The sequence below is a fragment of the Streptomyces sp. NPDC000404 genome (genome assembly GCF_040300365.1).
Lineage (GTDB): Bacteria > Actinomycetota > Actinomycetes > Streptomycetales > Streptomycetaceae > Streptomyces > Streptomyces ramulosus.
In genome coordinates, this window is sequence record NZ_JBEPDN010000007.1 from 115,343 (window position 1) to 458,643 (window position 343,301).

At 72.2% G+C, this 343,301-nt stretch carries 298 protein-coding genes, 5 tRNA genes, 4 pseudogenes and 1 riboswitch; of the genes and pseudogenes, 144 read left to right on the forward strand and 163 right to left on the reverse strand.

Annotation, left to right across the window (positions count from 1 at the left end):
* Nucleotides 1–135 precede the first annotated feature (135 nt).
* The 3 genes from ABT345_RS15060 to ABT345_RS15070 all read right to left on the reverse strand — a co-directional run bounded on the left by ABT345_RS15060 (nt 136) and on the right by ABT345_RS15070 (nt 1,750).
* On the reverse strand, nt 136–633 hold the full coding sequence (locus ABT345_RS15060) for a phosphoribosyltransferase (RefSeq protein ID WP_345088811.1): 498 nt from the start codon (nt 631–633) through the stop codon (nt 136–138).
* 122 nt (nt 634–755) lie between these two features.
* Nucleotides 756–1,331, reverse strand: coding sequence for a dCTP deaminase (gene dcd / locus ABT345_RS15065; RefSeq protein ID WP_345088814.1), 576 nt, complete (start codon nt 1,329–1,331; stop codon nt 756–758).
* Between the two features lie 233 nt (nt 1,332–1,564).
* Nucleotides 1,565–1,750 carry a hypothetical protein gene (locus tag ABT345_RS15070; RefSeq protein WP_345089704.1) on the reverse strand — a complete coding sequence of 62 codons (186 nt, stop codon included), beginning with the start codon at nt 1,748–1,750 and terminating at the stop codon, nt 1,565–1,567.
* 260 nt (nt 1,751–2,010) lie between these two features.
* Between ABT345_RS15070 and ABT345_RS15075 the strand changes: the two genes are divergently transcribed.
* Together ABT345_RS15075 and ABT345_RS15080 are read left to right on the forward strand one after the other, a co-directional pair.
* Nucleotides 2,011–2,084 (forward strand) — tRNA-Gly (locus ABT345_RS15075).
* 220 nt (nt 2,085–2,304) lie between these two features.
* Entirely contained in the window at nt 2,305–3,045 is a 741-nt protein-coding gene (locus ABT345_RS15080) for a hypothetical protein (RefSeq protein ID WP_345088817.1), read from the forward strand.
* 404 nt (nt 3,046–3,449) lie between these two features.
* On the opposite strand, the gene ABT345_RS15085 is transcribed toward ABT345_RS15080, so the two are convergent.
* Nucleotides 3,450–4,148, reverse strand: a complete 699-nt coding sequence (locus tag ABT345_RS15085; RefSeq protein WP_345088820.1) for a hypothetical protein — start codon at nt 4,146–4,148, stop codon at nt 3,450–3,452.
* A 248-nt stretch (nt 4,149–4,396) separates the two neighbouring features.
* Here ABT345_RS15085 and ABT345_RS15090 point away from each other — a divergent pair, with 248 nt between their 5' ends.
* The 6 genes from ABT345_RS15090 (at nt 4,397) to ABT345_RS15115 (ending at nt 9,683) form a co-directional block, all read left to right on the forward strand.
* Complete coding sequence (locus ABT345_RS15090; protein ID WP_386460233.1) at nt 4,397–5,878, forward strand: phytoene desaturase family protein; 1,482 nt, start codon at nt 4,397–4,399, stop codon at nt 5,876–5,878.
* Nucleotides 5,879–6,223: 345 nt separating this feature from the next.
* On the forward strand, nt 6,224–6,580 hold the full coding sequence (locus ABT345_RS15095) for a hypothetical protein (RefSeq protein WP_345088825.1): 357 nt from the start codon (nt 6,224–6,226) through the stop codon (nt 6,578–6,580).
* Complete coding sequence (locus ABT345_RS15100; RefSeq protein ID WP_345088828.1) at nt 6,577–7,221, forward strand: DUF5819 family protein; 645 nt, start codon at nt 6,577–6,579, stop codon at nt 7,219–7,221. The genes ABT345_RS15095 and ABT345_RS15100 overlap by 4 nt, the downstream gene beginning before the upstream one ends.
* Nucleotides 7,218–8,312 carry an HTTM domain-containing protein gene (locus tag ABT345_RS15105; RefSeq protein ID WP_345088831.1) on the forward strand — a complete coding sequence of 365 codons (1,095 nt, stop codon included), beginning with the start codon at nt 7,218–7,220 and terminating at the stop codon, nt 8,310–8,312. Before ABT345_RS15100 ends, ABT345_RS15105 begins: the two co-directional genes overlap by 4 nt.
* A 22-nt stretch (nt 8,313–8,334) precedes the next feature.
* The gene (locus tag ABT345_RS15110; protein ID WP_345088834.1) at nt 8,335–8,826 is read left to right on the forward strand and encodes a hypothetical protein; all 492 of its coding nucleotides are present in this window, start codon (nt 8,335–8,337) and stop codon (nt 8,824–8,826) included.
* On the forward strand, nt 8,823–9,683 hold the full coding sequence (locus tag ABT345_RS15115) for a serine hydrolase domain-containing protein (protein ID WP_345088837.1): 861 nt from the start codon (nt 8,823–8,825) through the stop codon (nt 9,681–9,683). Before ABT345_RS15110 ends, ABT345_RS15115 begins: the two co-directional genes overlap by 4 nt.
* Nucleotides 9,684–9,714: 31 nt before the next feature.
* Here ABT345_RS15115 and ABT345_RS15120 read toward each other — a convergent pair whose 3' ends face one another.
* Nucleotides 9,715–10,701 (reverse strand): helix-turn-helix transcriptional regulator, encoded by a 987-nt coding sequence (locus tag ABT345_RS15120; RefSeq protein ID WP_386460229.1) that lies wholly within the window; start codon nt 10,699–10,701, stop codon nt 9,715–9,717.
* A gap of 240 nt (nt 10,702–10,941) precedes the next feature.
* On the reverse strand, nt 10,942–12,318 hold the full coding sequence (locus tag ABT345_RS15125; protein ID WP_345088843.1) for a diacylglycerol/lipid kinase family protein: 1,377 nt from the start codon (nt 12,316–12,318) through the stop codon (nt 10,942–10,944).
* Nucleotides 12,319–12,801: 483 nt separating this feature from the next.
* Between ABT345_RS15125 and ABT345_RS15130 the strand changes: the two genes are divergently transcribed.
* From ABT345_RS15130 to ABT345_RS15155, 6 genes are all read left to right on the forward strand, one after another.
* Complete coding sequence (locus ABT345_RS15130) at nt 12,802–13,170, forward strand: hypothetical protein (protein ID WP_345088846.1); 369 nt, start codon at nt 12,802–12,804, stop codon at nt 13,168–13,170.
* A gap of 129 nt (nt 13,171–13,299) precedes the next feature.
* On the forward strand, nt 13,300–14,454 hold the full coding sequence (locus ABT345_RS15135; protein WP_386460225.1) for a PLP-dependent cysteine synthase family protein: 1,155 nt from the start codon (nt 13,300–13,302) through the stop codon (nt 14,452–14,454).
* On the forward strand, nt 14,451–15,704 hold the full coding sequence (locus ABT345_RS15140) for an MFS transporter (RefSeq protein WP_345088849.1): 1,254 nt from the start codon (nt 14,451–14,453) through the stop codon (nt 15,702–15,704). Before ABT345_RS15135 ends, ABT345_RS15140 begins: the two co-directional genes overlap by 4 nt.
* A 287-nt stretch (nt 15,705–15,991) precedes the next feature.
* Entirely contained in the window at nt 15,992–16,606 is a 615-nt protein-coding gene (locus ABT345_RS15145) for a hypothetical protein (protein WP_345088852.1), read from the forward strand.
* Nucleotides 16,607–16,707: 101 nt separating this feature from the next.
* On the forward strand, nt 16,708–18,351 hold the full coding sequence (locus ABT345_RS15150; protein WP_345088855.1) for a multicopper oxidase family protein: 1,644 nt from the start codon (nt 16,708–16,710) through the stop codon (nt 18,349–18,351).
* A 217-nt stretch (nt 18,352–18,568) separates the two neighbouring features.
* Nucleotides 18,569–19,516 carry an NAD-dependent epimerase/dehydratase family protein gene (locus tag ABT345_RS15155; protein WP_345088858.1) on the forward strand — a complete coding sequence of 316 codons (948 nt, stop codon included), beginning with the start codon at nt 18,569–18,571 and terminating at the stop codon, nt 19,514–19,516.
* 161 nt (nt 19,517–19,677) lie between these two features.
* Here ABT345_RS15155 and ABT345_RS15160 read toward each other — a convergent pair whose 3' ends face one another.
* Complete coding sequence (locus ABT345_RS15160; RefSeq protein WP_345089674.1) at nt 19,678–20,223, reverse strand: DinB family protein; 546 nt, start codon at nt 20,221–20,223, stop codon at nt 19,678–19,680.
* 149 nt (nt 20,224–20,372) lie between these two features.
* On the opposite strand from ABT345_RS15160, the gene ABT345_RS15165 reads away from it, so the two are divergent.
* Nucleotides 20,373–21,335, forward strand: a complete 963-nt coding sequence (locus tag ABT345_RS15165; RefSeq protein ID WP_345088861.1) for a helix-turn-helix transcriptional regulator — start codon at nt 20,373–20,375, stop codon at nt 21,333–21,335.
* Between the two features lie 40 nt (nt 21,336–21,375).
* Here ABT345_RS15165 and ABT345_RS15170 read toward each other — a convergent pair whose 3' ends face one another.
* From ABT345_RS15170 to ABT345_RS15195, 6 genes are all read right to left on the reverse strand, one after another.
* Complete coding sequence (locus tag ABT345_RS15170; RefSeq protein ID WP_345088864.1) at nt 21,376–22,785, reverse strand: lanthionine synthetase C family protein; 1,410 nt, start codon at nt 22,783–22,785, stop codon at nt 21,376–21,378.
* On the reverse strand, nt 22,782–26,015 hold the full coding sequence (locus tag ABT345_RS15175; protein WP_345088867.1) for a lantibiotic dehydratase: 3,234 nt from the start codon (nt 26,013–26,015) through the stop codon (nt 22,782–22,784). Before ABT345_RS15175 ends, ABT345_RS15170 begins: the two co-directional genes overlap by 4 nt.
* 113 nt (nt 26,016–26,128) lie before the next feature.
* On the reverse strand, nt 26,129–26,257 hold the full coding sequence (locus ABT345_RS15180; protein WP_345088870.1) for a hypothetical protein: 129 nt from the start codon (nt 26,255–26,257) through the stop codon (nt 26,129–26,131).
* Nucleotides 26,258–27,124: 867 nt separating this feature from the next.
* Nucleotides 27,125–27,682, reverse strand: a complete 558-nt coding sequence (locus tag ABT345_RS15185; protein ID WP_345089677.1) for a TetR/AcrR family transcriptional regulator — start codon at nt 27,680–27,682, stop codon at nt 27,125–27,127.
* 69 nt (nt 27,683–27,751) lie between these two features.
* Entirely contained in the window at nt 27,752–29,116 is a 1,365-nt protein-coding gene (locus ABT345_RS15190) for an amidase (RefSeq protein ID WP_345088873.1), read from the reverse strand.
* Complete coding sequence (locus ABT345_RS15195) at nt 29,103–29,360, reverse strand: hypothetical protein (protein ID WP_345088876.1); 258 nt, start codon at nt 29,358–29,360, stop codon at nt 29,103–29,105. The genes ABT345_RS15190 and ABT345_RS15195 overlap by 14 nt, the downstream gene beginning before the upstream one ends.
* Nucleotides 29,361–29,705: 345 nt before the next feature.
* On the opposite strand from ABT345_RS15195, the gene ABT345_RS15200 reads away from it, so the two are divergent.
* The 4 genes from ABT345_RS15200 (at nt 29,706) to ABT345_RS15215 (ending at nt 34,135) form a co-directional block, all read left to right on the forward strand.
* On the forward strand, nt 29,706–30,599 hold the full coding sequence (locus ABT345_RS15200; protein ID WP_345088879.1) for an MBL fold metallo-hydrolase: 894 nt from the start codon (nt 29,706–29,708) through the stop codon (nt 30,597–30,599).
* Nucleotides 30,600–30,789: 190 nt separating this feature from the next.
* Nucleotides 30,790–31,851, forward strand: a complete 1,062-nt coding sequence (locus tag ABT345_RS15205) for an HpcH/HpaI aldolase/citrate lyase family protein (RefSeq protein ID WP_345088882.1) — start codon at nt 30,790–30,792, stop codon at nt 31,849–31,851.
* 5 nt (nt 31,852–31,856) lie between these two features.
* Nucleotides 31,857–32,729, forward strand: a complete 873-nt coding sequence (locus ABT345_RS15210) for an HpcH/HpaI aldolase/citrate lyase family protein (protein ID WP_345088885.1) — start codon at nt 31,857–31,859, stop codon at nt 32,727–32,729.
* Nucleotides 32,730–33,430: 701 nt separating this feature from the next.
* Entirely contained in the window at nt 33,431–34,135 is a 705-nt protein-coding gene (locus tag ABT345_RS15215) for a DUF4232 domain-containing protein (protein ID WP_345088888.1), read from the forward strand.
* A 107-nt stretch (nt 34,136–34,242) separates the two neighbouring features.
* Here the strand turns inward: ABT345_RS15215 and ABT345_RS15220 are convergent, their stop codons facing one another.
* The 4 genes from ABT345_RS15220 to ABT345_RS15235 all read right to left on the reverse strand — a co-directional run bounded on the left by ABT345_RS15220 (nt 34,243) and on the right by ABT345_RS15235 (nt 38,365).
* Complete coding sequence (locus ABT345_RS15220; RefSeq protein WP_345088891.1) at nt 34,243–34,884, reverse strand: transglycosylase family protein; 642 nt, start codon at nt 34,882–34,884, stop codon at nt 34,243–34,245.
* Between the two features lie 1,312 nt (nt 34,885–36,196).
* Nucleotides 36,197–36,922 carry a DUF6344 domain-containing protein gene (locus tag ABT345_RS15225; RefSeq protein WP_345088894.1) on the reverse strand — a complete coding sequence of 242 codons (726 nt, stop codon included), beginning with the start codon at nt 36,920–36,922 and terminating at the stop codon, nt 36,197–36,199.
* A gap of 259 nt (nt 36,923–37,181) precedes the next feature.
* A complete protein-coding gene (locus tag ABT345_RS15230; RefSeq protein ID WP_345088897.1) occupies nt 37,182–37,754 on the reverse strand; it encodes a DUF5994 family protein in 573 nt (190 codons plus the stop codon).
* 362 nt (nt 37,755–38,116) lie between these two features.
* The gene (locus tag ABT345_RS15235; protein ID WP_345088900.1) at nt 38,117–38,365 is read right to left on the reverse strand and encodes a hypothetical protein; all 249 of its coding nucleotides are present in this window, start codon (nt 38,363–38,365) and stop codon (nt 38,117–38,119) included.
* A 429-nt stretch (nt 38,366–38,794) separates the two neighbouring features.
* Here ABT345_RS15235 and ABT345_RS15240 point away from each other — a divergent pair, with 429 nt between their 5' ends.
* On the forward strand, nt 38,795–39,250 hold the full coding sequence (locus ABT345_RS15240) for a tellurite resistance TerB family protein (RefSeq protein ID WP_345088903.1): 456 nt from the start codon (nt 38,795–38,797) through the stop codon (nt 39,248–39,250).
* A gap of 194 nt (nt 39,251–39,444) precedes the next feature.
* On the opposite strand, the gene ABT345_RS15245 is transcribed toward ABT345_RS15240, so the two are convergent.
* A complete protein-coding gene (locus tag ABT345_RS15245; protein ID WP_345088906.1) occupies nt 39,445–40,020 on the reverse strand; it encodes a TerD family protein in 576 nt (191 codons plus the stop codon).
* 505 nt (nt 40,021–40,525) lie between these two features.
* Here ABT345_RS15245 and ABT345_RS15250 point away from each other — a divergent pair.
* The 4 genes from ABT345_RS15250 (at nt 40,526) to ABT345_RS15265 (ending at nt 44,285) form a co-directional block, all read left to right on the forward strand.
* Nucleotides 40,526–41,014 carry a BlaI/MecI/CopY family transcriptional regulator gene (locus tag ABT345_RS15250; RefSeq protein WP_345088909.1) on the forward strand — a complete coding sequence of 163 codons (489 nt, stop codon included), beginning with the start codon at nt 40,526–40,528 and terminating at the stop codon, nt 41,012–41,014.
* Nucleotides 41,015–41,017: 3 nt separating this feature from the next.
* Nucleotides 41,018–41,986, forward strand: coding sequence for a M56 family metallopeptidase (locus ABT345_RS15255; RefSeq protein WP_345088912.1), 969 nt, complete (start codon nt 41,018–41,020; stop codon nt 41,984–41,986).
* Nucleotides 41,987–42,205: 219 nt separating this feature from the next.
* Nucleotides 42,206–42,454 carry a hypothetical protein gene (locus tag ABT345_RS15260; protein ID WP_345088915.1) on the forward strand — a complete coding sequence of 83 codons (249 nt, stop codon included), beginning with the start codon at nt 42,206–42,208 and terminating at the stop codon, nt 42,452–42,454.
* Between the two features lie 493 nt (nt 42,455–42,947).
* The gene (locus tag ABT345_RS15265) at nt 42,948–44,285 is read left to right on the forward strand and encodes an LCP family protein (protein WP_345088918.1); all 1,338 of its coding nucleotides are present in this window, start codon (nt 42,948–42,950) and stop codon (nt 44,283–44,285) included.
* Nucleotides 44,286–44,366: 81 nt separating this feature from the next.
* Here the strand turns inward: ABT345_RS15265 and ABT345_RS15270 are convergent, their stop codons facing one another.
* Together ABT345_RS15270 and ABT345_RS15275 are read right to left on the reverse strand one after the other, a co-directional pair.
* On the reverse strand, nt 44,367–44,696 hold the full coding sequence (locus tag ABT345_RS15270; RefSeq protein WP_345088921.1) for a branched-chain amino acid transporter permease: 330 nt from the start codon (nt 44,694–44,696) through the stop codon (nt 44,367–44,369).
* The gene (locus tag ABT345_RS15275) at nt 44,689–45,438 is read right to left on the reverse strand and encodes an AzlC family ABC transporter permease (protein WP_345088924.1); all 750 of its coding nucleotides are present in this window, start codon (nt 45,436–45,438) and stop codon (nt 44,689–44,691) included. The genes ABT345_RS15270 and ABT345_RS15275 overlap by 8 nt, the downstream gene beginning before the upstream one ends.
* 62 nt (nt 45,439–45,500) lie before the next feature.
* On the opposite strand from ABT345_RS15275, the gene ABT345_RS15280 reads away from it, so the two are divergent.
* Nucleotides 45,501–45,959, forward strand: a complete 459-nt coding sequence (locus tag ABT345_RS15280) for an Lrp/AsnC family transcriptional regulator (protein WP_345088927.1) — start codon at nt 45,501–45,503, stop codon at nt 45,957–45,959.
* A 289-nt stretch (nt 45,960–46,248) separates the two neighbouring features.
* A complete protein-coding gene (locus tag ABT345_RS15285) occupies nt 46,249–47,643 on the forward strand; it encodes a DUF418 domain-containing protein (RefSeq protein WP_345088931.1) in 1,395 nt (464 codons plus the stop codon).
* Between the two features lie 23 nt (nt 47,644–47,666).
* Here the strand turns inward: ABT345_RS15285 and ABT345_RS15290 are convergent, their stop codons facing one another.
* From ABT345_RS15290 to cobN, 3 genes are all read right to left on the reverse strand, one after another.
* Nucleotides 47,667–48,200, reverse strand: coding sequence for a GNAT family N-acetyltransferase (locus tag ABT345_RS15290; RefSeq protein ID WP_345088934.1), 534 nt, complete (start codon nt 48,198–48,200; stop codon nt 47,667–47,669).
* Between the two features lie 65 nt (nt 48,201–48,265).
* Complete coding sequence (locus ABT345_RS15295; RefSeq protein WP_345088937.1) at nt 48,266–48,739, reverse strand: hypothetical protein; 474 nt, start codon at nt 48,737–48,739, stop codon at nt 48,266–48,268.
* Between the two features lie 340 nt (nt 48,740–49,079).
* A complete protein-coding gene (cobN, locus tag ABT345_RS15300; protein WP_345088940.1) occupies nt 49,080–52,688 on the reverse strand; it encodes a cobaltochelatase subunit CobN in 3,609 nt (1,202 codons plus the stop codon).
* 57 nt (nt 52,689–52,745) lie between these two features.
* A riboswitch (cobalamin riboswitch) is annotated at nt 52,746–52,818 on the reverse strand.
* 561 nt (nt 52,819–53,379) lie between these two features.
* On the opposite strand from cobN, the gene cobG reads away from it, so the two are divergent.
* The 4 genes from cobG (at nt 53,380) to ABT345_RS15320 (ending at nt 59,932) form a co-directional block, all read left to right on the forward strand.
* Nucleotides 53,380–54,846 (forward strand): precorrin-3B synthase, encoded by a 1,467-nt coding sequence (gene cobG / locus ABT345_RS15305; RefSeq protein WP_345088943.1) that lies wholly within the window; start codon nt 53,380–53,382, stop codon nt 54,844–54,846.
* A gap of 122 nt (nt 54,847–54,968) precedes the next feature.
* Complete coding sequence (locus ABT345_RS15310; protein ID WP_345088946.1) at nt 54,969–55,595, forward strand: precorrin-8X methylmutase; 627 nt, start codon at nt 54,969–54,971, stop codon at nt 55,593–55,595.
* Nucleotides 55,592–57,271, forward strand: a complete 1,680-nt coding sequence (locus ABT345_RS15315) for a precorrin-2 C(20)-methyltransferase (protein ID WP_345088949.1) — start codon at nt 55,592–55,594, stop codon at nt 57,269–57,271. Before ABT345_RS15310 ends, ABT345_RS15315 begins: the two co-directional genes overlap by 4 nt.
* Before the next feature lie 2,001 nt (nt 57,272–59,272).
* Nucleotides 59,273–59,932: a hypothetical protein gene (locus tag ABT345_RS15320; RefSeq protein WP_345088951.1), complete on the forward strand. Its 660-nt coding sequence runs from the start codon at nt 59,273–59,275 to the stop codon at nt 59,930–59,932.
* Between the two features lie 18 nt (nt 59,933–59,950).
* On the opposite strand, the gene ABT345_RS15325 is transcribed toward ABT345_RS15320, so the two are convergent.
* Nucleotides 59,951–60,718 (reverse strand): cobalt-precorrin-6A reductase, encoded by a 768-nt coding sequence (locus tag ABT345_RS15325; RefSeq protein WP_345088954.1) that lies wholly within the window; start codon nt 60,716–60,718, stop codon nt 59,951–59,953.
* Nucleotides 60,719–60,851: 133 nt separating this feature from the next.
* Nucleotides 60,852–61,328, reverse strand: a complete 477-nt coding sequence (locus ABT345_RS15330; RefSeq protein WP_345088957.1) for a hypothetical protein — start codon at nt 61,326–61,328, stop codon at nt 60,852–60,854.
* A gap of 445 nt (nt 61,329–61,773) precedes the next feature.
* Here ABT345_RS15330 and ABT345_RS15335 point away from each other — a divergent pair, with 445 nt between their 5' ends.
* The gene (locus tag ABT345_RS15335; protein WP_345088960.1) at nt 61,774–63,018 is read left to right on the forward strand and encodes a cobalt-precorrin-5B (C(1))-methyltransferase; all 1,245 of its coding nucleotides are present in this window, start codon (nt 61,774–61,776) and stop codon (nt 63,016–63,018) included.
* A 187-nt stretch (nt 63,019–63,205) separates the two neighbouring features.
* Here the strand turns inward: ABT345_RS15335 and ABT345_RS15340 are convergent, their stop codons facing one another.
* From ABT345_RS15340 to cbiE, 3 genes are all read right to left on the reverse strand, one after another.
* Nucleotides 63,206–65,068 (reverse strand): serine hydrolase, encoded by a 1,863-nt coding sequence (locus ABT345_RS15340; protein ID WP_345088964.1) that lies wholly within the window; start codon nt 65,066–65,068, stop codon nt 63,206–63,208.
* A gap of 486 nt (nt 65,069–65,554) precedes the next feature.
* Nucleotides 65,555–66,331 (reverse strand): precorrin-4 C(11)-methyltransferase, encoded by a 777-nt coding sequence (gene cobM / locus ABT345_RS15345; protein ID WP_345088967.1) that lies wholly within the window; start codon nt 66,329–66,331, stop codon nt 65,555–65,557.
* A complete protein-coding gene (gene cbiE, locus ABT345_RS15350) occupies nt 66,328–67,716 on the reverse strand; it encodes a precorrin-6y C5,15-methyltransferase (decarboxylating) subunit CbiE (protein ID WP_345089680.1) in 1,389 nt (462 codons plus the stop codon). Before cbiE ends, cobM begins: the two co-directional genes overlap by 4 nt.
* Nucleotides 67,717–67,946: 230 nt before the next feature.
* Between cbiE and tsaD the strand changes: the two genes are divergently transcribed.
* The 6 genes from tsaD to ABT345_RS15380 all read left to right on the forward strand — a co-directional run bounded on the left by tsaD (nt 67,947) and on the right by ABT345_RS15380 (nt 73,919).
* Nucleotides 67,947–69,020, forward strand: a complete 1,074-nt coding sequence (gene tsaD / locus ABT345_RS15355) for a tRNA (adenosine(37)-N6)-threonylcarbamoyltransferase complex transferase subunit TsaD (RefSeq protein WP_345088970.1) — start codon at nt 67,947–67,949, stop codon at nt 69,018–69,020.
* A 605-nt stretch (nt 69,021–69,625) separates the two neighbouring features.
* The gene (locus ABT345_RS15360) at nt 69,626–71,236 is read left to right on the forward strand and encodes a sensor histidine kinase (RefSeq protein ID WP_345088973.1); all 1,611 of its coding nucleotides are present in this window, start codon (nt 69,626–69,628) and stop codon (nt 71,234–71,236) included.
* Entirely contained in the window at nt 71,233–71,670 is a 438-nt protein-coding gene (locus tag ABT345_RS15365; protein ID WP_345088976.1) for a roadblock/LC7 domain-containing protein, read from the forward strand. The genes ABT345_RS15360 and ABT345_RS15365 overlap by 4 nt, the downstream gene beginning before the upstream one ends.
* On the forward strand, nt 71,667–72,023 hold the full coding sequence (locus tag ABT345_RS15370; RefSeq protein ID WP_345088979.1) for a DUF742 domain-containing protein: 357 nt from the start codon (nt 71,667–71,669) through the stop codon (nt 72,021–72,023). The genes ABT345_RS15365 and ABT345_RS15370 overlap by 4 nt, the downstream gene beginning before the upstream one ends.
* Nucleotides 72,004–72,660, forward strand: coding sequence for a GTP-binding protein (locus ABT345_RS15375; protein ID WP_345088982.1), 657 nt, complete (start codon nt 72,004–72,006; stop codon nt 72,658–72,660). Before ABT345_RS15370 ends, ABT345_RS15375 begins: the two co-directional genes overlap by 20 nt.
* A complete protein-coding gene (locus tag ABT345_RS15380; RefSeq protein ID WP_345088985.1) occupies nt 72,657–73,919 on the forward strand; it encodes a cytochrome P450 in 1,263 nt (420 codons plus the stop codon). Before ABT345_RS15375 ends, ABT345_RS15380 begins: the two co-directional genes overlap by 4 nt.
* Here ABT345_RS15380 and ABT345_RS15385 read toward each other — a convergent pair.
* Nucleotides 73,894–75,117 (reverse strand): cytochrome P450, encoded by a 1,224-nt coding sequence (locus tag ABT345_RS15385; RefSeq protein WP_345088988.1) that lies wholly within the window; start codon nt 75,115–75,117, stop codon nt 73,894–73,896. The genes ABT345_RS15380 and ABT345_RS15385 overlap by 26 nt on opposite strands.
* A 450-nt stretch (nt 75,118–75,567) precedes the next feature.
* Here ABT345_RS15385 and ABT345_RS15390 point away from each other — a divergent pair, with 450 nt between their 5' ends.
* The 4 genes from ABT345_RS15390 to ABT345_RS15405 all read left to right on the forward strand — a co-directional run bounded on the left by ABT345_RS15390 (nt 75,568) and on the right by ABT345_RS15405 (nt 79,474).
* The gene (locus tag ABT345_RS15390) at nt 75,568–76,353 is read left to right on the forward strand and encodes an SDR family NAD(P)-dependent oxidoreductase (RefSeq protein ID WP_345088990.1); all 786 of its coding nucleotides are present in this window, start codon (nt 75,568–75,570) and stop codon (nt 76,351–76,353) included.
* Between the two features lie 73 nt (nt 76,354–76,426).
* Nucleotides 76,427–77,032, forward strand: a complete 606-nt coding sequence (locus tag ABT345_RS15395) for a TetR family transcriptional regulator (protein WP_345088993.1) — start codon at nt 76,427–76,429, stop codon at nt 77,030–77,032.
* A gap of 324 nt (nt 77,033–77,356) precedes the next feature.
* Nucleotides 77,357–78,388, forward strand: a complete 1,032-nt coding sequence (locus tag ABT345_RS15400) for a cation diffusion facilitator family transporter (RefSeq protein ID WP_345088996.1) — start codon at nt 77,357–77,359, stop codon at nt 78,386–78,388.
* A 531-nt stretch (nt 78,389–78,919) separates the two neighbouring features.
* Complete coding sequence (locus ABT345_RS15405) at nt 78,920–79,474, forward strand: GNAT family N-acetyltransferase (RefSeq protein ID WP_345088999.1); 555 nt, start codon at nt 78,920–78,922, stop codon at nt 79,472–79,474.
* A 163-nt stretch (nt 79,475–79,637) separates the two neighbouring features.
* On the opposite strand, the gene ABT345_RS15410 is transcribed toward ABT345_RS15405, so the two are convergent.
* The gene (locus ABT345_RS15410; RefSeq protein ID WP_345089002.1) at nt 79,638–80,024 is read right to left on the reverse strand and encodes a VOC family protein; all 387 of its coding nucleotides are present in this window, start codon (nt 80,022–80,024) and stop codon (nt 79,638–79,640) included.
* Between the two features lie 329 nt (nt 80,025–80,353).
* Between ABT345_RS15410 and ABT345_RS15415 the strand changes: the two genes are divergently transcribed.
* Together ABT345_RS15415 and ABT345_RS15420 are read left to right on the forward strand one after the other, a co-directional pair.
* A complete protein-coding gene (locus ABT345_RS15415; protein WP_345089005.1) occupies nt 80,354–81,088 on the forward strand; it encodes a hypothetical protein in 735 nt (244 codons plus the stop codon).
* A gap of 213 nt (nt 81,089–81,301) precedes the next feature.
* Entirely contained in the window at nt 81,302–82,294 is a 993-nt protein-coding gene (locus ABT345_RS15420) for a hypothetical protein (protein WP_345089008.1), read from the forward strand.
* 206 nt (nt 82,295–82,500) lie between these two features.
* On the opposite strand, the gene ABT345_RS15425 is transcribed toward ABT345_RS15420, so the two are convergent.
* Nucleotides 82,501–83,442, reverse strand: a complete 942-nt coding sequence (locus ABT345_RS15425; protein WP_345089011.1) for an NADP-dependent oxidoreductase — start codon at nt 83,440–83,442, stop codon at nt 82,501–82,503.
* A 272-nt stretch (nt 83,443–83,714) separates the two neighbouring features.
* Here ABT345_RS15425 and ABT345_RS15430 point away from each other — a divergent pair, with 272 nt between their 5' ends.
* Nucleotides 83,715–84,872: an ATP-binding cassette domain-containing protein gene (locus ABT345_RS15430; RefSeq protein ID WP_345089014.1), complete on the forward strand. Its 1,158-nt coding sequence runs from the start codon at nt 83,715–83,717 to the stop codon at nt 84,870–84,872.
* 121 nt (nt 84,873–84,993) lie between these two features.
* Here ABT345_RS15430 and ABT345_RS15435 read toward each other — a convergent pair whose 3' ends face one another.
* The 3 genes from ABT345_RS15435 to ABT345_RS15445 are packed head-to-tail and all read right to left on the reverse strand — an operon-like array spanning nt 84,994 to nt 87,559.
* Complete coding sequence (locus ABT345_RS15435) at nt 84,994–86,118, reverse strand: ABC transporter substrate-binding protein (protein WP_386460298.1); 1,125 nt, start codon at nt 86,116–86,118, stop codon at nt 84,994–84,996.
* 26 nt (nt 86,119–86,144) lie between these two features.
* Nucleotides 86,145–86,822 carry an ABC transporter permease gene (locus ABT345_RS15440; RefSeq protein WP_345089020.1) on the reverse strand — a complete coding sequence of 226 codons (678 nt, stop codon included), beginning with the start codon at nt 86,820–86,822 and terminating at the stop codon, nt 86,145–86,147.
* Complete coding sequence (locus ABT345_RS15445; RefSeq protein ID WP_345089023.1) at nt 86,819–87,559, reverse strand: ABC transporter permease; 741 nt, start codon at nt 87,557–87,559, stop codon at nt 86,819–86,821. Before ABT345_RS15445 ends, ABT345_RS15440 begins: the two co-directional genes overlap by 4 nt.
* A gap of 214 nt (nt 87,560–87,773) precedes the next feature.
* Between ABT345_RS15445 and ABT345_RS15450 the strand changes: the two genes are divergently transcribed.
* On the forward strand, nt 87,774–88,583 hold the full coding sequence (locus ABT345_RS15450) for a polysaccharide deacetylase family protein (protein ID WP_345089026.1): 810 nt from the start codon (nt 87,774–87,776) through the stop codon (nt 88,581–88,583).
* Between the two features lie 85 nt (nt 88,584–88,668).
* Here ABT345_RS15450 and ABT345_RS15455 read toward each other — a convergent pair whose 3' ends face one another.
* Nucleotides 88,669–89,976: an alpha/beta hydrolase gene (locus tag ABT345_RS15455; protein ID WP_345089029.1), complete on the reverse strand. Its 1,308-nt coding sequence runs from the start codon at nt 89,974–89,976 to the stop codon at nt 88,669–88,671.
* Between the two features lie 648 nt (nt 89,977–90,624).
* Between ABT345_RS15455 and ABT345_RS15460 the strand changes: the two genes are divergently transcribed.
* The 5 genes from ABT345_RS15460 to metG all read left to right on the forward strand — a co-directional run bounded on the left by ABT345_RS15460 (nt 90,625) and on the right by metG (nt 96,561).
* On the forward strand, nt 90,625–92,583 hold the full coding sequence (locus ABT345_RS15460; protein WP_345089032.1) for a vWA domain-containing protein: 1,959 nt from the start codon (nt 90,625–90,627) through the stop codon (nt 92,581–92,583).
* 136 nt (nt 92,584–92,719) lie between these two features.
* Nucleotides 92,720–93,382 carry a hypothetical protein gene (locus ABT345_RS15465; RefSeq protein WP_345089035.1) on the forward strand — a complete coding sequence of 221 codons (663 nt, stop codon included), beginning with the start codon at nt 92,720–92,722 and terminating at the stop codon, nt 93,380–93,382.
* A gap of 201 nt (nt 93,383–93,583) precedes the next feature.
* Nucleotides 93,584–94,033 carry a hypothetical protein gene (locus tag ABT345_RS15470; RefSeq protein ID WP_345089038.1) on the forward strand — a complete coding sequence of 150 codons (450 nt, stop codon included), beginning with the start codon at nt 93,584–93,586 and terminating at the stop codon, nt 94,031–94,033.
* 123 nt (nt 94,034–94,156) lie between these two features.
* On the forward strand, nt 94,157–94,450 hold the full coding sequence (locus ABT345_RS15475; protein ID WP_345089041.1) for a hypothetical protein: 294 nt from the start codon (nt 94,157–94,159) through the stop codon (nt 94,448–94,450).
* 392 nt (nt 94,451–94,842) lie between these two features.
* Nucleotides 94,843–96,561, forward strand: a complete 1,719-nt coding sequence (metG, locus tag ABT345_RS15480; protein ID WP_345089044.1) for a methionine--tRNA ligase — start codon at nt 94,843–94,845, stop codon at nt 96,559–96,561.
* 74 nt (nt 96,562–96,635) lie between these two features.
* Here the strand turns inward: metG and aspS are convergent, their stop codons facing one another.
* Nucleotides 96,636–98,408 carry an aspartate--tRNA ligase gene (gene aspS / locus ABT345_RS15485; RefSeq protein ID WP_345089047.1) on the reverse strand — a complete coding sequence of 591 codons (1,773 nt, stop codon included), beginning with the start codon at nt 98,406–98,408 and terminating at the stop codon, nt 96,636–96,638.
* Nucleotides 98,409–98,838: 430 nt separating this feature from the next.
* On the opposite strand from aspS, the gene ABT345_RS15490 reads away from it, so the two are divergent.
* Nucleotides 98,839–101,046 carry an ATP-binding SpoIIE family protein phosphatase gene (locus ABT345_RS15490; RefSeq protein ID WP_345089050.1) on the forward strand — a complete coding sequence of 736 codons (2,208 nt, stop codon included), beginning with the start codon at nt 98,839–98,841 and terminating at the stop codon, nt 101,044–101,046.
* Here the strand turns inward: ABT345_RS15490 and ABT345_RS15495 are convergent.
* From ABT345_RS15495 to ABT345_RS15505, 3 genes are all read right to left on the reverse strand, one after another.
* Nucleotides 100,977–102,101 carry an AI-2E family transporter gene (locus tag ABT345_RS15495; RefSeq protein ID WP_345089053.1) on the reverse strand — a complete coding sequence of 375 codons (1,125 nt, stop codon included), beginning with the start codon at nt 102,099–102,101 and terminating at the stop codon, nt 100,977–100,979. The two genes, ABT345_RS15490 and ABT345_RS15495, sit on opposite strands and share 70 nt — an antisense overlap.
* 131 nt (nt 102,102–102,232) lie before the next feature.
* Nucleotides 102,233–103,186 carry a pirin family protein gene (locus ABT345_RS15500; protein WP_345089056.1) on the reverse strand — a complete coding sequence of 318 codons (954 nt, stop codon included), beginning with the start codon at nt 103,184–103,186 and terminating at the stop codon, nt 102,233–102,235.
* Nucleotides 103,187–103,364: 178 nt separating this feature from the next.
* Nucleotides 103,365–103,835, reverse strand: a complete 471-nt coding sequence (locus ABT345_RS15505; RefSeq protein ID WP_345089060.1) for an SseB family protein — start codon at nt 103,833–103,835, stop codon at nt 103,365–103,367.
* A 193-nt stretch (nt 103,836–104,028) separates the two neighbouring features.
* Between ABT345_RS15505 and ABT345_RS15510 the strand changes: the two genes are divergently transcribed.
* The 7 genes from ABT345_RS15510 (at nt 104,029) to ABT345_RS15540 (ending at nt 113,635) form a co-directional block, all read left to right on the forward strand.
* Nucleotides 104,029–105,855, forward strand: coding sequence for an acyl-CoA dehydrogenase (locus ABT345_RS15510; RefSeq protein WP_345089063.1), 1,827 nt, complete (start codon nt 104,029–104,031; stop codon nt 105,853–105,855).
* A 226-nt stretch (nt 105,856–106,081) separates the two neighbouring features.
* Nucleotides 106,082–107,374 (forward strand): M18 family aminopeptidase, encoded by a 1,293-nt coding sequence (locus ABT345_RS15515; protein WP_345089066.1) that lies wholly within the window; start codon nt 106,082–106,084, stop codon nt 107,372–107,374.
* 1 nt (nt 107,375) lies between these two features.
* On the forward strand, nt 107,376–109,268 hold the full coding sequence (locus ABT345_RS15520) for an AfsR/SARP family transcriptional regulator (protein ID WP_345089069.1): 1,893 nt from the start codon (nt 107,376–107,378) through the stop codon (nt 109,266–109,268).
* 297 nt (nt 109,269–109,565) lie between these two features.
* Nucleotides 109,566–110,396 (forward strand): DUF4232 domain-containing protein, encoded by an 831-nt coding sequence (locus ABT345_RS15525; RefSeq protein ID WP_345089073.1) that lies wholly within the window; start codon nt 109,566–109,568, stop codon nt 110,394–110,396.
* 338 nt (nt 110,397–110,734) lie between these two features.
* On the forward strand, nt 110,735–111,691 hold the full coding sequence (locus tag ABT345_RS15530; RefSeq protein WP_345089076.1) for an NlpC/P60 family protein: 957 nt from the start codon (nt 110,735–110,737) through the stop codon (nt 111,689–111,691).
* 109 nt (nt 111,692–111,800) lie between these two features.
* The gene (locus ABT345_RS15535) at nt 111,801–112,853 is read left to right on the forward strand and encodes a helix-turn-helix domain-containing protein (RefSeq protein WP_345089079.1); all 1,053 of its coding nucleotides are present in this window, start codon (nt 111,801–111,803) and stop codon (nt 112,851–112,853) included.
* A gap of 107 nt (nt 112,854–112,960) precedes the next feature.
* On the forward strand, nt 112,961–113,635 hold the full coding sequence (locus tag ABT345_RS15540) for a hypothetical protein (RefSeq protein WP_345089082.1): 675 nt from the start codon (nt 112,961–112,963) through the stop codon (nt 113,633–113,635).
* A 50-nt stretch (nt 113,636–113,685) separates the two neighbouring features.
* Here the strand turns inward: ABT345_RS15540 and ABT345_RS15545 are convergent, their stop codons facing one another.
* Nucleotides 113,686–115,491 (reverse strand): NHL domain-containing thioredoxin family protein, encoded by a 1,806-nt coding sequence (locus ABT345_RS15545; RefSeq protein ID WP_345089084.1) that lies wholly within the window; start codon nt 115,489–115,491, stop codon nt 113,686–113,688.
* A gap of 64 nt (nt 115,492–115,555) precedes the next feature.
* On the opposite strand from ABT345_RS15545, the gene ABT345_RS15550 reads away from it, so the two are divergent.
* Together ABT345_RS15550 and ABT345_RS15555 are read left to right on the forward strand one after the other, a co-directional pair.
* Nucleotides 115,556–116,086 carry an LURP-one-related/scramblase family protein gene (locus ABT345_RS15550; protein WP_345089087.1) on the forward strand — a complete coding sequence of 177 codons (531 nt, stop codon included), beginning with the start codon at nt 115,556–115,558 and terminating at the stop codon, nt 116,084–116,086.
* Nucleotides 116,087–116,268: 182 nt separating this feature from the next.
* Complete coding sequence (locus ABT345_RS15555; RefSeq protein WP_345089090.1) at nt 116,269–117,093, forward strand: maleylpyruvate isomerase family mycothiol-dependent enzyme; 825 nt, start codon at nt 116,269–116,271, stop codon at nt 117,091–117,093.
* A 147-nt stretch (nt 117,094–117,240) separates the two neighbouring features.
* Here the strand turns inward: ABT345_RS15555 and ABT345_RS15560 are convergent, their stop codons facing one another.
* The 3 genes from ABT345_RS15560 to ABT345_RS15570 all read right to left on the reverse strand — a co-directional run bounded on the left by ABT345_RS15560 (nt 117,241) and on the right by ABT345_RS15570 (nt 120,242).
* The gene (locus tag ABT345_RS15560; protein ID WP_345089093.1) at nt 117,241–118,563 is read right to left on the reverse strand and encodes an MFS transporter; all 1,323 of its coding nucleotides are present in this window, start codon (nt 118,561–118,563) and stop codon (nt 117,241–117,243) included.
* Nucleotides 118,560–119,255 (reverse strand): GntR family transcriptional regulator, encoded by a 696-nt coding sequence (locus ABT345_RS15565; protein ID WP_345089096.1) that lies wholly within the window; start codon nt 119,253–119,255, stop codon nt 118,560–118,562. Before ABT345_RS15565 ends, ABT345_RS15560 begins: the two co-directional genes overlap by 4 nt.
* A gap of 147 nt (nt 119,256–119,402) precedes the next feature.
* Nucleotides 119,403–120,242: a GNAT family N-acetyltransferase gene (locus tag ABT345_RS15570; RefSeq protein ID WP_345089099.1), complete on the reverse strand. Its 840-nt coding sequence runs from the start codon at nt 120,240–120,242 to the stop codon at nt 119,403–119,405.
* Nucleotides 120,243–120,473: 231 nt separating this feature from the next.
* On the opposite strand from ABT345_RS15570, the gene ABT345_RS15575 reads away from it, so the two are divergent.
* Nucleotides 120,474–120,650 (forward strand): hypothetical protein, encoded by a 177-nt coding sequence (locus tag ABT345_RS15575; RefSeq protein WP_345089102.1) that lies wholly within the window; start codon nt 120,474–120,476, stop codon nt 120,648–120,650.
* A 96-nt stretch (nt 120,651–120,746) separates the two neighbouring features.
* Here ABT345_RS15575 and ABT345_RS15580 read toward each other — a convergent pair whose 3' ends face one another.
* The 3 genes from ABT345_RS15580 to pdhA (ABT345_RS15590) are packed head-to-tail and all read right to left on the reverse strand — an operon-like array spanning nt 120,747 to nt 124,388.
* Entirely contained in the window at nt 120,747–122,189 is a 1,443-nt protein-coding gene (locus ABT345_RS15580) for a dihydrolipoamide acetyltransferase family protein (RefSeq protein ID WP_345089104.1), read from the reverse strand.
* 22 nt (nt 122,190–122,211) lie between these two features.
* Nucleotides 122,212–123,195: an alpha-ketoacid dehydrogenase subunit beta gene (locus tag ABT345_RS15585; RefSeq protein ID WP_345089106.1), complete on the reverse strand. Its 984-nt coding sequence runs from the start codon at nt 123,193–123,195 to the stop codon at nt 122,212–122,214.
* Nucleotides 123,196–123,197: 2 nt separating this feature from the next.
* On the reverse strand, nt 123,198–124,388 hold the full coding sequence (pdhA, locus tag ABT345_RS15590) for a pyruvate dehydrogenase (acetyl-transferring) E1 component subunit alpha (protein ID WP_345089109.1): 1,191 nt from the start codon (nt 124,386–124,388) through the stop codon (nt 123,198–123,200).
* Between the two features lie 328 nt (nt 124,389–124,716).
* Between pdhA (ABT345_RS15590) and ABT345_RS15595 the strand changes: the two genes are divergently transcribed.
* The 3 genes from ABT345_RS15595 (at nt 124,717) to ABT345_RS15605 (ending at nt 126,956) form a co-directional block, all read left to right on the forward strand.
* Entirely contained in the window at nt 124,717–125,373 is a 657-nt protein-coding gene (locus ABT345_RS15595) for a response regulator (protein WP_345089113.1), read from the forward strand.
* A gap of 98 nt (nt 125,374–125,471) precedes the next feature.
* On the forward strand, nt 125,472–125,897 hold the full coding sequence (locus tag ABT345_RS15600; RefSeq protein WP_345089116.1) for a pyridoxamine 5'-phosphate oxidase family protein: 426 nt from the start codon (nt 125,472–125,474) through the stop codon (nt 125,895–125,897).
* Nucleotides 125,898–125,912: 15 nt separating this feature from the next.
* The gene (locus tag ABT345_RS15605; protein WP_345089119.1) at nt 125,913–126,956 is read left to right on the forward strand and encodes a phosphotransferase; all 1,044 of its coding nucleotides are present in this window, start codon (nt 125,913–125,915) and stop codon (nt 126,954–126,956) included.
* A gap of 72 nt (nt 126,957–127,028) precedes the next feature.
* On the opposite strand, the gene ABT345_RS15610 is transcribed toward ABT345_RS15605, so the two are convergent.
* Entirely contained in the window at nt 127,029–128,648 is a 1,620-nt protein-coding gene (locus ABT345_RS15610) for a protein kinase domain-containing protein (RefSeq protein WP_345089122.1), read from the reverse strand.
* A gap of 332 nt (nt 128,649–128,980) precedes the next feature.
* On the opposite strand from ABT345_RS15610, the gene ABT345_RS15615 reads away from it, so the two are divergent.
* Entirely contained in the window at nt 128,981–130,657 is a 1,677-nt protein-coding gene (locus ABT345_RS15615; protein ID WP_345089125.1) for a protein kinase domain-containing protein, read from the forward strand.
* A gap of 85 nt (nt 130,658–130,742) precedes the next feature.
* On the opposite strand, the gene ABT345_RS15620 is transcribed toward ABT345_RS15615, so the two are convergent.
* The 9 genes from ABT345_RS15620 to pdhA (ABT345_RS15660) form a co-directional block, all read right to left on the reverse strand.
* Nucleotides 130,743–131,303, reverse strand: coding sequence for a bacterial proteasome activator family protein (locus ABT345_RS15620; protein WP_345089128.1), 561 nt, complete (start codon nt 131,301–131,303; stop codon nt 130,743–130,745).
* Nucleotides 131,304–131,515: 212 nt separating this feature from the next.
* Entirely contained in the window at nt 131,516–132,385 is an 870-nt protein-coding gene (locus ABT345_RS15625) for a hypothetical protein (RefSeq protein WP_345089131.1), read from the reverse strand.
* Nucleotides 132,386–132,755: 370 nt separating this feature from the next.
* Nucleotides 132,756–133,733, reverse strand: a complete 978-nt coding sequence (locus tag ABT345_RS15630) for an NAD(P)H-quinone oxidoreductase (protein ID WP_345089134.1) — start codon at nt 133,731–133,733, stop codon at nt 132,756–132,758.
* 233 nt (nt 133,734–133,966) lie between these two features.
* The gene (locus ABT345_RS15635; protein WP_345089137.1) at nt 133,967–135,109 is read right to left on the reverse strand and encodes a potassium channel family protein; all 1,143 of its coding nucleotides are present in this window, start codon (nt 135,107–135,109) and stop codon (nt 133,967–133,969) included.
* The gene (locus ABT345_RS15640) at nt 135,106–136,374 is read right to left on the reverse strand and encodes a molybdopterin molybdotransferase MoeA (RefSeq protein ID WP_386460178.1); all 1,269 of its coding nucleotides are present in this window, start codon (nt 136,372–136,374) and stop codon (nt 135,106–135,108) included. Before ABT345_RS15640 ends, ABT345_RS15635 begins: the two co-directional genes overlap by 4 nt.
* Nucleotides 136,375–137,507: 1,133 nt before the next feature.
* Nucleotides 137,508–138,494 carry a DUF6457 domain-containing protein gene (locus ABT345_RS15645; protein ID WP_345089140.1) on the reverse strand — a complete coding sequence of 329 codons (987 nt, stop codon included), beginning with the start codon at nt 138,492–138,494 and terminating at the stop codon, nt 137,508–137,510.
* A gap of 262 nt (nt 138,495–138,756) precedes the next feature.
* Nucleotides 138,757–140,172: a dihydrolipoamide acetyltransferase family protein gene (locus ABT345_RS15650; RefSeq protein WP_345089143.1), complete on the reverse strand. Its 1,416-nt coding sequence runs from the start codon at nt 140,170–140,172 to the stop codon at nt 138,757–138,759.
* The gene (locus tag ABT345_RS15655; RefSeq protein ID WP_345089146.1) at nt 140,172–141,206 is read right to left on the reverse strand and encodes an alpha-ketoacid dehydrogenase subunit beta; all 1,035 of its coding nucleotides are present in this window, start codon (nt 141,204–141,206) and stop codon (nt 140,172–140,174) included. The genes ABT345_RS15650 and ABT345_RS15655 overlap by 1 nt, the downstream gene beginning before the upstream one ends.
* Nucleotides 141,203–142,372, reverse strand: a complete 1,170-nt coding sequence (gene pdhA / locus ABT345_RS15660) for a pyruvate dehydrogenase (acetyl-transferring) E1 component subunit alpha (RefSeq protein WP_345089150.1) — start codon at nt 142,370–142,372, stop codon at nt 141,203–141,205. Before pdhA (ABT345_RS15660) ends, ABT345_RS15655 begins: the two co-directional genes overlap by 4 nt.
* Nucleotides 142,373–142,593: 221 nt before the next feature.
* Between pdhA (ABT345_RS15660) and ABT345_RS15665 the strand changes: the two genes are divergently transcribed.
* Entirely contained in the window at nt 142,594–143,130 is a 537-nt protein-coding gene (locus ABT345_RS15665) for an Lrp/AsnC family transcriptional regulator (protein ID WP_345089153.1), read from the forward strand.
* Nucleotides 143,131–143,139: 9 nt separating this feature from the next.
* Here ABT345_RS15665 and ABT345_RS15670 read toward each other — a convergent pair whose 3' ends face one another.
* Nucleotides 143,140–143,724, reverse strand: a complete 585-nt coding sequence (locus ABT345_RS15670; protein WP_345089156.1) for a TetR/AcrR family transcriptional regulator — start codon at nt 143,722–143,724, stop codon at nt 143,140–143,142.
* A gap of 346 nt (nt 143,725–144,070) precedes the next feature.
* Here ABT345_RS15670 and paaN point away from each other — a divergent pair, with 346 nt between their 5' ends.
* Nucleotides 144,071–145,753, forward strand: coding sequence for a phenylacetic acid degradation protein PaaN (paaN, locus tag ABT345_RS15675; protein ID WP_345089159.1), 1,683 nt, complete (start codon nt 144,071–144,073; stop codon nt 145,751–145,753).
* A 190-nt stretch (nt 145,754–145,943) separates the two neighbouring features.
* Here the strand turns inward: paaN and ABT345_RS15680 are convergent, their stop codons facing one another.
* The 3 genes from ABT345_RS15680 to ABT345_RS15690 are packed head-to-tail and all read right to left on the reverse strand — an operon-like array spanning nt 145,944 to nt 148,721.
* On the reverse strand, nt 145,944–146,645 hold the full coding sequence (locus tag ABT345_RS15680) for a TrmH family RNA methyltransferase (RefSeq protein ID WP_345089686.1): 702 nt from the start codon (nt 146,643–146,645) through the stop codon (nt 145,944–145,946).
* 43 nt (nt 146,646–146,688) lie between these two features.
* Entirely contained in the window at nt 146,689–148,056 is a 1,368-nt protein-coding gene (locus ABT345_RS15685; RefSeq protein ID WP_386460172.1) for an HTTM domain-containing protein, read from the reverse strand.
* Complete coding sequence (locus tag ABT345_RS15690; protein ID WP_345089162.1) at nt 148,053–148,721, reverse strand: DUF5819 family protein; 669 nt, start codon at nt 148,719–148,721, stop codon at nt 148,053–148,055. Before ABT345_RS15690 ends, ABT345_RS15685 begins: the two co-directional genes overlap by 4 nt.
* A 290-nt stretch (nt 148,722–149,011) precedes the next feature.
* On the opposite strand from ABT345_RS15690, the gene ABT345_RS15695 reads away from it, so the two are divergent.
* Nucleotides 149,012–150,154, forward strand: a complete 1,143-nt coding sequence (locus ABT345_RS15695; RefSeq protein WP_345089165.1) for an acyl-CoA dehydrogenase family protein — start codon at nt 149,012–149,014, stop codon at nt 150,152–150,154.
* A 91-nt stretch (nt 150,155–150,245) separates the two neighbouring features.
* Here ABT345_RS15695 and ABT345_RS15700 read toward each other — a convergent pair whose 3' ends face one another.
* From ABT345_RS15700 to ABT345_RS15710, 3 genes are all read right to left on the reverse strand, one after another.
* A complete protein-coding gene (locus ABT345_RS15700) occupies nt 150,246–150,590 on the reverse strand; it encodes a rhodanese-like domain-containing protein (RefSeq protein ID WP_345089168.1) in 345 nt (114 codons plus the stop codon).
* A 10-nt stretch (nt 150,591–150,600) separates the two neighbouring features.
* Nucleotides 150,601–151,515, reverse strand: coding sequence for a hypothetical protein (locus ABT345_RS15705; protein WP_345089170.1), 915 nt, complete (start codon nt 151,513–151,515; stop codon nt 150,601–150,603).
* A 232-nt stretch (nt 151,516–151,747) separates the two neighbouring features.
* A complete protein-coding gene (locus ABT345_RS15710) occupies nt 151,748–152,956 on the reverse strand; it encodes an ABC transporter permease (RefSeq protein WP_345089173.1) in 1,209 nt (402 codons plus the stop codon).
* A gap of 135 nt (nt 152,957–153,091) precedes the next feature.
* Between ABT345_RS15710 and ABT345_RS15715 the strand changes: the two genes are divergently transcribed.
* Nucleotides 153,092–153,526 carry a MarR family winged helix-turn-helix transcriptional regulator gene (locus ABT345_RS15715; protein ID WP_345089176.1) on the forward strand — a complete coding sequence of 145 codons (435 nt, stop codon included), beginning with the start codon at nt 153,092–153,094 and terminating at the stop codon, nt 153,524–153,526.
* A 30-nt stretch (nt 153,527–153,556) separates the two neighbouring features.
* On the opposite strand, the gene ABT345_RS15720 is transcribed toward ABT345_RS15715, so the two are convergent.
* Entirely contained in the window at nt 153,557–153,919 is a 363-nt protein-coding gene (locus ABT345_RS15720; RefSeq protein ID WP_345089179.1) for a winged helix-turn-helix transcriptional regulator, read from the reverse strand.
* 127 nt (nt 153,920–154,046) lie between these two features.
* On the opposite strand from ABT345_RS15720, the gene ABT345_RS15725 reads away from it, so the two are divergent.
* Complete coding sequence (locus ABT345_RS15725; protein ID WP_345089184.1) at nt 154,047–154,697, forward strand: FMN-dependent NADH-azoreductase; 651 nt, start codon at nt 154,047–154,049, stop codon at nt 154,695–154,697.
* Between the two features lie 175 nt (nt 154,698–154,872).
* On the opposite strand, the gene ABT345_RS15730 is transcribed toward ABT345_RS15725, so the two are convergent.
* Nucleotides 154,873–154,956, reverse strand: a tRNA-Leu gene (locus tag ABT345_RS15730).
* A gap of 484 nt (nt 154,957–155,440) precedes the next feature.
* Here ABT345_RS15730 and ABT345_RS15735 point away from each other — a divergent pair.
* From ABT345_RS15735 to pknB, 6 genes are all read left to right on the forward strand, one after another.
* Nucleotides 155,441–156,268 (forward strand): FHA domain-containing protein, encoded by an 828-nt coding sequence (locus ABT345_RS15735; protein WP_345089187.1) that lies wholly within the window; start codon nt 155,441–155,443, stop codon nt 156,266–156,268.
* A gap of 10 nt (nt 156,269–156,278) precedes the next feature.
* The gene (locus ABT345_RS15740; protein WP_030285727.1) at nt 156,279–156,803 is read left to right on the forward strand and encodes an FHA domain-containing protein FhaB/FipA; all 525 of its coding nucleotides are present in this window, start codon (nt 156,279–156,281) and stop codon (nt 156,801–156,803) included.
* A gap of 133 nt (nt 156,804–156,936) precedes the next feature.
* Nucleotides 156,937–158,526: a Stp1/IreP family PP2C-type Ser/Thr phosphatase gene (locus tag ABT345_RS15745; RefSeq protein WP_345089192.1), complete on the forward strand. Its 1,590-nt coding sequence runs from the start codon at nt 156,937–156,939 to the stop codon at nt 158,524–158,526.
* 23 nt (nt 158,527–158,549) lie between these two features.
* Nucleotides 158,550–159,947, forward strand: coding sequence for an FtsW/RodA/SpoVE family cell cycle protein (locus tag ABT345_RS15750; RefSeq protein WP_345089195.1), 1,398 nt, complete (start codon nt 158,550–158,552; stop codon nt 159,945–159,947).
* The gene (locus tag ABT345_RS15755) at nt 159,944–161,413 is read left to right on the forward strand and encodes a peptidoglycan D,D-transpeptidase FtsI family protein (protein ID WP_345089199.1); all 1,470 of its coding nucleotides are present in this window, start codon (nt 159,944–159,946) and stop codon (nt 161,411–161,413) included. Before ABT345_RS15750 ends, ABT345_RS15755 begins: the two co-directional genes overlap by 4 nt.
* A gap of 147 nt (nt 161,414–161,560) precedes the next feature.
* Nucleotides 161,561–163,543: a Stk1 family PASTA domain-containing Ser/Thr kinase gene (gene pknB / locus ABT345_RS15760; RefSeq protein WP_345089202.1), complete on the forward strand. Its 1,983-nt coding sequence runs from the start codon at nt 161,561–161,563 to the stop codon at nt 163,541–163,543.
* Between the two features lie 146 nt (nt 163,544–163,689).
* On the opposite strand, the gene ABT345_RS15765 is transcribed toward pknB, so the two are convergent.
* The 6 genes from ABT345_RS15765 to ABT345_RS15790 form a co-directional block, all read right to left on the reverse strand.
* Entirely contained in the window at nt 163,690–164,430 is a 741-nt protein-coding gene (locus ABT345_RS15765; RefSeq protein WP_345089204.1) for a class E sortase, read from the reverse strand.
* A gap of 25 nt (nt 164,431–164,455) precedes the next feature.
* Nucleotides 164,456–165,970: a class E sortase gene (locus tag ABT345_RS15770; protein WP_345089207.1), complete on the reverse strand. Its 1,515-nt coding sequence runs from the start codon at nt 165,968–165,970 to the stop codon at nt 164,456–164,458.
* Nucleotides 165,967–166,605, reverse strand: coding sequence for an aminodeoxychorismate/anthranilate synthase component II (locus ABT345_RS15775; protein ID WP_345089211.1), 639 nt, complete (start codon nt 166,603–166,605; stop codon nt 165,967–165,969). The genes ABT345_RS15770 and ABT345_RS15775 overlap by 4 nt, the downstream gene beginning before the upstream one ends.
* Entirely contained in the window at nt 166,602–166,778 is a 177-nt protein-coding gene (locus ABT345_RS15780; RefSeq protein WP_345089213.1) for a hypothetical protein, read from the reverse strand. The genes ABT345_RS15775 and ABT345_RS15780 overlap by 4 nt, the downstream gene beginning before the upstream one ends.
* A 71-nt stretch (nt 166,779–166,849) precedes the next feature.
* Nucleotides 166,850–167,554, reverse strand: a complete 705-nt coding sequence (locus tag ABT345_RS15785) for a class E sortase (protein WP_345089216.1) — start codon at nt 167,552–167,554, stop codon at nt 166,850–166,852.
* A 39-nt stretch (nt 167,555–167,593) separates the two neighbouring features.
* Nucleotides 167,594–168,364, reverse strand: a complete 771-nt coding sequence (locus ABT345_RS15790; RefSeq protein ID WP_345089219.1) for a DUF881 domain-containing protein — start codon at nt 168,362–168,364, stop codon at nt 167,594–167,596.
* A 177-nt stretch (nt 168,365–168,541) separates the two neighbouring features.
* On the opposite strand from ABT345_RS15790, the gene crgA reads away from it, so the two are divergent.
* Nucleotides 168,542–168,796 carry a cell division protein CrgA gene (crgA, locus tag ABT345_RS15795; RefSeq protein ID WP_345089222.1) on the forward strand — a complete coding sequence of 85 codons (255 nt, stop codon included), beginning with the start codon at nt 168,542–168,544 and terminating at the stop codon, nt 168,794–168,796.
* Nucleotides 168,797–169,066: 270 nt separating this feature from the next.
* On the opposite strand, the gene ABT345_RS15800 is transcribed toward crgA, so the two are convergent.
* Both ABT345_RS15800 and ABT345_RS15805 read right to left on the reverse strand, forming a co-directional pair.
* The gene (locus tag ABT345_RS15800; protein WP_345089225.1) at nt 169,067–169,972 is read right to left on the reverse strand and encodes a rhomboid family intramembrane serine protease; all 906 of its coding nucleotides are present in this window, start codon (nt 169,970–169,972) and stop codon (nt 169,067–169,069) included.
* Between the two features lie 152 nt (nt 169,973–170,124).
* Nucleotides 170,125–170,658, reverse strand: a complete 534-nt coding sequence (locus ABT345_RS15805; RefSeq protein WP_345089228.1) for a peptidylprolyl isomerase — start codon at nt 170,656–170,658, stop codon at nt 170,125–170,127.
* Between the two features lie 280 nt (nt 170,659–170,938).
* On the opposite strand from ABT345_RS15805, the gene ABT345_RS15810 reads away from it, so the two are divergent.
* Nucleotides 170,939–171,694 (forward strand): DUF5324 family protein, encoded by a 756-nt coding sequence (locus ABT345_RS15810; RefSeq protein WP_345089230.1) that lies wholly within the window; start codon nt 170,939–170,941, stop codon nt 171,692–171,694.
* Nucleotides 171,695–172,438: 744 nt separating this feature from the next.
* On the opposite strand, the gene ABT345_RS15815 is transcribed toward ABT345_RS15810, so the two are convergent.
* A tRNA-Ala gene (locus ABT345_RS15815) sits at nt 172,439–172,511 on the reverse strand.
* A 128-nt stretch (nt 172,512–172,639) separates the two neighbouring features.
* Here ABT345_RS15815 and ABT345_RS15820 point away from each other — a divergent pair.
* Together ABT345_RS15820 and ABT345_RS15825 are read left to right on the forward strand one after the other, a co-directional pair.
* A complete protein-coding gene (locus ABT345_RS15820) occupies nt 172,640–173,188 on the forward strand; it encodes a helix-turn-helix domain-containing protein (protein WP_143941787.1) in 549 nt (182 codons plus the stop codon).
* A 60-nt stretch (nt 173,189–173,248) separates the two neighbouring features.
* Entirely contained in the window at nt 173,249–174,553 is a 1,305-nt protein-coding gene (locus tag ABT345_RS15825) for a serine/threonine-protein kinase (RefSeq protein WP_345089234.1), read from the forward strand.
* 70 nt (nt 174,554–174,623) lie between these two features.
* On the opposite strand, the gene ABT345_RS15830 is transcribed toward ABT345_RS15825, so the two are convergent.
* From ABT345_RS15830 to dnaA, 12 genes are all read right to left on the reverse strand, one after another.
* On the reverse strand, nt 174,624–175,994 hold the full coding sequence (locus ABT345_RS15830; RefSeq protein ID WP_345089237.1) for a hypothetical protein: 1,371 nt from the start codon (nt 175,992–175,994) through the stop codon (nt 174,624–174,626).
* Nucleotides 175,995–176,026: 32 nt separating this feature from the next.
* Nucleotides 176,027–178,027, reverse strand: a complete 2,001-nt coding sequence (locus ABT345_RS15835) for a vWA domain-containing protein (RefSeq protein ID WP_345089240.1) — start codon at nt 178,025–178,027, stop codon at nt 176,027–176,029.
* A gap of 211 nt (nt 178,028–178,238) precedes the next feature.
* On the reverse strand, nt 178,239–178,373 hold the full coding sequence (locus ABT345_RS15840) for a DLW-39 family protein (protein WP_003958712.1): 135 nt from the start codon (nt 178,371–178,373) through the stop codon (nt 178,239–178,241).
* Between the two features lie 190 nt (nt 178,374–178,563).
* Nucleotides 178,564–178,637: transfer RNA gene (locus ABT345_RS15845), tRNA-Ile, on the reverse strand.
* Nucleotides 178,638–178,725: 88 nt separating this feature from the next.
* Nucleotides 178,726–179,382: a DUF3566 domain-containing protein gene (locus ABT345_RS15850; protein ID WP_345089244.1), complete on the reverse strand. Its 657-nt coding sequence runs from the start codon at nt 179,380–179,382 to the stop codon at nt 178,726–178,728.
* Between the two features lie 16 nt (nt 179,383–179,398).
* A complete protein-coding gene (gene gyrA, locus ABT345_RS15855; RefSeq protein ID WP_345089247.1) occupies nt 179,399–182,029 on the reverse strand; it encodes a DNA gyrase subunit A in 2,631 nt (876 codons plus the stop codon).
* A gap of 48 nt (nt 182,030–182,077) precedes the next feature.
* A complete protein-coding gene (gyrB, locus tag ABT345_RS15860; protein ID WP_345089249.1) occupies nt 182,078–184,132 on the reverse strand; it encodes a DNA topoisomerase (ATP-hydrolyzing) subunit B in 2,055 nt (684 codons plus the stop codon).
* A 320-nt stretch (nt 184,133–184,452) separates the two neighbouring features.
* Nucleotides 184,453–184,986, reverse strand: coding sequence for a DciA family protein (locus ABT345_RS15865; protein ID WP_345089252.1), 534 nt, complete (start codon nt 184,984–184,986; stop codon nt 184,453–184,455).
* On the reverse strand, nt 184,983–186,158 hold the full coding sequence (gene recF, locus ABT345_RS15870; RefSeq protein WP_345089255.1) for a DNA replication/repair protein RecF: 1,176 nt from the start codon (nt 186,156–186,158) through the stop codon (nt 184,983–184,985). Before recF ends, ABT345_RS15865 begins: the two co-directional genes overlap by 4 nt.
* A 38-nt stretch (nt 186,159–186,196) precedes the next feature.
* Nucleotides 186,197–187,075, reverse strand: coding sequence for a phosphogluconate dehydrogenase (NAD(+)-dependent, decarboxylating) (gene gnd / locus ABT345_RS15875; protein WP_345089258.1), 879 nt, complete (start codon nt 187,073–187,075; stop codon nt 186,197–186,199).
* Nucleotides 187,076–187,237: 162 nt separating this feature from the next.
* On the reverse strand, nt 187,238–188,368 hold the full coding sequence (gene dnaN / locus ABT345_RS15880) for a DNA polymerase III subunit beta (RefSeq protein ID WP_030285679.1): 1,131 nt from the start codon (nt 188,366–188,368) through the stop codon (nt 187,238–187,240).
* A gap of 1,067 nt (nt 188,369–189,435) precedes the next feature.
* Complete coding sequence (gene dnaA / locus ABT345_RS15885; RefSeq protein WP_345089262.1) at nt 189,436–191,283, reverse strand: chromosomal replication initiator protein DnaA; 1,848 nt, start codon at nt 191,281–191,283, stop codon at nt 189,436–189,438.
* A gap of 375 nt (nt 191,284–191,658) precedes the next feature.
* Here dnaA and rpmH point away from each other — a divergent pair, with 375 nt between their 5' ends.
* The 9 genes and pseudogenes from rpmH to ABT345_RS15930 all read left to right on the forward strand — a co-directional run bounded on the left by rpmH (nt 191,659) and on the right by ABT345_RS15930 (nt 198,467).
* Nucleotides 191,659–191,796 (forward strand): 50S ribosomal protein L34, encoded by a 138-nt coding sequence (gene rpmH, locus ABT345_RS15890; RefSeq protein WP_003949374.1) that lies wholly within the window; start codon nt 191,659–191,661, stop codon nt 191,794–191,796.
* Nucleotides 191,797–191,820: 24 nt separating this feature from the next.
* Nucleotides 191,821–192,177 (forward strand): annotated as a pseudogene (rnpA, locus tag ABT345_RS15895) (ribonuclease P protein component); the annotation flags it as partial.
* Between the two features lie 74 nt (nt 192,178–192,251).
* On the forward strand, nt 192,252–192,572 hold the full coding sequence (gene yidD, locus ABT345_RS15900; protein ID WP_143940005.1) for a membrane protein insertion efficiency factor YidD: 321 nt from the start codon (nt 192,252–192,254) through the stop codon (nt 192,570–192,572).
* 3 nt (nt 192,573–192,575) lie between these two features.
* A complete protein-coding gene (yidC, locus tag ABT345_RS15905) occupies nt 192,576–193,745 on the forward strand; it encodes a membrane protein insertase YidC (RefSeq protein ID WP_345089270.1) in 1,170 nt (389 codons plus the stop codon).
* A gap of 13 nt (nt 193,746–193,758) precedes the next feature.
* Nucleotides 193,759–194,265 (forward strand): Jag family protein, encoded by a 507-nt coding sequence (locus tag ABT345_RS15910; RefSeq protein WP_345089273.1) that lies wholly within the window; start codon nt 193,759–193,761, stop codon nt 194,263–194,265.
* A 132-nt stretch (nt 194,266–194,397) separates the two neighbouring features.
* The gene (gene rsmG / locus ABT345_RS15915) at nt 194,398–195,123 is read left to right on the forward strand and encodes a 16S rRNA (guanine(527)-N(7))-methyltransferase RsmG (RefSeq protein WP_030285667.1); all 726 of its coding nucleotides are present in this window, start codon (nt 194,398–194,400) and stop codon (nt 195,121–195,123) included.
* A gap of 291 nt (nt 195,124–195,414) precedes the next feature.
* Nucleotides 195,415–196,485 (forward strand): AAA family ATPase, encoded by a 1,071-nt coding sequence (locus ABT345_RS15920; RefSeq protein ID WP_345089277.1) that lies wholly within the window; start codon nt 195,415–195,417, stop codon nt 196,483–196,485.
* Nucleotides 196,482–197,558, forward strand: coding sequence for a ParB/RepB/Spo0J family partition protein (locus ABT345_RS15925; RefSeq protein WP_345089280.1), 1,077 nt, complete (start codon nt 196,482–196,484; stop codon nt 197,556–197,558). Before ABT345_RS15920 ends, ABT345_RS15925 begins: the two co-directional genes overlap by 4 nt.
* 291 nt (nt 197,559–197,849) lie before the next feature.
* On the forward strand, nt 197,850–198,467 hold the full coding sequence (locus tag ABT345_RS15930) for a GNAT family N-acetyltransferase (RefSeq protein WP_345089283.1): 618 nt from the start codon (nt 197,850–197,852) through the stop codon (nt 198,465–198,467).
* A 72-nt stretch (nt 198,468–198,539) separates the two neighbouring features.
* On the opposite strand, the gene trxA is transcribed toward ABT345_RS15930, so the two are convergent.
* The 7 genes from trxA to ABT345_RS15965 all read right to left on the reverse strand — a co-directional run bounded on the left by trxA (nt 198,540) and on the right by ABT345_RS15965 (nt 208,465).
* Nucleotides 198,540–198,866 carry a thioredoxin gene (gene trxA / locus ABT345_RS15935; RefSeq protein ID WP_345089286.1) on the reverse strand — a complete coding sequence of 109 codons (327 nt, stop codon included), beginning with the start codon at nt 198,864–198,866 and terminating at the stop codon, nt 198,540–198,542.
* Nucleotides 198,867–198,915: 49 nt separating this feature from the next.
* Nucleotides 198,916–199,890, reverse strand: a complete 975-nt coding sequence (trxB, locus tag ABT345_RS15940; protein WP_345089289.1) for a thioredoxin-disulfide reductase — start codon at nt 199,888–199,890, stop codon at nt 198,916–198,918.
* 113 nt (nt 199,891–200,003) lie between these two features.
* Nucleotides 200,004–201,050 carry an anti-sigma factor family protein gene (locus tag ABT345_RS15945; RefSeq protein WP_345089291.1) on the reverse strand — a complete coding sequence of 349 codons (1,047 nt, stop codon included), beginning with the start codon at nt 201,048–201,050 and terminating at the stop codon, nt 200,004–200,006.
* Nucleotides 201,047–201,739 (reverse strand): RNA polymerase sigma factor SigM, encoded by a 693-nt coding sequence (sigM, locus tag ABT345_RS15950; protein ID WP_345089294.1) that lies wholly within the window; start codon nt 201,737–201,739, stop codon nt 201,047–201,049. The genes ABT345_RS15945 and sigM overlap by 4 nt, the downstream gene beginning before the upstream one ends.
* Before the next feature lie 306 nt (nt 201,740–202,045).
* Nucleotides 202,046–203,761 (reverse strand): protein kinase family protein, encoded by a 1,716-nt coding sequence (locus ABT345_RS15955; RefSeq protein WP_345089296.1) that lies wholly within the window; start codon nt 203,759–203,761, stop codon nt 202,046–202,048.
* A gap of 104 nt (nt 203,762–203,865) precedes the next feature.
* Nucleotides 203,866–206,073, reverse strand: a complete 2,208-nt coding sequence (murJ, locus tag ABT345_RS15960; protein WP_345089299.1) for a murein biosynthesis integral membrane protein MurJ — start codon at nt 206,071–206,073, stop codon at nt 203,866–203,868.
* A 46-nt stretch (nt 206,074–206,119) separates the two neighbouring features.
* Nucleotides 206,120–208,465: a DUF6049 family protein gene (locus ABT345_RS15965; protein WP_465270457.1), complete on the reverse strand. Its 2,346-nt coding sequence runs from the start codon at nt 208,463–208,465 to the stop codon at nt 206,120–206,122.
* A 180-nt stretch (nt 208,466–208,645) separates the two neighbouring features.
* Here ABT345_RS15965 and ABT345_RS15970 point away from each other — a divergent pair, with 180 nt between their 5' ends.
* The gene (locus ABT345_RS15970; RefSeq protein WP_345089305.1) at nt 208,646–210,121 is read left to right on the forward strand and encodes a CCA tRNA nucleotidyltransferase; all 1,476 of its coding nucleotides are present in this window, start codon (nt 208,646–208,648) and stop codon (nt 210,119–210,121) included.
* Nucleotides 210,122–210,261: 140 nt separating this feature from the next.
* Here ABT345_RS15970 and ABT345_RS15975 read toward each other — a convergent pair whose 3' ends face one another.
* From ABT345_RS15975 to ABT345_RS15990, 4 genes are all read right to left on the reverse strand, one after another.
* Nucleotides 210,262–210,864, reverse strand: coding sequence for an LppU/SCO3897 family protein (locus tag ABT345_RS15975; protein WP_345089308.1), 603 nt, complete (start codon nt 210,862–210,864; stop codon nt 210,262–210,264).
* 109 nt (nt 210,865–210,973) lie between these two features.
* Nucleotides 210,974–212,233, reverse strand: a complete 1,260-nt coding sequence (locus ABT345_RS15980) for an MFS transporter (RefSeq protein ID WP_345089311.1) — start codon at nt 212,231–212,233, stop codon at nt 210,974–210,976.
* 78 nt (nt 212,234–212,311) lie between these two features.
* Nucleotides 212,312–213,394 (reverse strand): inositol-3-phosphate synthase, encoded by a 1,083-nt coding sequence (locus tag ABT345_RS15985; RefSeq protein WP_345089314.1) that lies wholly within the window; start codon nt 213,392–213,394, stop codon nt 212,312–212,314.
* 46 nt (nt 213,395–213,440) lie between these two features.
* Nucleotides 213,441–214,121: a PadR family transcriptional regulator gene (locus ABT345_RS15990; protein ID WP_345089318.1), complete on the reverse strand. Its 681-nt coding sequence runs from the start codon at nt 214,119–214,121 to the stop codon at nt 213,441–213,443.
* A 361-nt stretch (nt 214,122–214,482) separates the two neighbouring features.
* On the opposite strand from ABT345_RS15990, the gene ABT345_RS15995 reads away from it, so the two are divergent.
* Both ABT345_RS15995 and ABT345_RS16000 read left to right on the forward strand, forming a co-directional pair.
* The gene (locus tag ABT345_RS15995) at nt 214,483–217,140 is read left to right on the forward strand and encodes a transglycosylase domain-containing protein (RefSeq protein WP_345089322.1); all 2,658 of its coding nucleotides are present in this window, start codon (nt 214,483–214,485) and stop codon (nt 217,138–217,140) included.
* A 152-nt stretch (nt 217,141–217,292) separates the two neighbouring features.
* Complete coding sequence (locus tag ABT345_RS16000; protein WP_345089324.1) at nt 217,293–218,771, forward strand: glycosyltransferase family 87 protein; 1,479 nt, start codon at nt 217,293–217,295, stop codon at nt 218,769–218,771.
* Nucleotides 218,772–218,852: 81 nt separating this feature from the next.
* Here ABT345_RS16000 and ABT345_RS16005 read toward each other — a convergent pair whose 3' ends face one another.
* The 3 genes from ABT345_RS16005 to ABT345_RS16015 all read right to left on the reverse strand — a co-directional run bounded on the left by ABT345_RS16005 (nt 218,853) and on the right by ABT345_RS16015 (nt 221,574).
* Nucleotides 218,853–219,884: an alanine racemase gene (locus ABT345_RS16005; RefSeq protein ID WP_345089327.1), complete on the reverse strand. Its 1,032-nt coding sequence runs from the start codon at nt 219,882–219,884 to the stop codon at nt 218,853–218,855.
* Nucleotides 219,885–219,943: 59 nt separating this feature from the next.
* On the reverse strand, nt 219,944–221,062 hold the full coding sequence (locus ABT345_RS16010; protein ID WP_345089330.1) for a lipid II:glycine glycyltransferase FemX: 1,119 nt from the start codon (nt 221,060–221,062) through the stop codon (nt 219,944–219,946).
* Nucleotides 221,063–221,259: 197 nt separating this feature from the next.
* A complete protein-coding gene (locus ABT345_RS16015) occupies nt 221,260–221,574 on the reverse strand; it encodes a hypothetical protein (protein WP_345089333.1) in 315 nt (104 codons plus the stop codon).
* A gap of 227 nt (nt 221,575–221,801) precedes the next feature.
* On the opposite strand from ABT345_RS16015, the gene rpsF reads away from it, so the two are divergent.
* The 4 genes from rpsF to rplI all read left to right on the forward strand — a co-directional run bounded on the left by rpsF (nt 221,802) and on the right by rplI (nt 223,573).
* Nucleotides 221,802–222,092, forward strand: coding sequence for a 30S ribosomal protein S6 (gene rpsF, locus ABT345_RS16020; RefSeq protein ID WP_345089336.1), 291 nt, complete (start codon nt 221,802–221,804; stop codon nt 222,090–222,092).
* Nucleotides 222,093–222,173: 81 nt separating this feature from the next.
* On the forward strand, nt 222,174–222,767 hold the full coding sequence (locus tag ABT345_RS16025) for a single-stranded DNA-binding protein (RefSeq protein WP_345089339.1): 594 nt from the start codon (nt 222,174–222,176) through the stop codon (nt 222,765–222,767).
* Nucleotides 222,768–222,871: 104 nt separating this feature from the next.
* Complete coding sequence (rpsR, locus tag ABT345_RS16030; protein ID WP_003978893.1) at nt 222,872–223,108, forward strand: 30S ribosomal protein S18; 237 nt, start codon at nt 222,872–222,874, stop codon at nt 223,106–223,108.
* Nucleotides 223,109–223,126: 18 nt separating this feature from the next.
* Nucleotides 223,127–223,573, forward strand: a complete 447-nt coding sequence (gene rplI / locus ABT345_RS16035) for a 50S ribosomal protein L9 (RefSeq protein ID WP_345089343.1) — start codon at nt 223,127–223,129, stop codon at nt 223,571–223,573.
* A gap of 70 nt (nt 223,574–223,643) precedes the next feature.
* Here the strand turns inward: rplI and ABT345_RS16040 are convergent, their stop codons facing one another.
* Both ABT345_RS16040 and ABT345_RS16045 read right to left on the reverse strand, forming a co-directional pair.
* Nucleotides 223,644–224,501, reverse strand: a complete 858-nt coding sequence (locus tag ABT345_RS16040; RefSeq protein WP_345089346.1) for a trypsin-like serine peptidase — start codon at nt 224,499–224,501, stop codon at nt 223,644–223,646.
* Between the two features lie 39 nt (nt 224,502–224,540).
* Entirely contained in the window at nt 224,541–225,878 is a 1,338-nt protein-coding gene (locus ABT345_RS16045; protein WP_345089349.1) for an MATE family efflux transporter, read from the reverse strand.
* A gap of 477 nt (nt 225,879–226,355) precedes the next feature.
* Between ABT345_RS16045 and dnaB the strand changes: the two genes are divergently transcribed.
* The 7 genes from dnaB (at nt 226,356) to ABT345_RS16080 (ending at nt 236,139) form a co-directional block, all read left to right on the forward strand.
* Complete coding sequence (dnaB, locus tag ABT345_RS16050; protein WP_345089692.1) at nt 226,356–227,813, forward strand: replicative DNA helicase; 1,458 nt, start codon at nt 226,356–226,358, stop codon at nt 227,811–227,813.
* 483 nt (nt 227,814–228,296) lie between these two features.
* The gene (locus ABT345_RS16055) at nt 228,297–229,205 is read left to right on the forward strand and encodes a zinc-binding dehydrogenase (RefSeq protein WP_345089352.1); all 909 of its coding nucleotides are present in this window, start codon (nt 228,297–228,299) and stop codon (nt 229,203–229,205) included.
* A 43-nt stretch (nt 229,206–229,248) separates the two neighbouring features.
* Nucleotides 229,249–230,166 carry an AraC family transcriptional regulator gene (locus ABT345_RS16060; RefSeq protein ID WP_345089355.1) on the forward strand — a complete coding sequence of 306 codons (918 nt, stop codon included), beginning with the start codon at nt 229,249–229,251 and terminating at the stop codon, nt 230,164–230,166.
* A 948-nt stretch (nt 230,167–231,114) separates the two neighbouring features.
* Nucleotides 231,115–231,636 (forward strand): GNAT family N-acetyltransferase, encoded by a 522-nt coding sequence (locus ABT345_RS16065; RefSeq protein ID WP_345089358.1) that lies wholly within the window; start codon nt 231,115–231,117, stop codon nt 231,634–231,636.
* A gap of 259 nt (nt 231,637–231,895) precedes the next feature.
* Entirely contained in the window at nt 231,896–233,326 is a 1,431-nt protein-coding gene (locus ABT345_RS16070; RefSeq protein WP_345089361.1) for a serine hydrolase domain-containing protein, read from the forward strand.
* Nucleotides 233,327–233,487: 161 nt separating this feature from the next.
* Complete coding sequence (locus tag ABT345_RS16075) at nt 233,488–234,615, forward strand: pyridoxal-phosphate-dependent aminotransferase family protein (RefSeq protein ID WP_386460134.1); 1,128 nt, start codon at nt 233,488–233,490, stop codon at nt 234,613–234,615.
* A 720-nt stretch (nt 234,616–235,335) separates the two neighbouring features.
* Complete coding sequence (locus ABT345_RS16080) at nt 235,336–236,139, forward strand: TetR/AcrR family transcriptional regulator (RefSeq protein ID WP_345089367.1); 804 nt, start codon at nt 235,336–235,338, stop codon at nt 236,137–236,139.
* Here the strand turns inward: ABT345_RS16080 and ABT345_RS16085 are convergent.
* Nucleotides 236,130–236,582 (reverse strand): GNAT family N-acetyltransferase, encoded by a 453-nt coding sequence (locus ABT345_RS16085; protein ID WP_345089370.1) that lies wholly within the window; start codon nt 236,580–236,582, stop codon nt 236,130–236,132. The two genes, ABT345_RS16080 and ABT345_RS16085, sit on opposite strands and share 10 nt — an antisense overlap.
* A gap of 493 nt (nt 236,583–237,075) precedes the next feature.
* Between ABT345_RS16085 and ABT345_RS16090 the strand changes: the two genes are divergently transcribed.
* From ABT345_RS16090 to ABT345_RS16100, 3 genes are all read left to right on the forward strand, one after another.
* Complete coding sequence (locus ABT345_RS16090; protein WP_345089373.1) at nt 237,076–237,711, forward strand: HAD family hydrolase; 636 nt, start codon at nt 237,076–237,078, stop codon at nt 237,709–237,711.
* Nucleotides 237,712–238,543: 832 nt separating this feature from the next.
* On the forward strand, nt 238,544–240,250 hold the full coding sequence (locus tag ABT345_RS16095) for a globin domain-containing protein (protein ID WP_386460294.1): 1,707 nt from the start codon (nt 238,544–238,546) through the stop codon (nt 240,248–240,250).
* Between the two features lie 49 nt (nt 240,251–240,299).
* Nucleotides 240,300–241,124, forward strand: coding sequence for a pyridoxamine 5'-phosphate oxidase family protein (locus ABT345_RS16100; RefSeq protein WP_345089378.1), 825 nt, complete (start codon nt 240,300–240,302; stop codon nt 241,122–241,124).
* A 129-nt stretch (nt 241,125–241,253) separates the two neighbouring features.
* Here the strand turns inward: ABT345_RS16100 and ABT345_RS16105 are convergent, their stop codons facing one another.
* From ABT345_RS16105 to ABT345_RS16120, 4 genes are all read right to left on the reverse strand, one after another.
* On the reverse strand, nt 241,254–241,733 hold the full coding sequence (locus ABT345_RS16105; protein ID WP_345089380.1) for an NUDIX domain-containing protein: 480 nt from the start codon (nt 241,731–241,733) through the stop codon (nt 241,254–241,256).
* A 161-nt stretch (nt 241,734–241,894) separates the two neighbouring features.
* A complete protein-coding gene (locus ABT345_RS16110) occupies nt 241,895–243,025 on the reverse strand; it encodes a cystathionine gamma-lyase (RefSeq protein ID WP_345089382.1) in 1,131 nt (376 codons plus the stop codon).
* Nucleotides 243,022–243,519, reverse strand: coding sequence for a low molecular weight protein-tyrosine-phosphatase (locus ABT345_RS16115; RefSeq protein WP_386460291.1), 498 nt, complete (start codon nt 243,517–243,519; stop codon nt 243,022–243,024). The genes ABT345_RS16110 and ABT345_RS16115 overlap by 4 nt, the downstream gene beginning before the upstream one ends.
* A 77-nt stretch (nt 243,520–243,596) precedes the next feature.
* Entirely contained in the window at nt 243,597–243,977 is a 381-nt protein-coding gene (locus tag ABT345_RS16120) for a phage holin family protein (RefSeq protein WP_345089388.1), read from the reverse strand.
* Between the two features lie 45 nt (nt 243,978–244,022).
* On the opposite strand from ABT345_RS16120, the gene ABT345_RS16125 reads away from it, so the two are divergent.
* From ABT345_RS16125 to ABT345_RS16140, 4 genes are all read left to right on the forward strand, one after another.
* Entirely contained in the window at nt 244,023–244,340 is a 318-nt protein-coding gene (locus tag ABT345_RS16125; RefSeq protein ID WP_030285596.1) for a cupin domain-containing protein, read from the forward strand.
* Between the two features lie 301 nt (nt 244,341–244,641).
* Nucleotides 244,642–244,866, forward strand: a complete 225-nt coding sequence (locus ABT345_RS16130; protein WP_030285594.1) for a DUF5326 family protein — start codon at nt 244,642–244,644, stop codon at nt 244,864–244,866.
* Nucleotides 244,867–245,694: 828 nt separating this feature from the next.
* Complete coding sequence (locus ABT345_RS16135) at nt 245,695–246,420, forward strand: IclR family transcriptional regulator (protein WP_351322448.1); 726 nt, start codon at nt 245,695–245,697, stop codon at nt 246,418–246,420.
* A gap of 103 nt (nt 246,421–246,523) precedes the next feature.
* A complete protein-coding gene (locus tag ABT345_RS16140) occupies nt 246,524–246,949 on the forward strand; it encodes an SsgA family sporulation/cell division regulator (protein WP_345089395.1) in 426 nt (141 codons plus the stop codon).
* Nucleotides 246,950–247,089: 140 nt separating this feature from the next.
* Here the strand turns inward: ABT345_RS16140 and ABT345_RS16145 are convergent, their stop codons facing one another.
* Nucleotides 247,090–248,472 carry a YibE/F family protein gene (locus tag ABT345_RS16145; RefSeq protein ID WP_345089695.1) on the reverse strand — a complete coding sequence of 461 codons (1,383 nt, stop codon included), beginning with the start codon at nt 248,470–248,472 and terminating at the stop codon, nt 247,090–247,092.
* Between the two features lie 228 nt (nt 248,473–248,700).
* On the opposite strand from ABT345_RS16145, the gene thiC reads away from it, so the two are divergent.
* A complete protein-coding gene (gene thiC, locus ABT345_RS16150; RefSeq protein ID WP_345089398.1) occupies nt 248,701–250,494 on the forward strand; it encodes a phosphomethylpyrimidine synthase ThiC in 1,794 nt (597 codons plus the stop codon).
* Between the two features lie 77 nt (nt 250,495–250,571).
* Here thiC and ABT345_RS16155 read toward each other — a convergent pair whose 3' ends face one another.
* The gene (locus ABT345_RS16155; protein ID WP_345089401.1) at nt 250,572–251,642 is read right to left on the reverse strand and encodes an aldo/keto reductase; all 1,071 of its coding nucleotides are present in this window, start codon (nt 251,640–251,642) and stop codon (nt 250,572–250,574) included.
* Between the two features lie 156 nt (nt 251,643–251,798).
* Between ABT345_RS16155 and ABT345_RS16160 the strand changes: the two genes are divergently transcribed.
* Both ABT345_RS16160 and ABT345_RS16165 read left to right on the forward strand, forming a co-directional pair.
* Nucleotides 251,799–252,419, forward strand: a complete 621-nt coding sequence (locus tag ABT345_RS16160; RefSeq protein WP_345089404.1) for a TetR/AcrR family transcriptional regulator — start codon at nt 251,799–251,801, stop codon at nt 252,417–252,419.
* Between the two features lie 147 nt (nt 252,420–252,566).
* Nucleotides 252,567–252,791 (forward strand): hypothetical protein, encoded by a 225-nt coding sequence (locus ABT345_RS16165; protein ID WP_345089407.1) that lies wholly within the window; start codon nt 252,567–252,569, stop codon nt 252,789–252,791.
* Between the two features lie 63 nt (nt 252,792–252,854).
* On the opposite strand, the gene ABT345_RS16170 is transcribed toward ABT345_RS16165, so the two are convergent.
* Nucleotides 252,855–253,928, reverse strand: a complete 1,074-nt coding sequence (locus ABT345_RS16170) for a metallophosphoesterase (protein WP_386461072.1) — start codon at nt 253,926–253,928, stop codon at nt 252,855–252,857.
* Between the two features lie 405 nt (nt 253,929–254,333).
* Entirely contained in the window at nt 254,334–255,434 is a 1,101-nt protein-coding gene (locus ABT345_RS16175) for a LacI family DNA-binding transcriptional regulator (protein ID WP_037680208.1), read from the reverse strand.
* Between the two features lie 399 nt (nt 255,435–255,833).
* Between ABT345_RS16175 and hisC the strand changes: the two genes are divergently transcribed.
* From hisC to ABT345_RS16200, 5 genes are all read left to right on the forward strand, one after another.
* Complete coding sequence (hisC, locus tag ABT345_RS16180; protein WP_345089416.1) at nt 255,834–256,913, forward strand: histidinol-phosphate transaminase; 1,080 nt, start codon at nt 255,834–255,836, stop codon at nt 256,911–256,913.
* 261 nt (nt 256,914–257,174) lie between these two features.
* Entirely contained in the window at nt 257,175–258,680 is a 1,506-nt protein-coding gene (locus ABT345_RS16185) for a cytochrome ubiquinol oxidase subunit I (protein ID WP_345089419.1), read from the forward strand.
* Between the two features lie 10 nt (nt 258,681–258,690).
* Complete coding sequence (cydB, locus tag ABT345_RS16190; RefSeq protein ID WP_345089422.1) at nt 258,691–259,692, forward strand: cytochrome d ubiquinol oxidase subunit II; 1,002 nt, start codon at nt 258,691–258,693, stop codon at nt 259,690–259,692.
* Between the two features lie 153 nt (nt 259,693–259,845).
* Nucleotides 259,846–263,475, forward strand: a complete 3,630-nt coding sequence (cydD, locus tag ABT345_RS16195; RefSeq protein ID WP_345089425.1) for a thiol reductant ABC exporter subunit CydD — start codon at nt 259,846–259,848, stop codon at nt 263,473–263,475.
* Nucleotides 263,476–263,593: 118 nt separating this feature from the next.
* Nucleotides 263,594–265,339: a GAF domain-containing sensor histidine kinase gene (locus ABT345_RS16200; RefSeq protein WP_345089428.1), complete on the forward strand. Its 1,746-nt coding sequence runs from the start codon at nt 263,594–263,596 to the stop codon at nt 265,337–265,339.
* Between the two features lie 190 nt (nt 265,340–265,529).
* Here the strand turns inward: ABT345_RS16200 and ABT345_RS16205 are convergent, their stop codons facing one another.
* Both ABT345_RS16205 and ABT345_RS16210 read right to left on the reverse strand, forming a co-directional pair.
* On the reverse strand, nt 265,530–266,582 hold the full coding sequence (locus tag ABT345_RS16205; RefSeq protein WP_345089431.1) for an HAD hydrolase family protein: 1,053 nt from the start codon (nt 266,580–266,582) through the stop codon (nt 265,530–265,532).
* Nucleotides 266,583–266,677: 95 nt separating this feature from the next.
* The gene (locus ABT345_RS16210; RefSeq protein ID WP_345089434.1) at nt 266,678–267,592 is read right to left on the reverse strand and encodes an LLM class flavin-dependent oxidoreductase; all 915 of its coding nucleotides are present in this window, start codon (nt 267,590–267,592) and stop codon (nt 266,678–266,680) included.
* Nucleotides 267,593–267,885: 293 nt separating this feature from the next.
* On the opposite strand from ABT345_RS16210, the gene htpX reads away from it, so the two are divergent.
* Both htpX and pspAB read left to right on the forward strand, forming a co-directional pair.
* A complete protein-coding gene (gene htpX / locus ABT345_RS16215) occupies nt 267,886–268,785 on the forward strand; it encodes a zinc metalloprotease HtpX (RefSeq protein ID WP_345089438.1) in 900 nt (299 codons plus the stop codon).
* Between the two features lie 102 nt (nt 268,786–268,887).
* Nucleotides 268,888–269,451 (forward strand): PspA-associated protein PspAB, encoded by a 564-nt coding sequence (gene pspAB, locus ABT345_RS16220; protein ID WP_345089441.1) that lies wholly within the window; start codon nt 268,888–268,890, stop codon nt 269,449–269,451.
* A 44-nt stretch (nt 269,452–269,495) separates the two neighbouring features.
* Here the strand turns inward: pspAB and ABT345_RS16225 are convergent, their stop codons facing one another.
* Nucleotides 269,496–270,125 carry a PadR family transcriptional regulator gene (locus ABT345_RS16225; protein WP_345089444.1) on the reverse strand — a complete coding sequence of 210 codons (630 nt, stop codon included), beginning with the start codon at nt 270,123–270,125 and terminating at the stop codon, nt 269,496–269,498.
* A 114-nt stretch (nt 270,126–270,239) separates the two neighbouring features.
* Here ABT345_RS16225 and ABT345_RS16230 point away from each other — a divergent pair, with 114 nt between their 5' ends.
* Complete coding sequence (locus ABT345_RS16230) at nt 270,240–270,827, forward strand: hypothetical protein (protein ID WP_345089447.1); 588 nt, start codon at nt 270,240–270,242, stop codon at nt 270,825–270,827.
* A 4-nt stretch (nt 270,828–270,831) separates the two neighbouring features.
* Nucleotides 270,832–272,151: a carotenoid oxygenase family protein gene (locus tag ABT345_RS16235; RefSeq protein ID WP_345089449.1), complete on the forward strand. Its 1,320-nt coding sequence runs from the start codon at nt 270,832–270,834 to the stop codon at nt 272,149–272,151.
* A 93-nt stretch (nt 272,152–272,244) separates the two neighbouring features.
* Here the strand turns inward: ABT345_RS16235 and ABT345_RS16240 are convergent, their stop codons facing one another.
* From ABT345_RS16240 to ABT345_RS16250, 3 genes are all read right to left on the reverse strand, one after another.
* Nucleotides 272,245–273,462: a MerR family transcriptional regulator gene (locus ABT345_RS16240; RefSeq protein ID WP_345089452.1), complete on the reverse strand. Its 1,218-nt coding sequence runs from the start codon at nt 273,460–273,462 to the stop codon at nt 272,245–272,247.
* Nucleotides 273,463–273,856: 394 nt separating this feature from the next.
* On the reverse strand, nt 273,857–275,695 hold the full coding sequence (locus ABT345_RS16245) for an SDR family oxidoreductase (RefSeq protein WP_345089698.1): 1,839 nt from the start codon (nt 275,693–275,695) through the stop codon (nt 273,857–273,859).
* Nucleotides 275,696–275,751: 56 nt separating this feature from the next.
* Entirely contained in the window at nt 275,752–276,618 is an 867-nt protein-coding gene (locus ABT345_RS16250; RefSeq protein WP_345089455.1) for a M24 family metallopeptidase, read from the reverse strand.
* A 439-nt stretch (nt 276,619–277,057) separates the two neighbouring features.
* Here ABT345_RS16250 and ABT345_RS16255 point away from each other — a divergent pair, with 439 nt between their 5' ends.
* The 5 genes from ABT345_RS16255 (at nt 277,058) to ABT345_RS16275 (ending at nt 282,112) form a co-directional block, all read left to right on the forward strand.
* On the forward strand, nt 277,058–278,134 hold the full coding sequence (locus ABT345_RS16255) for an ABC transporter ATP-binding protein (RefSeq protein ID WP_345089458.1): 1,077 nt from the start codon (nt 277,058–277,060) through the stop codon (nt 278,132–278,134).
* Between the two features lie 114 nt (nt 278,135–278,248).
* Nucleotides 278,249–279,163 (forward strand): ABC transporter permease subunit, encoded by a 915-nt coding sequence (locus ABT345_RS16260; protein WP_345089461.1) that lies wholly within the window; start codon nt 278,249–278,251, stop codon nt 279,161–279,163.
* 55 nt (nt 279,164–279,218) lie between these two features.
* Nucleotides 279,219–280,130 carry an ABC transporter ATP-binding protein gene (locus tag ABT345_RS16265; RefSeq protein ID WP_345089464.1) on the forward strand — a complete coding sequence of 304 codons (912 nt, stop codon included), beginning with the start codon at nt 279,219–279,221 and terminating at the stop codon, nt 280,128–280,130.
* A gap of 44 nt (nt 280,131–280,174) precedes the next feature.
* A complete protein-coding gene (locus ABT345_RS16270; RefSeq protein WP_345089467.1) occupies nt 280,175–280,942 on the forward strand; it encodes an ABC transporter permease in 768 nt (255 codons plus the stop codon).
* A gap of 408 nt (nt 280,943–281,350) precedes the next feature.
* Nucleotides 281,351–282,112, forward strand: coding sequence for an adenosylcobinamide amidohydrolase (locus tag ABT345_RS16275; protein WP_345089701.1), 762 nt, complete (start codon nt 281,351–281,353; stop codon nt 282,110–282,112).
* A gap of 267 nt (nt 282,113–282,379) precedes the next feature.
* Here the strand turns inward: ABT345_RS16275 and ABT345_RS16280 are convergent, their stop codons facing one another.
* From ABT345_RS16280 to ABT345_RS16330, 11 genes and pseudogenes are all read right to left on the reverse strand, one after another.
* On the reverse strand, nt 282,380–283,678 hold the full coding sequence (locus tag ABT345_RS16280; RefSeq protein ID WP_345089470.1) for a CynX/NimT family MFS transporter: 1,299 nt from the start codon (nt 283,676–283,678) through the stop codon (nt 282,380–282,382).
* A 552-nt stretch (nt 283,679–284,230) separates the two neighbouring features.
* On the reverse strand, nt 284,231–284,941 hold the full coding sequence (locus tag ABT345_RS16285) for a FadR/GntR family transcriptional regulator (protein WP_345089473.1): 711 nt from the start codon (nt 284,939–284,941) through the stop codon (nt 284,231–284,233).
* A gap of 219 nt (nt 284,942–285,160) precedes the next feature.
* Entirely contained in the window at nt 285,161–285,994 is an 834-nt protein-coding gene (locus ABT345_RS16290) for an HAD family hydrolase (RefSeq protein WP_345089476.1), read from the reverse strand.
* Nucleotides 285,991–287,280 carry a serine--tRNA ligase gene (serS, locus tag ABT345_RS16295; RefSeq protein ID WP_345089479.1) on the reverse strand — a complete coding sequence of 430 codons (1,290 nt, stop codon included), beginning with the start codon at nt 287,278–287,280 and terminating at the stop codon, nt 285,991–285,993. The genes ABT345_RS16290 and serS overlap by 4 nt, the downstream gene beginning before the upstream one ends.
* Nucleotides 287,281–288,023: 743 nt before the next feature.
* Nucleotides 288,024–288,950 carry a prephenate dehydratase gene (pheA, locus tag ABT345_RS16300; protein WP_345089482.1) on the reverse strand — a complete coding sequence of 309 codons (927 nt, stop codon included), beginning with the start codon at nt 288,948–288,950 and terminating at the stop codon, nt 288,024–288,026.
* 143 nt (nt 288,951–289,093) lie between these two features.
* The gene (gene efeB, locus ABT345_RS16305; protein WP_345089485.1) at nt 289,094–290,479 is read right to left on the reverse strand and encodes an iron uptake transporter deferrochelatase/peroxidase subunit; all 1,386 of its coding nucleotides are present in this window, start codon (nt 290,477–290,479) and stop codon (nt 289,094–289,096) included.
* Nucleotides 290,479–292,692 (reverse strand): copper resistance CopC/CopD family protein, encoded by a 2,214-nt coding sequence (locus ABT345_RS16310; RefSeq protein WP_345089488.1) that lies wholly within the window; start codon nt 292,690–292,692, stop codon nt 290,479–290,481. The genes efeB and ABT345_RS16310 overlap by 1 nt, the downstream gene beginning before the upstream one ends.
* A gap of 236 nt (nt 292,693–292,928) precedes the next feature.
* Nucleotides 292,929–293,399 (reverse strand): annotated as a pseudogene (locus ABT345_RS16315) (copper chaperone PCu(A)C); the annotation flags it as partial.
* A complete protein-coding gene (locus ABT345_RS16320; RefSeq protein ID WP_345089494.1) occupies nt 293,396–294,046 on the reverse strand; it encodes an SCO family protein in 651 nt (216 codons plus the stop codon). The gene ABT345_RS16320 and the pseudogene ABT345_RS16315, both read right to left, overlap by 4 nt.
* Before the next feature lie 68 nt (nt 294,047–294,114).
* Nucleotides 294,115–294,894 (reverse strand): YcnI family copper-binding membrane protein, encoded by a 780-nt coding sequence (locus ABT345_RS16325; RefSeq protein ID WP_345089497.1) that lies wholly within the window; start codon nt 294,892–294,894, stop codon nt 294,115–294,117.
* 142 nt (nt 294,895–295,036) lie between these two features.
* A complete protein-coding gene (locus tag ABT345_RS16330; protein ID WP_345089500.1) occupies nt 295,037–295,894 on the reverse strand; it encodes a hypothetical protein in 858 nt (285 codons plus the stop codon).
* Between the two features lie 245 nt (nt 295,895–296,139).
* Here ABT345_RS16330 and ABT345_RS16335 point away from each other — a divergent pair, with 245 nt between their 5' ends.
* Complete coding sequence (locus ABT345_RS16335) at nt 296,140–296,601, forward strand: ATP-binding protein (protein WP_345089502.1); 462 nt, start codon at nt 296,140–296,142, stop codon at nt 296,599–296,601.
* A gap of 35 nt (nt 296,602–296,636) precedes the next feature.
* Here the strand turns inward: ABT345_RS16335 and ABT345_RS16340 are convergent, their stop codons facing one another.
* From ABT345_RS16340 to ABT345_RS16365, 6 genes are all read right to left on the reverse strand, one after another.
* Nucleotides 296,637–297,212, reverse strand: a complete 576-nt coding sequence (locus ABT345_RS16340; RefSeq protein WP_345089505.1) for a hypothetical protein — start codon at nt 297,210–297,212, stop codon at nt 296,637–296,639.
* 214 nt (nt 297,213–297,426) lie between these two features.
* Nucleotides 297,427–298,665 carry an MFS transporter gene (locus ABT345_RS16345; RefSeq protein WP_345089508.1) on the reverse strand — a complete coding sequence of 413 codons (1,239 nt, stop codon included), beginning with the start codon at nt 298,663–298,665 and terminating at the stop codon, nt 297,427–297,429.
* Nucleotides 298,662–299,210: a quercetin 2,3-dioxygenase gene (locus ABT345_RS16350; protein ID WP_345089511.1), complete on the reverse strand. Its 549-nt coding sequence runs from the start codon at nt 299,208–299,210 to the stop codon at nt 298,662–298,664. Before ABT345_RS16350 ends, ABT345_RS16345 begins: the two co-directional genes overlap by 4 nt.
* 219 nt (nt 299,211–299,429) lie before the next feature.
* Complete coding sequence (locus ABT345_RS16355; RefSeq protein WP_345089514.1) at nt 299,430–300,212, reverse strand: SDR family NAD(P)-dependent oxidoreductase; 783 nt, start codon at nt 300,210–300,212, stop codon at nt 299,430–299,432.
* Nucleotides 300,209–300,985, reverse strand: a complete 777-nt coding sequence (locus tag ABT345_RS16360) for a VC0807 family protein (RefSeq protein WP_345089517.1) — start codon at nt 300,983–300,985, stop codon at nt 300,209–300,211. Before ABT345_RS16360 ends, ABT345_RS16355 begins: the two co-directional genes overlap by 4 nt.
* Nucleotides 300,982–301,611: a TetR/AcrR family transcriptional regulator gene (locus ABT345_RS16365; protein WP_345089520.1), complete on the reverse strand. Its 630-nt coding sequence runs from the start codon at nt 301,609–301,611 to the stop codon at nt 300,982–300,984. The genes ABT345_RS16360 and ABT345_RS16365 overlap by 4 nt, the downstream gene beginning before the upstream one ends.
* Nucleotides 301,612–301,959: 348 nt before the next feature.
* Between ABT345_RS16365 and ABT345_RS16370 the strand changes: the two genes are divergently transcribed.
* Nucleotides 301,960–302,523, forward strand: a complete 564-nt coding sequence (locus ABT345_RS16370) for a hypothetical protein (protein WP_345089523.1) — start codon at nt 301,960–301,962, stop codon at nt 302,521–302,523.
* A 33-nt stretch (nt 302,524–302,556) separates the two neighbouring features.
* Here the strand turns inward: ABT345_RS16370 and ABT345_RS16375 are convergent, their stop codons facing one another.
* Nucleotides 302,557–303,057 carry a cupin domain-containing protein gene (locus tag ABT345_RS16375; RefSeq protein ID WP_345089526.1) on the reverse strand — a complete coding sequence of 167 codons (501 nt, stop codon included), beginning with the start codon at nt 303,055–303,057 and terminating at the stop codon, nt 302,557–302,559.
* A gap of 153 nt (nt 303,058–303,210) precedes the next feature.
* On the opposite strand from ABT345_RS16375, the gene ABT345_RS16380 reads away from it, so the two are divergent.
* Entirely contained in the window at nt 303,211–303,750 is a 540-nt protein-coding gene (locus ABT345_RS16380) for a MarR family winged helix-turn-helix transcriptional regulator (protein WP_345089529.1), read from the forward strand.
* 60 nt (nt 303,751–303,810) lie between these two features.
* On the opposite strand, the gene ABT345_RS16385 is transcribed toward ABT345_RS16380, so the two are convergent.
* The 3 genes from ABT345_RS16385 to ABT345_RS16395 form a co-directional block, all read right to left on the reverse strand.
* Nucleotides 303,811–304,254, reverse strand: a complete 444-nt coding sequence (locus tag ABT345_RS16385; RefSeq protein WP_345089532.1) for a DUF7144 family membrane protein — start codon at nt 304,252–304,254, stop codon at nt 303,811–303,813.
* A 170-nt stretch (nt 304,255–304,424) separates the two neighbouring features.
* Nucleotides 304,425–305,066, reverse strand: a complete 642-nt coding sequence (locus tag ABT345_RS16390; RefSeq protein WP_345089535.1) for a DUF4232 domain-containing protein — start codon at nt 305,064–305,066, stop codon at nt 304,425–304,427.
* Between the two features lie 445 nt (nt 305,067–305,511).
* A complete protein-coding gene (locus tag ABT345_RS16395) occupies nt 305,512–306,861 on the reverse strand; it encodes a glycosyltransferase family 87 protein (protein WP_345089538.1) in 1,350 nt (449 codons plus the stop codon).
* Nucleotides 306,862–307,311: 450 nt separating this feature from the next.
* On the opposite strand from ABT345_RS16395, the gene ABT345_RS16400 reads away from it, so the two are divergent.
* Nucleotides 307,312–307,980, forward strand: coding sequence for a TetR/AcrR family transcriptional regulator (locus tag ABT345_RS16400; RefSeq protein WP_345089541.1), 669 nt, complete (start codon nt 307,312–307,314; stop codon nt 307,978–307,980).
* Nucleotides 307,981–308,079: 99 nt separating this feature from the next.
* Nucleotides 308,080–308,358 (forward strand): DUF1876 domain-containing protein, encoded by a 279-nt coding sequence (locus tag ABT345_RS16405; protein ID WP_345089544.1) that lies wholly within the window; start codon nt 308,080–308,082, stop codon nt 308,356–308,358.
* A 71-nt stretch (nt 308,359–308,429) separates the two neighbouring features.
* On the opposite strand, the gene ABT345_RS16410 is transcribed toward ABT345_RS16405, so the two are convergent.
* A complete protein-coding gene (locus ABT345_RS16410) occupies nt 308,430–309,893 on the reverse strand; it encodes an aminopeptidase P family protein (protein ID WP_345089547.1) in 1,464 nt (487 codons plus the stop codon).
* 81 nt (nt 309,894–309,974) lie between these two features.
* Nucleotides 309,975–311,726, reverse strand: coding sequence for a PP2C family protein-serine/threonine phosphatase (locus tag ABT345_RS16415; protein WP_345089551.1), 1,752 nt, complete (start codon nt 311,724–311,726; stop codon nt 309,975–309,977).
* A 653-nt stretch (nt 311,727–312,379) separates the two neighbouring features.
* On the opposite strand from ABT345_RS16415, the gene ABT345_RS16420 reads away from it, so the two are divergent.
* Entirely contained in the window at nt 312,380–313,084 is a 705-nt protein-coding gene (locus ABT345_RS16420; protein ID WP_345089554.1) for a bifunctional DNA primase/polymerase, read from the forward strand.
* A 630-nt stretch (nt 313,085–313,714) separates the two neighbouring features.
* On the opposite strand, the gene ABT345_RS16425 is transcribed toward ABT345_RS16420, so the two are convergent.
* From ABT345_RS16425 to ABT345_RS16435, 3 genes are all read right to left on the reverse strand, one after another.
* Complete coding sequence (locus ABT345_RS16425) at nt 313,715–314,683, reverse strand: DUF5926 family protein (RefSeq protein ID WP_345089557.1); 969 nt, start codon at nt 314,681–314,683, stop codon at nt 313,715–313,717.
* A 280-nt stretch (nt 314,684–314,963) separates the two neighbouring features.
* Complete coding sequence (locus tag ABT345_RS16430; protein WP_386461057.1) at nt 314,964–315,806, reverse strand: ATP-binding protein; 843 nt, start codon at nt 315,804–315,806, stop codon at nt 314,964–314,966.
* A gap of 53 nt (nt 315,807–315,859) precedes the next feature.
* Nucleotides 315,860–316,708 (reverse strand): glycerophosphodiester phosphodiesterase, encoded by an 849-nt coding sequence (locus ABT345_RS16435; RefSeq protein ID WP_345089563.1) that lies wholly within the window; start codon nt 316,706–316,708, stop codon nt 315,860–315,862.
* A 378-nt stretch (nt 316,709–317,086) separates the two neighbouring features.
* On the opposite strand from ABT345_RS16435, the gene ABT345_RS16440 reads away from it, so the two are divergent.
* Together ABT345_RS16440 and ABT345_RS16445 are read left to right on the forward strand one after the other, a co-directional pair.
* Entirely contained in the window at nt 317,087–318,664 is a 1,578-nt protein-coding gene (locus ABT345_RS16440; protein WP_345089566.1) for a trypsin-like peptidase domain-containing protein, read from the forward strand.
* A 43-nt stretch (nt 318,665–318,707) separates the two neighbouring features.
* Nucleotides 318,708–318,795: transfer RNA gene (locus tag ABT345_RS16445), tRNA-Ser, on the forward strand.
* 142 nt (nt 318,796–318,937) lie between these two features.
* Here ABT345_RS16445 and ABT345_RS16450 read toward each other — a convergent pair.
* The 11 genes from ABT345_RS16450 to ABT345_RS16500 all read right to left on the reverse strand — a co-directional run bounded on the left by ABT345_RS16450 (nt 318,938) and on the right by ABT345_RS16500 (nt 328,513).
* Nucleotides 318,938–320,314, reverse strand: a complete 1,377-nt coding sequence (locus ABT345_RS16450; protein WP_345089569.1) for a tyrosine-type recombinase/integrase — start codon at nt 320,312–320,314, stop codon at nt 318,938–318,940.
* A gap of 63 nt (nt 320,315–320,377) precedes the next feature.
* Complete coding sequence (locus ABT345_RS16455) at nt 320,378–320,554, reverse strand: helix-turn-helix transcriptional regulator (protein ID WP_386461078.1); 177 nt, start codon at nt 320,552–320,554, stop codon at nt 320,378–320,380.
* 249 nt (nt 320,555–320,803) lie between these two features.
* Complete coding sequence (locus tag ABT345_RS16460) at nt 320,804–322,606, reverse strand: DnaB-like helicase N-terminal domain-containing protein (RefSeq protein ID WP_345089576.1); 1,803 nt, start codon at nt 322,604–322,606, stop codon at nt 320,804–320,806.
* A gap of 90 nt (nt 322,607–322,696) precedes the next feature.
* Nucleotides 322,697–323,092 carry a hypothetical protein gene (locus ABT345_RS16465; RefSeq protein ID WP_345089579.1) on the reverse strand — a complete coding sequence of 132 codons (396 nt, stop codon included), beginning with the start codon at nt 323,090–323,092 and terminating at the stop codon, nt 322,697–322,699.
* A gap of 5 nt (nt 323,093–323,097) precedes the next feature.
* On the reverse strand, nt 323,098–323,706 hold the full coding sequence (locus ABT345_RS16470; protein ID WP_345089582.1) for a hypothetical protein: 609 nt from the start codon (nt 323,704–323,706) through the stop codon (nt 323,098–323,100).
* Between the two features lie 11 nt (nt 323,707–323,717).
* Nucleotides 323,718–323,906: a hypothetical protein gene (locus ABT345_RS16475; protein ID WP_345089585.1), complete on the reverse strand. Its 189-nt coding sequence runs from the start codon at nt 323,904–323,906 to the stop codon at nt 323,718–323,720.
* A gap of 59 nt (nt 323,907–323,965) precedes the next feature.
* On the reverse strand, nt 323,966–324,217 hold the full coding sequence (locus ABT345_RS16480; RefSeq protein ID WP_345089588.1) for a hypothetical protein: 252 nt from the start codon (nt 324,215–324,217) through the stop codon (nt 323,966–323,968).
* Nucleotides 324,218–324,357: 140 nt separating this feature from the next.
* Entirely contained in the window at nt 324,358–326,529 is a 2,172-nt protein-coding gene (locus ABT345_RS16485) for a cell division protein FtsK (RefSeq protein WP_386461054.1), read from the reverse strand.
* A gap of 169 nt (nt 326,530–326,698) precedes the next feature.
* Nucleotides 326,699–327,988: a hypothetical protein gene (locus ABT345_RS16490; RefSeq protein ID WP_345089594.1), complete on the reverse strand. Its 1,290-nt coding sequence runs from the start codon at nt 327,986–327,988 to the stop codon at nt 326,699–326,701.
* On the reverse strand, nt 327,969–328,214 hold the full coding sequence (locus tag ABT345_RS16495) for a hypothetical protein (protein ID WP_345089597.1): 246 nt from the start codon (nt 328,212–328,214) through the stop codon (nt 327,969–327,971). Before ABT345_RS16495 ends, ABT345_RS16490 begins: the two co-directional genes overlap by 20 nt.
* Nucleotides 328,211–328,513, reverse strand: a complete 303-nt coding sequence (locus tag ABT345_RS16500) for a hypothetical protein (RefSeq protein WP_345089600.1) — start codon at nt 328,511–328,513, stop codon at nt 328,211–328,213. The genes ABT345_RS16495 and ABT345_RS16500 overlap by 4 nt, the downstream gene beginning before the upstream one ends.
* Before the next feature lie 489 nt (nt 328,514–329,002).
* On the opposite strand from ABT345_RS16500, the gene ABT345_RS16505 reads away from it, so the two are divergent.
* On the forward strand, nt 329,003–329,791 hold the full coding sequence (locus tag ABT345_RS16505) for a GntR family transcriptional regulator (protein WP_345089603.1): 789 nt from the start codon (nt 329,003–329,005) through the stop codon (nt 329,789–329,791).
* A 2-nt stretch (nt 329,792–329,793) separates the two neighbouring features.
* Nucleotides 329,794–330,549 (forward strand): glycosyltransferase family 2 protein, encoded by a 756-nt coding sequence (locus ABT345_RS16510; protein WP_345089606.1) that lies wholly within the window; start codon nt 329,794–329,796, stop codon nt 330,547–330,549.
* Nucleotides 330,550–330,671: 122 nt separating this feature from the next.
* On the opposite strand, the gene ABT345_RS16515 is transcribed toward ABT345_RS16510, so the two are convergent.
* The 4 genes from ABT345_RS16515 to ABT345_RS16530 form a co-directional block, all read right to left on the reverse strand.
* Nucleotides 330,672–331,058 carry a DUF1036 domain-containing protein gene (locus tag ABT345_RS16515; protein ID WP_345089609.1) on the reverse strand — a complete coding sequence of 129 codons (387 nt, stop codon included), beginning with the start codon at nt 331,056–331,058 and terminating at the stop codon, nt 330,672–330,674.
* The gene (locus tag ABT345_RS16520; protein WP_345089612.1) at nt 331,033–331,266 is read right to left on the reverse strand and encodes a hypothetical protein; all 234 of its coding nucleotides are present in this window, start codon (nt 331,264–331,266) and stop codon (nt 331,033–331,035) included. The genes ABT345_RS16515 and ABT345_RS16520 overlap by 26 nt, the downstream gene beginning before the upstream one ends.
* Nucleotides 331,267–331,666: 400 nt before the next feature.
* On the reverse strand, nt 331,667–332,590 hold the full coding sequence (locus ABT345_RS16525; RefSeq protein ID WP_345089616.1) for an FkbM family methyltransferase: 924 nt from the start codon (nt 332,588–332,590) through the stop codon (nt 331,667–331,669).
* Nucleotides 332,591–332,635: 45 nt separating this feature from the next.
* Nucleotides 332,636–333,394: a GntR family transcriptional regulator gene (locus ABT345_RS16530; protein WP_345089619.1), complete on the reverse strand. Its 759-nt coding sequence runs from the start codon at nt 333,392–333,394 to the stop codon at nt 332,636–332,638.
* A gap of 144 nt (nt 333,395–333,538) precedes the next feature.
* Between ABT345_RS16530 and ABT345_RS16535 the strand changes: the two genes are divergently transcribed.
* Nucleotides 333,539–333,739, forward strand: coding sequence for a hypothetical protein (locus tag ABT345_RS16535; RefSeq protein ID WP_345089622.1), 201 nt, complete (start codon nt 333,539–333,541; stop codon nt 333,737–333,739).
* Nucleotides 333,740–333,823: 84 nt separating this feature from the next.
* Nucleotides 333,824–334,615: a GntR family transcriptional regulator gene (locus tag ABT345_RS16540; protein ID WP_345089625.1), complete on the forward strand. Its 792-nt coding sequence runs from the start codon at nt 333,824–333,826 to the stop codon at nt 334,613–334,615.
* A gap of 64 nt (nt 334,616–334,679) precedes the next feature.
* On the opposite strand, the gene ABT345_RS16545 is transcribed toward ABT345_RS16540, so the two are convergent.
* Nucleotides 334,680–335,894, reverse strand: a complete 1,215-nt coding sequence (locus ABT345_RS16545) for an amidohydrolase family protein (protein ID WP_345089628.1) — start codon at nt 335,892–335,894, stop codon at nt 334,680–334,682.
* 630 nt (nt 335,895–336,524) lie between these two features.
* Between ABT345_RS16545 and ABT345_RS16550 the strand changes: the two genes are divergently transcribed.
* The 4 genes and pseudogenes from ABT345_RS16550 (at nt 336,525) to ABT345_RS16565 (ending at nt 338,762) form a co-directional block, all read left to right on the forward strand.
* Nucleotides 336,525–336,878, forward strand: coding sequence for a hypothetical protein (locus ABT345_RS16550; protein WP_345089631.1), 354 nt, complete (start codon nt 336,525–336,527; stop codon nt 336,876–336,878).
* 226 nt (nt 336,879–337,104) lie between these two features.
* Entirely contained in the window at nt 337,105–337,692 is a 588-nt protein-coding gene (locus ABT345_RS16555) for a hypothetical protein (RefSeq protein WP_345089634.1), read from the forward strand.
* Between the two features lie 398 nt (nt 337,693–338,090).
* Nucleotides 338,091–338,300: pseudogene (locus ABT345_RS16560) on the forward strand (HNH endonuclease); the annotation flags it as partial.
* 24 nt (nt 338,301–338,324) lie between these two features.
* A complete protein-coding gene (locus tag ABT345_RS16565; protein WP_345089637.1) occupies nt 338,325–338,762 on the forward strand; it encodes a hypothetical protein in 438 nt (145 codons plus the stop codon).
* 614 nt (nt 338,763–339,376) lie between these two features.
* On the opposite strand, the gene ABT345_RS16570 is transcribed toward ABT345_RS16565, so the two are convergent.
* The 3 genes from ABT345_RS16570 to ABT345_RS16580 are packed head-to-tail and all read right to left on the reverse strand — an operon-like array spanning nt 339,377 to nt 341,276.
* Nucleotides 339,377–340,441 carry a hypothetical protein gene (locus tag ABT345_RS16570; protein WP_345089640.1) on the reverse strand — a complete coding sequence of 355 codons (1,065 nt, stop codon included), beginning with the start codon at nt 340,439–340,441 and terminating at the stop codon, nt 339,377–339,379.
* The gene (locus ABT345_RS16575; protein WP_345089644.1) at nt 340,438–340,995 is read right to left on the reverse strand and encodes a sigma-70 family RNA polymerase sigma factor; all 558 of its coding nucleotides are present in this window, start codon (nt 340,993–340,995) and stop codon (nt 340,438–340,440) included. The genes ABT345_RS16570 and ABT345_RS16575 overlap by 4 nt, the downstream gene beginning before the upstream one ends.
* Nucleotides 340,992–341,276: a hypothetical protein gene (locus ABT345_RS16580; protein ID WP_345089647.1), complete on the reverse strand. Its 285-nt coding sequence runs from the start codon at nt 341,274–341,276 to the stop codon at nt 340,992–340,994. The genes ABT345_RS16575 and ABT345_RS16580 overlap by 4 nt, the downstream gene beginning before the upstream one ends.
* Nucleotides 341,277–342,385: 1,109 nt before the next feature.
* On the opposite strand from ABT345_RS16580, the gene ABT345_RS16585 reads away from it, so the two are divergent.
* A complete protein-coding gene (locus ABT345_RS16585; RefSeq protein ID WP_345089650.1) occupies nt 342,386–342,712 on the forward strand; it encodes a hypothetical protein in 327 nt (108 codons plus the stop codon).
* Nucleotides 342,713–343,103: 391 nt separating this feature from the next.
* Here the strand turns inward: ABT345_RS16585 and ABT345_RS16590 are convergent.
* Nucleotides 343,104–343,301 (reverse strand): annotated as a pseudogene (locus tag ABT345_RS16590) (alpha/beta hydrolase); the annotation flags it as partial.

A 343,301-nucleotide genomic window follows, 5' to 3' on the forward strand; every position in this document is an offset into this window, starting at 1 on the left:
TACCGCCGGTTTCTACTCGGCGGGAGGGGACGGCGGAACGCCCGGAGCGGTATTGGCCGAAAACCTGCGCGCGGGAACGCCGGAGGGGCCGCGGCACGATGCCACGGCCCCTCCGGGATGAGGTTCGTCCGTCCGTCAGGCGTCCAGCACCTGGTTGTCCCGGCGGACCACCGGCGGCTGCACGGACCAGGGGAAGTTGATCCAGTCGTCGGTCCGCTTCCAGACGTACTCGCACTTCACCAGCGAGTGCGACTTCTCGTAGATCACCGCGCTGCGGACCTCCGCGACGGTGTCCTTGCAGAAGTCGTGCACCAGCTTGAGCGTCTTGCCGGTGTCGGCGACGTCGTCGGCGATCAGCACCTTCTTGTCGCTGAAGTCGATGGCGTTCGGCACCGGCGCCAGCATCACCGGCATCTCCAGCGTGGTGCCCACGCCGGTGTAGAACTCCACGTTCACCAGGTGGATGTTCTTGCAGTCCAGCGCGTACGCCAGACCGCCGGCGACGAAGACGCCACCGCGGGCGATCGACAGCACGATGTCGGGCTCGAAGCCGTCGTCGGCGATCGTCTGCGCCAGTTCGCGGATCGCCCCGCCGAACCGCTCGTACGTCAGGTTTTCCCGTACGTCACTCACGAATCTCTCTCAGACCTTCTCTGTCTTACGCCCTGTGCGCGCCACGCCCCGGGGCGCAAGCCCCGCCTTCGCACGCCGTACGCCACCCCCGCCGGCACACGCTCGCTCCGGCGGGCATGCCTTCACACCTGAGTACGGTGGAAATTCTTGAAGGACCGCGACGGGGTCGGCCCCCGCTGGCCCTGGTACCGGGAGCCGTACCGCTCCGACCCGTAGGGGTGCTCGGCCGCCGACGTCAGGCGGAACATGCACAGCTGCCCGATCTTCATCCCCGGCCACAGCTTGATCGGCAGCGTCGCCACATTGCTCAGCTCCAGGGTCACGTGCCCGCTGAACCCCGGGTCGATGAACCCGGCCGTCGAGTGCGTCAGCAGCCCCAGCCGTCCCAGCGAGCTCTTGCCCTCAAGCCGGGAGGCCACGTCGTTCGGCAGCGTGATGACCTCGTACGTCGAGGCCAGCACGAACTCGCCGGGGTGGAGGATGAACGCCTCGTCCCCCTCCGGCACGACCTCACGCGTCAGGTCGGCCTGCTCCATGGAGGGGTCGATGTGCGGGTAGCGGTGGTTCTCGAACACCCGGAAGTAGCGGTCGAGACGGACGTCAATGCTGGACGGCTGCACCATCGACTCGTCGTAGGGGTCGATGCGCACCCGGCCGGCGTCGATCTCGGCCCGGATGTCCTTGTCTGAGAGAAGCACGGGGACGAGGATACGCGCCCACCCGCGCGGACCCCACCTGTGACGGGGTGGGCGTGACCTGCGCAACTCAAGGGCCGCGGCGCCCGCCGGGGACGGGCGCCCGCGGCCGGAGCCGGCCGCAGTCGGAGCCGGAGATGGTGACGGCCCGGCCCCATCGGGACCGGGCCGTCACCCGTCACTCCTGCTTCCGTCGGTTCCGGCCCGCCGCGGCGCCTGCCGGGCGGGCCGCCGGGCTACCGCTTCGCGTACTCCACCGGGACCGCATTGCGCAGCCGCGCACAGCGCGGGCACCGCAGCAGCCGCCCGGGACCCAGCCGGTCGGTGGTCTGCATCGGGAACGAAGCGGTGCTGAACACGTGCCCCTCGGCACAACGGACGACGGTGCGCTCCATCAAGTCCTCTCCCAACTGCGTGGACAACGAAAGCCACATTAGGGGATCAACCGGGCGCTTCCTCCAGCGGCACTCCGCCACCCGGAAGCCCCCGCCGAGGACCATGAATCCACCCCGCGCACCGACCGGGGAACCACCCCACCGTACGCCCCAACTCCCGCACCCCACACCCGCTTCGCACGACCGGGGCAGCCGCTCCCCACCACCCGCCGGAGGGCTCCGCACACGCCGGTCAGCCCATGAGGTACAGTGTCCGCAGTTATCTCGCCGCACATTCCGGCGATTTCGCGGGTGTAGTTTAATGGTAGAACATGAGCTTCCCAAGCTCAGAGCGCGGGTTCGATTCCCGTCACCCGCTCCATAGTTGAGGCCCAGGTCGAAGACCCGGGCCTTCTTCGTTGGCTGGACCTGTCGAGGACTGTCGTCTCCTCCGCGTGCCCCATCTCGCGGGAATGCCCAGCTCGGAGGACACGCGGCGCACCATCTCGCCCCACCTGCGCCGAAGCACCTGCCGAGAGGATGGCCACCTGCCTCGGTAATCGACCCGCCCAAGGCCGGCCGCGTGGCTAGCGTGTGGCCTCATGACCGACGCCGTACCCTCCGGGGCGGACCTCCTGACGTATCTGAACCGTCTGGAGTTGCGTTTCGACTCGTCCGCTTCCTGGGTCGCATCCGATGCCCACGACGATCCCGCAACCCTGGAATGGCACTGCCGCGCCGTCCTGCCCCTGTGGGAGCCGGACGACGAGGAGACCGAAGCCGTCAACGCACGGCTCTTGGCCCCTGGCGTATCGCTGGCTCAGTCGTCCCATAGCGAGGGCCAAGAACTGACGGTCCTCTCGATGTCCGGTCTCACAGTGGACCTGTGGCGCGTAGGAAGCATCTATGTGTCGCTGGACGCGCGCGACGCCGACTATGCGCACTTCATGCCGCTCTTCGAGGAGGCGGGGGAACTCGGCCTGCACCCCGATCTGGAGGAGGGCCTGATGAGCGGCGACCAGGTAGTCATCATCGACCGGGTTCGGATCGCACCGGCATGGCGCGGGTTGGGCGGGGTCGGCCGGTTGTTGATCGGCCGACTGCTCCGCTGGACGGCCGGCAACGCGGCGCTCGTGGCGACACATCCGTACCCGATCGACATCCCTGTCGGCGAACGGGAGGACATGGCACGGGAGGCACGGGAAAAGGCCGTGGTCCAGCGCACCTGGCGGTCCTTGGGGTTCGAGCCCTTCCGTGAGGACGTCTGGGTGATGCAGCCGCATCTGAGCGCCCATGGCAACGCCGTCGAGCGCCTGGAGACCGCATTCACTCAGCACCTCTGAGCCCTCCCGTACGGCCACACCAGAAGGCACCCGCTTCTCAAGGGCATGGCTGAGTTCCCATACCTGCTCGACGAAGCCGAGGCTCGTTCTCGCTGGGCCCAGAAGTGCGCCACGGAGGTATCGACCTTGCCCATCGGCCCCGGAGGCATACCGGCTGGCCGTCCTCCCTCTCGACGAACAGGTCCGCATCGTCTGGCGCATTCCCGAACCCGCGGCGCAGGTTCGGTGAGTGAAGACAGGGGCCCAGTGGCTTGCAGCGGATTCGCAGTCGGCTCAGCAGTGGACTCAAGCGGCCTGCCGGATGATGCCCCGTACGGACGTTTCCCCCAGGCCACCGGCCCGGGGCTTCTTTAATGTGTGCGGCCGCCCCGCCGCGGTGGCGGGGCGGCCGCAGTGGGCTGTCTTCAGCGCAGTCGATCGAGATCGACGCTCCGTTCCGGGGGCGGGGCCGTGGCGTGGACCGGTTTTCCCCGGTCCGTGAAGGTTGCGGTGACGGTGCCTTCGCCGTGCTGGAGGATTCTGATGGGTTCGCCGCGTCCCGCCATGCTGATCTGCACGGCGTTGTCTTTGCCGCTGGCCGTCTCCGCCTGCCGGCCGTCCACGTCCACGGGGTCGCTCCCGGCGAACGGGCCGGAGCCGACCTCCCGGGCGAGAGTCCGGTGGAGGCCCGCCAGGTCGCACAAGGACGCCGTGTCACTCAGCTGCTCGTCGCGTGTACTGCCGTGCAGATAGCGGTCCTTGAAGGGGGGCGGGGCCGCGCTGCCGCCGCCGAACTGCGCCTTCCAGAGCGCTTCGTCGGGTTTGAGCCAGAACTCCTTCCGGACCTTGATGACGTCGGCGGCGCCGTCCGCGGAGATGATCCGGCCCGTGCAGCTGCCGCCCCGGTCCACCCTCAGGTCCACGCGCATCGCCTCGGAGCCGGTCCGCTCCAGCCTGACCCGCACGGAGGGGGCCGTACGGATGCGCTCCATGGCACGGGACGCCAACTCGTCAGGTGTGGACTGCCGCTGGGGCTGGGAGGCGGAGCAGGCGGTCGCGCCCAGAAGCACCGCGACGGCTGCCGTCAGGGCGCCGCCGCCGTTGCGTACAGATCTGCGTGCCATGGCCCCACACCCCGTTCGTCCGCCCGCTCCGGTGCGGGACAACGCCGCCGCGCGACCGCCCGCCGCGGCGGGGCGACGCCGGCCGTCGGCTCTCCGGTTCCGTCGGTCCGCCATCCTTGCGGCGCGGTGGGACCTGCGGCAACGCCCCATGGACAACTGACACGATGCTGCACCCGGGCCGTCCGCTTGCTGACGCGGTGACGCGTCGGAGCCGCCCGCTGCGCTGGCATCGTTTCGGTACGAGGTGCATGAGGACCGAGGCCGGGAGGCGCGTGGTGAACGATCCGGATGTGGCGATCGTCGGTACCGGCCCCAACGGGCTGGCCGCCGCGGTGACCATGGCGCGGTCCGGGCTGCGGGTCGCGCTGTACGAGCAGGACGAGGACATCGGCGGCGGGCTGCGCACCAAGGCGCTCTTCGACGACGACGTGCCGCATGACATCTGTGCGGCCGTCCACCCGATGGCCGGGGCGTCCCCGTTCTTCCGCGCGTTCGACCTCGCCGCACGCGGCGTCGAGCTGCGGCAGCCGGAGATCGGCTACGCCCACCCGCTGGACCACGGGCGGGCCGCGCTGGCTCACCGGGACCTGGCGGAGACCTGTGCCGGGCTGGGCCCGGACGGGGCCGCATGGCGGCGGCTGATGCGGCCGCTGCTGGAGCACAGCGCCGGCGTGGTCGACCTCGTGCTGTCCGACCAGCGCGCCCTGCCGCGGGACCGCCGAGCCGCGTCGGTGCTGGCCCGGCGCGCCCTCGTGCACGGCAGCCGGGCGGGTGCGCGCGGCTTCCGTACCGAGGAGGCCGCCGCGCTGCTGACCGGGGTGGCGGCACACGCCGTGGGGCGGCTGCCGAGCCTCGCCTCCGGGGTGGTGGCGCTGCTGCTCGGCCACCTCGCCCACGGCAGCGGCTGGCCGCTGGTCCGCGGTGGCAGCGTCCGCATCGCCGAGGCGCTGGCCGCGGACATCCGCGCGCACGGCGGGGTGCTCCACACCGGACGGCGCATCGACGACCTGCGGGAACTGGGCTCACCCCGCGCCGTGTTGCTCGACGTCGGACCGCGAGCCTTCGCCCGTCTGGCGCGCGGGCGGCTGCCGGCGGGGTACGCCCGGAGCCTGGCCCGCTTCCGGTACGGGCCGGGCGCCGCCAAGGCCGATTTCCTGGTGAGCGAGCCCATACCGTGGGCCAACCCCGCCGTCGGCAGGGCGGGGACCGTGCATCTCGGGGGCACCCGGGCGCAGATGTGGCGCCAGGAGACGCTGACGTCACGGGGTGTCGCCACGGATGAACCGTTCGTCCTCGTCGTCGACCCGGCCGCCGTCGATCCCTCACGGGCGCGACCCGGGAGACGGCCGGTGTGGGCCTACGCGCATGTCCCGAACGGTGATCCCACCGATCCGCTGGAGCGGGTGCGGGCACGTATCGAACGGTATGCGCCCGGATTCACCGACACCATTCTCATGCAACGCGGTATCAGCGCCCGGGATTACGAGCGGTACAACCCCAACTACGTGGGCGGCGACATCGGTTCGGGCGCGATGACGCTCGTCCAGAGTGTGCTGCGCCCCACTCCGCGCCTCGATCCGTACCGCACCCCGATTCCCGGTGTGTACCTGTGTTCCGCGTCCACACCGCCGGGCCCCGGGGTGCACGGAATGGCGGGGTATCTGGCGGCGCGCTCCGCGCTGCGCCGTGAGTTCGGTGTCCGTACGCCGGGCTCTCTGGCACCTCGGTGACAAGAAGTTGATCCCCCGGTTCAGCATGCTGTCGCCGTCCGCTCTGGAATTCGAACCCCGGCGGCTGGCATTGTTCTTTTCACCGGGAACGGTCCGCCGAAACAGATGACTGCAGAGAATTCACATGACCTCACCGAGGGCATGAGGCAGCATCACGAAGGCGCGATTCGGCGCCTTCCGTAAAGCTGGAGCGCCGATTCAAATTTCCGTCACAGATGTTCAACGGGGGTTTTACGAAGATGGCGCAGGCTGTTTCGACGGTATGTCCCGCCACGGAGCGAAGGGGGCGGGACGTCAACGGATGGCAGTGACCCGGGATCTGGAAACCGAATAAGGGGAGAGAACATGAAGAAGATTGTTGCAGCAACCGGCCTTGCCCTGGGCGCCACCGCCATGGTGCTCACCACGCAGGCGTCGGCCCAGGCCGTCGAGCCGGTCAAGCCGGTGACGCAGCAGACCGCCACCGTCAAGGCCGGGCAGCCCGCGCCGGCCGCGATCGGCGGTCTGGTGAAGGCTGCCAGCAAGGTCGGCAAGGCTGCCAAGAGCGCTGCGGAGAAGGGGTACGTCCACGCCAAGGCGGCGGCCGGCACCAAGGCCATCCGTAACGCCGTGGGCAACATGACCAAGATCTCCAGCGTGGGCAGCGCCGCCAAGTCGGGCGCCGGCAACGTCTCCTCCGTCGAATCGATCTTCGACAAGTGACGGGTCACCCTGTGGCCAGGAGGGCAGTGCTGCTGGCCGGCGCTGCCCTCCTGGGCGTCTACTTCTTTCTGGCCGCCTTTTCCCAGGCACCGCTGAGCCCGGCCAAGATCCGGTATGCCGACAAGGTCAACGAGGCCCTCAGCCCCTATCTCTCCCAGGACTGGATGCTGTTCGCTCCGGACCCGCTCGCCGACGACCGTGGAATTCTCGCCCGGGCCGCCTGCGCCGACGGCAGGAGCACCCCCTTCTACGACGTCACCAATCCCTATATCGAGCGCACACAGCGCGACCGGTTCTTCCCCTCACGTATGTCCCGGATCGTCTCCAGCGGACTCCAGTCCCTGAACAACACCGACCCGGTCCTGAACCGGATACGTCAGCAGGAATCGGAGAAGAAGAAGCCCGTACTGCCGCCCATGCCGTTCGAGGAGCGCAGCCACAAGGACACCGTCCGTCTCCTTTCCCGCTATTCGCTCACGCAGCTGCCGGACGCCTGCGGGGGAAAGCCGGAGAAGATCCAGGTGCGCGTCTACATACACGAACTCCGCCCGTGGTCGAAGCGGCACGATCCCGTGGCGAAGGCGAAGGAAAGCGTTCAGGCGGAGGATCTGGAGTGGTGGAAGGTGAGTGAACTGCGGTGAGGCAGAAGCTGAGTTCACTTGTCGCGGGGCTGGACCGGCTGACCGCGTCACCGGCCGCCGTGACCGGCGTCTCCGGCACCCGGGCCCTGCTCGGATTCGTCGGTTTCATGTTCTACGCGAGCCAGTACGGCGAGCGGAGCTATCTGTTCGGCCCCGACTCCGTCTACCCGTGGCGGGACTTCATCGAGGGGCTGCACGAGAACGGGACGTTCAGCCTCTACGCGCTGAGCACGTCCGGCGCGTGGTTCGACCTTCTCTTCCATCTCGGGATGCTCACCGCGCTGGCGGTCACCCTGGGGGTCGGCGGCCGGCCCGTGCTCGCCCTGCACTGGGTGCTCCTCTGGTCGGTCTACCAGCGCCAGCCGCTGATCCTCGACGGCGGCGACAACCTGGCCTGGATCGTGCTGCCCATGCTGCTGCTGACCCGCTGCTACGACCGGTTCTCCCTCTCGCCCGGTCTCCTGCGGCGCTGGTCCGCGCGCGTTCCGGACGTGGTCCGCGCGGTGTCGCCGGCGCTGCACAACCTGGGTGTCGCGGCGATCGGTGTCCAGATCTGCCTGGTCTACCTCGTCAGCGGTCTGTACAAGGTGCAGGGCAAGATGTGGCAGGACGGGACGGCGCTCTTCTACGTCCTGCGCATCCCGGAGTTCGAATGGCCCGGCGTCTCACGGCTGTTGTACGAGAACGATCTGCTGGTCATCGTCGGCACCTATGCCGCCACCCTGTTCATGGTGTACTTCCCGGTCGGCATCCTGGTGCCGCGGCTGCGTCCCTGGGCGGCGCTCGGCTCCATCGGACTGCACGTCTCCATCGCCCTGTTCATGGGCCTCACCGGCTTCGCGCTGACCATGGTGGCCTGCGACCTGATCTTCCTCAGCGGCGGGATCGAGAACCTGCTGCGCCACGCCCGCCGCGCGGGCGGACGGGCCGGGCGGGCGCTACGGAACCGAACCGGCTGGCCGAAAGCGGCGGTTGGGCCGGTCACGGCGGACGGTGGAGTGAACACTGTGGTGACGACGTACGACGAGAAGATGGGGTCGATCAGTGGCAGACACGAGCAGGCCGGCCGTCCCTCCCCCCGGTCCGTCTGAGCAGCCGGAAGGCGACGGCTCGATGGTCGGTCTCTTCTGGATCGACGGCGCGGGCTGCTGGCTCGGCGCCGCCCCCGGCGAGGAAGCGGAAGGCATCCGGCTGACGGACGAGGGCCCGGAGGTGGTCGGAGCCTCGGGCACGGCCCTGTCCTGGGCGCAGATCCAGCAGGTCACCGTACCGAACGCCCCTGCCCGCTCGGCGTTCCGGCGCGGTCTGAGCACGGCCATCGGCCTGGCCGCCGCGATGACCGGCTTCGGCGATTTCGAGACACCGCCGCTGATGACCGTCTGCCTCACGCACGACGGCGGCGTAAGCGAGCACCACGTTCCCACCGCCGCGTCCCCGGCGTACACGGAACGCGAGGTGGCGCTCTCCCACGCCCTGCTGGACCGCTTCGTGGCGGGTGAGGCGAGCCCGTCCCTGCTCACGGAGTGGTGGCGGTCCGCCGGCGGTTGCGCCGCCCTCAAGCCGGCGGAGCGCGAGGCGCTGCTGGAGGGGTGGTGCGGGCGATGAGCCTCTGGCCCGCCCGCCGGGTACCGCTGTGCGTCCTGCGCCCGGGGCAGGAGCCCCGGGTGGAGCACGGCCACGCCCCGGACACGCTGGTCGAGTTGGGCTCGCTGACCAAGGTGCTCACCGGTACGGCGCTGGTCCGGATGGCCGCGGCGGGGCTGTTGGAGCTGGACGACCCGGTGGAGCGCCGGCTTCCGAAGGCGGAGCCCTGCGGCATCACGCTGCGGCACCTGATGGAGCACACGTCCGGTCTGCCGCGGCTTCCCCCGGGGCTCTCGGGGCCCCGCCGGGATCCGTACGTGTCCTTCACCCCGCAGGCGCTCACCCAGTTGCTCGGGCGGCTCGGCAAGGCCGCGGTGCGCCCCGCCGGGCAGGAGGAGGAGTACTCCAACTTCGGGTACGCGGTGCTCGGGGCGGCGCTCTCGGCGGCCGCCCGGCAGCCGTACCCGGAGGTGGTGCGCACCCATGTGCTGGCGCCCCTGGGGGTGGCCGACGAGGTGACGGCGGTGCCGCCCGCCGGGCCGGCGCTGCGGGCGGTGGGACGCTTCGGGCGGGAGCGCGCGCCGTGGAGCATGGGCGGGGCGATTCTGCCCGCGGGCGGGATGTGGGCGACGCCCCGCGCCCTCGCCGCCCTGGTCACCGGGCTGCTGGTGGAGCGGCGGCTCGGCGAACCCGCGCCGACCTGGCAGACCGCGGGCCGGCTGCGCTGGCACAACGGTGCGACGCGGGACGCCTCCGTCTTCGCCGGGGCGCTCGCCGGCACCGGGGAGTGGGTGGTGGTCCACCGGCTCGGCGGCTCCCCGGAGGAGACGGACGCGCTCGGTGTCCGTCTCCTGGAGGAGAGCGCGGGCCGCCGGTGAGAGGTCCGGGCCCCTCACCGGCGGCCCGGGCTCAGATCCAGCCCCGCTCGCGCGCGATCAGCGCGGCGTGGGCCCGGTTGGCGGCGCCGAGCGACGTCAGCAGATCGGCGATGTGCCTGCGGTACGTCCGCACCGAGACGCCCAGGTTCCGGGCGCCGATCTCGTCCTTGCTGACCTGGCACATCAACTGCAGGACCCGCTTTTCGCCGTCGGTCGGGCAGACGCCCGGCGCGGGCCGGTCCGGATCGGTCAGCGGCTCGGCGCCGTCCCAGATCTTCTCGAAATGACCCTGGACGAGTGCGAGCAGCCCGCGCTCCTGCACCAGGAGCGCGCCGCCCGATGCATCCGCGATATCCGCGGGAATCAGGGCGATGTTGCCGTCGTAGAGGAGAATGCGGGTCTCCCGGCGGTCCGTGACCCGGATCTGCGCGCCCTGCTCCGCCAATCCCTTCAAATAGGCCAGCGTCGGCGGGTGGTGCAGCGCCTCCCGCCGCACGACGTTGCGGATACGCACGCCGCGGCGCAGCGCCCGCAGGTCGAGCGGGTGGGCGTGGGCGATGTTCTCGGCGGAGAGCGCGGTGTACGGCTCCACGGACAGAATTTCCCGCCGGACGAAGAACGCCAGGCTGTCGATGCGGTTCCGTATGTCGGACACGTCACGCAGCCGCTCGACGCCCTGCGCCGCCAGGCCGGCCGGGCCCTGCTCGGCGCGGAGTTCGCCGACCAGGCGGCGGGACTGGGTGATGCCGTGGAGTTCCTGGTGCAGCTCTTGCAGGCGGATGTCGGCGAGCCGGTCGACGGCCGCTTCCGGTTCCAGGGCGAAGTACCTTCCCCCTCCAGCAGTGCTCAGTATGCCGAGCACGCACAGTCGGTCCACCGCTGATTCCGCTTCTTCACGGGATATCAACGAGGTCTCATCGAATTCTGTTCGGGAAGCTCCGGGGTTGCGCAAGAAATAGCGGTAGACATCGCTCTCGCAACCCGAAAGGCCAAGAATAGACATATCGCTTCTGAGCATATTTTCCCCCAAGCCAACGCGACAGGATCGCAAACTGATACTCGCTGGTCAGGCGAGTAAGAAGGCATGGGTTGACCTTACCATTCACCATTCAAAACTTTGCCGAGTTATTCCGGATCCATGCCGAATGGCGTGACCTTCGCAGCTACCGGTGGTACGCCTGGGACGAGGGTGTTCTCCAGAACGCCGGAATGCGCCCGTAAAAGTGACCCTCATCACCGGGAAGCATCTTTTCTCCGCTCACCCGCCCCGTCCCCGAGCCAGCCGTGCCACCCGGCGCCAGTCCATGGGCGGGCTCGGGGCGACGGCTCCCGGGCGGTTGCGGGGGACGCGGACGCGCAGGGCGCGCGGGCGGACGGTGCAGACGACCGGGGTGGGCATGCGGAGGGCCTCGCCGTCGACGGCGACGGGGAGGTCGGCGGCGGGGGCGGTGACCGTGACGCGGTGGGCGGTCAGGACGGTCAGGGCGGTGGACCGCTCGCCGAGCACGGCCAGTTCGGCGGCGCCGGCGGCGCCCGCCACGCGGATGCCGAGGACGCCGAGCGTGCCGGTGTCGAGGTGCGGGCGGCGGCCCGCGGCGCCGAGGTCGTCGGGGGAGGCGTACGGGTTGTTGCTGATCAGCAGGGCCTGTTGGGAGGTGAGGGTGGCGGGCTCGGAGTCCGCTGCGTACGCCGGGGGTTCGAGGTGGCCGTCGAGGCGGGGGCCGCGGGCGCCGGTGAGGAGGTCGGGCATGAGGGTGAGGGCGGTGCCCGCCTTGGCGTTGCGGTATTCGGGGCGTTGGACGACGTCCGCGTAGACGCCGAACGAGACGGTGTTGACGAAGGCGCGGCCCGCGACATCGCCGAGGTCGATGCGGAGGTCCTCGCCGTCGGTGAGGGCGTCGAGGCAGCGGACCGGGTCGGTGCGGTCGAGGCCGAGGTCCAGGGCGAAGTGGTTGCGGGTGCCGGCGGGGATCACCACGAACGGCAGGTCGTGGGCGGCGGCGACCGCCGCGACCAGCGCCTGGGTGCCGTCGCCGCCCGCCACGCCGAGCAGGTCCGCGCCGTCCGCGACCGCCCCACGGGCCAGCGCGGCGGCATCGGCCGGGGCATCGGGGTCGAGCAGGATGACGCGGGCGCCCAACTCCTCGGCGCGGGCGGCGAGTCCGAAGCGGCCGACCTTGCCGCCGCCGGATCGCGGGTTCATGATCAGCACCGGGCGGCGCGCCCGGGGCGCGGGGGCCGGGCGGCGCGGCCGTCTGCGGTCCGCCAGCCGCAGCGCCAACTGTGCGCAGGTCAGCGCCGCGGCCCAGCACACCAGCAGGCTCAGCGCGGTGAGCCACAATCCGGCGAGGGTGAAGAACGCCAGGACGGCGGCGGGCGCGGCGAAGGCGACGCACGCCCCCAGCAGCCGCACCACGCCCCGGTACGCGACGAACCACCACACGCCGACGGCGCAGAGGCACAAGCCGGCGAGCCCGGAGACGATGACCGCCAGGCCGCCCTCGCCCAGCGCGAGGAACAGCAGGGCGACGACGCCGAGCGCCGCCAGCACGGCCAGCCGGGCCAGCAGCCGTGCGGCCGCGCCGCCGCCGGAGCCCGCCGCGCGCGTCGCGCCGCCGCCGCCCTCGCCCGTCATGCCTCACCTCTCCGCCGTCCGCCCCCAACCTGCCCGCGCCGGGCCCGTACGGCATCCGGGCCCGGCCGGGCGGGTGAGACCCGAGGCGGAAGGGGCGATTCCCGGCCGTGTTCGAACCTGTTCGCACTGGCCCGAATCCATGGCGTCGCCGCTCGGCGCGGGGGCGCTGGGCCGCGGCGGCGCCGCCCGGGCACGGCATCCGCTCCCGTCTTCCGTACCGGGGAAAAGCCGCAGGCCGGCGGCATGCCGGGCGGCGCGGAACCGCCTGCGGACCGTGCGCCGTCCGCCTCTCGTTCGCATGTTCTTCCCGCCCGCTACCGGCCCGCGTCACCGTGCGGCCGCACCGGTCGCCGCCTGGGACCGCGAGATCCGGCGACCATTTCGGCCCTCATCTTGACGAATACCTTATGTAAGGGATCAGGTACGTTGAGCGACGTGATCTCTGGGGTGTTACGCGCCGTGCGGCGGCCCGGGCGGTGGCCCGTGGCCGGTCTGTTCGTGGTGCTCGCCGCCCTCGTCCATCTGCTCGGCTGCGCCCACGGCCCGGCGCCGGAGGCGGGGGCGCGGGTGGACTCCCTCACCGTGTCCGCCCGGTGGGCCGTGGACGCCGTGGCGCCCGCGGCCGACACCGTGCACCGCTCCCCCGGATCCGAGACGGAGCACTGCCCCGGGGCCGACGTGCCCCCGCGGCTCCAGCCCGAGCAGTCCCTGGCCTTCCCCGACGGCGTCCCGGCCGAGCCGGGCGTGCTGCCGTCCGTGGCGGTGCCGGCGGGCCGGCCGGTCCCGGCGACCGCGGGCACCCGTGCGCCCCCGCCGCGGGAGCGGTCCGTGCTGGGAGTGTGGCGGATCTAGAAGGGGCCCGTGTCGGCCGGGCGTGCGGTCCTCCGCGCGCGCCGGGCGACGACGACGCGCAGGCCACCCTTCTCTCCGGCCGTGTGCGGCCGTGCGCCGCGCCGGCCGGCCGTCGAAAAGAGAACGACGATGCACACCGTCAGTGCCATGACGTCCCCCTGCCCGCCCGCCGCGCTGCCGACCGTCTCCGCGCCGTCGGCCCGCACCCCCGCGGGGCTGGTCGGCAACACCCCGCTGATCTGGGTGGGCGAGCCGTTCACCGGCCCGGGGCACGGCTTCTGGGCGAAGCTGGAGGGCGCGAACCCGGGCGGGATCAAGGACCGCACCGCCCTGCACATGGTCGGCGAGGCCCGCCGCCGCGGCGAACTGCGCGGCGGCGCCCCGATCGTGGAGTCCACCTCCGGCACCCTGGGCCTCGGGCTCGCCCTGGCCGGGATCACCTACGGGCACCCCGTACGGGTGGTGACCGACCCGGGCATGGAGCCGATGATGCGCGAGCTGCTGACCGCGTACGGCGCCGAGGTCCATCTGGTGGACGCGCCGCATCCGGTCGGCGGCTGGCAGCAGGCCCGCCGCGAGCGGGTCGCCGAGCTGCTGGCCGCCGGCCCCGGCGCCTGGTGCCCGGATCAGTACCACAACCCCGACAACGTCTCCGCGTACCGCCCGCTCGCCCATGAACTCGTCACCCAACTGGGCCGGATCGACGCGCTGGTGGTCAGCGTCGGCACCGGCGGCCACTCCGCCGGGGTCGGTTCCGTCCTGCGGGAGTTCTTCCCCCGGCTGCGGATCGTCGGGGTGGACACCACCGGCTCCACGATCTTCGGGCAGCCGGCCGCGCCCCGGCTGATGCGCGGCCTCGGCAGCAGCATCCATCCGGGGAACGTCGCCTACGACCTCTTCGACGAGGTCCACTGGGTGGCCGCCCCGGAGGCGGTGTGGGCGGCGCGCCGGCTGGCCCGCTGCCACTACGCGACCGGCGGCTGGAGCGTGGGGGCGGTCGCCCTGACGGCGCGATGGCTGGCGGCGACCATGCCCGCGGAGTCGCGGATCGCGGCGATCTTCCCGGACGGTCCGCAGCGCTACACCGGCACCGTCTTCTCGGACGCGTACTGCCGTGAGCACGGGCTGCTGACCACCGCGCCGCCGAGCGCACCGCAGGAGATCGCCGACACCACCGAGCGCATCGTCACCTCCTGGACCCGCTGCACCACCGTGACCGATCCGCTGGGCCGGAGCGCCGTACCGGCCGGCGCCGCCCCGCACGCCGCGGTGGTGGCGCCGTGACGACGCTGCTGCGGACCATCCGGTCGTTCCCGCCGAGCGCCCAGCTGCTGATGGTCAATCAGTTCGCGATCAACCTCGCGTTCTACATGCTGATGCCCTACCTCGCCGCGCACCTCTCCGGCGAACTGGGCCTCGCCGCCTGGGCGGTGGGGCTGGTGCTGGGCGTGCGCAACCTCTCCCAGCAGGGGATGTTCCTCATCGGCGGCACCCTCGCCGACCGCTTCGGCTACAAGGTGCCGATCATGGCCGGGTGCCTGCTGCGGACCGGCGGGTTCGCCCTGCTGGGCTGGGTGGACGCGCTGCCCGCGCTGGTCATCGCCTCGGCGGCGACCGGGTTCGCCGGGGCGCTGTTCAACCCGGCCGTCCGCGCGTACCTCGCGGCCGAGACCGGGGAGCGGCGGGTGGAGGGCTTCGCCGCCTTCAACGTCTGCTACCAGGGCGGCATGCTGCTCGGCCCGCTCGTCGGACTGGCGCTGCTGGCGGTGGACTTCCGGCTGGTGTGCACGGTGGCGGCCGCGGTGTTCGCGGTGCTGACGGCGCTCCAGTGGCGGGCGCTGCCGCAGCGCCGCGGTGACGACGCCGATGCGGGCGGGGCGCCAAAGGGCGTGCTGCGGCAGTGGCGGCAGGTCGCGGCCAACCGCCCGTTCCTGCTGTTCTCGCTGGCCATGATCGGTTCGTACGTGCTGACCTTCCAGGTCTATCTGGCGCTGCCGCTGGCCGCCGACAGCGCCCTGGGATCGGCGGGGACGAAGGCCACCAGCGGGCTCTTCGTGATCTCCGCGGCGGTGGCGGTCTGCGGGCAGCTGCGGCTGACCGGCTGGGCCAGGAAGCGGTGGAGTCCGCAGGGTGCGCTGGTGCGCGGGCTGGCGCTGATGGGCGCGGCGTTCCTGCCGCTGGCGGTCGCGGGCGACGCGGCCGTCGCGGTGCTCGCCGCGCTGGTGGCGGCGGTGGTGCTGCTGGCGGCGGCGGGTGCGGTGGTCTACCCGTTCGAGATGGAGACCGTCGTCTCGCTGTCCGGCAACCGCCTGGTCGCCACCCACTACGGCCTCTACAACACCGTCTCCGGGCTCGGCATCACCCTGGGCAACCTCGCCACCGGCGCCCTCTGGGACTGGGCGGCCCGCCACCACGCCCTGTGGCTGACCTGGGCCGCGCTGACCGCGACGGGCCTGGGCTGCGCCGCCGCCGTCGCGGCCCTGGCCCGTACGGGACGGCTCGGCGCACCGGAGCCGCGTCCGGTGCCGGCCTGACGCCGGCGGTGCCCCGCGGCGGGGCGGGCCGTGCGCCTGCTCCGCCGCGGGGCGCCGGGCCGATCCGGCCGACGGCGGGGGGCGCGTGGCCGCGGGGCGCCGGGCGGGCGTGCGGCCCGCACCGCCGCGCGGGTCCCTCGCCGGGTGCACCCGGCGACGGGCCGCGTCCGCTCCGTCCCAGGTCACCGGCGGTATCCGCCCCGCGCCGCGCCCCGTTACGCCGTCCGTATACCCCCTCCCGGTACGATCCGGGGCGACGGGTCGGCGGACGTACGGGAGGTCGCGAAGTGGCCGGGCAGCGGAGCGGTACCGCCCTGTGCGGCCGGCTGCTGCTCTTCGCCGCGCTGCTCTTCGGCATCGTCGCCATGCACAGCCTCGGCCACTGCGCCGACCACCCCGCCGCCGGGGAGTCCGCCATGGCCGCCTCGGCGCACCACGGCGGCGGGCCGGAGCCGATGGCCGCCGCCCGGATGTCTCCCGCCCACGCGTCCGCGGACCTGCCCGGGGGGACGGCCTCCGGGACAACGGCCTCCGGGACCGCGGTACGGGACGGCGGAGCCACGGCGGCGGACCGAGCCATGGACACGGCCTCCGGGACGGCGATGCGGGGCGGCGGGTCCGCGGCGGACATGCCCATGGGCACCGCCTCCGCGACCGCGCCGGAGGACGGCGCCGCGCCCCGCGCGCACGCGCCGCTGCCGCTCGGCGGGGCCGATCCGGGAGCCGTCTGTCTGGCGGTGCTCGGCGCGGTCGCCCTCGTCACGCTCGGAGCGGCCCTCGCCCGCCGGACCGCGGACGGAGGCGCGGCCACCGCGCTCGCCCGGCTCCCGCACGCCCTGTGGCCGATCCCGCCGCCCCCGCACGGCATACTCCTCGCCCGGATCTCGGTGCTGCGCCTGTAGGAGCGCGCCCCGCCGCCCCCGGCTGCCGTCACGGCACGCCCCGGGGGCCGGCAGCCGTGCGCTCCCCTTTTCCCGCACACCGATACGAGGTGCTTTTCCGCATGCGTACCCCCACCCGCCGTTCCGCCCTCGGCGCCGGCATCGCCCTGGCCGGCGGCGGTCTGCTCGCCGCCTGTTCCAGCTCCGCCCCGGACGACTCGGGCCGTGGCGCCGCCCGCGACTACGTCTCCCCCAGCGGCAAGGAGGTCGCCGCCGCCGAGTCCGCGCGCAGGCCCGGCGCCGTCCGCAAGGTGCGGCTCACCGCGACCCCCGCCACCCTGGACCTGGGTGGCCGCACCGTGCGCAGCTGGTCGTACGGCGACGAGCTGCCCGGCAAGGAGATCCGGGTGACGGCCGGGGACACCCTGGAGGCCACCCTCGCCAACCACCTCCCGCAGTCCACCTCCGTCCACTGGCACGGACTCGCCCTCCGCAACGACATGGACGGCACCCCGGGCCTGTCCCAGCCGGCGGTCAAGGCGGGCGCGTCGTTCACCTACCGCTTCGCCACCGCGCACCCCGGCACGTACTGGTTCCACCCGCACTCGGGCGTCCAGCAGGACCGCGGGCTGTACGCGCCGCTGATCGTCGAGGACCCCAAGGAGCCGCTGCGGTACGACAAGGAGTGGGTCGTCGTGCTCGACGACTGGGTCGACGGCGTGGACGGCAGCACGCCCGACGCGGTCCTCGCGGAGCTGCGCAAGGGCATGGACATGGACCACGGCGGCATGGACCACGGCAACATGGACCACGGCGGCATGAAGATGGAGCACCAGGGCATGGACATGAGCCTGGGCCGCTCCGGCGCGGGCCGGGTGACCACCGCGTCTCTGTCTACCGGGACCGCCGCCCGCAAGGGGCCCGGCGGCTCGTCCGGCCCGTCCCGGATGATGATGGGCGCGACCAGCGACCTCCTCGGCGGCGACGCCGGTGACGTCGCCTACCCGTACTACCTGGTCAACGGCCGTACGGCGGACGATCCGCAGACCTTCCGCGCCAAGCCCGGCGACCGCGTCCGCATCCGCTTCGTCAACGCCGGCGGCGACACCGCCTTCCGCGTCGCCCTCGGCGGCCACCGGATGACCGTCACCCACACCGACGGCTTCCCCGTCGCCCACGCCGAGACGGACGCGCTGCTGCTGGGCATGGGCGAGCGCTACGACGTGCTCGTCACCGTCAAGGACGGCGTCTTCCCGCTCACCGCGCTCGCCGAGGGCAAGAAGCAGAGCGCGCGGGCGCTGCTGCGCTCCGGCGGCGGCGCGGCGCCGAAGCCGTCCGCCCGCCCCAAGGAGCTGGACGGAAAGCTGCTGCGGGCCGATCAGCTGACGGCCGATGCGTCGGTGCGCCTCAAGCCCGGCAAGCCGGACCGGACGATCGAGCTGCGGCTGACCGGTTCGATGGAGAAGTACGACTGGGCCATCAACGGCAAGCCCTACGACCCGGACCGGCGTTATCCCGTCCGCGCGGGCGAACGCGTCCGGCTCTCCTTCGTCAACAACACCACGATGTGGCACCCGATGCACCTGCACGGCCACACCTTCTCCCTCGGCTCCTCGGGCCCCCGCAAGGACACCGCGATCGTGCTTCCCGGCCGCACCGTCCACGCCGACTTCGACGCCGACAACCCCGGCCTGTGGATGCTCCACTGCCACAACGTGTACCACTCGGAGTCGGGGATGATGACAGTGCTCGGATACCTGAAGTAGCCCCGATTTTGCGGGAGTTGAGCCCCTAGGGGGCGTGGGCGGGCCGGGATTCCTGCGGTCCGCCCACGCCGGCATCGAAGGCGGCGGGCCGGGCACGGAGAGACGTCCGGGCACCGGCCCGGGCGGTGGCTGAATACGCCTGCTCCGGGCGGCCGTTGCGGAGCGCGGCCGCCTCGATCGGGGTCCGCCTGTCACACCCCCGCGTTACTGTGCCCGCGTGAGCATTCATGTCGTTATGGGGTACGGGCCCGCCGGGGCGGCCACTGCGCAGCTGCTCGTCGAGAAGGGCCACACGGTAAAGGTCGTCACCCGGACGGGGCGCGGACCGGAGGCCGGGATCGAGCATGTGGCGTGCGACGCGGCCGACACCGCGCGGCTGAAGGAGGCCGTGCGGGGCGCCGAGGTGATCCACCAGTGCGCCGCGCCGCCCTATCAGCGCTGGGGGCGGGAGTGGCCGGGGCTCGTCTCGTCGGTCTGCGCGGCGGCCGAGGAGAGCGGCGCGATCCTCGTCATGCTGGGGAACCTCTACGGGTACGGGCCGGTCGACGGGCCGCTGACCGAGGAGCTGCCGGCGGCGGCGACGGGCGTCAAGGGCCGGGTGCGGGCCGCCGGTTGGGAGCAGGCGAAGAAGCTGCACGACGCCGGGCGGATCCGGGCGGTCGAGGTGCGCGCCTCGGACTTCTTCGGGCCGGGCGTGACCGACGGCGGGCATCTGGCCGGGCGGGTGCTGCCGCGGCTGCTGGCCGCCAAGGCGGTCTCGGTCCTCGGCGATCCGGACGCGGAGCACAGCTGGACCTATGTGCCGGATGTGGCGCGGGCGATGGTCGAGGTGGCGGGCGAGGAACGGTCCCTGGGCCGCGCCTGGCACGTGCCGACGTCGACCGCCCGTTCGGCGCGGGAGATGGTGGAGCGGCTGACCGGCCACGCCGGCAGCGAGCCGGTCGAGGTCAAGAAGGTGCCGCCGCTCGCGCTGGCCCTCGGGGGGCTGTTCTCCCCGATGCTCCGCGAGCTGAAGGAGGTCCGGTATCAGTTCGACCGCGGTTTCGTCATGGACGCGAGCGCCTACGAGGCGGAGTTCGCGGTCCGGGCCACGCCGATCGACGAGCAGATCGGCGCGACGGTCGACTGGTGGCGGAGCCGCCTGGAAGGCGCCGCGGGGAAGTGACCCCGGGGCGCCCCGGAGATCACTTCAGGGGCGCCCGCCCGGACGGTCCGCGCCCCGCGGCGCACCACGCGCCGGGCCCGCGCCATGTACGGCGTGGGCCCGGCGCGTGATCGTGAAAGCGCGCGCCGCCCGGCGGTTCGCGCTCAGCCCATGGACATCGCTCAGCCCATGGACTTCTGGCCGTCGAGCGTCTCGCGGATGATGTCGGCGTGTCCGGCGTGCTGGGCGATCTCGGCGATGAGGTGGAGCACCACCCGGCGGGCCGACCAGCGGGTGCCGGGCTCGAACCACGGGGCCGGCGGAAGCGGCTGGTCGGCGCCCAGATCGGGCAAGGAGGCCAGCAGTTCGTCGGTGTCGTCGGCCGCCTTGGCGTACGCGTCGAGGACACCGGCGAGCGTCTCCCCGGGCAGCATCCGGAAGTTGTCGGCCCGCTTCTCCCAGTCGGCCTCGGTCATCTTCGTGAAGTCGGGCATCGCGGACGCGCCTTCGACGAGGAAGCGTGCCCAGGCGCGCTCCACCGAGGTGACGTGCTTGATCAGGCCGCCCACGCACAACGCGCTCGCGGTCGGGGCCGCTCCGGCCTGTTCGTCGGTGAGGTCGCGGGTGGTGAAGCGCAGGAAGTGGCGCTGCTTGGCGAGGGCTGCCAGCAGGTCGGCGTGCTCCCCGGTGGCGGCCTGCGGGGTGGTGGCGTGCTGTTCGGCGGTCATCGAAGCGCCCTCCTTGGTGGTCATCCGGTCGAGCCGTCCGCACGGCACGGTCAGCCGTGCCATCCTGGCGGTTCGTTCCCTCGGTCGTCGACCACGTTAGAAACCATTGCGGCCACTTTCCGTCCGCAATGCCGGGGAGAATCGCGGGCATGGCGAACACCAGCTCCCGGACCCTGCGGCTGCTCTCCCTCCTTCAGACCCACCGCTACTGGCCCGGCACCGAGCTGGCCGAGCGGCTGGAGGTCTCCGCGCGGACGCTGCGGCGGGACGTCGACCGGCTGCGGGAGCTGGGCTATCCGGTCGAGGCACGCCGCGGCGTCGACGGCGGCTACCAGCTCGCGGCCGGGGCGGCACTGCCACCGCTGCTGATCGACGACGAGGAGGCGGTGGCGCTCGCCGTCGGGCTGCAGGCCGCGGCGCAGGGCGCGATCGAGGGCATCGCCGAGTCGTCGGTACGGGTGCTGGCCAAGGTGGTGCAGGTGATGCCGGGGCGGCTGCGGCGGCGGGTGGAGGCGCTGCGGGCGATGACGGTGCCGGCGCAGTGGGGTCCGGACGCTGCGGACGTCGAGCCGGAGGCGCTCACCACGGTGGCGCTCGCCTGCCGGGACAGCGAGGCGCTGCGCTTCTCCTACACCGCCGCCGACGGCCGCCGCACCGAACGCCACGTCGAGCCGCACCGGTTGGTCTGCCCCGGACGCCGCTGGTACCTCGTCGCGTACGACCTGATGCGGCACGACTGGCGCAGCTTCCGGGTCGACCGGATGACCGGGCCGCTCAGCACCGGGGAGCGGTTCCGGCCGCGCGAGCTGCCCGCCGAGGACGCCGCCGCGTTCGTCCGCGCCGGGCTGGGCAACCGGCCGGGCCCGCACCGGGCGGAGGCCGTGGTCGAGGCCCCGGCGGAGACGGTACGGGCGCGGGTCGGGCGGTGGGGCACGGTCGAGGAGATGGACGGCGGCCGCTGCCGGGTGGTGCTGACGGCGGACGCGCTGGACTGGCCGGCGATGGTGCTGGGGACGCTCGGGGCGGACTTCCGGGTGGTGGGGCCGCCCGAACTGCGGGAGATGGTGCGGGAGTTGGGGGAACGGTTCGGGAGGGCGAGCGAGGAGGGGTGAGGACGCGGGGGGCCGGTGCCCTTGCCCGGTCCCGTTCCTCTCAGCGGAGCAGGAAGGCCGCGTCCCAGGAGGTGCGGGGCGGGGCGTCGGTGGCGTAGGCGTGGAGGGCGAGGGCGATACCGGCGGCGCCGCTGAGCAGACCCGGACCGGCCGGGGTGCCGCCCCCTACGGGATCCGGGGGCCCGGGGCGCTCCGAGGCCGGCGCGGTCCGGGCCCCGTAGGGGAGGTCGGGGTCGGCCGTACCCTCCCGGGCCGCCGGGGGCCTCGGCCCGTAAGGGACGTCGGGGTCGGCCGCGGCGGCCACCGCGGGGAACCCGTAGGGGAGTTCGGGGTCGTACGCCGCGACGAGCCGGGCGGCCAGCGCGTCCCGGTGGTCCGTGAGCCGGGGGTGCGGGGTGTCCTCGGTGAGCGTGTGGCACAGGTGCAGCAGGCCCGCGTGGCCGTGGCAGAAGGCGTGGTCGGTGACCCGGCGGGGGCGGTCGAGGTCGTCGGCGAGAGCGTCGGCCGCGAGGATGCGCAGCCCGGTGTCGCCGAGGGCGCGTCCGGCCTGGTGGAGCGCGGCGGCGGTGGCCGGGGTGCCGTAGCACCAGGCGGTGCGGCCCGGGGCGGGCGGCTCGGTGCCGTACCGCTCCAGGGCCGTCCACGCGGGCCAGCCGCCCGCCTCGGTGCGGTGGGCGAGGAGTTCGGCGACGAGAGCGGTGACGGCCTCGCGCAGCCCGGGCACGGACACGCCGTCGCGCAGCGCGGCGGACAGGACGGCGAGCGGGCCGCTGATGCCGTGCGCCAGGCCGAAGTTGACGTGGCCGCGGGGGTATTCCGGGTGCGGGTCCCCGGGGGCGCCGGGGCCGTCGGGGGACCACCAGCCCGGGACCGGCGCGCCGTCCCTGGTCAGCGGGCGGGTGAGCCGGACCAGGTAGGTCAGGGCCGCGGCCGATGCCTCGGGGTGGGTGGCGCGCCGGAGCAGCAGCAGCCGGGTCAGTCCGGTGATCCCGTTGATCAGGTCGTAGCGCCAGTAGCCGACGCCGGCGCGGCCCGCGTCCAGCCGGGCGCGCTCCGGCTCCAGGGCGCCGCGGGTGACCCGGTCGAGGGCGGTGTCGAGCCGGGCGAGCAGACCGGCGTAGTCGTCCGGGGTGCGCCGGGCCGCGTGGGCCGCGAAGGCGAGGGCCGGGACACCGCCGCGGAAGAGCGACTGCGGGGGGCCGCCGGTCAGCAGGGCCGCCCCGGCGGCCAGATGGGCGTGGGCGGCGCGGCGCAACTCCGGTGCCTCGTGGCTGAGTTCGGCGCAGAGCAGCGTCATCGCGGGGTGGCCGTCGTCCAGGCTCGACGGGGCGCGGCCGGGGGCCTGGGCGAGTGCGCCCTCCGGGTCGGCGAGCCGCTCGGCGATCGCATGGGAGACCGCGGCGGCGCGGGCGCGCGGGTCCGGGGCCGCGGTGGCGGGCGACGGGGTCATCGGCCGTGCCTCCTGCGGTCGGTGTGGGCCTGTGCGGCGCCGCGGGCGACGGCGTGGGCGAGGAGTTCGCCGGGGCGGTCGATGCCGATGAGGCGGTTGTGGTGCATGTGCAGCAGGGAGCTGAGTATCCGGTCGGGGTCCGACCAGTTGCGCTCTCCCAGGTCGCGCAGGAGGGCTCCGTAGTGGGCGGTGGCCTCGGCGCGCCGCTGCCACAGGGCGCGCAGCGCGGAGTCGGCGCCGTCCGCCGGGCCCGCGCGGTACGGGTCGATCAGCGGCAGGGCCGTGCGGCGGCGCTCGCGGAAGCCGCGCTGGCGCTCCTCGTCCTTGGGGATCGTCCGCAGCAGCCAGTCGGCACCGGCGGACGGCGTCGCCGCGTCCGCCGGGTGGAAGGCGCGGGCCAGATCGGCGAGGCCCGCGGCGGCGACCAGCAGCGGTTCGGTGGTCTCGCGCCGGGTGTGGCGGCGGCGCAGATGTTCCAGGACGGCGACGCTGTCGGCGTGGAAGACCCGCTCGGCCGCCGCCATCGCCTCCGGGCCGCCGTACCGCTCCAGCTCCGGGTCGTACATGTCCCAGACCGCGCGCCGGGTCAGCCCGGCGGAGTGCAGTGCGGTGGTGGCCGCGTTCAGCCGCGGCTGGAGGTCGCGGGCGAGCGCGGCGGCCGGGCCGTGGAAGCGCAGCCGCAGGTGGGGGCCGTCCCCGTCGGCGTAGCGCAGGAAGAACCAGCGGTCGACCGCGTCTGGCAACCCGCCCAGGAGCGGGGCGAGGTGGGCGGCGAGGAGTTCGTCGTGGCGGTCGGCGGGGGCGTACAGGGAGAGGTGGAGCCAGTCGCCGCCGGGGAGGTGGACGGTGCCGGGCGCGCGGCGGGGTGCGGGGCGGCGTGCGGCGCTCGGCTGCGCGCCCCCGGCGAGCGCCTCGGGGACGGCGCGCAGCGGGACGACCACCTCGGCGTGGTGCGGGCCGTCCGGTCCGCGCAGCCAGCCGTCGGGGACTCCGGCGGAGTCGGCGGGCGTCTCGCGGATCTCGCAGGGTTCCTTGCGGGTCAGCTCGTGCCGCAGCAGCCGCGGATGGCCGGGCAGGGCGAGGTCGAGCTGGACGAACCGGTCGGCGCGGCCGACCTGGACCCGGTCGGGCACGCGCCACCGCGCCTGCCAGCCACGGAACAGCTCCCACCAGCGCGCGAACGGCAGCTCCTGGTCGCGCAGCGCCTCGTCGGGCCGCCAGCGCGCCGGGGAGAGCACGGTGCGGCCGTAGCGGACGCGGGGCACCTGCGGCAGGACGAGGGCGCCGCCCCAGTTCCACCCCTGCCAGCGGCGGCGTCCGGTGTCGGCGATCTCGCAGAGGAAGCGGGCCATGTTGGGCATGTCCCACTCCTGGTTGAGGACGTGGAAGACGGCGGGTCCCACGGGCCGGCCGGTGGCCCGCTCCACCAGGTGGAGCCGTTCGAGGTCGGACCGTACGGCGAGATCGCGCGGGTCGAGGACGGCCGGGTCGCCGGGGTCGGCGAAGCAGCCGACGGGCAGCACGTGCTCCAGCCGGCGCGGGGCCTGGGAGACGTTGGCGACGCGCGGGCGGCTGGGCCGGAAGGCGACCTGCGCGGAGAGCGTTTCCGGGTCGGCCGCGGTGCCGCCGGTGCGGGCCAGGGCTGCGACGGCCTCCCCGTCCGGCCCGTCGAAGAGGTACCCGAACCGGCCCGGCAGCCGTCCTGCCTGGGTGACGGCGTTGGCCAGCACGAACCGGAAGTCGCCGCGGGCCAGCGCCTCCGGGCCGGCGGCGTGCAGATGGCCGAGGAGTTCCAGCGACTCCGGCGGCCGCCCGGCGTCCTTCGCCAGCAGGCGTACGGCGGGGTGGTCGTCGTCCAGCACCACTTCGGACGCGCCGGAGAGCAGCGCCTCCTGGGCGAGGGCGGCGAGGATCTGGTCGCGGTCCCGGTCGGGCGCCGGGGGCGGCGCGGTGCGGGTGCTCGACGGGCGGCGGTAGCCGGCGGGCGCCCCGAGGCCGGTGTCCGGGTCGAGGAGTTCGGTGAGCGGGACGGCCCGTTCGGTGCCGTAGCGGTCCAGGAACGCCTGCTGGTATTCGCGCAGGTGGGCGGGGCCGCCGTCGTCCGGGCACAGCCGCCACAGCAAGGTGGCGGCGCGGGCGGCCTCCTCGGCGACGGCGGCCGGCAGCCGCACCCGGGCGTCGAGCGCCACATCGACATGGAGCAGATCGGTGCCGGGGCGCAGCCGCCGCATCCGGTCGGTGACCGCCCGCAGTTCGGCCCGCCCGCCGCCGAACGGCCGCCCGGCGTAGTACGCCATCTCCTTCTGTACGGCGGCGAGTTCGGCTCGCTCGGGCAGCGCCTCGGGGGTCATCGTGGCGCAGATCCGCAGGACGTGGCCGAGCGGATCGGTCTCCTCCAGGGGCGGCCGGGCGTCGGTCAGCAGGACTTCTTTGCCGATGAGTTGGGCGAGGACGCCGTCGACGGCCGCCGTGGTCGCGCCGGGGAACCGCGCCAGCAGCTGTTCGGCCAGCGCGGAGCCGAGGACCGGGCGGTGCGCCAGCTCCAGGACGGCGGCCACCACCCGCGAATTCTTCAGGCTGACTCCCTGAACGTTCCGGGAGCCGTGTTCCGCGGCGTCCGCGTCGGCGGACTGCGGCAGATAGGGCAGGATCAGCCGGTCGCCGCGGACCCGGCACAGCGCGTTGGCCACGAGGCGGAGCTGCCGGAACACACCGGGGCGCTGCTCCCAGTCGGCGACGAGTCCGGTCAGCCAGGCGCGGTCGGGGCGCACCGCGCGACGGTGCGCGGCGCCGAGGTGCGCGACGGATGTCCCATCGGGGGCTTCGGGGGCGTCGGCGGCGGGGGCCTCGGCGGCGGGCCCGGCGGAGGCGTCGAAGGCGGCGGGGGCGACGCCGGCCATCAGCCCGAACGGGGTGGCGCGGGTGCTCATCCGCAGGCGGTAGGCGGCGAGGGCGCGCGCGGCCCGGCGCATCCGCTCCGGATCGGCGTCCCCGCCGGCGTCGACGACCCGGGCGAGCAGTCCGGCGAGCGCGGGGCTGGCGATCTCGACGGCCTCGCGGAGCAGCGGGTCGGCGGCGAGCGCGCGCAGCGTTTCCGCCGGGTCGCCGGACCGGCCGTCCCCGTCGGCTCCGGGCGCGGGCACCGCGGTGCGGGCCGCCGCCACCGGGCGTACGGGAGCGCGCAGCATGCCGATGCCGGCGGGCTGGAAGAGGGAGTGCTGCTGGGACACCTGGGCGGGCTCCTCGTCTGAGGCGGCACCGGGTCCCGGGCCGCTACCGGGTACGGCTCACACGGTGCGGGGCCCGGCGGCGCGATGCCGCCGGGCCCCGGGCTGCCGGTGGTTCAGCAGCAGCAGGTCATGCCGGTGGCGGTCGGGGCGGTCTCCGCCTTGGCGGCGGTCGCGCCGTCGGTCTCGTCGTCGAAGATCTCGCGGATGTCGAGGTCGAAGTCTTCCAGCATTGCGGCGGGCATATCAGTTCTCCTGTCGTGGGAATTGAGAGGTGCACGCGGCAGATAAAGGACTCGAACGGGGCGGGAGGAAGAAACCCATCGCCTTTATCGGAAGCTGCGCTGCCAGCCAGGTGACCGGGCGCCGTAACCGTAGGACCGGCGAATCTGCACTGTCAACAGTTCCCCGGGAGTTAACGCCCCGCTTACTTCACGCACCGCCGCGCATCCACCCATGTCTCGTTATCGAGCCCGAGTCCAAAGCAGCAAAAACCGGACCCCGAGGCCGAGTGGAATTTGATTCGTAAATTACACACGGAAAGGATTAGGGGGACTTCCCGTCACTCCCGTGAATTCAATCCACCGTTTTTCTGGTACGCATGCCCGGCCACCCTCCGGGGACATGACGGGGACCGCATGCCCCCTTCCGGGGACGCGGATCTGCCCCCGTTTTCGGTGACATCCGCGGACCCTCCACAGGGATGGGTGCAGGTCAGGCGGGAAGCGGGGACACACCCGGTCGCGGGCGGACCGCCGGCGGGCGTTGGCGGATCCCACCGACCCCACCGCCACGGCGCGGCTTTCGCCTCTCACGCTTCTCCCGCAAATGACGGATGCCCGGCGGCGAGGGTGCGCGGCGGGCAGGCGGATGAACGCGGCACACAAGTACTCGCCGGTAAGAGAGGGAAGCCCGACCACGCAAAGTGGATTACGCGTTACGGCGGGTAATGTGGCGTTCATGCGGGGCATCGCATTCACCACGGATGCGCGGCATGGGAAGTGGCTTGGGCGGCCGACCTCTGGGCCCCGCCGCACACGAGTATTTCCGGAGTAATTCCGGCTCCACGGGCATCAGGGGTCCGGCCGCGCCCCCGCAATCCTCCGCAATCGTCAGGCGGATTCGTCCGGTGCGGTGAGGGCCGTTTCGACGAGGTGATCGGCGTATTCGGCGGTCAGCGGGTCGGGGCGGAACAGGATGCGGTACATCATCGGGGCCACCACGAGGTCCATGACCTTCTCCACGGGCGGGGCGGTCTCGCCGCGGTCCAGTGCGCGGGCGAGGATCGTCTCGACCTGACCGGCGGCGTACGCCGAACACTGCCCGGCGTTGGAGCCGTCGGGGTCGCCGAGCAGCGCGTCACGGACGTAGGCGCGGCCGGGCGGCGAGGCCATCTCGTCGAGGAAGTGCCGTGCCCAGGCGGTCAGATCGGCGCGGAGCGCGCCGTGGTCGGACGGCGGCTCCTCGGGGCGCAGCCGCTCGACCGCGACATCCGACAGCAGCTCGTGGAGGTCGCCCCAGCGGCGGTAGATCGTCGACGGGGTGACGCCCGCGCGGGCGGCGATCGCCGGGACGGTCAGCTTGGCGCGGCCCTGCTCGGCTTCGAGGTCCCGCACGGCGGCGTGCACCGCCTCCTGTACGCGCGCGCTGCGCCCACCGGGGCGCGCCATGGGCTTGGGACTCATGACGCCACCTTAAAGCAACATCATTGCGTTCCGGCCGCCCTGCGCGCCCCGTCATCACGCCGCCGCGGCGGCCGGGGCCTCCTCCCCGTACCGGATGGCGTAGGCGTGCCCGGTACGCAGCACGGTCCGCTCGCCCAAGGGCGGCCCCATCAGCTGCATTCCGATGGGCAGTCCGGCGGAGTCCCGACCGACCGGCAGGGTCAGGGCGGGTATCCCGGTGATGTTGGCGGGCGCGCAGAGGCGCACGTAGGCGTCGGAGACGCTCTCCGTCGTGCCGTCGGGCCAGCCGACGGCGGACCGCCCCACCTCGGTGGCGGTCATCGGGACGGTGGGCGCGGCGACTACGTCGACCTGCGCGAAGAGGCGTATCCATGCCTCCCGCATCAGCCGCTGGGCCCGCCGGGCGCGCAGATGCTCGCCCGCCGTGACGGTGGTACCGGCCTCCAGGAGCAGCCGGACGTCCGGCCCGTACGACTCGGGCGAGGTGCGCAGCGTGGCCTCGTGGTACGCGGTCGCCTCCGGGACCATCAGCCCCCAGTGAACGGCCTGGACGTACCGGGCCATCGGCGTCGTGACGGGGACGAGGGTGGCGCCCAGCCCCGCCATCCGGTCGAGGGCGGCGCGCACGGCGGCCTCCACCTCGGGGCTGACGCGGTCGAAGTAGTAGGTGTCCGGCACGCCGATCCGCAGGCCGGTCAGCTCGCCGTCCGGGAGCGGCGGAGCGGACGCCCGCCCGGGGCCGGTCAGCTCCTGGAGGACGAGGGCGGCATCGGCCACGGTGCGGGCGAGGGGGCCGACGTGGTCCAGCGACCAGGACAGCGGGACCACGCCGCGCCGCGGGACGAGGCCGTAGGTCGGCTTGAGCCCGACGACGCCGTTGAGCGCGGCGGGGACGCGGATGGATCCGCCGGTGTCGGTGCCCAGGGCGAAGGTGGCGGCGCCCGTGGCCACGGCGACCGCGGAGCCGCCGCTCGACCCGCCGGCGATCCGGCCGTCGTCCCGGGCGTTCCGGGTCTGCGGGGTGATCAGCCCGTAGGCGAACTCATGGGTGTGCGTCTTGCCCAGGAGGACGGCGCCGGCACCGGCGAGGCGGGCGGCCACCGCGCTGTCGGTGGATGCCCGGTGACCTGCGCGGACGCGGGATCCGGCGGCGGTCGCCAGGCCTGCTGCGTCGATCAGGTCCTTCAGGCCGAAGGGGATGCCGTGCAGCGGGCCCCGGTGGCGTCCGGCCGCGATCTCCGCCGCGGCGCGGGCGGCCGACGCACGGGCCGCGTCCCGGGCGACGGCGGCGTAGGGACCGAGCCGTGGCTGTACGGCGTCGAGCCGGTCGAGCACGGAGGCGGTCAGGTCGACCGGGGACAGCTCGCGCGCCCGCACGGCGGCGGACGCCTCGGTGAGGGTCAGATCAGCGGGGTGCATCGGCGGGCTCCCGTTCGGTGGTGTGGTCGGCCGGGGGCGTCTCCCCGAGATCCAGCTCCCGCAGCGGGCCGAGCACGGTGTGGAGGTGGTGCGCGACGGCCGCGACCTCGGCGTGCCGCTCCGCCGGCAGCCGCACCCCGGCGCGCAGCGCCGCCCGCACGGCCTCCGCGGGCGTGCAGCACGGGCCGCCGTCCGGGCCCGCCGCCGCTCTCGCAGCGGGCGCGGCGTTCTCCGCGAGATCCATGAACTTCCATCCGTGCAGGCGTGGTTGGGGCCGCTCGGCCGGGCCGCATCCGCCACCCGATCGAGCTAAAGCTAAAGGATTGCGTTAGTCGCAGAGTAGGCGCTACCTTCGACTAACGCAAACAGATAGCTTTTACCGAGAACGGAAGAGGCGCGAAAGATGGTTCCCACCGGCCCGACGCCCCCGCGGATCCCGCCCCGCCGGCAACCGTCGCCACACCGCCGGCCCCCGCAGCAGTCCGGCCACCGCACGCCGGAGGAGAGGGAGAGGAAGGCGGAGAGAGAGGCGACGGCCGAGCCCGGCCCGCCGACCGCTCGACCCCTCCCTCCCGCGCCCGTCTGGGAGTTGGGCGGCATCACCGTCCACCGCATCGACGAGGTGGCGCTGCCGCCGCGGACCGGCCCCTGGCTGCTGCCGTCCGCGACGCCCGAGCTGGTCGGCCGCACCCCGTGGCTGCGGCCCGACTTCGCTGACGAGTCCGGCGTCCTGCGCCTGAGCAGCCACACCTTCGCCTGCGCCGTCGGCGGCCTGCGCGTGCTGATCGACACCGGCATCGGCAACGGCAAGACCCGCGCCAACCCCGCCTGGCACGGCCTGCGGACCGACTACCTCGCGCGCCTGGAGGCCGCCGGATTCCCGCCGGAAACCGTCGATCTGGTGCTCCTCACCCACCTCCACACCGACCACGTCGGGTGGAACACCCGCGCCGACGGCGGCGAATGGCGGCCCACCTTCCCGCGCGCCCGCCATGTGACCTCCCGGCGGGAGTGGGAGCACTGGGCCGGCGCGGAGATGGACGGCGCCCGGCGGCAGATGTTCCGCGACTCCGTCCACCCGGTCCGCGACGCCGGACAGCTCGGCCTCGTCGACGTCCCGGCCGCCGGCGCCGCGATCGCACCGGGCATACGCCTCCTGCCCACCCCCGGGCACACCCCGGGCCACCTCGCCGTGGAGCTGCGCGGCCGTACGGGCACGGCGGTGATCACCGGCGACTGCGTCCACCACCCCGTCCAGCTGGGCCACCCGGCGCTGGGCAGTTGCGTGGACACGGACCCGGAGCAGGCAGCGGCCACCCGGCGGGCGCTCCTCGGCTCCCTCGCCGGGACAGACACCCTGCTCCTCGGCACCCACTTCCCGCCGCCCACCGCCGGGCTGGTCCGGGCCCAGGGCGACGGTTACCGCCTGATACCGGTCCCGGGCCGCCCGGCACCCGCCGCGGCGAACGGCGCCCGCACCTGACGTCGGCGCCGCCGCCGAAGGCCGCTCCGCACCGCGCGTACCACCCCCGCGGGCGTGCGCGGGCGGTGACCAACGGCACACATACTGATCAGTAGCATCCGTGGGCCGCGCCTCTAAAGTGAGCCGCACGCCGTCGGCGTTCGTGCGCGCAGGCGGCCCCCGGAACCCTCGATCCGAGCAGGGAGACTGCATGCGCTCTCCGAAGGACTTCTTCCGCCCGCTGGCCGTCGGGGCGCCGACACCGGTGCGGGAGGTGCCGTTCCGCCCGTCACGGATGATCCACTTCTTCGATCCGGGCAACGAGAAGATGGCCGCGAAGATCCCCGCCATCGCCCCCACCGTCGACGTCCTGCTCGGCAATCTGGAGGACGCCGTCGCGGCCGACCGCAAGGAGGCGGCGCGCGACGGGCTGGTGAAGATCGCCCGCGCCACCGACTTCGGCGACACCCAGCTGTGGACGCGGATCAACAGCCTCGATTCGCCGTGGGTCCTCGACGATCTGCTGACGCTGGTCACCGAGATCGGCGACAAGCTCGACGTCATCATGGTGCCGAAGGTCGAGGGCGCCGCCGACATCCACTACATCGACCGGCTGCTGGCGCAGTTGGAGGCGAAGGCCGGCATCGGGCGGCCGATCCTGGTCCACGCGATTCTGGAGACCGCCACCGGCGTCGCCAATGTCGAGGAGATCGCCGGGGCCAGCCCCCGGATGCAGGGCATCTCCCTCGGCCCGGCCGACCTCGCCGCCAGCCGCCGGATGAAGACCACCCGCGTCGGCGGCGGCCACCCCGGCTACCTCGTCCGCCAGGACCCCGACACCCAGGACGCGGGCGCGGCCCGGGCCACCTACCAGCAGGATCTGTGGCACTACACCCTCGCGCGGATGGTCGACGCCTGCGCGGCGCACGGGATCCTGCCGTACTACGGGCCGTTCGGCGACATCAAGGACACCACCGCCTGCGAGGACCAGTTCCGTAACGCGTTCCTGCTGGGCTGCGTCGGGGCGTGGAGCCTGCATCCGGTGCAGATCGGCATCGCGAAGAAGGTCTTCTCGCCGTCGCCGGACGAGGTCCGCTGGGCCCGCCGGGTCATCGAGGCGATGGGCGACGGCACCGGCGCGGTGATGCTCGACGGCAAGATGCAGGACGACGCGACCTTCAAGCAGTGCCAGGTGGTGGTCGAGCTGGCGGAGGCCCTCGCCGCCCGCGACCCCGAGCTGCGCGCCGCGTACGACGCGGCCGGAGAGGAGTGAGTACGGTGACCGGTCCCACGCTGCGGCCCCGCCGCTCCGTGCTGTACATGCCGGGCGCCAACGCGCGCGCCCTGGAGAAGGCCAGGTCCCTTCCGGCCGATGCGCTCATCCTCGATCTGGAGGACGCGGTCGCCCCGGACGCGAAGGCCGAGGCCCGGGAGCGGGTGGCCGAGGCCGCCGCCTCCGGCGCGTACGGCCACCGCGAGGTGACGATCCGGGTCAACGGCCCCGGCACCACCTGGCACGCCGACGATCTGCGGGCCGCCGCGGCGGCCGGTCCGGACGCCGTCGTGGTGCCGAAGGTCGAATCGGCACAGACCGTGCGGGAGGTGGAGCGGGCGCTGGAGGCGGCCGGGGCGCCGGATCACACGGCGGTCTGGGCGATGCTCGAAACGCCGCGGGCGATGCTGGACGCACGCGCGGTCGCGGCGGCCGGGGAACGGCTGTCGGTGCTGGTCATGGGCACCAACGACCTGGCGAAGGAGCTGCACGCCGAGCATGTGCCGGGCCGCGCACCGCTGTTGACGGGACTGTCGCTGGCGCTGCTGGCGGCCCGCGAGAGCGGCAAGGTGATCCTGGACGGCGTCTTCAACGACGTGAAGGATCTCGCCGGGTTCGAGGCGGAGTGCGTCCAGGGGCGTCAACTCGGCTTCGACGGCAAGACGTTGATCCATCCTGCGCAGGTCGGGCCGTGCAACGAGGTGTTCGCACCGTCAAAGGAACAGATCGAGCGGTCGCGGCGGATCATCGAGGCGTTCGACGAGGCGACACGGGAGGGCCGCGGCGTCGTCACCGTCGACGGCCGCATGATCGAGAACCTCCATGTGGAGGACGCCCGTCGCATCCTGGCCCTGGCGGAGGCGGTCGCGGGACGGTAGCGCGGAAGACGGAGCGGGACGCGGCCCGTCCGGGCGGGGTCCGACGCGGGAGCGGTCGCCGCGGCGTCCGACACGGGAGGGGTCGCCGCGGGGTCCGACACGGGAGGGGGCGCCGCGGGGTCCGTCCGAGCGGTGGCCGAAGGGCCCGACGCAGCGGGCTTGCCGCCGCGGGCTTGGCGTAGCGGGCTCGACGCCGCAGGCTTGGCGTAGCGGGCTCGACGCCGCGGGCTTGGCGTAGCGGGCTCGGTGGGCCGTCGGCCGGGGTGCTCGCGCTGTCGGCCGGGTCGCTCGCGGCGGGCTCGTCGGGCCGGGCGCAGCCGGTTCGCGGCAGGCTCGTCGGGTCGCCCGCGCCGGTTCGCGGCGGGCCGATCAGGGGCCGCACGCGTCGGTTCGCGGAGCGTTCGCGGCGGGCCCGGCGGGTCGCCCGCAGCCGGCTCGCGGGACGTCCGCGGCAGGCTCTCAGGGGCAGGCGGCGGGCCTTCGTCAGATCGTTCGCGGCAGGACGGAACGCTCGGCGTCGTTCTCGCATCTCCCCTGGTGGAGAGGGTTACCGACGGTTGACGGGCCCCGGCGCAGCGCCTGCTCGCCGGGCGGTTCCGGGACGTTAGCGCGCCGTTAGTCGATCATCAACGGGCGGCGGCAATGTGATGTGTGCGGAACGAAGCAACGGACCGCACCCACCGACCCACGAGGGGGACCCCATGTCGCGCACCACCAAGCTCCGTCTGATCCGCAGGACCGCCGCCGCCAGCCTGGTCGCCGCCGCCGCGCTCAGCCTGACCGCCTGCCAGGAGGGCGGGTCGGACAAGGCGTCGTCCGCCTCCGCCGCCACGGACTCGACCCCCGGCAAGCCGGCTTCCGGCTCGGACGACTCGGCCCAGGCGAAGGGCGCGGGCGCCGGCGAGTCCTCCGACCAGGGTGCGCCCGCCGCAGCGGACGGTGCGGCGAAGTCCTCCGGGGGCAACTCGGGCGGTACGGAGCGCTGCCACACCGACGGTCTCGAAGCCGGCTGGGGCGCCGACGGTGGCGGCAGGCCCGACATGGAGAGCGGCGACCAGCAGATCACGGCGGTCTGGCTGAAGAACATCGGCAGCTCGACCTGCACCCTCAAGGGCTTCCCGGGCGTCAGCATCGCCAGCACCGAGGGCGGGTCCTGGGACCTGACCCGCTCCAACAAGGCGGCCCAGACCATCACCCTCAAGCCCGGTGCGCACACCAGCTTCACCTTCGCGCTGCTGCCCAGCACCGACGCGGGCGACAACAAGTTCACCCCCGGCATGGTGACGATCACCCCGCCGAACGAGACCGGGCACTTCCAGCTGAAGTGGCCCTTCGGCGGTTCGATCCTGGACCAGTCCGCTGCCACGCACCCCGGTACCTTCGTCAACCCGGTCGGCAGCGCCTGATCCCAGGATGCCGATTCCTTCGGCGGGATCCGCTCCCCGGTTACCGGTCTCCTCGGTCCCCGGCTCCAGGGCGGTCGACTCCACGGCCCCGGTCACCTCTTCCCGGCTCATGCGCGCAGCTTCAGGCGCTGACCCGGGTAGATGTGGTCGGGGCCTTCGTCGAGCGTGTGGCGGTTGAGTTCGTACAGCTTCTGGGTGCCACCGGGGGTGTGGGCGCGCTGGGCGATGACGGAGAGGCAGTCGCCGGGCTGGACGACGTAGCTGCTGCCGGTGACCGCGCTCTGCTGACGGTGGACGGTGCTGCCGTGCTGACGCTGCGCCTGGTGGTGCTGGTGGCGCTGGGCCTGCGGTGCCGGGGCGGGCTTGGTGACCGGGCGCTCCGGGGTGGCCTTGCTGACGCCGTTGGACGAGCCGGTCGCGCCGAGGCGGCCGCAGTTGGGCCAGGGCTGGAGGCCACGGTCGGCGCGGATGCGTTCCCCGACGGCGATCTGCTGCGACTTCGTGGCGAGGTCGGGGCGCGGGGCGTACTTCTTGCCGCCGTAGGCCCGCCAGGTGGAGGGGGCGATCTGAAGACCGCCGTGATAGCCGTTGCCGGTGTTGATGTGCCAGTTGCCGCTGCTCTCGCAGTGGGCGATGCGGTCCCAGTCGGTGCCGGCCGGGACGACCGGCCCGGCGGGTGCGGTGGGGGCCGCGGCTGCGGTGGCGCTCTGGCCTCCGAGGCCGAATGCGCTCAGGACAACGACCAGCATGTACAGGATGGTTCCGACGGACCGTTTGGCAAACGCTGACGACATGACGGTTTCCTCCATGCTCCGGCGACGCCGTGACGCGATGTCCGCCACGGCCGTGGGCACGACCCAAGAAACCGGGCAATATGCTTTTCGGCACGTCTGCTGAGCCTGAAATGCGCGTGTTTCACCCGGCTGGCCGCTGTTGCAGAAGCACCGAAGCCGCTCCGCGAGGCGCCGCGGAGAGCCCATGACCCGCATCGGAGCAATGGCCGCAGATAATTCTCAACTCGCTTGATGGGCTATGTAGTTGAGGCGATCCCTTTCCTTCTCTACGTGGTGGCGAGTGGGCGGGCGGTGCGTGGTGGAGAAGGCCGGGTGGCGGTGTTCCGGCGCCGGGTGTAGAGGCGGGCGCGACACGGGCGCGTACGGGATCCCGCGCGCCGGAAAGTGGCAGGGACCCTGCCGGAAAGTCAGTGGCCGAAAGGCGGTGGCCGAGAAGGCAGTGGCCGGGAAGGGCACGTACGGGCCGGCGCGCGGGAGCTTGCGGGTGTCGTACGGGGTGAGCCGGAGCGAGCGGGCGTCGTACGGGTGCGGGCCCGGAAGCCGGTGCCGTACGGGCGTGAACGTGTTCTCCCGGCTGCGTGAGCGCGTTCTCCCAGCGGCGTGAGCGCTTTCCTCCGGCGGCGCCAACAGCAAGAGCGGGCGTTCTGCCGGAACGAGCACGGAAGCGGGCGTCCTACGGGCGCGAGCGCGAGGACAGGCGCCGTATTGGGCGCCGGTGCGGAACGGGAACCGTCCGGGTATCGGCGCGGGAACGGGAACCGTCCGGGCTCCCGCAGCTTCCACGGGCGGGCAGGCGGCGCGCTCGTGCTCCGGCGCGGCCGATGCCGGCCCCTTGCCCTGATTCCCCCTCAGCCCCCTTGGCTCGTACGCAAACTCCGCACGTACGGCCCCCGCCCCTCATCCCCCTGGCGCGGTCACCTCACGCGCCGAAAGTCCCTGATTTCTCCTCCACGAATCCCCTGCTCATCCCTACTCGTCCCTGCGTTCCCCGGGCCGGCCGGTACGGGTCCCGGTGCCGGCCGCATCGTCAGCGGCCGTTGCGCGGCGGGTCCGACACGTCCTCCGCGTCCATGGCCGCGTCCGTGACCACTTCCCTCGCCGCGTCCGTGACCGCATCCGTCGCCGCGTCACCCTGCCGTCCGCCGTCATATCTGTCACCACCGCGCCCGGGGGCGGATCGACCGGGCACGCTGCCGCGCGGCGCTCGGGAGCGCCGCGCATGTGGCGTGGGTCCGGGGCGTTCACCCCGGTGGCGTCGGGCCCCCGGTCACGTCGTACAGGCGGTGTGTTCGCGGCTGCGGGCCGCCGGGACGATGGCCGCGGGCCGGTCGGCCGCCGGATCGGCGTGCGGATCGTCCGCCGGGACGGTGCGCGAGGGTTCGGTCCCGGTGGCGAGCCGGCTGCGGGTGGTGGGCGAGGAACCGTGGGCCTCGGCGCGGATCCGCTGCTTGATGGTGGGCGGCAACTGCGGGCCGCCGTAGGCGCGCATCTCCGGGACGTAGGCGCTCGCGATGCGGGGCGAGGGGAGGAACGGGCCCGCGGGCTCCAGCCGGTTACGGGGGGCCGGTGGCCGCTCGGGGAAGTGGTCCTCGGGTGCGCGGCGGGCGGCGGGGGTGACGGGTGCGGGTGCGGTGGCCGGTGCGGGAGTTGGTGCCGGGGCCGTGCGCGAGGTGGCCGTCCGTGCTGCGGGGGGCGTGGGGGCGCCGGGCGCGGAACCGGGATCGCCTGCCGCGACCGGTACCGGTGGCGCCGTGGCCGCGGTGCGTGGTGCGCCGAGGACCGCGCGAGGGGCCGGTGCGTACGGGGCGACCGGGACGTACGCGGTGGTGCGCAGCGCCCGGGTGTACGGGGTGGCGCCGTACAGGGAGTCGCCGTACCGGGCGGCCCGGCGGCAGGCGGCCGCACCCGGGGCGGCGTAGCGGAACATCGCCAGCAGCTTGCCGAGCACGGCAAGGCACACCGCCCAGAACTTCACGACCTTGGTCGCAGCCATGGTCCCTCGCTTTCCTTTGCGTACCGGCGGTCGGCCGCCGGAACCTCGGTTGGTACGGGATGCGCCGCAGTCCCGGCCGGAACACGGTGGCGGGCCACCGCTTTTGTTCTGCCGGTTCTGTGGTGCTTTCTCATGATGAATACGCAATGGGAGGATCGGAGGACCGACGCACGCACGGTGTCGTTCTTCGGATGAACACCACTCGACCGCAGTACCCGGGGCGCCCGGTGCCCCACGGCGGACCGGGCCGCGGCGGCCGTCAGCGGTTGCGGACCGCGTGGGTATGGCCTAGCCGGGCCGCCCGTGGGCGCTCCGGGCGGCGGGGCGCCGGTTCCTCGTCCGGCAGGGGCGCGTCGGCCGGGATCGCCCCGGCGGCGACACCCGCCAGCACGCGGACGGCGTCGGCCTCGGCGGTGCCGGGCGGCAGTACGCGCAGGTCCCAGCGGCCGAGACCGGCGGCGACCAGGCAGAGGGTGGGCGGGCCCGGGCGGTCGGGGAGGCGGCGCAGGCGGATGACGTGGCCGGCGACGAGAGTGAGGGTGGGCAGCGGCGCCCAGAGCGCGCCGTTCGCGGTGGCGTGGGTGATGCGGGGCCAGTCGAAGGGCAACGCCGGGAGAAGTTCGGGGAGTTCGGCCTCCAGGTCGGCCGTGTGCGGCCACCACACCCCGTCGGTGCGGCGGGCGACGCCGGTGGCGGGCGCGATGGCGAGCCGGGCAACGGGCGGCGGCGCAAGATGCGGCTGCGGGCCGGCGGGGCCGGCCGTTCCCGTGGTTCCTGTTGCTCCGGTGGTTCCGGTGGTTCCGGTGGTGGCTCCGGTGGCGGTGGGGTTCATGGTGTGCTCCAGGGCGCGGGTGGCCCGGTGCGGATGAGCGAGGTGTGCCCGGCGGGGTCCCGTACGGGGCGGGCCGTGGGGGAGTGGCCGCAGGGGAGGCGCCGTAGGGGAAGACCCGCAGGGGGCGTGCCGTACGGGATGTGCCGTAGGGGAGGTGCCGGAGGAGAAGGCCCATAGGGGAGGCGCCGTACGGAAAAGGCCCGTAGGGGGCTCTGCCCGCGTACGGGGCGCCGTGGGGGGCACCGTACGGGCGCCCCTGACGGGGGGCTGCCGGTCGCGGCGGCTTCCGCGGGACGGGGTGCGGCCGGGCGGGAGTGGCGGCACGGGGCGGGGGTCCGGGGGCGGTGCGGTGGGTGCCGCGGTCAGGATCCCGCGGGGCGGCCGTCGTCCCGTTCGCCGGGGGTGGGCGGCGGGGGTCCGGCGGCGTGCGGGCCGGGGCGGCTGCCGCCGCCGTGCGGCCATCGGCGCATCCGGAGGCGGAAGGACGGCTGCAGCGTCGCGTACTTGTGCGTCGCCATCCGGCCCGCCTGCTGGGCGTTGACCCGGGCGAGGAAGAGGACGCCCAGGGCGATCAGTGTCAGCAGAATGACCACGGTCAACGCGATCTGCATCGTGCTCACCTCACTCGGGCCGCGGGGTCCGGGCCTTCCGGCGCGGGGCCGCGGGGGCCTCGACGGAGCCGCACGGGCCTCTTCCGGCGAGCGGTCCCCGGTCACTCCACCGTAACCCCAACTTGCCCCATGCCGGGCGGAATGTCCGGAGCGAGGGGCCGCGGGCGCGAGGCGGCGGCGAGCGGGCGGCCGGCCGGCGGACGCCGGCACGCGGCGGCCGCACCGGACTCCCCTGCGGCCGGAAACGATCTGGCCGGACCCTCCCGACCGCAAACTTCTACATACCTGTAGATTTTACCTACGCATGACCAAACCGGCCGCCGGCCGGCCGGACGTGATGCGCCCGCAGCGGCGGGCCGCAGCGCCGTCCGGTCCGGCCGCGGAGCACCGGCACACGGAACAACGGACGACGACGACCAGGAGATCCCGATGGCACTGTGGGACCGGATCAAGGATTCCGCCCAGACGATGCAGAACCAGCTCGTCGCCAAGAAGAACGACCTCAAGAGCGGCGCCTTCCGGGACGCCAGCATGGCGATGTGCGCGCTGGTGGCGGCCGCCGACGGCACGATCGACCCGTCCGAGCGGCGCCGGGTGGCGCAGCTGATCGCCACCAACGAGGTGCTGCAGAACTTCGCGGCGGACGACCTCCAGCGCCGCTTCGACGGCTACCTCGACAAGCTGACCGCCGACTTCGACTTCGGCAAGGTCGCCGTGATGCAGGAGATCGGCAAGGTGAAGAAGAAGCCGGTCGAGGCGCGTGCGGTGATCCAGATCGGCATCGTCATCGGCGGCGCGGACGGCGACTTCGACAAGACCGAGCAGGCCGTGGTCCGCGAGGCGTGCTTCGCGCTGGACATCAACCCGGGCGAGTTCGACCTCTGACGGCTCGGGGCCGGACCCGTAGGGGGCCCGCCCGGCCCGGAACCCCGTAGGGGCGGTCCCGTACGGCAACTCCCGTACGGGACCGCCTCCGCACGCCCGGGCCCGCACACGACCGCCCGGTCCCGTACGGGGAGATCCGTACGGGACCGGGCGGCGCGGTGACCGGCTCCCCGGTCATACGGCTCGGCGGTGCGTCACACGTTCACGCCGAAGTCGGCGGCGATCCCGGCGAGCCCGGAGGCGTAGCCCTGGCCCACGGCGCGGAACTTCCACTCGCCGCCGTGCCGGTACAGCTCGCCGAAGACCATGGCGGTCTCGGTGGAGGCGTCCTCGCTCAGGTCGTAGCGGGCCAGCTCGGCGCCGTCGAGGCGGTTGATGACGCGGATGAAGGCGTTGCGGACCTGGCCGAAGCTCTGGCCGCGGCTCTCCGCCTCGTGGATGGAGACCGGGAAGACGATCTTCGCGACCTCGGCGGGCACGTCGGTGAGGTTGATGTTGATCGACTCGTCGTCGCCCTCGCCCTCACCGGTGAGGTTGTCGCCGGTGTGCTGGACCGAACCGTCCGGGCTGGTCAGGTTGTTGTAGAAGACGAAGTGGCGGTCCGAGACGACCTTGCCCGCCTCGGTGCAGAGCAGGGCGCTCGCGTCCAGGTCGTAGTCGGCGCCCGTCGTCGTCCGCACGTCCCAGCCGAGGCCGACGGTGACCGCGCTCAGGCCCGGCGCCTCCTTCGACAGCGAGACGTTGCCGCCCTTGGCCAGCGAGACTCCCATGTTTTTCCTCCAGTGACGTGCCGGCCTGGGCGCGGGCCGGACGCACACGGCGCCCGGGTGCGCGGGGCCACCGCGCACGGACCGGCGTATCGGTTTCAGAGCTATGAGGGCTATGAGGTGGGCACGGCACCGCACCACCGGCGCCCGGGCCGGCGGCCAGGACAGGTGCGGCGCCCGGAGTTAAAATCTACAGGACTGTAGAACTTGACGCGGCACTCCGACGCCGGTCCCCTACAGGGCCGTTCGGTGCGGGCTCTTCCCTACGGGCCGTTCCCTACGGGGCACCCCTTACGGCCTGTCGCCTACGGCACTTCCCGTACGGCCCGTTCCCTACGGGGCATCCCGGATGGCGGCCCCCGGAGTCCGTCCCGTACGGCCGGCCCCCCCGGAGGCAGCCCCCCGGGACCGTCGCCGAATCCGGCCGCGCGGTCCGGACCGCGGCCGCGGTCGTAAGATGCCCCGACGTCCCGGCCCCGGGACGCCCGGCACGGCGGGAGGCGACGGCATGGGCGGGAAATCCTTCGGAAGAGCGCTCGGCGCGCCCTCCGGACGCGGCGGATCCGGCGGTTCCGCGGGCGCCTCCGGCGGTTACCGCGCGGGCGCCCCGGAGCGCGTCCGCCGCCGCGGCCAGGGCGAGTTGGAGGCGCAGGTGCTGACCGCGCTGCACCACGCGCCGGAGCCGGTCTCCGCCGCCTGGGTGCAGGAACGACTCGGCGGCGACCTCGCGTACACGACGGTGATGACCATCCTGTCCCGGTTGCACGCCAAGAAGGCCGTCACCCGGGAGCGGTCCGGCCGCGCCTACCTCTGGACGCCCGCCGCCGACGAAGCCGGGCTCGCGGCGCTGCGGATGCGCCGCGTCCTGGACGGCGAACCGGACCGGGACGCCGTCCTGACCAGCTTCGTCTCCGCGCTCTCCGCCCACGACGAGCAGGTGCTGCGCGCCCTGCTGGACGGCGCCGAACCCGGTGGCCCGGCGCCCGGCGGGGACTGACCGGTGGGCTTCTTCGTCTTCCTCCCGCTGGTCCTGCCGCTCACCGCGCTGCCGATCGCCAAGCTCGCCGGCCAGCACCTCCACCCCCGCTCATCGACCCGCCTGCTGACCCTGCTGTCCACCGTCCTCGCGGTGTGCAGCACGCTCTGCCTGGGCCTGCTGATGGTCGTCGGCACCGCGCAGCTGCCCGGCAACCCGCTGCCGGACGGCTGGTCCGACCCGGAGGTGCGCGCGGCGGTGCCGGGCGCGGAGATCGCCGGAACCGCCGCCATCGCCGCGCTGGCCGCCGCGGCAGTGGCCGTCGCGCGGGCGCTGCGCCGCCACCGCCGCATCCGGGCGCGCGCCCACGACGCGCTGGCCGCGCTGCCACCGGGTCACGACCCCGCCGTCCTCCCGGACGCGGCACCGTACGCCTACGCCGTGCCGGGCACCCCGGGGCGCCCGGGGCGGGCCGCCCGCTCGGGGCGGGTCGTGGTGTCGCAGGGGATGCTGGACAGCCTGGACGCCGCCGAGCGGCGGGCCCTGTTCGCGCACGAGCGGGCCCATCTGGACCGCCACCACCACCGGTACCTGCTGGCCGTACGGCTGGCCGGATGCCTCAATCCGCTGCTGCTGCCGCTCCGTTCGGCGGCGGCGTACGCCACGGAGCGCTGGGCCGACGAGGAGGCCGCCGATGCCGTCGGCGACCGCCGGGTGACGGCGGTCGCGGTCGGCAAGGCGGCGCTCGTGGGGCGGGCGGGCGCCCCCCATCCGGAGCTGGCGCACTTCGCCGCGGCGGAGACCGGACCGGTGCCGCGCCGGGTGGCGGCGCTGCTCGCGCCCGTACCGCCGACCGGCAGCTGGCCGCCCGCGCTGACCCCGACCGGCCTCGCCGCCCTCGTCGCCGCCGCCGGCACCGCCACGTCGGCCCTCGCCTCCCTGAACTCCACCATCGCCCTCGTCCTCATCCTCAAGGCCGCAACGCCGCTCTGAGCGCGGGGCTCCCGGGGAGGGCGCGCCTCGGCCTCCCCAAGGGGCGTGCCGTACGTACGCCCCCCTTGGGGGACGTCGCCCCGCGCCCCCCGGGGCGGTCCCGAAGGGCTCCGCGTCCAGGTCCCGCAATCCCGCCCCCGGGAAGTTCTACAAAGCTGTAGATATTGCCGGTACGCTGGCTGTCCACACGGCGGTAACGGGTGTTTTCCGGAGGGGGAGATGGCGACGAGGTGCTCACTCCCGAGCTGGGACTGCCTGCCACCGGACGCGGAGGTGCGATGGGTCTACCAGCCCGTCGAGGTCCACTACCCGGACGGCCACTGGGCGGTGGGCCGGATCACCGCGTGGTGGACGGACGAGGACGGCGCCCAGTGGTGCCGGATGCGCACCGTGCCCGGCGGCCGGCCGGCCCGGTGGTTCCGGTACGACCCGGACACCATCCACCTCCTCCCCAGCTCCGGAATCTGACCCGCCGGCACCGGCAGGCGTCCCCGCACCCGGGGCGTGCGCACCCTTCCCCGCGCGCCCCCCGCGCGCCGCTGCTCCCGACGGCCGTGCGGGTGCCTCCGGGCCGCGCGACCGGGCCGCCTCGCGCCGTCCCGCCCGCCGCCACCGCCCCGGGCCCACCGCCCCGCCCGGCCCGTTCGCCGCGGCCGGCCCTCCCGCCGCCGTCCCCGCCGTCTCCCCATGCCGCGCTCCCCGACGTAGCATCCGCAGAGCGAGAGGGGCCAACGGCGTGCACGACAGGCAGAGTTCCCGGGGCGGCGCGCCCCTTGGGCCAGGCGCCGCGCGCCGTGACGCCCCGCCCGGCCGCGGTGCCCGCGGCGTCCCCGGCCCCCGGCGCGAACCCCCGGCCGCGCGCCGCCCCGCTCCCGGGGCCCGCCCCCGTACGGCGGCCGTCGCCGCGGGCCCGCCGGGGCGGGTGCCACGCCGCCCGGCACCGCCGCCCGGGAAGCTCCGGATGACCCGCCGCGGCCGGATCGTCGTCTGGGCCGGCGCCGTCCTCGCCGCGGTGCTGCTGGGCACCACCGGGGCGGGCGCCTGGATCTACCAGCACCTCGACGCCAACATCCGCGGCGCCGACATCGGCGACGGGCTCGGCGACCGGCCCGCCAACCTCAGCCCCGGCTCCAAGAACATCCTCGTCGTCGGCTCCGACAGCCGCGCGGGCGCCAACGCCACATACGGCAAGGGCCTGACCACCATGCAGTCGGACACGCTGATGGTGCTGCACCTCTCCGCCGACCGGCACTGGGCGACCGCCCTGTCCTTCCCGCGCGACTCCTGGGTGCGCATCCCCGCCTGCGTACGCGGCAACGGCAGCATGTCCGCACCGCACCACTTCAAGATCAACGAGGCGTTCTCGATCGGCGGGGACGACGGCGACATCGGCAAGGCCGCCAGCTGCACGATCAAGACGGTCGAGACCGCCACCGGGCTGCGCATCGACCACTTCGCGTCGCTCGACTTCCAGGGCTTCAAGGGCATGGTCAACGCCCTGGGCGGCATAGAGGTCTGCCCCGAGCACGCCATCCACGACGCCAAGGCCCATCTCGACCTGCCGGCAGGCTGCCAGAACATCCGCGATGAGCAGGCGCTCGGCTACGTCCGCACCCGTTACAGCGTCGGCGACGGCTCCGACCTCGGCCGCATCGGCCGCCAGCAGGAGTTCCTGAAGGCCCTCGGCACCAAGGCCCGCGCCCAGCTGACCAGCCCCGGCTCGCTCTACGACTTCCTCGACTCCGCCACCAAATCCCTCACCACCGACCGCGACCTGGCCGGGATCAAGCCGCTCTACGACCTCGCCGCCACGCTCAAGGACATCCCCGCCGACCGGCTCACGTTCCTCACCGTGCCGAACTATCCGCGCGAGGCGGACGTCCCCACCGACCGCGCCAACGTCATCTGGCAGTACCCGCAGGCCGGCGACGTCTTCCGGGATCTCGCCCACGACCGGGAGATCGACGCCGCCGCCAAGCGCCGGCTGACCGCGGCCGCGGCCCACCCCGTCACGGCCGCCGCCGTCCGCGTCCGCGTCCTCAACGGCACCGGCACCCCCGGCCGCGCCGCCACCGCCGCCGCCGGCCTGCGCGCCCTCGGCTTCACCGTCACCACCACGGGCAACGCCCCCACGACGGGCCCCACCGCCGTCGACTACCCGCCGGGCCTGCGCGACCGCGCCGAGATCCTGTCCGCCCGGCTGCCCGGCCACCTCACGCCACAGGAGGCGGCGGATGCGGTACCGGGCGAGATCACACTGACGGTCGGCGCGGACTTCCCCGCGGACGGGGAAGGGTGACGCGGACCCCGTAGGGGACGCCTCCGGGACGGGTGCCGAGCAGGTCCGGGACCCGTACGGGACGCCCCCAGGGGCCCGTCCTCACCCCGTGAAGACCAAGCTGGCCAGGAGCGTGTGGACGGCGGTGCCGGCGAGGATGCTCAGCAGGGCGTTGCGGCGCCACAGGTGCAGGCCGACGGTGACGGCCAGCGCGGCCAGCGGGGCCACCGCGCGCGCATGGGTGACGGGCACGTCGCGCAGGCAGTAGACCAGGAGGATCAGCATCACGCCGGCCGGCATCCGGGTGCTGAGGAACCGGACCGTGCCACTGGAGCGCAGCGGGGTGAGGGCGGCGAACGGCAGAGCGCGCAGGCCCCAGGTGACGGCCGCGGTGACGAGCACGGCGGCGACGGCGTAGCGCGTGTCAGGCATGGCCGGTCCTCCTCCGGGTGACGAAGTGGCGGGCCAGCAGGGCCGCGGTGAACAGCGCGAAGGCGACCGGCAGCATCTCGGCCGGGAAGAGGAGCCGGGCGACCGCGGCGCTGAGCAGGGCGATCACTGGTGTCGGCAGATCGCCGCGCAGGTCCCGGACCGCGTCCAGCGCGAGGACGGTGAACATCGCGGTCAGGGCGAAGTCCAGTCCGGTGACGCCCTCCGGGATGAGCGAGCCCAGCAGCGCCCCGGCCACCGAACTGGCCGCCCAGTACAGGTGCAGCGAGAACTGGAGCCACAGGATCCGCCCGCTGGGCCAGGTGCGGGCCTGCTCCCCGGAGGTCAGCGCGAACGCCTCGTCGCACAGGGCGAAGGTGCTGTACGTCTTCCCCAGGCGGCCGGTCACGCGGTGCAGGGGGAAGGACAGCGCGTAGAAGACGTGCCGGACGTTCACCATGAACGCGGAGACCGCGATGGACGCGAGCGGGGTGCAGGCCGTGACCAGGCCGATGAGCAGGAACTCGAACGAGCCGCCGAAGGCGACCAGCGCGGACAGCCCCGCCCACCACCAGTCCAGCCCCGACTGCGTCACGAGCGCCCCGTAGGCGAGACCGAGCGGGATGAACGCCAGGCCCGCGCCCGCCGAGTCCTTGAACGCCGCGCGCGCCTGGGAAGTTGCCGGGGGCGGCGGTACGGGTACGGGCCGAGGCGGCGCCTCGGTAACGGCAGCGCGTATTTCCATGGCGAAATTTTAGAAAAACTCCCGCCTCATATGATTGCCGATCAGCCCTGTAATCTCGGGATGTGAGCAAGGAAATCCCCCTCGATGCGATCGACCGCGAAATTATCTTTCAGCTGCGCCGGGACGGACGGCTGACCAACGTCGAACTGGCCAAGCGCATCGGCCTGACCGCACCGCCCTGCCTGCGACGGGTCAAGCGTCTGGAGGAGTCCGGCGTCATCGCCGGCTACCACGCCGTCATCGACCCGGAGGCCGTGGGGCGCGGCCTGGAGGTCCTGATCGACGTCGAGATCTACGCGCAGGACCGCAAGAGTTTCGAGGAATTCGAGTCCATCGTGGCCGCCTTCGAAGAGGTCGTGGAATTCCGCCGGATGTACGGGCGCCCCGACTACTTCATCCGCGTCGCCGTCGCCGACCACGCCGCCTACGAAGCCTTCCTCACCGACCGCCTCAGCGGCCTGCCCGCGGTCCGCCGCCTCGAATCCCATCTGACCATGAAGACGATCAAGACCAGTCCGTAAAAGGCCAATTCCCCTGGCGGTTATGGATGTTGACTGTTCACGGGTGCGTGGCGCGTCCCCCTCGTGGACGGACACGGGCGGGCGCGCATGTGACATGGCGCGCCGTCTGACGCACCGCGCTTCCCCCGGCGCATCGCGGTACGCCGGGCGCCCCCGGCGGCTGTCACGGAACGCTCATCCGACCGTCAAAACCCCATGGTCACGACGTCGCAGGGCGCGGACATCGGCTTCCTACCGTGGCTGAACGATCGAGCTCCCCGGTGCCCGCGTCATTCAGCGAAGGATTCCCATGAACGTCGTCCCCCTCACCGCACCCGGGCCGGATCCGGCCCACCGCGCGCGCCGGCAGCCACCGGACAGCGCCGGCCCGGCCCGCACCCCGGGGCGCCTGCCGGGCGTCGACGTGCTGCGCGCGCTGGCGATCCTCGGCATGGTCTGGGCGCACTTCGTGGTGAACGGCTGGCTCAGCCCGGCCTCCCCGGAGCAGCCGCCCTCCGCGGCGCTGAGCTGGGTGGACGGCCTGCTGGGTACCCGCTCCCGGGAGATCTTCTTCCTGTTGGCGGGCCTCTCCGCCGCGCTGATGACCGGCGGGTTCCAGGGGTACGCGGGGCGGGCCAGGTCCCAGGCCCTGAAGCGGCTGGCGGTGCGGGCCGTGGTGCTGTTCGTACTCGCCCTGGTCCTGGGCTGGACCGGCAACTGGGACGTGCAGATCCTGCACTACTACGCCCTGTGGCTGCTGCTCCTGCTGCCGCTGTCGCTGCTGCGGGCCAGGACGCTGCTGGTCCTCGCGGGTCTGCTGGCGGTCGCCGCCCCGGCATTCAAGATCGCGGCGGATCACGCCGGCACCGCCTGGCCCTTCCTGCCCGCGACGGTGGACCTCTCGTCCATGCCCCGGCAACTGCACGGCGGGTTCGCGCTCCTGGTGCACCCCGGTGACTGGTGGCCCACCCTCCAGCACGTCGTGTTCGGAATGACGGCCACCGAAGGCCAGGACACCGTCTCCGTCCTGCCGTTCCTCGTGCTCGGCCTGGCGCTCGGCAAGCTCGATCTGCACAGCCGCGCGGTACGCAGGCGGCTGCTCGCGGTGGGCGCGGGGACGGCCGTGGCGACGGTGCTGGTGTCGCTCCTCGCGATGTATCCGCTGGGCGCGGCGCAGGCCGTGGACGACTACCGCGACCCGCCGCCGATCGCCGCTCCCGCCGCCCCCGGCGCGCCCGGAGCGGACGCGGACGGTCCGCCCGAGCTGCCGCCGCTCCCGAAGGCCCCCTGGCAGGAGCTGGTGACGATGGGACACCCCGGGCCTGCCGAGAAGACCCTCAGCGCCACCGAGGGCGTGACCGTGCTCGGCCTGATCGCAGCCCTGCTCGGCGGCCTGCTGACCCTCCTGGACAAACCCCTCGCCAGGCGCCTGCTGCACCCCGTCACGGCCTTCGGCAGCATGGCGCTGACCTGGTACTTCGCCCATCTGATCGTGCTCGGTTGGTTCCACGGAACGCCGGGGCCCGAGGGCTACCCGCCGGGCCGCTCGGCCCTCTCCTTCGCCGTCTTCGTGGCCGTCGCCCTGGCCGTCTCGGTCCTGTGGCGGAGGTTCTTCCGGCGCGGACCGCTCGAATGGCTCACCCACCGGGTCATCGTGGCGGCCGTACCCGGCCGACGGGACGGGGGCGCCGCACACGGGCGGTGATCCGGCCGGCCTGCCGCTCCGCGTCAACGCGGCATGCCCGCGGACCACACGCCGCACCACTGATCAGCCCCGTAAGCCTCGAACCGCCCTACCTCGGTGAACCCCAGTTTCGCCGCGAGGCGCAGGGAGACGGTGTTGGCGGTCTGGGTGGCGAGCACCACGGGCCGGCCGGGCAGCGCGCCGGTGCACCAGTCGAGGACCGCCCGGCACGCCTCCGCGGCGTACCCGTGTCCCCATGCCTCCGGCAGGAACAGGTAGCCGAGTTCGGCCCTCCCGGCGGCCTGGGGAAGGCGTCCCGACTCCTCGGTGAGCGTGATCTGGCCGATCATCGCTCCTTCGAGTTCGACGACGAAAAGACCAGGGCGCCGGGTGGGTGCCCCGGGAATCTCCCGTTCCAGCTCTTCGCGCGGCCGCGGGCCACCGAGGTAGGTGTGCACCTCCGGTGAGGCGAACAGGTCGATGAACGCCGTACGGTCCCGGTCCTCGGGCTCACGGAGTACGAGCCGCTCGGTGCGGATCGGGGCGGGTGGCCAGGAGACGCATCCGAATAAAGCCATGGCGGGCAACCTAACGCACCCCCACGGGGGCGTTCCGAAGAAGCCGCCCCCTGAGCCGGCAGCCGCTAGATCAGAGAGGCGACCGCGCACACGCCGGCGATGCAGGCGCCGATGATGCACAGGACCTTGCGGGTCAGACGTGCGCGAGGGCCGGGGGCGCACAGCTCGGCTCCAGGTGGTGGGGTGTTCCGCCACGGGAAGGTGCCGGTGGTGAAGTAGGGCACCGAGTAACCGGCCAACAGCAGTCCTGTGCCCGCGACCAGCCCTGTCATACCGATGTGCCCGCGTCCCTCGATCACCGTGAGCCCGATGACACGGCGGACCGGCACACGGGTACCGACCGGGAAGTCGGCGTCCACGGAGACCTCCTTCTCCAGAAGCGTTCCGTCCGCGGCGCGCAGCGGGCCGAAACAGTTCTGCCCGTGGGACCGTCCCCCCGTCTCCCGGCATTCCTTGACGGTCAACGTGCCCGGCGTCCCGACATATCCGAGCGACGCGGCGACGCCCACCAGTCCGAAGGCGGTGACGCCGAAGCCCACGGAGATAACCGCGCATGCGAACGCCCGGTTCCATGCGGCGAACCGTCGGCGCGGAGGCCGGGGTGCGGCCTGGGTGTGCGATGCCCGTGTGCGAGCCTGCATCGTGAGTCCTCGGAGGGGAAGGAGCGGCGGGTCTGCGGCCGGCCGGAGACAAGGCCGTCGAGACCGGCGCCCCCGCGGCCGAGAATGAACAGGAAGTCTCCCTGAACTCTCCCGTACGCGCACAGCCCGCCCCCCACCGTGGAGAGGACGGGCCGTAGCGGCAGAACCCACAGGAAGCCTTCCTGAACGCGCGTCTACCGCGGCCGGAACGCTCCCGCACCAGCAAGCCGGAAGCGGCTCACTCCTCCCCCTCCAACTCCCCCTCCGTCTCCAGGAACGCCTCGCGGAGGGCCGCCAGGGTCTCCGCGTCCGGCTTTTCCCACATGCCTCGCGACTCCGCCTCCAGGAGGCGTTCGGCGATGCCGTGGAGGGCCCAGGGGTTGGCCTCCTGGAGGAAGGCGCGGTTCTCGGGGTCGAGGACGTAGGTCTGGGCGAGCTTGTCGTACATCCAGTCGGCCACGACGCCGGTGGTCGCGTCGTAGCCGAAGAGGTAGTCGACGGTGGCGGCGAGTTCGAAGGCGCCCTTGTAGCCGTGGCGGCGCATCGCCTCGATCCAGCGCGGGTTGACGACGCGGGCGCGGAAGACGCGGGACGTCTCCTCGACGAGGGAGCGGGTGCGGATCGTCTCCGGGCGGGTGGAGTCGCCGATGTACGCCTCCGGGGCGGTGCCCTTCAGCGCCTTCACGGTGGCGACCATGCCGCCGTGGTACTGGAAGTAGTCGTCGGAGTCGGCGATGTCGTGTTCGCGGGTGTCGGTGTTCTTCGCGGCGACGGCGATGCGCTTGTACGCGGTCTCCATCTCGTCGCGCGCCGGGCGGCCCTCCAGACCGCGGCCGTACGCGTAGCCGCCCCAGACGGTGTAGACCTCGGCGAGGTCGGCGTCGGTGCGCCAGTCGCGGGAGTCGATGAGCTGGAGCAGGCCCGCGCCGTAGGTGCCGGGGCGGGAGCCGAAGATGCGGGTGGTGGCGCGGCGTTCGTCGCCGTGGGCGGCGAGGTCGGCCTGGGCGTGGGCGCGGATGTAGTTGTCGGCGGCGGGCTCGTCCAGCCCGGCGGCGAGCCGTACCGCATCGTCCAGCAGGCCGATGACGTGCGGGAACGCGTCGCGGAAGAAGCCGGAGATGCGGAGGGTGACGTCGATGCGGGGGCGGCCCAACTCCGCCAGGGGGATCGGCTCCAGGCCGGTGACGCGGCGGGAGGCGTCGTCCCAGACGGGGCGGACGCCGAGCAGCGCGAGGGCCTCGGCGACGTCGTCACCGGAGGTGCGCATGGCGCTGGTGCCCCAGAGGGAGAGGCCGACGGAGGTGGGCCACTCGCCGTTGTCGGAGCGGTAGCGCTCCAGGAGGGAGTCGGCGAGCGCCTGGCCGGTCTCCCAGGCGAGGCGGGACGGGACGGCCTTCGGGTCGACGGAGTAGAAGTTGCGGCCGGTCGGCAGGACGTTGACGAGGCCGCGCAGCGGCGAGCCGGACGGGCCCGCCGGCACGAAGCCGCCGTTCAGAGCGTGGACGGCGTGGTCGATCTCGGCGGTGGTGCCGGCCAGGCGCGGGACGACCTCGCGGGCGGCGAAGTCCAGGATCGCGGCGACCTCGTCCGGCTGTCCGGCGGCCACCTCGGCGACGGCGGACGGCGCCCAGCCGGCGTCCTCCATCGCCTGGACCAGCGCCCGGGCGCGCTCCTCCGCCGCGTCGGCCGTGGTGCGGGTCGCGGCGGACTCGTCCAGGCCCAGCGCCTCCCGCAGCCCGGGCAGCGCGGACGTACCGCCCCAGATCTGGCGGGCGCGGAGGATCGCGAGGACGAGGTTGACGCGCGCCTCGCCCTGCGGCGCGGCGCCCAGGACGTGCAGACCGTCGCGGATCTGCGCGTCCTTGACCTCGCAGAGCCAGCCGTCGACGTGGAGCAGGAAGTCGTCGAAGCCGTCGTCGTCGGGGCGGGCCTCAAGGCCCAGGTCGTGGTCGAGCCTGGCGGCCTGGATGAGGGTCCAGATCTGCGCGCGGATCGCCGGGAGCTTCGCCGGGTCCATGGCGCTGATCTGCGCGTATTCGTCGAGGAGCTGTTCCAGGCGGGCGATGTCGCCGTACGAGTCGGCGCGCGCCATCGGCGGGACGAGGTGGTCGACGAGGGTGGCGTGGACGCGGCGCTTGGCCTGGGTGCCCTCGCCGGGGTCGTTGACGAGGAACGGGTAGACGAGGGGGAGATCGCCGAGGGCGGCGTCGGGGCCGCAGGCGGCGGAGAGGCCCGCGTTCTTGCCGGGCAGCCACTCCAGGTTGCCGTGCTTGCCGAGGTGGATCATGGCGTCGGCGCCGAAGCCGCCGTCGTCGGCACCGGCGGCGATCCAGCGGTAGGCGGCCAGGTAGTGGTGGGACGGCGGCAGATCGGGGTCGTGGTAGATCGCGATCGGGTTCTCGCCGAAGCCGCGCGGCGGCTGGATGAGGATCAGCAGATTGCCGCGGCGCAGGGCGGCGAGGACGATGTCGCCCTCCGGGTTGCGGGAGCGGTCGAGGAACATCTCGCCGGGCGGCGGGCCCCAGTGCTGCTCGACGGAGTCGCGCAGCTCCTGCGGGAGCGTGGCGTACCAGCGCTTGTAGTCGGCGGCGGGGATGCGGACGGGGTTCTTGGCCAGCTGTTCCTCGGTCAGCCACTCCTGGTCGTGGCCGCCCGCCTCGATGAGGGCGTAGATCAGCTCGTCGCCGTCACCGGACGCGAGCCCGGGGACCTCCTCGTCGCCGAAGTCGTAGCCCTCGTCGCGCAGGCGGCGCAGGAGGGCGACGGCGGAGGCGGGGGTGTCGAGGCCGACGGCGTTGCCGATGCGGGAGTGCTTGGTGGGGTACGCGGAGAGGACCAGCGCCAGCTTCTTGTCCTTCGCCGGGATGTGGCGCAGGCGGGCGTGGCGGACGGCGATCCCGGCGACGCGGGCGGCGCGCTCGGGGTCGGCGGCGTACGTCGGCAGGCCGTCCTCGTCGATCTCCTTGAAGGAGAACGGGACGGTGATCAGGCGGCCGTCGAACTCGGGGACGGCGATCTGGGTGGCGGCGTCCAGCGGCGAGAGGCCCTCGTCGTTCTCCTCCCAGGCGGCGCGGTTGCCGGTCAGGCAGAGCGCCTGGAGGATCGGCACGTCCAGGGCGGCGAGCGCGCCGGCGTCCCAGGACTCGTCGTCGCCGCCGGCGGACGCCTCGGCGGGCTTGGTGCCGCCCGCGGCGAGCACGGTGGTGATGATGGCGTCGGCCGGGCGCAGCGCGTCGATCAGCTCCGGCTCGGGCGCGCGCAGCGAGGCGACGAACAGCGGCAGCGGGCGGCCGCCGGCCTCCTCGATCTTGGTGCACAGCGCGTCGACGAAGCCGGTGTTGCCGCTCATGTGGTGGGCGCGGTAGTAGAGCACCGGGACGAGCGGGCCGTCGATGTCCTTACGGGCCGCGGGCCGCTCCAGCTCGCCCCAGGTCGGCGCGGGCTGCGGCGGTTCGAAGCCGTGGCCGGTCAGCAGGACGGTGTCGGAGAGGAAGCGGGCGAGGCGGCCGAGGTTCTCGGGGCCGCCGTGCGCGAGGTAGGCGTGCGCCTCGGCGGCGGTGCCGACCGGGACGGTGGAGGCCTCCATCAGCTGGGCGTCCGGGGCCTGTTCGCCGGTGAGGACGACGACGGGGCGGTGCTGGTCCTCGGCGAGGAGGAGGTTCAGGCCCTCCTCCCAGGCGCGGATGCCGCCGAGGAGACGGACCACGACGAGGTCGACGCCGTCGAGCAGCGCGGGGAGTTCGGCGAGGTCGAGGCGGGCCGGGTTGGCCAGCCGGAACGGCACGGGGCCGCCGGCGGCGCGGGCGCTGAGGAGATCGGTGTCGGAGGTCGACAGCAGCAGAAGCATGCGAGCGCAGAGCCTTCCTCGGGGTATCCGCGCCCCGGGTGGTTCGTTGGACGGCGGGAGTTCCTGACTCACCCGGCAGCTGCCGGGCTCACAGTGGCGGGACCGCGCCGGATTCGCACCGGGCTTCCTCCCTGAGAGCCGCCCCGCGGTCGGGGAAGCCCTCGTCGCCGTCTCCGGCGTCGGCGGGCCGGACGACCCGCCGAAGTGAATGGTAAGGGCTGGTCGGGAGGGTGGGGAGAGGGGACCGGGATCGATGTGCGGGTTGCCCGTACGGGATGTGCGGGTTACCCGTACGGGGAACGGGGCGGAACGGGGCCCGGGGCGCCGTCCGGGGTTCCCCTACGGGGCGCTCGGGGGCGCGCGGGGCGTGGCCGGTCTTCGCGGGGCGTCTGCGGTGTCCGTAGGGGCGGGGCCGTCCGGTGGGGCGGCTTCTGCGGTGGGTGGTGCTGCGGTTCCTGCGGTGGGTGGGTGGCAGCTCCTGCGGCGGGTGGGCGGCCCGGCTCGCCGCCGCTGCCCCGGGTGGTGCGGGCCCCTGCGGAGTGCCCGTACGGGATCGGCTTCCGGGGCCGGGCGGGGTGCGGCGCGGGGGCCCGGCGGGGTGTCCGTACCGGGGCGCGGGGGTGTGGCGCAGCACCCGGGGCGGGGCCCGGGCCACCGTCGCCTCCCGTGGCGCGTCGGTATGCTCGCGGCCATGCCGCCCTCCCCCTCGAACCGGCCCCGCGGGGCCCAGCCGCCGCTGCGCGAGCGCGGTGACGCCTGCCCGGGAGCACTGCGGCTGCACGCGGCCGCGGACGGCGCGCTGGCCCGCGTACGGGTGCCCGCCGGAGAGTTGACCGCGCGTCAGGCCGGTGCGCTGACGGACGCGGCGGAGCGGTTCGGGGACGGGCAGCTCTCCCTCACCTCACGCGGCAACGTGGAGCTGCGCGGCCTCGGCGACGGCTGCGGCGGCGACCTGGCCGCACTGCTGGCCGACGCCGGACTGCTGCCCTCCGTACGCCATGAACGCGTCCGCAACCTCATCGCCTCACCGCTCGCCGGAATCGACGGCAACACCCCCGGTGACGTGCGGCGGTGGGCCCGTGAGCTGGACGGACTGCTCTGCGGTCCGGAGTGGACGACCCGGCTTTCGGGCCGCTTCCTCTTCGTCCTGGACGACGGCCGGGGCGATGTCGCGGGCCTCGGCGGCGATGTGACCTTGGTCGCAGAGGCGACGGGAGCGGGCGGCGCGGGAGCGGAGTCCGTGGATCCGGAAGCCGTCGAGCCGGGAGGCGCGGAACCGGAGGCCCTGGTGCCGGAGGGCTCGGCACCGGGAGCGTCCGCGCTGCTCTTCCTCGGCGGGCCCGGCGGCCCCGGTGACGGCCCCGGCCCGGCCCTGCGGATCGCCGGCGCCGATGCCGCCCGCGCCGCGCTGGCTGCCGCCCGTGCCTTCCTCGACGCCGTCGAGGCGAGCGGCAGCGGCGCCTGGCGGTTCCGGGAGCTGCCGGGGGGCGCGGCGCCGAGCGCGCGCGCCGTCGGCGAGCGGCTGCGCGCCGCCGGGATCCCCGCCGCGTACGTCCCGTCCGCCGACGTTCCGGCCCGGCCGGAGCGCGGCGCCCCCGCCCCGGCGCCCGGCCTCGTCGAAGGCCCGGACGGACGCCGTGCGCTCAGCGTTCCGGCGCCGCTGGGGCGGCTGACCGGCGCGCAGTGGCGCCTCCTGGCCCGCGCCGCGGCCGACGGGGACGGCACGCTCCGGCTGACCCCGTGGCGCGGCGTCCTCGTCCCCGGGCTGACCGCACCGACGGCCGCCGCCCGGCTGCGCGAGTGCGCGGACGCGGGCCTGGTCACCGACCCGGAATCGCCCTGGTACCGGCTCGGCGCCTGCACCGGGCGCCCCGGCTGCGCCAAGTCCCTGACCGACGTACGGGCCGACGCGTCCGCCGTGGCCGCGGCCCTCGGGCGGGCCACCGCGCTGCCGGTGCAGTGGTCCGGCTGCGCCCGCCGCTGCGGCCATCCGCACGGCGCCTGGATCGACGTCCTGGCGACCGACGGCGGATACGACGTGAGCGTGGTCCGGCCGGGGGCGCCACCGGAGCCGCTCGCGGCGGGCGCCACCGTGCGGCAGGTGGCGGACGCCGTCGCGCCCCGGGTGCCGCCGGCGCCCCTGGGCACCGCACCGTGACCGCCACCGGGCGACGCGCCGGGCACCGGCCCCGTTAGCGCGCACCCCACCCCGATTCCGCACCCCGATTCAGCATCCGTTCCCCCACCCCATCACCGACCCACCACACCACCGAGGGCACCGTGTTCGACTACGAGAAGGACGGGGCGGCGATCTACCGCCAGTCCTTTGCCACCATCCGCGCCGAGGCGGACCTCGCGGGGCTGCCCGCCGACGTCAGCCGGGTCGCGGTCCGGATGATCCACGCCTGCGGCATGGTCGACCTCGTCCGCGACCTCGCCTTCTCACCCGGCGTGGTGGCGAGCGCGCGCGCCGCGCTGCGCGCCGGTGCGCCGATCCTGTGCGACGCGAACATGGTCGCCAGCGGCGTCACCCGTAAGCGGCTGCCCGCGGACAACGAGGTGGTGTGCACGCTCGCCGACCCGTCGGTGCCGGCGCTCGCCGCCGAGCTGGGCACCACCCGCAGCGCCGCGGCGCTGGAGCTGTGGCGGGACAAGCTGGACGGCGCGGTCGTCGCCGTCGGCAACGCCCCGACCGCCCTCTTCCGCCTCCTGGAAATGATCGAGGAGGGCGCGCCGCGGCCCGCCGCGGTGCTCGGCATACCCGTCGGCTTCATCGGCGCCGCGGAGTCCAAGGAGGCGCTGGCAGCGCACCCGTCGGGCCTGGAGCACCTGGTGGTGCGCGGGCGCCGCGGCGGCAGCGCCATGGCCGCGGCCGCCGTCAACGCCCTGGCGAGCGAGGAGGAATGAGCGTGCCCGAGCAGCAGTCCGCCGCCCGCATCCCCGGCCGCCTCTACGGTGTCGGGCTCGGCCCCGGCGACCCGTCCCTGATGACCGTGCGGGCCGTCGAGGTCATCGCCGAGGCCGATGTCGTGGCGTACCACAGCGCCCGCCACGGCCGGTCCATCGCCCGCGCCATCGCCGCCAAGCACCTGCGCGCCGACCACATCGAGGAGGCGCTGGTCTACCCGGTCACCACCGAGTCGACCGACCACCCCGGCGGCTACCGGGGCGCGCTCGACGACTTCTACGAGGAGGCCGCGGCCCGGCTCGCCGCGCACCTCGACGCGGGCCGCACCGTCGCCGTGATCTCCGAGGGCGACCCGCTCTTCTACGGCTCGTACCAGCACATGCACAAGCGCCTCGCGCACCGTTACCCGACCGAGGTCGTCCCCGGCGTGACCTCGATCAACGCGGCCGCCGCCCGGCTGGGCAGGCCCCTGGTGGAGGCCGACGAGGTGCTGACGGTGCTGCCCGGCACGCTCCCCGAGGAGGAGCTGACGGCGCGACTGGCGGCCACCGACTCCGCCGTCGTCATGAAGCTGGGCCGTACCTTCCCCGCCGTCCGCCGGGCCATGGAACGCGCGGGCCGGCTGCCGGAGGCGTGCTACGTCGAGCGCGCCACGATGGCGGGCGAGCGGACCGGGGCGCTGGCGGACGTCGAGGCCGGTTCCGTGCCGTACTTCGCGGTGGCGGTGGTGCCGAGCCGGGTCGCCGAACGGGATGTCCCCGAGAGCGCGTCCGGGGCGCGCGGGCAGGCGGCGCACGCCCCCGAGGACGTGCCCGAGAACGTGTCCGGGAACGTGTCCGGGAGCGCCCCCGAGGAGGCGTCAGGGGCGCCCGTCGAGACGGCGCACGCCCCCGACGCCGCGGCCGGTGACGCGCCCGGGGCCGTCTCCGGCGAGGTGGTCGTCGTCGGCACCGGACCGGCCGGACCGCTGTGGCTGACGCCGGAGTCGCGGGGCGCGCTGGCCGCCGCCGACGACCTCGTCGGCTACACCACCTACCTGGACCGGGTGCCGCACCGCCCCGGTCAGCTGCGGCACGGCTCCGACAACAAGGTCGAGTCCGAACGCGCCGAACTCGCCCTCGACCTGGCCCGCCGCGGCCGCCGGGTCGCGGTCGTCTCCGGCGGCGACCCGGGCGTCTTCGCGATGGCCACCGCCGTCCTGGAGGTCGCCGCCGAGGAGCGCTACCGGGCCGTGCCCGTACGGGTGCTGCCGGGTGTCACCGCCGCCAACGCCGCGGCGGCCAAGGCGGGCGCCCCGCTCGGCCACGACTACGCCGTCCTCTCCCTCTCCGACCGCCTCAAGCCCTGGGAGGTCATCGCCGAACGGCTGCGCGCCGCGGCCGCCGCCGACCTCGTCCTGGCGCTGTACAACCCGGGCTCCCGCAGCCGGACCTGGCAGGTCGGCAAGGCCCGTGACCTGCTGCTGGAACACCGTTCGCCGGACACCCCGGTCGTTCTGGGCCGCGATGTCGGCGGCCCGGAGGAGTCCGTCCGCACCGTCCGCCTCGCCGACCTCGACCCCGCCGAGGTCGACATGCGCACGATCTTGCTGATCGGCTCGTCGCAGACCCGGACGGCGCCGCGCGCGGACGGCACCCCCTCCGTGTGGACGCCGCGCCGCTACCCGGAGGGGTGAGTCCGGGTCCGGATCCGGGAGGTTTCGGGGTCGGGTGAGGGTGAACGCGGCGGGGGACGGGGGACGTTACGGACGAACGGCATCGCGGGGCGGCGCCCGGCGGCCCCCGGACACCCGTACGGGACTGCTCCCTTCGGGACGCTCCCCGCGAGGCCGGTCCGCCAAATTGACCGAACTGTCGGCTGTTGTCCACGGGCGGGTGGCACATTGTTGCTGTGCGCGCCCCACCCCGGAGCGGAGGTCATCGCCTCCGCCCCGGGGAAACCCCGCCCACGATGGGCGAACGGCGGGGTGTGCCCTTGCCATCACGGCGCAGAACAGATGAAGTCGGAGAACCATGACCAGGTCTCACTCATGAGCCGTCGCACACGGCGCCGCCGTACCCCGGCCACCCCCTGCCCGTCCTGCGGCGGCACCGACCTCCTCTGGGAGGACGAGGGCGTCTACGGCGGCGGCGAACTCCTGTGGTGGTGCGCCGACTGCCTCCACCAGTGGCATGCGAGCGACTACCCGCAGGCCGGGACGCCCGCGCCGGGCTCCGGCACGCCGCCCCCCGCCGGCCCGCCCCCGGGCACCGCACACGGCACGCCGGTGCCCGAGCAGGTCCCCCGGGCGTACGGGACGGCGCCGGTGATGGGGGCGCTCCCCGCTCCGGGTGCGCCGGGCGACGCCCCGTACACACCCGACCGGCCAACTGTCCCCGGTCAGGCGCCGGTTACGGATACCCCGGGCGTCGTCCATCCGTACGCTACGGGCCCGACTCCGCCGAACCCGTACGGGGAACCGCCCGCCGCCGTTCCGGGCCGGCCTCCGGCTCCGGCTCCGGCTCCGGGTACGCAGGGGGCTCACCCCTACGGGGAGGCCGGGGCCGGGGCGATCCCGAACCCGTACGCGGACGGGCCGGGCCAGGTACCGGGTGCGGGGTCGATTCCGGGGCCGGGTGTGGCTCCGGATGTGGCATCGGTTCCTGGGCCAGGCACAGCGCCGGACGTGGCCTCGGTTCCTGGGCCGAGCGCGCCCTCGGTGTCGGGGACGGGTGGGATCTCGGTGTCAGTGACGGGTGCGGCCTCGGTGTCGGGGACGGGTGCGGTTCCGGGGCAGGGTTCGGGTTCGGGCCCTGGGCAAGGGCAGGGACAGGGGCAGGGTTCGGCTCCGGGGCAGGGCTTGGGCCCGGGGCCGGGGCAGGGCATGGGGCCGGGGCCAGGCTTTGGCCCGGTAGCCGTGCAGGTCGCGGCGTCGGAGGCCGTTCCGGCGCAGGCCGTCCCGTATCTCCCGTTGCCGGGACCGGCGCAGGAGGCGCCCGTTGCGGAATCGGCCGTCCCGGGGGCGCCGCAAGCCGCCGAGGCGGCCTCGGGGGCCGCGCCCGCGCCACGCCCGGCGCTCCCTCCGGCCGTCCCGGATCCCACGCCGGCGCCGGAACCCCTGGCACCCGCGGCGCCGGAAGCCGCGCTCTCCCCCGCGGTCCCGGCGCTCCCCGGGCCGACCACGTCCCCGGAGACGTCGGCCCCGCGCACCGCCGCAGGCCCGTACCTCGCCCCGCCGGACCCGTCCGCCCGCCTGACCACGGCCGACGCCCCGGCGCCGCCCCCCGCACTGCCGGAACAGCCCCGTCCCATCGCACCGCCCGGCCACCCCGACCCGGCCGACACCACCGGGCAGATGGACACCGGGCAGGTGGACCTCGGGAAAGCGGGCCGGCCCACCGGAGCCGCCCGCCCCGCAGGACCTGACGGCATCGCAGTGCCTGACCACCTCTCAGGGCTCATCCGCCCGGGAGGCGCCGGCCACCTCGAAGGCACCGACCGGCCCGCAGGCGCCGACCGGTACCCCGCAGCCGGGGAAGGAACCTCCGTAGACAGGGAGGGGACCACCGCGGACGCCGAACGAGCCGCCACAGGGGCAGAACAGACCGCGGCGACGGGCTTGCCGCAGACAGCAGACGCGGCGCAGGCCACAGCAGTCTTGCCGCAGACAGCAGGCACGGCGCAGACCGCAGCAGGCTTGCCGCAGACAGCAGGCACGGAACAGCCCACGGCCGTCGCGGCGCAGGCCGCGGCGGGCGCGGAGCGAACCGCCCTCCCCGCCCTCGCGCCCTCCCCGTACGGTCTTCCCACCCCGCTTCCCGCCCCGTCCGCGAACGGCAGCACCTCGCTGCCGCTGCCCCCGCTCGCGCCCGTACCGGCGGACGGCGGCGGGGCGCCCCTGCCGGCCGGCGACCCGTCGTTCGGCGCCCCGCAGGCCACCGCCGCCGCCCCGTTGCCCGCCCCCGCCGGGCCCGCAGCGCCGCACCCGGAAGCGCCAACCGGTCCGCCGCAGACCACCACCGCCGCCCCCGCGGCGCCGCGCCCGGAGGCGCCGACCGGTCCGCCGCAGGCCGCCGAGGCGCCCGCCGGGCCGCAGCCGCCGGCCGGGCAGCCGCCCGTCGCGCCCCCGGCAACGGCCCAACCGCCGATCGGCCAACCGGCGACCGTCGCCGAACGCACCATGCACGCCGCCGGATTCCTCCCCCTGATGCCCTGCCCCGGCGCGTACGAGCCCTGGCCGTGCCGCTGCACGCAGTGCGGCCGGGAGGTAACCCCGACCTACCGTCAGGTCCGCGACGAGGCGTTCGCCTGCGCCTGCCGCGGTACGCGACGGCGCCGCCCGGCCCGCAAACGCTGACCGGGGGCGGCGCGCCCGTCAGCCCAGCCGCTCCCGCAGCCATGCGACCGCCTCCGCCGGCCCCGGCACCGTCGCCACCCCGACGGGCGCCGGGGGACGGGACACCAGCACGACGGGCACCCCGGCCTCGCGCGCGGCGGTCAGCTTGGGGGCGGTGGCGGCGGCCCCGCTGTCCTTGGTGACGAGGACGTCGATCCGGTGCGCCGCGAGCAGGGCGCGTTCCCCGTCGAGGGTGAACGGGCCGCGGTCGAGCAGCGTCTCCATCCGCGGCGGACGGGGCCCCTCGGGCGCGTCCACGGACCGTACGAGGAACCAGAGCGTGTCGAGGTGCGCGAAACGGGCGAGGCCCATGCGGCCGGTGGTGAGGAACACCCGGCGCCCGAGCCCGGGCAGCGCGGCGGCCGCCTCGTCCAGCGACGCGACCCGATGCCATACGTCGCCGGCCTGCGGCACCCAGCCGGGCCGCCGCAAGGCCAGCAGCGGCACCCCGGCGGCAGCGGCGGCCCGCGCCGCGTTCGCGCTCATCGCCTCGGCGAACGGATGCGTGGCATCGACCAGCACATCCACCGCATGCTCCCGCACCCAGCCCACCAGCCCCGCAACCCCGCCGAACCCCCCGACCCGCACCTCCCCCACAGGCAACCGAGGCGCCGCCACCCGCCCGGCCAACGACGACGTGACCCGCACGCCGCCGCCCGCGACCAACTCCCCGGCCAGCTCACGGGCCTCGGCGGTGCCACCGAGGATGAGGACGTGGCGGGGGCCCGAAGCGGCGAGGTCGGTCATCGGTCGAGGGTCCTTCGGGGTGATCGTGTGGCCTTGAGATTCTTCGGCGCCGGAACGCCTTGGAAGGCTACGGGAGGGTCCGCGCGCCCGTAGCGGACGCCTTACCTGTTACCTGCGATCTCCGAGGCGGCCGTCACTTCGACCAGTAGGGGTCGCGGAGGTCGGGGGTGTAGTCCGGGGCACCGTTGGGCGCCTTGGGGAACGAATCCCCCTCTTCGCCGGCGATATCACCACTGGGGCCGGACGACACCGCACCCACCCCGACGCTGATATACACATCGCCGGAACCGCCGACGTCGATTTTCGCGATACAGCCATCCGAAGCCTCGCTCAGAAGCGATGGCCTGCCATCGTCCTGCTCCTTGACCTCAAAACCTTTCTCCTCCCAGCGACGTGAAACGATCTTGAGGAGTTTCTTTTTCTTCCCTTGCGATATCTGCGTGCGCAGATGACGCTGCCGACTCACGTCCATCTCGCCACTCGCATCATTGGTGAACGAATTCCTGCGCTCCGACATGTGCGCGGGACCGTCACGCCACCGAAGGCGGGGGCTGACGTCCGCCAACGTGTCATCCAGCACGACATCAACCCGCTGAAGCGCCTTTTCCACAGTGGGATAAGAAGCATCTCCGCCACCCGTGACAAGTGAACAACCAGAAAAGGCTACGAAAGAAAGAGCCGAGGCCAGAGCCCCCCGCCAGACCTTACGAGAGAGCGTAAACCTCACCTCCCCACCTGGAGATATGCGGTCCATTATCTCGGCGCCCGGCATCACAACCCCCGATTCCCCGTTTCCGCACACTATGAGACAGCCGTTCACCCTAAGTGAGGGATGTAGGTGGCACCCTTGTGCGGCGTGATTCGGCCAGTGGCAGGCCGAAAGGGAGCGGCGGGCCCGTTCGGTGTCGGGCGTTCCGGGCGTACGGCGAGGGGCGGCTCGGTCGTGCGGCAAGGCGGACGTCGCCCGGGCCCGTGCCCGACCCGGCCGCGGCGGCGGACCGCCCGGCAGGGGAACATGGGCGGGCGGCTCTCGGTGCCGCGTACCGATGGGTCGGATGGCGAAAGGGCAGGTGGCGACGGTGGGTGCGTCCGGCGGGGATCCGGCGGGGCCGCAGGGCCGGGAGGCGTCGCAGGGCCGGGAGGCGTCGCAGCAGGCCGCGGCAGGCGGGCGCAGTGCTCAGCTCGCGCACACCGGGCTGCGGTCCGGGTGGACCACCGGGGCGTGCGCGACGGCGGCGGGTGCGGCGGCGTACACCGCGTTGCTGACCGGGGAGTTCCCGGACCCGGTGCGGATCGTGTTGCCCAAGGGGCACACGCCGTCGTTCGCGCTGGCCAAGGAGGAGTTGGCGGCGGACCGGTCGTGGGCGATGGCGGCGGTGGTGAAGGACGCGGGGGACGATCCGGATGTGACGCACGGGGCGCTGATCCGGGTGACGGTGCGGGAGCTGCCGGCCGGTTCAGGGGTGGTTTTCCGGGCGGGGCCCGGCGTCGGGACGGTCACCCGGCCGGGGCTGCCGCTGGACGTCGGCGAACCGGCGATCAACCCGGTGCCGCGGCAGCTGATCTCCGGGCATCTGGCCGAGGTGGCGGCGCGGCACGGCGGGCGCGGTGACGTCGAGGTCGAGGTGTCCGTCGATCACGGCGAGGAGATCGCGCGCAGCACCTGGAATCCGCGGCTGGGCATCCTCGGCGGGCTGTCGATCCTGGGGACGACCGGCGTGGTGGTGCCGTACTCCTGCTCGGCGTGGATCGACTCGATCCGGCGCGGGGTGGACGTGGCGCGCGCGGCGGGGCGGCGCCATGTGGCGGGCTGTACGGGGTCCACGTCGGAGAAGGTCGCGGTGGCGCTGCACGGGCTGCCCGAGGACGCGCTGCTGGACATGGGGGACTTCGCGGGCGCGGTGCTGAAGTACGTGCGGCGCCATCCGGTGGAGCGGCTGACGATCTGCGGCGGGTTCGCGAAGCTGTCGAAACTGGCGGCCGGGCACCTCGATCTGCATTCGGCGCGGTCGCAGGTGGACAAGGGGTTCCTCGCGGAGCTGGCCCGGCGCGGCGGTGCGGACGAGGCGCTGGCCACCGAGGTCGCGGGCGCCAACACCGGGCTCGGGGCGCTCCAGTTGTGCGCCGCCGCCGGAGTGCCGCTGGGCGATCTGGTGGCCGCCGCGGCCCGGGACGAGGCGCTGGCGGTGCTGCGGGGCGCGCCCGTCACCGTTGACGTGGTGTGCATCGACCGGGCCGGGCTGGTCGTGGGGCGGTCGGCGGCGCTTGGGCCGGGGCTTACGGGGGAGCCGGGGGCGTAGCGGCACGGTGGGCCGGGCGGTGGCGGTGTCCTCCACCGGCGCCCGGCCGGCGGGCTGCGCCCGGGGCGGCGTGCGGCGCGGCCGGAACAGGCCTCAGCCGGAACAGGTCGTCCGGCCGGAAAAGGCCGCTCGGCCAGACCAGATCGCTCGGCCGGAAAAGGCCGTTCCGCTAGAACGGACCGTTGCGCTAGAACAGGTCGTTCGCCGGCCAGTCGGTGATGTGGCGCACCACCGTCCACATGAGGTTGTCGAGATCGGTACGGATCGCGTCCAGATGTGCGTCGTCCCGGGAATTGGCGAGGACCGCCCAGCACTGATGGCCGCTGGTACGGACGAGAATCGAGGTGTTCCCGGGAAGGTCTCCGTCGTGCCAGCGGTTTCCCGCGGTATTGGTGATCCATCCCTTGGCGTATCCGGTCGGGTCGCCGGTGGGGGTGCGGGCGGTGGTCGGCGTGGACATCGTCGCGATGGATGCGGCCGACAGAATGTCCGGCTTATCGGTGAAGCCGTCCACCCGTACGAGGAATCGCAGCAATTCCGTCGGCGTGGCCAGCCAGCCGCCGTGTGAATCCATGCGCGAGACGCGGATGCCGTACGGGCTCACCGAACCCTGCTGGGTGTAGACGACCTCGTTGCTCCGCCGGTCGGCGAGGGTGTCACCGGCGATGTGCATATCGGTGATGCCGCAGGGCGTCAGGACGAGTTGGCGCACGGCGTTCTCGTAGAGCAGTCCGGTGATGGTCTCGATCACGCGCCCGAGCAGGCAGTATCCGAAGTTGAGGTATTCGAAGGTCGTGCCCGGGGTGTGGCTCAGCGGCGCGTTGAGGGCGCCCGTCGCGTCGTGGCCGAGCATCCAGTCGATCAGCTGACGTTGGGTCAGTCCGAGGTGGTCGAACATGGGGTCCTGCGAGCGCGCCCAGCCGCTGGTGTGCTCCAAGAGGTCCTGGATGCGGATGTGATCGATGTTGGTGCCGTAGGGCTGTGTCCCGTAGGTGGTGCCGAGGATGCCGCCGGTGCCGAAGACCCGGTCGTTCATGGTGAGGCGGCCCTGTTCGATCAGCCGGAAGATCGCGACGGCGGTGATCGGCTTGGAGACACTGGCGATACGGAAGAGATTTCCGGTGGTCACGGGGGCGTTGGTGGCCGGGTCGGCCACGCCGTACGCCCGGGCGAAGATCAGCCGTTCGGAGTCGGTCATGGCGAGGGAGAGACCCGGCACGCGGTGCGTGGTCATGAACGTGTTCGCCGTCTGCCGGATGAATTTCTCGTCGTCGTCGGAGAGATACGGTTTCTGCCAGATGCCGGCGTAAAACGTCTGGCCGCCCGCGGTATGGCCGTTGATTTTCTGGAGCCGGTAGCCGCGCGCGACGAGAGCGTCGAAGGCGGATTGGTAGTCGGCCGAGGAAAGGCCGTGCCGGGCCTGCCAGGTCACCGGGGCTCCTTTTACCCAGATCGCCGCATAGCGCGTGTCACCCGACACCTCGTATCCGTTGACGCGCCACAGGATGTATCCCTGCCCGGTCAGGCGGGTGAATTCCGTCTGGAATTCGGCGGAGGTCAGGCCGTGGCGTGCGACCCAGCCGGGAACGGGCGACTGGTCCCAGACCGCGGCGAACCGCACTTGACCGCCGTCGAGATAGCAGGAGAGGTCGACCGGCCGGAATCCCCGTGCCGTGTGCTCGTCGATCGCGGTTTGGTACTGCTCCGGTGTCATACCGTGCCGGGCTTCGAAAGCGGTACCCGGGATCTTCTGCCACAAGGAGGCGAAGCGTGGCCGGCCTCCTCTGTCGCAGCCGCTCACGGATATGGGGCGGTATCCCTGAGCCGGCAGCGTCTGGAAGAGATTGTTGTGGTCCTGGCTGGTCAGTCCGTGCCGGGCGACCCACGCCGGTCCCTGCGACTGTTCCCATACCGTGGCGTAGTGGTCCACGCCGTTGATGCTGTACCCATTGACGTCAAGAAGGCGGAAACCCTGACCCACGAGCGAATCGAATTCGGGCTGATATTGAGCGAGGGTCAGGTTGTGCCGTGCCTGCCATGCGGGATTCATGGTGTCGCCTCACCGTTCGGCGCACTTCATCATGCGGCGCACCGCTTCGCGCATTCAGGGAGCGGGCGCCGGAAAGCGCTCTGTGAGCGTAGAGCGATCCGCTGAACCGCTCCGCTGTCGCCATCCCGTGTCATGCCAGGCCGCGCCGTGGGCACTCGTCAACCGTTGACGGCCGGAAGGCGGAATACCAGGAAGGCGAGGGCGACGGCCAGCGGTCAGCTCCTGGTGGTCGGAACTTCTTCTGGGTCCTTGCGCAGTCACCCCCGGACATCCGAATAAGACATCCGAATGAGCGGCGCGCGACAGCTCTATGGGAACCGACAGCGGTAAAGCAATGCCGCGTGGGTCACTCATCACGCGCACTCATCACACTTCACCTACCAGCGTGTTCCCCGCCGGTGAATGATCGCAACCGGCGCGATCCGCCCGAACGTGCCGGACCAGCGAGCCGGACCAACGGGGAGCGCGCGGCCGCCGGGACAGCCCCTAGTTCGCGCCCCACGCGCCCCCGCAGCCGTCCGCCGGGCGGTCGCGGTCCGACGAGTACAGGAAGCTGTCGCCGAACTGCTCCGCGGCCAGGGTGCGGCCGACGATGATGACGGCGGTGCGGACCACGCCCGCGGCCTTCACCTGGTCGGCGATGTCGGCGAGGGTGCCGCGCAGGACGAGTTCGTCGGGGCGGGAGGCGAGGGCCACCACGGCGGCGGGGCAGTCGGCGCCGTAGTGGGGCAGCAGCTCGGCGACGACGCGGTCGGCGTACCGGGCGGCGAGGTGCAGGACGAGGAGGGCGCCGCTGCGTCCCAGGGTGGCGAGGTCCTCGCCCTCGGGCATGGCGGTGGCCCGCTCGGCGACCCGGGTGAGGATCACGGTCTGACCGACCGTCGGGACCGTCAGCTCGCGCTTGAGGGCGGCGGCCGCGGCGGCGAACGCCGGGACGCCGGGGACCACTTCGTACGGCACGCCCGCCGCGTCGAGGCGGCGCATCTGCTCGGCGACGGCGCTGAAGACGGACGGGTCGCCGGAGTGCAGCCGGGCCACGTCGTGGCCCTCCTCGTGGGCGCGGATCAGCTCCGCGGTGATGGTGTCCAGGTCGAGCCGGGCGGTGTCGATCAGCCGGGCGCCGGGCGGGCACCCGTCGAGCAGTTCGCGCGGCACCAGGCTGCCCGCGTACAGGCACACCCCGCAGGCGGCGAGGGTACGGGCACCGCGCACGGTGATCAGGTCGGCGGCGCCGGGGCCCGCGCCGATGAAGTGGACGGTCATCGTTCCTCGTTCTCCGGGGAGGTGGGGGTGGGGTCGGCGGCCCCGGGGGTGGCTTCCCCGGGGGAAGTGGGGGCGGCTTCCCCGGAGGGCCCGGCCGCGGCCTCGTCCCCCGGGTGCGCCGGTTTGACCGCCGCCCACTGGGTCACCGGCATCGCCTGCCGCCAGCCCGTGAAGCCGCCGACGGGCACGGCGTGGGAGACGGCGAGGCGTACCAGGTCGCCGCCGTGGCGCCGGTACCACTCCGTCAGCAGCGCCTCGGACTCCAGCGTCACGGTGTTCGCGACGAGGCGGCCGCCCGGGGGCAGCGCCGCCCAGCAGGCGTCGAGCAGACCGGGGGCGGTGAGCCCGCCGCCGATGAAGACCGCGTCGGGGACCGGCAGCCCGGCCAGCGCGTCGGGCGCCGCGCCCCGCACCACCCGCAGCGCCGGTACGCCGAGGGTGTCCGCGTTCCGGGCGATGCGGGCGGCGCGGGCGGCGGACCGTTCGACGGTGACGGCGCGGCAGGCGGGGTGGGCGCGCAGCCACTCGATCGCGATCGAACCGGAGCCGCCGCCGATGTCCCAGAGGAGTTCGCCGGGCTCCGGGGCGAGCGCGGCGAGCGTCGCGGCCCGTACGTGGCGCTTGGTGAGCTGCCCGTCGTGGTCGTACGCCTCGTCGGGCAGCCCGGGGACGACCGGCAGCCGGACGGCGCCCGGGGCGCGGACGCACTCCACGGCGACGACGTTCAGCGGGTCGCCGGGCGGACGCGCCCAGGTGGCGGCGGTGCCGTCGGTCTGCGCCTCGGCGGGGCCGCCCAGCTGCTCCAGCACCCGCATCCGGGACGGGCCGAACCCGCGCTCCCGCAGCGCCTCGGCGATCCGCGCGGGGGTGTCCGCGCCGGACGACAGGACCAGCACCCGGCGCCCGTGGTGCAGCGCCCGCGCCAGGCCCGCCACCGGGCGCCCCACCAGCGAGACGACCTCGGTGTCGGCCACCGGCCAGCCGAGCCGGGCGCAGGCGTACGCGACGGACGAGGGGTGCGGCAGGACCCGCAGCCGGGGGCGGGGCGCCCCGGGGGCGTCGGGGAGGGCGGCCAGCACCTCGGTCAGGGTCCGGCCGATGCCGTGGAACATCGGGTCGCCGCTGGCCAGCACGGTCAGGCCGCGGCCGGCGTGGGCGGCGATCAGGCCCGGTACGGCGGGGCGCAGCGGCGACGGCCAGGCGACGCGTTCACCGGCGCACTCCGGGGGCAGCAGATCGAGCTGGCGCGCGCCGCCGAGCAGGACCCCGGCGGCGCGCAGCGCCTCGCGGGAGGCGGGGGCCAGCCCGTCCCAGCCGTCGGCACCGATGCCGACGACGGTGAGCTGGGGCGGGGCGGGTGAGGGGAGCGGTGAAGGGGGTGCCAGGGGGGTCACTGCCGAGTACCTCGGACCTCGGAAGCCGCCGTGCGGCCGGTGGGAAGGGGGACGGCCGGGCGGCCGGGGACGTCCCCGCACTCTACTGAGCGGGCGCTGCGGGGGCGGCGTGGGGGAGGTGCGGGGCCGGCCCGCGGGCGTCGGCCGGCCCATCCGCACTTATTGCCTAGCATGTGCAATAACAAGTAATCCGCAGAAGATGCGAGCGAGGAGGGCGGGCCGTGGGTTCACCCGTGGTGCTGGGGATCGAGTCGTCCTGCGACGAGACGGGCGCCGGACTGGTGCGGGACGGGCGCCTCCTCGGGCACGCGCTCGCGTCGAGCATGGACGAGCACGCCCGGTACGGCGGCGTCGTACCGGAGATCGCGGCGCGCGCCCATGTGCACGCGCTGCTGCCCGTCGTCCACCGCGCCCTCGACGACGCCGGGCTGCGGATGGCGGACATCGGCGCGGTCGCGGTGACCTGCGGACCAGGGCTGTCCGGGGCGCTCCAGGTGGGGCTGGCCGGGGCGAAGAGCCTCGCGTACGCGCTCGGGGTGCCGCTGCACGGAGTGCACCACCTGGCGGGGCATGTCGCGGCCGACACCCTGGAGCACGGGCCGCTGCCCGACCCCTGTGTCGTCCTCATCGTCTCCGGCGGCCACACCTCGCTGCTGCTCGTCCGCGATCTGGCGCGCGATCCGATCGTCCACCTCGGGGACACCGTGGACGACGCGGCGGGCGAATGCTTCGACAAGGTCGCGCGCGTCTTCGGGCTGCCGTACCCCGGCGGGCCCGCCATCGACCGGGCGGCGCGCGCGGGGGATCCGCGCGCCGTCCCCTTCCCGAGGCCGCTCACCTCCGGCGACCCGCGCACCCGTTACGCGTTCTCCTTCTCCGGGCTGAAGACCGCCGCGGCGCGCTGGGCCGAGCGGGAGCGCGCGGCGGGCCGGGAGCTGCCGCTCGCCGACGGCGCCGCCTCGCTCCAGGAGGCGGTCGCCGACGTGCTGACCCGTAAGGCGGTGGCCGCCTGCGCCGCGCACGGCGTCGGGACGCTGGTGGTGGTCGGCGGGGTGGCCGCCAACTCCCGGGTGCGGGCGCTCGCCGAGGAGCGGTGCGCGGCGGCCGGGATCGCCCTGCGGGTGCCGCCGCTGCGGCTGTGCACGGACAACGGCGCGATGATCGCCGCCGTCGGCGACCTGCTGGTCCGCGCGGGCGCCGCACCGGCCCCGGCGGACGTCTCCATCGACCCGTCGGCGCCCCTGGAGTACGCGGCGCTGCATCCGGTGGCGGGCCGGACGGGGCGCGTGGCCTGACGGGGGCGGGGGACGGACGGGCGGGGGACAGCCAACGGGAGGGGACCAGCTACCGGGCGGAGGGCACAGCGGGCAGGCGGCAGAGGACGGAAGGCAGAAGGGCAGCTGACGGGCCATCGAACCCCGCGGTGCCGGTGGCCGCGCGGCCGCCGGCGTACGCCATCGGCGCCAGGCCCCCACTCCGTCCCGTCCCCGATCTGACGCGACCTCACCGCACCGGCGCCCCCGGGTTACCCCTGAACCGTCCCTTAGGTGACCGGGCCGGAGCCGCGCCTCCCTGACGCGCCATCAGGCGACCGGACCGGCGTCGCCCTCCCTGACACCCCATCACCCGATATATCCAGACTGCTCCAGGACCTGTTCCCGTGAGACGTACCAGGTGGCGGGTGCGGGGCAAGCTCCGGCCCCCCGTCGAGGGTTGCCGGATCGGACCGAGCGGATAAAGTGCAGAAGATCTTCCGCTTCCGCCCGCGCCGCGCACCGGCCCGCGCCCACCGCGCCCCGGAGCCCGTGCGGTCGGCCGGACGGCCCGTCAGGACCGTTTCCGCGCTCCTGCCCGGCCCCTCCCCCGTACCGCCGCCGCCATCGCTCCGAGGACCAGCCCGATGTCACCCCACATACCCTCCCGCCGTCGGGCAGAGTCTTCGCCGCTCGGTGCCGCGCTGCTCACCCTGGTGGCCACGCTCCTGCTCACCGGCGCCCTGTGTCTGTGGGCCGTCCTCGCCGCCCCGGAGACCGTCCGCACCGCGCTGGCCTGGGGCGGCGGCCTCGCGGCCGTGGCGCTGAGCGGATCGCTGTCCGCCGCCGTGTACGGGCTGCGGCAGGCCCGCGCGCACCGCGAGCGCGTCGAGGCGGTCCGCGCCGAGGCGGAGCGGCTCGCCGACGAGACGCTGCCCGCGGTCGTCGCGCAGCTGCGCGCGGGCTCCTCCGCCGACACCGCGCTCAGCCGGGTACCGCTGCCCACCACCCCCGCCCACCAGCGCATCGTCCGCAGTCTGGCCGAGGAGGTCGGCCGCGGGGAGCGGATGCGCGCCGCCGCGATGTCCGCCTGCGCGAACGCCGCCGGACGCGTCCAGGCGCTGTCCACCAGCATGCTCGCCGACCTGCGCGAGATGGAGCACCGGCACGGCGAGGAGGTCCTGGGCGACCTGCTGAAGCTGGACCACTCCACGGCGCAGGCCGGGCGCCTCGCCGACTCCATCGCGGTGCTCACCGGCGCCCGCTCGGGCCGCCGCTGGAACAAGCCGATCTCGATGGAGAGCGTGCTGCGCGGCGCCATGGGCCGGATCAGCGCCTACCGCCGGGTGCAGCTGCACAACAGCAGCACCCTCGCGGTCGCCGGGCACGCGGCCGAGGGCATCATGCACGCGCTCGCCGAGATCATGGACAACGCGACGTCCTTCTCCCCGCCGTCGTCCGCCGTCCACGTCTACGTCGAGGAGACGCAGGCCGGTGTCGTCGTCAGCGTCGAGGACAGCGGTCTGGTGATGGGCGAGACGGCGCTGCGCCGCGCCGAGGCCGCCGTCTCCGCCGACTCCCTGGACCTGATGTCGCTGTCCGGTACCCGCCTCGGCCTCGCCGTCGTCGGCTGCCTGGCCCGCAAGCACGGGCTGAACGTGTCGTTCCGCCCGTCGGCGCGCGGCGGCACCAGCGTCGTGGTGCTCATCCCGCAGCAGCTGGTCACCGAGGGCCGGCCGGTGGCGCGCGAGCCGGAGCGGCCGGTCGTGCCGGACACCGTGGAGTCGCTGACCCGCCAGGACGGGCCGCGCCACGCCTCGCGCCGCACGCCCTCGGAGTCCGCGCCGCGGCACGCCGCCCACCGGGACCCGGCCGAGCCGGTCGCCCCGCTCGCGCCGTTCCCGCCGGAGCCGTCCGAGGCGGCGCAGCCGCCGGCCGCGCCCGAGGTGCCCGCGCCGCGGACCGTGATCCCGCCGCAGCAGGGCCGCCGGCCGGCCGCGCCCGCACCGGAGTTCGGCGAGAGCGGACTGCCCAGGCGCCGCCGCGGCCAGACGCTGGCCGCCTCGTCGGGCACCGGCGCCCCGGCGCCGAAGCCCGCGCCCCGGCCCGCCGCGCCGCGCCCGGCCCGCTCCCGCGAGGAGGCGGCGGAGCGGTTCCGCACCTTCCGCCGCGCCGTCGGCCGCGGCCCCGGCGCCGCCGGCACACCCGATCCTTCGCAGACCCCCACCCCCGCTCCCCCGGAGGACGAGACCCGATGACGAACACGACCGATCACAGCCTCGACTGGATGCTGGAGAACCTGCTCCAGAAGACCCCGGGCGCCCGCCACGCCCTGGTGCTCTCCCGCGACGGCCTGAAGCTGTGCCACTCCCCGGGGCTGACCGTCGACCAGGCCGACCAGCTGGCCGCCATCGCCTCGGGCATCCAGAGCCTGTCGCACGGCGCGTCCGTGGAGTTCGGCGACGGCACCGGCGGCGTCCGCCAGGCGATGACGGAGTTCCACGGCGGCATCCTCTTCATCGTCGAGGCCGGGCACGGCGCCCACCTGGCCCTGCTGGCCGTCGAGGACGCCGACGTCGGCCTGATCGGCTTCAACATGAACGAACTGGTCGAGCAGATCGGCGAGTACCTCCAGGCGGCGCCGCGCGGTGAGGGCGGCGGCCGGACGCTCAGCCCGGGGCAGCAGGCATGAAGCGGCTCGGTCCCGACGACGATCCGGACCGGCTCTACACCGTCACCGGGGGCCGCAGCCGCGCCGCCGACGACCTCAACCTCGACCTGGTCACCCTGATCGTCAGCGAATGCGACCCGGCGCCCGGCATGCAGTCGGAGCACGCCCGGATCCTGTCCATGTGCCGCCACCCGATGGCCGTCGTGGAGGTCTCGGCGGAGCTGCGGATGCCGGTGAGCGTCGTGCGGATCCTGCTGTCGGACCTGCTCGACAGCGGCAAGGTGACGGCCCGCCACCCCCGGCCCGTCACCGCGGCCCACCTTCCCGACACCGACCTGCTGAAGGAGGTGCTCGATGCACTCCACCGCCTCTGACCGGGGCCCCGGAGCCGCACCGGCGCCCGACGCCCACGCCGCCCCGTCCCGCGCCCCGCTGCGGGACACCGCGGACAACGGCCTGAAAATCGTCATCGTCGGCGGCTTCGGCGTCGGCAAGACCACCATGGTCCGGTCGGTCAGCGAGATCCGTCCGCTGAGCACCGAGGAGACCATGACCCGGGCGGGCGTCGGCGTCGACGACCCGTCCGGCGTGGAGACCAAGTCCACGACGACGGTCGCCTTCGACTTCGGCCGCATCAGCATCAACGACAAGACGGTGCTGTACCTGTTCGGCGCCCCCGGCCAGGAACGTTTCTGGTTCCTGTGGGACCGGCTGTTCGCCGGGACGCTGGGCGCCGTGGTGCTCGTCGACACCCGCCGCCTGGACGACTCCTGGTACGCGATCGACCGGCTGGAGGCGCACGGCATGCCGTTCATCGTCGCGGTGAACGACTTCGGCGGCCCGCACCACACCCTGGAGCAGGTCCGCGACGCGCTGGACCTGGCGCCGGAGATCCCGCTGGTGGCCTGCGACGCCCGCGACCGGCAGTCCAGCAAGTCCGTGCTGATCTCGCTGGCCAACCACCTCTACTCCCTGTCCGCCCCTCACGAGAGGGTGAAGACCGCCCCGTGACCGAGCAGTTCCCCCCGCCCGGCTGCCCCGCGCACGCCCCGTCCGCCCACCCCTCCGGTGCCGTCCGGCTCTACGGCGAGGGGCTCAGCGGCGACCCGGCGCGGCTCTACCGTGAGCTGCGGCGCGAGCACGGGCCGGTCGCGCCGGTCCTGCTGGACGGCGACATCCCCGCCTGGTTCGTCCTCGGCTACCGCGAGGTGCACCAGGTGACGTCCAACAACGAGCTGTTCCAGCGCGACTCGCGGCGCTGGCACGCCTGGGAGTCGATCCCCGCCGACTGGTCGCTGATGCCGTTCGTCGGCTACCAGCCGTCGGTGATGTTCGCGGAGGGCGCCGAGCACCGCCGCCGCTCCGGGGCGATCAGCGACGCGCTGCTCGCCATCGACCAGTTCGAGCTGCGGCAGATCTGCGAGCGGCTCGCGGACGGGCTGATCGACGCGTTCGCCGGCAGCGGCGAGGCCGACCTGATGGCCGACTACGCGCTGCGGCTGCCGCTGCTCGTCGTCACCGAACTGTTCGGCATCGACCCGACGGAGGTGCCGCAGCTGGTCCACGACATCTCCGAATCGCTGGACGAGGGCCCCGGCGCGATCGACGCGCACCAGCGGGTCGCCGCCCGGATGGCCCGCCTGGTGCACGCGCGCAAGGAGCGGCCCGCCGCCGACGTGCCGTCCCGGCTGCTGGCCCACCACGCGAAGCTGGCCGAGGAGGAGGTGGTCATCGATCTGCTGGTGGTGATGGCCGCCGCCCAGCAGCCGACCGCCAACTGGATCGGCAACACCCTGCGGCTGATGCTGACCGACGACCGCTTCGCGGTGTCGCTCTCCGGCGGGCGGCGCAGCGTCGGCCAGGCGCTCAACGAGGTGCTGTGGCAGGACACCCCGACGCAGAACTACATCGGCCGCTGGGCCGCCCGCGACACCCAGCTGGGCGGGCGGCGGATCCGCGCCGGTGACCTGCTGGTCATGGGCCTGGCCGCCGCCAACAACGATCCGCAGGTCAGCCCGGACTTCACCACGGCCGGTACGGACAGCAACCAGGCCCATATGTCGTTCAGCCACGGCGAGCACGCCTGCCCCTACCCGGCCCCCGAGATCGCCGAGGTCATCGCGCAGGCGGCGGTCGAGGTGCTGCTCGACCGGCTGCCGGACGTGGTGCTGGCGGTGCCCGCCGCGGACCTGGTGTGGCATCCGTCGCTGTGGATGCGCGGACTGACCGCGCTGCCGGTGGAGTTCACCCCGTCGTACGCGCCGCGGTGAAGCGGACCGGCAACGCGTCCAGGCCCCGGGTGAAGATGCCCTCTTCGCGCGGGGCCGCGCCGTCCGCGAGCGCGAGGTCGGGCAGCGCGTCCAGCAGCAGGTTGACGCCGGTCTCGACCTCCGCCTTGGCCAGCAGCGCACCGACGCAGAAGTGCCGGCCGAGCGCGAACGACAGATGGTCGGCGGCGGCGGAGAACGCCGTGGTGGCCGCCAGGTCGGTGCGGTGGATGTCGAACGTGTCGGGGTCGGCGTAGCGGCGTTCGTCGCGTCCGGCGGCGCCGATCAGGCAGGTCACGGTGGCGCCGGCGGGGATCGTGCCGCCGGCGATCGCCACGTCCTCCGACGGCTGACGCATGATCATGTGGACCGGCGGGGTGTACCGCAGGGTCTCCGCGAAGGCGGGCGCGATCAGCGACCGGTCGGCGCGCACCGCGGCCAGCTGCTCCGGGTGGCGCAGCAGGTTGTACATCAGCGCGGAGAGCGCCTTGTCGGTGGTCTCGCCGCCGGCGGTGAGCAGCAGCGAGCAGAACGCCTTGATGTCCTCGTCGCTCATCTGCGTCCCGTCGATCTCCGCGGCGCAGAGCGTGGAGAGCAGGTCGTCGCCCGGGTTCGCGCGCCGCTCGCGGATGACCGGGAGCAGGTAGGCGGCGAACTCCTCGCGGGTGCGCAGCCCGGCGGCGGCGACGTCGGGGTCCTGGGCGAGGTTGCCGAGGAAGCCCATGATCGCGGTGTACCAGCGGTGGAAGCGGTCGTGGTCGGCGCGGTCGAGGCCGAGCATGTCGACGATGACGTTGATGGGGAAGCGGGTCGCGAACTGCGCGACGAGGTCGGCGCCGCCGTCGCCCCGGAAGGCGTCTATCAGTTCGCGGGCGTTGCGCTCGATGACCGGTAGGAACGCGCTCTCCAGGGTCTTGCCGCGGAAGGCGGGGGCGACCAGCGCGCGGCGGACGGCGTGCTCGCGGCCGCTCATCTGGAGGATGGTGCGGCCGTGCACCGGCTCCAGCTGCCAGTCGTAGTTCTCGGTGGTGAACACCGGGTCCTTGAAGGCGCGTTCGACGTCCTCGTAGCGGGAGAGGACGTAGCTGTCGGTGGCCTGGTGGTGGATCAGCGGGAAGTCGTCGCGCAGCACGCGGTAGGCGCGGTGCGGGTCCGCGTGGAACTCGGGCGACAGGATGTCCGGCGGCACTGCTCGGCTCACGGGCACGGCACTCCTCGGTAGGTGTAGACGACACGTAATGGGGTGCGGAGGTTCCCGCGCGTCCGGCGGTCACCCCCTGCCCCCACGCGGGGCCACAGGCACACCAAAGATCGTCTTGGACCGGCCACTTATCAAGAGCTTCCCCACCCCGCCCTCACCACAAGCGGACCGCTCCACTCCTCTCGCGCGACGCGACGAATCCCCTCCTTCACCCATCTGACCTGCAATTTTACCCATTCCTGACGGAGCGGACCGCGCCACCACCCGCCCTTTTGGACCTTCCACCGAACTCTGCACCGCCCCCTTCCACGGCGTCACACGTCACAGTGGCACAACGTGCCATCCAGGCGTACGGTGGAACTCGTAAGTCACCCACCCGGAAATCCACGGGCCCGCACCGGACCACGCAGGGACGCCATCGGGGACGAAGGAAGACGAAGGAGAAGCACCATGAACCGCTACGAAGGACGCCGCGCGCTGGTCACCGGCGGCGGCTCCGGCATCGGCCAGGCCACCGTGCTGCGGATGCTCGCCGAGGGCGGCGCCGTCGTCGCCGCCGATGTGAGCGAGGACGGACTGCGCGACACCGTCGCCAAGGCGGGCGCACACGCCGGCCGGCTCACCACGCAGATCATGGACATCGCCGACGAGGCCTCGGTCCGCGAAGGCGTCGCCGCCGCCACCGCCGCGCTCGGCGGCCTCGACGTCCTGGTCAACGCGGCGGGCATCCTGCGCTCCTCGCACACCCACGAGACCTCGCTGGCGTCCTTCACCAAGATCCTCCAGGTCAACCTGGTCGGCACCTTCCTGGTGATCCGCGAGGCGCTGCCCGCGCTGCGCGCCGGCCACGGTCCCGCCGTCGTCAACTTCAGCTCCACCTCGGCGCAGTTCGCGCACCCGTACATGGCGGCGTACGCGGCGAGCAAGGGCGGCATCCAGTCCATGACGCACGCGCTGGCGAGCGAGTACGCGAAGGACGGCATCCGCTTCACCGCCGTCCAGCCCGGCTCCATCTCGTCCGGGATGACGGACGCCAGCGGCGCCAGCAGGCAGAGCGCCGGGCCCGGGCTGCCCGCCGACGCCGACATGAGCCTCTTCGCCAAGCTCTCCCCGGCGCTGGGCGAGGGCTTCGCCGGGCCGGAGACCGTCGCCTCCGTCGTCGCGATGCTCGCCTCCGAGGACGGCGCGTTCGTCACCGGCACCGAGATCCGCATCGACGGCGGGACGCACTTCTGACCGCCCCCACCTGGCACGACGTGCCGGGGCGCCGGGCCAGGCCGGTCCGGCGCCCCGTGTCTAAGGTGGTCCGGTGAACCTCACCGAACGCCGTAAGGCCGCCACCCAGTTGGAGATCGCCCGCGCCGCCGCGTCGCTGTTCGCGAAGGACGGCTCGGACGGCACCACCGCCGAGGCCATCGCCGACCGCGCCGGGGTCAGCCTGCGGACGTTCTACCGCTACTTCCGCACCAAGCAGGAGGCGGTCGCCCCGCTGCTCTCCTTCGGCGCCCGCCGCTGGCAGGAGTTGCTGGCCGCGGTGCCGAAGGACGTCGCCCTGCCGGACGCGCTGGAGCGGGCCGCCGTACAGTCGATGGCGGACGAGGAGACCGCGACCGCCGAATCCCTGGGCTGGACCCGCGGCCTGCTGCGCGCCGCCGCCGGCGACCCGGCGCTCGGCGCGGTCTGGGCCCGCGTCAACCACGACTCCGAACAGCGCCTCGCCCCGCTGCTCGCCGAGCGCACCGGCGCCGCCCCCGACTCTCTCGACGTCCGCCTCGCCGCCGCCGCCGCGACCGCCGCGATCCGCGTCGCCGTCGAGACCTGGGCGCTCAGCGACACCCCGACCGCCGAGGCGACACCCGTCGCGGAGCTGGCCGCGCGGGCGATGCGGACGATGACGGCGGGGCTGCGGGCCTGAGCCCGTACACGACGGCGGGGCTGCGGGCCTGAGCCCGTACACGTCGGCCGGGCCGCGGACCGCCTGACGTCAGGGCGCGGGGTCCGCCGCGCGGGGAGGTCGCCGCTCCGGCGTCCCGCGAGCCGGAGACCGTGCGTGGCGGCGCGGGCGGAAACGGAGCGCTTCAGTCCGGACAGAGGCCCACGGGACCAACGCTCTGACCTGCGGTTTTACGCCGTTGGACGGGAATGACAACGGTCACCGATGCAGCCTTTGAAAGACCGGAAAAAGTGCGCTTTGCTGCGCATGAACGGCCCAGGACGACGCCCCAGGAAGGAGCACGCCTTGAGCGAGCACGCCCACGACCATGCCCACGGCCACGGCCCCGGCGGACACAGCCACGCCCACGCCGTCTCGCCGGACGCGGACCGCCGCTGGCTGCGCGCCGCGCTCGTGCTGATCTGCGCGTTCATGGCGGTCGAGGTGGTCATCGGCGTCGTCGCCCGCTCGCTGGCGCTGCTCTCCGACGCGGCGCACATGCTGACCGACGCGGCGTCGATCGTGCTCGCGCTGGTCGCCATGCGGCTCGCCGCCCGGCCCGCCCGCGGCGGCTACACCTACGGCCTCAAGCGCGCCGAGATCCTCTCCGCCCAGGCCAACGGCATCACGCTGCTGATCCTCTCGGCCTGGCTGGCGTACGAGGCGGTGCGGCGGCTGATCGAACCGCCCGAGGTCACCGGCGGGCTGGTGCTGGTCACGGCGCTGGCTGGCGTGGTGGTGAACCTGATCGCGACGTGGTTCCTCTCCAAGGCCAACCGCTCCAGCCTCAACGTCGAGGGCGCCTACCAGCACATCCTCACCGACCTCTTCGGCTTCGTCGCCACCGCCGTCGCCGGACTCATCGTGTGGACCACCGGCTTCGCCCGCGCCGACGCGCTCGCCACGCTCGTCGTCGTCGCGCTGATGCTGCGCGCCGGGTACGGGCTGGTGCGCGAGTCCGGGCGGATCTTCCTGGAGGCGGCGCCCGCCGGCGTCGACCCGGACGCGCTCGGCGACCGTCTCGTCGCGGCGGACGAGGTCACGGAGGTCCACGACCTCCACCTGTGGCAGATCACCTCCGGGGAGCCCGCGCTCTCCGCGCACATCCTGGTGGCGCCGTCCGGCGACTGCCACAAGGTCCGCCGCCGCCTCCAGACGCTGCTGAGCACCGAGTACGGCATCACCCACGCCACGCTCCAGGTCGACCACGTCGGGGAGCGGGACACCGACACCGTCCTGCACGTCGGCGCCGGGCCCGCCCCCGGCACCGACCCCGACCCCGACCACTGCGCGGACGCCCACGGGCCGGTCCACCGGCGGGGGCCGCACCGGCACTAAGGGGTGGGGCCCCGCGCTTGCGGGGCCCCGTCCTTGTTGCGGCCGTCGGGCAACGCCACCGGAACATCCCCGCGCCTGCGGGGCCAACCACCGGTAGATCATCAAGTTGAGGATGATGCTCGGAACATCCCCGCACCCGCGGGGCCAACGAGCCCTCCCCCGCGCCTCACGTCACCCTCAGCGGAACATCCCCGCACCCGCGGGGCCAACTGGGCCGCGACGCTGCGGAAGATGGACCCGGAGGGAACATCCCCGCACCCGCGGGGCCAACACTTGCCGGCCTGCGACGTTATCCGAGAGTGGGCGCGTTTTCCTTCAGTTGCGGATTCTGTTCGCGGCGAGGAGGCGCCCGCGGCGGCCGTTGGCTGCGCGACGCTCAAGAGGCGTAGGTGTGATGGTTCCACCGCTCTGGCCGGGAACGAACGGCCGAGCCGGGCCCGGCCGGTGTTTTCCGATCCGGCGGGCGGAGCGAGGGTACGGGAAACCGGTGGCACAACAGTCCGCCCGCACCCGGCTCTCGGAGGGAACACCGTGCTCGTACTGCGTCCGGCCCGCGTCAGCGACCACCCCGCGCTCGTCCGCTGCGTACAGACCTGGTGGGGCGACTCCCGCACCCCGGAACAGGCCCGCGAACTCTCCCTGCTGCTGCCCCGCCTCTTCCTCCAGTTCTTCTCCCGGACGAGCCTGATCCTGGAGGAGGCGAGTTCTCCGGAGGACGGGAACGGTGGCGGGGACGGGGCCGGTGGCGAGGGCCGCGTCCGGGCGTTCCTCGTGGGCTTTTACGCGCCGGAGAACGACACCGACGCGTACATCCACTTCGTCGGGGTGCGTCCGGCGCTGCGGGGCCAGGGCGTGGGCCGGCGGCTCTACTCGGCGTTCTTCGCGCGGGCGGCGGAGGCGGGCCGCACCGACGTCCGCGCGATCGTCTCCCCGGGGAACGCCGCCTCGCTCGCGTTCCACCAGGCGATGGGGTTCGTCCCGGAGGGGGCCGGGGATCGCGTCGTCGGCGGGCTGCCGGTGCACGCGGATTACGACGGGCCGGGGGAGGACCGGGTGTGCTTCCGGCGGGGAATCGGCGAGCGCTGAGGGGACGGGGCCGGGCCCCGGGTGACGGGGCTACGGGGCTTCGTTCAGGGAGCCTGCCTGAAAGCTGGGCGCCGAAGGCCGGGCCCCGGGGTGACGGGATTTCCTTCAGGGAGTCTGCCTGAAAGCTGAAGCGCCGTCCGGGGCCCGGCCATGTCACGTGTGTTCAGCCGCGCTGCATCAGCTGGATCAGGTTGCCGCAGGTGTCGTCCAGGACCGCGGTGACGACCGGGCCCATCGTCCGCGGCTCCTGGGTGAAGTCGACGCCGAGCGCGCGCAGCCGGTCGTGCTCGGCGGACACGTCGTCCACCGCGAACGAGGCGGCGGGGATGCCGTCCAGGAACAGTGCCGCCTTGTACGGGGGCACGGCGGGGTGGCCGGAGGGCTCCAGGAGCAGTTCGGTGCCGTCGGGGTCCTCCGGCGAGACGACGGTCAGCCAGCGGTCCGCGCCCATCGGGACGTCCTCCTTCGGCACGAACCCCAACACGTCGGTGTAGAAGCGCAGGGCCTTGGCCTGATCGTCGACGAAAACGCTGGTCAGATGGATCTTCATGGTGCCTCCGGCGCCTCGGCCCCGAGCGATGCGGTGCGCCCGGGGGGGTGGGTCAGCGGGGTCGGTCCCCGGTGCGGTGCGTTGTGGTCCATGGTCGAGGCGGGGCGCGTGCGGCGCGGGGTGGGACACGGGGCAGTCCGTTTCCGGTATCTGAGTCGGTGTCAGATGAGGGGGCGGCCCCGGGCCCGGCTCCGGCCGGGGGCGTGCGCCGCTCGCCGCGGGCGCCCCGTGCCGCATCCGGCCACCTGGCCGCCACCGCGCGGGTGAACCGCGGCCGTGACCCGGTGGCGCTGGGGCCCGGGCGCGGTGGGCGGTGCTCGGATGGGTGGATGCGAACCCTCCTCCTGAGCGCCCTGCTGTGCACCGCCGCCGCCCTCCCCGGACGCGCCGTGGCCGCCGGGACCCCGGCGGAACCCGCACCGCCGCAGGTGGCGGTCGAGGTGAGCGACGACACCGACGCGGCGGAGGCGGGCGACCGGCTCGACTACCGCATCACGGTCCGCAACCTCGGCGACGCCCCGCTGCCCGGCGCCCGTATCGAGGCGCGGCTGCCCGCCACCACCGAGTCCGCCAAGGCGCCCGAGGGCCGCGTCACCGATGACCACACCGCCGTCTGGCACGCCGACCTCGCGCCGGGCGGGCTCCGTGTGCTGACCACGAGCGTCGTCCTCGGTGACCGCGCCGACGGCCCCTCCGCCGCCCCCGGCACGCTCCGCGCCGCCACCACCGTCTGCGTCCACGCCGCCGGCGTCGCCGCCCCCGCCGCCTGCACCGGCGACATCGACGACCTGCCCGAAACCCACGGCGGCACCGGCCCCTCCTGGCTTTCCTGGACCCCGTGGCTGCTCCTCGCGGGGCTGCTCGCGGGCGTCGGGTTCCTGCTGCGCGGGAGGCGGCGGACGGCCGCGGCAGCGGCGACGGCGGCCACCTCCGCCACCTCTGCCGCCGCCTCCGCCACCGCCACCGCGCCCGTCTCGCCCGGCGTGCCCGCCGCGGCTTCCCCGCCCGGCGAGTCCGGCGAGCCCGCCGCGCCCGCGGCGAGCGCCGGATCGGCCCGGACCTGACGATCCGGTGGGCGCGGCCCCCGGGGGCGGCTCAGGCCCGGCCCGCCCGGGTGCGGCCGCGGGCCCGGTGGGAGCGCGCCCGCGGATGCGGGTCCGGGCCGTCCGGCGGCGGGCGCCTCACCCGTCTGCCCCGCTCCCGCTCGCGAGCGCCCGTCGGGCCCACTTGCCTGAGAGACGGCCCCGCCCGCCGCCGTACGGAAGGAGCGCACGAACGTGACCGCGAGCGCACCCCCGGCCGCGAGTGACCGCCGCGCGGCGCGCGAGGGAACGCCCCGCGCCCCGCGGCGGCCCGGCCGGGCGGGTGCCGCCATCGTCCTGCTGCTCCTCGCCGCGCTGCTGGCCCCGGTCTCCCTGGCCGGCGTCTGGGCCCGCGACCAGCTCACCGACACCGGGCGGTACGTCACCGCCGTCGCACCGCTGGCCCGCGACCGCACCATCCAGAACGCGATCGTCGACGACGTCACCACCGGCGTGATGAGCCATGTCCGCCTCGACGGGCTGCTGTCCGCCATCCCCCGGCCGCAACGCCCCGCGCTGCGCGAACGGTTCACCGGCGGCATCCGCGAATTCGTCGACAAGCAGGTCCGGCAGGTCGTGACCGGGCCGTCGTTCCCCGCCGTGTGGCGGCAGGTGCACCGCACCGCCCACCAGGCCCTCGACGCCACCCTCGGCGCCTCCGGCACGGCCCCCGTCCGCCTCGACGTCGCGCCGGTCATCGAGCGCGTCAAACACCAGCTGTCCGCCAACGGTCTGGGCATCGACATCGCCCGCCGGGTCCCGCACACCGGCACCGAGATCGTGCTGCTGTCCGCCGCCGACGTGCCCCGGGCCCGCACCGCCTACCAGGCCGTGCGGACGACGGCACGGGCGGCGCCGCCACTCGCCGCTCTCTGCCTCGCCGCCGGGCTCCTGCTGGCCCGCCGCCGGCGCCGCGCGCTGACCGCCACGGCCCTGTTCGGCGCCGCCGCCACCGCGCTGCTCGCCCTGGCCCTCGGACCGGCCCGCTCCCGGGCCCTGGACGCGCTCCCGGACGCCGTCCCGCGCCCGGCGGCGGCCGCGTACACGGACGCGCTCACCGCGTCGCTGCACACCGGCATCACGGGGCTGGCCTGCGGCGCCCTGGTGACCGCCGGGCTGGCCGCGGCGAGCGGGCCCGTGGCACGGGCCGTACGGGGCGTCCTGCGGAAGCGGCGCCGGGTCGCCTGAGGGCGGGCCCCGGGCCGGGCGGCCACCGGGCCCGGCGCCGAGACGGCCGCCCCCGGGAGCGGCCCCCACCGCACGCCCCGGGGCGTCCCGAAGCGGAAGCCTCGCCTCACGCAGCCCCCGGCTCCCCCGCAACGCGGCGCGGCCCCGCGGGAAGCTCCCACGGGGCCGCGTCGGGCCGTGCGTACCGGACGGGCCGGGCTCGGGCGCTACATCACCAGGACCGTCTTCCCCTGCGCCCGCCCCGAGCGCTGCTCGGCCACCGCCTCCGGGGCCTCGTCGAGCGGGACCTCCTTGCCGACCAGGACGGTCAGCCGGCCCGCGTCGACGTGTCCGGCGAGGATCTCCAGGAGCTGCGGGGACGGCCGGTTGACGAAGTTGAAGCCGCGGAGGTTGTGGTCGGTGAGGACATCGGAGTCGGCCGCGCCGATCGTCGACACCGCCGTCCCGCCGTCGCGCACCGTCCGCATCATGTCGGTGAACCCGTCCGCGTCGCTGACCAGGTCGATCAGGACGTCGACGCCGTCCGGATGGGTGGCCAGCACCTGGTCGGCGACCGGCCCCGCCGTGTGGTCGACGATCTCGGCGGCGCCCAGGGTCAGCATCAGATCCGCCATCACCGGCCGCGCGGTCGCGATGACCTCGGCGCCGCGCCCGTGGGCGATCTGCGTGAGGAAGGTGCCGACACCGCCGGTCGCCCCGACGATCAGCACCAGGCTGCCCTCCCCGATCCGGGTCTCCTCCACCAGGTTGTACGCCGTCATGCCGGGCGTCGGAACCGCCGCCGACGTCGCGTAGGTGACGCTGCGGGCCGCATGGGCGAGGGACTGCTCGTCGGCGAGGGCCAGCTCCGCGTACGAGCCGCCGCCGTGCGCCGGCCGCTGGAACGTGCCGAACACCGCGTCCCCCATGGTGAAGCGCCGCACGCCGGTCCCGACGGCCAGCACCTCGCCCGCCCCGTCGGCGCCCATGACCAGCGGGAACGACGTGGTGTCCGGGTCCTGGAACATCCCGTCCGCGATCTTCCAGTCGATGGGGTTGACCCCGGCGGCCGACAGCCGCACCAGGACCTCCCCCGGCCCTGGCTCGGGCTGGGGCAGCTCCTGGAGCTGCGGCTCGGCACCGAATGCGCTGACTGCTACGGCTCTCATCGTGGCGTTCCCTTCCACCCGTCCGACCGGAGGCCGGGCGCGATCGTAAGCACGCGAGGCAGGCCCGACGCGGCAGGCGGAAAGGCGGCGCCGCCGAAGCAACTCGTACGGCCCCCGCACCGCGCCCCATCCGGCCGCCGCACCCGATTGCCGGGACGGGCGGCCCTCCTGACGGCCCGGATGGCCGCCCCTCCCCGGGGTGGCCCGGCGGCCGTCGCACCCGATTGCCCGCATGAGGGGACCGGCCCGGCCCGCCGGGGTGCAATGGGCGGATGATCCGCTTCACGTCGGTGACCAAGCGCTACCCGGACGGGACGACCGCCGTCGACGGTCTGTCCTTCGAGGTCGCGGAGGGGGAACTCGTCACCCTCGTCGGCCCGTCGGGCTGCGGCAAGACCACCACGATGATGATGGTCAACCGGCTCATCGACCCGACCGAGGGCACGATCCACGTCGGCGGCGAGGACATCGCGGGCGTGGACCCGGTACGGCTGCGCCGCCGGATCGGCTACGTCATCCAGCAGACCGGGCTCTTCCCGCACCGGACCGTGCTGGACAACACCGCGACGGTCCCGGTGCTCACCGGCTGGAAACGGTCGAGGGCCCGGGAGCGGGCGGCGGAACTCCTCGACCTCGTCGGGCTCGACCCCGCCGTCTACGGGCACCGCTACCCGGATCAGCTCTCCGGCGGCCAGCGCCAACGCGTCGGCGTCGCCCGCGCCCTCGCCGCCGACCCGCCCGTCCTCCTCATGGACGAACCCTTCGGCGCCGTCGACCCCGTCATCCGCGAACACCTCCAGAACGAGTTCCGCCACCTCCAGCGGCAGCTCGGCAAGACCGTGCTGTTCGTGACGCACGACATCGAGGAGGCCGTCCGCCTCGGCGACCGCATCGCCGTCTACGGGCAGGGCCGCATCGAGCAGTTCGACACGCCGGCCCGGGTGCTGGGCGCGCCCGCGACCCCGTACGTCGCCGAGTTCGTCGGCAGCGACCGGGCGCTCAAGCAGCTGTCGGTCACCGGGATCGACCGGGCCGACCTGGAGCGCCCGCCGCTCGCCCGGCTCGGCGAACCGGCGATGGAGGCGGCGGCCCGGCTGCGGGCCCACGGCGCCCGCTGGGCGGTGGTACTGGACGACTCCGGCGCGCTGCACGGCTGGGTCGGCGCCGCGGAGCTGGCGGACGCGGCGGGGCCGGTGTCCGGGCACGCCCGCCGGATGGCGGCGTGGGTCCCGGTCGGCGCCACCCTCAAGCGGGCGTTCGGCGAGATGCTCCAGCACGACGCGGGCTGGATCGCGGTCCTGGACGGCGACCGCTTCCTCGGCGTCCTGACCCCGGCCCGCCTCCACGAGGCGCTGCGCCGCACGATCGTCCCGGGGGAGCGCGGGGAGCGCCGGGGGACGGGGGAGGTGGAGTCGGTTCCGTTGGGGTGAGGCCCCGACGGAGTAGGCGCCCGAGGCCGGCCCGGTGGCCGGTGCGCGGGGGCCTGACCCTCGCCGCGTACGGGTACGGCTGTCGCCCGGGTGCGCCCCTCGCCGCCTCCGGGTGGGGCCGTCACCGTCCCTTGGGCAGCAGCCCCTTCCCCGTCAGATAGTCGTGGGCGACGTCCTCGGGCAGGCGGCGCCAGCTGTCGACGCGTTCGTTGAGGCGGGCCAGATCGGCGGTGGTCAAGACGGTGTTGAGGCGGCCGAGCGCGGCGGCGGCACGGGCGCCCCCGGCCCGGGAGCGGTTGACGACGGGCACGACGTAGTCGGCGTTCTGGAGCGCCCGGTCATCGGCGAGGACCACCAGCCCGAACCGGTCCAAGGTGGCGTCGGTGGTCGTGGTCAGCACCATCTGGTCCTGCCCGTTCTGCACCGCCTGTTTGGCCGGGGTGGTGCCGACGCCCTTGGGATCGACGGCCGTGATGTCGATGCCGTACGTCTTCCTCAGCCCCGGCGCGCAGAACGGCCGGCGGACGCACTCGTCGCCCGCGGCGAGGCGCACCGGCAGCTTCGCCCGGCCCAGGTCGCTGAGGGTGCGCAGGTGGTGGCGGGCGGCGTAGGAGGCGCTGACGGCGAAGGCGTTGCGGTCGACGGCGCTCCCCGGGGCGAGCACCGTCAGCCCGCGCGGGACGGCGAGGGTGCGCAGCGCGCCCATGGTGGCGTTGCGGTCGGGGGAGGCCACGGGCCGGGCGTCCGCGCCGTGCGCCTTGGCCTGGAGCCAGTCCGCGAAGGTCGCGGCGTACTCGGGGACGACGTCGATCTGGCCGCGCTCCAGGGCCGGTTCGTACAGCTCGCGGTTGCCGACGGTGACGAGGTCGGCGCGGTACCCGGCGTGCCGCAGCAGCGCCGCGTACATCTGCGCCAGCAGCTCGCTCTCGGTGAATCCGGCCGAGCCGACGATCAGGTGGTGCCGGTCGCCCGGAGCGGCGGTGACGGCGCCCCGGTCCTCCAGGGAGGGGCCGCCCGCGCAGGAGGTGAGGAGGGCGGCGGCGAGGGCGAGAGCGGACGTGTGGCGGGCACGGCGGGCGGCGCGGGTGCGGGGAGCGCGCGGGGCGGTCGCTTGCGCCCCGGACGGTGGCGGGGCGCCCCCGGCGCGCTGGGCCGATGCGGGCGCCCCCGGTGAGCGGCGGGCACCCCCGGCGCGCGGGGCCCGGCCGCACGCCCGTCCGGGCTCCCGGCCGCGCCCCGCCGCCACCGGGTCCACTGCCCGCCCGCGCCACCTCACCGCACGCCCCGTCCCCGCGACCACTTGGGCCCGCACCGCGTCCCGGCCTCGAACGCCGCCTCCATGAGCAGCGCGAACACCGCGACGACGACCGCGCCGGCGACGACCTGCGGGGTGGATGCCAGATTGAAGCCGGCGGTGATGATCCGGCCGAGGCCGCCGCCGCCCACCAGTGCGGCGAGGGTGGCGGTCGCGACGAGCTGGACGGCGGCGATGCGCACCCCGGTGAGCACCAGCGGCAGCGCCAGCGGCAGTTCGACCCGCCACACCAGCTGACCGCCGGTCATCCCCATGCCGCGCGCGGCCCGCACCACGTCCCGGTCGACCTCGCGCATCCCCACGTAGGCGTTGGTCAGCAGCGGCGGCACGGCGAACAGCACCAGGGCGATGACGGTCGGCCACTCCCCGTGCCGCCCCAGGGGCGTGAGCAGCAGCAGGACCAGCACGGCGAAGGTGGGCACCGCGCGGCCGACGTTGGCGAGATTGACGGCGAGCGCCCCGCCGCGCCCCAGATGCCCGAGGACGACCGCCACCGGCAGCGCGAGCAGACAGCTCAGCAGCAGGCAGCCGACGGTGAGCGCGGCGTGCTGGGCGAGCCGGTGCCAGACGCCGTTCTCGCCGGTCCAGTGGTCCGCGGTGGTCAGCCAGGCGACGGCGCCGGAGACCGCGTTCACGGCTGCCGTCCGGCCGCGACCGGACGGCGCACGGCCGCCCGTACACGCCCCCGCCGCCCGGTGCGCGCCCCGCGCCGCCATGGGGTCAGCAGCCGCTCCGCGCCCAGGAGCAGCAGGTCGAAGGCGACGGCGAGCAGCACGCAGAGCACCGACGCGGTCAGCACCTGCGCCTTGAAGTAGGAGTTCATCCCGGCGTAGATGAGGTTGCCGAGCCCGCCGTGGCCGACGATCGCGCCGACGGTGGTGAGCGCGACGGCGGAGACGGTGGCGATCCGCAGCCCCGCCATCGCCGTCGGCAGCGCCAACGGCAGCTCCACGGTGAGGAGTTGCCGGGTCGGGCCGTACCCCATGCCGCGGGCGGCGTCCTTGGCCCCGTCCGGTACGCCGTCGAGACCGGCCAGCAGATTCCGCACCAGCAAGGTCAGCGAGTACAGCGCGAGCCCCGCGACGACCAGGGCGGACGAGAGGCCGTAGACCGGCAGCAGCAGGGAGAACATCGCCAGCGACGGGATCGTGTAGAGCACCGTCGTCAGCCCCAGCACGGGCCCCGCCGTCCACCGGTGGCGCCGGGCCAGCAGCGCCAGCGGCACCGCGACGACCAGCCCGAGGGCGACCGAGACCACCGTCAGCTGGACGTGCTCGGCCACCGCGCCGAGCAGGATGTGCCGGCGGCTGCTGAGGTAGTCGCCGCAGATCCAGTCGTTGCGGGCCAGGCAGTCGTCCGGCAAGGCGGTCACGGTACGAGTCCACCCCGGGGCGGGCCGCCCTGTCGCGCGGGACGCGTCCGAACGGGCCGGCGCCGGCGCCCCCACCTCTGCTCATCACCTCTGCACGTCGCGTAGACACACCGCGTAGACACCACATCTCTACACACTATGTATAGTTCCCCGGAGCCGACGGGCAGCCGTCCGGCCGGCTGCTGCCTCACCCCTGCGCCGCCCGGAGAGTTCCATGCCGAAGAACGCCCGCCGCCCCCTCATAGCCGGGCTGCTGACCGCCGCCTGCCTGGTACTCGGCGGCTGCAAGCCCGCCAACGAGATAGCCCCGGTCGACGCCCGGGACGACGCCCCGGCATCCGACGTCAAGGCGCGCGACGCCCAGCTCGCGACGGACGGCAAGGGCGGCAAGGGCGCGGCGGACGGCTCCGGCGTCGACTGCCGCGAGGTCAAATGCGTGGCGCTCACCTTCGACGCGGGTCCCAGCGAGCACACCAACCGCCTGCTGGACATCCTCAAGGAGGAGAAGGCCCACGCGACCTTCTTCATGCTCGGCAAGAACCACATCGCCGAGCGCCCCGCCGAGGTGAAGCGGATCGACCGCGAGGGCCATGAGCTGGCCAACCACACCTGGTCGCACCAGATCCTCACCGACGCCTCCCGCGCGGAGATCAAGAGCCAGCTCTCCCGCGTGCAGAAGGCGGTCCACGACCTCACCGGCAAGACCCCGACGCTGATGCGCCCGCCCCAGGGCCGTACCGACGAGAAGGTCGCCGAGGTCAGCAAGGAGCTGGGGCTCGCCGAGGTCCTGTGGAGCGTGACGGCGAAGGACTACCAGACCAACGACTCGAAGCTGATCACCAAGCGGGTGCTCGACCAGACGGAGCAGGACGGGATCATCCTGCTCCACGACATCTACCCGGGCACCGTCCCGGCCGTCCCCGGCATCCTCAAGGAGCTGAAGCACCGCGGCTTCACGCTCGTCACCGTCTCCCAGCTCCTCTCCCCGGCGAAGCCGGAGCCGGGAATGGTCTACCGGCCCTGAGCAGGGCGGACGGCCGGACGCGGACAAGCGACGGGCCGGGCACCGGGTGACTGTCCACCCCGTGCCCGGCCCGTTCGCGTACGCGTCAGTCCTGCGCGGGCTCCACCGGATCCCGGCGGCGCTCCGCCTGCGCCGGGACGCCGGACTGCTGACCCGTGTGGTGCTCGTCCGGCTTGCCGTCGTGCGCCTGTGCGCCCTGCGGGGCGGCGGGCTTGGTCGGCTTCGCCTCGACGTCCTGCGGGAACGTCAGCTGGCGGCTCTGCCACTCCAGCGCCGGGACCACCTCACGCCGCCAGGTGGCGAACTGGTGGCTGCCGCGGGGCAGGATGATCGAGTCGACCGTCATCGGCGGCTTCGCCGCATGGATGAAGTCCATCGTCGCGCCGTAGTCCGGCTCGCCCTGCCGGCTGCTGGCCACCAGCGCGGAGACCTGCGGCGCGGGCAGGTGCTTCAGCCGCCACAGCAGATCGTGCTCCCGCTCGCGCTTGGCACCCTCGGGACCGCTGCCGAAGAGGCTGCCGGTCGTCAGGTCGTCCTTGATCGCGTAGTCGCCGGAGAGCGAGACTGCGGAGGTGTAGATCTTCGGGTTGCGCATCGCCAGCTGGAGCGAGCAGGTGCCGCCAGACGAGTACCCGAAGGCGCCCCAGGCGCTGGAGTCGCGGCCCACCCGGTACGCGGACCGCATCGCCTCCGGCAGGTCCTTGGTGAAGAACGTCTCGGCCTGCGGGCCACCCGGCACGTCCACGCACTCGGTGTCCCGCGGCGGCGCGATCGTCGGCCGCACCATCACCATCACCGTCGGCTGCATGGTGCCCTTGGCGATCAGCCGCCCGGCGTTCTGCGGGATCTGCAGATGCTGCGCGAGGTTCATGATGCCGCCGGGATAACCGCTGATCACGACCATGACGGGGAACCGCTGACGGCGGAACTGCGGCTGGAAGTACTGCGGCGGCAGATAGACGAACGCGGGGTTGATCGCACGGCTGCGGCGCCCCACGATCCGAACCGACTCCATCTTGCCGACCTTGTCGGCGGGGCCCTGCGGCAGGCCCGTCACCCGGTCCAGGCCCTGCGGCCCGGCGGGCTGGATCAGCGCGCCCTTGGCGGTGCCGACGGAGGCGTACTGGCCGCCGTTGTCGCTGACCGCGACCGGCGCCTTGTCCTCGTTGCCGAGCAGATCGTCCCAACTGCCGTAGAACTCGAAGCTGTTGTTCACCGCGAGGGCCAGCGCGCACACCAGCGACACCTGGGTGAGCACGACGGCCCCGAGCCTGCCGAAGAGAACCCCCACGCCGCGCCCCGACAGCCGCGGCCACTGCCACACCGTCAGCACGACGAGCACCACCGCCAGCGCCACCACCGCGATTTCGAGCGACCGACTGGTCAGCCCCATGCGCCCCACATCTCCCGTCACCCTCGCAAGGGCTCTCGCCCGGCTCCCGGCTTGCGACCGCCTTGACCAACAACGGGCGGCTCGGACCGATGGTCACCGGATAAGAGGGGACCGACCGGACATCGGATACCAGTCCGAGCCAATTCCTTACCCACACCTTGCCGACCCGTGTCCGCACCGTGATACGAGCCCACCCCCGCGCGGCCGCGTTCACACACCAGGAGAAGAGCGGTGATCATACGGGACCCCGCATAACGAAACGGAATCCAGGCAACCGGAAATGCACTGCGGACGGGTCGCCATCGAGGGGCGAATTCCCCGCCTGGCGCCGGTGACGGCGGGCCGGCGGCGGGCCGGCGGCGGCGGGCCGCGCGGGGCGGCTCGTACGGGCGCGGGCGCCGCACCTGGCCGGTTCCGTGCGCTCCGCCGACCGACCGCGCGCCGCGAGAGGCTCCGGGCGCGCGGTCTGGCCCCCACGGGACCCTTCACGACCCCCTTCAACGCCCCCTCGTACCGGCAACGCGGCACCCGAGGTCCCACTGTGACAACGGTTCGGGCCGCTACCCTTACGTATCCGTCCTGGTCAGGGACATGTCCGCAGCTTCACGGACATACGCCGCACCCACCACACCCCAGAGAGGTCCGCCGATGGGCATTCGGAGTCTGCTGCGCAACGCTTTCGGTCGCTCCAAGGCGACTCGGGAGGAGTCCGGCACCACACCGAGCGGCACGGAAACGCCGGAACCGGCCACCCCCGCCACCACCATCCCGGAGGCCCGCGAGGAGTCCGCCCCCGGCACCTCCGCCGACCGCCCCGCAGCCGAAGCGTCCGCCCCGGAAGAGCCCGCGACCGAGGCCCCCGCGGCCGAACAGCCCGCGACGGAACGGCCGGTGGCGGAACGCCCGGTGGCCGAGGTCCCCGCGGCCCGGACGGCCCCCCAGGACTCCCCCTCCGAACCGGCGCACCCGACCGTCCCGGCCCAGGCCGGCCACGCGGACGACCGGACCGACCGCCCGGCCCCGGAACAGGCCCCGAAGCAGGCCGCGGAGCAGGCCGCGGAGGCCGTGACGGCGCCTGATGAGGCACCGGAGCCGGTTGCGGCCGCGGACGCCCCCACGTCGGCCGCCGCCTCCGCCGGTGAGCCTGTCACCGCCGATGAGGCTGTCGCCGCCGATGAGGCTGTCGCCGCCGAGGCACCGGAGCCTGCCGCTCCGGCCTCCGGCTCTGCACCCTCCGGCATCTCGGCTTCGGACGCTCCGGCCTCCGACACCTCGGCTTCCGACGCTCCCGCCGCCGACGCGAGCCCGTCGGCAGCGGCCTCGGAGAAGCCGGACACCCCGAGCCTCACCGAGAACGAGGTCACGCCCGACACCGCCCCCGAGGACCTCGCCGCCGACCTGGTGAGCCAGGCATTCGACTCCCCGAAGCCGTCAACGGCCGTTCCTGCCGAGCCGGTTGAGGAGCCGAAGGCCGTAGAGGAGCCGAAGGCGGTAGAGGAGCCGAAGGCGGTAGAGGCTGCGGAGCCTGCGGAGGTTTCCGCGGCCAAGGAGGCTGCGGAGCCTGCGGAGGCCAAGGAGGTCGAGGAGACCGCAGAGGCCGCGGAGCCCGCAGAGGCTGTAGCGGCCCCGGCGAGCACACGGTCCGCCAAGGCCGAGACGTCTACGGAGCCCCTGGAGACCACGCAGGCCCCGGAGGTCCCGGAGGCCAAGGACACCACGGAGGCCCCGGAGGCCACGGAGGTCACGAAGACCTCGGAGCCCGTGGAGACCGCACCGGCCGAAAAGGCCACGGCGCCCACGGCCCCCGAGACAGCCAAGGCAACCGAGGCAACCAAGGCCCCCGAGGCACCCAACGCCACCGACGAACCCACCTCGCCGCCCCCCGGCAGCGTCGCCCTCCGCAAGGTCGAGGCGGCCGCGCCCGGTCTGGTCAGCCTCGTCAAGTCCGCCGCCGTGACCCTCGACAAGCACGGCCTCGGCACCCAGCGCGCCGCCGTGTACCTGGTGCTCGACCGCTCCGGCTCGATGCGCAACTACTACAAGGACGGCACCGTCCAGCACCTCGCCGAGCAGGCGCTCGGCCTCTCCGCGAACCTCGACGACGACGGCGTCGTCCCCGTCGTCTTCTTCTCCACCGACGTCGACGGCACCGCCGAACTCGACCTCACCGGCTACGAGGGCCGCATCGCCGAACTCCACGCCGGTCTCGGCCACATGGGGCGGACGAATTACCACTGGGCCATCGACGCGGTGGTCCAGCACTACAAGAAGTCCGGCAGCACGGCCCCCGCATTCGTCATCTTCCAGACCGACGGCGCCCCGACCTCCAAGCCGGCCGCCGAAAAGGCGCTCTGCGAGGCCGCCGGACTCCCCATTTTCTGGCAGTTCATCGGCTTCGGCGACCCCGAGGCCAAGGGCTTCGACTTCCTCCGCAAGCTCGACGACCTGGCCGTCCCGGAAAAGCGCGTCGTCGACAACGCCGGTTTCTTCCACGCCGGACGCGACCCCCGCGCCCTGTCCTCCGACGAGCTCTACCAGCAGCTGATGGTCGAGTTCCCCGAATGGCTCACCGAAGCCCGCACCGCAGGCGTCCTCAAGGACAACTGACACCCCCGCACCCCCCCTTCCGACCGGCCGCGCCGCCGGGCCCACCCGGGCCTGCCGCCGCGGCCGGCCGGCGTTGGAGGCATTCCGCACCTGCCGGCCCGGGCGTCAACGGCCCGAAGAACCCAGGAGCACCGAGATGAAAATCCGCTTCACCGGAACCCTCCCGGACCACCCCGAAGCAAACCGAGGAGCCAACTCCTTGAAGGCGGGCACGGAATACGAAGTTCTCGAAACGTACGCAACTGCCGACGGGCCGAATTACTTCCGCGTCGAGAGCTTTCCGGGCCGACTTCCCGCCCTCTTCGACAGTCGCCTCTTCGAAATAACCGACCCTGAAACCCCTGCCACATGGAGGGCTTCTCTCAGCCCGTACGGAAGCTTTTCGATGAGCCCTCCGGCCTGGTCCGCACCAGGTTTCTGGGAAGCCCTCATGGACGCAGAAGAGTGGGCCGTCAGCCAGTACAGAGAAGAGAAGGCAAAGATCACGTCGCCATGCCCATCACCCCGGAGCGGGCCATGGCTCCCTGGTTCCCCAACCCCGGACGACGGCACGGACAGGCCGAACTCCTCATCAAAGACAAGAACCGGATTCATCGAAGCCGGAGACGACCAGGGAAAATACGTAAAAATCGAGGAACTGCCCGACACTCCACCCAGCTACCTCATCACCCTCGCGAAGGACGCCGACTTCACCCAGGGCTGCGGTGACTACTGGGTAGAGGACAAGGAATCACTCAAACAATTCATAAGGGAAGGATACTGGGAAGTGAACTGGTTTCAATTTCCCGAATATCCGTAAAAGGCATCCCACCGCCTTGACGATCCTCATATTTATCGGAATTCCCTCCGAATAGGAGGATGCCGGCACCCCCGACGTCGACGATGGTCGTAAATTCCCCCGGACGGCGCGGGGCGTGGCCGGGCCACGGAGACATATGGAGCATCCACGCCTGCTGAAGCACCTCCTCGCCACACCCATCTCACACGAAGAAAGGACCCCATGGCGACGAGCGAAACGCATGCGCAGAAATGGATCGATGCCCTTGCAGTTGCAGGGATGAACGTCCCCCTCAGAAAACCTGTGGCGTGCACCCCTTCGGCGCTGTCCGGCCTCCATGCGGTAAACGGCATAGATACAGAGCCCACCGTAAAGATCCCCAAGTGCGCACCCACCCCCTTTCACTCCCTGGACATCCACTGGAAGCGCCAGACAGACAGGCTCGACCTTTACTCGGAGAAGGGTGAGGCCCTGGTATGCTCACCCTTTTTCTGCCTGGAGGACGTGGCGTGGCTGCGGTTTCAGGATCCGCTGTCGGGAGAAGGGCTTCCCTCACGGTTGATGAGGGCGAAAGCATCCCCGGAGTTCTTGGCACTGTCTCTGGACGGAAAACGACTCTGCGCCATTTCCGTCGAAGATGATGAATATTGGATCGTCACCCATTCCTCCTGAGGTTTCCGCGGAAGGAATCTCGGAAGGAATTGAGCAACTAGGACGTGACACATCCACGACCGACGCCAGAACGGCGATGCATCAAATCCCTGCTGGAATCCAACGAGCGAACAGGCGGCCGCCATGAAAATTCCCCCAAGGATCACGCGCCGCATCAACCAGGACTTCCCCCAGGAGGAGCGCGCGACAATCTTACAGCTGCTTGAGGAAGTCATTGAATCCGCCGGGAGGGGAATTCCGATACTCGAGGAGCGAGTGGCAGCCGCCATCCTGCTGCACAGCAGAGGGAACTTCGAACGGTTCGCGCAAGCCACAGATCTGGCGCAGCACGACTGGCGGGACCTCTTGATGGCGGTGGACGGAATGGCACACGAAGGATGGGAGCAGCATATCGATAGAGAGTTCGGAGCTCCTTAGCCCTTACCCATCCCGTAATTCCCCTGCTATGTGCGTCGTCACGGGAGAAAGAGAATCAGAGCAGCGACGGACCGGAACGGCGCCCGCCTGAACGTCCCCGGGGTGGCGCTGGGCCGTAGCAGGCTCGCCGCGATCACCCCGGGTGCAGCGAGGCACGGCCACCGGGCTGGAGCGATGCCCTGGCGCCCGGGCCGCTGCCGACGGCCACGACGCCGGCCGGCCGGTCACCGCCCGCTGACCGGAACGGCGGCACCGTACGACCCCGCGCCCGCCGCATCGCCTGCGGAAAGCCCGCCGAAACGCCCGTGAATCGCCCCCGCCCGGTCCAGTACGATATTGACGTTCCGTAAAGCAATTCCTCACTCACCGTAGCGACTTGGGAGCAGCCGGCAATGGCTCGACACCTCATCACCAGCGCCCTTCCGTACATCAACGGGATCAAGCACCTGGGCAACATGGTGGGGTCCATGCTCCCGGCCGATGTGTACGCGCGGTATATGCGCAAGCGCGGGCACGACGTCCTCTACATCTGTGCGACGGACGAGCACGGCACCCCGGCGGAGCTGGCCGCGAAGGCGGCGGGGCAGTCGGTGGCCGCGTTCTGCGCCGAGCAGCATGACAAGCAGAAGGCGATCTACGACGGCTTCGGGCTGGAATTCGACCACTTCGGCCGCAGCTCCTCGCAGCAGAACGTCGAGCTGACACAGCACTTCGCCCGCAAGCTCCACGAGAACGGCTTCATCGAGGAGCGGTCGATCCGCCAGGTGTACTCCAACGCCGACGAGCGGTTCCTGCCCGACCGCTACATCGTCGGCACCTGCCCGCACTGCGGCTACGACAAGGCCCGCGGCGACCAGTGCGAGAACTGCACCCGGGTGCTCGACCCGACGGACCTGATCGACGCCCGCTCGGCGATCAGCGGCAGCGGTGACCTGGAGGTCCGCGAGACCAAGCACCTCTTCCTCCTCCAGTCGAAGCTGCAGCACGAGGTCGAGGGCTGGCTGGAGGGCAACGGCAGCAAGGAGTGGCCGACGCTCGCCTCCTCCATCGCCCACAAGTGGCTGACCGAGGGCCTCCAGGACCGCGCCATCACCCGCGACCTGGACTGGGGCGTCCCCGTCCCCGCCGACGTCTGGCCGGAGCTGGCCGCCGAGGGCAAGGTCTTCTACGTCTGGTTCGACGCGCCGATCGAGTACATCGGCTCGACGAAGGAGTGGGCGGACGCCGATCCGGCGAACCGCGACTGGAAGTCGTGGTGGTACGAGGCGGACGACGTGCGCTACACGGAGTTCATGGCCAAGGACAACGTCCCGTTCCACTCCGTGATGTTCCCGGCCACCCAGCTCGGCACCCGTGAGCCCTGGAAGAAGGTCGACTTCCTCAAGGCGTTCAACTGGCTCAACTACTACGGCGGGAAGTTCTCCACCTCCCAGCAGCGCGGCATCTTCACCGACGCGGCGCTGGAGCTGCTGCCCGCCGACTACTGGCGCTACTTCCTGATGGCGCACGCGCCGGAGTCCGACGACACCTCCTTCACCTGGGAGCTGTTCTCCTCCTCCGTCAACAAGGACCTCGCCGACACCCTCGGCAACTTCGTCAACCGCGTGCTGTCCTTCTCCCGCAAGCGGTTCGGCGACGAGGTCCCGGCCGGCGCCGCGGCGGGCGAGGCCGAGCAGAAGCTGGGCGAGGAGATCGCGCGGCTGCTCGCGGAGTACGAGGGCCACATGGAGGCGCTGCAGTTCCGCAAGGCCGCGGCGTCGCTGCGTGCCCTGTGGAGCGCGGGCAACTCCTACCTGGAGGAGAAGGCCCCCTGGCTGGAGATCAAGACCGACCAGGACGCCGCGGCGCTGACGCTGCGCACCGCGATGAACCTCATCCACCTCTACGCGGTGGTCTCCGAGCCGTTCATCCCGGCGTCCGCGAAGGCCATGCGCGACGCGTTCGCGCTGGCCGACGACACCGCGGCGTGGGTGACCGGCGAGGAGGCCGCGGCGCTGGCGTTCGTCCCGGCGGGGACGGCGTTCACGGTGCCGCCGGTCCTCTTCGCGAAGATCACCGAGGACGACCTGGAGGCGTACCGCGCCCGCTTCGGCGGCGGCGACGACGCGTAGCCACCGCGGGCACCCACGGGAAAGCCCCCGCGACCTCCGAAAGGTCGCGGGGGCTTTCCCGTGTGCGGTGCGCGTCAGCCCTGGGTCTTCACCTGGGGCTTGCGGATGTGGAGGTGCAGCTCCTTGAGGCGCGCCTCCTCGACCTCGCTGGGCGCGCCCATGAGCAGGTCCTGGGCGTTGCCGTTGAGCGGGAAGGCGATGGTCTCGCGGATGTTGGGCTCGTCGGCCAGCAGCATCACGATGCGGTCGACGCCCGGGGCGATGCCGCCGTGCGGCGGGGCGCCGAACTTGAAGGCGCGCAGCATGCCGCCGAACTCCGCCTCGACGGTCTCCTTGTCGTAACCGGCGATGGCGAACGCCTTGTACATGACGTCCGGCTCGTGGTTACGGATCGCGCCGGAGGACAGCTCGACGCCGTTGCAGACGATGTCGTACTGCCAGGCGAGGATGTCCAGCGGGTCCTTGGTCTCCAGCGCCTCAAGGCCGCCCTGGGGCATGGAGAACGGGTTGTGGGAGAACTCGATCTTGCCGGTGTCCTCGTCCTTCTCGAACATCGGGAAGTCGACGATCCAGCAGAAGCGGAACTCGTCCTCGACGAAGTGGCCGGTGCGCTTGGCCGCCTCGACGCGGACCGCGCCCATGATCTTGGAGACCTCGTCGAACTCGCCGGCGCCGAAGAAGACGGCGTGGCCGGGCGCCAGGCCCAGGGCCTCGACGAGCGCCTTGGTGTCGTCGTCGGTGAGGAACTTGGCGATCGGGCCGGTCAGCTCGTTGCCCTCGCCGACGCGGATCCAGGCCAGGCCCTTCGCGCCCTGCTGGACGGCGAAGTCGCCCATCTGGTCGAAGAACTTCCGCGACTGGCCCGCGGTGTCCGGCACGGCCAGCGCGCGGACGTGCTTCCCGGCGAACGCCTTGAAACCGGAACCGGCGAAGACGTCCGAGACGTCCACCAGCTCCAGCTCGGCGCGCAGGTCCGGCTTGTCGGAGCCGTACTTCAGCATCGACTCGCGGAACGGGATGCGCGGGAACGGCGAGGTGACCGTGCGGCCGTTGCCGAACTCGGTGAACAGCTCGGTCATGAGCTTCTCGATCGGCTGGAAGACGTCTTCCTGCTCGACGAAGCTCATCTCGACGTCGAGCTGGTAGAACTCGCCCGGCGAGCGGTCGGCGCGGGCGTCCTCGTCACGGAAGCAGGGCGCGATCTGGAAGTAGCGGTCGAACCCGGCGATCATCAGCAGCTGCTTGAACTGCTGCGGCGCCTGCGGCAGCGCGTAGAACTTGCCGGCGTGCAGCCGCGAGGGGACGAGGAAGTCGCGGGCGCCCTCGGGGGAGGTGGCCGACAGGATCGGGGTGGCCATCTCGTTGAAGCCGAGCGCGGTCATCTTGTGCCGGATGGCGGAGATGACGGCGGTGCGCAGCAGGATGTTGCGGTGCATCCGCTCGCGGCGCAGGTCGAGGAAGCGGTACTCCAGGCGCTTCTCCTCGTTGACGCCGTCCTCGGCGTTGATGGTGAACGGGATCTGCTCGGCGGCGCCCAGCACCTCGACCTCGGAGACCTCGATCTCGATCTCGCCGGTCGGCAGGTCGGGGTTGACGTTGTCCGCGCCGCGGGCGGAGACCTTGCCGTCGATACGGACGACGGTCTCCTTGGTCAGCGAGGAGAGCGCCTCGTTGGCGGGGGTGCCGGGACGGGCGACGAGCTGCACCAGACCGTAGTGGTCGCGCAGATCGATGAAGAGGATGCCGCCCAGGTCACGTCGATTGTGCAGCCAGCCGCTGAGGCGGACGTCCGTGTCGACGTCCGCGGCCCGAAGCTCGCCGCAGGTGTGGGACCGGTACCGATGCATCGCTCATCCAAGTCGTCGCGAGTCGAGGTGGGGAGGCCGCACACGGACGCTGCCCGTCCGTGGCCGAACCGCTGCCGTCCGTGGAGGACCGCCCCGGGTATGTGATAACCGCTCCAGGGTACCGGCCCGGGGCCGGCGGCTGGATTGGCATATACGTGACACCGGCCGCGGGCGGCGGCACGGGGCGGGGCGTGGGGCCGGTGCCGCGGGCGGTACGGGGCGGGCGACGCACTCGTCATGCGCAGGTCGTGGGCCGGCGGGTGCGGCCGTGCGCGGGCGATCCGGGTTCTCCGGGGTCGGGCCGGGTGCTTCCGCCGCGTCCCGGCCCGGTGCTCGCGGCGGGCCCGGCGCCGCCTCCGGCCGGTGGGGACGGCTCCGGCCCCGCGCACCGTGTTGGTGGCCCTCGGAGGAACCCACTTAAAGTGAGGCAATGCGCACGAAGGATCTCCTCGCCGCCCTCGCGACCGGCCTGTGGCGCTGGGACGACGACTCGGGGCGGGTCCGGCTCGACGCCGAGGCCGCCCGGCTGCTCGGGCTCCCGGCGCGGACCGTGGAACTCTCCCGGGCGACCGTGCGGTCCCGGTTCCACCCGGTCGACTTCGCCGAGATCAACGGCGTGGTGCGGCTCGCCGTCGCGGAGCGGAGCCTCGCCGAGTCCCGGCTGCGCATCGTCGACCCCGACGGCCGGGTGCTGCGCACCGTCCGCTCCCGCTTCCGCCCGCTGCGGCGCGACGGCACCTTCACCCTGCTCGGCACGCTCCAGGAGGTGCCCGACCCGCAGCCCGACGCCACGGCCGTCCGCACCCCCGTCACCGGTGACTGGCGGCGCTCGCGCGAGGCGTTCCTGCTGGACGCCGGGCGGGCGCTGGCCGAGGCACGGTCCACCGCGGAGGTGCTGCGGGTGGCGGCCGGGCTGTCGATGCCCGGGTTCATACCCGATGGCCTCGCCGTCTTCGGCATCGTCGGCGGCCGCCTCACCGTGATCGGCCACCACGGGCAGCCGGGCGGCGAGGAGCGGCCCTTCACCGACATGACGACGGACACCGACTACCCGGCGGCCGAGGTCGTCCGGACCGGGCGGGCGATCTATCTGCCGACGCCCGAGGCGTACCGCGCCCGCTACCCCACCGCCTGGCCGCTCGCCGCCCGCTTCGCGCGCACCTCGTGGGCGTTCCTGCCGCTGGTCAACGCCGGACGCACGATCGGTGCCTGGATGGCCGGGTTCAACCATCCGGTGGCCTTCACGCCCGACGAGCGGGCGGTGCTCACCACCGTCGCGCGGATGCTCGCCCAGGCGCTGGCCCGCGCCGGGGCCCAGGAGTCGCAGCACGAACTCGCCGTCGGGCTGCAGCGCACCATGATGCCGACGGTGCGGCCGGACATCCCCGGGATGACGGTCGCCGCGCGGTACGTGCCGACCGGCGGCGGTCTGGAGGTCGGCGGCGACTGGTACGACATGATCCCGCTGCCGTCCGGCCGGACCGCGCTGGTCATCGGCGACGTCCAGGGCCACGACGTCCGGGCCGCGGGGCTGATGGGACAGCTGCGGATCGCGCTGCGCGCCTATGCCGCGGAGGGCCACCACCCGGACGGGGTACTCTCCCGCGCCTCCCGCTTCCTGTGTGGCATCAACGACACGGAGGGCGCCGGGAGCGTCGATCCGCGCTTCGCCACCTGCCTCTACATCGAGGTCGACCCGGCGACCGGGCTGCTGGACATCGCCCGGGCCGGACACCCCGAGCCGGCGATCCGCACCGCCGACGGCACCATGCTGGTCCGCGCCACCGCGGGCGGGCTGCCGCTGGGCATCACGCCGGACGCCGACTATCCGACCACCCGGCTGGTCCTGGAGCCCGGCGAGACGATGCTGGTCTGCACGGACGGGCTCATCGAGACCGGTGGCCACGACCTGGAGACCGGCTGGGCCCGGCTGCGCGGCGTCGTCGAGTCCCATCCGGACGGGGTGGCCGACGGGGGTCTGGAGCGGCTGGCGGACGCGCTGGTCCAGGCGGTCCACGGCCCCTCCTCGCACCACATGACCGGGCCGCTGGTGGACCGGCGGGAGGACGACATCGCGATGCTGCTGCTGTCCCGGGACGCCGCCGCGTGCCGGGTGGGCGCGGGCGGCCCGGAGACGGTCCGGCCGGTGCGCCGCACGGTGCTGACCGTCGCGCAGGCCGAGCCGGAGCGGATCGCCGAGGCGCGGGCGCAGATCCGCGACGTGCTGCACGACTGGGCCGATCCGGAGCAGGTGGACGCCGCGGTGCTGCTGGTCTCCGAGGTCGTCACCAATGTGCTGACGCACACCGACGGGGACGCGCTGCTGGTCATCGAGTTGTCGGGCCCGGCCGGCCACCGACGGATGCGGGTCGATGTGGCGGATGCCAGCGATGAGCTGCCGCACCGCCGCAGCCCCGGCGAGCTGGCGTCCTCGGGCCGCGGCCTGGTGCTGATGGAGCTGCTGGCGGGTGCGTGGGGCGTGGAGCCGCGCGGCGACGGCAAGTCGACCTGGTTCGAGATCTACGAGGACGCGGGCGGCGCGGCGGGCCCGGACGCCGCCGGGGCGCCCTACGCGGGGGCGGAGCCGGGTGCCTCCGGGTCCGCGGCGTCCGGTGATGCGGTGGCCGAGCCGACGTAGTGGCGGCGCAGCTCGTGGAGTGCGCCGAAGGCGGCGGCGGTCAGCGGCACGGCCAGCAGCATGCCGAGGATGCCCGCGACCCCGGCGCCCGCGGTGATCGCCAGCATGACGATCGCCGGGTGCATCTGGACGGTCCGGCTCTGGATCATCGGCTGGAGGACATGGCCCTCCAGCACCTGCACCGCGAGGACCACGCCGAGCGCCCACAGCGCCTTGACGAAGCCGCCCTCGGCGAGCGCCACCAGGATCGCGACGGCGCCCGAGATGAAGGCGCCGAGGTAGGGGATGTAGGCGCCGACGAAGACCAGCGCGCCCAGCCCGAAGGCGTTGGGGACGTCCAGGATCAGCAGTCCGACGGTGATGCAGGTGGCGTCGATCAGCGCGATGAGGGTGGTGCCGCGCATGAAGCCCTCGATCGCCTGGAAGCCGCGGCGGGCCATGCCCTCCAGCCGCGGCGCGGACTCACCGGGCGCCCAGTCGCGCAGCGCGCTCAGCGCCTTGCCCGAGTCGCGGAGGAAGAAGAAGGTCAGCAGCAGGGCGAGGACCGCCGCCGCGATGAACTGGCCGACCACGCTGACGCCCGCCAGCAGCCCGGAGGCGGCGGTGGTGCCGAACTTGCCGATCAGCGTCTTGGCGTTGGTGGCGAGGTCGTCCAGGGAGGTGCCGGCGGTGCCGAAGTGCCGGGAGAGCTGCTTGGCCGCCTCCTTGAGCGAGGCGATGATCTGGTCGCCGGTGTCGACCAGCGCGCTGACCACGATGTACCCGGCGCCGCCGACCACGATCACCAGCACCGCGCAGGTCAGCCCGGCGGCCAGCGAGCGGTTGAGCTTCATCGCCACCATCCGCCGGTACAGCGGTCCGAGCAGCGCGCTGCCCAGCAGGGCCAGCAGTACGGGCGTGACGGCGGCGCTCAGCTCCACGCTGAGCCAGACGCCGACCGCGATCACGCCCGCCACCAGCAGTGCCACCGCACACCAGGCGGCGGTCCGGCGGGCGGCGATCGGAAGCAGCGGCGGCTCGCCGCGGGGCCGGTCTCTCTTCAGGTCGTTTTGCACCCGAACAGTCCATCATGTCCACCGGCCGACCGGGCGCGGCCCGCGTTTCACGTGAAACGTGGCGCGGCGCGCCGCCCGTTTCACGTGAAACAAGCAGCGCGCCGCGCTCACCGCACCTGCCGGATCCGCGCTCAGCTCTCCTCGGCGGGCACGGTCCCGAGCCGTCCGGCCTGGAAGTCCTCGAAGGCCTGGGCCAGTTCGGCGTGGGTGTTCATGACGAACGGACCGTAGTGCCGCATCGGCTCCCGGATCGGCTCCCCGCCCAGCAGCACGACCTCGAAGTTCGGGCTGCGGGACTCCTGGCTCTCGTCCGCCCGGATGGTGAGCGAGTCACCGGAGCCGAAGACGACCGTCTGGCCGGTCCGGAACGGACGGCCTTCCGCGCCCGCCGTGCCGCGCCCGGCCAGCCCGTACGCGAGGGCGTTGAAGTCGGCCCGCCACGGCAGGGTCACCTCCGCGCCCGGGTTGACCGAGACATGGAGCATGGTGATCGGGGTGTGGGTGATGCCGGGGCCCTTGTTGCCGTCGAGGTCACCGGCGATCAGCCGCAGCAGCGCGCCGCCGTCGGCGGAGGTGAGCAGCTTGACCTGGCCGCCGCCGATGTCCTGGTAGCGCGGCGCCATCATCTTGTCGCGCTTGGGGAGGTTCACCCACAGCTGGAGGCCGTGGAAGAGCCCGCCAGACATGACGAGCGACTCCGGCGGCGCCTCGATGTGCAGCAGACCGGACCCGGCGGTCATCCACTGGGTGTCACCGCCGTTGATGACGCCGCCGCCACCGTGCGAGTCACGGTGCACGAACGAGCCGTCGATCAGATACGTGACGGTCTCGAAGCCACGGTGCGGGTGCCAGGGCGTGCCCTTGGGCTCTCCCGGCGCGTACTCCACCTCGCCCATCTGGTCCATCATGATGAACGGGTCGAGGTGCTGGTAGTTGATGCCGGCGAACGCCCGGCGCACCGGGAAGCCTTCGCCCTCGAAGCCGCTCGGCGCGGTCGAGACGGCGAGCACGGGACGGGGGCGTGCCTCGGCGGGTGCCGCCACACGCGGCAGGGTCAACGGATTCTCAACGGTCACTGCGGGCATGACGGCCTCCTCGGTCGTTCGGGTTTCAACTTAGTTGAATGCTGAACAACCTGCAAGGCGTCTGCCATTCCCCGATACATCACCGCAGGCCGGCGCGGGCCTTTCCGGCACCACAGCACGCCGAAGGGCCGGCCCGCACGGTGCGGGTCGGCCCTTCGGTCCGGTCAGCGGGAGTGATTCAGCCGTACATCTGGCGCATCGCGAAGTCGACCATCTGCTCCACGGCCTTCGCGTCGAAGACCATCCGGTGGTCGCCCTCCATGTCGAGGACGAAGCCGTAGCCGGTGGGCAGCAGGTCGAGCACCTCGGCGCCGGTGATGACGAAGTACTTGGACTCCTTGCCCGCGTACCGCCGCAGCTCCTTGAGCGAGGTGAACATCGGGATCACCGGCTGCTGGGTGTTGTGCAGCGCCAGGAAGCCGGGGTTGTCGCCGCGCGGGCAGTAGACCTTCGAGGTGGAGAAGATCCCCTGGAAGTCCTCGGCGGACATCGAGCCCGTCGTGAAGGCGCGCACCGCGTCCGCGAGCGAGGGCGGGGACGGCTCCGGATACAGCGGCTGCTCGCCGTAGCCCCCGGAGGGAGGTTGCTGCGGCGGGGGCGGCGCACCGTACTGCTGCCCTGCACCCGCACTCTGGTCGTAGCCGTACATGCGGCACAGCGTACTGAGTCGGGAGGGGACGCTCGTCACAGATGGCCGGATAGGGGTTGCTTCTTATTACCGATGGGTAGCATCATCGGAGCTACCTGCTGGTAATTGCGTGACGGGGCCCTCCCACCGCACAGGACCTCGCGACGAGGCGCCACGCGCCACTCTCTTGCTGAACTGATACGGAGCCGTACCCATGGGGCACTACAAGTCGAATCTCCGCGACATCGAGTTCAACCTCTTCGAGGTGCTCGGCCGTGACAGCGTGTACGGCACCGGTCCGTTCGCGGAGATGGATGTCGACACCGCCAAGAGCGTGCTGTCGGAGATCGCCCGGCTCTCGGAGAACGAGCTGGCCGATTCCTTCGCCGACACCGACCGCAACCCGCCGGTCTTCGACCCGGAGACCAACACCGCGCCGATCCCGGACACCTTCAAGAAGAGCTACCAGGCGTACATGGACGCCGAGTGGTGGCGGCTGGGCATCCCGGAGGAGATCGGCGGCACCACCGCGCCCCGCTCGCTGCTGTGGGCCTTCGCCGAGACGATCCTGGGCGCCAACCCGGCGATCTGGATGTACGCCTCCGGCCCCGCCTTCGCGGGCGTCCTGTACGACGAGGGCACCGAGGAGCAGCACCGCATCGCGCAGCTGATGGTGGACAAGCAGTGGGGCTCCACCATGGTGCTGACCGAGCCGGACGCCGGTTCGGACGTCGGCGCCGGCCGCACCAAGGCCGTCCAGCAGGAGGACGGCAGCTGGCACATCGAGGGCGTGAAGCGCTTCATCACCTCCGGTGAGCACGACATGTCCGAGAACATCGTGCACTTCGTCCTCGCCCGCCCCGAGGGTGCCGGTCCGGGCACCAAGGGTCTGTCGCTCTTCATCGTGCCGAAGTACGACTTCGACTGGGAGACCGGCGAGCTGGGCGAGCGCAACGGCGCCTACGCCACCAACGTCGAGCACAAGATGGGCCTCAAGGCGTCCAACACCTGCGAGATGACGTTCGGCGCCAACCACCCCGCCAAGGGCTGGCTGCTCGGCGAGAAGCACGACGGCATCCGCCAGATGTTCAAGATCATCGAGTTCGCGCGGATGATGGTCGGCACGAAGGCCATCGCCACCCTCTCCACCGGCTACCTCAACGCGCTGGAGTACGCCAAGGAGCGCGTGCAGGGCCCCGACCTCGCGGCCTTCACCGACAAGACCGCCCCGCGCGTCACCATCACCCACCACCCCGACGTGCGCCGCTCCCTGATGACGCAGAAGGCGTACGCCGAGGGCATGCGCGCCCTGGTGCTCTACACCGCGACCGTCCAGGACGAGATCATCGCCAAGGAGGCCGCGGGCGAGGACGCGAGCGCCGCCACCCGCCTCAACGACCTGCTGCTGCCGATCGTCAAGGGCTACGGCTCGGAGAAGTCCTACGAGCAGCTGGCGCAGTCGCTGCAGACCTTCGGCGGCTCCGGGTACCTCCAGGAGTACCCGATCGAGCAGTACATCCGGGACTCCAAGATCGACACCCTCTACGAGGGCACCACCGCCATCCAGGGCCAGGACTTCTTCTTCCGGAAGATCGTCCGCGACCAGGGCCAGGCGCTGACCGCGCTCTCCAACGAGATCAAGGAGTTCCTGGGCCAGGAGACCGGCGGCGAGGAGCTGGCCGCCGCCCGCGGCGAGCTGGCCAAGGCCGCCGCCGACCTGGAGGCGATCGTCGGCGCGATGCTGACCGACCTCGCCGCCACCGAGAAGGACGTCAAGTCCATCTACAAGGTCGGCCTCAACACCACCCGCCTGCTGCTGGCCTCCGGTGACGTCGTCATCGGCTACCTGCTGCTCAAGGGCGCGGCCGTCGCCGCCGCGAAGCTGGACGGCGCCTCCGCCAAGGACAAGCCGTTCTACACCGGCAAGATCGCCGCGGCGAAGTTCTTCGCGCACAACGTCCTGCCCGCCCTCTCCGTCCAGCGCTCGCTGGCCGAGGGCATCGACCAGTCCCTGATGGAGCTGGACGAGTCGGCGTTCTGATCGCTGTCACCCCACGGCGGATCCGGCCGCACCCGGAGCCGCCTTTCACCGGCGGTGCCCGCCTCCCCATCCCCCGGGGCGGCGGGCACCGCTGTACGCAGGGCCGTTCGCACCCACGGCGCAACCCCGGCGAACACCCGCATCCTGGCCGGAAGAGGACGGAGCGGCACCCGGTCCGCCCGCATCGGCGCGGGTCACCCGGGGCCCTCCTCCTTATGCTGGAGCCATGACCAACTCCGCCCGCTTCGACCGCGGCCACACCGACGATCTGATGTCCTTCCTCGCCGCGAGCCCGTCGCCGTACCACGCGGTGGCGAATGCGGCGGCGCGGCTGGCGGCGGCGGGTTTCCGGCAGGTCGCGGAGACCGACGCCTGGGACGGCGGCCACGGCGGCAAGTACGTCCTGCGGGGCGGAGCGCTCATCGCCTGGTACGTCCCCGAAGGCGCCGAACCCGCCACCCCCTTCCGCATCCTGGGCGCCCACACCGACTCCCCCAACCTCCGGGTCAAACCGCTGCCGGACACCGGCGCGCACGGCTGGCGGCAGGTCGCCGTCGAGATCTACGGCGGCGCGCTGCTCAACACCTGGCTCGACCGGGACCTCGGCCTCTCCGGCCGGGTCACGCTGCGGGACGGCAGCCACCGCCTCGTCAACATCGACCGCGCGCTGCTGCGGGTGCCGCAGCTCGCCATCCACCTCGACCGCTCGGTCAACACCGACGGCCTCAAGCTCGACAAGCAGCGCCACATGACGCCGATCTGGGGCCTGGGCGAGGTGAACGAGGGCGATCTGATCGCCTTCGTCGAGCAGGAGGCACAGCTGCCCGCCGGTGAGATCCGCGGCTGGGACCTGATGGTCCACAGCATCGAGCCGCCCGCCTACCTGGGCCGCGACCGCGAACTGCTCGCCGGGCCGCGGATGGACAACCTGCTGTCCGTGCACGCCGGCACCGCCGCCCTGATCGCCGCCGCCGAGTCCGGCGAGCTGACCACCATCCCGGTGCTGGCCGCCTTCGACCACGAGGAGAACGGCAGCCAGTCCGACACCGGCGCCGACGGCCCGCTGCTCGGCTCGGTGCTGGAGCGTTCGGTCTTCGCCCGCGGCGGCGCGTACGAGGACCGCGCCCGCGCCTTCGCCGGGACCCTCTGCCTCTCCTCCGACACCGGCCACGCCGTCCACCCCAACTACGGTGAGCGCCACGAGCCCGGACACCACCCGGTGCCCAACGGCGGCCCGATCCTGAAGGTGAACGTCAACCAGCGGTACGCCACGGACGGCGACGGGCGGGCGGTCTTCGCCGCCGCCTGTGAGCGCGCCGAGGTGCCCTGGCAGTCGTTCGTCTCGAACAACGCGATGCCCTGCGGCACCACGATCGGACCGATCACCGCCGCACGACACGGCATCACCACCGTCGATGTCGGCGTCGCCATCCTCTCCATGCACTCGGCACGTGAGCTGTGCGGCGCCGAGGACCCGTACCTGCTCGCGAACGCCCTGACGGCCTTCCTGGAGGGCTGAGTTGGACTTCTCACTGCTGGGCCCGATCGCCGTCACCACCGGCTCCGGGGAGCTGTCGCTCGGGCCGGCGAAACGGCGCAGTGTGCTGGCGCTGCTGCTGTTGCAGCCCAACACCACCGTCCCCCTGGAGCAGCTGATCGACTCGCTCTGGGAGGACGAGCCACCCGAACACGCCCGTACCGTCGTCCAGGGCCATGTCTCGCGGCTGCGCGCCACGCTGGCCCAGGGCGGCGCCGACGCGTACGGCATCGAGCTGACCACCCATGGCTCGGCCTATCTGCTGCGGCTGCCCGAGGAGCTGATCGACGCCCACCGCTTCGGTGAACTCGTCGCGCTGGCCCGCCCGGAGGAGGCGCCGGCCGACGCGGTGCCGCTGCTGCGGGAGGCGCTGGGGCTGTGGCGCGGTCCGGCGCTGACCGGCACGGTCACCAGCCCGCCGTTCGCCGCCGCCGCGCATGCGCTGGAGGAACGGCGGCTGACCGCCGTCGAGGCACTGGGCCGCGCCCACGGCGCGCTCGGCGCCCACGAACAGGCCGCGGCGGTGCTCTACAACGCCGCCGTCAATCACCCGCTGCGCGAGGGGCTGATCGCCGGTCTGATGCAGGCGTTGTTCCGTACGGGCCGTCAGTCCGACGCGCTGGAGTGGTTCCACCGCACCCGCCGGCTGCTCAACGAGGAGCTGGGCGTCGATCCGGGCGAGCGGCTGCGCGGGGCGTACGAGGAGATCCTGCGGGCGGAGAAGGCCCGGCCGGCCGCGAAACCGGCCGCTGTTTCACGTGAAACAGGCGACGGTGCGTCCGGTGCGCAGTCCGGCGCCCGGGTGCCCGCACAGGGCGGCCAGGCCTCCGGCGGCGCGGGCGGCTCCGGGCGGGGCACCGCGGCGCCGCGGCTGCTGCCCCGGCCGCCGGCCCGCTTCCTGGGGCGGGAGCACCAGCTCGCGGCGCTCACCGCGATCCTGACGGCCCGTACGCCGCAGGAGAGTCCGCTCGCGGTGGTCGCCGGTCCGGCCGGGGTCGGCAAGACGGCGTGCGCCGTGCAGTGGGCGCATCAGCACGCCGCGGCGTTCCCGGACGGTCAGCTCTTCGCCGATCTGCGCGGTTTCGGGGAGGGCGACGAGGCGGCGCCCGCCGAGATCCTCCGCGACTTCCTGCTGGCGCTGGGCACCCCGCCGGAGCGGGTGCCGTCCTCCGCCGAGGCGGCGTCCGCGCTGTTCCGGTCGCTGGTGGCGGAGCGTCGGCTGCTGGTCGTCCTCGACAACGCACGCGGTTCGGCGCAGGTACGGCCGCTGCTGCCCGGCGGCCCGCACTGCGCCACCGTCGTCACCAGCCGCAGCCGCCTCGACGGGCTGGTCGCCACCGACTGGGCCCGGCCCGTCGGTCTGCAGGCGATGGGCCACGAGGAGGGCGCGGCTCTGCTGGGCGCGATGCTCGGCGCCGAGCGGGTCGCCGAGGACCCGGCGGCGGCACAGGAGCTGGTCGCGCTCTGCGACGGGCTGCCGCTGGCGCTGCGGGCCGCCGCCGCGCAGCTGACGGCCCGGCCGCGCTGGCGGCTGGCCCGGCTGGCCGCGGCGCTGCGTGACGAGCGGCGGCGGCTGGCGCTGCTGTCCGCCGAGGACACCGGCATCGCGGCCGCGCTGCGGATGTCCGTGGCCCGGCTGTCGGCCGACGACGCCCGGCTGCTCAGCGCGCTGGCCACCAGCGCCGACGGGCATCTGAACTCGTCGGTGGCGGCGGCCCTCGCCGGGTACGACCAGGAGCGCACGCAGGACGCGCTGGACCGGCTCGCGGAGATGCATCTGGTGGACGAGGAGTCCACCGACGTCTACACGATCAGCACGCTCACCCAGCTGTTCGCGCGCGACGAGCGCGGGGAGGGGGACGGGCCGGGGGCCTGAGCGGGGCCGCGGCGCGGGTCGGGGGAGGTGCGCCTCGGATGCCCGGCCCGGCGGCCGTGCCCCGAGCCCGGCCCCGTGGCTGCCTCGCGAGGCGTCCGGGCCCGGGGTCCGGCGGCGGGCCGGCCGCGCGTCACCGGCCCGCCGCCCCGGTCCCGGGTCCCGGCGAGGCCGCGGACCGCCCCCGGATCGCCGTCCCCGTCGCGTTAGGCGGGCGTTAGCGGCGCGGCAGCGGCGGTCGGCAAGGTGGTGGACAGCTCGCAAGAGGCCATCAGCCACCGCCCACCGGGGGAGACCGCCATGTCACGTATGTCGCAGCCGCAGTCGGCACCGCGCACCCGACGTACCGGTGGCGCGGCCGGGGCCTCCTCCCGGCGGATCGGGATGCGCCTCGCGGCGGCCGGTCTCGTCGCCGTCGCCGGGCTCTCCCTCACCGCCTGCGGCCAGTCGGACGACGCGCTCAAGACCAGCGACGGCCGGCCCTTCGACGCGGCGCCGCAGGACCACCTCGACACCGGCGCGCCCGGCAAGAACGGCGGGGTCCACGCGGACGGCGGTCAGGCGAGCGGCAGCGGCGCCGGCAAGGAGAACAAGACCACCGCGTCCGGCTCCGGCGGCTCCGGCGGCGGCCGCACGGACTCCGGCCACACCGGCAACGCCCCCGGCACGGACGGTACGACGCCGCCCCCGGGAGACGCCGGCGGCGCCCCCAAGGCCTGCGACCCGGCGGACCTCACCCTCACCGCCTCGGCGCTGCCGCGGCCCGTCAACCACCTTCTCCTGGAGGCGAAGAACACCTCCGGCACCACCTGCGACCTGTACTCCTACCCGTTCCTCCGGTTCGACGAGGCGCAGTCGCCGCTCGCCCCGCTGGCGGAGAGCAAGCCGCAGTCGGTGCTCTCCCTCGCCCCCGGCGCCTCCGGCTACGCGAGCATCATGACCTCGTCCGGCGACGGCAGCGGCACCAACGGCCACCAGCGGACATCGCTCAGCCTCAGCCTGGCCGACCGCGACGAACAGGGCGGCGGCGCCTCGGTGCCGGTCGCGCTGCCCGGCGGCTCCGCGTACCTCGACGACAGCGCCTGGGTCACGTACTGGCAGCCGGACGCGGCCACCGCCGCCAACTGGTAGGCCACCCCGGGGCATCCGCCCCCCGAGAACCAGGGCGCCCGCATCCCCCAGCGGGCGCCCTGTCCCGTGTCCGGGAACGTTCCAGGGGCACGCGCGGCGTCCCGTCATGTCCCGCACACCGCGCCCCACGTCCCGTTCCACCCCGCCGCGACGCGCATCGATGCAGCTCACCGGGGTGGGACGGCGGTCTGACGTCCCGTGGGACGGCCGCGGCCCCGTCCTGCCGCCGTGGCGCCCGACGATGGCTGTGCCGCCGCATTCCGGGCGTCGCGCCCCGACGGGCCGGACGTCCGCGGCGGCGACGCACACGGAACCTACGGCACAGAAGGGGAACATCGATGCGCGGCCAGAGCACCACGGACACGGCGTACGGCACCACCCTCGCGGGCACCGGCCAGGACCCGGCGGCGGACGGCTCCACAGCGACGGACACCCCGCGGACCGGACGGCGGATGCTGCGGCGGGTGCTGCCCGCGCTCGCCGCCGCCGGCCTCGGCATCACCGCGTTCGCGGGCGCGGCCCACGGGCAGACCGTCTCCGCACGGCCGGCCGCCGCGCAGGCGCAGCAGGCGGCCGAGACGTCCTTCCCGACCTGGGGCACCCGCTGGGTGGTGCACGCCTCCGCCGACGCCGGTTCCCCCGCCGTCGGCATGATCAACAAGACCGCCGCCGGACAGGACCGGATCACTGCCGACTACCAGGTCGACACCGGCCGCAAGGTCTGCGAGGGCGACGCCTGCTCCTCGTACATGGCGCATGTGACCGGCCCCGTCGAGGGCTTCCTCAGCGTCGTCGCGGTGGCGATACCCGAGGACCAGCTGCCGGGCGTGCCGGTCAAGGACGGCCCGGCGCCGCAGGAGCCGAGCGCCTCCCGCGAGGAGATGCTGCGGCGCGCGGCGACCTGGCTCACCGCGAACGACGGCGCGCAGGTCCCGTACAGCCAGACCTCGTACTGGAAGGACGGCTACCGGCAGGACTGCTCGGGCTATGTGTCGATGACCCTCGGCCTGCCGACGCCGGGCACCAACACCGTCGGGCTGGCGAACGACCGCTCGCTGACCCGCCCGATCTCCCTCGGCGAACTGACCCCCGGTGACCTGCTGATCGACGCGGACGGCGACAGCAACACCCGGCATGTCGTGATCTTCGAGAAGTGGAACGACGACGCGCACAGCTCGTACACCGCCTACGAGCAGCGCGGCGGCCACGGCACCGACCACCGCAGCCTGACGTACGGGCTGCCCGGCGGCGACCAGGAGTTCAAGCCCTACCGCCCGGTGGCCTTCGGCGACTGAGCCGAACTGAGCGGTCCGGTCGGGTCGCGGGCCGCGGCAGGTCACGAGGGGCACTTCCGTCACAGGGGAGCGGGAGTGCCCCTCGCCTGCGCCGGGCCGCTGTGCTGGAATGCAGAGCGTGCCTGGCCACCAGAACCGCGCCGCGAACGTCCGCCGCAAGCCGCTCGCGCCGCTGCCCGCCGAACTCACCGGCCCCGTACGGGACTTCGTCACGGCCCTGCGGCGCATGCACGGCGAACTGGGCTACAGCCTCAAGGAGATGGAGTCGCGGCTGCCGGCCAGCCGCTCCTCGCTCTCCCGGTATCTGCGGGGCCAGAGCCTGCCGGACGAACGGCTGCTGGTGGAGTGGTGCAGGCTCTCCCTCACCGGGGAGGACCGGCTGCCCGCCCTCGTCACCCTGCTGCACGCGGCCTGCGCGGCGCAGGAGTCGTCGGCCGGCACGGCGGGGCCCGACGGGGACGAGGGCGCCGCCGTGGCCGAGGCCCCGGGGCCTTTCCCGGCGCCCGGGGCGGACGGCGTCCCCAACGCGCACACGGCCACCGGGCCCGCGCCCGGCGAGACCGCACCCGCCGTCACCCCGCATCCGCCCGGCACCGTCGCCGTCCCCGGCCCCCGGGCGGCCCCGCCCGTCCCCGTGGCCGCAGCGGCCGCACACCCCGCGCCGGCCGTCGGCCGTCAGGGCTGGTCCCGCTCCCTGCTCATCGGGCTCGGCGCCGCCGTCGCCGTCGCCACCGCGCTGACCGTGCTCGCGCTCACCGGCAGCGGCCGGGACTCCGCCAAGGACTCCGGCACGGCGGACGCCTCCGGCACGGCGGCGGGTAGCGGCGGAGCGGAATCCGCGTCCGGCGCAGGCGTCACCGTCAATGTGTTCAACGTGGAACGCGGCTGCCGCGGCGACCGCGGTCCGAACTGCGCGCTGGGGCTGGCCCGCGACCCGTACGAGTTCTACCGCCGCCCCAACGTCGCCGGCCACGTCTGGCACGACGACACCCTGCACGCCCGCTGCCGGATCGCCGACGGCGTCTCCGTCACCGACGAGGCCGGCGGGCACAGCAGCATCTGGCTGCGCGTCGACCACGACGGCGGTCAGGCGTGGATGCCGGGCATCCGCATCCGTCCGGAACAGCTCCAGAACGCCGATCTGCCGGTGTGCCACCACTGATCCGGCGGCGTTCCGCAAGCCTCTGGCGCGGTGGGCCCGAATCGATAGTGTGGCGGTGCCATGACATACAGCTCGCTGTCCGCAGCGAACCACTGGGGGAACCACTCATGACCGCACGTCGCTCCCGACGCCGTTCCGTCGCCACCGCGGCGCTGGCCGCAGCGCTCTGCGGCACGCTCGCGCTGACGGGCTGCAGCCACTCCAAGTCCTCGAAGTCGCGGAAGCACTCCTCGTCCTCCTCCTCGGTCCACAAGGACAAGAAGAAGAACAAGAAGCACCGCTTCATCGGCGCGGGGGCGGGCGCTGCGGGCGCGGGCGCGGCGGCCCATCGCGCCCGCCCCACCCAGTGCGTGGCGGGCCCCACCAAGCTCAAGGCGGTCTCCGAGACCAACCCGTCGGTGCTGGTCGTCACCTACCACAACCCGCTCGGCCGCCCCTGCATCCTGCACGGCGCCCCGCAGGTGTTCCTGAACGACTCCACGACCCCGCTGGGCTTCCTGGAGGGCAACCCTGCCGACGACTTCATCGGCCGTCAGGTCACCGTCCAGGCGCGCTCCGACGCCTACGCGCTGATCCCCACCACCAAGCCCGCCACGAAGGGCACCAAGCCCCTCAACAAGCTGACGGTCAGCCTCACGGACAGCCGCGGCGTGAAGCGGGGCGGCGGGGCGTACCTCTCCTTCTCGCAGTACCAGCCGCGGTACGCCACCCAGCAGGCGAAGGTCGGCCACTGGTACTCCAGCCTCCCCGAGGCGCGGATCAAGGCGGGCGTCTCCCGGTGAGCCGCGGCCGGTGACCGGACGGCGGTGCGCCGCCGGTCACCGGCCCGCCGTCAGCCCTCCGCGTCGAGCCCCGCGAGCACCAGGCCCAGCCGGGCCTGCCCGCCGTCGGTGATCCGCACCGGAACGCCCCAGTCCTGCTGGTGCACATGGCAGGCCGGGTACTCGATCGCCGGGTCGTCGTCGCAGGACGCGGCCATCGCCGAGACGTGCAGCACGCCCTCGGTGACGCCGTCCGCGAGCGTCAGCTCCCGGGTCAGCTCGGTGCCCGCGCCCGCGCCGTCGGCCAGCAGCTCCGGCGGGGTGGCGCTGACCAGCAGCCGGGTCGACGGACCGTAGCGGGTGTCCAGCTTCTGCCCGGCCGGCGCCTGGAAGACGACGTCGAGGCGGAGCGCGCCGGGCGCCACCTCCGTCGCCGCGCGCTGCGTACGGTGCGCGACCGCCGCGACCCGCACCGCCTCCTCGGGCAGCCGCAGCCGGGTCAGCCGGTGCCGCGCCGACTCCACCACCACGATGTCGCCGCCGACGAGCACCGCGCCGGACGGCTCCCGCAGATCCGTCGCGAGCGTCGTCACCTCACCGCTCTCCGGGTCGAAGCGGCGCAGCGCGTGGTTGTACGTGTCGGCGACGGCGACCGAACCGTCCGGCAGCGCGGTGACGCCCAGCGGATGCTGGAGCAGCGCCTGCTCCGCCGCCCCGTCGCGGTGTCCGAAGTCGAAGAGTCCGGTGCCGACGGCCGTCCGCACCGCGTAGCCGTCGTCCGTGCGCTCCACCCAGCGCACCGCGCTGGTCTCCGAGTCGGCGATCCACAGCCGGTCGCCGCCGGCCGCGAGCCCGGACGGCTGCGCGAACCACGCCTCGGCGGCGGGCCCGTCGACCAGCCCCTCGTTGGTGGTGCCCGCGACGGCCTCGACGGTGCCGGTGGCCGGGTCGTACGTCCACAGCTGATGGACGCCGGCCATCGCGATCCAGAGGCGCTCCTGCCACCAGGCGAGGTCCCACGGCGAGGAGAGGTCGATCTCGCGCGCGGGGCCGGCGACCGGCGAGCCCTGCCACCACTGGCGGCCGGTGCCGGCGACCGTCTCGACCGTGCCGGTCTCCGGGTCGAAGACGCGCAGGGCGTGGTTGACGGTGTCGGCGACGGCGACCGTGCCGTCGGGCAGCAGCGCCAGGCCCTGCGGTTCGTTGAAGGTGCCGGGCCCGAAGCCGCGCTCACCGCTGCCGATCCGGCGGATCACCCGCTCGCCGTCGGGCGCCAGCTCCACCAGCTGATGGCGGGTGGTGTCCGAGACGAGGAGGTTCCCGGACGGCAGCGCCACCGCCTTGCCGGGGAAGCGCAGATCGGTGGCGACCGGCTCCGGCGGGACGTATGGGCCGTCGCCGCGGCGCAGCGTGCCCTTGGCGGTGTGCTCCGCGATCAGCTCCTCGACCAGCGTCGCCAGCGCATGGGCGTGGCCCTCACCGGCGTGCTGGGCGACGACGTACCCCTCGGGGTCGATGACGACGAGGGTCGGCCAGGCGCGGACCGCGTACTGCTTCCAGGTGGCCAGCTCCGGATCGTCCAGGACCGGGTGCTCGACGCCGTACCGCTCGACGGCGTCGACGACCGCCTGATGCTCGGCCTCGTGCACGAACTTGGGGGAGTGCACGCCGACGATCACGACGGTGTCGCGGTGGCGTTCCTCCAGCTCCCGCAGCTCGTCGAGGACGTGCAGACAGTTCACACAGCAGAAGGTCCAGAAGTCGAGGACGACGATGCGTCCCCGCAGATCGGCGAGGGTCAGATCCTTGTCGCCAGTGTTCAGCCAGCCGCCCTTGCCGATCAGCTCGGGGGCCCTGACGCGCGCACGTGAAGCCATGCCACCATTCAACGTCACCCACCTGACCACGCATTCCGCCGGGGCGGCGGGGAACACGTCAGCAATGCAGCCATTCCCCGGGGGCCACGCCCCGTCCTTTCGCACCTACCTCGTCCGCGACCGCATCTTCGGGATCGGCGACGACTACTGGATCGACGACGAACACGGCCGCCACGCTTTCCTCGTCGACGGCAAGGCGCTGCGGCTGCGGGAGACGTTCGAGCTGAAGGACACCGACGGCCGGGTGCTGATCACCCTGCGCAAGAAGGTGCTCAGCCTGCGCGATGCGATGACCATCGAGCGGGACGACCGGCCGCTCGCCACCATCCGCCGCAAGCGGCTGTCGCTGCTGCGCAACCACTACCGCGTGGAGTTGGTCGACGGCACCGAGCTGGACGTCAGCGGCAAGATCCTGGACCGCGAGTTCGCCGTCGAGTACGAGGGTGAGCTGCTCGCCGAGATCTCCCGGCGCTGGCTCACGGTGCGCGACACCTACGGCCTGAAGGTCGTCCGCGAGGACGCCGACCCGACGCTGCTGATCGGGGTGGCGGTGTGCGTGATCCGCATGGCGGAGCGGGAGCGGGAGGACGGCTGACGGCCCTGTGCGGCACGGGTGGCGACGAGGGCGGGGCACAGTACCACCGCAGGTGCCGGAAGACCTGGCTGCCGCCGGAAAAGTGCCTACGATGGTCACCCGAAAGCACTGCCGGGGTGCCCGTGCGCAGCGTAACTTAACTGCCAGACAGCAGCCCGCGTACGAATCGTCCGAGGGGTCACGTGACCGTCCATCCCAGCCTTCAATCCTCCATCGATGCCTGGACTCACTCCATAGAAGCGATAACCGAGCTGGTGACACCGCTCGCCGAGGGTGAGTGGAGCAGGGCGACGGACCTGCCGGGATGGTCGGTCCGCGATGTGGTCTCGCACATCATCGGCCTGGAGTGCGAGATGCTCGGCGACCCGCGGCCGATCCACTCGCTGCCGCGCGATCTCTACCACGTGCAGAGCGAGTCGGCCCGGCGCATGGAGGTGCAGGTCGACGTCCGCCGTCACCACACCGCCCTGGAGATGGTCTCCGAACTGGAGTACACCGTCATCCGGCGCTCGCGGCAGCTGCGCAACGAGACCCGGCAGCCGGACGCGCTGGTGCGCACCCCGTTCGACGAGGACCGCACGCTGGACTTCGCGCTCCAGCTGCGGGCGTTCGACGTCTGGGTGCACGAGCAGGACCTGCGGCGGGCGCTGGGCGCACCGGGCAATCTCGACTCCCCCGGCGCGCAGGTCACCCGGGACATCCTGGTGAAGGCGCTGCCCGCCGTCGTCGCCAAGAGGGCGCAGGCGCCCGCCGGTTCGGCGGTGGTCTTCGATGTCACCGGGCCGGTGGAGTTCATGCGGACGGTCCGGGTGGACGCCGAGGGCCGTGGCACCGTCGACGGCAGTGTCTCGCTCGGACCGACCGTGACCTTCGCGCTGGACTGGGACGTCTTCGCCCGGCTGGCCTGCGGCCGGACCCGTCCGCAGGCGGTGGCGGACCAGGTCAAGATCGACGGTGACCAGAAGCTGGCCGCGGCGATCCTGGATCGGTTCGCCATCACGCCGTAGCCGGTCGGCGCGGCCGCCGCCGCGGTGTTTCACGTGAAACGCGGCGCGCGTTTCACGTGAAACACCGGGTGCGCTCAACCCGCCTTGTCCGTAGGGACGTTGAGAATCCGCCGGGGAACAGGCCCCGGACCGGCGGCGTACCGGCCGTCAGGCGGGCACGTGGACCGCCTCGATGCGGCTGACGGCCTGCCGCTCCCGCTCACGGCGCACCGCACGGCGGCGCAGCCGCAGGATCTGCGAGACACCGAGCGCCTCCAGCACGAAGACCGAGGAGAACGCGATGCGGTAGTCGTCGCCGGTCGCGTCCAGCAGCACGCCGACGGCGAGCAGCGTCGACATCGAGGCCATGAAGCCGCCCATGTTGACGATGCCGGAGGCGGTGCCCTGACGCTCGGGCGGGTTGGCCGGGCGGGCGAAGTCGAAGCCGATCATCGAGGCCGGGCCGCAGGCGCCGAGCACCACACAGAGCACGATCAGCAGCGCCATCGGGGCATGTGTGCCGGGCCAGAAGAGGGTGATGGCCCACAGCGCGGCGGTGATGCCGACGGTGCCCAGGGCGAGCGGCAGCCGGGCCGCGTGGTGCCGGGCGATGATCTGGCCGTAGACCAGGCCGACCGCCATGTTGGAGAGGACGATCAGGGTCAGCAGGGTGCCCGCGGTGGCCCGGGACAGGCCCTGTGCCTCGACGAGGAACGGCAGCCCCCACAGCAGCAGGAAGAACATCGCGGGGAACTGCGTGGTGAAGTGGATCCACATGCCCAGCCGGGTGCCCGGCTCGCGCCAGGCGTCCGCGATCTGCCGGCGGACGAAGGCGGCGCCGGTGTGGGGGGCGGGCGCGGGTTCCGGGGCGAAGCCCTCGGGGTGGTCCTTGAGGAAGAGCAGCAGCAGGACGAGGACGACCACACCGCCGGCCGCGCTCCCGGCGAAGGTCACCGTCCAGCCCATGGAGTGCAGCAGCCGGGCGAGGAGCAGCGTGGAGATGAGGTTGCCCGCCATGCCGACGAGCGCGGCGATCTGCGCGACCAGCGGCCCGCGCCGGGCGGGGAACCAGCGCGACCCCAGCCGCAGCACGCTGATGAAGGTCATCGCGTCCCCGCAGCCGAGCAGCGCCCGCGAGCCGAGCGCCATGGCGTACGACTCGGAGAACGCGAAGCCGAACTGGCCGACGGTGTAGAGGACGACGCCGATGGCCAGCACCTTCTTGGTGCCGAGCCGGTCCACGAGCAGGCCGACGGGTATCTGCATGCCCGCGTAGACCAGCAGTTGGAGGATCGAGAAGGTCGACAGCGCCGAGGCGTTGATGTGGAAGCGGTCGGCGGCGTCCAGACCGGCGACGCCCAGGCTGGTGCGGTAGGTGACGGCGACGAAGTAGACGGCGACGCCGATGCCCCAGACGGCCACGGCACGGGCGCCGCCGGGTGGGTCGCCGGGCAGGGACCGTGCCGTGGTGGTGCCGGAATCGCCGCTCATCGGACGTCTCCCTGCGCGAGGTTGCGGACCCAGCTGACGTGGCGGTGCACGGCGGCGGTGGCCGCCTCGGCGTCACCGGTGCGCAGCGCTTCGAGGATCTCGGCGTGCTCGGTCACGTTCTTGGCGATGCGGTCCGGATGGGCGTGCATCACCGCGACGCCCATGCGCAGCTGACGGTCGCGCAGCTGCTCGTAGAGGCGGTTGAGGATCTGGTTGCCGGTGTTGCGCACCAGGGCCGCGTGGAAGCAGCGGTCGGCGACGGAGACCGCCGCCAGATCGCCGGCCGCGGACCGCTCGCGCATGGTCCGCAGATGCTTGGCCAGCTCATCGAGGAGCGCCTCGGACGCCGGCACGGCGCGGGACGCGGCGTACTGCTCCACCAGCAGCCGGGTCTCGACGACATCGGCGATCTCCTGCGCGGAGACCGGCAGCACCAGCGCGCCCTTCTTCGGGTAGAGCTTGATCAGCCCCTCGACCTCCAGCCGGAGCAGCGCCTCGCGCACCGGCGTCCGCGAGACCCCGACCGCCTCGGCCAGCTCGCCCTCGGTGAGCAGCATGCCGCCCTCGTAGCGGCGCTGGAGCACGGCGTCCTTCACATGGGTGTAGACGCGCTCGGCGGCGGGTGGCTGCTTGGTGTGCGGGGTCCCGGCGGACTGCCGGCCGGGAGCGGCGGGTGCGGAGGCAGATGGCATGCACACAGGATAGATACAACAGGTATGCGTGTGTCGGCGCTTCCAGGATGCGGACAGGAACGGTCCGCGGTGTGGTGCCCGAAAGTGCAGGTCAGAGACGCGCTTCGGGCCCGGCGCCGGTCCGTGGACCGGGCCGGGCCCGCCGGGTCAGCCCGCCATCAGCCCCTGTGCCACCAGCCGGTCGACGACCTGACCGTGGGCCGGGGCGCAGCGCTCCCGCGCCTGCGCGCGGTCGAACCAGGCGTACTCGGCGATCTCCCGGCCGGGGCGCGGCGCGATGTCCTGCGGGCCGCCGGTGAAACAGGTCATGTGCAGCCGGCGGCCGCCCTGCCCGTGGGCCACGTCATGAATGACGAACGCCTCGGTCAGCTCCGCTGCCGAAACCGTCAGGCCCAGCTCCTCCGCCAGCTCCCGCGACAGCGCCTCCGGAGCGGTCTCGCCGTCCTCGTACTTGCCGCCGGGCAGGTAGAAGGTGTCGTTGCCGCGCGTGCGCACGCTGAGCAGCCGCCCCTCCCGCACATGCAGCCAGGACACCGACCGCAGCGGCGCGACGCGGTCCAGGGCGATCAGGGTCTCGCCCGTCTCCTCCTCGGACCGGCGGGAACGCTCGGTGAAGCCGAGGTGGTCGTAGAAGCGGCGGGCGCGGTCGTTGCGCTCGTAGACCTCCAGGGTCAGCGCGCCGTGCAGCGTCGCGGCGTGCTCGATCAGCGCCCGGCCGGTGCCGCGGCCCTGCGCCTCGGGGTCGACGAACAGCCCGCCGACCTCGGCGCCCATGAGCCCCAGCAGTCCGACGACGGCGCCGTCCCGCTCGGCGACCCAGTTGTCCGCCTGGACGAGGTACACCTCCCGGAGCATCCGGGCGCGCTCGCCGCCGCCCTCGCCGGGGAGAAAGGGGTGTGCCTGGCGGGTGGCGCGGGACCACAGGTCGACGACCACGTCCTCGTCGCTGTCCCGGTAGCGCCGGATGATCAAGTCGCTGCTGCTCATGGCACCGAAGCTAAACACCGCTCTGGCCTGCGGCAAGTCCTTTCCGGACCGGGTACGGCGGGGCCCGCGCGCCGGGATGTATGTACGCCGTCGATCCTCCGCAGGTGCGGCACGGGATCCCTCTTAAGTTGTAGCCGAATCCCTACCTGACGCGTACGGGCGGGCCCGAAATCCATGGGTGAATGGAGGCAACGACGCCGGGAAGGTTCCGGCACCCGAGGGGGAGAAGCCATGCAGACCAGGACGAACACCGGCCGCCGTGCCCGGACCACCGCCGTGGTGGTGCTGATCGCCGCCGCCGTCTGGGCGGGCACCACGGTGGTCCGCAACGCCTCGCACGCGGACACCTCCGCGCCGACCGGCCCGGTCGCCCACCTCCGGAACGTCGTCGACCTCATCCGCAGCTGACGGACGCCGCCGGACGACCGACGCGTCACGGCACCGCGGACACAACGGCCGGCCACCGCGGATGCGGGGGCCGGCCGTTCTCCGTGCGCTACCGGGTCAGCCCCAGGTGATCAGCCGCTTCGGCTTCTCCAGGACACCCGCGATGTCGGCGAGGAGCTTCGAGCCCAGCTCACCGTCGATCAGCCGGTGGTCGAACGAGAGCGCCAGCGTGGTGACCTGACGGGGCTTGACCTTGCCCTTGTGAACCCACGGCTGGAGCTTGATCGCGCCGAAGGCGAGGATCGCCGACTCCCCCGGGTTGAGGATCGGCGTACCGGTGTCGACGCCGAAGACGCCAACGTTGGTGATGGTGACCGTCCCGCCGGACATGGCCGCCGGGGAGGTCTTGCCCTCGCGGGCGGTCGCCACCAGCTCGCCCAGCGCCTCGGCGAGCTGCGGCAGCGTCTTGGCGCCCGCGTCCTTGATGTTCGGCACGATCAGCCCGCGCGGGGTGGCCGCGGCGATCCCGAGGTTCACCTCGTGCTTCAGCACGATCTCCTGGTTCGCCTCGTCCCAGGACGCATTGACCTCCGGGTGCCGCTTGAGGGCGACCAGGAACGCCTTGGCGACGAAGAGCAGCGGGTTGATCCGCACCCCCGCCATGTCCGGGTCCTGCTTCAGCTCCTGGACCAGCTTCATCGTGCGCGTCACATCGACGGTGATGAACTCCGTGACGTGCGGCGCGGTGAAGGCGGAGGCGACCATCGCCTGCGCGGTGGCCTTGCGGACGCCCTTGACCGGGATCCGGGTCTCCCCGGCCGACGGCACGGCGACCGCCTCCGGCAGTGCGGCGGACACCGTCGACGTTTCACGTGAAACAGGCGCCGCGGCGGCCGCGGCGGCGTGCACGTCCTCGCGGGTGACGACCCCGTCGGGGCCGGTCGGCACCACCGTGGCCAGGTCGATGCCGAGGTCCTTGGCGAGCTTGCGGACCGGCGGCTTGGCCAGCGGCCGGGGCGCGCCGGGAGCTGCCGGAGCAGGCACGGCGGGCGCGGCCGGTGCGGGCGGGGCCGGTGCGGGCACCGCAGTCCGTCCGTTCAGCTCCGCCTGGAGCCCCGCGGTCGCCGGCTGCGCCGCGGGCTGCGGCGGCGCCTTGCGCGGCCGCCGCTTCGTCGACGACGGTGCGGCGCCGTAGCCGACGAGCACCGCCTGGCGGCCCTGCGGCTCCTCGGCCTCGGCGGGCTCCGGCTCGGCGGCCGGCGCGGTCTCGGCCGACGGCGCGGGACCGGCGCCCGGGTCGGTGTCGACGGAGATGATGACGGTGCCGACATCGACGGTGGTGCCCTCGTCGAAGTTGAGCGTGTGCACCACCCCGTCGTAGGGGATGGGCAGTTCGACGGCGGCCTTCGCGGTCTCGACCTCGCAGACGACCTGGCCGTCGGTGACGGTGTCACCGGGCCGGACGTACCACTTGAGGATCTCGGCCTCGGTGAGGCCCTCGCCCACGTCGGGCATCTTGAACTCGCGGAAACGCTGCGCCGAGGCGGTGGTTGCAGTCATGGTCACGGCTCTCCTCTCCCCCTCAGTACGCCAGCGCGCGGTCGACGGCGTCGAGCACCCGGTCCAGACCCGGCAGGTACTCGTCCTCCAGCCGGGACGGCGGGTACGGCGCGTGGAAGCCGCCGACCCGCAGCACCGGGGCCTCCAGGTGGTAGAAGCAGCGCTCGGTGATCCGGGCGGCGATCTCGGCGCCCATGCCGAGGAAGACCGGCGCCTCGTGCACCAGGACCAGCCGGCGGGTCCGCTCGACCGACGCCTGGACGGTGTCGAAGTCGATGGGGGAGAGCGACCGCAGGTCGACGACCTCGATCGACTTGCCCTCCTCCGCCGCGACGTTGGCGACGTCCTGGCAGACCTTCACCATCGGGCCGTACGCGGCGAGCGTGAGGTCCGTGCCGCTGCGGGCGATCCGGGCGGAGTGCAGCGGGTCCGGGATCGCCTCGGTGTCCAGGCGCGACTTGTCGTGGTAGCGGCGCTTGGGCTCGAAGTAGATGACCGGGTCGTCCCCGGCGATGGCCTGCTGGAGCATCCAGTAGGCGTCCGAGGCGTTCGAAGGCGTCACGCACTTCAGGCCCGCGACGTGCGCGAACAGCGCCTCAGGTGACTCCGAGTGGTGCTCGACCGCGCCGATGCCGCCCGCGTACGGAATGCGGATGACGACGGGCACCTTGACCTTGCCGAGCGCGCGGGCGTGCATCTTCGCGAGCTGGGTGACGATCTGGTCGTAGGCGGGGAAGACGAAGCCGTCGAACTGGATCTCGGCGACCGGGCGGTAGCCGCGCAGGGCCAGGCCGATCGCGGTGCCGATGATGCCGGACTCGGCGAGCGGGGTGTCGATCACCCGGTCCTCGCCGAAGTCCTTCTGGAGGCCGTCGGTGACGCGGAAGACGCCGCCGAGCTTGCCGACGTCCTCACCCATCACGACGACCTTGGGGTCCGCCTCCATGGAGGCGCGCAGCGAGGCGTTGATCGCCTTGGCGATGGTGATCTTCTCGTGGACGGCCATGGTCAGTTCTCCTCCGCGGCGGCATCGGCGTCGGCGAACGACGCCTGGTACGCGGCGAACTGCGCGCGCTCCTCGTCGACGAGCGCATGCCCGTCCGCATAGACGTTCTCGAAGATCGCCATCGTGTCGGGGTCGGGCATCGCCCGGACGGCGTCCCGCACCCGCTTGCCCAGCGCCTCGCTCTCCTCCTCGACGGCGGCGAGGTAGGCGTCGTCCACCAGCCCCTCGGCCTCCAGGTACCGGCGCAGCCGCAGGATCGGGTCCTTCGCCTCCCAGGCGCGGGTCTCCTCGTCGGCGCGGTACTTCGTCGGGTCGTCGGAGGTGGTGTGGGCGCCCATCCGGTAGGTGAACGCCTCGACCAGCATCGGGCCCTGGCCGGTGCGGGCGCGCTCCAGCGCCGCCCGGGTCACGGCCAGACAGGCCAGCACGTCGTTGCCGTCGACGCGGACGCCGGGGAATCCGTAACCGCGGGCGCGCTGGTAGAGCGGCACACGGGTCTGCCGCTCCGTCGGCTCGGAAATCGCCCACTGATTGTTCTGGCAGAAGAAGACCACCGGGGCGTTGTAGACCGCGGAGAAGGTGAACGACTCGGCGACATCTCCCTGGCTGGAGGCGCCGTCACCGAAATAGGCGAGCACCGCGGAATCCGCGCCGTCCTTCTGCACGCCCATCGCATATCCGGTCGCGTGCAGCGTCTGCGAACCGATGACGATGGTGTAGAGGTGGAAGTTGTTGCTGTTCGGGTCCCAGCCGCCGTGATTCACGCCGCGGAACATGCCGAGCAGATTCGTCGGGTCGACCCCGCGGCACCAGGCGACGCCGTGCTCGCGGTAGGTCGGGAAGACGTAGTCGTCGTCACGCAGGGCCCGCCCGGAGCCGATCTGGGCCGCCTCCTGGCCGAGCAGCGAGGCCCACAGGCCCAGTTCGCCCTGGCGCTGCAGCGTGGTGGCCTCGGCGTCGAATTTCCGCGTCAGCACCATGTCGCGGTAGAGACCGCGCAGTTCCTCGGGCGACAGGTCGATCGCGTAATCCGGGTGCTCGACCCGCTTTCCCTCAGGGGTCAGCAGTTGTACGAGCTCGTCCTGCTCCGCCGGGCGCGTGGCCTTGTTCCTGGCCGGTGACGCCTTTTTGGCGGTGGTGCGCTTGCTGCCGCTGCGGGTGGTTTTCCGCTGGGCAGTGCCTTCCACGGTCACGTGCTGCTCCTCCGTCTGTCCGGCCCCCGGGGTCCGCCGGTGGCCGTATTGCGGCTCACCCGGTATCCGATACGGCGCACGGGGTGGGTGCGAACGCGGCCGGATCCGGGTGGAACAAAGCGTCCCGGAAGGTGGCCTGCTCATCGCACGTTACCCATTGTCAAAGCCTAAGCGGAAACGGCCCTGACCTGCGATTTTGCTTGGATTTCCAAGTAAATCGCGAAAGCTGGGAACAACTCCTGGTCACAGCGTTGCAGGCCGCCGGGACACCGGCACGTTATATCGGTGACCTGGAGCACGGGAAGAGTCGGTGTGTGAGACTGGAGCCGTGCACGCGGATGGAAAAATCAGGGTATTCCTGCTCGATGATCATGAAGTGGTGCGGCGCGGCGTCCACGAAATGCTGGCGGGTGAACCGGACATCGAGGTCATCGGCGAGGCCGGCACCGCCGCAGACGCCCTGGTCAGGATCCCGGCCACCCGCCCGGACGTCGCGGTGCTCGATGTCCGGCTACCGGACGGCAGCGGCGTCGAGGTCTGCCGCGAGATCCGCTCGCAGAACGACGGGATCAACTGTCTGATGCTGACGTCGTTCGCGGACGACGAGGCCCTTTTCGATGCGATCATGGCCGGTGCGGCCGGTTATGTCCTCAAGGCCATCCGGGGCAACGAACTCCTCGCCGCCGTACGCGACGTCGCCGCCGGCAAGTCCCTGCTCGACCCGGTGGCCACCGCGCAGGTCCTGGAGCGGCTGCGGGGCGGCGGCGCCAGGGGCGACGACAAGCTGGCCTCCCTCACCGACCAGGAGCGCCGGATCCTCGACCTCATCGGCGAGGGCCTGACCAACCGCGCCATCGGCGAACGCCTCCACCTCGCCGAGAAGACCATCAAGAACTACGTCTCCAGCCTGCTGTCCAAGCTCGGCATGGAGCGCCGCTCCCAGGCCGCCGCCTATGTCGCCCGGCGCCAGGCCGAGCGCCGCTGACCGCCCGCGTCGCGCGGGAGCGGCGGGACCAACGTCCCGGCCAGGTGAGGGCCGCTGCCCCTGTCGGCGGCGGCGCGCGCGGCGGCAGGCTGGGAGTCATGCCCTGCGACGACCCCCGCGCCACGGAACTGCTCGACCGCACCCCCTACGGGCGGGTGTCGTCGAGCCTGCGCGCGCTGCCCTTCACCGCGATCTCCCGGCATCTGGTCTCCGACGACCGGCTGATCGTGCGCCTGCACAGCGGCTACGGATACCACCGCGCCCTGGACGGCGCGGTCGTCGCGTACGAGGCGGACACCCTCCACAGCGGGGCCGAGGACGCCTGGTCGGTGCATCTGACCGGAACGGCGCGGCTCACCGAGCCGACCGACGCCGAACGGCAGCGTTTCGGCCGTACACCACGGCTGGCGGACGGTGTTCCGTTCGACCCGGTTTTCCTGCGGATTGAGCCGGAATTCATCGCCTTGCACCACCTGACCGATGTACCGGATTTCAGAACCGTCCCCTGGGCCCCTGGCCAGTGATCTAACATCTGGCGCGTGCTGCGCTCATCTGTAGTCCGAACGGCGGCCGCCCCCGACGGCCGCACGCTCGGCTCCTTACTCGCCCACTACGCCGACGCCGGGGAGCCGCTCTCCTGCGAGCCCGTCGCCGAGGGCCTGCTCAACCGCGGATACACGCTGGTCACCACGGACGGCAGATACTTCCTCAAGCACCACCTCGACGGGGACCGCGGCTCCATCTCCCGCCAGCACCGCGCCACCCTCCGGCTCGCCGCGCTCGGACTGCCGCTCGCCCCGCCCCTCGCCCGCGCCGACGGCCGCACCGTCACCGTGCTCGACGGCCGCTGCTACGCCCTGCACCCCTGGGTCGACGGCGAACACCTCGGCGGCACCGCGCTCACCCTCGCCCAGTCCCGCCGCCTCGGCGCGCTGCTCGGCCTCGTCCACACCGCGCTGGAGCGGGTCATGCCGGCCCAGCGGCGCCCGGGCCCCGCCCCGCACGCCCAGCCCAGCGCCGAGCCCGCGCAGACCTTCGACGTCATCGACGAGCTGCTGGCGCTGGCCCGGGTCACCCGCCCGCGCACCAGCTTCGACGAGCTGGCCGAGCACCGGCTGCGCGAGCGCCGGGCGCTCCTGGAACGCCACGCCCACCGCCGCCCCGCCGACCCCGGCGCCGCGGCCGTCGGCTGGGTGCACGGCGACTTCCACCCGCTCAACGTCCTCTACCGGGGGACCGCGCCCGCCGCGATCGTCGACTGGGACCGGCTGGGCGTCCAGCCGCGCGCCGAGGAGGCGGTCCGCGCCGCCGCGATCTTCTTCGTCCGGCCGTGCGGGACGCTGGACCTGGCGAAGGTGGCGGCGTACGCGGGCGCCTACCGCGGTGCGCGCGGCGCGGACGCCGGCGAGCTGGCCGCCGCCGTCCACCGGGTGTGGTGGGAGCGGCTGAACGACTTCTGGATGCTGACCTGGCGTTACCGCCTCGGCGACCGGCGCACCGATCCGCAGTTCCCCGCCGCGTCCGCGCTGGCGGTGTGGTGGACCCGCGAGTACCAGGCGGTCCGGGACGCGTTCACGGGATGAACGACGGCCCCGGACGGGCGGTCGCCGTCCGGGGCCGTGAGCCGTGCGGGGAGGCGCGGGCCTCCGGCGCGGTCAGGGAGTGGTGCCTGCCGCGGTGCCCGCGTCCGTGCCGCCCGCGTCGGTGGCGCCGGCGTCGGTGCCACCGGCGTCCGTACCGCCCGTGTCCGTGCCGCCGGCGTCGGTGCCACCGGCGTCCGTACCGCCCGTGTCCGTACCGCCGTTGGCGGCGCCGCCGTTGCTCGCACCGCCGTTCGTCGAGGTCGGCGGCGCCGTCGTCGGGGCCTGGGTCGGGGTCGTCGGGTACTGCGGCGTGGTGGGCGCCTGGGACGGCGGCGCGGTGTTCTCGGCCGGCGGGGTGTAGCCGCCGATGCCACCGGGCTCGGTGGTCTCGTCCGTCGGCTCGTCGCTGGGCTCGTCGGTCTGCTCGTCCTTGGTGGAGGACGAGGAGGTGGGCGACTTGGTGGGCCCGGGCGCGGATCCGCCGCCGTTGTCGCTGTTGCGCACCGCGAAGGCCACGCCCACCGCGATGGCGATCACGGCGAGCGCGGCGATCAGCAGGATCTTGCCGCGGCTGCGCCGTGCGGGCCGGTGGCCGCCCTCGAACGCCCCGTCGTCGGCGTGCATACCGGGCGGCAGGATCGGGTTGGCCGCGGTCTGCCCGGCGTCCGCGTGCGGCATCGCGGTGGTCGCGGCGACGCCCATCGCGGAGGCGCCGCCCTCGTGCGCGGCGACCGGGCCGGTGTTCCAGGTGCCGGTGTGGCCGCCCTGCTCGTGCAGCATCTGCAACGAGTACTGGACCAGCCCGCGCATCTCCTCGGCGGTCTGGAACCGGTCGTCCGGGTCCTTGGCCAGGGAGCGCATGACCAGGCCGTCCAGCTCCGGCGGCACGTCGGCGACCTGCGACGGCGGCACCGGCATGTCCTGGACGTGCTGGTAGACCACCGACAGCGGGGTCTCACCGGTGAACGGCGGCCGCAGCGCCAGCAGTTCGTAGAGCAGACAGCCGGTGGCGTAGAGGTCGGAGCGGGTGTCGACGGTCTTGCCGAGCGCCTGCTCCGGGGAGAGGTACTGCGGGGTGCCCATGACCATGCCGGTCTGGGTCATCGTCGACTGGGCGCCGTGCAGCGCGCGGGCGATGCCGAAGTCCATGACCTTGACGGCGCCGCTGTTGGTAATGATCACGTTCGCGGGCTTGATGTCGCGGTGCACGATGCCGTGCTGATGGCTGTAGGCCAGCGCCTCCAGCACCCCCGAGACGATGATCAGCGCCTGGTCCGCCGGCGGTGCGTCGGCGTTGAGCAGCAGGTCACGGATGGTGCGGCCCTCGACCAGCTCCATCACGATGTACGGCACGGTGTTGCCGCCGACGAAGTCCTCGCCGGAGTCGTACACGGCGACGACCGCGTGGTGGTTCAGCCCGGCGACGGACTGTGCCTCGCGGGTGAAGCGCGCCTTGGACACCGGGTCCTCGGCGAGGTCGGCGCGGAGCAGCTTCACCGCCACCGTGCGGCCCAGCCGTACGTCCTCGGCGGCGAACACCTCCGCCATGCCGCCGCGGCCGAGGCGGCGGGTGAGGCGGTAGCGGCCGTCGCCGACCAGTCCGCCGTTGCCCCACATCTCCGGTGCGTCGGAGGTGTGGGAGCCGGTGGCGTCAGGGTCGGACGGGCCCTGGGGGCCCTGCGTCGGTGCCATCGGTCCTCGCCGTCGAAATCGATCCGCCTGAGCGGTAAGGTCTCGGTCCTCGCCGGGACGGACGCGCTGATCGCAACCGCCCCTCCGGAGCACGCTACAGGCTCGGGAACGCCCGCCGGTCCGAGCGGACCGGCCATCAAACCTTCCGGCCGCCCCGCGTCGCAAGTTGACCATCGACGGACCGCATCCGGCCGCCCCTGTGGCATCGGGCGCAACTGTCACGGAACGGGCACACAGCTTGACGTGTCACTGCCCTGGGGCAGACTTGGCTGCGCAATCACCGGATTTGATCGCCACACGTGTGGGCGCTGCGCCGAGGGGGAAGCGGAACGATGAGCCAGGACGGCGCTCAGGGCCCATACGAAGGCCGTTCGGTCGGCGGGGGACGCTACCAGCTTCGTGATCTTCTTGGCGAGGGCGGCATGGCCGCCGTCCACCTCGCCTACGACAGCGTCCTCGACCGCGAGGTCGCCATCAAGACCCTGCACAGCGAACTCGGCCGTGAGCAGGCATTTCGCGAGCGTTTCCGGCGCGAGGCGCAGTCCGTCGCCAAGCTGACGCACACCAATATCGTCTCGGTCTTCGACTCCGGTGAGGACGAGCTGGACGGCGCGATGGTGCCGTACATCGTCATGGAGTACGTCTCCGGTCAGCCGCTCCGTTCGGAGCTGGACGGCGACATAGCCCAGCACGGCGCGATGCCGACGCAGAAGGCGCTGAAGATCACCGCCGATGTGCTCGCCGCGCTGGAGACCAGCCACGAGATGGGCCTGGTCCACCGGGACATCAAGCCGGGCAACGTCATGCTGACCAAGCGCAACGTCGTCAAGGTCATGGACTTCGGCATCGCCCGCGCCATGCAGTCCGGTGTGACATCGATGACACAGACCGGCATGGTCGTCGGCACCCCGCAGTACCTCTCGCCGGAGCAGGCGCTGGGCCGCGGCGTGGACGCCCGCTCCGACCTCTACTCCGTCGGCATCATGCTCTTCGAGCTGCTCACCGGGCAGCTGCCGTTCGACGCGGACTCCCCGCTCGCCATCGCGTACGCGCATGTGCAGGAGGAGCCGCCGCTCCCGTCGAGCATCAACCAGTCGGTCCCCCCGGCGGTGGACGCGCTGGTCGCCCGGGCGCTCAAGAAGAACCCCAACGAGCGGTTCCCGACGGCCGAGGCGATGCAGGACGAGTGCCTGCGGATCGCCGGTTCCGCGCAGTCCGGTGGTTCGCCGCTGATCATCAGCGAGGGCCCGCGGGCGCGCACCAGCGGCTCGTCCGTCTCCTCGGCGGTCTTCCCGACGGCGAACGGCGCCCCGCCCGCCCCCGCGCCGAACGTGCAGCAGCCGTACCAGCCGATGCCGACGCCCGGATACGGCCCGTCGACGCCGCCGCCGGTGAACAACGCCTTCCCGACCCCGGCACCCGGCCCCGCGCCGTTCAATGCGGGCGGGTACCCGACGCCGGCGCCGAGCCCGGCACCGTTCACGCCGCCGCCGGTGACGCCGACGATGCCGCCGGCGAACGGCGGACCGCGGCCCCGCAAGAGCAACACCCCGGTGGTGGTCGTCGCGACGATCGTGGGCGTGGTGGTGGTGACCGCCATCGCGATCGGCATCGGCCTGAACGCCGGCGGCGGCGGCAGCAGCGATGACAGCATGAAGTCCGCCAGGCTGGAATCGACCTCGACGTACTCCGACCCCGAGCCGACGTCGACGGTCAGCACCCGGCCCGAGGACAAGTCCGCGACGGTCCAGTCCACCCTGTGCACCAACCCCTCGCACCCCTACGGCGAGAAGCAGAAGATCTACGTCCCCTCCTTCCTGTTCAAGAACCTGGAATCGGTGAAGGAGTGCATGGACGCGGCGGGCTGGAAGTACACCGTCAAGGAGCAGAACGACGTGCTCTGGGGGAAGAACACCGTCACCAAGCAGTCGCCGAGCGGCTTCAGCTCCTGGGACCCGGACAGCGATCAGCCGCTGGAGCTCACGGTCTCGACGGGCCACAGCGACTGATCCGCCGGCCGTACGGACGCCGAGGGCCGGGCACACGGAGTGTGTGCCCGGCCCTTCGTGGTTCCTCGGCGAACCGCGTCGCCGCTCAGAGGTAGGGACCGGAGCGGGCGCCGCCGTGGCCGGGCTGATCGCTCTCCTCGGCGGGGGCGGCGCCGGGCGGCAGCGCGCGCCGCATCGTCTCCAGCTGGGCGCGGGCGGCCATCTGCTGGGCGAACAGCGCGGTCTGGATGCCGTGGAACAGCCCCTCCAGCCAGCCGACCAGCTGGGCCTGCGCGATACGGAGTTCCGATTCGGTGGGCACGGACTCGTCGGTGAACGGCAGGGACAGCCGCTCCAGCTCCTCTACCAGCTCGGGCGCGAGCCCGTCCTCCAGCTCCTTCACCGAGCTGGCGTGGATCTCCTTGAGGCGGACCCGGCTCGCCTCGTCGAGCGGTGCGGCCTTCACCTCTTCCAGCAGCTGCTTGATCATGCTGCCGATCCGCATGACCTTGGCGGGCTGCTCGACCATGTCCGTCACCGGTGTCTCCCGGGACTCCCCGTCACCCTCGCCGCCTCCGGCGGCGGCGCTGCCCAGCGCCATGCCGTCCGGGCCGACTACCAGGACGTGCTGGTTCTCCTGCGACCGTTCGTTCATCGGCATATCCATACCGCCATTCTCTCGTACACGGGTACGCCGGAGGCGGTGACCCCACCACGCGGCAACGGCCGGCCGGGGCGGTGGGCCCGGGGCTGCGGGAGCGGCGGTGGGCGCGGGCCGGCCGGTCGGGGAGCCGGTGGATCGCCGGGCCGGACCGGTGGCCGGAGACGGGCCGTCGCCGCTGTTTCACGTGAAACGGTGTGCGGTCTCCGGCTGCCGGGTCAGCCGCGCCGCAGCCGGAGCGCGAGAAAGGCCAGCCCCAGGCCGGTGAGCGCCATTCCTGCCCCCATCGGGAGCACCCGCTCGGCGTGGGAGCCCGTCCCGGCGAAGGGGTACGAGGTGCCGTCGGCCGGTGGTTCGGCCTGGGCTTCCGGCGCCTGCTGATCGTCGGTATCCCGGACCGTGCGGGGCCCCGGCGTGGGCGTCTCCTCCGCCGGGACCGCATGCGGTACGGCGGCGGGCACCCGCTTCGGGCGGTGCGGTGGGGCGACGGGGCGGTGGCGTGCCGGGTGGTGGTGCGACGGACCGGCCTCGTGGGGCGGGGCGGCGGCCTTGGCCGGGCGGTCGTCCGGGGCGCGGTGCGGGGCGGCCGTGGGGGAGGCGGGCGGGGCCGGCAGGCGCGGGGCGGCGGAGCCCGGTGCGGGCGGCGTGGGCGGTGCTGGCGGTGCGGGCGGTGTGGGGGCGGCCGGGCGGTGCGGTTTGTGCGGGGAGGCGTGCGGCCGCGGCGGGCCGGGCGCGCCCTCGGCGGGGTGGTGCGGGCGCGGCTGTCCGTCGGGGAGCGCGTCCCCGCCGGGGAGATCGGCGAAGCCCGGCGCCAGGTCGCCCACCGACGCCAGGTCCCCGGCTCCGGCAGCTCCGAAGACATCGAGGCCGAACGGGCCGGTCCCCTCGCCCCAACGGTGCCGACGCTCGGCGAGCCGGGGATCCCGGACCTCCGGCGTCTCGGGCGCGAGAGCCCGTGCCGTGCGCGGCGCTCCCTGCCCCAGGGGCGCGGCTGCATGGGCCGTCACCGTGCCCAGCGCCAGGGAGAAGGGCAGTACCACCGTGACCACCAGCAGGCCGCCGGGGATACGCGTAGGGATTCGAGCCACGGATGTGCCCCTCCCGTGCCGAGCCGCCGTGTGACCTACTCACCGTCACACGGCTCCACAATTCCGGCATCTCGGGCGGTCCGGATGGGGGAGGGGCGGGAGCGGGCGCCGGGCCGGGAGGCGGCGATCCGGCACGCGGGTGCTGGTCAGATGGGGGCGGGACGGGGCCCGCGTTCCGGGCGCGGAGGGCGCGCGGTGCCCCTCGCGCCGAGGCCGGAGCCTTGGCGCGAGGGGCACGGGGCGCCAAGGTCCGGCACGGGCGCCGGGCCACGGAACCGGCCGCGCCGCCGCCCGTCTGCGTAGCGGCGCTGTTGCCGGCGTCTCCGTATCCCTGCCGACGTCGCCGTATCGCCGTCGGCGTCGCCTTCGCTCAGACCGTCAGGACGACCTTGCCGACATGGCTGCTCGCGTCGACCACGCGGTGGGCCTCGGCGGCGTCCGCCATCGGAAGGGTGCAGTCGACGACCGGGCGGACCTGGCCGTTGCCGATCAGCGGCCAGACGTGTTCGCGTACCGCCGCCACGATCGCGGCCTTCTCCTGCAGCGGGCGGGCGCGCAGTCCGGCTGCGGTGATCGCGGCGCGCTTGGCCAGCAGGGCGCCGATGTTCAGCTCCGCCTTCACCCCGCCCTGCATCCCGATGATGGCGAGACGGCCATTGACGGCCAGCGCCTTCACATTCCGCTCCAGATACTTCGCGCCGACGATGTCGAGGATGACATCGGCGCCCTTGCCGCCGGTGGCCTCGCGCACCTCCGCCACGAAGTCCTGCTGGTGGTAGTCGATGAGCACATCGGCACCCAGCTCCGCACAGCGCGCCAGCTTTTCGGCGCTGCCCGCGGTGACCGCGACACGGGCGCCGACCGCCTTGGCGAGTTGGATCGCCATGGTGCCGATGCCGCTGGATCCGCCGTGCACCAGCAGCGTCTCGCCGGGGCGCAGGTGGGCGATCATGAAGACGTTGGACCAGACGGTGCAGACGACCTCGGGCAGCGCGGCAGCGGTCACCAGGTCGATGCCGTCCGGCAGCGGCAGCACCTGACCGGCCGGGACCGCCACCTTCTCCGCGTAACCGCCACCGGCCAGCAGGGCACACACCTCGTCGCCGACCGCCCAGCCGTGCACCCCCGGCCCGAGGGCCGCGATCCGGCCCGCGCACTCCAGCCCCGGGTACGGCGAGGAGCCGGGCGGCGGGTCGTAGAAGCCCTGGCGTTGCAGCAGATCCGCGCGGTTGACGGCGCTCGCCGCGACGTCGATCAGGACCTCGCCCTCGGCGGGCTGCGGATCGGGCACCTCGGCCCAGACAAGGGCGTCGGGGCCACCGGGTTCGGGAATGGTGATCGCTCGCATGGCCGCGAGGCTACTCGCCGGGGGTGCCCGCAGCGACCGTGCCCGCACCGCCGACGCCCGTACGGCCCCCGAAGGGACGCCGTACAACGCAACGCTCGGCCTGTTTCACGTGAAACAGGCCGAGCGGCAAGGGAGTTGACGGCCCTGCCGGTCCACCGTGTTTCGCGTGAAACGGCTCGTTTCACGTGAAACACGGTGGACCGTGGGCCGGGGATCGGCCGGAGGGCGCGCGGTCAGTCGTCGGCGCGACGCATCGGGGAGACGCCGGAGCCCGGCAGCGGCGGCTTGGGCGCGCCGGGCTTGCCCGGCAGATCGGCTTCCTCCCCGGCAGCGGCGCGGACGATCGTGATCAGCCGGTCGGCGGCCTGCAGCGGGCTGGCCGCCGGGTCGTCGTAGCCGAGGAGCCGGTGGCCGCGCAGCACGGAGACGACCAGGTCATCGGTCTCCCGCACCGACTTGCCGACCTCGGACTTCACGACCGGGCGCTCGACCAGATCGAGACCGCTGCCCTGCTGGATGAGGTCTTCCATGACCGTTCCGGCGCTGGGGCTGTGGACGGAGAGACCCAGCAACCGGCCGGCGGCACTCGCCGAGGTGATCACGGAGTCGGCGCCGGACTGCCGCAGCAGCGGGGCGTTCTCCTCCTCCCGTACCGCGGCGACGATGTTGGCCTTCTTGTTCAGCTGCCGCGCGGTCAGCGCGACCAGCACGGCGGTGTCGTCGCGCTGGGTGGCGATGACCACCTGGAGCGCACGCTGGATCTCCGCGCGGGCGAGCACATCGCTGCGGGTGGCGTCACCGACCACGCCCACGAACCCCTCGGCGACGGCGGAGTCGATCACCTTCGGACTCGGGTCGACGATGACGATGCGCTCGCGGGTCAGTCCGGTGGCGCAGAGGGTCTGGACGGCGGACCGGCCCTTGGTGCCGAATCCGACGACGACGGTGTGGTCACGCAAGGTTTTTCTCCAGCGTTTCAGTTGCCACTGCTCACGGGTGCGTTCCGTCAGCACCTCCAGTGTGGTGCCGACCAGGATGATCAGAAAGAGCACCCGCAGCGGCGTGATCAGCACGATGTTCAGCAGCCGTGCGCTGTCCCCGTACGGGACGATGTCGCCGTAACCGGTGGTGGAGAGCGTGACGGTGGCGTAGTAGACGCAGTCGAGGAAGTCGACCGTGTCATTGGCGCTGTCGTGGTACTCGTCGCGGTCGATCCAGACGATGAAGACCGTCGCGACGAGGACGAGCAACGCCATCAGGAGCCGTCTGGCAACCTGCCGTATCGGCTCCACGGGAGTCCGGCGCGGCAGCAGGACCCGGCGGGAGTCGTCCTCGGGGACCTCGCGCGCCGCGGCGTCGTAGGAGGGGAGCTTCACGCGGCGCCTCCGGTCGGGGGTGCGGAAAAGGTGGAGCGTACGGGACGGCCACCGCCGGGGTGTGCGCCGGGTCCGTGTGACGGTCCGGCCCCCTCGGGGCCATACGCCGCGCTCCCCGCCGGCCAGGGCAGTTCCAGCACATCGACCAGGTCGCCCCGGTCGGCGCCGCCGGGCGGGACGACGGCCAGTGCGTCGGCAGCGGCGATACCGCGCAGCATGGCCGATCCGTGGAACGGCAGCGGCGTCGCGGTGCGGCCGTGGCGAGGGTCGTCGCCATAGGCGACCGGGACGAGCCGGGTGTCGTGCGGATGCCCGTCCACCGCCGCGCCCAGCGGGGCACGGAACGGCGTCGCGGGCGGGCGGGCGGCGAGGGTCCGCAGCAGCGGCTCGGCCAGGGTCAGCAGCCCGGAGACCGCGGCGAGCGGGTTGCCCGGCAGCCCCACCAGGTACCGTCCCGGGGCGATCCGGGCCAGCAGCATCGGGTGTCCCGGGCGTACCGCCACGCCGTCGACCAGCACCTCGGCACCGATGCGGCGCAGCGTCGGGTGGACATGGTCGACGGGGCCCGCCGCGGTGCCGCCGGTGGTGAGGACGACATCGGCGGTGGAGCCGGTGATCGCCGCGTGGAGGGCGTCGGCGTCGTCGCCGAGCGGCCGGGGCGCGCCGACCTCGGCGCCCAGCGCCCGCAGCCACGGCCCGAGCATCGGCCCAAGAGCGTCCCGGATCCGGCCCTCCCGGGGCAGCCCGCTGCCGAGCAGCTCATCGCCCAGGACCAGGACCTCGACGCGGGGCCGGGGGTGGACCGTCAGCCGGTCGTATCCGGCGGCCGCGGCCAGCCCGAGCACGGCCGGCGTCACCGGTACACCGGCCGGCAGCAGCGGTTCGCCACGGCTGCATTCCTGGCCGCGGGACCGGATGTCCTGGCCGAGCGGCACGGCACGCGGCGCGGCGAGCCGGACCCGCCCGTCACCGCGGTCGTGGACCTCGCCGTGCTCACTGCGCAGCACCGCGGTGGCGCCGTCCGGGACCCGCGCCCCGGTGGCGATGGCGACGGCGTGCCCGTCGGCCAGCGTCGTACCGGCGTGACCTGCGAGGATCCCCCGAACGTCGCCGTCGTCGCCGTCGTCACCGGCCGCACGGTCGAGGTCCCAGGGGCCGGGGCCGGAGACGGCCCAGCCGTCCATGGCCGAGGTGTCGAACGGGGGCAGGTCGGTCAGCGCGGCGAGCGGCTCCGCCAGCGTCCGCCCCAGCGCGTCCTCCGGCACGCAGGACTCCGGGGCCCGGGGGCCTTCGGCCGCCCGTGCGGCTCGTTCCCGGGCGACCGGCCAGGGCACGGGGGTGGCCGTCCGCCGCCGGGGGCGCGGGGCGCCGGGCGCGGGGCGGTCGGCGGGGGTAGGGCTGTCCGCGGACCGTCCGGGGCGGTCCGCGCCGTCACCGGTGCGTGCGCCGCCGGTGAGCGCGTTCCCGGTGCGTGCGTTCCCGGTGGGGTCGGCCCCCGGGTGGCCGCCGTGTGCGTCGGCGGCGTGGCCGGAGCCGGAGCCCGGTCCCCCGGGGCCGGAGCCGGGATCCGTGGCGGCCGAAGCCGAGCCGTCTCCCGCCGCCGACGACGCGACACAGCCGGGTGCTACGCCGTCGGGCCGAGCACCTGAACTCCCTGCCGCCATCGCCCCGGAGGCGAACGCACCGGAGGCGGCGCTCCCGTCCGGGCCGCTCCGCATCGCACCGAGCGCCATCGGGCCGAGCACCGACACCCAGGAGTCCAGCGGACCGGCACCGCTCCGGCTCACGGTCGCGGCGGCGGGCGCACCGGATGCCGCGACCCCGCACTCCACCGGAACGGGCTCCCCGGAGCCGGGCGCCCGGGCCGCTTCCCGCTCCGGCGCCGTCCGTCGCGCCGTGCCGGCCTCTCCCACCAACCGGACGAGAAGATCCAGGTCGGAGGCCGGGTCGTGAGCCGAATCCGAGGCCTGGTCGTGGGCGGACGGCGTGGCCGGGGCGGAGTCCGGAGGCCGGTTCGGGTCGGGGCTCGGGCCCGGAGAGCCGACCGCTTCCGGGTCAGAGGGCGAGGCCTTGCCCGCGGACCGCGCTCGCTTCGGAGCCGTGGACCGGGCCCGCTTCGAAGCCTTGGCGCGCGCCCGCTTCGGAGCCGGCTCCGCCTCGTCGTCCCCCGCCGCCACGAACGGCGCGTCCGCCACGGCTGCCCGAGGCCCCCCGGGACCGCTGGCACCCGAAGCGTCACTCGCCCCCGAAGAGCCGGAGGTGCCAAGGTCATCACCCGGACCGGCAGCCTTCCCGGAGCCGTCCGCGGCGGACGGTCCGGATTCCGCCGCCTGCGCGTACCGGTCGCCGTTGGCGACGGCCAGCGCGTCGGCGAAGGCGTCGTCGAAATCGCCCTCGGTCACGGAGCGGACTTCGGCTCGGGCCGCCCCGCGTCGCCGGAAGCGCTGCCGCCGGAGGCGCCGTTGCCGACGGCGTCGTCGCCGGAGGCGTTCTCCGCCGCCCAGCGCTCCGCGAGCGCGGCGATCCGCCGGGACGCATCCGTCACGTCACCGCCGCTCTCCTGACGGCCCGCCGCGTACCCGATCAGAAACGTCGTCAGCGGCGCCGCCGGGCGGGCCACTCCGTGCGCCGCATCCCGGGCGAGGTCCAACAGCGCCTTGGTGTCGACATCCAGCTCGATGCCCAGTTCGGCCTTGACTGCGGTGATCCATTCGTCCAACACGTCTCCATGCTCCCTGATCCGGGCGCGGGCCGCGCCGACGTCCTCCCAGGTGTCGCAGTCGAAGGACGCCCCGGCCGGTGCGTCCGCGACGCGTTCCAGCGCCAGGGCGGACGTCACCGCGCGCAGCGGCAGTCCGGACAGCGTGCCGTGTGCCGCGCGCAGCGCCGTCAACTCCCGGTGCAGCGAGGCACGTCGGTACGCCGCCACCAGCGGCTGATCGCGGCCCTGGGCGTCCCGCAGCAGCGCCCCGTCCACGTGGGCGGCGCCGTCCGCCGGCGCACCGGCCACCGCCGCCAGCAGCGCGCGCACCGTGGCCGGGGTCAGAAAGGGCAGGTCGGCGGCGAGGACCAGCACCGTCGGTGCGGCGGTGTGCCGCAGGCCCGCGTCGAGTGCGGCCAGCGGACCGCCGCCCGGTGGGTCCTCCAGGGCGTGCACCACGGCACGGGTAGTCGGGCGCATGGGGCCGACGACGACGGTGGTCGCCGCGTCGGGGCAGGCGGCCAGCACCCGGTCGAGCAGCGGACGGCCGCCGACGGAGAGCGCGGGCTTGTCCGCCCCGCCGAGCCGGCGGGCCGCGCCCCCGGCCAGGACGAGGGCGTCATGGACGGGGAGGGTCCCGTGTGCCCCGGTGCGGCCCGCGGGCGGCCGTCGCGTATCGCTCACCTCTTGAGTATCGCCAGGTCCGCGGCGCTCACACCGCCGACCGCCCGGAGGCCGCCCCGAGGACGAACCGGTACGCGCCCGCCAAGCCGCAGAGGCACCCGCCGTCCGGGAATCGCGCCGGCACACGCTGACCGCGCCAGGACCGTGCACCAGGAACCGGACACCGGAAGACGACCGGAAAACCCGCCCGCCGGCACCGAAACCGCCCCCGGGCCCACCCGCTCCGGAAGCCGCGCCGCCGCACGGCCCCCGGAGCGTCGGCTCACAGCCCCCGCAGCAGAACCGCCGGCTGCTCCACGCAGTCCGCGACATAGCGCAGGAAACCGCCTGACGTCCCGCCGTCGCACACCCGGTGGTCGAAGGTGAAGGACAGCTGGACGACCTGGCGTACCGCCAACTCGCCGTTGTGAACCCACGGTTTGGGGGATATCCGGCCCACGCCGAGCATCGCGGCCTCGGGGTGGTTGATGATCGGGGTGGAGCCGTCCACGCCGAAGACGCCGTAGTTGTTGAGGGTGAAGGTGCCGCGGGTCAGATCGGCCAGGGAGAGCCCGCCGGAGCGCGCGCTCTCGGTGAGCCGGGCGATCTCCGCGGACAGGCCCTCGACCGTACGGGTGTGGGCGTCGCGCACCACCGGCACCACCAGGCCGCGGTCGGTCTGCGCGGCGAAGCCCAGATGGACCTCGGGCAGCCGGACGATCTCCTGGGTCTCGGTGTCGATCGTGGCGTTCAGCTCCGGGAAGCGCGCGAGCGCCGCCGTGCAGATCCGGGCGAGCAGCGCCAGCAGGGACACCTTGGGGGCGCCCGGGGCATTCATCGCCCGCCGGGCGGCGAGGAGTTCGGTGGCGTCGGCGTCGACCCAGCAGGTGGCGTCCGGGATCTCCCGGCGGCTGCGGGTGAACTTCTCGGCCGCGGCCCCGCGCATCCCCCGCAGCGGTATCCGCTCGCCCTCGGCGCGGTAGCGCCCGGTGGCCGTCACGGTTCCGGCGGCGGGAGCGGGGGCCGTGGCGGCCGGGGGCTGCCGTTCCCGGACAGCGCGCTCGACATCCGTCCGCAGGATCAGGCCGTGCCGCCCGGTGCCGCGCAGCGTGGCCAGATCCAGACCGTGCTCCCGGGCCATCCGGCGTACCAGCGGCGAGATGACCGCCACCGTACGGCTCGCGTCGGGCTCCTCGGACTCCGTGGGACCGGCCGTCTCCGGCGCGGCGCCGGACGCGTCCGCCGTGCCCTCGGCCGTCCCGCCGCTTCCGGCAGCGCCGCCGCCACCGGGCCGGACCCGCCGCCGGCGCGCGGCCGCCGCGCTCGTGCCGTAGCCGACCAGGACGTTCCCCGAGCCCTCACCGGACTCCGCCGCAACGGCGTCCTCCGGGGCGCGGGCCTCGTCCGGCGCCGCGTCCGGGGACAGATCCGCGGGCGCCTCCGCGGATGCGGACGCGCCGACCGCGACGGTGATCAGCGGCGCGCCGACCGGGAGGTCCGTGCCCTCCTCGCCGAAGCGCGCGGTGACCACGCCGCCGTACGGGCAGGGCACCTCGACCATCGCCTTGGCCGTCTCGACCTCGACGACCGGCTGATCGACCGAGACCACCTCGCCGATCTCGACCAGCCACTGCACGATGGTGGCCTCGGTGAGGCCCTCCCCCAGGTCGGGCAGGGTGAATTCACGGACCACAGCCATCACTCGCCCCTCCCTTCGGTCCAGTCCGACTCCCACTGGAGGCGGGCGACGGTGTCGAGAATGCGGTCCACTCCAGGGAGATGATGCCTCTCCAGCATCGGCGGCGGATAGGGAATGTCGAATCCCGCCACCCGCAGGACCGGCGCCTCCAGATGGTGGAAACAGCGCTCCGTGATCCGCGCCGCGATCTCGCCGCCCGGCCCGCCGAAACCGCTCGACTCGTGGACGACGACCGCCCGCCCGGTGCGCCGCACCGACGCGCAGACCGTCTCGTCGTCGAACGGCATCAGCGACCGCAGATCGACGACCTCCAGATCCCATCCCTCGGCCCGCGCCGCCTCCGCGGCCTCCAGGCAGACCGGCAGCGACGGCCCGTACGTGATCAGCGTGGCGTCCGCGCCCCGGCGGCGCACCGCGGCGCGCCCCAGGGGCGGCACCTCGCCGGGTGCCTCCGGCGACCAGTCGGCCTTGGACCAGTAGAGGCGCTTCGGTTCGAGGAAGACGACCGGGTCGTCCGAGGCGATGGCGGCGCGCAGCAGTCCGTACGCGTCCTCGACCGTGGCGGGCGTGACGACCTGGAGCCCCGGAGTCGCCAGGTAGTACGCCTCGGAGGCGTCGCTGTGGTGCTCGACGCCGCCGATGCCGCCGCCGTAGGGGACGCGGATGGTCAGCGGCATCGGGAGGGCGCCGCGGGTGCGGTTGCGCATCTTGGCGACATGGCTGACCAGCTGCTCGAACGCCGGGTAGGCGAAGGCGTCGAACTGCATCTCGACCACCGGCCGCAGGCCGTACATGGCCATGCCGACCGCCGTGCCGAGGATGCCCGCCTCGGCGAGCGGGGTGTCCGTACAGCGGTCCTCGCCGAATGTGGCGGCCAGTCCGTCGGTGACGCGGAAGACACCGCCCAGGGTGCCGACGTCCTCGCCCATCACATGGACGGTCGGATCCTCGGCCAGGGCGTCGTGCAGGGCGCGGGTGAGCGCCTGCGCCATGGTGGCGGGCCTGCGCGCGGTGGCGGCGGCGGTGGGGGTCATGGCCGGGCCTCCTGGGCGGGCTCGTCGGTGGCGGCCTCCGCGGCCAGCTCGGCGCGCAACTGGTCCGCCTGCTGCCGGAGTTGGGTGGTGCGCTCGGCGTAGACGTGGGTGAACAGATCGTCCGGATCCAGCCGCGGATCCTCGTTCATGCGGGCACGCAGGTCGGCGGCCATCTCCTCGGCGCCGTCGCGCACCTCGGCGGCGAAGGCGTCGGTGAGCAGGCCCCGGGCGGTCAGCTCGCGCTCCATCAGGGCTATCGGGTCGTGCGCCCGCCACGCCTCGACCTCGTCGGCGGTGCGGTAGCGGGTGGCGTCGTCGGCGTTGGTGTGGGCCTCGACGCGATAGGTGATGGCCTCGACGAGGGTGGGGCCGCCGCCCTCCCGGGCCCGGCGCACGGCCTCGGTGAGCACGCCGTGCACCGCCGGGGCGTCGTTGCCGTCCACCAGCCGGCCGGGCATGCCGTACCCGACGGCCTTGTGGGCCAGGGACGGCGCGGCGGTCTGCTTGGCGAGCGGGACGGAGATCGCGAAGCCGTTGTTCTGCACCAGGAAGACGACCGGCGCCTGCCACACGGCGGCGAAGTTCAGCGCCTCGTGGAAGTCGCCCTCGCTGGTGCCGCCGTCGCCGACCAGGGCGAGCGCGACCGCGTCGTCCCCCTTCAGCCGGGCGGCGTGGGCCAGCCCGACGGCGTGCGGGAGCTGGGTGGCGAGCGGGGTGCACAGGGGGGCGATGCGGCAGGCGCGGGGGTCGTATCCCGTGTGCCAGTCGCCGCGCAGCAAGGTCAGCGCCTCGACCGGGTCGAGACCGCGGGCGACGGCGGCGAGGGTGTCGCGGTAGCTGGGGAAGAGCCAGTCCCGCTCCTGGAGGGCGAGCGCCGCGGCGACCTGGCACGCCTCCTGGCCGGTGGACGAGGGGTAGACCGCGAGGCGCCCCTGGCGGGTGAGGGCGGTGGCCTGGGTGTTGTACCGGCGGCCGCGGACGAGCTGGACGTAGAGCCGCTTCAGGAGCGCGGCGTCGAGCTGCCGGGCGGCATCCGTGCCGAGCACCCGGTGGGGTTCCTCCTCGGGCAGGAGCGGCGCCGGGGCGACGCGGGGGTGCCAGGCGGGCGGCGGGCCGGGCAGGCCGCCCTTGCGCCTGCTGCTGCCGGGCTGCTCAAGGACCGTCATGACGAGCACCTCCTCGAATCGAAGGGGTGGCGCGAAGCGCCTCGTGGGATGGGGGCGGGCGACGGATGGGCAGGATGAGAAAGGGCCGGGGCACCGGCCCTTCCCTACCGATTGTTCGGTCGCCGATGCATTTTGGCTACAGGCGGGCCCAGCCTGTGGACAAACGGTTCTCCACAGCTTCAGATGAAGACAGGGCGTCCACGAAGGGGAGGCGGGACCATATGCCGGACGAACAGATGGCCCATCCCGGCGCAACACCGTCGGGGGCGACGGGACCGCCGCCGCCACCCGTTCCGGCAGCACCTCCGGCCCGCCCGCTGGACACCATCGACCGCTCGATCCTGCACATGCTCCAGACCGACGGACGCGCCTCGATACGGTCGGTCGCCGAGCGCGTCCACGTCTCACGCGCCAACGCGTACGCGCGCATCAACAGGCTGATCGACGACGGCGTGATCCGCGGCTTCAGCGCCCGCGTCGACCAGGAACGGGCGGGCCAGGGCGCGTCCGCCTACATCACGCTGAAGATCGTCCAGAACTCCTGGCGCACCGTGCGCGAGCAGCTCACCGCGCTCCCCGGCGCCTCGCACATCGCGCTGGTCAGCGGCGATTTCGATGTGCTGCTGCTGGTGCACACCAAGGACAACCGCGAGCTGCGGGAGCTGGTGCTGACCCGGATCCAGGCGATGCCGGAGGTGCTGAGCACCCGCACCCTGCTGGTCTTCGAGGAGACGGGGCTGGGCCCGCAGCCCCAGTGAGCGGCCCCGTCAGGAGGTACGCAGCCCCGCGAAGGCGGTACGGACGACCGCTTCGGCGACCTCGTCCCGGCCGGCGCCACGCCCCGGGCGGTACCACTCGACGATCGAGTTGATCATGCCGAAGAGCAGCCGGGTCGCCAGCGGAATGTCGACGTCCGGGCGGAGGTCGCCGTCGGCGGCGGCCTCCTTCAGCAGCTCGGCGACCCGGTGGTCGAACTCGCGGCGGCGCTCCATGGCCCACCGCTCGGTGTCGGTGTTGCCCCGCACCCGCAGCAGCAGCGTCACATAGGGCAGCTCGTCCAGCAGGACCTCGGCGACGCGGCGGGTGACGTACTCCAGGCGCTCGATCGCCCGGCCGCCGGTCGCGCCCGGCTCCTCCAGAACACCGAAGAGCCCGTCCAGCGCACGGCTTATGGCCCGCCGCAGCAGCTCTTCCTTGCTGCGTACGTGGTGGTAGATCGAGGACTTGGAGATACCGGCGGCCCGGGAGAGGTGCTCCATGGACGTGCCGTCGTACCCGCGCTCGATGAACACCTCGACGGCGACCGCGAGCAGCGAATCGGGCGTGTAGGTGTCGCGCTTGGCCATGGTCATGATTACAGCACCCCTTCCGCCGCCCGCGCACGGCGCCTCGGAAACCGGACGGCATCAATCGGCCGTTCACGCAGGTGACCGACTGCTCGCGGAATTCCTGCCGGGCACCGGGGAGCGGCCTCACAGGCGCAGCCCGCGCCCGCGGGGCCGACCACTTCGCCGTACGGGCACGCGCCGCGCACCGTCCGCCGCCCGGCACTTCCCGGCCGAGTTCTCCACAGGCTCACCGGACCCCCTTGCCCCGACCGATCGTTCGGTTACTCTAACTCCGTTGCTCCATCCGCCCAGCCTTTGCGCTCCGCATTCTGTTCACCCTCCGCCCGGTTCGACGAGGAGTTGGTCTTCGATGGCCGCCGACATGACCCCCGCGCAGTTGATCGAGAAGCACCGCCCGACGCTCGACAAGGCGCTGGAGACCATCCGCACCCGCGCCTACTGGTCGCCCCACCCCGAGCACCCCAAGGCGTACGGCGAGACCGCGGCGCCGGACGGCCTCGCCGCCTTCGAGGCGCTGCGCGGCAGCCGCTTCGACCTCGACCAGCCCGGCACCGACGACTGGGTCGGCGAGGAAGTCTCCCCGTACGGCCCGGAGCTGGGCATCACCTACCCGCACCCCGACCCCGATGTCCTGCTGCCCGCGATGCGCGCGGCGCTGCCGGTCTGGCGGGACGCGGGCCCCGAGACGCGGGCGGCCGTCTGCCTGGAGATCCTGGCCCGCATCAGCGCCCGCACCCATGAGTTCGCCCAGGCCGTGATGCACACCAGCGGGCAGGCGTTCATGATGGCGTTCCAGGCCGGCGGGCCGCACGCCCAGGACCGCGGCCTGGAGGCGGTGGCGTACGCCTACGCCGAGCAGACGCGCGTCCCGGAGCAGGCGCCCTGGTCGAAGCCGCAGGGCAAGCGCGATCCGCTGGAGCTGGCCAAGGCGTTCACCGCCGTACCGCGCGGTGTGGCCCTGATGATCGGCTGCAACACCTTCCCCACCTGGAACGGCTACCCGGGCCTCTTCGCCTCCCTGGCGACCGGCAACCCGGTGCTGGTCAAGCCGCATCCGCGGGCCGTGCTGCCGCTGGCCCTGACGGTGCGGGTGGCCCGCGCGGTGCTCACCGAGGCCGGCTTCCCCGCCGACCTGGTGTGCCTGGCCGTGGACCGCCCCGGCGAGGGCCTGGCCAAGACGCTGGCCGTGCGGCCGGAGGTCCGGATCATCGACTACACCGGCTCGACCGCCTTCGGCGACTGGCTGGAGACCCACGCCCGCCAGGCGCAGGTGTACACCGAGAAGGCCGGGGTCAACACCGTCGTCATCGAGTCGACCGACGACTACAAGGGCATGCTCGGCAACCTCGCCTTCTCCCTCTCCCTCTACAGCGGCCAGATGTGCACCACCCCGCAGAACCTGCTCATCCCCCGGGGCGGCATCACCACGGACGCCGGGCCCAAGTCGTACGACGAGGTGGTCACGGATCTCGCGGGCGCGGTCAGCGGGCTGCTCGGGGACGACGCCCGCGCCAACGCCCTGCTCGGCGCGCTGGTCAACCCGCAGGTCAAGGCGCGTCTGGACGGTGCCGGCAAGCTGGGTGAGGTGGCGCTGGCCTCCCGTTCGGTGGCGCATCCGGACTTCCCCGGGGCGACGGTGCGCACCCCGGCGATCATCAAGCTGGACGGCGCGAAGCCGGAGTCGGAGGCGGTCTGCCGGACGGAGTGCTTCGGCCCGGTCTCCTTCGCGGTCGCCGTCGACTCGGCGGACGCCGCCGTGGCGCTGCTGCGGGACACCGTCCGGGAGCAGGGCGCCATGACGGTCGGCGCGTACACCACCTCGCCCGAGGTGGAGCGGCAGGTGCAGGACGTCTGCCTGGACGAGTGCGCCCAGCTGTCGCTCAATCTGACCGGCGGGGTCTATGTGAACCAGACCGCGGCGTTCTCCGACTTCCACGGCTCCGGCGGCAACCCGTCCGCCAACGCGGCCCTGTGCGACGGCGCCTTCGTGGCCAACCGCTTCCGGACCGTGGAGGTACGGCGGCCGGCATGACACACCGCGAGCGGCGCGGGCCATCGGCGACGTTTCACGTGAAACGTCCTGCCGGCTCCGGCCGCCCGTCCGCTGCCGTGCGCTCGTTTCACGTGAAACGTCCGGCCCGCGTCCCGGCCGCCCGTCCGCGGCCGTGCGCTGATGCCCCGGCCGGAGGCCATCTCGCCTCCGGCCGGGGCGTCGCCGTGGTTCAGGGTGCGGTGGGCGGTTCGATGACGGCGTGGCGGCCGATCCAGGCGTGCATGGCGATGGCCGCGGCGGCGCCCGCGTTGATCGAACGCGTCGAGCCGAACTGCGCGATCGAGCAGACCATCGAGGCGTGCCGCCGCGCCTCCTCCGTCAGCCCCGGGCCCTCCTGGCCGAAGAGCAGCACGCAGCGGCGCGGCAGCGCGGTGGTCTCCAGCGGCACCGCGCCCGGCAGGTTGTCGATCCCGATGATCGGCAGCCCCTCGGAAGCGGCCCAGGCGGTCAGCTCCTCGGTGCCCGGATGGTGCCGGACGTGCTGGTAGCGGTCGGTCACCATCGCACCGCGACGATTCCAGCGCCGCTGCCCGACGATATGGACCTCCTTGGCCAGAAAGGCGTTGGCGGTCCGCACCACGGAGCCGATGTTGAAGTCGTGGCCCCAGTTCTCTACGGCGACATGGAAGTCATGGCGCCGGGTGTCGAGATCGGCGACGATCGCCTCCCGCGTCCAGTAGCGGTAGTGATCGACGACATTGCGCCGGTCGCCCCCGGCGAGCAGCTCCGGGTCGTACCGGTCGTCCTCCGGCCACGGCTCCGGGTGCGGCCCGACGCCGATCTTCGGACCGTAGCCCTCGTCGTACTGGAGCGGTTCGGCCGCGGCGGACGGCTCCGCCGCGGCGCCGGGGCCCTGCTCGGCCGGGATGATTGTCTCGCTGCTCACCCCACGAGCGTAGAACCCCGCCGAAGCGCTACGCACCGGCCGGTGCCCGCTCCCCCTCCTCGACGGCGGACGGCTCCACCGCGCCGCCCCGCCCGCCGCGCCGGGTGCGAAGCGCCGAGATCCGGCCGCCCACCCAGGTCAGGAAGGACGTCGGCAGGAACACCAGGTCGGCCGCGACCATCGCCAGGGAGAAGAACGGCAGCCCGAGCAGGAACGCGATCGACAGGTGCTCGCAGACCATCACGACCAGCAGGACGTTCTTCAGCCGCCGGTTGAAGACGGTGAACGGGAAGGCGACCTGCACGATCACCGTGCCGTAGGTGATCAGCAGCACCAGCAGCCCGCTCGTGCCGAGCAGCGCGGAGAGCTCCGGCCACGGCGAGAAGTAGTCCAGGTGCATCGGGTAGTAGACCGCGGTGCCGTCCTGCCAGCGCGACCCCTGGATCTTGAGCCAGCCGGCGGTCGCGTAGACGAGGCAGACCTGGGCCATGATCACCAGCAGGGCGCCGTTGTGCAGCACCGCACCGAGCACATCGAGCACGGTCCGCGGCTCACCCGGGGCACGGCGGTCCACCACCCACCGCAGCCCGTGCGCGGCCCACAGCAGCCACAGCGCCAGCCCCCACCCGACGTACGGGAACGGGCCGTGCCCGAACCAGCTCAGGCCGTAGCAACCGAGCAGCTGGGCGACCGCGAGGGCCAGCCCCAGGACGGTCCACAGCACGACACCGGGCAGATCGCGCCCGGCGGCCGCACCCCGCTCGGCCGCGCGCCGGGCACGACGGGCGTCCAGCGACCACACCTGGCCGCACCGCGTCAGCACCAGATACATCGACATCAGATGGATGACGTTGTCGCCGCCGTCGCCGAGCAGGATGCTCCGGTTCTGCAGCGACAGCACACCGAGCATGAACAGCACCGACATGGTGCGGGTGCGCCAACCCAGCATCAGCAGCGCGGCGGAGACGACCGCGAGGAGATAGACCACCTCGAACCAGCCGCGCCCGTCCGACCACGGCAGCATCGAGAAGGCGTGGTTGCCGTCGAGCAGCCGCCGCGCCATGTCCAGGCTGAACGGGCTGTCCGGCCCGTAGAGCGCCGCCCGGTGCGGCCACTCGCGGAGCAGGAACAGCAGCCAGGTGGCCGCGAACCCGATCCGGACCACCGCCGTCTGGTACGGCGCCATCGACCGCCCGGTGACCAGCCGGAATCCACGTCCTACGAGGCGTTCGACACGGGTCTCGGAGGGCGGCGAGGCGGCGGGGACGGCGGGTGCGGCAGGCGCGGCCACCGAGGCCGGAGCGCCCTCCCGGGCCTGCGGGACCCGCCGGTCCTCCGGGTGCTCCCGCTCCTGCCGGTCCCGCTGATCCCGTGGTGCGTCCGGTGCTGCGCTCACTTGGTCTTCGTCCCCTCGGGCAGATCGGCCGTGGTGACTGGCCACCAGGGCAGCACGCGGAACGCGGGCTTGTCGCTGATCTTCTCGCTGCTCCAGTGCGGCGGGGCGATCGCCGTCGTCACCGAGCGGACCTGAAGCCGCTCCGGACGGCCCTGCCGCGACCACTGCGGCCCCATCCGCTGCATCACGATCCGCCGGAGGTACTGCTCGGACAGCTCACCGCGCACCCCGATCGCGGCGTTCTGCGCGTTGTGGGTGCTGCCGAAGTACTCCCAGGCGCGGCGCAGTTGGTTCTGCTGCGTATGGCTGGGCACCGGATTGTGGTGGATCGCCCGGGTGTCCTGCGCGGTGAGATCGGTCCACCCGGTCGTCCGCAGCCCACCGTCGCCGGCCCGCAGCTCCGCGCGCACCTGGACGGCGACGTTCTGCTGCATCGGATTGGGGGCGAACAGCTTCCAGTTCTGCTCGTACTCGGGGTAGACGTACTCACCGATCGCCGAACCCTGCGCCTTGGTGAGCGTGTTCTCCGGCGCGACGTGCAGAAACATCATGGCCAGATGGATCGCCACCGCCACGGCCACGGCGCTGACCGCCAGGCATATGACGATCCGCGAGGGCAGCGAGAGCGCGGCCACCGGCCGCGATTCGTCCCCGATTGACTGCATTCCCGCCCCGTTCCCAGATTCCCGATCGGCCCACTACGCCCCGGAACCGTACCCACAGACCCCGACCGGGCACAGCTTCACCCGGCCCCCGTCGGCCGCACCGCAGGACAGAACGCCCGGGGCCACCCCCCGGAGCGGATCCACCGGACACGCATCAGGCCCCGGTCCGTACGCGCCCTCGCACTCAGCAGGCGGGGAACCGCCGGTCTCCGGCCGTACGCATTCCCAATTCCTGCAACCTGTTCTACCTTGACGCTCCGTCAGGTCAGCCGCCCGCGGAAGGACAACCAGTGGACTTCACCTTCACCGAGGAGCAGCAGGCCGCCACCGAGGCGGCGAAGGCCGTGTTCGCGAAGGTGGCACCCGACGCGGTGCCGAGCCCGGCCCTCACCGCGGGCGCCGTCGCCGACGACTTCGACCGGGACCTGTGGCGCACCCTCGCCCACGCCGACCTGCTGAGCCTGCTGACCGCGCCCGAGTACGGCGGCGCCGGACTCGACCCGATCGCCCTCTGCCTGGTGCTGCGCGAGGCCGGCCGCGTCCTCGCCCGGGTCCCGCTCCTGGAGTGCGTCGCCGCCTCCCACCTGCTGCAACACCACGCCCCCGAGGCGGTACGCGCCGAGCTGCTGCCCCGTATCGGCCGCGGCGAACTGGTGATCACCACCGCCTCCGCCGGCCGCACCGGCCACGACGCGGCACCACTCGCCGTCACCGCGCGGCGGGACGGCGAGGGCTGGCTGCTCGACGGCGTCCAGACCGCCGTCCCCTGGGCCTACGGCGCGGACCGCGTACTGCTGCCCGCGCACACCCCCGACGGCCGGACGGTCCTCGCCCTCGCCCCGCTCACCGCCCCCGGACTCACCCGCCACGAGCAGATCTCGACCACCGGCGAACGCCACGCCGAACTGCGACTCACCTCGGTACGCCTCGACACCCCGGACGTCCTGACCGCCCCCGGCGCGGCCGAAGCGCTACAGCAGCTGCTGACCTGCGGAACCTGCGCCCTCGCGCTGGGTCTGGGCGAGGCGGTGCTCGCGATGACCGCCGACTACACCGGGAAGCGCGAACAGTTCGGCTTCCCCCTCGCCACCTTCCAGGCGGTCGCGATGCAGACCGCCGACCGGTTCATCGACCTCCGGGCGATGGCGGCCACCCTCTGGCAGGCCGCCTGGCGCATCGGTACGGGCGCGGCCGGAGCGCTGCCGCCGGAGGGGGATGTGGCGGTCGCCAAGATCTGGGCGTCGGACGGCATCCGCCGCACGGTGCAGACCGCACAGCATCTGCACGGCGGCTTCGGCGCGGACACCGACTACCCGCTGCACCGCTACCACGCCTGGGCCAAAGCGCTGGAACTCTCCCTCGGCCCCGCCGCCGCCCATGAGGAAGCCCTCGGCGACCTCCTCGCCGCACATCCGCTGCGCGAGGAGGGCTGAGCCGAGGGCTGCCACTGAAAGGGGCCGCCGTCACCGGAGGGAACGGCGGGAAACGATCGGAAAGCGGGCCGGAGAACGGCCCGCCCGGGCCTCAGACGACCGCGCCGGTGCCGCCCTTGCCGTCCGTCACCGGACGGCCGGCGGCCTCCCACGCCTGCATCCCGCCGACGACGTTCACCGCGTCGATGCCCTGCTGGATCAGATACTGCGCGACCTGCGCGGACCGTCCACCGGAGCGGCAGATCACATAGACCTTGCCGTCGGCCGGCGCCGCCTCGGTCAACTCGCCGTAACGGGCGACGAAATCGCTCATCGGAAGGTGCAGGGCGCCCTCGGCGTGCCCCGCCGCCCACTCGTCGTCCTCACGGACGTCCAGCAGGAAATCCTCGGACGTGAGCGCGTCGACACCAACGGTGGGCAGAGAACCTGTGTGCATGCCCCCGACGCTACCCGACCAGCTGGGTGAGGTATGCCTCACGCTCGGCGACATCGGCGAGCAGCTTCTCGGCGATCTCGTCCAGCAACCGGTCCGGGTCCTGCGGCGCCATCTTGATCATCGCGCCGATCGCGCTCTCCTCCAGCTCGGACGCGGCCGCCGCCAGCATCTCCTTGCGCTCCGCCAGCCACTCCAGCCGCGCGTACAGCTCCTCGCTCGCGCTCAACCGCTCCTCGGCGGGCACCGGACCGGCCTCCCACTCCCGCGTCAACGCGCCCAGGGCCGCCTCGTCCCCCGCGGCATACGCGGCATTGACCCGCGCGATGAACGCGTCCCGGCGCAGCCGCTCCGCATCGTCCCGCGCCAGATCCGGATGCGCCTTGCGCACCAGATCGCGGTAGGCCCGGCGGGCCTCCTCGCTGGGGCGCACCTTCTGCGGCGGCTGCACCGGCTGCTCGGTGAGCATCGCCTGCGCCTCCGGGAACAGCCCGTCCGACCCCATCCAGCCGTGGAACAACTCCTCCACCTCGGGCATCGGCAGCACCGCCGCCCGCGCCTCCTGGGCCTTGCGGACGTCCTCCGGGTCACCGGTCCGCGCGGCGACCGCCTCCGCGATCTGCGCGTCCAACTCGTCGAGCCGGGCATACATCGGGCCGAGCCGCTGATGGTGCAGGCGGGAGAAGTTCTCCACCTCCACCCGGAACGTCTCCACCGCGATCTCGAACTCGATCAACGCCTGCTCCGCGGCGCGCACCGCCGTCGCAAGCCGCGCGGTCGCCGCCGCCTCGGCAGCACCGTCCGCCCCGGACGCCCCCGGCACATCCGTCGCATCCGCCGCCCCCCTGGAGTCGGCGGCATCCGCCGCTCCCGTGGCGTCGGCGCCGTGCCGGCCGTCCTGCGCGTTCTCCGCGTACGAGTTCGTCACCCGGCCAGCGTACGGCCCTGGGGGCGGGGGGCGGATTGGTGCGGGGGGGGGGCGGGAGTGGTGCTGGAGGTGGGGGTGGTGCCGGGCTGCCTGCGAACCTCTGGGGCCCTCCCCGTCCCAGCCGCCACTCGCCCGCCGGCCACCGCCGCGGACAGTTCCGCGTGATCGGCCTCCGTCCGGTCGGGCGCTCCCGCCCACCGCCGGCGCAACACGCCTCCGGCGGCGCCCCGGCTCACACCCCCACCGCCTCCTCCATCTCCTCTTCCTCCGCGGCCTGTTCGGCGTTCGCGCGGTCCGCGCCGCGGCGCCCCGCCCCGGTGCGCGGTCCGCTCTCGGTCACCGTGGCCGCCACGGCCGCTGCCGCCACCGCCGTGGCGCGTTCGGCCGCCTCGCTCTCGGCGGCCTTGCGGCGCCGCTCCGCCAGGCCGGCGACGGTGATCACGACGGCGCCGACGAGCAGCCAGACGACCAGGGTCCAGACGTGTCCGGCCAGCCCGTGACCGTCGAAGTAGACGTGGCTGCGGGTGCCTTCGACGAAGCCGGCGCCGTTCCAGAAGGAGTGCAGGGCGGCGAAGAAGCCGTTCTGCATCTCGGGGCGGAAGATGCCGCCGGACGAGGTGAAGTTGAGCATCACGAAGAGGGCCATCACGCCGAGCGTGGTCCAGCGCTTGAGGAAGGTGTGCAGTCCGACGCCGATCAGCAAGATCCCCGCCGAGTACAGCCAGGCCATGCCCCACAGCCCCCACAGCCCGTGGTCGACGAGGTGGAAGACGGGGCCGGCGAACAGCACCCCCAGGATGCTCACCACGAAGGACATGCCGGCCACCAGCGCGGCCCGCAGCCGCATCGGGAGGACCGCCCCGGCGCCGCCGATCACCGCGACCGAGGCGTACGAGCCGATGCTGATCGCCACGAGCAGGAAGAAGATGCCCTGCCCGGTGGGGTCGTCCTTCGCCGTCGGCGCGATGTCGGTGACCGTCAGCGGTTGGCCCTGCGCGGCGGCGAGCGGCGTGAAGATCTTCTGGACCACGGTGGCGCTGGTGTCCGATCCGGCGGTGGCCACGAGGAGTTCGGGCGCCGGCCGCTGCCCGCCGTGGGCCGCGCCGCCCTTGAGGACGTACGCGCCGAAGATGTCCTGGTGGCGCAGTTGTTCCACGGCGTCCGCGCGGTGCGCGACCGTCCGTACCTGGAGTTCTCCGGCGGCCTTGTCGTTGATCGACTGGGCCAGCAGCTGGGCGCTCGGCCCGGAGCCGACGACGGCGACCGGCAGGTCGTGCGGTGCCGGGTTGGCGAACGCTCCGAGGTAGGCCAGGCCCATCCCGATGCACATCAGCAGCGGGGTGATCAGGTGCGTCAGTACGTGGCGCAGCCCGGCGGCGTGCGGGTTGCGGCGTTGCTCACGTCCGTGATCGGGGTGGTGGTCGGAGCGGACCGGACTCATAGGGCATGCCTTCTCACGCTGGTCGGAACGGCTGCGGAGCCAATGGATGGCTTTTGCAACTCTCACATCGAATTGGTTGGCTTATGCAACCCAATTCACGTTGTACTATACAACTACATCTCGGAAAGGCAATCCATGACCCAGCGCGACGCGTCCGTCGAGATCATCCAGCGGCAGCTCACCGCCTTCGCCCGGCGCGCCCGCGCCACCGCCGCCCGCATCCATCCCGAGCTCTCCCTGGTCTCGTACACCCTGCTGGCGCACCTCGATGACCAGCAGGGATGCCGGGCGACGGACCTTGCGGCGCATTACCTGCTGGACAAGTCGACCGTCAGCCGGCAGATCGCCGCGCTGGAGAAACTGGGGTTCGTGGAGCGCCGATTGGACCCGGAGGACCACCGCGTACAGGTACTGCACCCCACACCCGCGGGCGCCGCGGTGCTGTCGAACGCCATGACCAGCCGCCGCCAGGCCTTCCACGAGCGGCTCGCCGACTGGGACGAGGCCGATCTCGACCGCTTCGCGTCCTATCTGCTGCGCTACAACGCCGCGCAGGAGCTGAAGGGCTGACCGCGGCGGCCCGCGGGGCGCTTCCGGCGGTTATTTGCGGAAGCGCTCCGGGCACTGCCCGCCCTCGCCCAGATATGTCTCGGCCCACCGCGCCAGCTCCTTGAGCGCGGACTCCATGGCGAGCCCGGCTTCCGTCAGCCGGTACGCGACGCGCAGCGGAGGCCCGGCGTCCACCTCGCGCACCACCAGGCCGGTCGCCGTCAGCTCCGCGAGGCGGTCGGAGAGCATCCGCTCGCTGATGCCGGGGATCGCCCGCCGCAGATCGGCGAAGTGCACCGGCCCGGGCATCAGCGTGGCCACGATCAGGCCGGTCCAGCGCTTCCCGAACAGCCCGAAGACGCGCGTCATCCCGCCGTCGACCTGCCTGCACACCGCCTCGCCGTGGTCCGCCATGGCTCCAGCCTACCGCCCTCTCCGTTGGGTACTGCGGAAAAGTAAGTACCTGTGTTATGAATAGTCACGTACAAAGTTCAACCACTTAGCCGTGCCGCGTCCGGCCGCGACCGAAGGACCGATCACCATGGCCACTCTTCTCCACCTCGACTCCTCCGTCTTCCCCGAGGAGGGCTCCGCGTCCCGCGCCGTGACCGCCGCCTTCCGCGCGGCCTGGCAGGCGGAGCACCCCGAGGGCACCGTCATCTACCGCGACCTCGCCGCCGACCCGCTGCCCCACCTCGACGGCACCGCCGCCTCGGCCGGCTTCTCCGACCCGGCCACCCACACCCCGGAGCAGCAGACCGCCTTCGCCCTGCGCACCCGCCTCGCCGAGGAGCTGGAGCAGGCCGACGCCGTCCTCATAGGCGCCCCGATGTACAACTTCACGATCCCCTCGACGCTCAAGGCGTGGATCGACCAGGCGCTGATCATGGGCCGCACGGGCGGCGCCGAGCCCTCCGCCAAGGGCACCCCCGTCACCGTCGTCGCCAGCCGCGGCGGCGCGTACGGCCCGGGCACCCCGCGCGAGGGCTTCGACTACGTGCAGAACGTCCTGCAGGTCCTGCTCGGCGACGGCTTCGGTCTGGACGTCGACTTCATCGTCCCCGAGCTGACCATGGCCCCCGCCAACCCCGCGATGAGCGAACTGATCCCGCTGTACGAGGCGTCCCGGGAGAAGGCGCTCGCCGAGGCCGCCACGAAGGGCCGGGAGGCCGCGGCCCGCGCCGCCGCCTGACACCCACGACTCCGTACGCCCCGGGGCCGGCCGCACCGCGCCGCCCCGGGGCCGCACCGGTTGATGCCCCGCATCCCGGACAAGGCGATCTCCCGCCCCCGGAACGGGAGATGTGAGAAGCACAACGAAAGACCCCCGGTCTCCGGATTTCTCCGGAGACCGGGGGTCTCATCTGTGCGCGAGGGGGGAGTTGAACCCCCACGCCCTTTCGGGCACTGGAACCTGAATCCAGCGCGTCTGCCTATTCCGCCACCCGCGCATGGGTGTTGTCGTTTGATTCTCTCACGCGATCCGGGTTTTTCTTTCCCGTTTCGGGGGGAGCGCCTTGCGACATGCAGAACATTAGCACGGCTCGGCGGGTGGTTTCACCTGCCCTTTCCTCGCCCCCGGGCGGACCGCGCACCGGCGGCCGACCGCGGGCCGCGGACCCGGTTCCGGGCCGCCCGGCGGACCCCGGAGCGCTCCGCCGCAGCCCACACCCCCTCGGTCCCGGCCACCCGGCGTCGGGACCCGGCCCCGCCCGGAGCGAGGTGAACGGTTGCGGGACACTGTCCGCGGGGCACCTCTACCATCGCAGTGCACGGACGACGGGCACGGCACAACGCCCCAACAGGCAACCCTGTGAGGGGGGACACTCGTCACTCCGGGCGGGAAAGGGGAACCAGCTGATTTCCCGGCGCGTGGATACGATCGGTAAGCAGTATCAGGACGACCCTGTCGAAGACTGAGGAAGGAGGTGCCCCGTGGGAGTACTGAAGCGCTTCGAGCAGCGTCTCGAAGGTCTCGTCAACGGCACCTTCGCCAAGGTGTTCAAGTCCGAGGTGCAGCCCGTTGAGATCGCCGGCGCGCTGCAGCGCGAATGCGACAACAACGCGACCATCTGGAACCGTGAGCGCACAGTCGTCCCCAACGACTTCATCGTCGAGCTGAGCGCCCCCGACTACGAGCGGCTCAGCCCGTACAGCGGACAGCTCGGTGACGAACTGTCCGGGATGGTCCGCGACTACGCCAAGCAGCAGCGCTACACCTTCATGGGCAACATCAAGGTGCACCTGGAGAAGGCCGACGATCTCGACACCGGCCTCTACCGGGTGCGCAGCCGCACCCTCGCCTCCAGCACGTCCCAGGAGCAGCCGGGGCCGTCGTCCGCCGGACGCGGTGCACCGGCGGCGCCCCGGGGCGGCTACACCGGCGGCGGCCATGTGAGCCCGCCCCCCATGCCCTCGTCCCCGCCGCCCGGCGCTCCGCCCCGTACGGCACCGCCCGGCGCGGGCCCGCAGCCGCACGCGCAGACGCGGCGCTGGATCGAGATCAACGGCACCCGACACCAGATCTCGCGCAACTCGCTCGTTCTGGGCCGCAGCACCGACGCCGACGTCCGGATCGACGACCCCGGGGTTTCCCGGCGGCACTGCGAGATCCGCGTCGGCACGCCCCCCACGGTCCAGGACCTGGGCTCCACGAACGGGATCGTGGTGGACGGGCAGCACACCACCCGCGCTAGTCTCCGCGACGGCTCGCGGATCGTCGTGGGCAGTACCACCATCGTTTACCGGCAAGCCGAAGGGTGAAGCGGGGGCAATGTCAGAGCTGACCCTCACGGTCATGCGGTTGGGTTTCCTCGCCGTACTGTGGCTGTTCGTCATCGTGGCCGTTCAGGTCATCCGCAGCGATCTGTTCGGCACGCGCGTCACACAGCGCGGCGCCGCCCGGCGGGGCGGTCAGGAGGCGCGCGGCCAGCGGCAGCAGGCCGCGCCGCCGCAGCAGCGCCGCCAGGAGGGCGGGCGCGGCAACAACCGGCAGCGCCGGGGCGCCCCCACCAAGCTGGTCGTCTCCGAAGGCACCCTGCAGGGCACCACGGTCGCCCTCCAGGGCCAGACCATCTCCCTGGGCCGGGCGCACGATTCGACGATCGTCCTGGACGACGACTACGCGTCCAGCCGGCATGCCAGGATCTACCCGGACCGTGACGGCCAGTGGATCGTCGAGGATCTCGGTTCCACCAACGGCACGTACCTGGACCGGAACCGCCTGACGACGCCGACCCCGATCCCGCTGGGAGCCCCGATCCGCATCGGCAAGACCGTCATCGAGCTGCGGAAGTAGTACGACTTATGAGCGAGCGGAGCGAGCGAGCCGCGGCGGTCCACTCGACGGCCCCGAGCGTGCTCCCGACCGGAGGGTGGGCAGTGTGGCTCGACGAGACCGGCTGTACCCCGAGCCGACAGGTGAGGTGCGCATGAGTCTTTCCCTGCGCTTCGCCGCCGGATCGCACAAGGGCATGATCCGGGAGGGCAACGAGGACTCGGGCTACGCCGGACCGCGGCTGCTGGCCATCGCCGACGGCATGGGCGGCCAGGCCGCGGGCGAGGTCGCCTCGTCCGAGGTGATCTCCACGCTCGTCCAGCTCGACGACGACGTCCCCGGCTCCGACATCCTCACCTCGCTCGGCACCGCCGTGCAGCGCGCCAACGACCAGCTGCGCGTCATGGTCGAGGAGGACCCGCAGCTCGACGGCATGGGCACCACCCTGACCGCGCTGCTGTGGACGGGCCAGCGCCTCGGCCTGGTGCACGTCGGCGACTCCCGCGCCTATCTGCTGCGGGACGGCCAGCTCACCCAGATCACGCAGGACCACACCTGGGTGCAGCGCCTCGTCGACGAGGGCCGGATCACCGAGGAGGAGGCCACCACGCATCCGCAGCGCTCGCTGCTGATGCGGGCCCTGGGCAGCGGCGACCGCGTGGAGCCGGATCTGTCGATCCGCGAGGTCCGCGCCGGTGACCGCTATCTGATCTGCTCGGACGGCCTGTCCGGCGTCGTCAGCCACCAGACGCTGGAGGAGACGCTCGCCAGCTACCACGGTCCGCACGAGACGGTCCAGGAGCTGATCCAGCTCGCGCTGCGCGGCGGCGGTCCCGACAACATCACCTGCATCGTCGCCGACGTCCTCGACGTCGACGGCAACGAGGCGCTGGCCGGGCAGCTCAACGACACCCCGGTCATCGTCGGCGCGGTCGCCGAGAACCAGCACCAGCTCAGCGACCCGAGCACGCTGCAGACCCCGGCCGCCCGCGCCGCCGAGCTGGGCCGCGGCCGGGACGTCCCGGCGCAGTCGCCCGGCGGCGCCTTCGGCCCGCCCGGCAGCGGCGACGGCGAGGCGGGCGGCGCACCGCAGGGCTCGTTCGGCGCCTTCGCCGACGAGGACTTCGACAAGCCGCGGCGCCGCGGCACCTGGATCAAGCGGTCGCTGTTCTCGGCGCTCGCCCTGGCCGTCGTCGGCGGCGGGCTCTACGCGGGCTACCGCTGGACGCAGACCCAGTACTTCGTCGGCGCCAAGGACGACCACGTCGCGCTCTACCGGGGCCTGAGCCAGGACCTCGCGTGGATCTCGCTGAACAAGGTCGATCAGGACCACCCCGAGATCGAACTCAAGTACCTACCGCTGTACCAGCGGAACCAGGTCAAGGAGACGATCCCGGCCGACAGCCACGACGAGGCGACCCTCAAGGTCACCGAGCTGGGCAAGCAGGCGCACGCCTGTCTGAGCAAGCAGCAGCGGGAGGCCGCCGAGCGCGCCGAGGCCAAGGCCAAGAAGGACCGGGAGAAGGCGCAGCAGGAGCACGGCCGGACCGACGGCACGACCGGCGGAACCACCGGTCACCAGCCCGGTGTTCCCGGCACTCCCACGACTCCCGGCGACCGGACCGCCACGACCGGCACCCCCGGTGCGCTCGTGTCCCCGTCGACTCCCCCGGCCGACACCACCAGCCAGGCCCCCTCCGAGGAGCAGTTGAAGCTGGAAAAGAATTGCAGCACCCAGCAGTGAGGGCGTAGGGGGCCGTACACGTCATGAGCAGTACCACCAACACCACCACCATCGGCACCATCGGAGCCCCGAGCCGCCGCAACACCGAGCTGGCGCTGCTCGTCTTCGCGGTGATCATCCCGGTCTTCGCCTACATCAACGTGGGGCTCGCCAAGGAGCAGGCGATCCCCGCCGGCGTCTTCGGCTACGCCCTCGGGCTGGCCCTGCTGGCGGGCGTCGCGCATCTCGTCGTCCGCAAGTGGGCGCCGTACGCCGACCCGCTGATGCTGCCGATCGCCACCCTCCTCAACGGCCTCGGGCTGGTCTTCATCTGGCGGCTCGACCAGGAACCGAAGATCACCACGACGAACCTGGGCGGCCCGATGGCGCCCGGCCAGCTGATGTGGTCGACGCTGGGTGTCGCGCTCTTCCTCGGCGTGCTGATCCTGCTCAAGGACCACCGCGTCCTGCAGCGCTACACCTACATCTCGATGGTGGTCGCGCTGCTGCTGCTGATCGCGCCGATCTTCTTCCCGGCCCGCTACGGCGCGCGCATCTGGATCACGATCCCCGGTGTCGGTTCGCTGCAGCCCGGAGAGTTCGCGAAGATCATCATCGCGGTGTTCTTCGCCGGGTACCTGATGGTGAAGCGGGACGCGCTGGCGCTGGCCAGCCGCCGGTTCATGGGCCTGTACCTGCCGCGCGGCCGCGACCTCGGGCCGATCCTCGTCATCTGGGCGCTGAGCCTGATGATCCTGGTCTTCGAGACCGACCTGGGCACCTCGCTGCTCTTCTTCGGCCTCTTCGTGATCATGCTGTACGTCGCGACCGAGCGCACCAGCTGGATCGTCTTCGGTCTGCTGCTGAGCGCCGGCGGCGCCGTCGCGGTGGCCACCTTCGAATCGCACGTCCAGGTCCGTGTCCACAACTGGCTCAACCCGCTGGAGCTGCTCAACGGCGGTGTCACCGAGACCGCGCAGGCGATGTACTCCTTCGGCTCCGGCGGCATCCTCGGCTCCGGTCTCGGCCAGGGCTACTCCCGGCTGATCGGCGGCATCGCGCCCAAGAGCGACTACATCCTCGCCACCGTCGGCGAGGAGACCGGGCTGGCCGGCCTGATGGCCGTCCTGCTGCTGTACGGCCTGCTCATCGAGCGGGGCATCCGCACGGCGCTCGCGGCCCGCGACCCGTTCGGCAAGCTGCTGGCCGTCGGCCTGTCCGGCGCCTTCGCGCTGCAGGTCTTCGTCGTCGCCGGCGGTGTGACGGGCCTGATCCCGCTGACCGGTATGACGATGCCGTTCCTCGCCCAGGGTGGTTCGTCCGTCATCGCCAACTGGGCGCTGGTCGGCATCCTGCTGCGCATCAGCGACACCGCCCGGCGGCCCGCCCCGGCCCCCGCCCCCTCCACCGACGCCGAGATGACCCAGGTGGTCCGCCCGTGAACAAGCCCCTGCGCCGGGTCGCGATCTTCTGCGGCCTGCTCGTCCTCGCCCTGCTCGTCCGCGTCAACTGGGTGCAGTTCGTCCAGGCCGACGAGTTGAAGAACGACTCCAACAACCGCCGCGTCGCCATCGAGCGGTACAGCAAGCCGCGCGGCGACATCATCGTCGGCGACCAGCCGGTCACCAGCTCCACGACGACCGACAGCGGCGACTACAAGTACAAGCGGACGTACAAGAACGGCAAGATGTGGGCGCCCGTCACGGGCTACGCCTCGCAGGCGTTCGACGCCAACCAGCTGGAGAAGCTGTACGACAAGATCCTCACCGGCACCGACGACCGGCTGTTCTTCAGCCGCACCGTCGACATGCTCACCGGCCGCAAGCAGGAGGGCGGTGACGTCGTCACCACCCTCAACGCCAAGGCGCAGAAGGCCGCCTTCGAGGGGCTGGGCGACAAGAAGGGCGCGGTCGCCGCGATCAACCCGGAGACCGGCGCGATCCTGGCGCTGGCCACGGCGCCGTCGTACGACCCGTCCACCTTCGCCGGCATGAGCGACGACGACTCCAAGGCGTACAACGGGCTCCTGAAGGAGAACAACCCGGACGACCCGACGCTGAACCGCGCGCTGCGGCAGACGTACCCGCCCGGCTCGACCTTCAAGGTCGTCACCGCGGCGGCGGCACTGGAGAACGGTCTCTACACCGACATCGACGCCCCGACCCGGTCGCCGATGCCCTGGTACCTGCCGGACACCAACCACGTCCCGCTGCCGAACGAGGGCAACATCCCCTGCAAGGACGCCAGCCTCCGCGAGGCGCTGCGCTGGTCGTGCAACACCGTCTTCGGCAAGATCAGCGCCGACCTCGGCAACAAGAAGATGATGGCCGAGGCGGAGAAGTTCGGGTTCAACAACTCGAAGATCGACACCCCGGTCCGTCTCGCCGAGAGCATCTATCCCGAGGACAACCGCCCGCAGAACGCCCAGGCGGGCATCGGTCAGGCGTCGAACCGCGCCACCCCGATGCAGATGGCCATGGTCACCGCGGCGATCGCCAACGGCGGCAAGCTGATGGAGCCGTACATGGTCGACAAGCTGGTCGCGCCGAACCTCAACGTCGTGGAGCAGCACACGCCGAAGGAGATGAGCCAGCCGCTCAAGCCGGAGAACGCCCAGAAGCTCCAGGACATGATGGAGACCGTCGTCAAGACCGGTACGGGTACCTCCGCGCAGATCCCGGGCGTGACGGTCGGTGGCAAGACCGGTACCGCGCAGCACGGTGTGGGCAACAAGGACAACCCTTACGCGTGGTTCATCTCCTACGCGAAGACCGCCAAGGGCACCCCGGTCGCCGTCGCCGTCGTCATTGAGGGTTCCGACACACTTCGCGGCGACATCGCGGGTGGCAAGCTCGCCGCCCCGGTGGCGAAGAGCGTGATGGAAGCGGTGCTCAGCGACAAGAAGTGACTCCTGGGCAGGGCCGTACCGGTCAGATATCAGGTTGCGGTTACGGCCCGGCCCGGTGCAGAGCGCCGGGTACCGTATGCCCGGACAGCACACCGCCGGACCACACACGGGTGCGGTCGGGACTGACGGAGAGGGCTGGAGAAGCTTATGGATGAGCCGCGTCGCCTCGGCGGCCGGTACGAGCTGGGCTCGGTGCTCGGCCGCGGTGGCATGGCCGAGGTGTACCTCGCCCACGACAGCCGCCTGGGCCGCACCGTAGCGGTGAAGACGCTGCGGGTGGACCTCGCCCGCGACCCGTCCTTCCAGGCCCGGTTCCGCCGTGAGGCCCAGTCGGCCGCCTCGCTGAACCATCCGTCCATCGTCGCGGTCTACGACACCGGCGAGGACTACGTCGACGGCGTCTCGATCCCGTACATCGTCATGGAGTACGTCGACGGTTCCACGCTGCGGGAGCTGCTGCACTCCGGGCGGAAGCTGCTGCCCGAGCGGTCCCTGGAGATGACCATCGGGGTGCTCCAGGCGCTGGAGTACTCGCACCGGGCCGGCATCGTCCACCGTGACATCAAGCCCGCCAACGTCATGCTGACCCGCACCGGCCAGGTCAAGGTCATGGACTTCGGTATCGCCCGGGCGATGGGCGACGCCGGAATGACCATGACGCAGACCGCCGCGGTCATCGGCACCGCGCAGTACCTCTCCCCGGAGCAGGCCAAGGGCGAGCAGGTCGACGCCCGCTCCGACCTCTACTCCACCGGCTGTCTCCTCTACGAACTCCTCACCGTCCGGCCGCCGTTCATCGGTGACTCGCCGGTCGCCGTGGCGTACCAGCATGTGCGGGAGGAGCCGCAGAAGCCCAGCAACTTCGACCCCGAGATCACGCCGGAGATGGACGCCATCGTCCTCAAGGCGCTGACCAAGGACCCGGACTACCGCTACCAGTCCGCGGACGAGATGCGGGCCGACATCGAGGCGGCGCTGGACGGCCAGCCGGTCGCGGCCACCACCGCGATGGGCGCGGGCGGTTTCGACCAGGACCAGCCCACGACGATGCTGCGGCCGCAGGACCCGGGCGCGCAGACCGCGATGCTGCCGCCGATGAACCCGGACGACGGCGGCTACGGCTACGACGACCGGCCCTCGGGCCGCCGGGGTGCCTCCGGTCCGCCGAAGAAGAGCCACACCTCGACGATCCTGCTGGCCGTCGCCGGTGTCCTCGTCCTGGTCGGTGCGATCTTCATCGGCAAGGCGATGTTCAGCGGAAAGGCCTCCGGCGGCGGGGTGACGGCGCCCAACATCGTCGGCGAAACCCTGGCGCAGGCGAAGGAGTCCGCCCGGAACAACGGCGATCTGAAGATCGTCAAGGGTGGCAGCGAGGCCTGCGAGAACGTCGACAAGGGCCAGATCACCAAGCAGGAACCGGCTGAGGGCGCCACCATCGACGAGGGCGGCACGATCACCGTCACGATGTGCACCGGCCCCAAGCAGGTGCAGGTCCCCAACGTCCGTGGCTTCAGCGAGAGCGAGGCGCGCTCCGAGCTGAAGAACAAGGGCTTCGAGAACGTCGAGCTCACGCAGAAGGTCTCCGAGCAGGACCCGGGCACCGTCCTCGACCAGGACCCGAAGCCGGGCGCCAGCAAGCCGAAGAACACCACGATCACGCTGACGATCGCCAAGTCCAACCCGAAGGTGAAGGTCCCCGACGTCGTCGGCAACGACTTCGCCGCGGCGGAGAAGCAGCTGAAGGATCTCGGGCTCCAGGTCACCAAGCAGGAGCAGGAGGTGTCCGACCCGGCGCAGGTCGGCAAGGTCACCGCCATGGATCCGGCGGGCCAGACCGAGGTCGACGTCAACACCACGGTCACGCTGACCGTCGGCAAGGCGGCGGCGCAGAAGCCGGTGCCCAATGTCGTCGGCCAGAAGGTCAAGGACGCCAAGAAGATGCTGCAGGACGCCGGATTCACCAACATCCAGTTCGCCGGCGGCAGCAACCAGGACGACAACGCCCGGGTCATGCAGCAGGACCCCGCGGGCGACACCCCGTCCGACCCCGCCTCCACGACGGTGACGCTGACCACCATCGGTGGCGGCGGTGACCACGGCGACGACGGCGGCGGCTGGCCGTTCGGCTGACGGCGGCGTCACCGCACGACGGTTACGCGGTCCACCCGCTTCACAGATGAGCCCGGGCCCCTGGAAAGGGGCCCGGGCTCATCTCGTGTGCGCGGCGTGGAGCGCCGGTCACGGCCGGGGGAGGCCGGGGCGCGGTGCCCGGTCGGTCAGCGCAGTTCCTCCGGCGGGGTGCGGTCCGCGTCGACCTTCTCGGTGCGCTCCAGCTCGCCCCAGACGATGTAGCGGTAGTTCGAGGTGTAGACCGGGGTGCAGGTCGTCAGCGTGATGTAGCGGCCGGCCTTGTCCTTCCCGGACTCCTTGGGGATGCGGTCGAGGACGTCCACGTTGAACTTCGAGGTCTGGTCGAGCACCGCGTAGACCTTGTAGACGTACCAGGTGTCCTTGGTCTCGAAGACGATCGGGTCGCCCTCGCGGAGCTTGTCGATGTTGTGGAACTTCGCGCCGTGGCCGTCGCGGTGCGCGGCGAGGGTGAAGTTGCCCTTCTTGTCCTGCGGCAGCGCGGAGGCGATCGGCTTGGTGTAGTAGCCGGCCACGCCCTCGTTGAGGATCTCGGAGCCGGTGCCCTTCTTGACCAGCACCTCGCCGTTCTTCATCGCCGGGACGTGCAGAAAGCCGATGCCGTCCTTGGTGTCCAGCTTGCCCGGCCCCTTCGGCGTGGGAGCGGCCCAGTGGCGGCGCACCTCGTCGCCCTGCTTGTCGGCGGCGCGGTCGGCGAGGACGTTCGTCCACCACAGCGAGTACGCGACGAAGAGGCCGAGGATCAGTCCGGCGGTGATCAGCAGTTCGCCGATCACGCTGATCACGGCGGCGACGGAGCGGCGCATCCGGCGTGGTCGGTTCGGCGGCGCGGACCGTTCGATGTCCTCGTCATGGCCCGTGGCAGTCACCGCGTAGTACCCCTCTTACCTTCGGTCAGCCGGTGAGCGCATCCGGTTCGCCCTTGCTCCGCGGCTGCGCCGCGACCATCTTGCCCCAGACGATCATCCGGTAGGTACTGGTGAATTCCGGGGTGCAGGTCGTCAGGGTGAGGTACCGGCCCGGCGCCGTGAAGCCGGAACCCTGCGGCACCGGCTGGATGACGCTGACGTTCTGCGGGCTGGTCTGCGGGAGGATGCTCTCCATCTCGTACGTGTAGTACGTACTCTGCGTCTCCACGACGATCTTGTCGCCCGGGCTGAGCTTGTTGATGTAGCGGAACGGCTCGCCGTGGGTGTTGCGGTGGGCGGCCACCGCGAAGTTGCCCTTCTTGTCCCAGGGCATCGCCGTCTTGATCCCGCTGCTCTTGTCGTAGTGTCCGACCATCCCGCGGTCCAGCACGGAGTGCTTGTCGATGCCCTCGGCGATCGGCGCCTTCACGTCCAGCTTCGGGATGTACATGATGGCGAAGCGCTCGCCCGCGGCCAGCGACTTCTTCTCGCCGCCGCCCTCGTCCCACTGGTGCTGCAGGGTGGTGGTGGCGCCGCCCGCCTCCTGCTGGGCCAGGACGTTCGTCCACCACAGCTGGTAGGTGACGAAGAGCAGCATCACCACGCCGAGCGTGATGAACACCTCGCCGATGGCGCGGCTGGCGATGAGGCTCAGGCTCTCCTTCGCGGCGCGGGCGGCGCGGCGGGCCTCCAGCCGTGAGGTGGGCGCGGGCGGCGGCGGGGGCGGGGCGCTCGTGGCCGCGGCGCCGCCGTGCTTGCCCCGGCGCCCGCCGCGCTTCGCCGCCTGCTGGGCCGCCTTACGGCGCGCGGCGCGTCCGCCGGGGGCCGGGGCGGCCGCCGTTTCACGTGAAACACCCTCGTGGTCCTCCCCTTCGGTTTCACGTGAAACCGAGGCCGTGCCCGACGCTGTTTCACGTGAAACGGCGTCGCTGCCGGAGGGGGCGCCGCCCGGATTCCCGGTCCGTTCCGCCTGGCGCAGCGCCATGGTCTCGTCGTCGGCCACCGGTCCGGCGGTGGGGGACGGTGCGGAGGGAGCGGACGGGCCCGGGGGCTGGGGGCGGGCAGCCGCGGGGCCGAACGGCGGTACCTGGGCCGGGCCCGTGGCGGTGCGGCGGCCCGCGGGCGTCTCGGGCCCGAATCCGGTGGCGGCGCGGGGTGGCGTGGCGTCCGCCGGTCTCTCCTCCTCCACCGGGCGCGGACGGAACCACGGCGAGCCGTGGTCGGGCGCCGGTGAGCCGGTGAGCCGGGCGTGGCCGCCCGGGCGCGCGGGCGCGGGGATGCCGGTGGCTGCCGGGTCGGCGGGCCGCGGCTGCTCGGCGGGGGCCGCGTCCGGCCCGCCGGGTGGGCCGCCCGGTCTCGGCAGCGGGTCCATCAGCGGATCGTTGAGCTGCCCCACCGCCGCCTCGAACGCCGCGTCCCCGCCGTACGGATCGCCGTCCACGCCCTGTGAGGCGTAGGGATCGTGGGGGTTGCCGTCACGCTCGGGGCGTGTGGCGGTCACGCGCCGGCCTTGCCGACCACCGGGGCGAGCCCCGTCGAGCGCTCCACCGCTCCCGCGTCACCGCAGGCGACGAGCCAGTTGGCGAGCATCCGGTGACCCCATTCGGTGAGCACCGACTCTGGGTGGAACTGGACGCCTTCCACGGGCAGTTCGCGGTGGCGCAGCCCCATCGCGATGCCGTTGTCGGTCCAGGCGGTGACGGTCAACTCGTCCGGCACCGTGCCCTCCTGGACGGCGAGCGAGTGGTAGCGGGTGGCCGTGAACGGCGAGGGCAGGCCGCTGAAGACGCCCTCGCCCGCGTGCGAGACCAGCGAGGTCTTGCCGTGCAGCAGCTCGGGGGCGCGGCCGACCACCCCGCCGTAGGCGACCGCCATGGACTGCATGCCCAGGCAGACGCCGAAGACCGGGACGCCGGTGTCCGCGCAGTGCCGGACCATGTCGATGCAGACCCCGGCCTCCTCCGGCGCGCCCGGGCCGGGCGACAGCAGCACCCCGTCGAAGCCGTCCTGCGCATGGGCGGGGGTGACCTCGTCGTTGCGCAGCACCTCGCATTCGGCGCCGAGTTGGTAGAGGTACTGCACGAGGTTGAAGACGAAGCTGTCGTAGTTGTCGACGACGAGAATGCGTGCACTCATCGGACGGCTGCCATCCCTTGATCGACCGTGACGTCATTGAAGGGGAGCAGCGGCTCCGCCCACGGAAAGACGTACTGGAAAAGCACGAAGACGACCACCAGCACCAGCACCAGGGAAATCAGCGCCTTCACCCATGTGTTGCCCGGCAAATGCCGCCAGATCCAGCCGTACATGCTGTCCCTACTCGCCGATGACGGTGTCGATTGCCCCACCAGACTACGGGGCGAGGAGGGGCCCGGGTGGGTCAGCCGGACAAAGCCGGGGGCCTTCCCTGCGCCACCGGCTGCGTCGCGTCCAGATGTGCCCAGGTGATGAGCCGGTGACTGTGTCCCCACTCCGGCTCGCAGGTGGTCAGGGTCAGATAGCGGCCGGGCCCGCGGTAGCCGGAGGCGCGGGGCACGGGGTCGATCACGCCGATGTCGTCGGGCAGCGTCCGGTAGGGCCGCCGGTCGATGCGGTAGGTGAACCACGTGGTGCCGTCGGAGACCACCACGGCGTCGCCGGGCCGCAGCAGCGGGAAGTCCTTGAACGGGTCGCCGTAGGTGCGCCGGTGCCCGGCGACGGAGAAGTTGCCGACCTCGCCGAGGCGAGCGGTGGCCGCGTAGTGCCCGAGCCCGCGCCGCAGCACGCCGGTGCCGGTGCCCTCAAGGACCGGCTTGGACCACTCCGCGCCGAGACGGGGGATGTACATGACGGCGAACGCGGCGCCGTTCGCGTACGGGCGGGGGCTGCCGGGCGGCGCCGGTGCGGTGGCCGGGCCGGGGCGGGCCGCACCGGTCGTGGGTGCCGTGGCCGACCAGCGTTCCTGGAGGCGGCCGATCTCCTGGTCCATGGCGTTGTCGGCGCGTACGCCGGTCCAGAAGAGGAGGTAGCAGACGAACAGCACGATGAGCGTGCCGGTCGTGACGCACAGCTCGCTGAACGTCCGGACGATCCACCGCACCGTCACCGGCCCCGCCCCTTCCCGCCGCCGTCGCCGGCGCGCGGGCTACGGCTGCGCCGGCTGTGCGTAGTGGAGCTCCACTGTGCCGGAGTAGCCGGGCAGAGTCACCGCCTCGCGCTGGTCGACTTTCCAGCCGAGGCCGTAGGCGTTGACGTACTGGAGGTAGTTCTGGATCGCGGGTGCCTCGGTCAGCGCGCGGTTGAGGGCGTCCCGGTCGCCGACGGCGGTGATCTTGTAGGGCGGGGAGTAGACGCGGCCCTGGAGGATCAGGGTGTTGCCGACGCAGCGCACCGCGCTGGTGGATATCAGCCGCTGGTCCATGACCTCGATGCCCTTGGCGCCGCCCCGCCACAGCGCGTTCACCACGGCCTGGAGGTCCTGCTGGTGGATGACGAGGTCGTTGGGCTGCGGCTCGGGGATGCCGGGGATCTTGGCGGTGGCGTTCGGCGGGGCGTCGGTGAGGGTCACCGACAGGCCCTCGCCCTTCAGCTTCTCCGTGCCCGCCTGCTCCTCCAGCGCCCGGAGCTTGGCCTCCTCCGCCCGGGAGGTGCCGTTGTCGCGCCGGGTGAGGCCCTCGACGTCCGAGCGGAGCGCCGCGTTGCGTTCGTCGTGGGCGCCGTTCTTCTGACTCCGTTGCTGGATGAGGTCGGAAAGGCGGAGCATGGAGTCGTCGGAGCGCAGATCGGTGCCGCGTGCGGTGTCGAAGCTGAGCCAGAACATCAGGCCCGCGAGCGCGAAGACGGCGAGTGTGAGCAGGCGCACGGGTCGCAGCCGCGGGCGGGCCGGGCGGCCGGAGGAGTCAGCTGGAGTGCTCAACGTACCCTTGCTCCTTACGACGCCGCGGAAGCACTACGCTAACGGACGCCCCGGGGCGCCGAACCGCTCCCCGGCGCATCCGTCCGGCTCCCGCCCGTACGCCCGCGCGGACGGGGGCACCTCCCGCTCAAGAGGAGTCGAGAGCGGGAGAGCAGCGCATCGACAGGAGAGTTCCTCGTGCCGAAGTCACGGATCCGCAAGAAGGACGACTTCACCCCGCCGCCGGCCAAGGCCACCAGCCTGAAGATGAATTCCGGCCGCGGTTGGGTCGCCCCGGTGATGCTGGCGATGTTCCTGATCGGGCTCGCCTGGATCGTGCTGTACTACGTCTCCGAGGCGGATCTGCCGGTCAAGGCGATGGGCGACTGGAACATCGTGTGCGGATTCGGCTTCATCGCGGTGGGCTTCGGCGTCTCCACGCAGTGGAAGTGACGCAAGCCCTGCCCAAGGCCATCCACACAGTTATCCACAGCCGGGGAAAACTTCAGAAGATCTGTGGATAACCTCTCGGGATGTTGACGCCGGTGTGATCGGCCACGCCCGTCCCGGTGACCTGCTTCCCCCCTACGTACTGGGAAAACGCAGGTTCGTACGATCCGGGACGGGCGTTCCCCACAGCGTGCACAAGATCCGCCACGCACTGTGGACAACACCGTGGAACGGGCCCGCGGGCGCCGGTTACCCCCAGGCCCGCGCGGCCGCTCAGCCGGTCAGCTGGAACGTCCGCAGCACGACCACACCGATGATCACCAGCAGCGCGGCGACACACGTCAGGGTGTGCACCAGCGTCCGGCGCTCGCGCGGCGCATGCACCATGCCGTACGCCACCGCCGCGCCCACCACCAGGCCGCCGACATGCGCCTGCCAGGCGATATTCGGCCACAGGAAGGTGAAGACGAGGTTGAGGCCCAGCAGGATCAGCACGGGCTTCATGTCGTAGTTCAGCCGCCGCAGCAGGACCGCGGTGGCGCCCAGCAGACCGAAGATCGCGCCGGAGGCACCGAGCGAGGGCTGGTTCTGCGCCGCGAGCAGATACGACAGGGCGCTGCCGCCCAACCCGGCGAGCAGATAGAGCGCGGTGTAGCGCAGCCGGCCGAGCGCGGCTTCCAGCGGCGGTCCCAGCCACCACAGGGACAGCATGTTGAACGCGATGTGCGGGATCTCCTGGTGCAGGAAGACCGCGGTGATCAGGCGGTACCACTGGCCCTCGGCGACCCCGACGAGCTGGTAGTGCTGCGGGTCGAAGGCCAGGCCGATCAGGTCGAGGCGTCCGACGAGCCCGCTGGAGGCGTAGACCGCGATGAAGACCGCGACGTTGAGGCCCAGCAGGATCTTGGTGATCAGCTTGGGGTCGGAGGCGACGGCTCCGCCCGCGAGGGTGCGCGGGGTGGTGGCGTGCGCCGAGTGGCCCGTACCGCTGCCGGTGCGTACGCACTCCGGGCACTGGAAGCCGACCGAGGCGCTGACCATGCACTCGGGGCAGATCGGCCGCTCGCAGCGGGTGCAGGTGACGCCCGTCGGGCGGTCGGGATGGCGGTAGCACCCCGGCAGGCCATGTGCGCCGCCCGCGCCCTGCGGATCCTGCGGGGTGCCTGGCACCTGGTCCATCGCTCGGTCGTCCTCTCTGCGGCTGGGCGCGTCATCACAACACACCCGCCCACCACCGGGCCAGCACGCGGGGCGCCCCGCCTGGTCTACGACCGGACGGGGCGCAAGGTTCCCGGGAACGGCGGGCGCGGGGCGCCCGGGCCGGGCCCGGGTCAGCTCTCGCGGTTCTCGATGACGACCGACTCGATGACGACGTCCTGCACCGGGCGGTCGGTGCGCGGGTTGGTCTGGGTGGCGGCGATGGCGTCCACGACCTTCTTGCCGGCCTCATCTGCGACCTCACCGAAAATGGTGTGCTTGCCGGTCAGCCATGCGGTCGGGGAGACGGTGATGAAGAACTGCGAGCCGTTGGTGCCCGGACCGGCGTTGGCCATGGCGAGCAGGTACGGCTTGGTGAACCCCAGCTCGGGGTGGAACTCGTCGGCGAACTCGTAGCCCGGGCCGCCGGTGCCGTTGCCGAGCGGGTCGCCGCCCTGGATCATGAAGCCGCTGATCACGCGGTGGAAGACGGTGCCGTCGTACAGCTTGTCCGTGGACTTCTTGCCGGTTGCCGGGTGGGTCCACTCCCGCTCGCCCTTGGCGAGTTCGACGAAGTTCTTCACCGTCTTGGGGGCGTGGTTCGGCAGCAGCCGAAGGGTGATGTCGCCCTGGTTGGTCTTCAGGGTGGCGTAGAGCTGCTCAGCCACGGATCTGCCTTCCATGAGTCTTCGCTGATCGGGCTCCGATCCTCGCACGGACCGGCCCGGTACGCGGCCCGTGCCGCGCCCCGCCCCGGCGCGTACGGCCCCGACGGCGGGCACCCGCGCTCCCTCGGCGGCGGGGCGCGCGCCATGACCCGGATGCCCGCGCGTACATGCCGTACGGCGGGCGAGCGGGCATGATCGTCAACCGGGTGGACAGGCAAGAGAGCAGACCTGGGGGAGCAGCCCCCACGGCCCCGGACACGCCACCGAGGAGGAGGATCCAGTGACCCGCAAGGACAGCGTGCGCGCCGCGACCGGTTCGGCCAGGGAGAGCGTGCGGCACGCCGCTGAGGTGGTGGCCCCGTACGCCGGTACGGCCAGGGACACCGCGATGCAGTTCGCCCAGGAGGCGCGGACGCGTGTGGCGCCGATGGTGGCGGAGGCCGCGCAGCAGGCCCGCACCCGGGTGACCCCCGTGGTGGCGGAGGCCGCCCAGCAGGCGCGGGCCCGCTACGACACCCATCTGCAGCCGCGTATCGACCACGCCCGGGGCGCGCTGCCGCCGAAGGTGGACGCGGCGGCGTGCCGCGCCGCCCATCGCACCCGCTGTGCGGCACGGCAGGCCGCGGAGTACGCCGCGCCCCGGGTGGAGAGCGCCGTGCACTCGGCCCGCACGGCCGCCGAACCGGTCCGCGAGGAGGCGCTCGCCCGTGGCACCGCGGCACTCGCGGCGCTGCGCGGCGAGGTGACGGCCGCCGAGATCGAGAAGCTGGCACGGAAGAACCGCTGCCGGGCCCGGGCCGGGAAGACCGCCAAGCGGTTGCTGGTGGTGGGGCTGCTGGCCGGAGGCGCCATCGCCGCCTGGAAGTGGTGGGACAAGCAGGCCAACCCGGACTGGCTGGTGGAGCCGCCCGCCCCCACCGAGGTGAACGACCGCGGCCGGCTCGGCTCCGTCGACGGCAGCGGAGCCACGGCCCGGAACGAGCCCGGGGACGAGGACAAGGAGCACGGCGACGGCCCGGGCGGAGCCTCGGCCTGACTTTCGGGCCCCGCCTGACGGTCGAGGCTCCGCCTTACCGTCGGGCTTCCTCCGGACCGTCGAGCATCTGCCCGGTCTTCGGACCTCGCCCGCCCGTCGGCCCTGCGCCTGCGCAGGGCCTCGGCCCCTCCGCCGGGAGCGGCGCCCTGGCCAGGCCCGACGCCTCGGACCGGCCGCCCACCCCATCGCTCCGGTACGTCACCCGGTGCCCGCCACCCCTGAGGGCCGGCGGGCACCGTCGCGTACGCAGCCGGGGAGACGGACAAGTGGGCAGGCGGCACGCGAACAGCCGGGCCCGTGGTTTCACGGGAAACATCGCAACGCACCTTCACGCCCCGAGACGGCCATCGCATTCCCCGCGTGAAGCCACCGGCCCCGCCGCGGTACGACGGCCACGTTTCACGTGAAACACCCATCCCGGCCCAGCGCCTCGACAGCTCCGGGTACCCGTGCACGACCAGGTTCGCCACCCGGCGGTCGAACTCGGCTCCGGCATCGAAGATCTCGCGCGCTTCCGTCACTGCCATCCCGGACAACTCGGTTCTTCCCGTGCGGGGTTCGAGGTGCTCGGCGGCCGCGGGGAAGGCGGCCAAAGGTACAGAAAGGGTGGGGGAACGGTGGGGATCAGGCGAGGGAATGCGGTGCGCGACCACCGTGCGGCCCCCGGTGCGCACCCCGGCCCCACGTGCCCATGAGAAAACCCCTCCGCCCTACGTTTCCGCAGGTCGGAGGGGTTTTACGGAGTGGAGCCTAGGGGAGTCGAACCCCTGACATCTGCCATGCAAAGACAGCGCTCTACCAACTGAGCTAAGGCCCCGTCGCCGACCAGGGTACCTGGTGCACGAGCGCTTTCCCGACCGGGTATCGCCCGGCACCGTCGCTCTCCGTAGGATGCTTCGCGAGATTCGCGGCAGCGAAGCGCGACCGGGGAGATGGGGAGACGGCATGGACGCAGCACAGCAGGAAGCCACCGCGCGGGCCCGGGAGCTGCAGCGGAATTGGTACGGGGAACCGCTCGGTGCCCTCTTCCGCCGCCTCATCGACGATCTCGGGCTCAACCAGGCCCGGCTCGCGGGGGTGCTCGGCCTGTCCGCGCCGATGCTGTCGCAGCTGATGAGCGGTCAGCGGGCGAAGATAGGCAACCCCGCCGTGGTCCAACGGGTCCAGGCGCTCCAGGAGTTGGCCGGTCAGGTCGCCGACGGCAGCGTCAGCGCCGCCGAGGCCACCGACCGGATGGACGAGATCAAGAAGACCGCGGGGGGTTCGGTGCTGAGCAACACCGCACAGACCGTCTCGTCGACCGGCTCGACCACCGTGCGGCGCGTGGTGCGCGAGATCCAGTCGCTGCTCCGGTCGGTTTCGGACGCGGGAGAGATCATCGAGGCGGCGAACGCCCTCGCCCCCACCCACCCCGAGCTGGCAGAGTTCCTCCGGGTCTACGGTGCCGGCCGCACCGGGGACGCGGTCGCGCACTACGAGGCGCACCAGAGCTAGCCGTACAGCGGGCCGGTCACCGCGGGGTACGCACAGGTCAGAAAGCGACGGGGCAGCACCATGGGTGAGATCTTCGCCGGGCGGTACGAGCTGGTCGACCCGGTCGGGCGCGGAGGCGTGGGCGCCGTCTGGCGCGCCTGGGACCACCGGCGGCGCCGCTACGTCGCCGCCAAGGTGCTCCAGCAGAGCGATGCGCACACCCTGCTGCGGTTCGTCCGGGAACAGGCGCTGCGGATCGATCATCCGCACGTGCTCGCCCCGGCGAGTTGGGCCGCCGACGACGCCAAGGTCCTGTTCACCATGGATCTGGTGCACGGCGGCTCGCTCGCCCATCTCATCGGCGACTACGGCCCGCTGCCCCCGCGGTATGTCTGCACCCTGCTCGACCAGCTGCTCGCCGGGCTGACCGCGGTGCACGACGAGGGCGTGGTGCACCGCGACATCAAACCGGCGAACATCCTGCTGGAGGCGACCGGCACCGGTCGGCCGCATCTGCGCCTCTCCGACTTCGGCATCGCCATGCGCAAGGGTGAGCCGCGGCTCACCGAGACCAACTACGTGGTGGGCACGCCCGGCTACTTCGCGCCCGAGCAGATGCTGGGCGCCGAGCCGGACTTCCCCGCCGATCTGTTCGCGGTCGGCCTGGTCGCGCTGTACCTGATCACCGGCACCAAACCGGACGCCGAAGCGCTGGTGCGGCACTTCACCGAGCACGGCGTACCGCACGCGCCCGAGGGCGTCCCGGAGCCGCTGTGGCAGGTGCTGGCGACGCTGCTGCACCCCGATCCGGAGTCCCGGTTCCGTACCGCCACCGGGGCGCGGAAGGCGGTGCTGGCTGCCGTCGAGCTGCTGCCCGAAGCGGGGATCGACGACGAGGCGGTCGAGGTCTTCGACCACATCGGACCGCTGCCCGAGGGGTTCGGGCCGGACGGGCCGCTCACCGCGCCGCGCGACGGCCGCGGGGCCGGCTCCGGCGCCGGTGCGCCGCTCGCCCCGTCCGACACCGGAAGCTTCGTCCTCGCCCCGCCCGGACAGTCGCTGCCGCAGCCGCTCCCGCAGCCGCCCGCCACCCCGCCGGTCCCGGTGGCCGCCCCGCACGTCCCGGCCCCCGCGGCGCCGCCCGGCACCCCGCCCTCGGGGACGTACCGGCCGACCGCGGGCTCCTGGCAGCAGCCGCCGGCCACCCGGCCCTACACCTCGCCGCAGCCGCCCGCCGCGGCGCCGCCGGTACCGCCCGGCGTCCCGGAGCATGCCGCGCCCGCGGCGGTACGGCGACCCGGCCCACCGGCCAAGGTGGCGGTCCCGGTGCTCGTCGTCGCGCTGCTCTGCATCGCCTTCGGCATCTGGGCGCTCACCGTCTCCTAGGGCATCTCCGCAAAGTCCCGCCCGGCGCGCGACGGCCTCCGGGCGGACGACGGGCCTTTACGGATACGGCCTAGCGGCGGTCCGGCCAGCCGGGCGGGATGCCCGGGGCGCGCGCACCGGAGCGGGTGGGCTCCGCGGCATGCGCCTGCGGGGACAGCGCGGGGCCCGCGGCGGTGGCCGTGGCGGCCGTCCGGCGGGCCAGCAGCGTCCAGGAGCCGAGGGCGGCCAGCAGCACCGCGCCGGTGGCGATCCCCGCGTAGCCCAGCGTCCGCAGGTTCCCGCCGCCCGCCTGCTCCCCGGGCAGCCCCTTCCCGGCCGCCTCACGGTCCCCGGGCCGCACCGAGAAGTCCCCGGCGGGACCGGCGTACCCGGGCCCGGGCCGGGCGGTCCCCCGGACGTCCACCCGCAGCGTCAGGTCCGCGCCCTGCGGGAAGAACCGTGCGGCATCGGGGTGGAGCGTGACCTCCAGGTAGTACCAGCCGGCCACCCGCATGGCGCGGACGTCGTCGGAGACGGCGAAGCGGTTGCCGTACGCCACCGGCGCGGTGAAGAGCCTGGAGGCGGCGGGCCGGCCGTCGTAGAAGACGAAGGTGTCGTCGTCGATCACACCGCGCGCCGGGTTGTACGCGGTCACGCCGAGCGCCTTGGAGATGCCCTCGGCGGTGCCGCCGGCCGCGTTGGGCAGCTCCGCGCTGAGGTTGAGGCGCTGGCCCCAGTCGACCGGCACCCGGTAGAAGCGGGACTCGCCGGGCCGGATGCGGTCCTTCCACAGGCCCGTGTCCACACCGCCCGCGCTGTGGAAGCCGGCGCCGCCACGGGCCTTCCGCTTGGTGCCCGAGGCGGGCGGCGGGGGCGTGGCGGACGGGCCGCCGTCGGCGGGCACGGTCGGCGCGGTGTCCTTGAGGCCCGGTTCGGAGAGGTGGGTGATCTCGATGGGCCACGCCTGCGGCCCGGACGTCGCCGAGCCCTCCCGGGTGACGACGAGGTAGTACGCCCCGGCGCTCCGGCACCGGGAGCCGTCGCCGTCGACGCTGCGGGTCGCGTAGTCGGCGATGGGGTAGGCCATGCCGTCCCCGCGGAACGCCGGATCGGCCTCGCGGTCGCAGATGGCGCCATTGACGTCCTGCACGCTGATCTTGAGCCGGTCGGTGTGGTCCTCGACCTTGGTGCCCGGCGGCGGGGCGGCGACCACGGAGAAGTACGCGGTGGAGCGGGCGTCGAGGGGGACGGTGTAGTACTTCTGCTCACCGCGTTCGATGGAGTCGGTGTACGTCCCCTTGCCGATCTCCGGGGCGTCGGCCGCGCTCGCCCGGCCCTTGACCGGGGTGGCGTCCGGCGCCGTGGCGTAGCGGGGCACCTTCGTGAGGTCCGCGGTGCCGTCGGCGGCGGACGCCGTGCCCACCGCGCCCGGTGCCCAGGCCACCGCCGAGAGCGCCGCCAATGCGGCGGCCCCTCTCCGTACCGCACACCCCGTCACCATGGCTCCCCCTTCACCGCGTTCCCCTGCTGATCCTGCGCCTGCTGCTCCTGCCCCGGAACGGCCGGCGGCAACGCCTGGCCCGCCGTCCGCGGGTCCACCGGCCCGGCGCCGCCCGCCACGGGGCTCCGGCGCGCGCGGAGGTAGGACGCGGCAAGCCCGGCCAGCAGCAGGACGCCGACGCCGAGGGAGCACCCGGCCACCACCGGGCCCGGCTTCCAACCGCCCGTGGATTGGGTGGCGTTGTCCGGCTCCTGCGCGGTGTCGCCGGACGCGGTGTGCGTGGCCCGGCCCGCGTCCGCTGCCGGGCCGGACTTCGCGGTACCCAGCACAGCGACCTTCAGCACCACCCCGATCTGCGGGTTCCGGGCGATCTCGGCGGCGCCGGCGCCCAGCGTCACCGCGAGGTAGAAGTCGCCCGCGCGGTGCACCGGTACGACATGGGTGCCGGACTCGTAGCGGTTGCTCCAGGCCACCGGCACCGTCCCCATCTGCAGCGACGTCGGCTTCCCGGCGTACAGCTTGCGCGGGGTGAACTCGCCGGTGCCGCTGCCGACCGGCACCCGGTCCGGTGTGTAGACCTGGGTGGCGGCGTAGGAGTAGTGCGCGCCGCGGCCCGCCTGCGTCGGCTCGTTGGCGAACTGCACGTCGTAGCGGAGCTGCTGGCCCCAGCCGACCGGGACCTTGTACCAGAGGGTCTGTGCGGGCAGCAGCCGGTCGCGCCAGACGCCCTGACCCAGCGTCCGGGCGTCGTTGAAGCCCGTGCCGCCCCGGACGTCGCGCGGGGCGCCCGCGGGCAGCGTCGCGTCCTTGCCGCCCGCGCCGTACTCCGGCGCCGACTGCGCGGGCGTGACGCCCTTCTTCAGCGGATGTTCCACGTGAAACGTCAGCTCCAGCGGCCACCTCGCGCCGTCCGAGCCCGGCGCCGCCTTGCGCTCGACCGCGAACCAGTACCGCCCGGCCTTGTCGCAGCCGCGGTAGCCGCTCTCCGACGGCACCCGGCTGAGCCCGGAGGCGAGCGGGGTGGCGCCCTCGCGCTGGCCGAACCGCTCCGTGGCGGACTCGCAGACGCCGTCCGTGCCGTACGCGATCTCGGTGTGCAGCGCGTCGGAGGTGTCGACGGCGGCGCCGGGCTCGGGGGCCACGGTCGCCGAGAAGTCGGCGGTGGCGGCGGCGTCCAGATCGACGGCGTAGTACCGCTTCTCGTTCGGGCCGATGGTGTCGGTGTACTGACCCGGTGTGAGGCGCGGCGCGGTGTCACGCGCGGGCTCGCCGCGCACCCGCTCGCCCTTCAGGCGGTAGCTGCCGGCGGAGAGTTGTCCGGCCCGCTGGAGCTGGCGGGTGAGGGAGCCGGCGTCCGGGGCGTCGTAGTACCGCCCGTTCCCGGCCTTGGCGACGCACTCCAGCTGCTGCCGGGCCGCCCCGGAGACCTGGAAGCCGACCGTGTCGATCCGCAGGTCTTCTTCGGACCGGCCGAGCTGCGCCGCGACCGCGCAGGGCGACGGCGTGGGGCAGCTGTCCTCGCCGTCCGAGACCAGCAGGATCGTCCGGCTGCCGGAACTCCCGCCGTGCGCCCGCAGATCGGCCGCTGCGGCCTGGAGCGAGCGGCCGACGGGGGCGTCCCCCTCGGGCTCGACGGCGGCGGCCGCCTGCTTGAGGCCGGCCCGGTCCAGCGGGGCGACGGGCCGCACGAGCCGGGTGTCGTCGCATCCCCGGGACCTGTCGGCGCCGTAGACCCGCAGCCCGGTGGGGTGGCCGTCCGGCAGGGCGTCGGCTGCGGCGCCGACGGCCTTGCGGGCGGCGGCGATCCGGGTGGTGCCGGAGCCGGCGTCCTTCGCCATCGAACCGGAGGAGTCGAGGACCATCACCGTGCCGCCGCCGGCCGGGGCGGCCGGGGCGTTCCGGGCGGCGTGCGCCGGTGCCGGTGCCGCGGCCGACGCCAGCAGCAACCCACAGGTCAGTGCCGCCGCCCGCCACCGTCGGTGCCGTCGTGCCATGCCCTCGTCCCCCTCGCGCCGTACGGGTGCCCCACCACGTAACTTTGCTAGTGCAACTTAATCATGTGCTATGGCAAATACACGGGAAGGAAGTCACGGCCGCGCCACGGCGTCCGCGCCCGGGGGCCGCGCCCCACCCGCCTCCCGACGCACGAAACCCCGGAAGCCAGCGGCAACCGGGGTCCGTACAAACTGTGCTGGGCGTTTGGTCTCACACACCCGAACCTGCGGGCACGGAGTCGGTCGCCTCCGTCCACAGATCCTGCTCGGCGCGATCCGCCTGGATCTGGCGGTACACGAGGAGCCCGCCGATGGCGGCCAGTGCGACCAGGAGAAGCTTCTTCACCGCGCGACCTCGTCTTTCGTTGACGTAGGGGACCTATGTGGGCCGATGATACACACCGGCCGATACCGATCGGTTATCTCCTCCGCGCCGGGCGACGACCGGCCCGCGGCCCCGCGCACCGGGTCAACTGACGCACTCGCACAACGACATCGGCCCGACCGGAGAAATCTCCGGCCGGGCCGATGGGCGGTGCGGCTACCAGGACTTGAACCTGGGACCTCTTCCTTATCAGGGAAGCGCTCTAACCGTCTGAGCTATAGCCGCTCGTTCGCTGCACCAGAAGATTAGCGCACTTCAGAGGCGTTCCCAAAATCGGGGAGCGGGCCGCCCTCACGGCCCGCTCCCCGACGGGTCATTCGTCCTCGGCGAGCGTCAGCTCGACGCCGCCGACGAAGCCCGCCGACAGGTTGTAGATGAACGACCCGAGGGTCGCCAGCGCCGTCGCCAGCACCACGTCGATCACCGCGATGACGGTGGTGAACAGCAGCACCCGCGGCAGCGACAGGAACGACTGGAGATCGAAGCCCTTGCCGTCGGCGGAACCGCTCGCCTCGCTGATCGCCGTGCCGACCGTGGAGAAGACGCCCATCGCGTCCATCACCATCCACAGCACGGAGACCGCCACGATCGTGCAGACGCCCAGCGCGAGGGAGAGCAGGAAGCTCACCTTCATCACCGACCACGGATCGGTGCGCGCCACCCGCAGCCGCGCCTTACGGGTGCGCGGCGCCGTACGGGCGTCGGTGCGCGGCAGCCGGACCGAACCGGTGCCGCCGTCCGCCGGGTACGCCCGCGGCGGCTCGTACGGCTTGTGCGGCGGCTGCGCCTCGGGCTGCGGCTGCGCGTGCTGCGGATAGGGCTGACGCGTATCGGTCATGCTTCCCCCCTGGTGCGGGCTGCCGGACATGCCGGAGCCACGGGCGCTGTCCTCCGTCACGGTTGCGGGTCTTGACGAGGTGCCCTTTCCGGCTCCCTGTCCGCCCGCTGCAGCGCCCGTGGCTCCACTCACGACCTACTCCTTGTGCTTATTCCGCCGCGGGCTGCCCGCCCTCGGCCGCCGGCTCCACGCCCGTGGCCTCCGCGGTCTCCTCGGAGCCCGCGGCCCCGTCGACCTCTTCGGCTTCGCGCCCGGCCTCGGCGTTCCGTGCGATGCCCACGACGGCATCGCGCTTGCCCAGGTTGATCAGTTGGACGCCCATCGTGTCACGACCGGTCTCCCGGACCTCGTTGACCCGCGTACGGATGACGCCGCCGCCGAGCGTGATCGCAAGAATCTCGTCACTCTCCTCGACGACCAGCGCACCGACCAGCGAACCGCGGTCCTCCACGATCTTGGCCGCCTTGATGCCGAGGCCGCCGCGGCCCTGGACGCGGTACTCGTCGACCGGGGTGCGCTTGGCGTAGCCGCCGTCCGTCGCGGTGAAGACGAACGTCCCCGCGCGCACCACGTTCATCGACAGCAGCTCGTCGCCCTCGCGGAAGCTCATGCCCTTCACACCGGAGGTCGCGCGGCCCATCGGGCGCAGCGCCTCGTCCGTGGCGGTGAAGCGGATCGACTGCGCCTTCTTGCTGATCAGCAGCAGGTCGTCCGCGCCGGAGACCAGCTCGGCGCCGATCAGCTCGTCGGAAGTGCCTTCGGCGTCGTTGTCCAGCTCACGGAGATTGATCGCGATGACACCGCCGGAGCGCGGCGAGTCGTAGTCCTTCAGCGGCGTCTTCTTCACCAGGCCCGCCTTGGTGGCGAGGACCAGGTACGGCGCGGCCTCGTAGTCGCGGATCGCCAGGATGCGGGCGATCTGCTCGTCCGGCTGGAAGGCCAGGAGGTTGGCGACGTGCTGGCCGCGCGCGTCCCGCCCGGCGTCGGGGAGCTCGTACGCCTTGGCGCGGTAGACGCGGCCCTTGTTGGTGAAGAACAGCAGCCAGTGGTGGGTGGTCGAGACGAAGAAGTGGTCGACGATGTCGTCTTCCTTCAGCTTCGTGCCGCGCACGCCCTTGCCGCCGCGCTTCTGCGAGCGGTAGTCGTCGGTCTTGGTGCGCTTGACGTAGCCGCCGCGCGTGATGGTGACGACGATGTCCTCTTCGGCGATCAGGTCCTCGATGGACATGTCGCCCTCGAAGGGCACCAGCTTGGAGCGGCGGTCGTCGCCGAACTTCTCGACCAGCGCGGCCAGTTCCTCGCTGATGATCTGCCGCTGCTTCTCCGGCGAGGCGAGGATCGCCTTGTACTCGTTGATCTTCTGCTGGAGCTCGTCGTGCTCGGCGGTGATCTTCTGGCGCTCCAGGGCGGCCAGCCGGCGCAGCTGCATCTCCAGGATCGCGTTGGCCTGGATCTCGTCGATGGCGAGCAGGCCCATCAGACCCTCGCGCGCCACCTCGACGGTCTCGCTGCGCCGGATCAGCGCGATGACCTCGTCGATCGCGTCCAGCGCCTTCAGCAGACCGCGCAGGATGTGCGCGCGCTCCTCGGCCTTGCGCAGCCGGAAGCGGGTCCGGCGGACGATGACCTCGACCTGGTGGGTCACCCAGTGGCGGATGAACGCGTCCAGCGAGAGGGTGCGCGGCACACCGTCGACCAGCGCCAGCATGTTGGCGCCGAAGTTGGTCTGGAGGTCGGTGTGCTTGTAGAGGTTGTTGAGGACGACCTTGGCGACGGCGTCCCGCTTGAGGACGATGACCAGCCGCTGGCCCGTACGGGACGACGTCTCGTCACGGACGTCCGCGATGCCGCCGATCTTGCCGTCCTTGACGAGGTCGGCGATCTTCTGCGCGAGGTTGTCCGGGTTGACCTGGTAGGGCAGCTCGGTGACGACCAGGCACTGGCGGTTCTGGATCTCCTCGACCGCCACCACCGCGCGCATCGTGATCGAGCCGCGGCCGGTGCGGTACGCCTCCTCGATGCCCTTGCGGCCCACCACCAGCGCGCCGGTCGGGAAGTCGGGGCCCTTGATGCGCTCGATGAGCGCCTCCAGCAGCTCCTCCGAGGACGCCTCCGGGTTCTCCAGCGCCCACTGGGCACCGGCGGCGACCTCGCGGAGGTTGTGCGGCGGGATGTTGGTGGCCATACCGACGGCGATGCCGGCCGAGCCGTTGATCAGCAGGTTCGGGAAGCGCGACGGCAGGACCGTCGGCTCCTGGTTACGGCCGTCGTAGTTGTCCTGGAAATCGACGGTCTCCTCGTCGATGTCCCGCAGCATCTCCATCGAGAGCTGCTTCATCTTGCACTCGGTGTACCGCATGGCCGCCGCCGGGTCGTTGCCCGGGGAGCCGAAGTTGCCGTTGGAGTCGACCAGCGGCATCCGCATCGACCACGGCTGCGCCAGGCGGACCAGCGCGTCGTAGATCGAGGAGTCGCCGTGCGGGTGGTACGTACCCATGACGTCACCGACGACGCGGGCGCACTTGTAGAAGCCCTTCTCGGGGCGGTACCCGCCGTCGTACATCGCGTAGAGCACCCGGCGGTGCACCGGCTTGAGACCGTCGCGGACGTCGGGCAGCGCACGCGAGACGATGACGGACATCGCGTAGTCGAGGTAGGAGCGCTGCATCTCCGTTTCGAGCCCGACCGGCTCTACGCGCATACCCACGCCCTCGATGGTGGCGGGTGCGCCCTCGACGGTGGTGCCGTCCGGGGTCACGGGGGGAGTCTCGTCGGCCATGGTTGATCAAAGTCCTTTCGCGCTGCGGCTGTTGAGGGGCCGACAGACTCAGATGTCGAGGAAGCGGACGTCCTTGGCGTTGCGCTGGATGAACGAGCGACGCGCCTCGACGTCCTCGCCCATCAGCACCGAGAACAGGTCGTCGGCACGGGCGGCGTCGTCCAGGGAGACCTGGCCGAGCACCCGGTGGTCGGCGTCCATGGTGGTGACGCGCAGCTCCTCGGCGTTCATCTCACCGAGACCCTTGAACCGCTGGACGGAGTCGTCCTTGATGCGCTTGCCGGCCTGCTTGCCGCGCTCGATCAGCGCATCGCGCTCGGGGTCGGAGTAGGCGTACTCGAAGTCGTCCCGGCCCCACTTGATCTTGTACAGCGGCGGACGGGAGAGGTAGACGTGGCCCGCCTCGACCAGCGGCCGCATGAAGCGGAAAAGGAAGGTGAGGAGCAGGGTGTTGATGTGCTGACCGTCGACGTCGGCGTCCGCCATCAAGATGATCTTGTGGTAGCGGAGCTTCTCGATGTCGAAGTCCTCGTGCACACCGGTGCCGAACGCCGAGATCAGCGCCTGGACCTCGTTGTTCTGGAGGATCTTGTCGACCCGGGCCTTCTCGACGTTGAGGATCTTGCCGCGGATCGGGAGGATCGCCTGGTACTCCGGGTTGCGGCCGGACTTGGCCGAGCCGCCGGCGGAGTCACCCTCGACGATGAAGATCTCGCACTTGGTCGGGTCGTTGGACTGGCAGTCGCTCAGCTTGCCCGGCAGCGACGCCGTCTCCAGCAGGCCCTTGCGGCGGGTCAGATCGCGCGCCTTGCGGGCCGCGACGCGGGCGGTGGCCGCCTGGATGCCCTTGCGGATGATGTCCGCGGCCTCGTTGGGGTTGCGGTCCAGCCAGTCCGTCAGGTGCTCGTGGACGACCTTCTGGACGAAGGTCTTCGCCTCGGTGTTGCCGAGCTTCGTCTTCGTCTGGCCCTCGAACTGCGGCTCGCCGAGCTTGACGGAGATGATCGCGGTCAGACCCTCGCGGATGTCCTCACCCGTGAGGTTGTCGTCCTTCTCGCGCAGCAGCTTCTTGTCGCGGGCGTAACGGTTGATCAGGCCCGTCAGCGCCGCGCGGAAGCCCTCTTCGTGGGTGCCGCCCTCGTGGGTGTGGATGGTGTTGGCGAAGCTGTAGACACCCTCGCTGTACTGGGTGTTCCACTGCATCGCGATCTCGGCCGAGAGCATCCGCTCCTTGTCCTCGGCCTCGACGTCGATCACCGTCGGATGCACCAGCTCCCCCTTGCGGGAGTTCAGGTACTTCACGAAGTCGACGATGCCGCCCTCGTAGTGGTAGCGGACGGAGAGCGGCTTGCCCTCCTCGTCCACGTGGTCGGGGCGCTCGTCGGTCAGCGCGATCGACAGGCCCTTGTTGAGGAACGCCATCTCCTGGAAGCGGCGCGAGAGCGTCTCGAAGCTGTAGACCGTGGTCTCGAAGATGTCGCCGTCGGCCCAGAACGTCACCGAGGTGCCGGTCTCGTCCGTCGCCTCCTGCTTGGCCAGCGGGGCGGTCGGCACACCGAGCTTGTAGTCCTGCGTCCAGCGGTGGCCGTCCGTGCGGACCTCGACCGACACCCGCGTGGACAGCGCGTTCACGACGGAGACACCCACGCCGTGCAGACCACCGGAGACGGCGTACCCGCCGCCGCCGAACTTGCCGCCGGCGTGCAGCACCGTCATCACGACCTCGACGGCCGGCTTGTTCTCCGACGGCACGATGCCGACCGGGATGCCACGGCCGTTGTCGACGACGCGCACGCCGCCGTCGGCGAGGATCGTGACGTCGATGGTGTCGGCGTGCCCGGCCATCGCCTCGTCGACGGAGTTGTCGACGACCTCCTGCACCAGGTGGTGCAGTCCGCGCTCGCCGGTCGAGCCGATGTACATGCCGGGTCGCTTGCGTACCGCGTCCAGGCCTTCCAGGACGGTGATCGCGCTGGCGTCGTACGACTTCTCCCCCGAGGAGTCGTCCACGGCACCTGCCGGGACCCCCTCTGCGGTGGAAGCCGTGTTGTTCTCGTTGAGGTCGCCGGAGTCGGCCACGAAGCGCCCTTTCTGGCACAGCACGAGCCCTCCCCAGCCTGTGGGGGACACCCCACGGAGTCGAAGGGGAGCGGCTGCGTCGTTCTGTCTTGATCGACGTGTCCCGCGAGCCGGCGGGATTACGAACCAGTGTACCGGTGGCGCTGACACTCATGGGGCTTTGCGGGTACCTGAGTCCGCATGTGCCGCCCTGAACTCACGTCCACCGACTCCCCGTATCTGGAACGGGGCCCGAGGACGTTCAAACCGGCACTCAGCGCTTCGGGCTGTCAACCGGTCGCAACCGTGAGCGGAGTCTCATCCACCACGCTTGTGCACAACCGTCCCCACAGGCGCGAACCGCCTCAGCCGTACGTGTCCCCGGGGCCCGTGCTGCCGGGCGCCCGCAGCGGTCCGTACCGCCGCGACGGACCGCCCGGGCCCAGCACCTTGATCAGCTTCACGGTGCCCTGGCCCAGGTCCTGGTTGAGCCGCCGCACCAGCTGCGGGGCCAGCAGCCGCAGCTGCGTCGCCCACGCCGTCGAATCGCACTGCACCGTCAGCACCCGGGCGTCCTCGTCGTACCGCTGCGGCTCGCAGTGCTGCGCCACCTCGGGCCCGACCAGCTGCGGCCAGCGACCCATCACCCCGCCGACCGCCGCCGGGGTCTCCCAGCCGCGCTCGGTGATCAGACGGTTGATCGCCGCGCCCAGCGGCAGCGGGTCACGGCCGTCCGCGCGCGCGCCCGAGCGCAGCCCGCCGCGGCGCGCCTGCTTCTTCTGCTGCGCGGCGGCGCCCCGCGCCCGCGCCTGCTCCTTCGCCGCCACCAGCGCCTGCCGGGCCAGATCGATGCCCGACAGCTCCGGCGGCTTCGGCTCCTTCGCCCCGCCGTCGCTCACGGCGTCTCCGCACGGACCGTGCCGCCGGACACCGCGAACCGCCGCCCGGCCAGCGCCGCCGGCACATCGTCCTCGACCGCCGCCGTGACCAGCACCTGCTCGCCCGGCGCCACCAGCTCCGCCAGCCGCTCCCGGCGCCGCGCGTCCAGCTCGGCGAAGACGTCGTCGAGGACGAGCACCGGCTCGCCGCTGCGCCGCCCGCCGCCCTCCGGCGTCTGGAGCGGCTCGCCCTCCGACCGCAGCAGGTCGTACGAGGCCAGCCGCAGCGCCAGCGCGTACGACCAGGACTCGCCGTGGCTGGCGTACCCCTTGGCGGGCAGGTCGCCCAGCTTCAGCAGCAGATCGTCGCGGTGCGGGCCGACCAGCGTCACCCCGCGCTCGATCTCGTTCTTCCGCGCCTCGCCCAGCGCCTCCAGCAGCGCGCCGTACAGCTCCTCGCGGTTGCTCGCGCGGGCCATCGCCTCGCCCGCCGAACCCCGGTACTCCAGCCCCACCGGGCCGCCGCCGGGCGCCAGTTGGCCGTACGCCTTGTCCGTCAGCGGGCGCAGCGCGGCGATCAGGTCGAGGCGCTGCGCCAGCAGCTCGGCCCCGGCGCGCGCCAGGTGCTGGTCCCAGATGTCCAGCGTGGAGAGGTCCATCGTGCGGCCGCCGTGGCGCCGGGCGAGGGCGGCGGACTTCAGCAGGGTGTTGCGCTGCTTGAGGACGCGGTCGTAGTCGCCGCGCACCCCGGCCATCCGCGGCGCCCGCGCGGTGATCAGCTCGTCCAGGAACCGCCGCCGCTCCCCGGGATCGCCCTTGATCAGCGCGAGGTCCTCGGGCGCGAAGAGCACCGTACGGACGATGCCGAGCACATCGCGCGGCTTCACCTGGGAGGAGCGGTTGATCCGGGCGCGGTTGGCGCGGCCCGGGTTCAGCTCCAGCTCGATCAGCTGCTGCCGGTCCCCCTGGGCGACGGCGGCGCGGACGATCGCCCGCTCGGCGCCCATCCGCACCAGCGGCGCGTCCGAGGAGACCCGGTGGCTGCCGAGCGTCGCCAGATAGCCGACCGCCTCGACGAGGTTGGTCTTGCCCTGGCCGTTGGGGCCCACGAACGCCGTGACGCCCGGTTCGAGCGGGACCTCGACCCGGGCGTACGAGCGGAAGTCGGCGAGCGACAGATGCGTGACGTGCATGGAGCTGCGCCGACCTCCCGCGGCTGCGGACCTGCTGGTTACTTCTTGTTCTCGACGGCGTGGCCGCCGAACTGGTTGCGCAGCGCCGCGATCATCTTCATCTGCGGCGAGTCCTCCTGGCGGGAGGCGAACCGGGCGAACAGCGACGCGGTGATCGCCGGCAGCGGCACGGCGTTGTCGATCGCCGCCTCGACCGTCCAGCGGCCCTCACCGGAGTCGGCGGCGTAACCGCGCAGCTTGTCCAGGTGCTCGTCGTCGTCGAGGGCGTTGACCGCGAGGTCGAGCAGCCAGGAACGGATGACCGTGCCCTCCTGCCAGGAGCGGAAGACCTCGCGCACGTCGGTGACGGAGTCGACCTTCTCCAGCAGCTCCCAGCCCTCGGCGTACGCCTGCATCATCGCGTACTCGATGCCGTTGTGGACCATCTTCGCGAAGTGGCCGGCGCCGACCTTGCCCGCGTGCACGGAGCCGAACTCGCCCTCGGGCTTGAGCGCGTCGAAGATCGGCTGCACCTTGGCGACGTCCTCGGCGGAGCCGCCGTACATCAGCGCGTAGCCGTTCTCCAGGCCCCAGACGCCACCGGAGACACCGCAGTCGACGAAGCCGATGCCCTTGGCCGCCAGCTCCTTCGCGTGCTTCTCGTCGTCGGTCCAGCGGGAGTTGCCGCCGTCGACGACGACGTCGCCCTCGGACAGCAGCTCACCGAGCGCGTCGATGGTCGCCTGCGTGGCGTCACCGGCCGGGACCATGACCCACACGACCCGCGGACCCTTGAGCTTGCCCACAAGCTCTTCCAGGCTGTGGACATCCGCGAGATCGGGGTTGCGGTCGTATCCGACGACGGTGTGGCCGGCGCGGCGGATGCGCTCGCGCATGTTGCCGCCCATCTTGCCGAGACCGACGAGACCGAGCTCCATCAGAGACCCTCATTTGCACGTAGTCGTTGCTGTTCGTACCCGAGTCCGAGCCTACGCCGGGCGGTGCGTGCACACCTGTGGGCCCGCGCGCTCATCGGCGGCGCCCATCCGGGGACGCGGAGGGCCGGCCGGGAGCCCCGGCCGGCCCGTGAGACGCGGACGTCAGCCGGAGAGCCGCACCGGCATGATCAGGTACTTGTACGTCTCGTCCGCCTCGGCGTCCTTGGCGGGACGGCCGCTGAGCAGGGCGGGCTTGGTCGACGTGGTGAAGGACAGCTGCGCGACCGGGGAGTCGATCGCCGACAGGCCCTCCAGCAGGAAGCCCGGGTTGAAGGCGATCGAGATGTCGTCGCCCTCCAGGTCCGCGTCGACGCGCTCCACAGCCTGTGCATCGTCGCTGGAGCCGGCCTCCAGGATCAGCACGCCCTGCTCGAAGCTGAGCCGGACCGGGGTGTTCCGCTCGGCCACCAGCGCCACACGCTTGACCGCCTCGACGAACGGCGCGGTCTCGATCACGGCGACGGAGTTGAACTCGGTCGGGAAGAGCGTGCGGTACTTCGGCAGATCGCCTTCCAGCAGCCGCGTCGTGGTGCGGCGGCCGGCGCCCTCGAAACCGATCAGGCCCTCGCCCGCGCCCGAGCCGGAGAGCGCCAGGGTGACGGTGTCACCGCTGCTCAGCGACTTGGCGGTGTCCTGAAGCGTCTTGGCGGGGACCAGCGCGACGGCGGAGGCGTCCGGGTTCTCCGGCTTCCACAGGAACTCGCGGACGGCGAAGCGGTAGCGGTCGGTGGAGGCCAGCGTGACGGTGTCGCCCTCGATCTCGATCCGCACACCGGTGAGCACCGGGAGGGTGTCGTCACGGCCGGCGGCGATGGCCACCTGCGCGGCGGCGGCGGCGAAGACCTCACCGGGGACGGTGCCGGTGGCGGTGGGCATCGTCGGCAGGGCCGGGTACTCCTCCACGGGCAGGGTGTGGAGGGTGAAGCGGGAGGAGCCGCAGACGACGGTGACGCGGACGCCGTCGGTGGAGATCTCCACCGGGCGGTTGGGGAGCGCCCGGCAGATGTCGGCGAGCAGCCGGCCCGAGACGAGGACGGTGCCCTCCTCCTCGACCTCCGCCTCGACCGAGACCCGCGCCGAGACCTCGTAGTCGAAGCCGGAGAGCGACAGCTTGCCGTCCTCCGACTTCAGCAGCAGGCCCGCGAGGACGGGCACCGGCGGACGGGCCGGGAGGCTCTTGGCCGCCCAGGCCACTGCCTCCGCGAGTACATCGCGCTCCACCCGGATCTTCACCGGAAACCGCCTCCTGCTGTTGCTGGCTCTCGCCCTGCTGGCTTTCGTCGTCGGCTGAGTTGCCGGATTCCAGTCTGACGCACGCCACCGACAGCCGTTGCTGCTCGGGGTCAAGTCCGCTCGGCGGGCGGTCGGCGCTCGGAGCGCGAGTTGTGCACAGGCCCCGTTTCCGAACGAGTTCCCCGGTAGATATCCGTGGTCGTAGTAGTAGGGCCTGTGGAAACCGTGGACAACTGCCTTTTCGCAGGTCAACGCGGATTTTTTATCCACCGGGCCTGTGGGTGGCGGTCGTGGATAACCGGGCGGATCTGTGGACCGCCGAAAGTTCTGCACACCCCATGCACAGGGGAAGGCCACTTCTCCCCAGCGCCGTCCCCAGTTTTACCCACGTTCCCCACAGCCCAACCCCCGGTGTTGATGTGACCGCTTTCACTCGGGGCGGTGAGAGCCGGTGTCGCGTTGCCGAACAGTGGACAGGGGTGTGGAGAAGCTGGGGACAACCACCCCCAGCCTGTGGGCAGCCGGTGGACAACCCGAACGGCCCCCTGTGGACGAACCTTCTGTCCACAGCCTGTGGATTACGGTTTGCCACAAATCCACACCCCTCTGACCTCGCTCGATGATCCGTCAGAAGCCAGGCCTGTGGATGCCACAGGGATAACTTTCCAGTCCCCAGGGTGTGGACGGAAGATTTTCCCCCAATCTGTGGAGAGAGGCCGTGACCTCCCCCGGAATCGAACAGAGCCGGGCGCCATCCACAGGTTTGAAACCCCCGCCGACGGCTCCGAACCCCCGCCCCGCCCCCTTCCCGCACCCCCTGGGGACGGCCGGCCCGCCACCGCAGAACGCCGCACAGCGAAGCCGGACCGCCCTGCGGAGCGGCCCGGGCGAGGACGTGCGCCGAGCACGGAGCGCGTGGGTGAGGGCATCGGCAGGGGGACGCGGGAAGGCATGGGAGAGGCCGCGAGAGGCGACGGAGCCCGGTACGACGGGACGACGGCCCGGGAAGCACGGAGGGCGCCCCGGGATCTCCCGGAGCGCCCTGGGCGCACCACCACCGTGGCGCGTCAGCCGTTCTTGATGCGGTTGGTCAGCTCGGTGACCTGGTTGTAGATGGACCGGCGCTCCGCCATCAGCGCCCGGATCTTACGGTCGGCGTGCATCACCGTCGTATGGTCCCGCCCGCCGAACTGCGCGCCGATCTTCGGCAGCGACAGATCCGTCAGCTCCCGGCAGAGGTACATCGCGATCTGCCGGGCCGTCACCAGCACCCGGCTGCGCGAGGAGCCGCACAGGTCGTCGACGGTCAGCCCGAAGTAGTCGGCGGTCGACGCCATGATCGCCGTCGCGGTGATCTCCGGCGCCGCGTCCTCGCCACCGGGGATCAGGTCCTTCAGCACGATCTCGGTGAGCCCGAGGTCGACCGGCTGCCGGTTGAGCGACGCGAACGCCGTCACCCGGATCAGCGCCCCCTCCAGCTCGCGGATGTTGCGCGAGATCCGGGACGCGATGAACTCCAGCACCTCGGGCGGCGCGTTCAGCTGCTCCTGCACCGCCTTCTTCCGCAGAATCGCGATCCGGGTCTCCAGCTCGGGCGGCTGGACGTCCGTGATCAGACCCCACTCGAAGCGGTTGCGCAGCCGGTCCTCCAGGGTGACCAGCTGCTTGGGCGGCCGGTCCGAGGAGAGCACGATCTGCTTGTTGGCGTTGTGCAGCGTGTTGAAGGTGTGGAAGAACTCCTCCTGCGTCGACTCCTTGCTCGCCAGGAACTGGATGTCGTCGACGAGCAGGATGTCCATGTCGCGGTAGCGCTTGCGGAACGCGTCCGCCTTGCCGTCGCGGATGGAGTTGATGAACTCGTTGGTGAACTCCTCCGAGCTCACGTACCGCACCCGGGTCCCCGGGTACAGGCTCCGCGCGTAGTGCCCGATCGCGTGCAGCAGATGCGTCTTGCCGAGCCCGGACTCGCCGTAGATGAACAGCGGGTTGTACGCCTTGGCCGGCGCCTCCGCGACGGCGACGGCCGCGGCGTGCGCGAAGCGGTTCGACGCACCGATGACGAAGGTGTCGAAGAGGTACTTCGGGTTCAGCCGGGCGGTCGGCTCCCCGGGGCCGGTCGCGGGCGCCGGCTGCGCGGCGAGCGGACCGGGCGCACCGCTGGGGGCGGGCAGCGACGAGCCGGGACCGGCATGGCGCCCGGACTGGTGCTCGGCGGCATCCCGCCGCTGCGCCTGTGGGTCATAGGGGTCGCGCCCCTCGGACCGCTGCGCCCGGGGGTGCTCGGGCGCCTGACCGCGGTAGTCGCCCTGCTGCTGTACGTGTGCGGGCGGCGGCGTGCCGTACGGATCACGCTCGGGGAAGCCGAGGCGCTGCTGCTGCCAGCCGTAGTCCTCGCGCGGACCGGGCGCGGGCGGCAGGCCGGCGGAGTGCTGCGGCCAGGAGCCGGGCTCGTGCCGGGGCTGCTGGTGCTGCGGGTAGTCGGGGTAGGCGGGCCGGACGTGCGGCAGCTCGTCGCCCTGACGCGCGTAGCCCTGCCGTCCGTCGTACCCCTCGTACGTCTCGTGCGGCTGCTGGTGCTGCGGGTGCTGAACCTGCTGCGGGGCCGGCGGCTGCGGGGCGGGTGCGGGCGCCGCGGGCTCCTCGGAGGAGTCGTCGACGGTGATCGCGATCCGGATCGGGCGGCCGCACTCATGGCTGAGGGCCTCGCCGATCAGCGGCGCCAGCCGGCCTTCGAGGACGCCCTTGGCGAATTCGTTGGGGACGGCGAGCAGCGCGGTGTCGGCGACCAGCGCCAACGGCTGCGTGCGCTTGAGCCAGTCCTGGTCCTTGGGCTTGAGACCGTCGGCGTCCGCCCGTAGGAGGTGGTCGAGAACACGCGGCCACACTGCGGCAAGATCGGCAGGTACATCAGCCACGGAACACGCTCTCTCAGCAGTCCCACGAATGTGTGATTCTCAGGACGGGCGGGAAGTAATCGGAGTTCAGCCACGGTAGTCAGGCCGGGCCTGGGGATTCAAGTTGTTGTCCACAGGCTGTGCATAGTGTGTCCCGGTCGGCCCCGGTCCGGGGTGGTCGCCCCGTGGTTTGACCGGATGGCGTAGCCGCGCGTACCGTGACCAGGTCGAGTTGTCGATGGCTGCTGCCGCCTGCCTCCGATGGGCAAAGATCGCTCAAGCGGTCAAGAAGCGGTGCACTTGGGCGTTGCGAGCTACTCGTGGGCGCACGGTGACAGCCAGTCGACGCCCCACATCTGTCTCGCATGAGGCAACAAGTATTCCTGGAGCCCCCGAGTGAGCAAGCGCACCTTCCAGCCGAACAACCGCCGCCGCGCGAAGACCCACGGCTTCCGTCTGCGCATGCGGACCCGCGCCGGTCGCGCCATCCTGGCCTCCCGCCGTGGCAAGGGTCGCGCCCGCCTGTCGGCCTGAGCAGCCAGACCCTAGGTCCATGACGTGCTGCCTACCGAACATCGGCTGAGGCGGCGCGAGGACTTCGCGACCGCGGTACGCCGGGGACGCAGGGCCGGGCGCCCGCTCCTTGTCGTTCATCTACGTAGCGGTGCAACGGACCCGCACGCAGCGGGGGAACACGCTTCCCCCGCGCGTGCGGGTTTCGTCGTCAGCAAGGCCGTTGGGGGCGCCGTCGTCCGCAACAAGGTCAAGCGCCGGCTCCGTCATCTCCTGCGTGATCGGCTGCCCGCGCTGCCCGCCGGTAGCCTGGTTGTCGTACGGGCGCTGCCCGGTGCGGGTGAGTCGGACCACGAACAGCTGGCCCGCGACCTGGACGCCGCCCTGAAGCGGCTGCTGGGCGAGGTGCCGCGCGGCTGCCATCCCATGGGGGGCAACCCTCGGATCCCCGACAGGGGACCGGGAGGGAGCGCACAGTGAAGTACCCGCTGCTGCTGTTGATCAAGCTGTATCAGTGGACCATCAGCCCCTTGCTGGGCCCGGTCTGCAAGTACTACCCGTCGTGTTCGCACTATGGCTACACCGCCATTGACCGGCATGGCGCGGTGAAAGGGACTGCGCTGACCGCCTGGCGCATTCTGCGTTGCAACCCGTGGTCGCTCGGTGGCGTCGACCACGTTCCTCCCCGGAAGCGTCCGGTGTGGCATCAGCGGCTGAGGAGCCGCCTGGGCGGGCCCACCGCCCCTGAGCCCGTCGTCGCCCAGCCCGAGACTCAGCCCAATGCCCAAGGAGCCTGATTCGTGGACACGATCCTGAATCCCCTCTATTACGCCGTTTCCTGGATCATCGTCCAGTTCCACTCGTTCTACAGCCTGATCTTCGACAAGAACAGTGGCGCGGCGTGGGGTCTGTCCATCGTCTCGCTGGTGGTACTGATCCGTATCTGCCTGATCCCGCTCTTCGTGAAGCAGATCAAGGCGACGCGGAACATGCAGGCGCTCCAGCCGAAGATGAAGGCGATCCAGGAGCGCTACAAGAGCGACAAGCAGCGCCAGTCCGAAGAGATGATGAAGCTCTACAAGGAGTCGGGCACCAACCCGCTCTCGAGCTGCCTCCCGATTCTGGCCCAGTCGCCGTTCTTCATCTCGCTGTACCAGGTTCTGAACCACATTGCGCAGAACAAGGTCGTCGGCGTCATCGACCAGCCGCTGCTGGAGAGCGCGCAGCAGGCGCACATCTTCGGTGCTCCGCTGTCCGTGAAGTTCATGGACTCCGCGTCGAAGGTCGAGGCGCTCGGCGCCTCCCTGACGGATGTCCGCGTCGTCACCGTCATCATGATCGTCCTGATGTCGGCGTCGCAGTTCTACACCCAGCGTCAGCTGATGACGAAGAACGTCGACCTTACGGTGAAGACGCCGTTCATGCAGCAGCAGAAGATGCTGATGTACGTCTTCCCGATCATGTTCGCCGTCTTCGGTATCAACTTCCCCGTCGGTGTCCTCGTCTACTGGCTGACCACCAACGTGTGGACCATGGGCCAGCAGATGTTCGTCATCCGCCGGAACCCCACCCCTGGCAGCAAGGCGTTCCAGGAGCGTCAGGAGCGGCTGCGGGCCAAGGGCAAGATCGTCGAGGACCCGGCCGAGATCGAGGCGAAGAAGGCCGCGGAAGAGGCGCGGCAGAACCGCCAGCAGCCCAAGCGCCAGCCGAAGTCCAAGCGCCAGGCGCCCGCCGGTCCCGCCGCCGCGCGTTCCGCCGGCACCCGGACCCGGGCCAACTCGCAGTCCGGTGCGCAGGGCGACGAGAAGAAGCAGTCGCTGGAGAAGAAGTCCCCGCAGGGCAGCACGTCCACCGAGAGCGGCAAGGGGAAGGGCGGCGCCGCCGAGAAGGGCAGCTCCTCCGGATCCCGTTCCACCAAGTCCGGACAGCGCAAGGGCCAGCAGCGCCCCAAGCACCCGTCCAAGAAGTAAGAGGAGTCCTTTCGTGACGGACACGACCCCTGCCGCCAAGGGCACCGACACCCTGACCCGCCTGGAGCAGGAAGGCGAGATCGCGGCCGACTACCTCGAGGGTCTGCTGGACATCGCGGACCTCGACGGCGACATCGACATGGACGTCGAGGCCGACCGCGCCGCCGTGTCGATCATCAGCGACTCCACCAGCCGCGATCTGCAGAAGCTGGTGGGCCGCGACGGTGAGGTGCTGGAGGCGCTGCAGGAGCTGACCCGCCTCGCCGTGCACCGGGAGACCGGTGACCGCAGCCGTCTGATGCTCGACATCGCCGGGTTCCGGGCGCGCAAGCGCGAGGAGCTGGCCGAGCTGGGAGCGAAGGCGGCGGACGAGGCGAAGGAGACCGGCCAGCCGGTCACGCTGGAGCCGATGACGCCGTTCGAGCGCAAGGTCGTCCACGACGCCGTGGCGGCGGCGGGGCTGCGCAGCGAGTCCGAGGGCGAGGAGCCGCAGCGGCGCGTGGTCGTCCTGCCGGCCTGACCCTCCCCACCCCGTGTCGTTGGCCCCGTCTGCACGCCAGGCGGGGCCAAATCTTGTCAGCCTTCTGTGTTATCCCGGGGAAAACCCCGGTTCCGGCAGCACCAGCAGCAGTCCAGAGGAAGGGCGGTTCCCGTGACGGAGGCAGCAGCGGAGCTCCCTCCCGCGCCGAAAGAGGCGCGGGAGGTATTCGGCGAGCGCTTTGCGGAGGCCGTGCGGTACGGCGAACTGCTCGCCGACGCCGGCGTGACCCGGGGCCTGATCGGCCCCCGAGAGGTGCCGCGGCTGTGGGAGCGGCACCTGCTGAACTGTGCGGTGCTCTCCGAGGTCGTCCCCGAGGGTGTCTCGGTCTGCGACGTCGGCTCGGGCGCCGGCCTGCCCGGCATCCCGCTGGCCCTGGTCCGGCCGGACCTCAAGATCACGTTGCTGGAGCCGCTGCTGCGGCGGACGAACTTCCTCCAGGAGGTCGTCGAGCTGCTGGGCCTGGACCACGTGACGGTCGTCCGCGGGCGGGCCGAGGAGGTCATGGGCAAGCTGCCGCAGGTCCATGTGGTGACTGCGCGCGCGGTGGCGCCGCTGGACCGGCTGGCGGGCTGGGGCGTTCCGCTGCTGCGTCCGTACGGGCAGATGCTGGCGCTCAAGGGGGACACCGCGGAGGAGGAGCTGAAGAGCGCCCGGGCGGCCCTGAGCAAGCTGGGTGTGGTGGAGACCTCGGTGGTGCACGTCGGCGAGGGCGTGGTGGATCCGCTGTCGACCGTGGTGCGGGTCGAGGTCGGGGAGAGCCCGGGCGGTGTGCGGTTCGCCGCGAAGCGCGCCAAGGCGGCGCGGCCCAGCCGCGCGTCGCGGGGGCGCCGCCGCTGAACCGGCCTCGGCGGAGCCGTCAATGCACCGGTGGGCGCGTCCTCGATCGATGAGGAGCGCCCACCGCGCGGTCCAGGCAAATGAGGCAAGGCGGAGTGTCGCGTCCTATTCGGGCGCGCCGCTGGCATCGTGTTTCACGTGAAACGTCGTTCTCTGCTGCAAGGGATCATCGTGCGTGGTCGAGCCTCAGCCGAGCCGCGGGACCGAAAACCCACACGGGGCACCGAAGTGTCCACAGACGTGGGTTCATCCACAGGAGAGCGGACCTCACTGGTTCGTGGTACCGAAAGCATGGCAGGCTCAGAGCACTGTGAGCCTGATGTCGAGGAGAGTGAATCCTTGCGGTCCGACGCCCATATCGCGGGACCGATGACCGATCCGGTCCCCGGTCCCCGCAGCGAGTCGCTCGGGGAAGATGTTTCACGTGAAACACCGTCCCCGATGGACGACACCCCGATCGGTCGTGCAGCTCAGTTGACGATGCAGGCAGTCGGCCGCTCGGGCGAGGCGCTGCCTCGGCCGGAGCAGACCCGCGTCATGGTGGTCGCCAACCAGAAGGGCGGCGTGGGCAAGACCACCACGACCGTGAATCTGGCGGCGTCGCTGGCGCTGCACGGAGCCCGCGTCCTGGTCATCGACCTCGACCCGCAGGGCAACGCCTCCACCGCGCTCGGGATCGACCACCACGCCGAAGTGCCGTCCATCTATGACGTCCTGGTGGACAGCAAGCCGCTGTCGGACGTGGTGCAGCCGGTGCCCGACGTCGAGGGCCTGTTCTGCGCACCGGCGACCATCGATCTGGCCGGTGCCGAGATCGAGCTGGTCTCCCTCGTGGCGCGGGAGAGCCGGTTGCACCGCGCGATCCAGGCGTACGAACAGCCGCTGGACTACGTCCTCATCGACTGTCCGCCCTCCCTCGGCCTGCTCACCGTGAACGCGCTGGTGGCCGGCGCCGAGGTACTGATCCCGATCCAGTGCGAGTACTACGCGCTGGAGGGGCTGGGGCAGCTGCTGCGCAACGTCGAGCTGGTGCGTGGCCATCTCAACCCCAAGCTCCATGTCTCGACGATCCTGCTCACCATGTACGACGGCCGTACGCGGCTCGCCTCCCAGGTCGCCGAGGAGGTGCGCACCCACTTCGGGAAAGAGGTGCTGCGCACGAGCATCCCGCGATCGGTGCGTATCTCCGAAGCGCCCAGCTACGGCCAGACGGTGCTCACCTACGCCCCGGGATCCAGCGGCTCGCTCTCCTATCTGGAGGCGGCCAGAGAGATTGCCCTGCGCGGCGCGGGTGGTACCGCGGCACAGGAACTGAGTGTGAACTATGAACCGCAGCACGGTACGCCGGAGGGGACGCAGTGAGCGAACGACGTAGGGGCCTGGGCCGTGGGCTCGGTGCACTGATTCCTGCGGCGCCGCAGAGCGCCGAGCAGGGTGGTACGGCGGTGGGTCGCGGCGCGACGTCACCGTCGGCGGTTCCGGTGCTGGCGCCGGAACGGGGAGTGGCGGCGGCCAAGGTGGCCTCGCTGCCGCCGGCCGCTGTTTCACGTGAAACAGTCGAGCCGTCCGCGGCTGCTCCGCAGGTGGCGGGCGCCCACTTCGCCGAGCTGGAGCTGGACGCGATCACGCCGAACCCGCGGCAGCCGCGGGAGGTGTTCGACGAGGACGCGCTGGCCGAGCTGGTCACCTCCATCCGCGAGGTGGGGCTGCTGCAGCCGGTCGTGGTGCGGCAGGCGTCGCCCGGCCGGTATGAGCTCATCATGGGTGAGCGCCGGTGGCGGGCGTGCCGGGTGGCGGGGCTGGCAAAGATCCCGGCCATCGTCCGGGCCACGGACGACGAGAAGCTGCTGCTCGACGCGCTCCTGGAGAATCTGCACCGGGCACAGCTCAACCCGCTGGAAGAGGCCGCGGCCTACGACCAGCTGCTGAAGGACTTCGCCTGCACGCATGACCAGCTGGCGGACCGCATCGGGCGCTCCCGCCCGCAGGTCACCAACACGCTGCGGCTCCTGAAGCTCTCCCCGTCCGTGCAGCGCCGGGTGGCGGCGGGCGTGCTCTCCGCGGGGCACGCCCGTGCGCTGCTCTCCGTCGACGACGCCGAGGTGCAGGACGAGCTTGCCCGGCGGATCGTCGCGGAGGGGCTGTCGGTCCGTGCGACCGAGGAGATCGTGGCGCTCCAGGCATCGGAACCGGCGGCCAAGGCGAAGGCGAAGGGGCCCCGGGCAGGCACCCGCGTCTCCCCCGCGCTCACCGGTCTTGCCTCCCGGCTGTCGGACCGTTTCGAGACCCGGGTGAAGGTCGACCTCGGTCAGAAGAAGGGAAAGATCGTCGTGGAGTTCGCCTCCATGGATGATCTGGAGCGCATCCTGGGCACCCTCGCCCCGGGTGAAGGTCCTGTGCTCGGTGCGTCGCAGGAGGACGGCACCAAGAAGTGAGCTGACCGCCGGGAAAGGGCGGGCCGTGTACCGGATGGATGCCGGGACACGGCCCGCCCTTTGCGTTCTCGCGGTACTCCCGTCAAGGAAGGCTGGATACGATGCGAGCGGAGTGGCTCACCTACCCTGTGCCCTCACACCGGGGAGCGGGCCATGCGATCGGTGAGCCGCACGGAGCCGCTCGCCGTCGGGTCCGGCGCGGCTGCCGGAGGAGGCACCGCGGTTCGCCGGGCGCCGACGGTGCGGAGGGCGGCCGCGTGCGGCGGGCGAGAGAAGTGAGGATCTGGCGCCATGGGCCGTCGGCTCGTACCGCTCACCCTGGACAACCTTCCGGACATCCCCAAGCCCTGCCGCTCTTGCGTGTTCTGGGAGCTGGACCCGGTCAGCGGGGATGCCGCGGTGGCGGAGGGCCGCGCCGGTCCGGAGAAGGAGGCCTGGATCTCCGCCGTCCTGCTGGACTGGGGATCCTGCGGGCGCGTGGTCTACGTGGACGATGTACCGGCCGGCTTTGTGCTCTACGCGCCGCCCGCGTATGTGCCGCGCGCGATGGCGTTCCCCACGAGCCCGGTGTCCGCCGATGCGGTGCAGCTGCTGACGGCCCGATTGGTGCCGGGTTTTCAGCGGCAGGGGCTGGGCCGGGTGATGGTGCAGACCGTGGCGAAGGATCTGATCCGGCGGGGCTTCAAGGCCATTGAGGCCTTCGGCGACGCTCAGTGGTCCGAACCGGCGTGTGTCCTGCCCGCGGACCATCTGCTGGCCGTCGGCTTCAAGACTGTGCGGCCGCATTCCCGGTACCCGCGGCTGCGGCTGGAGCTGAGGTCCACGCTGTCGTGGAAGGAAGACGTGGAGCTGGCGCTCGACCGGCTGCTGGGAGCGGTGCAGAAGGAGCCCGCGCTACGGCCGCTGTGAGCGGTGGCATGAGAAACGGGCCCGCCCCGCAGGGGGCAGGCCCGTTTCCCGTGAAACATCGTGGCGTTTCGCTCAGGCGAGGAAGTCCGCCAGATCGCGCTCGATGGCCGCCTTCGGCTTGGCGCCGACGATGGTCTTCACGACCTCGCCGTCCTTGTAGACGTTCATGGTCGGGATCGACATGACGCCGTACTTGGCGGTGGTGGCCGGGTTCTCATCGGTGTTGAGCTTGGCGATGACGATCTCGTCGTGATCGGCGGCGATGGCCTCCAGGGAGGGGGCAACCTGACGGCACGGGCCGCACCAGGTGGCCCAGAAGTCGACGAGCACGGGCTTGTCGCTCTTGAGGACGACCTCTTCGAAGTTGGCGTCCGTGACGGTAACCGTGGCGCCGGCCATGGCAGTCTCCTTTGGGTTCAGGGGTGGTGGAAAGCGGGGAACCGCAGGCTCAGACGGCCGCGGTCTTCTCGGGCTCGGGGGTGGCGTCGCCGTCGGAGAGCGCCGCGAGGAAACGCTCGGCGTCGAGCGCGGCGGAGCAGCCGGTGCCGGCGGCGGTGATCGCCTGGCGGTAGGTGTGGTCCACCACGTCGCCGGCGGCGAACACGCCCTGCAGGTTGGTGCGGGTGCTGGGCGCGTCGACCTTCAGGTAGCCCTCGTCGTCGAGCTTCAGCTGGTCCTTGAACAGCTCGGTGCGGGGGTCATGGCCGATCGCGATGAACAGGCCGGTGACCGGCAGTTCGGAGGTCTCGCCGGTCTTGAGGTTGCGCAGCGTCAGGCCGGAGAGCTTGTTCTCGCCCTGGATCTCGGCGACCTCGCTGTCCCACACGAACTTGATCTTCGGGTCGGCGAAGGCGCGCTCCTGCATCGCCTTGCTCGCCCGCAGGGTGTCGCGGCGGTGCACGATCGTCACGGACTTGGCGAACCGGGAGAGGAAGGTGGCCTCCTCCATCGCGGTGTCACCGCCGCCGATCACGGCGATGTCCTGGTCCTTGAAGAAGAACCCGTCGCAGGTGGCGCACCACGAGACGCCGCGGCCGGAGAGCTCGTCCTCACGGGGCAGGCCGAGCTTGCGGTGCTGCGAGCCGGTCGTGACGATGACGGCCTTCGCGCGGTGCACGGTACCGGCGGTGTCGGTGACGGTCTTGATCTCCCCGGAGAGATCGACGGAGACGATGTCGTCCGGCACCAGCTCGGCGCCGAAACGCTCGGCCTGGGCCCGCATGTTGTCCATGAGGTCGGGGCCCATGATGCCCTCCCGGAAACCGGGGAAGTTCTCCACGTCGGTGGTGTTCATCAGCGCACCGCCGGCGGTGACGGCACCTTCGAACACCAACGGCTTCAGGGAAGCACGGGCGGTGTAGAGCGCAGCGGTGTACCCCGCGGGCCCGGAGCCGATGATGATCACGTTGCGGACGTCGCTCACGGGTGTCTTCCTTGTCTCTGCCGACTGCTTGCTGGGGCTCTGGGAACTCTCACCCCACCCAACGGATCCTACGGGTCGAGCATTCCCGGCGTGCCGCAGCGCACAGTGGCCGATCAGTCCCGGGGGTAGGAGCGGCTCAGCAGAACGTTCCCGGGCGGCGCCGGCGGCGTGGCGGAGATGCAGGAGGCGTCGACCACATAGGCGGTGACGCGCTTCGGATCGGCGGGCATCGAGAGGACCACGAGGTAGACATTCTTGTCCTGGTAGGTGTCCTGCCGGGCGGCGAGTGGGGCCTCGGGGCGGCCGATGCCCTTGCTGACGCAGGACGGCACGGTGGCGTTCCCACCGCGCATCGGGGTTTCCGGCTCGCTGCGGGTGCCGATCTCGGGGGACTTCTGCGCGCCCTCGGTGGCGAGGAGCTTGTGGACCTGGGTGGCAAGTGTCGCGGAGGACAGCTCCCCGGGCGTGCCGGTGCCCTTTTCGGTCGCCGTGGTGTGCCGGTCCGCCGTCCCGCCGTCGGGGCCGGCCTCGGACGAGGAGTTCTGTACGAGGATTCCGCCCACCCCGATCAGGGCGGCGGCCGCGGCCGCGCCCAGCAGGGCCCGCGGCCAGCGACGGGACCGGGGTGAGCGGCCGCCCGGTGTGCGCCGCCCGGGACCGGTGGCGCCGCGGGGGCGTCCGGCAGGTCGAGCCACGCCCGGGGATGGTGGCGTCGCCTCGGTTTCACGTGAAACATCGATGGCACCCTCAGCTGTTTCACGTGAAACAGTGACGGCGTCCGCGGCTGTTTCACGTGAAACAGGGCCGGGCGGGTCGGCGGATTCGCGGGGCTCGGGGATGGGGCCCGCAGTGGAAGCAGTGGTCGGCCCGTTGGGTGTTTCACGTGAAACCGAGGGATCCGGTGTGGCGTTCAGCAGCGCCTCGGCCGCGAGAGCGGCGTCGATGCGTCCGGCGACCTCGGCGGGCATGGACACCGGGCCGGGGAGCGTACCGAGCAGGTCCCGGATCTCCTCCAGGGAGGCGAAGACGTCCTCGCAGAGCGCGCACGATGCCAGGTGCGCGCGGACTTCGGTGGTACGGGCCGGGGGAAGCAGGCCCTCCGTGAGGTCGGAGAGCTCCGAGACCTCCGGGTGCTCATCCGTGCCGGTTGTCGACGTCACGCTCGCCCACCTCCGCCCTTCACGGCACCTGTGTCGTTCGGTCCTGGTGTCGGTGGGACGGATCCCCCCGGCTCCTGGTTCCTTGTCGCCCCCGCCGTTCCGCTGCCGTCCTCCGCCCTGAGATGCCGGACCAGCGGCAGCAGCCGGGCACGACCGCGAGCGCAGCGGCTCTTCACCGTGCCCGTGGGCACATCGAGGACGGCCGCGGCTTCCGCGACGGGATAGCCCTGCATGTCGACGAGGACGAGCGCGGCGCGTTGCTCCTCCGGAAGGGTACGCAGCGCGCCGAGCAGCTCGCGGTGGAGGTCTTGGCGCTCCGCCGGTACCGCGGCCGACTCCTGCGGCTCCAGGAGCTGGTCCAGCTGGTCGGTCTCGGCGACGGGCGACGTACGCCGGGAGGCCGCCTTGCGGGCCCGGTCCAGGCAGGCGTTCACCGTGATGCGATGCAGCCAGGTGGTGACGGCCGACTGACCGCGAAAGGTGTGGGCGGCCCGGTAGGCGGAGACCAGCGCGTCCTGCACGGCATCGGCGGCCTCTTCGCGGTCGCCGAGAGTACGGATCGCGACCGCCCAGAGCCGGTCGCGGTGGCGTCGGACGATTTCCCCGAAGGCATCGGGATCACCCTTGACGTGCAGCGCAAGAAGCTCGGCGTCGCTCGACGTGGCTGCTTCGTCATCTTCGGCGCGCACGGCCCTCCCAGGTGCTCTTTCCCCCGCCCCATTGAAGCCCGCCGCCTGGCGAAAGTAAATGAAACGGCGGGTGCACGGTCTCATAAGAAGGCCACTGACCAGCGCAAACGAGCCCGTGATGCAGAGGCCTGCGGTAAAGGGGGAGAAATGAGGTATTCGTGCACGGGGAAAACCGGGCTTGTTCCGGAATGCGGGGGAAAACCGGCGGTACCGGTCGATCCGTCCGGCGGGCGGAAAGCGCAGGGGCCCGGCCGATGGATCGACCGGGCCCCTGCGCTGTCTGCGAGATGTCCTGGGGGACCTCGCTCATCCGGTGAAGGAGATCTCCCGGATGGCCTGCTTGTAGCCCGCACTGCTGTAGCCGTCGCCCGGTGCGTAGGGCATCGCCGTCATCCAGGCCAGGACGTAGCGCGCCTTCGCCGGGGTGCCGAGGCGGACCTTCGCGACGGTCTCCGAGGTGTCCGCACTGCCGAGGCGCTTCATGGAGCTGAGCGGGGTGCCGGACGCCAAGGACGGCGCCGCATAGAGCGTGATCTTGGTGTGCGGACCCGCGTAGTGCAGGTCTATCGACGCACCGCTGATCTGCTGTTCCGAGCCGAGGTCGTAGATGATGCCGACGCCCTGCTTGTAGTGCGGGTTCATGTCGGGGCCGTCGCGAAAGCTCTTGCTCCGCCAGTAGGTGCTGGAGTCCTTGTCGTAGGTGTAGCGCACCTGGTCGGGATGTTGTGCGACCCCGTCCGGGTAGTACTCGGCGGCATCCTCGATCTTGAGCGGCTTGCCGTTCGGCTTGGTGTCGTGGTGCGAGTTGGCCTGCGGGGTCCCGCTGCCGGAGGTGTCGTTCTCCTGCTTGAGCAGGGTGTCCGCCAGCTGCCAGCTGCCGAGTCCCAGCGCGGCGATCAGCAGCGCGGAGACGCACCACTTCAGCGCCTTGCCGGTGCGGCTCTGCAGCGGGGGCGGCGGCGTGGGCACGGGCTGGGTGGCGCGGTTCATCGGGTGGCTGCGCGCCGCCTGGCCGTAGCTGCCCTGCTGGTACTGGGTCCGCTGGTACGGCGGCGGAGTGGTGAACGCCGTCTCCGGGGGCCGGATGCGGGGCATCGCCGCCACCGCCTTGGCCAGCTCGTCCGGGGTGGTGCACGGCTGCTCCTGGCGGGAGGCGGTGGCACCGTCGTTGACCAGCGCGCGCATGGCCAGCTCGGACAGGCCGCGGTGGACGCCGGCCCGTACCTGGTCGGGAGCGATCAGCCCGACGCCCTTGGGCAGACCGGACATGCCGTAGGCATCGTTCTCGTACGGCCAGCGCTGGGTCAGCGCGGCGTAGAGCAGCGCGCCGATGGCCTCGGTGTCCGAGCGCTGCGGCTCGTCGCAGGTGAGTCCGCGCAGCGCCGCCATGATCGCGAGGCCGCGGATGCGGTACTGCCCGGACTCCGTGCGGAGCACCGAACCGGGGTTGATCCGCAGATGCGACAGGCCCTCGCGGTGGGCGGCGGCCATCGCCTGGGAGACCTGGCTGACGAGCTGGTAGGCGTCGTGCGGCTCCAGGGGCCCCGCGGCGAGCACGGTCGCCAGGTCGGTGGCGTCGGGCAGCCACTCGTGGACGACGTAGACGAGGTCGTTCTCCTCGACCGCGTCGAGGATCTGCACGAAGCGCGGGTCGCCGAGGAGCGCCGCGGAGCGGGCAGCCGAGAGCACCGGCCGGGCCCGCGGGTGGTCGGCGGGCAGGATGTGCACCCCGACGGCGCGGCGCAGCTTCTCGTCGACCGCGCGCCAGCTGCTGAATCCCTCCAGCCGGGTGACGCACTCCTCCAAGCGGTAGCGCTTGGCGAGCTTGTGGCCGCTGTGCAGCTCGGAGGGTTGCGCGTCGGCTGCCGCGGTCGCGTCATCGGTGCCGACGGCTTCCTTCTCCGCGCCGGACGCCTTGTCGGGCTTCGCGCCGTCGTCCGTGGCCTTCTCCGCCTTGGCGGTCAGCGGTTGGTCACCGCTCGTGTCGGCCACGTCGACGGCAGCCGTGCTCCGTTCCGCCACCGTCGTTCCTGCCTCCCCATCCGTTGCAGGCTCAATGAGCCACGACAATTGTGCCCACAGTCCGCCACTATGCACGACACGCGGTGGCGGTCGATGGTTGTGCCTCAGCGCCCCAGCTTGGCGCGGACCATGCCGACCAGCGCCGTCATCTCTTCGATGCGCATCTTCCGCGCGGCCACGTAGAAGACCCCCAGAAGGGCGACCGCACCCACGATCAGCGCGGCCAGCGACCCGAGGAATCCACTGCCGAGTCCCTGCATGATGCCGTACACCGCCGCACCGGCGATGACGGTTGCGGGAATGCTTGCGCCCGCCAGGCGGGCGTACGTGCGCACGATACGGGCGCTGTCCAGGTCACCGTTCATCCGCCTGCTCAGCCGGCGCCAGGCGACCACGACACCGATCATGTAGGCGATGCCGTACGCCGCCGCCATGCCGATCACCGCCCAGCGCGCGGGCAGGACCAGGAAGCAGGCGGCCGAGGCGGCGGCGTTGACCGCCGCGACGATCACGGTGTTGTAGAAGGGCGTCCGGGTGTCCTCGTAGGCGTAGAAGGCCCGCAGGATCACGTACTGCACCGAGAACGGGATGAGGCCGATGCCGAAGGCCATCAGCATGTAGCCCATCGGCACACCCGCGCCGGACGAGCCGTAGACCAGCGTGCACAGCGGGACGCCGAGCGCCAGGAAGCCGAACGAGATCGGGACGATGGCGACGGCCGAGGTCCGCAGGCCCTGGGACATGTCGTCCCGGACCGCGCCGGTGTCGCCGTCGGCCGCCGACCGGGCCAGCCGCGGCAGCAGCGCCGCCATCACGGAGACGGTGATGATCGCCTGCGGCATGTTCCAGATCAGCTGGGCGCTGGCGTACGAGATGAAGCCGGTGCCGGGGTGGCCCTGGCTGTCCGCGGTGTTGCCGGCCCAGGTCGAGAGCTGGGTGACGACGAGGACGCCCGCCTGGTTGGCGAGGACGAACAGGACCGTCCACTTCGCGAGCTTGGCGGCCTTGCCCAGCCCGTGCCCGCGCCAGTCGAACCGCAGCCGGAACCTGAAGTCCGCGTCCCGCAGGTACGGGATCATCGCCAGCGCCTGCACCACGAGACCGAGCAGGGTGCCGATGCCCAGCAGCCGGATGCCCTCGTCGGGGATGGTGGTGACGCCGATGCCGGAGGTCTTGGCGGTGCCGTACACCCAGATGAACAGCCCGAAGGTGGAGATCATGACGACGTTGTTGAGGACCGGGGTCCACATCATCGCGCCGAAGCGGCCACGGGCGTTGAGGATCTGCCCCATCACGACGTGCAGCCCCATGAAGAAGATCGTGGGCACGCAGTAGCGGGTGAACGCGACGGCGACCTCGTTGGCCGCCGGATCGCGTGAGATGGGCAGCGAGACGAGTTTCACGAGCAACGGCGCCGCGACGACCGCCAGGACCGTGAGCGCGCCCAGGATGACGATGACCAGCGTCAGCAGGCGGTTGGCGTACGCCTCGCCGCCGTCGTCGTCCTCCTTCATCGCGCGCACCATCTGTGGGACGAAGACGGAGTTCAGACCGCCGCCGATGGTCAGGATGAAGATCATCGTCGGCAGCTGGTACGCCACCTGCCAGGAGTCACCCAGCACCGCGCCGCCGAGCGCGGCGACGATCAGCGCGGAGCGGACGAAGCCGGTGAGGCGGGAGACCATCGTGCCGGCGGCCATCACGGCGCTGGACTTGAGCAGACCGGAGGCGCGGCCCCCGGACGGCTTCCCGGCGGCCGCGGCCGGCTCCGGCTCGGGCGCCGGCGGTTCCGGAGCGGGCGCCGCCTCGGGCACCACCGCCGCCGGGCCGGGCTCCGCCGCCACCGGACGGCGGGGCTCGTACGACTGCTGATCGCGGAAGAGATGCGCGAACGCATCGGACTCCGGCTGCTGGTCCGCCGCCTGCCCGAACGCGTCGCCCACCCCGGCGAACTGCACCGTCTCGGCCGCATCGGCGTACGGCGCCCCGGCGGGCGGACCCACGGGCCCGGCAGGCGCCGGCGCGCCCCAGCCCTGCTGCTGCGGGGCGTACGGGGCCGTGGACTGCGGCGGGAACGGTTCGGCAGGGGCGCCCGACGGCGGCTGGACCGCGCCGCCCGGGTACGCCGGGGCGTGGCCCTGGTGCGCCTCGTAGCGGGGGCCGTCCTGCGCGTAGGGGCTCCGGCCGTTCGGACCGTACGGCTCCTGCGGGTAGGCGTCGCGGACGCCCGGCGCCTGCGGCGCCGGTGGGACCGGCCCCGCGGGGTCGCCCTCGGCGCCCCGGCCGCGGTCACCGTCAAACGGCGCGTTCATCGCTGCCCCACCTCATCCGTCGCCGGCCCTCCGGCCCCGCCAAATATCAACGGTCCACTTTCTCACCTGAGCCGGACGGACCGGAGCCTCCCGAACCGGTGTCCGGCGTGGGGTCACTCGGCTGCCCGGCGTCCTCGCCGCTCGCGTCGTCGGTCGCGTCCGTGCCGTTCCGGCCGCCAGGACCGGGGCCGTCGGGCCCCTCGGTGCCGTCTTGACCTGCGTCGCCCTGAGGGCCCTCGTCCGTCTTCCGGGCGGCCGCCCGCTTGCGCTGGAGGTAGATCCGCACACCGGCCAGGACCAGCAGCAGCACACCGCCCGCGATGACGAGCATGACCGTCGCCGTGATCTCCGTGACGTTCACGACGAACGTCATCGGCTGACCGTACGGCTTTCCGTCCGCGGTGTAGAGCTGGGCGTTCACCCGGACCGGGCCGTTGGCGTTCGCCGTGGTGTCGAACTTGAAGGACTGGCTGTGCCCGCCGTCCACCTTGATGCGCTGCGGCTCGCCCGCGCTCAGCCGGTTCGGCTGCGAGGACGTCAGCTTCAGCGTCATCCCCTCCACGCCCTGGAGAAGGTTGTTCTGCACCGTCACCGGGATCGTCGCGCTGCGCCCGGAGAGCGTGGCGTTCGACTTCTGGATCAGGCTGACCTTCCGCGTCAGCTCGGTGAGGTAGTCCCGCACCGAACCGCGGAACGCGGCCGCTCCGGCGCGGTTGCCGCGCCACTGCGTCGACATCCCCCGCATGATCGCGTTGCCGAACGGCGTCACGACGCGCTCGGGGCGGTCCAGATTCACCCGGAACTCGTCCAGCGCCGCCTGGGTCTCCTGGATCTGGCGGAACGCCTCGGTGGGCATCTCCTGGCGGCGCAGCGACGACGGGTACGCGGCGCGGCTCGGGACGTGCCGGGCGGCCGCCTCGTCGGGCTCGGCGTTGGCGGCGTCGCTGAGGTCCAGCGGCTGCGTCCAGTCGGTGGCCTCCAGCGTCCGCAGCGCCGCGGCCATGGCCTGCGCCTGGCTGGTGGACGGCATCCGCTGCGGCGCGACGACGATGCTGCGCTGCCGGCCGGGGTCCTGCAGGCCGATCAGCCGGGTCTGGGCGAGGAACGACTGGACGGCGCGGGTGGCCCGGCCGCTCTGCGTCAGGTCGCCCTCGAAGGCGGTGGACAGCCCCGCGTCCGCGACGACGGCGGTGTTGCCGCCGCCGATCGGCCGGGCCGAGGTGGGCGTGTAGGTCAGCCGGTCGGACTCCCGCAGGCTGTCGCTGCGGGTGATGACGTTGTGGGCACCGGCGGAGGTGGCGACGTCCACGATCGAGGAGTCGATCGCGCCGTTGACGGGCCAGGCGAAGTCCGTGCGCGGCTTCACGCCCAGCGTCGTGTCGACGGTCGTGGACGCCAGCTCCGTGGCCGGGCCGAGGTGTCCGAGGGAGCTGGGCACGTTCTTGCCCTGGTGGGCGAGGGAGGCGAGATCCGGGTCGGCGAACGGGAGCGCGACGACCTCGTGGGTCTTCACCGCCTCCGTGAGGTCGTTCAGCCACTCCTTGGCGACGGCCTGGTTCTTGCCCGCGGGGCCGTCGGGGCCGTGCACCCGGTACGGCTTGGTCATCGCCTCGACCGTCGCGAGGAGGTCCGGGTCGATGACGAACGTCACCGGGAGGTCCTTGCCCAGCGCGACCATCTGCTGCAGCCGGCCACCGGGCTTGATCTCCGAGGCGAGATCGTCGTCACGGAAGACCGGCGTCTGCTGCGCGTCGGCGTCGGTCTGGGCGGTGAGGTGGGTGGAGGAGATCAGCGGCCACATGTACGTGAGCTGCGTTTTCTTCCCCGCATCGCCCTCCTGCCAGGGCAGGAAGGTCCGCTCCATGCCGAGCACCTGCTCGTACTGCCCCTGCGACCGGCCCGAGAGGGAGACGCCGAGCTGGTAGACGCCGCCGTCTCCGAGGTCGAGGTCCTTGACCGGGACGCGGAGCGAGAAGGAGCGGCTGATGCCGGGCCGGAGCGGCTCGACGTCGGCGGTGTGCCCCTTGACCTCCGGGCCGTCCTCGGCCGGGGAGAACCCGGTGCGCCGGGCGGCGGTGTCGAGCGCGCTGCGCCCGTTGAGCGCCGGGCCGCGCCGGAGGGCGACATGGGCGTCGGTGACCGTGGTCCGGCTCTCGTTGGTCACGGTGCCGGAGACGGTGACGGTGTCGCCCTTGCCGGGGGCCTGCGGGGTCAGCGAGTCGATGCTGACGTCGACGGTGCGCGGCCCGGTCGGGGCGGCGTGCGCCGCGGGGGCCAGCGGGAGCTGCATCAGGCCCATGAGCAGGGGCACCCCGGTGAACAGCGCGGCGCCGCGTCGTAGCCGGCGCCCGCGCGGCCGTTCAGTCCACCGGAACCTTGCCGCATCGGCCACGCGCTCGCCCGTCCCTCGTCGTCGTCAGTGGTCGTTGGAATGTGCGTCCACGCATGGTAACGAGGTGCGCCGTGGCGTCGTGCCATGGTGTGCGCCACAAGATCACGGGCCGGGCCGGTCACGGCGGCGCCCCTGACGGCGGGACGCCGGGCGTGGCACGGGCACGTACCCTTTTCAGTTGTGCCGAACGCCAACAATGACATCCCCGCCCCGCAGTCCGAGCGGTCTGCGCAGTCGACGAATGCGCTGAGCCAGGTGCAGCGCCGTGCCGTGAGCGAGCTGCTGCGGGTCTCCCCCGTGGCGGACGACCTGGCCCGCCGGTTCCAGGAGGCCGGGTTCACGCTTGCCCTGGTCGGCGGTTCGGTGCGGGATGCGCTCCTGGGCCGGCTCGGCAACGACCTGGACTTCACCACGGATGCGCGCCCCGAGGACGTTTTGAAGATCGTCCGTCCGTGGGCCGACGCGGTGTGGGAGGTCGGCATCGCGTTCGGCACCGTCGGCTGCAAGAAGAGCTCCTTCGACATCGAGGTGACGACGTACCGCTCCGAGGCGTACGACCGCACCTCGCGCAAGCCGGAGGTGTCGTACGGCGACTCCATCGAGGAAGACCTGGTCCGCCGCGACTTCACGGTGAACGCGATGGCCGTTTTCCTCCCGCAGAAGGAGTTCATCGACCCGCACGGCGGTCTGGAGGACCTGGCGGCCCGGGTGCTGCGGACGCCCGGCACCCCGCAGGAGTCCTTCTCGGACGACCCGCTGCGGATGATGCGCGCGGCCCGTTTCGCCGCTCAGCTGGACTTCGAGGTCGCCCCCGACGTCGTGGCGGCGATGAAGGCGATGGCGGGGCGGATCGGGATCGTGTCCGCGGAGCGCGTCCGGGACGAGCTGAACAAGCTGATCCTGGCGGCGCACCCGCGCAAGGGACTCAGGCTGCTGGTCGACTCGGGGATCGCCGAGCGGGTGCTGCCCGAACTGCCCGCGCTCCGGCTGGAGCGTGACGAGCATCACCGCCACAAGGACGTCTACGAGCACACGCTCACGGTCCTGGAGCAGGCGATCGACCTTGAGGAGGACGGGCCGGACCTGGTGCTGCGGCTGGCGGCGCTGCTGCACGACATCGGGAAGCCGAAGACCCGCCGGTTCGAGAGCGACGGCCGGGTCTCGTTCCACCACCACGAGGTGGTCGGCGCCAAGATGACCAAGAAGCGCATGATCGCGCTGAAGTACTCGAACGACCTGGTGAAGGACGTCTCGCGGCTCGTGGAGCTGCATCTGCGGTTCCACGGCTACGGAACCGGGGAGTGGACGGACTCGGCGGTCCGCCGCTACGTCCGCGATGCGGGCCCGCAGCTGTCCCGGCTGCACAAGCTCACCCGCTCGGACTGCACGACGCGTAACAAGCGGAAGGCGAATGCCTTGTCGCGGGCGTACGACGGTCTGGAGGAGCGCATCGCGCGCCTGCAGGAGCAGGAGGAGCTGGATGCGATCCGGCCCGACCTGGACGGCAACGAGATCATGCAGATCCTCGGCATCGCCCCGGGCCCGGCCGTCGGCAAGGCGTACAAGCAGATGCTGGAGATCCGGCTGGAGAACGGTCCCATGGAGCGGGAGGCGGCCATCGCCGCTCTGAAGGAGTGGTGGGCCACGCAGGGCTGATGTTTCACGTGAAACGGGCGGCCGGCGAGCCGGGTGGTTGGCGGGCCGTCATGTTCCACGTGAAACATGGTGGATGAGGTGCGGGGCGGTGTTTCACGTGAAACACCGCCCCGAGGCTTGTCCGCCGTGCTCGGCCGACGCTACTTCGCCGAGGTCAGACAGAGCACCATGTGGGTGTCGGCGCGCTTACGACGCTCCACGGTCTTGGTGTACGCCGACTCCCCCGCGGAGCAGACGGACGGGTCGGAGGTGTCGTTGTGCACCGCGGTCACCTTGTACTGGGCCTCCGAGGTGCCGCAATCCACGACCTTGAGACCGTCGTCGAGCGAGCTTTCGGACTTCTTGACGCAGTCACCGACCTCGGCGCTGTCCGCGTCGTCCAGGCTGGAGATCCAGAAGATCCCGCCGACGATCAGCATGAGGACGACGCCGATGCCCTTCAGGATCGCCTTGGGGGACCGCTGCTTGGCGGGACGCGGCGGAGGCACGGGAGCGCCACTCTGCCCGTAGTGCTGCTGCGGAGGCACGGGAGCGCCACCCTGCCCGTAGGGCTGCTGCGGCGGCGCGGGGTACCCCGGCTGCGGCTGCTGATAGCCATACGGAGCCGGTGGCTGCTGGGGCTGGCCGTACCCGGGCTGGGGCTGACCGTAGGGAGCCTGGGGCGGCTGCGGTGCCTGGGGATAGGGGTTCTGCCCGTACGGCGCCTGGCCGTACGGGTTCGGGCCCTGAGGCGGCATGGTCATGGAACTCCCCCGAATTTGATGTGTACAGGCTCGTGCAGGACGCCCGTAAGGTATCTGGTCCGCGTGCCCGGCTGCTGCGCCCGGCCGCCCCTGTGCGGGGCAGCGGTGCCTACCCGTGCCTACGGCGCACCACCGCCGCGGCGACGCATGCGTAGATCACGGTCACCATGAGCAGCAGAGCACCGGATCTGCCGTCCGGCGGCAGCAGGAGGGCGGCGACCGCGGCGGCACCGACGAAGGCGATGTTGAACAGCACGTCGTAGACGGCGAAGATCCGGCCGCGGAACGCGTCGTCCACCGTGGCCTGGACGACCGTGTCCGTGGAGATCTTGGTTCCTTGGGTGCCGAGCCCGAGCACGAAGGCGGCGACCAGTATCGGCCCCGGCATGAAGAACAGACCGAGCGCCGGCACCGGCACCGCGCCGATGGCGGCACAGCAGGCGATCCAGCCGAACGCGCCGAAGCGCGCCACCGCCCACGGCGTGACGACGGCTGCCGTGAAGAAGCCCGCGCCCGACACCAGGACGGCGACCCCGAGCAGGGCCAGGCCCTCGGATTCGGTCGCGGTCCAGGCGTACCGGCACAGCATCAGCACCATGACCGTCAGCGCTCCGTAGCAGAAGCGGATGAGGGTCATCGCGGCCAGTGCGCGGGCCGGGGTGCGCCGCCCGGCGAGATGGCGCAGCCCCTCCGCGAGGCCTCGTACGGTGCTCAGCAGGGCTTGTCGCAGCTGCGGTGGGCGGGCGGTGAGGTCGGGGCCGAGCAGCTGTGGCGCCATCCGCAGCGCGGTGAGCGCCGAGCAGAAGTAGAGGGCCGCGGCCAGCAGTATGACGAACGCGTCCACGTCCGGGCCGGCCAGCCGGACCGCGAAGGCGAGCCCGCCGCCGGCCGTCGCGGCGAGCGTACCGGCCGTGGGCGCAAGGGAGTTGGCCACGACCAGCTGTGGTCCGCCGTCGACCACCCGGGGCAGCGCGGCCGAGAGCCCGGCCAGGACGAACCGGTTCACCGCGGTCACCGAGAGGGCCGAGGCGTAGAAGAGCCAGTCGGGGACGTCCGCCGCGATCAGCGCCGCCGTCGCCATGGCCAGCAGCGTGCGCAGCAGATTGCCGTGGAGCAGGACCTGGCGGCGCCGCCAGCGGTCGAGCAGCACGCCGGTGAACGGCCCGAGGAGCGAGTACGGCAGCAGCAGGATCGCCATGGCGGAGGCGATGGCCGCCGGTGAGGTCTGCTTCTCCGGCGAGAAGACGACGTAGGTGGCGAGCGCGACCTGGAACACCCCGTCGGCCGCCTGGGACAGCAGCCGTGCGGCGAGGAGCGAACGGAAGTCACGTAGCCGGAGTAATACGCGTAGGTCGCGCACAGCATGCATGAGGCACAGCCTCACACAGCCCGCAGGCCCCCGGGCGGAATACCCGGAGGCCTGCGAAACGAGGGTGCGAAGTGCGCGTCAGCGCTCGACCTCGCCCTTGATGAACTTCTCGACGTTCTCGCGCGCCTCGTCGTCGAAGTACTGCACGGGCGGCGACTTCATGAAGTACGAGGAGGCGGAGAGGACCGGTCCGCCGATGCCGCGGTCCTTGGCGATCTTCGCGGCGCGCAGCGCGTCGATGATGACGCCCGCGGAGTTCGGGGAGTCCCAGACCTCGAGCTTGTACTCGAGGTTCAGCGGGACGTCGCCGAACGCGCGGCCCTCCAGGCGGACGTACGCCCACTTGCGGTCGTCCAGCCAGGCCACGAAGTCCGAGGGGCCGATGTGGACGTTGTCCTCGCCCAGCTCACGGTCCCTGATCTGGGAGGTGACGGCCTGCGTCTTGGAGATCTTCTTGGACTCCAGCCGCTCCCGCTCCAGCATGTTCTTGAAGTCCATGTTGCCGCCGACGTTCAGCTGCATCGTGCGGTCCAGGATGACGCCCCGGTCCTCGAAGAGCTTGGCCATCACACGGTGCGTGATGGTGGCGCCGACCTGCGACTTGATGTCGTCACCGACGATCGGGACACCGGCCTCGGTGAACTTGTCCGCCCACTCCTTGGTGCCGGCGATGAAGACCGGAAGGGCGTTGACGAAGGCGACCTTGGCGTCGATGGCGCACTGCGCGTAGTACTTCGCCGCCTCCTCGGAGCCCACAGGGAGGTAGCAGACCAGGACGTCGACCTGCTTGTCCTTGAGGACCTGGACGATGTCGACCGGAGCCTGATCCGACTCCTCGATCGTCATGCGGTAGTACTTGCCCAGGCCGTCGAGGGTGTGGCCGCGCTGGACCGTCACACCGGCGTTCGGCACGTCGCAGATCTTGATGGTGTTGTTCTCGCTGGCGTCGATCGCGTCCGCGAGATCCAGGCCGACCTTCTTGGCGTCGACGTCGAAGGCGGCCACGAACTCGATGTCACGGACGTGGTAGTCGCCGAACTGCACATGCATGAGGCCGGGCACACGGCTCTCCGGATCGGCGTCCTTGTAGAACTCGACGCCTTGTACCAGCGAGGCGGCGCAGTTGCCCACGCCGACGATGGCTACGCGAACCGAACCCATTCCGGTTGCTCCCTGTGTTCTCGCTGAGGTCCTGCCGGACAGGACCTCATGTGGTGGTGTCATCGGACGGATCCGGCCGGGAACCGCCCCGGTGCCGGGGCAGGCCGTCCGTCTCTCCTGACCGATCCTGCTTGTCCCGCTCAGCGGCCCCGGGCGTCTGCCGATCGCGCCCGGTGCGCTCGCTCTCGATGAGTCCGTTCAGCCAACGCACCTCGCGCTCCACGGATTCCATGCCGTGGCGCTGGAGTTCGAGGGTGTAGTCGTCCAGCCGTTCACGGCTGCGGGCCAGGGAGGTACGCATCCTTTCGAGACGTTCCTCCAGCCGGCTGCGGCGCCCTTCCAGCACCCGCATGCGGACGTCCCGCGACGTCTGGCCGAAGAACGCGAACCGGACGCCGAAGTGCTCGTCCTCCCACGCGTCCGGACCGGAGTGCGCGAGCAGCTCCGCGAAGTGCTCCTTCCCTGCCGTGGTCAAGCGGTAGACGATCTTCGCCCGGCGTCCGGTCAGAGCCGTGGCGGGCGCGCCCTCGGGCGGGCCACCCGGCTCCTCCATGAGCCAGCCGTTCGCGACCAGCGACTTGAGGCAGGGGTAGAGGGTGCCGTAGCTGAACGCGCGGAATACCCCGAGCGAGGTGTTGAGCCGCTTGCGCAACTCGTAGCCGTGCATCGGGGACTCGCGCAGCAGGCCCAGAACGGCGAATTCGAGGACGCCGGAGCGTCTGCTCATCCTTCGCCTCCTCGACCTCGCGCACTCTTTATGCCGTGCTGATGTATCGACTCGATACATCCAGACGATAGAACGCCATGTGGGACGGGACAAGCAAGGGTCCGGTGAACGGCGTCACATCACCGATTCATAGGGTCCAACCTGCCTGATTTGGAGTGAATTTAGCCGGTGGGCAGGTTTTGGCCGTGCGTAGTCTGTGCGGCATGCAGACTGCCGGGAACCGTGGGCCGATAACTGGCGTCCCCGTGCTCGGTGCAGTGCGGCCCGCGCGTCAGGAACGGGCCGTGCTTCGGGGGGACCTGAAGACAACTACCGCCTTCAGGCGACGAGATAGCGCGCCTGCCCGAGGAGTATTCGTTCCATGAGCGAGCACCGTCGCAAACCGCCACAGCCGCAAGGTGGCGGACGCGCCGCGGCCCGACGTGCCGCACAGCAGTCATCGGGGCGTCGCTCGGCGCCCCGCGGTGCTGCTTCCGGCTCCACATCCCACTCCGCCTCGCACGGTCAGGAGCGGCCTCCCGGCGGGCGGGCGGAAGCACGCCGTGCGGCGCAGCGCGGCGGTCGCCGGCGGGCGGCCGATGCGGCGGGGGCCGGCGGCGCGGGAGGCGGCCGGGGCCGTCGCGGTGGCGGCGCGGGCAGCGGTGGAGGCGGTCGCGGCCGGGGCGGAAACGGCCCGGGCAAGAAGCGCCTCATCGACTACCCGCGCGCCGGACGTGACGGATGGCGCCGCTTCGTGCCGTCCTGGAAGCTGGTCACGACGCTCTGCGTCGCCTTCCTGGGCGTCATAGTCGGGGTCGCCGGTATCGCTCTGTGGCTGGTGGAGGTGCCCAAGGAGAGCATCGCGGCCCGGCAGGAGAACAACATCTACTACTGGGCCAACGGTGACGTCATGGCCCGCGACGGCGAGACCAACCGGCAGATCGTCCAGATCAGCGACATCCCGATGTCGATGCAGAACGCGGCGATCGCCGCGGAGAACGCGACGTTCCGGGACGACTCCGGTGTCGACCCGATGGGCATCCTCCGCGCCCTGGTCAAGATGGCCAAGGGCGAGGAGACCCAGAGCGGTTCGACCATCACTCAGCAGTACGTCAAGAACGCCATGCTGAGCCAGGACCAGACGCTCAGCCGTAAGTTCAAAGAGCTCTTCATCTCCATCAAGGTCGGCGGGACGTTGGGGAAGGACCAGATCCTCCAGGGCTACTTCAACACCAGCTACTTCGGACGCGGCTCCTACGGCATCCAGGCGGCGGCCCAGGCCTACTACGGCAAGGACGCCCGTGAGCTGAAGCCGGACGAGGCCGCGCTGCTGGTGACGGTGCTCAAGGGTCCCGAGCTGTACGATCCCGCGGGCGGTTCGGTGCCGAACGCCAGCCCCCAGGAGAACGAGAAGCGGGCCAGGAACCGCTGGTCGTGGGTGCTCGACCGGGAGGTCGAGGTGGGCCTGATGCCGAAGAGCGAGCGGGCCAAGTACACGAAGTTCCCCATGCCGCAGCAGCCGAAGTCGACGGCGAGTCAGAACGGCCAGATCGGCTATCTGATGGACACGGCCAAGAAGTACGTCCTCAAGAACACCCACCTCAGCCAGGCGGCGTTCGACAAGGGCGGCTACCAGATCTACACGACCTTCGACAAGAAGAAGGTCAACGCGCTGGCCAGCTCGGTCAAGAAGGTCAACAAGCGCTACATCAACCCCGAGAAGCGCGAGAAGGACAAGTACGTCCAGTTCGGTGGCGCCTCGGTGGAGCCCGGCACCGGCAAGATCGTCGCGATATACGGCGGTGAGGGCTACGACAAGGGCCACTTCAGCAACAACGCCGACACCTTCGGTGTGCCGGTCGGCTCGACCTGGAAGCCGTTCGTCCTCGCGGCGGCGATGAAGTACGGGACGCAGCACAGCAACGGCCAGCCGCTGTCGCCGGAGAGCCGCTACAACGGTGACGACCACCTCAAGGTGAAGAACGCCGACGGCACCGACTACCTGTCGAAGGACAACTCGCCCTTCTACCAGATGAACGAGAGCAACCATCCCTGGGGCTACATCACCCTCAACAAGGCGATGGAGCAGTCGGTCAACACCCCGTTCGTGCAGCTCGGCATGGATGTCGGGATGAGCAAGGTGCGGGACATGGCGAGGGCCGCGGGCATCTCGGACGCGAGCTTCGACAAGTACCTCAACCCCTCGTTCGCCCTCGGCACCTCGACGCCCAGCGCGATCCGCATGGCCAACGCCTATGCGACGTTCGCGAAGTCGGGCACCAAGGTGGAGCCGTACTCGGTCACCGAGGTGAAGCACCACGGCGAGGCGGTGGACGGCATCGAGGCGCCCACGAAGGAATCGACGATCGACCCGGACATCGCCAACAACGTCACCAAGGTGCTGGAGAACGTCATCACGAACGGTACGGCCAAGGTGGAGGCGACGAAGCTGGGCCGTCCCGCCGCGGGCAAGACCGGTACCACCGACGAGAACAAGTCGGCGTGGTTCGTGGGATACACCCCGCAGTTGTCGACCGCGATCTCGATGTTCCGTGAGGACCCGAAGAACCCCCGCCAGCTCTCCATGAACGGCGTCGGTGGCTTCGACTCGATCCACGGTGGTGCGCTGCCCACCGAGGTCTGGACGCAGTACATGATCAAGGCACTGGAGGGCACGCCGGTCCAGGACTTCCCGGCGGCCACGCCCATCGGCCAGCGCTTCGACGAGGCGGGCATGCCGTCTCCGACGCCCACCATGAAGCCGTCGGAGACGCCGTCCGAGAAGCCCTCGGAGACGCCTTCGCACTCCGAGACGCCGACCCACTCGCCGACGCCCACGGCCACGGAGACGTGTGCCGACTGGGACATCGGCTGCCACAACGACGGCGGTACGACCGGCGGGCCCGGCGGCGGTCCCGGTGGCGGCCCCGGCGGTGGGCCGGGCGGCGACACCGGTGGGGACACCCAGACGCCCGATCCGACGGGCGGCGGCGGTCCCGGCGGCGGCTGGCTCGGCGGCCCCAACGGGGAGAACCCCTGATCCAGCTACGTTTCACGTGAAACGGCCCGCCGCAGCGGCAGCCGAACCCACGTCCGTTTCACGTGAAACAACGCATCGCGAAGCCCCCGACCCGGCTCGACCGGGCGGGGGCTTCGCCGCGTTCCGCACCGGGCGTGCGGCAGGATGGGGCCATGACGAGCGTGCGCGGGGACGAGTCCGTACGGCCCACACAGCGGGACGAGGTCGCGGCAGCCGGCAGCGAGCTGCTCGGCGGGCCGCTCGGCCGCCGGGCGCTGCTCGGCACGAGCCGGCTCACCCCGGTCCGGGTGATCGTGCTCGTCGCACTCGGCATGTTCGCCCTGGGGATGGTGCAGAAGCTCCCCTGCTACAACGGCGGCTGGTTCTTCGGCGCCACCACGCAGTACGTCCACGCCTGCTACTCCGACATCCCGCACCTCTTCTCCGGGCGCGGCTTCGCCGACGGGCTCATCCCCTACTTCGACCGGCTGCCCGGCGACATGGAGTACCTGGAGTACCCCGTCCTGACCGGACTGTTCATGGAGGTCGCCTCCTGGCTGACCCCGAACGGCGGCGAGATCGTCCAGCGCGAGCAGATCTACTGGCTGGTCAACGCCGGGATGCTGATGGTCTGCGCCACCGTCCTCGTCGTCTGCGTGGCCCGTACGCACCGCAACCGCCCCTGGGACGGACTGTTCGTCGCGCTGGCGCCCGCGCTGGCGCTGACCGCCACGATCAACTGGGACCTGCTCGCCGTCGCGCTCACCGCCGCGGGCATGCTCCTGTGGTCCCGCAGCCATCCGCTCCGCGCCGGTGTGCTCATCGGGCTGGCGACCGCCGCCAAGCTCTACCCCGTCCTCCTGCTGGGCCCGCTGCTGGTGCTCTTCTGGCGAGCCGGCGCCTGGCGCGCCTACGGCCGGTGCCTGACCGGTGCCGTCGCCTCCTGGCTCGTGGTGAACCTCCCGGTGATGTTCACGCACGACCCGAGCGGCTTCCACCTCCGTGAGGGCTGGGCGAAGTTCTACACCTTCAGCCAGGAACGGCCGATCGACTTCGGCTCCGTGTGGCTGCTGATCTCCCAGCGCACCGGGAACCCGCTGGAGAACGCCAACCTCTACGCCACGCTGCTGATGCTCCTCGGCTGCGGCGGCCTGGCCCTGCTCACCCTCTACGCACCGCGCCGCCCGCGCTTCGCACAGCTCGCCTTCCTCGTCGTCGCGCTCTTCGTCCTGACGAACAAGGTGTACTCCCCGCAGTACGTGCTCTGGCTGATCCCGCTGGCGGCGCTGGCCCGGCCGCGATGGCGGGACTTCCTGATCTGGCAGGGCTGCGAGGTCCTGTACTTCCTGGGGATCTGGATGTACCTCGCCTACACGGGCAGCGGCGACAAGCACCAGGGCCTGCCGCCGGAGGGCTATCAGCTGGCGATCCTGGTCCATCTGCTCGGCACGCTCTACCTCTGCGCGGTCGTCATCCGCGATGTGCTGCTGCCGGAGCGCGACGTGGTCCGCCGGGACGGCGAGGACGACCCGTCCGGCGGCGTCCTCGACCGGGCACCCGACGTCTTCGTCCTGGGCCGGGCCCCGCGCCCCCGCCCCGCCGTGCACTTCGAGGCCGCCCCGCGGGTGCGCTGGGGCGCCGTACGGGAGTGACCGGGCTCCGGAACGGGCGAAGGCCCGGCCCCGCGGGAGTGCCGCGGGGCCGGGCCTTCGTCGTAGGGGCCGTGGACCGGGTCAGCGGTCGACGATCCGGTCGAACTGCGTCGTGGTGTGCCGCAGATGCGCCACCAGTTCCTCGCCGACCTGCGGCGCGGGCGCGTCGCTCGGCACGAAGAGGATCGACACCTGCATGTGCGGCGGCTCCGCGAACCAGCGCTGCTTGCCGGACCAGACGTACGGGGCGAGATTGCGGTTGACCGTCGCCAGGCCCGCCCGTGCCACGCCCTTGGCCCGCGGCATCACGCCGTGCAGCGCCTTGGGCGACTCCAGGCCGACGCCGTGCGAGGTGCCGCCGGCCACGACCACCAGATAGCCGTCGGACGCGGCCTTCTGCTGGCGGTAGCCGAAGCGCTCGCCCTTGGCGACCCGGGTGACGTCGAGGACCGAACCGCGGTACTCGGTGGCCTCGTGGTCGCCGAGCCAGAGCCGGGTGCCGATCCGCGCGCGGAAGCGGGTCTGCGGGAACTGCTGCTGGAGACGGGCCAGCTCCTCGGCCTTGAGGTGGCTGACGAACATGGTGTGCAGCGGGAGGCGGGCGGCCCGCAGCCGGTCCATCCAGCCGATGACCTCCTCGACGGCGTCGGAGCCGTCGGTGCGGTCCAGCGGCAGGTGGATGGCGAAGCCCTCCAGCCGGACGTCCTCGATGGCGGCGGCCAGCTTGGGCAGGTCCTCCGGCGTGACGCCGTGCCGCTTCATGCTGCTCATGACCTCGATGACGACCCGGGCGCCCACCAGGCCGCCCACGCCCTCGACCGAGGAGACCGAACGGATCGCGCGGTCGGGCAGCGGCACCGGCTCCTCGCCGTGGCGGAACGGCGTCAGGACGAGGAGGTCACCGCTGAAGAAGTCCTTGATCCGGGCCGCTTCGTAGGTCGTCCCGACGGCGAGGATGTCGGCCCCGAGACGGGCGGCCTCATCGGCCAGGCGCTCGTGGCCGAAGCCGTAGCCGTTGCCCTTGCAGACCGGGACGAGCCCGGGGAACTGCTGGAGAACGCTCTGGTGATGCGCCCGCCAGCGCGCGGTGTCGACGTAGAGGGTGAGCGCCATGGCCGGGCCCGGGACCTTTCTCGTGGCTGGTTGTGACGGAAAGACGTACGCAGGGAGGGTCAGCGGCGCGACATATACATGTCGAGCGCCTTGTGGAGCAGCTTGTTCAGCGGGAAGTCCCACTCGCCGAGGTACTCCGCCGCCTGACCGCCGGTGCCGACCTTGAACTGGATCAGGCCGAAGAGGTGGTCGGTCTCGTCCAGCGAGTCGCTGATGCCGCGCAGGTCGTAGACGGTCGCGCCGAGCGCGTAGGCGTCCCGCAGCATCCGCCACTGCATGGCGTTGGACGGGCGCACCTCACGGCCGATGTTGTCGGAGGCGCCGTACGAGTACCAGACGTGTCCGCCGACGACCAGCATCGTCGCGGCCGAGAGGTTCACGCCGTTGTGGCGGGCGAAGTAGAGCCGCATGCGGTTGGGGTCCTCGGAGTTGAGGGTCGTCCACATGCGCTGGAAGTAGCCGAGCGGGCGCGGCCGGAACTTGTCGCGCTCCGCGGTGATCTCGTAGAGCCGCTGCCACTCGGCCAGGTCCTCGTAGCCGCCCTGGACGACCTCGACGCCGGCCTTCTCGGCCTTCTTGATGTTGCGGCGCCAGAGCTGGTTGAAGCCCTTGTGGACCTCCTCCAGCGAGCGGTTGGCGAGCGGCACCTGGTAGACGTAGCGCGGCTGGACGTCACCGAATCCGGCGCCGGCGTCCTCGCCCTGCTGCCAGCCCATCTTGCGCAGCCGGTCGGCGACCTCGAAGGCGCGCGGCTCGATGTGCGTCGCCTCGACGTCCCGCAGCCGCTTGACGTCCGGGTCCTGGATACCGGCCTTGATCGCGGGGGCGTCCCAGCGGCGGATGATCACCGGCGGGCCCATCTTCACGGAGAACGCGCCCTGCTGCTTGAGGTGCGCCAGCATGGGCTGGAGCCAGTCCTCCAGATTCGGGGCGTACCAGTTGATGACCGGGCCCTCGGGCAGGTAGGCGAGGTACCGCTTGATCTTCGGGAGCTGCCGGTAGAGGACCAGGCCCACGCCGACCAGCTCACCGCTCTTGTCGAACCAGCCGAGGTTCTCCGAGCGCCATTCGGCCTTCACATCCGCCCACGCCGGGACCTGGCAGTGGCTCGCCGCGGGCAGATTCTGGATGTATGCCAGATGCTGCTCTCGGCTGATGGTCCTCAGGGTCAGGCTCATGCGGGGCGCTCCTCGGCAGGTGTGTCCCCAGGGTCGGGGCTCCGGCTCTCGCGCCGAAGCCTACTGGGGAGCGTCCCGTTCAGGCGTACGGGAGCCGCGAGCGTGCCCGCCGCACCGGGCGGGGAGGGGCCCGCGGTCCACGGCGGAGGCGGCGCCCGCGGTGGACGCCGCCTCGCGTGCGGAGCGGTCCGGCCGGGTCAGAAGAGGCCGCCGAAGAGCCCGCCGTGCGCGATGCCGATGTAGAAGCCGACGGCCGAGGCGCCGAGGCCGATGATCGTCATGAAGCGCTCACCGGTCGTGGACGAGACGAACTGGCTCCAGAGTCCCGTGGCGATGCCGACGAGGCCGACCCAGGAGCTGACCAGGTGCAGGCCGGGCGAGAGGGTGGTGAAGACGGCGATGGCGCCGAGCACCAGGGTCACGGTGGCCAGCGTGTTCTCGACCGGATGCTGTTTGCCGTCGCTGTTGAGGAGCGCGAGCAGGTTGCGCTGGGTCCTTACTGCCTGTGCCATGCGGCACCTCCCATGAGAGGCGGCGCGCGTCGCGCCGCTCACACCCGATGTGTTCCAGATTGCGGGGTTTCGCGGGCGGATTTCAACCGGAAGCGTGGCAGCGGGTACGCTGTACGGTCTGCGCCCATCTCTGTCCGGATATCCCGGCGGGGCCGGCGCGGAACGCATCACGACCCTCCTGCCACGGAACGACCGTGGCCGCTGAGTCCAAAGGAGGTGGGTTCCACATGCGTCACTACGAGGTGATGGTCATCCTCGACCCCGATCTGGAGGAGCGCGCTGTCTCTCCCCTGATCGAGAACTTCCTTTCCGTCGTCCGTGAGGGCAACGGCAAGGTCGAGAAGGTCGACACCTGGGGCCGTCGTCGTCTCTCGTACGAGATCAACAAGAAGCCCGAGGGCATCTACTCGGTCATCGACCTGCAGGCCACGCCTGCGGTCGTCAAGGAGCTCGACCGTCAGATGAACCTGAACGAGTCGGTCCTCCGGACCAAGGTCCTCCGTCCCGAGACCCACTGAACGCTTCGGCGTCAGCGGTAACCGGGTCCGAGTAGCAGCAACACCAGCAGCCAGCAGCACACCCGCCGAGAGGTTCCCCTAATGGCAGGCGAGACCGTCATCACGGTCGTCGGCAATCTTGTCGACGACCCCGAGCTGCGCTTCACCCCGTCCGGTGCGGCGGTCGCGAAGTTCCGCGTCGCGTCCACTCCCCGCACCTTCGACCGTCAGACCAATGAGTGGAAGGACGGCGAGAGCCTGTTCCTGACCTGCTCGGTGTGGCGTCAGGCGGCGGAGAACGTCGCCGAGTCCCTCACGCGGGGCACCCGCGTGATCGTGCAGGGCCGTCTCAAGCAGCGGTCGTACGAGGACCGCGAGGGCGTGAAGCGCACGGTCTACGAGCTCGATGTCGACGAGGTCGGCGCGAGCCTGCGCAACGCCACGGCCAAGGTCACCAAGACCAGCGGTCGCGGTGGCCAGGGCGGCGGCTTCGGCGGCGGTCCGCAGGGCGGTGGCCAGGGTGGCGGCGGTTGGGGCGGCGGCCCCGGCGGCGGCCAGCAGCAGGGCGGCGGCGGTGCTCCCGCCGACGACCCGTGGGCGACCGGCGGCCCCTCCGGCGGCGGCCAGCAGGGTGGCGGCGGCGGTGGCTGGGGCGGTGGCTCCGGCGGCGGCTACTCGGACGAGCCGCCCTTCTAGGCCCGTGCGGCCGTCCGCGACGTTTCACGTGAAACGTCGCGGAAATCCGGCCCGCGGCCTCAGGGCGTCAGCACGAAACTTCTTGAACTCACTGGAGAGAGACAATGGCGAAGCCGCCTGCTCGCAAGCCTAAGAAGAAGGTTTGCGTGTTCTGCAAGGAGAAGATCTCCTACGTCGACTACAAGGACACGAACCTGCTGCGGAAGTTCATTTCCGACCGCGGCAAGATCCGTGCCCGCCGAGTCACCGGCAACTGCACCCAGCACCAGCGTGACGTCGCCACGGCCGTGAAGAACAGCCGTGAGATGGCGCTGCTGCCCTACACGTCCACCGCGCGATAAGGGAAGGGTGACCGAAACATGAAGATCATCCTCACCCACGAGGTCTCCGGCCTCGGCACCGCCGGCGACGTCGTTGACGTCAAGGACGGTTACGCCCGCAACTACCTGGTCCCGCGCGGTTTCGCGATCCGCTGGACCAAGGGCGGCGAGAAGGACGTCGAGCAGATCCGCCGCGGTCGCAAGATCCGCGAGATCGCCACGATCGAGCAGGCCAACGAGGTCAAGGGCCAGCTCGAGGGCGTCAAGGTGAAGCTCGCGGTCCGCGCCGGCGAGGCCGGCCGTCTGTTCGGCTCCGTCACCCCGGCCGACATCGCTTCGGCGGTCAAGGCTGCCGGTGGTCCGGACGTCGACAAGCGCCGCGTCGAGATCGGTTCGCCGATCAAGACCCTGGGCGCGCACCAGGTCTCCGTGCGTCTGCACGCCGAGGTCACCGCGAAGGTCGGCGTCGAGGTCGTCGCCGCCTGAGCTGGGCAGTAAACGCCGAAGGGCCGCATCCCGGGAACGGGGTGCGGCCCTTCGCCGTGTCCGGGGCGGCTCAGTCGTCGGCCTGGGCGCGCCGGTAGAGGGCGGCGATGTCGTCGTCGAAGTAGGCGGCGTACGAGACGTTGTCCTCGTCCCCGCCGCCGAGGTGGCCGCCGAGGACGCCGATGACCGTGCCGGTCTGGCTCTTGGGGTCGTAGTCGGCGAGCCAGGGGCTGCCGCTGGTGCCGCCCGCGAAGTCGTCGCACTGGATGCGCATCTGGGTGCTGCTGTACTTCGTGGTGCGGTTCTGGCAGGAGATCGGGGTGTCCCGGCTGCTGGGGTAGCCGGTGACCTTGACCTCGTTGTCGAAGCCGCGGTCTATGCCGAGAGTGTTGCCGCCGAGGACGTCCTGGATCTGCTTGCCGCCCTTGGAGTCCAGGGTCAGGAAGGCGACGTCGAGATCCTCGTCGTCGGAAGCGGTCCAGCGGTGGTCGACGAAGATCTTCCGGACCTTCCACAGGCCGGTGGGTTCGTCGCCGTCGCGGTAGTCCGGGGCGAAGACGAGGTCGTCGACCGGCTTTCCGGTGTCCGGGTCGAAGGCGCAGTGCGCGGCCGTGACCAGCATGTTCCGCCCGGGGCTCTGCACCACGCTGGCGGTGCAGAAGTGGTTGCCGCTGTCGTCCTTCTCGAAGACCGCGCCGATCCGGGCGTTCTCCTCCGTACGGCGCGGGGTGTAGGCGCTGCCGTCCGACGCGGGAGCGGTCGCCGCGGGGTCCTGGTCCTGGGGCGGCTCGTCACCGGTGCCGGACTTCCCGAAGCCGTACGGCGCGGCGAGGGGCGACGGCTCCTCGGTCGCGTAACCCGTGAGGATGCCTGCCCCGATGACCACCAGCGTCAGGGGGAGCAGCGATTTCCAGGCAAGCGGGCGCACTCCGTCATTATCGGCAACGCTCCGAAGATCGGTAGTGGTTCAGCGGAAGGCACCGGTCACAATCCACCGGCCGGAGCGTGCACGGAGCCAGAGCGTGAGCATGCGGACGGTCATCATCAGGGCCATCGCCCACCACAGCGCCGTGAGCCCGCCGCCGAGCGCCGGGACGGCCAGCGCCGCGGGGGCGAACAGCGCGAGCGTCACCAGCATCGCCCAGGCCAGATACGGCCCGTCCCCGGCGCCCATCAGCACGCCGTCGAGGATGAAGACGATGCCGGAGACGGGCTGGGTGAGGGCGACGACCAGAAGAGTGGTGAGCAGCGGTCCGCGGACCGCGGGGTCGGTGGTGAAGAGGGGGATGAACAGCGGCCGGGCGGCCACGACGAGGATGCCGAGGACGACACCGGAGGCGATGCCCCACTGCACCATGCGGCGGCAGGCGGCCCTGGCGCCGTCCTCGTCGCCCGCGCCGAGGTAGCGGCCGATGATGGCCTGACCCGCGATGGCGATGGCGTCCAGGGCGAAGGCCAGCAGCGACCAGAGGGTGAGGACGATCTGGTGGGCGGCGACCTCGGCATCGCCCAGCCGGGCGGCGACCGCGGTGGCGATCATGAGGACGGCGCGGAGCGAGAGGGTGCGGACGAGCAGGGGCACGCCCGCCTGGGCACTGGCCCGTATCCCGGCTGCGTCGGGGCGCAGCGAGGCGCCGTGCCGGCGGGCGCCGCGGATCACCACGGCGAGGTAGACGGCGGCCATGGCGCACTGGGCGATGACCGTGCCCCAGGCGGAGCCGGCGATGCCGAGCCCGGCGCCGTAGACCAGGCCGATGTTGAGGGCGGCGTTGGCCGTGAAACCGCCGATGGCGACGTAGAGCGGGGTGCGGGTGTCCTGGAGACCGCGGAGGACGCCGGTGGCGGCCAGCACGACGAGCATCGCGGGGATGCCGAGCGCGCTGATCCGCAGGTAGGTGGTGGCGTACGGGGCGGCGGTGCCGGAGGCGCCGAACAGCTCGACGAGGGCGGGCGCGGTCGGCAGGACGGCGGCGATGACGGCGGCGCCGAGGAGGAGGGCCAGCCAGATGCCGTCCATGCCCTGCCGGATGGCGGCGGGCAGATCGCCGGCGCCGACCCGGCGGGCGACCGCGGCGGTGGTGGCGTAGGCGAGGAAGACGAAGACGGAGACGGCGGTTGTGAGGAGGGCGGCGGCGACGCCGAGTCCGGCGAGCTGCGGGGTGCCGAGGTGGCCGATGACGGCGCTGTCGACCATCACGAACAGGGGTTCCGCGACGAGGGAGCCGAAGGCAGGCAGGGCGAGCGCGATGATCTCGCGGTCGTGGCGGCGGGCGGAGCGCCGTGGCGTCGCGGGAGCCTGTGTCATGCGCACAATCTAATCTTCCACAGGTAATAGATGCAAGGCGATAGTGATCCTTACTTTTCGCTGGACGGGGTGAGGGGGCACACGTCTGCGGCGTCGATCATGAACAGGTTGCCGAAGTTTTTCTCCCCCACAGCCTATGGACGGCGAATCCGCAGGTCACAGGGGTGCGATCGGGTTGATTGTGTGCTTGTCCACAGTGGTTTCCCCCAGGCCGTGCACAGGAACAGGGGAGTTCTCCACAGCTGAGGGCCAGTCATCCACACCGCCTGTGGATAACCAGATTGGCGGACGGTGCGTACGGGCCTACCGTTGACCGGCGCCCGCCACCTGTTTTCGGCCCGAGGACCCAGTGAACTCGACGCGCCGTAACCGGAGTCGGGCGTCTCAATTGTCGGAGCCGTGCCGTAAGAAGGAAGAGGCACGGCGAGGTCCGCGCCGCGGACGGGAGGAGGTGCCGGGGTGAGCGTGGCAGAGCCCATGGACGACCCCTGGGCGGACTCCGGTCCGGGGGACCGGCTGCCGGCCGGCCGCTTCCGCCGGGGCGACGGCAAGGGCCGCGGCCGCGGCGACCGCTCCGAGCGCGACGAGGAGGGCGGCTCCTGGTCCGGCGGCTTCGAGCGCGTCCCCCCGCAGGACCTGGACGCCGAGCAGTCCGTCCTCGGCGGCATGCTGCTGTCCAAGGACGCCATCGCGGACGTCGTCGAGGTCCTCAAGGGCGAGGACTTCTACCGCCCCGCCCATGAGCTGGTCTACCAGGCGATCCTCGACCTCTACGCCAAGGGCGAGCCGGCCGACCCGATCACCATCGCCGCGGAGCTGACCAAGCGCGGCGAGATCGCCCGCGTCGGCGGCGCCTCCTATCTGCACACCCTGGTGCAGTCCGTGCCGACGGCGGCCAACGCGGAGTACTACGCCGAGATCGTCCACGAGCGGGCGGTGCTGCGCCGCCTGGTCGAGGCCGGCACCCGCATCACGCAGATGGGATACGCGGCGGACGGCGACGTCGACGAGATCGTCAACAGCGCCCAGGCGGAGATCTACGCCGTCACCGAGCAGCGGACCAGCGAGGACTACCTTCCGCTCGGCGACATCATGGAGGGCGCGCTCGACGAGATCGAGGCGATCGGCTCCCGCCAGGGCCAGATGACCGGCGTCCCCACCGGCTTCACCGACCTCGACGCGCTGACCAACGGCCTGCACCCGGGCCAGATGATCGTCATCGCGGCGCGTCCCGCGATGGGTAAGTCGACCCTCGCGCTGGACTTCGCCCGCGCCTGCTCGATCAAGAGCAACCTGCCGAGCGTGATCTTCTCCCTGGAAATGGGGCGCAACGAGATCGCGATGCGTCTGCTGTCCGCCGAGGCACGGGTGGCGCTGCACCACATGCGGTCCGGCTCCATGACCGACGAGGACTGGACGCGGCTGGCCCGCCGGATGCCGGACGTGTCCGCCGCGCCGCTCTACATCGACGACTCGCCGAACCTCTCCATGATGGAGATCCGCGCGAAGTGCCGCCGCCTCAAGCAGCGCAACGAACTGAAGCTGGTGGTCATCGACTATCTCCAGCTGATGCAGTCGGGCGGCTCCAAGCGTGCCGAGAGCCGCCAGCAGGAGGTTTCGGACATGTCCCGAAACCTGAAGCTGCTCGCCAAGGAGCTGGAGCTCCCGGTCATCGCCCTCTCCCAGCTGAACCGTGGCCCCGAGCAGCGCACGGACAAGAAGCCGATGGTCTCCGACCTGCGTGAATCCGGCTCCATCGAGCAGGACGCGGACATGGTCATCCTGCTGCACCGCGAGGACGCCTACGAGAAGGAGTCCCCCCGCGCCGGCGAGGCGGACCTGATCGTCGCCAAGCACCGTAACGGCCCGACGGCCACGATCACGGTGGCGTTCCAGGGCCACTACTCGCGATTCGTGGACATGGCACAGACGTAGCAGGGCTTCCGGCGGCGCGTGTAGCGTCTCAGATTTCGTGGCCGAATCTCACGAACGGTGGCCGAGCGGTGGCCGAACGGCCATCAATCTGAGACTCCCTGGCCGGAGGGTTCTCCCGTTTGGGTGTCCTCGTCGAACGCCCGGCCTCGCACCCCGGTGGGTGAAGAACACCGCCAGAGCCACCGGCTGCATCCGGCAGCAAGCCCGGCAAACTATCCCGTTGGCAGCGGGGCCTGCTGTGCTCTGCCGCCCCGCCAGGGTGTTGCCGCGCCCGTCACCGCGTCATCCACTGGATGCGTGCAGAGTCCGACGCCGCGCGCGAGTCGCACTGGTACAGATCGTCAACTGATCGGTTCTCCCGGGGCTGGTCGCTGTGCCGGACCTGCGTAAGGGTCTCAAGGAGGCGGCAGCGCGCCATTCGCGCACACCGTCCGCTGCCGCGCCGCGTGTTCAGGCGCATCCACGAGAGAAGGAATCACACCCATGCGCGCCCTTGTGGTCGATCACGGCGGGGCCGGACCCGTCCGGTTCGCCGATGTCGATGAGCCCGTACCGTCCACCGGTGAGGCGTTGGTGGAGATACGGCACATCGGTCTCAACTTCGGAGAGCTGAATTACGTGCACCAGTGGCCGGCCGGCGCTGTGCACGGTCACGATGCGGCCGGCGTCGTGGTGCGCGCCGCATCCGACGGTTCGGGGCCGCCCGAAGGTACGCGTGTCGCGGTGGGAATGGCGCGCCACGCGTGGGCGGAGCGGGTGGCAGTCAGCCCCGCCTCGCTCGGCACCGTCCCCGAGGGCCTGGATCCGGCCGACGGCGCCGCGCTGGGGATCGCCGGAGTCACCGCACTGCGGGTGCTGCGCACGCGTTCCCTGCTCGCGCGCGACGTGCTGATCACCGGCGCCAGCGGGGGCGTGGGGCACTTCGCCGTCCAGCTGGCGGCGCTGGCGGGCGCCCGGGTGACGGCACTCGTGGGTTCGCCGGAGCGGGCCGCCGGGCTCCGTGAACTCGGGGCCGACAAGGTCCTGACCGACCTGGCCGAGACCGGGTACCGGTTCGACCTCGTCCTGGACACGGTCGGTGGGCCGCTGGTGGCCCAGGCGTGGAGTTCCCTCGCCGAGGGCGGCACCGTCCACGTGGTCGGTTACTCCTCGGGCCAGGACACCACGTTCCCGTCAGGGGTCTTGTTCGGCTTCGGCGAACCCCGCAGCATCGCCACCTACGGCGACATGACGCCGACCAGCGGGGACCTGGCGGACCTGCTGGGCCTCATGGCCGCCGGGAAGCTCTCGGCACCGGTCGGACTGCGAGGCGACTGGCAGGACGTGGCCGACGCCGTCCGGGCACTGTTCGCGCGGAAGGTGCACGGCAAGATCGTTCTTGATGTGACCTGACGCCCGTCGTGGTCTGCTGCCGCCCGTCAACGAGGAGGGAACGATGGACGTACTCGCGGAGACGTTGCGTGTATCGGGTGCACGAGGGGCGCTCGGGGTCGTGCTGAAGGCCGGAGGAACCTGGGGCCTGTGGCTGGAGTCCTCTCCGGAAGCGGCACTGCACGTGGTCTCCCGCGGCACCATGTGGCTCCACGTCACAGGCGAGAAACCCCTGGAGGTGCAGGCAGGAGACGCCGTCCTGTTGCCGCCGGGCACCGCCCACGGGATAGCCGGCGGGTCCAGTACGACGATGAGTCCCTGCGACCGGGAGGCGACGGTCCAGGCTCTCACCGACGGCAGCCCCCTGCACCTGGGCTCGACGCCGGCGCAGACGGAAGTGCTCGTCCTGCGCTATGAGCAGGACCCGGAGGTGAGCACGCCGGTGCTCACCTCCCTCCTCCGGCCGATGCATGTCACGAGCCGGGAGAACACACAGCTCAGAAAGACCGTCGAGCTTCTCACGGCGGAGCTCGCGCAACCGCAGATCGGCACCACCGCCGCCGTCAACAGCATCGTTGACCTCCTGCTCATCCAGTTCGTCCGCGTCTGGTTGGCCCGCCACCCGCAGGAGCGGTCCGGCTCCTGGCTGGGCGCGATGCGTGATCCGGTCGTGCGCGAAGCCCTGGCATGTGTCCACGCCCAACCGCAACACCCCTGGACCACCGAGTCCCTGGCAGCCGCGACGGCGGTCTCCCGGACGACGCTGTCCAGGCACTTCCGGTCCACGCTCGGACAGACGCCCGGCGCATACGTGACGCAGTGGCGCATGGACCTGGCGTCCGTCCGGCTCCGCGACACGGACGAGCCGGTCGAGTCGATCTCCGGCGCGGTCGGCTACGCCTCGCCGCACGCTTTCAGCCGTGCCTTCCGACGCACCCGAGGCATGCCCCCGGGCGAGTACCGCTCCCGGCTTCGCACGTGAGCGCAGGCAGGCGGTCGCCGGCAACACCTGAGCACAAGTGCGGTCCCAGCGGGTGGGTAACGAGGTGGTGAGCGGATGAGTCGGGGGCGTGCTGATCTGGGGGTTCGGCTGAGGGTGATTCAGCTCCTCGCCTTCACCGCCCTCACAGCAACCCTCGTATGCCACCGCCGCATCACCAAATGAAATGGCGTCATACTCGGACTTTCTACGACGCCCGCATGGCCTGGGACAGGGAGACCGGCGTTGCCCCGGCCCGGGGCCGCCAGATGTTTCGCGAGGAAATGGCATCCCCGTGAGACGGAGGCATCGGACACCCGGTGAGACAACTGGACAAGCCGCAGGTCACAGTGACGACCGAGGACACAAAGCGCGAGATCCTACAGCGCGGCTCCGTTCGTTGGCTGCGGTTCCCCGGTACGCGGCACTGTGGTCCAGCCGTTCCGCTGGAAAGCCGTGGGGGGCGAGGCCTGGGCCGGCGCTCCTCTCCGACTCGGCCGCTCCCCCGGCCTCACCGCCCGGCCGGGAGGAAAATTGGAGGAGCGCGGCGCATCCAGCCCGGCATCATGGCCCGGTGACGACAGGGATGCATTGCTACGGGGACGAGGGTGACGTCCGGATTCTTGTACGAAGGCGACGCCGGGGGCCGGGTGACCCGCAGGTCGAACTCCACGGTGCCGGCTCACCCCGATCGCCGCTGCCTCCTCCACCGCATGGCAGCAGGCCCATGGCCGCGTGGCGCCTCGACGCGTACGAGAGCAGCTTCGGGAACACGGCGCCGCACTGCTCGTCCCGCCAGGGGAAGGACACTGCCTCCCCAGCGACTGACCTGCGACGAATTCGAGAACGTCTGGGACACCGTCTCGTCGGCAGAGTGCAGCAGCCCGAATCCGTTGATCTCGCGCCGCGCCGGCCGGTCGGTCGTCCCCATGACCAGGAATGACACCTGACATGGCCTCTTCTTCGGCAGTCCCCACGGAGTTGACCACCGACCGCCTCGTGCTCCGGCCCTGGTGCTTGAGCGAGGTCGCCGCGGTGATCGACAGCACCAGGTCGTCCGAGTGGGCGGACGACTTCCCCGCCGAGGGCGACCGCGTCATCGCGGGTCTCTTCGCCCCCAATCCCGGCTGGCTCGACGAGCCGCACGGTCAACGTCTGATCATCGAGCGCGAGAGCGGTCTGGTGGTGGGCTCGATCGGGCTGTTCTGGCCGCCCAGCGAGGGAACCCTCGAAATCGGCTACGGCATCGTGGCCTCCCGCCGCGGCCGCGGCTACGCACCCGAGGCCGCCCGGGCGTTCGCCGACTTCGCCCTCACCGCCCCCGGCGTTCACACCGTCTTCGCCACCGTGGAACGGTCGAACCCGGCCTCGATCCGCGTACTGGAGAAGGCCGGCTTCCACCGATGGGGCGCCGAGGGCGAGGAAGCTGACACGCTCTCCTTCCGGATGACGAAGGCCCCTCATCGCGATTGATGCGGCCGCATGTCCCGCCCTTCGACCCGCGGATCGTCGTATCGGCGGATCGACGTATCGAGGCTGGTCACTGCCGCCGGACGATCCGCCTCGGCTGCGCGTACCGGGTGTTCTTGAGCAGGCCCGGTGGGGGAGAGTGTGGGCGGCGGCGGGCCGGATCGGGTCCGCCGGTCGGCCGCTGTTGTCGAGGAGGAGCATGTCCACCGTGCCGTCCGAGGGTTCGGGTCCTGAGTCCGTCCGCGCGTCAGGAGGCGGGGCCGTGGCGGCCCGTCCCGGTGACGAGGCGTTCGCCGAGCTGCTGCCGGAGACCCGGCGGGAGTTGGCGTACCGGCTCGCGGTCGGGCAGCGGGAGGGGCGGGCGCCCTCCGTGGTCGGGGCGGTGGTGCGGGACGGCCGCACGGTGTGGAGCGGGGTGCGGGCCGCGGATCCGCCCGCCGCGTACGGCACCGTGCAGTACCGCATCGGCTCGCTGACGAAGACCTTCGTCGCGGTGCTGGTGCTGCGGCTGCGCGACGAGGGTGCGCTGCGGCTGGACGATCCGCTGGCGCGTCATCTCGACGGGACCGAGGCGCCCGACGCGACGGTCGGACAGCTGCTGGCGCACCGTTCCGGGCTCGCCGCCGAGCCGCGCGGCCCATGGTGGGAGCGGACCGCGGGCACGCTGCGTCCGGAGCTCGCGGACCTCTTCGGCGAACGTCCGCAGCGCCTGCCGGCGGGCGACCGCCACCACTACTCCAACCTCGGCTACGCGCTCCTGGGCGCGCTCGTCGAACGGCTCCGGGGCGGTCGTTCCTGGGGCGACGTGCTGCGCGCAGAGGTGCTGGAGCCGTTGGGCATGACGCAGACGACGCTGCTGCCCCGGGAACCGTATGCGCGGGGCTGGGCGGTGCATCCGTGGGTCGATGCGCTGCTGCCGGAACCGGCGCACGACACGGGACTGATGGGCCCGGCAGGTCAGCTGTGGTCCACGGTGGACGATCTCTGCCGGTGGGCGACGTTCCTGCTGCGCGGCGACGAGCGAGTGCTCTCCGCGGCGAGCGTCGCGGAGATGCGGGTGCCCGCGGCGCCGCCGGAGGGCGACGGCTGGGACGCGGGGTACGGCCTGGGCCTGCAACTGGCGCGGACGAGCCCCCGCTCTGCGTCGGACGGGGCGGCACGGGCGCCGGACGGGCGGCTGCTGGCCGGGCACAACGGGTCGATGCCCGGCTTCCTCGCCTCGCTCTGGTGCGACCCGGACCAGGACCTCGCCGCCATCGCGCTGGCCAACTGCACGCACGGACCCTCCATCTCCGGGATCGCCACCGGTCTGCTGGAAACCGTGGCCGACCGGGAGCCGCGCATCCCGGAGCCGTGGCGGCCCCTGACCGGACCGCTGGACGAGGAACTGCTGGCGCTCACCGGCCCCTGGTACTGGGGCGCGAACCCGTTCGTGCTGCGGCTGCGTGAGGCGCGGTGGCTGGAGCTGTCGCCGCTGTCCGGCACCGGCCGTGCGTCGAGGTTTCACGTGAAACCGGACGGCACCTGGACCGGCCTCGACGGCTACTACGCGGGGGAGACGCTGCGCGTGGTGCGCGGCGCCGACGGGTCCGTCAGCCATCTCGACCTGGGCACGTTCGTCCTCACCCGGGGCCCGTACGCCCCGCAGGCACCGGTGCCGGGCGGCGTGGACCCGGAGGGCTGGCGGGTCTGACCCCGTTGGCCGCGGAGGCCCGTACGGAGGGTGGTCGGGCCTCCGCACGGCGTCCCGGGCCCGTACGGCGGGGGTGGTGGGCCCGGACGTACAGTCGAGCGAGACGTCAGGAGCCGCGCCACCGTGCGGCTCGCTACCGCTGGAAGGCCACTGTGACTGCCGTGACTGCGAATGCCGAAGCCCCGGTTCTGCTGGATCTGCCGCCGCTCGACGCGGCCCGCTTCGCGCGGATCGAGGACAAGGTCGCCGCGCTGATGCGGACCCGCTGCGATGTCGTGGCGACACAGGGGGAGGCGCTGCTGCCGCTGGAGGCGTGCATCCGCTCGGCGGTACGGCCCGGCAGCACGGCCCTCAACATCATCACCGGGCCGTACGGCGAGACCTTCGGCGGCTGGCTGCGGTCCTGCGGTGCCGAGGTGGTGACGGTGACCGCACCGTTCACCGGGGCGGTCACGCCGGAGCAGGTCGCAAAGGCGCTGCGGGAGCACCCGGAGATCACTTTCGTCAGCCTGGTGCACGCGGAGGCGGCGACCGGCAACACCAACCCCGTGGCGGAGATCGGCGCCGTGGTGCGGGAGCACGGTGCGCTGCTGATGCTGGATGCGGTGGCGTCGGTGGGCGCCGAGCCGCTGCTCACCGACGAGTGGGGCGTGGACCTCTGCGTGATCGGCGGGCAGAAGGCGCTGGCGGGCCCGGCGGGCGTCTCCGCGGTGTCGGTCAGCGCCCGTGCCTGGGAGCAGATCGAGGCCAACCCGCAGGCGCCCCGGCGCTCGTACCTCTCGCTGCTGGACTGGAAGCACCGCTGGATCGACGGCGGCCGCACCGCACTCCCGCACGCCCCGGCCCAGTTGGAGATGCTCGCCCTGGAGCAGGCCGTCGACCGTGTCGACGCCGAGGGGCTGGACGCGGTCATCGCCCGGCACCGTGCGGCGTCCGCCGCCACCCGGGCGGGCGTCCGGGCGCTGGGCGGGCTCACCCCGTACGTCACGCGGGACGAGGACGCGGCCCCGGCGGCGACCACGCTGCGGACGCCGGACGGGCTGGACGCCCGTGAGGTCGTGGCGTCCGCGCTGGCGGCCGACGGCATGGTCCCGGTCCAGGCCGCGGCGGGGGCGCTCGCCGCGGAGATGATCCGGGTGAACCACTACGGGCAGGCCGCAGACCTTTCCGTGGTGCAGTCCTCGCTGGCGGCGCTGGCCGCCGGGCTGAAGGCCCGCGGCGTGACGGCCGACGGCGCTGCGGCGGCCGATGCTGCCGAGACCGCGTGGCGCGAGGTGCTCGGCCGCTGACGCGATACGGCGGCGCGTCCCTGCGAGGCGCCGCCGTCGATGAACCCCGAGGGGTGGGGGCGTGTTTCACGTGAAACACGACCCCACCCCTTTGTGTTGGAGGGGGAGTTGGCGGTTGGCGGCCATCAAATCCCGTGCAGAAGAGGGAAGTTGATGTCCTCTGGGGGAGGGGTAGGGGAGAGGGGTTTTCCCGGGGCGGCCGGTGGCAGTCGGTGGCGGCCGGTGGTGGCGGTTTGGTGGTCGAGGCGGGGTGAGATGGCGCTGCGGGGCGGGGTGCGAGGGGCGCGCTGGGGACGTCCCGGGGGTGCTGCTGGAGCGGGTCGGAGTCTGTTGGTGTGCCGGTGCGCCGACGTGCCGGTTTGCCGACGTGCTGGTGTGCCGGAGAGCCCGTACGGCGGCCCTCCCTCTGCTCGCCCGGTTTTTCGCCTCCGTGGTTGCCCGCTCTCTCGGCTGTCTGTTCTCCGCTCTCCGCTCTCCGCTCTCCGCCCTCCCCCATCGCCTCGGATTCGTCCGCGTCCGCCCGGTCGTCTCGTCCTGTGCGGCAGCCCCGCACCGGCCCGGGCCTTCTCGTCTCCCCTGCTTCTCGTTTCGCTGCGCCACGGCCGTCCGTGAGCCCGTCTCGGCCAGGTTTTACGGCCGTAAATAAAACGGGCTGATCAACCCGTTTAAAATAGCGACGAAATCCGCGGTGTGCGGGTGCTGTGGGCTGGAGGGATGCGGATGTCCGGCAAGGGCCCGGGGGCCGCGCGGTCGGATGCGCGGCGCAATCGTGCGCTGGTGCTGCAGGCGGCCCGATCGGCCTTCGCTGAGGGCGGGTTGGCGGTCACGCTCGATGAGATCGCGCGGCGGGCAGGGGTGGGCGCGGGCACCGTTCACCGCCATTTCCCGTCGAAGGAGAAGCTGTTCGCAGCGGCGGTGACGGACCGCCTCCGGCTCTTCGCCGACACCGCGCGGGACCTGTCGGATGTCACGGAACCTGGTGCGGTGTTCTTCCGCTTCTTCGCCTCCGTGGTCCGGCTGGCCACGGAGAACCGGGCGCTGGGTGAGGCGTTGGAAGCGGCGGAGGCGGCCGGGCCCGGTGGGGCGGCGGAGGCCGGGCGGGAGTTCGTCGCGGCATTCGACGTCCTGCTGCGACGGGCCCAGGAGGCCGGTGCGGTACGGGCGGACGTCGTGATCGGTGATGTGCGGACGCTGCTGGTGGGGTGCCTGGTGATGGAGCGGCGACGGGGCGCGGAGGGGGATGCGGCCGGCGTTCCGGGGCGGATGACGGAACTGGCGTGTGACGCTCTGAGGGCGAGCCGTACCGTAACGAAACTTCCGGTCGGCTCTTCACGGCGTGACGCCACGGAGTGCGGCGTCTGCGGCGCGCCGGTCGCGGTGGCGCGTACCGGGCGACCGGCGCGGTACTGCGGCGGGGCATGTCGGCAGAAGGCGCACCGCGCGCGGCGGGCACGGGAGCGGACCGGCGACGGGGCGCCGACCCGGTCCCGGGGCGAGCGGGGTGGCCCGCGCGGTCAGAGCTGACGCTTGAAGCCCAGGTGGGAGGCCTCGAAGCCGAGCCGTTCGTAGAAGCGGTGGGCGTCGACGCGGGTGGCGTCCGAGGTGAGCTGGACGAGGTGGCAGCCGAGGTCGCGGGAGCGGTCGACGGCCCACTCGACGAGTTGGGTGCCCAGACCGCTGCCCCGCTCGTCGGCGTGGACGCGGACGCCTTCGATGATCGAGCGGGTGGCGCCGCGCCGGGAGAGCCCGGGGACGACGGTGAGCTGCAGGGTGCCGACGGTGCGGCCGGCGCGGACCGCGACCATCAGGTGCTGATGCGGATCCGAGGCGAGCGTCTCGTACGCGGCGCGGTACGGGGTCAGGTCGTCCGGGGATTCGCGGGTGGCGCCCAGCGGGTCGTCGGCGAGCATCGCGACGATGTCCGGGAGATCGGATTCGGCTGCGCGGCGGATCTCGATATCGCTCATGCGCGCGACCCTACGGGGTGCACGGGGCCGGTGGTGCGGCCCGGGGAGCGGAAACCGCGGGCCTGGGGCGGAGTTGTCCGTCCCCCGGGGGCATCGCGATGGCCCTGTTCGGCCGCTCGTGCGCGTCTGTGACCGGCCGGTGGTTGGGGCTGTCCGCGCACAGGGGTGGCGTGCGGCGTGTGGGGTCCGTCCGGCTCGACCGCCGGACGCGCCGCCGAGAACGGCGGATTCGGCACCGGAATCGGCTCTGATCCGGGCACCGGCCTCCGGCCGTTCTCGGGGGTCGCTCTCAGCCGATCCCCGATGCGGTCCCTGAACCCGTCTCGGGGACAGTCCCTGCTGCGCCCCGGAATTCTCCCGGAGATCGCCGCCCCGGAGGGGGCGGCCCGTAGGAGGGCCGGATGCGCGTACCGGCGAGTAGGGGGCGGGATGGGGGAGAAGTAGGGGTTGGGGAGCCGTCGCGGGGTGGTGCGAAGCGCCTAGGCTCCGCGGCATGGGCAAGCTACATCTGTTCGACATGGACGGGACGTTGCTCCATGGTTCGGCCGCCGCCGTGGAGATCTCCCGGCTGCTCGGGCTCGACCGGGAGATCGCCGAGTTGGAGCGCGGGTTCGCGGCCGGGGAGCTGCTGCCGCCGGAGTTCGCGCAGCGGGCGTGCGACCTGTGGGCGGAGGAACTGACGGAGCCGCTGGTGGCGGCCGCGTTCGAGGGGGCGCCGTGGCTGGCCGGCATCCAGGAGGTCTGGGCGGACATCCGGGCGCGCGGTGAGCGGTGTGCCGTGATCTCCCTTTCACCCGGCTTCTTCGTGGAGCGGCTGCTGGGGTGGGGCGTCGATGTGGCGCGCGGCTCGCGCTGGCCCGCGGTGCCGATCCGGGAGCGGGTGGATCCGGCGGGCATCCTCTCGGCGGCCTCGAAGGTCGAGATAGCCGATGAGCTGTGCGTGCGGTACGGGCTGACCCGCGCGGACTGTGTGGCGTACGGCGACTCGATGTCGGACAGCGCGCTGTTCGCCGCGGTGCCGACGTCGGTTGCGGTCAATGCCGATCACCATGTGAGCGACTTGGCGACATACGCGTACAGCGGACGTGATCTTCGGGAAGCATATGAACTCGTCGCCACCTCTTGGTAATTCGCGATTTCCCGGTGGATTCGCCCGTTGCACAAGATGAATTTTTCCCTCCGGAGGGAACCGCTGATATCGGCTGCGGCGTGTGGAGGGTGCGCGGGTGTCGTGCAGAGGCCTGGTGCGGAAGGGGACTTGTGGTTTCAACTACTGCCGGTATGGTCGGGGCGGTTCGGCGGCGGGGCTGCGCGAGCACCCGTGTGACGGGCGCAGAAGCGGCGCGGTCCGGCGGTGAGGCGACCCACGGTTTCCGGACTTCTGGGCATCTGTCCGTTCTGATGGACGGAAAGATCGAGGCGTATGGAGGGCGCCTGCTGGCGTTATAGCGGAGGTGTGAAATTTGTCCGCCTTGGCGGGCATTGCCGGAATGACGTGGGGCGTTGAAGAATTCCGGGGCAGGCTGGGGGAATTCAGGCACGTTCCGACCGACGGAAAGTGCGACGACAAGCGAAAGACGTTCGAGGCGAGGCAAACCATGGACGCTCCGACCACCGCGACAGCCGATAACGGCTCTTCCGGAGGCAGCAGTGGCGATTGGGGTTGGTTCACTCCGGCGAAACCGTCGCAGGAGTCCTCCGACGAACACCAGGAGCGACCGGACGGCGCGCACGACGCCCGGGAGAACGGCGGGACCGGCCCGGCGGACCGTGGTGGTATCCCCGACGACGGCCCCCATGGCCACGACCGCGGACAGGAGCCGGACGACGGGGGCCACGTATCCGCCGCCGGGCACGGTCATGTCGCCGCACTCGACTGGTTCGCCGAGCGTCACGACACCGCGTTCGACGGGCCCGGGCCGCGTGTGCCCGAGCAAACGCCCGCGACCCGCCAGGAGCGCATACCCGAGCGCCGGCCGGCTCCGGTCCGCCCGGTAGGCACCGCCGCCGCCCGCGGCGCCACCTCCGGTCCCGACGCGGCCACCGCACCGCCCGTACCCGAGCCGTTCGCGCCGCCCGCACCCGCGCCGTTCTCCGCCTTCGGGAACCGCCCGGCCGCACCCTCGGCTCCGGCTGCCCCCTCGGCTCCGGACGTTCCCTCAGCCCCGGCTGCCTTCCCGGACCCGATGGCTCCGGCGGCTCCGATGGCTCCGGCGAGCCCCGCCCCGGCCGCACCCCCGCCCGCCGCGACCAGACCGGCGGCCCCGCCGCCACCTCCGCACGCCGTCAGCGCACCGGCACCGGCCCAGGCCGCACCGGCCCCGGGTACATCGACACCGGGCACATCGGCCCCGGCCGCACCGGCACCCGCCGCACCGGCCCAGGCCACCCACGAATCCCCCACCCCGGCGGCCGAGCGGGCCGCCGCGCCCACCCCGACGGAGCCCGCGCCCGCGCCCTCCGCAGTGCCGCAGGGGTCTCCGGCCGCCCTGGAGTCCCTCGTCTCCGCCGTCTCCCCGGACGCCCCGGAGTCCGCCGACGCGGCGCTGATCCGGCGCACGCTGACCGAGATCGAGCCGGTCTCCGACAAGGTGACCTCGTACTTCTACGCGATGCTCTTCGTCCGGCACCCCGATCTGCGGGCGCTGTTCCCCGCCGCGATGGACACCCAGCGCGACCGGCTCTTCAAGGCGCTGCTCACCGCCGCCCGGCACATCGACGACAGCGACCGCCTCACCGCGTACCTCTCGCACCTCGGCCGCGGCCACCGCAAGTACGGCACGCTGCCCGACCACTACCCGGCCGTCGGCGAGAGCCTGCTGGGCGCGCTGGCCCGGTACGCGACGCTGAGCTGGGGCCCGGAGGCCGAGGCCGCGTGGGTGCGCGCGTACACCGCGATCTCCCAGATCATGATCGACGCGGCGGCGGAGGACGAAGCGGTCGCGCCCGCCTGGTGGCAGGCCGAGGTGGTCTCCCACGAGCTGCGCACCCCGGACATCGCCGTGGTCACCGTCCGCCCCGACCAGCCCTACCCGTTCCGCGCCGGGCAGTACACCAGCCTGGAAACGCCCTGGTGGCCGCGGGTGTGGCGGCACTACTCCTTCGCCACGGCGCCCCGTTCGGACGGGCTGCTGTCCTTCCACGTCAAGGCGGTCCCGGCCGGCTGGGTCTCCAACGCGCTGGTGCACCGCGCCCAGCCCGGCGACGTCCTGCGCCTCGGCGGGCCCGTGGGTTCCATGACCGTCGACCACACCACCCGCAACGGCCTGCTGTGCGTGGGCGGCGGCACCGGCATCGCCCCCATCAAGGCGCTCATCGAGGACGTCGCCACCCACGGCGTCCAGCGCCGCGTCGAGGTCTTCTACGGCGCCCGCAGCGACCACGACCTCTACGACATGGACACCATGCTGCGGCTGGAGTCCTCCTACCCGTGGCTCCAGGTGCGCCCGGTGGTCTCCACCGGCCCGGCGGCCGGCCGCGCCAACGGCGTCATCGGTGAACTGCCGGACGCGGTACGGCAGTACGGTCCCTGGCGGGAGTTCGACGCGTATCTGTCCGGCCCGCCCGGATTGATCCGCAGCGGGGTGGCGGCGCTGGTGGGGGCCGGGATCCCGACCGACCGGATCCGGCACGACTCCGTCGACGAGCTGGTCCCGGCGGGGGAGTGAGGTCTTGGCAGTACAGGGTGAACCCGGTGGTTCACGGGAGGGACACGGCATGTACGACGCGCGTCCGGGCAGCGACGGGGAGCACCTCGTCCAGCAGCGGCTGGGAACGACGGAGCGGGCCGACCGCTTCTACAGAGACCAGGTCCTCGACCACCTCAACGGCGCCATGCAGGAGTTCGTGGCCCGGCAGGAGATGTTCTTCCTGGCCACCGCGGACCGGCACGGCGAATGCGATTCCACGTTCCGCGCCGGACCGCCCGGCTTCGTCCAGGTGCTCGGCAGCCGGCACCTCGCCTACCCCGAATACCGCGGCAACGGCGTCATGGCCTCGGTCGGCAACCTCTCGGAGAACCCCCGCCTGGGCCTCTTGATGGTCGACTTCCTCCGGGACCGCATCGGGCTGCACATCAACGGCCGCGCCCGGGTGATCCTCGACGAGGAGATGCGGCAGCAGTACCCCTGGCTGCCCGTCGACCCCGTCCCCGGGCGGCGCGCCCAGCTGTGGGTGGCCGTCGAGGTGGAGGAGGCGTACATCCACTGCGCCAAGCACATACCCCACCTCCAGAAGGTGCCCCGGCAAGAGCGCGGCGCGCGTGCCTGGGGCACCGACGACCAGCGGCGTAAGGGCGGTGACTTCTTCGGCGCGGCGGCCGAGGCACCGGTCCGCCCGCCGTTCCGCCGCCCCGGACACGACCACGAGCATCTGCGCGGCGGGCGCCACGAGGACACCCCGGGGCCCCGGCTGCGCGGTGAGCCCGACGGCCTCGTCGAGGCGCTCAACCAGGGCTTCCAGGGCGAGGTCGAACGGGTCCTGGCCCGCGCCCGCCAGCGGCGTCCCGTCGAGGACCAGGAGTTCCGCGGCTGGTTCGGCTGACATCTCCGGCCCGGGAGCGTGAGGGGCGCGCGGCGCCGGACGCACGCCTCTCGGGGGCGCCGTACCGCTCGTGCGCCCCGGGGCTCGATCGCCGGCGTCACACTCGGCGCCGGCGGCCCCGCTCCTCGATCACCCCAGGTCAGGAGCGTGCATCGCGCGTACGCCCTCGATGTTGCCGTCCAGGTAGTGCCGCAGGGAGAGCGGGACGACCTCGACGGAGGCGATCCCGACGCGGGTGAACGGCACCCGCACGATCTCGTACTCCCCGCACGGCTCCTCGACCTCCGGGCCGTGCCGCCGGAAGAGGTCCATGGTGTCCAGCCGGCAGACGAAGAAGTGCTGCACCTTCACGCCGTCCACACCGCTGTCGCCGATGTGCTCGACAGTGTCCACGAACACCGGGACGACGTCCTTGACCTTGGCGCCCAACTCCTCGTCCAACTCCCGGTGAAGCGCGTCGGTCACCGTGGCGTCCGTGGGCTCGACGCCACCGCCGGGGGTGATCCAGTAAGGGGCGCGGCCCGGCTTGGTGCGCTTGATCAGGATGAGGTCCGCGCCGTCGAGCAGAATCGCCCGGGCGGTCCGTTTGACGACTGGCCGTACGGTCATAGAGGACAGATGCCGCAGTCACCGGCCACCGAAACCCCACCGGAGCCGCCGGTTCCGCGCCCCGTACGGGACGACCCGCGGCCCGCCGCCGCCACAGGGGTCCGGCCACCGGGCGACGAGGGCCCCGCACCACCCGGTGACGGCGGTACGGGGCCCGTACGTCAGGCGTCGCGCAGCGCCGTGTCCAGCGCCCGATGGACGTCGGCGATCAGATCGTCCGGGTCCTCGACCCCCACCGAGAAACGGATGAAGCCCTCCGGCACCGCGTCGCCGCCCCAGCGGGCCCGGCGCTCGGCGGTCGAGCGCACGCTCCCGAAGCTCGTCGCGTCGTCCACCAGCGTCAGCGCGGCGAGGAACCGCTCGGCGTGCGCCCGGTCCGGCAGCGTGAACGACACCACGGAGCCGAACCGCCCCGGCCGCATCTGCGCCGTGGCCAAACCGTGCGACGGATCGGACGGCAGACCGGGATGGCGCACCCCGGTGACCTCCGCCCGCCCGCCCAGCGACTCCGCGAGCGCCAGCGCACCCGCCGACTGCTGCCGCACCCGGAGCGCGAGCGTCGCCAGCGAACGGTGCGCCAGCCAGCTCTCCATCGGCCCCGGAATCGCGCCGACCGTCTTCCGCCACAGCCGTACCGAGTCCGCGAGCCCCGTCTCGCGGGTGGTCACGTAGCCGAGCAGCACATCGCCGTGCCCGGTGAGCGCCTTGGTGCCGCTGGCCACCGAGAAGTCGGCGCCCAGCTCCAGCGGACGCTGTCCCAGCGGGGTGGCGAGGGTGTTGTCGACGGCCACCAGGGCGCCCCGCTCGTGCGCGGCGTCCGCCAGCCGCCGGATGTCACACACGTCCAGACCCGGGTTGGACGGCGTCTCCAGCCACAGCAGCCGGGCGCCCTCCAGGACGTCGAGCTGCGCATCGTGCGCCGTCGGCGCGGTGCGGACCTCGATGCCGTAGCTCTCCAGCCGGGACCGGACCGCGGGCAGCAGCTGGTAGCCGTCCGACGGCAGCACCACCGCGTCCCCGGACCGCAGCTGCGAGAAGAGGACCGCGCTGATCGCGGCCATCCCGGAGGCGAACGTCACGGTCTGCGCGGGGGCGTGCGGCGATTCGAGTGCGCCGATGGCCTCCTCCAGCCGCGTCCACGTCGGATTGCCGTCACGGCCGTAGGTGTACGGGCCTTCGACGTCGCCGGGCAGATGGAAATGGGCCGCGAACACCGGCCCGGGCAGGGACGGTTCGTGGGCGACGGGCTCGGGGAGCCCGGCGCGGACGGCGCGGGTGCCGTCACCGGTCATGAGCGCTCCTGGGGTGGGAAGGGGTGCCGTCCCCGGGGAGCGGCGCCGTCGGCGCTCCCCGGGGTCAGGGCATCGGTGACCGCCGCCAGCAGACCCGCGCACGCCGCCTCGACCATCTCCAGGCAGGCCGCGAACTCCGCCGGGCCGCCGTAGTACGGATCGGGCACGTCGAGCGCCCCCGGGGCGGGCCCGGCGGGGTCGTAGGAACGCAGCAGCCGGACCTTGGCGGCGTCCTCGGGGCCGGGTGCCATCCGGCGCAGCTCCCGGAGGTGGCCGCCGTCCAGCGCGATCACCAGGTCACGGTCGGCGAACCACGAGGCGTCGAAGCGGCGGGCTCGGTGGTCTGCCGGGTAGCCGGCCGCGGTGAGCACGGCGACGGTGCGCGGATCGGCGCCCTCGCCCTCGTGCCAGCCGTCGACACCGGCGCTGTCCGCCACGATGCGGTCCCCGAGCCCGGCCGCGGCCACCTCGGCGCGGAAGACGGACTCGGCCATCGGCGAACGGCAGATGTTCCCGGTGCAGACGAAGCAGACGCGGAACGGGCGGCGGGGCGCAGGGGACACGGCGCGGGTCAGTCCTCGTCGGGCAGCATGACGTGCATGGCCCAGGAGACGATCGACACGATCACGCCGCCGAGCACCGCGGTCCAGAAACCGTCGACGTGGAACGCGAGGTCGAGCGTCCCGGCCAGCCAGGACGTCAGCATCAGCATCAGCGCGTTGACGACCAGCGTGATCAGGCCGAGCGTCAGGATGAACAGCGGGAACGACAGCAGCTTCACGACCGGCTTGACGACGAAGTTCACCACTCCGAAGATCAGCGCGACCAGTATCAGGGTCAGCGCCTGATGGCCGGTGCTGTCGCCGGTCAGCGAGATGTCCGGCTTCAGCAGGAAGACGGCCACGGCAAGCGCCGCGGCGTTGGCGATCGTCTTGACCAAGAAGTTCTTCATGGTGAGATCGTCCCAGACGAGTCCTGGATGACTGAGGGGTAGGACGTGAAGGCTTTCCGACTTGACGAGCTGGAGGCGGAACGAGCCGCCCACAACGGCGCGTATCTGCAGTTCCTCAAGGAACGCAACATGTCCGTCGGGCTGTACGCGCTGGACGCCGGCGACGCCGACCCCCAGCAGCCGCACCACCAGGACGAGGTGTACCTGGTGGTCAGCGGCCGCGCCGCGATCACCGTCGGCACCGAAACCCAGTCGGTCGCCCGCGGCAGCGTGGTCTACGTACCCGCCGGGGTGCCCCACAAGTTCCACCACATCAGCGAGGACCTGAGGGTCATGGTGGTGTTCTCTCCCCCGGAAAGCTGAGGGTTGCCACCCGGAACCCGTAAGGGTCGGTTCAGGGAAGCCCCAGGGATACGAACCCCCCACACCACCCCCCATCGCCCCTAGCATCGTGAGTGAAGGGGGACGCGGAGCCCGAACCCACACGGAGCGGCACCACGCACTCCGCACCGGGCAAGGGCGAAGCGGACCATCTCCGGTCAACGGCAGTTCCGGATACGGCAGTAGCAGTACACACAGCAGCGGTTGACGACGGCAAGGAACCGGCGCGGTACACGGCAGGCCGCGCCGGGCCCGCCGCGGACACAGAAAGCAGGGCAGAGCAGTGGCAGGTAAGGGAATATTCGCGGGGCTTCCGTGGTGGGTGACCTGGGTCGTGGTCCCCGTGGTTCTGCTCGTCGTCTTCGGCGGGCTGATCGCCAGCGCGGTCGGATTCCTGATCGGCCTCCTGTTCAAGGTCCTCATCGCGGTGGCCCTCATCGCGGGCGTCATCTATCTGGTGCGCAGGTTCAGCGGTTCCGCCACGTCCTCGTCCAAGAGCGACTGGTAACCGCACCGCGACGGCAACCGACACCGCCGTCCCCGCTCGCCACCGACGCCCCGCTCCGTCCCCCTGGAGCGGGGCGCGGGTGTGTCGGGGCGGGGGGCTTGGGATGGGGCCTAGCTGTGGTGGTTGCGGGGTGGGGGGCGAGGTGGGGGTGTGCAGGGGGCTTTAGCTCTGGGGGATGAGGGGTGGGGTGGGAGGGGGGAGGGGGAGGGCCCCGCAGAGCACGGCGGAACAAGACCTGACCGCAACCCCCACCCCCAACGCCCCCACCTCGAACACCAGCCCCCCACCCCAGCCCCCGAACACCTGCCCCGAACGCCAGGCAGCACCCCATCTCCCCCTCCTCGGCCACCTCGCCCGCCCTCCCCGTATGACAGATCCGGCCAGATCTGAGCGATCGTTCCGCCGCCGTGGCGGGGGTACGAAATCCGCAGGTCAAAGCCTTACGGGCGGCAAGGTGAAGGCTCAAGCACCGTGTGGTCGGCGGTCGGTGTGCCGGTGCGCGGCCCGTCGTCCGCGGGCCCGGCGCCGGACGGTGGCCACCGTCAAGGCGTGCGCCAGGTGAGTTAACTCCCAGACCATTCGGGTTACCACTCGGTTGCACCGCGTTAGAGTGCCGTCGCAGGCGTCTTCCGGATGATGACGTTCCGGAAAATAGCGACCGAGGCGAGCACGCGGCCCGGACGCCGAGAACGGGGCCCTGGGAGACGCGCGCGGAGCGGGAACGATCCCGCTACCGGGGCTCCCGTGCCCCACGGGCGATCGGACTGGGGGTTGACGTTGACGGCCGAGAGTGGCGAATCCATTTCTCACCCCACGCTGATCGGGTCCGTGCAGCGCGCCCTGCGGCTCCTCGAAGCGGTCGGTGCGCACCCGGAGGGCGCCCCGGCCAAGCAGCTCGCCCGCGAGGCCGGTTTACCGTTGCCGACCACCTACCACCTGCTCCGCACCCTGAGCCACGAGGGCTATCTTTGCCGTCGCAACGGCGTCTTCGTCTTCGGTGCGGCGGCCGATTCCCTCGGCCGGGCCGGTGAGCAGCGGCACCGGCGGCAGGAGTTGTCCGGGGCGCTGTCGGTGCTCGGGAAGCGGCTGAACGCCGCGGTGTACTTCGCCGTCTACCGCGAGGGAGAGGTCGAGGTGGTCGCGGCCGGCGGCACACCGGAGCGGCCGCCGGTGGAGCAGTGGGTCGATTTCCGCTCCACCGCTCATGCCCATGCGATCGGGCAGTGTCTTCTGGCCCAGCTCGACGCGGCCACGCGCAAGGAGCATCTGTCCCGCTATCCGGTGCAGTCCATAACCCCCTTTTCCGTGCGATCCAAGGACGATCTGCTGCATCGTTTGGATACGGTGCGTCGCGGCCAGGTCGCCTATGAAGAACAGGAATATGCCCTCGGCACGGTTTGCTCCGCGATTCCCGTGCAGGTCGGATCCGTCGCCGCGGCGCTGGCTGTTTCTCTTCCCGTCGAGGAACTGCACCGATTGCGTTCCGTCACGGCGCGGCTACGGAAAATGGCGGAGGCGACGCTAACGACACTCGCCTTCTCTATCAGTATCTGAAAACTCACTCCTTGTGATCTGCTGGCACGTGACAGACGATGGCGTCAATAGGGCCACGGGGGACTAATCCCGGCCATCCCGATCTAGTGCGGGGCAGTGGTTGATGACCGACACAGTTCAGGCAGAAGTGATCATGAGCTTCCTCGTTTCGGAGGAACTCGCCTTCCGGATCCCGGTGCAGCTGGACTTCGACAGCGCCGATCCGTACGCCGTCCGCCTCACCTTCGACCTACCCGGCGATACGCCGGTCACGTGGGCCTTCAGCCGTGAGCTGATGCTCGACGGGTTGAGCAGACCATCCGGTGAGGGCGATGTGCGCATCGAACCGGCCGGAGGCGGACATCTCAGCGATGTCTTCATCAGCCTCCAAGTGGGCCCCGAGCGCGCGCTCTTCCGCGTCAGCGCCCCACCCCTGGTGGCCTTCCTCGACCGTACGGACCGCCTGGTGCCGCTCGGCGCGGAAGAGGTGTGCGACACCCTGGACGCGGAGTTGGACCGCATTCTGTCCGAGGCGTCGAAGGCGGGCTGAACCCGCTCTTGCGCGCGGGGAGAGCCACCGCCCGCGCCCGGCCCGGACCGCTCTGTCCCCCTGCGGTCCGGGCCGAGCGCCGGTTCCGGCCCGGTCGCCCCGGCAGCTCCCGCCGATCCCCCCTCCCGCCTCCGATGCCCTCACACCTTGCGGCGCCGCCCGCGTCCACCGCGCCGCGCGGCCGCCCGGCCCCCGGCCGGTGGCGTACCCGTGCTCCGGTCGGCTGCCCGGTTCGCCTCCCCCGCGGACCGTCCGCGGTCGGCCGAGACGACCAGCGCGGCCAGCAGCGTCGTCAGCGGCACCGATGCGACCAGCCCGATGCTGCCGACCAGCGTTCGTACAATCTCCTCGGCCACCACCTCGCTCCCCGCGACCGCGCCCACCCCGCTCTGCGCGATCGAGAAGAGCAGCATCAGCGGCAGCGCCGCGCCCGCGTAGGCGAGGACGAGGGTGTTCACGACCGAGGCGATGTGGTCCCGGCCGATCCGCATCGCCGCGCGGTACAGCGTGTGCCAGGACGCCGTCGGATCGGCCTCCTTCAGCTCCCACACGGCCGCGGTCTGGGTGACCGTCACATCGTCGAGCACGCCCAGCGAGCCGATGATGATGCCCGCCAGCAGCAGGCCCCGGATCTCGATGTGCGGGAAGAGGCCGTGCACCAGCCCCGTGAAGTCGTCGGTGTTGCCGGTCAGTAGCGCCCAGCCGATGAAGACCGAGCCGAGCAGCCCGATGAGCAGCAGCGAGGCGAGGGTGCCGAGGACCGCGACCGAGGTCCTGGCCGTCAGTCCGTGGCACATGTACAGCGCGATCAGCATGATGGCGCTGCCGCCGATCACCGCGACGACCAGCGGGTTCGAGCCCTGGAGGATCGCCGGGAGGATGAACAGCGTCAGCACCCCGAAGCTCGCCACCAGCGCGACCAGGGCCAGCACGCCGCGCAGCCGCCCCACCACGACGACGGCGCCCGCGAAGAGCGCGGCCAGCACCCACATCGGTACCGTCCGGTCGACATCGTTGATCGAGTACTGCAACTCCTTGGGCGCCTTGGGGGAGTACGCGACCTGGACCTCCTGGCCGGTGGAGTAGTGGCGCAGCGCGTCCGGGGTGACCACCGTGTCGAAGGTCCGCCCGGCGTTCTCGCCCGTCGTGACCTTCACCGTCGCCACCTCGCAGGGCCCCTTGGGCTTCGCCGGGGGCCCGTTCTGCTGCTCTCCGGGGACCGGCTGTTCCTGGGCGTGGACCGAGGCGCAGTCGACCTCGGCGACCTTAGTCACCCGCGCCGACTCCTGGGGCTGGTCGAAGCCGACGCCGGACGGCTTGTGGCCGGGCGCGCCGCCCGGCCACAGCACCACGAGGCCGACCGCGACGGCGACCGCGAACGGGATCAGCACCGCGGCGATGACCTTCCGCAGATGCCGGGAGACGGGCGCCGCCGGGCCGTGCCCGTGCCCGTGCGAGTGGCCGTGTCCGTGCCCGTGGCCGTGGGCACGGGGGGAGTCGGAGGCGGGTGAGGACGTGTCGATGCCGGTCACCGCCCGATCATCGCAAGAAGTCCGGGCCCCCTGGCCACCTCGCCGTACCGGCCGCTACCGTGGTGCCACCTTTGCAATCGCGGGAGCTCGGAGCACCGGGCTGAGAGGGCGCTGACCTCCGTCGCGACGACGTTTCACGTGAAACGTCGTGGACGGAAGCCGCTGCGTCGACCGCCGAACCTGTTACCGGGTAATGCCGGCGTAGGGAGTTGGGTCTTCATGACTCTGCAGGATGCACGCACGCCCGAAAACGGCGAGTCCGGCGCGGACGGCTCCGTCAAGGAGTTCGGCTGGCACAAGGGCTACGTCTCCGGATCGCGCCCGGACCTGCGGGTGCCGGTCCGGCGAGTGCACCTCACCAACGGCAAGGACGTGACGCTGTACGACACGTCAGGTCCGTACACCGATCCCCAGATCGACACCGATGTCCGCCGCGGTCTGGCGCCGCTGCGGGAGAAGTGGATCATCGCGCGGGGCGACACCGAGGAGTACGCGGGCCGCCCGCCGCGCCCCGAGGACGACGGTCTCAAGCACACCTCACCCCGTGGTGGCCTGCGCAATCTTGACGCGGTCTTCCCGGGGCGGCCCCGCCAGCCCCGGCGTGGGCGGGGCGGCGCGGCGGTCAGTCAGCTCGCCTATGCGCGGCGCGGCGAGATCACCGCGGAGATGGAGTACGTCGCGGTCCGCGAGGGTGTGACGCCCGAGTTCGTCCGCGACGAGATCGCGGCGGGCCGCGCGGTGCTGCCGGCGAACGTCAACCACCCGGAGATCGAGCCGATGATCATCGGCAAGAACTTCCTGGTGAAGGTCAACGCCAACATCGGCAATTCCGCGGTCACCTCGTCCATCGAGGAGGAGGTGGAGAAGATGACCTGGGCGACCCGCTGGGGCGCCGACACGGTCATGGACCTCTCCACCGGCCGCAACATCCACACCACCCGCGAGTGGGTGCTGCGCAACTCCCCCGTGCCGATCGGCACCGTCCCGCTCTACCAGGCGCTGGAGAAGGTCGACGGCAAGGCCGAGGAGCTGACCTGGGAGATCTACAAGGACACCGTCATCGAGCAGGCGGAACAGGGCGTCGACTACATGACGGTCCACGCCGGCGTGCTGCTGCGGTACGTGCCGCTGACCGCCCGCCGCAAGACCGGCATCGTCTCCCGCGGCGGCTCGATCATGGCCGCCTGGTGCCTGGCGCACCATCAGGAGTCGTTCCTCTACACGCACTTCGAAGAGTTGTGCGACATCCTCGCGTCGTACGACGTGACGTTCTCGCTCGGGGACGGGCTGCGTCCGGGGTCGATCGCGGACGCCAACGACGAGGCGCAGTTCGCGGAGTTGCGGACGCTCGGCGAGCTGAACAAGGTCGCCAAGGCGCACGGGGTGCAGACGATGATCGAGGGCCCGGGCCATGTCCCGATGCACAAGATCAAGGAGAACGTCGACCTCCAGCAGGAGATCTGCGAGGAGGCGCCGTTCTACACGCTCGGCCCGCTGACCACGGACATCGCGCCCGCCTACGACCACATCACGTCCGGTATCGGCGCCGCGATGATCGCCTGGTGGGGTACGGCGATGCTCTGCTACGTCACGCCCAAGGAGCATCTGGGCCTGCCGGACCGCGACGATGTGAAGACCGGCGTCATCACGTACAAGATCGCGGCTCATGCGGCGGACCTCGCCAAGGGGCATCCCGGCGCGCAGGACTGGGACGACGCGCTGTCGGACGCCCGCTTCGAGTTCCGCTGGGAGGACCAGTTCAATCTGGCCCTCGACCCCGACACCGCGCGGGAGTTCCACGATGCGACGCTGCCCGCGGAGCCGGCGAAGACGGCGCACTTCTGCTCCATGTGCGGGCCGAAGTTCTGCTCGATGAAGATCAGCCGGAGCATCACCGAGCAGTTCGGCGGTGAGGACGGCGCCAGCCCCGAGGAGATCGAGGCGGGGATGCTGGAGAAGTCCAAGGAGTTCGCGGCCGCGGGCAACCGCGTCTATCTCCCGCTGGCCGACTGACGGTCCGCCCTGCCGCGCCGGGGCTCCCGCTCCACGGAGCCCCGGCGCGCGCTCGGCCGACCGGCGAACGTCCCAGGTCAGCCGAGTACGACGGCGTCCTGCCCGGCCGGGCGCCGCAGCATCGGCGGGTTGAGCCGGGCGAAGCCCTCCTGACGTTCGTACGGGAAGTAGGGGTACGGGGCGGGCCGGGCGCTCGCGGCGTCGAGCCGGGCGATCTGCTCGGGGGCCAGGCTCCAGCCGACCGCGCCGAGGTTCTGCCGCAGCTGTGCCTCGTTGCGGGCGCCGATGATCACCGAGGAGACCGTCGGGCGCTGCAGCAGCCAGTTGAGCGCGATCTGCGGTACGGACCTCCCGGTTTCCCGTGCGATCTCGTCGAGGGCGTCGACCACCCGGTACAGGAGTTCCTCCGCCACGGGCGGGCCCTGGTCCGCGGTCCGGTGCAGACGGCTGCCGTCCGGGAGCGGTGCGCCCCGGCGGATCTTCCCGGTCAGCCGTCCCCAGCCGAGGGGGCTCCAGACCAGGGCGCCGACGCCCTGGTCCCGGCCGAGGGGCATCAGTTCCCACTCGTAGTCGCGGCCGATGAGCGAGTAGTAGACCTGGTGGGCGATGTGGCGCGGGTGGCCGTGCCGGTCCGCGGTGGCCAGCGAGTTCATCAGCTGCCAGCCGGAGAAGTTGGAGACGCCGGTGTAGCGGATCTTTCCGCTCCGTACGAGGGTGTCGAGGGTGGCGAGGACCTCCTCGATGGGTGTTCCGGCGTCGAATCCGTGCAGCTGGAAGAGGTCGATGTGGTCGGTGCCGAGGCGGCGCAGCGCGTCGTCGACGGCCTTGAGCAGGCGGGAGCGGGAGGTTCCCCAGTCGGTCGGGCCGTCGCCCATGGGCAGGCCGGCTTTGGTGGAGATCAGGACCTGGTCGCGGCGGCCCTTGACGGCGGCGCCGAGGACTTCCTCCGAGGCGCCCGCGGAGTAGACGTCGGCGGTGTCGAACAGGGTGACGCCCGCGTCGAGGCAGATGTCCACCAGGCGGCGTGCCTCGGCCGCGTCGGTGGTGCCCCAGGCGCCGAAGAGCGGGCCGCGTCCGCCGAACGTGCCCGCGCCGAAGCTCAGTTGCGGAACCCGCAGTCCCGACGCGCCCAGCTGCCTGTATTCCATGCCGCTTCCCCTCTCCGGGCCGCCCCGTCCGCGGGGACGGGCAGGGCGGGAGACATGGGACGGCCCCACCGAACGCCCTCTAAGGGGATTTCCGTCCCGTTAACATGGTGCTCAACGTAGCAGAGTCCATCCACTTAATGGAACAGGAGTCCCGTTATGGCGACCGAAAGTACGGACCCCGGGAGCGTGCGCCCGGGCGGCCGCACCGCGCGCGTACGCGCCGCGGTCCTGCGGGCCGCCGGAGACGCCCTCGCGGAAGGCGGCCTCGCCCGGCTGGACCTGGCCGATGTGGCCCGCCGCGCGGAGGTGGGACGGACGACGGTCTACCGCCGATGGGGTTCGCCGACCCAACTGATCGCCGACCTGCTCGCGGACATGGCCGAACAGTCCCTGCCGCGGACGGAGACGGGCACGCTCCTCGGCGATCTGCGCGCCAACGCGCAGCTGGTGCGCCGCACGCTCGCCGACCCGCGCCAGGGCGCCCTCTTCAAGGCGGTGATCGCCGCCGCCACCTGCGACGATCAGACGGCCGCCGCCCTCCACCGCTTCTACGAGGTGCGCGTCGCCGAATGGCAGCCGTGCGTCCGGCAGGCCGTCGAACGGGGCGAACTCCCGGCGGACACCGACCCCCGCGAGGTCGTCCGCGCCGTCTCCGCCCCGCTCTACTACCGCCTGCTGACCAGCGACGCACCGCTCGACGAGGCGACCGCCGACCGCGCCGCGGAAGCCGCGGTCACAGCCGCCCGGGCCGGGGTCTTCGCCAAGCCGGCCGACTGACCCGGCGGTTGTCCGCACCGGCGGACGCGCCCCGGCTGCCGCCCACCCCGTCGCCGTGCCGCGGCGCGCCGCCGCGGATTGCTACGTTGGCCGTCCCGGTCCGCCGTCGGCGAGGTGCGGGCCGGCGACGACACACAGGGGTGGCACATGAAGTGGGTGGGCGTGGTCTGGTTGCTCCGGCATGCCGGGGAGTTCGGATTCAGCCAGGGCGTGCTGCACGGCACGATCGGCACGCTCGCCGTGCTGCTCCTCGCCGTACTCCTGGGCTTCGGACTCCACCGCGTCGACCGCATACGCCGCATCCGTCACGCGCCGCTCGCGCTCGCCACGATCTTCTTCTGCGCCGGGACGGTCTGGCTCGCCGTCACCTGACGCGCCGAAGGCCCCGACTCCGTACGATGCCCGGCCGCCTCGGAGCGCGCCGGGCATCAACCGTCAGGGCGCCAGCGGCAGTTGGGTGACCAGCAGCTTTCCGGCCATGGTGACGCCGCCGTCCATCGCGATGGCCAGGCCGTCGGCGTAGACGTGCGGCCCCTCGACCGCGACCTGCTCGCCGTCGCTGTCCTCCGTGCCGACCTCGCCCAGCAGATACGGGATCGGGCTGTGGCCGTGCACGACGCGCGTGCCGCCGTAGGTGTCGAGGAGGCGGCGCGCGGCCTCGGCGCCGGAGTCGTCACGGAACGCGAAGCGCTTGGTGAACTTCCGGAAGAGATCCCAGACTTCATCGGCGTCGCTGCGGGTCAGCACGTCGTGGACGGTGTCGTTGACGCCCTCGATCGAATCGCCGTACTCCAGGTACGCGGTGGTGTCGGAGTGCACCAGCAGATGCCCGTCCTCCTCCGTCACGGCGTCCAGCCGGGCCATCCACTGGAGGTGGTGGTCCTCCAGGCGGTCCATGTCGGTCTTCTGGCCGCCGTTGAGCAGCCAGGCGGCCTGGAACGACGCGGTGCCCGCACCCGACTGGACCGGCGTGTCGCCGAACCGCTTGGCGCCCAGCAGCAGCAGCTCGTGGTTGCCCATCAGCGCCTTGCAGTACCCGCCGGCCGCCGCCGCCTCGGCGGACAGCTGCATGACGAGGTCGATGACGCCGATGCCGTCCGGACCGCGGTCGGTGAAGTCGCCGAGGAACCACAGCCGGGCGTTGCCCGCGGCCCAGCTGCCGTCCGCGTCGATCAGGCCCTCGGCGGTCAGCGCCGCGCGCAGCTCGTCGTAGTAGCCGTGCACATCGCCGACGACGTAGAGCGGACCGGGACCGGCGGTCGCCTCGCCCTCGCTCTCCGGGGCGGGCAGGAGATGGACGGCGGGCTGGTCGATGAGGGTGTCGGTGCGTCCGGCGCCGATGACCGGAAGATCACGGGCGGTTGGCGTGTACCCATCGGGCAGTTCGGCGGACTCCGGCGGCGCGGCGGGCGCGGGAGGCGGTGCGGGGACGTTGTCCTGCGGCGGCCTTGCCGGGGCACCGTCGAACGGTCCGGGCGGCGGTGAGGACGCCGGAGTGTGTGCCGCCATGGTCCACGCCATGGGTCCCTGACCGGCCCCCTGAGTCATTGACCCCTCCACCATTGCGCCGCCGTGTACCTCTCGGACCTTTGCCTGGTCGACGGCGGTCCGCGGTGTCGTTCGCCCATCATAGGAACGCTGCTCGCGGGTTGTGACGCACCAGGGGGTGGTCAATCCGCCGGAGCCCGGCGTTCCCGGATGTTTTCTCCCGAGATCAACCCGATTTTTCCGGACGCCGAACCAGGGCGCCCGTTCACCGCCGGGGCCTGCGCCCCGCCGATTTTGGGAGCGTACCCGCCGATCGGCCCGTGATCACGGCCCACGGCCCACGAGTGCGGTGCCGTTGCGCGCAGAGGGCGCCGGCCGGGGACACCGTACGACGCCCCGTGGCCGGCGCGCCGCTCGCGGGCCGGGTCAGTCGCCGGCCGGGCCGCGCGGCGGACTGACGGTCGTGCGGGGCGAGCGCCGCTGGGACGACGTCCGCACGATCAGATCCGTCGGTATGACCTGCTCGACGGGGCCCTCGGTGGCCAGCCCCTCGATGGCGTCGATGAGGATCTGGACGACGGCGGTGCCGATCCGGCGGGGCTTGAGGGAGAGCGTGGTGATCGGCGGCTCGGTGGTGGCGTAGACGGTGGACTCGCTGCAGCACACCAGCAGCAGGTCGTCCGGTACGCGCAGGCCGTAGCGGCGCGCGGCGGCGAGCAGGTCGGTGCCGTTCGGGTCGAAGAGCCCGTAGACGGCGTCGGGGCGGTCCGGGCGGGCCAGCAGCCGGTCGGCGGCGACGGCGCCCGCGCAGGGGTCGTGCGCCGGGTAGGACTCGTAGACCGGGTCCTGGCCGACGCGCTCGCACCACTGCAGGTAGGCGGTGGTGGACAGGCGGGTGTAGGTGTCGGTCGTGGTGCCGGTGAGCAGGCCGATGCGGCGGGCGCCGGCCGCGGCGAGATGGTCGAGGAGGCCGAGGACGGCGGCCTCGTGGTCGTTGTCGACCCACCCGGTTACGGGCAGCGAGCCACCGGGGCGGCCGTCGGAGACGACGGGGAGGCCGTGGCGGACGAGTTCGGTGACGACGGGGTCGCCGTCGGCCGGATCGATGACGACGGTGCCGTCGAGGGCGACGTTGGACCACACGTCGTGGCGGGAGGTCGCGGGGAGGATGACCAGCGCGTATCCGCGGGCCAGCGCGGCGGAGGTGGCGGCTCGCGCCATCTCGGCGAAGTAGGGGAATTCCGTGAAGGTGAAAGGTTCATCCCCGTACGTGGTCACGGTCAGGCCGATCAACCCTGACTTGCCGGTACGGAGCGTGCGGGCGGCGGCGGACGGGCGGTAACCCAGCCGGTCGGCCACTTCGCGGACGTGGCTGCGGGTGGCGTCCGGGAGCCGGCCCTTGCCGTTGAGCGCGTCGGAGACGGTCGTGATCGATACACCGGCCGCGGCGGCCACATCCCGGATGCCTGCCCGCCCCAGCCGGCGACCGGTCGACCGGCTCACCTGGTGGTTCCCTGCTGCTGTCATGGCGAGCCGATAGTAGGGCTCGGAAAGCCCATTGGAGGGGATCGCCTGGCGTACCTGCGCAGGAACATTTCTGCATGGTGATGCGCCGTCAATTTCCATGTAATGAAAGGTAGTTAGCAGGAGGCGTGATGGTTCGCTGGGCTGGTGGGGGTGTTCGCCTGGCGATGTTCCCAGGTCTCGAAGAGGTCTCAAGTCACCTTCACGGGGGACGCGCGCCAGGGAGCGAGCCACCGGCGCACGATTTTTTGGAGTGCGCCCCTTGTGCGGCCGGGCGGCGGGGACGGTGGGCGCGCCCCGGTCGGTGTCCGTGATCGTTCCGTGGGGGCTGCCGCGGGGCGGGGGAATCCTCATAAGGTGTGGAGTATTCGTGTCGAGCGGGACGGTCGAGGAGGACCTGCGGTGAGCGAGAAGACCCCGAAGCTGCGTGCGGCGCTGGACGGCATCCCCACCTACAAGCCCGGCCGGCCGGCGGCGTCGGACGGGCCGGTGGCGTACAAGCTGTCCTCCAACGAGAACCCCTACCCCCCGCTGCCCGGCGTCCTGGAGCGGGCCGTCGAGGCGGCGGGCGCCTTCAACCGCTACCCCGACATGGCCTGCACGGGGCTGATGGCGGAGCTGGCCGAGCGGTTCTCGGTGCCGGTGGAGCATCTGGCGACCGGTACCGGTTCGGTGGGCGTGGCACAGCAGCTGGTACAGGCCACGGCCGGGCCGGGCGATGAAGTGATCTACGCCTGGCGGTCGTTCGAGGCGTACCCGATCGTCACGCAGGTCTCCGGGGCCACCTCGGTGAAGGTGCCGCTGACCTCCGGTGAGGTGCACGATCTGGACGCCATGCTGGCGGCGATCACCGACCGCACCCGCCTGATCTTCGTCTGCAACCCCAACAACCCCACCGGCACCGTGGTCCACCGGGCCGAGCTGGAGGCGTTCCTCGACCGGGTGCCGGACGGGATCCTGGTGGTGCTGGACGAGGCGTACCGCGAGTTCATCCGCGACCCCGAGGTGCCGGACGGCATCGATCTCTACCGCGACCGCCCCAACGTCTGTGTGCTGCGGACCTTCTCCAAGGCGTATGGCCTGGCGGGGCTGCGGGTCGGCTTCGCGGTGGCGCACGAGCCGGTGGCGGCGGCGCTGCGGAAGACGGCGGTGCCGTTCGGCGTCAGTCAGCTGGCGCAGGAGGCGGCGGTGGCGTCGCTGCGGAGCGAGGCGGCGCTGCTGGAGCGGGTCGACGCGCTGGTCGCCGAGCGGACCCGGGTGGCCGCGGCCCTTGCCGGGCAGGGCTGGGAGGTGCCGCCGTCCGAGGCCAACTTCGTCTGGCTGCGGCTGGGGGAGCGGACCGGGGAGTTCGCCGAGGCGTGTGAGCGGGCGGGCGTCGTGGTGCGGCCGTTCGCGGGTGAGGGAGTGCGGGTGACGATCGGCGAGAGCGCGGCGATGGATCTGTTCCTGAGCGCGGCCGAGGAGTTCCGCAAGACTCTGTGACAGTTTTTGGCCAGAGGTCGCGGATCCTTGGGATCCGCGACCTTTTGCGTTCCCGGGTGGTTTAGCCGCAGGTGAGCGCGGTGTAAAGGTCGCGTCGAGGGCGTGACCGCGGTCACGTACCCCCCGTCCAAGAAGGCCGAAGTCGTAGGAGATAATTGCTTGTGAATGTGAACGCGTTCACAAGCGCGCCGTTTATGTCCCGCTTCACTGCGTGCATAAAGGGCAAAAGCCGTAGTGGAACGGCGACGTAAGGAGAACGACGTGGAGCTGGCGTTGGCGCCAGAGACTTTGGCGCGATGGCAATTCGGCATCACCACCGTCTACCACTTCCTCTTCGTGCCCCTGACGATCTCCCTGGCGGCGCTGGTCGCCGGACTGGAGACGGCGTGGGTGCGGACGGGCAAGGAGAAGTACCTCCGGGCCACCAAGTTCTGGGGCAAGCTTTTCCTGATCAATATCGCGATGGGCGTCGTCACCGGCATCGTCCAGGAGTTCCAGTTCGGCATGAACTGGTCCGACTACTCGCGCTTCGTCGGTGACATCTTCGGCGCCCCGCTCGCGTTCGAGGCGCTGCTGGCCTTCTTCTTCGAGTCCACCTTCATCGGGCTGTGGATCTTCGGCTGGGACAAGCTGCCGAAGAAGATCCACTGCTTCTGCATGTGGATGGTCTCCATCGGCACCATACTGTCGGCCTACTTCATCCTCGCGGCCAACTCCTGGATGCAGCACCCGGTCGGCTACAAGTACAACCCCGCGAGCGGCCGGGCCGAGCTGACCGACTTCTGGAAGGTGCTCACCCAGGACACCACGCTGGTCGTCGTCTTCCACACCCTCACCGCCGCCTTCCTCACCGGCGCCGCGTTCATGGTCGGCATCTCCGCGTACCACCTGATGCGCAAGAAGCACGTCACGGTGATGCGGACCTCGCTGCGGGTCGGGCTGGTCACGCTGGTGCTCGCCGGCATGCTCACCGCGATCAGCGGCGACACGCTCGGCAAGGTGATGTTCAAGCAGCAGCCGATGAAGATGGCCGCCGCCGAGGCGCTGTGGGACAAGGAGGAGCCCGCGCCGTTCTCCGTCTTCGCCTACGGCGATGTCGACAAGGGCCACAACAAGGTCGCCATCGAGATCCCCGGCCTCCTCTCCTTCCTCGCCCACAACGACTTCTCGTCGCCGGTGCCCGGCATCAACGACGTCAACAAGGCCGAGCAGCAGCGCTTCGGACCGGGCGACTACCGGCCCAACATCCCCGTCGCGTACTGGGGCTTCCGCTGGATGATCGGCTTCGGGATGACCTCCTTCGCCATCGGGCTGGCCGGGCTCTGGCTGACCCGGAAGAAGTTCTGGCTCGCGCCGGGACTGCGGACCGCCGACGACGAGCCACCCCGGCTCGCGCTCACGAAGAACACCGCGCTCGGCGCCCGGCTGACCAAGTGGTACTGGTCGCTGGCGTTCGTCACCCTCGGCTTCCCGCTGATCGCCAACTCCTGGGGCTGGATCTTCACCGAGATGGGCCGCCAGCCGTGGGTCGTCTACGGCGTGCTGCGCACCTCGGACGCGGTCTCCCCCGGGGTCTCCCAGGGCGAGGTGCTCACCTCGATGATCGTATTCACCGCGCTCTACGCGATCCTCGCCGTCGTCGAGGTCCGGCTGCTGGTGAAGTACGTCAAGGCCGGACCGCCGGAGCTGACCGACGACGACCTCAACCCGCCCACCAGGATCGGCGGCGACTCCGACGCCGACCGGCCGATGGCCTTCTCGTACTAAGGGGGCGACTGTGCAACTCCACGACGTCTGGTTCGTCCTCATCGCCGTGCTCTGGACGGGCTACTTCTTCCTGGAGGGCTTCGACTTCGGTGTCGGTGTCCTCACCAAGCTGCTCGCCCGCGACCGCGCGGAGCGGCGCGTCCTGATCAACACCATCGGCCCGGTCTGGGACGGCAACGAGGTGTGGCTGCTGACCGCCGGCGGCGCGACCTTCGCCGCCTTCCCGGAGTGGTACGCCACCCTCTTCTCCGGCTTCTACCTGCCGCTGCTGGTGATCCTCGTCTGTCTGATCGTGCGCGGGGTCGCCTTCGAGTACCGCGCCAAGCGCAGCGGGGAGCGGTGGCAGCGCAACTGGGAACACGCGATCTTCTGGACCTCGCTGCTGCCCGCTTTCCTGTGGGGTGTGGCGTTCGGCAACATCGTGCACGGCGTGAAGATCGACGCGCACAAGGAGTACGTCGGCTCCGTCCTGGACCTGCTCAACCCGTACGCGCTGCTGGGCGGGCTGGTCACGCTGACGCTCTTCACCTTCCACGGCGCGGTCTTCACGGCGCTCAAGACGCTCGGTGACATAAGGGGCCGGGCCCGCCGGATGGCGACCGGGGTCGGTCTGGTCGCCGCGGTGCTGGCGGTGGCGTTCCTGCTCTGGACGCAGGCCCACCGGGGCACCGGCGCCAGCCTGGCCGCGCTGGTCGTGGCGGTCGTCGCGCTGGTCGCGGCGCTCGGCGCCAACCAGATCGGCCGGGAGGGCTGGGCGTTCAGCTTCTCCGGCCTCACGATCGTCGCCGCGGTGGCGATGCTGTTCCTGACGCTCTTCCCGAACGTCATGCCGTCGACGCTGAACGACGCCTGGAGCCTCACCGTCACCAACGCCTCGTCCAGCCCGTACACCCTGAAGATCATGACCTGGTGCGCCGGGATCGCGACGCCGATCGTGATGCTCTACCAGGGCTGGACGTACTGGGTGTTCCGCAAGCGCATCGGCACCCAGAACATCGCCGACGCCCACTAGGTACGCGGCGTCCTCCCGCCGAGGAGGTCGCCACCGGGGCGGTGCCGGATCTCCTGCCGGGGACCGGCGCCGCCCGGACCGCCAGCCCGAGCCCGCCGGGCGGCCCCGCTCCCCGGGGCGGCGCCAACCGGCTTGCCAGGACGGATGTTTCACGTGAAACCCATCGACCCGCGCCTGCTCCGTCACGCCCGCGCCACCCGTGGATTCCTTGTCGCCGTGGTGCTCCTCGGGCTGGTCGGCGCGGGTCTCGTCATCGGCCAGGCGATGCTCATCGCCGAGATCGTGGTCGGTGCCTTCCAGCAGGGCCACGACCTCGGCGACCTGGCCGTTCCGGTCGCGCTGCTCGCCGCCGTCTCCGCCGGACGCGGGCTGGTCTCCTGGCTGACCGAACGCGCCGCGCACCGCGCGAGCGCCGCGGTCAAGTCCGAGCTGCGGACCCGGCTGGTGGAGCGGGCGGCGCTGCTCGGCCCGGGTGCGGCCACGCGGCGCAGCGGCGACGGCGCGGCGGCGCCGGACGGCGGCGGGACGCCGGACGCGGACGGCGGTGAGCGGCGCACCGGTGAACTCACCACGCTCGCCACCCGCGGCATCGACGCGCTGGACGGCTACTTCGCCCGCTATCTGCCGCAGCTCGGCCTCGCCGTCGTCGTCCCCGTCGCGGTGCTGGCGCGGATCGTCACCGGCGACTGGATCTCCGCGCTGACCATCGTCGTCACGCTGCCGCTGATCCCGCTGTTCATGATCCTCATCGGATGGGCCACCCAGTCGCGGATGGACCGGCAGTGGCGGCTGCTGTCGCGGCTCTCGGGTCACTTCCTCGACGTGGTCGAGGGGCTGCCGACGCTCAAGGTCTTCGGCCGGGCCAAGGCCCAGGCCACCGCCATCCGCGCGCTGACCGGCTCCTACCGCCGGGCGACCCTGCGCACCCTGCGGATCGCGTTCCTCTCCTCGTTCGCGCTGGAACTCCTCGCCACCCTCTCCGTCGCGCTGGTCGCCGTCGGCATCGGCATGCGGCTGGTCCACGGCGAACTCGACCTGACCACCGGGCTGATGGTGCTGATCCTGGCGCCCGAGGCGTATCTGCCGCTGCGGCAGGTGGGCGCGGAGTACCACGCGGCGGCGGAGGGCCTGGCCGCCGCCGAGGAGATCTTCGCCGTGCTGGAGACGCCGCTGCCGCCCGCCGGGACGGCCCCGGCGCCCGCCGGCACCGCGCTGAGCATCGACGGTCTCGCCGTCCGCCACCCGGGCCGGAGCACCCCCTCGCTCCCGGAGACGTCGTTCGAGGTCCGGGCGGGCGAGACGGTCGCGCTGACCGGGCCGTCCGGCGCCGGGAAGTCCACCCTGCTCGCCGCCGTCCTCGGCTTCGCCGCGCCGTCCGCCGGCCGGGTCCTCGTGGACGGCACCGACATCGCCACGCTCGACCCCGAGAGCTGGCGCGCCCGGATCGCCTGGGTGCCGCAGCAGCCGCACCTCTTCGCCGGGACGCTCGCCGAGAACGTCCGGCTGGCGCGTCCGGACGCGGACGACGCGGCGGTGCGCCGGGCGCTGCGGGACGCGGGCGCGCTCGACTTCACCGAGGCGCTCCCGGACGGCACCGCCACCCGCATCGGCGAGTCCGGCGCGGGACTCTCCGCAGGTCAGCGGCAACGCATCGGGCTGGCACGGGCGTTCCTCGCCGACCGGCCGATCCTGCTCCTGGACGAGCCGACCGCCAATCTGGACGGCGCGACGGAGGCGGGCGTCGTCGACGCGGTCCGCCGGCTGGCCGCCGGGCGCACGGTGCTGCTCGTCGTCCACCGGCCGGCGCTCCTGGCGGTGGCCGACCGGGTGGTGCGGCTGCCCGACCCGGCGGCCGATGCGGCACAGACGGCCGGGCCGGAGCGCGCCGGGGCGGTGCGGGAGGCGGCACCCGCGGCCGCTCCCGAGGAGGCGGCCGGGCCCGCGGCGGCGCCGGACGCCGCTGACGCGCAGCCCGCCGGCCGTTCCGCGCCCGCCCGGCTGCGGCGGATGGCGCGGGCGCGCCGGAGGCGGTTCGCGCTGGCGCTGCTGCTCGGCAGCCTCGCGCTGGGCAGCGCGATCGGGCTGATGGCGACGTCGGGCTGGCTGATCTCCCGGGCCTCGCAGCAGCCCCCGGTGCTCTATCTGATGGTGGCGGTCACCGCGACCCGCGCGTTCGGCATCGGCCGCGCCGTGTTCCGGTACGCGGAGCGGCTGGTGGCGCACGACGCGGTGTTCCGGATGCTCGCCGACGTGCGGGTGGCGGTCTACCGGCGGCTGGAGCGGCTGGCGCCCGCCGGGCTGCGGGAGCGACGCCGCGGCGATCTGCTCTCCCGGCTGGTCGCCGACGTCGACGCCGTGCAGGACCATTTCCTGCGCTGGCTGCTGCCGGTCGGGGCGGCCGTGGTGGTCGGCGCGGGCACGGTCGGCTTCACCGCCTGGCTGCTGCCGGAGGCGGGCGCGGTGCTCGCCGCCGGGCTGCTGCTCGCCGGGGCCGGGGTGCCGCTGCTGTCGGCCGTGCTGTCCCGGCGCGCCGAACGCCGGCTGGCCCCGGCCCGCGGCGCCCTCGCCACCCGCGTCGTCGACCTGCTCACCGGCACCGCCGAGCTGACCGTCGCGGGTGCGCTCGCCTCCCGGACCGCGGCGGTGAAGGACGCGGACGGGGAGCTGACCCGGATCGCGTCCCGCTCCGCGCGGGCCGCCGGGGTCGGCGCCGGGCTGTCGGCGCTGCTGAGCGGGCTGACCGTCACCGCCTCCGCGGCGTTGGGCGTCCAGGCGGTGCACGCCGGGCGGCTGGACGGCGTCCTGCTCGCCGTCGTGGTGCTGACGCCGCTGGCCGCCTTCGAGGCGGTGGCCGGGCTGCCGCTCGCCGCGCAGTACCGGCTGCGGACCCGCCGCGCCGCCGAGCGGGTCTTCGAGGTGCTGGACGCGCCCGCGCCGGTCCGCGAGCCGGAGGCGCCGAAGGCCGCACCGGACACGCCGTTCCCGCTGGTCGTACGGGATCTGACGGCGCGCCACCCGGGGCAGGCGGCCGCGGCGCTGGACGGGGTCGGTTTCACGGTGGACGCCGGGCGGCGGCTCGCGGTCGTCGGGCCGTCCGGCTCCGGCAAGACCACGCTGGCGCAGGTGCTGCTGCGGTTCCTGGACCGGGAGGCGGGCGCGTACACGCTGGCCGGGACGGACGCCGCGGAGCTGGACGGTGACGCGGTGCGGCGGCTGGTGGGGCTCTGCGCGCAGGACGCGCACGTCTTCGACAGCTCGCTGCGCGAGAACCTCCGGCTCGCCGCACCGGAGGCGAGCGGCGACGACGACCTGTGGGCGGCGCTGGAGCGGGCGCGGCTCGCCGGGTGGGTGCGGTCGCTGCCGGACGGGCTCGACACCATGGTCGGCGAGCACGGCGCGCGCCTCTCGGGCGGCCAGCACCGCCGGTTGGCGCTGGCCCGGGCGCTGCTGGCCGACTTCCCGGTCCTCGTCCTGGACGAGCCCGCCGAGCATCTGGACCTGGCGACCGCCGATGCGCTCACCGCCGATCTGCTGGCCGCGACCGAGGGCCGCACCACGGTCCTGATCACCCACCGGCTCACCGGGCTCGACGCGGTCGACGAGATCCTGGTGCTGGACGGCGGCCGCGCCGTGCAGCGCGGTGGCTACGCGGAGCTGGCCGCGGCGGACGGCCCGTTCCGCCGGATGCTGGAGCGCGAGCGTGCGGTGGACGCGGTGTACGGGGCAGGGGCCGGGATCGTGGCGCAGGGGCGCGAGGCCGTGGCGGGGGCGGCGCACGGGTAGGGGAGCGCGCCCCTGCCCGCCTGGGGGAGCCCGCCGCGGACGTACCGGTTCCGGGCGCGGGCCCGGTCGCCGTCGAGGCCGCAAACACCAATAAACCAGCCCGTATTAGGCTCGGGGTATGGCAGCCACCGAAGGGTCTTCCGTACCGCAGGACGCCGGGCGCCCCGGGGCGGACACCGACGCGTTGCAGGCCGCCACCGAGGCGACCCGCAGCCTCCAGGGGCTCTCCGCCGAGCTGACCGCACGGGTGCCGCGCCTGATGGAGGCGATGCGCACCGTCGGCGCCGGACTCGACCTGCACATCACGCTGGACCGCATCGTGCAGACCGCCGCCGAGCTCGCCGATGCGCGATACGCCGCCATCGGCATCATCGACGAGGCGCGCGAGGGCCTGTCGGACTTCGTGACGTACGGCGTGACCGCGGAGGACCGGCGGCGCATCGGCGCGCTGCCCGACGGCCACAAGGGGCTGCTCGGCGCGCTCATCCACGATCCGCAGGCGGTGCGGCTGGCCGACCTCACCCAAGACCCCCGCTCGTGCGGCTTCCCGCCGGGCCATCCGCCGATGCGGACGTTTCTGGGCGTGCCGATCCGCGTCCAGCACGAGATCTTCGGCAACCTCTACCTGACGGAGAAGAACGGCGGCGGCGAGTTCAGCGAGGAGGACCTGCACATGGTGCGGGTCCTGGCCACCGAGGCGGGCATCGCCATCGGCAACGCCCGCCTCTACGCCGCGACCCGGCAGCGCGAGCACTGGATCGACGGGTCCGTGGCCGTCACCACCGAGCTGCTCAAGGGCAGCGATGTCGACGACGCGCTCGCCGTCGTCGCCGAACAGGCCCGCCGGCTGGCGGATTCGGCGGCCGGGATCGTGCTGCTGCCGGACGAGGAGGGCGGCATGGAGATCGTCGCGGTGTCGGCGGACGACCCGGTCGGCATCATGGGCACGCAGATCCCGCCGGACAGCCCGGTGACGGAGCAACTGCTGGCCGGGGAGCCGCTGTTCCTCGACGACTCGGCCACCGACCCGAGGATGGTCACCGCGCTGGCGCCGCGGTTCGGGCCGAGCATGATGCTGCCCCTCAAGAGCGACGGCCGGGTCCTGGGCACCCTCGCCGTCCCCAGGGAGCGCGGCGCCCGCCCCTTCACCGCGGCCGAGCGCACCCTGGCCACGCAGTTCGCGGCGCAGGCGGCGCTGGCGCTGGTCCTGGCCGACGCCCAGCGCGACCGCGCCCGGCTGGCCGTCTACGAGGACCGCGACCGCATCGCCCGCGACCTCCACGACCTGGTCATCCAGCGGCTGTTCGCCACCGGGATGCTGCTGGAGAGCGCCCAGCGGCGGGCCGTGGTGCCCGAGGTGAAGGAGAACATGGCCAAGGCGGTCGACGAGCTGGACGTGACGATCCAGGAGATCCGCACGGCGATCTTCGCGCTCCAGCAGGAGCCCGCCGAGGCGCCGTCCGGGCTGCGCACCCGGGTGCTGCGGGAGATCGGCACGGCCGCCGTCCCGCTGGGCTTCCGCCCGTCGGCGTCGTTCATCGGCCCGGTGGACGCCCGGGTGGGCGAGCTGACCGGCAAGAACCTCATCGCGGCGGTCCGCGAGGCGCTGTCGAACGCGTTCCGGCACGCGCGGGCGGCGCGGATCGAGGTCGTCGTCGATGCGACGGTGACGCTGCCCGACGGCACCGACGGCGTTCGGCTGACCGTCGCCGACGACGGCATCGGCATCCCCGCGGACGGCCGCCGCAGCGGCCTGCGCAACCTCGCCAAACGCGCCGAGGCCCTGGGCGGGTCGAGCACCCACGGCCCCGGGATCGGGCCGGACGGCGGCGGGACGACGGTGGTCTGGGAGGCGCCGCTGTGAGGGAGCGCGCGGCGCCGCGGGGCGCGCGGGGGAGTGGCGGGGCATCGGTGGGGCGTGCGGGGCGCCCGTACGCGCCGGTCCGGGCCGGGGCGCGGCAGGGGTGTGCGGGGCGCCGGCGCGCGCCGGGCTGCGGCGGTACAAGTCCGGGGCGCGCGGCCGGCCGTCGTGCGCCCGCCCGGCCCGGCGCCGCCTAGAGGCCCAGTATCCGTTCGATGACGGCCGCCACGCCGTCCTCGTTGTTGGAGGCGGTGCGGCCGGTGGTGACCGCCAGGACGTCGGGATGGGAGTTGGCCATGGCGTACGAGGCGCCCGCCCAGGCCAGCATCTCCATGTCGTTGGGCATGTCCCCGAAGGCGGTGACCTCCTGCGGGGCGATGCCGCGCTCCGCGCAACACCGGGCCAGCGTCCCGGCCTTGCTCACCCCGGGGCCGCTGATCTCCAGCAGCGCGGTGGGGCTGGACCGGGTGATCGACGCGAGCGACCCGGCGGCCTCCCGCGCCAGCGCGAGGAACGCGTCCGGCTCCCACCCGTCGTGGTGGGCCAGCAGCTTGAGCACCGGCTGCCCCGGGCCCATCGTGGGGATCTCCCCCGCGACGACGCCGGGCGCCGAGACCTCCGGGACGGCGCTCACCGTACGGGGCGCACCGGCGTCCGGCGCGTCCACCGGGGCGACGCCCCGCGCGCCTACGGGGACGGCGCCCGGCGCTCCCACGGGTGCGGCGATCGCCTCGTCGCCCGCGCCCAGGGTGGTGGGCGCGGGACCCGGCGGCGGGTCGAAGTCGTCGGCGAGCAGCTTCTCGATCGGGGCGGTGACGGCCGCCGGATCGCGGTGGAACGGCTTGTAGTGCGGCTCGTAGTGGATGCCGCCGGTCCGCTCGACCGCGAACGCCGTACCGGGCGCGACCGCCCGCAGCGCCGCCACGACCTCCCGCGCGGCCGCCAGCGGCAACGGGCTGACCTCGACGAACCGGCGTCCCCGGTGCAGATCGACGACGGCCGCACCGTTCGCGCAGATCGCCAGCCCGTGCCCGTGCACATGATCGCTGACCACGTCCATCCACCGGGCCGGCCGCCCGGTGACGAAGAAGACGTCGACCCCGGCCCGCTCGGCGGCGGCGAGCGCGGCGACGGTCCGCTCCGAGACCGTCTTGTCGTCGTGCAGCAACGTTCCGTCGAGGTCGGTCGCGATCAGCCGGGGCAGGGCGCCCGGACCGGGGACTCGGGGAGGCGTCGGTGAGGTCACGGGGTCAATCTTCGCGTACGGGGCGTCGGGGGGAAGCCCTGGGGCGGGTGGGGCTCCGGGGCCGGAGCCGGTCGGTACCGGCCCCGGCAGTGGAGTCAGCCGAGTTGGGCGAGCGCCTCCGTGGCGATCGCCTCGAACACCCCGTGATCCGCGGCGAAGTCCGTCTCCGGGATCGGCCAGTGCACGACGATCTCGGTGAAGCCCAGCTCCCGGTGGCGGCCCGCGAAGTCGACGAAGGCGGCGACGGACTCCAGGGGGCGGGCGCGGTCCGGCGTGAAACCGGTGAGGAGGATCTTGTCCAGCTCCGCGGCATCGCGTCCGGCGTCGGCGCACGCCTTGCCGAGCTTGTCCATCTGGGCCCGCAGCGCCTCGACGGACTGCTCCGGCGTGCCCGTCGCGTACAGCTTCGGGTCACCGGTGGTCACCCACGCCTGCCCGTGGCGGGCGGCGAGCTTGAGGCCGCGCGGGCCGGTCGCGGCGACGGCGAACGGCAGACGGGGGCGCTGGATGCAGCCGGGGATGTTCTGCGCGCCGCCCGCCGCGTAGAAGGTGCCGTCGTACGTGACGGTGTCCTCGGTGAGCAGCCGGTCGAGGAGGGGCACGAACTCGGCGAACCGGTCGGCCCGCTCGCGCGGCGTCCACGGCTCCCGGCCGCTGGGGGCGAGGGCGCTCGCGTCGAAGCCGGTGCCGCCCGCGCCGATGCCGAGGGTGATCCGGCCGCCGGAGATGTCGTCGAGCGAGATCAGCTCCTTGGCGAGGGTGACGGGGTGGCGGAAGTTCGGCGAGGTGACGAGCGTCCCCAGCCGCATCCGCTCCGTGACGCCCGCGGCGGCGGTCAGCGTCGGTACGGCGCCGAACCACGGCCCGTCGCGGAACGGCACGCGCCAGGACAGGTGGTCGTAGGTGTACGCCGTGTGGAAGCCCAGCTCCTCCGCCCGCTGCCAGGCGGCGCGGCCTCCCTCGTGCCACCTGCGGTACGGGAGGATCACGGTGCTCAGACGCAGACTCATGCCGCCCAGCGTACGGGGGCGCCGCACGTACGGACCGGGGCCTTCGGACGGCCCGCACACGGGTGCGGCGAGGCCGGCCGACCCGGGGGCGCGCGGGCCTTCGGCGTCGCGGTGCGGGCCCCTGTCCGCGGCCGCCTCCGTTGCGCCGCCCTCACTGACCTGGACTTATGCCGCATACCGCCAGGAAGAGGGAGAATCGGAAGCGAGCGGCGCAGTGAGCAGGGCCCGGCGCGCGGGAAGCCGTGCACGCCCGGGCCGGCCGGTGCGCGAAGGCGCGGCGCATGGAGGAAGCCATGGCACGGACCCGATTCGCCCCCGATCGCGGGCTGACCTCGCGGATGGTCACCACGATGTTCCTCATCGGGCTGCTGTACGTGGTGGTCGTCGGTGCGCTGGTGGTGCTGCTCAAGGGCGCCTGGGTGATCGTGCTGCTCCTGGCGGGCGGGATGTTCGTCGCACAGTTCTGGTTCAGCGACCGGATCGCCGCGTTCAGCATGGGCGCACGGGAGGTCACCCCGGAGCAGGCGCCCGAGCTGCACGGCGTGGTCGACCGGGTGTGCGCGCTGGCGGACATGCCGAAGCCGCGGGTCGCCATCGCCGAGACGGACGTCCCGAACGCCTTCGCCACCGGGCGCAACCAGAAGAACTCCATGGTGTGCGCCACGACGGGCCTGCTGCGGCGACTGGAGCCGCAGGAGCTGGAGGGCGTGCTCGCCCATGAGCTGTCGCACGTCGCGCACCGCGATGTCGCGGTGATGACCATCGCGTCGTTCCTGGGGGTGCTGGCCGGAATCATCACCCGCGCCGCCCTGTGGAGTGGCGTCGGCCGCAACAACCGTGATCAGAACGCCGCGATCGCCGTCCTCGTCGTCACCCTGGTCAGCGCGGTCGTCTACGCGATCAGCTTCCTGCTGACCCGGCTGCTGTCCCGGTACCGCGAGCTGTCCGCCGACCGTTCCGCGGCGATCCTCACCGGCCGCCCGTCGGCGCTGGCCTCCGCGCTGACGAAGGTCACCGGGCAGATCGCCCGGATCCCGACCGACGATCTGCGCAAGTCGCAGCCGTTCAACGCCTTCTTCTTCGCTCCGGCGTTCAACAAGGAGACCTTCAACCAGCTGTTGTCCTCGCATCCGACGCTGGAGCAGCGGCTGGATCAGCTGGGCCGGATCTCGGCGCAGCTGGGGCGCCCGTGACGGCGCGTGCGCCCCGGGGCGCACGGACGCACGGGGCCTCGTTCGCCGTGTCCAGTGGGCGCGTCCCGGGCGGCGCGCGGGGCGAGTGGGGAGAATGACGCCATGGGATTCCTGGACGCCCTTCTCGGCCGGAGCAAGCCGGTCCGCCCCGACCTCGACCAGCTCTTCTCGCTGCCGTCCGCGGCGGTGACGCTGGAGGCGGCGGCGGGCTTCCGGCCCACCGGCCGCGGTTCGGTCTGCTTCGCCAGCGTCGAGGGAGGGGAGTTCGCCCGCATCCAGACGGAGGTCCACGCCCTCCTGGGAGCGCCGGTCGAATTCAGCCAGGACTCCTACGGGTACACCTGGATGCAGGCGCGCCACGACCCGCAGGACGTGGCGGGCCTGGTCAACGACCTGCACGCGGTGAACTCCACCCTGGAGGGCGCCGGTTTCGGCCCGCAGCTGCTCTGTTCGCTGATGGGCTTCGAGGACGACCGGGGGCGGCGGCTGGCGCTCGTCTACCTCTACAAGCGCGGCACGTTCTACCCCTTCGCGCCCGCGGCGGACGGCGCCGAGAAGCGCGACAACCCGCTGGAACTGCAGGTCAAGGCGATGCTCGGCGATGACCTGCGGATCGAGAGCGATCTCGCCCGGTGGTTCCCGGTGTGGGGGGCGCCCGGGCTCTGAGCCGCACGGCCGGCGGGCCCGCCCGGTGCCGCTCCGTGGGTGCGCTACTCCTTGGGCGCGGGGGCTTCGCCGGGGTCGCTGACGGGCGCGTCGCCGGTGGTGCCGGCGGCGGTCTTCCGGTGGCGGTTGCGGACGCGGTTGCCCGCCTCGCGGGCCTTGGCGGAGTCGATCTCCTCCGCGGCCCACCGGGCCCATTCCTCCTGTGCGGCCGTCATGCGCAGGCCGTACTCCAGGGCGAGCCGCCCGTAGACGGAGAGCATGTCGTCGTCCCACTCCGTTTCCTCGTCGACCCGGCGGAGCTGGGCGTGGAGCCGGGCCGTTTCCTGCGCGCGCTCCAGGAGGAACGTGCGGGCCTCCAGCGGGGTGAGGACGCCGAGGAAGAAGACCCGCAGCAGGCTGTCGTCGCGGTGCGGGCCGCTGGGCGGGACCTCGGCGAGCCAGTGCCGCAGCTCGGCCAGGCCCTCGTCGGTGATCGCGTACTCCTTGCGGCCGCGGGGGCCGTGCGCGGACACCTCGGCCAGGCCCGCGGAGGTCAACTTGCCCAGCTCGCCGTAGACCTGGCTCTGCGTGGCCGGCCAGACGTTGGCCAGCGACACGTTGAACAGCTTCATCAGGTCGTAGCCGCTGGCCGGGGACTCGGACAGCAGCCCCAGCACGGCATGTCTCAGGCTCATGCCCGCACACTAACTCCCACATTCCACTCTTGACACGTCGGGACTTCACCTTCTACTTTCGACATGTCGAAACAGAAACGTGTGCGGGCCCGGCCCGCGACGGGGGGATACGTCATGCAGTACTTACGGGGATTCCTTCCCTGGCTCGCCTTCGGTTTCGTCTCCGCGATCGGGTGGCAGTGGGGAGCGCTGGCCGGGCTGCTGCTCGCGGCGGCATTCCTCTTCACCGACCGCACCGCCGGCTGGGCGCCCGCCGAGCGCCTGCTCGACTACGGCACCGTCCTCTTCTTCGCGGCCATCACCGCCTTCGCCTTCCTCCGGCCGGACAGCGGCCTCAAGATCTACGCCGGGTCCCTCGCCATGGGCTGGCTGGCGCTCGTCGCCTGGGGATCGATCGCCGCGCGCTCCCCCTTCACCCTCGCCATAGCCCGCCGCCGGGTGACGCCCGAGATCGCCGCGAGCCCGCTCTTCCTGCGGATCAACACCGTCCTCACCGCGGCGTGGGCGCTCTCCTTCACCCTCACCGCCCTCACCCAGGCGGCCCTGTCCTTCCACGGCGGGCTCGCCGGCCTCTCCATCGGGGTGCAGATCGCCGGATTCGTCCTCCCGGCCCGGTTCACCGCCGCCTATCCGGAGCGGGCCCGCGCCCGGTACCTCCGCGACGCCGCCCCGCAGCCCGTCGCACGGACCCAAGGAGTCTGACGCCATGACCACCGCGCCTGCACCGCACCTGGCGGGCAACTTCGCCCCGGTGCTCGACGAACTCACCGCCCACGACCTGCCGGTCACCGGCGCCATCCCGCCCGAGCTGACCGGCTGGTATCTGCGCAACGGCCCCAACCCGCACGCCGCCGCCTCGGCCCACTGGTTCCTCGGCGACGGCATGGTCCACGGCGTACGCCTGGAGGGCGGCCGCGCCACCGCCTACCGCAACCGCTGGGTGCGCACCAGCACCTTCACCGACGGCGCCCAGCTCTACGATGGCAAGGGAGGCTTCGACCGCACCGCCGGCCTCGCCAACACCCATGTCGTCCGGCACGCCGGACGCACCCTGGCCCTGGTCGAGTCGTCCTTCCCCTACGTACTGGACCACCGCCCGGGCCATGAGCTGGAGACGCTCGGCCCGTACGACTTCGGCGGCCGCCTCACCACCGCGATGACCGCCCACCCGAAGACCTGCCCCACCACCGGCGAGCTGCACTTCTTCGGCTATGGCGGGCTCCGGCCCCCGTATCTCACCTACCACCGCGCCGACGCCGCCGGGGAGTTGGTGCTCAGTCGGCCGATCGATGTGCCGGGCCACACGATGATGCACGACTTCCATCTCACCGACGCCCATGTCGTCTTCATGGACCTCCCGGTCGTCTTCGACCACACCACCCCCGGCCTGCCCTACCGCTGGGACCCGGAGTACGGCGCCCATCTCTGCGTCCTGCGCCGCGACGACCCGTTCGGCCCGGTCCGCCGGCTGCCCATCGACCCCTGCTACGTCTTCCACGCGCTCAACGCCCATGACGACGGCGACGACCGCATCGTCCTCCATGTCTCCCGGTACGCGTCCTACGGCGGCCCGGCCCCGGCGCACCTGTGGCGGTGGACCCTCGACCTCTCCACCGGCACGGTCCGTGAGGAGCAACTGGACGACCGGGATTGCGAGTTCCCCCGGATCGACGACCGCCTCGCCGGACGCCCCGCCCGCTTCGGCCACGCCACCGCCGCCGAGGGCCCCGGCTCCGGGCCGGTGCCCGGCGCACTGATCCGGTACGACCTGGAGGCCGGCACGTCCGAGCGGTACGACTTCGGGCCCGGCCGCACCCCCGGCGAGGCGGCCTTCGCCCCCGCCGACGACACCCCCGGCGGCCCCGGCTGGCTGGTCACCTACGTCCATGACGCGGCGACCGACACCAGCGATCTCGTGATCCTCAACGCCGAGGAGATATCCGCCGGCCCCGTCGCCACCGTCCGCCTTCCCCGGCGCGTCCCCTACGGATTCCACGGCAACTGGCTGCCGGACCCGGCCTGTTGACCGCACGGGCGCCACGGCGCTTCCGGCCTGCTCTTTGACAACAGCACAGTGTGGTGAGGATGGGGCTGCGGCAGCGGCCCGGGCCCCGCGGTCTCAGCCGCCGCTGATGTCGCGGGGCTCGCCGGACCCGTCGGGCCCGGGCTTCGGAGCCGCCCCGCCCGGGCCGTGGGGGCGCGTCGGCACCGGCGGGGCAGGCGGCATCAGGGAGTCCAGGGCGCGGGCCTGCACCTCCCGCCGCGCGGCCGCCGCGATGAACGGGGCCGTGTTCTCCGCGCCTACCAGCTCCCGCACCGCCGCCACCGCGTCGGCGGGCAGCGTGACCGCCACCCGGCCCGCCTCGGCACGGGGGTCCGAGGCGGGCCCGGTCCCGGCGGGCGGCGCGACGCCGGCCTCGCGCGCGGGACGGGGCACGCTGCCGCACCGGCGCGGTCCGGCGGTGAAGGGGCCGCGGGCGCCCGCCCCGACGCCGGGCACACGACCGCCGGCGGCGCCGCTGCCGCGGCCCTCGGCGGCATCGGCCCCGTCGTGCGCACCGGGGGCGCCGGCCGGTGGGAGCGCGCCGGCGAGGTGTTCGCGCAGATGGCGGGTGGCCAGGGTGCGCATCGCGCGGGCGAGTTCGGCGTCGATGGTCTGCCGGGCCAGCGGCCGCAGCCGCCGGATCAGCGCCGCCGCCTCGGCCGCCGCGGCCTCCGTCGGCGGGCGGTCGAGGAACGGCTGGAAGACATGCTCGGTGGTGAAGTCCAGGAAACGGGAGGCGATGTGCTCGACCTGCGCGCGCACCTCCCGCAGATGGGTGGCGACGGCGGTGAGCGGGACGCCCGCGGAGTGCAGTTCGGCGGCGACGGCCAGCTCCTGCGGGCTGGGCACCGCGTACACCCCGGCCCGGTCCGGTACGGGCTCCAGGATGCCCAGTTCCACCGCCTCGGCGAGCGCCGCCTCGTCGAGCCCCGAGCCGCCCGTCGCGCCGCCGAACGCCTCGTGCAGCTGCTCGACGGTGACGAGGGTCGACTGCTCCTCGCTCCAGGGTCCGTCGACCTCGGCGGCCAGCCCGAGTACCCCGCCGAGATCCCGTCCGGCGTCCCAGGCCTCCAGGAGTTCCTTGATGCTGGCGAGGGTGTAGCCGCGCTCCAGCAGGTCGGTGATCTGCCGCAGCCGCGTGAGGTGGGCGTCGCCGTAGACGTTGGCGCGGCCCCGGCGCTCCGGGCGGGGCAGCAGACCGCGGTCCTGGTAGGCGCGGATGGTCCGGACGGTGGCGCCGCTGAGACGGGCCAGGTCCTCGATGCGGTACTCCGGCTGCGGCTGGTCGGTCAAGGCGGTGCTCCTCACAGGTCGGCCGCGCCGCCCGCCGCACCCGCCGCGGCGCGTACGACCGGGGAGGCGCCGGCGGGGCGACGGCCGTGCAACGCCCCGTCCTGCGAGGGATGGTACGGGCGCCTCACCTGCCCCCGCACCGCCCCGCCGCCCGGCCCGGGCCGAGAGACCAGGGCCTCATCCCGGGCACACCCCGCACGGTGACGGCAGAAACCGACCGGGTCCGCGCCGGGACAGGCCCACACCGGGGCGGCGGAGGCACGGGACGCCGCCTGCCGCGCCATCGCCCGGCCTGTACCGGAACACGCCCCGGCCGGACGCGCCCCGCCCCGGCAAGCCCCCGCACCCGCACCCGCCCGCCGGGCGCCTGCCGCGCCTGTCGCCCCCGCCCGTCTCACAGCGGAGGCTCCAGGCGGGCGACGGCCCGCAGCGCTCGCGGGGCGACCCGGGAGAGGAACCGTGCGCCGCGTGCTTCGGGGGTGACGGGGACGACCGCCTGATTGCGGGCCACGGCGCGCAGAACCGCGTCCGCGACCTTCTCCGGCGGGTAGTTGCGCAGCCCGTAGACGCGGGTGGCCTTGGCCTGGCGGGCCTTCTCCTCGTCGGCCGATACCCCGGTGAACCGCGAGGTGGCGGTGATGTTGGTGTTGACCAGCCCCGGGCAGATCGCCGAGACCCCGATGCCCTGCCCCGCCAACTCGGCACGGAGACACTCGCTGAGCATCAGCACCGCCGCCTTGGACGTGCTGTACGCGGGCAGGGCCCGGGACGGCTGGAACGCCGCGGCCGATGCGGTGTTGACGATGTGCCCGCCCTGGCCGCGCTCCGCCATCCGCTTCCCGAACGTCCGGCAGCCGTGGATGACGCCCCAGAGATTGACGTCCAGGACCTTTTGCCAGTCCTCCACCGACGTCTCCATGAAGGAGCCCGACAGCCCGATCCCCGCATTGTTGACCAGCACATCGACCGTGCCGTAGGCGGCGTCGACACGGTCCGCGAGCTTCTCCATCGCCGCCGCGTCCGCGACGTCGACCACCTCGCTGTACGCCTGCGGTGCGCCGATCAGCCGGGCCATGTCCGCGGTCCGTGCGGCGCCCTCCGCGTCCCGGTCCACCGCGACGATCCGCGCCCCGGCCTCCGCGAACGCGAACGCCGTCGCCCGGCCGATCCCGCTCGCCGCGCCGGTCACCAGCACCAGTTGCCCGCCGAACCGGTCCGCGTACGCCCCGGACGCCGCGACCGCCTTCGCCGGGTCGCCCTCCTCCTGGTTGGTGACGAACTCCGTGATCCAGGCCGCCAGCTGGTCGGGTCGGGTGCGCGGCACCCAGTGCTTGGCCGGGAGGGTACGGCGGGTGAGGCGCGGCGCCCACCGGTCGAGGTCGTCGTAGAGCCGCTCCGACAGGAACACATCACCGGTCGGGGTGATGAGCTGCACGGGGCAGTGGGCGAAGGCGTCGTCGCGGGGGTGGCTCAGCCGGTAGCGGATGTTGTCGCGGTACAGCCAGGCGCCGTGGGCCGCGTCGCGGGGCAGGGACGCGGTCGGGTAGGCGCCGCCCGGCACCTTCTCGAACCGTTCCATGAGCGCCGGCCAGCGCTTGCCGAGCGGGCCCTTCCAGGCCATCTCCGGCAGCGCCGGGGTGTGCAGCGCGTAGACGTACCAGGACTTCAGGGACTGGGACAGGAGCTGCGTGGCGCGACGGGGGGTGGGCCGCTTGAGGCGCCCCTTGATCCAGTGGCCGAAGTGGTCCAGGGACGGGCCGGACATCGAGGTGAACGACGCGATCCGGCCCTCGGTCCGCCGGACCGTCGCGAACTCCCAGGACTGCACCGAGCCCCAGTCGTGCCCCACCAGATGCACCGGCCGGTCCGGGCTGACGGCGTCCGCGACGGCGAGGAAGTCATCGGTCAGCTTCTCCAGCGTGAACCCGCCGCGCAGCGGCTGCGGCGCGGTCGAGCGCCCGCAGCCCCGCACGTCGTACAGCGCCACATGGAAGCGGTCGGCGAGCCGCTGCGCGACCTCGGACCAGACCTCCTTGCTGTCCGGGTAGCCGTGCACCAGCAGCACCGTGGGCCGCTCCGGGTCACCCAGTTCGGCGACGCACAGTTCGATGCCGCCGGTCCGCACCCATCGCTCCCGGGCCCCCGGGATCCCGGCGCCGGCAGCCGTACCGCCGCCTCCGGAGCCCGCGCCGGGGGTGCCCTGCGCCCCGCGTCCCGCCACCGCGTCCGCCATGTCCTTGTCCTCGCCCTCTTCCTCGACTTCGTTCCCGACCGGATCCGGAAGCTGCGTCACGCGGTCTTCTCCTCCTGCCACCGCCGCACGTGCGGCAGATCGTCGTCCAGCCAGAACGCGCTCTCCTGCGGGTCCTTGGAGTCCGTCACGACGAGGAGTTCCTCGAACTTCGCCCCCGTGCCGCGGAATCCGAGGTGGGGTTCGACGGCCCACAGGCCCGGCTGCGGCGGATGGTCGGAGAAGGCGTACGGGCTCCACAGTGGCGACCAGCCCTCGCGGTGCCCGTGCAGCGCGTCCGACGCCAGCCCCTTCAACGACTGCGTCCCGAAGCCGAACACCGTGGGGGCCCACCGTCGCTCCCGTACCTGGTCGACCTTGTGGGCGATGACCCCGAACGGGTAGGCGCGGTGCCGGTTCGTGTGACCCTGGCGCACCATCAGGCGCTCGACGTCCTCGTAGATCTCCCGCAGCGGGCGGCGCTCGCGCACCTCGCGGAGGATCAGCTCGCGATGCGCCTCCAGGTCGGCCATCAGCCGGTCGTGCACGGGGTTGAGGCCCAGGCAGCCGGAGTAGCCGATGTCGGCGGTGAAGCCGCGGTGCACCGGGGCCATGTCGAGGATGAACGGCATCCCCGGCTCCAGCCGCCGCCCGGTCGGGAAGAACTGCAGCGGGATGCGGAACCCGGCGAACGCCGTGCGGTCACCGAACCACGCGAACGGCAGGTGGAACCAGTCCCGTACGCCCCGCTCGCGCAGCCACACCCGCTGCATCCGCGCCGCCTCACGCTCGGTGACGCCCGGCTTGAGCTGCGCGGCGACGGCCTCGGCGCACGCGTAGGCGAGGCGCTGGACCTCCCGGAAGCCGCGCAGCCGCGCGTCGAGGGCCCCGGCCGCCGCCGGATTCTGTGAGGTCACTGCAGGCATCGTCAACCGTCCGTCCGTCAGCAGGGCATCGTCGCGGTACGTGCGCGTAACTTGACACTGATGAATGTGACAATCGCTGACGTCTACGTCAAGAGGCGTGCGGGGGATCCCTCGCGGAACCGCCACGGACCCGCCGCCGGACCCCGCTGACCGCATCACCCCGGCCACACCGCCCTCCGGCCACACCGCCCAGGCCACCCGCACCGGCCCCGCAGCCGCACCCCGCGGAGACTCGACCCGCACCCCGCCCGGCCCTCGGCGCCGCAGCCGACCAGCCGCACCGCCCTCCGGCCGCACCGCCCTCCGGCCGCACCCGGTCCGGGGCCTCCGCCATGCTCCCCGGGGAGGGCATCCCCTAGGGGCCGTCGTCCCCGAGAGGTAGGGGCGGACCGTCGTCCGGGGTGACGATCCGTGCGGTGGGCGCCACTACCGTCGAGGCGTGACCGTCATCCTGACCGAAAGCCTCAGCAAGCGGTTCCCGCGGGTGACCGCCCTGGACCGGCTGACCGTGGACATCGCGCCCGGTGTGACCGGCCTGGTGGGCGCCAACGGGGCCGGAAAATCGACCCTGATCAAGATCCTCCTCGGCCTCGCCCCGGCCACCGAGGGCACCGCACACGTCCTCGGCATGGACGTCACCACTCACGGCGCCGCCATCCGCGAACGCGTCGGCTACATGCCCGAACACGACTGCCTGCCCCCGGACGTCTCCGCCACCGAGTTCGTCGTCCACATGGCCCGGATGTCCGGCCTGCCGCCCACCGCGGCCCGCGAACGCACCGCGGACACCCTGCGCCACGTCGGCCTCTACGAGGAGCGCTACCGCCCCATCGGCGGCTACTCCACGGGCATGAAGCAGCGCGTCAAGCTCGCCCAGGCCCTCGTCCACGACCCGGAGTTGGTCTTCCTCGACGAGCCGACCAACGGCCTCGACCCGGTCGGCCGGGACGACATGCTCGGCCTGATCCGCCGCGTCCACACCGACTTCGGCATCTCCGTCCTGGTCACCTCCCACCTCCTCGGCGAGCTGGAACGCACCTGCGACCACGTCGTCGTCATCGACGGCGGAACGCTGCTGCGCTCCTCCGCCACCGGCGAGTTCACCCGCGCGACCACCTCCCTGGTCGTCGAGGTCACCGACACCGACGAGCACCCCGACGGCACCGCCGCACTCCACACGGCCCTCGCCGCCGCCGGAGCCACCGTCACCCGCGACGCGCCCGGCGCCGCCCCGGCCACCTCCGCCGGCCACCTCCTCCACATCGAGGCCGGCGCATCCGGCGGCGCGGACCCCCATGACCTCGTCCGCGACACGGTCGCCGCCCTCGGCCTCGGCCTCGTCCGCATGGAGCCCCGCCGCCACCACCTCGCCGAGGTCTTCCACACCCCGGCGACCGCCACCGAATCCGGCCCCGGAACCGAGCCCCCGACCGGCACCGCAGCCGGCCCCGGCCCCGCCATCCCGGCCCCCGCCCCGCACCCCACCCCGAAGGGAGGCGCCCCCGATGCCCGCTGACCGCCCCTCACCGGCCCCCGCCGCCGCACCCGGCGACCACCGCCCCGCCCCTGACGCCCCCTACGGGCCGCACACCCCCGGCCACCCCCGGCCCCGACACACGGAGGCCGTGGCATGAGCGAGCCGCAGAACACCGCGATGGCCCACCAGCCGCCCGCCGGGGCGTCCCTCCACAACATCGGCTACCGCCACTACGACGGCCCCCGCCTCGGCCGCGCCTACGCCCGCCGCTCCCTCTTCGTCCAGAGCCTGCGCGGCTCCTACGGACTCGGCCGCTCCGCCAAATCCAAGGTGCTGCCGATGCTGCTCCTCGGCGTCATGTGCCTGCCCGCCGGGATCATGGTCGCGGTCACCGTCGTCACCAAGGCCCAGAGCCTCCCCCTCGACTACAGCCGCTACGCGATCTACCTCCAGGCCGTCATCGGCCTCTACCTCGCGGCCCAGGCACCCCAGTCCGTCTCCCGCGACCTGCGCTTCCGCTCCGTACCGCTGTACTTCTCCCGCCCGATCGAGCGCATCGACTACGTCACCGCGAAGTTCGCCGCCCTCGCCGCCGCCCTCTTCCTCCTCACCGCCACCCCGCTGGTGATCCTCTACGCCGGTGCCCTTCTCGCGAAGCTCGACTTCGCCGACCAGACCGAGGGGTTCGCCCAGGGCCTGCTCACCGTCGCCCTTCTCTCCCTCCTCTTCGCCGGGATCGGCCTGGTCATCGCCGCCGCCACCCCCCGCCGCGGCTTCGGCGTCGCCGCCGTCATCGCCGCCCTCACCCTCCCCTACGGGGCGGTCAGCGCCCTCCAGGGCATCGCCTACGTCCAGGGCCACGAATCCGCCGTCGGCTGGCTCGGCCTCTTCTCCCCGACCACCCTGGTCGACGGCGTCCAGGCCACCTTCCTCGGCGGCACCACCTCGTTCCCCCAGGCCCTGGCCCCCACCACCGCCGCGGGCGGCCTCTACCTCCTCGTCGCGCTGGCCACCGTCGCCGCCTCGTTCGGCCTGCTCATGCGCCGCTACCGCAAGGCCGGCCTGTGAACCGCACCGAACGCCCCGCCCCCACCGCCACCCGCACCGACGAGGAGCCGCGCCCGTGAGCACCCTCCGCATCGACCACGTCTCCCGCTGGTTCGGCAACGTCGTCGCCGTCAACGACATCACCATGACCATCGGCCCCGGCGTCACCGGCCTCCTCGGCCCCAACGGCGCCGGAAAATCCACCCTCATCAACATGCTGGGCGGCTTCCTCGCCCCCTCCCACGGCACCGTCACCCTCGACGGCACCCCCGTCTGGCGCAACGCCGCGAGCTACCGCCACCTCGGCATCGTCCCTGAACGCGAAGCCATGTACGACGTCCTCACCGGCCGCGAATTCGTCCTCGCCAACGCCGAACTCCACGGCTTGGGCCGCACCGAGGCCGCCGCCGCCCTCGCCACCGTCGACATGACGTACGCCCAGGACCGCAAGATCGCCACGTACAGCAAGGGCATGCGCCAGCGCGTCAAGATGGCCTCCGCGCTCGTCCACGACCCCTCGGTCCTGCTGCTCGACGAACCGTTCAACGGCATGGACCCCCGCCAGCGCATGCACCTTATGGAACTCCTGCGCGACATGGGCGAGGAGGGCCGCACCGTCCTCTTCTCCTCCCACATCCTCGAAGAGGTCGAGCAGCTCGCCACCCACATCGAGGTCGTCGTCGCCGGGCGCCACGCCGCCTCCGGCGACTTCCGCAAGATCCGCCGCCTGATGACGGACCGCCCGCACCGCTACCTCGTCCGCTCCGACAACGACCGCGCGCTCGCCGCCGCCCTCATCGCCGACCCCTCCACCGCGGGCATCCAGGTCGACCACACCGAAGGCGCCCTCCACATCCAGGCCGTCGACTTCACCCGCTTCACCACCCTGCTGCCCCGCGTCGCCCACGACCAGGGCATCCGCCTCCTCACCGTCACCCCCTCCGACGAGTCCCTGGAATCCGTCTTCTCCTACCTCGTCACGGCCTGACCCGCGCCGACGCGGCCCGCGCCCGTCCCGGAAGGAACCCGCACATGTCCACCACCAGCCCACCCGCCCCCACGGCGCCCCTGCCCGCCGCCCTCTTCCACCCCACCGTCGCCCGGCTCACCTACCGCACCCTCCTCGGCAGCCGGCGCGCCCTGATCCTCTTCGCGCTGCCCGCCCTCCTCCTCGTCATCGCCGTCGCCGTCCGCACCCTCACCGGCGCCGACGACAGCACCGCCAAGGAGATCCTCGGCGGATTCGCCCTCGCCACCCTCGTCCCCCTGATCGGCGTCATCGCCGGAACCGGCGCCATCGGCCCGGAGATCGACGACGGCTCCGTCGTCTACCTCCTCGCCAAGCCCGTCCGCCGCAGCACCATCGTCCTCACCAAACTCACCGTCGCCACCGGCGTCACCCTCGTCTTCTCCGCCGTCCCCGTCCTCGTCGCCGGCTTCGTCCTCAACGGCAACAGCCAGCAGATCGCCGTCGCCTACGCCACCGCCGCGGCCGTCGCCTCCGTCGCCTACGCCGCCGTCTTCCTGCTCCTGGGTACCGTCACCCGCCACGCCGTCGTCATCGGCCTGGTCTACGCCCTGGTCTGGGAATCCCTCTTCGGCAGCCTCGTCCCCGGCGCCCGCACCCTCAGCATCCAGCAGTGGGCCCTCGCCCTGGGCGGCAGCCTCGCCCCCGACTCCACCGTCACCTCCGCCGTCACCCTGCCCACCGCCGCGATCCTCCTCATCGCCGTCACCACCGCCGCCACCTGGTACGCCACCCGCCGCCTGCGCGCCCTCACCCTCGCCGGGGAGGAGTGACCACGGCCGCCGACGCCGGGCCGCGGCGCCACCCGGCGGCCAGGGGTGCCGCCCATCGCCGTCCGGATCGGACGCGCCGACGTCAGCGCGTACGGAGCCGAAACCGGAGGTACGGATCCGAGGCCGGCACCAGACGTACGGAGCAGGAACCCGATGTACGGAGCCGGGAGCGCGGACCCGAGGCCGGACCCGCGCGTACGGCCCCGAGGCCGGAACCCGGGTCGGGCCCGACGCCCGAGCCCGATGCCCGAGCCATGCACGCACGCGGGCCCGAAGCCCAGCCAGGGAAACGGCCGGACCCCGTACGCACGCCCCCGAGGCGCGGCGCCGCGCACCGCAGGCCAGGCGCGAGCCTCCCCTACGGGCCCTCCGTAAGGTGACCGCGTGACGCCCCCGACGCCAGCCCCGATGCCACCCGCGCCCGCCACGGCACCGGCCACCGCCCCGCTGATCACCACCGAGACCCTGTACCACCCCGACGCCGCCGGCCCCGGCACGCCCGCCGCCCTCCCGGCGCTCCTCTGGCGGGCCGGACCGGGTTGGCGGATGATCTCCAGCGCCGTCCTCGGCGGCGGCATCGGCGAACGCCACTGGTTCCTCAACGCCCAGGTCCCCCACGGCTACACCCGCCGCGACCCGCAACGCCACCTCGCCGAGATCGCCGCGCCCGCCCTCACCGGGCCGCCCGCACCCCCGGCTTCCGCGCTCCCGCCCGGCGTGGGCCTGATGACCGCCGCCGACATCCGCGCCACCGCCGCCCACACCACCGAGGACGGCGCGGAAGCCCTGGTCACCGCCGGTGTCGGCGTCTCCGGTTGGGCTGCCGTCCCGGCCCCGCGTGCCGTGCCCCACCCCGGCCCCGGCACGATCAACATCCTCGTCGCGCTCCCGGTGCCCCTCACCGACGCGGCCCTCGTCAACGCCGTCGCCACCGCCACCGAAGCCAAGGTCCAGGCGCTCCACGACAACGGCTACGACGCCTCCGGCACCCCGACCGACGCGGTCTGCATTGCCGCCCGCACCCCGGGGAACGACGTACCCGCCGAACACTTCGCCGGTCCCCGCTCCCTCTGGGGCGCCCGCCTCGCCCGCGCCGTCCACCGCGCGACCCACGAAGCCGTCGCCCACGACGCCCGCCTCCGCACACCGCCACCGGCCCCGAGCCCCTGACAGCGGCCCGCCCCGGAAGCGCACCGCCGCCCGCCTCCCGACCCGTAGGGGCAACGCGTTCCACCCGTAGGGGCGGCTCGTTCCACCCGTACGGGATCAGTCCGTTCCACCCGTAAGGGCCCGGCCCGTTCCACCCATACGGGGAAGCGCCCCCGCGCACCTCCCCGCACGGGATGGGTCTCCGCACGAACCCCGCGCCCCCGAACGCCGAGCGGGGCGGCGCCTCCCGGCCACCGCCCCGCTTTCCCCGTGTCCCCCCGTTCCCGGTTACGCCGCCGGAGCCCCGATCCGCCGGTCCCGGCCCGCGCCCATGCCCAGCAGCGCCAGCCCCGCACACACCACCAGCATCAGCACCAGCGGCACGCTCCAGCCACCGGTCACCTGGTGCACCGCACCCAGCGCCAACGGGCCGACCGCCGCCAGCAGATACCCACCGGTCTGCGCCATGCCCGACACCCGGGCCGCCGTATGCGCATCACCGGAGCGCAGCACCATCATCGTCAGCGCCAGCCCCAGCGCACCGCCCTGACCGAGCCCCAGCAGCACCGCCCACAGCCACGCCCCGGCGACCGGCGCCACCATCAGCCCCACGACTCCGCACGCCATCAGCACCGACACCATCACGCCCAGCATCCGCTGCCGCCGCATCCGTCCCGCCAGCATCGGCACCACGAACGAACCCGCCATCTGCACCAACGTGCTGAACGCGAAGACCAGCCCCGCCTCGCTCTTCCCCATGCCGTGATCCGTGAAGATCGTCGGCATCCACGCGATCGTCACGTACGCGATGAGCGACTGCGACCCCATGAACAGCGTCACCTGCCACGCCAGCGCCGACCGGCTCAACCGCGGCCCGTCCTCGACGCCGTGCGTCGGACGCGCGGCCGCCTGCCCGTGGTGCGTACCCCTACGGGACATCACCGCCTGCGGCACCCAGACCAGCGCCGCCACCCCCGCCAGCAGCGCCCACGAGATCAGCGACCCCTGCCAGCTGCCGAACGCCTCCTCCAACGGCACCGCGGTCGCCGCCGACACCGTCGCGCCCAGCACCATCGCGGTCGTGTAGAGCCCCGTCATCCCGGCGGCCTTGTCCGGGAAGTCCCGCTTGATCAGACCCGGCATCAACACGTTGAGCAGGGCTATCGCCGTCCCGACCACCGCGCACCCGGCGAACAGCGCGACGACCGGCGGCGCGACCCGCAACGCGATGCCGCCGCACAGCAGCACCAGCGCCCCGCACAGCACCGTCTCCGTACCCCACCGCCGCGCCAGCTTCGGCGCCACGATCGACCCCAGCCCCATGAACACCAGCGGAATCGCCGTCACCAGACTGCTCGCCGTCGCGGCCAGCCCGAAGTGCGCACCGATCTCACCCAGCAGCGGCGACACCCCGGCCAGCGCCGCCCGCATGTTCAACGACGCCAGCACGATGCCGGCCAGCAGCAGCGCCGGATGCGCCCGCAACCGCCGCCGCGCCACGACGACCTGCGGCGCCGCCGCCAGATCCTCCTCCGCATCGATCAAAGGGGCCTCGGACAACGGGGCCTCGGATCTGCTACCGGACATGCGTACACACCTCACCAATCGAACTCGAAGAAAGCGGGGACGGACAGAAACAGGGGACGGACAGAAACAGGGGACGGACAGAAACAGGGGACGGACAGAAGTGGGGGACGGAAAGAAATAGGGGACGGGCAGGGGGAGTTGAGGCCCCGAGCCGGCGCGCCCGGCAAGCCCTGGACGAACGGACCACAACAACGGCGCCGCACCGGCCCCCCACGACGCCCACCACCAGCGACTACGCCGCCACTAGCGACCACTTGGGCCATCAGCGACCACGCGGGCCACCAGCGGCGGCCCCGACGTCGGCGACGCCGCCGACGTCAGCAGCGGCAGAGAAACCCGAGACGAACACGGCACGAGGACAAGCACGTCACGGGACCGACCCACCGCCAGCACCAAGGAACCGACGAACGCACGGCCCGACGAACGCACGGCCCGCCGCACCCGCACGGCCCGCCGCACCGGCGCAGCCTCGCCGCTCACAGGCCGGACCGCCCCCCCCGCGAACCGCCCCCCCCGCGAACCGCCGCCCCCGCGCCGCTCGCTGCCGCGGCGTCATCGCTCGTCGAGCAGGGTCTCCACGGCGTGTCTCGGCTTGTCCAGCAGCGCCCGGGTCGCCCGCTCGGCCGCCTCCGGGTCGCCGGAGGCGATGGCCGCCATGACCGCATGGTGGTCGCCGTGCACGATCTTCGGAATCGCATGGTCGTCCAACGCCGTGACCAGCGCTTCCCGCACGGAACTGCTGAACCAGCCGTACGTGGCCGTCAGCGCGGTGTTGTGCGCCGCCTCGACCACGGCGCGGTGGAACGCGACGTCATGATCCGCGTACAGCTCCAGATTGCCGTGCGCGGGCTGCCCGTCGTCGTCCTCCAGATGCGCCTGGGCATCGAGCGCCGCCCGCATCCGCTCCAGGTCGGCGGGCTCATGGCGGACCGCGGCCAGCCGCGCGGCCTCCGCCTCCAGTGCGATGCGGACCTCCAGCACGTCCCGGATCCCGGCCCGCTGCACCCCGCGCATGATCGCACCCGGGTCGGCGGCGGACACCACGAACGTCCCCTCGCCCTGCCGGGAGCGCAGCATTCCGGCATGGACCAGGACCCGCACGGCCTCCCGCACGGTGTTCCGCCCGACCTCAAGCTGCTCGGCGAGCGCGTGTTCGGTGGGAATCCGCTCCCCGACCTTCCACTCCCCGGCGACGAGCTGCGCCCGCAACGCCTCGACGACCGTGTCCACCAGGGACCGCCGCCCCGCCGCCTGCAACGCCATCCGCCCTCACATGCCTTTCCTGCCCGGTTGCCCAGTCATCCTACAACTCATACATTCAGAGTACACGGATCGTCTGCGAATGCGGCGCGGCCCCGTCCAGGACCAGGCCGGACCTGCGGAAACGAGGGGTCCGGGCCGGAGGATGCGGCGGCCCGCGAGCGGCGGCGGGCGGGGCCCGGCCGCCCCAGGGGCATCACCCTGGGGCGGCCGGATCCCGGCTCAGCTCGCTCCGTACAGCCTCTCCAGCACCACCGCGATCCCGTCGTCCTCGTTCGACGCGGTGATCTCGTCGGCCACGGCCTTGAGTTCGGGGTGGGCGTTGCCCATGGCGACGCCGTGGGCGGCCCAGGCGAACATGGTGAGGTCGTTGGGCATGTCGCCGAAGGCGATGGTGGAGTCGGCCTTGGCGCCCAGCCGGCGGGCCGCCAGGGAGAGGCCGGTGACCTTGGTCAGGCCGAGCGGGAGCAGTTCGACGATGCCGGGCCCGGAGACCGTCACGCCGACGAGATCGCCGGCGGTGGCGCGGGCGGCCTCCGCCAGCGCGTCGTCGTCCAGCGTCGGGTGCTGGAGGTAGACCTTGTTGACCGGGGCGGTCCACAGCTCGGCGTGGTCGTCGACGAAGAGGGCCGGGAGCGGGCCCTCCTTGTGGTGGTAGCCGGGGCCGACCAGGACTTCGCCCTCGATGCCGTCACGGCTGACGGCCAGCCGCAGCGGACCGGTCTCCGTCTCGATCTTGGCGATGGCGAGCACGGCGAGCTGACGGTCGAGGGTGACGGAGGTCAGCAGGCGCTGCTCGCCCGCGTGGTAGACCTGCGAACCCTGCCCGCAGACCGCGATGCCCCGGTAGCCGAGCGCTTCCAGGATGGGGCGGGTCCAGGGCACCGCGCGGCCGGTCACCACGATGTGGGCGGCGCCGGCCGCGGTGGCCGTGGCGAGGGCCGCGCGGGTGCGGTCGGAGACCGTGCCGTCCTCGCGCAGCAGCGTCCCGTCGAGGTCCGTCGCGATGAGCCGGTAGGGCAGGGCAGGCGCGGCGGCCGGTCCGGAGGAGGTCACTTGGAGACGGGCTCCAGGATCTCGCGGCCGCCGAGGTACGGGCGGAGCATGGCCGGGACGCGCACGGAGCCGTCGGCCTGCTGGTGGTTCTCGAAGATCGCGACGATGGTGCGGGGGACGGCGCAGAGCGTGCCGTTGAGCGTCGCGAGCGGCTGGACCTTGGGCTTGCCGTCGACGGTTTCCCGCATCCGGACCGAGAGCCGGCGGGCCTGGAACTCGTTGCAGTTCGAGGCGGAGGTCAGCTCGCGGTACTTGCCCTGGGTGGGGATCCACGCCTCGCAGTCGAACTTGCGGGAGGCGGAGGCGCCGAGGTCACCGGTGGCGACATCGATGACCTGGAACGGCAGCTCCAGGCCGGTCAGCCACTGCTTCTCCCAGTCGAGGAGGCGGCGGTGCTCGTTCTCCGCGTCGTCCGGCGTGACGTACGAGAACATCTCGACCTTGTCGAACTGGTGGACGCGGAAGATGCCACGGGTGTCCTTGCCGTAGGTGCCGGCCTCGCGGCGGAAGCAGGGCGAGAACCCGGCGTAGCGCAGCGGCAGCTTGTCCGCCTCGACGATCTCGTCCATGTGGTACGCGGCGAGGGGGACCTCGGAGGTGCCGACCAGGTAGTAGTCGTCCTTCTCCAGGTGGTAGACGTTCTCGGCGGCCTGGCCGAGGAAGCCGGTGCCCTCCATGGCGCGGGGGCGGACCAGCGCGGGGGTGAGCATCGGGGTGAAGCCGGCGGCGGTGGCCTGGGCAATGGCGGCGTTGACCAGCGCCAGCTCCAGCAGGGCGCCGATGCCGGTGAGGTAGTAGAAGCGCGAGCCGGAGACCTTGGCGCCGCGTTCGACGTCGATGGCGCCGAGGAGCTCGCCGATCTCCAGGTGGTCCTTGGGCTCGAAACCCTCGGCGGCGAAGTCGCGGATGGTGCCGTGGGTCTCCAGGACGGCGAAGTCCTCCTCGCCGCCGACGGGGACGTCGGGGTGGACGAGGTTGCCGAGCTTCTGGAGGAGGGCGTGGGCCTCTTCCCTGGCCTCGTCCTGGGCGGCGTCGGCGGCCTTGACGGCGGCGGACAGCTCGCCGGCCTTCTTCAGCAGCACGGCCTTCTCGTCGCCGGTGGCCTTGGGGATCAGCTTGCCGAGCGCCTTCTGTTCGGCGCGCAGTTCATCGAAGCGGACGCTGGACGACCTGCGCCGCTCGTCGGCGGAGAGGAGTGCGTCGACGAGCGCGACGTCCTCTCCACGGGCGCGCTGGGAGGCGCGCACACGGTCGGGGTCCTCACGGAGCAGGCGAAGGTCAATCACCCTCCCAGGCTACCGGGGCGGGCGACGGGCCTCGACGCGATATTCCCGCGCATGTCGCAATGTCTGTTTTGAGAGGTTTATTCTGCGGGTAGTGAGGGTCGTGCGGGGTCTTCGGCCGGGGTGGCGAGGCGGGAATGACGGAAGGAATTCGGCGGCATTCCGGACGGAGGAAGCGGGATGTCGTTCATGTCGCCGGGTGGCGGTTTTCCGGGGGTGGTCCGGAGGGCTCCGGTGCGGCGTCCGCCGGGTGGGATGTGCGGCGCGGGGTGGGGATTTCCAGGGGTGGGCTGTGGAGAAAAGCGGAGTTGTCCACAGGTGTGGGGGGTGTGGGCATTCTTATCCACAGGCTGTGTGTGAGATCTGTGGAACTCGGAACTTTGCCTTCCGGGAGGCGAATCATCTGCCATGAAGAGGGTGCTCAAACCCTCTTCATCCACTCTTTCGTGTGGCGTTACCTAGCCCTAAAGGGCTGATCACGGAAAAAGGGGTGACGCGACGCGAGGTGTGGCGGTGCGTGGCGGCGTGGCGGGGTCTGGGGTCGGTAGAGTGATTTGTCGATTCTGTCCGGATGTCGTGAGTGCTTACCCACAGGCGCGGAAGCTTGCCTGTGGATAACTCTGTGGATAGTCCACAGCGGGGTGGAACGCCCGTGGTGAGGGCGCCGGGACGGGGCGCGTACCGCCTTCCGGGGCCGGCCGGAATCACCGATCCGGCCACCTCCCCGCGTCAGAAATCCGCCCCTCTCAAGGGCGGCCGTCCTGGCAGCGGTTGAGCCAGTCGGCGGCATCCGTGAAGGCGGCGTCGGTCATGTCCGGGCGGACGGTGGCCGCGACCTTGTCGGCGCGGGGGTAGGAGCCGAGGAAGCGGACGCCGCGGCAGACCCGCTTGAGGCCCATCAGGACCTCGCCGACCCGCCGGTCGGTGATGTGGCCCTCGCAGTCGACGGAGAAGCAGTACCGGCCGATGCCCTCGCCCGTCGGCCGGGATTCGATGCGCATCATGTTCACCCCGCGGACCGCGTACTCCTGGAGGAGTTCGAGGAGCGCGCCGGGGTGGTCGGCGCGCAGCCACAGGACCAGCGAGGTCTTGTCGGCGCCGGTCGGCGCGGCGGGGCGGGCCGGGCGGCCGACGAGGACGAAGCGGGTGGCGGCGTTCTGCGCGTCGTGGATGTCGGTGACCAGCGGTTCCAGGCCGTAGGTGGCGGCGGCGAACTCACCGGCGAACGCGCCGTCGTAGCGGCCCTCCTGGACGAGGCGGGCGCCGTCGGCGTTGGAGGCGGCCGACTCCCAGGCGGCGTGCGGGAGATGGGCGGCGAGCCACTTGCGGACCTGCGGCTGGGCGACGGGGTGCCCGGTGACGGTCTTGACGTCGGCGAGGGTGGTGCCGGGGCGGACCAGCAGCGCGAAGGCGATCGGCAGCAGGACCTCGCGGTAGATCATCAGCGGTTCGCCGGCGGCGAGTTCGTCGAGCGTGGTGGTGACGCCGCCCTCGACGGAGTTCTCGATCGGGACGAGGGCGGCGGCCGCCTCGCCGCCTCGGACGGCGTCGAGGGCCGCGGGGACGGAGACCATCGGCTCCAGCTCGCGGGTGGCCGCCTCGGGGAGCGTGCGCAGCGCGGCTTCGGTGAACGTGCCCGCCGGGCCGAGATAGGTGTAGCGACTGGCCGACATGCGGGTGTCTCCCTCGCGTTCTTGCGGGGGACGCCCCGCCGATCTCCCTGTGCCGTCACGATACCGAGCCCGCGGCGTGGGCCGGTCGGGTGTCCACAGGGCGGCCGCCGCCGCACGCCACCCTGTGGATATCGGGGCCCGGGTCAGCCCTCCAGCAGCGGCTGGGCCACGTAACCGCCGGACTCCGGGGCGGGCGGGACGGCGTACAGGCCGCTGGCCTCGTGGCGGAGGAAGGGGGAGAGGGCGTCGCCGCGGTCGAGTTTGCGCTGGATCTGGGTGAAGGCGCGCAGCGGATCGGCCTGCCAGCAGATGAAGAGGAGCCCGGCGTCCGGGGCGCCGTCGTCGCGGAAGCCGTCGTGGTACGAGAACGGGCGGCGGAGCAGGGCGGCGCCCTGGTTGGTCTCGGGGGCGGCGATGCGGGCGTGGGCATTGGCCGGGATGACGGGGAGGCCGTCGGGGCGGTTGGCGTCGAGGCGCATGGGGGTGGTCTCGTCGCCGCCGGTCAGGGGCGCGCCGGTGTCCTTGCGCCGCCCGATGATCTTCTCCTGGTCGGCGCGCGGACGCTTCTCCCAGTCGTCGAGGAGCATCCGGATGCGGCGGACGACGGCGTACGAGCCGCCGCGCATCCAGGTGGTGTCGGCGTCGCGGTCGACGAAGATGCGGGTGTCGAAGTCCGGATCGGACGGCTTGGGGTTGTTGGTGCCGTCGATCTGACCCATGAGGTTGCGGGTGGTCATGGGCCGGTCGGTGGCGCCGGGGGTGCGGTTGAAGCCGTTCATCTGCCAGCGCAGCCGGGCGGTGGGGGCGGCCTCCTTCTGGAGCGTGCGCAGGGCGTGGAAGGCGACGAGGGCGTCGTCGGCGCCGATCTGGAGCCAGAGGTCGCCGTTGCTGCGCTTCGGGTCGAGGGCGTCGGCGGAGAAGTCGGGCAGCGGGTCGAGCTGGACGGGGCGCTGCTTCGTCAGGCCGGTGCGGTCGAAGAAGGAGTGGCCGAGGCCGAAGGTGACGGTGAGGGAGGACGGCCCGGCGTCGGCGGCGACGGCGGTGTCGTGGGCGGGGGCGCGCCCTTCCATCAGGTCCTGGGCGGTGCGGGTCCAGCGGCGCAGCAGGGCGGCGGCGGCCTTGCGGCCGGCGTCGGGGGCGAGGTCGAAGGCGAGGAGGTGGCCGCTGGCCTGGAGCGGGGTGGTGATGCCCGCCTGGTGGGCGGCGCGCTCGGCGCGGAACGGGACGCGGGTGCTGCCGATGGTGGTGAGCGGGGCGGGTGCGTCGCCGCGGGCGGCGGACGCGCCGATGACGCCGCCCGCGGCGCCGACGACGAGCCCGGCGGCCCCGGCGGCGCCGACGGTGCCGAGCAGGCGGCGGCGGGACAGCTCCACGGTGGGCGCGGCGCCGTCGGCGGCCGCGCTCGGGGCGCTCGGGGCGCCCGGGGCGCCCGGGGCGGACGTGGCGGTTTCGGGGCGCGGGGTCTGCGGGGGAACGGCCTTCGCGTCCGGGGTCGCTTCGCGGTTGCCGTGCGGCTTCTTCGTGCTCATCAGTCGATCTTCACGTTCCTGGTTTCGGTCACCTGGTCGATGTCGGAGGTCCGGACGAGGAGGGAGAGCTGCCACCGGCCGGCGACGGGCAGTTGGACGTCGCCGGCGCGCCAGTGGCCCTTGCCGGTGTGGGCGGCGGTCACCGGGAGCGGCCCGAGGTGCTTGGCGCTCAGGGTGAAGGAGACCTTCATCTCGGGGACGTCCATGGTGGCCCCGGAGGGGTCGGAGATCCGTACCCGGAGCTGGTTGCCGCCGCCCGCGCGCCCGGGGTCGAGGTCGATGCGGGCGGTGCCCTTGCCGTGCGCGCCGCCGGTGTCGAACGGGATGGTCAGCACCTGCGGCTGGTTGGCCTCGGGGGACCGGTCGGCGCCCGAGGCCTGGAGGGCGGCCTCGGTGCGGGCCGGTTCGGTGCCGGTCAGCACGGTGGTGACGGCGAGCACGAGGACGGCGACGGCCGCCTCGGCCAGCACCGCACGCCGCAGCCCGAGCCGCTGCGGGTCGGCGTCGCGCAGCCGCTTGACCCGCGCGCTGCTCAACGCGGCCCGCTGCCGGGCGAGTTGCGCGGCCCTTACGGGGTCGGGGGCGGCGGCGTCGGGGGCGACGTCGGGGGCGTCCCGGAGTGCGGGCTCGGGGAGCGCGTCGGACGCCGCGCGCTCCGGGGCCGCCGCGCGCTCCGGGGCCGGGGCCGGCGCCGGGGCGGACGCCGCACCCGACGACGCTTCCGACTCCGTCCCCGTCCCGGTCCCCGACTCCGGCGCCGGTGCCTGGCCGGGGACCGGAACCGTACCGGCCGCCCCCGCGGCGCCGCCCTCCGCCGCAGCGGCCCCGGCTCCCGGCTCCGTCCCCGTAGCCGCCGTCTCCGCCAGGCGGGCCGTCCAGCGGCGGGAGATCCAGGCGAGGCCGACCAGCAGGATCACCAGGCCCGCCTTGAGCATCAGCAGTTGCCCGTAGGAGGTGCTGGTCAGGGCGTGGACGGTGCCGACCTGGCGCCAGGACTGGTAGAGGCCGGTGGCCACCAGGGCGAGGACCGAGGCGAAGGCGAGGCGGGAGAAGCGGCGGACGGCGGTGCGCTCCACCGGCGGCCCCCAGTACAGGGAGACGACGAGGGCGGCGAGGCCGCCGAGCCAGGTGGCGACGGCGAGCAGATGCACCAGATCGACGGGGACGGCGACGGCCGGCTGCAGCCCGGTGGAGGCGTGTTCGGCGAACGACCAGGTCGCGGCGGTCCCGGCGGCCAGCAGCGCCCCGCCGGCGGCGAGCCCGGCGGTGAGCCGCCGCAGCCGGGCGCGCGCCTCGGAGCCCGCGCCGCCCGGGGCGCCGGGGCCCGCCGCGTCACCCGGGACGGCCCCTGCGCCGGCCTCGGCGGCCGCCCGCCGCGTCCGCTCGTACGCCCCGAAGAGCAGCGTGACGAAGAGCGCCGCGCCCGCGAGGAGGAGCAGGCGGGCGGTGAGGGCGATGCCGGTCTTCGTCGGGAGGACGGCGCGGAGGGCGTCGAGGTCGGCGACGTCGGCGAGGTCGCCGGAGCCGGTGTACGGGCCGCGGAGCAGGAGGAGGGCGAGGGTGGCGGCGGTGAGCAGGACCCAGCCGCCGTGCACGGTCAGCCGCTGCACGGAGCGGACGCCCGCGGCCGCGGGGCGGCACGCGAGGACGAACGCGGCGCCGCCGAAGAGCAGCACGAAACCGGCGTAGGCGAGGTAGCGGGCGACGCCGTAGAGCGCGCCGACCGGGCCGCCGCCGGCCTCCTGCTGCGGCAGCGGCGCCTTGGTGGCGGACGGCGCGCCGATGGAGAAGGTGAAGGCACCGGAGACCGGGTGGCTGTCGGCGGAGACCGCCTGCCAGGCGACGGTGTACGTGCCGTGGGGCAGGCCCGGCGGCAGGCCGGTGCCGAACTTGACGGTCTCGCCGCTGCACAGATCGCGGAGCTTGCCGCGGTCGACGCGGGTGCCGTGCGGGTCGAGGACGCGTACGGAGTCGTCGCCCATCGCGACGCCTTCGGAGAAGCTCAGGGTGACCTGCTCGGGGGCGTGCGCGACCACCGCGCCCTGGGCCGGGTTGCTGCCGGTCAGCGCCGCGTGGGCCTGGGCCGGTGCGGCGGTGGCGAGCAGCAGGCCGCACAGGGCGACGGCGACGGCCAGCAGGCGCGCGGCCACCGGCCGCCGGGGCCGGGCGGCACCGGGGCGGGGACGGGCGGCGGTGCCGGTGGGCGTCGTCATGGATGCTCCCCTTCGGGTTCGTCGAGTGCGTGGGCGCGGGGCCCGGGTACGGAGCGGACGTACCCGGGCCCCTGGGGCGGGCCGTCGGCCGGCGCGCCCGAAGGCGGCGGACGGCCGAAAACGCGCCCCGGGGCGGCCTACTTGTGGGCGCTCTGGGAGTGGTCCATCCCGGAGTGATCCATGCCGGAGTGGTCCATGCCGCTCATGTCTCCGTCGTGCTTGGCGGCGGCGTCGCCGGGCCGGTACGTCGCGGACTTCACCGGCACCTGGACGGTGATCGCGTCCGCCTTGGCGAAGTGCAGCTGGACGGTGACCTTCTCGCCCTCGGCGGGCTTGTGCTTGAGGCCCATGAACATGATGTGGTCGCCGCCGCTGGCCAGCTTCAGCGCGCCGTCCGCCGGAACGGGCAGGGAGCTGACGTGTTCCATGGCGTTGCCCTTGGTGGTGTGCAGGGACACGTCGTCGGAGAGGTCGCTGGTGACGGAGGTGAGCTTGTCGGCGCCGCCGGTGTTCTCGACGGTGAGGAACGCCCCCGCCATCTTGTCGGTGACCGGCTGCGGCATGTACGAGCCGGTGACCTTCAGGTGCGGGGCTCTCTTCGCTGTGTCGGGCTTGTCGGATCCGGCCGACGAGCCGGCGCCGCAGCCGGCGAGACCGAGGACGCAGACGGCGGCGAGGGCGGTGGCGGTCAGGGTGCGGCGGTTCACGGGTTCTGCCCCTTGATGAGCTTCGGGAGTGCGGAGGTGTAGTTGTCGGCGGTGGCTTCCTGCATGCCCATCCAGTGGATGCGGTCGTCCTTGGGGGAGGCCATCAGGACCTGTGCGCCGTGGGTGGAGACGACGTCGCCGTTCTTCTTCACCACCGGCTTGTCGATGCCGATGTTGACGTCGCGGGCGCCGCGCTGGATGTCGGCGAACTTCCCGGTGAGGCCGGTGAAGTCCTTGTTGATGCCGCCGAGCCACTTCTTGAGCGCCTCGGGGGTGTCGCGCTCCGGGTCGGAGGTGATGAACAGGACGCGGAGATCGTCCTGTTCGGCCTTGGGCAGCTGCTTCACCGCGACGGCGATGTTGGCCATCGTCAGCGGGCAGACGTCCGGGCAGTTGGTGTAGCCGAAGTAGATGAGGGTCGGGTGGCCCTTGGTCTTCGCCAGCAGGTCGTACGGCTTGCCGTCGGAGTCGGTGAGGGTGAGGTCCGGCTTCTCGATCGGGTTGTCGAGCGTGACGATCGGCTTGGCGGTGGCGCCGGAGACCGACGCGGCGGGCTTGTCGCCGCCGTCGTCGTCGGGCCCGCAGGCGGTCAGGGTCAGGGCGGCGGCGGCCGTGAGGACGGCCGCGATCAGGGTTTTTCCACGCATGGAGGTATGTCCGGGGGTCGGTGAACGGGGGGCCGGGCCGGCGTCCGAGGGCGCCGGCCCGGAGGCGGTCAGGCGGTGCGGCGGCGTCCGGCGAACACGCCGAAGCCGACTCCGATGATGCCGACGACGATGCCGACGACGCCGAGCACCCGGGCCGTGGAGTCGCTGCCGGAGGCGTCCGCGGCGGCGGTGGCGGGCTTGGCGTCGGCCGACCCGGCCGGGGCGTCGGCGTCCGCGGCGGGCGGCGTGAGGGCGAGGACGGGCGCCGGGTTCTCCGGCTCCGGGGCGCCCTTCTTCTGCGGCTCGATCCAGCGCACGACCTCCTTGTTGTCGTACGTCTGGAGCGCCTTGAAGACGATCTGGTCGGCGTGGTCGGGCAGCTGGCCGACGGAGAGCGGGAACTGCTGGAACTGGCCCGGGGCGATGCCCTTGCCGTCCGCCGTCCACGTGATCTTCGACGGCGCCTTGTCGATCTTCTCGCCGTGCATCTCCAGCGGCTTGTCCAGCTTCGCCTCGTCGATCTCGACCTTCCAGCCCGGCACCGGCTGCGGCATGACGGACGCCAGCGGGTGGTCGGTCGGCAGGTTCACCTCGACCTTGACCGTCGAGGCGTGGTCGCGCTCGTTGGGCACCTTGATGTTGATCGTCGCGTAGCTGCCCTGCTCGGCGGTGCCGGGCTGCACGGAGACGTGCGCGAACGCGGGCCCGGCCAGCAGCAGCACACCGCCCGCGGCGAGCCCGCCGATCACCGGCAGCCGCCGCGCGATCCGGTGGCCGCGGCGCGGTGCGTACGAGGGCGGGTTCGGGTTCGGGTTCGGGGCCGTCCCGGGCGTCATCTCAGAAGCCATGGCGAAATGTCTCCACATCGGCGTCACGGGCGTCGGCGAGCGGTGCCGACGCCACAAGTGGCAAAAGCGTCAAAAGGGAAGATTCGGCGCATGCGGTGACGGCGCGGGAGTCCGGCCCGGTGGAGGGCGGATGCTGCGCGCGTCAGGCCGCGAGGGCGTATCCGGCGGTGCGGACGTGCCCCGGGGCCACGGCGGGCGGGCCCCGCCGGCCGACGCTGTGCTGGAGCGCGGGATCCTCCGGCCCGGACGGCCCCGCCGCGTGGGCGAGCGGCGCCGTGGGGCCGGTGCGGTGGCCGGGCAGCCCGGCGAGCAGGGTGCGGACGAGCGCCAGCGCCGAGCGCAGCGCCCCGGCCAGCGCCTGCGCCGCGGCCTCGTGCGCCACCGGCGCGGACAGCCGGATCAGCCGCCACAGCGCCGCCTCGCCGCGGCGCAGCAGCCAGCCGGCGGCCAGCGCGGCGAGGAGGTGACCGAGCAGCATCGGCAGCGACGGCAGCAGCGAGTGCCCCATCGGCGTGCCCGCCATACCGGCCATTCCGTGCGCGCCACCGGTGCCGAGGACCTCGGTGGTGCGCGGGTCGGACGGGTCGAAGCCGTTCTCGGCGACGATGCGGTGCGCCGCGTCGCCGCCGAGCCGTACGCCGTCGAGACCGCAGGTCAGACGGCGGGCTAGGGCGATCACGGTGGCGTCGTCGAGCCGTCCGCCGGCCGTCGTCACCGGCGCCGCGCAGTGCTGGCCGGCGGCGAACAGCGCATGCAGTGCGAGCTGTCCGACGGTGAGTGCCGCGGCGATACCGGGTAGGGATCGTTCCCGTCCGGCCAGCGGCGCGGCGACGACGAGGACGACGCCGCAGCCGGCGGCCAGTGTCCACAGCGGAACGGAGGCGAGAGAGCCGGCCATGTGCCCGGTCGCGGCCAGCACGACGCAGACCGCGGTGAACACCGCGGCCCTCAGCAGCCGCAGATCGGCGGCGGCGCGCGCGCGTGGGGCGGGGGCAGTCATGGCGGCGCCATCATCCCACCCGCCTCACCGGTCGCCTACGGCAGGTCGACGCGCGGGGGCGCCCGAGGGGGCCCACCGGAGGACGCCGGGGCGCGCGGGGGCGCACACCCCGGAGCGCACTTACACGGCGCGCTCGGTTCTCCGCATCCGCCGAACGAGCGGTGTGCCGCCCCGCGCATGCTTACGTCGCTCCTACGGCGGCAATACGTAACGGTATGTCGAGCCGCGGCCAGGAGGCTGGAGCGATGAGCATGTGGTGGTCACTCCATCTGCGCCGGGAACCGGCCAGCGTGCCGCTTGCCCGGCGACTGCTTCTGGGGGCCATGGAGACCGCCGGGGTCGATCCGGACATCTGCTACGACCTGTCGGTCGCCCTCTCCGAGGCATGCGCCAACGCCGTCGAACACGGCGGCGGCGACGACGGCTCGGACTACCGCGTCACGGCGTACATCGACGGCGACACCTGCCACATCGAGGTCAGCGACTCCGGCCCCGGCTTCGTCCGCACCCCCCGCTCCACCGACCCGACCCTGCTCACCCCGCCCCCCGCCCCCGCCGACGCCGAGGACGGCCGCGGCCTCTTCCTCATCGAGGCCCTCACCGATCACGTCCGCTACGCCACCGGCACCGGCCGAAGAGGCGCCGTGGTGAGCTTCGACAAGATCCTCAAATGGCGCGAGGGGGCTGCGCTGCCTATGGCGTCGTAGCCGGCCAGGTGCGTCAGGGCGGGGCCGGTCGGCGGTCACCGCTCCCAGTACTTCGCCACCGCCTGCGCGTACGCCACCCGGTGGTCGAGCCTGTCGTCCCTGACACGGAACCGGCCGCGTGCGGACTCGGTCAGGGGCGCCCGGCCGAGGAGCTTGCCCGGCTGCTTCCAGGCCGTTCGCAGTGGGGAGCCGATGTCGTCGGAGGGGAGGTCGGAGAGTGCCAGGCCAACCTGGTACAGCAGGACGAGCGGCAGCAGCGCCAGGCACAGGAGCAGCGACGGCACCGTACCCTCCCGCCCGAGCAGCACCGTCCCGTCGGGCAGATGGATCTCGTACGCCGGCCGCCAGCGCTTCTTCCGTGGTGGCAGGCGGAGTTCGGCCAGCGGTTCGTGATCGGGGGTGAGCACGGCGAGGCGGCCGTCGGCCTGCCGGACGACCACGGCGAGCGGCTCTTCGCCGGCGGCGTCGGCGGAGAGGGAGAAGCGTGGTTTGCCTCCTTCCGGGAGCGGGCGGCCGCCGGGGGCGCCGCGGCGTACGTGGACGGCGGCGGCGCCCCGGGGGCGTAGTTCGTGGCGTGCGGCGGCGGTGTGGCGGGTGAAGACGTGTGCCATCGGGTGTTCCGTTCGGTGGTGCCGGGCGGCGTGCCGGGTGGCTGCATGCCGCCCGGCACGGGGGCGTCCGGCGCCCGGTCGGCGATGTCCGGTGGGACTTCGGCGGCCGGGCGCCGGAGGCGTCCATGAAACCGGTCCGGTACGGGTGGCGCGACCAGCGCGTCCAGCCGCCCGAATGCGGTAACTCCCCGGAAACGGAGCCCCCGTGGCCGGTTCAGGGGCCGGTGGTGGCCGCCGGGTCCGTGGCGCGGCGTATGCGTCGGGCGGTGATGAGGTCGGGGAGGAGAGAGAGGAAGCCGAGGACGGCCAGGGTGGCGCCGACCCAGAGGGGGGCGCGCAGGCCGTAGCCCGCGCCGATGCCCAGGCCGCCGGCCCAGGAGCCGATCACGACGCCCATGGTGATCATGGAGGTGTGGACGGTGTTCACCAGCGGGCGGCCGTTGGCGGTCCGCATCACCCGGGTGACCAGCGCCGGGTTCATGGTGACGCCGACCAGCCCGGTGCCGAGCAGCGCGACGACGGCGGGAACCGGCTGATCGGCGAGGAGGCCGAACAGCGTCAGGAACGCCGTCAGCGCGATCAGGCCGGCCGTGAGGACGGGGAGCGTGTGGCGGTCGGCGAGCCGTCCGACGACGTTGTTGCCGATGACGGTGGCGACGCCGTAGGCGATCAGCAGCAGCGGGACGGTGCCGTCGCCGAAGCCGGTGACCTGCTTGAGGATCGGGGTGAAGTAGCTGAACGCGGCGTAGGTCGCGCCGATCACCAGGGTGCTGGTGGAGAACACCGCCCACAGCCGGGGGCGCTTCAGCTCCGCGGTCTCCTCGCGCAGGCTGCGGGCCTCCTGCTTCTCCAGCGCGGGCACCGTCGCGGCGGTGATCAGCCCCACGACGGCGGTGAGCGCCGTGACCGTCCAGAAGCTGGCGCGCCAGCCCCAGTGCTGGCCTATGAGGTTGGCGCCGGGCAGGCCCAGGACCGTACCGACCATCAGGCCGCCCAGCACGAGGGAGGTGGCCCGGCCGCGCAGCTTCTCGTCGGCGACCTCGACGCAGACGGCCAGCGCCACGCCGAAGAACGCGCCGGACACCGCGCCGGTGACGATCCGGGCGAGGACCATCACCGCATAGCCCGGCGAGGCCGCCGCCAGCGCCTCACCGAGGACGAACAGCGCGAACAGCACCATCAGGCCGCTCTTGTGCCGCAGCCGCAGTAAGGCGACGGCGAGCAGCGGGCCGCCGACGGCCATGGCGAAGGCGTAGTACGAGATGAGGTAGCCGATCTGCGGGATCGGCACGTCGAGGCCGCGGGCCATCACCGGCATCAGGCCGGAGACCTGGAGTTCGCTGGTGACCATGGCGAAGATGCCGAGGCCCAGGACGTAGACGGTCAGCGGCATCGTGGGGCGGCTCTTCGGGGCGGCGGGCGGCGCCGTCCGGGTGGTCGGTGCGGTCGTCATTCCGGTGCACCGTCCGAAGCTCCGTCCGGCGCCTGGAACGAGCCGTAGCGTTCGCCGATCTCCTTGGCGCGGGGGTTGTCCGCCGGGTCGAACGGCGGGACCGGCTCGCCCGGCCGGGCCTCGCGGCCCGCCTCCAGGAAGAGGCGCTCGAAACCGCCGGGCGTGAACATCGCGAGCAGCCGGGCGGGGTGCAGGCCGGTGTTGCGGAAGCGGTGGTAGATGCCGCGCGGGACGAAGACGAAGTCGCCGGACCGCACCTCGTACGCGGCGTCGTCGGCGTACATGTCCAACTCGCCGGAGAGGAGGTAGAACGCCTCGTCCTCGTGGGTGTGGTTGTGCAGCGGCGGGCCGCCTCCGGGCGGAACCGTCGCCTCCAGCAGGGCCAGGTCGCCTTGGGTGCCCTCGGCGCCGACCTTCACGGTGTAGACATCGCCGTTGAGCCACACCGTCGGGCCCTGACCGGCCTTCACCAGGCGGACCCCGCCGCCCGGGCCGCTCGGCCGCTCGGGAACGGCCGCATCGCCGTCCCGCTGGAGGAAACTCATCGTCTTCCTTTCCGCTCCGCCCGCGGCGGTGGGCCGCGGGTGTCCGGGCCGCCTGCGGTGGCCGGGACGAAGGGTGGTCCGGGCGGCCCGCCCGGTGCCGGGCGGGCCGAGGACTCCGTCGGAGAGCGTCAACAGCGGCTGGAGCGGAAGGATTTCGTCCTCTTGGCGGCGGGGCGGGAGTTGCGCCTGTGGGTGGTCCGGCGGCCGCCCGTGGTCGGTTCAGCCCGTGGCCAGGGGCACGGCGGGGAGGGCCGCGGGCGTCGCGGGGCGGCCCGCCTGGACGGTCCAGACGCGGCCGGTGCCCGGGTCGGCGAGGACGGTTTCGACGGCGGCGGCGACCTCGTCCGGCGCGGCGAGCAGCAGCCCGCGGGCGAACAGCCCGGCGCGGAACGGGGCGACGGCCGGGGTGTCGACCAGGCCCGGGCAGAGGGCGTTGAGCCGGATCCGGTCCGCGGCCAGCTGCGGTGCGGCGGAGCGGACCAGCCCGACCAGGGCGTGTTTGGCGGTGGCGTAGAAGACGTCGGGGGAGCCGGTCAGCCCGGCGAGGCTGCCGAGGACGACCAGGCTGCCGCCCCGGCTCCGCAGGGGCGGCAGCGCGGCGTGCAGCCCGTAGACGACGCCGTCCAGGTCGGTGCGGAGGGTGTCCCGGTAGGCGTGCGGGGTGAAATCGGCCAGGGTGCAGCGGCCCGGGACGGCGGCACCGAGCACGACCGCGTCGAGCCGGCCGAACTCCTCGACGGTACGGGCCACCGCCCATGCGTTCTCCTCGGGCGCCCCCACATCGGCGGCGACGGCGAGCCCGCCGCACGCCGCGGCCACGGCGCCCGCGCCCGCGGCGTCCCGGTCGACCACGGCCACCCGCCAGCCGCTCCGGGCCAGCCGTCGCGCGGTGGCGGCGCCGATGCCGGACGCGCCACCGGTGATCAAGGCGGCACGGCCGGGCACACCGTCCGACGCGCCACCGGGGCCGCCCGCCGCACCGCCTCCCCCGGTGGCCGTCACCCCGCGCCTCCCGGTGCGGCCAGCGGCACGACCGCCACCCCGGAACGCCGCAGCCCGTGCCGGCGCAAATAGGCCCGGCCGAAGAGCCGTTGGACGGCGAAGAGCGTCACCAGGGTCACGGCCAGCAGCGCATCGTCGAGGGCCGGCACCACGTCGATCGGCAGGGTCATCGCCAGGGCGACGCGCAGCGCGCTGTCGAGCAGGCAGGCGACGCCCCACAGGGCGCTGCACAGCCACAGCATCCGACGGAACGCGGGATGCCGCTCCCAGCTCTCCGCCAGCGTCCGCTGCCGCTCCTCGTCCACGACGAGCCGCAGCGCCTCGTACAGGAACGGGCGGCGGAACAGCAGCGTGCCCAGCATCCATCCGCCGAGCGCCGCCATGCCCCACCCGTTGCGGATCAGCAGCAGCCGGGGCGAGCCGGTCACGAACGACATCGCGACGGTCAGCCCCATCGTGCCGAGCAGGAAGAGCGGCAGCCCTCCGACGCGGCGCTCGGCGACGAGCCCGCGGACCGCACCCGCCACCGGAATCACGGCCCCCGCGAGCAACGCGGCGAACGGGCTCGCCCCCAGCCACCGCAGCCCGTAGAAGAGCGCCAGCGGGAGCCCCGCGTGCACCAGCAGCGTGCGGCTGAGCGCGCCGCCGGCGCGGGGACGGGGGAGGGACGTGCGACGGGCTTCGGGCGCGCCGCCCGCGCCGGAGACGTCGCCGCTGCCGGGAGCCCTGCCGGAAGCCCTGCCGGAAGGCCTGCCGGAAGGCCTGCCGGTCACCGTCCCGCCTCCGTCGCGCGGGCGAACGTGGTGACCAGCTCCCGGCCGTACGTGTCGACGTCGAGGGCCGGTTCGCCGCGCAGGCGTACCGCGGCGGCGTCGACGGCGCCGCGGATCACCACCGCCATCGACACCACGTCGAACTCCCGGAACTCACCGCTGCGTTGACCGGCCGCCAGCAGCTCCGCCAGCCCGCGCAGGCTCGGCTCCTGCGCGCTGCGCGAGGTGTACGGGGCGCCGTCCGCGTCCCGGGCGTGCGGACCGATCTCGGTGAGCGCCAGCATCTCCCGCGGATGGTCGCGCAGGAACTGCAGATTGGCCTCCAGATAGGCGCGCAACTTGCCCGCCGCCGTCTCCTCGCCGGCCATCCGCCCCCCGATGAACTCCGCCCCCGCGGTGAACACCTCCCGCACGATCTGGTGCATCAGATCGTCCTTGTCGGCGAAGTGGTACGAGATCATCCGCGGGCTGCTCAGCCCGGCCCGCTCGGTGATCCTCGCGAACGACGCCTTGGCGTAACCGAGTTCGGCGATCGTGTCGATCGCCGCCGCCACGATCTGCGCCCGCCGCGCGGCATTGGTGAACGTCCGCGAAGCCCTCCCCGACTCCCCGCCGGACGCCGCCACGGGCTCCTGCCCGGCCCGACCGGCTCGCCCTGACCGCTCTACCTGACCTGCCTGGCCTGCCTGTTCCGTCTGCTCGGCGCTTCCGGCCCGGACGGCCGTCCGCGCCCCCCGCCCTGCCTGATCGCTCCGCTCGGCTCGCGCCATGGGCCCTCCCCAGGATCCGCATCCGTCCGCTCGGCGGCACGGCGTGCGTGCTGCCGGCTCTCGCCCCCGCTTTTATCTAGTCGAATAAAAGCTACCCCAGGTGAATCAACCTTGTCCCGCGTCCGGCGAATCCGGTGCCGCGCCGCCGGCCGTCTGAGTACCGCGACTCATGTGCCCCCGCCGGTGCCGCAGTTGGATGCCGGTATGACCGCTCTTCCGCCCGCCGTCCCCGCACGAAAGCCCGCCCCGCCCCACGCGGCGCCGCCCCGCCCCGTGCCGTCGCTGCCGCCCGGCTTCCTGCAGGAGGGCGCGGCGGTCCGGGCGGAGGAGGCGGGGCCGGGCGCCGGGACGGTCGGCGCTGCGCCCGGCGCCTGGCTGCCCGCGAACGACGGCACCGGTCCGTACGCCGGAGGCCCGTTGGCCGCGCTGCCGAGTTGGCGTCCGGAGCCCCGCGATCCCTGGGCGATCGCCTGGACGGCGGTGGCGAGCGTCGCCACCACGTCGATGGTGGGGATCGGCGCGCTCTTCGGCTACATCTCGCCGATCTGGTGCGGCTCCTGCGACAAAGCCGAGCAGCATCGCTTCGACCACTACTACTGGGGCTACTGGGTCGCGCTGCTCATCCCCCTCATTCTGCTGATCGGCGGCTCGTCGCTGCCCCCGCACAAGCGGTACGCGACCGTCCGCATCGTCTTCCTGGCCTCCGCCATGGCCCTCTCCGTCCTGATCCCGGTGCTGTATTACGAGCTGCTCGGCACCGTCCACTAGGGCAGCGCTGCCCTGGATCGCCCGCCGGGGCGGTCAGTGTGGTGTCCGGGCCCGTCGCCAGGCCGGGCTGTCCAGGAAGAAGTTGTCGAAGCGCTCCTGCGATTCCAGGATCTCCTGCGGGTCCGCCGTGCCCTTGCTGACGCGGTCCAGCAGGCGGAAGTAGTCGAAGCGCTCGACGCCGGGCGTGATGACGATCAGGACGTCCGCCTCCGTGCCCGGTTCCGCGGCGAAGGCGTGCGGCATGCGGGGCGGGACGAGGAGGAAGTCGCCCTCGTCGGCCGTGACCACGTCCTCCCCGGTCAGGGCCTGGAGCCGGCCGCCCAGGACGAAGAACAGTTCGGCGGCGCCGGTGTGGTGGTGCGGCGCGGCGCCGTCGGCGCCGGGCGCCAGGGTGACCCGGTGGGCGCTGACCGCCCCGCCGGTGGTGCCCGCGTCGGCGAAGAGCCGCAGTGAACTCCCGGCGCCGCGCAGCGTTTCGGCATCGGCATCGCGCACCAGGACCGCGCCCCGGTCGGCAGGGGTGAGCAGGGACATGGGCCCCTCCATTCGTTGGATGTACGTCGTGGGACGTCCTTGGCGTCGTTGGGCGTCCTTGGACGTCGACAGGCATCGTCATCGTTCGGCGCCAGATAGTAAGACGTCGAATTACTTGCTGTCGAACTATCTGATGTCGAATAGGCTGGGGCGGTGAGCGACAAGGATGCGGTCGACGCGATCGTCGGCCAGTGGGGCACGGAACGGCCGGACCTGGACCTGGCGGCACTGGGCGTCTTCGGGCGGCTGAGCCGCCTGTTCCTCGTCCTCGCGCCCGCCCTGGAAGAGGTCTTCACCCGCCACGGGCTGCGGCGCGGCGAGTTCGACGTCCTGGCCGCGCTGCGCCGCTCCGGGGACCCGTACACCCTGATCCCGTCCGAACTGGCGAAGACGCTGATGCTGTCGCGCGCCGGAATGACCAACCGCCTGGACCGCCTGGAGTCGGCCGGCCTCGTCGAACGCCGCCTCGACCCCGGCGACCGGCGCAGCTTCCGCGTCGCCCTCACCGCCCGCGGACGCGAGGTCGCGGACGCCGCCGTCACCGACCATGTCGCCAATGAGTCCCGCCTCCTCGCCGGACTCACCCCCGACGAACGCGCCACCCTCGACCACGCCCTGCGCGTCCTGCTCCGGGAGTTGGAGCGGCCCGGGGCGGACGAGGAGCGCCCCGCCGCCGGCCGGAAACGGCCCTGACCTGCCCGCGCGCACCGGTGCCCGCCACGCGTCACACGTGGCGGGCACCGGTGCGTCGGCTCAGAGCGTCGGGTGCTGCGGGCGGTGGGCGCAGAGGGCCCAGATGACCCAGGCGGCGAGGGCGATGGAGATGATCGCCCAAAGGGGCTGGTAGGGCAGCCACATGAAGTTGGCGATGAGGCTGAGCGACGCCATCATCACGCCCAGGATCCGCGCCCACATCGCGTCCGTCAGCAGGCCGAGCCCGGTGATGACGGCGACGACGCCGAGCGCCACCAGCACCCAGCCCCAGGCCGTGAGGTCGAACCGGTACACGTACTGGTTGACGGCCGTGTAGATCGCGTCGGAGGAGAGCGCGGTGATGCCCTTGAGGATGTCGAGGACGCCGCCGACGATCAGGACGATCCCCGCGAACACCGTGCCGCCGACCGCCCATGCGCGGGTGGTGGAGTCCGGTTCGGCCCCGTGCTGCGGGTGGTTGTGCGGTGTCGCGGTGTGCGCCATGTCCGCTCCTCTGGTCGGATACGCCCACCGTCGCGGGCCCGGCCACCGGCCACCACCCGGGTGCCGCCATTCGGGGGAATCTCCCCGATCCGGGTTTCGGCACCCGGGCCGTACGCGCGCCGGCGTCCGCCCGTACGGCTCGGACCGCTCCGTACGAGGGGACGTCGAGGTCAGTCGAGCGCGTCCTCCTGGTCCGCCTGCCAGGCGGTGACGTGGGAGGCGTCGTTGACGGTCAGGCCCTCGCCGGGGGTCTTCAAGGTGGCCGTGCCGTCGAGCGGGGCGCCGTCCTTGCCGCGCAGACCGAGGGTGAACGAGGTCGTGGTGTGCGGGTGCGCGCCCTTCTCGGGGAGGAGCAGGGCGGCGTACGCGGTCTCGCCCGGGTCCAGGGCGACCGTGGCGTGGGTGTCGGCGCCCGCGGCGGCGGCGACGGGCTTCTTGGCGGCGGGGTGGCCGACGGTCGGGAGGCCGTAGGCGGTGCAGGCGGTGTCGGAGATGTTGGTGGCCTTGAGGAGGACCGCCGGGTGGGTGCCGCCGGCGTCCGCGAACTCCACCTGCACCTTGTCGGTGGTGCAGGCGTCGCCCGCCTCCTTGCCGGGGTCACCGCCCTTGTCCGCACCGGACGACGCCGGCGCCTGGCCGTCGTCGGACGCGGACGGCGTCCCGGAAGGCGACCCGACGGCGGGTGATCCGGAGCCACTGCTCTGTACGGCGGTGGCGGAGGCGTCCCCGTCGGCGTCGCAGGCGGTGGTGGCGAACACGGTCGCGCCGACGACGGCGGCCAGGGCGAAGGAGCGGCGGAGGCGGAAGGGCATACGTGGTCCTCGTGGGGCTCGGCAGGGGAACGGCGGGGGAGCGCCGTTCGGCGTCGAGCCTGTCATGTCCGCGGAATACGTACTGGTGAAAGGTGCCGTAGAGGTGCGAGGTGTCACCCGGACTTACCAGGAACCGACGTCTGCGCCCGACGCCCGGCCCGAAGCGCCGGGCGGGCGGTGGGGCCTGACGGCCTGACAGGAGCCGGGACGGGGGCCGGGCGCGGCGAGCCGAACCGCGGCCCCGTTGCCGACAGGAACCCTTCCTGGCCGACAGGAACCCTTCCTGAAGGATGCCGCCGCCCTCGTCACCTACCGGGAGCGGCAGCCGGCCGGACACGTGAAACACATGGAGCCGGACACGCGAAACACATGGAACACGTGAAAAGGGCCGGGCCCGGGGGGAGTTCCCCGGGCCCGGCCCTTTCGTATGCGGTGGTGCGCTGCGTCAGCCCGTGGCGGCTTCGGCGCCCGTGCCGGACTTCGCATCCGTACCGGACTTCGCGCCTGTACCGGCGTCGGCCGCCTCCGTACCTCCGTCGGCCGGCGCGGGCTCGTCCGTCTGCTGCCGCGGAATCTTCAGGTCCGCGACCGGGGACAGCGCCGCCGCGAAGCGGGGCCAGAAGATCAGGACGACCGGGTAGATCGCGTAGCCGAGGCGGGTCGCGGGGGAGAGGACGATCGCCAGGAGGAGGCCGATGGCGAGGCGGTCGGCGGCGGCGATGACCGTCCGCGGCGGGCGGACCAGCAGCGAGACGGCGACGCCGAGCGCGCTGACGCCGATCAGCGCGACCGTCACGGTCTTGCCGATCTCCGGCAGCAGCAGCACGATCAGGTGGCCCAGCAGCGGGCTCTGCGCGGAGGAGTTGGCCTCGCCCATGCCGAGCGGGTAGAGGATCGCGTTCTGGAGGAAGGCGTTGGAGTCGATCAGCGCGGCGGGCAGCGCGGCCAGCGCCGCGAGGCCGACCGAACCGGCCGCGCACCTGGCCGCGGCGCCCTTCCCCTTCGTCACCCAGAGCAGGGCCAGCGCCACCGGGATCGCCGGCCACGCCGTCCACTTCAGGGCGGACGCGACGCCGAGCGCGAGGCCCGCGGCGCCGGGCCGGTCCCGCTGGAGGAAGGCGAGGGCCAGCACGATGAGGCCGATGACCGGCGGGTCCACGCCGCCGATGGTCAGCGGCAGGATGAGGACGGGGCAGGCGATGAGCCACAGGGCGCCGGTGCTCGGGGTGACGCCGCCGGGCGTGGCGAGCGGGGCCGGGCCGCGGTCCTTGGTCAGGACGCGGACCGCCCACAGGACGACCGCCAGGAATCCGATGAGGGACCACAGGCGCGCGCTGGTCAGCGGGTTGTCGCCGAACAGCGCGTCGGGTATGCCGAACAGCGACATGCCGGGCAGGTACGGGTTGAACTGCGGGACGGTGTGCGGGTCGGCGATGTACGGCGTCCCGGTGTCCAGGAGCAGCTTGGCGCCGCGCTGGATGACGCCGACCTCCATCTGCTCCTTGTCGATCACCGTCAGATAGATCAGCGGCACCAGACCGGCGCCGGCGACGGAGACGATCGCGGGCAGCCGCCCCCAGCGGCGGACCGAGCAGGCGGCGAGGATCGCGGCGAGCGCGTAGCCGACGGCGCTGCACAGGCCCCAGGCCTGCTGCGAGGTGTTCGGCGGCGAGGCCAGCCCGACGCTCAGCCCCGCGATGGCGCAGCCCGCCAGGACCGGCCAGTCCCAGCGCCAGCCGCCGCGGCGGGTGGGGGCCGCCGCCGTGCCGTCGGTGTGCGTGGTGTCCGTAGCCATCAGCGGCCTGCCTCTCGGCGGGCCCGGGGGCCGGGGACGGGCGAGGCGGGCCGGGCGGCTCGGTGGGCATACGCCATGCCCATGCCGAGTGGGGGGAGAGGGAGGGTCATACCGCAACTATAAACGCCAAGTATACGCAAGAGGTATACGCGCGGTGTGCAGGTATGAACCGGACAAAGTGCCGAAGTTTCCGGCCCTGTGGCCCTGTTGTCCGCTCGATTGCATCATGCGGCGGCGGCCGGACGCCATGTGAGAGTCGTCATGCCGCGGCGGGCGCCCGGAGCGCCCGGGAGTGACGAAGGCGGGGCGTCGTCTCACAGGGCGAGAGGGCATCCCCCGCCGTGTCCCCGTCCCTGTAAGAACGACACCAGCACCCTAACGCGAAATCGCTCGCGTTAGTGTTTCACGGACGATACGTGGCATGACCCCACACTGCAATACGGAGGTGCTGTGACCCCCGCGCACCAACCGCCGGGAGAGATCCGCCCCGGAGGACGCACCGCCCGCACCCGCGCGGCCGTACTCGCCGCCGTGCAGCACGAGTTGAGCGAGGGCGGTTTCGCCGCGCTGAGCATGGAGCGCATCGCCCAGCGCTCCGGAATCCACCTCGCGACGATCTACCGGCGCTGGCGGTCCGTCGAGGGGCTCGTCTGCGAACTGCTCATGGAGGCGTCCACCGCCATCCCGCTCCCGGACAGCGGCAACCTCCCCGAGGACCTGCGGCTGCTCGCCCGCCGCATCGGCAGCTTCTACACCGCGGCCCCGATGCGCCGCCTCGTCGAAGCCGTCGTCTCCTCCGCCGGCCGCAACTCCCGCGCCGAGACCGTGCTCGCCGACTTCTTCCACGACCGGCTGCGGATGGCCGGAGAGCTGGTGCGGCGCGGCATCGAGCGCGGCGAGGTACCGCCCGACACCGACCCGGAAGCGGTGATGTCCGCCGTCGGCGCGCCCTTCTACTACCGCATCCTCATCGCCCGCGGACCGGTCGACGCGGACCTCGCCGAGTCCACCGCCACCGCGGTCTGGGCGGCGACCCTGGCCGGCGCCTACCGGACGGGCGGCGCGGCACCGGTCGCCGACCCCGGCGTCGTACGGCAGCGCACGGAACGCACGGAGTGAGGGCCGCCGGCCCGGAGCGGCGGCCGGGCCGTACGGACTGACGACCGCGCCGGACGGGCGCACCCTGGAGGGAGAGGAGACTCCCCGGAGGTGAGCGTCATGACGGTGAACACCGCGGTCGGCTGGCACATCGAGATGGAGTTCCAGGAGGACACCCACCACACCCGCGCCGCGGCGCTGGTCCGGCTGCCGGACGGCACGGAGATACGCGGGCACGGCTACGCCAGCCGCCACCCGGTCGACTCCAACCAGCCGCGCGTCGGCGAGGAGGTCGCGGCCGCGAGAGCCCTCCACGAGGTGGAGCAACGGCTGCTGACCAAGGCCCACGGCGAGATCGACGCGGCGTCGGGCCGGACGTCGCACCCGATAGCGGTCTGAACGGAGCCGCATACACGCCACGGCCGGCGGCCCCTTCCGGGACCACCGGCCGTGGCGTGCGTCGGTGCGGGTCAGCCGCGCAGTTCGGCCATCCACGCCTCGACGTCCTCGGAACGCCGGGGCAGCGCGGAGGAGAGGTTCCGGTTGCCGTCGTCGGTGACGAGGATGTCGTCCTCGATCCGGACGCCGATGCCGCGGTACTCCTCGGGGACGGTCACGTCGTCCGCCTGGAAGTACAGACCGGGCTCGACGGTCAGCACCATGCCGGGCTCCAGCGTGCCGTTGACGTACGCCTCGGTGCGGGCCGCGGCGCAGTCGTGGACGTCCAGGCCGAGCATGTGGCCGGTGCCGTGCAGCGTCCAGCGGCGCTGCAGACCCAGCTCCAGCACGCGCTCGGCCGGGCCCTCGACGAGGCCCCACTCGACGAGCTTCTCGGCCAGCACGCGCTGCGAGGCGTCGTGGAAGTCGCGGAAGTTCGCGCCCGGCTTCACCGCGGCGATACCGGCCTCCTGGGCCTCGTACACCGCGTCGTAGATCTTGCGCTGGAGGTCGGTGTAGCGGCCGTTGATCGGCAGGGTGCGGGTGACGTCCGCGGTGTAGAGGCTGTTGGTCTCCACACCGGCGTCGAGGAGCAGCAGGTCACCGGAGCGGACCGGGCCGTTGTTACGGACCCAGTGCAGCGTGGTGGCGTGCGGGCCGGCGGCGCAGATCGAGCCGTAGCCGACGTCGTTGCCCTCGACGCGGGCGCGCAGGAAGAACGTGCCCTCGATGTACCGCTCGGAGGTCGCCTCGGCCTTGTCCAGGACCTTCACGACGTCCTCGAAGCCGCGGACGGTCGAGTCGACGGCCTTCTGCAGCTCGCCGATCTCGAAGTCGTCCTTCACCACGCGCGCCTCGGAGAGGTAGACGCGCAGCTCCTCGTCCCGCTCGGCGGTGACCTTGTCGCGCAGCGCCGCCTCGATACCGGCGTCGTGACCGCGGACGACGCGGACCGGGCCGGTCGCCTCGGTCAGCGCGGCGGCCAGCTCGCGGACGTCCTTGCAGGGGACGCCGAGCAGCGCCTCGGACTCGGTCAGGCTGTTGCGGCGGCCGACCCACAGCTCGCCCATGCCGTTGAGCCAGAACTCGCCGTTCTCACGGTTGGAGCGGGGCAGCCGGTGGATCGTCGCGTCGTGGCCGTCGGCGCCGGCGCGGGGCTCCAGGACCAGGACGCTGTCGTCGGTCTGGTCGCCGGTGAGGTAGACGTACTCCGTCGACGCGCGGAAGTCGTACTCGGTGTCGTTCGAGCGGGTCTTGAGGTTGCCCGCCGGGATCACCAGGCGCTCGCCGGGGAAGCGCGCGGAGAGCGCGGCGCGGCGGCGGGCGGCGTTCGGCGCCTGCTCGATCGGCTCCAGGTCGCGCAGCTCGGTGTCGGCCCAGCCGCTCTGCATGTTCGCGGCGAGCTCGTCCGAGACGCCCGGGTACAGGCCGTTCTTGCGCTGCTTGATCGGCTGCTCGTCCTCGTCCGGGGTCTCCGGGGTGAGCTCGTCCGTCACGGTGCCTCCTAGTAAAGACTGAACCGCACTCCATCGTATGTGCGGACAGAAAGCGGTCCAGAGGGCGGAAGGTGTGACGTCTCAGGCACTTCGTCCTTCCTCGAAGTGGACGGCGAGCAGAACGACGTCCTCCGGGGAGGCCGGGTCGTCGAGCCCTTGGGGCAGCAGGCGGCCCAGGAGATGGTCGACGAGGGCCTCGGGATCCCGGCGGACGGCCCGGGGCGCCCCGGCGGCGGCCGCGTGCAGCCGGGCGAGGGCGCGGTCGGCGCCGTCGCCGGTGCGGTGCAGCAGCCCGTCGCTGTAGAGCAGCAGCGTCTCGCCGGGCGCCGGTTCGATCTCCACGCTCGGCGCCTCCCAGCACGCCAGCATCGTCAGCGGCGCGGAGAGCGAGGTCTCGACGAACTCGGTGCGGCGCTCCCCGGTGAGCAGCGGCGGACAGTGCCCGGCCCCGGCCAGCGTCAGCGTGCGGGGGAACGTTCCGCCGGACCCCGCCACCGGGCCGCCCGGCGCACCGGCGGGCGCCCCGCCCGGCGCCTCCGTGAAGGCGAACAGCACGGTGGCGGAGCGGTCCGGTTCGGTCAGCCGCAGCAGCAGCTCCAGGTCGGAGAGGACGGCGACCGGATCCTCGCCCTCCATCACCGCGTACGCGCGCAGCGACGCCCGCAGCCGTCCCATCGCGGCGACCGCGTCGGGCCCGTACCCGGAGACCGAGCCGACGGCCAGCCCGAGGGCGCCGTCCGGCAGCGGCAGCGCGTCGAACCAGTCACCGCCGCCGCGCGGCCCGGCCGCATGCCGCACCGCCAGCCGGATCCCGGGCACCCGGGGCAGCCAGTGCGGCAACAGCCCCTCGGCGACCGCCGCCGCGGCCCGCCGCTGCCGGTGCAGCTCCAGCACGCGGGCCAGATGCTCGGCGGCGTACGCGCGGTAGAGGTCCAGCAGATAACGGCGGTGGCCGTCGGGCTCGGCCGGTTCGTCGTAGAGCCAGACGGCGACCCCGAGCCGCCCTACGGGCGCGGCGTCCAGCGGTACGGCGTAACTGGCCGCGTACCCGAGCCGCGTCGCGACCTCCCGCACCCGCGGATCGAGCCCCGGCGTCCCGAGGACGTCGGGCTCGGCGACACCGGGGTGGCCGGCCGCCGCGGGGAGTGCCGCGTCGGCCGCGGGTTCGGGATGGCCGAGGGCGGGCTCGTCGTCGGCCACCGGCACGGGCCCGGGGCGGGCGCCGGGGGCGTGCGGCGGCTCGTCGTGCGCGGGGGGCGTGGGGTGCGGGCGGGCGGCGGCTTCGGGGCCCGGCCCGGCGGCGGGCGCGCCACCCGGCCCGGTGGCGGCGAGGTCCGGTCCGGCGGTGGGCTCCGGCAGGCCGTCGAGGAGGCGGCCGTACGCCAGGGCGGTGCGCGGGACGGTTTCGAGTTGGCCCAGCTCGGCGTGGCCGAGGCCGAGGCCGGTGGTGGTGACGGGCCCGAGGCCGTCGGCCGGTTCGAGGACGAGCAGGCCCCGGGGCGCGCCGACGAGCGTGGCGCCGGCCCGCAGCACCTCGTGGAGCGCCGCGTCCGGTGTCCGGGTGCGCGCGAGCCGTTCGGTGAGGTCGTGGAGGGTCGTCAGCCCGGAGATCCAGCCCGCCAGCCGGTCGTGGACGACGGCGGTCCGGTCGGGCGGCGCGGGGTCGGCGGGGGCGTCCGGTACCGGGGCGGCACCGGCTTCGGGGGCGTCCGGTCCCGGTGGCGGGTCGGCGGTGTGGGGGTGCCCGGCGGCCGGGGATGTCGCGGCAGTGTGCGTGTGTTCGGAAGCAGAAGGATCGATTCCGGCCACATTCGGGACATGGGGGGCGCTCACGAGCGGCAGCGTCCGACGGTTCGGTCATTTCCCCAGGTCAGCGCCGATCGGGGCGGGAAATGCAGCCTTTTGTTGAGCGATGTTGCGCGGCTCCGCCGCCGATTCTCTGCCCGGAATAGCATCGCAAACCCCCATATCGTGCCGCTCAGCTCTCCACGCCTCCACATCTACACGGACCGGAGATGTGATGTCCAGCACTGTTCCATGAGGGTTTGCGGCCCCCATGCGGACCTTTCGGATGGCCTGAAAAGGGCCCTGGGTAAGGCGATTTGAGGTCGACTGGCCGCGATCGGCAGCGCGTCATATGCACGATGGCGGGTACGTACTCCGAAAGATGCGGGGCCAGTTGGGGCCGCACCGGAACCCGCCGGCGGGCACGGGCGTCCTTACGGAAGACGACCGCGACGCACCCACAAGTGGCGAGATCGCACCACCGCACCGCAAGCGCCTCACGGCGCGCCCCTCCCGCCACGTTCCACGCTCGGCGTACGGCGTGATGCGCTGCCCCTTCGACAACGCGGTGACCAAGCTCCACGTGGCGTGACCGGCCCCGGGCCGGGCGATCAGGACCCACCACGCGCCGCGCAGCGGGACGAACCGGCATGTAGTGCGATGGACGCAACCCTCGGCGTTAACGAAAGGAACGAGCGCTCATGCGCGAGATCCTCGGAAGGCGACGCAAGTACCTGTTCCGGCGCACCGGGAAGTCGGCCCTGGTCGGTGCGGCGCTCCACTGCGCCACCGAATGGCGGTGGCCGGTGGTGCCCGGCGTACGGCTCCGCTCCGGCGCCCGGCCGCCCGGCAGCCGGTCCGGACGCGGCGAACGCGCGGCGCCACGGTGCAGCTGTCCCGACGCCGGGTGCGTCGTACCGGGCGCGCACCCCTTCGAGCCCGGACTGCTCGCGGCGACCACCGACGCCCGGATGGTCCGCTGGTGGTGGACGAACCGGCCCGACGCCCCGGTGATCCTCGCCACCGGCGGCCGTGCGCCGTGCGCCGTGAGCCTCCCGGCCGCCGCCGGAGTGCGGGCGCTGGCCGCCCTGGACCACTTCGGCGTCCGCCTCGGCCCGGTGGTCGCCACCCCCGCCCGCGTCGCGCTGCTCGTCGCGCCGTACGACCTCGCGGAGTTGGGTGAGCTGCTGCACTCGCGGGACGAGGTGCCCGGCTCGCTGCGGTTCCACGGCGACGGCGGCTATCTGGCGCTGCCGCCTTCGCAGACCGGCGCCGGTGCGGTCCGCTGGGAGCGCGCCCCCGCCGCCACCTCCGCGGCGCCCTGGCTGCCCGACGTGACGACGATCGTCGACGCCCTGGTCACCGCCGGCAACCGCACCCCGGACGACAGCCGCCTCGCCTACTGACGCGGGGCGCCCCGCGGCCCCGACGGGCGCGCGCGTGCGGTGCGCGCGCCCCCGCGGCCCCGGGGAACGACGCCTCCGGGCGATGTCGCGGATCCACGGCCCCGGGCGGCCCCGCCCGGCAACTCGCCACGTAAATCACCCGGATGGCGCAGCGATATGCCAGGAAGAGCTGCGGTACGGGCGGAAGCTGATGCTCTGTCATTTTCCCCACGGCCCCGATCCCGCGGCTGCCGCCCGACTCCTCGCCGCCCGGCCCGGCCCCTGTCCGTACGCCGCGGTGCGCGGCACCGGGCAACTCCGCGGCGCCCGGCGGGGATTCGGGCGGCCACGGAAACGCCGTACGGGCGGTACGGGGCGGGGCTTCGGGGCCCGGAGGGGAAGCGGTGGGGCGCGCCGGGCGGCCGTACGGGAGGGCGGGAGGCGCGGGCGCGGCGGGGGCGGAACACCCGGCCGCGGACATGGAAACGCCCGGTCGCTGGCGACGGGGGATGCACCAGCGACCGGGCTCCTAGAACCGTAACAAGAGATCGGCGGTTCGCAAATTCGATCGCGGTATTCCGGACGCCTCTTTACCCGTAAGTAGAGGGGGTTGTGACGGGAGTCACGTCGGAGCGTCCGGGACGGTCACTGTCAGCTGAGCGTGACCTGACGGTTGGTGAGGCCGCCGCGCGCCCGGCGCTCCTCCGAGGTCAGCGGCGTCTCGTCGGCGAGCGCCTTCGTCAGCCGCTCACCGAACGCGACCGCCGGCGCCGTGACGTCCTCGGCGCTCATCGACGACGGCAGATCCCACACCGGGACGACGAGCCCGTGCGCGCGGAACGAGCCGACCAGCCGGGTGTCCTCGCCGAGCGACGACTCCCCGGCGGCGTGCAACCGGGCGAGCGCGTCCAGCAGCCGCTCCTCCGGGTGCGCGGTCACCCAGCGCAGATGGTTCTTGCCGGGCGCCTCGCACCAGTACGCGCCCTCCAGACCGGCGATCCGGGCGGTGGGCAGGGCGGCGGCGTTCGCCCGCTCCAGGGACGCGGCGACCTCGGCGGACGCCTGGTCGGCGTTCTCCACCCAGAACTCGAACCCGGTGTGGACCTCCGGCGCGAAGGGCGCCTCGGTGTCCAGCAGGTCCTGGAGGCGCGGGCCGTCGGCGTCGGGCCGCCCGGCGGTCACCGGGGTGCCCGGCTCGGCGACCAGCGCGCGCTGCAGGGTGTCCGCGAGGTCACGGCTGAGGTCGCCCGAGGAGGTGTCGTTCTGCAGCCCGAGCAGGACCGAACCGTCGTCCCGGCGCAGCGCGGGCCACGCCATCGGCAGCACCGTCGCCAGCGTCACCGACGGCACGCCCTCGGGCAGCCCGCCCTTCAGCGTCAGCGGGGCGGTCGCGGCGGGCACCAGCTCGCGCAGCGCGACCCAGTCGCACTCGCCGGGCAGTCCCTCGAAGGGCCGCCGCACCAGCTCGGTGACGGCCTGCGCCGCGCTCCGGCCGTGGCAGGCCTTGTAGCGGCGGCCGGAACCGCACGGGCAGGGCTCCCGGGCACCGACGACCGGCACCGGCCCGTCGTGGGCGGAACGTGCGGCGGCCTGGGGCTGGGGGCGGCGCTTCTTGGCCATGGCGGCGGTGTCTCCTGGTCGATCCGGTGCGTGTGGACGCGTGTCGGCGCGAGCCTAGAGGAGTACGCGCGCGGGCGCTCCGGCCGAGGACGCGGTACGCCGCGCGCCGCGTGCGCGGGCCCGCGGCGTGGCCGGATCCGCGCGGTGCGCGGCGGCTGCGGCGCGGGGTGCCCGGGGTGCGGACCGGCCGAGGGCGGGAGCGGGCGTTGCGGGGGCGCGTGGCGCAGGGCACGCGCCGGGGGCGTCCGCCCGGCCCGGCGCCGCCGGCCCGTCCGCCGTCTCAGCGCGGCGGCAGCGGGTCGTCGAGGTCCGGGAAGGCGGAGAGGTCGGCGAGGTCCGACAGCTCGGGCAGGCCCGGCAGGCCGCCCCGGGCGGCGGAACCCGCGCACTCCGCGTACGCGGCCTCCGGGCCCGGAGCGGGCACGGTGGCGGTCGGCGGGGCCGTCGGCGCGAGTGCGACGCGGTCGGCGAAGGCGTCCCGCAGCGACAGCTCGGCCCAGACCGTCGTCTCGCCCTCGATCACGTCGCGCACGCCCCAGTCGCGGGAGAGCGAACGGATGATGGCCAGGCCCCGGCCGCCGCGGGCGGTGATCGAGGGCGTGGCCGGGCGGGGCCGGGTCGGCCCGCCGCCGTCGGTGACCGCGACCGTCAGCCGCTCCCGGTCGTCCACCCGCCAGGAGGCGAGCACCGCCTCGGACGGCGCGTCCTCCCGGTCGTCCTCCGGCCCGTACGCGGCGCCCTCCTGGCGCGGCCCGTACGCGCCCCCGGAGTGCGAGCCGTACGCGCCGCCCGGGCGCCCGAAGCCGTCACGGGCCGGGCCGGGCAGATGCTTCGCGTCCAGCGGGCGGGCGTGCCGGCAGGCGTTGCTCAGCAGCTCGGACAGCACCAGCGCCGCATCATCGATAACCGTGTCCGGAATTCCTCTTGCCGACAGCTCGCCACGCATGCGTCGCCTGGCCATCCCCACGCCCGCCGGACCATGGGGCACGGCCATGATCGACGACGTCGGCACCTCCTGCGCCACCATCAACGCCACCCCCGAGACCTCCTTTGCCCCACGCCACGGGATGAATTCCCCAATGGACTGGACCGGAAACCGGCCACATACCGAGCAGTGACGCATCCGACATGTGGTCCCACAGGGCGCAGGCGCGGGCGCACGGACGAAGGGGGCGGCTACCCGAGGCCGAGCTGGTTCCGTACCTGTTTCGGGCGGTTCGTGATGACCGCGTCCACGCCGAGATCGCGGCAGAGCGCGACGTCCTCGGGCTCGTTGACCGTCCACACATGGACGCGGTGCCCGGCGCGGTGGGCGCGCTCGACGTACTCCGGGTGGGCCCGCAGGATGCGGATGCCGGGGCCGGCGATGGAGACACCGGGCGGCAGCCGTCCGTCGCGCAGGCGCGGCGTGAGGAACTGCATCAGATACACCGACGGGATCTCCGGCGCCGCGGCCCGCAACCGGTGCAGCGAACGGGCCGAGAAGCTCATCACCCGCACCGCGGGCCGCTCCGCCACCGGGCGCCCCGGCCGCGCGGTGTGCCCGAAGCGGTCGAGGAGGGTGACCAGCCGCTCCTCCACCTGTCCGGCCCAGCGGGTGGGGTGTTTGGTCTCGATGGCCAGCTCGACACGCCGGTCGGCGTCCGCGACCAGCTCCAGGAGCCGCTCCAGGGTCAGCACGCCGGTCCGCTCCGGGTCCGCGTACCGCCGGTCCGGCGCCTCCGGCTCGTCCGCCGTGGCCTTCCAGGAGCCGAAGTCGAGCGTGGCGAGGTCGGCCAGCTCCAGGGCGGAGACGGCGCCGCGCCCGTTGGACGTGCGGTTCACCCGCCGGTCGTGCACGCACACCAGATGGCCGTCCGCGGTGAGCCGGACGTCGCACTCCAGCGCGTCCGCGCCGTCCTCGATGGCCTTCCGGTACGCGGCGAGCGTGTGCTCGGGGGCGTCCTCGGAAGCGCCCCGGTGGGCGACGACGGACGGGGCGGGACGGCCCGGACCGGAGTCCTGGGCGGGGCGTGCACAGTTCACCGCGTTATCGTGCCATCCGCCGTCCCGGGGCCGCCCCGAGCTGACCGGGGGCGGCTACAGGGGATGCGCCGTACGGGTCCGGCATCAAGGATGGGGACGGTCACAGCCTCGCCTTACGGTGCGCTGACGCACGGTGGGAAAGGCTGAGGCCGAGGCCGCCCCGGACCGGCCGGGACTCGCCCGGACCGCCGGGATCCGGAATCCTGGAGCCCGGTCCGTGGTCCCGCGGGTGCGTCCCCGGCACCGAGGACCGGAACGTCCGGACACCGGAGCCCGCCCCGTACCGCGGCGGACCGGAGCGCCCCTGGGCGCCCCGGTTCACCGACGCCGCCCAGGGACGGACCGCGGGCCGGCACAGTCGTGAGCGAGGAGAGAGCTGTGAGCACCGAGAACGAGGGCGCTTCCGTCCCGCCGGAGGCCGAGCCGCAGACGGCGCCCCAGGCGTCGGCCGGCGCACCCACGTCCGCCTCCGCCGCCCCGGCTGCCCCACCGGCCCCGGGCACCCCGCCCCCGCCCGCGGCGCCCCCGGCCCCGCCCGGCGCCGCGGCACCCGGTGGCGCGGCTTCCGGACCCGTCGCGTCCGGGCCCGTGCCCCCCGGCCCGGCGGCCTCCGGCCACGAACCGCCGCACGGCCCCGCCGGGCACCCCGGCGAGCCGGGCCACGGCGCGCCCGGCCCGTCCGCCCCCGGCGCGTACGGCGCTCCGGGCGCCCCCGGTGGTGAGCCGACCGGTCAGCTGCCCGCGTACGGCGGCGGCGGTGGCTGGGGCGCGCAGCAGCCCCCGTACGGCGGCGGTGGCGGCAACGGCTGGGGCACCCCGGAGGGGCAGCCGCCCCGCCGGCGCAACGGCGGTCTCGTCGCCGCGGTCCTGGTGGCCGCGCTGGTCGCGGGCGGTGTCGGCGGCGGCATCGGCTTCTGGGCCGCGGGCCGCAACGAGGGCTCCTCGACGACGGTCACCGCGCCCGGCGACGCCGGCGCGCTCAACCGCAAGCCCACCTCCGTCGCCGGGATAGCGGCGAAGGCGCTGCCCAGCGTCGTCACCATCGAGGCACAGGGCGCGACCGGCGAGGGCGGCACCGGCACCGGCTTCGTCTACGACAAGCAGGGCCACATCCTCACCAACAACCACGTCGTCGCCAGCGCCGCCGAGGGCGGCAAGCTCACCGCGACGTTCTCCGACGGCAAGAAGTACGCCGCCGAGGTCGTCGGCCGGGCCCAGGGCTACGACGTCGCCGTCATCAAGCTGAAGAACGCCTCCGACGCCAAGCTGAACCCGCTGCCGCTAGGCAAGTCCTCCCAGGTGCAGGTCGGCGACGCCACCATCGCCATCGGCGCGCCCTTCGGCCTCTCCGGCACCGTCACCACCGGCATCATCAGCGCCAAGGACCGCCCGGTCGCCTCCAGCGACGGCGGCGGCTCCAGCGCCTCGTACATGAGCGCCCTCCAGACGGACGCGTCCATCAACCCCGGCAACTCCGGCGGCCCCCTGATGGACGCCGGCGGCAACGTCATCGGCATCAACTCCGCGATCCAGTCGGCCGGCAACGGCGGCATGGGCGGCGAGGGCGAACAGTCCGGCAGCATCGGCCTCGGCTTCGCCATCCCGATCGACCAGGCCCGCCGCGTCGCCCAGGACCTGATCCGTACGGGCCAGCCGGTCTACCCGCAGATCGGCGTCCAGGTCTCGATGAAGGACACCGGCAACGGCGCGACCATCGCCGAGACCGGAAACGGCGGCTCCGACTCCGTCACCCCGAACGGCCCGGCGGACCGCGCGGGCCTGCGCCCCGGCGACACGATCACCAAGCTCGACGACACCGTCATCGACAGCGGCCCCACCCTGATCAGCGAGATCTGGCAGCACAAGCCCGGCGACAAGATCACCCTGACCTTCCAGCGCGACGGCAAGGAGCACACCGCCGAAGTCACCCTGGGCCAGCGCACAGGAGACAAGTGACGCGCTACCCTGACCCCGCGGCACCGCCCCGGCGCTGCCGCGGGGAGGCTTGCCCGAGCGGCCTAAGGGAACAGTCTTGAAAACTGTCGTGAGGTGATCCCTCACCGTGGGTTCAAATCCCACAGCCTCCGCAGGGAGCAGTGAACATGCAGGTGGGAGGGGCTTTCGGGGAAACCCGGGGCCCCTCCCTTCTGCTTGGTGTCTCACTCTGTGTCACGGATGTCCAGGGCGGGATCAGCCTGTGTGGACCAGCCGTGGACCGGGATCACCGGCTCATTCCGCGGCTTCGGCCGCACGCATGGCGTGCTCGATCAGGGTGTTGGCGTGCTCCCGCCGGCCGTCCAGGACCTTGGCGTAGAACTTGTTGAGGACGGCCACGCTGTGGCCGGCGCGGCGGGCGACTTCGGTGGAGTCGACGCCGGAAGCGAGCCAGAACGAGATGCCCGCCTTCCGGCCGGTGTACGGCACCTCCGCGAAGTGGTGCAGCACCTGCGTCTCGGTGAGCGCCGCCTTCCGCGCCTTCTGCCAGATCTCCGAGTACTCCTTGCTGAGCACGATCCCGCCTTGTGCCGCCCGGAACAGTCGGCCGTCCGGCGCCACGCCGTACCGCTCGATGTGGGCGAGCAGCATCTTCACCAACTCGGGCGGTATGGGCACGTCACGGACGGCGGAGCGAGCCCGGTGCTTCAGGCCGCGTTCTTCGTAGGACTCGCCGTCGTCGGTCCAAGCGGCGCCGACGCGGGATGCGCTGCCCGAGAGCAGCAGGACGCCCCATCCGGTTTCGGGAAGGGTGCAGTCGGCCTTCCGGAGATTCATGGCCTCGGCCGGACGAGTAGCCGCGTAGTAGATGCACGCGAAGAACGCCTGGAGATGCTCACCGCGGGGGCCGAGCGTCCCGACGGCGTCGATCAGGGCCTTCGCCTGCTGGGGGTTCGGGACGTACCGCAGGTCGATTTCGTCGTCCGTCGGCGGCGGAGACCAGTCGATGGACGGCAGCGGATTGGCCGTGAGGAGCTTTCGTTCCACGGCGTACCGGAGGGCGTTGTTGAAGACCGTACGGCGGTTCGTGATGGTCGTCGCCGCGGCCTTCTTGCCATCGAGCCGTGTGCTCAGTGCCTTCAAGGCGATACGGATCACCTCGGAGTCGTCCTCCAGCGATGACATGGGGACGGATTTTCCCGAAATCCAGGTGAGCGCCGCGGCGAGGTGGTCGGGAGGCGGCGTGCGGTGCTCAGAGAAATTGAAGGCGTAGCCGGTCAGTGCGCGGCGTAGTACAGCTGGTTTGGGTGCTCCTCGCATGTCTTGAACCAGAGCGGCGGATACGGCCGCGAGCGCGTCGGCGCGAGTGGCTCGGCCCTTCGCCGATGCTGCTTCGGACCACTTCATCCGGGCGTAATCCTTTGCGTGGTCGAGCCAGGTCAGCTTGGGCTTGGACGCTTCCAGCTCGGACTTCGGGAGCCCGGTTTCCACGTCGAACTGTTCGCCGCGCTGTGCCGCTGCCATCAGCTGGGAGCGGCGTCCGTCGGCAAGCGTCTTTGTCTTGTAGCTCTTTGAGTGAATGCGAGGGCCCACCTTCCAGCGAAGCTGAAAGGGCTTGGGGCGGTTCGCCCTTTCCCGGATGGTGTAGGCCGTGAATTCAAAGGTCAGCACTGAATGGGTTCTCCTGACAATGGAGTGGGCCCGGCCACGAAGGCCGGGCCCAACGAGCGGGGATCAGGCGGCGGGAGCTTCTTCGTGGTCGACCAGCCAGGTATCGAGGTCGGCGCGGCGGATACGGAGCTGGCCGTTCGGCAACTTCACGATTCGGGGGCCGAGGCCGCGGGCGCGCATGCGGTAGAACGCGGCGCGGGACATCTTGAGTTCGGTGAGGGCTTCCGGGAGCTTGAGCATCTCGGCCTTGGGCAAGGGCAGTGCTCCTCTCGTCGAGGGGGAGAGCGCGGGGAGGCGGGGCGTTAAGGGCGGTAGCGGCGGTAAGCCGTCTGACCTGGGGTTTCGAGCGGGCGGTATGGGGTGCGGCGAACGGTGCGATAAGGCTGCTCCGAGGGGCCGGCGGGCTTACCGCACCGCCGACCGCACCGCTTTTCGCTCCGAGGTTTCCGCAGGTCAGACGGCTTACCGGTGCTACCGTCCTTACCGTTCTCAGCCCGCGTACTTCACGATGGTGGTGGGGCGGCCGCCGGTGGGTTTCTGGAAGCGGGTGTAGCCGGGGAGGTCGAGCACCTGGGCTACGAGGCGGTCGCGTTCGGGGCGGGTGGTGTTCTTGAAGAGGCGGCGGATGCGGTCGGCGGTGAGGCCGTCGGAGCCGGCCGTGCGGACTGCCTCGGCGAGCTTGTTGACCTTGGGGTCGCCGGTGGCGCCGCCGAGGAGGTGGACGGCGGAGGCGCGGGCGTAGTTGAGGAGTTGCCACGCGGCCCGCAGGTGGGCTTCGGAGATGGTGGCGGTGTGGTCGCACAGGGCGTAGACCATGGCGACGCGCTGGACGTACGGGGCGGCGCGGGCGGTGAACTGCGTGATGACGCCGCCGGCCGAGTCGTCGCTCAGGGCCGGGTAGACCTCCTCGCAGTACAACTCCCATGCAGCATCGCTGAATTCGACCTCATCAACACGGGCGGCGTCGGCGAGGACGGTGCGCCAGCTGGCCGCGAGGTTGGTGATCAGCTCCGCGCTGGCACCCCGCGATCCGGGCAGGATCAGGTTGCGGTGGCAGAAGATCGGCAGGAAGCGGTTGTACGTGCCGCCGGCCATCTCGGAATCCTGCATCTTGGCCCGGAACTCCTCCGGGGTGATGTGCCCCAGGATCGCGATGTGCGGGTCGGTGGCCTTGAGCGAGTCGCGGACCATCGAGCCGAGGGAGTCGCCGTCCCACGCCTGCCGCAGGACACCGGGCAGGCTGGAGCCCTCCCGCCGACCGCGGCTCATGGTGACGGCGTACTCCGATTCCACGACCCACAGCCGCTTGTCGATGCTGGCGGGGGCGGCCGTCTCGCCGGTGTCGTCCTTGACGTACTCGATGAGACCTTCGCCGGAGTTCAGGCCGCGTGGGGTGTGGTCGGGGCCGAAGAAGTCCGGCAGCGCTTCGGCCAGGACGCGGCGGGCTGTCGATGTTGCCGACCCCTTGCGGCCAGAGGAGGTGGGGCCGATCGTCAGCGCCCAGATGAGGGAGGGGTGGCGGTCGTTGCCCACCATGAGGTGGGGGCGTCGACCGATGATCGCCCCTGCCGCCGAGAGCAGGTTGGCGAGTACGGCGATGGGGTCCGCCTCCGTGGTCGGATCCAGTTCGCGGACCGTCTCGCCGAGCCATCCGCAGAAGACCTCCGGGTGCGGGGTCGGGCCGGGCCGGTGGGGGCGGTGCAGGCCCGGTCGCCGGTCGTAGAGCAGGTTCGGCGGACCGGTGGGCGCAGCGTCCTCAGCGACCGGTTCCGTCGGCCAGGCGGTCAGCTCCGTGATCTGCGTGAGCAGCGTGGCACGGAGCTGGTGGAGGTCGGCGTCGGGGGCGGACGCGGCCTGAACAAGGCGCGTACCGGCCTCGATCAGGCGGCGCCGCTCGGCCTTCTCCCGCACGATCTCGGCGTAGTACTCAGCGTTGGCCGCCGTCGGCACGGACTCCACGAGGGTGTGGAGGTAGGACGCTCCGCCGACGCGGGCCAGGTCGCCGCGCTTGCCGAGATGGTGGGCGACGGTGATCGGATCGGCAGACTGCCCCTGGTCGTGCAGCTCGCAGATCGCGCGGTGAATCGTTTCGTGGGCGGGCCGGTAGTAGTCGCCCGCGTCCAGCGTCTCGACCACGTCGGCGATGGCCTGGGCGGACAGCAGCATGGCGCCCAGTACGGATTGCTCGGCTTCGAGGTCCTGGGGCGGTTGCCCGGCGACGACGCGCGAGAGGTCGCTGTGGGGAGGCCGCACATTGCTGTTGTACGGCTCCGGTGCGGCCTCGGGTGACATGATGGAGACCTCCTGTTCTGTCTTCGGATGAGCAGGGAGAGCCGGGGCGGTGGCGTTGTCCTTGCACGGGAGTGCCACCGCCCCGGTGCGTCAGCCCTGGGCGATCTGCTGCCAGGCGGCGTATTCCTGGCGGACGTACGGCCGGTAGCTCGAACCCCACTGCGGAGAGTCGGGCGGGAGCGGTCCGTTGCGGGTGGCGAACGGGCCGGAGCCGCGTTCGCGGTCGTACCGTGCCAGGTGGTGAGCGGCCTTGGCCGCGGCGGCGTCAGCTTCGGCCTTGTACCTCTCGCCCGTCTCCGCGAGCGCGATGCGGTCCAGCAGCGCGGCTTTGCGGAGCCAGAATTCCCGGCTGAGGCTGTTGCCGAGCGGCTGTGCGGCGACCTGATCGGTGACCCACCGCATCTCGGCGAGGAGCCGCGGCGCATCGGCGTACGCCTCGTCCGGGGCGGCGGCGCGAAGGCGTACGTCGCCACGCGGGTTGTTCATGGGGCTCATTCCTCCGTGGTGCGGGCGGCCGGGAGTTCGGGGAGACCGGCCTCGGTGAGCGCCGCGGCGTCGAAGCCGGGAAGGGCGGCGCGGGTGGTGAGCGCCGCGGCGAGATTCGCCGCGTAGACGGCCTGGTCGCGGGCGACGGTGATCTGCGTCTGACCGCGCATCGCTTCGACGCGTTCGACGTGGGCGTGGTCCTCGCGCTTCTCAGCGAGGCGACGTTCGTACGCGGTGGTCTCGCGGCGATCCGTGCGCCAGTGGCGGTGGGCCAGGGAGTACGCGAGGACGGTGGCGATGCCCCACAGCAGGAGCGGCAGCGACCAGCCGTTGGAGTAGGCGGCGACTCCGGCGAGGGCGAAGGCGGCGGACGCGGCGAAGGCGGTGCCGGTGATGACCGGGGCGCTGGCGTACCCGATGGCGGAGAAGGCGCCCGCGGCGCAGGAGAAGACGGCCAGCGTGCCCATCAGCCAGGCATCGCCCAGGGAGTGCTCGGCGCCGTTCGCGTTCCAGATGCGGGCCAGGATCAGCACCGCTGAGGTGGCGATGACGGGAGCTAACTTGGCGGCGGCTGCCCTCCGGGGGCGCCTTGCCGGAACGGTGTACTCGCTCACCGGGCGTCTCCCTACAGGTTCCGGAGGGCTTCGACGGCCGCGTTGGTGAGTTCGTTGACGGTTGTGGCCACGCCCGTGGAGGCGAGGTAGAAGCCGAACATCATGGCGATGAAGGCGGAGCCGTAGCCGAGCGTCCGTGCGCGGAGCAGGAGGGCCAGGACGATTCCGAAGAGCGCGGCGAGCGAGATGGTGACAGCCATGGGTGCGTACTCCTTGATCGGGTCGATGGTGGGGTGGTGCCGGGCCGGTTACGCAGCGATCAGCGGGTGCCGTCGCGGTGCGTCCGGGCGGCGGCGTTGTAGAGGTGGCGGCCCACGCGGATGCGCTTGCGGTCGCCGTGGCACCGGCGGCAGGTGCGGCCGGGGCGCGGGCGGCCCCTGCGGTCGGTCTTCATGTAGAAGCCGAATCCGCGGCACTTGCGGCAGTTGCCGAACGGGCTGACCGCACACAGCGCGAGGTAACCAAGAGTCACGATCGTGAAGAGCGTGACAGCAGCGGTCGTCGGGGTCATCACAGGGCCTCTCTGGAGTTTTTCGGGGTCTTGGATGGCGGGGTGCTATGCGCTACAGAGCTGGTGAGGGTCGGTTTGGGGTGCTAGCGGAGGTGCTACCGGTAGCGGGTGGCCCCGCTACCGGTAGCGACCTGGCGGGCCTATGCCGCCTTCGGTGATCCGCTACGTTCCGCAATCGCGGCGGTGAGATCGGCGCGGACGATGCCGCGGCGGGTGGTGCGGGCGCCCTCGTCCGAGGTGCCGGCCACGCCGCGGGTCCTGATGCCGAACGGCTTGAGCGCGGTGGTGACGTTCTCGCCCGCCCAGCCCGCGTAGACGTCGGGGCGGAGATCGGCGAGGCGGGCGGCGATCCGCTCGTTCCAGACCCGCTCCTCGGACTCCGGCACCACAAGCGCGATGTCGGCGAGCAGGTCGTAGGAGGCGGTGGTGTTCTGCTCCGGCTCCTCGCCCAGGGCGTGTCCGGAGAGCAGGCCGAGCTTCTGCCGGGCCTGGCGGGCGCGGACGGCGATGGCGTCCGCGCCGACGCTGTCGACGTAGGCGGCGCCGACGATCCGGGCGTCAGCACCTTCACCGACGAAGTAATGGACGCCCTTGTCGGCCCAGGAGAACATCGTGGCGCGCACGCCGCGCTTGTAGGAGCTGGTGCCGAGAACCATGTCGTTCTCGACCTGACCCATGACCTTCAGGCACCAGCGGGCCGACGCGTTCGCCGATATGCCGGTGGGCAGCGCCTTGGCATCCGGACGCTGCGTGGCCAGCAGCAAGACGATGCCGGTGGCCGGGCCGCGCTTGACGAGGTCGGTGCAGATTTCCTCGAACTCGGCGCTATGGGTGGGGTGTTCGAAGAGCACCTGGCATTCGTCCACCCCGATCACGATGGGGTGCAGCCGGAGGTCCTTCTTGTCGGCCAGGGCGCTGGTGACCTTCGATTCCGGGCACAGGTCGCGGGGGAGCGAGCGGATCACCTTGGTGCGGCGCCGCAGCTCCTCGCGCAGGGCGCGGAAGCCGCGGAGGGCGTACTCGATGACCTCGTCATCGTCCCCAGCGGCGTGCCGGTGCGAGACCCGGTCGCCGACCGGATCGAGGTCGCCGGTGCCCTTCATGTCGTACGTGTGCAGCTCGGCCCGCGGGTCCAGCGCGGCGATCAGCAGGAGCAGTCGCAACAGGAACGTTTTGCCCATGCGCGGGATGGCACCGATGATCCCCGCGATGTACATCAGGGTCACGTCCACCCAGCGTCCGCGCGGGTCCGTACCGAACGGCACCGGCTTGAACAGGTCGACGCTGCCGCTGCTCAGCAACGGCCACTTCGGCTTCGTCGCCTTGGACATGTCCTGGTCGCCGACCCACAGCACCAGGCGCCCGGTGTGCTCGTCCGGTACCGCCTCGGGCCAGACACAGCCGAGGGGGCGACGCAGGCCGGAGGCGAGCTTCTCGCGGCGGTCGATGACGTCGGTGACCGTCACGCCGTACGGCAGATCGCCTTCGGCACGCCACCCAGGGCCGTCGCGGGTGATGGGGGCGGTGAAGCTGAAGCCGTCCCGGCCCTTGGACTGAGCCTGGTTGATCGCCGGGATGCCCAGCGCTCCGAGCGCGCGCAGCACGATGTCGCTGGTGAGCTTCGGCGCCTTGGAGGTCTCCACGGCGCGGGTGATGACCGGGGAGTCGGCGGGGGTGCCGTTCCAGCCGAGCGCCAGCACGAGGGCGCCGACGGAGACGGACTGCAGCCACCCCGGGGCCAGGACGTACAGCGCCAGGGCCGTGGACGTGCCGACGAGCGTGGCCAGAACGGCTGTCAGGGTGCGCAGCCGTACCCGCCCGTCGCGCTGGCGGGAGAGCTTGAGGTAGTCGGCGGCGTCCTCCCGGCGCACCGCCGCCAGCCGGACCGGTTCCCCCTCGCGGTCCGCCACCCACCGCATCGTCCCACCCAGGAAGCGAGCAGTACCGCGCGGCGCCTGAAGGACGAGACGCGCGGCGTAGAGCGGGGAACGGATGCCGTGGTACGCGGTGAGGTGGCCGTAGTGACCGGCCATCCACTTCACAGCGGTGGTCAGCTCCTGCCGGGAACGGAGCCAGCTGGGCAGTACCGCCCGGCGCTTGGCACCGGCGAGGCGGGTCAGGAGCCCGGGGCCGGCAGGGGTGGGGCCGTCGACCAGCGTGACAGCATCCGGATCGGCGGAGTGGGCGCGTGCGTCGCGTGCTGCGCCCAAGTCGACGATTTCCGCGTCGGGTTCGGCGGTGGCTGAATTTCTGCTGGGCCGTGTGTTCGGCTCCCGGAGATCGGACGTCTTCTCGTCGTCCTCATGCTTCAATGCGCGGGTCCTTCCGAGATGTTGAGGGACACGCGGGGCGGCGGGTCGCTTGGTCGTGGACGGCCGCCCCGCGGTAAATCAGCGACGGGCGTATGGCCCGGCGCTGTGGTGTGTCGATGGGGTGCGGAAGCCGCGGGCGCTGAATGCGGGCCGCCGCGTAGCCGGTCGCTCAGGCACTCACTTCGAGCACCGCGGCGATGACCGCGTCCTCGAAGCCGTCCTCTTCGGCCAGCCGTCGTCGCGCCGCACGGATGCGGTCGCCGCCCCAGGTTTCGCCGAGGCCGTATGCCTTTGCGAGCTGGACGGGGTCCGGGGTGCGGTTGTCGAGAATCTCCGCGGCGGCCTCGCGTTCGGCCCGTTCCCGCTGAGCCGCGCGCACTTCGCGAGGAATGCGTTCCTCACGGTTCGAGGCGCGGCCGTCAGAAATTGAGACGCTGACGAGCTGCTTTTTCGAGGGGCTTTCCGAGGCAGGCTGGCGGTGCCGTACGGGCGTCTGTGGCGCACGGGCGCGCCGCTCGGCAGCCGCCTGCCGCTTGGCCCGCTCGTTCTCCTCATGGGCCCTGGCCTCGGCTTCCGCCTTGATGCGGAGCCTTTCGCGTTCGGCTTCCCGGTCGCGCTCCGCGGCCTCGATTTCTGCCTGTGTGCGGAGCCGCTCGGCCGTCCGGCGGGCCTCGCGTTCCTCCTTTTCCTTCGCGATCCGGGCCAGCTCGCGGGCCTTTTCGATTTCTGCCTTACGCGCTTCGTCGGCGAGGCGCGCGGCGTGTTCGCGATCCTCGCGTTCGGCCTGGCGCTGGGCTTGCTCCTGGGACAGCCGAGCCCGTTCCTGCTCCTGCGCGCGTTCTGCTTCCTTGGCCCGCTCGCGCTCTTCGCGAGCTTGCTGGGCTCGCGCGGCCCGCTCGGCGGCCACCGTCTCCTGGTACGCCTTGACGGTGAGCCGGTGCTCCGCGCATTTCCCGGCGAGGTAGGCCCGGTACCCGGCCGATGCCTCGGCCAGCGCGATGAGCAGGAGCGGGGCCACCGAGTGCAGCAGAAGACCGCCGGCGTCCGCCTGCGAGGGGACGAGGCGGAAGTGCCCGTCCGGGAAGAGGCTCTGCCAGCAGTTCATGATCCAGGTGGCCAGGCCGGCGAACCAACGGAGCGTGAACGGCCAGCCGCTCGGGCTGTACCCGCCTTGTTCGGCCAGGACCCCATCGACGTACAACACGGTCAACAGCGCCAACGAAGCCAGCGGGTCGAGCATCCACGCCACCCAGCCCGGGACGTCGTGCGAGGTGGCGAAGCGCGTGACGTTGATGCAGGTGAACACCAGCGCACCGAAGCCGATGGCGAGCAGGGAGCGGGTCACGAGCTGACCGATCCTCTCCAGCTGCTGAATCGCCTGCCGGGCGGCGGTGGCGTCCTGTTCGGTGACCGGCCTGGGGACCGGCGCGGAGGAGGGATCAGTCCGGGACGTCGCCACCGGGTGCGTCCCCCTTCCTGGGCCCGCAGCGGCACGCCTCCACGGAGGCACCCCGTCCCATCCAGCAGGCGCACACGACCGTCAGGGCTCCCACGGTCACGGCCTCGCCCGGCAGCAGCATGCAGCTGTCGCACCCGGCGGCGGGCTCCCGCTGCGGGGCGTCCGCGGGCGTGAAGTCGTAGTCCTCGGCGAGGTCGTACTCGTCGTAGTCGAAGTAGCCGTTCATGAGGCGAGTCCTTCCGGGAGGGGGCGGGCGTGCGGGCGGTGGTCGGTACGGGCGGCGCGGCGTCGCCGGTGGGCGAGCAGGTCGGGCGTCTCGGTCTTGAGGGCGTCCGTGACGATGCGGGTCACGAGGTCCATCAGCCCCGGCTCCTCGGCGAGGATGTCGGCGGCGGCCGCCAGACGGGTCAGCCGTTCTTCCTCCGACTCGCCCGGGACGCCGAGCCAGAGTTCGGGCGGCGTCCCGATCGTCAGGCCCATCGGGTCGTCGAAGCCAGGCTCGAAGCCGCCGAATGCGACATTCATGGCGCTCTCCTGAAGTGGGTTCAGTGGACAGGGAGGGCACGGGACGGCAGCGGTGTCCTTTGCACGGGAGTGCCGCCGACCCGGCAGATACGCGGTGGGCGCGCCGTAGGCCCCTGTGGGACAGGCGCGGAAACCGCTCGTCGAAGACGAGCGGTCATGGCCGCCGGTGCCGCTGGAATGCGGCGGCACCGGGGCTAAAACCACTGGTCAGTGCACGGTCTGCTTGCCAGGCGCCGTGCGATTCAGTTCTCAAGGAACAGCCGGTTCCCGTCGCCCCCTCGGCGCGCGACCGCAGTCGCCTTCCTCGGTTTTCGGCAGGCCCGACCGGACAAGAGTCATGAAGACCTCTTGTCCTCAACTCCTCTTAAGGAGTCGATGCGATGAAGGTAGAGGGCTCGCCCGCCGTCGTCAACTCCTCTTGAGGACTTATGCTGAGGCTGTCCGGCGAGACGGACGGAACGGCACACGAGACGGACAGCGAGCGGACCCATGGCCAAGAAGTACGAGCGGATCGCCGAGGCGCTGCGCCAGGACATCCGCGCAGGCCAGCTCCGGCCGGGCGAGAAGCTGACGGCGGAGACCAAGCTCGCCGAGCAGTACCGGACCAGCGTGCCGACGATGCGCGACGCGCTCCGTGAGCTGCACGCCGAGGGGCTGATCGACAAGCGCCACGGCATCGGCAACTTCGTCCGCAAACCGCGACCGCGGGTGGAGCGGAACAACGAGCGCCATCAGTGGGAGAAGGATCGGGCGCGGCTCGTCCAGGCGGAGCGCGAGAAGACCGGCTCCACCGAGCACGACACCGGCCTCACCGTCTCCGACCTCGCCTTCAAGGCCGACTTCCGGGAGGTGCCGGCCAACGAGGACCTGGCGGCCGTCTTCTCCGTCCCGGAGGGCACGCTCCTGCTGGAGCGGAACTACCGCACCTTCCCGCGCGAAGGCGACGCGCCGTTCAGCCTCGTCACCTCGTACCTCGTTCACGAGGTCGTCTCGGCGAACCCAGATCTTCTCGATGCGGCCAACGAGCCGTGGGCGGGCGGCACGCAGAACCAGCTGCTGACCCTCGGCATCGAGCTGGACCACATCGAGGAACGCATCATGGCCCGGCCTCCGACAGCAGAGGAGGCCGAGGAACTCGGCCTCCAGAAGGGCGTCTCCGTGTTCCAACTCCGCAAGATCTCGACCGACACCACCGACCGGGTGGTGGAGGTCTCCGACGTCATCCTGCCCGGCGACCGCACCGAGATGGTCTTCACGACGCCCCTGGCCCGGTGGTGACGATGACGAACGTGATCACGGTGATGACGGCGGTCCACCCGCCGGCCGCCCAGTACCTCGCCGACGCCTACAAGTCGCTGCTGGAGCAGGAACTCCCGGACGGCTGGGACTGGCAGTGGGTGATCCAGGAGGACGGCGAGACGGACGAGGTCCGCCCGCACGTGCCCGACGACCCGCGCATCAGCTTCGGGCAGGGCCGCCACGGCCGCGCCGCGATGGCTCGCACTCTCGCGCTCTCCCGGGCGAAGGGCGAGTACATCCGCGTCCTGGACGCGGACGACATGCTGACGCCCGGCTCCCTGGCCCGTGACGTGAAGGCCCTCACCGCTGATCCGGCGATCGGCTGGACCACGTCCCGCGTCCTCGACCTGATGCCCGACGGCTCCACCGTCGGCTTCGACCAGGACCCGGCCGAGGGCATCATCGAGCGCGGCGCGGTGCTGGAGCACTGGGAGGAGCACAACTTCCGCGCGCAAGTCCACCCGGCGACGCTGTGCATCCGTCGCGATCTGCTTCTGGCCCTGGGCGGCTGGATGGCCCTGCCGGCCTCCGAGGACACCGGCCTTCTGCTGGCCCTGAGCGCGGTCGCCCGCGGTTGGTTCTCCGCGGAGACGGGGCTCCTCTACCGGAAGTGGCCCGGCCAGGTCACGAGCCAGCCGGCGCACGCCGATGAGCGGGAGCGGGAGGCGCGGTTCGCGGTGGTGCAGGCTCGGGCTCGGGCTTTGGCGGCTATGGAGAATTGGCGGTTTGAGGGCTGATTCGGTTTGAGATGACGGCTGTGCCTGGCGAGAAATTACCTCGTCGGGCACAGTCATTTTTCGTCAGCTTGCGGAGCCAAAGGCTGGCGATCTTGTGGGGTCTGGTCGGCGCTGCGTCCTGCTCATCCCGTCAGGTCGATGAGGCGGTGCTTATTATCGCCGACGTCTATCTGACGCATCCCGATGTTGTGGGACGGTGAAGTGCCGATGTCCGGGCAGTAGTCGAACACCGAGTCCGGGACGGTTTCCGGGTACGGACCACTCCAGGTGGTGGTGCCGAGTATGTTCACGGCGTAGAAGTACCAGTAACGGTTGAGGTCCCCGACATCTCCGCCATACACGGTTTTGCATTCGTCTGGTTGCAGTCTCCACCAGCCCTTTCTCCGCCAGGGCTCCGGTCGGCAGCCAGAATCGTAGCGCTCGATCATGACATTGACAGTGGAGCCGGACCGGTTACAGAAACGCAGCATGGGACCTGCTCCTTTACTCTCCGGTCGACCGTCGGGCATTCGGGGCGACGTTTTCCTGCAAGGGGTCTGGCTGGTGTGTCGTCACGAGGCCGGGCCGATGCCGGATGACATTGCCGGATTCTTCGACCTCGACGGCCTCTTCGGCGGTCAGATGGTTCTCCTCCGCTGCGCTGGCGGCCTCCAGCACTTTCGGATCGATGCTTTCGCAGGGGTCTACGCTGGCGTCTTCAGGGAATGCGTCAACCATCGTGACGCTCCTTTTGGCATGGTGTGATCAGATTTTGCGCGGTGCGACCAGGCTTTGGAAGGAAACGGGAGCCGTGTCGACTCCTGCCGATCGCAGCCGGTTCATCGATGCCCCGCCGGGCACACCCGCCGTTACGGGCGAAGCCGGTCACGTCCCATCAGGTGTCAGCTATCGACGCCCCTGGGGGAGGAACTGCCCTGCCGTTATCGCGGGCACCCTCAATGACCAGCACATCACCGCTGTCACTGTCATGCAACTGGAGTGTCAGAAGTTGCGTTCATCGCCTTAAGAGCGATAGGGGAGGTAAGGGGAAAGGCGCCCGGCCTGGTCTATCCGTGGGGCGGTAGGGCGGGTGGGGCAGGCACGATAAGTTCCCGTCCCTGTTCCTCGGACCGGGAGTTCACCTCAGCCTCCCCGCGTCCACCCGCGAGAACACCAACTCGCTCTCCTCAATGACCGGCCCCCGCCATCGAACCGGCGCCTGGGCCCCCCGGCGCAGCGCCCCCGGATAGCTCCCCACCGCGTAGTCGTTGGCCATCCGGTACACGTGAAACCCCCGACTCGTGAAGGTCTCCAGAAGCTCTTCCGCCGAAAACCCCAGCTCCGCCATCCGCTGCGGCGTGACCTCCACGGCCAGTTCGACATCCGGCCGGAGCCGGTCCAGGACCGGCTCCAGGCTCCGGACCACCGCCCCCTCCGCCCCCTCAACGTCGATCTTGATGACGCGGGCGCGGGTTATCTCGTCCGACGTCAGCACATCAGGCAGCACCCGGGCCCGCGCCTCGAACGTCGACTCCGCCTTCCCCGCGTACGGCACGATGCTGTTCGCCCCCATGTTGTGCGAGCTTGCGAGGGCGAACGTCAGGGTCTCCTCGCGGTCGGAGATCGCGGCGTTGACGGCGCGCAGGTTGTCGCAGTGGTTGGCCGCGGCGTTCGCCGCGAGCAGCTTGTGGAACGTCGGCGACGCCTCGATGGCCACGACCTTGCCGCTTTCGCCGACGAGGTGGGAGGCGAGCAGGCTGTAGTAGCCGATGTTGGCGCCGACGTCCACGAAGGTGTCGCCGGGCTTCAGCCTGCTGGCGAGCCACCCTGTGAGGTTCGGCTCCCAGGTGCCGAAGAGGTAGAGGTAGCGCTGGATGAGGTCCTGGGTGTCCGTCGTGACGGTGGCGCCGAAGCGGGTGCGGGTGCGGCGCTTGACCGGGTGGTCGCGCAGCTCGGCGTTGAGGAAGCCGTCGAGTATCGCGGTCTTGCCGAGGGTGCCCGGCGAGTGGCGGACGTACCAGCGGGCGAGGTCTCGCTTGATCCGCGGGCGTGCGGCGGTCATCCCAACTCCCATACGTCAGACGGGGTGTGGCGCGGCGTTCCGGACTTACACGCGATCGATGGGGATCTCGTAAACGATCTCGCTGTGCGCGGCGGGGATGACGATGTCGGCGGTCTCCGCCGGCCGCCCGTCCTCCGTCATGTAGGTCCGCTGGATGTGCGTGACCAGGGAGTTCTTCGTGATGCCGAGGAGGTGGGCTTCGTGGGCGGTGGCCTTGCGCGGCTCCGGCTGCTCGACCACGTGCGTGATCACGACGCCGATCTCCGCCATCCGCTCGACGACACCCCGACCGGCATGCGGACCACCCTCCGGCAGCACGACGATGGTGCCGCCGGTGATGCTGTACGGCTCCCAACTCGTCGACAGCTGGACCGGCTTGCCGTCCGCCAGGAACTCGTATTCCGTACGCACGCACGGATCGCCCTCGCCGATGCCGAGGCGCGCGGCGATGCCCGGCGGCGCCGGAACCTTCGCCTCGGTGCGGTGCTCCCAGGTGCCGCGCTTCCCGACGCCCGCCATGTCGGCGCGGAAGGGCGAGCCGCCGCGCTGATCGCGGCACCACGACCGGACCATACGGAGGCGTTCCCGTGGCTCCGCGACGTACGTGCCTGATCCGGCGCGGCCTTCGAGGAGGCCTTGCGCGATCAGCAGTTCCTGCGCGCGGCGTACGACGTTCTCGCCGACCTGGTAGTCGGCGCCGATCTCGGAGCGGGACGGCAGCCGGTCCCCGGGCGACCACTCGCCGGTGGTGATGCGCTGCCGGAGGCGGTCGGCGACGACGAGGTAAGGCGGCTGCTCAGGCATATAGCAAATCTAGTCCACTAGCCTTAAGCTAGTTCACTAACTTTACTCTGAGTATCACGATACGGCGGAGGGCTCGTGCCTGCACCTGCATCCCGAGCGCAGGACATCGCGGCCCGGCTCAAGGCGGCTGCGTACGAACCGCGGATGAACCGTCGCAACGGACGCATCCGCATCGAGGTCAGCGTGCCGGAATCCCCGTCCGAGGCGAGCTGGCGCGCGCTGCTCGCGGCGCTGGAGCGCGCCGACCGCTTCGGGATCGGCGGAGGCGAGGACGGGCTCGTCGCGTGGGCGGTCATCTGGCGGGCGCCGCCGCACCGCGAGCCGGGAGGGCGGAGGCCGCAGTGAACGAATGTCGGAACAGGCGGAGAGGGGATCGGCCATTGCGGTCGCGCGAGGAAGGTACGGCCGAGGGGATGGCGGTGGGCGCGGATGGCTAAGCGCTACGAGGAGATCGCAGCGGATCTGCGCCAACGGATCCGGAGCGGGGAGTTCGGTACCGAAGGCCGCCTGCCTTCGGAGAGCGCGCTCGTCCGCACGTACAAGGCCGGGACGCCGACCGTGCGCCAGGCGCTCGGGCTCCTTGTCGGCGAGGGCCTGATCGCGAAGTACCACGGGCGCGGGACCTTCGTGCGTACGGACGTGCCGCTGATCGAGTACGCCAACGATCGACCGTCGCAGCCCGCGCTGCGGAAGCGCGCCAGTGGACGCGGCCATGGCCGTCCCGGGCTCGACGCGGACCTCAAGGTCTCGGCCGCCAGCGGGGAGGTAGCGGCGACGCCGGAGATCGCGGACCTGATGGGCGTGGAGGCGGGGACGCGACTCCTGGAGTTCGTCCACCTCGGTCAGCGCCCGCAGGACGAGTACCCGTGCAGCGTCCTGCGGTCCTACCTGCGGTACGACATGGTCGCGGGGACGCCGTGGGTACCCGCGCTCACTCTCGCCGGCGAGGCGCCCTGGGGCGACGTCTACCAGCACTGGCTCGCGGCCGCCGGTGTCGATCTGGACCACGTGGAGGAGCGGCTTACCGCCCGGCCGCCCACGGCGGATGAGGCCGCCGAACTCGGGGTCGGCCCCGGCCCCGGCACCTCCGTCCTGGACATCCAGCGGATCGCCCGGGATGCCGAAGGGCGCGCGGTGGAGGTCGCCCACCTGCTGATGCGCGGCGACCGCATCGCGGCGGTGTACACGACGCCAATGTCAGGGGCATTCGCCCGCCACTGACGAGCGCTCCTGCCTGCTGTGGCCGCGCCGAACCCTGGTGCGGCCACAGCGCAGTTCCGCCGGCCTACTTGTCGAAGTCGAGATCCAGCATCCGGATCGCGTTGCCCCGAAGCAGCTTGTAGACGACGTCCGGCGGCAGGTCGCCCACGTGCTCCTCGGCGACCCGCTTGGTGTGAGGCCAGGTGGAGTCGACGTGCGGATAGTCCGTCTCGAACGTCGCGTTGTCGACGCCGACCGTCTCGATCGACGCGACGCCGTGCTTGTCGCGGAAGAAGCAGCAGAAGATCTGCCGGTAGTAGTACGTGGACGGCGGGTGCGGGATGAGGTCGCGCACCCCGCCCCAGGCGCGGTGCTCCTCCCAGACGTCGTCCGCGCGCTCCAGGGCGTACGGCACCCAGCCCATCTGCCCTTCGGCGTAAGCGAGTTTGAGCTTCGGGAAGCGAACCAGCACGCCGCTGAACAGGAAGTCCATCATCGACGCCATGGCGTTGTTGAAGCTGAGCGACGCCTCCACCGCCGGCGGTGCGTCCGGGGACGCGGCGGGCATCTGCGAGGACGAGCCGATGTGCATGCAGACGACGGTGCCGGTCTCCTCGCACGCGGCGAAGAACGGGTCCCAGTAGCCGGAGTGGATGGACGGCAGTCCGAGGTAGGTCGGGATCTCGCTGAAGGTCACGGCCCGTACGCCGCGCGCGGCGTTCCGGCGGATCTCGGCGACGGCCAGGTCCACGTCCCACAGGGGGATCAGGCAGAGCGGGATCAGCCGCCCGCCGCTGTCCCCGCACCACTCCTCCACCATCCAGTCGTTGTACGCCCGGACGCACGCGAGCCCCACTTCGAGGTCGTCCGCCTCGGCGAAGGTCTGGCCGCAGAACCGCGGGAAGGTCGGGAAGCAGAGCGACGCCTCGACGTGGTTGAGGTCCATGTCCGCCAGCCGCGCCTTCGGATCCCAGCAGCCCTTGCGCATCTGCTCCCGGGTGATGCCGTCCAGTGTCATCTCGTCGCGGGAGAACCCGACGGCGGCGATGATCCGCTTGTACGGGAAGAGGTTTCCCTCGTACTCCCACCAGTCGGTCAGCTGGCCGTTGGGGTCCGTGGTGAACCGGTACTTGCTCGCGACGCGCTCCAGGCCGCCGATGCCCGCGGTGAGCGGCTTCGGCCCGCGGTCCCGGTACTTCGCCGGCAGCCAGGTCTCGAAGAGGTGCGCGGGCTCGATGACGTGGTCGTCCACGCTGATGATCTTCGGAATCTCGGTCGTGCCGCTTGCCTCGCTGGTCATGAAGCCCTCCCGAAGGTGCCGGACACCTCAATCTGACGATGTGTCAGCTGGAGGGTATAGAGCCGCCCTTCAAGCAACAAGGCGATGCCGGACTTTCCCTCGTCGGCGTGAGTGTGCGGCCGAAGGTGTGGCGGACCTTCCACTCTCCGCCTAAGCTAGTTAACTAGATTCACGTTAGGTCATTGCGCCTGGTGAATCCGTGCGCCTGCGCGCGTGAAAGGGCCTGGTGAGCCCCGCTCTTCCTCGCCACGGGCCCCGCCCCAGGGCGCTCCGTACACCGGAAACAACTGACCCCCGCGATCGGTCCGGGGGTATCGCCAACCTGAGAAAGCAGGTCGTCATGGCACACCGCATCGCCCGCTACCTCGTCCCGCCCTTGCGCCGACTGCTCCCGGCCCGGGGGCGTCACCGAGATGCGCCGGGGAACCGGCCGACTCCTCGTAGTGCACCGCGTCGGCGCGTCCTCCACGTCTGCCCGACGCCCGCCCAAGGGCACGAACTCGCTCGCGACGTCGCTTTTGTTCGCCCGTATGTACTCGCTCACGAGCAGCGGCAGGCGGAGAACGGCCGACGAGCTGGACGGGCCGTGGCCCTCAGCCTCCCGCACTGCTCTGGCAAGGGGGCGTCCGCATGAACCGCGCAGCCATGATCCGCCTGCTGCCGTGGGCCGACGAGGACGGTCAGCCGTGCTACCTGAGCGCTGACGAGGGCGTCGGGTTCATGTGGCAGTTGGCGGACAACACGGAGGCCCTGCAGCTCAGCATGGCAGCCGATGTCATTCACCACGCCCATGAGGTCCTCGACGCGAAACGGGTCTCTCAGGAGGAGCTGCGCTACCTGGCGGGCTGCCTGATGGATGCCCTGGCGAACACCTTCCGGATCGCGGACAGTCGAGGGCAGCGCCTCGGGTGGTCCGTCGGCGGCACCGTTTTCGGTGGAGAGAAAGGCGGCGGGTCGACTCCCCCCGCTGACGCCTCCGACTGAATGGCGGCCAGGCCCGCTGCCCTGGCGCGCGGGTGATGGCCAACAGGGCAAGGGCCTGTCCCCAGCTCCATAGCTCCCCCCGCTGAAGCCCGGCTCGCCTACGGCGTCGTACGCGAGCCGGGCTTCCGTGCGTTCCGGGCCACCCGGAGTCGTGGTGGCGCAGTGATTTGGTCACGCACGGGGACCCGCGAAGCCGAGACCTTAAGATGACCGCCAGGTCATCAACATGAGTCTCGGCTCGGGGGAGCACATGGCTGCCGGCGAACAACTGGTCACGATCGGCGCGGTGTTGCTCGGCGCGCTCACTTCGTACGTGGGCAACTTCCTGTCGGAACGCAGCCGGACGCGGTACGAGCTGCTGACGCGATGGGACGACCGCAAGCTCTCCGCATACGAGAACTACGTGGACCGCATGCGGACCGTCATCTTCCTGGCCGTCCGTATCTACGAGGACAACGAGGGCATCCGTGCAGCGGACAAGCCTCAACAGGAGCTGCTCGCTGAACACGCGGAAGCATCCCGCCTCCGCGGCCGGTCCTTCGAACGCATCATGCTGCTCGGCGCCGACGACGTCATGGAAGCGGCCCACGACCTGAACGCCATCGCCCTGGAGATCGACTGGCAGGCGACGGGCAAGATCACCGGCACGTTGGAAGAGTGGCGCGACCGACATCGCGCCGTGTTCCGGGCGATCAACACCTTCCACGATGCGGCGCGTACGGATCTCGGGGTGCAGGGCAGCACCTCGGGCGAGAAGCATCCGGAGAGGGATTTGTTGCTGCCGCCGGCGCGGTCATCAGCGGATGGTTCGTAGGGGCCGTGTGCTTGCCACTGGTACTTGGAAAGTGCGTGCACAGACGATCAGTTGCCGAGTAACAACCCTTTCTACGAGTTCAAGGCGGCTCGCTCACGCTCGCCGCGCACGGCCAGGCCCCCGGCCGCCCCTCCTGCCCCCGCCCCGCTCTGGCCTGAGTCCGCCCAGCCGTGCTTGCAGCGGAGTGGTCGACGGTCGCCAAAGAGGTGCCTCCGGCGAGGGTGCGCAGACTCCAGAGTGGCGAGGGCTCCGTTCGCGAATGAGGGCGGCGGCGTGCATGCGGGGAGCTGCCATCCTGCTATTCCCCGAGACAGAGCCGAGCGGGTGGGGCGGCGGTAGACGGGACGGGAGCCGGGGGCGGTGAGAGTGCGGGGCGCTTGTCGGTGCCGACAACTACGATGCAGATCGTGTCAGGAAGTCGACCTAAAGTACCGAATGAACTACGCCGGCGAGTACTAATCGAGGCTGGCCACCGATGTGCGATTCCGACTTGCAAGTCCACCCCTGTAGAGATCGCACACATCACCCCTTGGGCGAAGGTGCGTAAGCACGAATTCAGGAATCTGATTGCGCTTTGCCCGACGTGTCATGCGCGATTCGACGCCCCCCGTAGTTCTATAGACCGAAGGGCCATGCGGCAGTACAAGGCAAATCTGAACCCGCTCCTGTCGGGGGGCCTTGGCAGCAAGGAGGGACAAGTCGCTATCTTGTCTGCCTACCAAGAACTTAGGGCCAGGTTTGCCGAGTGGGTTACTGCAGAGACACAACTTGCGTCGGCCAAGTGCCGTAAGTCTTCGACACTCAAAGAGATCGAACGTCTCAGGTCGCGTTCCACGGAAAGATTCCCCTGGGCCCTTATAGCTGTGGTGGATTTTCAGTCGGCATTGAAAGGTTCGCAAGCATCCGAACTAGCTGGGGCAATCTTCTATCACGTTGCCGAATGGAGTGATGAAATACACGACGCGCCATTTTCCGCGCCTAACGAAATGGCGCGACGTGACATCTCCGAGGAAATCTCGGAGGCATCAGCGGAACTGCACCTGCTGGTGCATGAGGAGCTTTCGATGTAGATGGGTATTGATGTGAGTGGCGTCGCCTGATGTACCCTGGCGCTGGAGTTCCAACTCACATGCAGCGCAGTCGTGAGTTTCCCGCTGATCGCGCCTGGAGAATCGCCGAGGGATCAGGGAGAATCGGGGCCAGATTTCACGCCTGCTCGTTCGGCGCGGCGGCTGGGCCGTAGGGGCCCCCTCTCCCATGCCTTGGTGCGCAGCCGATAGTGGCGGCCTCCGACAGGGAGGTCAGCCCCAGCAAGAATTCTGGAGGCCAACTTCCAGGGCGCTTCTAGACCTTGACGGCTCTTCCGTTAGGAGCACACCTTTAGTCTGGTTGCGTCTTGCGGTCGAGTGCAGTCCGATGTGAATCGGGCTGCCAGGGGGAATTCCGCTACCTGCTTGTTGAGGGTCGGAATCATCCATCCTGTGGACCTTACTTAGGGCGGCGAATCTCTGTGATTGAGGCCAGGGAGCGGGTTAATATACCCGAGAATGCGCCTGCCGCGGGTGACACATGGGAGTCGCCCTGGATTCTTGATCCGTTAGGGAAGATTGCAGGGCGGGATTCTGTCCAGTAGTGCGGCTGTGGCTTGATGCAATTCGAGCCTCATCAAGCCACAGCCAATACGCTACCGCTTGTCGAATAGGACCGCCTCGCAGTGGGACCCATCGATTTCGGTCACGCCGATTTTAATTTCTCGTCCTGGTGAAAGTTGTTCCTTGCCTAGTTGGTCTACCCGGCAGTTTAGCTCCCATTCTGTTCCAGCTCCGTGAATTAGGAGAATTACGTGATCTGAACTCCAGTTGAGGACTTGAGCGTTCACCACAAGGAGATCTGGGATGTGGCGAAACTCTTCCAGTGAATGCCAGCCTGAACGGATGGTGAGCACGTTCTCTTGTAGGCTGGTGCTTTTTTGGCGCGGCAGTAGGCAGCCGCTAGACTCCTTTGTGGAGTGAATTTTCCCCTTGAATCCCCTCTCCTCTGCTGTTCCTTCGTGAGCGAGATTCATTACTGATCCAAGAAGGGGGTAGCCAAAATCTGCGAATCTCCGCAGGATTTCGTTACTTTGCCATCCCTCCCTTCTCCTGTCGCTAACGCCTGGAGCTTTATCTAGGAGGGAGGGTTGAATATTGTCGAGCAGAATGTGACTGAAGGCGTATGCGTGATTGAAGTCACGCAGCGGCGTCAAGAATTTTACGAAGCGAGCTGCTTTCGTTACGCTAATCGCGTCTTCGCTTCCCATCGTTACGGCGGCCTGGATCCACGCCCACAATTTCTGGGTCCGCTCGAGATTAGGCGTTTCGTTCGATTGCGAGGCGGAACGTGCCAGCTCAAGCTCTACCCATGCCCGACGCCAAGCGGCACCAGAGTGGTGGTGCTCTGCCGCCGTTTCGTACCATCGAGCGGCACTTTCAAAGTCGCCTCGGCGAATTGCTCGATTTCCCAACCTATACGCCGAATTCGAGAGGTCCGGGTCAAGGTGGGCCGGAGCCCCGGGCGAGCAGGGCTCGCCCGGGGCTTCGGTCGTCATCAGTGCACCGCTGAAGTTATCCGTTTCGCGATCCCAGGTGTCATCAGGGATCCGGGCTTCGCGAAGGAGCCTGGCGAACCTGGCAGAGGCAGGTGTGCGCATATTGCAATCTCCGGCCTCCTTGCTAGATGCGATTCGGGCGGCCGATTCGGACTCCATCATTCACCTTCCTTTCCATAGTCGCTAAGCGCCTCTCTGAGCTGAGGAAATGATTTACTCCGCTGGCTTCGCACGGTGTCCTTCGACTTTCCGGTCTGTTCAGCAATCTCGGTATCGCTCAGACCGTTGCACTGGAGGGTGAGGACCTCGCGAGCCTTATTTCCGGGCAAACTAGCTACGGCCGCCCGAACTGCTCTGGCCTTCTCGCGGCGTTCAATCTCGACGTCGGGGGGAGGCGCATTGCACTCGGGTTCGTATGCCTTATGGATTGCCTGCCGCTCGGCTTGTTGCTTGCGGAAGTAGCTGATCGCCAGGTTGTCTGATGCCTTAAAGAAATAGCTTGCTCGGCTGCTGGGCTTGATTTTCCTCCAGTGTCTCAGCGTGTTCGTGAAAGCCACCTCTGCAATGTCCTCGCTCTCGTGGAAGTTGAGGTGGCGATACCTACTCATCAGCGTGTGCACAACTTTTTCGAAAGCTTCATCGAACAGCGCCCTGGCATGCGCTTCCTCGGCGGGGGTGAGGTCGAAGGCGTCACCCCCGCCCTGAGGCTGGCTCACCACAGCCGGTAGACCCCCCGCTGCGGCGCCGTCGGAAACTGTCGGATGACGGTCATCTCGCTGTCGTCCGGGCCTTTGTCCTGCACGACGGTTCCAGGCGTCAGGGCCCGGAGGGTGGTGCGCAGTCGCCGACGCCGTTCGCAGTCCAGGCGCTCAATCGTCCTCTGCCGACGGCGGGCGGCGCGGACCTCGGGGGGCGGCTGGAATTTCTTGATCGCCCCGCAGGCGGTGACGATCCCGAAGGTGACGACCCCGATGAGCTCGGCGGTCGACTGATACATAGTCATTAGTTCGATGCCTTAAGTGGATTGATGAGGAACGGACATGAGATGGACTCTCACCCCTACGACGCTCCTCGGGCCCAACCTGTGTAACTCCGGGGCCAGGAAATCTGGGGGGACTCCCAAAGGCCGCGCCTGGCGGTGCTTGCGGGTCCCGTCACCACAGCGCGCGGCCACGCTCTAGTCCAGAGAAGCTCGTGACAGTGGTCATCATCGTGCTGGTCACATGGCACTCAGCATCTGAAGTTGTGGCGGGCTATGTGGATGCCGTCGCTCTGCTGGCGGGGTTCGCCAGCAGACATGCAGCAATGTGTTCTTGCCCGAAGCGGACGCCCTTAGCCTTCCCTGCGTAGCAGGCACTGACCGAGCGATGGGCGCCTGGCGGGGCGAACTTGGAAGGTGGTGCTGTACAGCGGCCAAGTACAGCAACCGCGGCAGTCTCAAGCGACTGTCACCGCCCCTTGAAGGCCAGTTGAACAGGCCCAACGACCCTAACGACTTTGCCGCCCGTAGTTCGCAATGAGGGGCCGCCTCGAAATCCACGACTGAATCAACGACAGTGGAACTATGCAACCCTCAATGGCTGGACTGGGACGAGCCCAGGTTTGCGAGATACGCTCATGGCCCTTTGGGCTATCTGTGGACCACCTGTGGACCAACGGCAGAGTTCTGGCATGGATAGTCGGCAGTTCTGACAGGTCAACGGCCAGATCGATACGCGAGGCCGCCTTCTCTTGAAAACTGTCGTGAGGTGATCCCTCACCGTGGGTTCAAATCCCACAGCCTCCGCACAGGTCAGCGAAGTAGCTGGTCAGAAGGGGTGCCCGAGTGAATCGGGCGCCCCTTTTGCGTTGGGGGTGTCTCAGTTTTGATCGCCTGTATCCCGGTGTTGATCAAGGCGTGTGGCCAACCTGTGGCCAGGGCAGTGCCTTCGGCGAGAAGCATCTAGAGCAGGACCTGTTGTCGCCGCCGGCGCGGTCACAGCCTGAAGGCTTCCAGTAGTCGTGATGCATGCTGCCCCACTTCGTAAGAGCAGAGGGTGAGGGAAGAGAAGCTTTTGAGGGCGGCGATGGGTCAATTGCAAAATAAAAAGAGGGCGGTCCGTTTCGATGGATGGTGAATACCAGGGAGAGCTCGACTATCTGATTCGATATGTGCAAATGTCTCCGGTCTACTTTTCGCCGGTCTGGGATGCGGCCGAGACGGTTGTCGGTGGTGAAGGCACGGACGCTGAAGTGCGAGCGGCAGCCCTCAGTCTCGTCGGAGACATGCTGGACCGTGGAGTCAAGGTCGGCGACATGAGTCCGCGAGAAGGCGAAGGGGTAATTTCATGGAATGTTTCCCGAGAGGAAACGCTCCGTAGAATTGAGGAAGAGATGCGGAGGTACGTCGATCCGCTCGAATACGTGAATATTTGTTGGTTCCATGCTTCCTGAGTCAGCGCAGTGAGGCCCTGTCCCACACCGCCTGCCGGTGAGGATGGGGTCTCCTTCAGGGGCGCTGCTCGCGAAGGGAGACGCGGAGAGGGTGGGCCTCGGGTTGCTGAGTAGTCGGGTCGAGGGGGGCATCTGGCCAACCTGTGGTCAGGGATGGCCTACTTGGCCGCAGGTCTGCGTCTGCGCCCCAGGTCAGAGCGGGTGAACCGCTGCCCGGCATGGCAGCCTTGAAGACTGTCGTGAGGTGGTCCCTCACCGTGGGTTCAAATCCCACAGCCTCCCCAGTTCAGCATTGTGAGAAGGCTCCTGAACTGGGGAGATTGAGATCAGGGGCCTTCGTCGTTCCAGGGAGCTGTTGTTCCGTGGCCGGCCGTTTGCCTGCCGCCGTCGTTCAGAAGGCAGCGTTTGCGGCCTCTTCGATGAGGTCGGTGACCGGTTCGGGGTGGGAGGCCAGGGAGGCGTGGCTGGCCATGAGTTCGATGGTCTTGGGGTTCGAGGCCAGCGGTGCTTTCTGCGTCACGGCCATCACCAGGGCCTCGTCCTCCGGAAGGTCCTGGCAGAAGCTCTCACGGAACTTGTCCTGCGCGAT

Coding starts and splice junctions, on each gene's coding strand:
- ABT345_RS15080 (WP_345088817.1), top strand. CDS start 2,305: ATGACCGACGCCGTACCCTCCGGGGCGGACCTCCTGACGTATCTGAAC.
- ABT345_RS15085 (WP_345088820.1), bottom strand. CDS start 4,148: ATGGCACGCAGATCTGTACGCAACGGCGGCGGCGCCCTGACGGCAGCC.
- ABT345_RS15090 (WP_386460233.1), top strand. CDS start 4,397: ATGAGGACCGAGGCCGGGAGGCGCGTGGTGAACGATCCGGATGTGGCG.
- ABT345_RS15095 (WP_345088825.1), top strand. CDS start 6,224: ATGAAGAAGATTGTTGCAGCAACCGGCCTTGCCCTGGGCGCCACCGCC.
- ABT345_RS15110 (WP_345088834.1), top strand. CDS start 8,335: ATGGTCGGTCTCTTCTGGATCGACGGCGCGGGCTGCTGGCTCGGCGCC.
- ABT345_RS15115 (WP_345088837.1), top strand. CDS start 8,823: ATGAGCCTCTGGCCCGCCCGCCGGGTACCGCTGTGCGTCCTGCGCCCG.
- ABT345_RS15120 (WP_386460229.1), bottom strand. CDS start 10,701: ATGCTCAGAAGCGATATGTCTATTCTTGGCCTTTCGGGTTGCGAGAGC.
- ABT345_RS15125 (WP_345088843.1), bottom strand. CDS start 12,318: ATGACGGGCGAGGGCGGCGGCGGCGCGACGCGCGCGGCGGGCTCCGGC.
- ABT345_RS15135 (WP_386460225.1), top strand. CDS start 13,300: ATGCACACCGTCAGTGCCATGACGTCCCCCTGCCCGCCCGCCGCGCTG.
- ABT345_RS15150 (WP_345088855.1), top strand. CDS start 16,708: ATGCGTACCCCCACCCGCCGTTCCGCCCTCGGCGCCGGCATCGCCCTG.
- ABT345_RS15160 (WP_345089674.1), bottom strand. CDS start 20,223: ATGACCGCCGAACAGCACGCCACCACCCCGCAGGCCGCCACCGGGGAG.
- ABT345_RS15165 (WP_345088861.1), top strand. CDS start 20,373: ATGGCGAACACCAGCTCCCGGACCCTGCGGCTGCTCTCCCTCCTTCAG.
- ABT345_RS15170 (WP_345088864.1), bottom strand. CDS start 22,785: ATGACCCCGTCGCCCGCCACCGCGGCCCCGGACCCGCGCGCCCGCGCC.
- ABT345_RS15180 (WP_345088870.1), bottom strand. CDS start 26,257: ATGCCCGCCGCAATGCTGGAAGACTTCGACCTCGACATCCGCGAGATC.
- ABT345_RS15185 (WP_345089677.1), bottom strand. CDS start 27,682: ATGGCGCGCCCCGGTGGGCGCAGCGCGCGCGTACAGGAGGCGGTGCAC.
- ABT345_RS15190 (WP_345088873.1), bottom strand. CDS start 29,116: ATGCACCCCGCTGATCTGACCCTCACCGAGGCGTCCGCCGCCGTGCGG.
- ABT345_RS15195 (WP_345088876.1), bottom strand. CDS start 29,360: ATGGATCTCGCGGAGAACGCCGCGCCCGCTGCGAGAGCGGCGGCGGGC.
- ABT345_RS15205 (WP_345088882.1), top strand. CDS start 30,790: ATGCGCTCTCCGAAGGACTTCTTCCGCCCGCTGGCCGTCGGGGCGCCG.
- ABT345_RS15215 (WP_345088888.1), top strand. CDS start 33,431: ATGTCGCGCACCACCAAGCTCCGTCTGATCCGCAGGACCGCCGCCGCC.
- ABT345_RS15220 (WP_345088891.1), bottom strand. CDS start 34,884: ATGCTGGTCGTTGTCCTGAGCGCATTCGGCCTCGGAGGCCAGAGCGCC.
- ABT345_RS15225 (WP_345088894.1), bottom strand. CDS start 36,922: ATGGCTGCGACCAAGGTCGTGAAGTTCTGGGCGGTGTGCCTTGCCGTG.
- ABT345_RS15230 (WP_345088897.1), bottom strand. CDS start 37,754: ATGAACCCCACCGCCACCGGAGCCACCACCGGAACCACCGGAACCACC.
- ABT345_RS15235 (WP_345088900.1), bottom strand. CDS start 38,365: ATGCAGATCGCGTTGACCGTGGTCATTCTGCTGACACTGATCGCCCTG.
- ABT345_RS15240 (WP_345088903.1), top strand. CDS start 38,795: ATGGCACTGTGGGACCGGATCAAGGATTCCGCCCAGACGATGCAGAAC.
- ABT345_RS15245 (WP_345088906.1), bottom strand. CDS start 40,020: ATGGGAGTCTCGCTGGCCAAGGGCGGCAACGTCTCGCTGTCGAAGGAG.
- ABT345_RS15250 (WP_345088909.1), top strand. CDS start 40,526: ATGGGCGGGAAATCCTTCGGAAGAGCGCTCGGCGCGCCCTCCGGACGC.
- ABT345_RS15260 (WP_345088915.1), top strand. CDS start 42,206: ATGGCGACGAGGTGCTCACTCCCGAGCTGGGACTGCCTGCCACCGGAC.
- ABT345_RS15265 (WP_345088918.1), top strand. CDS start 42,948: ATGACCCGCCGCGGCCGGATCGTCGTCTGGGCCGGCGCCGTCCTCGCC.
- ABT345_RS15270 (WP_345088921.1), bottom strand. CDS start 44,696: ATGCCTGACACGCGCTACGCCGTCGCCGCCGTGCTCGTCACCGCGGCC.
- ABT345_RS15275 (WP_345088924.1), bottom strand. CDS start 45,438: ATGGAAATACGCGCTGCCGTTACCGAGGCGCCGCCTCGGCCCGTACCC.
- ABT345_RS15285 (WP_345088931.1), top strand. CDS start 46,249: ATGAACGTCGTCCCCCTCACCGCACCCGGGCCGGATCCGGCCCACCGC.
- ABT345_RS15290 (WP_345088934.1), bottom strand. CDS start 48,200: ATGGCTTTATTCGGATGCGTCTCCTGGCCACCCGCCCCGATCCGCACC.
- cobN (WP_345088940.1), bottom strand. CDS start 52,688: ATGCTTCTGCTGCTGTCGACCTCCGACACCGATCTCCTCAGCGCCCGC.
- cobG (WP_345088943.1), top strand. CDS start 53,380: ATGCCGCCCTCCCCCTCGAACCGGCCCCGCGGGGCCCAGCCGCCGCTG.
- ABT345_RS15315 (WP_345088949.1), top strand. CDS start 55,592: ATGAGCGTGCCCGAGCAGCAGTCCGCCGCCCGCATCCCCGGCCGCCTC.
- ABT345_RS15325 (WP_345088954.1), bottom strand. CDS start 60,718: ATGACCGACCTCGCCGCTTCGGGCCCCCGCCACGTCCTCATCCTCGGT.
- ABT345_RS15335 (WP_345088960.1), top strand. CDS start 61,774: ATGGCGAAAGGGCAGGTGGCGACGGTGGGTGCGTCCGGCGGGGATCCG.
- ABT345_RS15340 (WP_345088964.1), bottom strand. CDS start 65,068: ATGAATCCCGCATGGCAGGCACGGCACAACCTGACCCTCGCTCAATAT.
- cobM (WP_345088967.1), bottom strand. CDS start 66,331: ATGACCGTCCACTTCATCGGCGCGGGCCCCGGCGCCGCCGACCTGATC.
- ABT345_RS15360 (WP_345088973.1), top strand. CDS start 69,626: ATGTCACCCCACATACCCTCCCGCCGTCGGGCAGAGTCTTCGCCGCTC.
- ABT345_RS15365 (WP_345088976.1), top strand. CDS start 71,233: ATGACGAACACGACCGATCACAGCCTCGACTGGATGCTGGAGAACCTG.
- ABT345_RS15370 (WP_345088979.1), top strand. CDS start 71,667: ATGAAGCGGCTCGGTCCCGACGACGATCCGGACCGGCTCTACACCGTC.
- ABT345_RS15375 (WP_345088982.1), top strand. CDS start 72,004: ATGCACTCCACCGCCTCTGACCGGGGCCCCGGAGCCGCACCGGCGCCC.
- ABT345_RS15390 (WP_345088990.1), top strand. CDS start 75,568: ATGAACCGCTACGAAGGACGCCGCGCGCTGGTCACCGGCGGCGGCTCC.
- ABT345_RS15410 (WP_345089002.1), bottom strand. CDS start 80,024: ATGAAGATCCATCTGACCAGCGTTTTCGTCGACGATCAGGCCAAGGCC.
- ABT345_RS15415 (WP_345089005.1), top strand. CDS start 80,354: ATGCGAACCCTCCTCCTGAGCGCCCTGCTGTGCACCGCCGCCGCCCTC.
- ABT345_RS15425 (WP_345089011.1), bottom strand. CDS start 83,442: ATGAGAGCCGTAGCAGTCAGCGCATTCGGTGCCGAGCCGCAGCTCCAG.
- ABT345_RS15430 (WP_345089014.1), top strand. CDS start 83,715: ATGATCCGCTTCACGTCGGTGACCAAGCGCTACCCGGACGGGACGACC.
- ABT345_RS15450 (WP_345089026.1), top strand. CDS start 87,774: ATGCCGAAGAACGCCCGCCGCCCCCTCATAGCCGGGCTGCTGACCGCC.
- ABT345_RS15455 (WP_345089029.1), bottom strand. CDS start 89,976: ATGGGGCTGACCAGTCGGTCGCTCGAAATCGCGGTGGTGGCGCTGGCG.
- ABT345_RS15460 (WP_345089032.1), top strand. CDS start 90,625: ATGGGCATTCGGAGTCTGCTGCGCAACGCTTTCGGTCGCTCCAAGGCG.
- ABT345_RS15465 (WP_345089035.1), top strand. CDS start 92,720: ATGAAAATCCGCTTCACCGGAACCCTCCCGGACCACCCCGAAGCAAAC.
- ABT345_RS15470 (WP_345089038.1), top strand. CDS start 93,584: ATGGCGACGAGCGAAACGCATGCGCAGAAATGGATCGATGCCCTTGCA.
- ABT345_RS15475 (WP_345089041.1), top strand. CDS start 94,157: ATGAAAATTCCCCCAAGGATCACGCGCCGCATCAACCAGGACTTCCCC.
- metG (WP_345089044.1), top strand. CDS start 94,843: ATGGCTCGACACCTCATCACCAGCGCCCTTCCGTACATCAACGGGATC.
- aspS (WP_345089047.1), bottom strand. CDS start 98,408: ATGCATCGGTACCGGTCCCACACCTGCGGCGAGCTTCGGGCCGCGGAC.
- ABT345_RS15490 (WP_345089050.1), top strand. CDS start 98,839: ATGCGCACGAAGGATCTCCTCGCCGCCCTCGCGACCGGCCTGTGGCGC.
- ABT345_RS15500 (WP_345089056.1), bottom strand. CDS start 103,186: ATGCCCGCAGTGACCGTTGAGAATCCGTTGACCCTGCCGCGTGTGGCG.
- ABT345_RS15505 (WP_345089060.1), bottom strand. CDS start 103,835: ATGTACGGCTACGACCAGAGTGCGGGTGCAGGGCAGCAGTACGGTGCG.
- ABT345_RS15510 (WP_345089063.1), top strand. CDS start 104,029: ATGGGGCACTACAAGTCGAATCTCCGCGACATCGAGTTCAACCTCTTC.
- ABT345_RS15515 (WP_345089066.1), top strand. CDS start 106,082: ATGACCAACTCCGCCCGCTTCGACCGCGGCCACACCGACGATCTGATG.
- ABT345_RS15525 (WP_345089073.1), top strand. CDS start 109,566: ATGTCACGTATGTCGCAGCCGCAGTCGGCACCGCGCACCCGACGTACC.
- ABT345_RS15530 (WP_345089076.1), top strand. CDS start 110,735: ATGCGCGGCCAGAGCACCACGGACACGGCGTACGGCACCACCCTCGCG.
- ABT345_RS15535 (WP_345089079.1), top strand. CDS start 111,801: ATGCAGAGCGTGCCTGGCCACCAGAACCGCGCCGCGAACGTCCGCCGC.
- ABT345_RS15540 (WP_345089082.1), top strand. CDS start 112,961: ATGACCGCACGTCGCTCCCGACGCCGTTCCGTCGCCACCGCGGCGCTG.
- ABT345_RS15545 (WP_345089084.1), bottom strand. CDS start 115,491: ATGGCTTCACGTGCGCGCGTCAGGGCCCCCGAGCTGATCGGCAAGGGC.
- ABT345_RS15550 (WP_345089087.1), top strand. CDS start 115,556: ATGCAGCCATTCCCCGGGGGCCACGCCCCGTCCTTTCGCACCTACCTC.
- ABT345_RS15560 (WP_345089093.1), bottom strand. CDS start 118,563: ATGAGCGGCGATTCCGGCACCACCACGGCACGGTCCCTGCCCGGCGAC.
- ABT345_RS15565 (WP_345089096.1), bottom strand. CDS start 119,255: ATGCCATCTGCCTCCGCACCCGCCGCTCCCGGCCGGCAGTCCGCCGGG.
- ABT345_RS15570 (WP_345089099.1), bottom strand. CDS start 120,242: ATGAGCAGCAGCGACTTGATCATCCGGCGCTACCGGGACAGCGACGAG.
- ABT345_RS15575 (WP_345089102.1), top strand. CDS start 120,474: ATGCAGACCAGGACGAACACCGGCCGCCGTGCCCGGACCACCGCCGTG.
- ABT345_RS15580 (WP_345089104.1), bottom strand. CDS start 122,189: ATGACTGCAACCACCGCCTCGGCGCAGCGTTTCCGCGAGTTCAAGATG.
- ABT345_RS15585 (WP_345089106.1), bottom strand. CDS start 123,195: ATGGCCGTCCACGAGAAGATCACCATCGCCAAGGCGATCAACGCCTCG.
- ABT345_RS15600 (WP_345089116.1), top strand. CDS start 125,472: ATGCCCTGCGACGACCCCCGCGCCACGGAACTGCTCGACCGCACCCCC.
- ABT345_RS15610 (WP_345089122.1), bottom strand. CDS start 128,648: ATGGCACCGACGCAGGGCCCCCAGGGCCCGTCCGACCCTGACGCCACC.
- ABT345_RS15615 (WP_345089125.1), top strand. CDS start 128,981: ATGAGCCAGGACGGCGCTCAGGGCCCATACGAAGGCCGTTCGGTCGGC.
- ABT345_RS15620 (WP_345089128.1), bottom strand. CDS start 131,303: ATGGATATGCCGATGAACGAACGGTCGCAGGAGAACCAGCACGTCCTG.
- ABT345_RS15630 (WP_345089134.1), bottom strand. CDS start 133,733: ATGCGAGCGATCACCATTCCCGAACCCGGTGGCCCCGACGCCCTTGTC.
- ABT345_RS15650 (WP_345089143.1), bottom strand. CDS start 140,172: ATGGCTGTGGTCCGTGAATTCACCCTGCCCGACCTGGGGGAGGGCCTC.
- ABT345_RS15655 (WP_345089146.1), bottom strand. CDS start 141,206: ATGACCCCCACCGCCGCCGCCACCGCGCGCAGGCCCGCCACCATGGCG.
- pdhA (WP_345089150.1), bottom strand. CDS start 142,372: ATGACGGTCCTTGAGCAGCCCGGCAGCAGCAGGCGCAAGGGCGGCCTG.
- ABT345_RS15665 (WP_345089153.1), top strand. CDS start 142,594: ATGCCGGACGAACAGATGGCCCATCCCGGCGCAACACCGTCGGGGGCG.
- ABT345_RS15670 (WP_345089156.1), bottom strand. CDS start 143,724: ATGACCATGGCCAAGCGCGACACCTACACGCCCGATTCGCTGCTCGCG.
- paaN (WP_345089159.1), top strand. CDS start 144,071: ATGGCCGCCGACATGACCCCCGCGCAGTTGATCGAGAAGCACCGCCCG.
- ABT345_RS15690 (WP_345089162.1), bottom strand. CDS start 148,721: ATGCAGTCAATCGGGGACGAATCGCGGCCGGTGGCCGCGCTCTCGCTG.
- ABT345_RS15700 (WP_345089168.1), bottom strand. CDS start 150,590: ATGCACACAGGTTCTCTGCCCACCGTTGGTGTCGACGCGCTCACGTCC.
- ABT345_RS15710 (WP_345089173.1), bottom strand. CDS start 152,956: ATGAGTCCGGTCCGCTCCGACCACCACCCCGATCACGGACGTGAGCAA.
- ABT345_RS15715 (WP_345089176.1), top strand. CDS start 153,092: ATGACCCAGCGCGACGCGTCCGTCGAGATCATCCAGCGGCAGCTCACC.
- ABT345_RS15720 (WP_345089179.1), bottom strand. CDS start 153,919: ATGGCGGACCACGGCGAGGCGGTGTGCAGGCAGGTCGACGGCGGGATG.
- ABT345_RS15725 (WP_345089184.1), top strand. CDS start 154,047: ATGGCCACTCTTCTCCACCTCGACTCCTCCGTCTTCCCCGAGGAGGGC.
- ABT345_RS15740 (WP_030285727.1), top strand. CDS start 156,279: ATGTCAGAGCTGACCCTCACGGTCATGCGGTTGGGTTTCCTCGCCGTA.
- ABT345_RS15745 (WP_345089192.1), top strand. CDS start 156,937: ATGAGTCTTTCCCTGCGCTTCGCCGCCGGATCGCACAAGGGCATGATC.
- ABT345_RS15750 (WP_345089195.1), top strand. CDS start 158,550: ATGAGCAGTACCACCAACACCACCACCATCGGCACCATCGGAGCCCCG.
- pknB (WP_345089202.1), top strand. CDS start 161,561: ATGGATGAGCCGCGTCGCCTCGGCGGCCGGTACGAGCTGGGCTCGGTG.
- ABT345_RS15775 (WP_345089211.1), bottom strand. CDS start 166,605: ATGAGTGCACGCATTCTCGTCGTCGACAACTACGACAGCTTCGTCTTC.
- ABT345_RS15780 (WP_345089213.1), bottom strand. CDS start 166,778: ATGTACGGCTGGATCTGGCGGCATTTGCCGGGCAACACATGGGTGAAG.
- ABT345_RS15800 (WP_345089225.1), bottom strand. CDS start 169,972: ATGGACCAGGTGCCAGGCACCCCGCAGGATCCGCAGGGCGCGGGCGGC.
- ABT345_RS15820 (WP_143941787.1), top strand. CDS start 172,640: ATGGACGCAGCACAGCAGGAAGCCACCGCGCGGGCCCGGGAGCTGCAG.
- ABT345_RS15825 (WP_345089234.1), top strand. CDS start 173,249: ATGGGTGAGATCTTCGCCGGGCGGTACGAGCTGGTCGACCCGGTCGGG.
- ABT345_RS15835 (WP_345089240.1), bottom strand. CDS start 178,027: ATGGCACGACGGCACCGACGGTGGCGGGCGGCGGCACTGACCTGTGGG.
- gyrA (WP_345089247.1), bottom strand. CDS start 182,029: ATGGCCGACGAGACTCCCCCCGTGACCCCGGACGGCACCACCGTCGAG.
- recF (WP_345089255.1), bottom strand. CDS start 186,158: ATGCACGTCACGCATCTGTCGCTCGCCGACTTCCGCTCGTACGCCCGG.
- gnd (WP_345089258.1), bottom strand. CDS start 187,075: ATGGAGCTCGGTCTCGTCGGTCTCGGCAAGATGGGCGGCAACATGCGC.
- ABT345_RS15920 (WP_345089277.1), top strand. CDS start 195,415: ATGGCAGGCTCAGAGCACTGTGAGCCTGATGTCGAGGAGAGTGAATCC.
- ABT345_RS15930 (WP_345089283.1), top strand. CDS start 197,850: ATGGGCCGTCGGCTCGTACCGCTCACCCTGGACAACCTTCCGGACATC.
- trxA (WP_345089286.1), bottom strand. CDS start 198,866: ATGGCCGGCGCCACGGTTACCGTCACGGACGCCAACTTCGAAGAGGTC.
- murJ (WP_345089299.1), bottom strand. CDS start 206,073: ATGAACGCGCCGTTTGACGGTGACCGCGGCCGGGGCGCCGAGGGCGAC.
- ABT345_RS15975 (WP_345089308.1), bottom strand. CDS start 210,864: ATGACCATGCCGCCTCAGGGCCCGAACCCGTACGGCCAGGCGCCGTAC.
- ABT345_RS15980 (WP_345089311.1), bottom strand. CDS start 212,233: ATGCATGCTGTGCGCGACCTACGCGTATTACTCCGGCTACGTGACTTC.
- ABT345_RS15985 (WP_345089314.1), bottom strand. CDS start 213,394: ATGGGTTCGGTTCGCGTAGCCATCGTCGGCGTGGGCAACTGCGCCGCC.
- ABT345_RS15990 (WP_345089318.1), bottom strand. CDS start 214,121: ATGAGCAGACGCTCCGGCGTCCTCGAATTCGCCGTTCTGGGCCTGCTG.
- ABT345_RS15995 (WP_345089322.1), top strand. CDS start 214,483: ATGAGCGAGCACCGTCGCAAACCGCCACAGCCGCAAGGTGGCGGACGC.
- ABT345_RS16000 (WP_345089324.1), top strand. CDS start 217,293: ATGACGAGCGTGCGCGGGGACGAGTCCGTACGGCCCACACAGCGGGAC.
- ABT345_RS16005 (WP_345089327.1), bottom strand. CDS start 219,884: ATGGCGCTCACCCTCTACGTCGACACCGCGCGCTGGCGGGCGCATCAC.
- ABT345_RS16010 (WP_345089330.1), bottom strand. CDS start 221,062: ATGAGCCTGACCCTGAGGACCATCAGCCGAGAGCAGCATCTGGCATAC.
- ABT345_RS16015 (WP_345089333.1), bottom strand. CDS start 221,574: ATGGCACAGGCAGTAAGGACCCAGCGCAACCTGCTCGCGCTCCTCAAC.
- rpsF (WP_345089336.1), top strand. CDS start 221,802: ATGCGTCACTACGAGGTGATGGTCATCCTCGACCCCGATCTGGAGGAG.
- ABT345_RS16025 (WP_345089339.1), top strand. CDS start 222,174: ATGGCAGGCGAGACCGTCATCACGGTCGTCGGCAATCTTGTCGACGAC.
- rpsR (WP_003978893.1), top strand. CDS start 222,872: ATGGCGAAGCCGCCTGCTCGCAAGCCTAAGAAGAAGGTTTGCGTGTTC.
- rplI (WP_345089343.1), top strand. CDS start 223,127: ATGAAGATCATCCTCACCCACGAGGTCTCCGGCCTCGGCACCGCCGGC.
- ABT345_RS16045 (WP_345089349.1), bottom strand. CDS start 225,878: ATGACACAGGCTCCCGCGACGCCACGGCGCTCCGCCCGCCGCCACGAC.
- dnaB (WP_345089692.1), top strand. CDS start 226,356: ATGGACGACCCCTGGGCGGACTCCGGTCCGGGGGACCGGCTGCCGGCC.
- ABT345_RS16055 (WP_345089352.1), top strand. CDS start 228,297: ATGCGCGCCCTTGTGGTCGATCACGGCGGGGCCGGACCCGTCCGGTTC.
- ABT345_RS16060 (WP_345089355.1), top strand. CDS start 229,249: ATGGACGTACTCGCGGAGACGTTGCGTGTATCGGGTGCACGAGGGGCG.
- ABT345_RS16065 (WP_345089358.1), top strand. CDS start 231,115: ATGGCCTCTTCTTCGGCAGTCCCCACGGAGTTGACCACCGACCGCCTC.
- ABT345_RS16080 (WP_345089367.1), top strand. CDS start 235,336: ATGTCCGGCAAGGGCCCGGGGGCCGCGCGGTCGGATGCGCGGCGCAAT.
- ABT345_RS16085 (WP_345089370.1), bottom strand. CDS start 236,582: ATGAGCGATATCGAGATCCGCCGCGCAGCCGAATCCGATCTCCCGGAC.
- ABT345_RS16090 (WP_345089373.1), top strand. CDS start 237,076: ATGGGCAAGCTACATCTGTTCGACATGGACGGGACGTTGCTCCATGGT.
- ABT345_RS16100 (WP_345089378.1), top strand. CDS start 240,300: ATGTACGACGCGCGTCCGGGCAGCGACGGGGAGCACCTCGTCCAGCAG.
- ABT345_RS16105 (WP_345089380.1), bottom strand. CDS start 241,733: ATGACCGTACGGCCAGTCGTCAAACGGACCGCCCGGGCGATTCTGCTC.
- ABT345_RS16110 (WP_345089382.1), bottom strand. CDS start 243,025: ATGACCGGTGACGGCACCCGCGCCGTCCGCGCCGGGCTCCCCGAGCCC.
- ABT345_RS16115 (WP_386460291.1), bottom strand. CDS start 243,519: ATGGCCGAGTCCGTCTTCCGCGCCGAGGTGGCCGCGGCCGGGCTCGGG.
- ABT345_RS16120 (WP_345089388.1), bottom strand. CDS start 243,977: ATGAAGAACTTCTTGGTCAAGACGATCGCCAACGCCGCGGCGCTTGCC.
- ABT345_RS16140 (WP_345089395.1), top strand. CDS start 246,524: ATGACCGACACAGTTCAGGCAGAAGTGATCATGAGCTTCCTCGTTTCG.
- thiC (WP_345089398.1), top strand. CDS start 248,701: ATGACTCTGCAGGATGCACGCACGCCCGAAAACGGCGAGTCCGGCGCG.
- ABT345_RS16155 (WP_345089401.1), bottom strand. CDS start 251,642: ATGGAATACAGGCAGCTGGGCGCGTCGGGACTGCGGGTTCCGCAACTG.
- ABT345_RS16160 (WP_345089404.1), top strand. CDS start 251,799: ATGGCGACCGAAAGTACGGACCCCGGGAGCGTGCGCCCGGGCGGCCGC.
- ABT345_RS16165 (WP_345089407.1), top strand. CDS start 252,567: ATGAAGTGGGTGGGCGTGGTCTGGTTGCTCCGGCATGCCGGGGAGTTC.
- ABT345_RS16170 (WP_386461072.1), bottom strand. CDS start 253,928: ATGGCGGCACACACTCCGGCGTCCTCACCGCCGCCCGGACCGTTCGAC.
- ABT345_RS16175 (WP_037680208.1), bottom strand. CDS start 255,434: ATGACAGCAGCAGGGAACCACCAGGTGAGCCGGTCGACCGGTCGCCGG.
- ABT345_RS16200 (WP_345089428.1), top strand. CDS start 263,594: ATGGCAGCCACCGAAGGGTCTTCCGTACCGCAGGACGCCGGGCGCCCC.
- ABT345_RS16210 (WP_345089434.1), bottom strand. CDS start 267,592: ATGAGTCTGCGTCTGAGCACCGTGATCCTCCCGTACCGCAGGTGGCAC.
- htpX (WP_345089438.1), top strand. CDS start 267,886: ATGGCACGGACCCGATTCGCCCCCGATCGCGGGCTGACCTCGCGGATG.
- pspAB (WP_345089441.1), top strand. CDS start 268,888: ATGGGATTCCTGGACGCCCTTCTCGGCCGGAGCAAGCCGGTCCGCCCC.
- ABT345_RS16225 (WP_345089444.1), bottom strand. CDS start 270,125: ATGAGCCTGAGACATGCCGTGCTGGGGCTGCTGTCCGAGTCCCCGGCC.
- ABT345_RS16230 (WP_345089447.1), top strand. CDS start 270,240: ATGCAGTACTTACGGGGATTCCTTCCCTGGCTCGCCTTCGGTTTCGTC.
- ABT345_RS16235 (WP_345089449.1), top strand. CDS start 270,832: ATGACCACCGCGCCTGCACCGCACCTGGCGGGCAACTTCGCCCCGGTG.
- ABT345_RS16245 (WP_345089698.1), bottom strand. CDS start 275,695: ATGGCGGACGCGGTGGCGGGACGCGGGGCGCAGGGCACCCCCGGCGCG.
- ABT345_RS16250 (WP_345089455.1), bottom strand. CDS start 276,618: ATGCCTGCAGTGACCTCACAGAATCCGGCGGCGGCCGGGGCCCTCGAC.
- ABT345_RS16260 (WP_345089461.1), top strand. CDS start 278,249: ATGAGCGAGCCGCAGAACACCGCGATGGCCCACCAGCCGCCCGCCGGG.
- ABT345_RS16270 (WP_345089467.1), top strand. CDS start 280,175: ATGTCCACCACCAGCCCACCCGCCCCCACGGCGCCCCTGCCCGCCGCC.
- ABT345_RS16275 (WP_345089701.1), top strand. CDS start 281,351: ATGCCACCCGCGCCCGCCACGGCACCGGCCACCGCCCCGCTGATCACC.
- ABT345_RS16280 (WP_345089470.1), bottom strand. CDS start 283,678: ATGTCCGGTAGCAGATCCGAGGCCCCGTTGTCCGAGGCCCCTTTGATC.
- ABT345_RS16285 (WP_345089473.1), bottom strand. CDS start 284,941: ATGGCGTTGCAGGCGGCGGGGCGGCGGTCCCTGGTGGACACGGTCGTC.
- pheA (WP_345089482.1), bottom strand. CDS start 288,950: ATGTCGGCCAGTCGCTACACCTATCTCGGCCCGGCGGGCACGTTCACC.
- efeB (WP_345089485.1), bottom strand. CDS start 290,479: ATGAGCACGAAGAAGCCGCACGGCAACCGCGAAGCGACCCCGGACGCG.
- ABT345_RS16310 (WP_345089488.1), bottom strand. CDS start 292,692: ATGACGACGCCCACCGGCACCGCCGCCCGTCCCCGCCCCGGTGCCGCC.
- ABT345_RS16320 (WP_345089494.1), bottom strand. CDS start 294,046: ATGCGTGGAAAAACCCTGATCGCGGCCGTCCTCACGGCCGCCGCCGCC.
- ABT345_RS16325 (WP_345089497.1), bottom strand. CDS start 294,894: ATGGCTTCTGAGATGACGCCCGGGACGGCCCCGAACCCGAACCCGAAC.
- ABT345_RS16330 (WP_345089500.1), bottom strand. CDS start 295,894: ATGACTGCCCCCGCCCCACGCGCGCGCGCCGCCGCCGATCTGCGGCTG.
- ABT345_RS16335 (WP_345089502.1), top strand. CDS start 296,140: ATGAGCATGTGGTGGTCACTCCATCTGCGCCGGGAACCGGCCAGCGTG.
- ABT345_RS16340 (WP_345089505.1), bottom strand. CDS start 297,212: ATGGCACACGTCTTCACCCGCCACACCGCCGCCGCACGCCACGAACTA.
- ABT345_RS16345 (WP_345089508.1), bottom strand. CDS start 298,665: ATGACGACCGCACCGACCACCCGGACGGCGCCGCCCGCCGCCCCGAAG.
- ABT345_RS16350 (WP_345089511.1), bottom strand. CDS start 299,210: ATGAGTTTCCTCCAGCGGGACGGCGATGCGGCCGTTCCCGAGCGGCCG.
- ABT345_RS16370 (WP_345089523.1), top strand. CDS start 301,960: ATGACCGCTCTTCCGCCCGCCGTCCCCGCACGAAAGCCCGCCCCGCCC.
- ABT345_RS16375 (WP_345089526.1), bottom strand. CDS start 303,057: ATGTCCCTGCTCACCCCTGCCGACCGGGGCGCGGTCCTGGTGCGCGAT.
- ABT345_RS16385 (WP_345089532.1), bottom strand. CDS start 304,254: ATGGCGCACACCGCGACACCGCACAACCACCCGCAGCACGGGGCCGAA.
- ABT345_RS16390 (WP_345089535.1), bottom strand. CDS start 305,066: ATGCCCTTCCGCCTCCGCCGCTCCTTCGCCCTGGCCGCCGTCGTCGGC.
- ABT345_RS16395 (WP_345089538.1), bottom strand. CDS start 306,861: ATGGCTACGGACACCACGCACACCGACGGCACGGCGGCGGCCCCCACC.
- ABT345_RS16405 (WP_345089544.1), top strand. CDS start 308,080: ATGACGGTGAACACCGCGGTCGGCTGGCACATCGAGATGGAGTTCCAG.
- ABT345_RS16420 (WP_345089554.1), top strand. CDS start 312,380: ATGCGCGAGATCCTCGGAAGGCGACGCAAGTACCTGTTCCGGCGCACC.
- ABT345_RS16425 (WP_345089557.1), bottom strand. CDS start 314,683: ATGGCCAAGAAGCGCCGCCCCCAGCCCCAGGCCGCCGCACGTTCCGCC.
- ABT345_RS16430 (WP_386461057.1), bottom strand. CDS start 315,806: ATGCGTCACTGCTCGGTATGTGGCCGGTTTCCGGTCCAGTCCATTGGG.
- ABT345_RS16455 (WP_386461078.1), bottom strand. CDS start 320,554: ATGCTCAAGCTCCCGGAAGCCCTCACCGAACTCAAGATGTCCCGCGCC.
- ABT345_RS16460 (WP_345089576.1), bottom strand. CDS start 322,606: ATGTCACCCGAGGCCGCACCGGAGCCGTACAACAGCAATGTGCGGCCT.
- ABT345_RS16465 (WP_345089579.1), bottom strand. CDS start 323,092: ATGAACAACCCGCGTGGCGACGTACGCCTTCGCGCCGCCGCCCCGGAC.
- ABT345_RS16475 (WP_345089585.1), bottom strand. CDS start 323,906: ATGGCTGTCACCATCTCGCTCGCCGCGCTCTTCGGAATCGTCCTGGCC.
- ABT345_RS16480 (WP_345089588.1), bottom strand. CDS start 324,217: ATGACCCCGACGACCGCTGCTGTCACGCTCTTCACGATCGTGACTCTT.
- ABT345_RS16495 (WP_345089597.1), bottom strand. CDS start 328,214: ATGAACGGCTACTTCGACTACGACGAGTACGACCTCGCCGAGGACTAC.
- ABT345_RS16500 (WP_345089600.1), bottom strand. CDS start 328,513: ATGAATGTCGCATTCGGCGGCTTCGAGCCTGGCTTCGACGACCCGATG.
- ABT345_RS16505 (WP_345089603.1), top strand. CDS start 329,003: ATGGCCAAGAAGTACGAGCGGATCGCCGAGGCGCTGCGCCAGGACATC.
- ABT345_RS16510 (WP_345089606.1), top strand. CDS start 329,794: ATGACGAACGTGATCACGGTGATGACGGCGGTCCACCCGCCGGCCGCC.
- ABT345_RS16515 (WP_345089609.1), bottom strand. CDS start 331,058: ATGCCCGACGGTCGACCGGAGAGTAAAGGAGCAGGTCCCATGCTGCGT.
- ABT345_RS16520 (WP_345089612.1), bottom strand. CDS start 331,266: ATGGTTGACGCATTCCCTGAAGACGCCAGCGTAGACCCCTGCGAAAGC.
- ABT345_RS16525 (WP_345089616.1), bottom strand. CDS start 332,590: ATGACCGCCGCACGCCCGCGGATCAAGCGAGACCTCGCCCGCTGGTAC.
- ABT345_RS16530 (WP_345089619.1), bottom strand. CDS start 333,394: ATGCCTGAGCAGCCGCCTTACCTCGTCGTCGCCGACCGCCTCCGGCAG.
- ABT345_RS16535 (WP_345089622.1), top strand. CDS start 333,539: ATGAACCGTCGCAACGGACGCATCCGCATCGAGGTCAGCGTGCCGGAA.
- ABT345_RS16540 (WP_345089625.1), top strand. CDS start 333,824: ATGGCTAAGCGCTACGAGGAGATCGCAGCGGATCTGCGCCAACGGATC.
- ABT345_RS16545 (WP_345089628.1), bottom strand. CDS start 335,894: ATGACCAGCGAGGCAAGCGGCACGACCGAGATTCCGAAGATCATCAGC.
- ABT345_RS16550 (WP_345089631.1), top strand. CDS start 336,525: ATGAACCGCGCAGCCATGATCCGCCTGCTGCCGTGGGCCGACGAGGAC.
- ABT345_RS16555 (WP_345089634.1), top strand. CDS start 337,105: ATGAGTCTCGGCTCGGGGGAGCACATGGCTGCCGGCGAACAACTGGTC.
- ABT345_RS16565 (WP_345089637.1), top strand. CDS start 338,325: ATGCGGCAGTACAAGGCAAATCTGAACCCGCTCCTGTCGGGGGGCCTT.
- ABT345_RS16570 (WP_345089640.1), bottom strand. CDS start 340,441: ATGATGGAGTCCGAATCGGCCGCCCGAATCGCATCTAGCAAGGAGGCC.
- ABT345_RS16580 (WP_345089647.1), bottom strand. CDS start 341,276: ATGTATCAGTCGACCGCCGAGCTCATCGGGGTCGTCACCTTCGGGATC.
- ABT345_RS16585 (WP_345089650.1), top strand. CDS start 342,386: ATGGATGGTGAATACCAGGGAGAGCTCGACTATCTGATTCGATATGTG.